The sequence below is a fragment of the Acinetobacter sp. FDAARGOS_494 genome (genome assembly GCF_003812225.1).
GTDB lineage: Bacteria > Pseudomonadota > Gammaproteobacteria > Pseudomonadales > Moraxellaceae > Acinetobacter > Acinetobacter baumannii.
Genome location: NZ_CP033866.1, coordinates 3,283,546 through 3,744,918, shown reverse-complemented (window position 1 = coordinate 3,744,918; position 461,373 = coordinate 3,283,546). Strand labels below are relative to the sequence as shown.

General features: G+C 37.6%; 428 protein-coding genes, 1 tRNA gene, 7 pseudogenes and 1 other annotated feature (1 of these 437 only partly in view). Of the genes and pseudogenes, 204 read left to right on the top strand and 232 right to left on the bottom strand.

Translation table 11 applies throughout. The features are described from left to right. Positions 1-892: 892 nt before the first annotated feature. The 5 genes from EG365_RS18210 to EG365_RS18190 all read left to right on the top strand — a co-directional run bounded on the left by EG365_RS18210 (position 893) and on the right by EG365_RS18190 (position 10,902). Positions 893-1,441, top strand: a complete 549-nt coding sequence (locus EG365_RS18210; protein ID WP_001180448.1) for a TetR/AcrR family transcriptional regulator — start codon at positions 893-895, stop codon at positions 1,439-1,441. Positions 1,442-1,688: 247 nt separating this feature from the next. Next, on the top strand, positions 1,689-3,434 hold the full coding sequence (locus EG365_RS18205) for a ShlB/FhaC/HecB family hemolysin secretion/activation protein (RefSeq protein WP_000956371.1): 1,746 nt from the start codon (positions 1,689-1,691) through the stop codon (positions 3,432-3,434). Between the two features lie 24 nt (positions 3,435-3,458). Then, the gene (locus EG365_RS18200) at positions 3,459-9,884 is read left to right on the top strand and encodes a DUF637 domain-containing protein (RefSeq protein ID WP_001039238.1); all 6,426 of its coding nucleotides are present in this window, start codon (positions 3,459-3,461) and stop codon (positions 9,882-9,884) included. A 22-nt stretch (positions 9,885-9,906) separates the two neighbouring features. After that, on the top strand, positions 9,907-10,368 hold the full coding sequence (locus EG365_RS18195) for a hypothetical protein (protein WP_000605047.1): 462 nt from the start codon (positions 9,907-9,909) through the stop codon (positions 10,366-10,368). Between the two features lie 393 nt (positions 10,369-10,761). Further along, positions 10,762-10,902 (top strand): hypothetical protein, encoded by a 141-nt coding sequence (locus EG365_RS18190; RefSeq protein ID WP_000770266.1) that lies wholly within the window; start codon positions 10,762-10,764, stop codon positions 10,900-10,902. 195 nt (positions 10,903-11,097) lie between these two features. On the opposite strand, the gene EG365_RS18185 is transcribed toward EG365_RS18190, so the two are convergent. Genes EG365_RS18185 through EG365_RS18175 form a run of 3 tightly spaced genes read right to left on the bottom strand, consistent with a single transcriptional unit; the run spans position 11,098 to position 14,557 of the window. Next, positions 11,098-12,438 carry an MFS transporter gene (locus EG365_RS18185; RefSeq protein ID WP_000786788.1) on the bottom strand — a complete coding sequence of 447 codons (1,341 nt, stop codon included), beginning with the start codon at positions 12,436-12,438 and terminating at the stop codon, positions 11,098-11,100. Between the two features lie 9 nt (positions 12,439-12,447). After that, the gene (locus EG365_RS18180) at positions 12,448-13,260 is read right to left on the bottom strand and encodes an amidohydrolase family protein (protein WP_000995633.1); all 813 of its coding nucleotides are present in this window, start codon (positions 13,258-13,260) and stop codon (positions 12,448-12,450) included. 7 nt (positions 13,261-13,267) lie between these two features. Then, positions 13,268-14,557 carry an SLC13 family permease gene (locus EG365_RS18175; RefSeq protein WP_000126044.1) on the bottom strand — a complete coding sequence of 430 codons (1,290 nt, stop codon included), beginning with the start codon at positions 14,555-14,557 and terminating at the stop codon, positions 13,268-13,270. 111 nt (positions 14,558-14,668) lie between these two features. Between EG365_RS18175 and EG365_RS18170 the strand changes: the two genes are divergently transcribed. Further along, complete coding sequence (locus tag EG365_RS18170) at positions 14,669-15,400, top strand: GntR family transcriptional regulator (RefSeq protein ID WP_000883486.1); 732 nt, start codon at positions 14,669-14,671, stop codon at positions 15,398-15,400. 92 nt (positions 15,401-15,492) lie between these two features. Here EG365_RS18170 and EG365_RS18165 read toward each other — a convergent pair whose 3' ends face one another. Beyond that, positions 15,493-16,371: an SMP-30/gluconolactonase/LRE family protein gene (locus EG365_RS18165; RefSeq protein ID WP_000404178.1), complete on the bottom strand. Its 879-nt coding sequence runs from the start codon at positions 16,369-16,371 to the stop codon at positions 15,493-15,495. Positions 16,372-16,667: 296 nt separating this feature from the next. Between EG365_RS18165 and EG365_RS18160 the strand changes: the two genes are divergently transcribed. Then, positions 16,668-18,011, top strand: a complete 1,344-nt coding sequence (locus EG365_RS18160) for an MFS transporter (protein ID WP_000053782.1) — start codon at positions 16,668-16,670, stop codon at positions 18,009-18,011. Positions 18,012-18,111: 100 nt separating this feature from the next. Here the strand turns inward: EG365_RS18160 and EG365_RS18155 are convergent, their stop codons facing one another. Further along, positions 18,112-19,044: a LysR family transcriptional regulator gene (locus EG365_RS18155; RefSeq protein WP_000366420.1), complete on the bottom strand. Its 933-nt coding sequence runs from the start codon at positions 19,042-19,044 to the stop codon at positions 18,112-18,114. A gap of 99 nt (positions 19,045-19,143) precedes the next feature. Here EG365_RS18155 and EG365_RS18150 point away from each other — a divergent pair, with 99 nt between their 5' ends. From EG365_RS18150 to EG365_RS18140, 3 genes are all read left to right on the top strand, one after another. Then, on the top strand, positions 19,144-19,578 hold the full coding sequence (locus EG365_RS18150; protein ID WP_001166494.1) for a DMT family transporter: 435 nt from the start codon (positions 19,144-19,146) through the stop codon (positions 19,576-19,578). A 9-nt stretch (positions 19,579-19,587) separates the two neighbouring features. Beyond that, positions 19,588-20,046: a DMT family transporter gene (locus tag EG365_RS18145; protein WP_000153881.1), complete on the top strand. Its 459-nt coding sequence runs from the start codon at positions 19,588-19,590 to the stop codon at positions 20,044-20,046. 203 nt (positions 20,047-20,249) lie between these two features. After that, entirely contained in the window at positions 20,250-20,948 is a 699-nt protein-coding gene (locus tag EG365_RS18140) for an IclR family transcriptional regulator (protein WP_000238907.1), read from the top strand. Positions 20,949-21,014: 66 nt separating this feature from the next. On the opposite strand, the gene EG365_RS18135 is transcribed toward EG365_RS18140, so the two are convergent. Together EG365_RS18135 and EG365_RS18130 are read right to left on the bottom strand one after the other, a co-directional pair. Beyond that, the gene (locus EG365_RS18135) at positions 21,015-22,334 is read right to left on the bottom strand and encodes an MFS transporter (protein ID WP_000102825.1); all 1,320 of its coding nucleotides are present in this window, start codon (positions 22,332-22,334) and stop codon (positions 21,015-21,017) included. 71 nt (positions 22,335-22,405) lie between these two features. After that, positions 22,406-23,383, bottom strand: coding sequence for a hydroxyacid dehydrogenase (locus tag EG365_RS18130; RefSeq protein WP_000824433.1), 978 nt, complete (start codon positions 23,381-23,383; stop codon positions 22,406-22,408). Positions 23,384-23,593: 210 nt separating this feature from the next. Here EG365_RS18130 and EG365_RS18125 point away from each other — a divergent pair, with 210 nt between their 5' ends. From EG365_RS18125 to EG365_RS18115, 3 genes are all read left to right on the top strand, one after another. Beyond that, positions 23,594-24,271 (top strand): RraA family protein, encoded by a 678-nt coding sequence (locus tag EG365_RS18125; RefSeq protein ID WP_000974231.1) that lies wholly within the window; start codon positions 23,594-23,596, stop codon positions 24,269-24,271. A gap of 156 nt (positions 24,272-24,427) precedes the next feature. Further along, positions 24,428-25,696: a DcaP family trimeric outer membrane transporter gene (locus tag EG365_RS18120; RefSeq protein WP_000875431.1), complete on the top strand. Its 1,269-nt coding sequence runs from the start codon at positions 24,428-24,430 to the stop codon at positions 25,694-25,696. Positions 25,697-25,757: 61 nt separating this feature from the next. After that, positions 25,758-25,946 (top strand): type II toxin-antitoxin system Phd/YefM family antitoxin, encoded by a 189-nt coding sequence (locus tag EG365_RS18115; RefSeq protein ID WP_000435195.1) that lies wholly within the window; start codon positions 25,758-25,760, stop codon positions 25,944-25,946. Here EG365_RS18115 and EG365_RS19620 read toward each other — a convergent pair. After that, positions 25,943-26,014: pseudogene (locus EG365_RS19620) on the bottom strand (hypothetical protein); the annotation flags it as partial. The gene EG365_RS18115 and the pseudogene EG365_RS19620 sit on opposite strands and share 4 nt — an antisense overlap. A 207-nt stretch (positions 26,015-26,221) precedes the next feature. Between EG365_RS19620 and EG365_RS19615 the strand changes: the two are divergent. Further along, the gene (locus EG365_RS19615) at positions 26,222-31,087 is read left to right on the top strand and encodes an Ig-like domain-containing protein (protein WP_004644391.1); all 4,866 of its coding nucleotides are present in this window, start codon (positions 26,222-26,224) and stop codon (positions 31,085-31,087) included. A gap of 80 nt (positions 31,088-31,167) precedes the next feature. Here the strand turns inward: EG365_RS19615 and EG365_RS18105 are convergent, their stop codons facing one another. Both EG365_RS18105 and EG365_RS18100 read right to left on the bottom strand, forming a co-directional pair. Beyond that, entirely contained in the window at positions 31,168-32,256 is a 1,089-nt protein-coding gene (locus EG365_RS18105) for an HlyD family secretion protein (RefSeq protein ID WP_000105392.1), read from the bottom strand. Continuing rightward, a complete protein-coding gene (locus EG365_RS18100) occupies positions 32,253-33,830 on the bottom strand; it encodes an MFS transporter (protein ID WP_001026282.1) in 1,578 nt (525 codons plus the stop codon). The genes EG365_RS18105 and EG365_RS18100 overlap by 4 nt, the downstream gene beginning before the upstream one ends. 166 nt (positions 33,831-33,996) lie before the next feature. Between EG365_RS18100 and EG365_RS18095 the strand changes: the two genes are divergently transcribed. Continuing rightward, a complete protein-coding gene (locus tag EG365_RS18095; RefSeq protein WP_001278392.1) occupies positions 33,997-34,617 on the top strand; it encodes a TetR/AcrR family transcriptional regulator in 621 nt (206 codons plus the stop codon). Between the two features lie 78 nt (positions 34,618-34,695). On the opposite strand, the gene EG365_RS18090 is transcribed toward EG365_RS18095, so the two are convergent. The 3 genes from EG365_RS18090 to EG365_RS18080 all read right to left on the bottom strand — a co-directional run bounded on the left by EG365_RS18090 (position 34,696) and on the right by EG365_RS18080 (position 39,340). After that, positions 34,696-36,273 (bottom strand): aldehyde dehydrogenase (NADP(+)), encoded by a 1,578-nt coding sequence (locus EG365_RS18090; protein WP_000152484.1) that lies wholly within the window; start codon positions 36,271-36,273, stop codon positions 34,696-34,698. Positions 36,274-36,289: 16 nt separating this feature from the next. Next, positions 36,290-38,077 carry an IlvD/Edd family dehydratase gene (locus EG365_RS18085; protein ID WP_000999650.1) on the bottom strand — a complete coding sequence of 596 codons (1,788 nt, stop codon included), beginning with the start codon at positions 38,075-38,077 and terminating at the stop codon, positions 36,290-36,292. An 87-nt stretch (positions 38,078-38,164) separates the two neighbouring features. Continuing rightward, positions 38,165-39,340, bottom strand: coding sequence for a fumarylacetoacetate hydrolase family protein (locus EG365_RS18080; protein WP_001011888.1), 1,176 nt, complete (start codon positions 39,338-39,340; stop codon positions 38,165-38,167). A 111-nt stretch (positions 39,341-39,451) separates the two neighbouring features. On the opposite strand from EG365_RS18080, the gene EG365_RS18075 reads away from it, so the two are divergent. From EG365_RS18075 to EG365_RS18060, 4 genes are all read left to right on the top strand, one after another. Beyond that, positions 39,452-40,387 carry a LysR family transcriptional regulator gene (locus EG365_RS18075; RefSeq protein ID WP_000774594.1) on the top strand — a complete coding sequence of 312 codons (936 nt, stop codon included), beginning with the start codon at positions 39,452-39,454 and terminating at the stop codon, positions 40,385-40,387. Between the two features lie 210 nt (positions 40,388-40,597). Continuing rightward, a complete protein-coding gene (gene denD, locus EG365_RS18070) occupies positions 40,598-41,569 on the top strand; it encodes a D-erythronate dehydrogenase (RefSeq protein WP_001101630.1) in 972 nt (323 codons plus the stop codon). A gap of 33 nt (positions 41,570-41,602) precedes the next feature. After that, the gene (locus EG365_RS18065) at positions 41,603-42,979 is read left to right on the top strand and encodes an MFS transporter (RefSeq protein WP_000389442.1); all 1,377 of its coding nucleotides are present in this window, start codon (positions 41,603-41,605) and stop codon (positions 42,977-42,979) included. Beyond that, the gene (locus tag EG365_RS18060; protein WP_000090987.1) at positions 42,979-43,851 is read left to right on the top strand and encodes an NAD(P)-dependent oxidoreductase; all 873 of its coding nucleotides are present in this window, start codon (positions 42,979-42,981) and stop codon (positions 43,849-43,851) included. The genes EG365_RS18065 and EG365_RS18060 overlap by 1 nt, the downstream gene beginning before the upstream one ends. A 95-nt stretch (positions 43,852-43,946) precedes the next feature. On the opposite strand, the gene EG365_RS18055 is transcribed toward EG365_RS18060, so the two are convergent. Beyond that, on the bottom strand, positions 43,947-44,831 hold the full coding sequence (locus tag EG365_RS18055) for an AraC family transcriptional regulator (RefSeq protein ID WP_000013631.1): 885 nt from the start codon (positions 44,829-44,831) through the stop codon (positions 43,947-43,949). A 208-nt stretch (positions 44,832-45,039) separates the two neighbouring features. Between EG365_RS18055 and EG365_RS18050 the strand changes: the two genes are divergently transcribed. The 3 genes from EG365_RS18050 to EG365_RS18040 all read left to right on the top strand — a co-directional run bounded on the left by EG365_RS18050 (position 45,040) and on the right by EG365_RS18040 (position 47,393). Further along, positions 45,040-45,534: a cupin domain-containing protein gene (locus EG365_RS18050; RefSeq protein WP_001989396.1), complete on the top strand. Its 495-nt coding sequence runs from the start codon at positions 45,040-45,042 to the stop codon at positions 45,532-45,534. Between the two features lie 112 nt (positions 45,535-45,646). Then, positions 45,647-46,285: a carboxymuconolactone decarboxylase family protein gene (locus EG365_RS18045; protein WP_001181580.1), complete on the top strand. Its 639-nt coding sequence runs from the start codon at positions 45,647-45,649 to the stop codon at positions 46,283-46,285. 55 nt (positions 46,286-46,340) lie between these two features. Continuing rightward, the gene (locus EG365_RS18040) at positions 46,341-47,393 is read left to right on the top strand and encodes an NAD(P)-dependent alcohol dehydrogenase (RefSeq protein ID WP_000206303.1); all 1,053 of its coding nucleotides are present in this window, start codon (positions 46,341-46,343) and stop codon (positions 47,391-47,393) included. Between the two features lie 72 nt (positions 47,394-47,465). Here the strand turns inward: EG365_RS18040 and EG365_RS19580 are convergent. Then, positions 47,466-47,567 (bottom strand): annotated as a pseudogene (locus tag EG365_RS19580) (hypothetical protein); the annotation flags it as partial. Positions 47,568-47,823: 256 nt separating this feature from the next. Here EG365_RS19580 and EG365_RS18035 point away from each other — a divergent pair. The 4 genes from EG365_RS18035 to EG365_RS18020 are packed head-to-tail and all read left to right on the top strand — an operon-like array spanning position 47,824 to position 51,108. Further along, positions 47,824-48,843, top strand: a complete 1,020-nt coding sequence (locus EG365_RS18035) for an ABC transporter substrate-binding protein (protein ID WP_000770288.1) — start codon at positions 47,824-47,826, stop codon at positions 48,841-48,843. A 2-nt stretch (positions 48,844-48,845) separates the two neighbouring features. Continuing rightward, complete coding sequence (locus tag EG365_RS18030) at positions 48,846-49,856, top strand: FecCD family ABC transporter permease (RefSeq protein WP_002001037.1); 1,011 nt, start codon at positions 48,846-48,848, stop codon at positions 49,854-49,856. After that, positions 49,853-50,617, top strand: coding sequence for an ABC transporter ATP-binding protein (locus tag EG365_RS18025; protein ID WP_000614432.1), 765 nt, complete (start codon positions 49,853-49,855; stop codon positions 50,615-50,617). The genes EG365_RS18030 and EG365_RS18025 overlap by 4 nt, the downstream gene beginning before the upstream one ends. A 2-nt stretch (positions 50,618-50,619) precedes the next feature. Continuing rightward, the gene (locus EG365_RS18020; RefSeq protein ID WP_000177605.1) at positions 50,620-51,108 is read left to right on the top strand and encodes a GNAT family N-acetyltransferase; all 489 of its coding nucleotides are present in this window, start codon (positions 50,620-50,622) and stop codon (positions 51,106-51,108) included. On the opposite strand, the gene EG365_RS18015 is transcribed toward EG365_RS18020, so the two are convergent. After that, positions 51,103-51,891 carry an AraC family transcriptional regulator gene (locus EG365_RS18015; RefSeq protein ID WP_001244448.1) on the bottom strand — a complete coding sequence of 263 codons (789 nt, stop codon included), beginning with the start codon at positions 51,889-51,891 and terminating at the stop codon, positions 51,103-51,105. The two genes, EG365_RS18020 and EG365_RS18015, sit on opposite strands and share 6 nt — an antisense overlap. A 98-nt stretch (positions 51,892-51,989) precedes the next feature. Here EG365_RS18015 and EG365_RS18010 point away from each other — a divergent pair, with 98 nt between their 5' ends. The 28 genes and pseudogenes from EG365_RS18010 (at position 51,990) to EG365_RS17880 (ending at position 77,240) form a co-directional block, all read left to right on the top strand. Continuing rightward, positions 51,990-52,799 carry a sulfite exporter TauE/SafE family protein gene (locus EG365_RS18010; protein WP_000965123.1) on the top strand — a complete coding sequence of 270 codons (810 nt, stop codon included), beginning with the start codon at positions 51,990-51,992 and terminating at the stop codon, positions 52,797-52,799. Between the two features lie 181 nt (positions 52,800-52,980). Beyond that, positions 52,981-53,865: a phosphoribosyltransferase family protein gene (locus tag EG365_RS18005; RefSeq protein WP_001007527.1), complete on the top strand. Its 885-nt coding sequence runs from the start codon at positions 52,981-52,983 to the stop codon at positions 53,863-53,865. 11 nt (positions 53,866-53,876) lie between these two features. After that, positions 53,877-55,370 (top strand): nicotinate phosphoribosyltransferase, encoded by a 1,494-nt coding sequence (locus EG365_RS18000; RefSeq protein WP_000152964.1) that lies wholly within the window; start codon positions 53,877-53,879, stop codon positions 55,368-55,370. A 60-nt stretch (positions 55,371-55,430) separates the two neighbouring features. Next, positions 55,431-56,198, top strand: coding sequence for an NUDIX hydrolase (locus EG365_RS17995; RefSeq protein ID WP_000155202.1), 768 nt, complete (start codon positions 55,431-55,433; stop codon positions 56,196-56,198). A gap of 73 nt (positions 56,199-56,271) precedes the next feature. Beyond that, a complete protein-coding gene (locus tag EG365_RS17990) occupies positions 56,272-57,666 on the top strand; it encodes a methylenetetrahydrofolate reductase C-terminal domain-containing protein (RefSeq protein ID WP_000020052.1) in 1,395 nt (464 codons plus the stop codon). Between the two features lie 166 nt (positions 57,667-57,832). Then, positions 57,833-57,955 (top strand): hypothetical protein, encoded by a 123-nt coding sequence (locus EG365_RS19560; RefSeq protein ID WP_000737316.1) that lies wholly within the window; start codon positions 57,833-57,835, stop codon positions 57,953-57,955. A gap of 205 nt (positions 57,956-58,160) precedes the next feature. Next, on the top strand, positions 58,161-58,565 hold the full coding sequence (locus EG365_RS17985; protein ID WP_212750382.1) for a hypothetical protein: 405 nt from the start codon (positions 58,161-58,163) through the stop codon (positions 58,563-58,565). A gap of 10 nt (positions 58,566-58,575) precedes the next feature. After that, positions 58,576-58,824 (top strand): hypothetical protein, encoded by a 249-nt coding sequence (locus EG365_RS17980; protein WP_000312355.1) that lies wholly within the window; start codon positions 58,576-58,578, stop codon positions 58,822-58,824. A 201-nt stretch (positions 58,825-59,025) separates the two neighbouring features. Then, positions 59,026-59,724, top strand: coding sequence for a hypothetical protein (locus EG365_RS17975; RefSeq protein ID WP_000332182.1), 699 nt, complete (start codon positions 59,026-59,028; stop codon positions 59,722-59,724). Between the two features lie 77 nt (positions 59,725-59,801). After that, on the top strand, positions 59,802-60,509 hold the full coding sequence (locus tag EG365_RS17970) for a hypothetical protein (protein ID WP_000370160.1): 708 nt from the start codon (positions 59,802-59,804) through the stop codon (positions 60,507-60,509). Positions 60,510-60,625: 116 nt separating this feature from the next. Beyond that, positions 60,626-60,841: pseudogene (locus tag EG365_RS19515) on the top strand (hypothetical protein). A gap of 375 nt (positions 60,842-61,216) precedes the next feature. Continuing rightward, on the top strand, positions 61,217-61,486 hold the full coding sequence (locus tag EG365_RS17960) for a hypothetical protein (protein ID WP_000344757.1): 270 nt from the start codon (positions 61,217-61,219) through the stop codon (positions 61,484-61,486). Positions 61,487-61,705: 219 nt separating this feature from the next. Next, positions 61,706-62,059 carry a hypothetical protein gene (locus tag EG365_RS17955; RefSeq protein WP_000110646.1) on the top strand — a complete coding sequence of 118 codons (354 nt, stop codon included), beginning with the start codon at positions 61,706-61,708 and terminating at the stop codon, positions 62,057-62,059. An 8-nt stretch (positions 62,060-62,067) separates the two neighbouring features. After that, a complete protein-coding gene (locus EG365_RS17950) occupies positions 62,068-62,259 on the top strand; it encodes a hypothetical protein (RefSeq protein ID WP_001180995.1) in 192 nt (63 codons plus the stop codon). A gap of 67 nt (positions 62,260-62,326) precedes the next feature. Continuing rightward, positions 62,327-62,626, top strand: coding sequence for a hypothetical protein (locus EG365_RS17945; protein ID WP_000424150.1), 300 nt, complete (start codon positions 62,327-62,329; stop codon positions 62,624-62,626). Positions 62,627-62,836: 210 nt separating this feature from the next. Further along, positions 62,837-63,391 (top strand): hypothetical protein, encoded by a 555-nt coding sequence (locus EG365_RS17940; protein WP_001989376.1) that lies wholly within the window; start codon positions 62,837-62,839, stop codon positions 63,389-63,391. Positions 63,392-63,490: 99 nt separating this feature from the next. After that, on the top strand, positions 63,491-64,291 hold the full coding sequence (locus EG365_RS17935; RefSeq protein WP_001287993.1) for a hypothetical protein: 801 nt from the start codon (positions 63,491-63,493) through the stop codon (positions 64,289-64,291). A gap of 81 nt (positions 64,292-64,372) precedes the next feature. Further along, positions 64,373-64,636 carry a hypothetical protein gene (locus EG365_RS17930; protein WP_000793775.1) on the top strand — a complete coding sequence of 88 codons (264 nt, stop codon included), beginning with the start codon at positions 64,373-64,375 and terminating at the stop codon, positions 64,634-64,636. Between the two features lie 242 nt (positions 64,637-64,878). After that, positions 64,879-65,598: a helix-turn-helix domain-containing protein gene (locus tag EG365_RS17925; protein WP_000217319.1), complete on the top strand. Its 720-nt coding sequence runs from the start codon at positions 64,879-64,881 to the stop codon at positions 65,596-65,598. 92 nt (positions 65,599-65,690) lie between these two features. Beyond that, positions 65,691-67,151 carry an indoleacetamide hydrolase gene (gene iaaH, locus EG365_RS17920; protein ID WP_000935397.1) on the top strand — a complete coding sequence of 487 codons (1,461 nt, stop codon included), beginning with the start codon at positions 65,691-65,693 and terminating at the stop codon, positions 67,149-67,151. Positions 67,152-67,812: 661 nt separating this feature from the next. After that, complete coding sequence (locus EG365_RS17915; RefSeq protein ID WP_000370775.1) at positions 67,813-68,874, top strand: HlyD family secretion protein; 1,062 nt, start codon at positions 67,813-67,815, stop codon at positions 68,872-68,874. Positions 68,875-68,898: 24 nt separating this feature from the next. Then, positions 68,899-70,446: a DHA2 family efflux MFS transporter permease subunit gene (locus EG365_RS17910; RefSeq protein ID WP_001002144.1), complete on the top strand. Its 1,548-nt coding sequence runs from the start codon at positions 68,899-68,901 to the stop codon at positions 70,444-70,446. A gap of 187 nt (positions 70,447-70,633) precedes the next feature. Further along, positions 70,634-71,422 (top strand): hypothetical protein, encoded by a 789-nt coding sequence (locus EG365_RS17905; RefSeq protein ID WP_075874782.1) that lies wholly within the window; start codon positions 70,634-70,636, stop codon positions 71,420-71,422. Continuing rightward, a complete protein-coding gene (locus EG365_RS17900; protein ID WP_000841495.1) occupies positions 71,419-73,005 on the top strand; it encodes a GH3 family domain-containing protein in 1,587 nt (528 codons plus the stop codon). The genes EG365_RS17905 and EG365_RS17900 overlap by 4 nt, the downstream gene beginning before the upstream one ends. Then, positions 73,002-74,330 (top strand): TolC family protein, encoded by a 1,329-nt coding sequence (locus tag EG365_RS17895; protein ID WP_000677756.1) that lies wholly within the window; start codon positions 73,002-73,004, stop codon positions 74,328-74,330. Before EG365_RS17900 ends, EG365_RS17895 begins: the two co-directional genes overlap by 4 nt. Further along, positions 74,323-75,486 carry a hypothetical protein gene (locus EG365_RS17890; protein ID WP_001044478.1) on the top strand — a complete coding sequence of 388 codons (1,164 nt, stop codon included), beginning with the start codon at positions 74,323-74,325 and terminating at the stop codon, positions 75,484-75,486. Before EG365_RS17895 ends, EG365_RS17890 begins: the two co-directional genes overlap by 8 nt. A 126-nt stretch (positions 75,487-75,612) precedes the next feature. Further along, positions 75,613-76,584: a 5'/3'-nucleotidase SurE gene (gene surE / locus EG365_RS17885; protein ID WP_002001022.1), complete on the top strand. Its 972-nt coding sequence runs from the start codon at positions 75,613-75,615 to the stop codon at positions 76,582-76,584. 11 nt (positions 76,585-76,595) lie between these two features. Then, the gene (locus EG365_RS17880) at positions 76,596-77,240 is read left to right on the top strand and encodes a hypothetical protein (RefSeq protein WP_000817319.1); all 645 of its coding nucleotides are present in this window, start codon (positions 76,596-76,598) and stop codon (positions 77,238-77,240) included. A gap of 34 nt (positions 77,241-77,274) precedes the next feature. Here the strand turns inward: EG365_RS17880 and EG365_RS17875 are convergent, their stop codons facing one another. Then, on the bottom strand, positions 77,275-77,715 hold the full coding sequence (locus EG365_RS17875) for an HD domain-containing protein (protein WP_000193121.1): 441 nt from the start codon (positions 77,713-77,715) through the stop codon (positions 77,275-77,277). A gap of 295 nt (positions 77,716-78,010) precedes the next feature. Between EG365_RS17875 and EG365_RS17870 the strand changes: the two genes are divergently transcribed. The 4 genes from EG365_RS17870 to EG365_RS17855 all read left to right on the top strand — a co-directional run bounded on the left by EG365_RS17870 (position 78,011) and on the right by EG365_RS17855 (position 81,462). After that, the gene (locus EG365_RS17870) at positions 78,011-78,322 is read left to right on the top strand and encodes a helix-turn-helix domain-containing protein (protein WP_000737064.1); all 312 of its coding nucleotides are present in this window, start codon (positions 78,011-78,013) and stop codon (positions 78,320-78,322) included. Positions 78,323-79,045: 723 nt separating this feature from the next. Then, positions 79,046-79,606, top strand: a complete 561-nt coding sequence (locus EG365_RS17865) for a TetR/AcrR family transcriptional regulator (RefSeq protein WP_001133223.1) — start codon at positions 79,046-79,048, stop codon at positions 79,604-79,606. Positions 79,607-79,795: 189 nt separating this feature from the next. Further along, positions 79,796-80,899, top strand: coding sequence for a hypothetical protein (locus EG365_RS17860; protein ID WP_000287036.1), 1,104 nt, complete (start codon positions 79,796-79,798; stop codon positions 80,897-80,899). Positions 80,900-80,967: 68 nt separating this feature from the next. Further along, a complete protein-coding gene (locus EG365_RS17855) occupies positions 80,968-81,462 on the top strand; it encodes a phage antirepressor KilAC domain-containing protein (protein ID WP_001987702.1) in 495 nt (164 codons plus the stop codon). Positions 81,463-81,719: 257 nt separating this feature from the next. Here EG365_RS17855 and EG365_RS17850 read toward each other — a convergent pair whose 3' ends face one another. Beyond that, entirely contained in the window at positions 81,720-82,421 is a 702-nt protein-coding gene (locus EG365_RS17850) for a hypothetical protein (protein WP_001080407.1), read from the bottom strand. Further along, entirely contained in the window at positions 82,418-83,257 is an 840-nt protein-coding gene (locus EG365_RS17845; protein ID WP_000211331.1) for a PAAR domain-containing protein, read from the bottom strand. Before EG365_RS17845 ends, EG365_RS17850 begins: the two co-directional genes overlap by 4 nt. Positions 83,258-83,471: 214 nt before the next feature. Here EG365_RS17845 and EG365_RS17840 point away from each other — a divergent pair, with 214 nt between their 5' ends. Continuing rightward, positions 83,472-83,768: a hypothetical protein gene (locus tag EG365_RS17840; RefSeq protein ID WP_000834644.1), complete on the top strand. Its 297-nt coding sequence runs from the start codon at positions 83,472-83,474 to the stop codon at positions 83,766-83,768. 101 nt (positions 83,769-83,869) lie between these two features. Here EG365_RS17840 and EG365_RS17835 read toward each other — a convergent pair whose 3' ends face one another. From EG365_RS17835 to EG365_RS17825, 3 genes are read right to left on the bottom strand one after another with little or no spacing between them, the layout of a single operon-like run. Then, positions 83,870-84,712 (bottom strand): SDR family NAD(P)-dependent oxidoreductase, encoded by an 843-nt coding sequence (locus tag EG365_RS17835; RefSeq protein WP_000049721.1) that lies wholly within the window; start codon positions 84,710-84,712, stop codon positions 83,870-83,872. Between the two features lie 45 nt (positions 84,713-84,757). Further along, on the bottom strand, positions 84,758-85,618 hold the full coding sequence (locus EG365_RS17830; RefSeq protein ID WP_000872850.1) for an SDR family NAD(P)-dependent oxidoreductase: 861 nt from the start codon (positions 85,616-85,618) through the stop codon (positions 84,758-84,760). Between the two features lie 30 nt (positions 85,619-85,648). After that, entirely contained in the window at positions 85,649-86,563 is a 915-nt protein-coding gene (locus EG365_RS17825) for an alpha/beta hydrolase (protein ID WP_000520419.1), read from the bottom strand. 191 nt (positions 86,564-86,754) lie between these two features. Here EG365_RS17825 and EG365_RS17820 point away from each other — a divergent pair, with 191 nt between their 5' ends. After that, positions 86,755-87,780 carry an AraC family transcriptional regulator gene (locus EG365_RS17820; RefSeq protein ID WP_001013804.1) on the top strand — a complete coding sequence of 342 codons (1,026 nt, stop codon included), beginning with the start codon at positions 86,755-86,757 and terminating at the stop codon, positions 87,778-87,780. A 73-nt stretch (positions 87,781-87,853) separates the two neighbouring features. Here the strand turns inward: EG365_RS17820 and adeT1 are convergent, their stop codons facing one another. The 3 genes from adeT1 to adeR form a co-directional block, all read right to left on the bottom strand. Further along, positions 87,854-88,849, bottom strand: a complete 996-nt coding sequence (gene adeT1, locus EG365_RS17815) for a putative multidrug efflux protein AdeT1 (protein WP_000373596.1) — start codon at positions 88,847-88,849, stop codon at positions 87,854-87,856. Between the two features lie 123 nt (positions 88,850-88,972). Continuing rightward, the gene (gene adeS / locus EG365_RS17810; protein ID WP_000837467.1) at positions 88,973-90,046 is read right to left on the bottom strand and encodes a two-component sensor histidine kinase AdeS; all 1,074 of its coding nucleotides are present in this window, start codon (positions 90,044-90,046) and stop codon (positions 88,973-88,975) included. A gap of 31 nt (positions 90,047-90,077) precedes the next feature. Next, positions 90,078-90,821, bottom strand: coding sequence for an efflux system response regulator transcription factor AdeR (gene adeR, locus EG365_RS17805; protein WP_000459542.1), 744 nt, complete (start codon positions 90,819-90,821; stop codon positions 90,078-90,080). 145 nt (positions 90,822-90,966) lie between these two features. Here adeR and adeA point away from each other — a divergent pair, with 145 nt between their 5' ends. The 3 genes from adeA (at position 90,967) to adeC (ending at position 96,738) form a co-directional block, all read left to right on the top strand. Then, on the top strand, positions 90,967-92,157 hold the full coding sequence (gene adeA / locus EG365_RS17800) for a multidrug efflux RND transporter periplasmic adaptor subunit AdeA (protein ID WP_001169094.1): 1,191 nt from the start codon (positions 90,967-90,969) through the stop codon (positions 92,155-92,157). After that, complete coding sequence (gene adeB / locus EG365_RS17795; protein WP_000987613.1) at positions 92,154-95,264, top strand: multidrug efflux RND transporter permease subunit AdeB; 3,111 nt, start codon at positions 92,154-92,156, stop codon at positions 95,262-95,264. The genes adeA and adeB overlap by 4 nt, the downstream gene beginning before the upstream one ends. 76 nt (positions 95,265-95,340) lie before the next feature. Next, positions 95,341-96,738: a multidrug efflux RND transporter outer membrane channel subunit AdeC gene (gene adeC, locus EG365_RS17790; protein WP_000047249.1), complete on the top strand. Its 1,398-nt coding sequence runs from the start codon at positions 95,341-95,343 to the stop codon at positions 96,736-96,738. Positions 96,739-96,830: 92 nt separating this feature from the next. On the opposite strand, the gene EG365_RS17785 is transcribed toward adeC, so the two are convergent. The 4 genes from EG365_RS17785 to EG365_RS17770 all read right to left on the bottom strand — a co-directional run bounded on the left by EG365_RS17785 (position 96,831) and on the right by EG365_RS17770 (position 101,924). Next, positions 96,831-97,745: an alpha/beta hydrolase gene (locus EG365_RS17785; protein ID WP_000427715.1), complete on the bottom strand. Its 915-nt coding sequence runs from the start codon at positions 97,743-97,745 to the stop codon at positions 96,831-96,833. Between the two features lie 80 nt (positions 97,746-97,825). Further along, positions 97,826-99,367 carry a flavin-containing monooxygenase gene (locus EG365_RS17780; RefSeq protein WP_001080623.1) on the bottom strand — a complete coding sequence of 514 codons (1,542 nt, stop codon included), beginning with the start codon at positions 99,365-99,367 and terminating at the stop codon, positions 97,826-97,828. A 5-nt stretch (positions 99,368-99,372) separates the two neighbouring features. Continuing rightward, on the bottom strand, positions 99,373-100,680 hold the full coding sequence (locus tag EG365_RS17775) for a flavin monoamine oxidase family protein (protein WP_000759719.1): 1,308 nt from the start codon (positions 100,678-100,680) through the stop codon (positions 99,373-99,375). Continuing rightward, positions 100,677-101,924 carry a saccharopine dehydrogenase family protein gene (locus tag EG365_RS17770; protein ID WP_000091115.1) on the bottom strand — a complete coding sequence of 416 codons (1,248 nt, stop codon included), beginning with the start codon at positions 101,922-101,924 and terminating at the stop codon, positions 100,677-100,679. The genes EG365_RS17775 and EG365_RS17770 overlap by 4 nt, the downstream gene beginning before the upstream one ends. 434 nt (positions 101,925-102,358) lie before the next feature. Here EG365_RS17770 and EG365_RS17765 point away from each other — a divergent pair, with 434 nt between their 5' ends. From EG365_RS17765 to EG365_RS17720, 10 genes and pseudogenes are all read left to right on the top strand, one after another. Next, positions 102,359-102,964 (top strand): TetR/AcrR family transcriptional regulator, encoded by a 606-nt coding sequence (locus EG365_RS17765; protein WP_000217818.1) that lies wholly within the window; start codon positions 102,359-102,361, stop codon positions 102,962-102,964. 358 nt (positions 102,965-103,322) lie between these two features. Then, positions 103,323-104,696 carry an NAD(P)/FAD-dependent oxidoreductase gene (locus tag EG365_RS17760; protein WP_001059825.1) on the top strand — a complete coding sequence of 458 codons (1,374 nt, stop codon included), beginning with the start codon at positions 103,323-103,325 and terminating at the stop codon, positions 104,694-104,696. Continuing rightward, the gene (locus tag EG365_RS17755; protein WP_000377263.1) at positions 104,683-105,372 is read left to right on the top strand and encodes a hypothetical protein; all 690 of its coding nucleotides are present in this window, start codon (positions 104,683-104,685) and stop codon (positions 105,370-105,372) included. Before EG365_RS17760 ends, EG365_RS17755 begins: the two co-directional genes overlap by 14 nt. 97 nt (positions 105,373-105,469) lie before the next feature. Continuing rightward, positions 105,470-106,729, top strand: a complete 1,260-nt coding sequence (locus EG365_RS17750; RefSeq protein ID WP_001002901.1) for an outer membrane protein transport protein — start codon at positions 105,470-105,472, stop codon at positions 106,727-106,729. A 767-nt stretch (positions 106,730-107,496) separates the two neighbouring features. After that, positions 107,497-107,787: a hypothetical protein gene (locus EG365_RS17745; RefSeq protein WP_000794349.1), complete on the top strand. Its 291-nt coding sequence runs from the start codon at positions 107,497-107,499 to the stop codon at positions 107,785-107,787. 488 nt (positions 107,788-108,275) lie between these two features. Next, positions 108,276-108,807: pseudogene (locus EG365_RS17740) on the top strand (fimbrial protein). 88 nt (positions 108,808-108,895) lie between these two features. Beyond that, entirely contained in the window at positions 108,896-109,630 is a 735-nt protein-coding gene (locus EG365_RS17735) for a molecular chaperone (protein WP_000774086.1), read from the top strand. Positions 109,631-109,687: 57 nt separating this feature from the next. Beyond that, entirely contained in the window at positions 109,688-112,246 is a 2,559-nt protein-coding gene (locus tag EG365_RS17730; protein ID WP_001124960.1) for a fimbria/pilus outer membrane usher protein, read from the top strand. Further along, positions 112,243-113,259, top strand: coding sequence for a fimbrial protein (locus tag EG365_RS17725; RefSeq protein WP_000821748.1), 1,017 nt, complete (start codon positions 112,243-112,245; stop codon positions 113,257-113,259). The genes EG365_RS17730 and EG365_RS17725 overlap by 4 nt, the downstream gene beginning before the upstream one ends. 113 nt (positions 113,260-113,372) lie before the next feature. Continuing rightward, on the top strand, positions 113,373-114,323 hold the full coding sequence (locus tag EG365_RS17720; protein ID WP_000719477.1) for a DUF4882 family protein: 951 nt from the start codon (positions 113,373-113,375) through the stop codon (positions 114,321-114,323). A 55-nt stretch (positions 114,324-114,378) separates the two neighbouring features. On the opposite strand, the gene EG365_RS17715 is transcribed toward EG365_RS17720, so the two are convergent. Both EG365_RS17715 and EG365_RS17710 read right to left on the bottom strand, forming a co-directional pair. Further along, positions 114,379-115,488 carry an S-(hydroxymethyl)glutathione dehydrogenase/class III alcohol dehydrogenase gene (locus tag EG365_RS17715; RefSeq protein WP_000842122.1) on the bottom strand — a complete coding sequence of 370 codons (1,110 nt, stop codon included), beginning with the start codon at positions 115,486-115,488 and terminating at the stop codon, positions 114,379-114,381. Positions 115,489-115,717: 229 nt separating this feature from the next. Further along, positions 115,718-117,589, bottom strand: coding sequence for a hypothetical protein (locus EG365_RS17710; RefSeq protein WP_000632264.1), 1,872 nt, complete (start codon positions 117,587-117,589; stop codon positions 115,718-115,720). 182 nt (positions 117,590-117,771) lie between these two features. On the opposite strand from EG365_RS17710, the gene EG365_RS17705 reads away from it, so the two are divergent. Beyond that, positions 117,772-118,935, top strand: coding sequence for a catalase family protein (locus tag EG365_RS17705; protein WP_000040089.1), 1,164 nt, complete (start codon positions 117,772-117,774; stop codon positions 118,933-118,935). Positions 118,936-119,012: 77 nt separating this feature from the next. Here the strand turns inward: EG365_RS17705 and EG365_RS17700 are convergent, their stop codons facing one another. Next, a complete protein-coding gene (locus EG365_RS17700; RefSeq protein WP_001127336.1) occupies positions 119,013-119,378 on the bottom strand; it encodes a hypothetical protein in 366 nt (121 codons plus the stop codon). Between the two features lie 812 nt (positions 119,379-120,190). Further along, the gene (locus tag EG365_RS17695; RefSeq protein WP_001136790.1) at positions 120,191-120,658 is read right to left on the bottom strand and encodes a hypothetical protein; all 468 of its coding nucleotides are present in this window, start codon (positions 120,656-120,658) and stop codon (positions 120,191-120,193) included. Between the two features lie 432 nt (positions 120,659-121,090). Between EG365_RS17695 and EG365_RS17690 the strand changes: the two genes are divergently transcribed. After that, on the top strand, positions 121,091-122,650 hold the full coding sequence (locus EG365_RS17690; RefSeq protein WP_001987964.1) for a phospholipase D family protein: 1,560 nt from the start codon (positions 121,091-121,093) through the stop codon (positions 122,648-122,650). Positions 122,651-122,658: 8 nt separating this feature from the next. Here the strand turns inward: EG365_RS17690 and EG365_RS17685 are convergent, their stop codons facing one another. From EG365_RS17685 to ppk1, 9 genes are all read right to left on the bottom strand, one after another. Beyond that, the gene (locus EG365_RS17685) at positions 122,659-123,246 is read right to left on the bottom strand and encodes a uracil-DNA glycosylase family protein (RefSeq protein ID WP_000582735.1); all 588 of its coding nucleotides are present in this window, start codon (positions 123,244-123,246) and stop codon (positions 122,659-122,661) included. Between the two features lie 167 nt (positions 123,247-123,413). Continuing rightward, positions 123,414-123,650: a hypothetical protein gene (locus EG365_RS17680; protein WP_000044010.1), complete on the bottom strand. Its 237-nt coding sequence runs from the start codon at positions 123,648-123,650 to the stop codon at positions 123,414-123,416. Between the two features lie 1,010 nt (positions 123,651-124,660). Beyond that, a complete protein-coding gene (locus EG365_RS17670) occupies positions 124,661-125,713 on the bottom strand; it encodes a dipeptidase (protein ID WP_001015457.1) in 1,053 nt (350 codons plus the stop codon). A 16-nt stretch (positions 125,714-125,729) separates the two neighbouring features. Further along, a complete protein-coding gene (gene pqqE / locus EG365_RS17665; RefSeq protein WP_000134715.1) occupies positions 125,730-126,884 on the bottom strand; it encodes a pyrroloquinoline quinone biosynthesis protein PqqE in 1,155 nt (384 codons plus the stop codon). Next, positions 126,881-127,165, bottom strand: coding sequence for a pyrroloquinoline quinone biosynthesis peptide chaperone PqqD (pqqD, locus tag EG365_RS17660; RefSeq protein ID WP_001031363.1), 285 nt, complete (start codon positions 127,163-127,165; stop codon positions 126,881-126,883). Before pqqD ends, pqqE begins: the two co-directional genes overlap by 4 nt. Next, positions 127,162-127,920, bottom strand: a complete 759-nt coding sequence (gene pqqC / locus EG365_RS17655) for a pyrroloquinoline-quinone synthase PqqC (RefSeq protein WP_000195114.1) — start codon at positions 127,918-127,920, stop codon at positions 127,162-127,164. The genes pqqD and pqqC overlap by 4 nt, the downstream gene beginning before the upstream one ends. Positions 127,921-127,928: 8 nt before the next feature. Then, the gene (gene pqqB / locus EG365_RS17650; RefSeq protein WP_000548482.1) at positions 127,929-128,840 is read right to left on the bottom strand and encodes a pyrroloquinoline quinone biosynthesis protein PqqB; all 912 of its coding nucleotides are present in this window, start codon (positions 128,838-128,840) and stop codon (positions 127,929-127,931) included. Positions 128,841-128,915: 75 nt separating this feature from the next. Next, positions 128,916-128,990, bottom strand: coding sequence for a pyrroloquinoline quinone precursor peptide PqqA (pqqA, locus tag EG365_RS17645; RefSeq protein WP_001982218.1), 75 nt, complete (start codon positions 128,988-128,990; stop codon positions 128,916-128,918). A 223-nt stretch (positions 128,991-129,213) separates the two neighbouring features. After that, positions 129,214-131,289 carry a polyphosphate kinase 1 gene (gene ppk1, locus EG365_RS17640; protein ID WP_000202698.1) on the bottom strand — a complete coding sequence of 692 codons (2,076 nt, stop codon included), beginning with the start codon at positions 131,287-131,289 and terminating at the stop codon, positions 129,214-129,216. A gap of 305 nt (positions 131,290-131,594) precedes the next feature. Between ppk1 and EG365_RS17635 the strand changes: the two genes are divergently transcribed. Continuing rightward, complete coding sequence (locus EG365_RS17635) at positions 131,595-133,376, top strand: bifunctional metallophosphatase/5'-nucleotidase (RefSeq protein ID WP_000209606.1); 1,782 nt, start codon at positions 131,595-131,597, stop codon at positions 133,374-133,376. A gap of 67 nt (positions 133,377-133,443) precedes the next feature. Here the strand turns inward: EG365_RS17635 and EG365_RS17630 are convergent, their stop codons facing one another. The 7 genes from EG365_RS17630 to EG365_RS17600 all read right to left on the bottom strand — a co-directional run bounded on the left by EG365_RS17630 (position 133,444) and on the right by EG365_RS17600 (position 138,857). After that, positions 133,444-133,845 carry a transcriptional repressor gene (locus EG365_RS17630; RefSeq protein WP_000207886.1) on the bottom strand — a complete coding sequence of 134 codons (402 nt, stop codon included), beginning with the start codon at positions 133,843-133,845 and terminating at the stop codon, positions 133,444-133,446. Between the two features lie 527 nt (positions 133,846-134,372). Next, on the bottom strand, positions 134,373-135,014 hold the full coding sequence (locus tag EG365_RS17625) for an isochorismatase family protein (RefSeq protein WP_000026862.1): 642 nt from the start codon (positions 135,012-135,014) through the stop codon (positions 134,373-134,375). A 72-nt stretch (positions 135,015-135,086) separates the two neighbouring features. Then, on the bottom strand, positions 135,087-135,857 hold the full coding sequence (locus tag EG365_RS17620; RefSeq protein WP_001257949.1) for an SDR family oxidoreductase: 771 nt from the start codon (positions 135,855-135,857) through the stop codon (positions 135,087-135,089). A 359-nt stretch (positions 135,858-136,216) separates the two neighbouring features. Then, positions 136,217-136,837 (bottom strand): ATP-binding cassette domain-containing protein, encoded by a 621-nt coding sequence (locus tag EG365_RS17615; RefSeq protein WP_000904336.1) that lies wholly within the window; start codon positions 136,835-136,837, stop codon positions 136,217-136,219. Positions 136,838-136,841: 4 nt separating this feature from the next. Continuing rightward, positions 136,842-137,534: a molybdate ABC transporter permease subunit gene (modB, locus tag EG365_RS17610; protein WP_000971585.1), complete on the bottom strand. Its 693-nt coding sequence runs from the start codon at positions 137,532-137,534 to the stop codon at positions 136,842-136,844. Beyond that, entirely contained in the window at positions 137,531-138,316 is a 786-nt protein-coding gene (gene modA, locus EG365_RS17605) for a molybdate ABC transporter substrate-binding protein (RefSeq protein ID WP_000253150.1), read from the bottom strand. The genes modB and modA overlap by 4 nt, the downstream gene beginning before the upstream one ends. Positions 138,317-138,506: 190 nt before the next feature. Next, positions 138,507-138,857 (bottom strand): winged helix-turn-helix domain-containing protein, encoded by a 351-nt coding sequence (locus tag EG365_RS17600; RefSeq protein WP_000664112.1) that lies wholly within the window; start codon positions 138,855-138,857, stop codon positions 138,507-138,509. A 222-nt stretch (positions 138,858-139,079) separates the two neighbouring features. Between EG365_RS17600 and antA the strand changes: the two genes are divergently transcribed. The 4 genes from antA to EG365_RS17580 all read left to right on the top strand — a co-directional run bounded on the left by antA (position 139,080) and on the right by EG365_RS17580 (position 143,525). Then, positions 139,080-140,495: an anthranilate 1,2-dioxygenase large subunit gene (antA, locus tag EG365_RS17595; RefSeq protein WP_000204402.1), complete on the top strand. Its 1,416-nt coding sequence runs from the start codon at positions 139,080-139,082 to the stop codon at positions 140,493-140,495. Between the two features lie 2 nt (positions 140,496-140,497). Then, positions 140,498-140,989 (top strand): anthranilate 1,2-dioxygenase small subunit, encoded by a 492-nt coding sequence (gene antB / locus EG365_RS17590; protein WP_000076813.1) that lies wholly within the window; start codon positions 140,498-140,500, stop codon positions 140,987-140,989. Between the two features lie 5 nt (positions 140,990-140,994). After that, positions 140,995-142,029, top strand: a complete 1,035-nt coding sequence (gene antC, locus EG365_RS17585; RefSeq protein ID WP_001987956.1) for an anthranilate 1,2-dioxygenase electron transfer component AntC — start codon at positions 140,995-140,997, stop codon at positions 142,027-142,029. A 437-nt stretch (positions 142,030-142,466) separates the two neighbouring features. After that, complete coding sequence (locus tag EG365_RS17580) at positions 142,467-143,525, top strand: AraC family transcriptional regulator (RefSeq protein ID WP_001070643.1); 1,059 nt, start codon at positions 142,467-142,469, stop codon at positions 143,523-143,525. Positions 143,526-143,584: 59 nt separating this feature from the next. Here EG365_RS17580 and EG365_RS17575 read toward each other — a convergent pair whose 3' ends face one another. From EG365_RS17575 to EG365_RS17555, 5 genes are read right to left on the bottom strand one after another with little or no spacing between them, the layout of a single operon-like run. After that, positions 143,585-144,532: a SphA family protein gene (locus EG365_RS17575; protein WP_000843234.1), complete on the bottom strand. Its 948-nt coding sequence runs from the start codon at positions 144,530-144,532 to the stop codon at positions 143,585-143,587. A gap of 53 nt (positions 144,533-144,585) precedes the next feature. Continuing rightward, positions 144,586-145,116 (bottom strand): flavin reductase family protein, encoded by a 531-nt coding sequence (locus EG365_RS17570; RefSeq protein ID WP_000379655.1) that lies wholly within the window; start codon positions 145,114-145,116, stop codon positions 144,586-144,588. A gap of 28 nt (positions 145,117-145,144) precedes the next feature. After that, on the bottom strand, positions 145,145-146,383 hold the full coding sequence (locus EG365_RS17565) for a styrene monooxygenase/indole monooxygenase family protein (protein WP_001252589.1): 1,239 nt from the start codon (positions 146,381-146,383) through the stop codon (positions 145,145-145,147). Positions 146,384-146,426: 43 nt separating this feature from the next. Continuing rightward, positions 146,427-147,212: an SDR family oxidoreductase gene (locus EG365_RS17560; protein WP_001024687.1), complete on the bottom strand. Its 786-nt coding sequence runs from the start codon at positions 147,210-147,212 to the stop codon at positions 146,427-146,429. A 12-nt stretch (positions 147,213-147,224) separates the two neighbouring features. Then, positions 147,225-148,475, bottom strand: coding sequence for a dienelactone hydrolase family protein (locus tag EG365_RS17555; RefSeq protein WP_000918635.1), 1,251 nt, complete (start codon positions 148,473-148,475; stop codon positions 147,225-147,227). Positions 148,476-148,804: 329 nt separating this feature from the next. On the opposite strand from EG365_RS17555, the gene EG365_RS17550 reads away from it, so the two are divergent. Next, entirely contained in the window at positions 148,805-150,148 is a 1,344-nt protein-coding gene (locus EG365_RS17550; RefSeq protein WP_000848265.1) for an MFS transporter, read from the top strand. Positions 150,149-150,216: 68 nt separating this feature from the next. Here the strand turns inward: EG365_RS17550 and EG365_RS17545 are convergent, their stop codons facing one another. The 4 genes from EG365_RS17545 to EG365_RS17530 all read right to left on the bottom strand — a co-directional run bounded on the left by EG365_RS17545 (position 150,217) and on the right by EG365_RS17530 (position 154,688). Further along, positions 150,217-151,203, bottom strand: coding sequence for an AraC family transcriptional regulator (locus EG365_RS17545; RefSeq protein ID WP_001987950.1), 987 nt, complete (start codon positions 151,201-151,203; stop codon positions 150,217-150,219). A 323-nt stretch (positions 151,204-151,526) separates the two neighbouring features. Next, positions 151,527-152,312 carry a 3-hydroxybutyrate dehydrogenase gene (locus tag EG365_RS17540; protein ID WP_000163853.1) on the bottom strand — a complete coding sequence of 262 codons (786 nt, stop codon included), beginning with the start codon at positions 152,310-152,312 and terminating at the stop codon, positions 151,527-151,529. A gap of 33 nt (positions 152,313-152,345) precedes the next feature. Beyond that, a complete protein-coding gene (locus EG365_RS17535) occupies positions 152,346-153,767 on the bottom strand; it encodes a GntP family permease (RefSeq protein WP_000263722.1) in 1,422 nt (473 codons plus the stop codon). Between the two features lie 408 nt (positions 153,768-154,175). Beyond that, positions 154,176-154,688: a hypothetical protein gene (locus EG365_RS17530; protein ID WP_001121559.1), complete on the bottom strand. Its 513-nt coding sequence runs from the start codon at positions 154,686-154,688 to the stop codon at positions 154,176-154,178. A gap of 226 nt (positions 154,689-154,914) precedes the next feature. Here EG365_RS17530 and EG365_RS17525 point away from each other — a divergent pair, with 226 nt between their 5' ends. The 5 genes from EG365_RS17525 (at position 154,915) to EG365_RS17505 (ending at position 160,153) form a co-directional block, all read left to right on the top strand. Then, a complete protein-coding gene (locus tag EG365_RS17525) occupies positions 154,915-155,796 on the top strand; it encodes a LysR family transcriptional regulator (RefSeq protein WP_000172956.1) in 882 nt (293 codons plus the stop codon). 245 nt (positions 155,797-156,041) lie between these two features. After that, positions 156,042-156,746, top strand: coding sequence for a CoA transferase subunit A (locus EG365_RS17520; protein WP_001045572.1), 705 nt, complete (start codon positions 156,042-156,044; stop codon positions 156,744-156,746). 1 nt (position 156,747) lies between these two features. Further along, the gene (locus EG365_RS17515) at positions 156,748-157,389 is read left to right on the top strand and encodes a 3-oxoacid CoA-transferase subunit B (protein ID WP_000312586.1); all 642 of its coding nucleotides are present in this window, start codon (positions 156,748-156,750) and stop codon (positions 157,387-157,389) included. Between the two features lie 116 nt (positions 157,390-157,505). After that, complete coding sequence (locus EG365_RS17510) at positions 157,506-158,915, top strand: short-chain fatty acid transporter (protein WP_000414923.1); 1,410 nt, start codon at positions 157,506-157,508, stop codon at positions 158,913-158,915. Between the two features lie 65 nt (positions 158,916-158,980). Further along, positions 158,981-160,153: a thiolase family protein gene (locus EG365_RS17505; protein WP_000095311.1), complete on the top strand. Its 1,173-nt coding sequence runs from the start codon at positions 158,981-158,983 to the stop codon at positions 160,151-160,153. A gap of 59 nt (positions 160,154-160,212) precedes the next feature. Here the strand turns inward: EG365_RS17505 and EG365_RS17500 are convergent, their stop codons facing one another. The 4 genes from EG365_RS17500 to EG365_RS17485 all read right to left on the bottom strand — a co-directional run bounded on the left by EG365_RS17500 (position 160,213) and on the right by EG365_RS17485 (position 163,519). Next, positions 160,213-161,109, bottom strand: coding sequence for a LysR family transcriptional regulator (locus EG365_RS17500; RefSeq protein ID WP_001983834.1), 897 nt, complete (start codon positions 161,107-161,109; stop codon positions 160,213-160,215). Between the two features lie 237 nt (positions 161,110-161,346). Then, positions 161,347-162,243 carry a LysR substrate-binding domain-containing protein gene (locus tag EG365_RS17495; RefSeq protein ID WP_001047847.1) on the bottom strand — a complete coding sequence of 299 codons (897 nt, stop codon included), beginning with the start codon at positions 162,241-162,243 and terminating at the stop codon, positions 161,347-161,349. A gap of 777 nt (positions 162,244-163,020) precedes the next feature. Next, positions 163,021-163,242, bottom strand: a complete 222-nt coding sequence (locus tag EG365_RS17490) for a hypothetical protein (RefSeq protein ID WP_000668585.1) — start codon at positions 163,240-163,242, stop codon at positions 163,021-163,023. A gap of 91 nt (positions 163,243-163,333) precedes the next feature. Continuing rightward, positions 163,334-163,519 (bottom strand): hypothetical protein, encoded by a 186-nt coding sequence (locus EG365_RS17485; RefSeq protein WP_000922089.1) that lies wholly within the window; start codon positions 163,517-163,519, stop codon positions 163,334-163,336. A 413-nt stretch (positions 163,520-163,932) separates the two neighbouring features. Here EG365_RS17485 and EG365_RS17480 point away from each other — a divergent pair, with 413 nt between their 5' ends. Further along, positions 163,933-165,351, top strand: a complete 1,419-nt coding sequence (locus EG365_RS17480) for an aspartate ammonia-lyase (RefSeq protein WP_000980437.1) — start codon at positions 163,933-163,935, stop codon at positions 165,349-165,351. 57 nt (positions 165,352-165,408) lie between these two features. On the opposite strand, the gene EG365_RS17475 is transcribed toward EG365_RS17480, so the two are convergent. Then, positions 165,409-167,613, bottom strand: a complete 2,205-nt coding sequence (locus EG365_RS17475) for a TonB-dependent siderophore receptor (protein WP_000546113.1) — start codon at positions 167,611-167,613, stop codon at positions 165,409-165,411. 518 nt (positions 167,614-168,131) lie between these two features. On the opposite strand from EG365_RS17475, the gene EG365_RS17470 reads away from it, so the two are divergent. After that, positions 168,132-169,418, top strand: coding sequence for an MFS transporter (locus tag EG365_RS17470; protein WP_000222732.1), 1,287 nt, complete (start codon positions 168,132-168,134; stop codon positions 169,416-169,418). A 39-nt stretch (positions 169,419-169,457) separates the two neighbouring features. Here EG365_RS17470 and EG365_RS17465 read toward each other — a convergent pair whose 3' ends face one another. From EG365_RS17465 to EG365_RS17430, 8 genes are read right to left on the bottom strand one after another with little or no spacing between them, the layout of a single operon-like run. Continuing rightward, positions 169,458-169,739, bottom strand: coding sequence for a gamma-butyrobetaine hydroxylase-like domain-containing protein (locus tag EG365_RS17465; protein ID WP_001167102.1), 282 nt, complete (start codon positions 169,737-169,739; stop codon positions 169,458-169,460). Next, positions 169,723-170,721 carry a HEAT repeat domain-containing protein gene (locus EG365_RS17460; protein WP_000011848.1) on the bottom strand — a complete coding sequence of 333 codons (999 nt, stop codon included), beginning with the start codon at positions 170,719-170,721 and terminating at the stop codon, positions 169,723-169,725. The genes EG365_RS17465 and EG365_RS17460 overlap by 17 nt, the downstream gene beginning before the upstream one ends. Continuing rightward, positions 170,718-171,557, bottom strand: a complete 840-nt coding sequence (locus tag EG365_RS17455; protein WP_000117516.1) for an ABC transporter ATP-binding protein — start codon at positions 171,555-171,557, stop codon at positions 170,718-170,720. Before EG365_RS17455 ends, EG365_RS17460 begins: the two co-directional genes overlap by 4 nt. A gap of 1 nt (position 171,558) precedes the next feature. After that, positions 171,559-172,413 (bottom strand): ABC transporter permease, encoded by an 855-nt coding sequence (locus EG365_RS17450; protein WP_000096311.1) that lies wholly within the window; start codon positions 172,411-172,413, stop codon positions 171,559-171,561. Between the two features lie 34 nt (positions 172,414-172,447). After that, positions 172,448-173,878 (bottom strand): ABC transporter substrate-binding protein, encoded by a 1,431-nt coding sequence (locus EG365_RS17445; RefSeq protein WP_001249637.1) that lies wholly within the window; start codon positions 173,876-173,878, stop codon positions 172,448-172,450. Between the two features lie 19 nt (positions 173,879-173,897). Beyond that, entirely contained in the window at positions 173,898-174,143 is a 246-nt protein-coding gene (locus EG365_RS17440; protein ID WP_000864074.1) for a 4Fe-4S dicluster domain-containing protein, read from the bottom strand. A 20-nt stretch (positions 174,144-174,163) separates the two neighbouring features. Further along, a complete protein-coding gene (locus EG365_RS17435) occupies positions 174,164-175,897 on the bottom strand; it encodes a fumarate reductase/succinate dehydrogenase flavoprotein subunit (RefSeq protein ID WP_000448792.1) in 1,734 nt (577 codons plus the stop codon). A 28-nt stretch (positions 175,898-175,925) separates the two neighbouring features. Then, a complete protein-coding gene (locus EG365_RS17430) occupies positions 175,926-176,669 on the bottom strand; it encodes a GntR family transcriptional regulator (protein ID WP_000080817.1) in 744 nt (247 codons plus the stop codon). 241 nt (positions 176,670-176,910) lie between these two features. On the opposite strand from EG365_RS17430, the gene chrA reads away from it, so the two are divergent. Further along, on the top strand, positions 176,911-178,260 hold the full coding sequence (gene chrA, locus EG365_RS17425) for a chromate efflux transporter (RefSeq protein WP_001186395.1): 1,350 nt from the start codon (positions 176,911-176,913) through the stop codon (positions 178,258-178,260). Between the two features lie 83 nt (positions 178,261-178,343). Here the strand turns inward: chrA and EG365_RS17420 are convergent, their stop codons facing one another. Then, on the bottom strand, positions 178,344-178,952 hold the full coding sequence (locus EG365_RS17420; RefSeq protein WP_000771649.1) for an FMN-dependent NADH-azoreductase: 609 nt from the start codon (positions 178,950-178,952) through the stop codon (positions 178,344-178,346). A gap of 95 nt (positions 178,953-179,047) precedes the next feature. Between EG365_RS17420 and EG365_RS17415 the strand changes: the two genes are divergently transcribed. Beyond that, positions 179,048-179,443: a winged helix-turn-helix transcriptional regulator gene (locus EG365_RS17415; protein WP_001988414.1), complete on the top strand. Its 396-nt coding sequence runs from the start codon at positions 179,048-179,050 to the stop codon at positions 179,441-179,443. Here the strand turns inward: EG365_RS17415 and EG365_RS17410 are convergent. Then, positions 179,440-180,294 (bottom strand): helix-turn-helix domain-containing protein, encoded by an 855-nt coding sequence (locus EG365_RS17410; RefSeq protein WP_000331398.1) that lies wholly within the window; start codon positions 180,292-180,294, stop codon positions 179,440-179,442. The two genes, EG365_RS17415 and EG365_RS17410, sit on opposite strands and share 4 nt — an antisense overlap. A gap of 166 nt (positions 180,295-180,460) precedes the next feature. Here EG365_RS17410 and EG365_RS17405 point away from each other — a divergent pair, with 166 nt between their 5' ends. Then, positions 180,461-181,378: a DMT family transporter gene (locus EG365_RS17405; RefSeq protein WP_001023744.1), complete on the top strand. Its 918-nt coding sequence runs from the start codon at positions 180,461-180,463 to the stop codon at positions 181,376-181,378. Positions 181,379-181,410: 32 nt separating this feature from the next. Here EG365_RS17405 and EG365_RS17400 read toward each other — a convergent pair whose 3' ends face one another. The 4 genes from EG365_RS17400 to EG365_RS17385 all read right to left on the bottom strand — a co-directional run bounded on the left by EG365_RS17400 (position 181,411) and on the right by EG365_RS17385 (position 185,948). After that, entirely contained in the window at positions 181,411-182,415 is a 1,005-nt protein-coding gene (locus EG365_RS17400) for a homoserine dehydrogenase (protein ID WP_000822398.1), read from the bottom strand. A 109-nt stretch (positions 182,416-182,524) separates the two neighbouring features. Continuing rightward, positions 182,525-183,316, bottom strand: a complete 792-nt coding sequence (locus tag EG365_RS17395; protein ID WP_000925652.1) for a sulfite exporter TauE/SafE family protein — start codon at positions 183,314-183,316, stop codon at positions 182,525-182,527. 271 nt (positions 183,317-183,587) lie between these two features. Then, the gene (locus EG365_RS17390; RefSeq protein ID WP_000421177.1) at positions 183,588-185,243 is read right to left on the bottom strand and encodes a TIGR01244 family sulfur transferase; all 1,656 of its coding nucleotides are present in this window, start codon (positions 185,241-185,243) and stop codon (positions 183,588-183,590) included. 9 nt (positions 185,244-185,252) lie between these two features. After that, positions 185,253-185,948 carry an MBL fold metallo-hydrolase gene (locus tag EG365_RS17385; protein WP_000465458.1) on the bottom strand — a complete coding sequence of 232 codons (696 nt, stop codon included), beginning with the start codon at positions 185,946-185,948 and terminating at the stop codon, positions 185,253-185,255. A gap of 191 nt (positions 185,949-186,139) precedes the next feature. Here EG365_RS17385 and EG365_RS17380 point away from each other — a divergent pair, with 191 nt between their 5' ends. Together EG365_RS17380 and EG365_RS17375 are read left to right on the top strand one after the other, a co-directional pair. Beyond that, the gene (locus tag EG365_RS17380) at positions 186,140-187,411 is read left to right on the top strand and encodes a sigma-54 interaction domain-containing protein (RefSeq protein ID WP_001096451.1); all 1,272 of its coding nucleotides are present in this window, start codon (positions 186,140-186,142) and stop codon (positions 187,409-187,411) included. Between the two features lie 69 nt (positions 187,412-187,480). Beyond that, entirely contained in the window at positions 187,481-188,392 is a 912-nt protein-coding gene (locus EG365_RS17375) for a bestrophin family protein (RefSeq protein ID WP_000637003.1), read from the top strand. Between the two features lie 47 nt (positions 188,393-188,439). Here EG365_RS17375 and EG365_RS17370 read toward each other — a convergent pair whose 3' ends face one another. The 6 genes from EG365_RS17370 to EG365_RS17345 are packed head-to-tail and all read right to left on the bottom strand — an operon-like array spanning position 188,440 to position 195,286. Next, entirely contained in the window at positions 188,440-189,498 is a 1,059-nt protein-coding gene (locus tag EG365_RS17370; protein ID WP_000642313.1) for a 2,3-butanediol dehydrogenase, read from the bottom strand. A 29-nt stretch (positions 189,499-189,527) separates the two neighbouring features. After that, positions 189,528-190,313: an acetoin reductase gene (locus EG365_RS17365; RefSeq protein ID WP_000238447.1), complete on the bottom strand. Its 786-nt coding sequence runs from the start codon at positions 190,311-190,313 to the stop codon at positions 189,528-189,530. Between the two features lie 26 nt (positions 190,314-190,339). After that, entirely contained in the window at positions 190,340-191,743 is a 1,404-nt protein-coding gene (lpdA, locus tag EG365_RS17360; protein WP_001287534.1) for a dihydrolipoyl dehydrogenase, read from the bottom strand. A 10-nt stretch (positions 191,744-191,753) separates the two neighbouring features. Then, the gene (locus tag EG365_RS17355; RefSeq protein ID WP_001289726.1) at positions 191,754-193,289 is read right to left on the bottom strand and encodes a 2-oxo acid dehydrogenase subunit E2; all 1,536 of its coding nucleotides are present in this window, start codon (positions 193,287-193,289) and stop codon (positions 191,754-191,756) included. Between the two features lies 1 nt (position 193,290). Then, entirely contained in the window at positions 193,291-194,310 is a 1,020-nt protein-coding gene (locus EG365_RS17350; RefSeq protein ID WP_001133054.1) for an alpha-ketoacid dehydrogenase subunit beta, read from the bottom strand. A 13-nt stretch (positions 194,311-194,323) separates the two neighbouring features. Beyond that, positions 194,324-195,286, bottom strand: a complete 963-nt coding sequence (locus tag EG365_RS17345) for a thiamine pyrophosphate-dependent dehydrogenase E1 component subunit alpha (RefSeq protein ID WP_001177517.1) — start codon at positions 195,284-195,286, stop codon at positions 194,324-194,326. Positions 195,287-195,650: 364 nt separating this feature from the next. Here EG365_RS17345 and lipA point away from each other — a divergent pair, with 364 nt between their 5' ends. Together lipA and EG365_RS17335 are read left to right on the top strand one after the other, a co-directional pair. Beyond that, positions 195,651-196,637 (top strand): lipoyl synthase, encoded by a 987-nt coding sequence (lipA, locus tag EG365_RS17340; RefSeq protein ID WP_000364555.1) that lies wholly within the window; start codon positions 195,651-195,653, stop codon positions 196,635-196,637. A gap of 157 nt (positions 196,638-196,794) precedes the next feature. After that, on the top strand, positions 196,795-197,934 hold the full coding sequence (locus tag EG365_RS17335; protein WP_000367590.1) for a helix-turn-helix domain-containing protein: 1,140 nt from the start codon (positions 196,795-196,797) through the stop codon (positions 197,932-197,934). A gap of 46 nt (positions 197,935-197,980) precedes the next feature. Here EG365_RS17335 and EG365_RS17330 read toward each other — a convergent pair whose 3' ends face one another. Then, positions 197,981-198,733, bottom strand: coding sequence for a TenA family transcriptional regulator (locus EG365_RS17330; protein ID WP_000126114.1), 753 nt, complete (start codon positions 198,731-198,733; stop codon positions 197,981-197,983). 320 nt (positions 198,734-199,053) lie between these two features. On the opposite strand from EG365_RS17330, the gene EG365_RS17325 reads away from it, so the two are divergent. Next, entirely contained in the window at positions 199,054-200,283 is a 1,230-nt protein-coding gene (locus EG365_RS17325; protein ID WP_000775755.1) for a GGDEF domain-containing protein, read from the top strand. Positions 200,284-200,379: 96 nt separating this feature from the next. On the opposite strand, the gene aroC is transcribed toward EG365_RS17325, so the two are convergent. From aroC to EG365_RS17290, 7 genes are all read right to left on the bottom strand, one after another. After that, a complete protein-coding gene (gene aroC, locus EG365_RS17320; protein ID WP_000918448.1) occupies positions 200,380-201,471 on the bottom strand; it encodes a chorismate synthase in 1,092 nt (363 codons plus the stop codon). Positions 201,472-201,483: 12 nt separating this feature from the next. Next, a complete protein-coding gene (prmB, locus tag EG365_RS17315) occupies positions 201,484-202,488 on the bottom strand; it encodes a 50S ribosomal protein L3 N(5)-glutamine methyltransferase (protein ID WP_000441019.1) in 1,005 nt (334 codons plus the stop codon). 236 nt (positions 202,489-202,724) lie between these two features. After that, positions 202,725-203,930, bottom strand: a complete 1,206-nt coding sequence (trpB, locus tag EG365_RS17310; protein ID WP_001164652.1) for a tryptophan synthase subunit beta — start codon at positions 203,928-203,930, stop codon at positions 202,725-202,727. 36 nt (positions 203,931-203,966) lie between these two features. Next, complete coding sequence (locus EG365_RS17305) at positions 203,967-205,154, bottom strand: vWA domain-containing protein (protein WP_000498058.1); 1,188 nt, start codon at positions 205,152-205,154, stop codon at positions 203,967-203,969. A gap of 15 nt (positions 205,155-205,169) precedes the next feature. Beyond that, positions 205,170-206,021 carry an AAA family ATPase gene (locus EG365_RS17300; protein ID WP_001271636.1) on the bottom strand — a complete coding sequence of 284 codons (852 nt, stop codon included), beginning with the start codon at positions 206,019-206,021 and terminating at the stop codon, positions 205,170-205,172. 29 nt (positions 206,022-206,050) lie between these two features. Then, the gene (locus EG365_RS17295) at positions 206,051-206,437 is read right to left on the bottom strand and encodes a hypothetical protein (protein ID WP_001206390.1); all 387 of its coding nucleotides are present in this window, start codon (positions 206,435-206,437) and stop codon (positions 206,051-206,053) included. Beyond that, positions 206,430-206,690 (bottom strand): YcgL domain-containing protein, encoded by a 261-nt coding sequence (locus tag EG365_RS17290; RefSeq protein WP_188146221.1) that lies wholly within the window; start codon positions 206,688-206,690, stop codon positions 206,430-206,432. Before EG365_RS17290 ends, EG365_RS17295 begins: the two co-directional genes overlap by 8 nt. A gap of 487 nt (positions 206,691-207,177) precedes the next feature. Here EG365_RS17290 and EG365_RS17285 point away from each other — a divergent pair, with 487 nt between their 5' ends. Beyond that, entirely contained in the window at positions 207,178-207,342 is a 165-nt protein-coding gene (locus tag EG365_RS17285) for a hypothetical protein (RefSeq protein WP_000086293.1), read from the top strand. A gap of 72 nt (positions 207,343-207,414) precedes the next feature. Here the strand turns inward: EG365_RS17285 and EG365_RS17280 are convergent, their stop codons facing one another. From EG365_RS17280 to EG365_RS17250, 7 genes are all read right to left on the bottom strand, one after another. Beyond that, positions 207,415-207,756: a hypothetical protein gene (locus EG365_RS17280; protein ID WP_000367439.1), complete on the bottom strand. Its 342-nt coding sequence runs from the start codon at positions 207,754-207,756 to the stop codon at positions 207,415-207,417. A 130-nt stretch (positions 207,757-207,886) separates the two neighbouring features. Then, the gene (locus tag EG365_RS17275; RefSeq protein WP_000185062.1) at positions 207,887-208,153 is read right to left on the bottom strand and encodes a hypothetical protein; all 267 of its coding nucleotides are present in this window, start codon (positions 208,151-208,153) and stop codon (positions 207,887-207,889) included. Positions 208,154-208,655: 502 nt separating this feature from the next. Next, on the bottom strand, positions 208,656-209,780 hold the full coding sequence (locus EG365_RS17270) for a ribonuclease D (RefSeq protein WP_000486121.1): 1,125 nt from the start codon (positions 209,778-209,780) through the stop codon (positions 208,656-208,658). Positions 209,781-210,085: 305 nt separating this feature from the next. Beyond that, positions 210,086-210,682, bottom strand: coding sequence for a recombination mediator RecR (gene recR / locus EG365_RS17265; RefSeq protein ID WP_000490551.1), 597 nt, complete (start codon positions 210,680-210,682; stop codon positions 210,086-210,088). Between the two features lie 9 nt (positions 210,683-210,691). Continuing rightward, entirely contained in the window at positions 210,692-211,021 is a 330-nt protein-coding gene (locus tag EG365_RS17260; RefSeq protein ID WP_001024697.1) for a YbaB/EbfC family nucleoid-associated protein, read from the bottom strand. Between the two features lie 265 nt (positions 211,022-211,286). Beyond that, positions 211,287-211,523 carry a hypothetical protein gene (locus EG365_RS17255; RefSeq protein ID WP_000917295.1) on the bottom strand — a complete coding sequence of 79 codons (237 nt, stop codon included), beginning with the start codon at positions 211,521-211,523 and terminating at the stop codon, positions 211,287-211,289. 177 nt (positions 211,524-211,700) lie between these two features. Then, positions 211,701-212,888: an O-succinylhomoserine sulfhydrylase gene (locus tag EG365_RS17250; RefSeq protein ID WP_001076395.1), complete on the bottom strand. Its 1,188-nt coding sequence runs from the start codon at positions 212,886-212,888 to the stop codon at positions 211,701-211,703. A 133-nt stretch (positions 212,889-213,021) separates the two neighbouring features. Here EG365_RS17250 and EG365_RS17245 point away from each other — a divergent pair, with 133 nt between their 5' ends. Beyond that, on the top strand, positions 213,022-214,107 hold the full coding sequence (locus tag EG365_RS17245) for an alpha/beta fold hydrolase (protein WP_000825843.1): 1,086 nt from the start codon (positions 213,022-213,024) through the stop codon (positions 214,105-214,107). An 80-nt stretch (positions 214,108-214,187) separates the two neighbouring features. Here EG365_RS17245 and EG365_RS17240 read toward each other — a convergent pair whose 3' ends face one another. The 5 genes from EG365_RS17240 to EG365_RS17220 all read right to left on the bottom strand — a co-directional run bounded on the left by EG365_RS17240 (position 214,188) and on the right by EG365_RS17220 (position 217,162). Further along, positions 214,188-214,955: a class I SAM-dependent methyltransferase gene (locus EG365_RS17240; protein ID WP_000934176.1), complete on the bottom strand. Its 768-nt coding sequence runs from the start codon at positions 214,953-214,955 to the stop codon at positions 214,188-214,190. A 174-nt stretch (positions 214,956-215,129) separates the two neighbouring features. Then, positions 215,130-215,504: a cell envelope integrity protein TolA gene (locus EG365_RS17235; protein ID WP_000800038.1), complete on the bottom strand. Its 375-nt coding sequence runs from the start codon at positions 215,502-215,504 to the stop codon at positions 215,130-215,132. Between the two features lie 178 nt (positions 215,505-215,682). Next, positions 215,683-215,907, bottom strand: a complete 225-nt coding sequence (locus EG365_RS17230) for a hypothetical protein (RefSeq protein WP_000826152.1) — start codon at positions 215,905-215,907, stop codon at positions 215,683-215,685. A gap of 498 nt (positions 215,908-216,405) precedes the next feature. Continuing rightward, positions 216,406-216,606, bottom strand: coding sequence for a hypothetical protein (locus EG365_RS17225; protein WP_000564581.1), 201 nt, complete (start codon positions 216,604-216,606; stop codon positions 216,406-216,408). Positions 216,607-216,736: 130 nt separating this feature from the next. After that, positions 216,737-217,162, bottom strand: a complete 426-nt coding sequence (locus tag EG365_RS17220; protein WP_000065211.1) for a GFA family protein — start codon at positions 217,160-217,162, stop codon at positions 216,737-216,739. A gap of 264 nt (positions 217,163-217,426) precedes the next feature. Between EG365_RS17220 and EG365_RS17215 the strand changes: the two genes are divergently transcribed. The 3 genes from EG365_RS17215 (at position 217,427) to EG365_RS17205 (ending at position 219,489) form a co-directional block, all read left to right on the top strand. Further along, positions 217,427-217,696 (top strand): YARHG domain-containing protein, encoded by a 270-nt coding sequence (locus EG365_RS17215; protein ID WP_001037927.1) that lies wholly within the window; start codon positions 217,427-217,429, stop codon positions 217,694-217,696. Positions 217,697-217,714: 18 nt separating this feature from the next. Next, the gene (locus EG365_RS17210) at positions 217,715-218,128 is read left to right on the top strand and encodes an HIT family protein (RefSeq protein ID WP_000312749.1); all 414 of its coding nucleotides are present in this window, start codon (positions 217,715-217,717) and stop codon (positions 218,126-218,128) included. 254 nt (positions 218,129-218,382) lie between these two features. Further along, positions 218,383-219,489: a porin gene (locus tag EG365_RS17205; RefSeq protein WP_000734917.1), complete on the top strand. Its 1,107-nt coding sequence runs from the start codon at positions 218,383-218,385 to the stop codon at positions 219,487-219,489. A gap of 103 nt (positions 219,490-219,592) precedes the next feature. On the opposite strand, the gene EG365_RS17200 is transcribed toward EG365_RS17205, so the two are convergent. Next, positions 219,593-220,183: a YidB family protein gene (locus EG365_RS17200; protein WP_000183451.1), complete on the bottom strand. Its 591-nt coding sequence runs from the start codon at positions 220,181-220,183 to the stop codon at positions 219,593-219,595. A gap of 99 nt (positions 220,184-220,282) precedes the next feature. Further along, positions 220,283-220,744, bottom strand: a complete 462-nt coding sequence (locus EG365_RS17195; protein ID WP_000840537.1) for a DUF6231 family protein — start codon at positions 220,742-220,744, stop codon at positions 220,283-220,285. 39 nt (positions 220,745-220,783) lie between these two features. On the opposite strand from EG365_RS17195, the gene EG365_RS17190 reads away from it, so the two are divergent. Next, positions 220,784-221,653, top strand: coding sequence for a DUF2797 domain-containing protein (locus tag EG365_RS17190; protein ID WP_000422836.1), 870 nt, complete (start codon positions 220,784-220,786; stop codon positions 221,651-221,653). A gap of 48 nt (positions 221,654-221,701) precedes the next feature. Here EG365_RS17190 and EG365_RS17185 read toward each other — a convergent pair whose 3' ends face one another. Genes EG365_RS17185 through EG365_RS17170 form a run of 4 tightly spaced genes read right to left on the bottom strand, consistent with a single transcriptional unit; the run spans position 221,702 to position 226,732 of the window. Continuing rightward, positions 221,702-222,820: an ABC transporter permease gene (locus EG365_RS17185; RefSeq protein ID WP_000267847.1), complete on the bottom strand. Its 1,119-nt coding sequence runs from the start codon at positions 222,818-222,820 to the stop codon at positions 221,702-221,704. A gap of 4 nt (positions 222,821-222,824) precedes the next feature. Further along, entirely contained in the window at positions 222,825-223,949 is a 1,125-nt protein-coding gene (locus EG365_RS17180) for an ABC transporter permease (RefSeq protein ID WP_000006398.1), read from the bottom strand. 10 nt (positions 223,950-223,959) lie between these two features. Continuing rightward, complete coding sequence (locus EG365_RS17175; RefSeq protein WP_000567280.1) at positions 223,960-225,717, bottom strand: ATP-binding cassette domain-containing protein; 1,758 nt, start codon at positions 225,715-225,717, stop codon at positions 223,960-223,962. Further along, positions 225,710-226,732 carry an HlyD family efflux transporter periplasmic adaptor subunit gene (locus EG365_RS17170; RefSeq protein WP_001036898.1) on the bottom strand — a complete coding sequence of 341 codons (1,023 nt, stop codon included), beginning with the start codon at positions 226,730-226,732 and terminating at the stop codon, positions 225,710-225,712. Before EG365_RS17170 ends, EG365_RS17175 begins: the two co-directional genes overlap by 8 nt. Before the next feature lie 118 nt (positions 226,733-226,850). On the opposite strand from EG365_RS17170, the gene EG365_RS17165 reads away from it, so the two are divergent. Continuing rightward, positions 226,851-227,498 (top strand): CerR family C-terminal domain-containing protein, encoded by a 648-nt coding sequence (locus EG365_RS17165; RefSeq protein WP_000091620.1) that lies wholly within the window; start codon positions 226,851-226,853, stop codon positions 227,496-227,498. On the opposite strand, the gene lpxB is transcribed toward EG365_RS17165, so the two are convergent. Continuing rightward, on the bottom strand, positions 227,495-228,670 hold the full coding sequence (lpxB, locus tag EG365_RS17160; protein ID WP_000013434.1) for a lipid-A-disaccharide synthase: 1,176 nt from the start codon (positions 228,668-228,670) through the stop codon (positions 227,495-227,497). The genes EG365_RS17165 and lpxB overlap by 4 nt on opposite strands. A 221-nt stretch (positions 228,671-228,891) precedes the next feature. Between lpxB and EG365_RS17155 the strand changes: the two genes are divergently transcribed. The 6 genes from EG365_RS17155 (at position 228,892) to EG365_RS17130 (ending at position 235,460) form a co-directional block, all read left to right on the top strand. Then, a complete protein-coding gene (locus EG365_RS17155; RefSeq protein ID WP_001025134.1) occupies positions 228,892-231,027 on the top strand; it encodes a TonB-dependent siderophore receptor in 2,136 nt (711 codons plus the stop codon). 62 nt (positions 231,028-231,089) lie between these two features. Continuing rightward, positions 231,090-231,389, top strand: coding sequence for a hypothetical protein (locus EG365_RS17150; RefSeq protein WP_029641982.1), 300 nt, complete (start codon positions 231,090-231,092; stop codon positions 231,387-231,389). Then, complete coding sequence (locus EG365_RS17145; protein ID WP_000548737.1) at positions 231,382-232,938, top strand: PepSY-associated TM helix domain-containing protein; 1,557 nt, start codon at positions 231,382-231,384, stop codon at positions 232,936-232,938. Before EG365_RS17150 ends, EG365_RS17145 begins: the two co-directional genes overlap by 8 nt. Next, positions 232,935-233,237, top strand: coding sequence for a hypothetical protein (locus EG365_RS17140; RefSeq protein WP_000971116.1), 303 nt, complete (start codon positions 232,935-232,937; stop codon positions 233,235-233,237). Before EG365_RS17145 ends, EG365_RS17140 begins: the two co-directional genes overlap by 4 nt. A 132-nt stretch (positions 233,238-233,369) precedes the next feature. Continuing rightward, positions 233,370-234,254, top strand: coding sequence for a sulfite exporter TauE/SafE family protein (locus tag EG365_RS17135; RefSeq protein WP_000011874.1), 885 nt, complete (start codon positions 233,370-233,372; stop codon positions 234,252-234,254). A 96-nt stretch (positions 234,255-234,350) separates the two neighbouring features. After that, complete coding sequence (locus EG365_RS17130) at positions 234,351-235,460, top strand: 3-deoxy-7-phosphoheptulonate synthase (RefSeq protein ID WP_000572403.1); 1,110 nt, start codon at positions 234,351-234,353, stop codon at positions 235,458-235,460. A gap of 75 nt (positions 235,461-235,535) precedes the next feature. On the opposite strand, the gene EG365_RS17125 is transcribed toward EG365_RS17130, so the two are convergent. From EG365_RS17125 to ybaK, 20 genes are all read right to left on the bottom strand, one after another. Then, entirely contained in the window at positions 235,536-236,279 is a 744-nt protein-coding gene (locus EG365_RS17125; RefSeq protein ID WP_000035228.1) for an adenosylcobinamide-GDP ribazoletransferase, read from the bottom strand. 106 nt (positions 236,280-236,385) lie between these two features. Further along, complete coding sequence (locus EG365_RS17120; RefSeq protein ID WP_001023028.1) at positions 236,386-237,954, bottom strand: histidine-type phosphatase; 1,569 nt, start codon at positions 237,952-237,954, stop codon at positions 236,386-236,388. A 124-nt stretch (positions 237,955-238,078) separates the two neighbouring features. Further along, the gene (locus tag EG365_RS17115) at positions 238,079-238,678 is read right to left on the bottom strand and encodes a histidine phosphatase family protein (RefSeq protein WP_001051568.1); all 600 of its coding nucleotides are present in this window, start codon (positions 238,676-238,678) and stop codon (positions 238,079-238,081) included. Continuing rightward, positions 238,671-239,726, bottom strand: coding sequence for a nicotinate-nucleotide--dimethylbenzimidazole phosphoribosyltransferase (gene cobT / locus EG365_RS17110; RefSeq protein ID WP_001104712.1), 1,056 nt, complete (start codon positions 239,724-239,726; stop codon positions 238,671-238,673). The genes EG365_RS17115 and cobT overlap by 8 nt, the downstream gene beginning before the upstream one ends. Positions 239,727-239,728: 2 nt before the next feature. Beyond that, positions 239,729-240,247: a bifunctional adenosylcobinamide kinase/adenosylcobinamide-phosphate guanylyltransferase gene (cobU, locus tag EG365_RS17105; RefSeq protein WP_000939706.1), complete on the bottom strand. Its 519-nt coding sequence runs from the start codon at positions 240,245-240,247 to the stop codon at positions 239,729-239,731. Further along, the gene (locus EG365_RS17100; RefSeq protein ID WP_000249271.1) at positions 240,235-240,861 is read right to left on the bottom strand and encodes a 2'-5' RNA ligase family protein; all 627 of its coding nucleotides are present in this window, start codon (positions 240,859-240,861) and stop codon (positions 240,235-240,237) included. The genes cobU and EG365_RS17100 overlap by 13 nt, the downstream gene beginning before the upstream one ends. A 104-nt stretch (positions 240,862-240,965) precedes the next feature. Continuing rightward, positions 240,966-243,113, bottom strand: coding sequence for a bifunctional mannitol-1-phosphate dehydrogenase/phosphatase (gene mtlD / locus EG365_RS17095; protein WP_062937576.1), 2,148 nt, complete (start codon positions 243,111-243,113; stop codon positions 240,966-240,968). Positions 243,114-243,444: 331 nt separating this feature from the next. Beyond that, complete coding sequence (locus EG365_RS17085) at positions 243,445-244,065, bottom strand: GNAT family N-acetyltransferase (RefSeq protein WP_000956973.1); 621 nt, start codon at positions 244,063-244,065, stop codon at positions 243,445-243,447. 134 nt (positions 244,066-244,199) lie between these two features. Continuing rightward, a complete protein-coding gene (locus EG365_RS17080; protein WP_000006577.1) occupies positions 244,200-244,538 on the bottom strand; it encodes a hypothetical protein in 339 nt (112 codons plus the stop codon). Beyond that, entirely contained in the window at positions 244,535-246,058 is a 1,524-nt protein-coding gene (locus EG365_RS17075; RefSeq protein WP_001011360.1) for a PepSY-associated TM helix domain-containing protein, read from the bottom strand. The genes EG365_RS17080 and EG365_RS17075 overlap by 4 nt, the downstream gene beginning before the upstream one ends. Continuing rightward, on the bottom strand, positions 246,059-246,352 hold the full coding sequence (locus EG365_RS17070; protein ID WP_000018791.1) for a hypothetical protein: 294 nt from the start codon (positions 246,350-246,352) through the stop codon (positions 246,059-246,061). It lies immediately after the preceding gene. Between the two features lie 84 nt (positions 246,353-246,436). After that, positions 246,437-248,755: a TonB-dependent receptor gene (locus tag EG365_RS17065; protein WP_000413985.1), complete on the bottom strand. Its 2,319-nt coding sequence runs from the start codon at positions 248,753-248,755 to the stop codon at positions 246,437-246,439. A gap of 85 nt (positions 248,756-248,840) precedes the next feature. Next, positions 248,841-249,458, bottom strand: a complete 618-nt coding sequence (locus EG365_RS17060) for an RraA family protein (protein WP_001071700.1) — start codon at positions 249,456-249,458, stop codon at positions 248,841-248,843. Then, positions 249,445-250,215 carry a (2Fe-2S)-binding protein gene (locus EG365_RS17055; RefSeq protein ID WP_001097750.1) on the bottom strand — a complete coding sequence of 257 codons (771 nt, stop codon included), beginning with the start codon at positions 250,213-250,215 and terminating at the stop codon, positions 249,445-249,447. Before EG365_RS17055 ends, EG365_RS17060 begins: the two co-directional genes overlap by 14 nt. Before the next feature lie 12 nt (positions 250,216-250,227). Then, on the bottom strand, positions 250,228-252,138 hold the full coding sequence (locus tag EG365_RS17050) for an IucA/IucC family protein (RefSeq protein ID WP_000993041.1): 1,911 nt from the start codon (positions 252,136-252,138) through the stop codon (positions 250,228-250,230). 9 nt (positions 252,139-252,147) lie between these two features. Then, a complete protein-coding gene (locus EG365_RS17045) occupies positions 252,148-253,989 on the bottom strand; it encodes an IucA/IucC family protein (protein ID WP_000531135.1) in 1,842 nt (613 codons plus the stop codon). A gap of 11 nt (positions 253,990-254,000) precedes the next feature. Continuing rightward, positions 254,001-255,440: a DHA2 family efflux MFS transporter permease subunit gene (locus tag EG365_RS17040; RefSeq protein WP_000442396.1), complete on the bottom strand. Its 1,440-nt coding sequence runs from the start codon at positions 255,438-255,440 to the stop codon at positions 254,001-254,003. A 20-nt stretch (positions 255,441-255,460) separates the two neighbouring features. Beyond that, entirely contained in the window at positions 255,461-256,894 is a 1,434-nt protein-coding gene (locus EG365_RS17035; RefSeq protein WP_000883665.1) for a lysine N(6)-hydroxylase/L-ornithine N(5)-oxygenase family protein, read from the bottom strand. Then, positions 256,887-258,671, bottom strand: coding sequence for an IucA/IucC family protein (locus tag EG365_RS17030; RefSeq protein ID WP_001156885.1), 1,785 nt, complete (start codon positions 258,669-258,671; stop codon positions 256,887-256,889). The genes EG365_RS17035 and EG365_RS17030 overlap by 8 nt, the downstream gene beginning before the upstream one ends. Before the next feature lie 372 nt (positions 258,672-259,043). Then, entirely contained in the window at positions 259,044-259,508 is a 465-nt protein-coding gene (gene ybaK / locus EG365_RS17025) for a Cys-tRNA(Pro) deacylase (RefSeq protein ID WP_000186523.1), read from the bottom strand. 190 nt (positions 259,509-259,698) lie between these two features. Between ybaK and EG365_RS17020 the strand changes: the two genes are divergently transcribed. The 4 genes from EG365_RS17020 (at position 259,699) to EG365_RS17005 (ending at position 264,351) form a co-directional block, all read left to right on the top strand. Further along, positions 259,699-260,001: a hypothetical protein gene (locus tag EG365_RS17020; RefSeq protein ID WP_000120631.1), complete on the top strand. Its 303-nt coding sequence runs from the start codon at positions 259,699-259,701 to the stop codon at positions 259,999-260,001. Between the two features lie 236 nt (positions 260,002-260,237). Next, a complete protein-coding gene (locus EG365_RS17015) occupies positions 260,238-261,611 on the top strand; it encodes an ABC1 kinase family protein (RefSeq protein WP_000070798.1) in 1,374 nt (457 codons plus the stop codon). Between the two features lie 229 nt (positions 261,612-261,840). Beyond that, positions 261,841-263,124, top strand: a complete 1,284-nt coding sequence (locus EG365_RS17010; RefSeq protein WP_002000226.1) for an acyl-CoA dehydrogenase family protein — start codon at positions 261,841-261,843, stop codon at positions 263,122-263,124. Between the two features lie 21 nt (positions 263,125-263,145). Continuing rightward, positions 263,146-264,351: an acyl-CoA dehydrogenase family protein gene (locus EG365_RS17005; protein WP_001053235.1), complete on the top strand. Its 1,206-nt coding sequence runs from the start codon at positions 263,146-263,148 to the stop codon at positions 264,349-264,351. A 119-nt stretch (positions 264,352-264,470) separates the two neighbouring features. On the opposite strand, the gene EG365_RS17000 is transcribed toward EG365_RS17005, so the two are convergent. Next, positions 264,471-265,694 carry an alkane 1-monooxygenase gene (locus tag EG365_RS17000; RefSeq protein WP_000993538.1) on the bottom strand — a complete coding sequence of 408 codons (1,224 nt, stop codon included), beginning with the start codon at positions 265,692-265,694 and terminating at the stop codon, positions 264,471-264,473. Positions 265,695-265,883: 189 nt separating this feature from the next. On the opposite strand from EG365_RS17000, the gene EG365_RS16995 reads away from it, so the two are divergent. Then, complete coding sequence (locus EG365_RS16995; protein ID WP_000339569.1) at positions 265,884-266,831, top strand: AraC family transcriptional regulator; 948 nt, start codon at positions 265,884-265,886, stop codon at positions 266,829-266,831. A gap of 39 nt (positions 266,832-266,870) precedes the next feature. Here EG365_RS16995 and EG365_RS16990 read toward each other — a convergent pair whose 3' ends face one another. The 3 genes from EG365_RS16990 to EG365_RS16980 form a co-directional block, all read right to left on the bottom strand. Then, a complete protein-coding gene (locus EG365_RS16990) occupies positions 266,871-268,736 on the bottom strand; it encodes a SurA N-terminal domain-containing protein (protein ID WP_000443441.1) in 1,866 nt (621 codons plus the stop codon). A gap of 131 nt (positions 268,737-268,867) precedes the next feature. After that, a complete protein-coding gene (locus EG365_RS16985; RefSeq protein ID WP_001043034.1) occupies positions 268,868-269,140 on the bottom strand; it encodes an HU family DNA-binding protein in 273 nt (90 codons plus the stop codon). A gap of 169 nt (positions 269,141-269,309) precedes the next feature. Then, on the bottom strand, positions 269,310-269,765 hold the full coding sequence (locus EG365_RS16980; RefSeq protein WP_000368000.1) for a phasin family protein: 456 nt from the start codon (positions 269,763-269,765) through the stop codon (positions 269,310-269,312). A 210-nt stretch (positions 269,766-269,975) separates the two neighbouring features. Here EG365_RS16980 and EG365_RS16975 point away from each other — a divergent pair, with 210 nt between their 5' ends. The 8 genes from EG365_RS16975 to fdx all read left to right on the top strand — a co-directional run bounded on the left by EG365_RS16975 (position 269,976) and on the right by fdx (position 276,089). After that, on the top strand, positions 269,976-270,623 hold the full coding sequence (locus tag EG365_RS16975; protein WP_000005343.1) for a hypothetical protein: 648 nt from the start codon (positions 269,976-269,978) through the stop codon (positions 270,621-270,623). Between the two features lie 110 nt (positions 270,624-270,733). Further along, a complete protein-coding gene (locus EG365_RS16970; protein ID WP_001241480.1) occupies positions 270,734-271,207 on the top strand; it encodes an Rrf2 family transcriptional regulator in 474 nt (157 codons plus the stop codon). Position 271,208: 1 nt separating this feature from the next. Further along, on the top strand, positions 271,209-272,426 hold the full coding sequence (locus EG365_RS16965) for an IscS subfamily cysteine desulfurase (RefSeq protein ID WP_000828390.1): 1,218 nt from the start codon (positions 271,209-271,211) through the stop codon (positions 272,424-272,426). A 66-nt stretch (positions 272,427-272,492) separates the two neighbouring features. Continuing rightward, entirely contained in the window at positions 272,493-272,879 is a 387-nt protein-coding gene (gene iscU / locus EG365_RS16960; protein WP_000331712.1) for a Fe-S cluster assembly scaffold IscU, read from the top strand. Positions 272,880-272,909: 30 nt separating this feature from the next. Next, a complete protein-coding gene (gene iscA / locus EG365_RS16955) occupies positions 272,910-273,230 on the top strand; it encodes an iron-sulfur cluster assembly protein IscA (RefSeq protein ID WP_000581594.1) in 321 nt (106 codons plus the stop codon). A gap of 85 nt (positions 273,231-273,315) precedes the next feature. Continuing rightward, positions 273,316-273,834, top strand: a complete 519-nt coding sequence (gene hscB, locus EG365_RS16950; RefSeq protein WP_001015254.1) for a Fe-S protein assembly co-chaperone HscB — start codon at positions 273,316-273,318, stop codon at positions 273,832-273,834. A 38-nt stretch (positions 273,835-273,872) separates the two neighbouring features. Further along, positions 273,873-275,732, top strand: coding sequence for a Fe-S protein assembly chaperone HscA (gene hscA, locus EG365_RS16945; protein ID WP_001196572.1), 1,860 nt, complete (start codon positions 273,873-273,875; stop codon positions 275,730-275,732). 18 nt (positions 275,733-275,750) lie between these two features. Next, positions 275,751-276,089 (top strand): ISC system 2Fe-2S type ferredoxin, encoded by a 339-nt coding sequence (fdx, locus tag EG365_RS16940; RefSeq protein ID WP_001137383.1) that lies wholly within the window; start codon positions 275,751-275,753, stop codon positions 276,087-276,089. A 46-nt stretch (positions 276,090-276,135) separates the two neighbouring features. On the opposite strand, the gene EG365_RS16935 is transcribed toward fdx, so the two are convergent. From EG365_RS16935 to EG365_RS16900, 8 genes are all read right to left on the bottom strand, one after another. Further along, on the bottom strand, positions 276,136-277,605 hold the full coding sequence (locus EG365_RS16935; RefSeq protein WP_001175670.1) for an adenylate/guanylate cyclase domain-containing protein: 1,470 nt from the start codon (positions 277,603-277,605) through the stop codon (positions 276,136-276,138). 52 nt (positions 277,606-277,657) lie between these two features. Then, the gene (locus EG365_RS16930) at positions 277,658-278,092 is read right to left on the bottom strand and encodes an HIT domain-containing protein (RefSeq protein WP_000492048.1); all 435 of its coding nucleotides are present in this window, start codon (positions 278,090-278,092) and stop codon (positions 277,658-277,660) included. Between the two features lie 200 nt (positions 278,093-278,292). Further along, a complete protein-coding gene (mfd, locus tag EG365_RS16925; RefSeq protein ID WP_000487587.1) occupies positions 278,293-281,754 on the bottom strand; it encodes a transcription-repair coupling factor in 3,462 nt (1,153 codons plus the stop codon). A gap of 134 nt (positions 281,755-281,888) precedes the next feature. Further along, entirely contained in the window at positions 281,889-282,245 is a 357-nt protein-coding gene (locus EG365_RS16920) for a hypothetical protein (protein WP_000473802.1), read from the bottom strand. 80 nt (positions 282,246-282,325) lie between these two features. Beyond that, positions 282,326-283,258 (bottom strand): Dyp-type peroxidase, encoded by a 933-nt coding sequence (locus EG365_RS16915; RefSeq protein ID WP_001222566.1) that lies wholly within the window; start codon positions 283,256-283,258, stop codon positions 282,326-282,328. Between the two features lie 153 nt (positions 283,259-283,411). Continuing rightward, a complete protein-coding gene (locus EG365_RS16910) occupies positions 283,412-284,194 on the bottom strand; it encodes a glutathione S-transferase N-terminal domain-containing protein (protein ID WP_085916949.1) in 783 nt (260 codons plus the stop codon). A 20-nt stretch (positions 284,195-284,214) separates the two neighbouring features. Beyond that, on the bottom strand, positions 284,215-284,721 hold the full coding sequence (rraA, locus tag EG365_RS16905) for a ribonuclease E activity regulator RraA (protein WP_000108826.1): 507 nt from the start codon (positions 284,719-284,721) through the stop codon (positions 284,215-284,217). A 12-nt stretch (positions 284,722-284,733) separates the two neighbouring features. Continuing rightward, positions 284,734-285,399, bottom strand: a complete 666-nt coding sequence (locus tag EG365_RS16900) for an NAD(P)H-binding protein (RefSeq protein WP_000156080.1) — start codon at positions 285,397-285,399, stop codon at positions 284,734-284,736. 212 nt (positions 285,400-285,611) lie between these two features. Between EG365_RS16900 and rpsT the strand changes: the two genes are divergently transcribed. Then, a complete protein-coding gene (gene rpsT / locus EG365_RS16895) occupies positions 285,612-285,878 on the top strand; it encodes a 30S ribosomal protein S20 (protein ID WP_000013652.1) in 267 nt (88 codons plus the stop codon). 56 nt (positions 285,879-285,934) lie between these two features. Here rpsT and EG365_RS16890 read toward each other — a convergent pair whose 3' ends face one another. Then, positions 285,935-286,669 carry a histidine phosphatase family protein gene (locus EG365_RS16890; protein WP_001162376.1) on the bottom strand — a complete coding sequence of 245 codons (735 nt, stop codon included), beginning with the start codon at positions 286,667-286,669 and terminating at the stop codon, positions 285,935-285,937. A 57-nt stretch (positions 286,670-286,726) separates the two neighbouring features. Continuing rightward, the gene (locus EG365_RS16885; RefSeq protein WP_000471057.1) at positions 286,727-287,584 is read right to left on the bottom strand and encodes a 3'(2'),5'-bisphosphate nucleotidase CysQ family protein; all 858 of its coding nucleotides are present in this window, start codon (positions 287,582-287,584) and stop codon (positions 286,727-286,729) included. A gap of 309 nt (positions 287,585-287,893) precedes the next feature. Here EG365_RS16885 and EG365_RS16880 point away from each other — a divergent pair, with 309 nt between their 5' ends. Then, entirely contained in the window at positions 287,894-288,262 is a 369-nt protein-coding gene (locus tag EG365_RS16880) for a hypothetical protein (protein ID WP_000979740.1), read from the top strand. Positions 288,263-288,315: 53 nt separating this feature from the next. On the opposite strand, the gene EG365_RS16875 is transcribed toward EG365_RS16880, so the two are convergent. The 7 genes from EG365_RS16875 to EG365_RS16845 all read right to left on the bottom strand — a co-directional run bounded on the left by EG365_RS16875 (position 288,316) and on the right by EG365_RS16845 (position 298,590). Further along, positions 288,316-288,975, bottom strand: a complete 660-nt coding sequence (locus EG365_RS16875; RefSeq protein ID WP_000332555.1) for an SOS response-associated peptidase family protein — start codon at positions 288,973-288,975, stop codon at positions 288,316-288,318. 107 nt (positions 288,976-289,082) lie between these two features. Continuing rightward, positions 289,083-290,813, bottom strand: a complete 1,731-nt coding sequence (locus tag EG365_RS16870) for an ABC transporter ATP-binding protein (RefSeq protein ID WP_001295038.1) — start codon at positions 290,811-290,813, stop codon at positions 289,083-289,085. 12 nt (positions 290,814-290,825) lie between these two features. Then, entirely contained in the window at positions 290,826-291,968 is a 1,143-nt protein-coding gene (locus EG365_RS16865; protein ID WP_000953840.1) for an ABC transporter permease, read from the bottom strand. A 7-nt stretch (positions 291,969-291,975) separates the two neighbouring features. After that, a complete protein-coding gene (locus tag EG365_RS16860) occupies positions 291,976-292,914 on the bottom strand; it encodes an ABC transporter permease (RefSeq protein WP_000881926.1) in 939 nt (312 codons plus the stop codon). A 12-nt stretch (positions 292,915-292,926) separates the two neighbouring features. Then, complete coding sequence (locus EG365_RS16855; protein WP_000719393.1) at positions 292,927-294,960, bottom strand: M3 family metallopeptidase; 2,034 nt, start codon at positions 294,958-294,960, stop codon at positions 292,927-292,929. Beyond that, the gene (locus EG365_RS16850; protein ID WP_085917004.1) at positions 294,961-296,784 is read right to left on the bottom strand and encodes an ABC transporter substrate-binding protein; all 1,824 of its coding nucleotides are present in this window, start codon (positions 296,782-296,784) and stop codon (positions 294,961-294,963) included. It abuts the gene before it with no gap. 15 nt (positions 296,785-296,799) lie between these two features. Then, the gene (locus EG365_RS16845; RefSeq protein ID WP_002000215.1) at positions 296,800-298,590 is read right to left on the bottom strand and encodes an ABC transporter substrate-binding protein; all 1,791 of its coding nucleotides are present in this window, start codon (positions 298,588-298,590) and stop codon (positions 296,800-296,802) included. A 162-nt stretch (positions 298,591-298,752) separates the two neighbouring features. Between EG365_RS16845 and EG365_RS16840 the strand changes: the two are divergent. The 6 genes and pseudogenes from EG365_RS16840 to EG365_RS16815 all read left to right on the top strand — a co-directional run. Further along, positions 298,753-298,845, top strand: a pseudogene (locus EG365_RS16840) (hypothetical protein); the annotation flags it as partial. 520 nt (positions 298,846-299,365) lie between these two features. Next, positions 299,366-302,035 (top strand): TonB-dependent receptor, encoded by a 2,670-nt coding sequence (locus tag EG365_RS16835; protein ID WP_000731490.1) that lies wholly within the window; start codon positions 299,366-299,368, stop codon positions 302,033-302,035. A 109-nt stretch (positions 302,036-302,144) separates the two neighbouring features. Then, on the top strand, positions 302,145-302,861 hold the full coding sequence (locus EG365_RS16830) for an energy transducer TonB (RefSeq protein WP_000525879.1): 717 nt from the start codon (positions 302,145-302,147) through the stop codon (positions 302,859-302,861). A gap of 40 nt (positions 302,862-302,901) precedes the next feature. After that, a complete protein-coding gene (locus EG365_RS16825) occupies positions 302,902-303,783 on the top strand; it encodes a MotA/TolQ/ExbB proton channel family protein (RefSeq protein WP_001983904.1) in 882 nt (293 codons plus the stop codon). A 15-nt stretch (positions 303,784-303,798) separates the two neighbouring features. After that, complete coding sequence (locus tag EG365_RS16820; protein WP_000525864.1) at positions 303,799-304,221, top strand: ExbD/TolR family protein; 423 nt, start codon at positions 303,799-303,801, stop codon at positions 304,219-304,221. 19 nt (positions 304,222-304,240) lie between these two features. Then, positions 304,241-304,654 carry an ExbD/TolR family protein gene (locus EG365_RS16815; RefSeq protein ID WP_000525673.1) on the top strand — a complete coding sequence of 138 codons (414 nt, stop codon included), beginning with the start codon at positions 304,241-304,243 and terminating at the stop codon, positions 304,652-304,654. Between the two features lie 66 nt (positions 304,655-304,720). Here EG365_RS16815 and EG365_RS16810 read toward each other — a convergent pair whose 3' ends face one another. The 4 genes from EG365_RS16810 to EG365_RS16795 form a co-directional block, all read right to left on the bottom strand. Then, entirely contained in the window at positions 304,721-305,170 is a 450-nt protein-coding gene (locus tag EG365_RS16810) for a GNAT family N-acetyltransferase (protein ID WP_000609119.1), read from the bottom strand. A 102-nt stretch (positions 305,171-305,272) separates the two neighbouring features. Next, on the bottom strand, positions 305,273-307,438 hold the full coding sequence (locus EG365_RS16805; protein ID WP_000126961.1) for a malate synthase G: 2,166 nt from the start codon (positions 307,436-307,438) through the stop codon (positions 305,273-305,275). Positions 307,439-307,807: 369 nt separating this feature from the next. Further along, complete coding sequence (gene zapE, locus EG365_RS16800; RefSeq protein WP_000933387.1) at positions 307,808-308,950, bottom strand: cell division protein ZapE; 1,143 nt, start codon at positions 308,948-308,950, stop codon at positions 307,808-307,810. 83 nt (positions 308,951-309,033) lie between these two features. Further along, positions 309,034-310,053 (bottom strand): helix-turn-helix domain-containing protein, encoded by a 1,020-nt coding sequence (locus EG365_RS16795; RefSeq protein ID WP_000830356.1) that lies wholly within the window; start codon positions 310,051-310,053, stop codon positions 309,034-309,036. Positions 310,054-310,174: 121 nt separating this feature from the next. Between EG365_RS16795 and EG365_RS16790 the strand changes: the two genes are divergently transcribed. Both EG365_RS16790 and EG365_RS16785 read left to right on the top strand, forming a co-directional pair. After that, positions 310,175-311,722, top strand: a complete 1,548-nt coding sequence (locus EG365_RS16790; protein WP_014538345.1) for a flavin-containing monooxygenase — start codon at positions 310,175-310,177, stop codon at positions 311,720-311,722. 49 nt (positions 311,723-311,771) lie between these two features. Then, positions 311,772-312,683 carry a lysine exporter LysO family protein gene (locus tag EG365_RS16785; protein ID WP_001190746.1) on the top strand — a complete coding sequence of 304 codons (912 nt, stop codon included), beginning with the start codon at positions 311,772-311,774 and terminating at the stop codon, positions 312,681-312,683. Here the strand turns inward: EG365_RS16785 and pyrF are convergent. The 28 genes from pyrF to EG365_RS16645 all read right to left on the bottom strand — a co-directional run bounded on the left by pyrF (position 312,680) and on the right by EG365_RS16645 (position 334,723). Further along, positions 312,680-313,378, bottom strand: coding sequence for an orotidine-5'-phosphate decarboxylase (gene pyrF, locus EG365_RS16780; protein WP_000392928.1), 699 nt, complete (start codon positions 313,376-313,378; stop codon positions 312,680-312,682). The two genes, EG365_RS16785 and pyrF, sit on opposite strands and share 4 nt — an antisense overlap. Positions 313,379-313,543: 165 nt before the next feature. Beyond that, the gene (locus tag EG365_RS16775; protein ID WP_001269278.1) at positions 313,544-313,909 is read right to left on the bottom strand and encodes a lipopolysaccharide assembly protein LapA domain-containing protein; all 366 of its coding nucleotides are present in this window, start codon (positions 313,907-313,909) and stop codon (positions 313,544-313,546) included. 24 nt (positions 313,910-313,933) lie between these two features. Continuing rightward, positions 313,934-314,236 (bottom strand): integration host factor subunit beta, encoded by a 303-nt coding sequence (locus tag EG365_RS16770; protein ID WP_000205997.1) that lies wholly within the window; start codon positions 314,234-314,236, stop codon positions 313,934-313,936. A 156-nt stretch (positions 314,237-314,392) separates the two neighbouring features. Then, complete coding sequence (gene rpsA / locus EG365_RS16765) at positions 314,393-316,066, bottom strand: 30S ribosomal protein S1 (protein WP_000140309.1); 1,674 nt, start codon at positions 316,064-316,066, stop codon at positions 314,393-314,395. A 104-nt stretch (positions 316,067-316,170) separates the two neighbouring features. Further along, positions 316,171-316,857 (bottom strand): (d)CMP kinase, encoded by a 687-nt coding sequence (gene cmk / locus EG365_RS16760; protein WP_000218018.1) that lies wholly within the window; start codon positions 316,855-316,857, stop codon positions 316,171-316,173. 7 nt (positions 316,858-316,864) lie between these two features. Continuing rightward, positions 316,865-317,308, bottom strand: a complete 444-nt coding sequence (locus EG365_RS16755) for an SRPBCC family protein (protein WP_001246675.1) — start codon at positions 317,306-317,308, stop codon at positions 316,865-316,867. Positions 317,309-317,377: 69 nt separating this feature from the next. After that, positions 317,378-317,881, bottom strand: a complete 504-nt coding sequence (gene tadA, locus EG365_RS16750; protein WP_000033178.1) for a tRNA adenosine(34) deaminase TadA — start codon at positions 317,879-317,881, stop codon at positions 317,378-317,380. Positions 317,882-317,887: 6 nt separating this feature from the next. Continuing rightward, positions 317,888-319,012: an enoyl-CoA hydratase/isomerase family protein gene (locus EG365_RS16745; protein ID WP_001983908.1), complete on the bottom strand. Its 1,125-nt coding sequence runs from the start codon at positions 319,010-319,012 to the stop codon at positions 317,888-317,890. Continuing rightward, on the bottom strand, positions 319,009-319,722 hold the full coding sequence (gene ung, locus EG365_RS16740; RefSeq protein WP_001177528.1) for a uracil-DNA glycosylase: 714 nt from the start codon (positions 319,720-319,722) through the stop codon (positions 319,009-319,011). Before ung ends, EG365_RS16745 begins: the two co-directional genes overlap by 4 nt. A gap of 50 nt (positions 319,723-319,772) precedes the next feature. Continuing rightward, on the bottom strand, positions 319,773-320,369 hold the full coding sequence (locus tag EG365_RS16735; protein ID WP_000908452.1) for a 6-pyruvoyl trahydropterin synthase family protein: 597 nt from the start codon (positions 320,367-320,369) through the stop codon (positions 319,773-319,775). Positions 320,370-320,599: 230 nt separating this feature from the next. Further along, entirely contained in the window at positions 320,600-321,559 is a 960-nt protein-coding gene (gene gspK / locus EG365_RS16730; RefSeq protein WP_000301476.1) for a type II secretion system minor pseudopilin GspK, read from the bottom strand. After that, positions 321,559-322,260: a type II secretion system minor pseudopilin GspJ gene (gene gspJ, locus EG365_RS16725; protein WP_000594589.1), complete on the bottom strand. Its 702-nt coding sequence runs from the start codon at positions 322,258-322,260 to the stop codon at positions 321,559-321,561. Before gspJ ends, gspK begins: the two co-directional genes overlap by 1 nt. Next, positions 322,260-322,640, bottom strand: coding sequence for a type II secretion system minor pseudopilin GspI (gene gspI, locus EG365_RS16720; RefSeq protein WP_000836911.1), 381 nt, complete (start codon positions 322,638-322,640; stop codon positions 322,260-322,262). The genes gspJ and gspI overlap by 1 nt, the downstream gene beginning before the upstream one ends. After that, entirely contained in the window at positions 322,630-323,184 is a 555-nt protein-coding gene (locus EG365_RS16715; RefSeq protein WP_000841373.1) for a type II secretion system protein, read from the bottom strand. The genes gspI and EG365_RS16715 overlap by 11 nt, the downstream gene beginning before the upstream one ends. 9 nt (positions 323,185-323,193) lie before the next feature. Continuing rightward, positions 323,194-323,802 carry a TetR/AcrR family transcriptional regulator gene (locus EG365_RS16710; protein ID WP_000375838.1) on the bottom strand — a complete coding sequence of 203 codons (609 nt, stop codon included), beginning with the start codon at positions 323,800-323,802 and terminating at the stop codon, positions 323,194-323,196. 37 nt (positions 323,803-323,839) lie between these two features. Then, positions 323,840-324,613 carry a TatD family hydrolase gene (locus tag EG365_RS16705; RefSeq protein WP_000497298.1) on the bottom strand — a complete coding sequence of 258 codons (774 nt, stop codon included), beginning with the start codon at positions 324,611-324,613 and terminating at the stop codon, positions 323,840-323,842. A 17-nt stretch (positions 324,614-324,630) separates the two neighbouring features. Next, complete coding sequence (locus EG365_RS16700; protein ID WP_001183024.1) at positions 324,631-324,972, bottom strand: PilZ domain-containing protein; 342 nt, start codon at positions 324,970-324,972, stop codon at positions 324,631-324,633. 11 nt (positions 324,973-324,983) lie between these two features. Continuing rightward, positions 324,984-325,964, bottom strand: a complete 981-nt coding sequence (locus EG365_RS16695) for a DNA polymerase III subunit delta' (RefSeq protein WP_001075411.1) — start codon at positions 325,962-325,964, stop codon at positions 324,984-324,986. Positions 325,965-325,975: 11 nt separating this feature from the next. Beyond that, complete coding sequence (kdsB, locus tag EG365_RS16690; RefSeq protein WP_000680697.1) at positions 325,976-326,737, bottom strand: 3-deoxy-manno-octulosonate cytidylyltransferase; 762 nt, start codon at positions 326,735-326,737, stop codon at positions 325,976-325,978. A 9-nt stretch (positions 326,738-326,746) separates the two neighbouring features. Beyond that, a complete protein-coding gene (lpxK, locus tag EG365_RS16685; RefSeq protein WP_000050464.1) occupies positions 326,747-327,757 on the bottom strand; it encodes a tetraacyldisaccharide 4'-kinase in 1,011 nt (336 codons plus the stop codon). 2 nt (positions 327,758-327,759) lie between these two features. Beyond that, entirely contained in the window at positions 327,760-329,487 is a 1,728-nt protein-coding gene (msbA, locus tag EG365_RS16680) for a lipid A export permease/ATP-binding protein MsbA (RefSeq protein WP_001070734.1), read from the bottom strand. Then, positions 329,484-329,912, bottom strand: a complete 429-nt coding sequence (locus EG365_RS16675) for an ExbD/TolR family protein (RefSeq protein ID WP_000669684.1) — start codon at positions 329,910-329,912, stop codon at positions 329,484-329,486. The genes msbA and EG365_RS16675 overlap by 4 nt, the downstream gene beginning before the upstream one ends. Before the next feature lie 15 nt (positions 329,913-329,927). Further along, positions 329,928-330,563 carry a MotA/TolQ/ExbB proton channel family protein gene (locus EG365_RS16670; RefSeq protein WP_000264037.1) on the bottom strand — a complete coding sequence of 212 codons (636 nt, stop codon included), beginning with the start codon at positions 330,561-330,563 and terminating at the stop codon, positions 329,928-329,930. Positions 330,564-330,612: 49 nt separating this feature from the next. Further along, positions 330,613-331,500, bottom strand: a complete 888-nt coding sequence (locus tag EG365_RS16665) for a ParB/RepB/Spo0J family partition protein (RefSeq protein ID WP_000023433.1) — start codon at positions 331,498-331,500, stop codon at positions 330,613-330,615. Beyond that, entirely contained in the window at positions 331,497-332,279 is a 783-nt protein-coding gene (locus EG365_RS16660; protein WP_000057212.1) for a ParA family protein, read from the bottom strand. Before EG365_RS16660 ends, EG365_RS16665 begins: the two co-directional genes overlap by 4 nt. Before the next feature lie 21 nt (positions 332,280-332,300). Continuing rightward, positions 332,301-332,933, bottom strand: coding sequence for a 16S rRNA (guanine(527)-N(7))-methyltransferase RsmG (rsmG, locus tag EG365_RS16655; protein ID WP_000553193.1), 633 nt, complete (start codon positions 332,931-332,933; stop codon positions 332,301-332,303). A gap of 87 nt (positions 332,934-333,020) precedes the next feature. Beyond that, complete coding sequence (gene murU / locus EG365_RS16650) at positions 333,021-333,710, bottom strand: N-acetylmuramate alpha-1-phosphate uridylyltransferase MurU (protein WP_000646452.1); 690 nt, start codon at positions 333,708-333,710, stop codon at positions 333,021-333,023. Then, the gene (locus EG365_RS16645) at positions 333,710-334,723 is read right to left on the bottom strand and encodes an aminoglycoside phosphotransferase family protein (RefSeq protein WP_001096106.1); all 1,014 of its coding nucleotides are present in this window, start codon (positions 334,721-334,723) and stop codon (positions 333,710-333,712) included. Before EG365_RS16645 ends, murU begins: the two co-directional genes overlap by 1 nt. A gap of 120 nt (positions 334,724-334,843) precedes the next feature. Between EG365_RS16645 and EG365_RS16640 the strand changes: the two genes are divergently transcribed. Next, positions 334,844-337,285, top strand: coding sequence for an LPS-assembly protein LptD (locus EG365_RS16640; RefSeq protein WP_000682639.1), 2,442 nt, complete (start codon positions 334,844-334,846; stop codon positions 337,283-337,285). Continuing rightward, on the top strand, positions 337,285-338,595 hold the full coding sequence (locus EG365_RS16635) for a peptidylprolyl isomerase (RefSeq protein ID WP_000850090.1): 1,311 nt from the start codon (positions 337,285-337,287) through the stop codon (positions 338,593-338,595). The genes EG365_RS16640 and EG365_RS16635 overlap by 1 nt, the downstream gene beginning before the upstream one ends. A gap of 118 nt (positions 338,596-338,713) precedes the next feature. Here the strand turns inward: EG365_RS16635 and fba are convergent, their stop codons facing one another. The 3 genes from fba to EG365_RS16620 form a co-directional block, all read right to left on the bottom strand. After that, complete coding sequence (gene fba / locus EG365_RS16630) at positions 338,714-339,751, bottom strand: class II fructose-bisphosphate aldolase (protein ID WP_001174011.1); 1,038 nt, start codon at positions 339,749-339,751, stop codon at positions 338,714-338,716. A gap of 121 nt (positions 339,752-339,872) precedes the next feature. Continuing rightward, on the bottom strand, positions 339,873-340,115 hold the full coding sequence (locus tag EG365_RS16625; protein WP_001049817.1) for a hypothetical protein: 243 nt from the start codon (positions 340,113-340,115) through the stop codon (positions 339,873-339,875). 124 nt (positions 340,116-340,239) lie between these two features. Beyond that, positions 340,240-341,427, bottom strand: coding sequence for a phosphoglycerate kinase (locus EG365_RS16620; protein ID WP_001011094.1), 1,188 nt, complete (start codon positions 341,425-341,427; stop codon positions 340,240-340,242). A gap of 138 nt (positions 341,428-341,565) precedes the next feature. Between EG365_RS16620 and EG365_RS16615 the strand changes: the two genes are divergently transcribed. The 14 genes from EG365_RS16615 to putP all read left to right on the top strand — a co-directional run bounded on the left by EG365_RS16615 (position 341,566) and on the right by putP (position 355,182). Beyond that, positions 341,566-341,949 carry a DUF2237 family protein gene (locus tag EG365_RS16615; protein ID WP_000022187.1) on the top strand — a complete coding sequence of 128 codons (384 nt, stop codon included), beginning with the start codon at positions 341,566-341,568 and terminating at the stop codon, positions 341,947-341,949. After that, a complete protein-coding gene (locus tag EG365_RS16610) occupies positions 341,949-342,542 on the top strand; it encodes a Maf family protein (protein ID WP_000812877.1) in 594 nt (197 codons plus the stop codon). The genes EG365_RS16615 and EG365_RS16610 overlap by 1 nt, the downstream gene beginning before the upstream one ends. Positions 342,543-342,572: 30 nt before the next feature. Continuing rightward, positions 342,573-343,736 (top strand): cupin domain-containing protein, encoded by a 1,164-nt coding sequence (locus EG365_RS16605; protein ID WP_000133507.1) that lies wholly within the window; start codon positions 342,573-342,575, stop codon positions 343,734-343,736. A gap of 337 nt (positions 343,737-344,073) precedes the next feature. Further along, on the top strand, positions 344,074-344,640 hold the full coding sequence (locus tag EG365_RS16600; protein WP_000037059.1) for a TetR/AcrR family transcriptional regulator: 567 nt from the start codon (positions 344,074-344,076) through the stop codon (positions 344,638-344,640). Positions 344,641-345,113: 473 nt separating this feature from the next. Further along, on the top strand, positions 345,114-345,422 hold the full coding sequence (locus EG365_RS16595) for an ArsR/SmtB family transcription factor (RefSeq protein ID WP_000651464.1): 309 nt from the start codon (positions 345,114-345,116) through the stop codon (positions 345,420-345,422). 423 nt (positions 345,423-345,845) lie between these two features. Continuing rightward, positions 345,846-347,048, top strand: a complete 1,203-nt coding sequence (gene sstT, locus EG365_RS16590) for a serine/threonine transporter SstT (RefSeq protein ID WP_000889006.1) — start codon at positions 345,846-345,848, stop codon at positions 347,046-347,048. A gap of 5 nt (positions 347,049-347,053) precedes the next feature. After that, entirely contained in the window at positions 347,054-347,734 is a 681-nt protein-coding gene (locus EG365_RS16585; RefSeq protein ID WP_001116532.1) for a YoaK family protein, read from the top strand. Positions 347,735-347,737: 3 nt separating this feature from the next. Beyond that, positions 347,738-348,274 (top strand): DUF2058 domain-containing protein, encoded by a 537-nt coding sequence (locus tag EG365_RS16580; protein ID WP_000240310.1) that lies wholly within the window; start codon positions 347,738-347,740, stop codon positions 348,272-348,274. A gap of 374 nt (positions 348,275-348,648) precedes the next feature. Next, a complete protein-coding gene (locus EG365_RS16575) occupies positions 348,649-350,496 on the top strand; it encodes an ABC transporter ATP-binding protein (protein WP_000922240.1) in 1,848 nt (615 codons plus the stop codon). Beyond that, positions 350,496-350,936 carry a MaoC family dehydratase gene (locus EG365_RS16570; protein ID WP_000966086.1) on the top strand — a complete coding sequence of 147 codons (441 nt, stop codon included), beginning with the start codon at positions 350,496-350,498 and terminating at the stop codon, positions 350,934-350,936. The genes EG365_RS16575 and EG365_RS16570 overlap by 1 nt, the downstream gene beginning before the upstream one ends. Positions 350,937-351,044: 108 nt before the next feature. Further along, positions 351,045-352,070, top strand: a complete 1,026-nt coding sequence (locus tag EG365_RS16565) for an AraC family transcriptional regulator (protein ID WP_000705521.1) — start codon at positions 351,045-351,047, stop codon at positions 352,068-352,070. Positions 352,071-352,108: 38 nt separating this feature from the next. Beyond that, positions 352,109-352,483, top strand: a complete 375-nt coding sequence (gene gcvH, locus EG365_RS16560) for a glycine cleavage system protein GcvH (protein ID WP_001016343.1) — start codon at positions 352,109-352,111, stop codon at positions 352,481-352,483. Between the two features lie 102 nt (positions 352,484-352,585). Then, positions 352,586-353,284 (top strand): SIR2 family NAD-dependent protein deacylase, encoded by a 699-nt coding sequence (locus tag EG365_RS16555; RefSeq protein WP_000164254.1) that lies wholly within the window; start codon positions 352,586-352,588, stop codon positions 353,282-353,284. Between the two features lie 407 nt (positions 353,285-353,691). Beyond that, on the top strand, positions 353,692-355,182 hold the full coding sequence (putP, locus tag EG365_RS16550; protein ID WP_000119795.1) for a sodium/proline symporter PutP: 1,491 nt from the start codon (positions 353,692-353,694) through the stop codon (positions 355,180-355,182). Between the two features lie 32 nt (positions 355,183-355,214). Here putP and EG365_RS16545 read toward each other — a convergent pair whose 3' ends face one another. Then, entirely contained in the window at positions 355,215-355,703 is a 489-nt protein-coding gene (locus EG365_RS16545; RefSeq protein WP_001014235.1) for an Lrp/AsnC ligand binding domain-containing protein, read from the bottom strand. Between the two features lie 124 nt (positions 355,704-355,827). Between EG365_RS16545 and putA the strand changes: the two genes are divergently transcribed. The 4 genes from putA (at position 355,828) to EG365_RS16525 (ending at position 361,827) form a co-directional block, all read left to right on the top strand. Then, complete coding sequence (putA, locus tag EG365_RS16540; RefSeq protein WP_001094964.1) at positions 355,828-359,580, top strand: trifunctional transcriptional regulator/proline dehydrogenase/L-glutamate gamma-semialdehyde dehydrogenase; 3,753 nt, start codon at positions 355,828-355,830, stop codon at positions 359,578-359,580. Between the two features lie 105 nt (positions 359,581-359,685). Further along, the gene (locus EG365_RS16535) at positions 359,686-360,159 is read left to right on the top strand and encodes a GrpB family protein (RefSeq protein ID WP_000575818.1); all 474 of its coding nucleotides are present in this window, start codon (positions 359,686-359,688) and stop codon (positions 360,157-360,159) included. A 103-nt stretch (positions 360,160-360,262) separates the two neighbouring features. Next, positions 360,263-361,348, top strand: a complete 1,086-nt coding sequence (gene trmA / locus EG365_RS16530) for a tRNA (uridine(54)-C5)-methyltransferase TrmA (protein WP_000204640.1) — start codon at positions 360,263-360,265, stop codon at positions 361,346-361,348. A 248-nt stretch (positions 361,349-361,596) separates the two neighbouring features. Beyond that, on the top strand, positions 361,597-361,827 hold the full coding sequence (locus EG365_RS16525) for a hypothetical protein (RefSeq protein WP_000011679.1): 231 nt from the start codon (positions 361,597-361,599) through the stop codon (positions 361,825-361,827). Positions 361,828-361,862: 35 nt separating this feature from the next. Here EG365_RS16525 and EG365_RS16520 read toward each other — a convergent pair whose 3' ends face one another. Beyond that, positions 361,863-362,609 carry a phosphodiester glycosidase family protein gene (locus EG365_RS16520; protein ID WP_000699311.1) on the bottom strand — a complete coding sequence of 249 codons (747 nt, stop codon included), beginning with the start codon at positions 362,607-362,609 and terminating at the stop codon, positions 361,863-361,865. A 185-nt stretch (positions 362,610-362,794) separates the two neighbouring features. On the opposite strand from EG365_RS16520, the gene EG365_RS16515 reads away from it, so the two are divergent. After that, on the top strand, positions 362,795-363,385 hold the full coding sequence (locus tag EG365_RS16515; RefSeq protein ID WP_001187976.1) for a lecithin retinol acyltransferase family protein: 591 nt from the start codon (positions 362,795-362,797) through the stop codon (positions 363,383-363,385). Positions 363,386-363,430: 45 nt separating this feature from the next. Here the strand turns inward: EG365_RS16515 and EG365_RS16510 are convergent, their stop codons facing one another. Beyond that, positions 363,431-364,021 carry a YceI family protein gene (locus tag EG365_RS16510; protein ID WP_000550331.1) on the bottom strand — a complete coding sequence of 197 codons (591 nt, stop codon included), beginning with the start codon at positions 364,019-364,021 and terminating at the stop codon, positions 363,431-363,433. Between the two features lie 214 nt (positions 364,022-364,235). Here EG365_RS16510 and EG365_RS16505 point away from each other — a divergent pair, with 214 nt between their 5' ends. Further along, a complete protein-coding gene (locus tag EG365_RS16505; RefSeq protein WP_000248284.1) occupies positions 364,236-364,643 on the top strand; it encodes an OsmC family protein in 408 nt (135 codons plus the stop codon). A gap of 54 nt (positions 364,644-364,697) precedes the next feature. Here EG365_RS16505 and tkt read toward each other — a convergent pair whose 3' ends face one another. Next, positions 364,698-366,686 (bottom strand): transketolase, encoded by a 1,989-nt coding sequence (gene tkt, locus EG365_RS16500; protein WP_000211075.1) that lies wholly within the window; start codon positions 366,684-366,686, stop codon positions 364,698-364,700. 523 nt (positions 366,687-367,209) lie between these two features. Here tkt and metK point away from each other — a divergent pair. Beyond that, complete coding sequence (gene metK / locus EG365_RS16495; protein ID WP_001209544.1) at positions 367,210-368,376, top strand: methionine adenosyltransferase; 1,167 nt, start codon at positions 367,210-367,212, stop codon at positions 368,374-368,376. A 123-nt stretch (positions 368,377-368,499) separates the two neighbouring features. On the opposite strand, the gene EG365_RS19400 is transcribed toward metK, so the two are convergent. Then, positions 368,500-368,748, bottom strand: a complete 249-nt coding sequence (locus tag EG365_RS19400) for a hypothetical protein (RefSeq protein WP_000966850.1) — start codon at positions 368,746-368,748, stop codon at positions 368,500-368,502. Between the two features lie 258 nt (positions 368,749-369,006). On the opposite strand from EG365_RS19400, the gene EG365_RS16485 reads away from it, so the two are divergent. Next, positions 369,007-369,192: a hypothetical protein gene (locus tag EG365_RS16485; protein ID WP_000192616.1), complete on the top strand. Its 186-nt coding sequence runs from the start codon at positions 369,007-369,009 to the stop codon at positions 369,190-369,192. 63 nt (positions 369,193-369,255) lie between these two features. Here the strand turns inward: EG365_RS16485 and EG365_RS16480 are convergent, their stop codons facing one another. Next, entirely contained in the window at positions 369,256-369,816 is a 561-nt protein-coding gene (locus EG365_RS16480) for an FxsA family protein (protein ID WP_001050729.1), read from the bottom strand. Positions 369,817-370,214: 398 nt separating this feature from the next. Here EG365_RS16480 and EG365_RS16475 point away from each other — a divergent pair, with 398 nt between their 5' ends. Beyond that, entirely contained in the window at positions 370,215-371,039 is an 825-nt protein-coding gene (locus EG365_RS16475; RefSeq protein WP_001021792.1) for an OXA-51 family carbapenem-hydrolyzing class D beta-lactamase OXA-66, read from the top strand. A gap of 68 nt (positions 371,040-371,107) precedes the next feature. Here EG365_RS16475 and EG365_RS16470 read toward each other — a convergent pair whose 3' ends face one another. Together EG365_RS16470 and EG365_RS16465 are read right to left on the bottom strand one after the other, a co-directional pair. After that, the gene (locus tag EG365_RS16470; protein ID WP_001109743.1) at positions 371,108-371,653 is read right to left on the bottom strand and encodes a GNAT family N-acetyltransferase; all 546 of its coding nucleotides are present in this window, start codon (positions 371,651-371,653) and stop codon (positions 371,108-371,110) included. Continuing rightward, positions 371,650-372,243, bottom strand: coding sequence for a helix-turn-helix domain-containing protein (locus EG365_RS16465; protein ID WP_000340963.1), 594 nt, complete (start codon positions 372,241-372,243; stop codon positions 371,650-371,652). Before EG365_RS16465 ends, EG365_RS16470 begins: the two co-directional genes overlap by 4 nt. Before the next feature lie 229 nt (positions 372,244-372,472). On the opposite strand from EG365_RS16465, the gene ruvC reads away from it, so the two are divergent. Beyond that, positions 372,473-373,018 carry a crossover junction endodeoxyribonuclease RuvC gene (gene ruvC / locus EG365_RS16460; protein ID WP_001128330.1) on the top strand — a complete coding sequence of 182 codons (546 nt, stop codon included), beginning with the start codon at positions 372,473-372,475 and terminating at the stop codon, positions 373,016-373,018. A gap of 11 nt (positions 373,019-373,029) precedes the next feature. On the opposite strand, the gene EG365_RS16455 is transcribed toward ruvC, so the two are convergent. Continuing rightward, on the bottom strand, positions 373,030-374,490 hold the full coding sequence (locus tag EG365_RS16455) for a bifunctional ADP-dependent NAD(P)H-hydrate dehydratase/NAD(P)H-hydrate epimerase (RefSeq protein WP_001149481.1): 1,461 nt from the start codon (positions 374,488-374,490) through the stop codon (positions 373,030-373,032). A gap of 28 nt (positions 374,491-374,518) precedes the next feature. Here EG365_RS16455 and queG point away from each other — a divergent pair, with 28 nt between their 5' ends. Both queG and bioB read left to right on the top strand, forming a co-directional pair. Beyond that, positions 374,519-375,607 (top strand): tRNA epoxyqueuosine(34) reductase QueG, encoded by a 1,089-nt coding sequence (queG, locus tag EG365_RS16450; RefSeq protein WP_000204462.1) that lies wholly within the window; start codon positions 374,519-374,521, stop codon positions 375,605-375,607. Positions 375,608-375,706: 99 nt separating this feature from the next. After that, positions 375,707-376,696 (top strand): biotin synthase BioB, encoded by a 990-nt coding sequence (gene bioB, locus EG365_RS16445; protein ID WP_000175360.1) that lies wholly within the window; start codon positions 375,707-375,709, stop codon positions 376,694-376,696. Between the two features lie 46 nt (positions 376,697-376,742). Here the strand turns inward: bioB and EG365_RS16440 are convergent, their stop codons facing one another. Together EG365_RS16440 and EG365_RS16435 are read right to left on the bottom strand one after the other, a co-directional pair. Then, complete coding sequence (locus EG365_RS16440) at positions 376,743-376,955, bottom strand: hypothetical protein (RefSeq protein WP_000030991.1); 213 nt, start codon at positions 376,953-376,955, stop codon at positions 376,743-376,745. A 63-nt stretch (positions 376,956-377,018) separates the two neighbouring features. Beyond that, positions 377,019-377,369 (bottom strand): hypothetical protein, encoded by a 351-nt coding sequence (locus tag EG365_RS16435; RefSeq protein ID WP_001061891.1) that lies wholly within the window; start codon positions 377,367-377,369, stop codon positions 377,019-377,021. Positions 377,370-377,814: 445 nt separating this feature from the next. Here EG365_RS16435 and EG365_RS16430 point away from each other — a divergent pair, with 445 nt between their 5' ends. The 5 genes from EG365_RS16430 (at position 377,815) to EG365_RS16405 (ending at position 383,523) form a co-directional block, all read left to right on the top strand. Next, positions 377,815-378,351, top strand: a complete 537-nt coding sequence (locus EG365_RS16430; RefSeq protein ID WP_000713424.1) for a fimbrial protein — start codon at positions 377,815-377,817, stop codon at positions 378,349-378,351. Between the two features lie 70 nt (positions 378,352-378,421). Continuing rightward, positions 378,422-379,162, top strand: coding sequence for a molecular chaperone (locus EG365_RS16425; RefSeq protein ID WP_000898893.1), 741 nt, complete (start codon positions 378,422-378,424; stop codon positions 379,160-379,162). A gap of 51 nt (positions 379,163-379,213) precedes the next feature. Continuing rightward, positions 379,214-381,751 carry a fimbria/pilus outer membrane usher protein gene (locus EG365_RS16420; protein WP_002016582.1) on the top strand — a complete coding sequence of 846 codons (2,538 nt, stop codon included), beginning with the start codon at positions 379,214-379,216 and terminating at the stop codon, positions 381,749-381,751. Continuing rightward, entirely contained in the window at positions 381,748-382,767 is a 1,020-nt protein-coding gene (locus EG365_RS16415; protein WP_000738470.1) for a fimbrial protein, read from the top strand. The genes EG365_RS16420 and EG365_RS16415 overlap by 4 nt, the downstream gene beginning before the upstream one ends. Before the next feature lie 576 nt (positions 382,768-383,343). Beyond that, a complete protein-coding gene (locus tag EG365_RS16405) occupies positions 383,344-383,523 on the top strand; it encodes a hypothetical protein (protein ID WP_000905607.1) in 180 nt (59 codons plus the stop codon). A 39-nt stretch (positions 383,524-383,562) separates the two neighbouring features. Here EG365_RS16405 and EG365_RS16400 read toward each other — a convergent pair whose 3' ends face one another. Beyond that, positions 383,563-384,414, bottom strand: coding sequence for a LysR family transcriptional regulator (locus tag EG365_RS16400; RefSeq protein ID WP_000568098.1), 852 nt, complete (start codon positions 384,412-384,414; stop codon positions 383,563-383,565). Between the two features lie 94 nt (positions 384,415-384,508). On the opposite strand from EG365_RS16400, the gene EG365_RS16395 reads away from it, so the two are divergent. From EG365_RS16395 to EG365_RS16385, 3 genes are all read left to right on the top strand, one after another. Next, complete coding sequence (locus tag EG365_RS16395; protein ID WP_001043478.1) at positions 384,509-385,438, top strand: DMT family transporter; 930 nt, start codon at positions 384,509-384,511, stop codon at positions 385,436-385,438. 112 nt (positions 385,439-385,550) lie between these two features. Beyond that, positions 385,551-386,015 (top strand): hypothetical protein, encoded by a 465-nt coding sequence (locus EG365_RS16390; RefSeq protein ID WP_001046931.1) that lies wholly within the window; start codon positions 385,551-385,553, stop codon positions 386,013-386,015. 252 nt (positions 386,016-386,267) lie between these two features. After that, on the top strand, positions 386,268-387,683 hold the full coding sequence (locus EG365_RS16385) for a purine-cytosine permease family protein (protein ID WP_000378374.1): 1,416 nt from the start codon (positions 386,268-386,270) through the stop codon (positions 387,681-387,683). Positions 387,684-387,740: 57 nt separating this feature from the next. Here EG365_RS16385 and EG365_RS16380 read toward each other — a convergent pair whose 3' ends face one another. Next, entirely contained in the window at positions 387,741-388,178 is a 438-nt protein-coding gene (locus EG365_RS16380) for a PACE efflux transporter (RefSeq protein ID WP_001161759.1), read from the bottom strand. An 89-nt stretch (positions 388,179-388,267) separates the two neighbouring features. Between EG365_RS16380 and EG365_RS16375 the strand changes: the two genes are divergently transcribed. Next, positions 388,268-389,167: a LysR family transcriptional regulator gene (locus EG365_RS16375; RefSeq protein WP_001010554.1), complete on the top strand. Its 900-nt coding sequence runs from the start codon at positions 388,268-388,270 to the stop codon at positions 389,165-389,167. A gap of 584 nt (positions 389,168-389,751) precedes the next feature. Here the strand turns inward: EG365_RS16375 and EG365_RS16370 are convergent. Further along, entirely contained in the window at positions 389,752-390,984 is a 1,233-nt protein-coding gene (locus EG365_RS16370; protein WP_000108020.1) for an integrase family protein, read from the bottom strand. A 157-nt stretch (positions 390,985-391,141) separates the two neighbouring features. Between EG365_RS16370 and EG365_RS16365 the strand changes: the two genes are divergently transcribed. Then, a tRNA-Ile gene (locus EG365_RS16365) sits at positions 391,142-391,218 on the top strand. Positions 391,219-391,415: 197 nt separating this feature from the next. Here the strand turns inward: EG365_RS16365 and EG365_RS16360 are convergent. Beyond that, positions 391,416-392,279 carry a hypothetical protein gene (locus EG365_RS16360; protein ID WP_001124728.1) on the bottom strand — a complete coding sequence of 288 codons (864 nt, stop codon included), beginning with the start codon at positions 392,277-392,279 and terminating at the stop codon, positions 391,416-391,418. Positions 392,280-392,553: 274 nt separating this feature from the next. Between EG365_RS16360 and EG365_RS16355 the strand changes: the two genes are divergently transcribed. The 3 genes from EG365_RS16355 to EG365_RS16345 all read left to right on the top strand — a co-directional run bounded on the left by EG365_RS16355 (position 392,554) and on the right by EG365_RS16345 (position 394,757). Next, on the top strand, positions 392,554-393,114 hold the full coding sequence (locus tag EG365_RS16355; protein WP_000037157.1) for a TetR/AcrR family transcriptional regulator: 561 nt from the start codon (positions 392,554-392,556) through the stop codon (positions 393,112-393,114). Between the two features lie 185 nt (positions 393,115-393,299). Then, positions 393,300-393,845: a 1-acyl-sn-glycerol-3-phosphate acyltransferase gene (locus EG365_RS16350; RefSeq protein WP_000713973.1), complete on the top strand. Its 546-nt coding sequence runs from the start codon at positions 393,300-393,302 to the stop codon at positions 393,843-393,845. 162 nt (positions 393,846-394,007) lie between these two features. Further along, a complete protein-coding gene (locus EG365_RS16345) occupies positions 394,008-394,757 on the top strand; it encodes a YebC/PmpR family DNA-binding transcriptional regulator (protein ID WP_000907230.1) in 750 nt (249 codons plus the stop codon). A 30-nt stretch (positions 394,758-394,787) separates the two neighbouring features. Here the strand turns inward: EG365_RS16345 and EG365_RS16340 are convergent, their stop codons facing one another. After that, positions 394,788-395,258, bottom strand: coding sequence for an Lrp/AsnC family transcriptional regulator (locus tag EG365_RS16340; RefSeq protein ID WP_000418050.1), 471 nt, complete (start codon positions 395,256-395,258; stop codon positions 394,788-394,790). 345 nt (positions 395,259-395,603) lie between these two features. On the opposite strand from EG365_RS16340, the gene EG365_RS16335 reads away from it, so the two are divergent. After that, positions 395,604-396,920, top strand: coding sequence for a DcaP family trimeric outer membrane transporter (locus tag EG365_RS16335; RefSeq protein WP_185767446.1), 1,317 nt, complete (start codon positions 395,604-395,606; stop codon positions 396,918-396,920). 51 nt (positions 396,921-396,971) lie between these two features. Here the strand turns inward: EG365_RS16335 and EG365_RS16330 are convergent, their stop codons facing one another. From EG365_RS16330 to EG365_RS16310, 5 genes are all read right to left on the bottom strand, one after another. Continuing rightward, on the bottom strand, positions 396,972-397,715 hold the full coding sequence (locus tag EG365_RS16330; protein ID WP_001132006.1) for an amino acid ABC transporter ATP-binding protein: 744 nt from the start codon (positions 397,713-397,715) through the stop codon (positions 396,972-396,974). Between the two features lie 13 nt (positions 397,716-397,728). After that, positions 397,729-398,406: an amino acid ABC transporter permease gene (locus tag EG365_RS16325; RefSeq protein WP_000347804.1), complete on the bottom strand. Its 678-nt coding sequence runs from the start codon at positions 398,404-398,406 to the stop codon at positions 397,729-397,731. Positions 398,407-398,408: 2 nt separating this feature from the next. Beyond that, positions 398,409-399,251, bottom strand: coding sequence for an amino acid ABC transporter permease (locus EG365_RS16320; RefSeq protein ID WP_000110649.1), 843 nt, complete (start codon positions 399,249-399,251; stop codon positions 398,409-398,411). Between the two features lie 94 nt (positions 399,252-399,345). After that, a complete protein-coding gene (locus EG365_RS16315; RefSeq protein ID WP_000830363.1) occupies positions 399,346-400,239 on the bottom strand; it encodes an amino acid ABC transporter substrate-binding protein in 894 nt (297 codons plus the stop codon). A gap of 537 nt (positions 400,240-400,776) precedes the next feature. Next, positions 400,777-401,541, bottom strand: a complete 765-nt coding sequence (locus EG365_RS16310; RefSeq protein ID WP_001265503.1) for a glutathione S-transferase family protein — start codon at positions 401,539-401,541, stop codon at positions 400,777-400,779. Between the two features lie 345 nt (positions 401,542-401,886). On the opposite strand from EG365_RS16310, the gene EG365_RS16305 reads away from it, so the two are divergent. The 8 genes from EG365_RS16305 (at position 401,887) to ychF (ending at position 410,369) form a co-directional block, all read left to right on the top strand. Then, a complete protein-coding gene (locus EG365_RS16305; protein WP_000125339.1) occupies positions 401,887-403,122 on the top strand; it encodes an SfnB family sulfur acquisition oxidoreductase in 1,236 nt (411 codons plus the stop codon). A gap of 12 nt (positions 403,123-403,134) precedes the next feature. Next, entirely contained in the window at positions 403,135-404,358 is a 1,224-nt protein-coding gene (locus tag EG365_RS16300) for an SfnB family sulfur acquisition oxidoreductase (RefSeq protein ID WP_000205204.1), read from the top strand. Next, positions 404,358-405,770 carry an LLM class flavin-dependent oxidoreductase gene (locus EG365_RS16295; protein ID WP_000753083.1) on the top strand — a complete coding sequence of 471 codons (1,413 nt, stop codon included), beginning with the start codon at positions 404,358-404,360 and terminating at the stop codon, positions 405,768-405,770. The genes EG365_RS16300 and EG365_RS16295 overlap by 1 nt, the downstream gene beginning before the upstream one ends. A gap of 14 nt (positions 405,771-405,784) precedes the next feature. Beyond that, positions 405,785-406,615 carry a MetQ/NlpA family ABC transporter substrate-binding protein gene (locus tag EG365_RS16290; protein WP_000079412.1) on the top strand — a complete coding sequence of 277 codons (831 nt, stop codon included), beginning with the start codon at positions 405,785-405,787 and terminating at the stop codon, positions 406,613-406,615. A 13-nt stretch (positions 406,616-406,628) separates the two neighbouring features. Beyond that, on the top strand, positions 406,629-407,462 hold the full coding sequence (locus EG365_RS16285) for a MetQ/NlpA family ABC transporter substrate-binding protein (protein ID WP_001007359.1): 834 nt from the start codon (positions 406,629-406,631) through the stop codon (positions 407,460-407,462). Positions 407,463-407,467: 5 nt separating this feature from the next. After that, on the top strand, positions 407,468-408,544 hold the full coding sequence (locus EG365_RS16280; RefSeq protein ID WP_001986595.1) for a methionine ABC transporter ATP-binding protein: 1,077 nt from the start codon (positions 407,468-407,470) through the stop codon (positions 408,542-408,544). Continuing rightward, on the top strand, positions 408,525-409,184 hold the full coding sequence (locus EG365_RS16275) for a methionine ABC transporter permease (RefSeq protein ID WP_001153955.1): 660 nt from the start codon (positions 408,525-408,527) through the stop codon (positions 409,182-409,184). Before EG365_RS16280 ends, EG365_RS16275 begins: the two co-directional genes overlap by 20 nt. Before the next feature lie 93 nt (positions 409,185-409,277). Next, entirely contained in the window at positions 409,278-410,369 is a 1,092-nt protein-coding gene (gene ychF, locus EG365_RS16270) for a redox-regulated ATPase YchF (protein WP_000506572.1), read from the top strand. 44 nt (positions 410,370-410,413) lie between these two features. On the opposite strand, the gene EG365_RS16265 is transcribed toward ychF, so the two are convergent. After that, a complete protein-coding gene (locus tag EG365_RS16265) occupies positions 410,414-410,935 on the bottom strand; it encodes a DUF962 domain-containing protein (RefSeq protein WP_000067187.1) in 522 nt (173 codons plus the stop codon). Positions 410,936-411,027: 92 nt separating this feature from the next. Between EG365_RS16265 and EG365_RS16260 the strand changes: the two genes are divergently transcribed. After that, positions 411,028-411,735 (top strand): Crp/Fnr family transcriptional regulator, encoded by a 708-nt coding sequence (locus EG365_RS16260; RefSeq protein WP_000348840.1) that lies wholly within the window; start codon positions 411,028-411,030, stop codon positions 411,733-411,735. Positions 411,736-411,907: 172 nt separating this feature from the next. Next, the gene (locus tag EG365_RS16255) at positions 411,908-412,243 is read left to right on the top strand and encodes a hypothetical protein (RefSeq protein ID WP_000736695.1); all 336 of its coding nucleotides are present in this window, start codon (positions 411,908-411,910) and stop codon (positions 412,241-412,243) included. Between the two features lie 72 nt (positions 412,244-412,315). Here EG365_RS16255 and EG365_RS16250 read toward each other — a convergent pair whose 3' ends face one another. Next, positions 412,316-412,786, bottom strand: a complete 471-nt coding sequence (locus tag EG365_RS16250) for a hypothetical protein (protein ID WP_000477056.1) — start codon at positions 412,784-412,786, stop codon at positions 412,316-412,318. A 119-nt stretch (positions 412,787-412,905) separates the two neighbouring features. On the opposite strand from EG365_RS16250, the gene EG365_RS16245 reads away from it, so the two are divergent. From EG365_RS16245 to dapC, 6 genes are all read left to right on the top strand, one after another. Continuing rightward, on the top strand, positions 412,906-413,628 hold the full coding sequence (locus EG365_RS16245) for an AzlC family ABC transporter permease (protein ID WP_000741226.1): 723 nt from the start codon (positions 412,906-412,908) through the stop codon (positions 413,626-413,628). A 1-nt stretch (position 413,629) separates the two neighbouring features. After that, positions 413,630-413,971, top strand: a complete 342-nt coding sequence (gene ygaH / locus EG365_RS16240; protein ID WP_001047279.1) for an L-valine transporter subunit YgaH — start codon at positions 413,630-413,632, stop codon at positions 413,969-413,971. A 128-nt stretch (positions 413,972-414,099) separates the two neighbouring features. Continuing rightward, positions 414,100-414,489 (top strand): tautomerase family protein, encoded by a 390-nt coding sequence (locus EG365_RS16235; RefSeq protein WP_000084510.1) that lies wholly within the window; start codon positions 414,100-414,102, stop codon positions 414,487-414,489. 102 nt (positions 414,490-414,591) lie between these two features. Further along, on the top strand, positions 414,592-415,809 hold the full coding sequence (gene purT, locus EG365_RS16230) for a formate-dependent phosphoribosylglycinamide formyltransferase (RefSeq protein ID WP_002000338.1): 1,218 nt from the start codon (positions 414,592-414,594) through the stop codon (positions 415,807-415,809). Between the two features lie 27 nt (positions 415,810-415,836). Continuing rightward, complete coding sequence (glnD, locus tag EG365_RS16225; protein WP_000611178.1) at positions 415,837-418,500, top strand: [protein-PII] uridylyltransferase; 2,664 nt, start codon at positions 415,837-415,839, stop codon at positions 418,498-418,500. A gap of 25 nt (positions 418,501-418,525) precedes the next feature. Then, positions 418,526-419,695, top strand: a complete 1,170-nt coding sequence (dapC, locus tag EG365_RS16220; protein ID WP_001983957.1) for a succinyldiaminopimelate transaminase — start codon at positions 418,526-418,528, stop codon at positions 419,693-419,695. Positions 419,696-419,752: 57 nt separating this feature from the next. Here the strand turns inward: dapC and EG365_RS16215 are convergent, their stop codons facing one another. The 4 genes from EG365_RS16215 to msrB form a co-directional block, all read right to left on the bottom strand. Beyond that, positions 419,753-420,385, bottom strand: coding sequence for a LysE family translocator (locus EG365_RS16215; protein ID WP_000451663.1), 633 nt, complete (start codon positions 420,383-420,385; stop codon positions 419,753-419,755). Between the two features lie 64 nt (positions 420,386-420,449). Beyond that, the gene (locus EG365_RS16210) at positions 420,450-421,295 is read right to left on the bottom strand and encodes an AraC family transcriptional regulator (RefSeq protein WP_000535310.1); all 846 of its coding nucleotides are present in this window, start codon (positions 421,293-421,295) and stop codon (positions 420,450-420,452) included. Beyond that, the gene (locus EG365_RS16205) at positions 421,295-421,780 is read right to left on the bottom strand and encodes a glutathione peroxidase (RefSeq protein WP_000066032.1); all 486 of its coding nucleotides are present in this window, start codon (positions 421,778-421,780) and stop codon (positions 421,295-421,297) included. Before EG365_RS16205 ends, EG365_RS16210 begins: the two co-directional genes overlap by 1 nt. Then, positions 421,777-422,196 (bottom strand): peptide-methionine (R)-S-oxide reductase MsrB, encoded by a 420-nt coding sequence (msrB, locus tag EG365_RS16200; protein ID WP_000521160.1) that lies wholly within the window; start codon positions 422,194-422,196, stop codon positions 421,777-421,779. Before msrB ends, EG365_RS16205 begins: the two co-directional genes overlap by 4 nt. A 240-nt stretch (positions 422,197-422,436) precedes the next feature. On the opposite strand from msrB, the gene EG365_RS16195 reads away from it, so the two are divergent. The 8 genes from EG365_RS16195 to EG365_RS16160 all read left to right on the top strand — a co-directional run bounded on the left by EG365_RS16195 (position 422,437) and on the right by EG365_RS16160 (position 436,000). Next, on the top strand, positions 422,437-423,867 hold the full coding sequence (locus EG365_RS16195) for a pyridoxal phosphate-dependent aminotransferase (protein WP_000078703.1): 1,431 nt from the start codon (positions 422,437-422,439) through the stop codon (positions 423,865-423,867). Positions 423,868-424,333: 466 nt separating this feature from the next. Beyond that, positions 424,334-425,641 (top strand): dicarboxylate/amino acid:cation symporter, encoded by a 1,308-nt coding sequence (locus tag EG365_RS16190; RefSeq protein ID WP_000810598.1) that lies wholly within the window; start codon positions 424,334-424,336, stop codon positions 425,639-425,641. A gap of 683 nt (positions 425,642-426,324) precedes the next feature. Further along, a complete protein-coding gene (locus EG365_RS16185; RefSeq protein WP_000956444.1) occupies positions 426,325-427,392 on the top strand; it encodes a type II asparaginase in 1,068 nt (355 codons plus the stop codon). A 214-nt stretch (positions 427,393-427,606) separates the two neighbouring features. Then, positions 427,607-431,170 (top strand): DNA polymerase III subunit alpha, encoded by a 3,564-nt coding sequence (dnaE, locus tag EG365_RS16180; RefSeq protein WP_001160991.1) that lies wholly within the window; start codon positions 427,607-427,609, stop codon positions 431,168-431,170. 14 nt (positions 431,171-431,184) lie between these two features. Further along, entirely contained in the window at positions 431,185-432,024 is an 840-nt protein-coding gene (locus tag EG365_RS16175; RefSeq protein ID WP_000051400.1) for an RNA methyltransferase, read from the top strand. Then, positions 432,017-432,832 carry a serine O-acetyltransferase gene (cysE, locus tag EG365_RS16170; RefSeq protein ID WP_000917698.1) on the top strand — a complete coding sequence of 272 codons (816 nt, stop codon included), beginning with the start codon at positions 432,017-432,019 and terminating at the stop codon, positions 432,830-432,832. Before EG365_RS16175 ends, cysE begins: the two co-directional genes overlap by 8 nt. A gap of 103 nt (positions 432,833-432,935) precedes the next feature. Continuing rightward, on the top strand, positions 432,936-433,877 hold the full coding sequence (locus EG365_RS16165) for an ABUW_2363 family tetratricopeptide repeat lipoprotein (protein ID WP_001009742.1): 942 nt from the start codon (positions 432,936-432,938) through the stop codon (positions 433,875-433,877). 116 nt (positions 433,878-433,993) lie between these two features. Further along, a complete protein-coding gene (locus EG365_RS16160) occupies positions 433,994-436,000 on the top strand; it encodes an esterase/lipase family protein (RefSeq protein WP_000498041.1) in 2,007 nt (668 codons plus the stop codon). A gap of 53 nt (positions 436,001-436,053) precedes the next feature. Here the strand turns inward: EG365_RS16160 and ahpF are convergent, their stop codons facing one another. The 3 genes from ahpF to EG365_RS16145 form a co-directional block, all read right to left on the bottom strand. Continuing rightward, positions 436,054-437,619: an alkyl hydroperoxide reductase subunit F gene (gene ahpF, locus EG365_RS16155; RefSeq protein WP_000886809.1), complete on the bottom strand. Its 1,566-nt coding sequence runs from the start codon at positions 437,617-437,619 to the stop codon at positions 436,054-436,056. Between the two features lie 177 nt (positions 437,620-437,796). Then, positions 437,797-438,318: a chromate transporter gene (locus tag EG365_RS16150; protein ID WP_000501457.1), complete on the bottom strand. Its 522-nt coding sequence runs from the start codon at positions 438,316-438,318 to the stop codon at positions 437,797-437,799. Further along, positions 438,318-438,878: a chromate transporter gene (locus EG365_RS16145; RefSeq protein WP_001017024.1), complete on the bottom strand. Its 561-nt coding sequence runs from the start codon at positions 438,876-438,878 to the stop codon at positions 438,318-438,320. The genes EG365_RS16150 and EG365_RS16145 overlap by 1 nt, the downstream gene beginning before the upstream one ends. Positions 438,879-438,979: 101 nt before the next feature. On the opposite strand from EG365_RS16145, the gene EG365_RS16140 reads away from it, so the two are divergent. Next, positions 438,980-439,882: a LysR family transcriptional regulator gene (locus EG365_RS16140; protein ID WP_000886385.1), complete on the top strand. Its 903-nt coding sequence runs from the start codon at positions 438,980-438,982 to the stop codon at positions 439,880-439,882. Between the two features lie 90 nt (positions 439,883-439,972). Here EG365_RS16140 and arsB read toward each other — a convergent pair whose 3' ends face one another. Next, positions 439,973-441,007, bottom strand: a complete 1,035-nt coding sequence (gene arsB / locus EG365_RS16135) for an ACR3 family arsenite efflux transporter (protein ID WP_001990083.1) — start codon at positions 441,005-441,007, stop codon at positions 439,973-439,975. Positions 441,008-441,111: 104 nt separating this feature from the next. Beyond that, a complete protein-coding gene (locus EG365_RS16130; RefSeq protein WP_000610147.1) occupies positions 441,112-441,441 on the bottom strand; it encodes an ArsR/SmtB family transcription factor in 330 nt (109 codons plus the stop codon). 84 nt (positions 441,442-441,525) lie between these two features. Here EG365_RS16130 and arsC point away from each other — a divergent pair, with 84 nt between their 5' ends. Further along, a complete protein-coding gene (arsC, locus tag EG365_RS16125; protein ID WP_000138008.1) occupies positions 441,526-441,954 on the top strand; it encodes an arsenate reductase (glutaredoxin) in 429 nt (142 codons plus the stop codon). Between the two features lie 68 nt (positions 441,955-442,022). Here the strand turns inward: arsC and EG365_RS16120 are convergent, their stop codons facing one another. The 3 genes from EG365_RS16120 to EG365_RS16110 form a co-directional block, all read right to left on the bottom strand. Further along, positions 442,023-442,184, bottom strand: a complete 162-nt coding sequence (locus tag EG365_RS16120; RefSeq protein ID WP_000784879.1) for a DUF1427 family protein — start codon at positions 442,182-442,184, stop codon at positions 442,023-442,025. A 57-nt stretch (positions 442,185-442,241) separates the two neighbouring features. Further along, entirely contained in the window at positions 442,242-444,116 is a 1,875-nt protein-coding gene (locus EG365_RS16115; protein ID WP_000129807.1) for an amidohydrolase, read from the bottom strand. A gap of 110 nt (positions 444,117-444,226) precedes the next feature. Beyond that, positions 444,227-444,913, bottom strand: coding sequence for a hydrolase (locus tag EG365_RS16110; RefSeq protein ID WP_001043293.1), 687 nt, complete (start codon positions 444,911-444,913; stop codon positions 444,227-444,229). Between the two features lie 195 nt (positions 444,914-445,108). On the opposite strand from EG365_RS16110, the gene EG365_RS16105 reads away from it, so the two are divergent. Further along, entirely contained in the window at positions 445,109-445,999 is an 891-nt protein-coding gene (locus EG365_RS16105) for a LysR family transcriptional regulator (protein ID WP_000375414.1), read from the top strand. Between the two features lie 39 nt (positions 446,000-446,038). Here the strand turns inward: EG365_RS16105 and EG365_RS16100 are convergent, their stop codons facing one another. Further along, on the bottom strand, positions 446,039-446,788 hold the full coding sequence (locus tag EG365_RS16100) for a GntR family transcriptional regulator (protein WP_001990077.1): 750 nt from the start codon (positions 446,786-446,788) through the stop codon (positions 446,039-446,041). Positions 446,789-447,186: 398 nt separating this feature from the next. On the opposite strand from EG365_RS16100, the gene EG365_RS16095 reads away from it, so the two are divergent. Together EG365_RS16095 and EG365_RS16090 are read left to right on the top strand one after the other, a co-directional pair. Then, on the top strand, positions 447,187-448,656 hold the full coding sequence (locus EG365_RS16095; protein ID WP_001066272.1) for an NCS1 family nucleobase:cation symporter-1: 1,470 nt from the start codon (positions 447,187-447,189) through the stop codon (positions 448,654-448,656). After that, a complete protein-coding gene (locus EG365_RS16090) occupies positions 448,653-449,387 on the top strand; it encodes an aspartate/glutamate racemase family protein (RefSeq protein WP_000694034.1) in 735 nt (244 codons plus the stop codon). Before EG365_RS16095 ends, EG365_RS16090 begins: the two co-directional genes overlap by 4 nt. Positions 449,388-449,454: 67 nt before the next feature. On the opposite strand, the gene tauD is transcribed toward EG365_RS16090, so the two are convergent. The 6 genes and pseudogenes from tauD to tauA (EG365_RS16060) form a co-directional block, all read right to left on the bottom strand. Beyond that, entirely contained in the window at positions 449,455-450,336 is an 882-nt protein-coding gene (gene tauD / locus EG365_RS16085; RefSeq protein WP_001099251.1) for a taurine dioxygenase, read from the bottom strand. A gap of 8 nt (positions 450,337-450,344) precedes the next feature. Beyond that, on the bottom strand, positions 450,345-451,214 hold the full coding sequence (tauC, locus tag EG365_RS16080; protein WP_001092659.1) for a taurine ABC transporter permease TauC: 870 nt from the start codon (positions 451,212-451,214) through the stop codon (positions 450,345-450,347). Continuing rightward, the gene (locus EG365_RS16075) at positions 451,211-452,005 is read right to left on the bottom strand and encodes a taurine ABC transporter ATP-binding protein (RefSeq protein WP_000114460.1); all 795 of its coding nucleotides are present in this window, start codon (positions 452,003-452,005) and stop codon (positions 451,211-451,213) included. The genes tauC and EG365_RS16075 overlap by 4 nt, the downstream gene beginning before the upstream one ends. A 9-nt stretch (positions 452,006-452,014) precedes the next feature. Next, positions 452,015-452,137 (bottom strand): annotated as a pseudogene (gene tauA, locus EG365_RS16070) (taurine ABC transporter substrate-binding protein); the annotation flags it as partial. Positions 452,138-452,177: 40 nt separating this feature from the next. Beyond that, positions 452,178-453,397, bottom strand: a protein-coding gene (locus EG365_RS16065) for an IS3-like element ISAba19 family transposase (protein ID WP_087486619.1) whose coding sequence is annotated in 2 segments (ribosomal slippage) — positions 452,178-453,121 and positions 453,121-453,397 — 1,221 coding nt in all. Because the reading frame shifts where the segments join, the coding sequence is not laid out codon by codon here. After that, positions 453,006-453,122: a sequence feature (AL1L pseudoknot), on the bottom strand. Its footprint overlaps the gene before it by 117 nt. A gap of 46 nt (positions 453,398-453,443) precedes the next feature. Beyond that, positions 453,444-454,367: pseudogene (gene tauA / locus EG365_RS16060) on the bottom strand (taurine ABC transporter substrate-binding protein); the annotation flags it as partial. A gap of 441 nt (positions 454,368-454,808) precedes the next feature. Here tauA (EG365_RS16060) and EG365_RS16055 point away from each other — a divergent pair. Then, a complete protein-coding gene (locus tag EG365_RS16055) occupies positions 454,809-455,993 on the top strand; it encodes a hypothetical protein (RefSeq protein ID WP_000472500.1) in 1,185 nt (394 codons plus the stop codon). Positions 455,994-456,054: 61 nt separating this feature from the next. Here EG365_RS16055 and EG365_RS16050 read toward each other — a convergent pair whose 3' ends face one another. From EG365_RS16050 to EG365_RS16035, 4 genes are all read right to left on the bottom strand, one after another. Continuing rightward, the gene (locus EG365_RS16050; protein ID WP_000107057.1) at positions 456,055-457,521 is read right to left on the bottom strand and encodes an MFS transporter; all 1,467 of its coding nucleotides are present in this window, start codon (positions 457,519-457,521) and stop codon (positions 456,055-456,057) included. A gap of 195 nt (positions 457,522-457,716) precedes the next feature. Then, a complete protein-coding gene (locus tag EG365_RS16045) occupies positions 457,717-459,108 on the bottom strand; it encodes an LLM class flavin-dependent oxidoreductase (protein WP_000166740.1) in 1,392 nt (463 codons plus the stop codon). Positions 459,109-459,285: 177 nt separating this feature from the next. Continuing rightward, on the bottom strand, positions 459,286-460,581 hold the full coding sequence (locus EG365_RS16040; protein WP_000183279.1) for an acyl-CoA dehydrogenase family protein: 1,296 nt from the start codon (positions 460,579-460,581) through the stop codon (positions 459,286-459,288). Positions 460,582-460,699: 118 nt separating this feature from the next. Continuing rightward, positions 460,700-461,373, bottom strand: partial view of a hypothetical protein gene (locus tag EG365_RS16035; RefSeq protein WP_000471028.1) — the 3' portion only. The gene runs 145 nt beyond the window's last position; the window shows 674 of its 819 coding nt (coding positions 146-819); its start codon lies beyond the right edge, outside the window; it ends in the stop codon at positions 460,700-460,702.

Genomic DNA, 461,373 nt, shown 5'->3' with positions numbered 1-461,373 from the left:
AGTTCTTATTTAGAGGAGAACAAACGGACAAAATGCCCGGTTCTCAATATTAAATTTTGTGATAAAGCGTATTTGGCGTTATGGCTATGCATGGTTCATATGTATATTCACAACCTAACATGTATATACAACTTTATGCATATAAAAATAGCTTATCTAATAAAAAAAATGCAATATTTATCTAATACTTCTTAATCATTTTTATTAAGTTAAGCTTATAGGCGTATAAGGGGACTTGGCGTATACAACATTTGAAAAAAATAGAGGCGGAGCTTGTACTTATAAAACAGTGTTCAATATTACTTTATATAATGTTTAGACAAAGTACCTAATACAATGAAAAACAATAATTAATTAAATAATTTCTAGCCAATTTCACATTGACAGCTCAAATATTGAAGATTACCATTTGCGGGCTGGCCTACATTGCCAGTCGGTTTTGACGGACCGATGATTCGACCACATCAGGATTATTTCTTCTGAGGAGTAGTCTTGTGTGCACCCCCGTTCCCTCCCGTAGCGGTAGGACGGGAGTGGGACACCTTCGGGTGTGCTGGATGTCGAACCCAGTCCGTCAACCTGCTTCCGTTCTGCCACCATAATTTATAATGCTTTGGCAGAACTCCCAAAAGAAGGAGTTGGCTATGCACGTTCATAAATTATCGGCAGTCACTGTCAAAATCTATCTCGACACAACTTAAAATTTTAAAGCAGTTTGATGAGCCATAGGCTTTTCAGGCTTTAAATCATTACGTCTAAAACTTAGCAACAATAAAACTTGAGATGTGCCAAGCACAGTCTTTACGGCTTTGCTGTGCCTTTTTTTCTCCCAGAAAAGGCACAGGCTTTTTAATCCCTTTTAGAAACAACAAGAATTTATAACGGTAAAACTATGCAAAATTTAAAAACTTCTTCCAAAAAATTACAGGTTATTCATACTGCCATACGTCTATTTGTTACTTATGGTTTTCATACGACGGGTGTAGACCTAATTATTAAAGAAGCCAAAATAACCAAGGCGACTTTTTATAATTACTTTCACTCAAAAGAACGGTTAATTGAAATGTGCATTGCTTTTCAAAAAAGCCTGCTGAAAGAAGAAGTACTTGCCATTATTTACTCAAGTCGTTACCGCACTTCAAAGGACAAACTCAAAGAAATTATTAACTTACACGTTAAATTTAATAGCTTATATTACCTTTTGCTTAAAGCCTTTTTTGAAATTAAACATATGTATGCGAGCGCTTACCGTATGGCGGTTGAGTATAGAAAATGGCTACTTCATGAGATTTTTGACCTCATTTTTAGTTTAGAAACTCATGCATTAAAACCCGATGCCAATTTGGTTTTAAACCTAATTGATGGCTTGATGTTCCAGATTTTAAGCTCAAAGAGTTTGGAAGAGAGGGATGTGGTGGTGGAGATGTTTCTGAAAATTTAATTATTTGATTTTCATCTAAATTATTAAGTTTTTATGTAGAATAAGTTAATAATTGAAGAAGAAGTTTCTTTGACAGATTTGTTCGGAAGTTAGCAAAATCATTCCTAATACACACTTAAAATAGGCTCAAGCAGTATAAATATTAATAATTACTGGAAATCTCATATTACATAAACATAGAGAAAAATTGAATAATATGTTTTTTTGTGTAAAATAAAGTTCTTATACGTACAATTCTGTATATGTGATGTTAACTAAGAACTTTATAACTTCTTCTATTATTCTTTTTGCGGGTTTTCACCAATATGTTTATGCGATTGAAGATGTCTCTTTACCCAGTCAGGTATTGCAAGATCAGCGTTTAAAAGAGCTCAACCAGCAATTACAAGACCAGCTTGCTCAGCAAACTCCTTATCAAAACACCAAGCCATTACAGGACTTTAAGCATCTGGTTGTTGAAGAAAGCCCATGCGTAACGGTTAAAGAAATTAGTCTTATCCCTTTAATTGGTCAGTCGGAATCTGACTTACAGCAATTTAACTTTGTGATTAAGGCCATAAAAAAACACCCACAGAATATTTTGGGTAAATGTATTGGTACCCAAAGTTTGCATAACATTGTGAACTATGCCCAAAACGAACTTTTAAAAAAAGGTTTTATTACCAGTCAAATTGTCGTGAGTCCGCAAGACTTAAATCATGGGAATCTAAACCTGAGTATACAAATCGGACGCTTAAATAAGATTGTTATACAAGAAGGAAAAATTTCCTCATTACAGCTTAAGACTGGGTTGCCATTTAAAGCTGGCGACATTGTGAACCTAAAAAGGCTCGATCAGGGGCTGGAAAATCTAAAACGTGTCTATGCGGTAGATATGCAAATTACTCCCGCAACTGCTCAAGATAAAGAATTAACGGGCTATAGCGATTTAATACTCAAACTTCAAGCACTACAAAAAGTTAATTTCAATTTAAGTGTAGATGACTCGGGTAATCAGGACACTGGTACCTATATGGGGAATATTGGGATAGGTATCAATAACCCGTTTCATTTAAATGATATTTTATCGTTAAATGTGAGTCACTCTTTAGATGACTTTCATGAAAGCTTAAACCGAAGTTATTTCATTAGTTATCAGTTGCCTGTTGGTTATTATGATTTAGGTTTTAGCTATAACGATTATCAATATAGACAAGGAACTGTAGCACCTGAATCTGGCTATCCAGTTATTTATCATGGTAATAGCCAACAAGCCAACCTGAATTTATCTCGTGTGATTAGCCGTAGCGGACAACATAAAACCAGCGTGTATGGAAAGCTTTATCATAAAGAAAGCCAAAGTTTTTTAAATGATATTGAAATTAATGTCTTACACCGTAAAACCTCAGGCTGGAATTTAGGCGTTCAACACCGTCAATATTTAGGAAATGCGGTATTAGACGGCAGCATCGATTACCGTCGTGGGATGGGGGTGGGTGCCCGAACTGCACCAGAAGAAAATATTACCGATGTTTACGGAAACCATCTTCCTGTTGAAGGTTACTCCCGTGCTCCACTTTGGAGTGCAGATCTGCGTTATACCACACCATTCCTTTTGCTTGATAAACCTGCCCAGTACCGACTTAACTGGCGTGGACAATATGCACCGAAAATTTTAGTACCCAATGACCGCTTTTATATTGGTGGGCGCTATAGCGTGCGTGGCTTTGATGGTGAGCTCATGCTTTCCGGAGATAACGGGCAGTATGTACAGCAAGAAATCAGCTTGAATGCACCAATTCCTAATACCCAGTTTTATATGGCAGTCGATCAGGGCTGGGTAAATGGCCGCAATAGCATACCGGGTCAGCGTTATTTACTCGGAAGTGTTTTGGGGCTGCGCACCTATCAAAATAGTTTTTATCTGGATGCCTTTACAGGTCGGGGGCTGATTGCACCTGACAGCATAAAGAAAGACTGGGTTACCGGTTTTAGTATCAACCTTTCTTATTAATTTACTTTAGAAAAGACTTTATTCATGAACAAGAATAGTTATCGCATTATTTATAGCAAAGCACGTCAAATGTTTGTGGCCGTGGCTGAAAATGTACGAAGCCAAACCAAGACTTCTGGTCAAAGTGAAGCAAGTACCCAGAACAATATTGATAACACTGAATCTCAGGCATTTCATCAACTCTGGCAAGTGAAGGCACTGGTTGCTAGTATAAGTTTGTGGATGCCTTTAGCACCTGTTTATGCGGGTATTGTAGCGGACAGTGCCGCAAATGCTGCGAATAGAGCAGTGATTGGTGCTGGTAAGAACTCAGCAGGTACAGTCGTTCCTGTAGTTAATATTCAAACTCCGAAAAATGGTATATCCCATAATATTTATAAACAGTTTGATGTATTGGCTGAAGGTGCAGTACTCAATAACAGCCGTCAGGGTGCTACGACAAAAACAGTTGGAAATGTTGCGGCCAACCCATTTTTAGCCACAGGCGAAGCGCGAGTTATTTTAAATGAAGTAAATTCATCAGCCGCTTCACGCTTTGAGGGGAACTTGGAAGTCGCAGGGCAAATGGCAGATGTGATTATTGCTAACCCATCTGGTATCAACATTAAAGGTGGTGGCTTTATTAATGCCAACAAGGCAATTTTTACCACAGGTAAACCTCAGTTAAATGCTGATGGCAGTATCAAACAGTTTACGGTTGACCAAGGAAAAATTACGGTTTCAGCAAACCCTAATTCTAAATTTGGCTTGGGGGGAAATAATAACGATGCAAACTATGTGGATCTCTATGCGCGTGCATTAGAACTCAGTGCGGAACTTCGTGCCAAAAATGATATTCAGGTGATTGCCGGGGCAAATAATGTCAGTGCAGATTTACAGGATGTTACACCTAAAACAGGTACTGGAACTGCACCGACATTGGCGGTAGATGTTAAAGCGCTGGGTGGCATGTATGCCAATAATATTTACTTGATGGGAACTGAAAAAGGCTTAGGCGTGACGAACGCAGGGACTATTCAGGCAGTCAACAATCTGGTGATTACCAGTGCCGGAAAGATTGAACACAGTGGCACAATCAGTTCGACCAGTAAAACCCAAGGTTTAGTGAACATACAAACAACGGGTACGGGTACAGCTGCCGATATCAACTCATCAGGCAGTATTAACAGTAATAGTGCCTTAAATATCGATTCAGGTAATAACCTGAATGTAAATGCTAAAGAAATTATTATTAATAACGGCAGCCTAGCATCTTCACCTCTAATTGTTAATGCCAAAGGTAATATCAATCTGGCAGCAGATACCCGCATTATGGATGACTCACAAGGTGGTGATGTCTATATCGATGCAGCAAATATCAATCTTGCAGCGGGATCGGAACTCAAAAGTAACCGTGGTACAGCAACCATACAAGTGCAAAAAGACTTGGTCGCAGCCAAAGGCGCAAAACTGATTGCTGCCAAAGATTTAAATGTTTTAAGTAATGGTAAGTTATCACTTACAGAGAACCATATACAGGCATCATTAGGTTCAATCAACTTACAAGCAGATTCAGCCAATACCCAAAATATCATTGACCTTCAAGGCGGGACGATTTATGCGGGTAAAGATTTAAACCTGTATAGTTCAGGAGATTTAAATCTAAAGAATCTTGGATTTTCACTTGAAAACGCTGCAACAAGAGTTAAAAACATTAAAGCCTACAGTGGACGTGATCTGGTCTGGAACAATGCTGACAAGGCACTTCCCCTTATTACAGGCATGGTTCAGCTTGATGCAGCCAATAATTTAACCGTTACGGCAAAAGAAATCTCGAATAAAGACAGTATTCAACTACATGCCAATCAAATAGCACTCAATAGTGCATTGACCTCACAAAAGAATATTGATGTGAGTTCTGAAATTGCTGATCTTGTTTTAAGTCAGGCACTCAAGGCTCAAGGTGATATTAATCTAACCGCACTTGCTGGTGGAGTTACTGCAAATAGCTTAAAGGCCACATCTTCGGCTGGAAAGATTTCTATACTCGCGAATAAAAATATAAATTTAAACTCGACCCAGACAAGCAAGGCGATGCCTTCAGCTGATAAAGATGAATTAACAACTGATCAGACGGTTATTAGTGGCTTAAAAGGGGTAACACTTGGCTCGATTGGTGATGGCATCGTTAACTTGCAATCGGTACAAGTTAATGCAAGTCAGGGCGATATATTAGTTTCGAGTAATAATGGAATAAATTTAAAAGCTAATAATGATGTAGTTGTTACTGGGGATACGGGCCGATTTAAAACGGTAAATAATGTTTTAAAAGGACAAACTGTTTCGATAGAAAATAGTAAATCGGATATTAAAATCCAAAATACAGACCTCAGCTCTACGGTTGGTAAACTTGCGATCAATAGTCGAGCGGGCATGAGTACAATTATCGACAGCGTATTAACGTCAAAAGGTAATACTGAACTCTACGCAAAAGATTTACTGACTTTACAGGGCGTGAATGCTACTTCAGACCAGCATCTGGCAGTAAGCTCTGGTCGTACGGTTTATAGCAATGCTGAGTATACGCCAGCGACCAAATGGATTGCGGATAAAGTCACTAACTTAACATCTAAGGGTGTGACCTCTGTAACGGCTACAGGAAACCAAGTATTACAAAATACAAATTTAACCGGTGGAGCCGTTTTATTAGAGGCGGGTGGTTTTATTTTAGGCCAGACTGGATTGAACTTAAATGCGGTCGGAAGTGATTTACTTAAGAATGATACAAAGTTAAATAGTTTAAATGGTGACCTAACTATTCAAACAAATTCTAACTTAACGATTGATCCAAAAGCTTACAGCTTAAAGGCTGTTGGTGATATTGAGCTTGTTTCTAAAACTGGTACTTTGACCTTAAAAGGCTATGGTGGTACTGCGGGGAATGGATCGGAACAAGTCGTTAATTTGGATACAGCCAATGGTAGTATCAATTTAGAGGGTGCTAAAGTTGATATTCAAGGTTCACAATTAACCGCGCAAAAAGATATTAAGATCGTTTCAAGTAAAGATGATGTGCTGATTGATGGGGTAAAAAATAAATTTTCTGGTTTACAAAAATTAAATTTAGCTCAAGATTATTCTCTAGAATTAGATAGGCTAAATAAAGAACGTTTAAAGTTGCAATCACAAGAATATTTTAATGATTTTTCTAATATGCAAAAGAAATATCAATATTATAATCAAGTACTTAATAAATATTGGGATCGTAGTACTTTAGATCAAAGTAAAAATGAAAATGCAGTACTTTGGGTTAATGCATATAATGACTATCATAAAAATTATAATGAATTTAAAAATAAGTATATGGTGAAAATAAATTATCCAATTCTTGGAGAACCCCCTATATTAATTAACTTAATGGATGGTTCTCCATTTTCGGCAGATTACGTTTTTAGTTTTAAATATGATGATAACTATCTTAATGATGTCAAAAGGAATGAGCTATTTTACAAATCAAACCTAAATGGTTCTGAACATTCTGAAACTAAATTGAACTCAAAAAATGGAAATATAAATGTTACCTCTGCTAAGGGTTTATCTATTAGTGGTGGAAATATTTCTGCTCAATTGGGACAGGTGAATTTAGAAGCAAGTGGTATTTTAGCCGAACAATATAAATCTACAACCATTACTGAGTCTAATCCACAGCCAAGAATATTAAATGCGAGTATTATTATTGATGGCCATACAGATTTCTATGATAAAGGGAATGAAAATGATGATAATTATAGTATGCGAACGTTAGTCAGTCCTACCATTATTAATGGTGATAAAGGGGTTAACATAAGAACTGTAGGTAAAACTAAAGATGATAATCTAGTCTTACAAGCCACAGGTATTACATCAAAAAATGGTGACGTAAAAATAGAATCAAATAAAAGTATTTTATTTGATGCCGCAGTTGAACAAAGTTATGACCGTACAACAACTACTGAAAAGAAAAAATCATGGGGAGGTCTAAAGAAAAAATATATTACGACTGTAGCTGAGAACAATGATACGAATGCAGCTTCAGTTGATATTTCTGGAAAAAATATTTTTATTGAAACGAAAAAACTAGATCCATCTGTAGATGTTAAAAATCCAGATAATAATATTGATATTTATTCGGGGCGTTTTACTGCTGATGGTGGAAAAATTACGATTAATTCTGGGGGGAATCTTAACTTTTATACAGTCGAAGAGAGTTCTGATAGTAATGTAGATATTACAAAAAAATCAACGTTTGCTGGAATTAAATACAATACTTCTAAAACTAATGCAACTCGTACGCAGGTTACTGAATTACCTGCAACATTAAAGGCAGATTACATTGGTACTAAATCTGGATTTGATACCCGACTTGTTGGAACCGAGTTTGAATATTTAAAAGACGCAACTATAGAAGCTGGTGGTAAGTTAGACTTCATTGCTGCGAAAACATCTATTACTGACCTAGTTAAAAAAGAAAAGAATTCTGTAGTCTGGCAGTCAATGCAAGATAAAGGCTCAATTACTGAAACTGCTCAGCTACCAAGTTTTAATGGGCCAGTTTTACCTACCTTTAAAGCGGCAGGTGGTTTGAGTGTACAAGTTCCAATTAGTGAAAAAGACGCTAATAAAGTTGAGTTGCGGGATGAAATTCTAAAACTGGCTAATCAGCCAGGAAATGCATATCTTAAAGAATTAGTTAACCGAAAAGATGTTGATTGGCAAACAGTTTTATTAACTCAAAAAGATTGGGATTATAAATCACAAGGGTTAACGGCGGCTGGTGCTGCTCTTATTGTCATTATTGTAACGATTGCTACGATGGGTTCAGGAACTGCTGCGGCTGCAGGAGCTGCTGGTGGAACAGCAGCAAGTGGGACTACAGTTGGTTTGGGTGCAAGTATGATTGGCTCTGCTGGTATAACGACAACTGCGGCTGGAGCAATTGTTCCATCTACCCTTGGTGCTATGGCAAATGCTGCAATTACAAGTTTAGCAACTCAAGCAAGTGTAGGATTGATTAACAACGGCGGAGATATCGGCAAAACACTAAAAGATTTAGGAAGTAAAGATTCTATTAAGAATTTAGCGGCATCTGTTGTTACTGCTGGTTTAATGAGCCAAGTTGGTTCTGCATTAAATTTAAAACCAGATAGCACTCTTCTACCAGACCGACTAGCTAATAATTTTGCATCATCAGTAGGATCAACTTTAGTACAAACTGCGATTAAAGGGGGAGATCTCGGAGATAATTTACAAGTTGCATTACTAGCAGGTTTAGCTGGAGCATTACAAGGCGAATTAGCTCAAAATCTCAAAGGTCTGGAAGATGTAAACTATATTTTACATAAAATTGCTCATGCAGCAGTTGGATGTGCAGCGGCAGCTGCTACAAAACAGAGCTGCGAAGCTGGAGCGATTGGTGCTGGTGTTGGCGAAATTATTGCACAAGAAATGCTTCATGGCCGAAATCCAACATTCGTTTCAGCAGAAGAGAAAGCTAAAATTGAAGCTTATAGTAAGTTAATTGCTGGTACAATTTCCGCTTATGCTGGGTATGATGTTAATACAGCTGCAAATAGTGCAACTATAGCAATTCAAAATAATGCTTTTAAGGATAAAGCATTATTAAAACTTGAAGCTACACGTAAATATTTGGATGATAAGTCTAAAGCTGCTTTAGATGGCTTAATTAATGCATATAAAAAAGGTGATATAGAAGCTGCTAAAAAATTTAAAAACCAATTAGATGATTCAGTAACAACTTGGGCTAATTCAAGTAGTAGTTATTTAAATATAGAAACAAAATCTGCCTTAGGTGAGATCGTTATTGTTGTTAGTGACTTAGTTATTCCTACTAATTATGTAGAAATTTTGCCAGTTGGTAAACTTTCAAAAGTCGCTAAAATATTAAAAATTGGTGAGGATGGAACTAAGTCTGCTGGGCGTTTAGCAGAAGAGCTTGCAGAGTTACAAAAAGTTGATATTAAATTTGGTAAAACATTACCTGGCGCTAAAGCACCTATCACTGTTACAGCTGAATCAAATATAGGTGGTAAGCATATGTTCGATACCAATCAAACTGCTAGACCAGAGGTTAATCGAACAAATACACCAACTCTTGCTGCTGGAAATGCAAAAATAGATCCAAGTAACCCTAATTTAACAATGAAAAATGCACATGCGGAAATTGCCTTAATTCAAAGAGCATACGATGCTGGTTTAACAAAAGGAGAAACTATGCAGGTGCTTGTTAGAGGAAAAGAAGTATGTGACCATTGTGGGCAAGTAATGAAAACTATGTATGAGCGTTCAGGATTATCTAAATTGATTATTCATGATACAACAAGTGGTACTACTACTACTTATTATAAAGTTATTGATGCTAAAACTAAAATTGCTACAACTAAAATTGAAGTAGCTCCAATTTTTGGTCATTAAGGTTATTGTTTAGAGGTTGCTAATGATTTTATATGTTTGTAGTTATGTTGTAAGAAATCCTTTTTTTTCTGAGAAAAGAATTGATGTGAAAAAAATGGGTTGGGGAAAACTATCAAATATAATCAAGGATATTTTTTCTTTTGGAGGTAGTGTCATTATTCATAAAACAGATGCTGATTATTCTGAAGAGTCTGGGAGATTAGCATATGATGATATCGATAGTTACAGTATGGTTTGTGATTCTAGATACGGTTATTTGTTTGGATGCAGTATTAGTGAAAATGAAGAATATCCTGAAGGTATTTATTTGCGCCTTGTGAATAGAAAAGCTAAAAATCCTGAAGAAGTTTATATTTTTGAGCCACATGAAGATGAATGGCAAGCAAAATATGTTAATCAAGATTTAGAATTGGCATTAAAATTATTTAAAGATATTTATGAACATGGCGAATTATCATTTGAGTCAAAAACAATATTTGAGTAATTAAATTATTGTTTTATTCAGCATTTAACGGTGTAAAGATTAGATATATAATTAAAAAAACCAGCGCTACTTAGCTGGTTTTTTTAATTGCTACCTGTTTATATCTATCTATCAAAACTAAAAATAGAAAAACTGATCTTTATAATCTTCAAAATCTAAATCACTTTTTGAACCCAATGAGCCTTCGATAAAGTTGGTATTTGTTCCCAAATAAAACGCAATCAGGGTACCAATAAAGGAATGCATAACGGTAAAAGAGAAAGCTCACAAAGATGAGACTTTTTTCTTACATATTGCTTAAAAAATATACAGAAACCTCTCTAAACCGAGTTGGAACGCTACAAACGCGAATGATATTTTAAACTCCACTCTTCCCAATAAGTGAGGTGAGCTATGAAATTGTTAGCTTTGATTAGTATGGGAGTTGCAGCGAGTTATTGGTATAAAACTATAAAAAATAGCAAGCCAACTCTTCTGAAACCTAATTTTGATGAAATAGTAAAAAACTTTGTATTAGCAGAATTTAAAGCCTAATGCATTTGATAATCTTAATTAAATAAAAAGCTCATCGGAAGATGGGCTTTTTTGTTGGAGTAAAAACAGACAAGCTTATAGTTTTCATATAAAAATAAGAAAATATTGATCCATCTTAGCTTCTATATATTTGTTATAAATTAAAAAAGAGACCATCAATGGGTCTCTTTTGATTAAATCTTTTATTTCTAAAACCTAAACCAACTTTTGAACCTTTTGCGCTTTTGGCAATGTCGGTTTTCTTCCCAAATACAACGCAATCATGGCACCCGTAAATGTAAGCATACATAACGGTAAAAGAGAAATAGGGAAGCTTCCCGAATAATCTTTTACAATACCCATAATAGAGTTCATAAGCCCAGTACCAATATGCGCAATCGTATTCACCGCTGCAATACCTACAGCCACTAAAGTAGGTGGTAAGCGCTCAGAAACCAATGCCCAGAAAGGACCTTTAATGGCATAGTTACCCATCAAAACGAGTGAGAATAAAATTAAGCTCAAGGTTAAAGATGAAGTAAAAATAGTAAGAAGCAAACCAAAACTGGTCACAAATAACGGAATAGCTGTGTTGAGACTCTTATTTCCACTTTTATCGGCATGTACGCCCCAAACAATCATGAAAGCGGCAGCTAAACCAAACGGAATCATATTTAAAAGACCTGTCTGCATGGCAGTTAAATGGAAGGCTTTTAAAATCTGAGGCATCCATAACGATAAAATATTGCTGGTTGCTGAACTTCCTGCATAAATAATTGCAAAGAACCATAAATATTTATTGGTAATCAGCAATTTGAACTTACTCTTTTTCTGTTCGGCACTGTCTTGTTTTTCAGAGTTCAACAATTGATTTTTTTCAAAAGTTAAAGTGCTTGATAACCACTCCTTTTCTTCTTGATTTAACCATTTCACATTGTTCGCGGTATTCGGCAGCCATACCAGGCACAACAAACCAAGAAGGATTGCAGGTAATGCTTCAAGAATTAAAAGCACTTGCCATCCACTTAAACCTAGTAAACCATGCAAGCCTAACAGTAAGGCAGATAACGGTGACCCGATAAAGTTAGATAAAGGAATGGCAACCATAAATACGGCAACAATTCGAGCCATATATCGTTTAGGGAACCATAGTGTTAAATACAGTAATACGCCTGGGAAAAAACCGGCTTCTGCAGCACCAAGCAAAAACCGTGAAATTGCGTATGAAATCGGGCCGGTAATGAAGGCGGTACAGCAACCCACAATTCCCCAAGTAATCATGATTCTGGCAATCCAGATACGTGCACCTAGCTTTTCCATTGCCATGTTACTTGGAATTTCAAATATGACATATGCAATAAAAAATAATGTCGCACCAAAACCAAAGGCAGTAGCAGTTAAACCAATTTCTTGGTTCATGGTTAAAGCGGCGAAACCAATATTCACCCGATCAATATATGCGATGAAATAACAAAGAATGAGGAAAGGAAGAATACGAAAAGAAAGTTTACGGATCGTTGACTTTTCTACTTCCGATATAGATATATCATTTTTCATACATACTCCTTATGTACGTGAGAAACCAAACAGCTCGGTAGGGTTCTGATTTAAAATTAAACATTGCTCGTGTTTATCAAACACAATCTGTTTAAAAGCTTTAATCGCATCTTCATAAGTTATTAAGGATTCATGTTGGGTATGCGGCCAATCGCTTCCCCAAATGAGTTTTTGCAAAAAACCTTTTTCTTTAAAAATGTTATATGCCTGTTGGGCTATATTTATATTGTTGGGTGTAGCACCCAAACGATAGAAACCGGATACTTTAATCCAGTGCTGTTTTACGTTAAGTAAGCTTAAAAATTTCTGATAATCTGGATCTTCAATCCCTTTAACAGGGTCAACTCGGCCAAAATGGTCAATTACGACATCAAAGCTGTATTCATCCAATTGTGGCAAAAGCTGAACCAGATATTTCGGCGGTGCGTGTATCTCAACTTGCCAGTTGAGGCTTTCTACATTTCGTAAAAATTTTTGCCAGTCAGGCGTATTTAGCGCAGGAGGGTTAAGACCGAATAGATTTAAGCGAACACCAACGATTCCTTGTGCCTTGAGATTCACTAGCTCATTAAAAGTCGTCGTATGTTGAACAACGGCGATCCCTTTTAAACGCTCAGGGTATTGCTGAATTGCGTTTAACATCGCTTGGTTATTGGTACCCAAAAAGCTGGGTTGAACCAAAACACCATGCGTGAAATTGTGTTCATCAAGATGAGAGATAAAACTTTGTACAGTTGCCTCATAATCAGGTGCATAACGTGCTGTTTCGATACTGTGGTCCTGTGTCGAAAAAACATGTGCATGTGTATCTATACAGTTCATTTTCATCTCACATTACAAATTTTAAAGCGAAAATAGCGATTAAAGCGGCAATGACTCCTACAGGAATTGCTTTAAATAACAGTTGATTAAAGAATTTGGTTTTGTCGATGTCTGCTGGTGCTGAAGCCATAATGAGGCTACCGCCAGAGGAGAAAGGAGAAATCGCTGTAGACTGAGCGCCAACCACAATACAAATGAACAGCACTAGTGGGTTTAGGCCAGAGGTAAGTGCTAGCGCCGGAACAATTGGGAATAAGGTAGGAGCAACTACGCCGAGAGTGCTTGAAAATACAGACATAATGGCACTGATGAGACATAAAAGTACTGGAATGACCCACACAGGAACATTGTTTGCTAACCATTCAGAAAGGGTAGTAATAATGCCAAGCTTCACACCTAATGCGATGAGCATACCGACACCGCAAATCATGATCAGTGTTCCCCAAGGCACAAGTGCAATGACCTTTTTCTCATCGGCAAGTTTCATAAGTAAACTAATGAGCGAGAAGGTAATGGCAAGGAAGGCAATATCAATTTTGGAGTTTAAAAAGCTAATCGTTTTTACATCGGGAAAAACAAGATGCAAGATTGGAAAAACTAAAACAATCGACATCATTAAAATAATAAGGAAGATGGATTGTTTCTGTTTTTTGTCGAATGGTTCAGGCTTTTGATCTTCAATCACAATTGAATTACTTTTTCTATTCCACAGGGTGTAAATTCCCAACACCGCAATTGGAATAATTAAAGTTAAGACAAAAATTCCACTACTATATGAAAAAGCTGTTTGCGAGGTAATGCCAGTATTTTCCATTAAGCTTCGGAAAATAATGCCACTTTGCGATGTCATAAAATTTGCGCCAGCTAAAGCGCCGTAATTTGCAGCCATCCCACCAATAATCATATTCATATTGGTTTTTTTACACAGCAGCAGTGTAATCGGTGCCATAAAGGCAAGTACTGTATAAAAACCAGCACCTAGGCCAGCAATAATGGTTGCTGCGAAAAAAATCGCTAAAGGTAAAAACTGAGGAAACTTACGGCATTTATATAGAAGATGGCTGGCAAGCTTCTCTAGTGCGCCATTTGCCAAAGCAAAGTTATAAAACAGAGTGACAGATAAAATAATAAAGAAAATTTTGACAGGCCATAATTCAATAACTTCGGAAGGTTTAAGACCCATGCCAAAGCAACCAATCAGGTAGGCAAACGCTATCGTAAAAAATCCGATATTAATTTTCGTTTTATAACCTAAACCTATCGATACGGCTAAAGCCATCAGCATCAATGCAGTCATATTATCTTCCTTGATAAATATATAAACATCTAAACATATATATGTTTGGTTTTTTGTATTACATAGAACTATGCTAGTATTGTCAAATCGATTTCATAATGTTTAACGCAAATGCTTGATGAGACTGCATTTAAAAATTTTAAATTGCCAAGATATGAAAAGGTCCGTTGGGAACTTCAAAAACTACTGATCCAGTCAAAATGGACAGTCGAAGAGCCTATTCCAAGTGAACAAGAGCTTGCGCAAATGTATAGCGTATCGGTAGGAACCGTTAGAAAGGCGGTTGAAGGACTGGTTGAAGATGGCTTATTAGTTAAAAAGCAAGGAAAAGGAACTTTCCTCAAACAACCTAATTTTGAAAATTCGCTCATTCGTTTTTTTAGATTACGTAATAAAAAAGGCGAGTTCATTCAGCCACAAGGACAAATTAAAAAAGTAGAAGTGTGTGATGCAATATCGGAAGTAAACGCCGAGTTAGGACTTGGGCACACTGAAAAGTTGCTTTATATCGAACGTGTCCGTAAGCATGAAGATGTCGTTGTATTAAGTGAGAGAATCTGGCTGCCTGAACGCTTATTTAAAAATCTGGAAGAAATTCCAATCGCTGAGTTTGGTAACTTACTTTATCCTTTTTATTATCAGCATTGTGGCCAATTTATTTCTTCTGCAACAGAACGGTTAACTTTTGAGAAAAATATTAAAGATAGCTATTTAAATAATCACCTTGAAGACCCTTTAGTGAAGGTATGCCGTATTGCAAAAAATCTTGAAGGTGTAGCGGTCGAATACCGTGAGTCTTATGGTTTGGCTGATAATTTTCATTATGAAATAACAATTAATTAATTCTTGATGCAGCTTAATAAAGATTTCCTTATTGAGCTGCAGAGCTGGTTCACTACCGTTTATGTTAAGTATTTCTTGTAGGAAGTGAGTCATTACCCCATAAATCGAGCATCGGCTATTCCTTGAATGCCTAGCCCATAAATGGCAAAAACACTACCACGCAATTGGTTGTCATTAGGGAACCTTGGAAGTGGTGGTTGCGACATAGATGTAACAAACAAGACATCAAGATTTTTTCCACCAAAAACTGCACTGGTAATTTTTTTTACAGGCATTTCAATAATACGGTCGATTTGTCCATCAGGACGATAACGTACTAACTGACCCGAATATACTTTTGCATTCCATAAATAACCTTCACGATCTACTGTCGAGCCATCTGCTGAACCACCGTCTGAGGTATCTATCTTACAAAAAATAGTTTTATTTGAGATTTGGCCTGTTTCAAGATCATAATCATAAGACCAGATTTCACCTTGCCATGTATCTGCAAAATAGAGCTTAGTACCATCAGGACTCCAGCAAATACTATTTGAAGTATTAATATTATTTTCTAATTTTTCTATTTTATAGTCTGCATCTAATCGATAAAGAGATGCGGTATTCCCATCTTCAAGGCGGTTCATAGAGCCAAAAACGAATCGACCTTGCCGATCAACACGACCATCATTTAATCTATTTTGAGGTAGGTCTGGTTCAGGGTTACAAATAAATTTTAAGTTGCCTGTTTCAAAGTCGAGTTGATATAACCCGTCTTCGAGCGCAACAATTGCGCCGTTATAATTTTCTTGTAAAGCAAAAGAACCTATTTTTTTATGAACTTCCCACGCCCGTATATTCCCACCGAATTCATCACAACAGAATAATCGTCCATCAACAATATCTACCCAAAATAGGCGTTGGCGAACAGTATCCCAAGTTGGGCATTCTCCAAGTTTTGTTTTTACATCTACCAGTACTTTAATTTCCATAATTCCTTTTTTAGTCCTTTTATTCAGTCATTCATCGATGAAACTAAATTAATGAAAGCTAAATATAAAAACCAATGAAAATTTTTCTTTACCTAATAAGGGATTGTTATTGGTCCTGTGAATTAAAAATGTATGGAAATAAATAGCTAAAAACTAAATTGATAAATATAAGTTATTACGTGGTGTAGAAATATCATTAGTAATTCTAAATCGACTTGATAGTTTAAGAGTGGACAAATGACATAGCGTTATACGTAAAAGCATGTGGATGCATTTTAATTAAAAAGGAATTAGAAATGAGCCTAAAAAAAGTTCATCGCCACTCTTGGGTATCATTAGTGATTTGCTGGATTATCTGGGTGGTTGTTGCATACGACCGAGAGTTGATTTTCCGCGCAGCCAATATGATTTGTAATGAATTTAATTTATCTCCGACGCAATGGGGATACACCATTGCTGCAATTACACTTTCTTTGGCCGTTCTTAGTATTCCGGTTGCTGCTTTAAGTGATAAACATGCGTCTGGTTGGAAGCGAGGAATTTTTCAGTGGCCCTTAGTAATTGGATTTACTTTTATTTCGTTGCTTTCAGGCATTACATCTTTAAGTTCAAGTTTCTATAAGTTTGTAACCTTACGTATTATGGTTTCTTTGGGTTGTGGGGTGGCAGAGCCAGTTGGGGTGAGTAATACCGCAGAATGGTGGCCTAAGGAACATCGCGGTTTTGCCATAGGTGCTCATCACTCAGGTTATCCGGTTGGAGCGCTACTTAGCGGTGTTGCAATGGCCACCATCATTACCTATTTTGGTCCGCAGAATTGGCGCTATGCCTTTTTTCTTGGAATTATATTTGCTGTACCGGCATTAACTTTTTGGGCGATTTATTCGACCCGTAAACGTTATTCAGAGTTTCACCAATCTTGTGTAGATAATCAATTCACACCACCAACAGATTTTGTGCACGATGAAGGAGAAGAAAAAACAAGTACGGATAGTACATGGGAACGTTTAAAACAAACTCTAAGTTCTCGGGGAATTGTGTTTACCGCAGCCAGTACTTTAATTACCCATGTGGTTTATATTGGTTTTTTAACTATCTTTCCTGCATTTTTATACAATATTGTCGGGTTAGATCTGGCGAAATCGGCTGGCTTGAGCGCTGTATTTACAATTACCGGCATGATGGGGCAAATTATTTGGCCGACTTTGTCCGATAAGATTGGCAGACGACTCACATTGATTTTATGTGGTTGTTGGATGGCGGTCAGCATTGCAAGTTTTTGTTTAATCTCAGGCGTGGTTTCCGTTATTGCAATACAACTGTTTTTTGGACTATCTGCCAACGCAATTTGGCCTATTTTCTATGCGACAGCATCAGATTATGCACCAGCCGGAGCAATTGGAACTGCAAATAGTTTAATTACAGTTGCTCAGTATGTAGGTGGGGCAGTCGCACCGATTATTATGGGATATTTGCTTACGAGCTTTGGTGGCTGGCATAGTCATCAGGGGTATATCTGGTGTTTTCTCTTAATGTCATGTTGCGCGTTTATTGGCGTGATTTTGCAAATTATATTGGGTTATCTCATTAAAAAAGAAAAATCAGAACAAGTTGATAATTTAAGTTTGAGTGCAAATTAAATTCTTATTTATTTCAAGTTTTTAATCTTATTTTTATCTCTGATGAGACACCAGCAAAGTATGTCGATATTGGAATACTTTGCTGGCATTGATAAGAAAACTAATTCTGCCAATACGGTGTGTCTCCATAGATTTCTGTAAAATAATCTATCACTGCTCTAATATTAAGTGGTGGATGGCGGACATTGGGATAAATGGCTGCGATATGCTGGGGGTGCGATTTAATCGCGACTTCATATTCAGGTAAAAGCTTTATTAAGTCACCTTGTTTTAAAGCTTCGCCGATCAGCCAATCAGGAAATAAAACAATCCCCATGCCATGAAGCGCGGCTGTCATTAAACTCTCGGCATTGTTTGAAGAAAGTAACGGGGTAATTGGATAATGTACCCATTCTTCATTGGGCTTTCTCACTAACCAGCGGTTAGGACCTTCAAAACCTTTATAGACTAGGCACTTGTGTTGATTAAGTTCTGTTGGGTGGTCGAGCGTACCGTATTTGGCAATATATTGAGGAGAGGCGGCTAAATGATATTTTTGTGTACCAAAAATACGGGCATGAAATGATGAATCAGTCAGTGCTCCAATACGAAATATTAAATCTGTGCTTTCGCGTAATGGGTCTATAAATTCATCGGTTTGAATTAGTTCTATTAGAAGCCTTGGATAACGCTCTGATAAACCCGCCAACCACGGCGCAATATGCCGTTGCCCAAAAAACACAGGGGCATTAATTCGGACGAGTCCAGATGGTTCTATGGTTTTATCTTGTAAAGCCTTTTGAGCTTCATCAAATTGTTCGGTAATTCTTTTTGCATATTCAAAAAATAATTTACCCGATTCGGTCGGTGTGATTGCTCGTGTATTTCGGTAGAAAAGTTGTTGCCCCAACGCATCTTCAAGTTGTTGAATAGTCCGAGAAATCATGGAGGCAGACACATCTTCTTTACGTGCTACATTTGAGAAGTTTTGAGCATTGTAAACACTAATAAAGAAGCGAAGCGTGCGGATATCAATCGAATTTGTTAAATCCATTTGTGCAATTTCTGCAAAAGTGATTCATGAATTATGCTGTTTTTCTGATGAATTGGCTACCTTAGTATTCGTTGCCTAGATACAGATGAGGCAATGTAGATGCAAATTCTATTACTACTCCTAACCATTTTAGGAGGAATGGGGCTATCGGTCGAAGCTGGGCTTTTAGGGCCGTTAGGAAAGGAAGTAGGTGAGTTGTGGGCCACTTTTAGTATTTTTGGTGTGGGTGCAGCACTTACTTTTTTACTCATGTTGTTTTTTAGCCCACGCAATAGCCCTTCATTTTTTACACTTCCATCTTGGCAATTGCTGGGTGGTGTTCTTGGCCCTGCTTACGTCATTATTTTGACCATTACCACTCCAATTATTGGCATTGCAATGACCATGATTGGCATTTTAGCGGGACAGGTATCTAAAAGTCTGATTATCGACCACTATGGTTTACTGGGGACTCCACATCGAAAAGTAGACCGTAAACGGGTAGTGGCACTCATCTTTATTGTTGTCGCACTTGTACTTGTGTCAAAAGCGTAGGAGACAGCCATGACAATTTTAATGATTCTTCTCGCCGTCATTGGCGGTGCTTTGCTGAGTGTACAGGCTGCAATTAATGGGCAACTTGGAGCAAAAGTTGGTGTATTTCGTAGTGCTTTTTTGACTTTCTCGGTCGGTGCTCTAATTACGGCTCTCCTTATTTTTTACTTTGAACCTAAACATACCTTAACGTTATTAGATGTTCCTAAATGGCAGTTATTAGGCGCCATGTGTGGCGTACCTTATATTGTCATTATGGTACTGGCTGTACAAAGAATTGGGGCTGCAGTTGCTACTGTTGCTGTGATTTTTGGGCAACTTTTGATGAGTATCTTAATTGATAACTTTGGCTGGTTTGGCAACGAAACGCTTCCTTTTTCACTGTATCGATTAGGGGCGCTAATTTGCTTAGGGATTGCTTTATATTTTATTTATTCAAGCAGTAAGGATAAAAAGGTAGAAGGGTAATACAAGCTTAAGATTGAAATTAATATAGGTCTCATTGTTAGTCGTAAAGCCTACCAATAATGAGGCCATGTTTAATATTTTAAGTACTTTAATAAATGAAAGAAGTTGCTGTTGAGAGATAGAAGTAAAATATAAGAAATATGGTAAAGTTAAAAACCTAATTCAATACATTAAAATTGATATCAAGATATTGTAGGAAAAACATGGTTAAAATTAAACCTCACCCAGCAACAAGCGGAAATGCATCGGCTGATCGCCTTTTAACTTTGTTAACTGCTTTTAGAATAGGTGATAAATCTTTAACCCTAGCAGAACTCGCAGAACGAACAGAATTAAATAAAGCAACCATAATGCGCTTAATCGTTTCGCTAGAAGATTTTGGTTTTGTTAACCGTCTTTCGGATGGCAGATATACGCTTGCCAGCGAAGTTATGCGTTTAAATACAATTTATCAAGATGCTTTAGATCTAGAAAGACATGTCATGCCTTGTTTACAGCAACTTGTAGATGAAATTGGTGAGACAGCTTCTTTTTACGTTAAACATGGAGCTTATCGTCTTTGCCAATATCGAATAAACTCTACCCATCGACTGCGTGTTCATGTTCAACCGGGCGAAGTTCGACCAATGGATGGAGCAGCATGCGCTCAAGCATTGAAATCAACATATGAACAAGTTTTAGCAAGAACTGAACCTTTTTATTCAACGGGTGTAACAGAACCCCACGCAGCTGGAATGGCATTGCCTGTGTTTGATGCTCAAAATGAGGTAGTAGGAGCCTTACTCATTTCAGGCCCATCAAGCCGTTTTACTGCGGAAGTTGCAAAATCTGTAGGTGATTTTTTCTTCAAAATTGCAGATGACTTAACGAAAAGTTTAGGTGGTAAGAGTATTCGTAATTAAATTTAATATTGTGAATTTAATGTCAAGAAGGGGCTCATGATTTAGCCCCTTTCTTATTTATACTATTTATGAAGTACTTTGTGGTTGTGTAAACAAAACAGCTTTTTTTCTAGACATGATGAAAACCATAATAGCTGACACGAGATTTAAGGCTGCAAGTGGAAGTAAGGCGATAGCATGACTTCCTGTTGCATCATGGATTGCGCCATAGATATTCACCATCATTCCGCCACCAATCAGATTGGCACATGCACCAATTGCTGCTAGGCCTGCCGCTGTTGTAGTCGGTGACATCCATGAGGATGCTAAAGCCCAGAATGGACCTTTTGCAGAATAAGCACCAATTAAAACGATACTAAGTAAAAAGATTGTGCCAATAAGTGAAGATGTGAACAAAGCAATTAATAAACCAAATGAGATCATCAATAGAGCGATTGCTGTGTGCCAAAGGCGTTCATTTTTACGATCTGAGCTGCGGCCCCAAAGAATCATGGCAATAGAAGCTATACCATAAGGAATTGCATTCACCAAACCAATTTCTACATTACTTAAACCGAATGATTTAATTAATTGCGGTGCCCAAACACTCATTGTACTGCCTGCAGCAGAAGCACCAGAATAAATAATAATCATAGACCAGATGTATTTATTCTTTAAAAGTTGCCATAGTGAAATATGACCGATTGGAGTTTTTTGTTGGCGTTCAAATTGTAGTCTTTCAACTAACCAAGATTTTTGCTCACTATTGAGCCATTTTGCTTGTTCTGGTCGATCAGTAAGAACAAATAAACAAGCGATACCCAGTAAAACGGCGGGGATACCTTCTAAAATAAATAACCAATGCCATCCACGCATACCCATCCAGCCATCTAGGGATAATAAAAATCCTGATAATGGTGAACCTAGAAAGTTTGCACCTGGAATTGCTACCATGAATATTGCCACCATTCTGGCTCTATAATTAGCAGGTAACCAATAGGTTAGATATAAAATTACACCAGGGAAAAAGCCTGCTTCAGCTGCGCCTAGTAAAAAGCGCATAATATATAATGAGGTGGAGTTCTCAACAAATGCAGTTGCAGATGAAATTACTCCCCACGTCACCATAATTCGGGCAATCCATACTTTTGCTCCAAATTTTTGCATGGCTAAGTTGCTGGGTACTTCAAATAGAAAATATGCAAAGAAAAATAAGCTACTGGCGAAACCAAAGGCTGTAGCTGTTAATCCAAGATCTTCATTCATTTGTAATGAAGCCATGCCAATATTGCCACGATCAATAATAGCGATGACATAACAAATTGTTAAAAAAGGCAGTAATCGCCACGCCACCTTGCGCATTGTTTCGCGCTCTATCGCACTTGGTTGAGAGTATTCTGTAGACATAAAAAATCCTTTTTATATTCAATATTTTAATTGTTTTCGCATCTAAAATATTAGAAACAATTGAGTTTCATTTAGCTATTGAGTAACTTCCAGTTAGCGATAGCTCGTGGGTTTAGTAATTGGCCATTCCAAATACTCATGATTTGTTCGAGTGCTAAAAGACCAACACGATTGCGTGAATCTGTTGTGTTTGCTCCTATGTGAGGAGTCACAACCAAGTTAGGTAATTCCCATAATGGATTATCTTTTTCTGGCGGTTCTGAAGAAAAGGTATCTAAACCTGCACCAGCAATTTTATTATTTTTTAGAGCATCGACTAATGCAGCCTGATCAATTAATTCACCACGTGCTGTATTGATTAAGATGCTTGAGCTTTTCATCTTTTCAAATTGGGAGTGAGAAAATAAGTGTTTATTCTCTGCCGTAAGTGGACAATGTAGACTAATAATATCGCTGGTTTCGATTAGTTTTTCAAAGTCGTGTTCCTGCTCTACATAATCGAGCTCTGGCAAATTTTGTAGAAACGGGTCATATACTTTTACTTTCATGTTTAAGGGAGCCACTAACTTCATAAGTATGCTACCGATTGCCCCTAAACCAATTAAGCCCAACGTTTTGCCATAAAGCTCCACACCATTAGCACTGGCTTTGTCCCAATGTCCCTCTCGAATACGTTGGTCTAACCATGTAACTTGTCGAGCAACATTGAACATGAGTGCAAAAGCATGTTCGGCAACAGATTGTGCATTTGCACCTACTGCAATAGTGACAGGAATTTTTCGTTCAGCAGCAGCTTGAGTGTCGATTGTGTCAAACCCAACTCCATGTTTTGCAATCACTTTTAAATTATCAGAAGCAAAAATCATATCTCTAGAAAGTTTGCCTGTTCGAACAATGATTGCATCAGGTTGTTCATCATGGATGAGTTTTTCCATTTTATCTTTTGCCATGTAGGGTTCAGTTGGAATCAACTGAATATCATGGGACTGAGCATACAGTAACGCATCTGAAGTTAATGTTGGCCCCGTAATAAGAACTTTACGTTTCATTTTGACTGCACTCCATTTAAGTATTTTGAGCAAAATACATCCTTAGTAATCAATATTATTAAAACGCTATTTCAAAAAATTAGTCAATAGTAAAAATTAAATTTAAAAAATGAGCAAAATTTAGTTTAAATTTGATTAAAAATGAAATGACATTTCAAAAAAATACTGTCATATTAATTTGCACAAAAAAGCTGATGTAAGGGAAAAGTTATGGCAATTGGTTTTAGAGTGCTAAAAAACGACAGAAAAGTTGAGCAAAAATGGATTGAACAATATCGAGATCTACCAGTCGCTAATGTAAGTGACTCAATGAATCGGATGACTTCAGGTGGAGCTCAATTAAGGCCAATGCATAAAAAGGGATATCTTTGTGGGCCAGCCATTACAGTTAAGGCTCGTCCGGGTGACAACTTGATGTTGCACTACGCTATCGATATCGCCGAAGCGGGAGATGTCATTGTGGTTGATGCTGGTGGCGATCTAACCAATGCATTAATTGGAGAGATGATGGTTGCGTATGCCATTAAAAAAGGTATAGCTGGCATTGTTATTAATGGCGCTATTCGTGATTCGGTTGTAATTGGAGAAGGTGAATTTCCACTTTTTGCAGCAGGAATTTCACATCGAGGACCTTATAAAGACGGACCTGGTGAAATTAATGTCCCTATCGCAATCAATGGAATGGTGGTTGAACCTGGAGACTTGATTTTAGGTGATGAAGATGGGCTTTTAAGCGTGCCTTATGCGGAAGTTGAAGAGATTTATCTGAAAGCAAGCGCCAAACATGCCGCTGAACAAAAGCAATTAGAGCAAATCGCCGTAGGTGAAAATGATCGTAGTTGGGTGATTAACAGCTTAAAACAAAAAGGATGTGAATTACCCGAATAAGGTCATTCAAAACCATTCAAACAGAAAGGGAACTAGCGAAGTCAATGATTGAGCTTCGTTAGCCTATCTAAAGTTAATTTAATAATCATTATCTTACTGATTGAAAAATAGGAAATTTCAATTCGGTCTATGTGATTTCGTCTAAAGGAAAAGGACATGAAATATAAAGGGATAATTTCTTTATCATTATTAATGAGTATTACTTTGCAGCAAGCCAAAGCTGAAAGCGAAGATAACTCGGTGCTAAATGAAAAAATAATTAAATTACAACAGCAAATAGATTATCTCATGGAGAGGCAGAACTTAAATCAAAATAACAGATTGAATAAAGCACCTGAATTGAGTCCAAACAAAACATCAAACACTGATAAGCCTGTTTCGGCTGATCAGACTAAAATTAAATTTTATGGAAATATACGGGTTGATGCTGCATATGATTTTGAAGGTTCAACGCGTTCAATTGCGAATAAAACAGGGTCAATACCATTAGACAATTCAAACTCAACAAGTAAATCATTAAATGTTTCTGCTGCGACTTCACGTGTAGGGGTGGATATCGTTAAGCCGACCTCGAAGGGAGATTTGGTTGGAAAGCTAGAAGCCGATTTCATGGGGAGTGGTGGAGATAACGGTAATGGTTCGGTTCGGGTTAGACACGCTTATATTTCACTAGGAAATTGGTTAATTGGCCAGACGACTTCACCTTTTGTAAATAGTGATACTGCTCCAAGTTTGGTTGATTTTACAGGTGCGATGGGCACAGGAACTCAGCGTAATATACAGGTCCGTTATCAACACATTGTTGATGCCAAACAAAAAATATTAGTCGCTTTGGAAGGTGGTGATGTTGAAAATAAAAATGTAGAAGGTGGAAGTCGTTTTCCTGCATTAACCATGCGATATGAATTTAAGAATCCAAATTTATTGGTTCAATTGCACGGCATGCTTCATGAAAATCGAGCAATTTCTAATGCGAATGAGGAGCAAACTAAACTTGCTTGGGGAGCGGGATTAGGCACGAAGTTTAACCTTTCTGGAAATGATGCGATTGTATTCAATTACTATCACATAGCTGGTGATAATCGTTACATGCTTTATTCAAAAGATAATGATGCATTCTACTTTGATCAAAATCGAATGTATTTAAGTGAATTTGATTCTGTCGAGTTAGGATATATGCGCAAATGGAATGAAAATTTACGCTCTTCTTTGTCCGTTGGTAGTCTTGTCTATAAAGATTCAGATTTTTCAGAAAATAACCCTGATCAAAATAAAAGGCTAATCAATGCAAGCGTTAATTTATTTTGGACGCCTGTTGAAAAAGTCGATCTTGGTGTTGAATACACTTACGGTAAGAGAGAAACATTTTCAAATTTAGAAGGGAAATTATCTCGAATCAACTTATTAGGTCGATATAACTTTTAATGTAATTACAGCCACTTTAATATCAGAAGTGGCTTTCTTTTATCTGAGAAGGGCTAATATTGTGGAACAAATTAATTATGCCAATGCAAGATCACAATTTTCAAAGGTCATGGAAAGAGTGCTGTTAGGCTACGCCGTTAAAATTACTCGAAAAGAGAAAGATGCTGTGGTTCTAATCAGTGAAAAAGCATACCTTGAATATAAAAATGCAATGTTTGAGCTCAATAAATTAAAAAACAAAGATTTTTAACTCCCAACTATCCGCTTCTCAAGCATCTCCATAAAGGTTTTTAAAATAATATTATGATTTTTGCCTTTCTTCTATCCTCATTTACTTTTTTAAGCTATGAAAGCTAGTGTAATTTTAGAAATTATTAAAATTAAAACCAAATTATTGTGCTTACTGACTACTATAGTCTTGGTAAGGTAAATTATATCGATTAATAAAATTATTATTATGAATTTTTATGGATTTTATTATTTTTTGTGGTAAATTTTTTGCGTTATAAATAGGTTTTTACAAAAATGCAAAACATACTTACTTTTATTAAAAATGGTCAAAAATTTACTTTAGATGCAAGCAATATTAAAAGTGTAAGAGATACGGGAAATGGTTTTGAAATCACTCTTAAAAGTGGTGAGATAATTCAAGCTGAGTCCTATAGTGTTACTCCTAATACTCAGCCAGTGGAGCAAGTTTCTAGTCAGCAAGTAGAAAATAATTCTGAAGCTGATGAGGAATTTGAAAAAGAAGAAGTTTTGAAAGAAAAGAGTTTATTGGATTCACAAACAATGTTATGGGGTGGTGCTGCGATCGCACTTGGTGGTATTGCGATAGCAGCATCAGGTAGTGGTGGTAGTGATGGTTCAGCACCTTCTGATCAAACTCCTCCAGCAAGTTTAACTAAAATACTGTCTAAAGATGGTAAAGCTGTAAGTGGTTTAACAGAAGCTGGAGCAACTGTTATAGTTGAAAATTCGGCTGGAAAAGTAATCGGTTCTGCCAAAGCAGGAGCAGATGGGACATATTTAATTAATTTAGATAAAGCCTATATTAATGGTGAAATACTAAAAGTTTCTGCTCAAGATACTGCCGGTAATAGTACAGTTAAACAAGAGCTTATCGCTTCTGATATTACAGCTCCTACTTTAACACATGCTATTTCTTCTAACGGTAAAACTATTACAGGTTTGACAGAGGCTAATTCAACTGTCACCGTTAAAGATTCATCTGGAAAAATCATTGGAACTGCAAAGTCTGATAATGATGGAAAATATACAGTCATACTGGATAAAGCTTATTTAAATGGTGAAAATCTTAGTATTTCTGCCGAAGATTTAGCTGGTAATAAATCAACAATTCAAACAATTTTGGCTGACGATAAAACTGCGCCAATAGGTTTAACAGTTGCAATTGATACAGCGGGTAAATTCGTTACAGGTGTGACCGAAGCGAATGCTGTTGTAACAATTAAAAATACAGTAGGAACTGTAGTCGGTACAGCTACTGCTGATACCGCAGGTAAATACTCGATTACACTAGATAAAGTATATTTAAATGGTGAAAGCTTAAGCGCTACTGCATCAGATCAATCTGGTAATGCTACAGCACCAAAAACCATTATCGCACCAGATACCACGGCACCATCAAGTTTAACTGCAAGTATTGGTACTGCGGGTAAAGTAGTTACAGGTGTAACTGAAGCCAATGCTGTTGTGACAGTTAAGAATGCTGCAGGAATTGTAGTTGGTACAGCTACGGCTGATGCCACAGGTAAATATTCAGTTACCCTAGATAAAGCTTATCTAAATGGCGAAAGTTTAAGTATAACAGCGACAGATAAAGCGGGTAATGCTACCGCACCAAAAATAATAGTTGCACCAGACATTACAGCACCTTCAAGTCTGACTGCAACGATTGATGCCGCAGGTAAAGCAATTACCGGTGTGACTGAGGCCAATGCAACAGTAACAGTTAAGAACGTGGTAGGAACCGTAGTGGGTACAGGTACAGCCGATGTCACAGGTAAATATTCAGTTACCCTAGATAAAGCTTACTTGAATGGTGAAAGCTTAAATGTAACGGCTGTGGATAAAGCGGGTAATGCTACCGTACCAAAAACAATTATTGCACCGGATACCACAGCACCATCAAATCTGACTGCAACGATTGATGCCGCAGGTGAAGCAATTACAGGTGTAACTGAAGCCAATGCTGTTGTGACAGTTAAGAATGCTGCAGGAATTGTAGTTGGTACAGGTACAGCTGATGCCACAGGTAAATATTCAATTACGCTAGATAAAGCTTATCTAAATGGCGAAAGCTTAAATGCTATTGCAGCAGATAAAGTAGGTAATACTACAACACCAAAAACAATTATTGCACCGGATACCACGGCACCTTCAAGTTTAATTGCAACGATTGATGCTTCAGGTAAAGTGGTTGCAGGTGTAACGGAAGCAGATGCAAGAGTAACAGTAGAACAAGTAACTGCTGTTTATAAAGAAGTAACGGTTTTAGAAACCCAATTTATTCTAAGTGAGTCAGTACAGACAAATTATTTATCGAAGACATATTCTTTTGAAGTTACAGGTACAAATGCACATGTTTCTTTAAATTTGAGTTCCTCGACTAATTCACTTTCTGGTAGTTATAGTTCAATTCTTTCTGGAGCGAGTTTAAATACAAGACTAACTGGTAATGTTTCCCAAGCTGGAGAAGGCAATTACAGTATTGATTTAGCACAAGGTTCGGTATTACCGCCTGGAACCTATACTTTGACAGTAAATTATTCTAGTTCAATGGTCCCCGTTATAAACGTAAATGTAACGCAAGAAGTGCCAACAACCATTTTAGAAGTAGACCATTACGAAACAAAAGTTGTAGGTACAGCTAATGCAGATGAGGCAGGAAATTATTCTATTACTCTAGATAAAGCTTACTTAAATGGTGAAAATTTAATCGCAACAGCAACAGATCAATCGGGTAATAAAACTGAGGCAAAAGAAGTTATTGTTCCAGATATCACACCACCGATTTTACATCAACCAACTATTCAAGGTGGATGGACTGAGGGGCAAGTCGTACAAGGTACAACAGAAGCAAACGTCACTGTAACTATTAAAAACGCTACAGGTGATGTGATCGGTTCAGCTATAGCTGATGCATCAGGGTATTACTCCGTAATTTTGAATACTGTTTATGAGAATGGTGAGTTATTAAAAGTAATAGCTACAGATAATAAAGGGAATGAAAATTTGCTTCAATTAAATGCACCTGATACTACAGCACCTATACTAGCTAATTTATTTAGTTATGATTTGAGTACAGATAAAATTATTTTTAATGCGCCAAGTGATAGTTACTTTGTTGAACAAAAAATTGATGGTGCTTGGGTCCACGTAAATATTGAGGAAAAATTCGATTGGTTAAATGTAGAATATAGGGTAACTGCTACAGATCAAGCTGGGAATAGTTCTCAACCACTAACTACTATAATTAATACTGCATCGGGAACTTACAAGCCAACAGACCCTACATTTACTCAAATTATTAAAGGATCTACAGGAAATGATTATCTATATGGTGGCAATGGAGATGACACGTTAATTTCTAATGGAGGTTCTGATAGTTTATACGGTGGATCCGGGAACGATACACTGATTTATGGTGGTAATTCCCCGAATATATATACAGGATTAATTGGTGAAGCAGGGAATGACACCTATATTGTAGATAAAGCATTACTCGGTTCATTAAGTTACGTTCATATCTTAGATAATACAAATGAACAAAATACACTTTATTTAAAATCAGTTTCAGCTGATGAAATTATTTTAAAACAGGCTAGTGCAGATAGAATTATTACATTTAATGATTCAACTGCCACCATACATTTTGGTGAGGGGCAATTATCCTCAATTGTATTTGACGATGGAACAGTTTGGAATAAAGCACAAATTGAAGCCAATATTATCGGTAGATTATTAGGTACAGATGGAGATGATCATTTACAGGCAGATGCTAATTATTCCGTAATTTATGGTCTAGATGGTAATGATACGATACAAGGTGGTGTACAGAATGATTATCTATATGGTGGCAATGGAGATGACACGTTAATTTCTAATGGAGGTTCTGATAGTTTATACGGTGGATCTGGGAACGATACACTGATTTATGGTGGTAATTCCCCGAATGTATATACAGGATTAATTGGCGAAGCAGGGAATGACACCTATATTGTAGATAAAGCATTATTAGGGTCGTTGAGTTACGTTCATATCTTAGATAATACAAATGAACAAAATACACTTTATTTAAAATCAGTTTCAGCTGATGAAATTATTTTAAAACAGGCTAGTGCAGATAGAATTATTACATTTAATGATTCAACTGCCACCATACATTTTGGTGAGGGGCAATTATCCTCAATTGTATTTGACGATGGAACAGTTTGGAATAAAGCACAAATTGAAGCCAATATTATCGGTAGATTATTAGGTACAGATGGAGATGATCATTTACAGGCAGATGCTAATTATTCCGTAATTTATGGTCTAGATGGTAATGATACGATACAAGGTGGTGTACAGAATGATTATCTATATGGTGGCAATGGAGATGACACGTTAATTTCTAATGGAGGTTCTGATAGTTTATACGGTGGATCTGGGAACGATACACTGATTTATGGTGGTAATTCCCCGAATGTATATACAGGATTAATTGGCGAAGCAGGGAATGACACCTATATTGTAGATAAAGCATTATTAGGGTCGTTGAGTTACGTTCATATCTTAGATAATACAAATGAACAAAATACACTTTATTTAAAATCAGTTTCAGCTGATGAAATTATTTTAAAACAGGCTAGTGCGGATAGAATTATTACATTTAATGATTCAACTGCCACCATTCATTTTGGTGAGGGACTATTATCATCTATTGTATTTGATGATGGGACGACTTGGGATAAAGCGCAAATAGAACAACATATTGCTAAAACAGTAGTGGGTACGTTTGATAATGATGTAGTTGAGACAGCTACAGCCAACCAGACATATTCATATACTTTAGATACAGGTGCAGACACTTTAATTTTCAAAGTTCTTGATGACATTGATAATTTAGGTGGTAATAGTAATGGAGAGTGGACAGATTTTAATCTTTCAGAGAATGATAAACTTGATTTGTCACAATTGCTTATAAATAACAATGGAAACCTTCAAGAATTTATAACGGTAAAAGATACGCAGGCTGGAGTAGTTATGTCTGTAGATAGAGATGGCTCTAATCAATCCACTTATCATTCACAAGAATTAATTCTACTTACTGCTAAGCACTATACGTTAGAGGATTTAATGGCTTCAAATGCATTTATTCATTAAATAGTTGTGATCTAACATAGAAACTAAAAAGAGACCAGTGAATGGTCTCTTTTTTCTTAATTATACTAGCATCCTCAAATTTATTTTTTAGTCGTATCCACAGAAACCACAACAGATAGACCAGGACGCAACAATTTAATATCAGGTTGGTTCTCAAGGAGTTTGATGCGTAAAGGTAAACGCTGAACAATTTTAGTAAAGTTACCCGTCGCATTTGTTGCTGAAATTGGCGAGAAAAATGCGCCAGTAGAAGGAGAGAAACTGTCTACCACACCTTTTAACTCAACATTGTAAGCGTCGACATAAACAGTGACAGGCTGGCCGATTTTAATTTGTTTTAGCTCAATTTCACGGAAGTTTGCTTCTACATACACTTGATCTAAAGGCACAACCACCATGAGTGGATTACCTGCGCCAACAAAGTTGCCCACATTTGCAGACTTTTGCCCAATCATGCCATCAATAGGTGCTCGAATTTCTGTATAGCTCAGATTCAGTTTTGCTTTATCAAGCGCAGCTTGGGCTTGTTTCAAAGCCGCTTGTTTAGCTTGAACCTGGATCTTATATTGGTTGAGCTGATACTGCGCATCAATGACTTTTTCTTTACTGCTGTCCAAGTCGGCATATTGCTCGGTCAATGTGGTTTTTGACTGTTGTGTAATCAATCTAGATTCAGCACCAAGTGCCTGTAATTGCTCATAGCGTGCGGTATTATCTTTGGTGAGTTTAATGCCGGCTTCTACTTTTCTAAGCTGGGCCTCTGTTTCTCGTATAACAGTGGGTTGTCTTTCTACTGCCAGCATTGCTTCATTTAAGTCAGCTTGTGCTTTGGCATAATTAGATTCAGCTTCAGCTAAAGCCGCCTGATAATCACGTGCATCAATCCGTGCCAAAAGCTGGCCTTTTTTTACGGTCTGGTGATCTTTAATATAAATTTCTTCAATATTACCTGACACTTTGGGAGCAATGGTTGAGTACTCGACGTCTACCCGCGCATCATCAGTTTTAACAATGGAAGAAGGTAAAAATATAACTTTTAAAATCCATAAAATGGAAACTAGAACGATAATAAATGCAATAACCATAACCCAGTGTTTCTTAAGATATTGCATCTTTGTTAACTTGGGTGACTCGGTCATGGAGTGATCTTGGGCTTCGAGAGTACTCATAAAGATTTTCCTGAGTTATGACTATTCATTAACTTAATGAGAGCAATGCGTGGGGGATAAGTTCTAACTGGCAAAATCACCATAACGATAAATAAAATTGCAGTAAGTCCCGCTAAAATCAAATATTGATCACTAATGACTAAAACTGATTGCTGTGCCTGAATCGCAGAATTTAAGGCAGATAAACCACCGGAAACACGTTCGGTACCATCTGCACTCAGCACAGGCGGGGTAAGAGGATTAATAACAGGGCCTTGAATATTTTGAAAAACATGTTGTGCGGTATTTTCAATCAGTCGTGTTGAATGGTATTCGCCACGTACTCGATTGACCCAGTCCAAAAGGCATACACCGAGTACGCCGCTAATAGCACGCGGGGTGTTAATCATAGGCGAAGCATAAATTGCCATAGTTGGATGGACGCTATTTGTACCCATCATGAGGAGCGAAAGCACTACACAGGTTTGACCTAAACATGAGATTGCATGCCAAAAATAGAATTGGTCTTGGTTCCAAGTCGTATCAAGTTGACTTGCACCTAAGCAGCCAACCATAACCAAAAGTAAACCAAATCCATGTACATATCGGCTATCAACCCAAGCTTGGTTCAAAACTTTAATAACAATCGGGATATAGATAAATTGTAATGCGGCAATTTGTAAGCCAATCCACATGGTTTGAGTAGGCTTATAACCATGCACGGCGCTTAAGTAATTAAGGGGTAATGTACTGGTTGACATACCAATAACCACAAAGCAGAACAACGCAATAACAGCATAACCAAAATTTCGTATTTCGAGCATTTGCGGTTTAATTAATGGTGTTGGATAGCGCCATTCATGTATTAAAAATAAAGGTAGGGTAATGGCACTTATTAAAGCCAAAACACAAATCAATTTTGAATGGAACCAGTCCAAATGATTGCCATGCAAAAGCATGGTACTAAGGCTTGCCAAACCAATAATGGCTAGAATCGCGCCAGTCCAATCGTAAGTTTTTATTCTTGAGTAATTTAATGGATCTTGCGGAATACCGAAGTAAACTAACGCAGCACTTAAAGCACAAAAAGGGATGGTTTGGAAAAATATCATCTTCCAACCAATCACATCTAAATAAAAGGCAGCAAGCGCAGCGCTTAAGTTTGGGAAAAAAGTTGCTGTTAATGCATAGCAGGCCAAGCCCCATAGACGAATTTCAGGTCCTAGGAATCTAAGTGCACATGCCATTAATAAAGGAATAGTTAAACCATTGGCGAGTCCTTGTAAGCCCCGTAATAAATAAAATATTTCGATATTTGGGCTAAAAGGAATTAAAACGCTAGAGAAGAGGCAAAGTCCTATCGCAAAAAGAAGAACCCGACGCATGGAAAAAATAACCGCCCAACTGGTGGACAGGATCATCCCAATAATCATGGCACTGGCATAAATACTGCTGACCCAATAACCAGAGTCGACACTAATACCCATCTCACCGCGAATATCGACCAAGGTAATGCTGCTAATTCGGTTATTAAATTCGACAGTCATGGCTGCAAAAATTGCACCTGCCAAACCGATGAGTGGTCGTATATTCATCTTTTACCTTAAATTTTAAAATGAGCTTAATGCTTATAGCGGTGATTAAGCTCAACTGTACCGATCGGTACTCTACTATCTTATTAAATTTACGTCAATTCTCGATTTTGAACTTTTCGATGAGTTACACTAAGAATGAAATTGCTAAATATGTTTGTAGGGTCGTATGTCTGATTGCACTAAAACGAATGAGAAAGATCAAAAAATTCTGGATGCAGCAACAAAGTTTTTTCTGATCCATGGTTTTAGTGGGACAACGACAGATATGATTCAAAAAGAAGCGGGCGTTTCAAAAGCGACCATGTATGGTTGTTTTAAAAATAAAGAAGCGATGTTTGCTGCGGTCATTGAACGCCAATGTACCAACATGCAAAAACAAATTATGTCGGTCGAGACAAAAGCCAAAAATTTACGTTCAGCCTTAACCGAAATTGGGAAAACTTATCTGTGCTTTATCTTATCGCATTCCGGTTTGGCTTTTTTTAGAGTCTGTATTGCAGAGGCTGTAAGGTTCCCGGAATTATCCGAAAAGTTCTTTGAAGTGGGACCACAACGTCTAGCAAATATTATTGCAGGTTATCTTGAAAAGTCGGTTAAACAAGGAGAAATTGAATTAACGTCTTCTTCGGAAGTCGCAGCAAATATTTTTTTATCACTGTTAAGAAGTGATGCCCACCTAAAATGTTTGACTCATCCTGATTATTTAATCTCAGCTGATGAAATTAGTACTTGGGTTGAATACGCTGTTGATTTATTTTTAAAAAATATTAATTACAAACTAGATTGATATTAAGGAGCTTATGCCTCCTTAAAAAACCTAAATGTAGAAGTAAAAAGAGACCAACTTGTGGTCTCTTTTTATTTTTTAGATCGCTTCTCTGGTCATCTCACCATTCACCAATCTTAAAATCTGCAACGGGTTGCTGTCTTTTAAGGCTTCCGGCAATAAACTTTGCGGATAGTTCTGGTAACACACAGGGCGCAAGTAACGGTCAATGGCCAAGGTTCCAACTGAAGTACCTCGTGCATCTGAAGTGGCTGGGTATGGCCCGCCGTGTACCATGGCATCACACACCTCAACACCTGTTGGATAGCCATTTATAAGTAATCGCCCAGCTTTTTCTTCTAATACAGGAACTACCTCTGCAAACTCGGTTAAGTCAGCCTCATCGGCAATTAAAGTCGCAGTCAGTTGCCCATTCATGCTTTGTAATGCCTGAATGAGTTGGGCTTTATCTTCAACTTCAATGATGACTGTGGTTGGCCCAAAGATTTCTTCCTGTAAAAGCTGGTCACCTGCCAGTAAAAGCTCAACATCAGCTTTAAACAGTTGTGGCTGAGCCTGATTGCCTTGTTGAGTTTGACCTGCCAAATGCTTAATACCTTGATGCTCGGTTAAGTGCTCAAGACCAGCGGTATAACTTTTTAAGGTGCCGGCATTGAGCATAGTCTGTGCAGGCTTAGCCCCCATAATTTCAGTCAGGTTGCTAATAAGCTGGCTAAATTCAGCTGATTTAATACCCAAGATTAAACCCGGATTGGTACAGAACTGACCACAGCCTAAAACCACTGAATCAGCCAAGTCCTGTGCAATTTTGTCACCACGGTTTTTTAAGGCTTCGGGCAACATCAACATCGGGTTAATACTGCTCATTTCAGCAAAGACTGGAATCGGTTGTGGACGGGCTGCGGCCATATCACATAAAGCACGACCACCACGCAATGAACCGGTAAAACCCACAGCCTGAATTAAAGGATGCTTCACTAAAGGTTCACCCACGCCATTACCGTAGATCATATTAAACACACCTTTTGGCATATTTGATTTTTCTACGCCACGTTCAATTGCCTGCGCTACAAAGTCTGCTGTGGCCATGTGTCCACTATGGGCTTTCACCACTACAGAGCAACCTGCTGCCAGTGCCGAAGCAGTGTCACCACCCGCAGTTGAGAATGCTAAAGGAAAGTTACTTGCCCCAAAGACTGCAACAGGGCCTACACCGATTTTAATCTGACGCAAGTCTGGGCGAGGTAAAGGCTGGCGCTCAGGCAAAGCGGTATCAATACGGGCACCTAAAAAATCACCACGGCGCAGCACTTTAGCAAACAGGCGCATTTGCCCACTGGTCCGGGCACGTTCACCTTGTAAACGTGCAAGTGGCAAAGCAGTTTCCTGTGAGACAATTTCTAGAAAATCGGTACCCAAAGCATCGAGTTCATCTGCAATATTTTCTAAAAAAACAGCACGCTGTTCAGGTGTGGTATGGCGGTAAGTCTTAAAGGCTTGACTGGCTGCTTCACAGGCCTGATTAATCTCTTGCTCGGTTGCATGGTGAAACTCATAAGGCAAAGCTTCACCAGTCGTAGCTTGAATACTTTTTAATAAGGTTGTACCTTGTGCGCTGCGTGAACCACCAATAAAGTTGTGTCCGATAATGGTCATAACAAATATCCTGAAATTAATGAGAGTGTCTTGGAAGGTTGTCTTGGTTTACGACTCGCATATATAAAGTTGCGGGTTCCAAACAACCACCAGTAGATAATTGACCTACCATGTTGCGATACATTTCTTGCCAAGGTGTTTGAGATGGAGATACCGTCGGTTTCCATTCACGGCGGCGTTGTTCTAACTCTTCGTCAGAAATGAGCACGTTGACAGAACGTTTATTTAAATCAATACGTAAACGGTCATTGGTTTTAAGTAAGGCAATTCCACCGCCTACAGCTGCTTCGGGTGACATATTGAGAATAGATGGGCTGGCAGAAGTTCCACTTTGGCGGCCATCTCCTAAGCAAGGCAGTGAATCAATCCCTTTTTTAATTAACTCTGCTGGTGGAGCCATATTGACGACTTCAGCACTGCCCGGATAACCCACTGTACCTGCGCCACGAATGACTAAAATACAATGTTCATCAATGTTTAAGGCAGGGTCATTGATACGTGCGTGATAGTCTTCGGGACCTTCAAAAACGATTGCGCGTGCTTCGAAGCTATTTTCATTGTTTGGATCTGATAAATAGGTTTTTTTAAATGCTTCGCCCACTACAGACATTTTCATAATGGCGCTGTCAAAGAAGTTACCACTGAGCACAATGAAACCGGCACCATGTTTAAGAGGTTGTTCATAAGGGAAAATGACATCTGCATTTGAGGTTTTTGCATTTTTGGCAATTTCCCCAATTGTTTTACCGCTAACCGATGCACAATCTTCGTGTAATACACCAGCTTTTTGTAATTCGTGTAGAACGGCAGGAACACCACCCGCACGGTGAAAACCTTCACCCAAATATTTACCCGCCGGCATACAGTTCACAATAAGCGGAATGTTTTCACCCACACGTTGCCAGTCTTCTAAACTCAGCTCAATACCCATATGACGGGCAATCGCAATGAGGTGAGGAGGACAGTTACTCGATGCACCTAAAGCTGAGGCTACTGCAATTGCATTTTCAAAAGATTGTTTGGTCATAATTTTAGAAGGACGTAAATCTTCTAAAACCATTTCACATATTCTTTTGCCGGTCATATAGGCCATTTGCCCACGTTCGCGGTAAGGAGCGGGAATACTTGCACATGTCGGTAAAGACATACCCAATGCTTCTGCCAAAGCATTCATGGAAAGTGCAGTGCCCATGGTGTTGCAATGCCCGACCGAAGGTGAAGCAGAAGTGGTCATTTCCATGAACCCTTCATAGTCAATTTTACCAGTGGCAAGTAAGTTTCTTGCATGCCAAAGCACAGTGCCAGAACCAATTAACTCACCTTTAAAATGACCATCTAGCATTGGCCCACCAGACAACACAATTGCAGGTATATCTGTTGTGGCTGCTGCCATTAAACATGCAGGGGTAGTTTTGTCACAGCCAGTGGTCAGCACCACACCATCAAGCGGATAACCATGCAAGATTTCAACCAAACCTAAATAGGCCAAGTTGCGGTCAAGTGCAGCAGTTGGACGACGGGTTTGTTCTGCAATCGGGTGGACGGGGAATTCCATTGGAATACCACCCGCGTCTCGAATACCCGCTTTAACGCGTTCAGCAAGTTCTTTGTGATGACGGTTACATGGAGTCAAATCACTACCGGTTTGTGCAATTCCAATAATCGGGCGACCTGATTGTAACTCGGCACGGGTCAAACCATAGTTCATGTAACGCTCAACATATAAAGCGGTCATGTCGGCATGTTCAGGATCATCAAACCATTCTTGGCTACGTAAAAAAATCCGTTTATTTTGATCATTCATTTTTTGATCCTTTCACTCATACTTTTTGAAATGTAGTTTATTTACCAGATGAATCTTGCAATTCAACCGATCGATAATACGTGAAAATTATAGTAATTCACGCTGCTTCAAATTACGCATCAAAGCATTTATTCCAAAATTCCACGGTGTTGCTTTATCACTGGTCATAACCGTGTTGTACAAAGTACCAAGTTTAGGCGAATGGATACGGACGACATCTCCAACTTTATGGGTAAAGCCAGCCCCAGCTTGTTCTCGATCTTGAGTCGGTGCAAATAAAGTACCCAAGAACAAAACAAAACCGTCTGGATATTGATGGTTTTCATTAAGAGTTTGTTGAATTAAATCTTCAGGATCTCGGCTAATTTGCGACATAGAACTCACCCCATTTAACACAAAGTTATCGGTGCCTTGAATTTGCAGTTCAACATCGCAAGTACGAATATCATTTAAAGTAAAAGTATGATCAAAAAGGCGAATAAATGGGCCAATCGCACAAGATGCATTGTTATCTTTCGCTTTACTCAACAGTAAAGCGCTACGGCCTTCAAAGTCCCGTAAATTCACATCGTTACCTAAAGTCGCACCTAAAATCTTACCTTGGCTGTTGGCAACTAATACGACTTCCGGCTCTGGATTATTCCACTCAGACTTTGGGTGAATACCAATATTTTGTCCTGTGCCTACAGCTGCTAAAACAGGAGCTTTAGTAAAAATCTCGGCATCTGTACCAATACCTACCTCAAGATATTGAGACCACATTTTTTGTTCGATTAAATATTCTTTGAGTTGTAGCGCTTTTTCAGAACCAGGTTCGATTGTTTTTAAATTATCACCGATTACGCCTTGTACAACTTCACGAATCGATTGAGCTTTTTGTGCATCGCCACCGGCTTGTTCTTCAATCACGCGTTCTAACATGCTTGCAGCAAAGGTAACACCTGCAGCTTTAATTACTTGTAAATCAATTGGAGCTAAAAAGTATGCCTTGTTGGTATCTGGCTCGGCGATAGTATTGGCAAATAATTCATCAATTGAACCAACTCGTCTTCCTTCAATTTCAGATAAAGCTTTTAAAGGATCAGCACTTTCAAGTAACTCGGAAATAGTATGAAATTTTTCCGAGATATCAAAAACTTGATTTCCCCTTAAAATAATAGGGGATGGACCCGAAATTTGACTTGGAATCCACGCACGGCCAATTAAGCATCCTTGAGTTGCATCATCTGGTAATGAGTTCTGGGAATTTAACGTAAAGTTCATTTAAAGCTTCCTTCTTTTATTTGAAATCATGATATGTTTCTTATTTAATAAACACCAATCGTAATAATTTAATTATTAATAACCAGTGGTTATCAAAAAGGAATTTTAAAAATGGCAGATTTGACTTACTCAAGTTTAAATAACTGGCTTAAATTCAAGCATTTGGTTTTATTAGAGACGTTAGCTCGAACCAATAACATGCATTTGGCTGCCGAGCAGATGAATTTAAGTCAACCTGCCGTAAGTAAAATGCTAAAGGAAATTGAGGGCCTTCTTGGGTTTCAGGTCTTTGAGCGGCTGCCCCGAAATATGCCTGTAACGGCATTGGGTGAACATGTCATTCGTTATGCACAACGTGTTTTGAATGACGCAAAGCATTTTGTCGAAGACATCGAGATTTTACGGTTGGGTGGACATGGATTTTTAAAAGTAGGGGGAATATTTGCAGCAACCGCCGTGGTAATTCCAAACTCAATTATCGAAATTAAGAAACAATGGCCGCTACTTTCTATAGATGTTGTTGAACAGACCAGTGACCATTTAATGGAAATGTTGAGTGAACATACTCTAGATTTAGCCATAGGTCGCTTTACCGATGTGACGCAAAGTCAGTTTTTCGATTTCCAGCCGTTAGGCCCTGAACCCTTCTGTATTGTTGTCAATAATGCGCACCCATGTGCCCAGAAAAAGTTTTGTACATTAGAAGAATTATTAAAATGGCCGTGGGTACTTTATCCTAAAGGCACACCGATTCGAGAGCGTATGGAAGGTGCATTTGCCCGAGCTAAAGTCAAAATTCCTTTAAATACGGTAAATACCATGTCGATGCAGACCTTTTTACAGATCTTAAAAGGCGCACCTATGGTGGGCATGTTGCCAGAAGCAATGGTGATTGATCAGGTGAAAGAAGGACAACTACAGATTTTAGAAACAGACCTGATTTTAGATGCCCAAGATTATGGAATTTTGACACGTAAAGATGAACCAGTGTCTGATATAGCCGCAGCATTTATTAATATTTTACTTAAAAATGCAAAACGTAAGTAAAGTCCTCAGCCTCAAGTTATAGAAGACTTGGGGCTTTTAAATTAAAAGAAAGCCTATTTAATTTAGTCAAAATTTCATCATAAAACTGATATTAAAAAGTTATCAATATTTAGAAATTATTCATTGGAAATTATTGCAAGGACTCCTTATCGTTTAATTCATGATGATTAAAAATCTTTAAGTGAATAAGAATTAGGAAAGGATCCCTGTATGAATGTGTTAATTACTGGTGGCACGGGTTTTATTGGAAAGCAAATCGCCAAAGAGATTTTAAAAACCGGAAGCCTGACTTTAGACGGTAAACAAGCTAAGCCCATCGATAAAATTATTTTGTTTGATGCGTTTGCTGGTGATGATTTACCGCAAGACCCAAAAATTGAAGTGGTGATTGGCGATATTACCGACAAAACCATAGTGGCAAATATTACAGAAAAAATTGATATTGTTTGGCACTTAGCCGCCGTGGTGAGTTCGGCAGCAGAGGCCGATTTTGACTTGGGAATGGATGTAAACCTTTATGGCCTTTTAAATTTATTAGAAGAATTAAGAAAAAAACAAACCACGCCTCGAGTCATTTTTGCGAGTGGCTGCGCTGTATTTGGTGGTCAATTACCAGAAGTTGTAACAGATGATACGGTGGTTACACCAAAGTCCTCTTACGGTATGCAAAAAGCAGTAGGAGAATTGCTCGTTTCAGATTATTCACGTAAAGGCTTTATTGATGGCCGTGTTTTAAGATTACCGACTATTGTGGTTCGTCCGGGTAAGCCTAATAAAGCCGCATCTACATTTTTTAGCTCAATTATCCGCGAGCCTTTAAAAGGTGAAACGGCAGTTTGTCCAGTCCCGCCAGATACTCCGGTTTTTATTACTTCACCACGACGCTGTGTTGAGTCAATGATTAAGGCTGCGTCAATTTCTTCAGATGCACTCCAAGATAACCGAATTATTCCTTTACCGGGATTGACCGTTACCGTTAAGCAAATGCTTGAGGCTCTTGAAAAAGTTGCCGGTAAACAAGCAACTGATTTAGTGCAGTGGCAAGAAGATAAAACGATTCAAAGGATTGTTCAAAGTTGGCCGGTTCAAGTGAAAGCTGAATATGCCGAATCTTTAGGTTTCCAAGCAGATGAGAATTTTGAAAGCATCATTCAGGCACATATAGAAGATACCCAAAATTAATGGCAGTGATCGCCAATTCATGTGAGAGTTATTATGGAAGATATCAAAAATGTCACTGCTCTCGAAGAGCAGACAATTAAGCGTATTTCAAGTCGAATCATCCCGTTTCTTATTATTTTATTCATTATGGCCTTTCTAGACAGAACCAATATTGGTTTTGCTGCGCTACATATGAATGATGCAATTGGAATTACCCAAACTATTTTTGGCTTAGGGGCGGGTGTATTTTTCTTGGGTTATTTTATTGCAGAAGTACCGAGTAATGTTTTACTTCATCGGTTTGGTGCACGGATCTGGATTGCTCGAATCATGATTACTTGGGGAATTATTGCCGGGCTTATGGGATTTATCCATAGTGGTACCCAATTTATTATTTTACGGTTTTTACTGGGTATTGCAGAAGCAGGTTTCTTTCCGGGGGTTATTTTTTATTTAACCTTATGGTTTCCTGCTAAATATCGTGCCCGTGTCTTCGCGACTTTCTATTTAGGGTTACCAATTGCCCAAATTATTGGAGCGCCAATTTCGGTCGGCCTTATGCAATGGGGCAATACCATTGGCTATGAAGGCTGGCGTTTAATGTATATTTTAGAAGGGATTCCTTCCATTATTTTAGGACTGGTTTGCCTAAAATATTTAACCAATAACCCAAAAGAAGCACAGTGGTTAACAGCTGAGCAGCGTCAATGGCTCATGAATACGCTAGAACGTGAAGAAAGAGAAAAAGAGCAATCTGCCGATGCTGCTTTAACAAAAGGTGAACTTATTAAACAAGTGTTTAAAAATCCTTTAGTGTGGATTATGGCAATTGTCTATTTTGGAATTACGTCTGGTTCAAATGCGATGTTCTTCTTCTTACCAAGTGTTTTAGAGTCGTTCCGTAACACCTTTGGTATGCAAATTAGCCTTATCCAAAATGGCTTACTCACCGCTATTCCATATGCATTTGCGGCGGTTGGTATGGTTTTATGGAGCCGCCGTTCTGACCGTAAACAAGAGCGTTATAAACACGGTGCTTGTGCTGCACTTATGGCGGCTTTCGCAATTGCAATTGCTTTGATTGTGAATCAACCGTGGGCAATTATTGTGGGCTTTATTTTGCTCGCAATTGGTGTATTTAGTGCAATTAACATTTTCTGGACTATCCCTGGGCAAACTCTAACGGGTGTTGGTGCCGCAGCCGGTATTGGCTTAATTAATTCGGTAGGTAATTTAAGTGGTTTTACTGGTCCATATTTAACAGGCTATTTATATACCACCACGGGCACCTATACAGTAGCGTTCCTTGCCATTGCAGGATTTGTCGCCATGGGCGGTTTAGGGTTACTGCTTTTGGCAAAGTTAAAGTCTGATAGCCTAAAAGTAGAACAACAGCGACTTAAAGTGCGGACTGCTACGGAGATGAAATAATGGCTCGGATTGGTTTTGTTGGAACGGGCATTATGGGAATGCCAATGGCCATGAACTTATTAAAAGCTGGTCATCAAGTTAAGGTCTGGAATAGAACTTCATCTAAAGCAGTAAGTTTAAAAGAAGCTGGTGCATATGTTTGTAGTGAACTTGAACAAGTCGGAAAAGATGTAGAGTTTCTGATTTGTATGCTCAGTGATGGAAAAACCTGTGATGAAATTCTATTTCAAGAACGTGGTGCAATTTCACAGCTAAAACCTGAAAGCACGGTCATAGTGATGAGTTCGATACCTGTTGAAGTTGCAAAAAAACAAAGTGAAAAATGTAAAGAAAACGGACTTAGATATTTAGATGCACCTGTTTCGGGCGGTGAAAAAGGTGCTCAAAATGCAAGTCTGGCGATTATGGTAGGTGGCGATGCTCAAACATTTTCACATGCTGAACATGTTCTATCTGCCATGGGGCGGCCAATTTTAGTTGGAGAGGCTGGCTGTGGAATGCTGGCAAAACTCGTCAATCAAATGATAGTCGCATCTACTATTGCAACCGTGAGTGAAGGTTTATTGCTTGCCAGTAAAGCAGGAGCAGACCCGATAAAACTCAAACAAGCATTAACAGGCGGTTTTGCAGATTCTCCGATTTTGCAACAGCATGGCGAACGCATGTTAAATCGAGATTTTAAACCGGGAGGTACAGCTCGAAACCAGCATAAAGACATTCATACAGCCGTTAGCTATGCTAAATCGCTTGAGTTGAATTTACCTATAGCCCAAAAAGTCAGTCAATTGTTCGAAAATATGCTTGCTGCCGGAGACGGTGAGCTTGATCATTCTGGTTTAATTCGTGAGCTTGAACGAATGAATCATGTGTAATATTGCTTTAATTTTAGCGGTACTTGATGAATAGACATAATCAAGTACCGCTTTTTTTCTGGTACTAATTTTTTAATAGTCCACTTTTATTGCTTTTATATATTCTTAATATCTACTGACGGAGAAACCCCAAAAAAGCGTTTATACTCTCTGGAAAATTGGGACAAGCTTTCATAACCGACTTGCATGCTGGTAGATGAAATATCGTATTCTTCGGTCATTAATAAACGCCGTGCTTCGGTCAATCTCATTCTCTTTTGATACTGTAAGGGACTCATTGAGGTTATATCCCTAAAATGTTGATGAAAACTTGATGCACTCATCCCCATTGTGCTTGCCAGTTCTTCAATACTAAATGGTTTCGCAAAATTTGTTTTCAGCCATTCAATCGCCTTCACAATTCGATGACCTGTAGTGCCTGCCGCTACAATACGTTTAAGACGATCGCCTTGCGGGCTCATCAATAAACGATAAAAAATTTCCTTAATAATAAGAGGAGACAAGATGGGGATGTCTTGTGGCGTATCTAGTAATTTTATTAACCGTATAAACGCATCATTCAGCTCTGAATTGACTACTCCAACAGCCATTCCTTTTTTCTCAGTATTTACATCTTTAAAGGGAATATGGGCCTCAAGCATGATTTGAGCAAGTAAATATGGGTCTAGCCTTAGCACAATTGAGAGATAGGGTTGTTCAACAGAAGCTTCAAGCACTTGAGCAATTACAGGCAGGTCAATTGCAGTAAAAAGGAAATGGTTAGAGTCATAAGTATAAGTCTCTTCGCTAAGAATCACCTGTTTTTTGCCTTGAGCAATCATACATAGACTCGCATCCATCATGCTGCTACTTGGTTTGGTCAATGTCTCTGCACGATATAAAGTCAGTCCCGTAATAGCTGTTTCGAATGTGCCTTTTTCTCGTGTCCATTGATCGACAAGTTGAGCCAATTCTTGATTATGGTTAGACCTATTCGCCATTCAGATTCTACCGATTACCCTCTGTATTTTTATTGTAGGCATTTCAAATAAGAAAAATAGTGAGAAGTGCAACAATTTGGAGGATTAGGCAAATCTGTGAGAGGAATAGAACAACACCTTACAACTTTCATTTTTATACTGTTTGAACAACGCTTAATCCTGCATCCCTCATTAAATTGAGGGCATTGGTATCAATCTAGGAAAAAAGATGAATGTTAAGGCAGTCACGTTTGTGACCAGTTTATTTATCTCAATGGGAGTACCCGCAATGGATAAAAAATCAGTCACAGCATTTCAAACCGTTAAAAAAGCCAACCAACAACAGGTAATTACCGGCCTAGATAATATTTTCACGGGTCAAGTTGCAATTAAACCATTAACTGATGTTACTGACAGTATAAATGCTTCCAGTGCTTATGTAAGTTTTAATGCCAATGCCCGTTCATTTTGGCATACCCATCCTAAAGGGCAATATCTCATTGTTACAGAAGGAGAGGGACTGGTGCAAGAATGGGGTAAACCTGCGGAAAAAATTTCTGTAGGAGATGTGATTTATTGTCCACCTGGAGTGAAACATTGGCATGGTGCAAGTGGAAATTCTGCGATGACACATCTTGCTTTAACTGCAACTGATGAACATGGCAAAAATGTGGACTGGTTAGAGCCTGTATCAGATGAGCAATATAAAGAGGCGGGCCACTGAAATTATAAAGTTCCTATTTCTAGCCATCAGTTTGTTGGCGCTGAATCAACAGATTTATGCAGCTACCCATATGGTCCAGCTTCCTTTATCTCAAAAGAAGGAAATAACACAAATGCAAAATTCTTTATCCGAACAGCAACAGGCAATCATACCGATTGCTGCCTATGCTGCAAATGGTGACCTAGCTAAACTCAGTCAATCATTAAAAGATGGTTTAGATTTAGGGTTAACCATTGCAGAAATTAAGGAAGTTTTAGTTCAAACCTATGCCTATGCAGGTTTTCCTCGAAGTTTGAATGCCCTTACAACATTTATGCAGGTGCTAGAGCAGCGTAAAGAAAGCGGTATTCGTGACATAGAGGGTAAGACTAATAGCACTCTACCGAAAGATTATCAGGCACTTTTACAAGGTACTCAGAATCAAACTCAGTTGGTGGGTCAACCTGTAAAAGGTGCACTTTTTGATTTTGCTCCAGCTATAGATGAGTATTTAAAGGCTCATCTTTTTGGCGATATTTTTTCAAGGGATGTGCTGAATTGGCAAGATCGTGAGATTGCTACTTTGAGCATGCTTTCGGCTCTAGAAGGTGTAGATAGCCAACTTCAATCCCATCTTAATATTGCAAAGACTCAAGGTGTTAGTTCTCATCAATTTGAAAATATACAGAAAATACTTGCTGAAAAAGTAAGTCTGCAAGTGGGTCAAAGGTTCCAAAATGTATTGACCAGTTTTCACAATCAATCGCTCTAAATGAGCTCCCAGCGAAAAAATCGTCTTCATTTACATTAAGCATGAGAGAAAAAATATGACAACTGAAGTTTTAGGTTATGCCGCGCTGTCATCAGAAACTCCTTTAGTTCCGTTTAAATTTGAACGTAGAACCCCCCGTGAAGATGATGTTGTCATTCAAATTGAGTATTGTGGTGTTTGTCACTCTGATCTACATCAAGCTAAAAATGATTGGGGATTTAGTGCTTATCCATTAGTTCCGGGCCATGAAATTGTTGGACGTGTTACCTCAATTGGTCCTAAAGTCACAAAGTATAAAGTTGGTGATTTAGTGGGCATTGGCTGTATGGTCGATTCGTGCCGTACTTGTTCTGCTTGTCATTCAGGACTCGAGCAATATTGTGAAGAAGGTAACATCCAGACTTATGGCGGCGTAGATCGCCATGACCAACGCCCAACTTATGGTGGATATTCACAAAGCATTACCTGTAGTCAAGATTTTGTATTAAAAGTACCTGAAAATCTGGATGCTCAAGCTGTACCACCACTACTTTGTGCGGGTATTACCACATGGTCGCCGCTACGTCACTGGAATGTTGGAAAGGGCAGTAAAGTTGCTGTCGTTGGTTTAGGTGGTTTAGGACACATGGCGATTAAACTTGCCAATGCTCTAGGCGCTGAAGTGACACTATTTACTCGCTCAGCAAACAAAGAACAAGATGCAAAACAACTTGGCGCACATCATGTAGTCTTATCAACAGATGAGAATCAAATGAAGTCGGTATTAAATCAATTTGATTTAATTGTTGATACTGTGCCTTATAACCATGATTTGAAGCCTTATATTCCAACTTTAGCTTTAAATGGAACCATTGTATTAGTTGGATATTTAGGTGAAATTAGCGCAAATTCAGTACCTATGATTTTAGGTAGAAAATCAATTGCAGGCTCGGTTATTGGTGGAATTAAAGAAACACAAGAACTACTCGATTTTTGTGGTGAGCATAATATCGTTTCTGAAGTAGAGATGATTAATATGCAAAACATTAATGAAGCTTTTGAACGTATGCTAAAGAGCGACGTGAAGTATCGTTTTGTGATTGATATGAAAACACTGTCTGAAGATTAATTCAGACATTATTTGAGCTGTGCATACTATGCGTAGTGTGTACAGCTCAAAGATTTAATATCAATGTGAGTGTTATGATTTAGAAGGAATATATTTATGCATAGCAAAGATAAATAGCTTAAATAAAATACTAAAACCAAAAACAGATAAGCTGAGTCCTAACACGAGGCTCACCGCTATAAACATGATTAAATTATTTGACTCGCTTTTGTAGACTTTTTGCCCAATCATTAAATAGTTTTTATTAGTTAGTAAATTTGGCGTTTTTTTTGCTTACTATCTAAGGTCTTATCTAACATACTTAATTTGATTGCTGTATAAATGATGATTCAAAACGTCTTGCTCTCTTATGGTGTTTTTTTCACATGAAAAATGCACTAAATAAACACATCTTTTTATTTTGCACTCTATTTGTGCACGGGGTGCCATAATGAAGTTATTGGCTTCATTACTCACTTTACTCATTCTATGTGGATGTTCCTCATCTGAGCAAAATAGAAAAACTCAAGAAAACTCAACCTCTCATTCAATATGTGTTTTTGATAGTACAAATACAAAAGTCTGTGTAGCCAAACCTGCCCAAAGAATTGTCTCTTTGTTTGAGTCGGGTTTAGATGGCCTCTATATGCTAGGGCAAGGCGACAAAGTAATTGGTATACCTGCCGAAGTATACATTCAACCTTTATTATTTAATGCCTATTCAAAAATAGATAAACGCATTGCTAATAAACAGCTTGCAGCACCTTCGCAAGGAGCCAATGCAACCAATATTGAAAGTCTCGTGTTGCTAAAACCAGATCTGGTGATTGTAGGAAGCGGGCAGACTCAAACGATTGAACTGTTACGGCAGTTTGGCATCGCTGTATATGTAATGGAGTCAGGCACCTATAAACAAGTGAAAGAAGAACTGTCTGAAATTGCTATTCTGAGCGGCGCCCAAAAGCGAGCTCAGGAAATTTTAAATTTCTCTGATGAAATTGTGGCAGAAGTCGCAGCCAAAACGGCCCGTCAGCCAAATAAACAATCGATTTACTATGCTTGGTCTGGTGGACGAATTTTTTCTACCTCTGGACGAGAGTCGATTACCAATGACTTTATTGAACTCGCTGGTGCTTACAATATTGTTCAGACCAATGCTAACCAGCCTAATGTAAATCCCGAGACTCTCATTGAATGGAACCCTGACAATATTGTGCTTTGGAATACCAACCCAAAACTGATTTATGAACGAAAAGAATTACAGGGTTTAAGCGCTGTACAAAACCGAAAGGTATTTAATTTGAGTCCTGCATTTATATATAACCCGCACACCATCAAAATCATTATTACAGCGATTTATCTAAATCACAGTATTTATCCTGAACAGTCTGATTTACCAGTAAGTGCTTTACAACAGCGTATTTTAACCAAGTTGTATGGTGAGCAGCTTGCTAAAGTGTTGATGCAATGAATATGGAAAAACTGAAGTATTACTGGTTTTACCCGTTACCTTTCATCATGATTTTTATCTCATTGCTTATTGGGCCAACTCAAACGTTAAGTGCATGGGATTATTTGTTTTGGGGTGTACAAGCGGTCTTTGGTACACCATATTTTGACGCTGAACAATTTAGGCTGATGCAAAACATTTTAGTAAATGTCAGGCTGCCTAGAATTTTACTGACCTTTATGGTGGGAGCCGCATTAGCAACCGCGGGTAATGGCTTGCAGGCATTGTTTCGTAATCCTTTGGTCGACTCGTATGTACTTGGTATTTCATCTGGCGCTGCTTTCGGTGCAGCTTTGGCACTTTCTTTAAGTTGGCTTTCGCCAAATCTATCCGCCTTTATTTTTGGAGTATGCGCCGTTGCCTTAACGTATTTATTTGCACATCAAAAACATGAAAGTCAGACGTCTTTAGTGATGGTGATTTTATCGGGCATGATTGTTTCGGGATTGTTTTTAGCAGGACTTACGGTTATTCAATACCTAAGCGATCCATTTAAATTACAAGCAATTGTGCAATGGACGATGGGCAACTTACATCAGGCGTCTTGGCAAAAGGTTCAATATGCCGTGCTACCAATCTGTATTGGTCTTGCTGGTTTATTTGCGATGCGTTGGCGTCTAAACCTAATGGCACTTGGTGCTGAAGAAGCGCAGGCTGTTGGTGTTAACCCAAGGTGGGAACAGCTTCTTTTAATTGCTCTGGTGACTGTATGTACCTCAACCTCTGTGGCTGCTGCTGGCATTATTAGTTTATATGGGCTGTTTATGCCGCATATTGTGAGAATGTTGGTTGGGCCAGACCATCGCTACAGTATTCCTGCCAATATGGTGTTGGGCGGCAGTTTTCTACTCATGATTGATAATTTTTCTCGGGTTTTACTGACGTTTGAAATACCAATTGGTATTTTTACCATGTTACTTGGCGCGCCATTTTTCTTATTATTAATGAAAACACAGAGGACTCATTGGGCATGATTCAAATTGATCAGTTAAATTATGCCTATGGGCACAAACAGGTTCTTAAAAATATTCATCTAGAGTTTCCCGAAAATCAGTTTTCAGTGATTTTAGGGCGTAATGGTTGTGGTAAATCGACACTGTTTAAATTGATGGCGGGCCTAGAACCTGTAAAAGATGGCTTGATTCGTTACTCTGGAAAAGCACTATCGGACTTTAAAGGAAAAGATCGGGCAGCCTTACTCGGTTTTTTACCGCAGTTTCATAAAACCGTATTTCCATTTTTGGTTAAAGATGTGGTGATTACGGGGCGTGCTGCTTTTAGCAGATATAGACCTTCAAAATCAGACTGGGAACGTGTAGACCAAGCTTTGCTTGATTTAGACATCGAGCATTTGCGTGACCGTCCTTATACCGAGCTATCGGGTGGCGAACGGCAATTGGTTATGATTGCGCGTATTTTAGTGCAAGCACCGAAAGTCATTTTGCTCGATGAGCCAACCAATCATCTCGATGTTTATTACCAGTCTTATTTAATGAAAAAGTTGCGTCAGTTGTCGAGGCAAAATTTTACGGTGATTGCAATTATGCATGATCCCAACTTGGCTTTTTTATTTGCAGATCATTTGTTTTTTATGCGCCAACACGAAGTAGTTAAGCCTGAATCTAAAACTCGTATAACCGATCCTAAGTTTTTAAAAAGTGTCTATGATGTCGAGTTTCATGAAGCCATGATTCAAGACAAAACCATTGTGATTCCTGATCATTCGTGGCTGTAAATATGACACTTTATTATCAATTGGTTGGTAAATCAGACTATAGGTCTGCGGTAGAGTTTGCACTTTATACAAGACAGTTGTTATTCCCAGAAATTTATCATGGGCAAATTCCCAAAGATTTACAAAATTTTGAGCAACATTATGTCTATGATCCATTGGGCTGTTTTATTACGGTAAAAGACCAAAATCGTATTATTGGTACGATTGCTTATCGGGCGTATGACCATCGTTTTGATTTAAATTTACCGCTTAATACGGTTGAAGTCGTTAAATTATTTGTACTGCCTGAATACCGTCGTAATGGCATTGCAACCATGCTATGTAAAATGTTGTTTAGTCATGCCAAAAACCATGCTATTACTAGTTTGTATTTGCATACTCATCCATTTTTACCGGCAGCTGAAGAGTTTTGGACTCTACAAGGTTTTGAGGTTATTCAACGGGAATGGACCGATACCTATGACACCATTCACATGAGTAAATCTTTATAGCGCTTTATCATGCGTATGAAATCTTTTTTGAAAATGGGTAGGTGGATAACCCATAATTTTACTGAACATTGCTGTAAAAGCTGCCGAGTGTTCATAGCCCAAACTAAAGGCAATTTCCGTAATTGAGATATTTTCTTTTAACGCATTTAAAGCATAGATGATGCAGACTCGATTACGCCAAGCCTGAAAGGACATGCCAGTTTCTGTCTTAAACCAGCGGTGAAAAGTCCGTTCACTTTTATTATGGTCATGTGCCCAATCTTTAGGGCTGCTATGAATATCAGGATGCTGCATAAAATCAGCACACTGTTTAGATAGCAATGTGTTGTGAGGCAATGGAATAAACAGAGGCAGGGCTGGTGCAGCTTCTAGTTCATATAACAATAAATCGATAAGAGAACCATCACGGCCTGCACGTTGGTAGTCAATAGGCAGTTGATTTGCCTGAATGAGCAATTGATGTAACAAAGGCGAGACTTGTATAACCTCGCAATAGTTTGCTTGTCTTGGGGCATTACTCACTTCTATATACAAACTATAAGTACTGACTTTAGATAACCATACCCGATGTGGTTTGCCTGCTGGTATCCATACACCGCTGTAAGGTAACACGAGCCATTGACCATCTTCGGTTTCAACTTTCATGAGTCCTTCGGGTGCATATAAGAACTGAGCACGGCGATGGCTATGCGTATCTAACAAAGTATCAGCAGGATAATCTGATCCTAACGCTAGAACCGCTTGAGGTAGATGGTCTACATCGTTAATTGGAATATTACGCATATATTTTTGGCTGAAAAAAATAAAAAGATGGCTTTTCTACGTTAGTTTGCCATATAGCTATTTTATATCATGCCTCTATAAACGTGAGGAAGATGATGATGCTATATGAGCTATTTTTATTTGGGCTACTTTCAGGCATAACCACTTGGTTATTTGGTTTTGGCGGCGGATTTGTTGCTGTACCTTTGCTTTATACAGTCATTATTCAAAAGTGGAGCAATGAAAGTAGTGTCGGCATACATGCCATGCAAATCGCCGTAGCTACATCAGCTTTTGTCATGCTCTGCTCGGCAAGTTTTGCAACCTTTCGACACTATCGTTCTGGACATATAGATTGGCAACAAATCCGCTTTTTATGGGGTGGTATTGCACTTGGTGGAATTGTTGGTGCGGTAATGGCCTCATTGTTTAATGGAAATTGGCTTCGCTGGATATTTATGAGCTATGTGTTCATAACGATTATTGATTGTTATTACCGACCAGGCTTTATGGTGACCTCAAGGCAAAAGCAACACTATGGTCAAAACAGTGAACTCATTAAAGGGGGCATTATTGGTTGGGTTGCAGCACTTTTAGGTGTTGGAGGAAGTGTAATGACGGTTCCTTTATTACGGCGGCGGGGCAGTTCTATGGCAGAGGCCGCGGCTATTGCAAACATTCTCACGCTGCCTTTGTCTTTAACTGCAACGCTGACCTATTGCGTATTGTCAATTTGGCAATCTACATGGACACCCAACGGATTTATCGGACTAATCTGGTTTGAAGCTGCTTTATTTTTGGTTGCTGGAACATGGATCGGACTATATTTTTCAGAAAAATTTATTTCAAAACTACCTGATTTATGGCGGGCAAAGTTATATCCACTACTTTTAATAATAGTTCTACTCGTCATGCTTTTTTTAAATTAACTTTTTATTTCAATTAATTAAAGAATAATCTCTCTTAAATATCAAATTTTTAAATGCTCTAAAACTGCAAATTTTATGCCTCAAATGGCTTTGAAAAAAGTTTAAAAATTAGACTTGAAATATATAGTGGCTTTGTGCCACTATATATTCATCGAAGGTCATCAGACAAAAAGAGGATGATATGGCTATCCAGCTTTTAGATACGGCAAGAAACGAAATTCCAGTGAAATTTACGCAGTTTTCTGGTGGCGAGCGTCATGTTCAAATTGATGAGACAACCTTAGGTTCACTATATGGCAATGTATTGGTTCGTGCACACATGGCCTCAAGTCACGATGTGATGGACTATTTACTACTTGAAAATATATTGCTGACTCAGGGTTTAACCATTGACCTAGAAGTTCCGTATTTTCCATATGCACGTCAGGACCGTATTTGTGCAGTAGGCCAAGCGTTCTCGCTTGATGTGATGACCAAGTTACTCAACATCAATGCTGACAAAAAAGTGGGCAAACAAGGCAAGGTGACTGTTTGGGACTGCCATAGTGAAGTAACGACAGCCTTACTCGCCGCCAATACTTCTTTTAGCGAAGTTGTAAACATCAGTTCAGTAGACATCATCGCAAAGAGTGAAGCGCTAAGCACATTGTTAAAAGATGAAAAAACAGTGCTGGTTTGCCCAGACAAGGGTGCAAAAGCACGTACACAAAGGGTCGCAGATGCTTTTAATTCTGAGCGCAAACAACCACTCACTATTGTTCATTGCGATAAAAAACGTGATCCAGTGACTGGCAAAATTTTAGGTACACATGTACATGCGACTGATTTATCAGGCCTCACAGCGGTCATTACCGATGATATTTGCGACGGCGGTGCAACCTTTATTGGTATTGCCAAAGAACTGCGTCGCCTCAATTGCCATAAGGTCGTTCTATATGTGACCCACGGTATTTTTAGTAAAGGAATAGAGGTTTTTAATGGACTGTTAGATCAACTGTTTACCTCAGACAGCTTTCCACAACAACCATCAGACAAAATTTCAGTAATTGCTTTTGCAGCAAAATAAAGAGAATAAAGATGACGATTAAACTGAATCCATTAAACGCTATCGATTTTTATAAAGCTGATCACAGACGTCAGTATCCAGCAGGCACAGAGTGCGTGTACGCAAACTTTACACCGCGTTCATCTCGACTCGCTAAAATGTTGCCTGACTTTGACGATAAAGTTGTGTTCTTTGGTCTTCAGGGTTTTATCAAACACTTTTTAATCGATACATGGAATGAAGGCTTTTTTAAGCAACCTAAAGACAAAGTCGTGGCTGCATATAAACGCCGTATGGATAGCTCATTAGGTGAAGGTGCTGTACCAGTCGATCATATTGAAGCTTTACACGATTTGGGTTATTTACCTTTACGGATTAAAGCTTTGCCAGAAGGCAGCCGCGTCAATATGCGTGTACCCGTGCTCACCGTTATTAATACCGACCCGCGTTTCTTTTGGTTAACGAATTATATCGAAACCGTGTTAAGTGCTGAGCTTTGGAAAAGCTGTACTACGGCCACTATTGCTTATGAGTACAAACGTTTATTAACTCAATATGCCGTAAAAACTGGCGCACCACTCGATTTTGTACCTGTGCAAGGACACGATTTTAGTAGCCGTGGTATGAGTGGAATTTATGATGCAGCTCAGTCTGGTGTGGGTCACTTAACCAGTTTTATTGGAACAGATTCGGTTGCTTCAATTGACTACGCAGAAGAATATTACAATGCCACAGGTGTGATTGGGGTCTCTGTACCAGCGACCGAACACAGTGTGATGTGTATGGGTACAGAAGACAGTGAGCTAGAAACATTTAAGCGTTTAATCTGTCAGCTTTATCCGTCGGGTGTTGTCAGTATTGTGTCTGATACTTGGGACTTTTGGCGAGTCATTACAGAATTTACGGTGGCTTTAAAACCTGAAATTTTGGCGCGACAACCCAATGCTTTAGGCTTGGCTAAATTGGTTTTCCGTCCTGACTCTGGTGATCCAGTTAAAATTATTTGTGGTGATCCAGACGCCGAAGTCGGCAGCCGAGCATATAAAGGCGCAGTTGAATGTTTATGGGAAGTGTTTGGTGGTACAACAACTGACCAAGGTTATAAAGTACTAAATGAGCGTGTCGGTTTAATTTATGGTGACTCGATTACCCTAGACCGTGCGCAGCGCATTTTAGAAGGGCTAGAAGCCAAAGGCTTCGCTTCCAACAACTTGGTGTTTGGGATCGGCAGCTTTACCTATAACTACTTAACTCGCGATACTTTTGGATTTGCTGTGAAAGCGACTTGGGGGCAGGTGAATGGTGTAGGCCGTGAGCTGTTTAAAGACCCAATTACAGACTCAGGTGTGAAAAAATCTGCGAAAGGTCTTTTACGCATTGAAGAAAGTGAAAATGGTTTTATCTTGTTTGATGAGCAAACAGCCGAACAAGAACAAGGCGGAGCACTTAAAACAGTCTTTGAAAATGGTAAACTTCAATATGAGTGTACTTTGGATCAAATTCGCGAGCGTTTATCCATCGCATAACTGAGTTTAGATGAGCCGTTGCATGAGTATCGGCTCATCATTTTCATTGAGAGGCTGAACGTGACTATTCAAAATGAACAAGAATTCCTTGCCAGTTATGATCGCCGAGATTATGACGCACCTTTACTCACTGTTGATATGGCTATTTTCTCGGTATTGAATGGTCAGTTGCAGGTATTACTCATTAAGCGACCCAACTTTCCAGCTAAAAACCAATGGGCTTTACCCGGCGGTTTCGCCGATTTAACCCATGATCAAGACTTGATGGCAACGGCTTATCGTAAGCTAGTCGAAAAAACAGGAATTGCTTCACCTTATTTGGAACAAGTTGCCTCGGTCGGCAATTCCAAACGTGACCCGCGTGGCTGGGCTGTGACGATTTTGTATTTTGCATTAATCGATTTTAATGCCTATCAACACCAAGCGTTGGCTGAATACAGTGAATGGGTGCCTGTAGCAAAAGCACAAGATTTAGCATTGGCGTTTGATCATAATGAGTTGCTTAACTTGGCATTAGAGCGTTTAACCAATAAAACCCGTTATACTGCATTGCCAGCTAGTCTCATGCCTGAATTATTTACGCTGACCGAGCTACAAAACATTTATGAAATTATTCTTGGGCAATCTTTAGATAAAAAAGCGTTTAGACGCCGTATGATAGAAGCGGGTGCAGTTGAAGAAACCAACCACAGTAAAATTGTGGGCAAACGGCCAGCTCAGCTTTACCGCTATGCACTCGATTCTTTTGATTTTATATTTCCTCGTTCACTCGAATTACCTAGAAATAAAGAGGGTGAAGGCAAGCAAAACAATGAGCTTTCTGACTAGCGCATCTTAATGCACTTTTGATTTATAATGCCGCGCTTATGATTGATGTCATGTTTTGATCAGCACTTTGCCTATGTCACACGTTTCTCCCTGCTTCCAACAAAATCAGTTTTTTATGTTGGTAGAATATCTCACTTCACTGCATGAAATTTATCCTGTGAAACATGAGTTTGCAGGGTATCCGGCTGCAATGACATTGGCAGATCGCGTACATTCAGATCATGATATTGCGCCACTTGAAGCCAGCAAAAGTTACCCTGACTCAATAGAGAAAGTCTTACACTTTTCAGGTAAAGCGAGAGACATACAAGACTTTGAGCGCTTTTTAGAACAAGCCAAGTCTGCCAATATTCAAAACTTGTTATTGCTTACAGGCGACAAACTCAAAGAACATCATAATGGACGAGATGGGCAGCCTCGTAGTCGTTACCTAGAGTCGGTAAACGCCGTAATGGCAGCTAAGCAACATGGTGGTTTTCGTATTGGGGTTGCTTTTAATCCGTTTAAATATGTCGAAGCTGAGCGTGATGCACAGTATTTAAAACTGCATAAGAAGATTAAAGCAGGTGCTGACTTTATCATTACCCAATTGGGCTATGACATTGAAGCCTTAAAACAAGCCAAATCATTTTTAACCAAGCATGATTATTCGCAGCAAATACTAGCTTGCGTCATGCCACTGACTTTAGGCCGTGCCAACTTCATGGTAAAGCATAAAGTTGCGGGTATTGTGATTACTCCACACATGCTAAAAGTCTTGGCAGGGGAAAAACAGGCAGGGCATACAGACCGTGTTTATTTGCGCTGCGCTTTACAGATTTTAATATGTAAACACTTAGGATTTGCGGGTATTCATTTATCTGCTTGTCATAAGCCAGAAGAGCAAATGCTGCTTGAAAGTTACATCGAGCAATACAGACATCTTAACCTTAAGGCCTTAGAAGAGCTTTGGAGTTCACTTTGGCAAGTCAAGACAGGCAAAGAGTTTACCCCTGAAATTGCTCGTTTTTCACGTCAGCCAACATCTAAACAATTAATTAAATATCGTCAGCTACATGTTATGCATGAAGCAATGTTTGGATCAAAAATTGCCAAAGGCGTCGGACGTTTTATTTTCAAAGCATCTTTTTGGGAAAACGCTTTGATCGCCAAACTCTTACTTAAAACGGAAGTACTGAGTAAACATAGCCTAGTCGGCTGTGAAAGCTGTGGTCAGTGCCGTTTAGGTGACACTTTATATATTTGCCCTGAAACATGTCCAAAAGGCTTAGCCAATGGTCCTTGTGGTGGAACAACTTTAGACCGCTGTGAATTTGGTGATCGTGAATGTATTCATTCTGTCAAAGCAAGACTAGCCAAAGCGGTTAAACAAACTGAAATATTAAAAGAGAAACTGATTCCAACGGTGCCTCTTGAAACGAGAGGAACCAGTTCTTGGAAAAACTGGTATTTAGCGACTGAGGCTTAAGTTTTGTATTAACCCTTGATTTGAACTTGTTAAACAATCAAATGATAGGCTAAAGAACAGCAATAATTAAAAAATAACAATTAGTTGCCTTAATTATGTCCAGTCAAAATGGCTACCGAGGAGTATACTTAAAGCGAATATTTTGCGTTAAAAGAAGGCTGTCTCAATGAAAAAGTTGGTTGCTGCACTTGCTGTAATTGTTATTTTAACTGGATGCGTTTACGACCCTGTTAATTACGACAAAATACACGACCAAGAGTTCCAAGACCACCTCAGGCAAAACGGTTAGTAATAAAAAAACCACTCAATGAGTGGGTTTCATTGTTTAAAAAGCCCGACTATCTAATATATCTGCCTAGCCTTATTATCCTTCATTAATTTAAATTACTATTGTTTACATGCTCTTTTTTGAAAAGATTCATCTATTCTGCATTTCAGGAAAAAACGGCACAGGCAGCGCTTAAATTAGCTCTCTATCAATCTGATTTTAATTTATTCACTCTTTAATTGATGGATGGTTGGAGCAGTTGGGCACGTGGTGCGAAACGGTTCGTATGAAAGGAGGGGATTTACCTGATGGTCTTCATATCAATCAAATTTACTGGTTGATGCGTGAAGCAGACAGAGAGCTTCCAAAAGGTAAATCTTACATTCGATGTGAGATAAGCGATTATGAGGCAGATCAGATACAAGCACTCTTACGAAGTCTTTTAAAATCTGATAAAACAGATTTTACGACGAAGTTTGCATTAATCTGTTTAATCAAAAATAAAGTAGAAAATAAAGGATTAGGTAAAGTTGCTCAAGAAACAAACCAATCAAAAGCTCAAGCTGCTATTATGGTAAGTTGCGCTAGATTTTATATTGCAGGTCATGATAAAAGATTGAAAAATCAATAGTGTCTTAATAATGGCCTGGAAATTTATAAAGTTAGATAAAGTTGTTTCTCAAAAAGAGTGTAATAATTTTCTTGAAAAAGAAGAGAATAAGAAGCTTTTGAAACTATTAAGAATACAAAAAACATGCGCTGATGGTGCTATAACTCTAAAGCTATATCCTAAAGAAGGTGTGCTTATAGAAGATGCTTTGGGAGTAGCATATGCACTTATCGGCTTGATGGTTGCTAATTATTTGCAAATCGACGCGCATGATATTTGACTGTCTAGACGGATTGTGGCATATTTTTGATATAGTGTTCGAAGTGTAATTAAAGCACTGGTATTAAAGCTCGCCAAAAGGTGGGCTTTTTTATATTTGAATTAAACTTCTATGAAAGGTGGAGAAAATTCTCCTGATATCTAATTTTGTCTTATTAAATAGTGATATATTTAGAATGTTAAATTTAAAATGAGAATAATTATGGCTTATGTAATGATGCTTGCTCGAGTTTTTTCCTCAGAAAAATATGCAAACGAATTTATTAATAACGGGAAATTTCGCTTAAATACTCTTAATTTCTTTAAGGGATATAAGGAAGAGCTCTCTAATAATATAGGGGATCAATACGAAGGCATAAGCTTTCGTGCTACAGGTGAGCAAGAAGTCAAAGTTACTATAGAATATAATAATGAAAGCCATGAGATTGAGGTAAATGAAATTTACACTCATGATAATTATGTTCTAAATAATAATATTTTCTGTATGTATGCCCCAGCTGTAGAACAAGAAAAAAAATTTACTTTAGAGGATATACAAGAAATTGTTGCATTTCAAAAAGATGCTGAAAACCTAGGAAATTATTTAGTTTTAATTGCAAATCCCGAAGAATTTTTTGAAAGATTTGCTAAAACTGTTAAAAAGCTGGGGTATAAAATGAAGAGAGACCTTGTAGAGTACGTTGATTTTAATAACAGTGTACATGTACCTAGGGATAAAATTGGCTTTGTCAAAAGTGATCAATTTTCTCATCAAAAAGAATATAGATTGATGATCGATGATGGAAGAAACGTGGATGAGCATATTGATTTGGAAATAGGTTCATTAGCTGATATTACGTATTTAATTCCAACAGAAGATTTTAATAAATCTTTAGAAATAAAGGTTAAAGAAGAAAATTAATTTTCAAAATGCTCATCATTTGGTGGGCTTTTTACTTTTCTTTGTTAAAATAAAAAAATTTAATAATCGGAAATGAAATGGATAACCAAAATCGAAATATTTATTATAATTTAGAATTATTGCAGGCAATTAGTAATTGGCAAGCGGGTAGTAATGAGAAAAAAGGAAATAAATTAAAAGAATTATGCGTTAATCTCCCTGAAAAATTTCGTTTACTTCCACCAAACTTGGTTTTGTTTAGACAAATATCCTTAGATAACGTAGGGCTATCGCGTTTTTTAAGAGAAAAAAAGCTTCCTGAGAAGATATCTTCTTGGACCACAGATTATAAATTTGCTGAAAAATTCAAAGGCGGTGTACCTTCTGAACTCGGGGATTTTAAAGCTACCATTTTTAAAACCACGCCACTAAATAATCAAGTAATAGTAAGTTTAAGTGAACTGTATAAGTGTTCTGATTTCTGTAATGCAATGAAACTTAATAAAAATAAGATTGATAGGTATCATGATGGTGCTGGTAAATACTGGGATACCCAGTCTGAGGTCATAATGGCAACAGAGTATTTGGATCACTCAAATATATATTCAATGGGTGGGTATTCAGGGACACCTGAGCAAATTGCAGAACAAGCTTCGAGAGAAAAGAATATTCCTATATCTTTAACTATTGATGATATTAAAGAATTGAGTAGGGATTACATTGGACCTTGGTGGTTAAGTCCAGAAGGGACGAGACGCGCTGTTGCTCGTACTTTGGAAATTGCTCGTAATAGGGGGATGCTCTAAATACTGTAAATTAAATACAAAACAGATGGATCTAGTAAAATAGTAAAGAGTTTAGCCTCCTCCGAGAGGTTTTCTTTCGTGCTATAGTCTAGTCTAATTTAAAGCTGGTTAGTAAAATGAATATCTCTGTTGGTGGTGAACTGGATGGGCTGGTGATAGAAAAGAAGGAAAATTTTTGAAAGCTTCTGATTTAGATCCATCTTTTAAAACCGAATACTACAAACAGATTTACAATCGCGACAATGTCGTTTATCAATTTTGGTAGCCTTTAGGTTCCGATCTATGAAATGTCTAAATTAGTATTAGATATCTTAAGAGCACCTAATAACTAATTTTATCGTTTGCCTGACGTATTACGGCGCAAAAGAGCCCTGCTAAATATCGATTATTGGCGGGGCTTTTATCTTATAATTCTTGATCAATTGTTTTGATTTCAAGAAAAATATATGTGTGATAGCTTTGAAAAAATTATTTCATTATTAGCCAATATTGCTACGATTTTGGGCGCAATATTGGCATTTGTGGTTTGGAGCACTTGGAAAGAACAACAAAATTACAGCTTTACAAGAGATAAAATATTCAAATGTTAATTAGCTTTTGCAAAACTAATCACTGCAATAGAAAATTATTTACATATTTATGAAAAAGAGGTTCCTTTTAGCCGTAATAGAATTAATAGGACTAATTTAGAGTTAGCAAATGTTTTATTGGATGAAGTGAGAAAAGAGCTCGACCAACTTTGGGGAAAATATGAAATAGCTTTGTATAGTTTGGAAGTATTAAATATTAAATATAAAAAAGAATGTCTCGCAAATGTTTCTGTGATTCAAAATCGTTTAGAAAAATATAAGCAAACTTTTAATAATTCTCTTACTTCAGAAGAAGTTAAATCAAGTTCAGAAGATATTTTTGGAAGACTTGCAAATGAAAAGGCTAATGGTTTAGAAGAACTTAGGAAAATTAGATTAAAGCAGTAATTTTTTGAAATAGATCGCCTAAAGCGGACTTTTAATGGATTGCATATATGAAAAAAGAAGTCGGCTTTCATATTCCTGTTCGTCCAATGCTTCTTTGATATAGTAGTCTGCTACAGTTAAGTTTTTAAAAATTATTAGAGATCCCGATAGCTGATAATGTAATATTGTTTTTGTATATATGGGGATAGATACGTGAGACTAATACTTATAGTAATTTTAATGTCAGTTGGAAGTCTATTGCATGCTGAAGAAAACGAATCAACGGTTTGTGAAAAGCTCAATAGTGCAGCATATCAAATCATGTTAGAAAGACAGTCTGGTATAAAGCCTCTTGATTTGCTTGAAAAGCTACTTATTCCATTAGATCGAGATAAGGAAAATTTAATACTGAATTACCATATCAATCACTTTTTTGGTCATGTAAGTGGTTTGGCTTATGAGACACCTCTCTATACAAAAGAAGATGAAAAACAAAAAGCGGCTACAGATTTTGGTTTGAGAATTGAAAGAATTTGTAGAAAAGATAAGACGGCATTATTTGCTCCTCCGCGATTTCAGACTTTTGAGGAATAGTTAGCCTAATGCAAAATCAAAATGAACAGATTAATAATGTTGAGCAATTAGATACCGAGAACGAGCAAAAGCAAGAAAACTCGGTGCTTAATTCTGTGAATCCTGATCTAGTTGAAGTTAAAGATTTAATTGTAGAAATCGGGAAAGATATAGTTGATTTTGCATCATCTGTTTTCGATAACATCGATATCAATTTTTAACTTAAGAGCTCCCGAATAGTGAGTTTTTATATGTTATAAAAAGATTTCCCATAATAAGGAGATCGAAGTGGAACTTACGCAAATTAAAGTAACAATAGATCGAGAATATGATCTCTTCGTAAATTCGCACGAATTTAAGACGTATCAGCACGATAAAGAAAAGCAAGCTAGATTTTTAGGCCATGCATTAACAACATTGAAATACCCTTATACGAACATCATTACTTTAGGTGGTGGTCGATATAAAGTTGTTGGTCATCATGATTTAAATGTTGATATCGATCTATTCCAAGCTCCATCTTTCGTATCAAAGCAAGCATTTAATACTTGGTTTGCTAATATCCTATCTCAACATTTATATTCTTAAAATATATTCTAAATACATATTTTAACTTGTATTATCACTATCAAATACTGCGCTGAAAGTTTTTTGTTTTTTTATGGCCCGTTTCTGATTAGAAGCGGGTTCTTTAATTTCGTATTTATGTATATGTATTAGATGAAAGTATATATTGCTTTTATCACATAGCTTATTGTTTACTTCGCTGGAAAATATTCCTTTTAAGAAGTTAATAAAATGAAAAATTATTTAATAGGGTTAGTTATTTCTTTAGGTTTAACTGGATGTGTGGTATTACCAAACATCGACTATTCACAGCCAAAAGTTGAACGATTTAATCCAGTTAAGAATTGGATTAGTGTAGATTCTGCTTCAGTTAAAGATATGCCTAATGGTAATGAAATCTTTAAGTTGAAAGGAGGTAGTGAAGTTTATGTATTCAGATATCAAGATGAATGGGCATTATTGACTCCTGCCTCTGATAAACAACAATGGATTAACTTTAGATATTTATGTGGTTTTGCTGGTTGTTATACTCCACCAATTGTTTATAGAAACACTAAAAGGGGCTTGGATAACCAGCAACCTATTTACTCAGTTCAACAACATGAGCCTAAAAGATATAGCAATACCAAGACTAGAAGCATATCTACTAACACTCGTACTTCAAGAAGCTATAGTCAAACGACCAATAGTTCTTGTTATTGTACATCTGGAACATATTGTGTTGGGCCGAGGGGGGGACATTACTGCCTTAATAGCACAGGTTCAAAAAGATATCTTCCACGATAAACTGTATAAGCTTCAAGAAGCCCCGCTAAATATCGATTATTGGCGGGGCATTTGTTTTATAATAATTTTCAAGATAATTAGTTGTTTATTTGAAGTTTTATGAGTGAAGAGATTATTTCGGCAATTGCTACAATTAAGGGTGCACAAATTCAAGCTTATTACACATTAATAGCATCATGTGTAGGAGCAGTTGGCATAGTAGTTGGTATTATACTTTCTTGGTATACCGCTTTACATTTACAAAAAGTATCTCGTTTAGCAGAAACGAGAAAAACTGTTTATTTAGAGTTTGCTGAAGCATATTCTAAGTTAATAGCTGGTTTACAATTAATTCAAATCGAAAAGCATAAATATCAAAGTGAGCTTTTTAGTAGTTTTTCTAATTTCTCAACTTGTACAGACAAGGTTATGTTTGTCTGTAATACAAAAACTAAAAAAGAAGTTGTTTGCTATTTAAATAATATTTTACCAAAGATTGAATTAATCATATTTGAAATCGCAAGTTATTTCGATTTATCTCAAAGTTTAGAAGTTTTAGTAAAAGATCATCAGGAAAGTTTAGAAAGCTTAGATAGGTTTTATCTAAAATTAGATGAATTACATATTGATAACCCTGAAGATGAGCGATCTAAAAATATATTTAAATTAATAGATTTTAAACTTAAACAGTCAGAGAGGTTAATACAACCTATATCAGAAAAAGAAAAAGAGCTTGAAGAAAAGCATGAAGAAATTGCCGAAAATATTAAAAAATTTACAAATGAACTTAATGAAGGAGTTACTGAAGTAATTTATTTATTAAGGAAGGAAATAGGGGCTAAGACGGATATTCATCTTGATAAAAAATTATCAATAAATTATCAGTCTCAACTTCCAAAAAAAGAAGATGAGTTGAAGTAATTTTAATTTAAATTAATGTTAAAGCTCAGTACAGGTTAAATTGCCTTTAGGTGTTTTTTTAAAAGGATATATTATTAAAAAATGAAGAATTTAAGTATAGGATTAGTTCTTATGATTTCATTATTTGGTTGTGCCAATTCCACCGCTAAGCATCAAGACAAATTCTTAGCGCATATTCATGAAAATACACCAAATCCTTACAAGGAATGTATGGTCAAATATATTAAAGACCATTGGGATGAAGTTTGGAAAACTTACAATACTGAAAAAACTGGGGAGGCTCGTGGTGAAACAGATATAGTCAATTTCATGATTGGAAAGTATCTATCTGAATGTAAAAAATAATACATTTGAGCTAAATTTATTTTTATGTATTTAAGGCTTTCAAAGCCTTGAGTTTTCAGGGTTTTACTAATAGCCGCTTTTAAGAAAGAAATATTTTTAAGTAGGCAGTATGCTTTAAAATTATTTTAATATTTGCATATAAATGTTATAGAAAAGGATGGAGTTAGTAATAAGAATAAGTTCAAAGGAAGCACTTAACCTATCTTCTTAAAATTCGATGGATTCCGTTAAATAGGTAAATGATGACCGTACTTTTAGAAAAAGATTTAAGCCCATCTGAGTTTACATTGTTTTCTGAAATATTATGGAAACTTGGCTCAGGGAAAGGGCAATACAATTTACGTGAAAGTATTCTTGCAGATATTGCCATCTTGTTGCGGGCTGATTTCGCGGCATCTTATATTTGGGATTCAACCCATAACTTATCGAGAGAAGGCGTTATATGGAAAATCGACCCAAAAGCCATGAAGGACTATGAGTGTGTTTGGCAATTTAATGATCCGATTACGGCACAGCTTCGCAAACGTCAAAAACCAACCTTTGTAAATGAAGTCATGCCTCTCGCAGACCTAAAAAAAACACCGTATTACAATGAGTTTTTAAGAGCCTATGGTTTATATCACGGCATAAATATTTATTTTGTCCGAAATGGTATGGATATTGGTGATTTACGTATTTGGCGTGCGAAAGACGCCGACACGTTTGGTGAACGTGAAAAAAGAATATTAAACCTGCTTGAACCTTATTTTACTCAAGCCTTACCCCTTGATTTATCAACCCAATACGGTTTGACTTCGCGTGAACAAGAAGTGGTTCGCTTGGTATCTAAAGGTTTAAGTGATAAAGATGTGGCCAATTTACTGGATATTAGCTTTACTACATTAAGAACTCATTTGAACAATTCTATGAGAAAAATCGGCTGTAATAATCTCACTGAAATGGCCTTGCTCATTCGACATTAAAGTTTAAGCAATCCTCAATTTTGAGGATGCGAATGAATGAGCAATTTGTACTAAGTTCCTAAAATTAAAACTTAAAGGGATTAAAAATTACTATGTTAAATACAAATGAAAAAAATAATGCGATCGAATCACTTGATCTATCAAATGCTTCAGTAGATATCATTACTAAACTCATTCATGAGAGAAAAGTATCTTGTGAAGAACTTGTGCATCATTACTTCGATACTATTGAAAAACAGCAAGCTTTAAATGCATTTATTAGCACAGATAAAGCTTCAGCAATTCAACAAGCTCAATATTGGGATAAATACCTACTGAGTGGAAAACCGTGTCCAGCTTTGATGGGTATTTTAATTGCGGTTAAAGATAATATTCATGTTGCAGGTTTTCCAAATAGTGCAGGTACGCCAGCTTTAGCTCACTTTAAGCCTCAAACTTCTGCCCCCGTTATTCAAAAACTCATTGATCAAGGTGCAATCATTGTTGGTAAAGCCAATATGCACGAATTAGCCTTTGGGGTAACAGGTTATAATACTGCCATGCATATAGAAGGTGTTGTGGGTACACGAAATGCCGTAAACCCGTTACACATTGCTGGTGGGTCTTCTTCGGGTAGTGCGGTGGCTGTTGCAGTGGGCATGGTTCCGATTGCTATGGGTACAGACACAGGTGCTTCTATTCGACTGCCAAGTGCCTTAAATGGTTGTGTGGGTTTTCGTCCAACGGTAGGACGATATTCACAAGAAGGTATTACCCCAATTTCACATACTCGTGATACCGCTGGCCCAATAGCTCATACCGTATCTGATGTTATTTTAATTGATGAGCTCATCACTCAAGAGCCAAGAAAAGAATCATTACAGTCTCATCAAATTCGGCTCGGTATTAATTCATACTTTTGGAATCATTTAGATGAAGACGTTCATGAACAGGCTCATATTGCACTTGAGCTTTTAAAAAGTGCAGGAGTCGAAATTATTCCAGTCGATATGCCAAATTTAGAACAACTCAATCAAGCTATTTCATTCCCTGTGGCTATCTATGAAGGCAAGTATGACCTAATTCAATATTTGAAAGATCATCATGTAAATTTGACCATAGAGACTGTAGTCGATCAGATCTCAAGCCCCGATGTACAGGCAATTTTTAAACTGAATATTCTTCCTGAGTTAATTCAAGACCAGACGGGGCAACTTGTTCCTGTTTTACCTTCGTATGAAAAAGCGATTAGTGAAGCTCGTCCACAATTGCTTGAACTCTACCAAAACACATTTAAGACGCATAACTTGCATGCTTTATTATTTCCGACGTCACCGATTGTTGCACCACTAGCAAACGAGGAAGTCTATTCGATTGAAACTTTCCAGACACTCATGCGAAATACAGACCCTGGCAGTAATATAGGAATACCAGGACTGAGTTTACCTATTGGGAAGGGCGTGAAATCAAAACTGCCAGTTGGACTTGAAATAGATGGCTTAGCTCATCAAGATAGCGAACTGCTTGCCATAGGAATAACTTTAGAAGAAATTTTTAAGGTTTTAAATCAATAAACAAAACCACTTAAATTACTATTTTTAAAGGTTTGTTCGCCTTTTAATAGTAAGTTTGTTTTATCTAAAAATAATAAGCTATTTTACCTATTGTAGTAGCTTATTTATTAAACAATCATTACTTATAAGATTAAAAATTCTGTCAGTTTTACTATTGTTAATTTAAAGAAATATAATATTTATAACTTATATATCTTATTCGTATAACTATAACAATTTAGATTGTTAATCAATTTTTAAATTACATATTATTTTAATTAATAATACTTAAATATTACATAATTAAACTTATATTTAATAATACTGCAATAAAAGGCTATTTAATAATTTTGAAAAATTATATTTTCTAAGTGATAATTCATTTATAAAACAATAACTTGAGTTTGTTTTTTTAAAGTAAATTTATATCGAAAATTTAGACAAATTCGAATTACATAATTTTTAAACATAGTTTATATAATATGATTAATTGACATAAATAGAAAAAATATATGTCAAAGAGGTCAATGATATTTAATTCACTTAAGAACCATAATTTGCACCAAATTTTACGCTGTCACGATTCATTGAATAAAACCAAGTGAAAAGTTACGTAAAAAAGAAACCAATAATTTTATTGGCTTAAATAAAAAATCGAATATTACAAATAAGCGGAATGATTATGGATAACGTAGCTCAGCTAGAAACTGATACTAATTTCCAAAGCCGAAAGAAAATAACTTGGGGTGTTTTTAGTGTCCTGCTGTTATTTTTAGTTGCTGGCATCTTATATTATTTTTTTGTATACCGATTCTATCAATCTACTGATAATGCTTATGTACAAGCCGATGTCACTTGGGTGATGCCAAAGATTTCAGGCGAAGTGATGGAGTTATTAATTAACGATAATCAGGTGGTAAAAAAAGGGGAAACTTTAGCGGTATTAGACCATCGTGACTACCAAGCTCGATATGACCAAGCCCGTTCTGTGGTCAGCCTAAAAGAAGCAGCGCTTGGTGTACAACAACAAAATGAAAAGTCTGCACGGTCGTCAATTATTGAAGCAAATAGTGGTGTAGTGGCAGCGCAAGCAGACCTAGCGCGTTTGAAAAAAGAGTTCGAGCGTTATCAAGATCTATTAAAAGATGGCGTAATTACCCGACAAAATTTTGAAGGGATTCAGTCTCAATATTTAACGGCTCAGGCACAGCTCAGCAAAGCGCAAGCCGCCGTAAATGCAGCAGAAGCTCAGTTGGGGAGTTTACAAGCGAGTCGAGCGCAGCTTTTAGCAGATATTCAAAGTGCCCATGCAAATTTAAACCTGTATCAGGTCGATTTGGCTTCATCAAAAGTGGTTAGTCCTGTAAGCGGTAAAATCGGTAGCCTTGCAATCCAGAAAGGTTCACGTGTTTCTCCACAAACCCGCTTAATGGCGATCATTCCTGAAAATAGTTTGTATGTACAGGCGAACTTCAAAGAAACTCAAATTGAAAAAATGCATATTGGTCAGAAAGTTAAATTAAAACTTGATGCCTATCCGAGCCTTAACTTTACCGGAAAAATTGAGAGTTTTTCTCCCGCTTCAGGCGCGACTTTCTCACTTATGCCACCAGACAATGCCACAGGCAACTTTAACAAGGTTGTACAGCGTATTCCTGTACGTATCGCCATAGATTCAAGCCCACATATTGATTTGATAAAACCTGGAATGTCGGTGAGCGCCACCGTTGACCTAAGAACTTAATAATAAAATTTTGGGTAATCATAAATGAATGAGCATGTTGAAGCCGAGTGGAGGTTTCCCGCAAAAACTGCATGGGCAATTTTTGCTGCCATGATTTTTGGCAACTTCATGGCGATTCTTGATATTCAGATCGTGGCAAGTTCTCTAAACGAAGTTCAAGCTGGTATGAGTGCAAGCCGTTATGAAGTCACTTGGGTACAAACGGTTTATTTAATTGCCGAGATTATTGCGATTCCAATGTCGAGTATTGTCTCGCGAGTGCTTTCAACACGGGTGTATTACACCATGTGTGCAATAGGTTTTACGGTCAGTTCTTTACTTTGTGCTTTGTCATGGAACTTGGAAAGTTTACTGGTGTTCCGTGGCATTCAAGGCTTTATGGGTGGCGGGATGATTCCGACTTCCATGACGGCGTTGTATTTACTGTTTCCAGAACCAAAACGCTCATTACCTTTGGTCATGTTTGGCATGATCAGTACTTTAGGTCCAGCAATTGGCCCAACCATTGGCGGTTGGCTTACCAATAACTTCTCATGGCACTGGATGTTCCTGATCAATATTATTCCGGGCATTATCATTGCTACGGTCATCTACTCAGGTCCAAATATTGACCGTGCCAACTATTCACTCATCAAAAGCATGGATTGGTTTAGCTTGGTGGGTATGGCGATGTTTTTGGGTGGGCTTGAATATTTCCTTGATGAAGGCGCACGACATGACTGGCTTGCAGACACAGGCGTTCGGATTGCTTTTATGGTCTGTGTTGTAGGCGGCATGATTTTCTTCTCTCGAAGTTTTACTCAGCCTAAACCTTTGCTCGATTTATCGGTATTTAAAAATAAAAACTTTACCTTAAGTGCCATTACAACGTTTGTGATTGGCATGGCGCTATATGGCTTGGGTTACATGATTCCTGTCTTTCTTGGGCAAGTCCGTGAAATGAACAGTAGCCAAATTGGTCACGTCATGATGGTGACAGGTATTGTCATGTTCTGCTTTGCGCCATTTCTTGCGTGGCTCATTCCCAATTTTGATACCCGCAAAACCGTATTTGTCGGAATGATTCTGGCGGGCTTTGGTGTCTGGCTTAATTCACATTTGAGCATTCATAGTGATTATGACTTTATGTTTTGGCCGCAAATTTACCGTGGTATTGGCCTCATGATTTGCCTGATTGTGGTGTCACATTTGGCTATGAGTACATTACCACTCAGTAAAGTAGCCGATGCCAGTGGTATTTATAACCTGATGCGTAATATCGGCGGCGCTGTGGGGTTAGCACTTATCAATTCATCCTTAGATTGGCTGACCGCCATGCATGTCACCCAGATTAATCAGTCGATGACACCGCAAAACTGGATATTTACAGAACGGCTTGACCAGCTTACGGCGCAATATCAGGAAGTCGGTGCAAATGCCCAGCAAATCGCGCTCAGCGTGATCTATCGCGATATTCACTTTCAAGCACTGACATCGAGTTTCAATGACTTATTACGCATGCTCGCAATCATTATGTTTGTGACCGCCTTTTTAACCATATTTATGGATCGGGGGAAGAAAATGAATATGTAGTGATTTAGAAATAAAAGGCAGCTTTCAAAGAATGAAAACAATAGGGCATATCAAAACATATCCCTTCATAGAAAAAGAACATTGATATGAGTTTCGAATATCGCTGTACGAGATAGGGGAACTCACAGATCTGGATGTGGGAGATTAAAGTATTATGATTAATACAACATATAAACTGATTTCAAAATTGAACCTGAAAAACGCAACTTATGGGCAATATTTTGAAAAAGAGCAAATCGATACTGAACGATTAAAAGTGATGTATTCCATTTACGAGCAGTATTATGAAAATACCAGATTTTCTATTTTCGTAGATGATTTTAAAAATAAAAGCGGTGCGATCTTAATTTTTGACTCAGAAACAGATGAGATTGTCGGTTTCTCGACGGTAGTTGTGCAGCATTTCTACTTAAACGGTAAAGATTACACCGTGCTCTTTAGCGGTGATACGGTCATTTTGAAAAAGTTTTGGGGCACGCGCACATTGCAAAGTACCATGCTCAAACTCATGATCAAACTTCGAATTAAATATCCTTTTAATGAACTTTATTGGCTTCTCATTTCTAAAGGTTATAAGACTTATCTCTTACTTGCCAATAACTACTATGTGTATTACCCAAACATTAAAGATGAAAACCAACATCTTTCGGAAGTTGTTGAACATTACTGTGAAAAATTCTTTGGCGAATACTACGACAAAGAAGCCGGCTTACTCAACTTTGGTGATGACTATCAACCATTAAAAGGCGAAGTCGCACCGATTACTGCCGAAATGAGAGAAAAGAACCCAAATATTCATTTCTTTGAGCAGAAAAATCCAACTTGGAGAGCCGGTACAGAACTGCCATGTATTGGTCGACTTGGTTGGAAAGATATTGCCCGTTTCCCTGTAAAACTGATGACGAAGCCGACAAGCAAAGGAAAATTTGAAGCGCAGTTAAGCCATAAAACAAAACGTAGAGAGGCTATCCAATGAAATCTAATCAATGGTTGACTCTCGGCTCGCATCTTATTTTAAAAAAATGGTGTGATGCATCTGACCGTAATTTCCAAAAACAGTTTAATGCTTTAGAGACCACGCAACGTCAAATTTTGCATTCGATATTACAGACTTCTACATTTGCCAAAGATAAGAAAGTTCAAAACTATGAGCAGTTTGTAAAAGCATTTCCTGCAACTCGCTATAGCGCTTGGCGAGAAGACATTCAGCGTTACCGTGAACAAAAGCTTTCACTCTCTAGCAGTAAACTGGTTCGTTTCCAGCCGACCAGTGGTTCGAGTGAACAAATCAAGTTTATTCCATACACCAAGCTGTTTTTAGATGAACTTGACCATGCAATTGCACCGTGGATGGCAAGTTTATACCGCAAATGCCTACAGTTGAGTTCGGGTACACATTATTGGTCTGTGTCATGGTTGCCTGAAAGTCAGCGTGAAGTTTTAAAAGACAAAAATCTAAATGATGACAGTGCGCTACTCGGTATAGGTAAACGCATACTGTCTAAGTTTACCCAAGCGGTTCCAAGTAACGTTGCCTTTGCAGCAAATGCTGACGATGCACTGTTTGCTACCATTTGCTATTTGGTCGCAAACCGTAACTTAGCCATGATGTCGGTATGGAGTCCAACTTTTGCGCTGCAATTACTTGAACGTTTGGAGTCTATGCAACAAGACGTGGTTGAGGTTTTGCAAAGTGGTAAATGGGGCAGTCGTCAGGCTTCCTTAAAAGAAGTCACTGCACCGCATAGCCCTGAAAGTGCTCAAGCCTTAATTGCAAGTTCAAACGGCGAACAGATCGACTTTAAAAAACTTTGGCCAAAGTTAAGTCTAGTATCGAGTTGGGATACTGCAGGTTCAAAAGCGTGGGCCGAAAAATTAAAAGAGAAATTGCCCAATGTTCAGTTTGAAGGTAAAGGCTTATGGGCGACGGAAGGTGTAGTCACCATTCCCTATAATGACCAATACCCATTGGCTTACCAAAGTCACTTCTATGAATTTGAATATTTAGAAGGTGAGAAACAAGGTCAAATCGTTCCTTCATGGCAACTTAAACAAGGTGACGTGGTCAGCCCGCTGATTACTTCGGGTAATGGCTTACTGCGTTACTGTCTAGATGACTGCTTAAAAGTGACTGGCTTTTTAGAGCAAATTCCGTGTTTTGAGTTCCAAGGCCGCCGTTTTGGGGTCGATCTGGTCGGTGAGAAGTTAGCACCTGAAACCGCTCAACAGTTGTTGTCGCAGTTAAACGAAACGGAATCAAAAGCAATTTCTTTACTGGCGATTGATACCCAACAACAAGTTAAACCATTTTATTGCGTGCTTTTTGAAGGTGAAATTCATCACAGCATTAGCAATGAATATATCGACAGTATTTTACGTCAAAACTTCCACTATGAACTTGCACGAAACTTAGGGCAGCTCGACCAGCCTCAAATTCGCCAAGCCAATAATGGCTGGAATGCGTACAAAAAACTGGTCATGTTTGATGGCATTATCGAAGGCAATATCAAGCCTGAACCACTCAAAAAAGTCACCCTGAATAGTTTGGAACAACTATGAAAGGGATGAAGCCATTTAATACCCGGTTTTTAACACTTCGACACGCCTTGTATTTAGGCGTGTTGTTGGTGTCGAATACACATGCCATGACTTTAGATGAGGCTTTGTCAGCTAGTTTAAGGCATGAAAGCCAGCTTGAAGTGAGCCGTTTAAATGTGAACCAGTCCACCGCTATGCTTGAACAGGCCAAGCAACGTGATGGACTCAAAGTCAATTTAGTCGGGCAACTTGACTATGAAAGAATAAATACGCCTTCACACGTCTTGTTTCCAACCGAAGGAAACCGTAAAGGGCGAAGTTTGCAATTGCAGGCCGATTATCCGATTTATACCTCTGGGCGGCACCGTTTAGGGATAGATATTGCCGAAAGTCAGCTTTCTGCCCAACACCAAGGCTTATCAGATCAAAGATCGGAAACCATTTTAAATACCGTGATGGTCTATACCGACGTATTAAAAAAGAAAGCCATTTTAGAACTCAGACAAAAGACTATGGCAAATCTGCAACGGTCTTTATATGAATCAAAGCGCCGTTTTGATGTCGGTATGATTACCCGTGCAGACTTGGCTCAGGTTTTAGCTCAAGTCGCACAAGGTCAAGCCGATATTACACAGGCGCAATCTAACTTAACCGTAAGCGAAGCACAGTTTTATCAAGTGACAGGTATAACGCCTGACAACCTTGTTCCAATCAATCAATTACCCACTATTCCCGCTAACCTAGATGAAATATTGGCTCAAACCAAGAACCATCCGGCTTTAATGCGGGCTAAATATGAAAAGCAAGCCGCCGAGAAACAATACGCTTTAACTAAACGCGAACTCTGGCCAACGGTCATGCTGACCAGCCGTGCCGGAAAGCAAGATGAAGCGAGCTATATTGGCTCTGAAAGTAATAACTATATGGTTGGGGTACAGCTCAATGTACCGCTTTATGACGATGGTTTAAATCGGGCCAATGTTAAAAAAGCACAGGCTGATATCGATTTGGCTGCGCAAAAAATTCGAAGTCTTGAGCTGGACTTGAATAAGCGTACCCGTACCACCTATGCGCAGCTTCAAACCATTCGACAAAATAAAGACGCATTGGCAAATGCCATAGAGGCAGCGTCTATTGCTTTTGTCTATACCCGTAAAGAGTTCGATGTCGGCACCAAAACCACGTTTGATTTGCTCAATACCGAGCAAAAGCTACTCGATGCCCAAACCCAAAAAACCGTAAATGACCAAGACGAAGTGGTGTTTGTCTATCAGCTACTCGACCAAATGGGACGTTTAAGCAATTTGGTTCCTATGCAGACCGCACAACAGGTGAATAATGAATAAAACAAATCCACCACTTACTGATAATACGCTTATTACCCGTGAAGCGACTTTGGCAGATGACGAGGCTTTACGAGAGTTAATTGCGGTACCGATGACCACCAAAGGTATACAAATCAGCTTTCAGCGTGAACCGAGTTATTTTAAGGCGTCCGACATCGTCTATCGGCATAAACTACATGTCGTGATTGAAGATACCGAGAGTCAAAAGAAAGTGGCCTGTTATAGCAATGGTTATCGTCCGTGTTATATCAATCGGAACATTCAAAACTTACGCTACGCTGGGGACTTACGGGTAGATCATAGCTATCGAGGTAAATCACTGGTGAAGGTCTTAGGCAAGCATGTAAAACAGACTATGCATGAACCAAACTATAGCCAAATGATTATTTTTGATGATAACCATGCCGCACGCGCCGCTATACAAACGGGCAAAACGGGAATGCCCGATTATTATGATGAAGGGCTTATAGAGACACTCAGTCTGACGAGCACTGGCGCAAAACGAAAAATCACGGCATTTCTAAAGCAGAATTCTCAGCAGAGTAACCTTCAAGAGATACGTACATGTGTCGCTGAAGCTAAACATGTACCAGCCATGAACCAGTTTATTAGCGACATGGCAGAACACTATAACTTTATTCCAGCCTATAACTTTGAAGAACTTGCCCAAGGTCATCAGTATTTTTCAGGGATAAAACTCTCGGACTTTTCACTTTATTTTAAGGGCGAAAAGCTAGTGGGCATGTTTGGCTTATGGGATCAGCATAGTATTAAACAAACCAAGATTCTAAATTACAGCTCGGCCATAGCTGTGCTTAGACCCGTCTATAACTTATTGACGCCAATTACCAAAGGCATGCGTTTGCCTAAACTCGGTGACTCTATTCAGTACCATGTGCTACATACGCTTATGTGCCATCCTGAAGATTTGGCTTTGCATCATAAAATGCTCGAAGATGCCTATAACAAGTCAAAACAGCAGGGCGTTGGTGTGGTGAGTTTTACACTTTCACATAAAGACCCGCGATATCAGTTAAACCAGTTTTATAAAGGTGAACGTTTAACGGGTATGCATGGTTTTATTAGCTTTGAAGGTGACCCTCGGCCAAGTTTTGATAAAAAGCTGATTCCATACTTAGAGGTTGGACGTATTTAACTTAAAACTTGAAGTAATTTTAATGAAGCCCACGAAAGTGGGTTTTTGTTATATTTATGCTTAGTCACTAAACATACATATACCGCCACTACCATACAAACCGAAATTTAATAACATGGTAGTTAAGTGATGAAAAAAAGTTTATTGGGCGGCCTTATTCTGTCTTTGTGTACAACTCCAGCTTTTGCATTAAATATTTTATTGGTTAACGATGACGGCCTAACCAGCAATATCAAAGCACTCTATGATGAATTAAAAGCAAATGGTCATAACGTGCTTGTGTCTGTACCGTGTTCACCACAAAGTGGTCGTGGTGGTGCAATTGTGATGTACAGCTCAACAACAATTACCGCGGATAATGATAAGCAAATTGCGGCTGAAAATGGTTGCCACAATGGCGCAGCACCAATTGGCGCACCTGCGGCTGGAACCTTTACCAAAGCAGGTTATACCAATGGCGACTGGAACTACACGCATGGCACACCAGTCATGGCAACAGTTTATGGACTAGATGTAGTTGCACCAAAACGCTGGGGTAAAGCACCAGACCTAGTTTTATCTGGCCCGAATGAAGGCCAAAATGTCGGCAAAGTCGTTGTACACTCTGGTACGATTGGCAATGTACAGTTTTCGGCAGGACGCGGGATTCCGTCTATTGCATTAAGCGCCGATACCAACACGGTAGATGACAAAACTTTAAACAACCCTAACTCTGCGATTGTGGCAAAGCAAACTGTAGTGTTATTAAAAGAATTACAAGCTAAGGCAGGCAAGGGCCAATTGTTGCCAAAAGGCATTACCCTCAATGTGAATTTTCCTAAAAATTTAACAACCAGCACGCCGTTTGCATTTTCAAAAATTGGGACTTATGACTTATATAAGCTGAAATTCCAAGTGACTAAAGACAATAAAGGCAACAATCAATTTGGCTTAGGAATCGATGCGGCACCATCGGCCCCAACTGCCTCTCAAATGTCGGATGAAAGCGCTGTAATGCAAAGCAAAATTGCTGTGACTGCAATGCAAGTTGCTTATGACCAACGACCAGCAGGTCAAGAATGGCTTAAAATCCGTTTAAAAAGCTTATTTAACAAGTAAGGAGCAAGACCATGAAACGTTGTTTATTGGTTTTACTCCTTGGGCTTGGATTGGCGGCTTGTAATGACAATGATCATGATGACCAAGTCTCGACTGAAAAACCTGTACTAACGCCGAGCTTAGACGTCGGAACTTATATTATTAGTACCGAAACTGATCAAGAATTACCTATGGCGGGTAAATACTATTCTGGTGCAGATGGGACTAAATTATTGGTTTTAGATGATGACGAAAACCGTGCCAAGATTGTGATGAGCTATGATACAAAAACCAAAGCTTGGCGAAGCAACCAGTCTAATCAAGCGATGACAGTCGAATTAGCACATTATGAAAAAATTGCTGATCAAAAACTTTTGCTTAATCAACTGGTCGGCACCTACGATTTATCGTTTCCAGATGGAACGACGGTAAATGCCGAGGTTAGTGCACAAGGTAAAATTGTCTCGAAAGACCCGAATTGTGTGTTTACAGGTGTTATTACTGAAACTGCCTTAGCCAATACAGCAAACTATCAACTTACCGATAATAAGTGTGATGCGCTAAAAAATAACTCGAAAGGTTATGTTGTGGTAGATGAAGACCTAGAACCTATGAGTTTTAGACTTGTATCTGACACGATTGCATCAAAAGACATTTGGGCATTTGCACAATCTTAAAAATAAAAAGACAACGGATTTATTTCGTTGTCTTTTATCTCAACTTATCTTGCGCCGTTGAAACAATTAACATGGTTTGAAGGTAATAATCGACACGTGATTGATTACTTTCTTTATGTGAGTTGTGCGCATTAAAGGCTGCATCATGAAGTTTCACGACTCGAGCGATCGGATTTGAACTACAACGAATTAAATATTCTTCGCGTGTTTCAGTTTCTCGTTTAGTTAATGCATCAACCGCATCACGAACTTCTTTTCCAAATAAGCTTTCGATTTTGGCTAGGGTAAGAGGGGTGTCTTCAACACTATCGTGGAGAAGGGCTGTAATAATATAGACTTCTGAAAATTGGTGCTCAATTAATGAGTTGACCACACCTTTAATATGGTAATCAAAGTAATCATGAGGACCATACTTCTGACCTTGATGCGATTCTTTTGACAATTTCTCTGCCAATTCAACTTTATTTTGAGTCATTTTTTGCTCTTATTAATTTAAGTATATAACGCAACCTAATTTGTGAGATGGGTCGCTTAAGTCATAATTTTATACTGGATAAGCTACTTTGTTGTGAATACTCTCGTTTGTTTGGTGAATCTCCACAATGTAATATTCAACATATGAAAACGGATAAATAAATTATTGCTATCTATAAATATGAGATGCGCAAAAATTTGCTCACTTTTATCTAAAATAAATCAAATTGAGCAAATATATTCACAAAAAGTCTTTTTTATCGTATTTTTGAGAAAATAATTACTCATTTATACGAATGAAAAAATTAACAATACAAACCCAAGACCGTCAGCAGATTCTTATAGATTTATATAAACAATATTTGTTGAGTGAGATTACTTTGGGGCAATTGCTATCGTATTTACGCAAAAATGTGTTGGGTTTATCGCAAGAACAATATGCTAATTTGGTGGGTATAAGCCGTCGGACTTTAACGGACATTGAGCAGGATAAAGGTAAACTCACTCAGTCTGTGTTAGATAAAGTGTTTAAACCACTTGGTTTAAAAGCAGGGCTTGTACCTACGCATGAACATATTGTTAGCAAAATTATAAAGCCAAACGAGTAAGAAACTATTTAAATGTTCACAAGGGAACGCTTGTGAACACTAAAATGATAATTTTTGAACCAATCTAATATATAAATTTTTGCAACTTTAAAATTTAACTTAATGATATAAAAGCAGATTGTAAATATTACTTAAGAATATCCTTAATTATGTAATTAAATGAAAAATAATAATTATTTAAATATTTTCTAGCCAATTTCACATTGACACTTCAAATATTGAAGATTACCATTTGCGGGCTGGCCTACATTGCCAGTCGGTTTTAGCAGACCGTTCACTCCGCATCAGAATTTATTCCTTCTGAGGAATAGTTTTGTGTGTAAACTCCCAGTTCCCTCCCGTAGCTGTAGGACGGGAGAGGGACACCTACGGGTGTGCTAGTTGAGTGACTAGTCTGCTAACCCTCTTTCGTTCTGCCACCATAAATCTTATGCTCTGGCAGAACTCCATAAATAAGGAGTTGGCTTTGCGCATCCATCATTTCTTGGCAACCCTTGCCAAAAGCTATAACAACACAGCTTAAAACATTTAACGCAGCTTGATCGCCGTAAGGCTTTTTCAGGCTTTAGCTCGTTATTACTTAAAACTTCGAACAACTAAAACTTGAGATGTGCTGGGCACAGTCTTTACGGCTTTGCTATGCCTTTTTTTCTCCCAAAAAAGTCAGCAGTTTTTTATATCTCATTTATATACAACAAAAATTTAATTTATAACGGTAAAAATATGCCAAATTTAGTTCTCCCAACACGTGCATTAAAAGTTGTAAATACATCAATTGAATTATTTCACCGCCGCGGTTTTCATATTGTGGGCGTCGACCGACTTGTGAAAGAGTCCGAAATTACCAAAGCAACTTTTTATAACTACTTTCACTCTAAAGAACGGCTAATTGAAATCTGCCTAATGGTGCAAAAAGAACGACTGCAAGAAAAAGTGGTTGCTATGGTCGAATACGATCACGACACAAACGCAATCGATAAACTCAAGAAACTCTATATTCTACATACCGATGTAGACGGGCTGTATTACCTGTTATTTAAAGCCATTTTTGAAATCAAAAATACCTACCCAAATGCATATACAACCGCCGTGAGATATAGAACATGGCTAATCAATGAAATCTATAATCAGCTTAGAGTACTTAAACCCGATGCTTCCTTTACTGATGCCAAATTATTTTTATATATGATCGAAGGCGCCATTATTCAGCGTTTAAGCTCGGATGAGGTTGATGAAAGAATGGTTGAGGTGTTTTTGAGGGGGATGTCGGCAACTAAGATTTAAGCTGAAGAGTAGCTTTTAGATATTTTTGATATAACACTGTATAAAACTTAAAACGGTAGAAAGACTAAGTTCTCTGATTAGCAAGCTCTACTTAGAAGCCCAAATAATACAGTAACTTATGGTTTATCCCACAAACACCCCAAGCTGGGGTATATTTAATTAAATGCTTTATGATAAATAGGGGATGTAATGTATAGTAAAAACAATGTCTTGCTTCCAAGCAAATCAGCATATTCATTAGAAGAAGCATGTAAAGAATTGAATTTATTTTTCAATCGAGATGATATAGATATTAGATATATATTAGATTTAGTTCATCAAGGGCATATTTGGATGCATGCAAAATTTAGTAAGAATAATTATCTTTTTGCCATCCCTATGGAATGGGAGTTAGATGAAAATTTTAATAATGAAAATGAAAAGAGAATAGAAGAAATACTTTTTTTTAATAGAATGCTTAATTATCAAAATATTTATAATAAAATGGGGGATTATGATCTATATCTTAAGTTAACTTTAGAGACAGCATTCGATTTGCTTAATAATAAAATTATTATAAAACCATTAATATTAGATATTTATGATCCGTGTGAATATTTTTACCTTTGTGATAATTATCTTAAAATTGATTCCGGATATTATTTGGAATTTAAAAAATATCCTAAAGGGCTTAAAAGAGATGAGTATTTTGATACGGTTCTTATAAATCATTCAGAAAAAGAAATTATTAAAAAAATGTCTTTTTTTGAGATATATGATGAAATTTATAATGGTACAGAATTTGCCGATCTATACTACGAGTTTCCTGAGGTAATGGAGATTGTAGAAATACAAAATAGGCACGCAACTGATAGAATAGATAAATTTAAGTGGAAAAAAGGATGGGAGAAGTATTACTGGTACGGCGATAAACAGTTAGAGGATTTTGAAATGGAATATAATTTAGAAGATATTTATATTCTAAAAGAAGACATGGATTTTTTAAAAAGAGGTGAAAGTAGAAAAATTAGGGAAAGGAAAGATTATATGTCACCTCATATTAGAAAACAGTATGAAAAATTAGATGTAAGATCAAATTATACTAGTAAAAATAGCATTTCTAATAAATCAATAAATAAAATTATCTATGCTTTGGCTAATATGGCAAATATAGACATCTCCCAACCTCAAGCTGCTTTTTCTCAACTACAATTATATTGTGAAAAAAATAACTTGGAGTTACCAAATAAGGATACATGTGGCAAGGCTTTTAAAGATGCTAAGTACTATTTTGATAATTTTAATTCTAAATAGACTCTAAATAGAACAATGCTAAAAAGACTTTACACATACTAGCCTCATCCCCACGATGAGGCTTTTTTATGAGTATTACAGTTTTAAAAAATGATTCATTAATAAATTACTTTTCTGATGACGCGGTAGCAACAGGGCAAATTCAACTGACCGATCCAATGCAATTACTAGCAGATCCAAATCTTTTACGTAATGCTTTACTGACTTATTCAGAAAAAGTGATTGAGCTAGAGCACAAAGTTGAAGTTATGCAACCTACAATGGAAGCATTTGCCCGTATTGCTAGAGCCGAGGGAAGTATGTGCCTAACTGATGCTGCTAAAGCTCTACAACAAGAACCACATAAATTTAATAAGTGGCTTCACATGAATGACTGGATTTACAAACGTCATGGCAGCAAACATTGGGTTGCTTATCAAGAGAAAATTAAAGCGGGATATTTAGAACATAAAGTAAAGGATATCCAGCTGCCTGATGGGACGATCAAAATCACAGAGCAGGTGAGAGTAACACCAAAGGGTTTAACCAAGCTTTCAAAGCTTCTAGGAAACAATAATGCATAATTTAGGCAATAAAAAAGCCCTTCAGAGAATTCTTGGCGGAATCAAAGAGCTTTGGATTGCTAACACAAGGAGTATTAACACTGAACAGTATCGTATAAGGGTTTGGGAAAAATCAAGTCTACGATATTAATGATGTTGCTGAGGGTTAAGGTTTACTAACGAAATATATAGCCAGCTTAGAGTGTTTAAATCAGATGCTTCTATTTACGTTAAAGCAATTTAAAAAGCCCTGAATATTCGGGGCTTTTCATTTAAATTTACTTTAATGATTCTGGTACATAATTTGGTGAATCAGTACCATAAAATGACTCAATATCGGCATCATACAAAGACTTATATTTATCTTTTGATGCGACATCTTTAGTTTCATCAATAAATTTCTGTATTTTTGCTTTATAGTCAGTGTGACCAGCTTTATACATTTCAGTTAAATATACAAATTCGGCGTCTCTGTACTGGGGATCATTTTTGCTAGATGATTTACTCAATTCGGTTTGTATGAGTTGGGCAGAAGCTTCGTGACACTGTTGAATTTTTACTTTGGCCTCATTTAATTTTTCAAGCAAAGTACATCTAAACATTATCCGTTGAGGCAAGGGTTTCTCTTTGATTTGTTGCTCATTTAACTCATAAGCCTCTTTATACATACCAGACAGCATATAAATATTCATCAATGCCATTTCTCTTTGTTTTTTAGCAGTAACTTTCTTAATTTCAGGTATTAAAGGCGCTAAAGTTTGTTTTATCTTTTCATCTTCACCAGCAGTCACAACTTCATTTGTGATTGTTTCATATCTATCTAAAATCGCTTTATCACTTGCGGATAATTCCGTTTTTACGTTTTGAGAGCTGCTTTTCTCAGTAGTATCTACCTTTGCTTGTTCATTTGATGCCTTGCTACAAGCAGTAACTCCAAATACAGAAATGAGAACAATAGTACTGATTAATTTTCTATTCATGATTTACGTCTTGATGCTGAATTTAAAGTAAAAGAGAAGCGAGTGTGAGGTGGGTTTGGTCGAACAGTACCGCCATCAAATTTTGCGGTGTAACCCATAGTTAAAGTTGCTTCAATAGTTGATAAATCAGGTTTAGGTAGAGTTACCTTACACTGACCTACAGGCTCCTTAGAGTTTTCTGTTGACCATACGCCTTTTCCCTTTTCCAAACGTGTTTTTCCTAAGCTTTGATTGTTATGCACAAGATCAAGTGTTGCGTATGGAAAAATTGTAGCATCACCGCTTAATGTTGGAGGAAGCATAGAAACTGTCACGAAAAGTTCTTGCCCTTTTAGAATATAAGTAACTATGAAAGTACATACACCTGAAACAGCCTGACTAATTGCCCCAAAAAGATTTTTCTTATCTTCATCGTACGGGAAAATACCATTTGTAAATTTTACATATTTCGTTGTGTTTTGCTCGATGTAGTAGTTCTCATATTCATCTTTAACAAAACTGTCTGTGGCTGGTTGCTTCTGTGAAATTGGAGCTGATGAAGATTTTGCAGCCGATGATGCAGCGCCACCACCGTTATCCTGAACAACTAAGTTTTGTTGAGGCAGTAATTTACAACCACAAGAGAGTGAATCATTTACTCGGGCAGCAGCTTTCCCAAAGATTTGCATGCACGGATCGCCAGATACAATAGTTGCAACGACTTTATGAGTTGGACAAGTTGCTTTGTCACCAACACAGGCAACGGGAATTCCGTCAATCAGGAACATATTATTCCCAGAAATTACTTGGCCACCACCAGAGGTCGGGCAGCCTATAGTTATATATGGTGTTGTCAAAACTATTCCTTCTTATTTTCTTGAAGTGCCAGAATGATAGCAAAGAGGGGTAGACAGTGCTGTATAGTTTTATTTATCAGGATGCACAGCCCATACGATCAATAATAATATGATTTAAAAAGATAGGCATAGGTTCTTTAAAATAAATTTTTATGTCATTCTCTTTAGAGATTAAATGTTTATTCGAGTAACTTTATGAGGATGGTCGTTAAAAATGAAGTCTTTCCTTATATATGATTCATTGATAAAAAGATATGTTTTATTAACTGTAGGGCTAATTGTTATTGCCTTTATGATAGCTATCTTTTTTAAAGGGGAACTTGAAATTGATTTTGCGATTGGGGCTGTTTGCGGCTATTTAAATATTTTTCTATTGTTAAAGAATTATAGATTTCCACTTATTCCCGAAGTTAAAGAAGATAGTGATGACCTTGTTATGTATACAAGGGTTAGTCTTCTTATTTTTTTTGTTTTGATAGAGTTTGGTTTTTTACTTGCCGCATTATTTTAAATTTTTATGAATGTATGATTAAGAATGAATTAGAAATGATTAGAGTTTTGCTGCTAATTAAATAAACACGGATATATCAAAACATCCGTGTTTTAAAAGATTTAAAATGAATTATGGTTTTTCTCTGCCAATTGCATGGTCTGTTTAAGCTGTTTACGGTTGAAACCTAAAAACTCAATCACATTTCTAAACAGTGCGGGTGCTTTGGCAATCGGAGTATTTATTTTAGGTACAACAGTCATATCTTTACGCCGTTCTATACTTTCAACTACACCCGAGACAACTTCATCAATAGTTATATATTTCCAAATACCCGAGTTACCTTTCCACACAGCTTTACCTGCTGGGTCATTTTGAATACTGTCCATCATTGGGGTCTTAAAGAAGGTCGGATGAAGGCTACCAACATCTATATTTGAATATTTTAATTCTAAGCGGAGACTGTCACAAAGTGCCCAAACGCCGGCTTTACTCGAAGTGTAGTGAGTGTTTAATGGGGAGTGGACGAAAGCCGCCATTGAAGACACTGCCAGTAAATATCCTTGTGTTTGTTTTACATAGGGTATAGCTGCGCGGAAAGTACGAAATACTCCAGTCAGGTTAATATCGATGGTTCGCTCAAAGGTTTCAGGAGCCATATGTTCTAGTGCTTCTGTTGTAGCTATGCCAGCATTTGCAATCACCACGTCAATTTTACCGAAGTGTTGAGCTGCATTTGCCATAGCCATTTCTAGGCTTTCCAAAGAGCGTACATCGGCCACCCAACCTGCGGCAATGCTTTGCCCACCTAGCTGTTTTGCCTGACTTTCAACTTTGTTAAGGTCTAAATCTAGGAGTGCTAGTTTTGCGCCTTTGGCTTGTAATGCTTGGGCAATCGCAAGTCCTAGTCCACCTGTTGAACCTGTAATTACGACAACTTTATCTTTTAATTTGTATTTAGACATATCAGATTTCCAGACATTTTTATAAATGAGCTTTAAGGCAATGGATTATTTCTGGACAGGTTTAGATTCACTTTCAAGTTGTTGAAGTAATCCCTGTAATTTCTTATGGCGTACAACCATTGCATCACTAGCTGCATTAAACATTCCGCGTAATATCGAGAACGGAACCCAGCGCACTGGAGCAAAAATGCGTGGCTGTCGACGCTGTACACCTTTTACAATGGCTTGCGCCATATATTCCGGAGAAATAGGCTTGCGTAACCATGCCGGAAATGCTGCTTCAATCATCTTCGTTACAGTTGCATTACCCCCAAAGGCAACCTTAGCGATTGGTGTTGCTGTCCAGCCCGGATAGACAACACTAGCGGTTGCGCCAGTATATGCAATCTCTGTACGGAGACAGCGTCCGAGCATTTCTACTGCCGCCTTTGAAGCCGCATATGGAGCGTTTGCCATTCCGTTGACAAAGCAATAAACAGAAGAGGTTATGAGGATTTGTCCTTTGTTGCGGGTCACCTCTGGTAAGGCAGCACGGACTGTGCGCCAGACACCAAGTAAATCAACTTCAATAATCTTATCGAACTCAGCTTCATCACAGCTAGCAATTGTCGAAGCACCATCACGCCATGAGATACCTGCATTGGCGAAAGCTATATCAAGGTGTCCAAAGTGTTTTATTGTTTTCTGGACTACATCTTTTGTGGCTACCGCATCAGTAACGTCTAGCGCTAATGGTAAAACACGAGATGCCTCAAATTCAGATGCAAGTTTATCTACAGCTTCCTGTTGCATATCGGTGAGTACCAAGTTTGCACCTAATGCATAAAATTCACGGGCTGTTGCTGCACCAATTCCTCCAGCGGCTCCTGTAATTAAAACAACTTTTTTGTTCAGGTCATATTTCATGGACTTTCTCCAAATGTTTTAAATTTACTGTTACTTGACTGGAACGATGCGTTTAAGAAAGTCGATCTGATCACGAACAACACGCTCAAAAGCTTCTCCAACGTAAATTTCAAAATGACCATCGGCGTAGTGCTTAATTTCATGATTGGGTGTATGGCTCGCATGACGCAATGTTGTTTTTGAGGGGGCAACAGAGTCGGTATCACAGACACAAAACAACACGGGCGCTTGAATACGTGATGTCTTACGACCCGGGTAATAGCGTATGATGTCGAGTACAAAACGTGCAGCGACATAGTTTGGAATATTTGAACCTGAAGGCATGAGTGCGAGATAACCTGAATAAGCATCAGGTGCATTCATTAATGCTGTATGTCCTGATGGTGCTGCAAGAGGTACCATGACTGGCTTGGCGCCGAGTATTGATCCAATCTTGTCTTTTAAAGCGAGTCCCATGAGCTTGAGGGTCGTTATCGGGTTCATTGCCATGCTAGATGAGAAACCATCAGTGAAGGGGCATTGTGATATAACAGCAGCAAGCCGGTTATCATTGGCAGCTGTTGCCAGCACATGGCCTCCACCGAAAGAAGTCCCCCATATAACTACGCGGTTTGGGTCAATTTTGTCTAGGCTACGTGCATAGGCAATGGCAGCTTTCCAGTCTTCGAGCTGACTTTTTATATCTAGTAATTGTCGAGGTTGACCTTCGCTATCCCCAAAATAGCGATAATCAAACACTAAACAAGCATAACCCTCTGCCACGAAACGTTCGGCAAAAGCTGTTAAACGCATTCTTCGAGTACCACCCAGCCCATGTGCCATCACAATCATTGGAGTAGCTACCTCGGTTGTGGGACGGTATAAATAGGCACTGCATTTCACGTCATTTGAATCAAACTGAACATCAAGTGGCGCTTGGGGCACATTATTTAGACTTTTACCCATCGTATTTTTCTCAATATTGGCTATAACACTATCTTCTGAAAAATAATGAGATTGGGCTTGATGAAAGCTGCCATATTGCTTGACACTTTGCGCCAAAATTTGGATTGAGCAGGTATTTTTAGTTATTTGCTTTTGCTTGAAAGCTTTAAGTACACTAATTGATAATGGGCGCCAAATTAGAACTATACGGAATGAATGGATTGAATAAGCCGTTGTATAGAAGAAGGATTTCTGAAATCTATGTTCAGTTATTATTTGAATATCTGGAAAAACTAGGACATGACCCAGAAAAGGTGCTGGGTGAACCGTGGCCTAAAGCAGATTCAAATCATTTAGAAGGCGTAGATATCGACCATTGGGAAAGTCTTCTCATTATTGCTAAAGATTATTTAAATGACCCTTTCATTGGTTTACATGTGGGGCAAACCATTACAGCTCAGCATCTGGGTGTATTAGGGTCAGTATTTCTTGCTTGTGAAAATCTGGGGGCGGTTTTAGAAAGGTTTGAACGATATCAGCGGCTTGTCTATGATGTTTATCCTGCCACTGTTCGTATTTATACTGAATATGTAGAGCTTTCATGGGATACAAAAGGTGAGCAAGTCGGCCCTTTATCGGATGAAACTGGCCGTACCGTTATAGTTCAATTTTGCCGTAGTCTCATTAGAGGAAAAGAAAGACTTAAAGAAATACATTTTATTCATGAACGGCCTGAAAATGTTCAGCCTTATGAGGAGTATTTTGGTTGTCCTGTGCTTTTTGAACAGCCTGTGGCACTGATGCGTTTTGATAAGGAAATCTTAAGTCTACCGCTTAAAAACTCCGACGCGGCCTTAGTTGCCATACTAGAAAAACATGCTGACAAGTTACTGGCAAGCCTGCCACATATTGATGAAATTACAGATCAAGTTCGTAAACAAATTGCTTACTTACTTCATCAAGGCGAACCAACTATTGAACAGCTTGCAGAGCGATTAAATTATTCACGTAGAACCTTGCAACGTCGTTTAACCGAGGCAGGTACGAATTTTCGGAAAGAATTAAATACTGTCCGTTACGAATTAGCAAAATCGTATTTAAAAGATCTAAGGCTACAAATTGTAGAAATAGCTTTACTGTTAGGTTATGCCGAACACAGCCCATTTACACGGGCTTATAAAGAGTGGTCGGGTAAAACACCACAACAAGCTAGAGAAGAAATGAATGAGTTAAGGTAGAACTTATACTATAGGTTCTACCTTTTAAGTCTATACAAATGCTTTAAAAAAGATATGCAGATGTTTTGAGTGTTCATTCATCGTTTAATGCACATTCAAAATTACTTGGGTTTTCTTTACATCTTACTTTTTTCAAAAAGTTCATCATTTTTGGGTCGTAGATACCTGCTTTGGTTAGCTGTATACGAGCCTCGCGCATCATTTTCATATAGTTTAATTGTTCATTTTTAGGAATATCCATCCAATATTTTGAAGGAATATCACTTTCATATTTGGCAATAATACCAAATGTTCTATTGAGTTGGCTGGCTACCCAAGTTCGAGACTTTTGCCCAAAACCCGCAGGGAATTGGTCTTTACGAATAATGAAGTTTGCTGAAATTTGAGTCAGAGGGAAACGAACAATTGCTCCTTTCTCACCTAAACCTTTGTAGAGTTCAAAAGGTTTAAACGCCACAATAGGAGCGGGCACAATATCAATTTCATGGTTATTAAATTTTGCACCGGCATTGGTAACGTCTACCGATACAGCCTGACCACCGACATGTTGAACAAGCTTTGGCTGGGCTTCATCGTATTTAAATACCCCAATTTTTTTACCGGCAGCTTTAGCGAGAGTATTTATACTTCTATCATTTACAAATAAATAGGCAGGACCAATTGTGCCTAAACCTGCAATTTCATAAGGACCTACCACCATGTTTTTTGCGGCCATTGGTGAGGACAACAGCTTATAGGCATTAATTGCCGTTTTCATATTTGTTAATGCACCAACAGCATCTAAAGAGCCTGTATATTTATTAAACTGACGGCCACGTAAACCGCTAATAATAGCGCCATCACATTTTCCAACTTTCAAATCTTCAGCAGCTACACGTTCATCAACATATGCTTTTAAAGATAGATCAGCTCCCCAATTTTTGGCTTCAAGTGCATAATCTTTGGCTAAAGCGAAAGCGTCTCCCGATTTACCAATGGGGTCAAATACACAGACGACTTGTTGTTTGGCATAAAGAGTTGTGGTTAAACATGTACTTGTAATAAGTAAAATAGCTTTAAAACGATCCATATCTAGTTATCCATTATTTAAATTATAAAAATTATTTTATAAATCTTGGTTAGGTTAGATATGGCATTTCAATAAAAATTTTAAGTGAAAAAGTCAAAAGACAGCTTGGGATCAGGAAGTCATTTAGTTATTCATAGAAATTTTTATGGTGAAAATACTTTTCGAGCCTTGATTGCTATATTGAATAGTGCCTTTCAGTGCCACAATAATTGCATGTACAACAGCAAGACCTAAACCTGTGCCGCCAAATTCTTTATTCCTTGATTCTTCTAATCTAAAGAAAGGCTTAAATAAATCGTCTTGGAACTCGGTTGCAATGCCGGGGCCTTCATCCTCAATTTTTAATATCCAGTTTTGTGATACCACTTCCGAGGAAATTTTAAGTTTGCCTGCATGTGAATAGCGTATAGCATTATCAATTAAAGCAATTAAAACTTGCTCAATACGACGGCGGTCGCAATATACAGGAGTGGAAGTTAGGTCAAGTTCTGGTACTAGCTTAGCTTGATCCAAACGATCTTCAAATGCTTTAAGAACTTTTTCAACTACCGCCTTAAAGTCAAACAATTCATAATTTAACCGGAGTTGCTGGTTCTCTACTAAGCTTAAAGTCCGTAAGTCTTCGACTAAGTGAGATAAAACTTCAACTTGATTTAAAAGGCTTTTAAATAGGACTTCATCAGGTTTAAAAACACCGTCGATGATGCCTTGTAAACGACCTTGTAATATCGTTATAGGCGTTCTTAACTCATGTGCGATGGCTGCATTCCAAACCTGCGCATTTTTAACAGAAACCTCTAGCTTTTGAGCCATATCATTAAAATTATATAAAAGCTCCGACATTTCGGCGGAGTGAATTCTATTATCGTAAGCTCTAGCAGAGAGGTCGCCGTGACTAATTTTTTTTGCTGCTTCGGCTAAGAAGTTAATTGGCACAATAAAACGCTTTGCGAGGCGCATGCCAATCACTAATGAAATAATACAGCCGCAAAAGATAACAGTGGCTAACCAAATCCAGTCTACAAAATGAAAACTGGTCCAATCTTCTTGTTGAAATGAGCTTAAACTAATCCAGCCTTTTTCAATCGCATAGTTATAAATGACATAACCCAGTACTACAGAAAATAGCGTAACGCTTAAATTTACAATAGTTAAGGCAATAAAAAGTTGCTTACTAATTCCTAACTTACTTTTCATAAAATATTCCCTAGCTATTTTTTAATATTATTTAGGCGTCATCTTTTACAGCTAGGGGATTATCTAGCCTATATCCCACGCCACGCACATTAATTAACATTTGAAATATGCCTTGTTCTTCTAGTTTTTTTCTCAGCTTACTTACATGGCTATCTACGGTTCGCTCTAGTGCATCGCTATCATTCATGCAGTGATTCATAAGTTCTCCGCGCGTAAAAACTTTATGAGGTTGGTCAATCATGAATGAAATAATTTTATATTCAGTCAGCGTCAGATTAAGCAAGATCTTCTTATTCTCAGAGTGTATATAAACGCTATGAGTGTCGGTATCAATTTCAATATTTTTATAGAGTTTATTTTTATTAGTTACTTTGTTTGCAAACTGAGTACGTCTTAAGACTGCCTGAACTCTAGCGATGACTTCATTTGGGTTAAAAGGCTTCACCACAAAGTCATCTGCACCTATGCGTAATGCCATAACTTTATCAATATCTTGATCTAGCGCCGTCAACATGATCACGGGAGTCTGAGCTTTTTGGCGTATTTTATTTAATACTTCCCAACCGTTTAATTCGGGTAATTTAATATCAAGTAAAATTAAATCGATGGGTTGGCTCGCATGCAATTCAATCGCTTGTTTTCCATTCATAGCCCGAATAACACTCATGCCTTCACGTTTTAAATAATTTTCAATAATGTCGCCAATATCGTAGTCATCTTCTACCACAAGAATAACTTTATCTTGGCAATCAAAAGAAAAAGAATGATCAAACATAGAAAATCTGGCTATAGAAAGTGCTTCAACTCATCATACGCTAAATTATCCGTATTTCTCCACACTTACTCCACACTTTAGTGATTATCCCTACACACTCATCAAAAATAATACGAACATCAAAAACTCACTAGGTTTGGACAGTATGCAAAAGCATCTTTTACTTCCTTTATTTTTATCTATTGGGCTGATATTACAGGGGTGTGATTCAAAAGAAGTCGCTCAAGCTGAGCCACCACCGGCTAAAGTCAGTGTATTAAGCATTCAACCGCAATCGGTAAATTTTAGTGAAAATCTTCCTGCACGTGTACATGCATTCCGTACGGCGGAAATCCGTCCGCAAGTCGGAGGTATCATTGAAAAGGTTCTATTTAAACAAGGTAGTGAAGTTAGAGCAGGGCAAGCCTTATATAAAATTAATTCCGAGACTTTTGAGGCCGATGTAAATAGCAATAGAGCTTCTCTCAATAAAGCTGAAGCTGAGGTGGCAAGACTCAAAGTTCAGTTAGAACGTTATGAGCAGTTATTACCAAGTAATGCAATTAGTAAGCAAGAAGTAAGTAATGCTCAAGCTCAGTATCGTCAGGCTCTAGCCGATGTCGCTCAAATGAAAGCATTGCTGGCCAGACAAAACTTGAATCTGCAATATGCAACAGTTCGAGCGCCTATTTCTGGGCGTATTGGGCAATCTTTTGTCACTGAAGGTGCATTGGTCGGTCAGGGCGATACCAATACGATGGCAACCATTCAACAGATTGATAAAGTCTATGTTGATGTAAAGCAATCGGTTAGTGAGTATGAACGCCTACAGGCTGCGCTACAAAGCGGCGAATTATCAGCAAATAGTGACAAAACCGTTCGTATTACCAATAGCCACGGACAGCCCTATAACGTCACAGCAAAAATGTTGTTTGAAGATATTAATGTTGACCCGGAAACAGGCGATGTCACATTCCGTATTGAAGTTAATAACACTGAACGAAAATTACTTCCGGGCATGTATGTGCGTGTCAATATTGATCGTGCTTCTATTCCTCAAGCGCTATTGGTTCCGGCGCAAGCGATCCAACGTAATATCAGTGGCGAGCCTCAGGTATATGTCATTAACGCCCAAGGGACAGCGGAAATTCGTCCTATCGAAATTGGACAGCAATATGAGCAGTTCTATATCGCTAACAAAGGCTTGAAAGTCGGTGACAGAGTCGTTGTTGAAGGTATTGAACGTATTAAGCCAAATCAAAAATTGGCATTGGCAGCATGGAAAGCACCAGCCGTCGCGAATCATGCTTCAAGTGTAGAAACCAAAACTTCTATAGCTGAAGGGGCACAACCATGATGTCACAATTTTTTATTCGTCGTCCCGTTTTTGCTTGGGTTATTGCGATCTTCATTATTATATTTGGATTGCTGAGCATTCCTAAACTGCCAATTGCACGTTTTCCAAGTGTGGCCCCGCCACAGGTGAATATTAGTGCGACTTATCCTGGTGCTACAGCTAAAACCATTAACGATAGCGTTGTAACCTTAATTGAGCGCGAATTATCGGGTGTAAAAAATCTACTCTACTATAGTGCGACAACAGATACCTCCGGTACAGCAGAGATTACGGCTACGTTTAAACCAGGCACAGATGTGGAAATGGCTCAGGTTGACGTTCAAAATAAAATCAAGGCTGTAGAAGCTCGCTTACCGCAAGTTGTACGTCAGCAAGGTTTACAGGTTGAGGCTTCATCGTCCGGATTTTTAATGCTGGTCGGGATTAACTCTCCAAATAATCAATATTCCGAAGTTGATTTGAGTGATTATTTGGTTCGAAATGTTGTAGAAGAGCTAAAACGTGTCGAAGGTGTAGGGAAGGTTCAATCTTTCGGTGCCGAGAAAGCTATGCGTATTTGGGTCGACCCGAATAAGCTTGTTTCTTACGGTTTATCGATTAGTGATGTGAATAATGCCATTCGTGAAAATAATGTCGAAATTGCACCCGGCCGACTTGGTGATTTACCAGCTGAAAAAGGCCAGCTCATTACTATTCCATTGTCTGCTCAAGGGCAATTGTCTAGTCTCGAGCAATTTAAAAATATTAGCTTAAAAAGTAAAACTAACGGTAGCGTAATTAAGTTATCTGATGTTGCCAATGTAGAAATAGGCTCACAGGCATATAACTTTGCCATTTTGGAAAATGGTAAGCCTGCTACCGCGGCAGCAATTCAATTAAGCCCGGGTGCTAACGCCGTGAAAACTGCCGAAGTTGTTCGAGCAAAAATTGAAGAGTTGAAGCTAAATTTACCGGAAGGCATGGAGTTTAGTATTCCTTACGACACCGCGCCGTTTGTCAAAATTTCAATTGAAAAGGTAATTCATACATTACTTGAAGCCATGGTTCTGGTTTTCATTGTGATGTATCTATTTTTACATAATGTCCGCTATACGCTTATTCCAGCGATTGTGGCGCCTATTGCCTTACTCGGTACTTTTACCGTGATGTTGCTTGCCGGCTTTTCAATTAACGTACTCACCATGTTCGGTATGGTGCTTGCCATCGGGATTATTGTCGACGATGCCATTGTCGTGGTTGAAAACGTCGAAAGGATTATGGCGACAGAAGGATTATCGCCTAAAGATGCAACCTCTAAAGCAATGAAAGAGATTACCAGCCCGATTATTGGTATTACGCTGGTATTGGCGGCAGTATTTTTACCTATGGCATTTGCGAGTGGTTCTGTAGGGGTAATCTATAAACAGTTTACCTTGACCATGTCGGTATCTATTTTATTTTCAGCGCTATTGGCACTTATTTTAACACCGGCACTTTGTGCCACGATTTTAAAACCAATCGATGGGCATCACCAGAAGAAGGGCTTCTTTGCATGGTTTGACCGTAGTTTCGATAAAGTCACTAAAAAGTATGAATTGATGCTGCTTAAAATCATCAAACATACAGTTCCAATGATGGTGATCTTTTTAGTAATTACCGGTATTACCTTTACCGGAATGAAATATTGGCCAACAGCATTTATGCCAGAGGAAGATCAAGGTTGGTTCATGACTTCGTTCCAGCTACCTTCAGATGCAACCGCTGAGCGTACTCGGAATGTAGTCAATCAATTTGAAAATAATTTGAAAGACAATCCCGATGTAAAAAGTAATACCACCATTTTGGGATGGGGTTTTAGTGGCGCAGGACAAAATGTAGCTGTGGCTTTTACGACACTTAAAGACTTCAAAGAGCGGACTAGCTCTGCATCTAAGATGACAAGCGACGTTAATTCTTCTATGGCGAACAGTACGGAAGGCGAGACTATGGCCGTATTACCACCCGCTATTGATGAGTTAGGTACTTTTTCAGGTTTCAGTTTACGTTTACAAGACCGCGCTAACTTAGGTATGCCTGCTTTACTGGCTGCTCAAGATGAACTTATGGCAATGGCAGCCAAGAATAAAAAGTTCTATATGGTTTGGAATGAAGGGTTGCCACAAGGTGACAATATTTCTTTAAAAATTGACCGTGAAAAGCTTAGTGCATTTGGTGTTAAGTTTTCTGATGTTTCAGACATCATTTCTACATCAATGGGTTCAATGTATATCAATGACTTCCCTAATCAAGGACGTATGCAACAAGTCATTGTACAAGTTGAGGCTAAATCACGTATGCAATTGAAAGATATCTTGAATCTGAAAGTCATGGGTTCAAGCGGTCAATTAGTCTCGTTATCAGAAGTTGTAACGCCACAATGGAATAAGGCACCACAACAATATAATCGTTATAACGGACGACCATCTTTGAGTATTGCTGGTATTCCTAACTTCGATACGTCATCGGGTGAAGCAATGCGTGAAATGGAACAACTGATTGCGAAATTACCGAAAGGTATTGGCTACGAGTGGACAGGTATTTCCTTACAGGAAAAGCAGTCTGAATCACAAATGGCCTTTTTACTTGGTTTATCCATGTTAGTTGTCTTCCTTGTCTTGGCTGCACTCTATGAAAGCTGGGCAATTCCACTTTCTGTGATGCTAGTTGTGCCACTCGGTATTTTTGGAGCAATCATTGCCATTATGTCTAGGGGGTTAATGAATGATGTGTTCTTCAAAATCGGGCTAATTACCATTATTGGTCTATCGGCAAAGAATGCGATTTTGATTGTTGAATTTGCGAAAATGCTGAAAGAAGAAGGCATGAGTTTGATTGAAGCCACTGTTGCCGCAGCCAAACTTCGCTTACGGCCAATTCTGATGACATCACTTGCATTTACGTGTGGTGTAATTCCTTTGGTGATTGCCTCAGGTGCAAGTTCAGAAACTCAACATGCTTTAGGCACAGGGGTTTTTGGCGGCATGATTTCAGCCACCATTCTGGCTATTTTCTTTGTTCCCGTGTTTTTTATCTTCATTTTGGGTGCAGTAGAAAAGCTATTTTCCTCTAAGAAAAAAATCTCATCTTAAGTTCAATGCATCAGGGGAAATACCAATTTCCTCTGATGCTTCATATGCTCAAAATTTACTTTATTTGGAGAATACTATGTCTAAATCGACAATCGTATCTCGTGGACTCATTCTTTCTACACTCTCAATTGCACTCGTTGCATGTGTCAATATGCAAGCGCCACAGCCTGCAATTACATCTCATATTCCTCAAAATTTTAGTCAAAATCATTCTGGAAAAATGATTGCAGAAAAAAGTTATAAAGAATTTATTTCTGATCCGAAATTATTACAGGTCATTGAAATCAGTTTAAATAACAACCGTGATTTACGGACTGCTACGCTTAATATTGAACGTGTACAGCAAGAATACCAAATCACAAAAAATAGCCAGCTCCCAACCATTGGTGTAACGGGAAATGCAGTGCGGCAGGTTAGCCCATCGATTAACCCCAATAACCCAGTTTCTACATTTCAAGTTGGCTTGGGAATGACTGCCTATGAGCTAGATTTTTGGGGCCGTGTTCAAAATTTAAAAGATGCTGCATTAAATAACTATCTTGCAACTCAAAGTGCAAAAGAAGCTGTACAAATTGGTTTAATCAGTAATATTACACAGGTCTGGTTAAATTATGCTTTTGCACAAGCAAATTTAAACCTTGCCGAGCAAACCTTAAAAGCACAAGTCGATGCTTATAACCTTAACAAGAAGCGCTTTGATGTTGGTATTGATAGTGAAGTGCCATTAAAACAAGCACAAATTTCGGTAGAGACTGCTCGAAATGATGTTGCAACTTATAAAACTCAAATTCAACAGGCAAAAAATTTACTGGATTTGTTAGCAGGTCATCCTGTTCCGCAAAATTTACTTCCGGATCATGCTATTCAAAATATTACCTTTGAGAAAAACTTTGCAGCCGGTTTACCAAGTGATTTATTAAATCATCGTCCAGACCTTAAAGCTGCCGAATATGAGTTACGTGTTGCAGGAGCAAATATTGGTGCTGCTAAAGCACGGATGTTCCCAACCATAAGCTTGACAGGCTCGACGGGTTATGCATCATCTGAACTGAAAGATTTATTTAAAACAGGCAATTTTGCATGGTCGATTGGACCTAATATCGATCTACCAATTTTTGATTGGGGAACAAGAAAAACTAATATTAAAATTGCGGAAACTGACCAGAAAATTGCTTTAGCTAAATATGAAAAAGCCATTCAATCAGCTTTTCGTGAAGTTAATGATGCACTTGCTACACATGCACATATTGGTGAACGATTAGACGCTCAGCGTCGCTTAGTCTCTGCGACTGCTGCAACCTATAAACTCTCAATGGCACGTTACAAAGCTGGAGTGGATAGTTATTTTACGGTTTTAGATGCTCAGCGTTCTGCTTATGCTGCACAACAAGGCTTACTTGCACTTGAACAAATAAAATTAAATAACCAAATTGAAATTTATAAAGTTTTAGGAGGAGGAATATCAAAAGTCTAATAAAGTTTCACTCTTAAAAAAATAAGCTGATAGAGGTATTCCAAATCAGCTTATTTTTGCTTTAGATGGTCTAATATTGCTATGAAATCAGGTTATCTAACACGGGGACGAGCTAAGGCTTGGGTTAAAAAATTAATTTGGTCCTCTAAAATTTTTATTTGCCACGGTTCATTATAAAAATCAAAATGATCAATCGGATATTCAAGTAATTTAACTTCTCCATTTGCTAAGCTTGCCGACTTGCGAGCAGCTTCAGGAGGAGTAACTTGATCATTTGAACCCACTTGTACCAATAAAGGACACTTTATTTGATGGGCGAAATTAATGGGCCGGTTTCTTGCAACCTCTAAAGCAGTTCGTGCACATACTTCATTCCGCCATGTTGGCCCAGCCATGGCTTTATAGGAAACCTCCGAGCCAGGTGTACTAATGATGGCCGCCGTGCCCGGTTGCCCCACGATTGGAATAAGATGCGCTTTTTGGCCTAAAAGAGAATAAGCTAAATCTTTTAGTCCATGAGCGACTGCAACGGTTAATTGTTTTAGACCACCATAACGGCAGATTTGTGAGAGGGCAGCTAAACCATCCGTAGCCGGGTTCATAGAGATTACTGCAGATATTTTCTGATCTTGGGCCGCAGCGACTAAAACATGCCCTCCAGAATAAGATGTCCCCCAAAGCGCTATACGGTTTCGATCAATATTTGGCAAACTTCGTACTGCTGCGATTGCTGCATGGTAATCTTCACGCTGATTTTTATAGGAAACATTCTGTCTTGGAAAACCACCAGATTCTCCAAAACCACGATAATCAAATATAAATGTATCAAAACCCGCTTTACTCAATGGTTCTGCGAAATTTAATAAACCGGTATCTTTGGTCCCTCCGAAGCCATTTGCCATGACTACACAGGGCCGCCCACGAGAGTTCATATACTTATCTGTTGTGGCAGGAATATACCATGCCGAGCATGTAATCCCTTTACTGATAAATTTAATATTTTCCATAATATTGTGCTCATGTATTTAGTCCCTTATTTAGGCTCCAGATCCGATAAATAAGAGACTAAAATGCTGATTAAAGGAGATTAAGCTTTGACCATCAATTCTTCTGAAGATGTTTCCGTAACGACAGTTAACTTTTTCTTGGGAACCAATGCAGTGAACTTTAATTCCTTATCACACACAGGACCTTTATTGAGCCGCTCAAAGTCAACCTTATAATCATGTTGTAGTGTCCAAGGACCTTCGGTTCCTGCCATTGGGAATTGTGCCAAACCACGTTGAACATAACCTGGGCTCAAATCAACAAAAGGAACCCGTTTCATGGTTTTATTATGAATAATCGGTGTAAATGTTCCGTATTTATTCTCATCCATATAGTCAAGGAGACGACAGAAATGTTGCCATACCAGATCTACTTTTAAGGTCCATGCAATATTGGTATAACCAAATGCAAAGGCAAAATTAGGTATATCTGACAGCATCATAGATTTAAATATCGTCGTGTCTGGATAATTAATTTTCTTACCGTCAACGGTGAGTTGAATCTTACTAAATGCCAGCATATTTAAGCCGGTTGCGGTAATAATAATATCTGCTTCTAGTACTTTTCCTGACTTCAGCAATATGCCTTCTTTGATAAAACGGTCAATATGATCAGTCACTACTGATGCTTTACCAGATGAAATCGCTTTAAACATATCTCCATCTGGTACCACACACAAACGCTCATCCCAAGGATTATATTTGGGTGAGAAATGCGTTGATACATCAAAATCTTTAGGTAATCTGCGCCGTACATCTGCAATGAGTAGATGACGCATTACCTTTGGAAAGCGGTGGCATAGTTTGTAAATCCCGCGGCTAATAGCAATATTTTTACGTCGTATAATTTCATACGCTCGTTGCGGTGATAAAACTGTATTTAAAGCAACTGCAATAGGATCGACACTCGGCATAGCAACTACATAGCCAGGTGATCTTTGAAGCATAGTAATATGCTCAACGTCTTTTGCCATAGCTGGAATTAATGTCACTGCTGTAGCACCACTACCAATGACGACTACTTTTTTACCTGAATAGTTTAGATTTTCCGGCCAATGTTGTGGGTGGACAATTTGTCCTTTGAATTCTTCTGTGCCCTTAAAGTCAGGGGTATATCCATTGTTATAGTCATAATAACCTGTACCCATGAGTAAGAAGCGAGAACGTAAGGTAACTAAACTTTTTTGATCTTTCTGTTTGACTTTAACGGTCCAGATTCCTTCATTCGATGAGAATTCTGCACTGGTTACATAGCTGCCAAATTGAATATATTGGTCAATACCATTTTCTGTAACAGTTTCATGCAAATAATCACAGATCATTTGTGCGCTACCGAAAGTCTTTTTTTGCGTCCATGGTTTAAAACCAAAGGCAAAAGACTGCATATCTGAATCTGAGCGAATCCCTGGATAGCGAAATAGACTCCAAGTCCCGCCAATATCATCACGACCTTCAAGAATAATAAAGGTTGAATTAGGTCTATATTTCTTTAAATGGTAGGCTGCGCTGATACCAGCAATCCCAGCGCCAATAATAAGAACTTCTGCATCCAAAGATTGAGTAAAATCCGTTTTTCTATTCATGATATTCACCCTGCTAATTTTTGAGCTAATGCATGTGTGATGCTTGCAGCAGTTTCAATACCAGACTCTAGAGCACCTTCGATACCGCCCATGCTCATTGTTGCAATATCTCCTCCTGCGAAATAGATATTCCCATGAGGTTTACGCATGAGCGGAGCTGCATCGGACAAATGCCCAGGGCGATAGTGTACCCATGTGCCTTGTGCATAAGGGTCTTTAGCCCAGTTATGTGATGCGATATCAAGCACTTCAATGTCAGGCTTAAACATCTGTAAAGCTTTTTGAACAGCTTCAATATCGTTCACATCTATAGTTGACTCGTCAGAAATAAAACAGACTAAAATTGAGTCATCTTCATGTTCATATTCAACTCGAACGGTATTGATTGGGTTTTGCTCAACTGGCGCAAATCCAATAAATGGCTCGATTTTTCCACGTACACGTGCCCATAATTTAGCAGTACGCATTGGATGTTTTGCAACAATCATATCTCGAGCAGGTTTATTAACCTCTGGTGTAATTTTGATGTCAGATAAAACATTTAATGGAACAGCAACGAGGGCTTTTTTTGTCACAATCTTTTCACCAGATTGAGTCGTAATAACAACCTGCTCACCTTGATCATCAATGGCTGCAACTGAAGTTGTAAGTCGTAATTCAGCACCTGAATCATTATAAATAGCTCTTACGAGTTTTTGTGTTCCACCGGCAATTGGCCAAGACCCTGCTACTTCAAAGAACGCACCCCAATTTCCAAAATAGGTAGCTGCCCAGAATAAGAGCTGTGCGACTCCTTGCTCATCCCAAGAGTGAACAAGTGTTGATAATAGGCCGTCTAAAACGTCACGTTCATAAGTTGATAAATTTAAGGTATCAAGACGATCTCTTAATGTTTGTTTTTCAATATCACTCGTATCGATAGCATTTACATCATAAGGAAGAGGAAACCACTGACGAGCGTCATTAAAGAAAGCTGTTAATAATGGTTCAGCAATAGCAGCATATTCAGCTTGAGTTCCCGTGTGTAGTTTCCCGTCTGCAAACCAAACCGTTTTATCAACTTCTGTAGGAGGATTTAAGCCAATTCCGTAGCGTTGTAGTTCTCTCCAAATATAAGGTTGAGTCCAGTGTGAGTAACCACCACCAAATTCAACTTGTCGGCCAAATGCTTCACCTGTATAGGTTCGGCCACCAATACGGTCACGTGCCTCTAATAAAACAACCTTATGACCTGCATTACTTAAATCCCGTGCTGCAACAACACCTGCACATCCAGCGCCAATTACTGCTATATCATAATCATACTTTTTCATAGCACACTCTCCACAATCTCAGCACGAGGTGTTCCTACACGTTCAAGGGCAGTGTAGAAAGCTTCTGGTTCAGCCCAGTCTTCTGGGGCGAAAGTTCCGCTACGTTTACCTGTTTCATCGAGCGCTAATACCATGAATGCAGCACAAGCCGTCCCTGTAATAGCGGCCATATCGCGCATTAAATAGGAATCTTCACCTGATTTAACAGTTCTTCTGATTGCAACTGCTGGTCTACCATTTTTAGTTCCGTAGACTCGAGCTAATAAACCGCCTTTATATGGATAGGTTTTTCCTATAGCAGATTTTGTCAAAAACTCGACCATGGCAGAGAATGAGGATTCTTTACGTTTAACTTGGCCGATCATGCCACTGATTGCAGCTTTCCAGCCTTTAGCTGAACCTAATTTGTTATTAAGTAGATCTTCAAGGAAGTCCACACCTTCTTTTACTGTCATTTCACCATGATGAACAGCTAAGCCAACTCCACGCCCTAGTCCATTAAATGGGGCAGGGTGTAAACCACCTAAACAACGGATACGTTGAGCAGTTGGATATTTGCGTGGCAAAGTAACTGGTTCTGGATGAGCTGTTTCATACATTAATATTTCACCCAATCCACCTCCCATCGGTGCAGTGCCTGTTTCGACAAAAGTTTCGTGATTAACACGTTTGCCATTTTCCCAAGTAAGACAGTCACCCGCCGTGATATGTAAGAAATGTTCAAGTACGGCACGACCAATACCTGGGCGTTCGTCACCAACCATCCAGCAACAATCAATATTTTCAACGGTATCTAGCTCATTTGCGGCATCTACCACTAACACATTTGCCATACCTGGTGAGGCACCACAACCTACATAGATTGGAATACCTGCTTCTTTTGCTTTTTCATGCAAAGATAACGCATGTTCAGTACTTTCAACGTCATCATCAAAATCTAAGTAAGGAACTTTTGCTTCTAAACATGCTTCAATGACAGGCGCTGAAGTTCGAATGTATGGACCTGCTCCAAGTACAACTAAATCAGCACCATTAACCACAGCTTGTAGCTTTTGCTTGTCATACAAATCTAAATGTTGTGTAGTTGCTAGCCCTTGAGGGAGTTTTTCAACAAGATTTGAAAGTAATTCAGGACGAATATCACATAGTACAAGTTCCCAATCACCTTTGGCTTTAGCAAAACGCTCGATCGCTAAACGACACATTTCACCTGCTGCGCCAATAAATATAATACGGCGACTCATATAAATTCTCCTTAGAATCAGCAACCCATGCCGATTACGATTTTTATTTATTTCCATAGTTCCAAAGTTCCCTGGAACGAATGTTTATGACGTCTCACTTTGCTGAGATGACTTAGTGAAAGGAAACGCCGTTAATTATTTTTAATCCAATAATTACACTATGTCAATGACGCATTGTAATTATTGAAATTTAATTAAATTCAGTAGGTTATACTTGTTTCAATTTTTGAATCATAGAATTAAAAATTATTTTTATCTAATAAAATCAATTGATTGAATAGAAAATAATAAATTTAAGGAATACTTTAAAAATTTAGTTATTTAAAAAAGTTTTATTAGAATCCAGTTTGGTTTTTCACTTACCCGCTTGTTCAGGGAAGAAGGATTGTTCTACACTTACATAGTGTCAATAAATTAAAAAGTAACTCGTAATTATGACTGTGAATCGCCGACGTCCTAAACATGACCCGAAAGAATCTGAAAGGGAAATTTTAAATGCTGCAGAAAAATTTTTAAGTGAACGACCATTTCGTGAACTAAATGTAGATGAAGTGATGAAGCTTACTGGACTTAAGCGTCCAGCTTTTTATGTACATTTTCGTGATAAATATGACTTAGCTTTACGTGTTGTTCAAGACATTGGTCAGGAACTATTTACATTAGCCAATCATTGGTTAAAGGGAAATAATTTTCCGGAAGATTCTCTTCAGGCATTACAAGGAATAGTCAATGTTTATCAGAAGCATGGTGCTGTTTTACGAGCTTTATCAGATGCAGCAGGAGCGGATGAGCGGGTTGAGCAAATTTATCGTTCTTTAATACAAGATTTTATTACAGCTACAGCACGCCATATATGTGAAGAACAGGAAAATGGGCGTATTAGCCTAGAACTGAATGTAGATGAAACTGCTCGTGCATTAGTATGGTTAGAAGAACGCTATTTATCAGAAGCATTTGGCCGTACACCTCAAGCTGATCCTATAGTTGTTGTGCAGGTCTTGCATAATATTTGGATTTCTACACTTTATCGTACTAATTAAAAATATTAGCTATAACTTGATGAATGCTCAAAAGGAATTGCTCATTCATTTTTTTAATTAAAATATATATTTAATATTTAAAATAATTTTTAAAAATATTTTTCATCCTTTCTCAATCTCTTAAATACAAATTAAATTTTAATCTAAAATTACACAGTGTCATTGACATGGTGTAATTGTTAAAGCAATATATATTCAGCTCTACGATTTCGTACGCATTGCTATAAAACACTCAACATTTTTTCAGGGAAGAAATTATGTACTGAGTATGCGATAGCCTTTTTTTGAAAAAAATGAATAGGCGAAAGTGTGGGTACGTGGGCTGAGCAATATCAAATATCAAAGGAAGGAACATTAGATGAATAATATTCCACATGCAAATAAGTCATTCTGGCTAGCCCACTCAGGCGAATATATTCCATCACCACCTCTTAGAGGTAGCATTGATGTAGATGTGGTGATTATTGGAGGAGGGTTTACTGGATTATCTACTGCTTATCACATAAGAAAAGTGGATTCTGCTGCATCAGTGGCTGTTCTTGAAGGCGAATGTGTAGCATTTGGTGCTTCAGGCCGTACCTCTGGCTGGGTTGTGCCAGTTCCAGTACTTGATCCCACTACTGCAAAAGTACTTTATGGAAAAGAAAGATTAACTGAACTTCAAAATTTCGCATGGAATGGTCTGGACTATGTGCAGGACTTAATCAAACGCGAAAATATGGATAGCGATTTTGAAATGCCTGGTGTGACATTTACTACACTTCGCGGCCATGAAAAAAGATTAGAGCACTTTACTAAATATTGGCAAGATCAACCTCGCTCTAAAGACAGCGTCTATATGGATAGAGCTACGGTAAGCCAAGCCCTAAATAGTGATGCATTTTCTGGTGGATGCCGAATGCCACATTCTGGGCAAGTCAATCCTGTAAAGCATTCTCGAGAACTAAAGCGAATTGCAGAACAGGCTGGTGCACAAATTTTTGAGCAAACGCCAGTATTGGATATAGAAGATAAGGAAACGTTCTTTATTCTCAAAACTCCAGAAGGAGAGGTTAGAGCTAAACATATTGTATTAGGTACCAATGGTTTTACTCATTTATTGCCACCAGAATTGGGGCTAAAACGCGCCCAACTCCCCATGTTTGTATATCAGTTAATTACCGAACCTTTAACTGATGAAGATTGGAAAGCGCTTGGATGGAAACATCGTGGTCAGTTTTATGACAAAACAACCTATTGTCCTCCAACCTGTAGAACGACTGTAGATGGAAGATTGCAATTTAACCTATGTGATATCTATGTAGGAGAAGGGCGTTCTATGGACGAAGCTCAGAAAGTGCAATTTTATGATGCCGCTGAGCGAATGTATAAAAAGGTATTTCCTGCATTTCAGAAATTAAAAATTGCTCAACGTTGGAGTGGCGCTTGTTCTATTCCTTTTGACGTAAGGTCTCAAGTGGGCACACTCCATAATGGTCGTATTTCTTATGCCTATGGATACAGTGGTGCAGGCGTCATGATGTCACAAAATTATGGCCGAATTTTAGCTGATCTTGCATTGCAACGTAAAACGGAGCTTACCGAGCATTGGTTTGTTGCCAATGGAGAAAAAGGACACGCTAAATTTAAACGTTTCCCACTAATTCCGGGTCTCATCGCTGCGCTACGTACTTATTTCGAATACGAACGAGTATCAGCACTTTCTAGGAGAAGACGCCTTGGACTCGATTAAACAATATGATGATGGGCACGTATTTACAGCGTGGGTTGCATTAATCGGCACAGTAATGGCTGCGACATGCCTGCTTTGTTTTCTTGCAGTTACTGGCTTTGATTTGCACCAAATATTTAAACCTGAATTTGCATTAACTTTGTCGGCAAAAGACCAAGCACTTTTCAGAACCTCAATGATTTCTGATTGTTTTGGGTTTTATCTTCCTTTTCTGGCTGTAGGTGTATATCTGTGGAGAAAGCTACGTCCTTCAGGTGGATTATTGTCGGATATAGCTATTTTATTCCTCGTGATTTCAACAATGTTAGGTATAACAGGGGCTGCTTTACAAGCCTCCGTGTTAGGACCACTTGCTGAAACATATATGTCTGGAAATGAAATAGCTAAGCAGGCGGCGGGCACTGTTTGGGCCACCATTTCGCAAGGCTCTCAAAATGGTTTATGGCCAATGGAAGGACCGACAATAGGTTTTTGGGCAATAGTCAACGGACTACTTTTGAGAAAAAACAAATCCGTATTAGGTTTCCCACTGGTTCTGGTTGGCTTGGGATATGTTGGATTTGCTGTGCTTCTTTTCTCAGGCTTTTCTCAAGCGGCTTTATTCCTTGAACTGTTCTTATTACCAGTGCAAGTAGTTTGGTTAGGTATTTTCGGTTTGAGTTTATTACAAAGATAGATGTAAAGAATTTTAGAGCCATATGATGAAATATGGCTCTAAAAATAAAAAACTATCCTAAGGATTTAGGGAAATAACAACCAAAAAGGATATAGATATGAATGAGATAACAACTAAAAAGGCAAATCCGATTTTATTAGGCGTACTTGGTGTATTCGTTAGCAATATCAGTCACGCTTCAGCACTTGAACAATCGGGCCAATCTATCTTGCCATTTCTTGAAAATGGGAATTATGCAGAAGCAAATTTATTTGCAGTTGATTCATCTGTTTCTGGTGTAGTCAATGATAGAGCCGATCTTGTAAGAGATCATCAAAGTCGAGATACAGGTGATATTGCAGAAAGTACGCAATTTTATACAGCTGCAATAAAGTTAAAACTCACAGATCGTTTAGGTTTTGGTGTGCTATATGATCAACCTTTTTCAGCAGACATCAAATATCCGGCACGTTCTAATAATAGTTACTTTGATAATGATATTAGCTATGAAGGTACATCAGTAAAAGCCGATACTCAAAATTTAAGTTTATTATTCGGATATTCTCCATATCAGCTTTTTCAAATTTATGGTGGACCTGTTTATCAAACTGTAAAAGCAAATGTAGCGCTTAGAGGTAATGCCTATACTCAGGCTTTTAATGGCTATAATGCTAAGTTTAAACAACAAGGTGAGGTTGGTTGGTTGTTGGGAGGGAGCTATCAACTACCTGATATAGCATTAAAAGCAGCAATTACATATCGGTCTAAAATCAAATATAAATTTCAAGTGGAAGAAGATATTTTTGGTGAACCATTAAAACTTGTTGAAAATGAGAAAACCAAATTAGAGACTCCAGCATCATTAAATATTGATTTTCAAACAGGTATTTCCGAAAAATCACTTGTTTATATGAATTTAAGATGGGTTAACTGGAAAGAATTTGAGACTCGGCCACCGCAATATGGCGCTCTATCTGAAATTATTATGAAAGAGGTAACTGGTGGAGCTTATACCCAAGGTTTTAAGCTCGATTCTTATCAGAATGATCAATATAGTGCGACTGTCGGTCTCGCACATCAATTTAAAGAAAAATGGGGTGCTTCAACAGATGTAAGTTGGGACTCTGGTACTGGTGATCCTGCATCAACAATGGGACCAATCAAAGGATCATGGTCGCTTGGTTTAGGCGTCCAGTTTAATCCAGCTAAAAACTACTTTATAACTGGTAGCTTAAAATATTTTTGGCTAGGTGATACTAAAACTGAAGATGGGACTTATTACTTACCAATAGAGGGAATCAAGCCATACGCAGAACAGGCAAATTTCAAAAATAACCATGCAATTGCTTATGGTTTGAAATTTGGATATTGGTTTTAAGAAGGGTCGATAAAGCCTTATACAATGGCAGTAAACAGCATTGTGTAAGGCACAGATACTTGTTAAATATGCTTAGAACACTTAGCCAAACTATGGTCACAGTGAAGATCAAGTGACTTACTAATATATGGAGAGTAGCAAAGCCTTATATATGGTAGGTTTGCAAATCTTTTATTTAACATAATATACATTATACGAACAATTATATAGTTTAAACTAATCCCTAGTTATTTCTATCTTTCAGATCTAAAGCTCTCTTTATGTAGGTTTAAGTTATTTGGCTGAACATCACTATATTATTACCTTAAGTTTTTAAGTAAAATTAAATAAATACGAGAATTATTTACAACCTATTCAAAAGTGATTTTATTTTTCATATTTTAATTCGTATAAATAAAAAATCTGAGCTAAAACATTATTTTTAATTTCCGTGAATATATATTATTTCAATAAATATTATAATTAATTAAATTATTTTTTAGCTTGGTATTTTAGGTTAAATTTTTATAATTTTAATTAAAGCATTTATTATCAATAATTTAATTTTACAATAACTAAGATACATTAATATTTGTAAAGTGTGATTTAATTATCGTTTTAATAAAATAGATGTAGAAATAAAACCTATTTAAACAAATTAAATAATTAGTGAGATACGGGTCACATATTATTTTATGTTTTTTAATTGAAATTGATTTATATATTGTTTTTAAATAAAAAATATTGTATCACTTATATTAACTATTTAATAAATAGGTACTTATAAAATGAAAAATAATATATTTAAAATTTTGGTTTTGGCGGTATTTTCTACTTCCCCACTATTTTGTTATGCAAATAACACAATAATGATCAAAGGAAATATTGTTGAAGACACATGCTCAACAAAAAGTAATGAGATAGAATGTAACGCAGTCAATAATTTGAATATTAAACTTGATAGTGAATATTTAAATAAAGATAGTCTCTATAAATTAGCTCAACATACAGAGAAGATGGACACTAGCATTGAAAGTCTAGGTTCTAATCGAAAGATTATACTTATCAATTATCATTAAGCTCATTTCATCACATTTGATCTTATTACTATAGAAGCTGCAAAAGAGTGATTGATACAATTCAACATAATTTTTTATGAATTGGGTATTGGGTCACTCTTTTTCTGCAAAAATGTCTATTTGTATATTTTTTCTATATACATCTGCATAATTTATTCTATATAATTGTATTGTAAGAATTTAAACTTCTTCTTCACGTAAATTGTTTAATTCTTTTCCAGTTACATAGTAGCCTTATGTAATTTTCTTATCTCTACGATTCCTTTCTTCTAAACAATAAAAACTATTTATAAAACAGCTACATAAGCTGTGTTAACTAGCTATTAACTGCACCCCAAAAGTGTGACACAATTAAAATTATAAAAAAATAATGTGACATAGTTTGCATTTTGTTTAAAAAGTGTTAGCATTGTTACATTACTTTTCAAGATGTCAAACACTGGAAAAGTAAGGAATTAAACTTTTATCCAGACTTTTGAGAAAACACTATGAAAAAACTTGCTTTGATCGCTGCTCTTTCGGTTGTAGGGATTGCGAATGCTCAAGCTGCTGATGGTACAATTACAATTAATGGTTTAGTTACAGACAAAACTTGTGACATCGTTACTCCTGCTGGTAAAGATTTCACAGTGACTCTTCCTACTGTTTCTAAACAAACTTTAGCTGTTGCTGGGGATGTTGCTGGCCGTACTCCTTTCCAAATCAACTTAGCTAAGTTCACAAGGTAAAGTAGCTACTTACTTTGAACCAGGTGCAACTGTTGACTTCAATACTGGTCGTTTACTTAACCAAGACGCTACTGGTGCTAAAAACGTTAACGTTCAACTTTTAGGTAGCAACAATAACTTCATCCCAGTACTTGCTGCTGGTGCAAACGGTGCTCAAGCTAACTCTCAATGGGTTGACGTAGCTGAAGGTGCAAGTGCTGACCTTAACTACTATGCTGAATACTATGCAACTGGTGCTTCTACTGCTGGTAAAGTAACTACTTCTGTTCAATACACAATTATCTATCAATAATTAATTGATAGCGGGGTTTCTATGTCCGCATGGGAACCCTGTTTTGTGTAGCACTTTCCTGAATCTTTCTTGGTTGAGAACTCGAAAAATGAAATTGAACAGTTATAATTTTTTGTTAGGTTTGGCGTTTGCTTCATCTGTTGCTGCTCCTGCCGCTCAAGCAGAAATTGTAATTCATGGCACCCGTGTAATTTATCCGTCGGATGCTAGAGAAGTTACGCTACAAGTTAGCAATAACGGTTCAAAGCCAGCACTTGTCCAAGCTTGGATTGATGAAGGTGATCCAAAAAGTACTCCGGATCAATCAAAAGTTCCTTTTATGATTGCTCCTCCAATTTCTCGTGTTGAAGCGACAAAAAGTCAGACGCTCCGTATTACTGCCCTTCCAAATGCTTCTCAATTTAACCAGAAGCAAGAAACTGTTTTGTGGTTAAACGTTTTGGATATTCCACCAAGACCTACCTCAAAAAATGCAGATACGACACCTGATAACTTCTTACAACTTGCAATTCGTTCCCGGATCAAATTCTTCTATCGTCCGGCTTCAATTAAAGAAGATGCGAATTTAGCAGCAGATAAGCTTCAATGGGTTAAATCTGGTCAGAATTTAACGGTAAAAAATCCAACTCCTTTCCACATTACGATGACTTCTGTTTATCAAAAGGTTGGAGATAAAAAAGTTGATTTATTGCCTCAAGGGCTAATGGTTAAGCCTTTTTCTGAAGCTTCTATTCAGCTTAAGAATAGCAATCTTCAGGATATGAGTTTTATTAATGTCAACGACTATGGTGGTCGAGTCGAACACCAAATAAAACTTCAGTAATCAGATTATCTTTTTAATAAATTTAAGCACCTATTATGTGAGTAGGCGGACTTAGCTATGCCAAAAAAAAGGCAAGAATCTTATAAATTATTAAAACGCCATATTTGTTATTACTTGGCTTCTGGCGTTGTTACAATGACAATGCCTGTGTTCGTGCATGCTGAAGAAGCAGCTGCGAGTGCGCCTGTAGAAGCTGAATTTGATTCTGCTTTTTTAATTGGTGACGCTCAGAAAGTCGATATTTCTCGATTTAAGTACGGCAACCCTGTTTTACCAGGTGAATATAACGTTGACGTTTATGTAAATGGTCAATGGTTTGGTAAACGCCGCATGATTTTCAAGGCATTAGATCCAAATCAAAATGCCGTAACTTGTTTTACTGGAATGAACCTTCTTGAATACGGCGTAAAACAAGAAATTTTAACCAAGCACGCTCCCCTTCAAAAAGAAAATAATAGTTGTTATAAAATTGAAGAATGGGTAGAAAACGCATTTTATGAATTCGATACGTCTCGTTTACGTGTAGATATTTCAATTCCTCAAGTCGCATTACAAAAAAATGCTCAAGGCTATGTCGACCCAAGCGTATGGGATCGCGGGATTAATGCCGGCTTTTTGTCTTATAGTGGTAGTGCGTATAAAACTTTTAATCAGTCTGGTGACCGAAGCGAAACGACCAATGCTTTTATGGGGGTTACGGCTGGACTAAATTTAGCAGGTTGGCAATTACGTCATAATGGTCAGTGGCAATGGCAAGATACGCCTGCGGAAAATCAATCTAAATCAGACTATCAAGAAACAAGTACATACTTACAAAGAGCTTTCCCTAAATATCGTGGTGTTTTAACACTTGGGGATAGTTTTACAAACGGCGAAGTATTTGACTCATATGGTTATCGTGGTATCGATTTTTCAAGTGATGATCGAATGCTACCGAATAGTATGCTTGGTTATGCTCCACGTATCCGTGGTAATGCAAAAACCAATGCAAAAGTTGAAGTACGTCAACAGGGCCAATTGATTTACCAAACAACTGTTGCACCAGGTAACTTCGAAATTAATGACCTTTACCCTACCGGCTTTGGTGGTGAAATTGAAGTTTCTGTTATCGAAGCGAATGGTGAAATACAGAAATTTTCTGTGCCTTATGCCTCTGTTGTACAGATGTTACGTCCAGGCATGAACCGTTACTCATTAACTGTAGGTCAGTTCCGTGATCAAGACATTGATCTGGACCCTTGGATTATTCAGGGTAAATACCAACAAGGTATTAATAACTATTTAACCGGCTATACCGGAATTCAAGCATCTGAGAATTACGCTGCAATATTGCTTGGTGCTGCCGTTGCTACACCAATTGGAGCAATTGCATTCGACGTGACTCACTCTGAAGCTGAGTTTGAAAAACAGGCTTCACAATCAGGTCAAAGTTTCCGTTTAAGTTATAGTAAGTTAATTACGCCGACCAACACAAACTTAACACTTGCAGCTTACCGTTATTCAACCGAAAACTTCTATAAATTGCGCGATGCCCTGCTTATACGTGACTTGGAAGAAAAAGGTGTAAACACTTATGCTGCTGGTCGTCAACGTAGTGAGTTCCAGATTACTTTAAACCAAGGGTTACCTGAGGGTTGGGGTAACTTCTATGTGGTAGGTTCATGGGTAGATTACTGGAATCGTAGCGAGAGTACTAAGCAGTATCAGATTGGTTATAGTAATAACTACCATGGTTTAACTTATGGTTTATCTGCAATTAACCGTAAGGTTGAGTACGGCTCAAATGATGCGTCGCATGATACTGAATATTTAATGACGCTTTCATTCCCAATTAACTTTAAGAAGAATTCAGTCAACGTCAACGTTACTGCTTCTGAAGACAGCCGTACTGTTGGTGCAAGTGGAATGGTGGGTGATCGCTTTAGTTACGGCGCTTCTGTGTCACATCAAGACTATGCGAACCCAACATTTAACGCAAATGGTCGTTACCGTACTAACTATGCAACTGTTGGCGGCTCTTATAGTATTGCTGATTCTTACCAGCAAGCAATGGTAAGTTTAAGCGGTAGTGTTGTTGCTCACTCAGATGGTATTTTATTTGGACCTGAGCAAGGCCAAACCATGGTACTTGTGCATGCACCTGATGCCGCTGGAGCAAAAGTGAATAACACGGTTGGTCTAAGTGTAAATAAAGCGGGTTATGCAGTAGTTCCTTATGTTACGCCATACCGCCTTAATGACATTACTCTTGACCCACAAGAAATGTCGAGCGAAGTTGAACTTGAAGAAACAAGTCAACGTATTGCCCCATTTGCTGGTGCAATTGCGAAAGTAGATTTTGCAACTAAAACAGGCTATGCAGTTTATATTAATAGTAAAACTGCAGATGGCAACAGTTTACCATTTGCAGCGCAAGTCTTTAACCAGAAAGATGAGGCTGTAGGTATTGTTGCACAAGGTAGTATGATTTACTTACGTACTCCACTCGCTCAAGATCGTCTCTATGTGAAATGGGGCGATGAAAGTAATGAACGTTGTTCGGTTGAGTACAACATCAGTAATGAGTTGAAAAATAAACAACAAAGCATAGTTATGACTGAGGCTGTCTGCAAATGAAAAGAATATTATTAACAGGTTTCTTATTTACGGCTGGCCTTGGTGTATACGGTGAAGCTAATGCTTATTGTACACTTAGTTCTGGATTCACCACAGTTGATATATCAATGGCTGTGGGACGTGTTGTTGTTCGACCAAGTGACCCAGTTGGAAAAATATTAAGAAAAGCAACTTTTCCAATTAATCCAAATGGATCCACACTCCGTTGTACTTCATATAGCGATACTATTACGGCTGCATTAACTCAAAACTATCCTTTAAGCCCTCTAGGCAACAGCATTTATTCTACAAATATTCCAGGAATCGGTATCCGTTTATACCGTGAAGCAGAAAATGCAACTAATTTTTCTGGCTATTATCCGTATACCCGTAGCTTAACCCCCGGAACAACTTACAATCTTGCTCAGGGATATTTTGTTGTTGAAATTGTGAAAACTGCAGATCAGACTGGTTCTGGCACATTGGTTCCTGGCTTATATAGCCGTTACTATGTAAATGGTCATATGGATCGCCCTTTTTTAACCAGTACAGTTTATGGTAATGCAATTACCATTGCTTCTTCTTCATGTGAAATTCAGGGTAATATCAATAAAGTTGTACAGCTACCAACAGTTACAAAGGCAGGTTTTAAAGGTGTTGGCTCAACTCAAGGCGACCAAACCTTTGATATGAACATTCTATGTAATGGTGGTATTAATCCAACAGGTTATGAAGAGAAAAACCTCATTAGCTTAACTTACGACTTTACCCAAGACGGAACAAATAATCAGGTCCTAGCAAATACTGCTCCGACATCTGAAAAAGCAAATGGTGTAGGTGTACAGTTACTCTGGAATTATCAAAATAAAAATCAGGTTATCAAAAAAGGTGACAAATTAGCCTTAGGTACCTTGTCTTCTAACCAGACAATTCAATATAACGTACCAATGACTGCCCGCTACTATCAAACAGCAACAAATGTGACGGCTGGTAAAGTACGTGCAATGGCTACTGTAACTATTGAATATGATTAATCATATTCAATAGTTTTTAAACCTAATAATTTCAAATATTTAAATATTAATAATAAATTTTAATTTAACACTACTTTCTAAGAAATTTGATACTTAACTTAATAGGAAAATTTATGAAAAAAATAGGTATAGTTACTGTTGGTGCAGTGACATTATGTTGGGCTATGTATGAGGTATCTTCTGATAATACCAATACAGTAACGCATAATGAGGCTAGCCAAAAAGTCACATTTAAAAACTTTTCATCAACTGCAAAGAATGAAAAATTAGCGCCTCAAATACTTTTGGCTCAAACGAACTCTCTTAATTCTGCCCCAGTTTGCCAATACAATTTTGACGCGACTCAAGAAGATTATGATCTATTTAATACCCAATATCCTGATCGACCACCTACAATGAGATTTCCTCTAATTAATGGGCAAAAATTTGGCTTTAAAGTAGAGCCTGTCACTGAAGACAAGTATGGTTATTTAGTTTATACAGCAAAAAGTAAAGTAAAAATGAATTCAACCAGTTATGAGGGGGATTTCTTATTACCCAATAAAGGCATTATTGCTTTTGAAATGCAACTTAAAGTACCCACACTTTCTTCAAGCACTTCTTCTTATTCAGCCGAGATTAGTTTTAATGGTATAACTGATAATAACTATACAATTAGATCAAATTATCATTTTGATATTGGTGTTCATGATTTTGAATTTGGTGAAAATCCTCCCCGTTTATATCATAGCGTATCATCTGAGATGGGAGATTATCAGTTTTTTGATAATTACTTTAAAGACAAAAAAATGACGGATAACACAAATGAATATCAACGCCTAGGTGTTTATATTAATCAGGATACGAACCAAGTCGGATTTATTTCTAATGGTGTTGATGAAGGATATCAATTTAAACTACCGGGTGCACTACAGAAAATAGCTTTTACAGTTGAGGGAATTGCATATATTGAATCTACAAATTTATTTGGATATGAATTTTCTAATGAACTGATTACAGACCGTAATGCGCTAAAGTTTAACTATCCTCAGGGCACAACAGATATGTGTGGTAATGCTATTTAAGATATAAAACTATAAGTCATAAAAAGGGCTGAATCACAGCCCTTTTTTATTTCATTTAGAAATGAATGACAGTACGAATTGATTTACCTTCATGCATTAAATCAAAAGCGGTATTAATGTCTTGTAGAGGCATAGTATGAGTCACAAAAGGTTCAAGTTGAATATCGCCTTTCATGGCATCTTCGACCATTTTAGGAAGTTGTGAACGGCCTTTTACTCCACCAAAAGCAGTGCCTAACCATTTACGGCCTGTAACTAACTGGAATGGACGAGTCGAAATTTCTTGCCCTGCACCAGCAACGCCAATAATAACGGATTGTCCCCAACCACGATGTGCACACTCTAGAGCCGAGCGCATAACATTGACGTTACCGATACATTCAAATGAATGATCTACGCCCCAACCTGTCATTTCTACAATCACTTGCTGAATAGGTTGATCATAATCTTTTGGATTTAAGAAATCTGTAGCACCAAACTGCTTAGCAAGTTCAAATTTATCTGGATTAGTATCTACGACAATAATGCGCCCTGCTTTCGCTTGACGTGCACCTTGTACAACAGCTAAACCAATACCGCCTAAACCAAATACAGCAACCGAATCACCTTCTTGTACTTTAGCTGTGTTATGCACGGCGCCAATACCGGTCGTTACACCACATCCAAGTAAACAAACTTGTTCGTGATTCGCTTCAGGATTGATTTTAGCTAAAGAGACTTCCGCAACTACTGTATATTCACTAAAGGTTGAACAACCCATGTAATGGTAAATCGGTTCGCCGTTATATGAAAAACGTGTAGTTCCATCCGGCATTACACCTTTACCTTGCGTCGCACGTACCGCAACACACAAGTTAGTTTTTCCGGATTTACAGAATAAGCATTCTTTACATTCAGCTGTATAAAGTGGAATCACGTGGTCGCCAGGTTGAACACTTGTTACGCCCTCGCCTACTTCAACTACAACACCTGCACCTTCATGACCTAAAATCGCTGGGAAAACACCTTCTGGGTCATCGCCAGATAATGTAAAAGCATCGGTATGGCATACCCCTGTATGGGTAATTTTTATTAAAACCTCACCAGCCTTGGGTGGTGCAACATCAACTTCAACAATTTCTAAAGGTTTTCCTGGGGCAAAGGCGACAGCTGCACGAGATTTCATCTTTGGGTTTCCTTTATATCATTCGGTACTTATAGTCGAGCAAAATAGATTATGTAACCGTAATACAAGAGCTTAATTTTGCTTAAATTAAAATTGGCTTTCATGACAATCCATCACAGCATAGCCAGTCAGAAACGTCTAAGCAAGCCTGTACTAAAAAAAGAAGAAAACCTCCTAAGTGAAGAGGTTTTCTATCAGATTACTTCTCTTATAAACAGCTTATGTTTACTTAAAGGTAAATATCTGGTGGATACGGTGTGTTATCACTAATTGGTGAGTAAAGTGTATTTTCAACAAAGAAGCCATTTGGGGCTTGGGTCGTATCAATTGTAATTGAATCGAACATGACTTGCGGATAGGCCCAGATAAACTGCTTCATGAGGCCAAGAGATACGTTATTTTTCATATCGCCAAAAATCCTCTGCCAAATTGGCGTCCGATAAGGTTTGTTTTTGTCGAATCCATAGATATAAGCAATAGATGCATCTGGTACAAATCCAGATAAATAAGCAACTTTATTTGCCGGATAACCTAAATCTTGAGTTGGTATCTGAGAAACAGCTTGATGAGCTAAATCTAATTTAGCTTCTAAAAGCCAGTCATAAGCTTCAGTCATGATGTAATCAAAATTTGGATATGAGTAGTGCTGGCTTGGATAGTTGATATAGGTTGCTAGGGTTTGTATTGGAGAACGAATGGATGGGAAAAATATTAAAGGACACACTTGAGCATTTGCATATTTAGCTTTAATGGCTGCTCGAATATTTTGACAGGTCTGTCCTAACTTATTTCTTAACCAAGTTTTAAACTCATCATACGGCGTACCTGTTTTATTCATAGCCTCATAGATTGTGCCTAGGTCTGGCGCATATAGTCCTGTATCGGCATTAAAGGCTAATTTTGTTGGATAGTCATACACACAAGGTAGGTTCGTGTCCGTGTTATACCACCACCAAGGTTCACCAATTTGCATGTTAACATTACAGCCGCCAGCAACCATTGTATCTGCGAACTCAATAAAAACTTTGTGCAAATAAGCCAAAGCATTTTGATCACTTAAGCTAAAGAAATAACTCGGTGGTTGGTAACCTGTTTTACCTAAATTGCTATTCCAGTCACGCTGTGCCCAAAACTCATTTGCTGCAAGTGAATACATCTCAAAACTTACCCCAAAAATGGGTTGCATGTTTGCATTATGTAGAGCTTGGGCATATTTCTCATGCCATTTTCGGGCACATGGGTTGACGACTGCCTCACCTGTTACCAACGTATCTGGTATTTGCCATTTATTAATATCGCTTTTCCATGTCATTTCGGGATAATGCGACATTCCACAATAGTGGTTTACCAACCCCTGATATCCCAAAGCGACCATATTGTTGACTAGGCGCTGCGGGTTCAAGTCATAATGGTCATCATAGCTGGTACAGATCCCATAATTGTGCTGAGGTACAACAACACGACTCAGATTTAGCTTTGCATTTGTTCCAGTCACGACTGAATTGGTAATACGAATATAACCATCTTCCGGCTGGCTTAACGGCGTAGCTGACTGACCGTTATAATGGCTAGTAAAGCCTGAAAATGAGATACGTTGAATATTGGTTACCGGAAAGCTATCTGTAGCAGAAAAACCAGCTTTAACTGTATCCCAGTTAATATGAATGTGCGCCGTTCGCGACGAAGGATTATTTGCATAATTAAATAAGACGATATATGCAATTTTATCTACGCCATTGTCATGATAGTACACCGTTAAAGTTGGCGTTAAACTTGGATTATTAAGTACGGGCATAGAAGCCGATAATTCAATATCAAAATCCCAAACTACCCCTGCATAACTATATTTGGTTTCATATGCTAAAAGTTTATGATCTTTCGTATCATAAGAATCCCAGCTAATCCCTACCAAGTCATTTGTCATACGTGATCTAAAAGATGCTTCAAATCCATTTCCATAATTTGTAATGGCAAAAGACGTGGTTTGTGGGCCGTCTATTCTCCAGTAAATAGGACTAAACCGATCAATAAGTGTATTTTGGGTAATTGGATGAGGTGATGTATTAGTATTATTTTGCACATTTTGTCGATTAGTTATCATGACGTCATTCTCTTAATGTATTAAGAAGTTTTATATTAAATAAGTATTCTTATTTTACTGTTCAGATAAGTAACAATGACGTTTAAATTATTTACAGTGAATAATTTTAAAAAGCTCAAAATAAACTTAAACAAAAAACTTAATATTATTCTAAAATATTTTTTCTACCGAGGAGACTATAAATGTCAAAATTAATACAGCCTATCAGTTTTAAGGCTTTGTTTATATTTACTCCTCTTCTGTTTGTATCAATAGGTTGTAGTGAAGCGCTATATTCCCAAACAATCCCATCAGTAAAGTCTTCTTCAGAAAATATCGACTATCCAGAGATCGATACAGCATTAGGAGAAAAGTTACAACCGAATGAGGAAGTAATAGCTCATCAAATAACTCAAGTTATTGAGAAGTCTATTCGTGAACAGTATACAGCGGGAAATGCTTTGCGTGATGCACACCCTAAAGCGCATGGATGTGTTCGTGCTGAATTTCATGTACTTAAAAATATACCAGCTCAACTTGCAAAAGGTATTTTTATTCCAGATAAAAACTATGAAGCATGGATTCGTTTTTCGAATGCTTCTAATGATGCTTCTAGAGCAGATATTGAAAAAGACGCACGTGGAATGGCAATAAAAATCTTAGATGTATCAGGTCAGAAAATTTTAGAAAATGAAAAAGAAGCTACAACTCAAGACTTTATTATGATTAATCACCCCGTCTTTTTTGTAAATGACGGGCAAAGATACCTGTCTTTTATGAATGATCTAAATAGCCATAATATGATCAGAAAGCTTCATATGCCGTTTGCTTTAGGTTTTAAAGGTACCATGAATGCTTTAGGTGCGCGTAATTCTAAAATTGCAAATCCACTATATGCGCGGTATTGGTCTATGGTGCCCTATCAATTAGGATTAGGTGTTGACCGTCAAGCGGTTAAATACTCCGTAAGAAATTGCTCTACAGTGACTGCAGCTCTACCTGATCATCCTAGCCATAATTTTTTACGAGATGCCTTAAAAGATACATTGCAAAAGCAAGACGTGTGTATGGAATTTCTTATACAGCCAAGAACTTCGACTAAAATGCTGGTTGAAGATGCAATGACCGAGTGGAAAGAAAATGAAGCACCTTTTTATCAAGTTGCGACCATTCATATTCCAAAGCAAAGCTTTGATACACCTGAACAGAATCAATTTTGTGAAAATCTCTCTTTTACACCGTGGCATGCTTTACCTGAGCATAAACCGCTTGGCGCAATAAATAGAATGCGTAAAATTATTTATGAAAATATAAGCAGAGTTAGACACGATATCAACTCAGCTCCCCGACAAGAACCCAAAAACTAATTTAAGTATAAAAGAACTGCCAATAACCAAAGCAGTTCTTTATAGTTCAGTATTTGATGAGGATGGCCATAGATTTTCTAATGTCTATACATCAATTTCTCAGCAATAGAGCTTAGGTTGGCTAAATTCTTTTTTATTGGATAATCTCCTTTACTCGTATCTATGGTGATCCGATCAATGAAGTCTGCTAACCATAAAATAAATTCTTCTTCATTTTTATAGCTAGGAATCAAACTGCTATCAAATTTGAGCAATACTTCATCTTGAAGGTTAAGCAGCGAACCACCGAAATCTAAAAAATTATATAAAAATTTTAATTCAGTTCCTGTAATGGCTTTTTTTATTTCTATAATTAAATTATTTAAGTTTTCTAGATAATTGTTTGAAGAATCTTGTTTAATGTTTTTAGAAATTTTTTCTGCTAATAGTAAGTATTTTGGCATTTCTATCTCCTTATCAATTTTTTTATAAAATATGAGTATAAAATTAAAGTTATAAATTTAAGTTTTCAGTTTTTATTGAAGTGTTATTTATTTTTTAAAATTAATAGAGTTTTATGTAAGTTGCAACTTTTTATTATTTTAAAGTGTGAACTACTTTGAATTATATTCTGAGTAAATTAATAGGTTTTATATGATTACTAAATTAAACTATGCTCTTCTTTAAAATAAATAAGCTCAATACTTTTAATTATTGAGCTTATTTTTAATTGATTTAGTATGACTGAAGTATTTCGCTTTAACCTTAAGTCATTTTATGGGAACTCTTCATTTTATGAATTTTCCCGCACTTTCTGCATTCTCTGACTTCATCATGTGAAATATCAAAATCATATTCCCAGATGTGCATGCAGAAAAATTGTCTAATATTATGGAGCATAGACACCTCCTTAAAAAACCAACAATTATGGAAGTTTTTTAGAAATTCAGAATTCTTCTAGACTCAATTGTCTAAAAGGGAAATTTTTCACCATATCTTTTTTGAAAGGTATGTGAAAAAGCTTAAGTTGAAGCAAAAAGAAAATATTTCAAAATATCTTATCTCCTTACTCAATGAAGATAAGTAAAAGGTAGCACTAATCTATGTATCTGTTTTTATAGGGAACAAGTGAGTTCTGTTTACAATGAAAACTTATGTGAAGAGATTGAGATAAAAAAGAGATTAAGCCACAAAAAACCGCCCCAAAAGGCGGTTGCTGAATTTTAACAGCTATGAATAGAAGTACGGCAGAAACCCTTCTATATTTCTTATCACATTATTTTTCTTCGTTTATAATTTTCATAAAAGCTTCAGATTTAAAATAGTTAATAATCAGTTCACCTTCATCATCTGGATGTGTAGATTTTGCTGGTGTCTTAGCGTTGTCAAATTCGTAATTAAACTTAAAATCGGGCGGAATAAATTTTGAGATAGGTGGAAGATGGGTTTCCCCGCCTGTCGTCATTCGTTCTATAAATCCAGCTAACCATAAAATATATTCATCTTTATTTTTATGACTAGGCATGAGGCTAATATCAATTTTGACGGCACATTCATCTAGTGGCTTTGTTAAACATTCGTCAAAGTCAATAAAATTATATTTAAGCTTAAACTTTGTACCTTTGATTTCCTTACGAATCACACCTATTAGGTTATTTAAATGCTCGGTCGGAGTATCAGAGAAAAGATCATCTTCTTTAATTTTTTTATACACCTTTTCAGCAATCATTAAATATTGTGGCATTTCCTATCTCCTTCCTTCCTCTTTCTGGCTGGTTGCTTACTCAGCTTTTTAAGGAAGTATGATAGAAATCATGTGTTGTAATGTAGTTGTTGGTAACTTAATTGTAAGTAATGTAAAGTTATGAAATCTGAGTATCTAATAAAACGCATCTTATAACGACAAAGAGAACTACGTCACTTTTTTACTTATAAAAAACGTAAATGATCGAAATAATTGTTTGCAATAAAATACAGCTCACATAATTAGGTTGATTAGTCATATATAACTATAGAAAATTTAAAAAATATTTTATAAGCTACTGTTTTTATTATATTTTAAATTTTACTCTTCTTAGATTATAACAAAATCATACAGTTATTGTGAATTTTGACATATAAATTGCATATAAGAATGCTCTTATAGCTCTAACTTGGATGCAAATTAAATGCTTACATGATCAACCAGCTATATGAGCAGTACAGTACTATGGCCTTAAGTGCTTGGGGCTTTACTGATTTACCTTCTTATACAGATAAATATGATCCTAATGAGAAAGATATAGTGATAAAGACAAATAATTGGTTGAATGATGAGGCAGCAGAGGAAAAAACTCAGCAAGGTCTTACTGCCTTTGTAGCTCTTGATGACGCATTCATGAGTATTGCATCACGGATTTATTTAATTAGAAATTCAAAGGAAACGATTGATCTACAATACTACATTTGGACCAATGATTTTGTGGGGAACCTTATTTTACATGAGCTGCTCAAGGCAGCGGATCGTGGCATCAAAGTTCGCTTATTAATTGATGATCAAAACGGTATAAAGCTTGATGGCATATTAAGAAGCCTTTTACAGCATACCAACTTTGAAATTAGATTATTTAATCCTTATAAATTTCGTTACTTACGTATCTTCGATTATCTCTTCCGATTTAAAAAAGTAAATCATCGTATGCACAATAAGCTCATTATTGCAGATGCATCGATTGCAGTAACAGGCGGTAGAAATATTAGTAGTGAATATTTTGAAGCAAGTAGTAAGTTTCAATTTACAGATATGGATATCTTATTTTACGGGCATGCAGTGCGACATGCCCAAGCTGTATTTGCTGATTTTTGGCAAAGTACCCTAAGTGTAAATGCAACTGACATTATCGGAACTTGTGCTGAGCACCATTTAAAAGCTTTAAGAGAGCACTATGAACAACTCCATCACGAAGACCATAGCCTCACTGAAGATAAGCTTTACGATGCGCAGAGTTATTTAAAAGAGCTTTTAGAGCATAACCCTATTCAATGGTCTAAGGCCCATTTTGTTGCTGACTCTCCGAAGAAAATACTGGGCACTGCAACTGAACATGAAATGCTTTATGGCCAAGTCTTGTCTATTATGGGTAAACCTAAGCAACACTTAGAATTAGCTTCAGCTTATTTTGTACCTACCCAACAAGGTACTTATTACTTAAAGCAACTACGAGTTGAAGGTATAAAAGTCCGCGCTTTAACAAATTCTTTTGCTGCAAACGATGTTGCGATCGTACATGCCTTTTATAGCCAATACCGTGTAGAAATGCTTAAGAATGGTATTGAACTGTATGAGTTTAAACCTGTTCTGGAACGACGACGTAGAACGTGGTACGAAATCGTAACAGGCAGCGTTATACCAGCAAAAGGAAAAAATAAGTCGAGCTTGCATGCCAAGTTTTTTGATGTAGATGGCAAAGTCTTTATCGGATCATTTAACTTTGACCCCCGCTCTACCTATTTAAACACCGAAGTAGGTTTGGTGATTGAGTCCAGTCAATTACAAACTCAGATTTCTGTCATGTTAGATCAACATTTACCTCAAGTAGCATATCAACTTAAGCTAAATAGCCAAGGCCAAATTACTTGGCTAGATTACCAAGCCAACGGACAAGTCATTGAATATGATAAAGACCCGGGAACCAGCCGTTTTCAGAGAACAATGATTAAAGCTGTCTCTTATTTGCCAATTGAGTGGATGATGTAATTTTCTTATTACAAGAAACCGATTTCCTTAAAGAATTTCTGATAGGCTTCTGCTTTTTTCTCGAGAGCTAATGGATATGCTCTAGAAGATGACGGTAATCGATATAAATTAATATCGCGGTCTGCAAAATAAGTTGATGTAGATGTCCCAATTAAGGGTTTTTCCGTGTTCTCAGGTAAAACTGAGATTAAGGTATCTGTGGCTTTATCGCCCGTAGTCATAATAGTGTGACATTGAGGAATCTGTTTCAATAAAACCGCTAAGTCTGTCGGAGTGACAATTTCAAGAAACTTATCTGAAGCATTGCCCTTTAGGCGTTTAATTTGATACGCCGTATCAAAAATAGCAATGCCTGTCTCAATCAGAAAGTTGCGGATAGCTTCTTCGTTAAAGCTTTTTTGGTTCTCACTTAAAAAATAAGTTTTATCTTGAAAAAAGATTAAACCAAAAATTCTCCACATATCGTTTTGAAAGTTCGGATAGTAAAAGTCCATCTTCCATTTATTACGTGGCGGTGGAAAACTTCCTAACATTAATAAACGGGCATTTTCTGGCAAAAACGGTTGCAGTGGATGGGTTTCTATCTCAATTATCATAAAAAATCAGTATTTACTTCAAAATTTATAAATAACTTAACGTATTTTAAGGTTAATCACGAGTCAAGAAGTGCAAATTATCTTAATTAAATGTATTGAGGCGAAACGTTTAGTTGTTTCGCCTCAATCATTTCTAATTTTATATTCATGCTAAAAACCAAAAATATTTAAGAATTTAAAACTTTAAAGACTTTCCCTGTTCTGGGATGAGCAAAGGTGTTATCTTGATCTAAATTGATAACTTTATCTGAAATCACAATCTTGGAAAGCGGTAACCAGTTTTGTTCGATTTCAGCCGAAGCTAAATTTTTCTCCAATGTATTTTCAAAAATTTGCTCTACCACAATTTCCATCCCACACATACTTTTCGCATTAACTTCTTTTAAAATATGGCGCTTTGACATTCTAATCTCCATTTTTTTATTCTTAACATAAAAAATAGTAAAGGGTGTTTTGCTACAATGTGTAAAATTTAACATTTGAAGTGTTTTTTTTGTTTTAAACATATTTATTTAATAATTAAATGAATAGTGGAATATCTTTAAAAATAAGTTTTATTATTAAATTAACTTATTAAAGCTATCTTTATTTTAAGTAAAATTAATTTTATAAAAAATAATATTTAAAGGGCTCACGTATGAACCCTTGCATTTAACTTTAAACCTGGACAGCATTATCGAGTGAATTGTCATCTTTACTCTTATTATTATCCTTACTAATCAATGAGTCGGTATCACTATCAGTAGAGAAGCTCTTACTGTTCTTTTGCTTTTTCTTGTACATACACATGCCAATCGCAATACCTGTTCCTAATACTAAAATTGACTTTAACATTTTGCACCTCTTCAATTGACGGAGAAACTTCTGAGAAATCAACTTAAATTAATAGCATATTCTTTGTTATTTAAGGGCTTTCATTTGAGCCGCTTTTGTAAGGTATTTAATTTTTATGTTAATTAAAAAGTATAATATTTTGAGAAAATAAATTTTGATACAAAGCAAAAAGCCTATTCTCAAAACAGAATAGGCTTTCTACTGTATTTCAGGATTAAGCAGTATTATTAATTGCTTTAAGCAATCTTATTTATGTTTAAATACAATTCCAATGTATTTAATGCTGAACTTTTAGTCAAGATAGGAAAGCGATGATTTGCAATTAATTGGCTATTCTTGTGATGAGGTTCTCATTTTGTAATTAAGCAAAAGAAAACGCCCATTTCTACTTCTCAAAAAGAAATGAGCGTAAGTGAAAACCACTAAAGACCTGAAATACCAAATGTTCTTACATTTAGTAATGTTGATTCTAATTAACTTAGCAATTGGTTGACAATTAAACTAGTTGTACTTTTTTTAGTCATTTCGGCCAATAAAAAATGTAAAATAATTCGCTATTTTTAATATATTTAGCAATAAATTATTTACTTAGGATGCGATTGAGCACGGTTAGCCAGTTAGAAAAACAAATTTTTTCTATAATCTCATTCGAATAATGTCGCTTTTGCATTGCTTCAATCAGTAGGTGTAGTCCCCTTACATCTTCAATTTCATGACTAATCAGTGCTCCATCAAAGTCAGAACCAAAACCGACATGATTTTCTCCCATTTGATCTATTAAATATTCAAGATGTTCTAAAATTACCTCAATGGATGTGTTTGCATCACGCTGCCCGTCTTTACGCAAAAATGCGACATCAAAATTTAACCCGACTATGCCTTTAGAGTCCTTAATTGCTTTAAGTTGGTTATCTGTTAAGTTTCTGGCTTGTGGACATAAAGCATGAACATTTGAGTGAGTTGCGACAATTGGCTGCTGAAGAATGTTAGCTGTATCCCAAAAAGCTCGTTCATTCATATGGGAAACATCAATCACCATTTTTTTATCAGCACAGCGCTTTATAAATGCTTTACCTTCGTTTGTAAGCCCTGCTCCGGTATCAGGTGAATGCGGAAACTTGGCATTTAAACCATGTCCAAAACGACTTGGTCTATTCCAAAGTGGACCGATGCTACGAAGCCCAGCATCATAAAATACATCGAGTAAATCTGGATTATGTTGTAATGCTTCAGCACCTTCCATATGCAATACAATGGCTAACTTTTGCTGTGTTAGGCAGTGCTGGATATCCTGAACAGTTGTGCAAATTTGAATGTCGTTAGAGTACTCGGCAAGTTGTTTTGCTAAATCGAGCTGTGCCAAACAAATGTGTTCAATTTGCTGTTGCGTGAAGTCAGATGCGTCTTGGTCAAATAGTTTGTTGGGATGATGCTGCTTAACATAATGAAAAGGCGGCAAGAAAATAGCAAACATACCGCCAACAAAACCGGCTTGTTGGCAACGTTTTAAATCGAGATGTCCGGCTAAACCTTCTTGAATAAAAGCTTGAGCAGGATTGTTATAATCACTTAACCACAATCGGGTTAGTACATCATTATGGCCATCAAAAACAGGAAATGTGCCATGGTTCATATCGGTTTTCTCATAGCTAATCATCTACAATATTTTGAACCGGAATGTTTTGTTGAACCGTGAATTGCTTTGAATTTCGGCTATTACGGAATACCAATTTTCCCAGAGAGGAATCAATTTCGCTCTCGGCACGTGCCTGTTCAATGAGTTGATGATACAGCGATTTACCACAAACAGGGTCTGCGTTACTTGCGTCGCCTGTTAACATATAAGCTTGACAACGACAGCCACCAAAGTCGCGGTCTTTATCTGGGCAACTACGACATCCTTCTGGCATCCATGCATCACCACGGAAGTGGTTAAAACCAGTAGACTCATACCAGATTTTTGATAGGCTTTGTTCACGAACATTTGGGAAAGATATCGGTAATTGTCTTGCTGCGTGACAAGGCAGAGCCATACCATCTGGAGCAATTGTAAAGAAAATTTTACCCCAGCCATTCATACAGGCTTTTGGTCTTTCTTCGTAATAATCAGGCACTACAAAAATAAGTTTGCAAGGATGATTTTGCGCTTTTAACTTTTCCCGATATTCATTGGTAATACGTTCGGCACGTATGAGTTGTTCTTGTGTCGGTAATAAACCCTGACGGTTTAAAAACGCCCAACCATAAAACTGACAAATTGCTAGCTCAACTGTATCCGCATTAAGTTCTAGACAAAGTTCAATAATTTTATCGATCTGGTCAATGTTATGCCGATGAATTACAAAATTGAGGACCATCGGATAATCATATTTCTTAACAAGTCGGCACATTTCATACTTTTGTTCAAAAGCATGTTTCGACCCTGCTAAAGCATCATTAACGACCGGATCACTCGCTTGAAAGCTGATTTGGATATGGTCTAGGCCAGCTTGCTTTAAATGCGAAATACGCTGTTCGGTAAGTCCCATGCCTGAGGTAATCAGGTTGGTGTAGAAGCCTAGTTGGTGTGCATGCGCCACAAGCTGTTCCAGATCTTGACGCACCAAAGGTTCACCACCGGAAAAACCGAGTTGTACTGCCCCCATTTGACGCGCTTGATCAAAAACATCAAACCACTCTTGTGTGGTCAGTTCATTTTTATGCTGTGCGTAGTCTAAAGGGTTTGAGCAATATGGACATTGTAGCGGGCAACGATAAGTTAACTCCGCTAATAACCATAAAGGTAGGCCAACACCTTCTGTCATACTAAATCAATCCAGTGTTGTTGCTGGGCAACTAACATGTAATCAATAACATCGTTGTCAATTTCGGGTATATCACCAAATTGTTGCTTGAGCTGGGCAATAATTGCAGAAACATTATTTGTCCCATCAATATACTGTCCAATCGCCCCTGCACTTTCATTTAATTTGATCATGCCTTCAGGGTATAAAATGACAAAGCCATTTTGAGCAGGCTCAAATTGAAAGCGATAACCTTGGCGCCAGGTAGGCACAAGATTTACATCAAATTGTTCTTTATTCATTTAAATAGTCCTTTGTGCCATACCCGTTCTTGAGTCACGCTATGATACGGTGCTTCATTGTGTACATATGCCAGTGTTAAAGCATCCAAAATGCTCCATAAAATATCCAGTTTAAACTGTAATATTTCCAGCATTCTTTGTTGTTGTTCATGAGTAGTAAATGAATCAAGCGTGATTGTTAAACCATGTTCAACATCACGGCGTGCTTGACTTAAACGAGAGCGGAAATATTCATAGCCCTTGTCATCAATCCAAGGGTAATGCTGTGGCCATGATTCAAGTCGAGACTGATGAATCTGAGGTGCAAATAGTTCAGTTAAAGAACTGCTTGCTGCCTCACGCCATGACGCACGGCGTGCAAAATTTACATAGGCATCTACAGCAAATCGTACACCCGGCAAAACCAATTCTTCGGAAATCACTTGCTCACGACTCAAGCCTACAGCTTCGGCTAACCGTAACCATGCTTCTCGTCCACCGCCATCAGGATATTCACCATCTTGGTCAATCATGCGTTGAATCCACTCCTGTCGCACACGTTGATTAGGACAATTTGCCATGATCGCAGCATCTTTGAGCGGAATATTGATTTGATAGTAGTAGCGGTTTGCAACCCAAGCCTGAATTTGTTGTTGAGTGGCTTTTCCTTCATACATCATCACATGAAATGGGTGATAGATATGATAATACTGACCTTTATCAATAATGGCCTGTTTAAATTGTTCGGTCGTTAAAGCTTCAGGTGTTTGAGTCATGTTTCACCTTAGAGTTCAATTTGCATGCCATCAAAGGCAACTTCTACACCATTTGCTTTTAGTTCAGCAAATTGAGCAGAGTTTTCATTTAAAATCGGATTGGTATTGTTAATATGAATTAGCACTTTCTTTGGTGTACTGAGTTGGTTCAAATAAGACAACGAACCGCCTTCACCACTAATGTATAAATGCCCCATTTCACGGCCAGTTTTTTTCCCTACACCGGTTTGCTGCATTTCATCATCTGTCCATAGTGTGCCATCAATCATGACGCAGTCAGAATCTTGCATAATCTGCATGATTTGATCATCAATCTTTCCAAGACCTGGCGCATAGAATAACTGCTTCTGTGTTTTATGATCTTTAATAATTAAAGCAATATTATCTCCCTCATGCGGATCATGGCGATGTGGGGAATATGGGGGTGCCGCGCTTTGAATAATTAATGGTAAAAATTCTAAATTTTCGAAACCATTAATTTTAAAAGCTTGTTTAGGATCAATTTGATGATATTGAAGACCACCATTCCAGTGTTTCAACATATTGAATACCGGAAAACCCGTGGTGAGATCTTGATAGACCATTTCAGTACACCACACATTCATTGGGCAGCCTTCACGTAAAGTTAAAAGTCCAGTGGTATGGTCAAGTTGGCTATCCATTAAAATAACATTGGTAATACCAGTATCACGTAATTTTCGTGCTGGTTGAGCCGCTTTAAAATCAAATAATTGTTGACGGATATCTGGTGATGCGTTTAATAAAATCCAGTCTACGCCGTTTTCTGAAATTGCAATTGAAGATTGAGTACGCACTTTGGCATTAATCGTACCTGTACGAACACCATGACAATTAGGACAATTACAGTTCCACTGAGGGAAACCGCCTCCAGCTGCTGAACCTAAAATATAAATATGCATAAAATTAATATCTTATTAGAAAGACATAAGCCCTAGAACAAGACTAGGGCTTATGACAGATTTGAATAGAAATGATTAACGTGCTTCAAAGTACATTGTTACTTCAAAACCAATACGTAAATCAGTGAAAGCTGGTTTTGTCCATTGCATAAATTTTACTCCAGTCAGTACTAATCTCGTGAAATGAATCACTTGATTAAATCACATAAGGCAATTAAAAATTTATTCTAATTAAAAATGCCACGTTTGTAGATAAGCTCGGAACAAGATATTGTTCGATAATTGTGTTTTTTGTCCAAATTTTAATAAATCCTGATCTTTCAAAAGCATTTGAAAAGTCATAACAGGTCAATGTTCTGTTATGACTTATGCCTTACCCAGCTAAGTTCATCAAGTGTTGCTGTGCAATATAAAGTTCTTCTTCCGGCTTAGGATGACATTGCACCCAAGTTCCATCAGCCTGTAATTCCCATGCTTGACGATTGTCTTTCAAATAGTTGTTTAAGCCATCTTCAATGACTTGTTTCTTTAATTTTTTATTTTCAATTGGGAAGCAGGTTTCAATACGAGAGAACAAATTACGTTCCATCCAGTCTGCACTTGCACAATAAACTTTTGTATCACCATCATTATAAAAATAGTAAACCCGCGTATGCTCCAAATAACGACCAACGATTGAACGTACTCGAATATTCTCTGAAAGTCCTGCAACTTGTGGTCTCAAGCAGCAAATTGAACGAATAATTAAATCAATTTTTACACCAGCTTGTGATGCTTTATAAAGCGCGCTGATGAGCTGTGGTTCAGTAAGCGCATTCACTTTAATGATGATGTGTGCTTTTTTACCAGCAAGGCTATTTTTAATTTCTTGTTCAATAAGTTCTAACAGCTGAGAATGTAAGGTAAATGGCGCATGAAAAAGCTTTTTAAGCTTTGCCATTTTGCCCATACCGGTCAGTTCTTGGAAAATTTTATGGACGTCTTCACAAATTTCCGCATCATTGGTCAGCAAACCAAAATCGGTATAGATTTTGGCATTCACTGCATGATAGTTGCCTGTACCTAAATGCACATATCTTTTGATTTTGTCTTGTTCACGGCGGACCACTAAAATCATTTTAGCGTGAGTTTTATAGCCAACAATGCCATACACCACGACTGCGCCAGCTTCTTGTAAAACGTTTGCGACTTCAATATTTGATTCTTCATCAAAACGTGCCCGCAACTCAATAACCGCGGTTACTTCTTTACCATTACGCGCCGCTTCTGCAAGTAGCTGTACGATTTCCGAGTTGGCACCACTACGGTATAAGGTTTGTTTAATTGCCAAGACATTTGGATCTTGCGCAGCTTCCCGAAGGAACTTGATAACAGGTGCAAAAGAATCAAATGGATGATGAAGTAGAACATCTCCTGCTTTTAACACATCAAAAATCGGTTTTTTAGTGTATAAAAGCTGAGGCAAAACTTGTTGATATGGTTTATAGCGTAACTCTGGTAAATCAAAGTTTGAGATAAAACGGGCTAAATTAACGGGGCCATCGACGTAGTAAAGATGTTCTGCATCTAAATCGAATTGCTCTAATAAATAGTTAGCAATTTCTTCAGGACATTTTTTTGCTACTTCCAAACGAACTGCTTGGCCAAAACGGCGTGAAGATAATTCGCCTTTTAAAGCAGCAGCCAAGTCCTCTACATCTTCAGAAACGGTTAAATCGGCATTTCGAGTTACACGAAATTGATGACAGCCCGTCGCTTTCATACCCGGAAATAAATCCGAAATATGTTGATGGATAATGGCCGAGAGCAGAATGTAATGCTCCGCACCGCCAGAAATATGTTCTGGAATTTTAACAAGTCTTGGTAACGAACGCGGTGCCGGCACAATAGCTAAATCAATTTGACGTCCAAAAGCGTCTTTACCTTCTAAAGTTACAATGAAGTTTAGACTTTTATTGACCAATCTTGGAAATGGGTGTGCTGGATCTAGACTGATTGGCGTAACTACGGGTTGTACTTCTTTAAAAAAGTATTCTTTAATCCATTCTTTATGCTTTTCTAATATATCGCCGTGCTGAATAAAATGAACGCCATAGCCTTGGAGTTGCGGTAACAAAGTATAGTTTAAGATTTTATATTGCTCTTCAACCGCCTCATGAGCATTTTTTGAAATTTGCTTTAATACTTCTACTAACGGTAAACCTTCTGGTCCGGTTGCCTGACTCATCAAGCTAATTTTCTGGATTAAACTTGCCACACGAATTTCAAAAAACTCATCCAGATTACGCGAAAAAATAATTAAAAAATTCAAACGTTCCAGTAATGGGTGTTCTATATCTTTGGCTTGAGCAAGCACCCGTTTATGAAACTCTAATAAAGATAGTTCTCTATTAATATACGTTTCTAAATTGTGCTGGTTTGAGCTAGCTAAAGTGGGCAATGATGTCATTCTTGACTCTTATACTGGGTAAAAAAGTTAAAATGAATAAAAAAGATTAATTTATTAATGTATAACCGATTTTATTCACCGGACATTTTGTAACTGCTTTATTGCAAATTCATGAATTTTTTATGAAAACCTTAAAATTAATATTTATTTTTGCCTTATTTACTTCCTTCTAGTCATCCATATCTACCATCATCTTAACATTAATTTTTTAAAGATCATTCTATTTCGATTCAGTTTCAATTTTCATCAAATATTCATACTCTATGCGTATTTTTTATGCATCTTAATTCATCAATTGATAAAAAATGACGACTTTAAACATACTATTTAAGACAACATCTTTATGTCTGGCAATGGCCTTATTGGTAGGCTGTAATGATAATGATGACAATGATTCAAGCACACCAGCACCGCGAAGTAACCAAACTGTAAATATTTTAGCTTTCAATGACTTTCACGGAAATTTAGAACCACCTAAACGTTACGTTGAAGCAGCGAATCCAAATGATGCATCTCAAACTGTACGTATTCCTGTCGGTGGTGTGAGTTACTTTGCAGATGCAATTAAGAAACTTAAAGCTCAAAATCCCAATAATGCTGTTGTGTCAGCAGGTGACTTAATTAGTGCTTCCCCACTCACTTCTTCGTTATTTCTAGATGAGCCTACTATTGAAGTCATGAATGATATTCAAATTGACTTCAATGCGGTTGGAAATCATGAGTTTGACCGTGGTACAGATGAATTGCGTCGTTTACAAAATGGCGGTTGTCAACAATATACCAGCACTGCCCCATGCCAAATTAATAAAAACTTTAGCGGCGCAAAATTCAATTTCCTTGCAGCTAACGTGGCAATGAAAAATGATACAAGTAAAACGATTTTTCCTGCCTATAAAGTCAAAACTTATGGCGGGATTCCTGTAGCTTTTATTGGTTTAACACTCAAAGCGACTCCAAGTATTGTTTCAGCGGTGGGTATTAAAGATGTTGAATTCCGTGATGAAGCAGATACGGTAAATGCTTTAATTCCTGAACTCCAAAAACAAGGTATTGAAGCGATTGTCGTCGTTGTCCATGAAGGTGCAGCGCCAAGTACGAAACTCAATCAAAAAACATGTGATGGCTTAAGTGGACCAATTTTAGGTATTTTAGATCGGTTAAATCCGGCAGTTGATATTGTTGTTTCGGGGCATACACATCAGTCTTATATTTGTGATTATGCAACCAAGAATCCAGCTAAACCATTTTTACTAACCTCAGCTGGCCAATATGGCACTCTTATTACCGATATTAAGGTGGAGTTGGATGGTAAAACTGGCGATATCATTAAAAAGGATGCTAAACAAATTCCGGTTCAAAGTGAGGCCTATACTTCGGGTACAACCACTGTAAGTCTGACAGACCTCTATCAAAAATTTAGTAAGACACCAAGTATCGAAGCGATTTTAGATAAATACCGTCAAGCAGTAACCACAATTTCTGGGCGTGTTGTTGGAACTTCTACTGCCGTTGTGAGCCGTACGCAAGTCGAAAGTGGTGAAAGCCCACTAGGTGATATGATTGCCGATGCGCAGCAAGCTGCCGCTCTTCAAGCAAGTAATCAAGGTTCGGATTTTACGTTAATGAACCCGGGTGGTGTACGTGCTGACCTACTGATTAACAGCAATAACCAGATTACGTTTGGTGATATTTTTGCAGTTCAACCTTTCGGTAACTCGATTGTGACTTTGAGCTTAACCGGTAAACAGATTAGAGATGTGCTTGAACAACAATGGTCTGGTGCAAATGCAAATTCGCCTAGAATTTTACAGCCGTCTAAAGAGTTGAGTTATCAATATGCGGCAAATACATCTGTTTCACCACGAGCAAGTAACATCATGGTTGCTGGTTCACCATTAGTTGACACTAAAGTATATCGCGTGACGGTAAATAGTTTCTTGGCAGATGGTGGTGACAACTTTACGGTATTAAAAGAAGGCCAAAACCGTGTCGGTGGTGGTCAAGATATCGATGCGCTTGAAAGCTATGTTGCTAAGAACTCACCGTTAATTATTCCGGCTACGACTCGTATTAAAGTCATTAAATAACTCATTTAAGAATGCATAAAGGACAGTATGATGCTGTCCTTTATTTTTATAACAGTTTAAAAGATTTTTATTCAGTATAAAGATTGAGTTCAACACTACTAATGTCGACTCCGGTGTTTGCAAAAATAATATCCGTAACCTCATGAAGTAATTCTTTAACTTTCTCATTTTCAAAGTTCAAGGCTTCAGAGGTTTTGAGCGAAATGAGGTTACAGCTCATCTTGTCTTTTCTAAGCTTATAAATACTTTTACTTTTTCCTAAAAACACCCTTTTGATGATTTTACGGTTTTCAAACTCAGATAAAATTCGATAAATGGTACCTAACGTAATTTTATGTTCATTTTTAATTTGCGCATAGATACTTACCGCGCTTAAGCCTTGTGGGTTCTGATTTAAAATCTCAAAAACTTGTACCCTCGATTTTTTTATCGGTAATCCATTTAATAATGATTTTGATATTGTCGTCATCTTACTGAACCTTAATGTCTAGAAATATAGGAATTTTTTAAAATTATTTTGACTATATTTACCTGAAAATTATGGAAATGATTTGATCTATAAATTAGAACTTACTACCCTATAAATAAGCTCCGAGCTAATTATTACGTTTTAAAATAACTCCCATATTATCCCTCTCTTTGCTTTTTACATGTACGCACTTTGCGAATAGATGCAATCTTGAACTGAACCATATGGCGACCCTCTTCATTAATATCACTCTTCAACATTATTTTATATAATGGTTAACATATGATAATTATTATCATTTGTGTTTAACGGTGTATCATATACACATAAGTTTTAATATTCAATATTAAGTAATTATCTAATACATAATGATAACCATTATATTTTATTGATTAAATAATGATGAATTGCATCCATCCTCTATTATAAGTATTCATTTCGACCCATATAAAAAGCAGATCAATGACCTGCTCTTTATATCTTAAATACAGAAAGTTAAATGATTTTTATTCTAGAGGTAGTGCATCTTATTCTTGTATCCATGCTTGGATTACTTGTTGTGTTGTCATAACTTGAGCACATCGTGTACTGGCATATTTTAATGCCATATCGTGCTCTTCTCTACTAAAGTCAGCCAGCGCATCACCACATAAAAATGGCTGTATGTTTAGCATAAATGCTTCCGCAGCACTCATTAGACAACCAATATGTGCATATACACCACAGATAATCAGTTGATCGCGACCAGAGTCTCGCATGAGTTGTTCGAGCGGAGAAAATTTAAAAACACTATATCTCCACTTAGTAAGCACCGTATCATTTTTTTGAGGTGAAATTTTCGGAAAAATCTGTGTGATGCTTGGCTCATCCTTTAAACCAGGCCCCCAAAAGTCGGTTAATAACTGCCGATATTCAGGTGACTGGTTGCCAGGTTGTGCTGTATAAACAACGGGAATATTAGACTGGCGAGCAGCATCAATTAATGCCTTAGTGTTTTGAATTAGTTCTGGAATAGGTTCTTGGGTTAGATCATAGAAATCTAAAAAATATTGCTGCATATCATGAACCAATAAAACAGCACGACTGGTATGCAATGGCCAATTTGTTTTGTTTGGAGTAAATTCGTGCGCTTGGGGCATGCTGTAACTTGCAATCTTTGGAATACTCATTGGTATTTTCCTTTTCTATCTTTAAAAATATTTGTTCTTTAATTTCAGTGTATTGTTGTGCTGAAGTAAGCTTTAAACCCCAAGTGTAGCTCCTCCATCTACCACTATTTCTTGCATTGTAATTTGGGCCGCTCGGTCCGAAAGTAAAAAGCTCACGGTATTGGCAATATCATCTGGTTGCGCGAGTTTTCTTAATGGAATTCCTGTTCGGTACTGGCTTAAATCACCATCAATTACTGCAGGTGGAGGTGCATTATCTGTCCAGAGTTGTTGCTGCATTTGAGTGAGAGTAGATCCAGGTGAAACGATATTCAGTCTGACTTGATAAGGTGCGATTTCAAGTGCCAGATTGCGACAAAAATGACTTAGTGCAGCCTTAGTGGTGGCGTACATACCAAGTTGCATACGTGGCATACGCGCACTATTTGAACTAATAGTGACAATGCTACCCCGCCTTTTTGCACAAAAATGTTTAGCAACTTGTTGGCTGATCGCGATAGGCGCCATGACATTGACCGCAAAAAGTGTTTCCCAATCTTCCGTTTTTGCTTCAAGCATGGAGCGCATAATTAATACTCCTGCTGCATTTACTAACCCCGTAATTTCGTATTTTTCTAACAGCTCTGAAATTAAAGTTTGTGTTTCTTGTTGATGGGTAATGTCTTGTGAGATGCCTTGCCATTGTGAAGATTGATCTGACGTCATTGTTTTACTGATATCCCATTGTTCAGGATTTTTTTGACAGTCAATACCAATAACATGATACCCCTGATCTAGTAGTTGCTTGGCGATAGCCGCTCCTATCCCTCTTGCAGCACCTGTGACCACGATGGTAGAGCGCATGTGAATACTCCAATTTATATTATAAAGAAATCTATAAATATAATTGCAAATAATTATCATTCTTATCAATAGCAAATGGATATAAAAGTTCAAATTATGATCTGATACAAATGAGTTACAGCTTAAAATTACAAGCTAAGACATTGTTTTATAATTAGTTTATAAAATTTAAAGGTCAAGAATATTTTGTTATTAATAATCATTTTCAATAAGACAGGTTTTGATTTATTCGGCTAAAATCAGATTTATGGTTTATCAAAACTAGTAACTTTTTAGGATTCGATCTCCCGCAGGCTCAGAATGAGTTCTCTATAACTCCGACTCTCGTAAGTTTGGAAATGCGTATAAAAAATGAAAAATTATAAAATCCACATTGTTTCGGTCAGTTGTTTAATCTCTTGAATATCATGACTTACATAAATCATCGGAATTTTAATTTCCTCTTTTACCTTTTGAAAAAAAGGAATAATTTCAGCTTTATGATTCGCATCTAATGCTGATAAAGGTTCATCAAGCAGTAACAGCTTAGGCGAATATAATAATGCTCGACCTAGTGCCACGCGCTGCTTTTCCCCACCTGAGAGTTTGATAGGCATACGTTGTAATAAATGCCCTAACTTTAATAACTCAATAATGTAATCTGCTTCAAATTGACGTTCTTGTTGGGAAAGATGCTGAAAACCAAATAATAAATTTTGCTTGACTGTTTTATGCGGAAAAAGCTGAGCATCTTGAAAAACCAATCCAACATGCCGTTTTTGCGTGCTGACATTAATTTTTTGATTTGAATCAAACCACGTTTGATCCTGTATTTTAATAAGCCCACTACGCGGAGTGTTCAGCCCTGCAATGGCATGTAAAATGGACGTTTTACCTGACCCAGAGGCACCAAATAGCCCAATAACAGAAGCATCTGACTGGAAACTAGGTTCAATATGAAACTGGCCCATGTGTAGCTGAAAACGGCATTCAATCAACATAATTTTACCGTCCTAACCGCTTCTTTTGATAACGATGAAACCACTGGGCAAACCATAGCGCTAAAAAAGCTACACTTAACGATAAAACAATAAGCCTTTGAATAGCAGCTTCTGTATCGGGTTGTTGCATTAAGCTATACATGGCTAGAGGCAAAGTCCGTGTTTCATTTGAAATATTACCCACAAAAGTAATGGTGGCCCCAAACTCTCCTAAACTACGGCAAAAACATAAAATAGCACCAATTAAAATGCCACTGCTGGCAAGAGGCAAAGTGACATGAAAAAATGCCCCTAAAGATGAGGCACCTAATGTCTTTGCTGCCATTTCTAAACGCTGATCGACCAGTTCAATCGCTAGACGAATAGATTGCACCAATAACGGGAAACCCATCACTGCCGAAGCAAGAACGGCGCCTTTCCAGTTAAATGCAAAATCAATTCCGAGCGGTGCCAAATATTGTCCAATAATGCCGCGGCTCCCAAAAACTTGTAAAAGCAAATAACCAGGTACAACTGGCGGTAACACCAAAGGTAAAAACACCAATGTTTCAATGAATGACTTACCCCAAAACTCTTTACGTGCCAAAAACCATCCCACACAAATTGCAGGAATAATACTGACCACAAGACAACTTGCTGCAACCTTACAAGAAAGTTGCAGAACGCTGAGCTCTTCTGGGGTTAGAGAAAACATCATGGCTTGACTGGAGCCAACACGCTAAAGCCATATTTTTTAAAAACAGCTTTGGCTTGATTGCTTTGTAAAAATTGATAGAACTTTGTTGAGTTCGGATTCTTTTTAATCAACCCTAAAGGATAAATAATTGGTGAATGTGTATTTTCCGGAAATATGCCAGCTACCTTCACGTCTTTGCTAATCGCAGCATCGGTTGCATAGACAATACCGACCTGACATTCACCACGCGCAACAAAGTTTAAAGCAGCTCGAACATCTTCTGTTTCAACTAACTTTGGCTCAATACGACTCCACCAACCTAAATTAGTAAAAGCTTGTTTGGCATATTTGCCTACAGGCACACTTTTGGTATCTCCTGTACAAATCTTTCCTGTAAACACTCTATTGGGATCGGTCGTTTTATCTAGTTTTATGTTTAATGATTGCCCTTTAGGGGTAATTAGAACCAAACGATTACCTAATAAATTTATACGGTCATTTGTTGCAACTAATTTTTTGTTTTGTAGATAATCCATCCACTGGGTATCTGCTGAAATAAAAATATCAGCTGGTGCTCCAGCTTCAATTTGTTTAGCTAAGGTCGATGAACCTGCATATGAAGTTTTAACTTCTACTTTATTCTGTTTTTCGTAAATTTTTTCTAAATCGTTAATTGCATTCGTTAAGCTTGCTGCTGCATAAACAGTAACTGATTCAGCCTTGGCTGGAACATTAAAGACCAATCCTATGCTGAGGACTGAACAGGCGAAAGCCAAATTTTTTATCTTCGTATCACTTACCATTATGTTTACCTTTTTTGTGTTTTTTTGCAGCGATATATACCCAAGAATATAGCGCTACACGAAGATTATGAAAAGCATAATTCGTTAACTATAGATGACTGGAATGCAGCAGTGCTTTTTCGGCGTGCACTTGATATTAAGCAAAAGCTATACCAAATCAAAAGATTTCATCGTTATGCAATCTTTTATCTTAACCTTTTAAATAACTACTCATGATTTGGTAATCATGCTCTAAAGCTTGTCGGGCATTGTTTTCCATTTGACGGTAATGCTGTAAGACTTTCTGGCCCAAAGCTGTGATAGCTGCCCCACCACCATGTGTTCCCCCCGTTTGTGTTTCCACTAAAGCTGTTTCAAAGCATTGATTCATGGTGTCGACTAACTGCCATGCACGGCGATAGCTCATATTCATAGATTTTGCAGCTTGTGAGATTGAACCAGTTCTCGCAATTGCTTCAAGTAAATCCGCCTTACCCGGACCAAATGCAATATTTTGCTCTAAAAGAATTCTAATTTGTAATTTTAAGTTTTGTTCTTTCATAGACTTAGTTCACAAAGTTTCATTTTTATGCTGCTTAACATTATAGGAAACTTTAATAGCTTAAAACACATACAAATTTAAATCTCTACTCTTTCTTCAAAAGAGTTCAATTAAAAAATCAAAACTGCACAAAGTGGATAAAGATCTGGAAAAAACGGATAGAGAGCAATGCTTAATCGCGGTTCAATCAGTTAAAAGCTGATTGATTGGAGGATTGAGTAAATGACCTCATCTAATTTAAAACAATGGAATGATTTTATAGATGGATGTATCGACTTCCGTCCTAACGATGGCGTGTTCCGTATCGCACGCGACATGTTTACCGAGCCAGAACTATTTGACTTGGAAATGGAATTTATTTTTGAAAAGGTTTGGATTTACGCATGTCACGAAAGTGAAATTCCAAACAATCATGATTTCCTAACCGTTCAAATTGGCCGCCAACCGATTATTGTAAGCCGTGATGGTAAAGGCGAACTACATGCCATGGTGAATGCTTGTGAACACCGCGGTGCGACCTTAACACGTGTTGCTAAAGGCAATCAATCTACATTTACCTGCCCGTTTCATGCTTGGTGTTATAAATCAGATGGCCGTTTGGTTAAAGTCAAAGCGCCTAGCGAATATTGTGAAGATTTTGATAAATCAAGCCGTGGTTTAAAACAAGGCCGTATTGCCAGCTACCGTGGATTTGTATTTGTAAGTCTTGATACTCAAGCAACAGATTCACTAGAAGACTTTTTGGGCGATGCAAAACTGTTCCTTGATTTAATGGTTAACCAGTCGCCAACAGGTGAACTCGAAGTATTACAAGGTAAGTCATCTTATACCTTTGCAGGTAACTGGAAGCTACAAAATGAAAATGGTCTAGATGGTTATCATGTAAGTACCGTTCACTATAACTATGTCTCTACAGTTCAACACCGTCAGCAAGTCAATGCATCAAAAGGTGCCGAACTCGACACGCTCGACTACAGTAAATTAGGTGCAGGTGACTCAGAAACTGATGATGGCTGGTTTAGTTTTAAAAATGGCCATAGTGTTTTATTCAGTGACATGCCAAATCCGACAGTTCGTCCAGGCTACAGCACAGTTATGCCATATATGGTTGAAAAATATGGCGAAAAATATGCTGAATGGGCAATGCATCGTTTAAGAAATTTGAACTTGTACCCTAGCCTATTTTTTATGGATCAAATTAGCTCACAGCTTCGTATTGTTCGCCCTGTGGCATGGAATAAAACTGAAGTCATTAGCCAATGTATTGGTGTTAAAGGTGAATCTACTGAAGCACGCCGTAATCGTATTCGCCAGTTTGAAGATTTCTTTAACGTATCAGGCCTTGGTACACCAGACGATTTAGTTGAATTCCGTGAACAGCAAAAAGGTTTTCAGGCACGACTTGAACGTTGGAGCGATATTTCACGTGGTTGTCAGTCTTGGGAATATGGCGCGACCAAAAACTCACAAGATTTAGGCATTCAACCCGTTATTACTGGCCGTGAATTTACCCATGAAGGACTCTATGTAAACCAGCATGGACACTGGCAACGTCTCATGCTCGATGGCTTAAATAAAAAAGCGCTGAAAATGCAGGATATTACTTTTGAAAACAATGCCGTAATGGATGAGGTGTAACCATGTCACAAGAACTACATTTTGCTGTATCTCAGTTTTTGTACAAAAAGGCAGAGCTTTGTGATGCTTATGACTGGGATGCCTACCTAGAGCTTTACGATGAAGATAGTGAATATCATATCCCACAGTGGATTGATGACCATAACTATGTTCAAGATCCAAATCAGGGCTTGTCTTATATTTATTATGCGGACCGTACTGGACTCGAAGACCGTGTATTCCGTATTCGTACAGGTAAAGCAGCCTCTGCAACGCCGTTACCACGTACTTTGCACAGCATAAACAACATCCGAGTTAAAACACTGGAAGATGGTCTTATCGAAGCAAAAGTTGCATGGCAAACGCTTTATAATCGTCAAGGTTTAGAAGGCTGTTTTTACGGACACGCTACTTATCTTTTGCGTCAAACCGCAGATGGTTTCCGCATTCGTCGTCAGCACAGCATTTTGCTGAATGACAAAATTGATTCCGTTTTAGACTTCTATCACGTTTAAGGGGAATGAAAATGGGACATTCAGTTGCACTTAACTTTGCCGATGGCAAAACCTTTTTCATTTCAGTGAATAACGATGAATTGTTGCTTGATGCAGCAGTTCGTCAAGGAATTAACCTGCCGTTAGACTGCCGCGAAGGTGTTTGTGGTACCTGTCAGGGACAGTGTGAAACCGGTATTTATGAACAAGAATATGTTGATGAAGATGCATTAAGTGAGCGTGATTTGGCCGAGCGAAAAATGTTAGCTTGCCAGACCCGTGTAAAATCTGATGCAGCTTTTTATTTCGATCATGATTCTGCTATCTGTAACGCTGGTGATACCTTAAAAATTGAAACCAAAGTGACTGCGGTTGAGCTGGTTTCTGAAACGACAGCAATCTTACATCTTGATGCAAGCAGTCACGCTGAACAACTTCAGTTTTTGCCGGGTCAGTATGCTCGTTTGCAAATACCGGATACTGAAGACTGGCGTTCTTATTCTTTTGCAAATAGACCAAATGCGACCAATCAATTGCAATTTCTCATTCGTCTCTTACCAGACGGTGTGATGAGTAATTACTTACGTGACCGTTGTCAGGTTGGACAAAGCCTACTTATTGAAGCACCGCTTGGTAGTTTCTATTTACGTGAAGTAGAGCGACCGCTGGTTTTTGTGGCAGGTGGAACTGGTTTATCAGCTTTCTTGGGAATGCTTGATAACTTGGTTGAACAGCCTAACTCACCTGCAGTTCAGTTATATTACGGCGTAAATAGTGAAACCGACTTGTGTGAACAACAGCGTTTACAGGCCTATGCAGAACAGCTACCAAACTTTAGTTATCACCCGATTGTGACTAAGGCAACGGAAACTTGGCAAGGTAAAGCCGGTTATATCCATGAGCACTTAAATAAAGATCAACTGGCCGAACAAGCTTTTGATATGTATTTATGTGGCCCACCGCCAATGATTGAAGCCGTTAAAAATTGGTTAGATGAGCAAGCTCTGCAAAACTACCGTATCTACAGCGAGAAATTTTTACAGAGCAATACCTCACGTTAAAAGTATAAATAGCTTAAAAACTACTAAACCTGAAATGATTCAATATACTCTTATAAGGGGTATATTGAATTTTTGCATTTAAGTTAAAAGCTTTTATATATCAATAATATAAAATAAAAAATTCCGACAAAATAAATTGACCAGTTCGCACGGATTTGCTATAAGTTTTGATAGATCTTAAGGAATAAGATCATGATGAGATTAAGTTATAGCACCTTATTCTATTTCTCGAATGTATTAAATTGATAGTCAAAATCCGACGTAAAAATTTGAGAAAATCACAATAACTAGCAGTTAGATTGGTCTATATCTTGCTTATATCTCATTGTATTTTACGCTTAACTTAATTTTTAAGTGCCGTATTTACTTATTGCACAGTGAAAGTTTAAAGCTTTTGCAACATAGGTAAATACAGGAGTGAGCCAAAAGGGATAAATATGAACCAAGCCAACTCCCACGAACTCAATGGACGTCATTTTCAAAATGAGTCGATCTTTACTGATCATAATTTGGTGTTCGATCACCACGATTTAAGCGAAACCTGCCGCAATGTAGGCCAAATTTTTAAACCGCATGATCTTAAAATCTCTCATCAGAAGCGAGATTTCAGTGCAACTATGCACCATGTTAAAACAGGCGCATTGTCTATTAGCCGCTTGGAATATGGCGCAGATGTTATTATTGAACCAGATCATCTTGATAACTTTTACTTAATTCAAATTCCAACTCAAGGCTATGCAGAAATCGAGTTTGGTTCGCAAAAGTTTATTTCTTATTCTCAAGTTGCTTCTCTTATTTCTCCTCAGCAATCTTTACGTATGCGCTGGCACGCGAACTCACCCCAGCTTATTCTAAAAGTTTCAAAGGATGATTTTACTTACCATTGCCGTCAACACATTGCTGATTCAGAAAATAACTTACTCGTTTTTGACCCTAAATTAGATTTTTCTACCCAAGGTGGAGCCTATTTTTTACAGCTCGTTAGAACATTGATGGATGCTTTAGCATGTGATCAGCATCCGCTCCATCATCCTTTAGCCTTTAAACAGTTTGAGTCAAATCTATTTAATGCACTGATTTATGGTCAGCCCAACAATGCATTACATAAGATTGATTATTATAAAGAAAAAACGGTATCTCCTTATTTCGTGAAGCGTACAGAAGCCTATATTAAAGAACATTTACATGAGCCGCTTAATGTCGAAATTCTGGCCGAGCATGCAGGCGTGAGTGTGAGAACCCTATTTACTGGTTTTAAAAATTATTTGGGGACAACCCCAATGTCTTATTTAAAAGAATTACGTTTTGAACAAGCCCATTTAGAGCTCATGCACAATGAAAATCTGTCGGTCACTGACGTTGCATTTAAATGGGGATTTACCCATTTAGGCCGTTTTTCACAAGAGTACAAACACCGTTATGGTGAGTTACCTTCGTCTACTCGCCGATCTGGACAGAGTGAAGGGTCAGGCATCATTACTTCAATTTTTTCTTAAATTAAAAAATAGATAAAAGCCTTTTATATTTGTTGATATAAAAGGCTTTTTTTTATGACTTAAAAATGATGGACATAACGAACTTGTAATCGCGTACCTTCTGGTCGGTTTTCAGTATCTTGCTCAAAATAAGCATTTGCAACCAAGTGATCATTTTTAGAAAAACTATACATCGCACCCGGACCAATTGCCCAGACTTGCTCACGTCGACCATTGACTTTTTCACCATCCACTTCAGTGTCAGTGACTTGTTTTAACCAATAGCCATTTAGTCCTAAACGGAACTGTTCGGTAATAGCATAGTCTGTTGCAAAATTTGCATGGATTGCTTGCCCTGCCTGCATATCATTTGCTCCAGCAAAGGCATAGCTTGGGTCATCATTTTTAAAGTTATAGAGATAATGGATACGCGTTGAAGCTGTCCATTTTGGATTAAACCAATATGTGGCAGCCCAATAAGGGTCAAATGAAACGGCGTTATTACTTGGGTTAATATCTTTTTGTTGATTGTATTCGCCAGTAGGTAAATTCACTTGAAACTCAAAACGATGTACAAACTTCGGTCCTTGTGCACCTATAACTGGATCAAACTGAATAAAAGGTCCGATCATAATGTCCCCAAAGCCACTTTGGGCTTTAATGGCAGCATTATTCAAGCCATCATCCATGTCCATTTTGCTCACAAAAGGAATTAAAAAATTTATGCCTAGACTGGCTTTATCTTTTACTCGGACATTCGATAAATAACTAATCTGCTCAACCAGTACTTGATAATTTAAATCTGTTTTAGGTAAACCGAGTTTTTGTCCCTTGGCATCGACCAGTTTATTGCTATCGTAATTTTGAAAATAGGTTTGAGCATACCAGCCGGGCCCTGCAGGTAATCCACCATCGAGAAAGCTGGTCATGCCTAAATTTACGGTCGGTAAATCATAGGCATGTGTAACCCACGGCAAACCTAATAATGTCCCTGCTAAAAAGCCATGTTTAATTAAAGTACTTTTCATCTTCTTATTTCCTATAAAAAAATCACGACCGGATTGATCGTGATTGTGGTGAATTAATGTGCTAATTCTGGATGCTCAGCGGCAATCCGATATTTTCCTGCGTGGAATACCAATGGTTCACCTTGACGCTGTTGGTATTGTTCAATTTGACCAATAAAAATCAGGTGATCTCCGCCTTCATACTGATTTACATTGCGACAAACCAAGGTTGCGAGTGCATCCGTCAAAATTGGAACGCCTGCATTGCATTGTTGATGAGCAATGCCTGCAAATTTGTCTTCGGCACCTCGAGCAAAATGCCCTGAAAGCTGATGATGCTCTTGTGCCAACATGTGAATGGCAAAATATTCAGCTTCTACAAAATCAGGCAAACTTGGCGCCGTTTTTGAAAGGCTCCATAAAATTAATGGCGGATCTAAAGACAGAGATGAAAATGAATTGGCTGTCATACCTATTTTCCGGCCATCTTTACCACGAGTTGTAATCACGGTAACGCCAGTTGCAAACTGACCAAGCAAATTACGAATTTCTCTTGGGTTTTCAGTATTAATCGCTTGTAAAGCTAAAGTTTCAATTGTGTCCATTTTTAAATCTTCCTTTGATATTTTGACCTTAAGCGACTTTTGCTGCGGTTTTTGAAGCTAAGAATGCCTGAGCTTGATCTGCATCAAACCACCACGGAGCAAAAGAGCGCGGGTCATCAAAGTTATTGGCCATAATTGAAGCAATGCTCTGGTTTTGGCTTGCAGCTGCTAGGAGTTCAACGACATGAGGCTCTGGTGGTAATAACAAGCTATTGGTCCAAGCCACGACTTTTTCTGCATAACTCCAATAGCGTTCAAAAGTTTGAACCATCCATTGTTCACTAAAGCTTTGATTATCATTGGCTAAAATGGCATCAAAATAGATCTTGCTACACTTAGCCGCATTGTTTGAGCCTTGCCCGGTAATTGGATCATTGACCACTAAGGCATCTGCCATGCCAAAAATCTTTTTGCCAGAGGGTAAGGTTAAAACGGGCTTACGTACCGTCGGCGGGAAACGCCCTGCCAAATAACCGCCAGCATCAGTTAATTCAACATTTGCGCAGCGTTCATATTCCCAAGGCACAAATTTCTTGAGTAAGTCCAGACTACATTGCAGGTGCTGTTCTGGTGTTTTCACATCTTGCCAACAGTCCATTGGCCCATTTGGAATACCTTCAAATACCATAATGTCGCAAGGCCCATTGATGGTTAGTGCCGGAAATGAAAAGTATTCCCCGACTTCAGGAATAATGTTAAAAGTCACACGTGAATAAGGTGAAATTGGCTTCATGTTTTTGACGTAGGTCAAAGCCAAAGCGCGCTGCGGTTTATCAAAGACACTGCGTGCATCATCACGCTCAAACTGTTTAACGACTTCACCTTTACCAGCGGCGAGTAATACAAGTTCGTAGTCGTTTACGAGTTGTTCTAACTCTTCTATTCCCACATCTTGAATCACCAATCGACCACCACGGCGTTCAAACTCTTCCATCCAATATGGCATTTTGACGCGTTGATCGACCGATTGAGCGTAGCGTTCAAGACGAGCACTCCATTCAAATGCTTTACCACCATTTTCAGGATTAACTAAAGCTAGCCCAATGCCTTCTACCGCTGGACATTGTTCTTCCCAAAAATTTAGTCCCAAGTCACGTTCAGTTTGTAAAGCGGTATGAAACATACACTGGCTTGACATGACTTTACCTTGACGGATTTCATCAGCAGTTCGGTTGGTGATCATGGTCACGTCATAGCCTGTATCTAATAAGCCCAAACCAAGCTGTAAACCAGACTGTCCTGCTCCAACAATTGCAATACGGCGCATAATCTTCTCCATAATTTTCTAAATGTGCTTTTAAAACGCTGTGCTATTCAGCTAAACGTGGAATAGCGGGCTGTAATCCTTCAGGGCCCATCACTGAATATCCGCCATCGACCGCATAATCTGCTCCGGTGACAAAGCTCGCAGCAGGTGACAATAAAAACAAAACAACATTGGCGACTTCTTCGGGATGACCCAATCGGCCTAGCAAGTGGTAATCGGCTGCCACGCTATCGGCCTTTTCACGGTTATTGCCACTGACTTCTGCAATGACTCGTGACCATGTCCAACCGGGAGAAACTGAATTGACGCGAATACCATCGGTAGCAAAATCCATTGCCATGCTTTGTGTGAGTTGACGTATCGCGGCTTTAGAAACCGGATATAACCAGCGCCCTGTTTGTGCTACTTTGGCCGAGATTGAAGTGAAGTTAACGATTGAACCTTGCTGCTTTTTTAGGTCATGGTATAAAGCACGACTCAGCTCAACGGTAGAGACCAAATTAATATCGAGTGCTTGTAACCAGTCCTGACGTGAAGATTTAAAACCATCATCTAAGTAGGTACATGCCAGATTGACCAAGCAACTCACTTCACCTAAATGTTGGTGAATATCCGCCACAGCTTGTTGAATAGCTGCATCACTGGTTAAATCGGTTTGAATAAACATCACATCATGGTTAAAGCTTTCTGCAATCGCCTTACCTTTTGCATCAATATCTAAAATAGCGACATGAGCACCTGCACTGACTAAGGCTTGCACAACGGCTTTGCCAATGAGTGTTGCACCGCCGCTTACCACAGCGACTTTTCCTCTTAAATTTATATTCATTGCAAATACTCCTTAACTGACTGGCTTGCCTTCACTACTTGACCAAGATGGCATCAACGTATTGGAAGGAAGATCTTCATCAAGAAGTTTTCGCGCTGTCTCAATACCTGCAACTGGTAAGCCTGTTGGGTCTAATAAACCAATTTGAACAAGTACAGACGCTTGGTCCCAGTAAATATGCTCATGGCACAGCTTTGAACCTCTGAACTGAATTACACCTAACATTGGAATTTCGACGTATTTACCAGTTGGTTTTACACCTGGTAATAACCAGTCAATTTCAGCGTCGTGTGTAAAGCTCATAATGAACTCGTCTACCACTTGCGTTGAGCCAACGGTACGAGAGATCGAGGTGATCTTCATATCTTTCGGGTTTTGATGAACAAAGTGATATTGATAAAAACGAGCAAGCTGGCTTTGGCCTACCCCACCAGTTAACGTTGGAATATGGTTGACATAAGGTTCTGCGACCATTGTTGCCATAGTTGCGGGGACGTCACGCGTATCGAACTCATGACGAATATGCTCTTCCCAGAGTGTAACTAAGTCATATTTCGGCCCAATCGTTTCATGTAGTGCTGTTACTGTACGCTCGTGAGCAAAGCGTGCTGAAGGTTTGTGGTAATGGTTGCTTTTTGGTCGTGCAAAGGCATGATCAACACCTTCGTAAACATAAGCTTGTACATTTGAATATTGGTTAACTGCATCGACAATCGCTTGTCTCGCATCTGGCGGTGTAAATTGGTCCAGTTCTGCAATATGTAAAACCAAACGTCCTTTTACGTTAGCTAACTCATCTAAAGTTTTTTCAATGCCTACACCGTAATAACCTACGGCACATGCCACTTCCGAAAGTCGACAGCCTGCCAAATAAGCTAGCTTTCCACCTAAACAATAGCCAACCACGCCGAGACCTGTAGAGGTATCACATTCTGGTCGTATCTTTAAAAAAGCTAAGCTGTCTTGAATATCTTCAACACCGAGGTTTTCGTCATATTGCTGATAAAGTTCAAAAGCTTTTTGAAAATCATCTGGTGTATAACCGAGTTCAATATTAGGTGCTACACGCCAAAATAGATCAGGTACTAAAACGGTATAGCCTTCTTCTGCAAGAAAATCTGCCTTTTCCCGCATTGCTGCATTCACCCCAAAGATTTCCTGACAAAGCACCACACCAGGTCCTTTTCCTGTTTCTGGTGTCGCTAGATATGCACTGAACTGCTTTCCAGATGCAGTTTTAATTTGAATGGTTTGACCAGCCATAGTGTCAACTCCTGACATTGTTATGGCTTTATCTTCTATCTGAAATTTTTTTTAGACTGTCCAAAAGCTGCAAGCATTATCCAATCTCTGCGCAATTATCAAAATCAATCAAACTGGATAAAAATTAAAAACAAAGAAACATCTATATTTCAAAAACTTAAATTAAAAAATTAAATTACTGCTTTTTATCTAATTTGGAAAATATGGATGAAGATTAGGACTTATTGGATAGTGAAGACTGGCTAAAAATAGTTCAATCAAAGATACAGGTTTTGTAACGAATACATTGAATTACTCAGGGAATTAAATAATTTTAAGAAGGAATACATATGAAAACGATAGATGCGAATACGATTATCAATCGCGAAAAACTGTCTCCCTTACAGTGGGTGGTTTTTATTCTAGGCTTTTTTGTCTTTTTCTGTGATGGTCTAGACACAGGAATTATTGGTTTTGTTGCTCCGGCATTACTAGATGACTGGGGAATTACCAAGCCTCAACTTGCACCAGTTTTAAGTGCAGCCTTAGTTGGTATGTCAATTGGTGCAATCATTTCGGGACCCTTAGCCGATAAATTTGGCCGTAAAGGTGTTATTGTTTTTACAAGCCTTTTGTTTTCTATATTTACCATTTTGTGTGGCTTTGCCAATTCAACTCAAGACTTAATGATTTATCGCTTTATTACAGGTGTAGGTCTAGGCGCGGCCATGCCAAACATCAGTACTATTGTCTCAGAATATATGCCTGTAAAACGTAAAGCATTTCTTACAGGTCTTGCTGGCTGTGGATTTATGCTGGGTATTTCTTGTGGTGGTGTGCTGTCAGCTTATCTATTAGAAAGCTATGGCTGGGCTAAGGTTATTATTATTGGCGGGAGTATTCCCCTAATTTTAGTGGTTGCTTTATTACTTAAATTACCTGAATCAACTCAATACTTAATTACACGTCATCAACAAGGCAAAGCACAGCGTATTTTAGAAAATATTCAAGGCCATTCTTTTCAAGAGCCGGTAAAACTTGTTTTAACTCAATCAGAAACTGCATCAGATGAAAATCCAGTTAAAGTAGTTCTAGGAAAATATCTGTGGGGTTCAAGCATGCTTTGGCTCTGCTGCTTTACCAGTCTGTTGGTGTTTTATCTTTTAACAAGCTGGATGCCAACGATTTTAAAAACAGCAGGTTTTAGTACTCAACAGTTTAGTTTAATTGCTGCGATTTTCCCTTTTGGTGGTGTAATTGGTGCAACTATTATGGGATGGTACATGGATAAACTGAACCCAACTACAGTGATTAAATATTCATATCTCATTGCTTTTGGACTATTCATTATTGCTGGTCTGGTGAGCTCAAATATTTTCTTGTTAGGTCTTACTATCTTCTTAATTGGTGCTTTACTCGCTGGTGCACAGTCTTCATTACTGCCACTTGCAGCTATGTTCTATCCAGCAGTATGCCGCGCGGTTGGAGTTTCATGGATGCATGGTATCGGTCGTATCGGTGCAATTTTAGGCGCTTTCTTTGGTTCGCTCATTTTCACTTTCAACCTAAGCTTAAGCGGTATTTTCTTTATTCTAGCAATACCAACCTTCATCTCATTTATTGCACTTAGCCTGAAAGTAATTTATGAGAAATCTAAAAACAAACAAGTGTTAAAGCTAGAAGAAAGTCTATAAATATTAATCGATAAATAAAAAACTGATTTAGTTGCCTAAATCAGTTTTTTTATTTGGAAAATTAAATATCAGAAAATTTTGCCTTTGGTCTCACTTGGATTTTCTCCAAATTCTTCACGATATTCTTGAGAAAAACGGCTTAAATGGTTAAAGCCCCAGTCATACGCAAGCTTTGAAATAGAAACCTTTTTATCTGCTCCTGTAGTGCTCAAGATTTTGTAAATTTGTTGAAGACGATATTTTTTCAAATACGACATTGGGCTGGTGCCGTAGTATTGTTGAAATTCATCATACAATTTTGATTTTGAAACCCCAGCCAAACGCTGCAAGTCTTCTGCACAGATTTCTTCGTGAGCATGTTCAATAATAAAATTACGAACCTTTCGAATATAAGCTGGCTCATCTTGATGTGAGAGTGACTTTAAAGCTTCAGAGTAGTTGTTTTCTTGAGATAATAGTAAGGCTTTAATTACAAAATTTTCATAGTCTTCAGATAACATCTGTAAACCATAAAAATTGCTATATTGCGATTTTAGCTGTAAAAAATTCTGAATATTCTTCCACCACGCTCCAATCAGTTGCTCAGAGTCTAAGTGCATTTCAGGGTTAAAAATGATAGGCGTTTCTATAGGTTTATTCAGTAAATCTGCAAGGACAATCTGCATACTTCGCTCAGGAATAACCACCTGAAATTTTCTACAGTCTTTATCGATAATCAGATCTTGTTGATCATTATTTGAAACAATTAGGCCTCTGTTTTCATCAGATTGATAATGTGCACCACGAATGTTGAGAGCTTGTCGCCCCTGTATAGGTAAACTAATGCTATAAGCTTTTAAATTTGAGATGTTGATAGCGACGTTTGCACCATAACTGATTGTGCCGATTGCCATTTTTTTATTAGGCAAACGCATTCCGTCATAGTGGAAATCGAGATTATCTTTGTAAATTGTGTCTAGACGGTGTTCACCACAAATTGTGGACATCAGATTCTGCGCAAATTCAGCTTTGCGGGAATAATGATTGAGTTCCATCTGTTGGCTGAGTGATATCATATCCTTTTCACCTAGCTAAAACTTATTGCTAAAAAAGCAACTTGTATGCCAATTAATATCCTTTAATTGACGAGTTTTCCTGAAAATATCTAATCAGGACATGCGTAAATATTACTTTCTCATACTCTATTAAATTTTAAAAATGGAAATAAGTTAAATACCTTTAAAGTATAAATTTATACCTTAACAAACTTATTTTATTAGTTTTTTTATAACAACTTATAGTAGAGATAAAGCATTATTTTGAATAGTAAGCGATCGTAAATTTTTAACGAATAAAAAACCGCTTATATAGAATAAGCGGCTTTTATAAAACAATTAAATTATTGGGCCGTATAACCGCCATCCATCACGACAGCTTGGCCTGTTACCCCACCTGCTTTTTCACTCGCAAGGAAAATTGCATAATCAGCGATTTCTTCAACAGATAGCAAACGCTTTTGAGGAACCATTGCCAAAATTACATCCTCAAGTGCACTGTCTAAACTTACATTACGGGTTTTAGCCAAATCTGCAATTTGCCCACGAACCAATGGTGTATCTACATACCCCGGACATAAAGCATTTACCGTAATACCATCACGTGCACATTCTAATGCGGCAACTTTTGTTAGACCGATCACACCATGTTTAGCGCTGTTATAACCTGCCTTTCCAGCGAAACCAATCAAGCCATTAATTGAAGCCATATTAATAATACGACCATATTTCTGAGCTTTCATGATTGGAAAAACATGTTTAATACCAATAAATGCCCCAGTTAACATGACTTGAACTAACTTTTGAAAAACAGCCGTTGGAAATTCTTCAATAGATGCAACATGTTGGAAACCAGCATTATTAATTAAGATATCAACCGTACCAAAGGTCTTTTGAGTAAGCTCAATGGCTTGTTTATAATTATCTTCATCAGTCACATCACATGGTGCAGATAATGCATCAAAACCTCGCTCTTTAAGTGAGTTTGCTGTTTCTTGACACTTTTCAGCATTCATATCAGAAATAACAACTTTGGCACCTTCTTGAGCAAATTTCTTAGCAATCTCTAGACCGATACCACTTGCAGAACCTGTAATAAAAGCGACCTTACCGTCTAAAAGTTTTGTCATTTATTTACTCCTTAATACTTATAACGTGCTGATTTAAACAATACCTGTTACGGTAAAGACCGTAATCACTACAAATACCGCTAATGTTTTAATTACTGTGACTGCAAAAATATCTTTATACGATTGTTTATGAGTTAAACCTGTAACAGCGAGTAAAGTGATAACAGCACCATTGTGCGGTAAGGTATCCATACCGCCTGATGCCATTGCAACCACACGGTGCATGACTTCTGGTGGAATACCCGCAGCTAAAATCGCGGCGTTATATTGTTCAGCCATCGCACTTAAAGCGATACTCATACCACCAGAAGCTGAACCAGTAATACCTGCTAGAACAGTTGTCGTCACAGCCCCATTTACTAGTGGATTTGTAAAAGTACTGCTCATTGCATGACTAATCATGGCAAAACCCGGTAATGACGCAATAATTGCACCGAAACCATACTCAGATGCGGTATTCATCACTGCTAAAAGTGAGCCACCAATACTGGCATTAATGCCTTCTTTGAAGTTCGTCACTACACGCTGATAATCAAACAAAATTGCAGTAATAATCCCGACAATCAGCGCAAGACCAACTGCCCAGATCGCACCGGTTTTTGCAACATCTACGGTGTAATCCGCTAATCCAACTGCGGCAAAATCAAAACCATTTGGATACCACTCTTTGATTGCTTTAGACAAATATTTGTTCATTACGGCAACAAGAATGAGAGGCACAAACGCTAAAAACTGACGAGCCGTACTTCCATTATTTTGCAAGTTCATATCGGCTTCAATTTCTTGAGATGGTGTATTGTCTACGCCAAAACCCGAGAAACCTTCGCCAGCTTTTGCAGCAGCTCGGCGACGCCATTCTAAGTAAGCCAAACCCATGCATAGAACAAAAATAGCACCAATAATTCCTAGAAATGGTGCGGCATAAATATTGGTGCCAAAGAATGTAGTTGGAATTACATTTTGAATTTGCGGTGTACCAGGCAAAGCATCCATAGTAAATGTAAATGCACCCAGCGCAATGGTTCCTGGAATTAAACGTTTTGGAATATTCGCTTGTCTAAAAAGCTGGTTTGCAAAGGGATAAATTGCAAATACAGCAACAAATAAACTTACACCGCTATAGGTTAAAATTGCACCTAGTAATACAACCGTTAAAATTGCTTTTTTTGCCCCAATCCATCTTACAATGGTTCGAGCAATAGACTCAGCAATTCCTGACATTTCAACGACTTTACCGAAAATTGCGCCAAGCAAAAACACAAGAAAGTAATCTTTAATAAAGTTCACCATTTTGGGCATAAAAACACCCGAATAAAACGGCAAAACATTGGCTGGGTTAATGAGTAAAACTGCAAGTAAGGCACAAATTGGTGCCATGAGAATGACAGAAAAGCCCTTGTAAGCTGTATACATCAACAGCCCAAGCGAAAGTAGAATTACAAATAATTCCCACATATATTCTTTCTCCCTAAAGAATAGATATTAGGTTCAATAAAATTACCAAAAGATATTTAGGTTATCCCAAACCTATAATGATAAAAATCACAATATCTATGTGTGGTAATAGGTAAATGAGCTTAAAAATAAAATATCACTAAAATATTTAAAAACAATGTAATTTATTTAAATTTTTAAATACCAATAAAATACAAACACTTATTTGGCTCTCTTAGTAAAATTTAATTATTAAAAAAATATTATTGTTTTATAAAACTTATTAATTATTGAGTAAATTAAATTAATGTTTCTATATTATTTAATAAAGCCAATTGAATAATATATTTTTTAAATTAATTTAATAAATATTTTATTAGTTGAGATCAGTAATTTTTTATCTCTCTAAAGATTTTCTACTATGTACTTTTAATATTTAATTTCTACTATAATAATATAAACAATATAAATTAATATATAGATTAGCGCTGCCAGTACCCCACCGATTACTAGTGCGATCTCCATTGAATTAGAGGGATTATTTTCTGGTTTTCTAGCAAAAATTACCGGGTATTTTGCATTCTTAATTTTTTCTTCAGCAATTCGATAATGCTTTTTACCTATTCTTATAAAAATAAGGATACAAATAATAGGTAAAATAAATGATGAGTAATAAACTAATGAATCTACTGACAATTTATTATTGATCGCATCATCACATTTATGAAAATAATTTTGATTTTCTTTACTTAATTTACTGATTTTTTCAGGAGTAATTTGACTAAAATCAAAATCATTACGGCAACCAGATATAAAGACATCTTTGGCATCTCTAGAACTACTTGACCCACTACTCGTATGACGCATATGTACTGTTGTATAAGACATAATATTATTACAAAATAAAAAGCTAAATTTTATTAGATTAATAATAATTGGCAACCTAAACCTTCCTTAGCTGATATTTCCAAATAGTAGCGGCTGGATCCTGCGTTTCATCATACTTTGCTAAAAACACTGATTAATTCAGCTAGAAAAATTTACTAAAATAATTCAGCACATTGAGCTCTACTTGCTTTTTCATAATTTTTTGTCAAAAAACATCATATTAGGCAAATTTTCGTATAAATTACTCTTCTAGGTAAGTTGAGTAATTTAAAGGAAAGAAATGACGCTTAAACAACTAAAAGCTTTTTTGGCCCTTGCGCGTACACTCAACTATGCCAATGCTTCTTTAGAGTTACATCTCAGCCAATCTGCTTTAAGTCTCACCATCAAAAGCTTAGAGGAAGAGTTAGGCGGTAAACTGTTTAACCGTAATACACGCCGAGTTGAGCTTACTCAAGAAGGTAAATCACTCATTCCATATGCAAAAAAATTACTCGCCAATTGGGATGAAATGGAAAACGATGTTAAACAACGCTTTAAACTCAATCGTGGAACATTAAGTATTGCCTCAATGCCCTTTGTGACCCATGCAATTTTGCCAGAGGTGATTCATCAATTTTTAGCAGTCCATCCCAATCTTAATTTTTCAATTCACGATATTCCAAATGAGACCATTATAGAAAAAGTACAAGATGGTATTTTTGAGCTTGGTATTTGTTTTGAACCTGATCTCACCGAAGGTTTAGAGTTTAAACCGTTGTTTGAAGAAGACTTCTTAGCTCTATTACCTAAGAGTCACCCACTCGCTCAATCATCTTCTATTACATGGCATGAGCTTTGTTCAAATCCATTTGTAACCTTGCAAAAACCCTCAATTGTTCGATATTTAGTTGAGCAAAATTGTTTGCGAAATAATATAACGCTCGATTTAAAAGTTGAATGCCACCAAATTTCATCTCTTTCAAGTTTCGTTGCTTATGGAATTGGGGTAAGTGCAATTCCAAGGCATTTTGCTAAACACATTGATAAAGAACATAACGTACTGATTGATTTAAAAGACGAAGCCATTCATAAAACAGTAGGAATTGTTTATAAAAAGAACTTTGAAATTTCAAATATTTCTGCTCAATTTATTGAGGCACTGGTTCAATATAAATTTTAAAAAATTAAAGATTGTCTTTTAGTATAAGTTAAGCTTATGGATAAGTTAAATTCTTTAATTCTTATAATTTTTAATATGTTGTATATTGATTTTTAAATTTTTTAGCTTATATGCGTCTTAAGTTTTGTACTTAATTTGATATTATTCATTGATTATACTTATTAATCATTTAAAAAAATTAACTTCTATAACACAAAATGTGATGCTAAAACTAGAAACACTAAGGGATATAGGAAAACAACAGAATGAATAAAGTTTATGCCAACGCAGAGGCAGCACTGAAAGATGTAATTACAGACAATCAAACACTTGCTGTTGGTGGTTTTGGTTTGTGTGGAATTCCGGAAAAACTAATTGTTGCAGTTAAGCAAAGCGGTGTAACTGGTCTCACATGCATTTCGAATAATGCAGGTGTAGATGATTTTGGTTTAGGTATATTGCTTCAAACCAAACAGATCAAAAAAATGATCTCTTCTTATGTGGGTGAAAATAAAGAATTCGAGCGCCAATATTTAAATGGTGAATTAGAAGTTGAACTAACCCCACAAGGCACCTTAGCTGAAAAGTTACGTGCTGGAGGTGCTGGAATTCCAGCATTTTACACACAAACTGGTGTAGGTACACTCATTGCTGAAGGTAAAGAAGAACGTATTTTTAACGGCAAAAATTACATTTTAGAAGAATCTTTAACAGCCGATGTAGCTCTTGTTAAAGCATATAAGGCAGACAAGGCAGGTAATTTAGTATTTCGTAAAACTGCTCAGAATTTTAATCCCGAATGCGCAATGGCTGGAAAAATTACAATTGCAGAAGTTGAACAGGTGGTTGAAATTGGTGAATTGGATCCGGATGAAATCCATTTACCAGGTATATATGTGAACCGCATTGTATTAAATGCATCACCTGAAAAACGCATTGAGCATAAAACTTTAAGCACGGAGGCAGTATAAAATGGCTTGGTCACGTAATGAAATGGCACAACGTGCTGCAAAAGAACTCGAAGATGGTTTTTATGTCAATTTAGGTATTGGCTTACCTACCCTTGTTGCCAATTATATTCCTGAAAATATTAATGTTTGGCTTCAATCTGAAAATGGCTTATTAGGTATTGGTGAATTCCCGACTGAAGAAACTGTGGATGCCGATTTAATTAATGCTGGGAAACAAACGGTTACTGCTCGCTCTGGTGCAGCCTTTTTCTCAAGCTCAGAATCTTTTGCCATGATTCGTGGTGGCCATGTCAACATTGCAATTTTAGGTGCAATGGAAGTTTCTGAAAAAGGAGACTTAGCGAACTGGATGATTCCGGGTAAAAAAGTCAAAGGTATGGGCGGTGCAATGGACTTGGTTGTTGGTGTTCAAAAAGTTGTTGTTCTTATGGAACACTGCGCAAAAGACGGTACACCAAAAATCGTGAAAAACTGTAGTTTGCCTTTAACAGGTAAAGGTGTTGTTCATCGCGTAATTACAGACTTAGGCGTAATGGATATTACGCCACAAGGTGTAGAGCTCATTGAACTTGCTAAAGACGTAACGCTCGAACAAATTCAAGCTGCTACAGGTGTCGAGTTTTATAAAACCTTAGTCGCGTAAATTCTAAGGCTTAGTTAGCTGTACAAGACTCAAGTTAGTAAGTGAGCTTGAGTCTTAGCCCTATCAAGCACCGGATGTGCTGTCTATAAATAAGAATGAGAAGGATTTTTTCAGCTATGGAAAAACAGCAAGGAATTTTTGAAAGATTTGCTCTTCGGATTAGTGACTGGTCTGAAAAATGGTTTCCTGATTCATATATTTTTGCTCTGCTTGGCGTCATTATTGTCTCTGTTGCCGCCTTGGGTATTGGTGCTCCAATCCATGATGTAGCGACCTCATTTGGTAATGGCTTCTGGAGTCTTATTCCCTTTACCCTGCAAATGACTATGCTCATTATTGTAGGTTATGTCGTTTCTGTATCTAAGCCCGTAAAATTCCTGATCCAAAAAATGGCGCGTATTCCAAGTTCTGGACGTGGTGCTATTGTTTTGGTGGCAACCGTTAGTTTATTAATTTCACTAGTCAATTGGGCAATAAGTACGATTCTTACTGCACTTTTAGTGATTGCATTAGCAAAACGTAAAGAGCTGAATATGGATTATCGTGCTGCTGCGGCAGCTGCAATCATTGGTATGGGAGCAACTTGGGCTCTTGGAATTAGTTCATCAGCAGCACAGCTTCAGGCAAATAAAACCAGTTTACCTGAGTCAATTTATAACCTAACTGGTGTTATTCCATTTACCGAAACGATTTTCCTTTGGCAATCAATTGCAATGACCATTATTTTAGTGATTGTTTCAATCGCTATTGCATATTGGTCTGCCCCAAAAGGCAATAGCGTTAAAACCATTGATAGTTTTGATGTGCAATTTGAAGAAGAAAAAACAAATGAAGCAAAATCTACTCGTCCAGGTGACTGGTTAGAAAATTCGCCTATCTTAACGATTATTGTGGTGATTTTAGGCTTAATCTGGATGTTTTTTGAATTTTCAAAAAGCAATCCCATCATTGCCATTTCAAGTCTCAACACCTACAACTTCGTGTTTTTAATGCTTGGGTTAGCTTTACATGGCACACCACGGAACTTTTTAAATGCTGTTGCAAAAGCAGTTCCGGCAGTATCGGGCATCTTAATTCAATTTCCACTGTACGGAAGTATCGCCTTTATTATGACCCAAGCTTTAAATAGCCAAGACTTATCGCTGTCACATTATATTGCCGAATTTTTCGTTTCAATCGCTTCAAAAGAAACCTTTGCAATTGTGATGGGAATTTACTCTGCTGTACTTGGATTTTTTGTACCTTCAGGTGGTGGAAAATGGATTATTGAAGCCCCATATGTTATGCAAGCAGCAAATGATTTAAAGGTTCATTTAGGCTGGTCTGTACAAATTTATAATGCAGCCGAAGCTTTACCAAACTTAATCAATCCATTCTTTATGCTTCCAATGTTAGGCATTTTAAAACTAAAAGCAAAAGATGTGATTGGTTTTACAGTGACACAGCTCGTTGTGCATTTTCCTTTAGTTTTATTCTTGCTGTGGTTCTTTGGTAGAACGCTCAGCTATACCCCTCCAACTTTTTAATTTAGTGGCGCCTTTAGTTTAGGCTAAAGGCAAATTTAGCAAATACACCAATAAGAGATATTAAGATGAGTTCAATTGTTATAGTTTCAGGTAGCCGTACTGCAATGGGTGGTTTTCAGGGTAGTTTATCTTCTCTAACTGCTCCAGAACTTGGCGCTGCTGTCATCCGTGAATCGATCCAACGTGCAGGTGTTAAACCTGAACAGGTAGATGAAGTGATTTTCGGTTGCGTACTCAGTGCAGGTATTGGTCAAGGCCCTGCTCGTCAAGCCATGCGTAAAGCTGGCGTGCCTGATCATGTCGGAGCTGTGACCATTAATAAACTTTGCGGCTCTGCAATGAAAGCTGTGTTAATGGCATCAGATACCTTAAAAGCAGGCAGTGCCAATATTATTGTGGCTGGCGGCATGGAATCTATGACGAATGCACCTTATATTTTGCCTAAAGCTCGCGGTGGTTATCGTATGGGACACGGCGAAATTAAGGATCATATGTTTTTAGATGGTCTCGAAGATGCAGAAACAGGTCGTTTAATGGGGTCTTTTGCTCAAGACATGGCAAATACCAAAGGCTTTACCCGTGAGCAAATGGATGACTTTGCAATTTCTTCACTTAAAAAAGCGCAAACTGCGATTACGGAAGGTTACTTCAAAGAAGAGATTGTTCCTGTTGAAGTAAAAACCCGTAAAGGTGTCGAAGTTGTTGATCAAGATGAGCAACCATTAAAAGCTAATCTTGAGAAGATCCCAACATTGCGTCCAGCTTTTAGTAAAGATGGGACAATTACAGCCGCTAACTCAAGCTCAATTTCTGATGGTGCTGCTGCGTTAGTACTTACCACTGAAGAATATGCTCAAAGTCACGGGTTAAATACTTTAGCAAAAATTGTGGCAACTTCGACTCACTCTCAGCATCCAAGCGAATTTACTATTGCTCCAATTAGTGCAATTCAGAAAGTACTTGAGCGTGCTGGTTGGTCTGTTGATGAAGTAGATGCTTGGGAAATTAATGAGGCTTTTGCGATGGTGGCAATGGCACCAATTCATGAGCTAGGAATTGATGAAGCAAAAGTAAACGTCCATGGTGGTGCATGTGCATTAGGCCATCCAATTGGTGCTACAGGTTCAAGAATTATCCTTTCTCTTATTTATGCATTAAAACGCTTAGGTAAAAAGAAAGGTGTTGCTGCCCTTTGTATTGGTGGTGGTGAAGCAACAGCCGTTGCGATTGAAATTTAATTTAAAATTAAAAGAAGATGTAAGGATTTTCTTACATCTTCTTTTTATAATTAAAACTTTTAAGCAGTTTTAAATAGTTCATAACAGGTTTGACGGAACCATTTATGGCTACTCTTGTGGTGACAAGACATATGCCAATGTTGCTTAACATCATAAGTTGGAAAATCAAGCGGTGCCGGTAAAATCTGTAAGTTCTCTCTAACCAATAAAACCTGACTTAAATAATATGGCACAGTGGCAATAGCATCTGTTTCCTGAACGACTAATCCCACCCCTAAATAACTTGGTAAGCGAATTAAAATATTTCGATCCAGCCCTTTATTTTGCAGCTCATTTTTAATGTGATAATGCCCAATACCCGCATCAATATCGATGTGAGATTCACGCATATAATCCTCTAAAGTGAAATTATTTGGGTCTAAACGTGGATGGCTTTTTGAGCTAATTACGACATAGTGTTGCCGAAAAAACTTCTGCTGATAAAAACCTTCTTCTAATTGCGGTAAAAAACCTATGGCTAGATCAATTTCGCCGTTTGCCATTTGATAGCTAGTTTCTGGAGTAATAGGCCTAATATTTAAACGAATCAAAGGTGCTTTTTCTTTTAAATAATTGGTTAATTGCGGCAACAAAACCAAATGAGACACATCAGTCATCGCAATCGTAAACAACTGATCTGAGGTCAAGGGGTCAAAGTTCACATTAAAATTATTAATACTTTCAACCTTATCAATAACTTCACTAATGAGTGGAAAAATTTGCTTTGCCAGTTCAGTCGGAATCATTTCATTACCGACTCGAATAAACAAAGGATCATTAAAATGTTGGCGGATTTTGTTTAGACCATTACTAACGCTCGGCTGTGTCAAACCAATGGCATCTGCAGCCATTGAAACACTTTTGAACCGATAAATATGATAAAAAATATTTAATAATCTACTGTCTAGATCAAACAAAATTGTCTCCGCTTGGACTCAATAATCCATTGAAATAAGCTCAAAGTAGATATGAAAGAGATAAATACTCCTATACTCTACTTTTGACTTATTGAAATTTACTCTAAATTATCAAAGAATTTAGACAAGGGGCAATGCTTTATACTGCCTTTCATCGTAAAGACCAAAGCATAATCTACTTATTTGCTTAATTTATATATAAATATCGTGTACTTCATCATTTCAAATGAGTAGACGTTATAGGTCTTGCTGGCCTTTAAAACCATTCCATATTTTCTGTACCGACTTATTATCACTCAAATTATTTTTGAAGATATAAATATCTTGAGCAAGGCAATATTCTTGTTGGTCTAAAATGACTAATTTTCCGGCTGCAAGATCTTCTTCAACATTAATTTTTGGAATCCAAGCCACCCCTAGACCTTGTAAAACCAGCTCTTTTAAATTGGTGGCATTATCTGTTTCATATAACGTTTTATATACAAGCTTACCTTCAATCAGTTGATCTACCAATTTTCTTAAGTACGCGTGTTTACTATACGCTAGCAGAGCAAAGTTACTTTGTATTGTATGTTTCGGGCTATGGTCGGGTTCAGTTGCAGAAACCGGTACAATAACCGTTTCAGCAATTTTGATACCACTTAAAATATCATCCCCAACCTTTCTAATATTGCTTTTATCTGCATAGCAAATCATAAAGTCACAAGCACCTTCTTTTAACAAAGACAGGCCTTCTCCACTATTCGTTGCGACAATTTCAATTTTTAAATCACGAATAAGTGTAGGAAATTTCTTTAAAAAAGTAGTTAAAAATCCAGAAGCTAAAGAATGAACAACGCAGAAACGAATGGTCGATTCAGTTTCATTTTTAATATTTTTAATGAGTTTTGCGGTCTCCTCTACCTGTTTTTCAATATTTTTAGACATCACTAATAAAATTCGACCAATGTCTGTAAATTCGATGTTGTTTTTGTTGTTCCTAATAATGACTTCAGCACCAATCATTTCTTCAATTTGTTGAATTCTTCGAGTAAATGCAGACTGGCTAATAAATCTTTTCTCTGCTGCTTTTGAGATTGAACGTTCACGTTCTAATGTGAGGAGATCCTCTACCCAACGGACTTCTAAATTCATCTTATCTATTCCCTTTTAGATTTGTAATTTTATTAATTGATATTTTTGGGAAGTAGCATAAATAAATTTAGTGATGAGAAAGAATGATAAAACATAGGGAGTACCTGCAAAAATGCGAGAAGTGAAAGGACAAAGCCAATCTATAAAATTAAGTATTTAATAATTCTGACATAGAAAAGAAGATAAGAAAATAATAGGTTTTGTTTTCACGAGACAAGAGATGAACATAAGTACAATTCAGCTAAAAAAATTATTTAAATCAAACAATAAAAACCCATCATAAAAATAAATAAGTGAACTTAACAAGATAACTTTTAGAAATAGGCACGAACTTATATTTGTACATTTTATTGATAAAAAAAGTCCGCACCTTGGGGAAGAATGCGGACTGTAAACTGTTTCAATAACTGATCCTTATGTTATTGATTAAATTTTTCAGAATCTTAATTAAGATACTTTTCCACTATAAAAGGTAGTTAAAAAATCTATTTTCATACCCTTTTTACTTTGCCTAACCCAAAAAACATGAAAAATGATTTTTTACTCTCTCAATGGGTTGGTAAGGTAATAATTGATAAGAAAATGATTACCTTACCTCATTTCAGGATTTAAGCAGTCATAATAATTGATTGTATTTAAATACAATATTTGAAAAGAGTATAAGATAAAAAGATAATCCCGACTATTATACTAAAGTATCTATTTAGGTGTACGCAAACGTATTGAGTCCCCTTTAAAAGCGGTGACGATTTTCGCAGACGGGTTGATCAAAATGACCTAATATTCACCAATCAAGTAGTATAACTTTCTTGAAATTTCAACCATCATATTAGAAGTATATTGACTGATTTCAAATATCTGTTTTTTCTGTGGATTGAAAACCATATTGTCTTTTTCATCACTAAAAAAAACATAAGTTGTGTATTTATCCATGTGATGAATATGCTCTTTTAAGCTGAGTTTCTCACCAGAGTTAGGGTCATATGCAATAAACTTCATTCTCATGCATTTGTCTCTTTACAGCGTGCTTACACCTTATAAAATTTCAGTCAAAAGATTATTTAACAGACAATAATCTTGAATGCCTAAATTATTGATACGATGCAGTAGGGATATTTTGTTTAGCTTTTTGAATAGATAACTCAGCATTCTTAATTGATTGCTCAGCTTCTTTAAGCATGTGCGAACTTTTAGTTTCAGCTTTTTCTTCATTATCCCAAAGGAGATAACAAGCAAAACTTCCCAATATTAATAAAGCAGCAGTTACTTTTAACATAAACTTAATAAATCAAAATTTTCTGTATTATAAGTATTTTTATGTGAAATGCATCACAATTTTATTAAAATTTATTAAACAAAACTCATTATTTACTTATATAAATTAACTTTCACATGAAAAATCAAATATTTTTTTGATTTTAATACACGGAAATGATTGCTTAGTTTTCTGTATAAATTTTGATTTACTTACATTTTCACACCTTTGACCAATCTATAAAATTAAATAAATATTTGAATATATTAAACTTTAGAACAAGTATTCATTCTGTATACGCTCATATACCAACGATTATTTCTCGACTACCCTCTTTTTTGTTATGCAAAAAATGCATAATTGCTTTAATAAATGCATTAGAAGTGAAGCATTTCGAATTCTAAGATGAATCATCTTTACTGATTCGAAGTTTAATGATGAACGCTGATATTACTACCCGTATTGAGAAGGATCTTATTGGTCATCGAGAAATCAACAATGACCATTATTACGGAGTTCAAACATTACGTGCTTTAGAAAATTTCAACTTAACAAATAGCAAAGTTGGAAATTTCCCTAATTTAATTAAAGCATTAGCTATGGTTAAACTAGCTTGTGCTGAAGCAAACTATAATCTTAAAAACTTAGATCAAACTAAATTTGAAGCGATTGAATACAGCTGTAATCAGCTTATTCGTGGTAATTTCCATGACCAGTTTCCAATCGACATGATGCAAGGCGGGGCTGGCACTTCAACCAATATGAATGCAAATGAAGTATTGGCAAACGTTGCTTTAGAATATATGGGCCATTCTAAAGGTCAATATCAATACTTGCATCCAAATAACGACATTAATATGTCGCAGTCAACAAATGACGTATACCCTACTGCAATTCGTTTAGGTTTATTACTTAGCCTAGATGAGTTAAATCTTCCATTTAACAATTTGATTCTTAGCTTCTTGAATAAATCTCAAGAGTTTGCACACATTTTAAAAATGGGTCGTACTCAGTTACAAGACGCTGTGCCTATGACATTAGGTCAAGAGTTTGGTGCTTTTGCGGTAACTCTACAAAAAGACCTTGAGCAAATTAATACGCTTATTCCAAATGTTTTAGCTTATATGAATCTTGGCGGTACAGCGATTGGTACAGGAATTACCACTGAATATAGTTACCGTGAACTCGCGATTCAAGCACTTGGAAAAATCTCTGGTAAGAAAATTAAGTCTGCTCCTGATCTAATCGAAGCCACTTCTGATATGGGTGACTTTGTTCTTTTATCTGGTTTATTAAAACGTACTGCAACTAAACTTTCAAAAATTGCCAATGACTTGCGTTTACTTTCAAGTGGTCCACGTACTGGTATTAATGAAATTAATTTAGAAGCACGCCAACCTGGTAGTTCGATTATGCCGGGTAAAGTAAACCCAGTTATTCCTGAAGCAATGAACCTTGCTTGCTTCCAGATCATTGCAAATGATTTGGCTGTAACTTTAGCTGCTGAAGCTGGTCAATTACAGTTAAATGCAATGGAACCACTTATTGCATTCAAACTGTTTGAATCGATGGACTTGCTTGGTAAAGCAATGGCAATGTTCCAAACTAAGTGTATTGATACGATTACGGCGAACCCTGAACACTGTAAAGCTTTGGTTGAAAATTCAATTGGTATTGTGACTGCACTTAACCCATACCTAGGTTATGAAACTACAACTCGTATTGCTAAAACTGCAAACGAAACTGGGCAAAGCGTATTGGCTTTAGTTCAAAATGAAGGTTTATTATCAGCACAAGTGCTTGATGATATCTTATCGATTAATAATATGGTTAAACCAAAAATGTCGGCTTAATTCCTGAAATAAAAAAAGGAGCTTATAAAGCTCCTTTTTTTATTTCTTCTACAACTTTTAAAAGCTAAAATTTGTAGAAAATTGAGCTGTGCGAGGATTACCTAAGAACAGATAGTCATCTCCCATAAATGCCCCTACATCACGCCAATATTTCTTATTAAATAAGTTATCAATATTGAATCTAAAAGTAGTGTCATGCCCAGCAAAATTTGTTTTATAGGCAGCACCAATATTAAAGACACTATATCCGCCTACTTTTGCAGTTCCCTCTTTATTTGCATATTTACTGCTACTGTATTGCATACCACTGAGTAATCTTAATCCTTCAACTGACGGTACTTTATAAGATAACTGGGCTGTAGCACGTACTTTCGGTACATTTTGAGTTTGATGACCTTTGTAACTGTCAGTATCAATATCAACTAGACGAGATTTGGTATAGGTAATGCCAGAACTTACGTCAAGTGTATCGGTTAAGGCACCTGTTAAACCTAACTCAATACCTTGATTGTGTTGTTCGCCTTGTGAAATAAATTCTAATTCTCCTGCAGAATTTGCAGTCGTATATTGATTATCTTGCTTTAAATCAAAAATAGCTGCTGTTACTAAGAAGTTCCGAATTTGTTGCTTAATACCAACTTCATATTGTTCAGAGTTTTTAGGAGATAGAACTTCTAGAGCATTATTAGCGAACCACGGAGCTTCACCACCATCTGATAATCCTTTGGCATATGAAGCATAAAGATTAGTCGTGGAAGTTGGGCTATACATGAGTGCTAATTGTGGCAAGAATTTGTTTAAATCCGTATCACGGCTTTGCTGCCCATCTGAATTATAAGCTTGCTCATCAAGGTGAATCAGTTTTCCACCGAGTAGAGTTGACCATTGATCATTAAATTGAACTCGGTCAGATACAGTAAGTGCAGTCTGATCACTCTCTAGAGCTTTGTAACGATCGCCAGGGCTTTCCGATGAAGGACTGTAGTCGACCGTATCTTCATAGATATTGCCTGTTCCTACCGCTACATTCAGTGGTGTATGGTGTTTTAAGGTTTTATATGTACGTTGTAATTCGAAAGCGATTTGATGCTGAATGTTGCCAGTATTGAAATGACCATTTAACCCAGCAGCGAACTGGTTAGTAATTCGTGTATCATCTGGGCTGCGGAAGTCATAAATGTCATAATTTCCGTGTTTATCAAAAGTATTGCCCAAACCAGAATATTCACAAATATCGTTATAACATCCCCATGGGAAAGCACTATTATCATCAATCACAACACGGCTTTGTGATGCACTTAAGCTACCATTCCATTGATCGTTAAATGCATATTGATATTTCAAACTTGCATTTACACTGTTATTTACAACAGGTTTACTCCAAGACTGATAACCCAATAAACGGTCTTGATCTACATTTGTTGGTACTTCTTGCCCATCAAGCAGTTGATAACCGGGTACTGAACGTTGACTTTGATGCTGAGCTTCAATATCAAACAATAATTTAGAACGCTCATTAATTTTCCAGTCTAAAGCAACTGAACCAAACTCACGCTTACCATTTGCGTGATCAACATTTGGATGGATGCTTTCATGGGCTAAATTGATTCGATAACCAAAACTATCATTAACAAAGCCGCCTACATCCGTTGCCAGTGTATAGCCGCCTTCTGAATTTGCATCGACCGTAATAGTTTTAATATCGGCAGGTCTTTTGGTTACATAGTTAACCACACCACCTGGTGTCGACATTCCACTTTGAATTGCAGAAATGCCTTTTAAGATTTCAACTTGTTCTTTATTTTCTAAAGCTACATTTTGTTCGCCACGTATGGTATGGCCATTAATGAGATAGCTTGAGCCTAAATCAAGCGCAAAACCACGTGCTACAAAATTTGGATAGTAGCCAATTGCAGCATAACCATCGCCTAAGGATGAATCATTTTTAATCACATCGGTCAGTGTTTTTGCGTGTTGATCTGCTATACGTTCAGATGTAATGGTGGTAATAGATGCAGGTACTTTCTTTACATCACCAGTTTGAAAACCAGATAAACTCACTTTTTTTGATGTGTATAGTGCATCACTATTTTGTGTAGCGTTCACAGTAATGGTTGGGAGCTGCGAAACCTCCGCTTCATTTGCATAGACGACAGATGTTATGAGTGCAATAGATGAAGCCAATGCTGTTTTAGAGCATGTCATGAAGTGAAGATTTAACGAACGTCTTTCCATTGAATAACTACCTGCCATACCGTGCATAATTTGAAGCGCTAGAAATAAGTGCTGAGCCGATTTTTAGCCACGCAAGAATACAGCTACATATATTGAGAAACAACATATTCTGTATTTTTTCGATTAAGTGAATTTAGTTCGACTTTTTCAACTTATCATTCTATGAATTTCCTTTATTTTCTTGGGAATTGATACTATAACTTTTTAAGTATTATCAAATATTCAAAATACACTTAAGCTCAAAATGGCACTTAAAAGGAGAAACAGAATAGAAAAATACTGGTATTAAACTAGCTTACTGATTTTAAAAACAATTAATTATGCAGTTAAATAAAAGGAAGTGTTCGATCATTGGTAAAAAATTCTTTAAATCGAACAAAAGGACGTAATCTCACTAGAATCGAATTTTAAAATTAGAAAAAATGAATGGTTAGGAATTCTAAGGACGTGCTCAGGGTCGAGTGATTTTTATAAAGTTCATTCTATTTTCTGTTTAGCCCACCTAAAAAGTTCCTAGTTTTTGTCTACAAAGTGATGGAAGTAATATGACATATACTCAGGAAGAAAAACGTAGCAGGATACGTGGGATTGTAGGCGCAGCCTCTGGTAATTTAGTCGAATGGTTTGATTTTTATATTTATGCAGTATTTGCTGCTTACTTTACTCAAGCTTTAACCGCGCCAGATATGGATAGCACAACCAAGTCTATTTATGTTTGGGGGGTGTTTGCCGCAAGCTTCTTTATGCGTCCGATTGGAAGCTGGCTATTTGGTCGTATTGCAGATCGACATGGCCGAAAGAAGTCGATGATCATATCAATCTGTTTGATGGCTTTAAGCTCCTTTTTATTTGCAGCTTTGCCTACTTATGATCAAGTCGGTTTATTTGCCCCTTTTCTGTTACTCCTTGTTCGTTTACTTCAAGGCTTATCAGTGGGTGGTGAATATGGCGCCGTTGCCACTTATATGAGTGAATTAGGCTTAAAAGGTCAGCGTGGTTTTTACTCATCTTTCCAATATGTCACCCTCTCTGGTGGTCAATTGCTTGCAAGCTTACTGGGCGTTATTTTGTTGACGTTCTTAAGTGAACAACAATTACATGATGGCGGTTGGCGTATTCCATTTGTTATTGGTGGTATCGCAGCAATCTTATCTTTGCTTGCACGTAGTCGTTTAGAAGAAACACTTTCTCATCAAGACAGCGAACGAAAAGAGTCTGGTAGCTTAAGAGAACTCTTTAAAAAGCACTGGAAAACCTTTTTATTAGTGGTTGGATACACTTCTGCTGGTTCATTAACGTTTTATGTAGAGACCGTTTATTCAAAAACCTATTTAACCAACTTAGGGATGGACGGAAAAACAGTTGGTTATATCATGACCTTCGCCCTATTTGTCTATATGTGTGCTCAACCTGTATTTGGTGCAATTTCGGACCGTATTGGGCGACGTTCTTCAATGTTGGCATTTAGCTTATTGTCCGCCATTTTTATTTATCCCGTCATGGTGATCGGGATGCGTGCCTATATAGATTCTCCGATCATCATTACATTGCTACTCATCTTTATGATGATGTTACTCAGCTTCTATACTTCTATTAGTGGTTTGGTAAAAGCTGAAATGTTCCCACCTCATGTGCGAGCTTTAGGTGTAGGTTTCTCTTATGCAGTAGGTAATGCACTGTTTGGTGGTTCTGCGCCTTCGGTTGCCTTACAGTTTAAAGCTGCCGGAATTGAAAACACCTTCTTTATTTATGTGATTGTCATGCTGATTATCTGTTTCTTGTGTAGCCTTGCGCTTCCGAAAAAACCAGATTACTTAGAACATGATCATTAATTAAATGAGATGCCTTCTGTCCCAAGCAGAAGGCATCTTTTAGCTCTTAGCAAATTCTTTTAAAAAAGCCCACGGAAAAATCCCTTTATCATGCCCATCGCTAAAGCAAATTTGGGCACCATAACCTTGATCAAACATAGCTGTCACTTCAACATTTTGATGCTCTATTTTAATTTGTTTAATCCGCTTCGCTCGACAAAAGCCGCATGGGCAAATTTCTCTTAAACTTTGATGACTCAGACATACGCTTGAGCCATCGGTCCATATAAAGTGAACCTGCTTATTTATAGTGTCGACACGGATATCAGGTCTGATTTGCATACTTCACCTCACCAATTTGATTTAATCCAATACGAATCGCTTTTCGTACTTCAGGATCTGGATCATTTTGATGTTGTTCCAATAGCTTCTGAGCTTCTGCTGTACCAATTTCACCGAGTGCTAAAGCGACTTCTTTACGCAAGTTACTAATTTCATGCTTAAAGTTATCAGTCAAATGAGCAACTGCCAGATGTGATTTAAGTAGTCCCAAGCTCCGTACTGCCGCAATACGTACTTGCCAATACAAGTCTGATACAGCATGAATTAAAGGAGCTTCGAGCTGAACAATACGTAATTTTCCAATCGTAAGAGCAGCTTCCACTCTTAGTTGCCAACTTTCCGAAGTTAAAGAATGTTGAAGTGCTTGGATAACTTCAACCGATATGTTCTGACTATAAGCTAAACCACCTGTTGCAATACGGCGGACCTCATCATCTGTATCTGTTTCGGCAATTTTTGCCAATATCGTAATTGCTTGGTCTTGTTGTAACCAACTTAATGCACTGACTGCCTCACGGCGTACAAATGCATCTTCGTGGTGTACCAAAGCAGATATCTCTTCAAATAATTGCTGTGGTCGTAAAGGTTTTAAAGCACGCAGAATTGCACCAAGAGCAAAAGTATCCGTATGCTTTAAATACGGTGCCAGTATCTGGGCCGATGCCGCATTTTTGACTTCACTTAAACTCTGGCTGGCAGCTTGTCTCACATTCAGATCAACATCAAATAAGGCTTGAGCCAATACTTGCAAACTGGTTGGGTCTTCCCAGCTTTCTAGTTTTTTTGCCGCTTCTTCACGAACTAAAGCTGAAGAGTCGTGTTGTAGTGCTGCATGCAACCACGGAAGTAAACTCGGATTTTCTTCATCACCAATATTCATTAAAGCGACAAAGCGTATCTTTTCATCTGCATGATTGAGCTGTGCAAGAAATTCCTGATTATATTCATCGATATCATCTAAAGCTTGATAATAAAAACTCATTCGTATTCCTTAATTTGTGATTTCTTTCCAAGCCCTAATGGATTTAAACGGCTTAACTCTTCTTGTTGAGTGGCTTCTTTTAACGTTTGGATGCAATGTTTTTTAATGGCTGTAAATTCACTACTCGTTACAAGCTCAACATCCCGTGGACGTTCAAACTTAAGTGGAATTTCTTCAATAATTCGCCCTGGTCGATGGCTCATAATCAACACTCGATCGGCTAAAAAAAGTGCCTCATCAATATCGTGGGTAATAAATAAAACCGACGTTTGAATTTCTTGCCAAATTTCGAGTAATAGCATTTGCATTTTTAAACGAGTTTGAGCATCTAACGCACCAAACGGCTCATCCATTAATAAAATGCGAGGTTGATTAATCAGTACTCTCGCAATTTCAACCCGTTGCTGCATGCCACCAGAAAGTTCAGCTGGAAATTTATGTTCAAAACCTTTAAGTCCGACCAGATCAATCATTTTCTGAGCTTGTTCAATACGCTTTTGTTTAGCGATGCCTTTCATTTTTAAACCAAAGGCAATATTTTCGAGCACGCTTTTCCACGGAAATAAGGTATGTTGCTGAAACACCAAACCTCTATCTGGATGCGGTTCAAATATCGATTCATCATCAACCGTTAAAGACCCAGAACTAATCGGTAAATGCCCTGCCAAAGCACCTAATAATGTTGATTTACCGCAACCAGATGGGCCAAGTAAACATATAAACTCGCCCGGTTGTATTTCGAAATTAACCCGATCTAATGCCTGAAAACGATTTTTAGCTTGCCCTAAATGTAGAGATAGATTTTGAATACGTACATGGCCTTGTGTAACTGACATTTTAAGACTTCCTCAATTGATACCATGGAGTAAATCGGTTTCCAATCACACGCACCAATGTACTGCTAAACATACCTAACGCTCCTATTAGCACCATGCCAACCACGATATTGCTATAGTTTTGCAAGGTGAAAGATTCCCATGTGAAGTATCCAATTCCATGTTGCCCCGAAATCATTTCGGCAGTCACTAAACAGAACCAGCAAGTGCCCATTCCAATGGATAAACCAGTAATAATGTTCGGTAATGCACCCGGAATAATGACTTCATGAATAATGGCAAGATCAGAAGCACCTAGACTTTTTGCAGATGCAACGAGTCGTGGATCAACTGCACCAACACCATGTACGGTGTTTAATAAAATTGGAAATAAAGCCCCAATAAACGTAATAAAAATCATAGACGCTTCTGAGGATGGAAAAATCAGAATTGCTAAAGGAATCCATGCAACTGCTGGTATTGGACGTAATACTTCTAATGGTGGCATTAGAAAGGCAGCCAGTTTTTGATAACGTCCTGCCAACAAACCAATGCCTACACCAATTAGAGCTGCAAGCACAAAACCAACCACTACACGAAATACACTAGATTCAACATGTTCAAATGCAGCGCTGAGTTGAAAAAAAGCCCATAGCGCATGAATGACATCTAAAGGTGTCGGGACATTGCTAAAGTTCACAAAGCCTAAATTTACTTTAAACTGAGCAAGTCCTTGCCAAATGACTATCCAAAAAGCTATGGATGTAAAAGCAATCACGTAGCTTTTTAAACGCGCCGGATATGATCTCAACTGCTGAAAAAATTTAGTCAAAAATGTACTTTGGTTATTAGGTTTTGTCTGGGCTAAACTACTCATTTGTCACCTCCTGATCATTAGGTAAGACAACACATCAGCTCTGTGTTACAAGTTGAATAGCTTTAAAGTCATATACTTTTCCGCCCTGTTGTTTAGCCCATTTTTCAGCATCATCTTTTAATAAAAAAGCCTGAATTTGTCCTGTTTTGTCTGTGGCATACCATGCCAAATTGGCAAGTAACTTAATGTCGGACTGATGATCTTGGCTATAAACCACACGCACCGTTTTTCCATCGGCTTGTATTTTCTTTAAATCAGAAAAAGCATGCTCAGGCGTTTCATAGCTACGAACTTTTTCTTCACCCTTTACCCAAATTTGAGTTACCCGATCAAATGTCTTGATGGGTTGGCCCGTTAAAGCATCATTGGCAACCAAAGGTGATTTTGCATAGTCAGCAAGTTGCTGGCTGTAATTAAGTCCAGATGCCTGAAATGCATCCTTAATATATTGGTCATCAATAAATTTATTTACATCAAGCGTACCGTCGTTTTTTCCTAAAACTTTTAAGGTATCTATCGCAATTTGAGTCGCTTTTCGATATTCAGGTTTCCACGTTAAGTCACGAGTTTGCAGACCTAAAGGGCCATGAAATAGATAAACAACTTCGGCAGGAATACCTGTTTTTTCAGCAATAATTTCACTATATTTTTCTGGTTGTTCCTGAATCAGACGATTCGCTTCAATAGTTGCTTGTAAATAAGCTTTTATGACTTCGGGATGCTGCTGTGCATAATCCTTGCTGGCAAGCGAACCATGAAATGTGGGTGATTTTGCTTGAGAACCATCATAGATTTTTTTGGCAAAACCTTGGTAAGCAAATAACTCACCAAATGGTACGAAGTCAGCATGTGCAGAAATTTTATGACTTTTTAATGCAGGTCCCGCCACTTCTGGCGCCTGAGCAATCACTTTAATATCTTTATCAAGTTGCCAGCCTTCTGCCTGAATCGCTCGCAGCAACAGTCCATGAGCAGTTGAGGCAAAAGGTACAGAAATGGTTTGTCCTTTTAGTTCTTTGAGCGATGTTACTTTTGAGTCAATTGGAACAACAATCGCATTACCGCTACCATTAATACTGCCTGACAATGGCGCTAAAAATATGCTTTCTTTTCCTGCCTTTTTAAATGCCGCTAAATTATTAACCGCAGGAAAGTCGGCCATTGCTCCCAAATCTAAACGCCCAGCCACCATCTCACTGGTCAGTGGTGCACCAGAGGTAAAGTTTTTCCATTGAATGTCATATTTAACGTGTTTGTATTTACCATCTTTAGGCAAATATTTTGGTAATAAATTCAATTCACGAATGAGCAACCCACCTGTTGCACAGTTAATAGTCGTGTCTTGTGTACCAATGGCTACACGCACAGTTTCTGTTTTACTGCCGCACCCCAAAGTGCCGAGTACCATGGCACCAATTAAGCTACTGAGTAATAGTTTTTTATTGATCAATTTATTTTGTCTCATGTTACGTATTCCAAATTAATTATTTGAGTAGGTATGGGATATTTACTTTGACTGCATCTGTTGGGCAGTCCTTTTCACAAGGCATGCAATACCAACATTCATCAAATTGCATATAAGCTTTTTGAGTTGTGGGATCGATTGCCAATAAATCCATTGGACAAACATCTACACAGACAGTGCATCCTTTATCAGCAATACATTTATCTTCATCGATAATGACGGGTGCGACAGTACGGTGCTGTACTTCTTTAAAAATAAAAGCCATGATTTGAATTCCTGATTTATTTAGTCTGCTAGAGCAACATCTTTTTGAATGCGTAAACGGTCATACGACACAGCTTCATCTTGATTAATCGGAACCAGATAAGGCTCGATTGGCTTTTTGAAACTGACCATATTGCCGTGTTCATCTTTTTTCAAATGCGCGTGACAGAACCAATCCGAGTTATTTTTTTGAGGGAAATCTGCTCTATAGTGGTACAGTCCCCAGCGGCTTTCTTCTCTAAACAATGAAGCTCTTGCTGCCATTTCCGCACAATCTCGAATAAAAGAAACTTCAGCGGCACGCATCAGCTCATGTGGGTTTCTGGCAGAAATTCGCTTAATATCCTGTTTAATTTCTTCAAAACGCTTGAGCCCAATTTGCATTTTTTGACGAGTTTTAGGAGGCTGCAAATAGTCATTTACAAAACGGCGCAGCTTATATTCCACTTGTTCTGGAGGTAAACCTTCTGAGCAATCCAGTGGCGCAAATATTCGAGCTTTTTCTGCTTCTATTTCGCTTTGGTTTAATTCGCTATCTTCAATTGCATTCACGTATTGCGCAGCATTTACACCCGCAAACCATCCGTAGGTAAAAGCACCAAGCATATAGTTATGAGGTACAGCCGCCATATCGCCAGCACTATATAAGCCTTTAACCGAAGTCTCGGCTTTTTCATTGACCCATACGCCAGAAGCACTGTGTCCACTACAGAAACCAATTTCTGAAATATGCATTTCCACCATATCTTGACGGTAATTGGTTCCTCGACCCTCATGAAAACGTCCACGGCTTGGGCGCTCATTGGTATGCAAGATTTCTTCGATGGTTTGAATGGTTTCTTCGGCCAGATGATCTACTTTTAAATAAACAGGGCCATTACCACTTTCCAGTTCTTGGTAAAACTCCCACATCATTTGACCACTCCAGTAGTCACATTCAATGAAACGTTCACCTTTACTATTGGCGGTATAACCTCCTAAAGGCCCGGTCACATAGGCACAAGCCGGACCGTTATAGTCTTTAATCAATGGATTAATCTGGAAGCATTCTAAATTGGCTAGTTCAGCACCAGCATGGTATGCCATTGCATAGCCGTCACCTGCATTGGTTGGGTTTTCATAAGTGCCCATTAAATAGCCGGAAGCTGGCAAACCTAAACGCCCTGCTGCACCACAACATAAAATGGCTGCTTTCGTTTTAATGACATAAAAGTCACCACTACGACAATCAAAACCGAGTACACCATTGATTGCACCTTGCTCATTTTTTAAAAGCTTCGTAGTGACAATCCGATTATTAATTTTGACTTGAGCACGCTTTAACTGACGATATAAAACTTTTTTAACGTCATGGCCTTCAGGCATTGGTAAAACATATGCCCCCATGTGATGTACTTTTTTTACTGCAAATTCACCCGTCTCATCTTTTTCAAACTTAATACCCCATTGATCAAGCTGTTGAATGGTTGTGAAACTATGCTTCGCATATGCATATACAGTGGTTTGGTTAACTACCCCATCATTGGCAATGGTAATTTCTTTGGTGTACTGCTCAGGTGTTGCGTAGCCCGGAATGACAGCATTATTCAGTCCATCCATTCCCATTGAAATCGCTCCACTGCGCTTTACATTCGCTTTTTCAATGAGCAAGACTTTTAAATTGGGGTTTTCTTGTTTGGCTTTAATCGCAGCCATTGGCCCAGCAGTTCCACCACCAATCACCACAATATCGAACTCAAGATATTTAGTTTCCATTGAATATTCCTTATTTTTATCTGAGTTATTAACGATGAATACGTAAACGGTACTGGAAGGTATCGCCCGAGAAATAGAGATATTCATAGTCAATAGGTTGGCCATTTGCGTCATGAGTCAAACGTTCGACCCGTAATACCGGAGTTCCGATTTCGACTTGCAACAAAGCCGCTAATTCTTCATCCGCTACCGTGGCATCAATGCTTAAATCCGCATGTCCCAAAGGAATATCGCACTCTTGTTCTAATGCCTTGAAAATATCGGTTGTACGTAAATCAATCGCTTTCTCTTTAAGTTTCAAACCAATATGTTCTGGCAAATAAGTCAACTCATACGACACTGGTTGACGGTTGAGTAAACGGACACGTTGAATTTCATATACATTGGCTTTAACGGGTAACTTTAATTTCGGTACTACGTACATTGGGATCTGCTTAAGCTCGGCCGAGATGACACGGTTTAAAATTTCATGACCAGCAGATGACATTGCTTCTGCAAAACCTTGCAAACTTGAAATGTTCTGGAACGTTTTTGGCTTACTTACAAAGGTCCCTTTACCTGGCACCTTAAAAATATAGCCTTCCAACTGTAATTGGTTGAGTGCTTGGCGAACTGTGATTCGGCTTACACCAAACTGTTCAGCAAACTCGTTTTCAGATGGAATTTGACTCAACACGGCATATTCACCATTTACAATTTTGTTCAGGATGAGTTCCCTTAATTGATCGTAAAGAGGCTTGTGATTTTTGGGATCTTGGGGTAGCTGGCTCACGGCTCACAACCTGTTATAACAACTTGAGCAAATAATGTTTAAAATGTTTCAGCTTTGGAAATAATTTAAAGCGATAACTTTAGTTAAAAAAATAATTTCATTGAATATCAATAAATTAATAAATAGTTATCTATAAAAGTTGAATGGTTATCATAAAAAATACATTTGTGTTTGTTATGCTATAAAACATACTCCGTTATGCCATAAACGTAAAAATTAATATTATTTTTTAGGGGATAATATGCAACAAAAACAATTAAATACCCCTGATGATTCAGTGGAACAAGTCACCTTCTGGCAAGCCTTCTTATTTTGGCTCAAGCTTGGTTTTATTAGCTTTGGGGGGCCAGCTGGACAAATCGCTGTGATGCATCAGGAACTGGTTGAACAAAAGCGCTGGATATCAGAAAAAAGATTTTTACATGCACTGAACTACTGCATGTTGTTACCCGGTCCTGAAGCACAGCAGTTAGCAACCTACATTGGTTGGCTTATGCATAGAACTGCGGGAGGATTGGTTGCAGGTATTCTATTTGTATTACCCTCTTTATTTATTTTAATTGGGCTATCTTGGGTTTATATAAAATTTGGAGATGTGCCTGTTATTGCAGGTATTTTTTACGGGATAAAGCCTGCCGTCACTGCAATTGTCTTTCATGCAACTTACCGTATAGGTAGTCGTTCGCTTAAAAATAAGTTTTTATGGGTCGTCGCGATTGCAGCATTTTTTGCCATTTTTGTCTTAAAGCTTCCTTTCCCGCTTATCGTTTTAACAGCTGGTATTGCTGGCTATTTAGCGAGTAAAAAGTACCCAGAACTATTTTCCTCCGCGGGTGGGCATAAAGCTAGTCAAAAAGATTATGGTCCGGCATATATTGATGATGATACTCCGACACCAGAGCACGCTAAATTCCATTGGTCACGGTTAGCCAGACTTATTTTTGTGGCAATCGCTTTATGGCTATTGCCAATTTTAGCTTTAGGCGCATATTTTGGATGGCATCATTCCTATACCCAAATGGCTTGGTTTTTCACTAAAGCTGCGCTGCTTACGTTTGGGGGCGCTTACGCGGTTTTACCTTATGTCTATCAAGGGGCTGTCAATCATTTTGGTTGGCTTTCACCTACACAAATGATTGATGGATTGGCACTTGGTGAAACTACACCCGGTCCACTAATTATGGTCGTTGCCTTTGTTGGTTTTTTAGGAGGCGTTAATCATTCATTACTAGGCTCTGAGCATTTATTTTTTGCTGGAGCACTCGGTGCTGTTATTGTGACTTGGTTTACCTTTCTATTTTCATTTGTCTTTATTTTTGCGGGTGCACCGATTATTGAATCTACACATAACGAAATTAAATTTACTGCACCCCTCACTGCAATTACCGCGGCTGTGGTCGGTGTCATTTTAAATTTAGCACTATTTTTTAGTTATCACGTGTTATGGCCACAGGGTTTTTCAGGCCATTTTGATATTGTCGCGGCCCTCATTACTGTAGCTGCATTTATTGCTTTATTCCGATTTAACATTAACGTGCTGTATGTCATTTTTGCTTCGGCACTGGTTGGGCTCGCAGTCACTTTCTTTTAGTTATTTACTGATTGAATTAATTTCTTAAAATCATAATCTCAATAAGGCCGAACAGTTCCTTTACTGTTCGGCTATTTATATTTTTAACCCGCTAACTGGGCAATTTGCGCTGCTGCATTATCTAAGGCAGCTTGACGTGCTTCTGGTCCGAAAGCGATTCCTTCGGCGCGCACAAAAGTGATATCAGTCACCCCAATAAAATTGAAAAACGCTTTGATATAAGTTTCTTGATAGTCTAAAGCTTCGGCTGGTGAACCTTCTGAATACACACCACCACGCGAAGAAGCAATAATGACACGTTTCCCCTCTACTAAACCTTGAGGACCGTTTTCCGTGTAACGGAATGTTTTACCAGCAACAGATAGACGGTCAAGCCACGCTTTTAACTGTGATGGGAAGCTAAAGTTATACATAGGTGCGCCAATTACAACGATATCTGACGATAAGAACTCATCCAAATATTGGGTGTTTCGTGCAACACGTTGTTGCGCTGTTTCATTATTAGGTTCAACACCTTGCCATGCTAAAAACTCAGCATCAGACAAATGAGGAATTGGCTCTAAAGCAAAATCGTGATGAATAATTTCTGCATCTGGATAAGCTGTGCTGAGCTGACGAATAACAGATGAGGTGAGTTGGCGGCTAACAGACTGCTCACCTAAAATACTTGTGTCAATTTGAAGTAGTTTCATCGCTTATACCTACAGTATAAAATTGTTACTTGAGCTAATTATGTTACTACTATTATTCTTATGCACAAGAAGGCACATTTAGGGAACCAAGTAATATGACTGTAACCATACCTCATGATATCCAGAGTTCAGATTGCCAAAGAGTTAGTCAAGTATTGGCTAGAGTTGGAGAGAAATGGAGTATACTCATTGTAATGACACTTGCATCACATCCTCATCGCTTTTCTGAAATAAAGAGACGTATCAATGGAATATCGCAGCGTATGCTTACATTGTGTTTGCGTGGTTTAGAACGAGATGGGTTGATTAAACGTACGGTTTATCCTGTAGTTCCACCTCATGTTGAATATGAATTAACTCCACTGGGCCATTCACTTACAGAACCTGTAATTGCTTTAGGCCAATGGGCTCAGCAGCATATTGCGGATATTGATGCGGCAAGAGCTGCATTTGACGCAGCTCAGGAGAAACCAATTACATTAGACACTTAACGTAACTGCGAAGGACTCATGCCATAAAATTGTTTAAAGCGATGACTTAAATGACTTGCTGAACTAAACCCACATACTAGGGCAATATCTTGCAAAGAAAGCTGAGATGACTGAATTAGCCCTTTGGCCTTAGTTAAGCGTCTTTGCATGACATATTGGTGAGGCGCCATATTCATGGACTGTTTAAACATATGAGCAAAATGGTATTCGCTTAAATTCACAATATTTGCCAAATCAGACAAAGTGAGTGCCTGATCTAGATGATCTTCAATCCATTCCTGAATATATTTGAGTTTATGGGGTGCCAGTCCGCCCTTGATAGTAGGCTGTTGCCATTGAACACTACTATATTTTCGAATTAAGTGATTCAACAATAAACTTGCCGTTGTACTCATTTGCAAATGATTTGAAGAATCTTGCCAATCGCAATCTAACAAGAAGAATTGATATAACGCCCGAATCCGTTCATCATCATTAAATACAACTTCGTTTAGTTCAATTTGATTCGGCTCTTTGTCCCATATTTTTTCAGCAACATCACGCAAATGTTGGTCAGTGTAGTACAAGTGGACAAATTTAAGCCCACCACGTATGTCCCAAGTTGACTCCTGATGTTCGGGCAATAGGCAAAAACGTCCCGGCCCACCACCATTTTTCCAGCCCGCAGGTGTTTTTTGATAGCTTTCATAACCATCTTGAATATAAAGACTTAGAGTGTGGTGATCGCTACAGACACTTACACGATCTTGCTGATTAGACCAAAATGCAAGTTGCATATTTTCATCAAGCACCACAGTTTCGTGAAGCTTGGCTTTAGACTGCTGCAGCTGTTCTAAAGTTTGATAAGCCATGCAAAATTAAAACAAATATGATTGATCTTAAGTTAACCATATTCAGCAAAATTCAGCTAGTTTAGATCTATAAAAAACGCAAGATCTTGCATGTAGAACACAAGAATATATACGTGAAAAATAAAGCATTCCTAGATACTTAAGTTTGGTAATCGAGGATGAAGTTATGAATATTTTACTCTATGTTGCGGTGGTGTTGATTTGGGGAACAACATGGATTGGAATTGCCGTTCAAAGCCATTATGCAACACCCGTTGTCGCAATTTTATGGCGCTTTGCTATTTCAGCCTTATTACTTTGGGTTGTTTTACTATTTTCAGGAAAATTACAGCGAATTGCTTTAAAAGATCATTTGTTCTGTATGCTGCAAGGACTTTGTGTTTTTGGTCTAAACTTTATTTGTTTTTATACCGCCGTTAAATATGTAAATAGCGGTTTAGAGTCTGTCATTTTTTCGATGGCCGTTTTCTTTAATGCCATTAATGCGCTTATCTTTTTTAAGCAGAAACCTTCCCCAAACTTTGCACCAGCTGCACTTTTGGGCCTAAGTGGTATTGTTTTACTGTTTTGGCATGACCTGATTAATAGCCAGTTTAATGCGCAGTTATTAATGGGTATTGGGCTATGTGCAATAGGCACTTACGGTTTTTCTTTAGGGAACATGATTAGTGTTAGACACCAAAAACGTGGTCTAAATATCTTTTCAACAAACTGTTATGCCATGACTTATGGCGCATTGGTGATGTTAATTCTGGCTTTATTTACAGGACAAGATTTAATGCCGCCGATGAATTTCCCATTTTTAAGCTCGGTACTATACTTGGCTGTATTTGGTACGGTTATTGGGTTTTCAGCTTATTTTTCTCTGGTCGGACGAATTGGTGCAGCCAAAGCAGCCTATAGCACGTTGCTCTTTCCTTTAGTTGCTTTAACAGTTTCTACTTTCTTTGAAGGATATGAGTGGACTTTAAATGCTGTATTTGGAATTTTACTCATCTTACTTGGTAACTACTTAATGTTTAGTAAGTTTGAAATTGGAAAGAAGTTATTTAGCAGTCAAAAAAATTGTGAGAAGCAGGCATAAAAGCCTGCTTTTTTTATAAATCATAATTAATTTTAGCAGCCAGTTTTTAGCATCAACTCAAAATCTTTTAAAGCCGCGGCTGCTGTGGCTAATGGCGCAGATGCCCCTCCACTGACAACAAATTCCCCCATTTCTTGCGTTAACACCCGAATACATTTATTAGAACCTTGCAGATGAGCAAACGGATGATTTGCTGGGACTAACCTTAATTCAACACCTGTTTGAATTTGCTGATTCTTAATATGAATAAAACCAACCAGACGAGGAATTACATTTTCTTTTTTCCAACCACGAATATGTTCAGCCGTAACGTGACTAATTCCTTGTCTTGGAATATCTTGAATTTTTACATCAGCCCCCAAAACAGTATTGGCTAGTATCGTAATTTTGGCAGCAGTATCCCATCCATCTACATCGAAAGAGCTGTCAGGTTCTGCAATACCTTTTGCTTGAGCTTTTTCAAGAGATTCTGCAAATGCGCATTCGTGTTGCAACATATCATTCAAAATAAAATTCGTGGTTCCGGTAAAGACACCTTCTATTTCTAAAATTTGGCAGCCAGCTAAGTTATATTCAAACAAATCAACCGTCGGTAAAGCTGCAGCAGTGGCACCGCTAAAAAATAGTTTTTTATTGTGCTGATGTGCCAAGTTAATTAGTTTTTTACCTTCTACGACTAAAGCACCTTTAGATACCGCAATCGCATTCATGTTATTTGTTAAAGCATAATTTAAATAAAATAGGCCTTTTCCACCTGTCACATAGTCACTTGGTCCAGTCTCAATAATGACATCTGCTTGAACCTTTTCTAAAAACTTTTGCTCTGTTAGGCCTGCTTGATATTGTGTTTTATCTAGCCACTTTGAAGCTTGTAAACCATCTTGGTTAATTAAACCTGATGATGAGTTGCAGACACCCACTAAACGGGCATCAATTTGATATTTTTGTTTATAGTATGTCGATCGATTTAAAAGAAGCTCTGCAATTTGTTGCCCAATCCGTCCAAAACCACAAATTGCTACATTAATTCGCTTCATTTCACTTTCTCAAAAATTTAAATGGTTTAAATCAATTTTCCAAAGATAATTTTAATATCTCATCTTGGAAAAATTGCTATTTATAGAGAAGGTTAAAATACTATATCGCTCAGATATTTGTTAGATTAACAATCTTAATAACCATATAAATTGCGACAGCAAAAACCATTAAAGCAAAGACCTTTTGTACAATTGCAGACGGAATAAACCGAATAGCTCGGCGTCCTAATAACATACCGAATGCACATGCGAGTGCAAACGCACTAGTAATGGCGACTGGATAGTGAAAGCCCTCTGCAATATGCATCACAATACTCATGCCACTAATCAGGAAAATAATCATAAGTGAGGTTGCAACAATGCTATGCATATCCAAATTTGTGACTTTTCTAAGCGCGGGTACAATTACAAAGCCGCCACCCACCCCGAGCATCCCAGTTAAAAGCCCAGCAATAATCCCGATGCTCGCAAGCACACCACCAGTTTTAAAATTCCAGATAAAGCGTCCCGTACTTGGGTTGACCTGACACGGCGGGTTATGAAAATCCGAAATTCGGTTACTAATAAGTCGATAGCCGACTGTAAACATGACCAAGCTAAACATTAACATGAGCCAAATAGGTGAAATTGTGTTAGCTATTAAAATACCGATATGTGCCATAGGGGCACCAATTAAGGCAATCCAGATTGCAGCACGATAACGAACTATCTTTTTAAATAAGCCTTCAATAGTTCCAATGAGTGTAGATAGCGCAACTGCTAATAACCCAATCGGTGCAGCTTGCGCCACGCTCCAGCCTTGACTGGTCATAAGCGCGGGTACAGCAAGAATGCCACCACCCGCACCGGTAAGACCAAGTAAAAAGCCAATCACAATGCCTTCAACGACAAGTAATAACATATTAAAAGCCTAAAATTGCATATACATCGTTTGCAGTAGACTGCTGGTTAATGAGTGAGTTGATCTCGTCCTCTTGCGAAGCTTTAGTCACTTCTCAGGACAAAGCATTGCTTTGTTTATCCTCTTAACTCGAACTTAGTTCTCGTCTTCTTGCGAAGCTTTAGTCGCTTCTCAGGGCAAAGCGTTGCTTTACTTATCCTATTCCACTCGAGCACAGCTCTCGTCTTCTTGCGAAGCTTTAGTCGCTTCTCAGGACAAAGCGTTGCTTTGTTTATCCTTGCTCAGGTTTGACCATCCACTCGCGGCCCTTGAGCATGCCTTGCCAATAAATCGGCGGTAAAATCCGCTCTTTAAGCAGCCAAGCCAAACGGGAAGGTTTTTGCCCATCAATTACCCATTTTGGAAAACTTGGAAGTAATTTGCCGCCGTAGCCAAACTCAGCCAGAACGATTTTTCCTCGTTCTACCGTAAGTGGACATGAGCCATAGCCGTTGTACTCGCAGAAGTTTTTCTCACCTTTGAGCTGGGCTATAACATTCACAGCAACGATCGGAGCTTGTGTCCGTGCCGCAGCAGCAGTTTTGGCATTAGGTGCATTCATCACATCGCCTAAAGCAAAAATATTGGCATGTTGTGTGTGTTGTAAGGTTTGAGGATTCACACTCACCCAGCCTGCTTCATCAGTGAGTGTACTGGCACGAATAAAGTCCGGGGCTTGTTGCGGTGGAACAACATGCAACATATCGAAATCAGTCTCGACCAATGCTGCATTTTCATCGTTCACTACCTTAAACCATGCTTTTTTTGCAGGCCCATCTACTTTGACAAGTTGATGGTTAAAATGCAGTTCAGTGCCATATTTTTCAACGTATTGCATTAGTGCAGGTACATATTCCTTCACACCAAATAAAACAGCACCAGTGTTATAAAAATGGATAGAGATATCTTTAAGTTTGCCTTGCTTTAACCAGTAGTCGGCTGAAAGGTACATCGCTTTTTGAGGAGCACCGGCACATTTAATCGGCATAGGCGGCTGGGTAAAGATTGCCTTTCCACTATTTAACTGTTGCACCAGTTCCCATGTATATGGCGCCAAGTCATAACGATAGTTAGACGTCACTCCATTTTTACCTAAGGTTTCAACTAAACCTTCAATTCCATGCCAATTGAGTTTTAAACCAGGACAGACGACCAACGCTTTATATTGAATAGGTTGGCATCCTTCCAAAATAACCTGATTATGCTCAGGGTCGAATCCAGCAACCGCAGCTTTCATCCATTTTACTTTTGAAGGTATCACACTTGTCATTGAGCGTGCGGTTACTTGTGGTTTGAAAATACCACCACCGACCATGGTCCAGCCCGGTTGATAATAATGTGTATCTGCGGGATCAATAATGACAATATCTAAATGAGGTTCACGACATAAAAGACTCGACGCTACAGAAATTCCTGCTGCCCCAGCGCCAACAATCACAACGCTATAACAAGGAATTGTGGCTGGTTCATGATCACGTTTTAAAATACGTGGCACCAAGCCTTTTAAGTTAAACCCAAGCTTATTACCCGACTCAACTAACAGTGCTGCATCTTGTGGAGCAACTTCAGCCAAAGCCCACAAACTGATTGCACGCATACCAGAGCGACAATATGCTAAAACGGGCTTCTGAGCATTCTGATAAAGCTGCTTAAACTCGGTAACTTGTTGATCGCTAATTTTACCACTGATAACAGGCTGATAGATTACGTTTAGGCCATGTCGCTGAGCTGCTTCTTCAATTTCAATCACATTGGGTTGATCTGCACCTTCCCCATCTGGACGGTTACATATCAGAGTTTTTATTCCTTGGTCTGCAATTTTTACAATATCGTTGGCAGTAATCTGGCCAGCAACATAAAAATCTTGATTAACTCGTTTAAGTTCCATATTGCCACCTTATAATTGTGAAATTGAGCCGCAAGCCTGATTAGCAGGAAGTGCTTTATCAATTTGTTTTGGATATGGCAGATTTAAGTTATTCATTAATTCAATAAAATCTTCACGCGAGCGATTCTGACCTAGACGTGAATTATTTAAGCGTTCATAACCAATTGTTGAAGACAGACGACCTTTATAATCGTGTCCCGGATACACAATAGTCTCGTCAGGCAGGCTAAAAAGTTGTTTATGAATACTGTCATAAAGTGTGCCTGCATTACCTTGCTGGAAGTCAGTTCGACCGCAGCCGTCAATTAATAATGCATCACCAGTGAAAATCATGTTTCCAACTAGGTAACTCGTACAAGCATTGGTATGACCTGGTGTGTAACGCGCTTCAATACTGAGGTTGCCAACTTTAAGCATGCAACCATCAGTAATTAAAATATCTCCGCAACTTACTTCTGAGTTTCGGTGTAAAACCGATTTGCAATGAAACCGTTCACGAAGTAAATCTGCAGCGGTAATATGGTCTGCATGAACATGAGTATCTAAGGTATAGATGAGTGTAAATTGATGCTGCTCTAATTCTTTTGCATAAATCTCTATATCTGATGCTACTGGGTCAATTAAAACAGCCTCTCGTGTTTCTTCACACCCAAGCATATATGTATAAGTCGAACTTTCCTGCTCAAAAAACTGCTTAAAGAACATGATTTATACCCTAATAATTTATTTCTTTCCTATATTTTGCAAATAAGATGCCAATTATTTAAAATTAAATAATAAATATAAAAATCAAAAACTTAATATAATAAGTAAAACTAAACTTAGAAAATGAACTCAGCTTGATGTTCCTATGAAACTCAAGTATGTTTCAATGAAACGATTGTGAAACATATAAAATGGCAAAGCTAAATTTTGAGTCAGAACAGAATTTTTATATTTTATTTGAGCAGCTTAAGGCTCTCTTCCCAAATGCGAGCCTGTTTTTAGCAGACACAACGACTCAAGCAATTCACTATAAATTTAATACAGATGACATTTCTGTTGAGAGCATGGCAGCGCTTACTCAAGACCATCATAATCAGTATCTTGAAATTAATACTCCTAAAATGAGAAAGCGATTCATCTATCAAGAACATGATATTTACATCGCAGAGCATCGCATTATCGGGAAATTGCATATTCTACAGCCCGTTAGCATAGAGAATGATATTGCTGATCAAGTAGAGCTAACAGAACAATTGCAAGACTTGGCTAAAGTTTTTAATAGTTGTTCACCAGAAATGGCGCGTATGTTTTCAATTATTCAAAGAGTGGCAATTACTGAGTTTCCTGTGCTTGTTCGCGGTGAATCTGGTAGCGGTAAAGAACTGGTGGCACAAGCAATTCATGATTATAGCCAACGTAAAAATAAGATTTTTGTAGCGATTAACTGTGCTGCTCTCAATGCCAATATTCTAGAGAGTGAACTTTTTGGACATGTGAAAGGTGCTTTTACGGGAGCAATTCGTGACCATAAAGGCGTGTTTGAACGTGCCGCTGGTGGAACGCTGTTTCTGGATGAAATTGCCGAGATTCCTTTAGAGCTTCAAGCTAAATTATTACGGGTGTTAGAAACAGGTGAATTTACTCCTGTAGGTGGTGAAAAACCAATTCAGGCTAATGTCCGCATTATTACAGCAACACATAAAGCTTTACGCGAAGAGGCAAAGGCTGGGCGTTTCCGTCATGATCTACTCTACCGTCTACGCGTAATTCCAATTTTCATACCACCACTCAGAGAGAGAAAAGTCGATATTCCTCTTATTGTCGATCAGATTTTAAAAGAAAGCTCAACCCAACTCGATACAATGCCTCGACATGTCAATCAGAAAGCCATGCAGGTTTTATTGAACTATGACTGGCCAGGAAATGTTCGTGAGCTTAAAAACACTCTGCTTTATGCTTTAACCATGGCAAATGGTAAAGATGAAATTGAAATCGAAGACTTACCAAATGAACTCTTAAATGCAGATGATTACGTTAAATTACCCGAGACAAATGCAGAGCTTAGTCCAGAAAATGTACAAGCCGCTTTAGAAAAATATAATCATAACCTGAATATGGTCGCGAATATTTTTGGAATTAGCCGCACTACTCTTTGGCGATACAGACAAAAACATAAGCTTTAGCTAGGTATTTAGCTCGTCTAAAGCGTATCATATTGCACTTGGTTAGGTTCGTTAGTTCAAAGGCTTTATATGATTGTTCGTGATAAAAGCAATGTATTTAAATTATTATTTGCTTGGAAAGGAACAATTTTGCCGAAGGTTTTGCCTGCACTGAGTTTTGTTGTACTTATTTCAGCCTGTGTGGTCTGGCTCTCTTATTATCATTGGATTCAAATTCCTACCGTACCCGCGATCGGATTTACCATCTTTGGCGTGATTCTTTCGATTTGTACAGGCTTTAGAAATAACGCATGTTATGACCGTTGGTGGGAAGGCCGCAAGCTCTGGGGTGCTTTAATTGCCAATGCCAGACATATTGTTAGAGATAGCCATGTTTTATCTAATGAACAACGTGAACATTTAATTCATCAGGTCTTAATTTTTAGTAATTTATTGCGTGATCGTTTACGTCAACAAACAGTCGAACCCACAAAATTTCTTGAGCATGCCTATTTAAATAACTCTTCACTTAATTATTTAAATGAGCATATTAATGCACCTCAATTTGTACTCGAAAATATTCAAAAAGATTTAGTCAAAGCTCTAAAAGACGGCGAAATTAGTGACATTATCTATGGCACTCTGACACGCCATATTGTTGAGCTCGGCAATATCCAAGCAGGTTGTGACCGAATTGCTGGGACACCTTTACCCTACTCATATTCAGTACTTTTGCACCGTGCTGTTTATTGTTTCTGCTTCATCTTACCTTTTAGCCTTGAAGCTGCTTTAGGCATTTGGACACCGCTTATTGTCGGCTTAATCGCTTATATGTTTTTAGGACTAGATGCCTTAAGTGCTCAAATTGAAGAACCTTTTGGCTTGCAAGAAAATGATTTACCGCTCGATTCTATTGTGCGTTTAATTGAACGAGAGTCTCTAAGCTCTTTAGGGCAGCCATTACCGCCTATTATTGAAGCCCAAAACAACAATTTACTTTAATAAAAAAGAGCGATGATTCGCTCTTTTTTATAGGCTTAAGTGTCTATTTATGGATGTACAATAATCTTAACGGCTGACTCATTGTTATGAATTAAGGTTTCAAAACCTTGTGAAATCAAATCATCAAGTTGAATGCGCTGCGTAATAAAAGGTTCAAGATTTATTTTACCTTCTTCAACCAGTTTAATAGTCTCCTGATGGTCATTTACATAGGCAATTGTGCCGCGTACATCAAGCTCTTTCATTACCACACTGTGCACATTAATTGATGCTGGGTGGCTCCAAATCGAAACAATAACTATAACGCCTGTTGGTTTCACTGCCGCGACCAAAGTATCTAACACCTTGTTAACGCTACTACATTCAAACGCAACATCAACACCATCGCCATTAGTAATTTTCATGACCTCAGAAACAACATCAACTTCTGACGGGTCTAAAATATAATCTGCAACTCCCGACTCTTTGGCTTTTTCTTTACGTTTGGCACTTAGTTCGGTAATGATGACCTTAAGCCCTTTCGCTTTTAAAATTGCCGAAAGCAATAAACCAATTGGCCCCGCACCGCCAACCAGTGCAATATCACCGGCCTTTGCACCACTACGTACGAAAGCATGATGACCCACCGATAACGGTTCAATTAAGGCCGCTTGATCTAATGGAATTTTATTGGAAATTGGATGCACCCAACGGCGTTTAACCGCAATTTTCTCCGATAAGCCACCGCCACGACCGCCTAAACCAATAAAGTTCATATTTTTGGAAAGATGATAATTATCGCCCGGTCCAGTCGGCACATCATCAGCCACAATATAAGGCTCTACGACTACATGCTGACCAATTTCAATATCATCGACACCTTCACCTACGGCATAAACCACACCTGAAAACTCATGTCCCATAGTAATCGGCGCAGATTCGCCTGAAATAGGATGCGGATGTCCACACGGTGGAATAAAAATTGGTCCTTCCATAAATTCGTGCAAATCTGTACCACAGATTCCACACCAAGCTACCTTAATGCCTACAGTGCCGGGAGTGACTTCTGGTTCAGGGATATCTTCAATACGAATATCACCTCTGTCATAAAAACGCGCTGCTTTCATTATTATCTCCCTCAAATCAGGATGTTGTTTTAGCGATAGACAATTCCGCCGTCCGTTAAAATGGATTGACCCGTAATATAGTCTGAATCTTCACTTGCCAGAAAAGCAACTAATGCGGCTACATCGTCTGGTGTTTGGGCTCTACCTAAAGCAATGCCTTCCACATACTTTTTATAAGTTTCACCAATTGCAGCACCGGTAATTTCAGCAAAACGTTTATCGATTTCAACCCACATGTCCGTTCCGACAATTCCGGGGCAATATCCATTTACCGTAATACCGTGACTGGCATATTCTTTTGCCGCAGCTTGGGTAAGTGCTCGTACCGCAAATTTGGTTGCCGAGTAAATACCGAGTAAAGCAAACCCATCGTGGCCCGCAATTGAGCAAGCATTAATGATTTTACCTTTATGTTCGCGTTGTTTAAATTTTGCAGCAGCAGCCTGTATTCCCCACAGTACTCCACCAATATTAATATCAACAATTTTTTGGAATTCATCAGGTGTGATATCAGCAATCGCTTGAACTTGTGCAATTCCAGCGTTATTAATCATGACATCAAACCCACCAAGAGCCTGCTCAGCATGATTTATAGCAGCATACACTTGCTCGCGGTCACTGACATCAGCAATAAATGTGCTCGCATTTACACCTAAAGCTTGAATTTCCTGCTGCACATCGTTCAGTCGATCTTGTTTCATATCAACTAATGCAATATGTGCTCCTTCTTGCGCCAAGCGCAGGGCAATCCCACGGCCAATGCCTTGGGCTGCCCCAGTCACTAAAGCGACTTTATTTTGTAATCCCTTAACCATGTTCAACTCCTGTAAATGTAGAATTTCTACATATGAATCGCTCGTTGCATTGAAGCCAAAATGGATTCATGCATGGCTTCTGATAATGTTGGATGCGGGAAAATCACTTGAGCTAAACTTTCATCAGTTGCTTCTAGATATTTCGCAATCGCAAATCCTTGAATATGTTCGGTCACTTCATGGCCCACCATATGTGCACCAAGTAATTCACCCGTTTCTGCATGTACCACCGTTTTAACGAAACCTGACGCATCTCCAATTGCTAAAGCTTTACCATTTGCAGTTAAAGAAAACTTACCAATACGTATAGGTAGATTCTTAGCTTTTGCTGCATTTTCCGTTAAACCAATACTTGCCACTTGTGGATGTGTAAAAATACAACCGGGTATCTGGCTACGGTCGAGTGAATGGACGTTTGCCACACCAGCGATTTTCTCGACACATATCATGGCTTCATGGCTCGCTTTATGAGCGAGACAAGGCGCCCCAGCAACATCACCAATGGCATAAAGCCCTGCTACGTTGGTTTTACAATAGTCATCAATTGCCACAAAACCTTGTGGATTGAGTTCTACACCTAAACGTTCTAGTCCTAGCCCTGTGGTATTCGGCTGTACACCAATTGCCGAAAGCACGCGGTCAAAAACAAGCGTTTGAACATCATTTGCCGTTTCAACCACACAGTGGACTTGCTCATTTTCAATCTGAATACTTTGAACGACAGCATCGGTTAAGACTTTCATACCTTTTTGTTCAAATTGTTTTCTGACAAATTGGGCAACTTCTGCATCTTCGGTCGGTAAAATTTGTTTAGCCAAATCAATAAGGGTCACCTGACATCCCAAATCTTGATAAAGGCTAGCAAACTCACTACCAATTGCACCTGAACCTACAACCAGTAAACTTTTCGGTAACTGCTCTGGAACAAGCGCTTCTTTATAGCTCCAGACATATGTTCCATCGACAGGAAGTTGAGGAACATGTCGGGCTTTAGCTCCAGTTGCCAAAATGATATGTGGTGCACTCAAAGCCTGCCTATTACCTTGAGCATCGGTCACTTCAATTTTTTCTTTCGCTGTAAGTTGAGCGCGACCACTAAAAACAGTGACCTGATTCTTTTTCAACAAGTAATCGATGCCTTGTACTAATTGAGCTGACACTTGTCGGCTATGTTGCACAAGCTTTTGAATATCAAAATCGAGTTGGGATACCTGAAAACCAAACTGTCCGGCATGTTTAAACTGGGTTGCGAGCTCTGCCCCTGCAAGCAAAGCTTTGGTTGGAATACAGCCCCAATTTAGACAAATTCCGCCTAAATGTCGCTCTTCTACAATTGCGGTTTTTAACCCGAGCTGGGCTGCACGAATTGCAGCCACATACCCACCCGGTCCCGCGCCAATCACAATTAAATCAAATTGAGCTTCTGACATGCGGGTTCTCCTACACCAAAATTAAAGCAGGGTTTTCAACAAACTGCTTAAAGCTGGCCAAGAATTTCGCCCCAACTGCGCCATCAATAACTCGGTGATCGCATGACAACGTCGCTGTGACAATCTCACGAACCACTACATTGCCATTTTCAACAACAGCACGAGATTCCGAAGCACCTAATGCCATAATTGCACCTTGCGGTGGGTTAATAATGGCATCGAACTGTTTAATGCCTAACATTCCTAAATTTGAAATGCTAAAGCTACCACCCTGAAACTCGTCAGGTTGTAACTTGCCAGTCTTAGCACGAGTTGCCAAATCACGCATGTCATCGGAAATTTGTGCCAACGATTTTTGATTTGCTGCTTTTACAATGGGTGTAATTAAACCGTTTGGAATCGCTACGGCCACCGAAATATCCGCTTGAGAGAACTGTAAAATTGATTGAGTCGCCTCATCAAATTGAACATTCACTTCAGGTACTTTAATCAGTGCCGCCGCCGCTGCCTTAATTAGCATGTCATTAATAGAAAGTTTCACTTGTGGAACAGTCTCATTAATCTGCTTACGTAGTTTTTGCAAAGCTTCTACGTTGAGATCGACCACTAAGCGGAAATGCGGTGCGTTACGTTTTGCAGCCTGTAACCGTGAAGCAATCGCTTTACGCATCCCATTCATCGCCACCGTCGTAACGGTTGATTGTGGTTGAGTTGCACATTGCAAAGGTTGTTCACTTACCGACACTGGGTTATTACGATAGTAAACTGCCTCAACATCTTCTTTACAGACACGGCCACGAGTACCTGAAACACGGCAGTCATTTAGGTTAATGCCCCATTGTTTTGCTAAACGGCGTGCTACAGGCGTCGCTAAAATTTGGCTATCATCAGCTGTAGATTTAACCACTTTAGTTTGAGTTTGCTGCTTAACATCAGGCCACTGACCACCAGCAGCCTGTACAGTCTTCTGGATGTCTTGAACACTAATACGTCCTTCACGACCAGAACCTGTGACTTTTGCCAAGTTTACATTGTGCTTTTCTGCAAGCTTTAACGCATGTGGTGTTGCAAACAAATCATCAGATGTTTGATAGCCTTGTAATGACTCTGGTACAGCGTAGTCCCCTTTAGCTACCTTTGCAGGAGCTGAAGCACTAGCTGCTGTAGTCAGTGGCTGTTCTGCTTTTTCAGCAACAGGTACAGATGTTTCCGCTTTACTTTGTTCCGAAGGTGCTGCAGGTGCTTGAGCTGCTGAACCACCTAGTGATGCGATAAACTTTTCAATTTCTGCATCAGAAACTTCATTATCAGCACATACGGCAATAAGTCCACCAACAGGTAAAGTATCACCATCTTTCGCTAAAATTTTACGGAGCGTTCCAGCAAAAGGCGCTTCTAACACATTGACGATTTTTGTGGTTTCAATTTCACAAATTTCATCGCCCTTATTAAAGCTATCACCCTCTTTAATCAACCATTGGGCGATCGTGCCTTCTTCCATGGATAATCCCCATTTTGGGATCTCCAGCGTTTTAATTTCGCTCATCCTAAGCCTCCAATGTTTTTCGCACAGCTTGCTCAATACGCTCTACACTTGGAATCCATTCTTTTTCTAAAACTGGAGAGAATGGAACAGGCGTATGTGGTGGCGTTACAAGTTCAACAGGTGCTTTCAAATAGTGGAAACCTTTCTGTGCAACTAGTGCAGCAACATCATGTCCAAAACCACAACGTGCAGCTGATTCATCCACAATAACCACACGTCCAGTCGACGCAACAGACTCTAAAATTCCTTCTTCATCCAGAGGTGAAATTGTACGAGGGTCTACCACTTCAACCGAAATACCATCTTTTGCCAATTTGTCTGCCACTTCATTAGCACGATGTACCATCAAGCCTAAAGCAATAATGGTCACGTCTGTCCCTTCACGGGTATAATTTGCTACACCAAAAGGAATAGTATAGGCATCATCTGGAACTTCGCCTTTAATGTCATAAAGCATTTTATGCTCACAGAACACTACAGGGTCATCATCACGAATAGCCTGAATTAACAGCCCTTTCACATCATATGGGCTAGATGGTACTACAACTTTTAAGCCCGGAACCGCAGCAAATACGTTATATGGTGACTGAGAATGCTGAGCTGCCGCAGAGAAACCTGCGCCAATCATGCCACGTACAACCATTGGTGCTTTTGCTTTTCCGCCAAACATATAACGGAATTTAGCGGCTTGGTTATAGAGCATGTCATGACACACGCCATAGAAATCCATAAACATTAAATCGGCAACAGGACGTAAACCTGTTGCTGCAGCACCAGCAGCCATACCGATAATTGCAGACTCGGTAATTGGCGTATCAATAACACGTTCCGAACCAAATTCTGTCCATAAACCTTTGGTTACGCCCAATACACCACCGAAACCTTCTAACTGGTTTTCTTCAGTGTTTTTACCGCCGTGTCCACCACGAACATCTTCACCAACAACAAATACGGTTGGATCACGGCGCATTTCTGATTCAATGGCTTCTTTAATTGCATTACGAAAACTTTTATTTGGCATCTTTACTATTCCTTTAGTAAGAGACATAGACGTCAGTAAGGAGTTGTTCTGGTTTCGGATATGCCGCAGCACGGGCTTTAGCAACGGCATCATCAACATTTGCCTTTGAAGCTGCATCAATCTCGTCTAGTTTGGCTTCATCAATTTTGCCTTTGACTTTCTCACGGAAAATTTTCAAAGGATCTTTATTTTCTTTGATGAACTCGACTTCTTCTTTAGAACGAATCAAGCCAGGATCACCTTCGAAGTGGCCATAAAAACGGTTTGTGATGGTTTCAATCACGCTTGGACCTTCACCACGGCGCGCACGTTCAATGGCAGTTTGAGCGGCTTCATAGACAGCAAAGAAGTCTGTACCATCAACTTTAACTGCCGGTAAACCAAAGCCTGCTGCACGACCAGCAATGTCTTTACTTCCTACTGCGTAATCATGACCAGTACCTTCGCCAAAGCCGTTATTTTCAAAAACGAAAATTACTGGAAGTTTAAGAACAACAGCCATGTTCATCGCTTCAAAAGTAAGGCCTTGGTTTGAACCACCATCACCTGTAAAAGACAGTCCGACGCCACCAGTCTTTAAGGTTTTCGCTGTCAACGCTGCACCAATTGCTAAAGGAGGCCCACCACCCACAATCCCGTTGGCACCGAGCATACCTTTATCTAAATCGGCAATATGCATAGAACCGCCTTTTCCACGGCATAGTCCGTCATCTTTACCGAAAATTTCCAGCATCATGGCGTGAATATCACAGCCTTTTGCAATACAGTGTCCATGTCCACGGTGTGTTGAAGTGATATAGTCTTTGTCGGTTAAGTTTTCGCAAATCCCGACTGCTACAGCTTCTTCTCCGCTATATAAGTGAATAAAGCCTGGAATATCACCATTGGTATTTTCTTCATGAAGTCGATCTTCAAATTCACGAATATCACGCATGCGTTTATATGCTGCGAGTAATTGCTCTTCCGTTAATTGCATATCCTTTTCCTTTATTATCTTGATTATTAAAAATCAACCAAGTTTCAGCGAGTTTTATATATTTCGCTATAAATAATAAAGCTCAATTTAATTTAATATGCTATTAGACTAAAAAGTTTAAAATAAGTTTTTTAGCTATTAATTTTTATTTTTCACAAACTTACGCCACAAAAATAAAATTAAAAAATTTTAATTCATTTCATATACTTGTAAAACAAACCTTTAACCAACCTTTATTAATTTATAATATTTGCTGTGCACTATACGCATTAATAAATTCTTTATTTCTTATTTATAGAAATAAGGTTTTTTATTATAACTAGTCTAGTTGCAAATTTATTTAATATAAAATGGAATTTTATATATGGACTTAAAAAGGCAAATAGAGACAGGTATTAAGTTAAGAGGAATAGATAAAGTTTCTCGTATTCCTATTAAAATTTTACCTACCGAAGAACTACCTAAAAAACCTGAATGGATTCGAGCAAAAATAACTGATTTCGAAGAAATTCAACGTATCAAAAATTTATTACGCCAACAAAAGCTACATAGTGTTTGTGAAGAGGCCGCATGTCCAAATCTACCTGAATGTTTTGGTGGTGGTACGGCAACATTTATGATTATGGGAGATATTTGTACAAGACGTTGCCCTTTCTGCGATGTAGCACATGGTCGTCCAATGCCTTTAGATGAAAATGAACCTAAACATCTAGCTGAGACGGTCGCTAACCTAAACTTAAAATATGTAGTCATTACCTCTGTAGACCGTGATGATCTACACGATGGTGGTGCAGCACATTTTGTGAAGTGTATTGAAGAAATCAGAAACCGTTGTCCAGATACGCTAATTGAAATTTTAGTTCCGGACTTTCGTGGCCGTTTAGAAACAGCACTCTCTACATTAAGCTTATCACCACCCGATGTGTTTAATCATAATATTGAGACAGTGCCGCGTTTATATAAAGCAATGCGCCCCGGTTCGGACTATCAGCATTCGTTAAATTTATTAAAACGTTTTAAAAAATACTGTCCTGATATCAAAACTAAATGTGGCCTAATGGTAGGGTTAGGAGAAATTGAAGCTGAGGTTATTGCTCTACTCAATGATTTAAAAGATCATGATGTAGATTTAGTGACTATTGGACAATATTTACAGCCCTCTAAATCACATGCCCCTATTCACCGGTTTGTGAATTTACAAGAATTTGAAAGATACACTCAGCATGGCCAGCGTTTAGGCTTTAAAAATATCTGGAGTGCGCCAATGGTCCGTTCTAGCTATTTTGCCGATCGGCAATATTTCGGTGAATCTGCACCAAAGCCATTTTCAAGAGAGGATGTTTTGTCATAGGGCGAGGCGAAATAACAAAACTTACCCAATAGGATAATAGTCAAACCGTTTAAAATTATTTAAGGTAAATGAAATAACGAGGAAATAGTCACAATAAGAAAGCTAAACCTGTTGAGCGGCCACGGATACGCCATTTCAACGATAAAGGAACTTCGATATGGATATGTCAAAACAATTATTATTGCCTTCTACAGACAACCTTCCGTCTTTCTTTAGACCGGAAACAATCTCTGAAACACCTTGTTTAGGAAAAAAGCCGTCACTCGATCTAGATGCGGCTCCTATATTTGATCTAGATCAGGAATGGCAACATTCCTTATTCGGTCGTTCAATCCAAGAGTGCCATAGAAATTTGATGCATATTGCTGAAGATGCAGATATGGCAATTGGGGTGACTGACCCTCACGGTACTTTACTCTGGACATGGAGTAGTACGCCTATGCGTTCATCTGCCGAACAAGTCCATTTTGTTGAAGGTGGACAATGGTCAACCCAAGCAGTTGGTCAAAATGCAATTGGTCTTGCCCTAAATACACATTCTGCAAGTTGTGTTTATTCACATGAAAATCAGATGAACAGCGTTAGAGACTGGGTATGTTATGCAGCGCCTATCACCGATGCAAACACAGGCCAGTTTTACGGCATTATGAACTTATCAACTAAATATCAAAAGCATAACTCACTTGGAATTTTAGCTGTTGAACGCTGTGCCGATATTGTAAAGCAAGCCATTCAACTTCATCAAAAGAACATTTTATATATTAAGGCGCTAGGCACGCCTAAGGTTCAATACAATCAACATGGCTTGACACTCACGCAGCGTCAAATCGAAATTTTATGTATTCTTGCTTTATGTCCGGAAGGCATAAACCTAGAAGAGCTTCACTATGCCTTATATGGCGATCGACCAGTGAGTACCACTACACTAAAAGCTGAGCTCTCACAGCTTCGAAACCTGATTCCCGATGTGATCGAGTCACGACCATATAGACTTAACTGTGAAATTCAATGTGACTTTCTCATGGCTGAGCAAGCACTAAACTTAGGTTTTACTGCAACCACTTTAACACTGTATAGAGGTAGTTTTTTAGCCAAGTCAGAAAGTCCGTTTTTGTGTGCTTGGAGAGATTGCTTTGACGCCCGCTTGAGTCATGTTATCTATAAAATTGATGATGTAGACCAACTATTACGTGTGGTTAGCCGTGTTCCTGACCGTGTTGATGCAGTTGAGCGCTTACTTGAACTTCTGCCTGAAGAAACACCTTATCGGGCAAAGCTCTTAAAATTGCTTGAATAAAATAAAAGGGAGAATATGTAGAATATTCTCCCTTTTTAAGATGAGATCAAGCAGAGGCTTGAAGCTGTACTCTATAGCAATCGTCTAAAGCTAATTCATAATACCGCAGCCCTTCTTCCGCCGCATGAAATGCTTTTTGCTGCCAATCAGGACGTTCATTACACAAACGTTTAATCAGCTCCATGGCTTCATAAGGATGTAAATCATCATAATGAGCATGTGCACGTAACCAGGCTAAAGAACGCTTATCAATGGTAACTTCCGGATGATCCGTATAAGCGTGTATGCCTTTATAGACTTGAATAGACCAGTCACCTGTCGCCCATTCAATTGCCAAATTGGTCGCTGCCAGACATTCAGCCAAGTTGCCACGGTGACTCATATTCCAAAGAAAATGATTCACCGCATTCATCGAAGCTGGTGGGCGAACACTATCGAGTTGTTCTACCGTTAATCCAAAACCTCTAGCCCAATCCCGATACCACTGTAAATGGCGCTCTTCAACCTTAATATTTTGAATTAACCAATCTCTTGTTTCAGTAACGCCAGGTTCTGCAAAAGCAGTTGCTTTAGCTAACGCACCAGCCATATAGGACGGGAAATGCGCTACTAATGGATAGAAATTAAGTAAAGCATAACGGAAACTTTCTAGGCTCAATCCCCCATTGGCCATTTCAGTAAAAAACGGATGTTTACTCACCCGCTCCTTCACTGGTAAAAGATCCTCCCAAAACCGCTGAGACCATCCATTATGCGGCGTAATTTCTAAACTCATTCCATATTGATTTAGAGCAGTCATTGCTAATTTTCCTATTTATATGACAGCAATCATCTGTACTTCACGGCTATAAGTCTATCCGAAAATGATAAAGATACAATCTTTAATCGACCATTTGTAATTTTTTCTCAAAGGTTTCGAATCTTTAGATAATTGTGACGCTAATCATTGAAATGTCGTGATTTTTATCACAATTAGGGGGCGTAAAAATCATTACTTTTTTAAAAAATCTGTATTATTATTTTAAATAAACCACACATTATATAACCAATACTTTTAGATGGAACTTTAATAAAACAAGTCTCATTTTATGCCAACTTCCAATATAGAGAGCATTAATTATGAAGTTGCAAGGTTCCAATATATTGGGACAGGAACAAATAGATTTATTAACCACACGCGGATTAAATTTCGTATGGTTTCCAAAGCAACTTGAAACGATATATCGTTTTCAATATCAAAATGGTGCAGCCTATGAGTTTCGCTATAGAGCACCTATTATTTTAATATTATATTTATTTTTAAGCTTTGGTATATACCAAGTCTTACCAACCGAACAAGTTTTATCCTGGTTAAGCTATTATTCTTGGGTAGGCATAATTGTTTTAATCGCCTGGATTTTATCATTTATTAAAAAATTAAATCAGTGGTTTGATTATTATGTCGGAATTGGCTCTTCCGCTGCCGTTGCCATAACATTTATTTTAATTAACGTTTTAGAAAATGGCCAAGATAATGTACTTTTTCATGCAGCAATGATGTATGCCATTGTGATTATCTATGGTGCGGTAGGCATGCGTTTTTATACTGCCATTATTGCAGGATGGGTCGGCGGTCTTATTGGTATTTTGGTAAGCACCTATTTGAACGGAGACATAGACTGGACCTTCTTGAACCGTACATATACGTTTAGTAGTTTCTTAGGCATGACCCTTGCCTATGCTACGGATCGTCAGCACCGTGAAAACTATTTACAAAACTGTATGATTGAGCTCAACCGTATTGAACTCATGCAACAAGCTCAACAACTGTCACTGCTTTCTCAACAAGATGCTTTAACCGGGCTTGCTAACCGACGTTATCTTGATGAAACACTTGATAATGAATGGCGACGCGCATTACGCCATGAGACTCCTCTTACTATTATGATGGTTGATATTGACTTCTTTAAACCATATAACGATAGCTTAGGCCATCTCAAGGGTGATCAGTGTTTAAAAGATATTGCGACTGCAATTTCCTCAATTGCTGCTCGTAGTGGCGATTTGGTTGCCCGTTATGGCGGTGAAGAATTCTTACTTCTGTTCCCAATGACAAATGCACAACAAGCCAAAATTCAGGCCGAAAGATTAATGAATGCAATTAAGAAAATTGCTATTGTTCATCCATGTAGTAGTGTTTCACCATACGTAACCATTAGTGTTGGCGTGGCGACCACAATTCCACGTTTAAATGATTCAATTTCTGCTTTTGTTAGTCGTGCTGATCATGCGCTCTATCAGGCAAAAACAAATGGCCGCAATCAATATCAAATTGCTTTGAATGAAGAACAAATTGTAGATCTAACTTAATGATTTATTTTTAAGGTAATCATGTGATTTCAATAAAAATAGAAAAGCCACATAATTTTGTTTATGTGGCTTTTTAAATACGCTGATTAGAACTGACTATGGTTCGATTGGCGCAAATGGAGGAACAACATCCGCGTTTTGAGCACGGTGGCGTAAGAAATGATCCATTAGAACTATCGCTAACATTGCTTCTGCAATCGGAGTTGCTCGAACGCCCACACACGGGTCATGACGGCCTTTAGTTAACACATCAGTATCTTCACGATTTAAATTAATCGTTTTACCCGGAGTAGTAATACTTGCTGTTGGTTTTAGTGCAATCGCCACACGAATGGTCTGGCCACTTGAAATACCACCTAAAATACCACCAGCATGATTTGCTAGAAAACCATGGCTAGTCAATTCGTCACGTGTTTCATGTCCGAACTGTCCTGCTACAGCAAAACCATCACCAATTTCAACACCTTTAACCGCATTAATACTCATCATTGCATGTGCAATATCAGCATCTAAACGATCAAAGACAGGCTCACCCCAACCTACAGGAACTTTTTCGGCTAAAATTTCTAACTTAGCACCGCAACTTGTACCTTGCTCACGTAAAGATGTAACTAATGCTTCAAAACGAGGAACAGCATCTACATCGCCACAGAAAAATGGATTATTTGGAACTTCATTCCAATCTAGTTTTTCAGCAACTTCATTACCAATTTGAGTCACATGACCGCGAATCACAACACCAAATTTTTCTGCTAGATATTTCTTCGCAATAGCACCAGCTGCAACACGCATAGCAGTTTCACGAGCACTTGAACGACCACCGCCGCGATAGTCGCGGAAACCATACTTTTGCGTATAAGTGTAATCTGCGTGACCCGGTCTAAAAGTTTGTGCAATATTTCCATAATCTTTCGATTTTTGGTCTGTATTGCGAATGAGTAAACCAATTGGCGTACCAGTAGTTTTACCCTCAAACACACCAGAAATGATTTCAACCTGATCAGGCTCTTTACGCTGAGTCGCAAATTTCGAGGTTCCCGGCTTACGGCGATCCAGATCTTTTTGCAAATCTTCTTCAGTTAATGCAAGGCCTGGTGGCACTCCATCAACAATTGCCATTAAACCAACCCCATGCGATTCACCGCATGTAGTCACACGAAAGAGTTGTCCAATACTGTTCCCTGCCATATGTACAACTCCTTAAACTTGTTCTTCAAATAATTTTCTATAACGACGACATTGTTCAGCAGTCAAAGCAAAAATACCTGAACCACCTTTTTGGAAAGTAAGCCAGTTGAAATCAACTGTATTAAAGTTTTGGCGCATTGCCCATTCAGAGTTACCGACTTCAATAACAATAAGACCATCTTCCGTTAAGTAATCTGCCGCTTGAGCAAGCATTTTACGAACCAGGTCTAAACCATCTTGGCCTGCTGCCAATGCAAGTTCAGGTTCATGTAAAAACTCTTCCGGCAAGTCAGCCATGTCTTCGGCATCAACATACGGAGGGTTACTTACAATTAAATCGTATTGGTTTTCAGCTGGAATTTTTTCAAATAAATCCGACTCAAGTAATGCAACTTGGTATTGTTTATTGTGATGTTCAACATTAATTGATGCTACTTCTAAAGCTTCTTTAGAGATGTCTGTTGCATCTACTTCTGCATCAGGATAAGCATAAGCTAAAGCTACCGCAATACAGCCAGAACCTGTACACATATCTAAAATACGTTGTGGAGTTTTAGGCTTGGTATTTTCTGGTAAGTTATTAAGCGCTTCACGCATTTGGCCATTTTCATCTAAACAATATGGCGCAAAACGTTGCTCAATTAACTCTGCAATTGGTGAGCGAGGGATAAGTACGCGCTCATCCACATAAAATGGCTTATTAAAGAAATAAGCTAAATTTAATAAATAAGAAGTCGGAATACGCTCATTAATACGGCGTTCCAACAAGCTTAAGAATTCTGCTTTTTCACTTGGTAAAAGCTTCGCATCTAAAATCTCTGAATCTGCTGACCATTCAAGAGATAAGGTTTGTAAAACTAATGCAGAGCTTTCTGCGAAATAATCTTCAGTACCTTGTCCTAAATGTGCATCATATTGACGTAATGCTGACACCCCAAAACGAATAAAATCTCGAATTGTTGATAAATTTTCAGCAGCTTCCTGTAAATGTTCAGGGCTAATCGTCGGTCGCTCCACTTAGGCGTCTCCAAAGGCAAATTTTGCAAAGTGACTATTCTACTGAGTGAGGTAGTGCAAAGCAACGCTTTGCCTTGTGAACCAGTGTTTTACATATCTATCTCGAACAGTCATGGCTCAAAAACAAAATACTTTGTTTTAATTAAGAAATAATGAACTTTTAAGTAGGGTGAAATTTAGTCTATAAAATAAAAAAGCGGCCTTTCAAAATGGGCCACTCTTTAAGTATTTTTAGTTTAAAGCTTAAGTTTTTCTGCCACATAATCAGAATCTTTATCGCCACGACCCGACAGATTTACCACGATCATGGTTTCTTTCGACAGTTTTGGCGCTTCACGTATTGCCCATGCGACAGCATGTGAGCTTTCAAGCGCAGGAACAATACCTTCAACTCGTGATAAGGTCATAAACGCATCTAAACATTCTTGGTCAGTTGCAATGCTATATTCCACACGGCCTAAATCTTTTAAGAAACTATGTTGTGGCCCAACACCAGGATAGTCCAATCCTGAAGCGATAGAATGCACAGGTAAAGGTTCACCAGCCTCATTTTCAAGAACATAACATGCCATACCATGAATTTGGCTTGGTTTACCTAATGTTAGGGTTGCCGAATGCATATTTGTATCTAGCCCATGCCCAGCAGGTTCAACTCCTACAAGTTTCACATCTGAATCATTTAAAAAAGCTGTAAAGGCACCGATTGCATTTGAACCGCCACCGACACATGCGACAACATAATCTGGGTTTTTACCAAATCGTTGATGCGTCTGCTCTTTAATTTCCTTACCAATAATTGATTGAAAATCTCGAACCATTTTAGGAAATGGATGGGGACCAACCACAGAACCAATCGCATAAATAAAGTTTTTAGGATCTTTTAAATATTCTTCAAACGCGCTATCTACAGCATCTTTTAAGGTTGCTGTACCGCGAGTTACTGACACCAAATGAGCGCCCAAAATTTTCATTTTGACCACATTTGGATGTTCTTTTTCAATATCAACTTGCCCCATGTGGATTTCACATGGAATACCCACTAGAGCACAAGCTGTTGCTAAAGCAACCCCATGTTGACCCGCACCCGTTTCGGCAATAACTTTCTTTTTGCCCATATATTTAGCAAGTAGAGCCTCACCTAAACAGTGATTAATTTTATGGGCACCCGTATGATTTAAGTCTTCACGCTTTAAATAAATTTGTGCGCCACCTAACTGTTCTGAAAGGCGTTTTGCATAAAATAAAGGACTTGGACGGCCGACATAATTTGCAAAGAGGTCTGCTAATTCATTTTGAAATTCTGGTGTATGGCGAATTTCTTCATAAGCAACATTAATTTCATCCATTGCTTCTTTTAAATGCGGAGGAATAAACTGACCTCCATACTCACCAAAAAATCCTTGTTCATTTGGTAAAGCAATACCATTAATTTGATGTTGCATATCATCCCTCTTTTTAAATTATTAAAGTTATCAAGTTTATCGAGAAAGGTAACGCGTTAAGTCCTCAATGCCTTTTAGAGTCATTGGATACATGTGGTTTTCAAAAATCTCTTTAATCCAACCAATTGTTTGAGTGTAATGCCAATACCCTTCTGTTTCAGGGTTTAACCATGCTGTTTTATCAAAATGCTGACGTAAGCGACGTAACCAAACTTCACCTGCTTCATCATTCATATATTCAACCGAGCCACCTACCGATTTCAGCTCATACGGTGCCATACTGGCATCACCTACGACAATTACACGATAGTCACGTCCATAGGTATGAAACAAGTCCCATGTGTTCATGCGAGTAGCTGTTCTTCGGTAGTTATCTTTCCAAACATAGTCATAAAGACAATTATGGAAATAAAAGTATTCAAGCGTTTTAAATTCTGTTTTAGCTGCGCTAAATAACTTTTCACATTGGGCAATATGTGCATCCATCGAACCACCTACATCAAACAACATGAGCACTTTGATTCGATTTCGACGCTCTGGCACCATTTGAACGTCAAGAATACCCTGCTTGGCCGTTTCACGGATTGTACCGTCAACGTCTAACTCTTCGGCAGCACCGTGTCTTGCAAATTTACGTAAACGTCGTAAAGCAATTTGCATTTGGCGGGTACCAAGAACTTGGTCATCATCTAGATTTTGGTATTTACGCTGTTCCCAGACTTTAACCGCCGAACGCTTACGGCCCGGCCCACCAATTCTGATGCCTTCCGGATGGTCACCAAAAGCCCCAAAAGGTGAAGTTCCACCCGTGCCAACCATACGGTTACCACCTTGATGTTTTTTATGCTGTTCACGTAAACGCTCTTCTAGCATTTTCATCAGTTCTTCTAAAGAACCTGCTTTTTGAAGTTCAGCTCTTTGCTCTGGTGTTAAATGCTTTTCTAGAAGTTCTAAGTCGAACCAGTCTTTTGGTAATTTATGAACTTGTTTGAGTAACTCATCAATATCAAAGGTTTCTATGCCATCAAAGTAATCTTTCATGGCACGATCGAACTTATCAAAAAAACGTTCATCTTTAACTAAAATGGTTTTAGCAAGTTGATAGAACTCTTCTTGATCGGCAAAAACTAGCCCTTCGCTTACTGCACGATTTAAGTCAATCAGTTCACGAGTCGTAACTGGAACACCATATTTTCGTAAGGTGTAAAATAACCGCACAAACATGGGTTATTCCCTCCTTTAACGTCGCGACATGAAAGCCAAACGTTCAAGCAGTTGCACATCTTGTTCGTTTTTAATGAGTGCGCCATACAAAGGTGGAATAGCTTTTGATGTATCTCGATTACGTAGTACATCTTCAGGCATATCATCTGCCATAAGCAGACTCAACCAATCGATCAGTTCAGATGTAGATGGTGGTTTCTTCAAGTTAGGAATTTCACGGAGCTTGAAGAAAACTTGAAGCGCTTCATTTACCAAAGTTGCAGAGATATTCGGGAAATGTACCGAGATAATTTCGCGCATCGTTGCTTCATCTGGGAACTCAATGTAATGGAAGAAACAGCGACGCAAGAAAGCATCTGGTAATTCTTTTTCATTATTTGAAGTAATAATTACGATTGGACGTTGAGTAGCTGTAATTGTTTCGCCTGTTTCATAAACATAAAAAGACATTTTATCAAGTTCATGTAACAGGTCATTTGGAAATTCAATGTCTGCCTTATCAATTTCATCAATTAAAAGCACACAGCGCTCTTCACTGGTGAAAGCTTCCCACAATTTACCGGGCTTAATATAGTTCTTAATATCGTAAACACGATCATCACCCAGTTGGCTATCACGCAAACGAGACACAGCATCGTATTCATATAAGCCTTGCTGTGCCTTAGTCGTTGACTTGATGTGCCAAGTAATGAGTTTTAAACCAAGACTTTCTGCCACTTGCTCGGCAAGTAAAGTCTTACCTGTACCCGGCTCACCTTTAACCAATAAAGGCTTTTGCAAAGCACGAGCTGCTTTTACAGCAAGTTTAAGACTATCAGTCGCGATATATTGATCTGTACCGGTAAAATGTTGGGTATCAGCAGACATGTAGAGACCTTATTTTTCTATTTCAATGGTTAGATGGAACGCATGCTTTTGTTTGTTATATATTTTGACCAACAATAGCCAATAACCAAACCTAGACCGATTACAAACAGAATTAAGGATAAATTTGACCAGATTAAAGGACTGTCTTTAGTTAAAACACCAAATAGTAGTCCAAAAATAGCTGGCGCTACAGATGCATTAGGCCCTTCTGAAACAGTCGGTGTCACCAAAATAGCAAAAACAACTAACCAGCTTATTGCGCCCAAAGTGGTAGGTAAGCGGCGCATTAAACGCCACCAGCACCACAAGGCAATAATAGCGCCAACGCCATAAGCTGTTAAAGCAATAATCTCTTCAGGAATTGCATCGAGAGAAGAAAGTAATTGATTTAAAATTCCAGCTTGATCTTCACGCACCACGTAAGCCCTCTGGTTCAACTGCATTTGGGTTAATTAACCCTTCTGGCGGCATCTGAATAAAGAAGCCTTTTGTTTGTAATGAGTCTAGAACATGTAAAACATTTACACGCGCTAATTTACGTGTTGGAGCCAATTCTAAATGCATGACAAACGTTGCACGGCCAAAGGCTTGTAAAACAGCTTCTGGAACTTTTTCAAACGGATCGGCTTGCTCCGTTTCATCAGGATAGTTTGGACGAGCAATATAAATGTACATTTCATCTTTTTTGCTCGATCTATAAATATCACAGTGCATTTCAAATCAACTCTTGAACTAAGGACAGCATACATGAAAAAAAACGACAGACACACGCGGGTTTGTTTACGCATCAGTCGTTTTTTCTTTTCTTGCGAAATATTAACCCACAACAATCATTAAGGTCGATAAATAACTTTTAATTTTCCAAAGTTTTAAATTTTCAACCTTCATTAACTCTTTAATTTTACATAAAAAATCTTTTTGTCGACTTTTATAAAATAAAAATTTTACATTTTAAAAACAATAAAATTTGAACTAAAGCAGATAGCCTTTGATTTAATCTATTGAATTTTATAAATTTATGGTTAAGTATAAAGTTAAATAAGCTCTAAATAAGATTCAACTTATGTATACAGGATAAGACATTATTTAACCGTTTTTGATTTTTAATATGATTCAATAATAGAAGATCTTAAAAGAAAATATGGAGGTCTATGCTATGTCTCGTGGCGACAAATCATCTTATACAGCAAAACAAAAACGTCAGGCGAAACATATTGTTGAGAGTGAAGTAGATAGAGGTCACTCTCAAGAAGAAGCTGAACGTATTGCATGGTCTACCGTCAATAAACAAGATGGCGGCGGCAAGAAAAAATCACATTAAAACTACCACTGGATACTTCTTTAGTTAGCTCTATGACTAAAGAAGTATCTTATCAACATGTTAACGCAAGCATTAAAAGATTCTTGAGCCTTGCATATAATCATTACTTACCTGATTTAGAGTATTTAAGATTATATGGTTATCTTGAGTACGTAAGGCTTCATTTAAGCGATTCATGTAATTCACTAACATTTCTTTCGAAGCTTGAGCGAACTCGGTAGTTACCGCTTCACCTTCATATAAGATGACATAACTACGGGCAAACCCATAAATGAGATAAATTACAGCTTTTTCGTTTAGGTCTGATGAGTGTTTGAGATGGTGTTCACAGGCACTTTTTAAATTCTTAAATGCATCTGTACCAGTAGATTGATTTTTGAAAGATGAAAGTATTGTTTGGAAGTTCATATCCATATTCCACTCAAAAAGTAAAACTACAGAAGAAGGATAAACCTGTCAAACAATATGTTGATTATTATGAATTTAGATTGTAAAAAATTATAAAAAACGCCCAAAACCATGAGCGTTTTCATTGAACAAAAGCTTAGAAACTGACTTCAATATTGACTGTTGTACCAGATTGCTCAATATTGGTTGAGACATTAAAACCTCGTATTTTTAACTCTTCCTCTACCTGTGTGATATGTTCAGGATGCAAAGTATCTATTGGAAATTGAAAAACTGCCCGTCGCTTACCTTCTTTCGAGATTTCCTCGGTTCCAGATAAAATTTTTTCTAACAATAGTGCTTGATCTATTTTTACGTCTTTCGCATTTTTTCTTGCCTGTTCAGCATTAAAACTATTCGTCATATTTATATCTCTAATTATTAGTAGTTTTCATTTATAACATAAAAAAATTGATCTCAATATTAGCTTATTATTGATTTTAAAAACTTTTTACACCTCCATATATAAAATTAGAGGCCTCCTCTCCCCGAGAAGGCCTCTATATTTCTGCACCGAAACAAACTTATAGTTATATATTGTTTATTTTGAAATTGTTTTTCTTGCTACCAAGAATATACAGACCTGTATATATACACAATTGAATTTTTCTCACTAATAAAGTTAATTTAATTCAGCATGACTTTCTATAATTAAGATTAACTCATATTTTTATAATTTAAACTTTATTAAATCAGCAGAATGTAAAATCAAACTAAACAAAAAGTTAATCTTATAAAGACTAACTTATTAAATGATTTTATTTTAAAGTTATATTAACGAACACCAACTGATCAGTTATTAATCAGATAAGTTATTTTGAATCTTAAAATTCAATTTAACTGAAAATTTTTCTTAATACCTAAACCTAAAATAAAAGACTAGCTCTCTCTTCTTTAAATAACTGAATAAGCGGCTTAGTTAAAAGCTCATAGCGCCAACCCAATAAATAATCTGGAAGATCCTGTTCATCACCTTTAGTAAGCACATGCTGATGAATTGCATTTAACCATTTCTTACGTAGTAAAACTTCTTTAGGTATAGAGGTTTGTTCTATCGCTTTAGCAATCAATGCATCCATTTTATTCAGGGTTTCTTTGGATGTAATTTTAAAAGGTTTAGCAATTTTAGCTGGCCAGTGCCCTTCAACAGGTAAGTCTTTTAAAAGATCAAGAATAATCTTTCCATATTCACGAACAACATTCGGACGAATATCTTTTACTTGAGATAATTGGAAACTATTGCGTGGATTTTTTTCGACTAAATCAATCATCGTCGAATTTCTAAGGATAAAACTACGTGGCTGGTTTGTTGCTCTAACCACCTCTTCACGCCACTCACTTAAATTTTGCAATTGCATTAATTGACGACGTGAATGACGATAATTGCCCACATCTGTATATAACAATGGGGTTGGTGTTTCACTAATAATTTCTTTGGTTAAACTACTACAATCCTCAAGAACATACTCATAAAGCCCTTTTTGTTTGAGCTGATCTTTAATATGGTTAGCCAATTGCATGAGGTATAAAACATCATTTGCCGCATAGCATAGCTGTTGCGGAGACAAAGGACGTGCTAACCAGTCTGATCGAGTCTGATCCTTTTCAATATCAATCTCTAAACAAAGCTTTAATGCACCTTGATAACTTACTTGTAAACCATGTCCCAAAAAGGATAATCCAACTTGAGTATCAAAAACATTTAATAGGTTTTGTTCATCGGCATAGTGATAGATTAAATCAATATCTTCACCACATGCATGAAAAATATTTTGTTGAGCAAGAAAGATTTTTTTCCAAAACTCGCTTAAATCTAAAGACACTCCATCTAGCAAATATACATTTCCGTTGACATTGACTTGACATACTCCAAGTTTAGGCCAAAGGGTATCAACCTTAATAAATTCTGTATCAAGCCCATAAGTTGAACATTGATCCATTTGTTGAAGAACATCAACCAATTCGGTTTGCTGTTGGATAAACTGAAACATGCTTTCTCAAGTAAATGCAAAGAGTGCTTTAAACTCTGGTATATATAACATAGGATTAGAAAAATGCTACTGAATCCTTGATGAATAATCTATTTTTGAACAATTTTCCAAAAAAGAGATAATTTTTTGATCATTATTTTAAATTTTTCAAATTTAATGTCCTTCTAAATATTTATTTTTTACAAAAGCTTTTTTTAATTTATATATTCACTGAGTCGTTTTTAAAAATATGTTTTTGTCTTTTAAAAAGATTTTTAGATAATACGATATTATTCAAAAAATCTTTGAAATAAGCACCGAGGTACTTATTTCATACGCATACGGTTATGAACAGCCTGACTTAAGGTATGACTATCCACATATTCAAGCTCGCCACCTTGTGGTACGCCTTGCGCAATACGTGTCATGTGAATAGGTAAATGCTTCGTCGCTTCAACCAAATAATGCGCTGTCGCCTGACCTTCCACAGTAGCATTAGTTGCCAAAATGACTTCTTCGATCGTACCTTGGCTTAACCGTTGGATTAGATAAGGAATGCCTATTTCTTCTGGCCCGATTCCATCTAATGGAGAAAGGTGTCCACCCAACACATGGTATTTGCCACGAAAACTACCACTTTGCTCGATTGCCATAACATCTGCCGGGGACTCAACTACACAAAGCAATTGATCATCTCTTTCTGTTGAAGCGCAAATATCACAAATTTCGTGCTCTGTTAAAGAGTGGCAAACACTACATTCATGAATATAACTTGATGCTTCATGTAGAGCATGTGCTAAAGCAAATGCACCTTCACGATTTTTCATCAAAAGATGTAAAGCCATACGTTGGGCCGACTTCGGTCCAACGCTAGGCAAAATACGTAAAGCTTGAACGAGTTGTTCAAATCTATCACTAAACACTGATTTTCCTTAGAACATGCCTGCTAAACCAGGAGGTAAACCCATACCAGAGTTAGCTTTTTGCATTTTTTCTTCAGAAACTACTTCAGCTTGACGCACAGCATCATTCACCGCAGCTGCGATTAAGTCTTCAATCATGTCTGGTTCGTCTTGAAGTAATTCTGGATTAATTTCGATACGTTTTACGATATAACGGCCAGTCATTGTTACTTTAACTAAACCACCACCCGCTTCAGCGTGTACTTCAGTTTGAGCAAGCTCTTCTTTAGCCTTTTTTATATTTGATTCCATATCTTTTTGCATGCGCTGCGCTTGCTGCATGAGCATATTGATATTCATAAACCTAACTCCGTATCTCTATCAAATATTTCAAGTATTATTGATAGTCATATAACACTTCGGAACTTAAACTCTTTGAACGCCCCTATCGATCAGTAAGATCATTGAGGTCAGTACGTTTAAATCAAAATTAATCCGCAATTCTGACACAATAAATTAATGTTTTCTATTGGTATCTATGAAACTCTTTTAGGTAACTCATCCATTTAAAGCTTTCTATACGAAACTTTTTACTGCGAAGGCCAGTTCTAAAATTTAAGTTAAGCTACTGCGAGGCTTGGAGGGTGCTATTGTCGGGTTTATATTCATTTAAAGGAATTTTCTGAAAAGAGGCATTCGCTTTTTCTATTGTATGATCAGCTTCTTCAACTGATTTATTTGCATCATTAATCAATAGAACAGTTTCGTTAATTTGAGTCGGTTCATCCTTTTGGGCAAATACTTTGTATCCAACCAAACCAATTGCCCCTATAGCAACTAAAATAATTATAGGTTTAAGCATGGTTAAAAACTCACTTTGTTATTTTTATTAAATTTAGAACTTTTATACGTTGTGATTTTTAATTCATTTACAACAAAATGTAGCTTTTTTATTTCAATCGTTGTTTATGAGTAACTTATCTTAAAGTAAAGCCACACTAAAATGAGTGTGGCTTAATTCTTAGATATATAAATTTTATTAGATCAAATCTAATCCACGTGAGATATCACCAATAATATCGTTAATATCTTCTAAGCCAACCGAAACGCGGATTAAGCCTTCTTGAATACCAGCAGCTTCTTTTGCTTCAACAGAAAGTTTGCCATGAGTTGTGGTTGCTGGATGGGTAATCGTCGATTTCACATCACCTAGATTACCAGTAATCGAGATAAACTTAGTATTATCAATAACCTTCCACGCGCCTTCACGCTCACCTTTAACTACAAAAGAAACAATCCCGCCAAAGCCATTTTGCTGTTTTGCTGCAAGTTCATGACCTTCATGAGTTGGAAGCCCGCCATAATAGACCTTTTCTACTTTTTCATGGGTAGACAACCACTCGGCAAGTTTTTGAGCATTTTCACAGTGCGCTTTCATACGTAAACGTAAAGTTTCTAATCCTTTTAAGAAAATCCATGCATTAAACGGACTCATAGATGGCCCTAAAGTACGCACTACGCTAAAAACTTCTTCTAGGAGTTGATGGTTACCTACCACTGCACCACCTAACGCACGGCCTTGGCCATCTAAATATTTAGTCGCAGAGTAAATCACGAGATCTGCACCCAACTTTAACGGTTGCTGTAAAACAGGTGTACAGAAACTATTGTCAACAGCAAGTAATGCGCCATTTGCATGCGCAATATCTGCAAGTGCTTGGATATCTGCGATTTCAGCTAATGGATTAGATGGTGACTCAACAAATAATAGTTTAGTTTCTGGACGTACTGCATTTTTCCATGCATTTAAATCGCTTAGATCCACAAATGTGATATCTACACCAAACTTGGCAATGTACTTTTCAAATAAAGCAACAATAGAACCAAAAACTGCTCTTGAGCAAATAACATGATCACCTGCTTTTAGATACGCCATCGCAATTGATAGAATTGCTCCCATACCTGAGCTTGTAGCCACGGCACGTTCAGCCCCATCTAAAGCTGCTAAACGTTTTTCGAACATCGATACAGTCGGATTAGTAAAACGAGAATAGATATTTCCTTGAACCTGACCAGAAAATTTTGCAGCTGCTTCAGCAGCGTTTTCATATACAAAAGATGAAGTCAAAAAAATTGGTTCACCATGCTCACCTTCAAAACTACGAGTGTGTCCGGTACGAATGGCTAAAGTATCAAGTTGGTATTCTAAATCATCAGACTGGTTCATTAAATGTTCGCCTTTACTGGTCATGTACTAAAAACTATCATCATTTTGAGTGCCTAAGGTATTTAAGGTCAAGGTAAACCTGAAAATTATCGCTTAGACTTCAATCAATCTTTAGTATAGTTGGTAAAACAAGATGAAACGCTTAAAGTCCCTTGTCTCAGAACAAAGTCAAATCAAGCACCTCTCTACCCGACTATTTCGTCCTCAAACATTAGTATTGTCACAAAGCACTCCATTTGAAGTGATTGGTGAATTCAACCAAACCCGTGTTCGTTATTATGCAGCTACAGAAAAGAGCTTTAGAGAACCATTAGTATTTGTGGCACCTTTAGCTATTAATATGGCGATTTATGATTTATATCCATATCGTTCTCTTATCAAATACTTCCAAAATGCAGGTTTTGACGTATACCTTGTCGATTGGGGGCGTTTAGGCTTTAAAGATAGACATCTTAACTTTTTATCGTTTATTGAAGATTTTATTCCTAAAGCTATAGAGCTTGTACGCACACATTCAGGCAGTGATCAAGTTTCTCTACACGGATGGAGTATGGCTGGCATATTCGTTACTTTATATACAGCGCATAATCATCCGAATTATGTCAAAAACCTTATAGTTTTAGGTAGCCCAATCGATAGCTATGCTTCTGGTTATATTGGAAAACTCTACCGAACCATAAACAACACTATTGCCCGCAATAAAAAGCTTCAGGAACGTATCTACTCAGGTTTACCGAAGCGTTTAATTCATACCCCGGGCATTTTAAATTCCTTAGGCTTTAAAATTCTTGACCCTAAAGGCTGGTTCGATGGTCATATTCAATTACTTAAGAACCTTAATAATCTTCAGTTCGTACAAGAACATGCCACATTAAGCAGTTTTTTAAACAATATGATTGATTATCCGGGAGGTATTAATCAGGACATGTTATTTAATGTTTGGCTGCAAAATCCATTAATACAAGGTTCTATTCAGTTAAAAGATAAAAAAATCGAATTGAAAAATATCGACTGTTCACTCTTAGTTGGAGCTGGTCGTAGTGATCAATTAGTGACGGCAGATGCAGCTCAGCCATTAAGTCAGTTAACCAGTAGCCAAGATGTTACATTTACTCTTATTCCTGGCGGTCATTTAGGTCTAATGTCAAGCCAAGCAAGTGCGCAGGAATTCTGGCCAAAGCTAGCAACATGGCTGAGTGAGCGTTCAACAAAAATCTAAATTTAGGCATAAAAAAGCCCTCTATATGAGGGCTTTTATCTAACGCTTTCTCTATGAAAACAAACCTAAGCTAAAACTCATTAGAAGGATAGTTTTTTAAAAACAAAGTATCCGACCTTACTTTCAAAACTTCCGTCTTTTTGAATATTAAAATACTTTTTAACAACATCTGCTGCATTTTCTTGGAGATACTTAAGCGTTTTTATTTGATCTTCAGGTGTCTTCATGCGCTGTACCCAACTATCAAAATCTAGTTTGAGGGTTTGTTTCTCTAAAGTTGTTAATTCAAACCCAGCATCTTCAATAAAGTGAACCCAGTCTTTAATACTGTAATTTCTTACATGACTAGGGTCTCGAATCACTTCTATAGTCTGTAAAAATGTATCTAAAATAGGGAAACTTGAGCTAATAATATCAACAAAAATAACAGTGCCATTTGGCTTTAATACACGATTTATTTCTTTCATTGCTGTTGGTACATGCTGCCAATGATGGGCAGAATATCGACTAATAATTACATCAAACTGTTCATCAGTAAAAGGCATATCTTCAGCAATACCTTGCTGTACAAAAATATTTTTTATTTTTCGAGCATTGGCAGCTTTTGAAACTGTATCGAGCATTTCATGAGATAAATCGTAAGCAAAAACCAGATCTGCATGGCGAGCAACGTTATAAGCTACATGACCACCACCGCAACCTAAATCTAAAACAACGGCATTTGGATATTCATCAATTTCTTTAATGAATTTATCAAACTCGACCCCTTCAGAGTGAGCGGTGCTATTCAAATAACTTAAAGATTTATTTTGATACTGTTTTAAATTTATCTCATGTTGATTCAACATGGCTTATTCCTCTTCTTTGATGAGTTAACCATAAAAGAAAAAGTAGATAAAAAATAATGATTAGTTTTTCAATAATTAATAAAATAAAGTTATAGTTTGTATCTCTATCAATTCTTAATAAAAAAACCACCATATGGTGGTTTTTTTATGTAAGGCCAAGTTCATATTTAAAAATTACTTTGCAGTAAATTTAATATTGAACTTTCTTACTTGTTTTCTAACTTCCGGATTAAAAGGTAAAACAAAGGGACTTGCACGCCATATCGCCTTTTCAATACTCGACTTAAACTTTTGGTCTTCTTTATCTAGAAAAATAATTTGCTCAATCTCACCAGTATCACTTAAAAAGACTTTAACGCTAGCACTCATTCCCACTGAAGAAGGCGGAACATTCCAAATTTTAAAGATCTTTTTTTGATATTGTTGCTTGTACTTTTCTGCTTCTACAATAATTTTCTCATCATCACTTTTTGCTGGTGATAATAACTTAGAATTAATTGTGCACCCACTTAATAACAATATAGAAGTTAAAATAATGACGTTTTTCATTTATAAAACCAATTTTTTCAACGATTAAAATTTAACATTTTATCTTTTTAAAAACCACCTAAATGGTGGTTTTATGCTAAATAGCTACTATTAAATATGTTCTTAGCAAATTCTAGATTTTAGCTAATTTACGAGGATTATTTAGTTTAACTATTTAATTATAATTTTCAGCATCGTTTTAAAAAGATATTTTATAACGTGAATTTATACTTGAGCGTTCAGGCATATCAGCAATATCCTGCTCAGTAAAAATTCCATGTTCAAGTACTTTAGTGCCATTAAAGGCAGTATTGACCGGAGTAACAGGCGATTTAGTAATATAATTTTCATCTGCTTTTTGTGTTAACGATGCACACCCATCTAAACCAAATCCTGTAGCCAATACAAGTAACAATCTCTTCATCTGTCTTACCTGTTATTATAAAAATCAGACAATCTAACAAATTATCGACTGATTGTCACATTTTTAAAACGATTAGGACTAGCCAATTCTTTACAAAAACTCAATGAAATGTAAAGTAATTTGCATAAAGTGTTAAATTGTGTAAAATACCTAAATAATTTAATGATATGTTTTAACTTATGATCTTTTTACTTTTCTTATTTTTGTTATTTACCTTTGTACTCCTCTTAAATGCACATTACAAACACTAGGTATTTGTATCTGTTCTTCTCATCTGCTAAATATTTTTTGAAAAATTAATTATTTTCTTAAAAGCGTTCACTTACTTTCTTTAGTCTAGATTTTTATAAATACAAAAAAAGCCCGCTTTGTAAGCAGGCTTTACCCTTTTTGATTTTTTGCGCTGATCATTCAGGACTTTTGCTGTTTGTGACAGCGCTCGGATATTACACTTATACTTAAAGATTAAAAAGACTAATCTTTTTTAAACTGATGCATTTACTCATCAATTTCAATCGGATCGCCGTCTTCAGGACGAATATGTCGTGTCCCATCATCAGCAGGATCGACACTAGAGCCATCTTTAGTAATCGAGTTATACATTTCGTCCTCTTTTTTATCGTCTATGAATTCTTCATCTTCAAAATCAAGAGGCTCGTCATCATCTTCAAAATTTAAAGGCTTTTCTTCATCTATCATGTGAACCATCCTTTTTTAAGCTATGTGATTTCATGCTCAAATAAATATCGGATATATTCAACAGTGAACACACATTATTTATGTAAAGAATACTTAAAAATTATTAAAATATATAAAAAGTTAAATAGGGTTATTCAAAATATTTTAAGAACTCTTCTAACTCAGGTAAATGTGCAAAGTTTTTATGAGCATCCCCTAACACAACCCAATCATGTTTTGACTCTATACAAAAATTAAGTTTTAAATCTGGTTTAAACGGTTGTTCAAGAAGCCCCAACGGTATCCACATATAGTTTGTACCATTAATTTTATTAGGGACAGGCGAGCCACATCTATTACAAAATGATGAAGTAAAACCAGTTTCTTTTTTATAGGTAGCCACATATTCCTTACCCATCAACCAATTAAACTGATTTTCTTTTACTAAAGTAGCGGCATTCGCTCCAGTCCCAGTTTGTTTTCGGCATAAGCTGCAATGGCAGTGATAAACCGTTTTGATTTCACAAAGTACAGAGAATTTTACTTTATGGCATAAACAAGAACCGATGTTACTCATATAACGTACTTATTTCATTACTATAAAAATTTTAATCATGACTTTAAATATTGGTTAAGTATATATTTTAATTGTTTAATATAAAATATATCTAATCTTTTGATTTAAAAAAGATTATAAAAAAGATCTTGATATATAAAGCTTTTTTATATTATAAGGTGAAATGTGACTTTAAATAACACTTGAGTAATTAATAGTCATTGAAATATTGGGAATAAACCTTATATTGAGTACAGGTTCATACCTTTAACTGAGGAAAAGCTCATGAATAAATTAATGGTTGCGGTATTCGCTGGAATGGTGACCCTTGCCGGTTTCAGTGCTCAAGCTGCAACACCTGAGCAAGAATGTCAAAAATTGCAAGATGATTACAATTTGATTTATGCATCAAAAGGCTTTTGTTTTAAAGACCAAGATGCTAAAGAAAAATATGGTAATGAAAACTGTCATACGACTAAGCCAAAATTCTCTGATAAAGAGCAGCAACGTCTAGACGCAATTAAAGAACGTCAAAAAGAATTGAAGTGTAAATAGTATTTAAAGGAATAATACATGGCATATGATGATCAAAATATCTTCGCAAAAATTTTACGTGGTGAACTTCCAGCGATAAAACTCTATGAAGATGATCAAGTTCTAGCTTTTATGGATATTATGCCCCAAGCCGATGGTCATGCATTAGTTATTCCAAAAACTCCTGCAGTAACTTTACTTGATTTACCTCCTGAAGCGGCAGCTTATACCATCCAGATCGTGCAAAAAATTGCTAAGGCAATGGAAACTGCATTAAATTTGGATGGAATTGTGCTCATGCAGTTATCAGGAGCAGCTGCCGGACAAACTGTCCCTCATGTTCATTTTCACCTAATTCCTACAAATGTTCACCAACTTGGCAAACATGCGGCGCAATTAGGAGACCAAGATAAAATCAAAGCTTTGGCTGAGAAAATTAAAGCAGCACTTTGATTTTAAGAGATAAAAGCGGAGTTTAAACTCCGCTTTTTTTATTTAAAAAGTGTAATAAAATCAAAAGAAAATAAAGTATTTCCAATTTTTAATTGTCATAAAACTGTCATTTCTTCTTCACTCCATTGTCACAAAGTTTACAGATACTTCTTAGCAAGTTGGTGAGCTTCTGTAACTTTTTGTACATAAGCCAACTAAAAAATAAAAGTTAGCTAGGCATACGCCATTTAAAAATACCTTTTGGAGAAATCTCAATGAAGAAATTGCTTCTCGCTGCCGCAGTTGCAACTTTGAGCGTAAACGCGGTGCAAGCAGCGCCAACTTTGTACGGCAAACTAAACGTTTCCATTAACCAAGTTGACAACAAAAATTTCGATGGTAAAAGTGACGTTACCGAAGTTAACTCAAACTCTTCTCGTATTGGGGTAAAAGGTGAAGAGAAGTTGACTGATAAGCTATCTGCTGTTTATTTAGCTGAATGGGCAATTTCTACTGATGGTTCTGGTTCAGATACTGACCTTAGCGCCCGTAACCGTTTTATCGGTTTAAAAACTGAAGGCGTCGGTACGTTAAAAGTAGGTAAATATGATTCTTACTTCAAAACCTCTGCTGGTAGTAACCAAGACATCTTTAACGATGACACACGTTTAGATATTACAAATATTATGTACGGTGAAAACCGCTTAGATAACGTGGTTGGTTTTGAATTAGACCCTAAATTATTAGCTGGTTTAACATTCAATATCATGGCTCAAACTGGTGAAAGCACTTCTGATAGCAAAAAAGGCGAAACTGGTAAAGACAGCAAAAATGATAGCTTCGATTCAGTTTCGACTTCTCTAGGTTATGAAAATAAAGACTTAGGTTTAGCAATCGCTGCTGCTGGTGACTTCGGTATCAAAGGTAAATATGCTGCTTACGGTTTGAAAGATGTTTATACAGACGCTTACCGTGTAACTGGTTCTTATGACATTGCTAAATCTGGTTTTGTAGTAGGTGCTTTATGGCAACATGCTGAACCTACTGATGACTTGACTGCATATGGTCAAACATATAAATCAGATGGTTCAATCGATAAAGCTGGTAAAGCTTACCGTGGTTTAGAAGAAGAAGCATACGCGGTAACTGCTGCTTATAAAATTCCTAACACTAAACTTAAAGTAAAAGCAGAATATGCTTCTGCTGAAACACAAGTAAGTGGTCAGGCAGATCGTAAAATTGACTTGTATGGTTTAGGTCTTGATTATCAAATCAATAAACAAGCTCGCTTCTACGGTATCGTTGCTCAACAAAAACGTGACTGGTTGAATGACGACGACAAACAAACTGTTGTAGGTACTGGTATTGAATATAACTTCTAATCAGTTATGTTCGATTCATATCTAAAATAAAAGGGCTTATGCCCTTTTATTGTGCTATCAAAAAAGCCGATATTTTTATATCGGCTTTTAAAAAATTTATATCTTATTTTAAGAAACCACTTACAAGATTCATCACATTTTGAATATCTTGGTTAGCTTCTTGATGATCTGTACTCTCACCTTGAGGTGTTAAAGAATCAATGACTTGAGGTAAGACAGAAGCGATTGCACCATAAACTTGTTCTTTTGGTGCTTGAGCTTGCTGAGCAACTTGTTCAATGTCTGCTGGATTAAACAGACTTTGTAATTGCTGGGTCGGAACTTCACTATTACTTTGGTTTGGATCAACCCAACTTTGAACTTGGCTACCTAAGCCAGCGCCTTTTAATTTCTCAAGAGCAGCTTGTAAACCACCTTGTTGCTGAACCCAACCTAAGATTAAAGGTACCACTGCAATTAATAAACTTTGTACACCACCACCAGTTTGAGGTGTGTTGTTATTACCAGTGACTTGTCCTAATACAGAACCCAATACTCCACCAAGACCACCTTGGGCACCAGATGAAGTATTACCACCCATTTGTCCTAGTACAGAACCTAAAATTCCACCTAAACCACCTTGACCTGACGCTTGCTGATTCCCACCTAAAGCTTGCTTAGCCAAAACTTCTACAATGTTGCTTAAATTTGTCATGAGTAACTCTTATGTATGGTTTATACATGAGCATACGCGTTTTTTTGTTAAGACAGCAAAAATCAAATTGTTAAATTTTGAAAGAGATCGCAAGGTCTTTTACCAACGGAATTTATTCCAATTTTCTGGATTTGCCCAAAATTTTGAATTAAACCAGTCTGGGACATGCTTATAGGTCAAAATATTAAATTGCCATAAAGCAAAATCACTATCATGTGAAGTCTTATCAATAAGTTGTGTAAAACCTAAAGAACGCAGAAGCTGTTCATCACTGCGCTTGCTTACTACAACAATTCGTTTTGCTAATAAATCTCTTAGCTTTACTAATAATTGTGATTTTTGCACATCGCTGATGTCCTGCATTTCATCAGTATCAAACAATACAAAACCCAAATCATAACGCTGAGTAAAAGGCAGACTTAACAGCTCAGTTACGGTAAAATAGTGCCATTGAATTGCGTTATTCTGGTCAATTTTCTGGCCAATACAAAGTGCAGTATGAATAGGCTGTTCGTTTGATAAATCGTCTAGCATAGAAGTGATGACATTTTGTTCAGCCATAACTGCAACCCTTAATTGAAAGATGTGAGTTTAAACTTTATGGAACTACAAGGCATTTGCCATAAAATGCATGCAGGCCTAAAAGATGCTAGTGTAACTGATCAACAGACAACCAAGGCAAATGTTGAATACAAATTTGTATTAGACCGTTCAGAAATTGATCTTCCTTTTAATTTAGGACAAGAACTAGAAATCGAATGGACAGGTAATATTTATTGCACTTCTTGTGGTGCTAAAACACCAAAGTCTTATTCGCAAGGCCACTGCTTTAAATGCTTTAAAACGAAAGCGGAATGTGACCTTTGCATTATGAAACCTGAAACATGCCACTACCATTTGGGTACATGTCGTGAAGATGATTTTGCCCACAGCGTATGTTTCCAGCCTCATATTGTGTATTTGGCAAATTCAAGTGCTTTAAAAGTAGGTATTACTCGTGTTAGCCATATGCCTGGTCGTTGGTTAGATCAAGGGGCAACTCAAGCCTTACCTATTTTAAAAGTTGGTTCACGTCGTTTATCCGGCCAGCTTGAAACCATGTTTGGTTCCTTAATTGCGGATAAGACAGATTGGCGTAAACTTCTCAAAGGCGAAGCTGAACCTCTAAATTTGATTGAACAACGTGATCAGTTAATTGAAGAGTTCGCCCCTAAAATTCAAACTATTCGTGAAGAATTTAGTCAAAACCTTGAATTTAACGAAACGGTTGAATTACTAGAAAATGAATTGCCACGTGAGTTTGTTTATCCAGTTGAACAATATCCTGAAAAAATTAAGTCTTTAAACTTAGATAAAACACCAAAAATTCGTGGTGTATTGCAAGGTATTAAAGGCCAATATTTAATTTTTGATATTGGTGTTATTAATATCCGTAAATATACAGGTTACGAGCTGATTGTACGTGCATAAGTCGATTTAAAAAAGCCTCATAAAAATGGGGCTTTTTAATCAATATAACTAAGATAATCTATTTCTGAATAACCAAGCTGCTAAAGGTAAAGTTACTATTCCCAGCACAATCATTGGTAAAAAGTTCAATTTGACTTGTGCAAAGCTTGCACCTTCCAAATAAACCCGCTGTACCAAGTTAATTCCAAATCTTAATGGATTTGCATAAGTTGCTACTTGTAATGCTTTTGGCATGTTTTCTACAGGTGTCAGTAAGCCTGAAAGTAACATCAAAGGCATAATCAATAAAAATGTAAAAAGCATGGCTTGTTGCATATTTAATGATAAAGCTGAAATTGATAAGCCCACACCAACTACAGCCACGTTAAAGCTGAATAATCCAAAATAAACCAGTCCAATAGAGCCATTCATTGGAATTTTAAACCAGAACAAAATAATCAATAAAATAATGGTCGATTGCATCAAACCTACAAAAATCGGCGGCAAAGCCTTACCAATCATAATTTGTAATGGCGTATAGGGTGTCACTAATAATTGATCAAACGTACCCTGCTCACGTTCACGCGCAACTGATAAAGCAGATAAAAGTAATGTCTGCATCATACTTAATGCTGCAATTAATGCAGGCATTAAGCTCCAACGAGACTCCTGATTTGGGTTGTACCATGTTCTTGTTTCAAGGCTAATCGGTAAAGCTGAATTAAACTTTTGCTGATTGAACTGACCAATAATTTTACTTAGATATGACCCTGCGACCATAGCTGTAGATGAATTTCTACCATCAACAATGATCTGTATAGGAGAGCTTTGGTTATTGTTTAATTTACTCTCGAAATCATTGGGGATCGTAATTACGAGCAATGCCTGACGATTATCAATAACCTGTTTGATTTGTTCGGTATATTCCAGTGTGGCAGCACGCTTAAAAATACCAGAGCCATCGAGCTTCGAGATCAGCTCATGTGAAACCTGCCCGTTGCTCTGATCTAAAATTGCATAATCTACATGGTTAACGTCATAAGTAGCCGCATAGCCAAATAAAAGTGCTTGCATCAGGGCGGGTACAAATAGAATAGCCCTATTTGCAGGATCACTAAAAATGGTTAAGAATTCTTTTTTGACTAAAAAACTTAATTGTTTCAGCCACGTGATTAATTGCTGCCACATAACTTTATCTCAACCGTTTTTTCAGTGAAAAGTTCACAGCACATATCAAAACAACGATATATCCCAATAAAATACCGCACTCTTTAAACCATAGCTTCCAATCATCACCTCCCATAAATAAAGTTTTAATTAAAACCATAAAATGCGTCGCTGGAAGTAACTGGCTAATAATTTGCACAACCAAAGGCAAATTGCGTGTATCAAAAACAAATCCGGAAAGCATCAGCGCTGGCATAAAACTTGCCAACAAAGCAATTTGACTCGCCTGAAACTGACTTTGGGCAAAGCCAGATATAGTTAAACCAAGTAATAATGAAACGATTAAATATAGAAATGAAGCAAATAAAATTGAGAATAATGAACTGCGCATAGGGACTTCAAAAATAAAATGTGCAGCAACAATACAAATAACGATATCAATCATGCCGACAACAACGTACGGAATGAGTTTTGCCAACACAATTTCAAATGGCCGTACTGGTGTGACAAATAAGGCTTCTAATGTTCCCCGTTCCCTTTCACGGGCAATAACCAGACCAGTTAAAAATGCGCCAATTAAAGTTAAAATGAGTACCATTAAACCCGGCACTAAAAACCAAGTACTGTTACCAGATTCGTTAAACCATATTCTTTGTTCAATTTTAACGGCGCTTGCAGATGCTAATATTGGGCTACGATCAATTTGTATTGATGGCGCGGTAGCCAAAGCACCCGCGACATACCCCTCTAAAGCAGTTGCTATGGTGGTCGATCTACCATTTAATAGCAATTGAACCTTTGCGTTACCTTGTTGGGTCTGACTTGCAAAATCGGAAGGCAAATGCAAAATCGCATCAATTTTGCCATTTCGAATGGCCTGTTCTGCTTCAGGCAAATTATGAAATTCTAAACTGGTTAAATATCGCGATCCATTTAAGCCAGCTAAGACCTGATTGACCTGCGGCGAGGACTGATCAACTACAACACCAACTCGTGCTTGGTTCAAGTCAAAAGAAAGCCCATAACCAAAAAGTAAAATTAAGATAACAGGCAAAACTAGGCCAATTCCGAGACTGCTTTTGTCACGAAGAAGCTGTTTAGTTTCTTTCCGAACTAAGGCTTTCAAGCGACTCCAAAATGCAAAGCTCATTGTAGGTCTCCTAACCCGCATGCCTTAATGCACGTGCTTGTTCCACAATTGCAATAAAAGCCTCATTCATATCAACAATATGTTTATCTTTACTTGCCAATTCGCGGACCTGTTGAGGAGAACCTAGGGCTAGTAACTTTCCTGCATCTAGTATGGCAATGCGGTCACAATATTCTGCTTCCTCCATAAAATGGGTGGTAATAATGATGGTAATGCCTTGATTTGCGAGTTTACCAATGCTGTACCAAAATAAACGCCGTGCAAGCGGGTCTATTCCACTCGTAGGTTCGTCTAAAAATAAAATTTCTGGTTCATGTAATAATGCAGCCGCCATAGATAAGCGCTGTTTATAACCACCAGGTAAATCACCGCTTTTAATTTGCGGCTTTAAATCATATTGTTGTAAAGCTTTATCAATTTGTTGATTTAGTTTTTTGCCCGATAAACCATAGGCTCCACCAAAAAACTTCAAATTTTCTAAAACAGTTAAATTGCTATACAGTGCAAATTTTTGAGAGACGTAGCCTACTTTAGCTCTTGCTTCAGCACGGGCCGTCCGTAAGTTTTTACCTGCAACTTCTAGGTAACCGCTACTTGCCGGTAGTAACCCACATAACATGCGGAATGTCGTGGTTTTACCAGCTCCATTTGGCCCAAGTAACCCAAAGATCTCTCCACGCTGTACAGTAAATGACGTATTGGCAACAGCAGTAAAATCTCCAAAAGTTCTGACTAAATCTTTAACTACAATAACCGCTTGGTCTGATTGCGAATTATTGTTTTGTTCGGATCGAAAAGCCTGCTGAGAAATAGAGATTTGTTGTTTTTGATTTTGCTGTAACAACATCATAAAAGCATCTTCGAGTTCAGGTGGTCGCCTATTTGCCACTAGCCCCAGAGGTAAAATATTTGTTGATAGTTCTTTTTGGCGGCTAATAAAGTTTACTTGCTCTCCCCTTGGCACTGCATCAATAATCTCTCCAGAATTTCCAAGCAACTGGGCTTGTACAATCCGAGTCTTAATCTGCTCTGAAGGTTTTATTTGCCATGTTTGCTCATGTACTAACGCTTTTAATTGCTCAGGTGAACCTTGTCTTAAAATTTTGCCTTCATGCATGATATATACGTAAGCGCACTTTTCTGCTTCATCCATATAAGCGGTACTTATAATTACGCTTAAATTTTCTTCCTGAACAAGTTGTTCGATAATGATCCATAAATCCCGTCTTGATAAAGGATCTACTCCAACACTAGGCTCATCAAGCAAGAGTAACTCTGGGGAACGAACTAGAGTACATGCCAATCCTAGTTTTTGCTTCATTCCACCAGAAAGTTGCCCTGCTAGACGTTGAGTAAACTGAGTAAGATCCGTTATTTCCAATAAACGTTTAAATCTTTGGTTACGTACATTTTTTGGAACGCCGTGTAAGTCGGCATATAAATTTAGATTCTCTTGTACACTTAAGTCTTCATAGAGTCCAAAACGTTGTGGCATATAACTAATACGGTCTTGGACAACTTGAGGATGTTTTTCAATATCAAACCCGAGCACATGAAGAGAACCTGAACTCGCTTTATATAATCCTGCAATTAACCTTAATAAAGTTGTTTTACCCGCACCATCTGGGCCGACTAAAGCGGCAAGTTCTCCTTTTTTGATTTGCATATTCAAATCAACAATTGCACTAATATCTGCTGAATTTTTATTTTCGGCTTTAAAAGTCATGAATAAATTATGGGCTTGAACCACTGCTTTACTATCAATCATAGGCTTTCTCACTTAAAGCAAGTGGGACATTTACTGTCACAGGTTGACCCATTTTTAATTGATCATTCGGATCATGTACATACACCCGAACTTCGTAAACAAGTGTTGTTCTAATCTCTTCTGTCTGTACTGTTTTAGGTGTGAACTCAGCCACTGAAGATATATAGCCAATTTTTCCATTCATAGGCTGATTCGGATAAGCATCACGAATGACTTGAGCCGTGTCTCCCATTTTAATTGAACTTAAATCTTGTTCATTTACATAAACACGAATCCATTTTGGATTGGTCAAGGCTAATGTATAAACGGCCTTTTGAGCAGTTGTCATGTCGCCAACTTCTTGCAACCGAGCTCGTACCACTGCATTTACAGGAGACCTTAGTTCTGCTTGAGTAAGGTTATAGTTAATTAAATCTAAATTAGCCTTAGTCACTTCATACTGTGCTCTGGTTGCTTCACGATCTTCTTTTCGTGCACCTTTAATTAATAATTCTAAATTGGCTTGTCTTTCACGGACCGCTGCCTCAGCACTATGTTGATTACTTTTGGCATAGTCGAGTTCTTGTTGGCTAATTGCTCGACCATCGGTACTACTTACCAAAATTTGTAAGCGTTGCAAGTTTTTATTGGTTTTATCAAGCTCAGCTTGGGCAGACGCAAGTTGAGCTTTTGCTTGGGTGATTTCTTCAGGGCGAGCTCCAACCTCTTGTTTAACAATTGCCTCTTGTTGAGCTTTAAGTTGTGCTTGAGCTTGCTTTGCCTGAATTTGTAATGCATTGGTATTAAGGGTCGCCAGTACTTGACCTGCTTGAACTTTATCGCCCTCTTGAACTAAAAGTTTCTGAATACGGCCAGACTGTTCAAATGCAAGTGAAACTTGGCGGATATCCACATTTCCATATAAAGTTAATACATTATTATCTAATTGTTTTTTATGATTATATCCCCATACCCAAAAGCCGATGGCAACTACAGCTATAACAACTAAAATGCCGGCAATCACTTTTTTATTCATCTTTTTGGCCTTCTTATTAAATTCAAATTTACATAGTTTAAATTCAATTTAAATTTAAATTACCTTAATCTTTGAATAAAAGATATACTTTTATGATGAAATAAAATTAGGTTTAAACATGTCCAGATCTAGACGAAGTGATGGTGACTTAACAAAGACTAAAATTATTGAGGCAGCAGGACCCTTAATCGCCCAATATGGTTTTGCAAAAACAGCAAACAAAACAATTGCCAAAGTAGCAAATGTCGATTTAGCAGCAATTAATTATCACTTTGATGGTCGAGATGGACTATATCAAGCAGTGTTAATGGAAGCTCATGCCCATTATCTAGATGAACAATACTTACTAGAACTTGTTGAAAGTACTTACCCTCCCGAAGAAAAATTGAGTTTATTACTTGAAACTTTATTACATAAGTTGACGGAAAAAGATGTTTGGCATGGCAAAGTTTTTATTCGCGAACTGTTTTCACCTTCTGAGCATTTATTAAATTTTATTGAATTAACTGGTATGAGAAAATTTTTTCTTATTCGAAAGTTGATTAGTCAAGTGGCGAACTTAGATGAAAATGATCCGGCCGTTTTACCTTGTATTTTAAGCGTGATGACCCCTTGCATGATGCTTATTATTGCCGGGCCTAATGCTCAAGCACCTGAGCCACTTAAAAATATTGCTCAGATGCCATTACATGATTTAGTTGAACATTTTAAAAAATTTTCATTAGCTGGATTAAAAGCAATTAGCCAATCAAATCTTAAAAATTAGCTATTCAAACATTGCAAAATGGCTTGAACCGGATCTTCTGTATTTCCAGAAATAAGCTGTTTATGCATAGTTAAATGTTGCATTACTTGAATTTGAGCGGTTTCTACATTCATTAGTTTTTCTATTTCAGCCGCTAAATTTTCAGGTGTTGCATCTGCCTGAATCAGCTCTTCAATTACTTTTTTACCCGCGATGATATTTGGCAAAGAGTAATAAGGTATTTTCACCAAGAATTTAGCAATTAAATAAGTTAGCCAATGCAGTTTATAGAAAGTGACCATTGGTCTATGCATGAGCATTGCTTCTAATGTCGCCGTTCCAGACGCTAAAGCAATAATGTCACTCGCGTTCATGACCATACGACCAATTTTCGATTCACTATCCGTATTTTCTAAAATATGAATTTTTGCTTTTAACTGCGGTGCTAATTGTTCAACCCCCTGCTCAATCTGCTGTTTGCGCGCATCATTAATTGCCGGAATTAAAAACTGAATATCTGGATATTTTGTATGCAAAATATTGGCTGCCCCCAATAGCATAGGAAGAAGCCTTTCTACTTCACCCTTGCGGCTACCGGGCAACAAAGCAATATGTTTTTGATTTTCATCAACACCCAATTCTTGTTTAGCAATTTGAATAGGGTTCTCAAGCGGTAATTGTTTAGCTAATGGATGGCCTACAAATGCCGCTGGAACTTCATATTGTTCATAAAAAACTTTTTCAAAAGGAAATAAGCAAAGTACTAAATCTATACTTTGTTTGATGCCATGTACTCGCCCTTGGCGCCATGCCCAAACTGATGGACTCACATATTGAACTGTTTTTATTGGAAGATTCTTTTCTTTGATACTTTTCGAAAGTCTGAGGTTAAAGTCTGGTGCATCAATACCAATAAAAATATCAACTGGATGCTGAGTCCATTGATTAATTAAGCCATCACGTACGGCGAATAGTTTTTTTAAGTCTTTTAATACTTCAACAATGCCCATCACAGACAGAGTTTCCATTGGGTAATAACTGTTAAAACCTTCCGCAATCATTTGAGGGCCACCGATTCCCTCAAATTCAGCATCGATTCCCTGCTCGCGAAAACTACGCATGAGTTTTACGCCGAGCGTATCTCCAGAAACTTCTCCAACTACAATGCCTATTTTAAGTTTTCGGTTTGCCAAGGCGATTTACCCAAGAATTTGAAATAACGCATTCTAGCATAGAGACTTATTAATCTTGAACTTGCCTAATCAATCCCAGCTAAACCTAGCCCTAGCACATCACTATCTAAAATTACATTCATACACTATCTTTTAATCTAAATTAACAATGTTATTTGAATTGTAGCTTACATTTACAAACAATAAAATAAATGAGAATTATTTACATTATCTTTAATCTTATGAATATCCCACCTCGACCATTTAAGTTGTCTGTAATCGCCTGCGCGATTTGTTATGCCAACCTCACCTATGCCCAAGATACACAGGTACAAGCTTTGCAAACGATTCAAGTCAAAGCATCAAATGCAGAGCAGTCTTCTGAACAGACCAAGGCATATAATGTTAAAAACTCGAGTAGTGCAACCAAGCTTAATATTGAGGCTAAGGAAACACCCCAAACCATTAATGTCGTTACTCGTCAGCAAATTGAAGATTTTGGCCTTACCAGTACTCGTGATGTTTTAAGAAATACCCCTGGTGTAACAGTCTCTAATCAAGAAACTGAGCGAACTACTTATATGGCTCGTGGTTTTGAGATTTCAAATATCTTAACGGATGGCGTAGGCTTCCCTCTTTCAGGTTATAACTATAATAATACGAATCCTGATACTTACTTTTATGATCGTGTAGAAGTAGTTAAAGGAGCTGACTCGTTAACTAATGCCTTTGGCGATCCGAGTGCAACCATCAATAATATTCGAAAACGTCCAACCCAAGAATTTCAAGCAAGCGGTGGTGTAAGTTACGGTTCATGGGATACGCAGCGCTATGAAGCTGACGTATCTGGCTCAATTCTACCAAGTGGAAAAGTACGTGGCCGTATTATGGGCTATGAACAAACTGGTGATTCTTACCTAGACCGATATTCTGCGGAAAAAAACGGCTTTGCTGGTATTGTTGAAGCCGATTTAACAGATAGCACTTTACTTACCGCAGGTTATAGCCAAGAACAAAATAAACCTAATGCAAATAACTGGGGTGCACTACCTTTATTAGATGCCAACGGTAAACAAATTTCATATGATCGCTCATATAACCCTAACCCTGACTGGGCGCACTGGGATAATGAGACACAAAATGCTTTTGTTGAATTAAAACAAAAAATTAATGATCAATGGAATGCTAAGCTGACTTACAACTATCTTGATACGAAGCATAATAGCCGTCTTCTCTATTACTATGGTTACCCAAAAGCTGATGGGTCCGGTGTTTCTCTAACGCCTTGGGGTGGACAAGAACATCAAGAAAAACATGCTGTAGATTTTAATCTCGAAGGGACCTATAAGCTATTTAACCGAGAACATGAAGCAACTCTAGGCTACAGCTATGTACGTAATCATCAACAAGATAAACAATCTACAGGAACGATTAACGATAGTAATGTTATAAAGTCAACTACTACCGATTGGGCAAGTTGGACACCGCAATCTATAACTTGGTCAGATTTCACAGAAGCGGCTAACTATAAACAAAATATTAACTCAATTTATGCCGCGACACGTTTACATCTTAATGAAGATTTAAAACTTTTACTTGGTGCAAACTATGTTCAAGCTGAGAGTAAAGGCGAAAGTTATAGCTCACCAATGTCATATAGTGAAAGTAAAGTTTCTCCATATGTCGGATTAACCTATAATTTTACACCTGAATATACGGGTTACATGAGTTATACCTCTATTTTCCGTCCACAAACTGGTATTGATAAAGATACCAATCAAGCTTTAAAACCTATTGAGGGTAAAAGCTATGAAATGGGTGTAAAAAGCTCATGGCTAGATGACCGTTTAACAGGCACACTTTCAGTATTTAAAACTGAACAAAACAATTACCCTTTACGTAACTCGGATGGAAACCCACTTAACCGGAAAGTACCAACGAGTGATCTGGAATCGCAAGGTGTAGAGGTCGGTCTATCAGGTCAAATTACTGATAACGTAAATCTTTCTTTCGGCTATGCTCAATTTAGTATTAAAGATACTAAAAATGGTGGCGAAGCAAGAACATACAATCCAAACCAGACACTTAACTTGCTAACTACCTATACTCCGCCAGTTTTACCTAAGCTTAAAGTTGGTGCAGGTTTACAGTGGCAAGATGGGATAAAGTTATATGACTCAAATGTAAACGGTACGATCAAACAAGATGCATATGCTTTAGTCAATTTAATGGCAAGCTATGAAGTCAATGATCATATTACGCTTCAAGCAAATGGTAATAATATTTTTGACAAGAAATATTTAAATAGTTTCCCAGATGGGCAGGCTTTTTATGGTGCCCCAGCCAACTATACAGTTGCTGTAAAGTTTAAATATTAATAGCGTAGCCAATCCCAATTTGGGGTTGGCTTTCTTTTTTATTTTTTTATGTGTCAGTAAATATGTCCAGAACTTTAAATCTTCCCATGTTATATCGCATAAAAGTTTTCTATCGATTCTTAGTTGTTTTCGGTATGGGTTATGCCTGTATGGTGTACTTAAGTCTTGGACTAACTGAAATTTTCCATTTGAATTTAGACAAACCAGAAGCTATCTATTTGGCGGCCTTTATTTCTATTTTGTTTTATGTATTTTTCGTGATTGTTGGTTTCTGCATCCAATCATTATTGCGACTGACCATTTTATCAATCGCATTATTTGCCCTTTTCTTTATTGTGACACGGACGGTAGGTTATGCATAAAGGTATACGTCAATCTATGGCATGGCTCCACTCGTGGACTGGTTTAATTTTTGGATGGCTCGTATTTGCTATTTTTTTAATGGGAAGTTTGTCTTATTACCGCCATGAAATTAATTTGTGGATGCAACCACCCCTTGCACAATTTGAAATAAAACAAGATGTGGCAATTAAAACGGCATATCAATACTTACAAGAACACGCTTCAGATGCTAAATCTTGGTATTTAACTGTTGCTACACCTGAAAGTCCGGTAAATACGATGTATTGGGAAAAACCAGATGGTAGTTATGGAAATGCAACCCTCGATGCAAACACTGGTCAAGAATTAAAACTTTCTGCGACTGAAGGCGGTGACTTTTTCTACCGTTTCCATTATCAACTTTTTGGTGTCCCGATATTAATTGGGCGGTTGGTCGTATCTTTAGCAGCTTTTATTATGTTGATTGCCTTAATCTCAGGCATTATTACTCATAAAAAAATCTTCACCGATTTTTTTACCTTGCGTACCTTTAAATCGCAGCGCTCATGGTTAGATTTTCATAATGTTTCATCTGTTATTGCACTGCCCTTCTTTTTAACAGTTACTTTTACTGGCTTGGCTATTTTCTTCTATCTATATTTGCCTTGGGGAATGCAAAAACTCTATCCAGAGAATCCATATCAATATTTCAATGATATACGTACAAAAACAGTCACAGAAAGTACAACACCGCATCCTGCACAGAATTTACCAGTTGAAAAGCTATTAGCCCAACTTAAACAGCGTTGGGGAAATCAAACTTTAGCAACTATGAGTGTTAAAAACCCAAATACGAATCAGGCTCAAATTACGTTCATTCAGCAAGAAGACCATTCTATTACCCGCAATCAAGCACAAATCACATTAGATGCTACAAATGCTAAAGTCTTGGGTGATACACGTAATCATAGTCCTATTGCCACACTTTATGCTGGAGTATATGGCCTACATATGGCAACTTTTGCTCAGCCTCTACTTCGCTTAGGATTGTTTTTCTCTGGCATTTTAGGCTGTGTAATGATTGCCTCTGGCTTGTTGCTTTGGAGTCTTAAACGCCAACTTCAAAGTAAAAATAGTCAGTTTCATTTAGGGCACTATTTAGTTGACCGTTTAAATGTTGCTACCTTTGTAGGTTTGCCTTGTGCAACTCTTGCTTATTTGTATGCGAATCGATTGTTTACTGTCACGGCCACCACTGTTAATTATGAAATTTATAGTTTCTTCTTCGTGTGGCTCATGAGCTTTATTATTGCGCTCATCACTAAAAAACAATATTTATGGCAAACTCAGCTAGGTATTTTTATTCTGCTTAGTATTGCACTCCCTATCTTGAATATAAGTTATTTACTGAAAAATAATTATATTCAAAACTTTAGTGGTTATTGGGATTTTGTACGTATAGATATATTTTTCTGGTTATTTGCAGCTTTAGCCTTTTTTATATTTCTTAAAATTAAGCCTATTCAATATAAAGCTTCAGATAAAATTCAAAAAAAGCTGAGTAAGTTAAATATTGAGGTGAATTCATGATGTTCTTTGTGTTTATCCTGACTTTACTAGGCATGTATTTACTATTCATATCGACTGAAAAATATCGCTCACCGAAATCAACTGGTCATTTCAAATCTTTAGCTCAAAAATATTATTCATTGTTGAGGATATTGGCCTTTTTATTATTTGCGTTGAGCGGGTTTATTCTCATCAAAAAATATGGTTTTTCAATTGGTTTTGTCAGCTGGTGGATCTTTGCAACACCCTTAACCTTTTTGCTGATACTTTGGCTTAATCCGCTCAAGCCATCAAAAACTTCCTCTAAGTCATCAATTTGAATAAAATTTCCTCAAGCTAAGCATGATTTTGATTGCTTAGCTTTTTTTTGCATAAGTAAATCATTATTCATGACAACTGTTTATCTCTAAAAGGAATAAGATATCTGCGTTTCGTGATAAGTGGCGATAAAGATGTCTGGTGCTTTTGAATTTATCTTGGCAGGTATGTTAGTTGGCTTCTGTGTAGGTATTACAGGAGTTGGTGGTGGATCATTAATGACACCAATTTTAATTGGTCTTTTTAGGATTGAACCGCATATCGCAATTGGTACTGATTTACTTTACGCCGCGATCTCTAAGTTCTGTGGATCGATGGTTCACGCAAAAAAACTTAATATCGTCTGGCCGATTGTTTTATGGCTAGCGGTCGGTAGTATTCCTGCATCTTTTGGTACTGCGTGGGTACTTGAGCATTATTTAAGTCAGTCAACTCATTATAAAGCTGTATTAACCATGGTATTAGGCTTTATGTTGACCTTAACTGGTGTTTCTATCATTTTCCGTACTCGGATTGAAAAGTTCTTTAATAAATTCCGAAATAAAGAGAATACTCAAACTGAAAATGAGCAATTAGCTGTTCAAAATAAACGCACCTATATTGTGATTATGGGGATTATTTTGGGCGTATTCGTAACACTATCATCAGTCGGCGCTGGTGCCTTTGGAATTATGGCACTTGTAATCATGTTCCCTAACTTACCAATGATTCGTATTATTGGTTCCGATGTCGTACATGCAGTATTACTAACCTTAGTTGCTGGTCTGGGACATATGAGTGCCGGTAACGTCGACTTTATGCTACTTATGTGGTTGTTGGTAGGTTCTATTCCGGCAATTATTATTGGAACATTAATTAGCTCACGTATGCCAGAACGTTTAATCCGTAAAATTTTGGGTATTACACTATTTGCTCTTGGTGTTAACTTTATGGTCCACCCAGTCAAAGCCAAACCAAAAACAGCTGTGGTACAACAAGCAGTAGTTGCTGAAAAAACAGGCAACTCGACCGAAAGATAGTAAAATCAATGGGATTTTTCCAAACTGAATTGCCATGAGATGTAGTATTTTCATAATTATTTCATGGTATATTCAGTACACAAAACAACCTTTAGTATGATCGAACCAGTGACAGCAATGACTACACATTCAAATTCCGTTTCTAAGCCAGATATCGACGACGTTAATATTAAAAGCATTCAAACTCTTGTAACACCAAATGAGCTTAAGTCAGAACTTCCGTTATCTGATGTTGCTTCGCAAACTGTTCTAAAAGGCCGCGAAACTATTCGTAATATTTTAGATGGTTCAGATAAACGTTTATTTGTCGTTATTGGTCCTTGCTCTATTCATGATCCAAAAGCTGCTCACGAATATGCTGATCGCCTAAAAGCGCTAAGCGAAAAGGTTAAAGATACTTTATATCTAGTTATGCGTGTTTATTTTGAAAAACCACGTACCACAATTGGCTGGAAAGGCTTAATTAATGATCCGGATATGAATGACTCATTTAACATCGAAAAAGGTTTACGTATTGGTCGTAAACTTTTGCTTGAGTTAAATGAAAAAGGTTTACCTTGTGCAACTGAAGCACTTGACCCTAACTCTCCACAGTACTATCAAGACTTAATTTCTTGGTCTGCGATTGGTGCACGTACAACCGAAAGCCAAACTCACCGCGAAATGTCTTCTGGTCTATCATCACCAGTAGGTTTTAAAAATGGTACAGACGGCGGTTTAACTGTTGCAACCAATGCCATGCAGTCTGTTAAATATGGCCATAGTTTCTTAGGCTTAAATGAAGACGGTCAGGTTTCAATCATTAATACAAAAGGTAACCCTTATGCACACGTGGTATTACGTGGCGGTAATGGTAAACCAAACTACGATGCTGGCTCTGTTGCAGAAGCAGAAAACGCTTTAGCGAAAGCAAAAGTGAGCAACAAAATTATGATTGATGCAAGCCACGCTAACTCGAATAAAGACCCTTACTTACAGCCGCTTGTTCTTAAAAACATTACTGAACAGATTTTAGACGGCAATAAGTCAATTGTAGGTATTATGGTCGAAAGTCATCTAAAAGGCGGCCGTCAAGATATTCCTGACAATCTTTGTGACCTTGAATATGGCAAATCAGTAACGGATGGTTGTATTGACTGGGAAACTACTGAAAAGACATTGCTTGAAATGCATGAAGCTTTAAAAGAAGTTTTACCAAACCGCTAATTCATCTTTTTGAGATTGAAAATTAAGCCCTCATTTTTTGAGGGCTTTTTTATTTTATTGAGGTGGAATTTAACATCAAACTAAATAAAAATAACTTACGACAAAAGTAAAAATCAGTACAGTTTCACCTATTTCAATCGCTGCACCGACGGTATCCCCTGTAATACCGCCAATCCTTTTTATAAACACATGTCTTAAATAAACAAGACTGATTAAAAAACTAATGATAGCAATAAGCCCTTGCCACTCCCAATACAAAGGTAATAACAGAACGAACCCAGTTATTATCCATGAAGCAGTTTTGGGTAAATGGTCTGTCAAAGAACGGCCTAAGCCTTTTTCGCGGACATATGGTGTAGTTAAAAACAAAATAGATGGCACCACACGCCCAAGGATAGGAATGCATATTAAAAATAAAGATTGATGCTGTTCAATCAATACATAAATCAGTGCAAATTTGAGCAAACATACGATAACTATGCTGAGGACTCCAATTGGACCACAACTTGGATCCTTCATGATTTGTAAAGTACGTAGTTTATCTCCAAAACCACCTACCCACGCATCGGCAGTATCTGCTAGCCCATCTAAATGCAATCCGCCCGTTAGCCAGATCCATAAAGCGAATACGATTGCCGCAAGTAAAAGAGCGGGTAATTTAACAAAAATACAGGTAACAAGAAAAAGTATGCCCCCAATAATCAGACCAACTAGAGGATAAAACAGAATAGCTCGACCATTTTGTTGCGCCGTTGGTATTGTTTTTAGCTCAATAGGCAGAATAGTTAAAAATTGCAATGCTATCCAAAAAGGTGCCATATCCAAGTCTCTAACTGATCTATATCTAAAAACAAATTGAATTATGAAGAAATAAAAATGGGAATAGCAATCCCTATTCCCATTAAAGACTTCAAAAACTGAAAAACTATTGCATTTGATAGCACTGTTTCAATTTGATGTAGTCATAGTAAAAACTGGTTGGTGTATAAAGTGCATAATTACATGCAGGTTTAAATAAAGTTTCTTTTTCGTTATAAAGCATTTTTACCAAAGTAGAGCCTTGGTTATTTTGGTAAATATCCCATTGTAAATTTGCCGCCATAGGTGAAATTACTTCACCACGCCATGCGCTTGTCGAGTAATTATAAGTCTGACGTAGTGGTAACGGCTGCATCATATTATGCAAATCTAAGCTAGTTGCTAAAGGAATAATAATTTCAGCATGGGCAAAACGTAAAACTGCTTTATAAGGTTGGGCTTTATTCACAACAGCATCAACTTGTTGGAACAGGTCTTGTTTAAGTCCTTGGGCGATTTCACTGGTGACTTGATTTGATTCTGTAAAGCTTGGACCTTTTTCGTAAAAATCATTGGCATCATTAAATTCAGCATAAAATTTTGCGGCTTCCAAAGGCATATATTTATCAAAATTAATACCTTTTAACTCATCTTTCATACCACCAGAAATTGAATAGAGTTCATAAATATAAGCCGCTGCATCAACTGCGCTGGCAATTGTATTTTTCCCCTTACCTTTTTCTGTAATTTGCTCACCTTTAGGCGGAGTTACTGTAAAGGATCCGGTATTGCTAAAGCTATAACCAGTGGTACCGAGCTTTTTAATGAAGTCAGCTTTAAAAATCGGGCTGAGTACCATTTGGGCAGTTTTTTCAGCCTGAGTATTTTTAGATAACTCATCTAACTTTTGAGCTAAATCTTTATTATTTTCTTCAAAATCTTGATAAGCCTGACTTGCATCATAAATTTTTTGTTGGCTAACACTCAGTGGTTGAGCTAAGTCTTCGTCTGCATTCAAGCTATGAAAATAAAGTTTAAAACGATCAACGCCACCATCTTCAACACTTGGAACACTTCCACTCGATAAATTGGTATAAGACAATGGAACAATTTTATCTTTCAGTTGGGGTTGTTGTTTAATGAGTTCAGCAGTGAAAAATTTAGCACTATCTACCGCACGGTCTACTCCAGAACTTTGTACCAATATAGGCGCCTGCGCATTTAAAAGAGTTGGTAAGCGCTGTAATAATCGATCGGCAATACCGCGGTGTTCTAAAATACCAGTCATGGTTTCATTTCCATATCCGTACTGACGGATCCCTTCAACACCATAACCTAACAAAATATTCGCTTTCATCATTGCTTCTAAATCAGCACCTAATTGCTCACCTAGCGGCGTTAAGGCATTTTCAGCTTTCGCCTGTTTCCATAAATTATAAAGTGCTAAATCATATTTCAGACTTGATAAACCTCTCGAACCGTGACGTGCCACTAACTCTGTAAAAACTGGCTGGAACCCAGTCGGCGCTTGTTCATAGCTTTTTAAGTCTTGTTGAGGTTGGTAAGGCGTTTTCGTTTGATAATATTTTGATGGGTTTGTAGATGGTGCAGTTTGAGCTTCTTGATCATCATTGTTATTACAAGCCGCGAGTAATAATGATGCTGCAAGCACAGTTGTTTTAAATAAAATATTCATAAGCCAGATGTGTGATTAATAAGAAATGCCAATAGCTTAGATACTAGCAATGACAGTTCTATTACACAGGCTAAAATAACATTTTAAAAATAATAACTTACAAGTGTATAAAAATATAAAACTACTATCTTAACTTAAAAGTTAATTGACCATCTGTTTCAGAAAATTCGAGTGAATATAATTTTCCAAGCTCTGCCGGCATTTTAAGTAAGTCATCTAGAGGCTGTTGTCTGGCTAAACAAGCCAATAGCTTAATCACACCGCCATGAGTAACAACTAAAGCATGCTGTAAGTTTTGCTTTTGCATATGCTCCAGCAAATCTTGAAAGCCTTTAAGAACCCTTGTTTGAAACTGGTCTAATGTTTCTGCGCGAGGTGGACAATATTGACTTGGTTTTTGCCAAAAGTTTGCCAGTAATTCGGGTGAAGTTTCATAAATTTGCTGAGTTGAGATGCCTTCCCATTCACCAAAATACATTTCTTTTAAGTCATGATTTACAAGTAAGGGGAGTTCTGCTGTTTTGGCCAGTTGCTCGGCAAAACAAACACATCTTTTTAATGATGAACTTACAATGACATCCCATGGCTGATTTGAAACTTGCTCAATGGTTGCCTGCATTTGCTGCCAACCTTTTGCTGTTAACTCATCATCTAAATGGCCACGTAAGGTATGGCTATACTGGCTTTCTCCATGTCTGAGCAAATCAATCCTAAATTTAGCCAATTTTATTTCCGCTTACAGCCGCTTGAGCGAAGGTAGCCATTTGGTTATGTAAAGCGCAAGCCATTTTAACCAATGCCAAAGCAGCGCCAGCACCACTACCTTCACCCAAACGCAAATTCATTTTTAAAATTGGGTCAGCATTGAGTTCTTGTAAAATACGGCGATGTCCATATTCAGCCGATTGATGACCAAACAACATCCAATCACGCACTTGAGGATTCATCCGCACAGCACATAAAGCGGCTACAGAACTAATAAAACCGTCTACAATCACAGGTAAACCCACTTGCGCACAGCGGATATAAGCACCTGTAATTGCCGCAATTTCCAAACCACCTACAGCACATAGTGTTTTGAAGACATCACCAATGACATGTTTATGATGAAGTTCAATTGCTTTTTCAATTACTTCAATTTTATGTCTTAACTGATCAGCACCAATTCCTGTACCTACTCCAGTCAATTGCTCGGCAGTATCATTTAATAAAAGGCATGCTAAAGCAGAGGCAGAACAGGTATTTCCAATCCCCATTTCACCCGCAATATAAATATCTGCTCCATTCGCTTTAGCAGTATCTACACTTTTTTTCCCTAACTCTAAGGCAGCACGACACTCGTCAGCATTCATTGCAGCTTGTTTGGCAAAATTTGCTGTGCCGGCACGAATACAATGACGCTCAACACCTGCGTATTCGTATGCTTCGCCTACTGTGCCACAGTCAATCACTTGCAAATGAGCTTGATGATATTTAGCAAGCACACTAATTGCTGCACCACCCGTCGTGAAGTTTTGCAACATTTGACGGGTAACAGCTTGGGGATATGCAGAAATATTTTCTTCAACTACACCATGATCACCTGCAAAAATTGTAATCCATGGATGGTTAACTTGTGGATGCGCATTTGATTGTAAACTGGCAAGTGTAATTGCAATTTGCTCTAAATCACCTAAGGCACCAGTAGGTTTGGTGAGCTGGAGTTGATGTTGCTCAGCTTGTTGTTTTGCATCTAAATTAGGTTGCTGTACGGATTCTAACCACCAGTTCATTTTTATTTCTCACCTTTTAAAATCATTGGAAAACCAGCCACACAAAACACAACCTTATTTGCAATTTGCCCTAGAGCTTGATGTAGTCTGCCTGCTTCATCGACAAACCGACGACTGATCTCACCGAGTGGCACAACGCCTAAACCCGTTTCATTACTTACTAAAATAACTTCTGACTCAAGCGTAGGTAAAATTTTTAACAGCTGCTCACATTCAAATTGTTGAATATTTTGATCTTCTAAAAGTAACAAATTGGTTAGCCAAAGTGTTAAGCAATCCACAAGAATAATCTGATTAGGTCGATCAATTTTTTGCAGAGTTTTTGCTAAAAATAATGGTTCTTCAACCAAAGACCAGTGAGCAGGACGCTGATTTTGATGATGGGCAATCCGGCTTTGCATTTCTGGATCAAGCGCTTGCGCCGTAGCCACATAAGTGACAGCTAATTGCATAGATATGGCCGTTTGTTCAGCCAATCGGCTTTTGCCAGAACGGGCACCACCTAAAATCAATTGCAACATGAATCACCTAAAAACAAATGCTGATACGGATACAGCTGACCTTGTAAAATTTGAGCTTGATAATAGCCAAAGGTTAAATGCTCTACTTTAAGATCAAATTCAGCCTGTGTGTATTGTACAGGTAATTGAGAAATTTTTTGTAAAATCAAATTGCTACTATAGTCTTTCTTATACAAACCCAATGTAATGTGCGGACAGTAATCTAAAGCGGCAATTTCATTAGAAACTGTGTCTAATTTTTGCCGTATGTGAGATAAGATATTTTCGATGTCTTGGACTTCTACAAATAAAGCACTACTAAAACTATCAACTGATCCAATTTTTAATTGAAATGGTGCAATATCTTCTTTTCTTAAAATTTCCCCTTGCTGCACAAAGCCACTAAAACAAAAGTCATCATCATGAACTTTATTTTCATGGGTCAAGAATCCACATATAAACAGCGTGACATGATATTGACGGTGATTAGGTTCTACTAGAAATTCTGAAAAATGCGCACGCAATTGATCTAGATAATGAACTAATTTCTGATCATTAATTTCTAGATACCACAATGCGTAATTTTGACGCCCAAGGTGCCATTCGGGATAATCCCGTATAGGTGTTGGCACCATGGGTGTGGAGGGTTTTAACAGCACGGTTTTAATTCAAAATTATTCAAATTTTGTATTAAAACATGTTTGTCTTTCAATTGTTGAGGTTAATTCAATAAGCAAACTCAAACATATTGATTTGATGTAGTTTTGGTATTGTTCAGCTTAATGTCCAAAGGTTGTTTACCTTGTTCAGAAAACAAATATTGGATAAGTTGAACCAATTCAGCTTCAAGCTGTCTTCTTTGAGTTGTACTCAAGTCTAGGTTCTGAATTTGTTGCTGCAGCTGTTCAACAGCTTTAGTCTCTTCAATTTCTAAAAATTGAATCGCATAGGCATAACCTAAAGCAGCACCTTTTAATAAATTTTTATAAGGCAAATCATGACAAATATTCACAGCAATTGATGCCATGACACGTTCATTATGATTGAGTTTGCGTAGTGGATCTCTAGCTACGCGTTGACAAGGATCTTTAAATGCATATTCACATGAGTCTAGAAAACTTTGTGACATTCGATCCAGATCTTTTGCATAGTTAGGTAATACAATAGCAAGTCCCTGCTTCACTTCTGCAATTAAGTTCTCTGCAAATGCTTTAACTAAATGATCACCCATGGCAACACCAATAGATTCATAACCCATTAAAGATGCATACCAAGCAAGCATCGCATGTACACCATTCCATAAACGATTTTTAATGAGTTGAATGTCAGTAATTTGGTCAACCAATACCACCTGACGCAACTTTTCAAGTAAAGGACTGCCTTTCTCTACATAGATTGGCATATCAGTTTCACTATGGAACAAGATTAAATCCATGCTTTGTAAGATATGTCCCGGCTGGAAATTACGGCGCATGTTATCAACATAGATAGAAGCCTGATTTAGTTGTTCTTGATTCAGTTTATTACAGTCTTCAATTTCGATTTGGTCTTCTTGCTCCAAATCTTCTAAATGCTGTTCAAGAAAATTATGCTTAATACGAAGTTGACGATATAAATTCTGATTAGAAAGTTTTGAAACCATGCGATTAACTACGGTGTCGCAAAAGTAATGCTCTTTTAAAATATGCTCGGTTACATCTTCATCGTTGGTTAACTCTAGTAGAGCTTCTTTAAGATGCTTCATAACCAAATATTTCGCACCAACCTTATTTAAAATAATTAGAAAGGTTAAAGGTTCTATACATGTTTCAAGTTGCGAATTAAAACGCGCATATAACCCTTTTGCAATTATCTTTGATTCAGGTTCGATCGCTTGCTCAGGCAAACATAATGCAATCAAACTTGAATGAGTATACATCTCTAACATTTGTTGCTCATTGTCAGAATCAACAATGGTCATATTTTCAATACGTTCATCATAAGAAAATTGCCCATAGCGAATACTATAGGTTCCAAACGCATTTACAGCTTCGCGGAAAAGACTATTTCGTGTTGACGCAATTATACGTTTTGGTTTCGTATAACCATCCCAATGCGACAAGATCTGCGCTATATAACCACCGCCAATAGCACCGAAACCATGTATTCCAACAGTAAGCTGATTCAGACTTTGCGGAAAAGGTTCCTGCATTTCTGGCATGTCCATAACAGGGATAAATTGATCAAGATCGGTTAAAAAGTCATACATCTGATCATAATAAAAATGCGCTTTTTCCAGCATTTCATCATTTGGTTCTTTAATATCTTTTAATAAAATCGTTAAACCTTTCGATGTATGTGCTGAAGTTAAACCATTTTCCGAATCTTCAAACATAAGACACTGGTTAGCGTCTAAATGAAGTTGACTAGCCGCTTTTAAAAAGATTTCTGGATGTGGCTTCCCTTGTTCTACTTCATCCCCACAAGTAATGACATCAAAAAATTTATAAACATTTGCATTAATTAAATATTCTTCGGCAATTGCTCTACGGCTTGAAGTAGCCACAGCCATTCTTAAACCAGATTTTCTTAAACGCTCTAGAACTTGAACCAAACCTTTTTTAATAGGCACGCCGTGTTTTCGAATATGTTCTAGTTCCATCTCATCGGCACGTTTTCGAATTTCCTTATATGGAACATCTACTCCGTATAAACGTTGTGCAAGCTTTTCCGCTGTAGTCGCACTTAACCCCAAACATTGCATTAAATATTCGTGTGAAAACTCCTGCCCAATGAGTTCTTGAGATGCCTGTTGCAATGTTTGAAACCGCAACCGTTCAGTATCAAACATTGTCCCATCCATATCGAAGATAGCTCCATGAACAGGTTTTCCATGAAAAATAAGCACGTTTTTACCTCTTTTTTGATCATGTTTTATTCAGGGTATACAAAAAATTGCTAAAAAAGGCAGGATGATAATAAATGAAACATTAGTGGTTATTTTTTAACCAATAATATAAGCAATCTGTTACTGAGAAGAGTTAAAAACTCAAAAAGGTTGAACAATATAGATAATTCTGAAACTGAGTTTTAAGCACAAAAGTAGCAAGCCTTCCTCGCGTGCTACTTTTGCTTCTTCTTTTTATGCGCTGATCATGTTTATTTTTCTTAGGTCCATTTACTGCTAAACAGACCTGCATTGTTTTTATTATGTCTTGCAGGTCTACCCATACCAGAAATTAACTCGCTTTTTGCTGTAATTTTTGTTGCGATGCCTGGTATAACTCAAAAAATCTGTCATAGAACTTTTCACGGAAACAGTAATACAACATTGCCGTTTTTTCCGGCATTGGAATTAAGCCCTGCTCTTCATAGCACATGTCTTCTACTACAGCCGCATAAGGCTTCACTGTATGATCAGGTTCTCCTACAATTCTATTTGTTGGGGAATTTTCAAAAATATAGAAATTCAATAAACGAATTGTTGGGCGCAAAAAGCCTTGACCAAAAGCAGATTTCTCCCCAAATAGTAAATGCCAACCTAAATCATTGTCTTCACCTTTATAATAACGAGCTAGGCGATCACGCTTCCCTTCATAAATTTCGGCATAACCCACGTCTTGACCATTGATTCCTACAATCATTAAACGTTGATGATCATCAGCTAGCATTTTTTCAAAATAAACTTTGAGTTCTATTTCGCTTTTATTTAATTGCCACTGAGGAATAACGTGTGGCTCATGCATCCAGCGGTGTAATAGTGGTATATCTTGAGGATACTGAACCTGACGTAATGAGTAGCTAACATCATTTTCAATATATTCAAAATAATCTGGGAGCTTTTGTGAAAGCGTAAGCATTATAACGGTCCTTGCTATGACATAACCTATAATTGATAATGATAATCATTTTTATTTAAGATGCAAGCTTATTTTTACTATTTTTTTTATTGCATAAATTATGGACAAAAAATTCAGCTTTCCCCTGCTAATATTTAAGGTACCAACTCAACAATCGAGAAAATAATTGCAACGACGATTACCATTAACCAAATAGGAATAAAATATTTTCTAAAAAAATAAAAAACAATAATTTGCAAAAAGAAAGCGGTTGTGATGATCGCAAAAAACCATGATAAGACTCCTACTGAGCTTCCTTCAAAGGAGCAATTCAAAAACAATGAACTAAGCAAAAATAATATGGTTGTTCCATATAAAATTCGTCTAGATGTACTTTTAAGCCAGCTATATTGAAGCTTTTTCTGACCAAATTGGCTGAGCATACATGCTTGCATTATGGCAGCAATAGCCCAAAATAATGATGCAAAGCTCATTTGGCCTCTCCTAACGTAATAAATTTGGTTTGGTAGAAGCGTAGTACTACTAAATAGAATAGCCCGAGCAGTATGAGCGCCAGATCAACACCGACAAGAGACCAATGCACAGACTTTAGACTATTTAATAAAGAGGCTTCTGGCACCAGAACGACACTAATAACTGGAATAAGGAATAAAACAGCAGCCGTAATATATAGCATGATGATTATTCCCTTCCTTATTGAGCAGCTAAAGCTAATCAATAAGCTTAATAGCCATGCTATATAAAATGCTGAAACCTCGTATAGTTCCCTCGGCTCAAATGAAGCAGGTATAATCCGATTAACCATTAAATAAAAGGCTGAGGCAAAAGGCAGCCCTAAGAAAGTAAAAAAGTTCAAATGTCTTACTAATCTATATCCAAATTTCTTTTGTTCTTTGATGCGCTTTGTTTGCCATAGTAATGCGCCTGCAACCAACATGACACATCCTATTATTCCTAAACAAGCCAAAATAAAACGCATCCAGATAGAAGCAAAGTAACCTAAATGAATCCCATAACTTGATGAACCTAATTGTGCAATTGCACTTAAATTTCGTGGCTGATTGAGTCGTTCAGCCGTATTTGTTGCAAAAATATATTGAGGAGTATTTAAGGTAATAATATTTTTATAGTTATAGTCAAATGTAATCATGCCATCGGCTGTATTAGGCTTTTGAACTTCAAATTTATCTAAAATAGCTCCAGATTCTGTTCGCTTAGGCATTTGTGCCATGAATTGATTAAAAGGTTGCATCGCTTCTGTTAAGGAAGGTTCTCGAGGTTTTGCCACCTCGGTAAACTGCATTTCATTATAGAACTTAGGTATACCAGCTTTACCATATTGTTCCGATAATCCCCACGGTAAAACTAGATAAAATAAAATCAACAGTCCAGTAAAGGCCATCACCAAATAAAAAGGAAAAGTGATAACTCCTGTTATGTGATGAAGATCTAATAAAGAACGCTGTCCTTTAAAAGCCCTAAAGGTAAAAAACTCTTTAATAATTTTCTTATGCGTAATCACACCTGTGATTAAACTAATTAATAGAATTAAGGCAACAACAGCTACAACTAAGCTACCGAACGTGCTTGGCAAAGGATAAAGCGTGTAATGTAGTTTGAAAAAGAAATCTCCACCCAAAGTCTTCCGTACAGGTCCTAATAGCTCTCCGGTATTAGGGTTTTGTAGCTCTTGATGTTTCCCCTCTTTATCCTGCCATTGAAGTAGGTTCACAGGCATCCGCTCATTGGCTACTGTGACTCGCCATCTTTTGGCATTTGGTGCATGTTGGTTGAGATAGTTAAACGCAGTTTGCGCAGAATGTTGTGCAGAAGGGACTGTTTGAATATGGCTGATTGCTTCTGGCTGTGCCCAAACATTAATTTCCGTTCGAAAATAAGCAATAGAGCCCGTAAAAAAAATGAAAAAGATAACCCAAAGAACAATAATTCCAAACCAACTATGTAGTATTGCCTGAATTTGACGAAAATTCATTTAAGCCACTCCCCATTTAGCTAATAGCCAATAGCTCACTAATAACACTACGCCTAAGCTATTGATCATCCAAAACCATAGTTTTGATAAAATGGAACTCGTAAAGACAATATAAAAAATAAAAAAGATAAAACTGATAAATACCGAAAAATAAACATTCTCTGCTTTAGCAAAAGGTAACCATTTAGCCAAAACAAGGCTGAGCCATGAACTGTAGCAATAAGCGGCTAAACAGATAAAAAAGATCCTGCTATACGTAAAATTAAAATTTTCTTGTTTTTTTAGATGACTCATTTAAATGGCCTTAAAAATTTAAATATGCCAGATTTGATTGAAAGAAATACCTGCTCTATACAGGTATCTCTTTCGTTAGTTGCATTAATAGTTAAAAGTATAACTTAAACCATAAGTACGGCCTTCTGCAGGGATTGCTAACAACGGATTAGCATTAGAGACGGCTGCTTGCTGAGCAAATACTGTTCGATACTGACGGTTCCACACATTATAAACACCAAAATCTACACGACCTTTCCAAGCCGGGAAATGTGCTAATACATCCATAGTGGTATAACCTTTGATTTGCGCAGCACTATTCGCATCATTCTTTACAGCGTTTTGGAAAGCTTCATCTTGAGTTGTTGCAAATGCTGCTAATTCACGGTCATCTTTATAAGCTTTATTTGTTCCTTTAATAGCTTGCATCTGAACACGAACACCATACCCTTCATTATTATCCCATTCAGCAAAAAGGGTTCCTTTCACTGGAGCAACCGTAAATGAGTTTAATTCATGCCATTTATTCGCCACGTCTTTATACTGACCACGGGTATATCCTAAAGTGCCACCGACCTTATAATTTTCCATAAATGGATAACTAATAGTTGCTTCCGCCCCGTATACTCTTTGATCTGTATCTACAACCTTTGCTGCACGATTGTTGAATTGGACAGTTTTATCCGAAGTATTGTAAAAACCAGTCAATCCCAGATTTAGGCCATCATCCTGATTCAAACGCCAACCTAGTTCATAACTATTTACTGTAATTGGCTGTAGATTTGCTGTTGAAACGGTATAAGTAGAAACATCGCGCAACATACGTTGTACGTCAGGGAAACTAAAGCCCTGAGAGAAATTAGCATATACCTGCTGTGCATCTGTAAGTTTATAAACTGCACCTAAATTAAATAACGGCTTATCATCATGTGTTGATCCTGCCGGAACCATTGTTGTCTCTCGGCTAGGAATATAAGCATCGGTATCCGCTTGAATATATTGGTAACGAATACCTGCTTGCAAGTTCAATTTATCCGTAACTGCATAATCGCTTTGAACAAATGCTCCAATATTTTGAATTTCAGTATTTGGCCCATAACCTTTACGTTGGCCTGTTGGCGTATACACTAAATAAGGATATTGAGTTGCTAAAATATCAACAAATTGCTTATCTTTTTCCCAATCATAATCAAGGCCATAGGTTATTTTCATATCCCGATTGGCGATATTAAGATCGGTTTGCATAGTTGAACGTAATCCAGCTACTTCAATTTCTGATTGAGACTGGTTTACAAAAGTCACGGATTTATTTGATAGGCCATATGGGAAGAAACGTGATTTTTCATTTCTATAATATGCTTCAACATTTAGTATTTGGCCTAAAAAGTCTTGATTTTGATACTGTGAATTAACAGCATAACGCTCGGTAAATAATGGATTACTAAGCTTTAAACCTTTAATTGCCTTATAAGTTGGCGTTGTAGCATCATTACTCTTAGAGGTTGTCGGTAAATAAGAGTAATCCGGTCCGTAGTCAGTATCCTGCTTATCTTTATAGTACTGGGCACCAAAGCTCAATGTCTGAGTATCATTTAAATTGAAATTTAAACGCCCATTTACATCGATAGTATCAGTGTCCATCGTACTACCTTGCCAAGGGCTTAAGGAAATTCTATCGCCATTTCCATCAAATTGAGACCCTCTACTTGTAAAATTAGCTCCTAAGAAACCATCCATATTGCCTTTATTAAATGAGACAGATTGTCCGACTTCATAAGCTAAGCCGTCACTACGGAATGTATCTGAAGATGTAATGCCTACTTTTGTTTCAAAGCTAAGTGGTTTAGATGTATCTGCTCTTTTAGTAATAATATTAATAATACCGCCAGTAGCACCTGACCCATAAATACTAGTCGCACCCGAAATTACTTCAATGCGTTCAATCATACCAGGACTAATACTATTTAATTGACGCGAAACATCGCGAGAACCTGTTTGCGAAACGCCATCGATCATGACTAATACGTTTCGTCCACGCATTGTCTGACCATAATTACTTGTTGTTCCACTACTTGATGCAAGAGATGGTACAAGTTGTGCAAGAATGTCGGCAACTTTACGACCCGCCGTAGCTTGCTGGATAATTTGTTTCTGATCAATAGATTGAACTGTACCTGCAATCTCTGCAATATTTTTTGGTGTACGAGTCGCAGTTACTACAATCTTTTGCAATTGGGTTACTGGTTTTTGTGTTGCATTTTCGCTTACCTCAGCCGTTTGAGTTACGGTTTCTGCATAAGCCTGCTGTGCAAAAATAGCCGATATGGCAAGACAACAAGGTGTCATCTTAAAAAGTACTTGTTTTGAACGTATGTGATTACGTGCTTTAACCCCAATCTTATTGTTTACATTCATTTTTTCCATTTCTCCCTAGCCCAAATGTTACTCAACGATTTTTCAAGAGGCACGACATCATACTAAATACGAACATTAATGAGAATGATTTTTATTAAAAATAATAGTCATCTATGTTATTTTTTAAAAAGAATTCATTTTTCTTATTTTGTTCATTTTGCTCAAGCATTTGAAATTCTTTTAAATATTGCTGTGCCACATCCATTTTTATTATAAATATTCCATCTGCATCCCCTATAATCAGATCTCCAGTTTGTACGATGGTATGATTAATATGAATCTTGGCATCTATTTCAACGAGACTTTCCCCTTCATTGCGAGTGGTTAAACAACTGGTTGTATGAGCAAATATAGGAAGTTTGAGTTGAAGTAAAGCCTGCCGATCTGTAATAGCTCCTAAGACCACAACGCCAGCCAGACCACAGTGTATAGCGGCTACGCTCCTTTGCTCTCCCCAGCAAGCACGTTGTAGATCATATCTTGCATCAATAACGAGAACTTCATTTGGTTGACAACTCATCAAGACTTGTCTTAAACCACTCGCATTGATCGATTCAATCCGAACTGTACGTACAATCCCCACCACCTTATCTTCAGGTCTTAAGGGGAATACCTGTGCAATATATCCCTGATCAAGTACATGACCAATAGTAGAGGTTGCTATTTCTTTATATGCTGTAACAAGTGCTTTAGAAGTATCAATTTGATTCATCTTTAAATTTTCCGATTTCTTTTAAACGTAAGGGACAATTACGGCATAAGGTCTGCTCAGCCTCTTCGAGCTGAAAATAGAAACAGCATTTTTGTCTCATAAAAGTATTAAATTCTGGATGCCATCCATTCCATAAACGCACAAATGGATTTTCAGTTAAATAAAAACTTTCGGCAGCTTTTGACTTAAAGAATTGTTTTTGCTGTTCTAACCGAGACTGTATATCCGGATTTAGATTTTGATTTGTAAAAGAATGATAAAACTGTACTACTCGAACAGCTACATTTTCCCAGAGTAATACATAAGGTACGCGACCTATTTTCGCTAACTGCTTAAATAACAGATTAAGTTGTTCTATCAAGTCATTAAACTCTTGCAAATGTATAATCTGAACAGAATAAAAACTTGTTTGGTTTAACTGTAAAGTCCTATCCCAATACCATTGTTCCGGCAAGTCTATAACTAATGCTGAACTATCCCATTTTACAAATGGCAAAACAGCCACATGGCAATATAAAAAAGGTAAGATCCAACTTGTACACCAATATTTGACAAACAATGAGGTCGCACAAGTTAGATTTTTAGCATGAATACGTGTTGCAAAATCCTGTAACACCTGTCGACATACATCATCATTCAACAGACAATCTAAGGTTGTTGAACTTTCAGGTAGTATTTGAACATTTAATTTCAGACGCTGTTGCAATATAGGCAGAGTTGCGCACTTCTCTGCCTGTATTTTAAAAGACGTATTCATCGTCAGATATCACTAACAATTTAAGGCATACCAAAGTGGGTTTCGGGTTTTCCCAATTCCCGTTGGCATACTACCAATCCGTGTATCTTGTTCTAGCAAAGGTCGAAGTAACTGCTTATATGGCCATTCAGGCACTTCAAATAGTAAATGTTGGAGCTGGGTCAAAATCTCTGGCTGGAAGTTTAGATTTTGAATAACTTGCTGTAACGCATGAGCAAGTACAGACCATAGATCCTTAACTTCAATTTGATAATGACTCGCTAAATTATCAACAATACACCCTAGATTAACCTGAATACCTAAAGTTTGAATATAAAATAACAGAGCCTCTACCGATTCATGATAAAGCGTATTTCTAAAATCATGGGGACTCAAATAATTAGGATCTTTCAATCCGCTTTGCTCTACCCAAGGTAAATAAATACGTAATGAATCATGATCACGGAACATCAATCCATCAAATTCGCCATTTTTCAACACAAGACATATGTTTTGCCCATGAATTTCACCCATAAGCCCTAAGCGGAATAATCGCAAATTTACATCAAAGAAACATGTACACAGTTTCTCAAACTCGATAAGTATCTGCTTGGAGTTTATGTCCTTGTGTTGAAGCTGCAAAATATAATCAAAAATGGCAGGCTCACCCATAATTGTATGTCCAAGACTTGCCATTGGTATAAGTTGATAAGGTTCTTGCAATAATTCAGCTGGAATATGACGGCGCTGAGCTGCCAAATGGGTAGGTTTCTCTACAAATAACCACTCATTGTCTGCTGTCCGATCATTTTGCTTCTCGGGTAAATATGACCACCATTGTGTTTCTTCACAAAGCCATAATTTTTGTTTTAAGACAGCATCTTTTGCCTTGGCTTGCTGTAATAATTTCTGATTTTTTTCACCATTAATCATTTTCACAATAGGCAAAAATCTTAATGAACCAAGAGCTTTAATCCCTATCGGTAATTTTAGACTTTCTTCTAAAACATTTTTTGATAAGAGGCTACGCATAGACGCACTGGCATACATTCCTTTAGAGATAAAATTCAAAGGATGACAAACACCGTCGGCAATATCATCCGCATAGAACTTGGGAAATAAATGCTCAAATTGCCAAGGATGAATTGGCATTGCAATGTGGGTTTCATTTAACCCACGTTGAAACATTTCCTGTTTTAATTGATATCGCTCAGCACGAGGAATAAAAATTTCGCTTGGCTGTTGTTTGAAAATATTTTCTACCCCTTCACCAAACATCATTTTATCCTTATGTACAGCCACCCAATGAATAGATAATTCTTGAGCAAATTCCGGACAATATTGCATATACTCTTGCTGACTGAGACCTTCTTTTAATTTGGCTAAAGGATGATATGGGCGGTCCCGATAACCTGCATATTGCTCTAAAATGCGGAATCTATGTGCCAAGCTTTGATTCAATAAATCATGTGCATTTACCCGATGTTGTTGTAATAAATGATATTGCTTTAAACATTTTTGCAGCTGCTCATAAAAGGCTTGAACTTTATCAGTGCTACACTGATTAAAAAGACCTATCGCTTGAATAAACTCAAAAAGTTCTATTATCCCAATCACATTGATCTGAACATGATCATTTGTGCGTTCCAATAGAAAAACTTCTGTTTCATTAGCAAACTTCCAGGCTTGAGTAATACCTTTTTGTACCGCAAACATGACCAAGCCTTGCCGACTCTCTTCGTGTAATAGCACAAAAGAAAATTGTTCAGACGTGTTTTTAAATACTTCTTGAAGATTTTTGCCATGTTGATTTAGCGCAGTTTGGGCAGTCGCAAAATCAAAAATAAACTGTTCAGGAATAATCGTTTCAACCAGAAGGCTATTGATAAAATCCTGTAAGATTCCTTGGTCCATTACTTGATAAACGGGCTGAAGTGCATTCATAGATAAATCTCACTTCACCTGCAATTTAAAAGGAGCTAACGGGTTATCGACAAATTTAATTTGTATGCTACGATCGCCAAATAAACGCCGTTTAGTTAATGACTCAATGCGCAATTTTTCGGCAAAAACATCAAATAATTGGTAACGTGAAGCATGCTCTGGATGTTGCTGCTGGTAATTTTGGATGACTTCCGCAGCCCATTGCCAGAAATTTTTTTCTGGAAGATCAAAGTTTTGATTTAAAAATATTGCAATATCGGTTAAAGCGACAAAAAACAGACAGGCACAGCTAAAATCACGAATACCATTTAAATCATCTGTCAAAATAAATGACATACTGTTGGTTTTTGCATGCTCAGGCGGCAACTGATCGAGTTCAGGAGCCAATTCAGGGTGTGCTAAATGTGCTGGACTATAGCGCACACCATCATGGAAGTCCTTTAAAAGAACTCGCGTTGGCCAACCTTGTTTATGTACAAGAATAATATTTTGGCCATGTGATTCAGTTGCAATTCCCTCCGCAAAAAGTAAATGAATCAAAGGAGTAATCACAACTTTCAAAAGTTGACGTGTCCATGATTCAACACCATATTGCTGTAACCATGGTGCAATTAATGCTTGCCCATCTTTTTGGATATGACTCACGCCATTTAACGGTATTGCATCTTCACCTTCACGTAAATATTGATGCACACTCTCACGCCATAGACATCCAATTGTACCATAGGCCTGTTGAGCATGTGATTTTGGCAATTTAGTAAAATCCACGCTTAAACCATACACTTCACGTAATACAGCAAAATCAAGCTCTTGGGCGGTTTTGCTCTGTTTAATTAAGCGTTGCAACCAGTCTGTAATAATTGGCCCATTCATTACTGTATGTTTAGCCAGAACACGTGAGCTTGATGTATTAGTTAGACTCATCGACAGTTTGATATAAGGCTTTTCCGGATGCTGCAAGTTAGTCATAGTGCGTAGAGATTGTTGGGCTAAATAGCGATCCTGACTTTGCCCTAAATAAACAATTTTGCCATTTAGAATTTCTTCAGCAAAAATAGAAATTAAATGGTTTTCCCATTGCCAAGGATGAACCGGAATCCAAATATATTCATCAGCCTTCAAATCACGATCTGAGAGATGTTGCAGGAATAGCTCTTGGTCTTGTGAATTCAATTGCTCCTTAAAAAATAAATCTGGCTCTATATCTTCTGAATGTTTTTTTGCAACAATGTCCTGATGCACAGCCAACCAGACCAAGGCGATTGGTTGGGCGAACTCCACACCATAGCGTACATTGTCTTGTAAACTAAAACCTACACGTGACTTGTAACACGGATGATATGGATGACCATCCATTAAATATGATTCTAAAATATCATATGGATATTGAATTGCCGGCAAAGCATAGTGATCAAAACATGCTTGAGACTGTAAATCATGAATAAATGTTCGTTTTAATTCAAAAATAAAATCTTCAACTTTTGCTGCATCGGTTATGGTTCTAAGAATTTCATCAATAACTAAATTTAAAGTAGCAATCTGATAATGACCGTTTTCATCTTGACGAAATACATCCTGATTACGGGCAAGGCGTACCAGTTTGTAACTATATTGTCTTTGCCCTGCAGCGACATAACGAATGGTTTGGCGCTGACTATTTTGTACTTCTATAATAAAATTTTTTCCATCATATTCTGAATGAATAATATCTTCAAAAATTAAAGCTTGAAGTAATTGCTTAATAACACGTTGCTCAACATATTTTGCCTGATCCGAATTTGGATGTTGCCAAGCCTGTAAAGCATTTTGAATCACATGTGTATTTGATAAAACTGGATGTAATTGTCCCATTTTTATTAATCCTATTTCTTTAATTGGTCGATTCTGTACTGTTCAGGAAAACGCCATGCGAAAGGCAAAGTGCAAAGTATAAGAATTGCACAACACACAAAGATTTCCTGCATAGTGTGAAATGATGTAAATATTGCTTGAGTATTTAACGGCAATGATTGTTGTCTTAGCTGAAGATATAACGCGGCAATAACGACTGCCACTGCTGCAAAAATACGTCGGAATAAATTATTTAGAGCGGCCGCTTGAGTAACTAGATGCTGTTGCTGCTGGCGTAAGCTGTTCAAACCTGCCGTAGTCGATGGCATATAAGAAAGTCCCATTCCTAAGCCATGTAATATCATACAAAACACAATGAACCAGACATTTTGTATAGGTGCCCAAGCAAGCAAAAGAAAAGAAGCCACAGTAATCATTAGTCCAAGAGACATGATTTTTGCAGCACCGTAACGATCTAGATATTTTCCTGCAGGTTGACTACAAATACCGGTAACTACTGCACTGCTCATTAGCGCAAAACCAGTCCAAAGCGGGCTTAACTTTAGAAGGTGCTGTATCCATAGTGGAATGAGCAACATGCCAATAAATAAGCCTACTGTTTGTGCCACACAAATGACTAAGCTGTAGCGGAACCCCTTCGTAGCAAACAAAGCTGGCTCGATTAATGGCATAGACTTATTCTTTTGTACAAAAATAAATCTTATAAAAAGCAGCATACTTAGAACTAAAAGCGCACCATATAGAGGTTGAAGTAAGTCCTGAATTTGATGGATTTGGCTCAGTGTCCCAAGTAATAAAACTATGCTTGAACCGAGAAAAAAGAATCCTGCCCAGTCAAACTCTTGCTTATTGTCCCATTGCTCTTTAGGTAGAAAAACATAGCCTAAAATTAATGCCAGACAAGCAACAGGTAAATTGATAAAAAATAAGGCCTTCCAATTAAGCCATACCAAAACCAGTGCTCCGAGCATAGGCCCAACTGCTAAGGTTAGCATGATCATGGCACCCCATAATCCTGTTGTACTTCCCCGTTGTTCACTGGGCGTAACTGAAAAAATTAGTCCAAGAGATAATGGAATCATTAATCCGCTACAAAAGCCTTGCAGAGCTCTAGCAATCAACACCGATTCAAACTGATTAAATAAACCACCTGCTGTAGAAGCCAAAGCAAATCCCAATAAGGCAATTAAATAAATTGACCGCTTACCAAAACGCTGGCTTAGGAACCCAACTAAAGGCAAACTGATACTCATTGCTAATAAAAAGGCAACAACTACCCAACTTGCCCATACCTCACCTACCTGAAAATAGGACATTAAATGAGGTATTGCAGGGTTGAAACTACTGTTATTTAAACTAACCGTACCTGTACCAAGCATAACCGTCAGAAGTACGTAGCGTTGTAAACTTTGCTCATGAGGTTGAGCCGCGGACACAGAAGAACGTTCCATACACATATCCTCTGTTCAGCTTATTCAATATGCTCAGATAATTTACTTCGTGCATACGCTCCCAAAGCAGAATGATGCATTGGCCCTGATTTATTTAAAGGTCTTGAAAACTCGGTTATTTTTGAGGCTGCAATATTGCGAACAGAAACTTCTTCTTGCGCTGGTACATTCACTCCAAATTGTTGGAATGACTGAGAATGATCAAGTTTGAATAACTCTTCACCAACCAATTGATTTGCAATTGTGGCTGCCCTATATGCTCCTAAGCCTAAATCAGGCGTACCTACGCCGTAGTGATAAACTTCCATATTTTGAATAAATATAGATCCCTCACCTTGATAATTGACTTTAAAGTTTGAAGCCACCTGCCAATGGTCGGCCTGATCTCGTATGATCAAAGATTGTAAATTTTGTAGAAACTTAGGGTTTGGATAACGATAACCCGTAGCTGCAATAACACAATCAGCCTCCAGAATATAATTCTTATTTTGCTGACGGTGTTCAAAACACAACTTTGTTTTCTGGTTTTCTAAGAGCTCTGCATATTGCAGTTGATGATGTCCAGCCAACGTAACATCTGTAGGCATTCCACCGATACTACGATGATATAAACGCTCATAAATATCATGTATCGTTTTACTGCTAATACCTTTATATAAATTTGCTTGTTGCGCTGGTAACTCTGCCTTTAAACCTGATGGTAAATGGTAAAAGTAATGCATGTAATCCGGACTAAAATGTTCTAAACCGAATGGTGTATTTTCCATTGGAAAGAAACCAGCAGAACGGGTTAACCAATAAAGATGAAAGTCTGGTGTAGTTCGACCATTCATATACTGACGATCAAATAGATCTAAAAAAATCTCTGCTGCGGACTGTCCAGAACCAATTAAAACTACATTTCCTGATAACTTCTGGGAGCTGTACTGTAAATATTCTGATGAATGCAGACAGGTTCCTGATTTTGAGTAAATCTTTTGTAAGCTTTCTGGTAAATGTGGAGTTGTACCCACTCCCAATACCAATTGTCGAGTACGATAATGTTGGTGGTGCCCATTACACACTACCTCCACATCAAATCCACCTTTAATCGGTTTAATATCCAGCACATGGCTACTAAACTCAATATGGTTAAGTTGTTCTACAACCCATTGACAATAATGATTATATTCCTGACGCGGTATATACAAATTTTCTCTAAAATAGAATTTATATAAACGTTGATGGTGTTTTAAATAATTTAAAAAACTAAAAGGGCTGGTTGGCTCAACCATACTAACCAAATCAGCCATAAAAGGAACTTGTAACATCGCATTGGGCAATTGCATACCAGCATGCCAGTCAAATTTCTCACGCTGATCAAAAAAGCGATATTGCAGCTCGCTTTTATCATGTAACAGACTAGCCAGACTTAAATTAAATGGCCCCAGTCCAATTCCAATAAAATCAAGCATAGCTCACATCCTTCTGTTCAACGTACAGTGGATTTGGTAGCTGCACATACACAGACTGATGTTCTAATGGTGCAATAAGCTCATCTAATTCATGTAAACGTGTAAGTAAATTGCCTTTATACGGTAAAGAATCGTTAAACAATAAACCCTGTAATAATGTGCTATCTGGATATTGCTCTAATAATTGAAGTAAATTTTGTTGCAAATGGATTAACAGTTCATCTTCAGAAATATAGCCAGTTGCTCCAATTGCATTAATCAAACCAAATAAAGTGTTGCCAAAGAAATAATAACTAAAGCGTTCATCCACAAAATCTTTAGGACCAACCGCATGAGCTTTTTCTAGTAAATCTGGTAATGCTTCTACAATTTCAGTTGCAAACTCTTCAATATAATAAAAGCCTTGGTTGTCACGTAACCAGAGATTTTTCGGTAAACCATCTTCTAGCTCAAGCAATACATTTTGTTGATGCGATTCAAAAGCCATACCGTATTTATGATAAACATACATTAACGGAGCCAAGCCAATCTTCAAGAAATGATCAAACCAATCCAAAGCAATTTCTTTAAAATTCGTTTGTTGATTTTTCTGAGCAATTTGGTCAAATAAAGCATTAAAACGATTTAACTCTTTATTTGGATGGTCTTGACATAAAGATGCAATACAAGTGACTTGTTGCTGTACTGCAAATGGTTGATCACGGAAAATACAAATTGTCTCGTTAATAATCTCGCCGTCTATTTGCAGAGCTATCCAGGCTGGATCATTAACTGCTTTCAATGTTGGGCATTGTTTTAATATTTTTTTACCTAAATCACTGTGCCATAAACGATAAGAAATTTCGCCACGATGACACTCTTTTGCCAAATTCACTCGAATTGAATTAGTGATCATGACTGATAGTGAAGTTTTAACCATCCAAGGGGCGTTAAAACTTGCCAAGGTCCGAATTGATGTAGTCGGTGAAAATTGCCATCCACGTAAACCGATATCAATTAACTGTCCTGTTTGTTTTAATTGCTCAAACCAAGGTTTACCTTGTAAATAACGAGCTTGCCAAGGATGTAGTGGCAATAATTTAAATTCAACATGAGTCTTTAACAGGTTTAAATCGCTTTCGGACAAATACCAACGGATTGCGTCTTTAACTTGATCTGAAATTGGCTGCTCAGTTGCACAACCTTCAGCAATATAATTCTGATGAACAAGCCAATAATATAACTGAGTTTTTCCAGCATGTTCAGGTGAAAACTTCAACCAATCTTCATGAACAAAACCATTCCGGCTTTTAGGCGCTGGGTGCATACTATGACCCAAAATTAATGCCTGTTCGCTTTCAATAAAATTCTGTCCAGCCTTTACTAAATCATCGAAATCATTATGGCGTTGTTTTAAGAATTGTAGTAGCGCGTCCCGGCTTTGTATCCATTTCTCTAACAATGAAGCAGCATCTAATTTGAATTGAGATTCAATAACCAACTCTTCAAGTAAAAGACTAACAATGGTTCCTGCACTGAATTTTTGCCATTGACCATCAATACACATTTTCGGTAAAGCAGCGAGACGATGGCGTCCTACACGACTTACATAAGATAAAGGTACAGAGCATTCTGCTTGTATAGAAGGAAGAGGAAGAGTTAACAGCGTCAAACCAGAGCTAAACGCTTGTTGAGTTGAACTTTGTTGGTCAAAAGAAAGTAAATATCCTTTGCCAGTCTCTTGCATATAAGCGTTGACGAAATTTTGTATCGCCAATCGGTTGGCAAGTTCTTGCATCTGACTACATCCTATTCAGAATCTTAAGCTTTTGTTTTAAAAAATTTCTTTTTAACAATTTGTTAAAAACAACTGCTTAATCATATTTAGTTTATGATTTTTCTACTCAGCCAATGTAAGGCTAAGAATAATATTAATGATAATTATTATCATTTCATTATTCAACATACTGAATAATTTTTATTTTTTTAATAACTTTTTGAAATTAAATATGTTTATTCTAAGAGTGACTACTTAATGTAAATTTCTTCACTAAATTTAACAATAGTATTAAATGATAATATTCTCATTTACAATAGGTTTTCATTATAAAACCCGACTTGAGCCAACCCACTCCTGCTTAAATTAATAAGTAGTCCTCTTTTCATAAATTTAATCAAGTACGTCTACAAATTGCGCCGTTAATATTTGTGCTAAATCTTTAGGATTTACACCAATATCTAACCCTCTCTTACCACCACTTACATAAATTTTGCTGAGCTCTTGCGCAGAGGCATCAATTACTGTCTTCAAACGTTTCTTTTGGCCTAAAGGACTAATTCCGCCCACTAAGTACCCTGTTAACCGTTCGGCATCTTTAGGATTTGCCATCTGTAGTTTTTTACACCCTACTGCCGTAGCTACTTTTTTTAAATTGAGTTGATGGTTAACTGGTATAACCGCAACAAAATAATTTTTCTCATAGGTAACCAGAAGTGTTTTAAACACCTCATTTACATTAAGGTTTAATTTTTCCGCAGCTTCTAAGCCAAAACTTTTAGCATTTGCGTCATGTTCATACTCATGGATAGAAAATTCGATTTTGTTACTTTTTAACAGTCTACATGCAGGAGTCATAGGAGTTTAAATTTTAATGAAATGATATTGATTATATTTATTTTAAGAAAAGTTTAAAATTTGCTTAGGCTATTTACATCATTTACATGAAAAATCAAACCTACACCGAACAAAAAACAATCTAAACTTGATATTGAGTAGATGACTCCAATATATTTAGTTGAGATTTAAAGTCTGAACTGGCGAATTTATGAGTTACAAACACAATAATCTGATGGCAATGCGTCACCGTTTTTGGGATGAGTCTTCAGATCATGTATTAAATGAAAAGCAATTTTTACAGCAGACCTTAATCGAACAAGGCATTTTTAATAATGCGACTTTTGATGATGTTAAGTACTTTTTCTATACACTGCCTAGCATCGTTATTGTAAAGGCTCATGCGCTTGGTTTTATGCATGATTCCGTCAAGCAAATGGTTATTCAACATATTCAAGCTAATCGTATGCATTTAATGCAAAAGGCTGAATTGAAAATTCAGTTTAAAATGTAATTTTACGGTTAGCATCTGATACGACGTTTTATAGTGGTTTATTTTTCTGAGTGGTGGATATTTTAATTTTCTCTCTAACGCTTAGGCTATTTTTAGAAAATTAAAATCTAAAATGAGACTTTCAACTCACCATTCAGTCTGAGGGAACTATTTTAATACGTTCAAAACATGTAATATTCGTTACAATTTTAGATCACCAGCGTTTGGCTGCATGATGCGCATAGGATTCTATTTTCATGTCAAATCAGAACGATAAGCTTAAGAGTTTAAAAACTTCTTCCATGGATCGACGCTTATCAATCGCGAAAGCTTCTTTACTGGCAGGAACACGTTGGGCTACTGCAAGTGCCTCTTCCCTCTTTTCTAGTGAAGAAGAAAAAGAGAAGAAGCGTAAAAAGGCAATGAGCGAGCAAGCTAATTATCTTGTTTCTGAAATTGGCAAACTAAAAGGTTCTATTGTCAAGATTGGCCAAATGATGGCGCTTTATGGTGAACATTTTTTACCTGAAGAAATTACTCAAGCTTTAAATACCTTAAATAACCAAACTGTTGCTTTAGACTGGCCAGCAATTAAACCTCATTTACAAGAACAATTAGGTTCTAAGTTAAATGATCTAACAATTGACCATGAGCCTATCGGTACGGCTTCTCTGGCACAAGTTCATCGCGCAACACGTAAGTCAGACGGTTTAGAGTTAGTTTTAAAAATTCAATACCCTGGTGTTGCGAATGCAATTGACTCCGATATGAGCCTGTTTAAAAACATGCTTAAGCTTACACGTATGGTCCCTCAAACTCGTGAGTTTGATCAGTGGTTCGATGAAGTACGTGAAATGATGCATCGTGAAGTCAATTATCACGTAGAGGCAGCCACAACACGTCGCTTTGCTGAGCGTTTAAAAGATGATGAGCGCTATATCGTCCCTACAATTGTAGATGAATACTGTACCGATCAAGTCTTATGTATGACCTTTGAACGTGGCGTGCCAATTAATAGTCCAGTCATGCTTTCCCTTCCTCAAGAACGTCGCAATCAACTCGGTGAAGCTTCACTAGAGATTGCAGTTCGTGAGATTTTTGAATGGGGTGAAATGCAAACTGACCCTAACTTTGGTAACTACCTTGTTCGTTTAGGTAATGGCCAAGACATTCAGGATAAAATTGTACTATTAGACTTTGGTGCGATCCGTCAGTTCGATGAACATTTACTCTCAGTTGCACGCAATCTTATACAAGCGGGTTATCAGCATGATAAACATGCGATGGTTCAAGCAATGACTGGATATGAGTTTTTCGATGCAATGCCTGAAAGTATTAAACCCGGCATGGCCGATGTCTTTTTACTTGCGACAGAAGCATTCAGTACCCCTGCAAATAATCCAGATATGCCAGCTGGGCTGATGGATGAACATGAACGTTATGACTGGAAAAAGAGCCAGTTACATAGTCGTGTTATGCAGCAAGCAAGCAAATCAATGGCGTCTCGATATTTCTCGGTTCCTCCAAAAGAATTTATGTTTATTAGCCGTAAGTTTATTGGCGCATATACATTTATGACTGTTATTGATGCCAAAACAAATGTACGACGTATGATTCGTAACTTTGCTTAATATTATTAAGACTAGAATGACTCCGTGTCATTCTAGTCAATCCAATCAAAATAGTTCTTTTTAAAAATTTATTTTATTTTTTGAAATCAGAAACATAAACCAAAACCTATTTTGCTTTTACCATTTATCTACTCATTTTTTGAATGTCAGCAACGACATAGTTTTTTCTTATACAGCGTGTCAGCATAAAACAATAACAATGTGTTAGGACACCATAATCATGACAAATATGATCAATAAAGCCCAAGGGTTGGGTTTATCGCTGATCACAAAACTAGCTGGAAGCGATGTACTTGATCAACTCAAACTACGTAAATTTCTTGAAAGGTCTCTTTACCAAGGTTCAAAAGCTGGTTTTAGAGCATTAAGTCAGACTCAGAAAGCATTTAAACCTAAGCAAATTCCCCAACAACGCCTGCGTCAACAGAAGAAAAACCTATTTGATTTAAGCCTAACTGAAGAACAACAAATGACTTCAGAGGCAATGTCTCAATTTGCTCAAGAAGTTTTATTGGGATTAGCTCATGATGCTGATCAGACAGCTCAATTTCCAGAAAGCCTTTGGCAATATGTAGAAGATTTAGGATTAAACTATTACGCTCTTCCAGAAGCACTAGGTGGTGTCGCCGCTGAACAAAATATTGTAAGTAACTTATTGATTGCTGAAAAACTAGCTGAAGGTGATTTTAGTCTTACAGCAGGGCTCTTAAGTACGTTTAGTGTTATTAATACCATTACACGTTGGGGTTCTACTGAAGTTCAGTCAATGTATTTACCTTGCTTTGCAGAAGACTCCGACATTACCGCCACTTTCGCTGTACAAGAAGCTACTCCAGCATTTAACCCTTATGTTTTAAAAACAAAAGCTTCTCTTGAAAATGATCAATATTTTATAGAGGGTGAAAAAACATTAGTCATTTTAGGAGATTTGGCTGATGTGTTCTTGGTGAGTGCGGACTTTAATGGCAAGCCGGATGTATTTGTAGTACAAGCTGGCGATACCATTTCTATTAAAAGTACCCCTGCTATGGGCCTCAAAGCAACAGAGACAGCTACTTTAAAATTCAGCCATACACCCGCTCTACGACTAGGTGCAACAGATTTTGATTACACCGCCTTTTTAGATTTAGGCAACTTAATGTGGTGTGCAATGGCAGTAGGAACCTGTGAAGCTGTAAAAGCATATTGTATTAAATATGCCAATGAGCGAACGGCTTTCGGAGAACCAATTTCACATCGTCAAAGTGTCGCATTCATGATTGCAGATATGGCAATTGAAATTGATGCTATGCGCATGCTAATTCTAAATGCTGCAAGTCTTGCCGAAGCAGGTAAACCATTCCATCGTGAAGCATATTTAGCTCGCATTCTTTGCGCAGAAAAATCCATGAAAATAGGAACAGATGGCGTACAAATTTTAGGTGGTCATGGGTTTACAAAAGAACACCCTGTTGAACGTTGGTATCGTGATTTACGTGCAACCGCAATTTTACATTCTGGCCTACATGCTTAAGATCAATCAGAGGATATTTTCATGAATTTACAAAATCCCAAAAAATTCAAAATGATGATTGATCAGGCACATGATGTTGCGATCAATGTTTTACGCCCTATTTCCCGTAAATACGATAAAGCAGAACATGCTTATCCGAAAGAGCTGGATATGCTTGCTTCACTCATTGATGGCATGAATGAAGGTGGTGAAGGAATTAATGCAGGGGCTGCCGGCGCAGGAAAACGTGGTGAAACTGATAATGAAGGAATCCGTAATGGAACCAACATGTCAACAGCGTTAGGCATCATTGAAATGTGTTATGGCGATACTGGGCTATTACTCAGCATGCCACGTCAAGGTTTAGGAAACTCTGCAATTGCCGCGGTCGCAAATGATGAGCAACTAGAACGTTTTAAAGGTACTTGGGCAGCTATGGCCATTACCGAGCCGGGTTGTGGTTCTGATTCTGCTGCGATCCGTACTACGGCAACTAAAGATGGCAATGACTATATTTTAAATGGTGAAAAGATTTTCGTAACTTCTGGTGAACGTGCGGACTCGGTAGTTGTATGGGCTACACTTGACCGAAAACTTGGACGTGCAGCAATCAAGTCATTCGTAGTGCCTAAGGGTACACCCGGAATGAAGGTTGAACGACTTGAACATAAGTTAGGTATCAAAGCTTCTGATACAGCCGTTATTAGTTTTACTGACTGTCGTGTTCCGGCTGAAAACTTGCTCGGTAACCCTGAAATTGATGTTGCAAAAGGTTTTGCCGGTGTAATGGAAACCTTTGATAATACACGTCCATTAGTCGCAGCAATGGCAATTGGCTGTGCCAAGGCTTCTTTAGAGCGTATTAAAGAAATTTTTAAAGACCAGTTAGACCCTAATTACTCGACTCCATATTTGCAAACTTCCAACCTTGCTGCACAAATTTACCGAATGGAAGCCGAATGGGAAGCTGCACGGTTACTTATGCTGAAAGCCACCTGGATGGCAGACAACAAAAAACCAAACTCAAAAGAAGCTTCCATCGCTAAAGCAAAAGCAGGTCGTGTAGGCAATGAAATCACTTTGAAGTGTGTCGAGTTAGCAGCAAGTGTTGGCTATAACGAAGATGAACTACTTGAGAAGTGGGCACGTGATTCAAAAATTCTTGATATTTTTGAAGGTACTCAACAAATCCAGCAACTTATTATTGCTCGACGTGAGCTTGGAAAATCTTCAAGTGAACTAAAATAGAAATATTGCAAGGGAGTTTTTTAACTTCCTTGCTTTTTAGCACTATGATTTATCGGCAAAAATAAAACCCTCTAATCACATGATTAGAGGGTTCGGTATTTCAGGAATATATTTTTTAATTATTCAGCCTGTGTAGCTTCTAAGGACTTATCGACTACACCAAATTTTTTGAAGATTTTTGCACGACGTTTTGGTGAAATATTTGCTTTGTTTAAATCCCCTTTGTAGTGATCAAATACACGCTTATCCATCATTTTAAACCACCATGAAGGAATCATTGCTGGTAGTAGCATACTTGCATAGCCGCTTGGCAACTCTGGTGCTTCATCAAAATGACGTAACGCTTGGAATGGACGAGTTGGATAAGCATGATGATCTGAGTGACGCTGTAACTGATATAAGAATAAGTTGGTCACTACATTGTTATTATTCCAGCTATGCTCTGGCATTGTACGTTCATATTGACCATTTTCTTTTTTCTGACGCAATAAGCCATAATGTTCAATATAGTTAATAATTTCGAATAGACTAATCCCGTAAAATGCTTGTGTTGCTAAATAAGGAATCGTACCTTTACCAAAAATTCCTACCATAGAAGCATGGAAAGCAGCACTCATACCCCAGCCTTGCAGCAATTCATTATCGAGTGACCAAAACTCTTTACCTTTACGTTTTAAACGATTTTTCTCAATTTCAATTGCTGATTTAAAAGAACCGATAACAGTACGTGGCCAAAATTCATAGAATGTTTCACCCATACGTGAAGATGCCGGATCTTCAGGAGTAGCTGCACGCTTATGATGGCCATATGGATGCTCAATACGGAAATGGTTGTAACCTGTAGGCACTAAAGCAAGATGAGATAAAATATGGTCTATACGATCATGTTTATGACTTAATTCATGGGCTGTATTAATCGCAATACCATTAATGGCACCCATGGAAATACCAAGCAAAATTTTGTCAATAAATGAAGTATCTTTAAGGCTTGTTAAATAACATGCATAAATATTTGCCGCATACTGTAATGGAATAAAACTTTTTACCAAACGCGAATAATATGGATCTTTCTCAAGAAGTTTAATTTCTTCATCGGTTGGATTACGCGCATCTTTACCAATAATTGTATCAATTGCAGGAATCACAACGTGTAATAAAAGTGGGCCACCTAAAGCAAATACTTTCTTTAATGGGCGTGGACCAAAATGGTATCCAGCTAAAATACCTAAACCAATTACAGGTAGAGCCGGACTAATCATCCATAAATAGCGCTTACGATCTATCTCACGCATAGACGCTGGCACTGGCATAAGTTCTTGCTGAACATTTACTGGTGCATTCATAGTCATATTTCCTTTTTCTATATATCTATATAGTTAAAGAAATACTATTTTCTTAACAGTTGTAACCGTCCAAAAAACCTATTTCAAAGTCTTTGGCATTTTCTTCCACTTTTTTGTCCTAAAAACACATGTTGATCTATTCTTATAGCTCACTATAATTTTATTAAAATAATGATTGATCACGTAAACATGGATGCACTAAGTAAATTTTTTGATGATATCCACTTAAATAAGTCTGAATATATTTATATAAAAGCACAAGGTGAATGGGCTTTTAAAACACAAGATCAATCTGCTTTACTGGCTTATATCGTTTTAACGGGTTCTGTATATATCCAATTAAATGTGTCAGAGAAAATAACAGCAAGAGCTGGAGATATTATTTTAATTCCTTCTGGAAAAGCGCATCATGCTACAGACTCAAAAGCTACTGCGAGTAAACTTGTAGATCCAGTCGATATTACCCCATTATTTAATGGACATCGCCACGATCCAATTGAGTTAGGCTCATCAACATCTGAAAATACCCTATTACTCTGCTTGCGCTGTCAAGTCGATACTTATATGGCAGGGCCACTTATTAATGCATTACCCTCTATTATGCATATTCAACATGAGAACCAAGCCACTCCTCCTGAATGGTTGCAAATAGGTCTCTACTTTTTAGCGGTCGAAACACAAAAAATCCAACCAGGTCATGACAAAATTATTGATCACTTAGTCAGTATTCTTTTAATTGAATGTATTCGTGATCATATTCAACAAATGTCAGATCAACAAAATTGGTTAGGTGCCCTCACACATCCTGAATTAAGTAATGCTTTATCCGCAATTCATAGTCAACCTGAAATAAGCTGGACTGTTGAATCATTAGCTGAACAATGCTGCATGTCACGATCTAAGTTTGCCAATCTTTTTAATAGTATTATTGGTGAACCACCTCTTACTTATTTACAGCATTATCGCTTCCGCTTAGCTAGCCAATATCTACGCACAAGTAATTTATCAATACAACAAATTTCAAATAAAGTGGGCTATTCTTCCGAAACCGCATTTAGTCAGGCATTTAAAAGAGTATTTGATTTATCACCTAAACAATATAGACAAAATTATATTGGTACTAATCTCGATGAATAATAAAAAAAGCGCCGAAGCGCTTTTTTTATTACATAGATTTTATTTGATTTTAGCGTGTGACTTTAAGTATTCGCTGTAATCTTCAAGTATCTGTTGACCACGAGATTGGCGGTAAAGCTGTTTTAATTGTTGCAACTGATCAGCAGGCATAGCGTTAACAGCAGCTGAATTTACATTAGAAACAGCCACAACCACTAACTCATTTGGTAAGTTCGCGATAGTTACAGACCACATACCTGGTTTTGGCGCAGGAACACTAAATGCTGCACGCTCAATTGCACGTTTTAAACCTTGTGAACGAGTAAATACACCCGCTGATTCAAAAGCAACTTTATTTTTCGCGACAACTTGTTCAGCTGGCTGAGTTTTGAATTCTGTCAGCATTGTAGCGATTTTCGCTTGAGCTGCTTTACGTGCTTTCTCATCAATTACTTTAGCTTTTACTTCATTCATTGCTTGGGCAAGTGGTTTAACACCAGCCGCATGATAGTCACGTACTTTAACCCAAACAGTATCTCCGTTCGCTAATTGAATATTAGATGAAGCATTACGATCGCCATTTTTCACATCATCATTAAACAATTTAATTTTTACGTTAGGATCACTTAAATATGGATTTTGAGTAGCTAAAGTTACACCATTTAATGATTCGATTTTTGTACCTTTAACCTGCTGTACAACAGCATCTAAAGAATCATTACCAACAATCGTTTCGTTCAAACTATTTACGGTATCTGAATAAACAGAAGCAACTTTATTCTTTTCAACTTCTGCAATTAAACGTGGTTTCTCAGCTTCAAATGAAGGAATTTGGTTCGCCTGAGTCTCCGCTTCAATAATATGATAGCCATATTGTGTTTTTACTGGCTGAGAAATTTGACCATTTTTCAAGCTTAGAACAGTTTTATCAAATGCATCAGAAAAAACACCAGGTGCATATGCTTCAACTAATCCACCTTTCGTTTTAGAAGTTGGATCTTCAGAGAACTGAGCTGCTGCTTGAGCAAATGAAAGTCCACCCTGAATTTTTGCATATACATCTTTAGCAAGTTTTTGAGCTGCGGCATCATCACGAGCGTCTGTCGTAATAAGGATATGTTTCACTATGCGTTTAGCATCTTTTTGCTGAGTTTCTACAAACTTTGCATAAGCTTGTTTAAGCTCGGCATCTGTTGCTGGAGCTGGCTTAGCCATTAAAGACGGAGATAAAACGACATAATCTACATCAACAGAAGCAGGCTGTTTAAACTCATTCTGATGTTTGTTGTAGTAATCAGTAGCCTCTTGGTCCGATGCAGTTAAACCAGCTTTATAAGGGTCTAACTTAATACTAGCCAAATGCAATGTACGCTGTTCAGTTTGCAAATTCGCAATTTGCATTAAATCAACTTTACTCACTAAAGAATAATCTGCAAAAGTTGAAGTCAACATTTTTAAAGCGTGATCTTGACGTAAGCTAGCAATTAAACCTTCACTTGTCATGCCAATCGAACGCAAATAATTTTCATATAATTTTTGTGAAAACTGGCCATTTTCTTGCAAACTTGGCTGCTGAGCTAACATTTGCTCGATTTGAGCATTGCTTAAAGAAATACCTAATTTTTCAGCTTGTTGAATGAGCAAATTACGGGATACCAATATATCAAGAGCTTTGGCTTGAATTACCGGTAAATTAAGTAAACTTTCATCACCCTTTACAGCAGCTAAATATTGTTCTTTATACCTTTGCGTTAAAGTTTCAAGGTCTTTTTTTGATATGTCCTGTCCATTTACAGTTTTTGCGACATCTGCCTTGTTTCCCCTATTAAAATATCCTTCAATACCTACAAGCGCTAAAGGGGTCAAAAACAAAACTAAAAGGACTTTGCCGAGCCAACCCTTAATGACTGTACGAAACGATTCCATAAGTATTCCAATATTTTATTTCGAGGAGAATTTTAACTGAAAAACCACAATGAATGAATGAGCAATATTGGTCAATTCAGATTTTTAATAAAAAACGCGCCTATATTGGCGCGTTTAATCATCTTAAAAGATTAAGCAACTGAATCTTTAAGACCTTTACCAGCTTTAAAGCTAGGTACTTTTGTTGCTTTAATTTGAAGCTCTTCACCAGTTTTAGGGTTACGACCAGTACGTGCAGCACGTTCTTTAACACTGAAAGTACCAAAACCAACTAAAGTTACTGTGTCACCTTTTTTAAGTGCTTCAGTAATTGACGCAATTGTCGCATCGAGTGCCTTGCCTGCATCAGTCTTAGATACTCCCCCTTTTTCAGCAATTGCATCGATTAATTCTGATTTATTCATGAATAAAACATCCTCTTAATATCGTTTGTTTAAGGTCCAAGGCTATAGTTTAAAAGGCCATGACGCCTTTATAGCAATGCTTTGGGGGAAAACGCAATACTAGAGCAGAGCTTTTAGCAAAAATAAATGCTAAAAAACTGTTATATATTTGCTAAATCCCTACATTTTTTTACTTTTCATTCAATTTTGCCTTCAATTTCTGATTTTCTTCAATTAAAGCATCTACCTTTATATGCAGTTGAACTAGGAGTTGTTCAATGTGCTGTAAATCCTTCGGAGTGACCAAGCCAATTCTATTTAAAGAGTGGTTTACACTCGTATCTAAAATTTTCTCGACCTTGTCTTTTGTATCAGAAACCGACTCTTTTGCTTTTTCGGTTACTTTACCAACAGTTGTATCTGCTAAATCACCTGTTTTGGATTCTAACTCTTCCCCTACTTTGACTAATGAGTCAAATAGTTTGTTCCCTTCTTCTTCGGCACGTGAAAAAGCACCCAAACCTGCCAACCAGATTTGTTTAGTATACTTTCTAAAATCTAATGCAGATTTTCTAGAACTTTTTGATTTTGATTTATTTTTTTCTCCTTGCTCTTCTGCTTGTGTTTCTATGTTTGCATTATCCATTGATCTAAGCTCCTGATCGGATGAGAGAGACGAAGTGTTATTTAACCACAAAATATTCTTATAATAACAAAGTCAAGACTTGATACATTTATGAAACTGTTCTACAAAACAATCATGTCATGTAAATATATTTAACAGGACATTGTGTTAAGTTTGAGATAGGATGTCTCATTCTCTCAATTAATCTCTAATATTTAAGGATAAACTTTTATGAGTGAAACGCAACAAAGACAAAAACATCCACGTCTGTTGCTGAATATTGTTCTAATTATTTTAGAAACTTTTTTCTCATTTATTCTCACCCACGATGGTGTTCTTCGCTTGCAAGCGAAAAAGTTTATCGCCAATAAAATAACAATCCGTATTAATAGCTATTTGCCATTTTTCGACTTCTATGTGCAGTTTACGGAAAAAGGATTGCTATTTGATATTCACTCATATGACCGTCGGATTGATTTAGAAATTAATAGTACTCTCGTTGACCTTATCAAAATTTTTGTTTTTTCAAATCAACGTAGCCTGAATAACATGCGAATTGATGGGGATGCAGAGACTAAAAAAGAACTTATCGATTTAATTTCGCATCTCACTTTACCTAAGCTTCTAGCAGACTGGAAACAGTGGTTCAACGCACCAGATGATGAAGCCGAAGCCCTAGCCTCTCGCAAAAAAATTGCTCCATTACTTGAAAAAATCGACCAACAACGCTCAGAAATAAATTCGTTGCATGTCGAAATTAAACAGTATCAAAACCGAATTGCACGTTTACAACAGCGCCAACGGAACATTAACTTGTGCTTTGGTATAATTAGCCTAATATTTATTGTTTATTTCATATATAATTTGTGGGTAGCTTAACTTATTTTTTCTAACTTGATCCTGCACCTGAATTAAAAATAAAAAAACTTGACTATTTTAGTCGGGATTCATAAAATCCTATTATCTAGTCTTAACATGTGTATCGAATCATGCGCCTTACAACTCGCGGTCGCTACGCAGTGACTGCTCTACTTGATTTAGCTTTGCAGCCAACTGAACAAACGATCACGCTCGCCGAAATTGCCGCACGTCAATCTATTTCAGTTGCTTATTTAGAGCAGTTGTTCGCAAAACTTAAGCGTCATGGGTTAGTTTCTAGTGTTCGCGGTGCAAATGGTGGTTATCATTTGGCTCGAAACGCTGATGAAATTACTGTGTTAGAAATCATTGAAGCCGTAAATGAAACCGTTGATGCAACGCGTTGTGACCATAAAGGCAACTGCCAAAATGGTGCAATGTGTCTTACTCACGATTTATGGCAAGAACTCTCTCATCATATTGCCGACTATTTAGCTAAAATCACTCTTGCCAACCTCATTAGCCGAGACAACGTTCAAACTGTTGCATTACGCCAAAATGTAACTGGCACAGATTCAGCTCTTTTATCGGGTACAGGTATTTGATATGAAACGTCCAATTTATCTTGATTACGCAGCAACCACTCCAGTAGATCCGCAAGTTGCAGAACGTATGATGGAGTGTTTAACTTTCGACGGTACCTTTGGTAATGCTGCATCTCGTTCCCACGCTTATGGCTGGCAGGCAGAAGAAAAAGTTGAATATGCACGTGAGCAAGTCGCAAACTTAATTAAAGCTGACCCACGTGAAATCGTTTGGACTTCTGGTGCAACTGAATCAGACAACCTTGCTCTTAAAGGTGTTGCTCAATTCTATGCATCTAAAGGCAAACATATCATTACAAGTAAAATTGAACATAAAGCTGTTCTAGATCCTTGCCGTGAATTGGAAGAACAAGGTTTTGAAATCACTTATTTAGAGCCAGAACCACAAACAGGTTTAATTACTCCTGAAATGGTTAAGGCTGCCCTTCGCCCAGATACTATTCTTGTTTCTCTTATGATGGTAAACAATGAAATTGGTACAGTTACAGATGTAGCAGCGATCGGTGAATTAACACGTGCAAATAAAACGTTTTTCCATGTAGATGCAGCACAAGCAGCTGGTAAAGTCGATATCGACTTATCTACAATGAAAATTGACCTAATGAGTTTCTCTGCTCATAAAATTTATGGTCCAAAAGGTATCGGCGCATTATATGTACGTCGTAGCCCACGTGTTCGTCTAAAAGCACAAATTCATGGCGGTGGACATGAACGTGGTATGCGTTCTGGTACTTTAGCGACTCACCAAATTGTTGGTATGGGTGAAGCTTTTGAACTTGCAGGCAAAACAATGCATGCAGAACAAGAACGTATTCGTAAACTTCGTGACAAACTTTGGAACGGTTTACAAGACCTTGAACAAGTGTTCTTAAATGGCCACCCAACTCAAAACGTTGCTAACTATTTAAATGTCAGCTTCAACTTTGTTGAAGGTGAATCTTTAATGATGTCGCTTAAAGACGCTGCTGTATCAAGTGGTTCTGCTTGTACTTCTGCTACTTTAGAGCCTTCATATGTTCTTCGCGCATTAGGTTTATCTGATGAGCTAGCACACAGCTCAATTCGCTTTAGTTTTGGTAAATACACGACTGAAGAAGATATTGACCACGTGCTTACAATTACCAAAGCCGCTGTTGAGAAATTACGTGAACTTTCTCCGCTTTGGGATATGTACAAAGAAGGTATCGATCTTTCTACAGTTGAATGGGCAGAACACTAATTATTGAAATTAGTGTTTTAACCCTCATATTAATATTAGGCTGACCCCGAGGTTTGGAGAAGCGAAATGGCTTATAGCGAAAAGGTAATTGATCATTACGAAAATCCACGTAATGTTGGTGTTTTAGACAAAAACTCTGAGAATGTTGGTACAGGTATGGTGGGTGCACCTGCATGTGGCGACGTAATGCGTTTACAGATTCAAGTAAATGACAACGGTGTAATCGAAGAAGCACGTTTCAAGACTTATGGTTGCGGTTCTGCAATTGCATCAAGTTCACTTGTAACAGAATGGTTAAAAGGCAAGACTCTTGATGAAGCTCAAGCAATCAAAAACATTGATATTGCAACTGAGCTAGCTCTTCCGCCAGTAAAAGTTCACTGTTCTGTATTAGCTGAAGATGCAATTAAAGCTGCGATTGAAGATTATCGTAGTAAAAAATCAAAAGCTTAATTTGTTACCATTATAAACGTTGGAGTTTTCATGATTCATTTAACTGAAAATGCTGCGTCTCATATTAGCAATTACCTTAAAAACCGAGGTAAGGGTGAAGGCATTCGCGTTGGTGTGAAAACTTCTGGTTGTTCTGGGTTGGCTTATGTTCTCGAATTTGTAGATGATATCGATGAACATGATCAAATTTTCGAACAATTCGGCGTTAAGGTTTTTGTAGATCCTAAAAGCTTAGTTTACTTAGACGGCTTAGAAATGGACTATGTTAAAAATGGCCTTAATGAAGGGTTCGAATTTAACAATCCTAATAAAAAGGGTGAATGTGGTTGTGGTGAGTCATTCACTGTTTAATCCTCTCCTTTCCTTTTTCTTATTAAAACAGTGCCTTTTAACAGCACTGTTTTAATGTATTTAATTAATGTGGACCTCATTTCTAATGAATCATTTTGAGTTGTTCAATTTACCTGTGGCACTCGATATCGATTTGGCAAGCTTGAAATCAAATTTCTTAAGTTTGCAACAACAATATCATCCAGATAAAGCCGCAGATAAAGATCAAGCATTGATCAAATCAAGTGAAATCAATCAAGCTTTTAAAACGCTTTCTCAAGTTGATAGCCGCGCTGCTTATCTTTTAGCTCTTAAAAAGCAAGATCATCATCTTGATCAATCTATTAGTGATTTCGAATTTCTACAATCCGCTTTAGAACTTCGTGAACAACTTGATGAAGCGACATCATCTGAACATTTACGTACTTTAAGATTAGAAGTACAACAATGGATTGATGGTTTAGTCCGTGAATTCAAAATTGATTACAGTGAAGAAGATTGGGCAGAAGCACGTGATACCGTACGTAAGTTACGTTTCTTTCAACGTGTTTTAAACGATATTGATAAAGCAGAAGATCAACTGTTAGATGATGAAGACAGTTTTGATTTAGACGACGATTTTTAATTTTGCTTTCTCTACTTTATTTTCAAGGGATTTAACTCATGGCACTTTTGCAAATTGCTGAACCGGGTCAATCCAGTGCCCCACACCAACATCGCATTGCGATTGGTATTGACCTAGGAACAACACACTCATTAGTTGCGACAGTGTTATCAGGCAAACCTAAAGTACTCAATGATGTTCAAAATAGAAGATTACTTCCTTCTATCGTTCATTATGGGGACAATACAACTCATTATGGTGAAGAAGCTAAACCGTTTATCATTGCAGATCCAAAAAATACAATTGTTTCTGTTAAACGATTTATGGGCCGTTCAAAGGCAGATATTAAATTTCAACACCCTTATGAGTTAGTAGGCTCAGAAAATGAAATGCCTGCTTTTGAAACCCGTGCTGGACGTAAAACACCAGTAGAAATCTCAGCTGAAATTTTAAAACAATTAAAAGATCGCGCTGAAGACAGCTTACAAAATCCTGTTAATGGAGCAGTAATTACCGTTCCTGCATATTTCGATGAAGCTCAGCGTCAAGCAACTCGCGATGCAGCTCAACTTGCCGGTTTAAATGTATTACGTTTATTAAATGAGCCTACAGCTGCCGCTGTAGCTTATGGATTAGATCAAGAAAGTAATTTAGCGACCGACCGTAATTATGTAATTTATGACTTGGGTGGCGGTACTTTTGACGTATCTATCTTACGTTTTTCACAAGGCGTATTTGAAGTTTTAGCGACTGGCGGTCACACTGCTTTAGGTGGTGATGACTTAGACCGTCTAATCGTAAAATGGGCTAAAAAACAGCTTAATATTGATGTATTAAGCGATGAAGATTATGCCGTATTTATTGTGGCAGCACGTCAAGCTAAAGAACAATTATCAACTCAAGATTCAGTTGAATTAAAGTTACTCGAAGCAACTCTCACACTAGATCGCCCTACATTTGAAAGCATTATTCAAGTAGCATTAGATAAAACGATTAGTGTTTGTAAGCGTGTACTGCGTGATGCAAAACTTGAGTTAACTGATATCCAAAATGTTGTTTTGGTAGGTGGTTCTACGCGCTCTTATGCTGTTCAAAAAGCAGTACGGGAAGTTTTTGCCCAAGAACCTCTTTGCACGATCAATCCGGATGAAGTAGTGGCAATTGGCGCTTCTATTACAGCCAACCAGTTAATTGGTAATAGCCAAGATGGCTCTCTTCTTTTAGATGTAACTCCTCTTTCTCTTGGTCTAGAGACTATGGGAGGACTCGTTGAGCGCCTGATATCTCGTAATACAGCTATTCCTGTTGCACGTCGTCAAGAGTTCACCACTTATCAAGATGGTCAAACTGCTATGTTAATTCATGTAGTTCAGGGCGAACGTGATTTAGTTGAACATTGCCGTTCATTAGGTAGATTTGTACTTCATGGCATTCCACCAATGACTGCAGGCCAAGCTCGTATTGAAGTCACTTTCCAAGTTGATGCAGATGGCTTACTCACCGTTTCTGCTCGTGAAGCAACTTCTGGCGTGCAAGCTCATATCGATATCAAACCATCTTATGGTTTATCTGAGGCAGATACGGAACGCTTATTAATTGAAGGTTTCCAACATGCCGAAGAGGACAAAAATCTTCGTCATTTAAAAGAAACTAAAGTTGAAGCAGAACGTGAGCTTGAGGCTCTTGAGCAAGCATTAAAAGTAGATGCGGATTTACTTGATGAAAAGCAGCTTGACGCACTCAACTCTGCTAAGGAATCATTAAAAGCTCAGCTTGAAGGCAGTGATATTCAAGCAATTGAGCACGCAGTTCAACAACTTAAAGTACATAGTGATGCTTTTGCAGCACTACGGATGAATCGACATATTGACCATGCCTTAAAAGGCACGAAGCTCGATGATTGGTCAAAATCAAATTAAAAGGTATAGGTGATCAATATGCCACGTATTAAAGTACTTCCTCACGCTCAATTTTGCCCAGAAGGAGCAGAATTTGAGGTTGAACAAAATGCAAATCTTTGCCAAAGTTTGCTCAACAAAGGAATCAAAATTGAACATGCTTGTGATATGTCTTGTGCATGTACAACTTGTCATGTGATCGTTCGTAAAGGCTTTGATAGCTTAGAAGAAATGAATGATGTTGAAGCCGATCTTCTAGACCGTGCTTGGGGGTTGGAGCCTGACTCACGTCTTTCATGTCAGGTTAAAGTTGTAGATGAAGATCTTGAAATTGAGATTCCGAAATACACAATTAACCACGCTTCGGAAAATCATTAATAAATAATAAAAAAAGCTGCTTAGGCAGCTTTTTTATTTATATAATTTATACCTGATCTTGTTCTTCATCGATATTTATAGGCTTAACTTCATCCTCAAGTCTAAGCTGAGCAACACCTTGAGTATTAACCAAAGTTTGTTGAACTTTAATGCGCTGAATCATTTTTTCAAGCACTTCAACCAACTCAGGGTATTCGTAGTTTTGTACTTCTTCTAAATTTAAAACTAAATGGAAACCTTTATATTCATAATCAAACCATTGTTGATGATCTGATTTATTTCCTGTGTATTTTTCCATGACTTGCCATGTTTTTACTGCCCCTTGAATACCCTTTAAATAAATTGGGGTCTTAGGCGCACATAGAAAATCACTTTTGATCAATTGATAAGTATCATCAGAAATGAGTATTTCATCAATTTCAGCAGCATACTGTAAACGTGCCGCTAAATTTACGTCACGACCTACAATCGTATAAGCCATACGATGGGTTGCACCATAATTCCCTACGTGGCAATAACCTGTACTAATACCCATACGGATATGTAAGGCTGAATATCCCATTTTCTTCCATCGTTCGCGCAACAACTTCATTTGCTGACGCATAGCAATTGCCATTTCTACACAGGATTTGGCATCTTGCTCAACCCCTTGTGAATTCGGATCTCCAAAAAATATGAGAATCGCATCTCCCATAAATTTATCGACCGTCGCTTCATATTGCTTTGCAATTTCAGTCATATGACTTAAATAATCGTTAAGCAAGAAAGCTAAGTCATCAGGAATTAAAGTTTCTGATAGTTCGGTGAACCCCTGAATATCAGAAAAGAATACGGTCATTTTTTTACGTTTATATTCGATTTTTGCTTCAGCTTCCCCACGCATAATCGACTGCCATAATTGTAATGGAGCATAGCGGCTTAACTGATTAGCAAAAGCAATATAACGTGTCATCTGGTCATAATAATGCTGACGTTGCTGACTAATTTTTTTAACCCAGCGGTGTTGGTAATAATTTCCGATAGTGATAAACATTACCAAACCAAGTAAGGTAATTACTGTTAATTCTTGGCTTGTGGCTTCGAAATATGGATGAAAACCAAATAGGAAAAATGTACTTAAATAAAAAATAATCGCCCCAAGCAGACTCGTTAAACAAATAACTGCAAAGGAAATACGACTATTAATTGCTGAGTAAAATAATGCAAAAAGGGCAATAAATGTTGGAACGAGATTAAGGTGCACTCCTGCTAGAGTAACAGCCACTACAATCGCATCTATTGCAAAAAAAACACTTTTTTGAGTTTTCTTATCAAACTGGTACTGCAACCAGTGTTCTAGTTTAGAACTGACAAAAAGTAAAAAAAGAAAAAAAGGAGGAATATAGATTTGATAATTAGTATTCGGTGAGGTAAAGGCATAGATCACTAAAATTAATGACAGAATTGAATATCCCATCAAACGATGAAAATATGCAAACTGCTTAGGTTCCCGATCTATAAACCTCTCTAATTGCACCCTATCCTCCACATTTCAATGTTGCCACATTGATATGTGGCATTACATTGATTTAATCCATGCGCCAATCAAAAGGCATATCACCTTGGCCACGTAGAGCAAGCATAAGAGTCTGACGCATATGAGCTAAAACATCACTTGTATATGGCACCGCTGGTGTACCCCATACAGGTTTCGGCCAAGCTACATCATTTTGATAGCGGACAACATGATGAAAATGCAATTGAGGCACCATATTACCTAAAGCTGCTACATTCATTTTATCAGCACGGAAAACGCGAGATAACTGGCTAGATAACCAGCTTGATTCACGTAGAAACTGTTCTTGGTCAGCTTGACTCAATTCGTATAGTTCCGTGATTCCTGGTACGCGTGGTACTAAAATCAACCAAGGAAATTGCATATCATTCATTAAACGACATGTTGAAAGCGGGAAATCGCCTACAAAAAAAGTATCTTGAGCAAGTTGTGGATGCAAACTAAACATATCTTTTATAAATGACAATAAACAATAATGGCTAATACTATCACATCAGTTTTGATGTGAATATTATTAGTAGCCCGTTTGCTTACAAATAACAATGATTTTATGCACTTATTCATATCTCAAGGTATAAATAGTGCATAAAATCCGATTACAACAAAACAAATGTCCTAATTAGCTAGCACTGGTTAGAAAAATAGGTCTCAGGCATGTAGTTCACTCATCAATTTTTGCAATAAATCATTGATAAATTGAATTCGTTTTTCATACTCTTCAAGCTGCACCATCACCTTCAAACGTTGTCCGCCTTCCATACGGTAATAAGTCGGATTTTTTTGCATTAACTGAATAATACTAATGGCCTGAACTGGCGTATCTGGTGAAAACTCAATATTTCCACCTTGAGTATTAATATCAATTTTCGTAATACCTAAATGTTCTGCTTTCAAACGGATTTGATGCACGCTAAATAAGTGCTTAACCGACTGCGGTGGAATACCGAAACGGTCAATAAGCTCCATACGGATGTTATCTAGTTTTTCCTGTGTATCGGTATTACTAATACGTTTATAGAATAATAGACGTTGATGAACATCACCCAGATAATCATCTGGAATAAGTGCAGGAATATGTAAGTTAATTTCGGCAGTTAACGACAATGGAGCATCAAAATTCGGGGTTTTACCCTGTTGAATTGCTTTAGTCGCTTTCTCAAGCATTTCCATATACAAGCTATATCCTATCGCCTGCATTGAGCCACTTTGTTGCTCGCCTAACAATTCGCCTGCTCCACGAATTTCCAAATCTTCCGTAGCGAGCATAAAGCCTGCACCTAATGTCGAAGCACGTTGAATCGCATCAAGGCGTTTTTCGGCATCACCTTTTAAGTGTTTAATCGAAGGTACTAATAAATACGCGTATGCTTGGTGATGCGAACGACCTACACGGCCACGTAACTGGTGTAATTGCGCTAAACCAAGTTTATCCGCACGTTCAATCAAAATTGTATTGGCATTTGGAACATCGATACCTGTCTCAATAATGGTTGAGCACACCAGCACATTATATTCTTTGTGATAGAACTGCTGCATAACTTGCTCAAGTTCGCGTTCACGCATTTGTCCATGTGCTACCGCTACACGTGCTTCGGGTACAAGCACACGAATATTTTCGGCAGCTCGCTCAATGGTCTCTACTTCATTATGTAAGAAATAAACTTGTCCACCACGAAGTAACTCACGCAAAATCGCTTCCTTGATTGAAGCATCTGTATGCTCTTGCACAAAGGTTTTTACTGCTAATCGACGGGCTGGCGGAGTCGCAATAATCGACAAATCACGCATACCCGAAAAAGCCATATTAAGCGTACGAGGAATTGGCGTTGCTGTAAGTGTCAACATATCAACATCGGCACGTAAAGCTTTGATACGCTCCTTATCACGCACACCAAAGCGATGCTCCTCGTCTACAACCATTAAGCCTAAATCTTTAAACTGAACATTCTCTTGTAGAAGCTTATGTGTACCTACCACAATGTCGACTTTACCATTTGCCAAGTCTTCAATATTTTTCAAATGTGTTTTGTTTGAACCAAAACGTGAGAGCACTTCAATACGTACTGGCCAATCAGCAAAACGGTCTTTAAAAGACTCATAATGTTGTTGAGCTAGTAAAGTCGTAGGAACTAAAACAGCAACCTGTTTGCCATTTTGTACTGCGACAAATGCTGCACGCATGGCCACCTCGGTTTTCCCAAAACCCACATCACCACACACCAACCTATCCATTGGTTTTGCTTGCTGCATATCATAGAGCGTGGCTTCAATTGCATTAGCCTGATCAAGGGTTTCTTCATACGCAAAACCGCTTGCAAATTGCATATAGAGCGACTGATCCAGTTCAAAAGCAAAGCCAGGTTTTGACTGACGACGTGCCTGAATATGTAAAAGCTCAGCTGCAACGTCATGAATTTGTTCTAATGCTTTACGCTTAGCTTTACTCCAAGCATCAGTTCCGATTTTATGTAACGGTGCTAAATCCGGGTCGCCACCACTATAACGGCTAATTAGATGCAAGTTCGTTACTGGAACATAGACTTTTGCATCTTCGGCATAATCTAGTTGTAAGAACTCATAGTCTTGTCCCTCAATCGCGAGTGTAATTAAGCCAGCATAACGCCCCACACCATGATCGATATGTACAACAGGAGCACCAATGCTTAGCTCAGTTAAGCTTCGAATCAGAAACTCTTCGGAAACTTCCTGTTGACGCTTGCGACGACGCTGTACAACTCGGTGCTCGTAAAGCTGATTTTCTGAAATAACCGTTAATTGATCAGTTAAAAGTAAGCCACGATCTAGAGGCGCATTAGTAATAGCAATTGCAAACTGACTAATTTGGAATTGCTCAAAATTCTCTACATTCGGAATCTCACCTAAACTTGAACGCAACGCATCTTTTAAGCTTTCACGACGTCCTGCACTTTCCGCAACCAATAGAACAGGATGATTTGCTTCATCAATATATTTTTTTACGGCACTAAATGGTTTTTCTTTTTTCGGATCGACTGGCAACTTGGGTGGTTGTTCAGTTTTAAGATTAAGTGCACCAGCTTTTTCTTCAATAGTTTCTGCGCTCACAAGCATTCGTGGAAACTGGTTTAGAGCACTTAGCAGATGATTTGGAGAAATAAATAGCTCTTCTGGAGCAAGAATAGGTTGATCCATATTATGGCGTCGGTCTTCATAACGACGCATAACTTCTTTCCAGAAACTCGTTAAATCAGTATCAATATCATTAGTTGTAATTACAATGCAATTCTTTGGTAAGTATGTTGTAAACATACTTTGTGACTGCATTTGTTCTTTATTAAAAAATAGCGGTAAATAAAATTCAATACCAGGCGATGCTATACCATCTAAAACGTCCTGATAAATTGGATTTTTCTTAGGATTGGCAGTAGGAAAAAACTCAGAATAACGGTCTCTAAAAACTGAACGTCCTTCTTTTAAAGGGAATTCTTTCGCGGGTAAAACCGTAAAACTTTTTAGCGTGGTTGTTGTTCTTTGAGTTTCTGGGTCAAAGAATTTTAAAGAATCAATTTCATCGTCAAATAAATCTATGCGGATTGGAGATTCTTGCCCAGATGCAAAAATATCCATAATACTGCCGCGTACAGCAAACTCACCATGGTCATAAACTGTATCTACTAAGTGGTAGCCCGCCTGAACTAACCTTAATTTTTGTTGTTCTAAATCAAATTTTTGACCCACTTTTATATCAAAGTGTTCTCCCAATACCCATGAGTAAGGTGCAACCCGTTGAGCCAAGGTACTTGCTGAAATCAGTAATACGCCTTGCTGAGGCATATTAGATAAAATAGCAAGACGTTCTGACACAATATCTTGATGGGGAGATAAACGGTCATAAGGCAAAATTTCCCAATCCGGAAAAATTGTCGGCTTAACTCCATAAAACTCAAGTTCACTTTCTAATTGAGCAACATGTTGGTTGTTTCTAGCAACTAATACCAATAAAGAAGAATGTTGAGTGGCAATTTCTTTAAGCAATAAAGCTGCTGATGAACCTAATAATGACCCCACCCAACGCTTTTCACCGGCCTTGAGCTGTTGCAAATTCAATTGAGAGATTTCTTGTTGAAACATGTATATGGCTTTTATGAGCTAAAAAGATATGAGGTTAATAGTAGCATGATGTTTTTAGTGAATTGAGTTATTTTTCTGCAATCAAGCTACTACTTTGTGATACTTTTTTATAGTTCTTAAACAATCATTTGAAGTTATTTGTCTCGTAAAAACATCACATAATATTGGTTTAATACCTGTATGATTGCTTTAAGCTCAAGTAACTTTTCTTGTGTATTACCTAACCTTTCCACATATCGTTGCGTTGCAATCTCTAAATCAATCTTTTCATTAATTTGTGGTGTAATTTGAAATAGCTTAGGTAAGTTATCAAAATTCTGTAATTTACGATTTGAAAAATATTCAAGGTGCTCTGACCACTTTTCATTAATCACGACATTTTTAATAACTGGACCACGCTCTGAATCAAAACTGAGCTGATTCTCTTGTAAATAAATTTGTTCTGGTGTCTCTTTCGAACCTTGAAAAAGTTGGGTTAATTTTTTAAACATCTCATCACATCATATTAATTTCAATTTATATAGTAGAGGTAATCTACTCACCTCTACCATCTAAGTTTATTTTTTAATGCCTACTCATCACCCAAGCCATCTAGAAAATCTACTGTCGGTACGAAAAATAGAGTGCCTGTTTGGGCAGTACTAAAGTCAAGTAATCGATCAAGATTACCTTGCTCATTTCCTAAGAACATATTTTCAAGCATTTGACGTGTCGTACTAAATTTACGTGAGTAACCAATAAAAAAAGTACCATATTCATTTTTGGATGGATTCGAAAAAGGCATATTTGCACGCATAATTTTTAGTTCATTGCCTTCTGCATCATGCGCTTTACTTACTACATTATGTGCTGTTAAAGGTTTCTCCTCATCATCAAGCTCAATATCGTTGAACTTTTTACGCCCGATAACTTTTTCTTGTTCATCATCACTTAATGCACGCCATTTTTCCATATCATGGGTATATTTTTGGATAAATGCATAACTTCCCCCAATAAAGTCAGGATCTTCGTTACCCACTAATGCCCATTGTGCAGCAATTACAGGTTCAGGATTTTCTGTTCCATCTACAAAGCCAATAATCGCACGCCCATCGAAATATCGAAAACCATGCACTTCATCAATTGGGTAAGTTACTTTACCTAACTGTTCATTGATGATACTTCCTAACTCATAACATAAAGCTTGTCGATCAGCACGAATATGAAAGAATAAATCCCCGGGTGTTGAAACGGCTGTGTATTTTGGGCCTTTGATTTCTTGAAATGTTTCTAATTCTTGAGGCTTTGCTTGCTGTGGAAATAAAATATCCCACGCGTTTGAGCTAAAACCTAATATGGCATTAAATTTAGTTTCAGGATAACGGTTAGACAAACTTCTGGTTAACGCTGAGAATTTACCAGCAAAATCTTTTACTTTTTCTACAACAGAATCACCTTGAGCTAATCCTAATACAATAAATAAAGCATTTTCTCCAGGATGACTCGTTACAGGCTGAATTCTCATACATTCCATAAAACAGGCCTTATTTTGGTAATTTAAGGTAGTAATTTAGCATATTCATGTTTTTATCGTATGATTTCTTATTGTTGTCGCTTCTTAAAAGAGACTGAGTTATCTCAATCTCTAGCGCTCTAGCGTGTTTTTCTCATTTATATTTTAACTGCCATATTGTTTTTTTAGGTACTTTACAATTTCCGCAGATTCAAACATTTTAACACCTGTATTTGGGTCCACTAAATAAGGCACTTGCATTTTACCTTGCATGACCGGCAACAATTTTTCTCGCTTTCCCTCTTTTAAAGGTTCATATTTGCCCGGTTTTAACCGAAGAATCGCAGGCCCCATATCTTGCCATCTTTCTTTGGCAACACTATGTAAAATGTAAGGTAGCTCAAGCTCACTTAATACACTTCTTACTACTCTTGAATACGGACTTGCTTCAAAGCTCCATAGTTCAAGTTTATGCTCAGGCGCAGCTCTATTTACTATTTTTTTATTAATCCAGACCCCACGAGCACCATTTAATAATGTTCCGGCAAACGCCAGATATGGCATTTTTGGATAATTTGAAAACTTATCAGGAGTTTGGCCTGTCTTACCATAGTATTTAAATAAATGATGAATAATATCTTGTGATTCGTATAATTTGTCACCTGTATTTTCATCAATAAAAAAAGGAAACTGTAATTTACCGCCAATTTCTTTAACTATGGAGCGATATTTTAATCCACCTTTCGGGCATGGATAAATTTCGACATCCAAATTTAAAAGTGTAATCACTTCACGAACGCGGCGACAAAATGGTGAACCCTCAAATTCATAAAGTTTAAGAGCTCTAACAGGCTGTTTAGGAAATGCTGTACCTGTAACACCTCTACCACCTTCAGCAATTGCAGACGCTAATGCTTGCAGTACTTTAATTTGATGATTCACCATTATGCATTCCTTTAATTGTGGAGCTAGACTAGTTTTTCTTTAGCAATCACAATTCCATTATTATCTGCATAGATAAAATCACCAGATTGAATTGTGACTCCACCAAAATACAAAGGAATATCTACTTCACCAATGCCCTTACGGTTACTTTTTTGCGGAATTGCAGCCAATGCATGTACACCTAAATCTAAGGTTGCAAGTGCATCAACATCACGTACACAGCCATAAATAACCACACCATTCCAGTTATTTTTAACAGCTGATTCCGCAATCATATCTCCCATAAGTGCACAGCGCATTGAAGCACCACCATCCACAACCAATACCTTCCCTGTACCATCTGTAGCCAATAACTCTTTTACACGCGAGTTATCTTCAAAACACTTTACAGTCACAACTTGTCCGCCAAAAGTTTGACGTGCGCCATAACTTTTAAAGAACTTACCGTCCATTGATGGTGTGACCACTTGCAAATCTTTTTCCGGATTGTCATCTAATAAATCACATGTCACAAATGGTACTGTCGACACTTTTATTCTCCCTTATCGAGTTTGTTGTATGCTGAGATTATCATATCGTTTAAAAGCTTCAATTTGCGTTAATGCCGCTACGACCATGGTATGAGCCAATTGCTCTGCCGTGACTGGTTTATATTTGAAAGGCTTATTCCATTTATTTTCAATAAGTTTAAATAGACTTTGTCCTAAATCTTCAATAAAACGCACATCGCTACGCTTACCAATCAATAGAGAAGGTCTAAAAATAGATAATTTTTCGATTCCTAAACTTTGAATATAATCTTCTAACTCTCCTTTTACTTTATTGTAGAAAATTGGCGAATTAGCATTTGCCCCAAGTGCACTAACAATTAAAAAATGAATATGTTTATCTTGGATTAAGTCTGCAAAGTGGGCATTTATCTCATAATCAACTGCATAAAAGCGTTGTTTTGAGCCCGCTATTTTTAAAGTTGTACCTAAGCAACTAAATGCATGAGTATGACCATTCACATCTTCATCATTGAGCAATAAAAAATCGTCTATAACGAGCTGAGTAACTTTCTTATATGTATTAAGTAGTTGTGATTCTTTTCTTACTACAACGGTAATGGCCTCAAATTCTGGTGTTTGCTCAAGTTGTTCAACAAGCGCTAAACCAACGAGTCCTGTAGCACCTACTACAATTGCTTTTTTCGTACTTATAGTCATTTTTTATCCAACCCTCTTTAAGTTTGTATCAAATTTAACCTTTTCTTACGGTTTTAGCAGCCCCTAAAACCGCTTAAAATGCTCTCAAGGCTTGACTTCACGGTATTGATTCATCACAATATGGCACTTGTTTACGGGCTGGTGATGGTTACACCAGTTTACTGGATTGACCACAGCCCGCCCAGACCAACTTATTTTCAAGGAGTGCAAGAGTGGCAAACTCTGCTCAAGCTAAAAAACGTGCGCGCCAAAACGTTAAAGCGCGTAAACACAACGCAAGCTTGCGTTCTATGGTTCGTACTTACATCAAACGTACTTTAAGTGCAATCGCTGGTGGTGATTATGCTGTTGCTACAGAAGCTTACAAAAAAGCTGTTCCTGTAATCGACCGCATGGCTGATAAAGGCATCATCCACAAAAATAAAGCTGCTCGTCATAAGAGCCGTTTAAATGCTCAAGTTAAAGCTTTAGCTAACTAATTGAAGCATGTAAAAAAAGCCCAACAGGGCTTTTTTTATTGTCTATGTTTTTGTGTTTACTGTACTTTATGAAACTCAGAAACATCTAACTCGTAAGTTTTGCCTCTCCAAATCCACTTTAATTTACAATTTGGAAATTCATCACCTTCAAACCATACAAACAGCCCTTCCATCATGGCAGGCCAATCTGCTTTTTGTATCTGATTATTACCCGAAATTACGGCAACTATGGCAGCAATAATTGTGTCATGACTAACAGCTAAACTCAGCCCACTTTTTGTTTTAGGATGAGTCTGATAAATAAGTTCCAACACATCTAAAACCCCAGTAATGGGATGTTTCATACCCGGCAAGGCATTGTTCACAAAACTATTAATAAAACCAAGTGCCCCTTGTTTACGGAAATAAGGCGCCGCCTGTTGAATATCCAGTACAAAGCTACCAGGTTCAACCAACAAACCTTGTTCAACTATTTCAATTGTATGTGTATTCGGCTCAGGGCTCACTCCATCTGCTCCTTCAATCATAAGTGCAGCAGTGTCTACACAACGTTGAATCGGGCTAGAAATGCAATGTTGAATTACACGATCCGTGTTTTTAATTAAATAGCTACCCCATTCCTGAGCAAGCTCACGTCCTTGCGGTGTAAGCTGAAGATCATATCCTGCCAAGCCTTGCCCATCTACCAACTCTCTTAAGGAGTGACGTGTAAAAAGGGTTACAGGGGTCGAAGCATCAGGCAATAAATCAATTGCTTCAAACATGCTTTTAGGCAATAAATCGAGTGCCATTTTTATCTTGTCATCTTTTCTCAATATTTTGCCACTATAGCATGTCTACAATAACTCTCAATCCAAAACACCTGATTGAGCTAAAGCTTCAAATGCTATTTTTTTGCTTTCCTGATCACGAAATGCGATAAAGCCCCCATTTAATACGGTATCACGCTGGTTATATTCAAAGGGCTTACCTGTTAGAGTGAGTAAACCTCCACCTATACTTTCTAATAATCCTTGACCTGAGCTGGTATCCCATTCTGATGTCGGATGAAATCTAGGATAAATATCGATCTCTCCTTCTAACATCATACAAAACTTATAAGCGCTGCCTGCTTCACGTCGAATTACGGTACGAATCTTTTCAATAGGTTCAATGAATTTCTGATATTTCGGATTTTTACTACTATGACTTAAACCAATTTGTACAGGAGCTTGTTTTGAATAAGGTGTTTTTTGATATTGATACCATTGTTGTTGGCTAAAGCTATATTTAAAAGGTAAATCTTTTAAATAACCTAAATAAACAACTTGCTCACATGGCACAACAATCACCGAAAAAATCGTTTCACGCCCTTCAATCAAACTCAAGTTTATCGTGAACTCATCTCGCTCATGTATAAACTCTTTCGTACCATCAAGTGGATCTAGCATCCAGCAAGAAGACCAAGCATGGCGAGCGCTATAGTCACTTTCTTCCGATAAAACCGGTAACTCAGGTGTAATTTCTGCAAGATGCTTTAATAAAAAACGATTTACCTTTAAATCTGCTTGCGTTACAGGTGAATCATCATGTTTTTCTTGAATCGTAAATTCATATCCAGCCGAATAATTTTGATATTCTTGTAATAAGATTTGGCTAGCTTCTTCCAAGATTGGTAGTAACTGTTCAATTAAAGCATCATTGGGGCGAGTTGTTGTTATAAACATAAATAAGCTCTATTTACTTTCCTTTTCATTATAAGTGAATTATGACAAATTCAATATTCACCAACAGTCTAGTATCCTTACAAAAAGACTTAACTTTTTATTAAGAACACTATTATTCCTTCAACAGCTGAATCTTTATATTTTAACTTGATTAGACGCTTATTACTCAAGAGAAAGCTCAGTTAATTTTTGTATAGAAAATATGCTATAACTTATGAAAAATAAACAACTTAAAGTAAATTCAACCATTTCTTTTTCACGCATTTCTTGCTATGTTCAATAGCACAATAACAAAATGGAAGACTAAATATGATGCTATATGGATATCACTTCTCAACAATTGAAAATAACTGGGAAGACTTAACTCCATTAAATGAGTTTTTACAAACATTTGCAGATGATGATGGTGATGTCTCCCAAAGAGATAAAGAATCACTTAAAGAAATTATTGCTAAATCCGATACAGCTTTGGCCTTAGCTAAAGAAATGGGTTGGGATGGCAGTTATACAGGCTGTCCTTATTTATTTTGGTTACCAAGTAAAAATACGCAATCTTTTGAATATGGATTTGTTTTTAAACAAACCTCAGATAACTCAACTTTTGTAATCTCACCGATTGAATTGGCTTATCTGGCGCAAGATGAGCAGGTACAAACTTTAAGTAAGAATATTGATTAAATATCAAAGGTTATTGACTTAAAAATTAAGCCAATAACCTAACTCCAATGCAGTTATTCAAACATACTTAATTGAGGTGTAGGTTTTATAATCTTCTCTTTAGGAACATGTAAACATTCAAATTCCTCAACAGGAAAACCTTCAATAAAACTGGAAATATCTGGTGTCTCTAAACTTAACCATTCATCTAAGCGGTCATGTGGAATCACAATGACTGATCTTTTAACATCACCCGGTTCATGGAAGTCTTTCATCATGGGGTGATCAATCGCATCCATGGTTAACATACTCGCAGAACGGACAATCGTTTCATTCATTTTGCAAATTTCATAGATTGCTGCGATAAAAAAAGCCTGCCCATCTTTACGGCGTACGCCCCACCGCTCAGGTTTATCATTTATATATTTACTCTCATAAAACTCCGTCACGGGTATTACACCGAACTTACATTTAAGAGCAGCTTCTTGAAAACTCGGTTTTTGGAAAATTGTTTCATGACGAGCGTTATAAGTATGTTTTGCTATGTTCGTATCTTCTGCCCATTTAGGAACCAAACCGAACATGACTTCACGCCACTCAAAACCTTGCGGTGATTTGAATAACAATGGCATTGTCCCACCCGGATAAACCTCATCGGCATAGCTAAAGCCGACCACAGGCAACTGAAGTTGCTGCAATTGGGCAAGAGTTAAAGGCTTAAAGTTGGCACACATAGCAGGAATAAAATACTGTACTTTTACATCTCTTATTTTATAAGTATTTATTCTATAAACCAAATAAAAAGGCACTTAAAAGTGCCTTTAACGACATAACTTTACGCTTACGAAACGTGCTGAATCCCTTGTGGAATAGCCTGCAATAGTCGTTTGGTGTAGTCATGTTGCGGATGTGCATAGAGCTCATCCGAGTTGGCGATTTCAACAACTTCACCATGATTCATGACCATAACCTGATCGGAGATATATTTCACAACCGACAAGTCATGTGAAATAAAAATATAACTAAGCCCAAACTCATCTTGTAAGTCTTGTAATAAATTAAGTACTTGTGCCTGAACTGAAACATCTAACGCCGAAACAGATTCATCACAAATTAGAATTTCAGGCTTTAGCGTTAAGCAGCGCGCAATCGCAATACGTTGGCGTTGACCGCCCGAGAACTCATGTGGATATCGATAATAAGCTTGTTCAGGCAGATTCACTCTCTCAAGTAAACCAAGCGCAATTTGCTTACGTTCCGCGTCATCTTTACCAATTCCATGAATTTGCATAGGTTCCAATAAGATCTGCCCAATCGTAAAGCGGGGATTTAGCGAAGCATATGGATTTTGAAAGATGATTTGGATCTTCCTTTGATATTTGGCAAACTCTTTTTCAGTTAAAGAAAGAATATCTTTACCTTCAATTAAAGCCTGTCCCCCCGATGCTTGATGTAAGCGCATGAGCAATAACCCGACAGTCGTTTTACCGGAGCCCGACTCTCCTACCAAACCAAGCGTTTTTCCTTTAGCCAATTTAAAAGAAACGCCTTTTACTGCCTGAAATTCTTCTTTGCCAAACAATCCTTTACGACTATAAAAACTTTTTTTCAGATCTTTTACTTCTAAAATAATGTGCTCATCGCCATTTAAACCACGTTTACGTTCAGGAATTTCTGAAACATCAAAGCTTTGCTCAACCAATATATTGTTTTCTTGTCGCATAAAATCACTGGTTACAGGCAAACGATAAGGTCTTTGTGACATTTGAGGACGACAGTAAAGTAAGGCTCGGGTATATACATCTTTAGGCTGTTCCAAAACTTGTTCAGCGGTACCTTGCTCTCTAATTTCACCATGTCGCATCACAATCACTTGATCTGCAATTTCACCAACCAAAGCCAAATCGTGAGTAATAAAAAGCATCGACATTTGACGGCGCTGACGTAGTGATTCAAGTAAATCAATAATTTGCTTTTGAATGGTAACATCAAGCGCTGTAGTCGGTTCATCGGCAATCAGTAGCTTAGGTTCACAAGCAATTGCCATTGCAATCATGACACGTTGCTGCTGACCACCCGAAAGCTGGTTAGGATAAGCATCAATTTTCGTTTCTGGTGAAGGTATACCGACCTCTTTAAGCAACTCTAAAACACGTTGCCGCGCCTGTTTTCGGCTCATACCCATATGTAAACACAACACTTCTGCAATTTGATTGCCAACCGTAAAAACCGGATTTAATGATGACATCGGTTCCTGAAAAATCATGGCAATATCTTTGCCACAGATTTTTCGCATCTCTGTACGCGATAAGCCAAGCAAGTCTTTACCTTCAAAAATAATCTTACTTTTCTCATCAATCTTGCTTTGACCTACGGGAAGTAAACCCATAGTTGCTAAAGAAGTGACAGACTTACCACTACCCGATTCACCAACCAAAGCTACAGTCGTATTGGTCGGAATATCAAAGGAAATTCCTTTCACAGTTTCGATATATTGTTTATCTTCACCTTTAAAGCTTACACGTAAGTTTTCAATGTGGAGTAATGGGGTCTTTTTTTCTTGTTCTGACATTTGGATTTCCTCTTATTTTAGTTTCGGGTCTAATGCATCGCGTAGCGCATCAGTAAACATTGAAAATGCCGTAACCAAAACCGCCATTGCGACAGAGGCTGCGACAAGCTGCCACCACTTACCTAAAAGAAGTTCACTTTGTGCTTCATTTAACATACTGCCCCAAGACACTACACCTACTGGCACACCGAACCCTAAGAAACTCAAAATCACTTCCGATTTAATAAAAGAAACCACCAAAATAGACATTTGGACCAATGCAATATGGCTGACGTTAGGAAAAATATGAATAAACATACGGCGAAAATGCCCGACACCAATGGCTTTAGCTGCAAGTACATATTCGCGTGCCGTATGTTTCATATATTCAGCACGAATTAACCGATAGACACCTGTCCAGCCTGTTAAGCCTAAAATCAGAACAATAGATAAAATACCCTTTTGTTGTAGTACAGCAGCAATCGCAAGAACTAATAATAAATATGGAATGGAAGTAAAAATATTATAAAACCAGTTGAGAATATCATCGACCCAACCACCAAAATAACCTGAAATTGCTCCTAAAAGCGTTCCTAATGTGACTGCCAGTAAGGCAGAAACAAGCCCTACAATAATTGAAGTTTCAGCGCCTTTAATGGTTTTTTTAAGGACATCTTGTCCCCATTTGTCAGCACCAAAAATTAGGGTACTTTTTAGTTCACTTTGCTGATCAAGTAAATGTCCACCGAGTTGCTGATCAATTGCTTTCATATCATCAGCTAATGGATCAACTACACCATAATAATCAATTGCACTTCCAGAGCTCTTTTCTTGTTTGATTTCGGCCTTAAGTTGGTGAATTACATCTTTTAAGGGATCGACTGGATTTTCCGGTAATTCCTCATCTACAGCGGCTGTACTTTTCAAAGCTTCCGTTGTCTTATCTGCACCTATAAATGTAGGAGGCGCATAACTGACAGCAACTTCTTTATTCCAATCAGATGCAATCACACCCGTTAGAGATAGTATTAATACGATCAAATAGAACAACACAACAATGAGCGATGCCATTGCAATTTTATCGGCCCGGAGACGACGCATGGCAAGTCGCCATAGCCCCGCTGAAGCAGGAGCGGTCTGGGTTTCTAACTTTCTTTTTGATAAAACACTCAGCATAACCCACCTACTTCAACTGTACACGTGGATCAACCACTTTGTAGACCAAGTCCGCAATCAAATTAAAAATCATGGTTGCAGCTGCAATATATACAGTAATGGCTTTGATGACAGGAAAATCACTACGCTCTACAGCAATAATCACTTCACGACCAATACCGGGAATACCAAAAAAGCGTTCAATTAAAAATGCACCTATCAATAATGCCGGTAAATTTGACATCACATCAGTAATAATCGGAATTGAGGCATTACGTAGAACATGCACACTTAAAATTCGGCTTTCCCCTACACCTTTAGCACGTGCGGTTCTCACATAATCCTGATTTACTTCATCAAGCACAAAGCTACGATATAAACGTAAAGTAGGTGCAATACTCACCACCAGCATGATTAGAATTGGTAGTAAGGAAAACTTAAATAAATTTTCGGTAAAACTATCGCTCCATCCCTGTACTGGAAACCAGCTCAGTTGATAAGCCAGAACATATTGAAAAACAATAATGTAAACCAAAATACTAATCGACATCCCGATGGTACATAACATCATGACCATACGATCAGTTAGAGAGCCACGTACCGCCGCTACAGCCAATGCTAAAATAATTGAAATAACTGTTTGTAAAATGGTGAGTGGAATTAAAAGTGTGAGCGACGGTCCTAATCGGGTTAAGATAATTTGTGAAACGGATTCACCTGTGCTCCAACTTGCGCCATAGTCAAAAGTAAGAATTTGCTTAATAAAAATCCAAAGTTGAACATAATAAGGTTGATCAACACCTAACTGTTTACGGATATTTTCAATCTGCTCAGGGTTAGACATCTTACCTGCCAAAATATAGGCAGGATCTCCACCGACCCAATTAAATAAGATAAAAATAAGCAGCACTACTCCCAACATGGTCGGAATCATCTGCCATAAACGCCGAATAACATATGCCAGCATAGTGATAATTCCTTATTTAACCCGTTGTCCGGTAATTTCGTTAAAGAATGCTTTATTGTCAGGATCACGACCAAGGAAATCTTTAACCAATTCAGCTGCCGGTTTTTGGCTACCCTGCGATAAAATCGTCTGACGATAACGTTGTCCCACTTGTGGGTTGTTCAGGTTGTCACCATAAGCAGAAAGCATGTCTAGCGCTAAAACCTCAGACCACATATAACCGTAATAACCTGCCTGATAACCACCCATTAAATGCCCGAATTGCCCAGGGAATTCAGTTGTTGGCACATATCCTAAGGCTGTAGCAGCTTCCATTTTTTGCCAAGTTTCTAAAGGTTTTACTTTTAAGGCATCTGCCGTATGAAGTGCCATGTCATACTGTGCATAAAGCGTCTGACGTGCATAACGCAAGCCACGGCCATAGTTATGTACTGCTTTTAAACGGGCAATTAACTCATCGTCAACACGTGGACAAGCTGGATCGCAATAATCGGCCACTTTAGATAAGGTTTCTTTACGGCGTGCCCACTCTTCATACATTTGAGAAGGTGCTTCTACAAAATCACGCTCGACAGAAGTTCCGGACTGACTTGCATAGCGTGTGTTTGATAAGATGCCATGTAAAGCATGACCGAACTCATGTACAAAAGTTTCAAGCTCATCACTATTTAAACCTTTACGGTTAAAGTTGGTCACCAATACTGAAATCGGTAATCGGTTGGTTAAAGTGCTGCCACCATATACTCCCCAAACTGCTGCATGGCCATATTTCCCTTCACGGGGGAATTTATCCATATATAAGCCACCAAGGAGTTTTCCTGTCTTTTTATCAACTACATCGTAATATTCAACTTCATCCTGCCATGCTTTAACTTTGACAGGTTTAAAATCAATACCGTAAAGATCAGATGAAATAGCAAATAACCATTTTTGTGCGGCTAAAGTCGGAAAATAATCACGAAGCTTTTCCTGATCAATTTGATATTTACTCTTACGAAGTTTTTCGCTCCAGTAAGCTTCACTCCAACGCGTTATCTCGGTTTTGTCTAACGGCGTCTTTAAGGTTTGTGCTTTAAATGCACGAAGCTCTTCTACTTCTTTACGTTCAAGTGGTGCTACCGTTTTTTGTACTTCTGCCAAAAACTTGTTTACAGTCTCTGGTGTTTTTGCCATTCGGTCTTTTAAAGCCCAATCTGCATAACTCGCTTTTCCAAATAACTGTGCAAGTTCATAACGTAAATCTATTGCCTGTTTGAGTAGTTTTAAATTTTGTTTAGTCCCACGTCGCGTAAAAGCGATTTGATATCTTTTTCGGGCATCATCATTATCCGCTAGCTCCATAAATGGACGATATTCCGGATACTCAAAACCTAATAGATAATTTCCTTTCGTATTTTTCTTTAACCCCGAAATATAACTTTCCGGTAAGCCTTTCATCTCTTCAGGAGTAAATTCAAGTTTTTCCGGGTTATCACGAATATTACGGTTATATTCTTGTTCAAGTTTAGTCAACTCATCCAGAATAGCCTTCATTCTTGCGCGTTTTGCTGGTTCTAACTGAACCCCTGTGTCTTCAAATTGATCCAGAATATCTTGACGGTATTTCTGGTCAATCGGATCATTTGCTTTTGTATTTTTAATTACGTTATACAGTTTTGAATTTTGGAATATATCCGTATGAAACTGATTAATTTTGATTTCGCAGTCTTCTGCTGCCTTACGTAATTTCGCATCTGGGTCTACATTACTATATAGACCTATGGGCCCCGAAAAATCTTCAAGATGAGCAAAAATTTTATCCCACTTGGCTAATATGGGAGCAGCGGCAGCATCGTTTTTAACAGGCGTTTTTTCAAAACTAGAAATCTCTTGCTGAATTTTTTTTAAATTAGAATCACACCATGCTGGGAGTTGCTCTGCTTTGAGTAATGGTAATGTCGCACGCGTCGCTTCAGCCGATGCAAATTGACTTATACCTATGGTCAACATACATAATGTAGTCATTTTCAGTGTATTATTTTTCATCGTATCTCCAATTTTTTTCATTTAATGATTAGATTTCGTATTTGTATCAATATCGAAGTACATCCATTCAGCATGTAAAATCGGATGCTTCTTATATCCAATAATTCGTGGTTGGGCCAACATATTGCGATAGCGTGCATAAGACATTTGCACAGGCATATAAACCTCTAACAAGCGCGTCATTTTTCGATATAACGCATCTCTTTCTGGGCCTGGCTTCACTTGTTGAGACTGGCGGTACAACTCATCAAACTCTGGTATCGAACCACAAGACCAGTTAGTCATATGAGTATTTGGGCCATAAAAATTCTGCATAAAATTATCCCCATCTGGATAATCAGCTATCCATGCAGAAGAACCAAACATTCCCTCACATTGTTTCTGTGATCGAAGTAAGTCTGAAAAAAGCATTGGCTTATACACCATGCGAATATGTAGGCTATCGAAGTTTTTCTTCCAAAGTTCAGCACTTTGTTGGCCAATACTGTCATTGCGCGCTTTATATTCGACCACGAGCGGCTTGCCGTTTGGTTGTGTACGCCAACCAGAAGCATCTTTTTTGTAGTGATATCGATCCAACAGCAGATTGGCTGCTTTTACTGAATATGGTGTACTGCTTCTATACTGTGGGTCATATCCCACTACACCAGGTGGAACTGGGAAATGAAGACGTTCTGCATCACTATTCCTTACCAATTTAATCTCTTGATCTATTGAACGGGACATCGCAATAGCACGGCGTAAGGCAATTTTTTCTTTACTCATTCCTCCAACAACGGGATCTTTGAGATTCCAATAGATATAACTAATTTCTGGATCAACAATACGAGATAATTGCACGCCTTCTTTTGCAAGCTCGGGTCTTAATTTACCGTCTTTAATCGCTTTTGAAACTAATTGCCCTTCAAGCTGAATGATATCTACCTCACCACGCTGGAATGCTAACCATCGTGACTGGTTTTCTTCCATGACTTGAATATCAATTGTGCCGATTTGAGGCATTTGTTTACCTTTAAGGCGCTTTACAATTGCTTCATCCCCGGGGCTACTGGCATTAAAGTTCCAGGTAAAACCTCGATATTCAGGATTTGCTTTTAAAACAATACGTGAGGCAGGTATCCACTTACTGAGCATATAAGGTCCGGTTCCTACCGGATGCCCCATAACAAAACCAGCTTTATCTTTATATTTCTCGATGACTTCGCGTGCCACCGCACCTGTCGGATCATGGGCCAGTAATAAAGGAAAGTTATAGTCTGGTTTTACTAACCGAATCACCAAAGTGTACTTATCAGGTGTTTGTAAACCACTTACATTTTGATCGTAATTAAATTTTCCGGATTTATTGGCTGCTTTGACTAAAGCATTCATACCTTCAATTTTATCTTCCAATAACCAACTATTGGGTGAGCGTAAATTTGGGTCCAATAACCGCTTAAAAGAATATGCATAATCGTAAGCTGTTAACTCCCTAGGTTTACCTTTAAACGCTGGGTCGGGCGTAAAGTAAATACCCTTCTTAATGTGAATGGTATAAGTCAGACCATCTGCACTCACTTCTGGCATAGCCGTAGCCACGTGTGGGATTAATTTTGCTGGTCTTGCCAAATAGTCATAGGTATATAAAGTTTCAAATATAGATGTGAGTACATGCGCTGAATATAAGTCATGTACATAAGCTGGGTCGAAGCCTGTTTCAGCTGTTGGGAATACATAACGCAAAACTTTATTTGGATCGGCTGGGCTTTTCGCAAAAATAGATATAGAACCCGTTAAAGCCATTCCGGCAAAGAATAGGCCGACACTACAGTGCTTAAGCTTTTGTTTTAAATTTTCGGTCATGATGATCTTTATCTAAAATTATTTTTTAATAGAGGTAATATCAAGATATTGCCAGTTTGTATTCATCATTGGGTGAGCTTTAAACCCCTGAACTTGAGGCTGTATCAACCAATTACGAATTCGTGTTACATGAATAATCCAAGGATTATCAGCTTCTATCTGACGGTTAAGTTTTTCGTAATATGGGAGCCGTTGTTGAGGTGGTAAATGAATGGCCTGAGTATAAAGAGCATCATATGTTTTAGACTGATAACAAGCATGGTTTCCCTGCCCAGCATTTGGTCCATATAATAATTGTGCAAAATTATCTCCTTCAGGATAGTCAGCAATCCATGCACCGCTCCAGATCATATATTTACATTGAGTAGCGGCTTTTAAGTTATCTGCAAAGTTACTTACCTTAAAGTCAGCTCGAATGCCAATCGCATCTAAATTTTTTTTCCAGAGTTCTGAATGAATAACCGATGCTGAGCTATTTTCTGTATTGATTTTTAAAATTAAAGGTTTGCCATTTGGTAAGGTCCGATAGCCATCAGCCGCTTTTTTATAACCATAATAATCAAGTAGTTTATTTGCTAACAGCGGATTATATCCTACGCTACTTTTATATTTAGGGTTATATCCGTTTACACCTTCAGGTATAAACATTTGTGATCTAACAGCCTGACTTTTATAAGCTTGTTGTATGCTTTCTTTTTGATTGTATGACAGAGTAATTGCTCTACGAAGCGCTATTTTTTCTGGGCTAAAACCACCGATCACTGGATCCCGCATATTCATCATAGTATAGGTAATCTCAGGATCCTTATTTGGATAGTGCTTAATTCCTCTCTTCTTAAAAGAAGCTTTAAGCTGATTTCCATCTAAAGCTTGAGGAACAGCATTCGCTGTGAGTTTATCAAAGTCTAGTTGTCCAGACTGAAAAGCTAACCATCGTGACTGCTCTTCTTCAATAATACTGACCACCACCTTGCCAACTTGTGGCATTTTCTTTCCAGACATTTCCTTAACAAGTTGGTTATCCCAAGGTGTTCCTGTTGACTTAAAATTCCAGACAAAACCACGATAATCAGGATTAGCAACTAACTCGACCTTACTTCTCGGTACATATTTACTTAACATATAAGGACCAGTACCTACGGGATGCATACCAATACGGTCACCGTAATAGTCAACAACCTCTTTAGCAACAGCACCAAAAGTAATATAGGCAAGAATATAAGGAAAATTAAAGTCTTGGCGAGTCAAAGTAAATTGTAGAGTATATCGATCAAGAGCTTTAACTCCAGCAATCGGAGCAGCATAATCAAATTTTCCAGTTTTCTTTGCTTGAGCTACAACCGTATCGGCACCTTGTAACTTACCATCAATAAAAGAAACAGAAGGCGCTCTATTTTTAGGGTCTAAAATACGTTTAATTGTATAGACGTAGTCTTCAGCCACTAACTCACGGCGTTTACCTTTAAAAGCTGGATCATTGGTAAAATAGATACCCGGCTTAATTTTAAATATATAAACTTTACCGTCTTGTTCCACTTTGGGCAGGCTTTCTACAGTATTGGGAACTAACTGTAATGGACGTGCTAAATAGTCATATTTGAGTAAAGGCTCAAAAATTGCCTCAGCAATATTAGCGCTATAGAAATTGGTGGTTTTAACCATATCGAAGCCATCATCTGGGGCCTCATAGGCAACATGCAAAATTTTGTTTGGTTGCGCTGTCGTAATTGCGTAAGCACAAGGAACTGATGTAATAGCCAGACTTAAAATGGCGAGCTTAAAAAATTTTAATTTCAAGTTCATACCCACGTAATTAGTTTTTTTAAAAGATATTATCCTTTTGAGTAACATCTAAATCTGCATAAGAAAAGTTCTTTTTCAACAGATAGGCCTATTTAGGATTTAAAATTTGCTTTCCTTTATGCTCTTTCGATTTGATCAAATGGAAAAATAAACTCAAATACCTAGTGTTTTGTAACCATTGAATATAAAGCGAATTTCATGCCATTTATTAATATCCATCTTAAAATATTTAAAAATATTAAAAATTCATATTTTTATTAGATACTTAAAAACGTTTGAACTATATAAATAAAAGTAACTTTCTGCCAAATATTATATTCATATAAGTTAATCATATAACATCTTAAATGCACAAATAAAATACATTAAAAATTAATTATGATCCACATTAGATCAAGCCTAACTTACAGATACTTTTAAAACAATCTATTGATTAATAATAAAAATATAATTTAACCATGTAGTGATAAATATTATAACATTACATATTAAAAGGCTCTAAAACGATACATTTTTATTTAATAAGCATGTGAAGAGTCCAGTAATGTATATTTTTTATACAAATAAATTTGAAACTTTTCGCCAACATCAAAAAATTTTCCAAATGGAAAATTTATTTTTATATCAAAAAAGCTAAAGCATCATACTCAAGCATAATAAAATCAATATTTATCAATATTTTGCATAAACTAAAAAAAGAAAAATATATAGTTGGCACTTGCTTTGCTTAAAAACTTTCCAGCAATATCGCTAACGACAACAAAAAGGGATCAAGTCCACGATGAAAAAAAAATACAATGTTCGATCTCAGGCAACCCCCAAGATTGGCAAAACAATTCTTAAATTAAGCACCCTTAGTTTAAGCATGATGTGTCTTACCATGGCACAAGCAGCAGAAACGGAACAATCAAGTACCGATGAAAAACCAACAAAAGTCGTAAAAGTTGCCGTTACAGGTTCTTCAATTAAAGGGGTTGCGGCACAAAGTGCTTCGCCAATTACCGTGGTGAAAGTTGATGAAATCTTAAAACAAGGGGTAACAACAACTGAAGAGGCTTTGGCAAAGATCAGCGCAAACCAGTCTAATTTTGTTACTGCCAGCAACGTAGGTACAAGTAAAACAGCTGGCTCGGCAGCAAACCTTAGAGCCTTGGGTGCCAATAAGACACTTGTTTTACTTAATGGCCGTCGATTAGCTGCAAATGCATATGACAGTGGCGTTACCAACTTAAATATTATTCCACTCGCAATGTTAGACCGTATTGAGGTTTTACGAGATGGCGCCTCTTCCATTTATGGTACCGATGCAATTGGCGGGGTAATTAACTTCATTACTAAAAAGCAGTTTACAGGACTTAATCTGACTGCCGGCTATCAAAAACCAGAACAAAAAGGCGGCGAGCAGCAAGACTACAGCATTTTTGGGGGTTTTGGTGATTTAGACGAAAATGGCTATAACGTTTTTGGTGTTGTGGACTATCGCAAAGGCGATGATGTCATGGCCAAAGACCGTAAAGTTAGTCGGCGTGGAGGAATATTACCCGAATTAGGTGTCAATAGAACCAGTAGTGGTTCATTCCCTGCCAATGTCCCAGGTTTAGGTAACCCTTACGCATCCACTGGTTGTGGTAATAATCCTCTTAATAGTAACGATGATGGAACTTGTCGATACAACAGCCAAGCCGTGATTGGAATTGTTCCTAAAACAGAAGACATCTCAGCTATGGGCCGAGCAACTTTTAAATTAAATGATAATTTTAACGCGATTGCAGAATATTTATATGCAAGAAGTGAAGTCACTACTTCAGTTGCACCAGATGTTTTTTTTGATCTGACGCTTGACCCTAGTAGTAAATATTATCCAGGTAAAGGTATCACTCCAGCTTTAGCTGGCGCTACGGGAACTATCCCTCTATATCTACGTTCACAATCGGGTAATCGTGTAAGTAATAGTATTAACCAATCACATAGATTATTTGCGGGTATCGAGGGTGAAACTCATGGTTGGGATATTAACTCCGGGGTTACCTATGCTCATAGTAGTGCATCGGATGCTATCGTAAGTGGCTATTTAAATTTTGATAAAACACAAGAAGCTTTAAACAATGGTATTTTAAACCCATTCGGACCACAAAACCCTGAAGATGCCAATGTATGGAATGAGTTAGGAGTTGAAGGTAAATACTTAAAAGCTAACCTAGATACAACTACTGTCGATTTCACGGCAAGCCGACCTATATTTAAATTACCAGCTGGAGACGTGGCTTTTGCAGTTGGAGCAAGCTATCGTTATGAAGATTGGACTTCAAAAGTCGTTACTGATGTTGCCCGAGTGGCACCTAGCACAGGTGTTGATCCTGATGAGCCAGTAAATACTGGCGATCGTAATATTAAATCGGTATTTACCGAATTTCATATCCCCCTTCATAAAACTTTAGAAGCTCAAATCGCTGCTCGTTATGATGACTACAACGATTTTGGTGATACTTTTAATCCGAAATTTGCACTTCGTTGGGAACCTATTAAACAGTTAATGTTCCGTACAACTTATAGCACAGGTTTCAGAGCACCAACACTTTGGGAAGTTAATGGTGCAAATTCGATAACTAATACAGGTGCATCATATAATGATCCTGTGCTTTGCCCTGGTGGAGTTGTACAATCAGGAGGAAAAAAAGAACGCGATTGTAATATGCAATTCGACAGACAAAATGGAGGTAATAAAACTCTAGATCCAGAAGAATCAAAATCTTTTACCGCTGGCTTAGTGTTTGAACCAATTAAAAATTTAGCTTTTACTCTCGATTACTTCAATATCGAAGTCGACAAGCAAATTGCTACACTTTCAGAAACTGCTATTTTTAATGACCCAGTGAAATATGCAGACAAATTTGTACGTAATCCTGATGGCTCATTAGATTATATTATTACAACCCAACAAAATTTAGGTGGAATTAAAACTTCTGGTTTTGACGTCGGCTTAAGTTGGGTTTCTCCAATGACTGCTACAGGTCGATTCGGTTTCAATATTGATGGTACATATATAACAGATTACAAATATCAAGCCGAACCAAATGGAGAATGGATAGGTGTTGCAGGGTCATATAGCGGCTTAGACTATCAATCCATTATTCTGCGGTGGAAACATACTGCAAACCTAAATTGGAATTATGAAAACTGGGCTTTAAACCTACAACAAAACTTCTCTCGTGGGTACCAAGATCAAAACTCTAACGGCCAAAACCATAGAGTCAGCGACTATACAACATACAATATTTCAGGCACTTATAAAGGCTTTAAAAATCTAGAAGTTACAGCAGGTATTAAGAATATCTTTGATGAAGACCCTCCTGCTTCTAATGTAATTGATAACTTCCAAATGGGGTATGACCCACGTTACGCAGATCCTTTAGGACGTACTTACTTTGTACGAGGTACATATAAGTTCTAAATGGTAGTTCTGCAAATGTAGCTCACAACAGTTAGTTTGCAGAACAAATACTCATTCTTAGCCAAACAGTCATTTTAAAAATTGTTTGTCTACAGTTTCAGGAGTAACTATGGGCATGACTTTTACAGACATAGAAAATAAATCTGCCAAACGCCTAATTGGTATTGCTGCAGTCATTTTTCTGCATCTTCTTGTTGCCTATATTCTGATGTCAGGTTTAGCAAACAATATTCAAAAACCAGCAGAAAAACCTGTGGAATTACAAATTATTCAGGATATTAAGCCACCTCCTCCACCAAAGCCGGAAGAGCCGAAACCAAAGGAAAAACCACCTGAGCCACCAAAAATGGTCGAAAAAGTTGCCAAGGTTCCTGAGCCACCAAAAGAAGTAGAGAAAGTAGCAACACCAGTACAAAAAACGACGCCAGTAGCTCAACCGACTAAAGTCGCTACTCCGGCTCCTGCTGCACCTAGTACTCCTTCTCCGAGCCCTGTTGCTGCACCCGCTCCAGTGGCGGCGGCTGCACCAGCACCTAAACCCGCTGGTGTAACTCGTGGTGTTTCAGAAGGCTCTGCGGGCTGTGAAAAACCGGAATATCCACGCGAAGCACTCATGAACGAAGAGCAAGGAACGGTGCGTATACGTGTTTTGGTTGATACATCCGGCAAAGTCATTGATGCCAAAGTAAAAAAATCGAGTGGCAGCAAAATTTTAGATAAAGCAGCAACTAAAGCCTACAGCTTATGTACGTTCAAACCAGCAATGAAAGATGGCGTGCCTCAGCAAGACTGGTATGAAATTGAATATCCATTCGTAATTGAATAAACAATTGAATTAGCAAGAAATTAAAAAATATTGGAGATATATGATGAAAAAATCAACTCAACCACTAGTACATTTCGCTTCTGCAAGTTTAATCGCAGCTTGCTCGTTACTTCCATTAAGCTCAGTTTTCGCAGAAGAAACGAACAATGCTCCTGTGGCAACAGCAACTACTGAAGCTACTTCAAATACAAGTACTCCAACTCCACCACCAAAGCCTGCAACAAGTGAAACTGTTAAAAATCCATATGGTCTAGAAGCCCTTTGGCGTGAAGGTGACTTAGTCGCTAAGTCTACCTTGTTTATTTTAGTACTCATGTCGATTGGTACTTGGTACATCATCATCTCTAAATTATTACAACAAGGTAAAGTCAAACGCCAAGGTAAAGAAGCTGAAAAACATTTCTGGGAGGCAACTTCGCTTGATAATGCTGCAGAAGGTTTAGAACAAAGTAGCGCGTACCGTTTTATTGCAGAAAAAGGCATTAACTCGACTAAATCACACGGCGGCTCACTACTTGAACGCATTGACTTTAATACTTGGGTGAGCATTTCAATACAACGTGCTATCGAAAAAGTACAAAACCATTTAGGCGGAGGTCTCGCTTTTTTAGCAACAGTTGGCTCTACAGCACCTTTCGTAGGTCTTTTCGGAACAGTATGGGGAATCTATCACGCTTTAACTGCAATCGGGATTTCAGGTCAGGCATCTATTGATAAAGTTGCAGGCCCAGTTGGTGAAGCTCTCATTATGACAGCTATTGGTCTTGCGGTCGCAGTACCTGCTGTACTGGGTTACAACTGGTTGACTCGTCGCAATAAAGCAGTGATGGAAAATGTTCGTTCATTTGGTTCAGATTTACATGCAGTTTTATTAAGCGGAGAAATTAATACCAACAATTCAATTAATCGCAGCATTAAATAATCAGGAGCAGACATTATGGGTATGAGTGTTGGTTCTGAAGATGATGAAGAAATGATTGGAACGATTAACACGACACCTCTCGTAGATGTCATGTTGGTTTTACTTATTATTTTTCTTATTACTATTCCGGTAGTTACACATACAGTTCCGGTGAAACTACCAGAAGAAAAAAATACTCCGTACGCGACCACGCCTGAAAATATTCAACTTTCAGTTAATAAGAAAGGCGATATTTTCTGGAACGAGAGTTATGTACCGAATAAAGAAATATTGTTAGCAAAATTACAAGCTGTGGCACAAAAAAGACCGCAGCCGGAAGTACATATTCGAGGAGATCAGCTTACCCATTTTGAAGCGATAGATCAGGTCATTAGTACGACCAAACAAGCTGGTATTGGCAAAATTGCCTTTGTTACTACCCCTCCAGCTTCCCCGTAATGATTTTAAGGAGAATTTTATGGGTATGAATGTTGGCTCAAATAATGATGACGATGTAATGCTAGAGGTGAACATGACACCGCTTATTGATGTCATGCTGGTACTCATCATTATGTTTATTATTACTATACCTGCACCAAACAATGCGATTAATATTAATTTGCCAAATGGCACACCGCCACCAACAAATGAAAAGCCACCTGAAGTCATTGATGTAAGAATTGATGCAGCAGGCAAAGTATTTTGGAATAACCAACAGGTTTCTGACCGCAAGGCACTAGAGACTTTATTTCAAGGTGTTGTCGCCCAAAAAGATCAAGACCAAATCAAACTTAAACCAGACCAAATGGCTGAATATAAAAATGTAGCGATGGTCATGGCTACGGCACAGCGTTTAGGTGTAACTAAAATTGGGATTGTGAGTAGTAATTAATATCGCTTTTAACTTTAGTTAATTCCATTTCCTTCAACGCTAACTTGAATTCTCAGTTAGCGTTTTTTAAAAAGAAATACCCAACTCTAAAATAATATCACCACATTCATCATATTCCCCAGTTTCTATAAAATTCATTTTTTTATAAAGTTTTCCAGCAATATTATTAGAAGATTTATACATCGTTCGGATTCGTTTAGCCCCTTTTGAAGTCATTTCATCAATTGCCATTTGCAACGCTAAGGTACCATAACCTTTAGCTTGATGATCTTTGCCAATCATAAATCGAAACAACCAAAATAATGTCTCATCAGGGGGATCAATTTCCACACAATACATTAAGAACCCAACCACCTCATCATTAAAACAGATCACTCTTGGGCAATAGTGTTCCTCAACTTTAGACTCAGCAATAGAATATACATTTGGTGCGACATAGTCCTTTTGAGATTCATCTAATAATAATTTTGCGCATAGAAGCCAATTCTCACGATCAAGATTTTTTAAGTTAATCAAACTTGAAATCCTTTATTTATAAATTCACGCCTTATCTATAAGCACAAAATATACCGAAAATAAAAAAGCCTCCGAAGAGGCTTTTTTTATAATAGGTTAAAATTAGTCACCTGTATAACCTTTTAATTTTAAACGAGCCGCATGTAGTAATGGCTCAGTATAACCAGAAGGCTGTTCACAACCTTTAAAGATAAGATCTGAAGCTGCTTGGAAAGCAATATTAGTTTCAAAGTTAGCTGCCATTGGTTTATACAATGGATCATTCGCATTTTGTTCATCAACAATTTTTGCCATGCGTTTAAGCACTTCTTCAACTTGTTCACGAGTCACGATACCGTGACGTAACCAGTTGGCAACATGTTGAGAAGAAATACGTAATGTTGCACGGTCTTCCATTAAGCCCACATTGTTAATATCCGGAACTTTTGAACAACCTACACCTAAGTCCACCCAACGAACAACGTAACCTAAAATACCTTGGCAGTTATTTTCAAGTTCGTTATTAATTTCTTCTGCTGACCAGTTTGTATCAGTTGCAAATGGAGGAGTTAACAAGTCATCTAATGACAACATTTCTTCAGCTTTTAACTGATCTTGACGTGCTTTTACATTTACTTGGTGGTAATGCATCGCATGAAGTACAGCACCAGTTGGTGATGGAACCCAAGCACATGAAGCACCAGCATTTGGATGAGCAGCTTTAGTTGCCAACATATCTTTCATGCTATCTGGTTTTGGCCACATGCCTTTACCAATCTGTGCTTTACCTTGTAAACCACATTTCAAACCGATTGCAACGTTACGATTTTCGTAAGCAGCAATCCATTTTTGTGTTTTAACAGCTTCTTTACGAACAACTGGTGCAGCTTCCATAGAGGTATGGATTTCGTCACCCGTACGGTCCATGAACCCAGTGTTAATAAAGATTGTGCGATCTTTAGCAGCAGCAATACAGTTTTTCAGGTTTACAGATGTACGGCGTTCTTCATCCATAATACCGATTTTTAAAGACTTCGCTGGTAATCCTAGGGCTTGCTCAGCACGCTCAAATAACTCAACAGCAAAAGCAACTTCTTCAGGACCATGCATTTTTGGTTTAACAATATACATAGACCCTTTACGAGAGTTTTTATTTTCGTTTTCACTACGGATGTCAGCAATTGACAACAATGGTGTTACCAACGCATCCATAATACCTTCGAAAATTTCTTCGCCATCAACTAAAATTGCTGGATTCGTCATTAAATGACCTACGTTACGAAGTAACATAAGTGAACGACCATGAAGTTTTGTTGTGCCACCGATCAAATTTTTAATTTCACGGTCTTTGTTCAAAGCGCGAACAATTGTTTTACCATTTTTTTCGATAGATTCTTGAAGAGTGCCCTTCATCAAACCTAACCAGTTACGATAACCTTCAACCTTTTCTTCTGCATCAACAGCTGCTACAGAGTCTTCAAGATCCTGAATTGTTGTAACCGCAGCTTCAAGTGTTAGATCTTTAACACCCGCTAAATCAGTTTGGCCAATTGGGCTATTCGCATCAATTTCAATAATGACATGTAGGCCATTACTCAAAAGAACAACTTCTGAAGGGTTCGCTTCTTCACCATTGAAACCCACAAACTGAGCTTCATGAGCTAAGCCAGTTTTAGTACCATCTTTTAAAGTCACAACGAGTTTATTCTGCTCGATTGCATATTTAGTTGCATCAGCATGTGAGCCTTGCGCAAGCGGGAAAATTTCATTTAAGAAGTTTTTAGCAAACTCAATAACTTTCGCACCACGTACAGGGTTATATCCTTTTCCTTTTTCTGCACCACCTTCTTCTGAAATTACATCAAAACCGTAAAGTGCATCATATAAAGAACCCCAGCGCGCATTTGCTGCATTTAAGCAATAACGTGCATTACGTACAGGTACTACTAATTGTGGGCCTGCTAACAATGCAATTTCTTCATCTACGTTTTCAGTAGTAATTTGGAAGTCTTCAACTTCTGGTAATAAATAACCAATTTCAGTTAAAAATGCTTTGTAAGCACCTAATTCAAATTTATTGTTGCGGTGCCATTCATCAATTTTTGCTTGTAATTCATCACGCTTAGCCAATAATGCTTTATTCTTTGGACTAAGGTCGACAACAACTTGCTCAAAGTTCTTCCAGTAAGTTTCACTATCTAAACCAGAACCTGGTAAAGCTTCATTTTCGATAAAATCGTAAAGTTCTTTAGCAATCGCTAACTTGCCTTTTTGAATACGTGCAGTCATTGTCTTTCCTGAAGTTGCTACTTTTTATACCAAGAGAATCCTAGTATACCGATTTAAATTAAGCTGAATACTAATATCACATTCCTAAATAGTAAGCATTTTCCCTTGCATAACTATTGACAAAGATAAATTTTTCTATATAGGAAAATATTAAAATTCTAACTAGGATTCCCAACAATTTATTCAATATTTAAAGATACTGAAACTAGACTTTTTGTTAACAGACAAAAAATTTCACTATCTTGTTTTTTCTAAAGCGTATTTAGTTATATCAAACTTTGCACAATGAAAAAGTACTATTTCGCTAAATTTATCTTTTTTTGTTGTAAAAAAAGCGCTCAATCTAGAGCGCTCTTCATATCTGATTTCTTAAGAAGTTTTAGTCGCATCAATATGTCGATGTTCAGAATGCAAATACTCATCTGACTGCATTTCTAATAAACGTGAACGAGTACGCTCAATTTCAAAAGCCAATTTCTCGCCTTGATAGATATCAATAATACTATCTTGAGAGGTTAAAAGTAGTTTCACTCCACGATCATAAAATTCATCGACTAGATAAATAAAACGACGTGTGCCTTCAGACAAGAAGTCTGTTAAGTGAGGAACATTGCTGACCAAAACCGTATTATAAATATTGGCAATTTCAATAAAGTCTGCTGGACTACGGGGCTTTAAGCAAAGTTCAGAAAACTCACACCATAAAACATCTTCCGTATGCCCTAGGGTTTCAACAACACGGTTATTGATCACAATCGGTTCATGAGAATTTGTTTGAGTATGAGTTAAAGCAGTATAACGCTCTGATATCCAGCTTTGAGCTTCATTACCTAATGGTGATTTAAACAATTGAGCCTGTTTTAAAACACGTAAACGGTAATCCACTCCTGCATCTACATTTAAAACGACACAGTTCTTTTTAACCATTTCAATTGTAGGAATAAAACGATCACGGTGAATCCCGTTTTTATATAAACCGTCTGGTGCAATGTTTGAAGTTGCAATGAGTGTTACACCACGAACAAATAACTTTTGGAATAAGTCACTCAAAATCATTGCATCAGTTACGTTCGAGACAAAAAACTCATCGAAACAAATAACGACAGCATCTTTATAAATTTGATCAGCCACGATATCGAGTGGATTACGTTGGCCAGAAAGTTTATTTAACTCTTTATGAACATGTTGCATAAAGTGATGAAAATGCATACGTGTTTTACGGCGAAATGGTACAGACTCATAAAATTGGTCCATAAGCCAAGTTTTGCCACGTCCTACACCGCCCCACATATATACACCTTTTGGAGATGTTTGGCGGCGGAAACGACGGAAAGCTTTTTTAGAAGCTTTATAACGATTTAAAAGTTCTTTCCATACACGATCTAATTCTTGCACTGCCTGTGCTTGTGCCTCATCTGCCATAAACTGGCCTGAAGCCAATGCCTCAGCATAGCGCTCTGCTGGGGAAGACGGAGTAAATGCAGTACTATGAGAAGATTTTAAATTTAACATATCATTTTATTTCAATTTTAACTGAAGAGAGTATAGCGAACATTTTGTCCGACCACATTAGCTTTTAGCATCAAGAGTTACACTCAGTAAAACTCTTTTCCATATTGCCGAGGACTCTGTCCAAACCATCTTTTAAATGCATGATTAAAAGCGGCAGGTTCAGAATAACCAAGTGCTTCTGCAATAACTTCTATTGAATACTCTTTATATTCCATAAGTTTAAGCGCCTTATTCTTAATAATCTGTTCACGAATTTGTTTATAACTCGTATTAAGCTGCTGCAATTGATGCCTTAATGTCCTTTCAGGCATTTTCAAAGCAAAAGCGGTTTCCGCCATGCTCGGGATAATTCCTTGTTGTAGCTCTAAATAATCTTGCACATATTGAATAATAGGCGGTATTTGATGATCTTGTTCATTTAATCTTTCTATTTCTTTAATACATTTAGCCTCATAGATACGATGAGTAATAATATCTGCTGAAGGAATTTTTATTTCCAGCACATTCTTACTTAGGCTAAATGCTGCATGTGTAGAATTAAAATGTAGATCATCTCCATAATATGCGTAATATTGAGTAACGGTATCTGGATCAGAGGGTTTCGGAAATGGTAAATCTATACGCATATCAGGCATTTTTAAGCCCATCATGGTATAAATATCCTGAATAAACTTATAAGTGCCCGAAATTTCGCATTGGGCACGGAGTAAACCGATTTCTGTTTTTAAATCGACCGGTAAATAGTTTAAAATGATGTGATTTTCAGTTTCTTGTAAGCTCAAAGTACCAAATAAATGCGTAAGCTTTTGATACTGTATGCCTTTTTCTAAGGCTGTTTGTATATCATGGCTGGTCACAAGTAACATGAGTAAAGGACCATAACCTGCCAATGCGTAATGTTGTCCAATAAATAATCCTTTCTCTGGGTCAACATTCTCACTAATAATTTGCTGTATATCCCATTCCAAACTGTCATGAATTGTTGAGCTTGGGTCCAAGGAATCTACTTTAATACCTATATCTGCCAAACGTGAGTCGACATCAATGCCCGCATTGCGCATTCCTTGAATTAAATAGATTAAACCAAGTGCCGATCGTTTCATTCTTTTATCAATTTCCCTAGACTGAAATGTTTTACTATAAAGAAGTGATAAAATTAATTGCCGAATCTATCAATTTTCACGTCGATACAATCATGTTTAAACTGTTTAAAAAACGTTAGTCTTGCCTGCAATCCTCTTTACCGCATATGCAGGGTTTCCAATGCTAAACGCAAAACAACATGCTATTCAAAAAACTAAAATCGCAATTATTGGTGCTGGATTCGGTGGCCTTGCCATGGCTATTCGTCTGTTACAAAGCCAACAATCAGATTTTTTTATTTTAGAAAAATCTAATGATGTCGGTGGAACTTGGCGTGAAAACCGCTATCCAGGAGCTGCGTGTGATGTTCAATCACATATGTACTCTTTGTCTTTTGCACCTAAAACTGACTGGTCAAAACGTTATGCAGAAGCTCCTGAAATTTTCGATTATATCCAAGATATAACCAATCAATATCAAATTAAAAACTACTGTAAGTTTAACCATGAGGTTACTCATGTACAGTATGATGAAATGCGCCATGTATGGTCACTAGATTTTGCAAACCAACCTTCTCTCGAAGCACAATTTGTAGTTTTTGCATCAGGTCCGCTACATATTCCACAAATCCCTCATATTCAAGGTATTGAAAAGTTCAAGGGTAAAGTTTTTCACTCTTCCCAATGGGAACATGACTACAGTCTAGAAGGTAAATCAGTTGCTTCCATCGGTACTGGTGGTAGTGCAATTCAATATGTTCCAGAAATCGCAAAAGACGTTAAGCAATTATATGTATTCCAACGTACAGCAGCTTGGGTTATCCCACGAGATGAGCGTAAATACTCTAATTTGAGCAAAGCTCTATTTAAAAAATCAAACTTCTATCGACAAATTCATCGCAGCCGCCTTTATTGGAGTAATGAATCTCGCGTTGTTCCTATAGTTCAGCCGCAAATCATGAAATATGGGCAAAAATTAGCTGAGGCATTTATACGTTTCCAAGTTAAAGATAAAGATTTAGCCAAGAAACTTACACCAGACTTTGTGATGGGCTGTAAACGCATTCTTATTTCAAATAAATACTTCCCTACTTTTAACCGTAAAAACGTTGAATTAGTGACCGAGGGTATTCAAGAAATTAAAGAGAACAGTATTATTACAAAGGATGGAAAAGAAAGACCAATTGACTGTTTAATCTATGGAACTGGTTTTGTTACCGATCCACGTATTTATTTAAAACATTTTACATGTATTGGTCGCAATCAAATTGAATTGAAACAGGCTTGGAAAAACGGTGCAGAAAGTTATTATGGAATTATGACCAAGAATTTTCCTAACCTATTTCAACTGGTCGGGCCAAATACCGTTTTAGGTCATAATTCGATTATATTTATGATTGAGTCACAAGTTAATTATATTTTACAGCTTATTGATCTAGTTGAAAAATCTGGACAGCACGCTATAGAAATTAAACCGGAAGTTCAGGATTCCTTCAATGAAAGAATACAAACACAACTTCAAGGTACTGTATGGCAAGCTGGTGGGTGTAGCAGCTGGTATCAAGCTGCCGATGGAAAGAACTTTTCTTTATGGCCAACTTATACATGGAAATATTGGCTAGACACTCGTAAAGTTAATCCTAAAGATTATTTGTTATTAAATAAATGCTCACAGAGCTATGCAGCATAATATGTTCAATACATAATAGATAGGTTGATAACAATCTATCTATTATTATATGCAGTCCATTAGTCTCATTATTCAAATTTTTCTTGTATTAGCATTTGGTTATTTTCTAGGTCCTAAACTTTCACTAAATATTCGGCATTTTATTTTTAAAATCCTGCCTTATTTTTCTTATATTTTACTAACCAGTGTAGCTTTAGAACTAACACTCGCCCTTGACCAAATTGATAATCCCTCAACTATACTTCCACCTGCTCTATTAATTGCATTAACCACTTCTCTTGGTTCTTTTTTTACTTGCTTATTCGCTTATACAATTTTTGATAAAGAAAGTGTTAAAGGGAAAATTTCGCTTCAACTTTTTATGAATGCATTAAAAAATATTGCCAAGGCATTTTTAGCTTTAACAATAGGCGTGATTTTAGGCATTCTTCTTACCCAATTACATACCCATATTCCCTTTAATAGTTGGTATTTACTATTACTTTTTATTTTTTTAATCGGAATCGAACTTGCTTTTACTCATTTTAATCGTACATGGTTAAGTTGGAAAATTCTTATTGTACCTTTGGCCGCCTTTATAGGCTCGTGCTTAGCTGGGCTTCTCAACTATTCCTTACTTGGTCATGAGTTTACACTTAATGAAATATTAGCTTTGGGCCAAGGCTATGGTTGGTATTCAATGTCAGGTATTTTATTTACACAGCTACATTCAGCTGAGTTAGGTGGGATTGCCTTGCTCACAGATCTATTTAGAGAGATAGTTGCAATTTTACTCATGTATACAATGGGTTGGCGGTTTCCACGTCCAGCGATTTCAAGTGCTGGCGCTACCTCAATGGATGTAACATTAGCAATGGTAAAACAGTCATGTGGCACACATTATGTACCACATGCCATGATGAGCGGCTTACTCTTAAGTCTACTCGCTCCACTTTTAATTACTGTGTTTTTAAACTTTTAAGCAATTGAAGCAAGAATCGATTTCAACATTTCAGTTGGATTTTCTGCTTTAGTAATCGGACGACCAATAACTAAATGTGTAGACCCATCAAGCATTGCCTGTTTCGGAGTTACAATACGTTTTTGGTCATCTGCATTACTACCCTCAGGACGTATTCCCGGAGTAACTAAAGAGAAATCTTGTCCGATTAACTCACGAAGAATTTTAGCTTCTTGAGCAGAACAAACTACACCATCTAAACCACTTTCTTTAGTAAGTTTCGCCAATCTTTTAACTTGTTCTACAGGTTCAATATCTAACCCGATATCTTTTAAATCTTCACGCCCCATAGAAGTTAAAACTGTTACCGCAATTAATTGTGTTTGATAATTACCTGCTTTTAAACGCTCCACACAGGTTTCCATCATTTTACGGCCACCTGATGCATGTACGTTAACCATCCATACACCTAAGTCTGCGGCAGCACATACAGCTTGAGCCGTCGTATTTGGAATATCATGGAATTTTAAATCTAGGAAAACTTCGAAATTTTCTTCTTGAAGTTTTTTTACAACAGATGGGCCTTCATGAGTAAAAAGCTCTTTACCTACTTTTACGCGACATAAAGTAGGATCAAGTTGTTCAACAATTTTTAAAGCGTCATATTGGCTTTTAGCGTCCAACGCAACAATGATACTCAAGAGACTTTCTTCCATCACATAAAATCAGCGCTATTATAATAGACAAGTCAGCCAGTAATAAAGAAATCTATTGAACCAAGTTCTTAAATGAGGAAATAGTGATTTTAAACTAGAAGGATAATGAGGAATATAGAAGGGAAAATACTACTCTTTATGACTAGATAAAGAGTAGTACCAAAATTATAAAGGAGTAGAATTTTTATCTTGCGGATAAATATCTACAACAGTTTTTTCGTGTCTTACATTTGCAGCTGCTTCTGCTGCAGCCAATTGAGCACTTTGAATTTGTTCTTTTCTCAAATGATCAATATCTTTGCGAAGACGTTTGATTTCCCAGCTTTTTTGGAAAACTCGGAAAACTTGTACACCTAATAAAAGCCCAACTACAATTCCAAGCGCTAAGGTAAGCAACAATAATAAACCTAAACGCATTGCAGGAACTTGAGTAAATAATAAATCAACAGGAAGTTCTGTTGGGTTCTGCAAAACAAGTGCTAAAGAATAGCCAAATACAATAATGAGTAATGCAATTAGAATATAACGCATAGGCACCCCACTTATGAGTTTTATTTATTTTCCAGATTCATTCACTGCATCACGGAGTGCTTTACCTGGTTTAAAATGTGGAACAGCCTTCGCTGCAACATCTACTGACTTACCTGTTTTAGGGTTACGACCAACTCTAGGTTCACGGTGGTGTAATGCAAAGCTACCAAAACCACGGATTTCAATACGATTGTCAGACGAAAGAGCTTCGATCATTTGGTCAATCATAATCTTAACCGCTTCTTCCACTAATGGTTCAGCCAAGTGTGGATTTTTTAGCGCAATGCGTTCAATCAAATCAGACTTATTAAGAGCTTCAGTAGTCATCTACGACCTCGTTATTTATTACTACTCTAAGTCGTTTGATAATAACCTGTTTAAATACAAAACGGTAGCGCAGTATGTTGAATACTACGCTACCGTTTACAGTAATTTGTATAAAAAGTACAATTTCGTTACATGAAACTGTACTTTGTTAACTTATTACTTCATTTGTGCTTTGATCAAGTCACCAATAGTCTTAGGACCATTGTCTTGAGAAGCTGATGCTGTACGCAAGTTAGCAACTGCTTCTTTCTCTTCAGCTTCATCTTTCGCTTTGATAGACAAGTTGATAGAGCGAGATTTACGGTCAACGTTGATGATTTTCGCTTCAACTTCTTGACCAACTTCTAAGAATTTAGTTGCGTCTTCAACGCGGTCACGGTTGATTTCAGAAGCTTTAAGAGTAGCTTCTACTTCGTCAGCTAACTTAACAGTTGCGCCACGAGCATCAACTGCAGTTACAGTACCTTTAACTAAAGCACCACGTTCGTTAGCAGCTAAGAAATCATTGAACGGATCGCTGTTCAATTGCTTGATACCAAGGCTGATACGGTTACCTTCAGCGTCTACAGACAAGATAACTGCTTCAACAGTGTCACCTTTCTTGTAACGACGGATAGCTTCTTCGCCTTGTTCGTTCCAAGAAATATCAGACAAGTGAACTAGACCGTCAATACCGCCATTTAAACCAATGAAGATACCAAAGTCAGTGATAGACTTGATTGTACCTGAAACTTTTTCGCCTTTCTCATGAGACTTAGCAAACTCTTCCCATGGGTTAGCACGAGTTTGTTTGATACCAAGGCTGATACGACGACGTTCTTCGTCAACTTCAAGAACCATAACGTCAACTTCGTCACCGATCTGAACAACTTTAGATGGGTGGATGTTTTTGTTAGTATGGTCCATTTCAGAAACGTGTACTAAACCTTCAACGCCTTCAGCGATTTCAGCGAAACAACCGTAGTCAGTTAAGTTAGTAACACGTGCTTTAACGATAGAACCTTTAGGGTAACGGCTCATGATCGCTAACCATGGATCTTCACCTAATTGTTTAAGGCCTAAAGATACGCGGTTACGTTCACGGTCAAACTTAAGTACTTTAACAGTAACTTCTTGACCAACTTCAACAACTTCTGAAGGGTGCTTGATACGCTTCCAAGCCATATCTGTGATATGAAGAAGACCATCAATACCACCAAGATCAACGAATGCACCGTAATCAGTAAGGTTTTTGATAGTACCTGTAACTGTTTGACCTTCTTCAAGTTGAGCAAGTAATGCTTCACGGTCAGCAGAAGATTCAGCTTCCATAACAGCACGACGAGATACAACAACGTTGTTACGTTTAGCATCAAGCTTGATTACTTTAAACTCTAACTCTTTACCTTCAAGGTGAGTTGTGTCACGGATAGGACGAGTGTCAACTAATGAGCCTGGTAAGAACGCACGAACAGGACCGATGTCAACAGTGAAACCGCCTTTAACTTTACCAGAGATAACACCAGTAACGATTTCGCCATCTTCAAAGATTTTTTCAAGTTTAGTCCAAGTTTCAGCACGTTTAGCTTTTTCACGTGATAAAACTGTTTGACCCATACCGTTGTCAAGAGCTTCAACAACTACGTCAACAGTATCGCCAACCTGAACTTCAAGTTCACGTTGTTCATTTAAAAATTCAGCACGGTCAACAATGCCTTCAGATTTAAGGCCAGTGTCAACAGTAACCCAGTCACTATCGATGTTTACAACAACACCTTGGATGACTGCACCCTTTTCAACGTTGAGGTTTAATTCACTTTCTTCAAAGAGGGCTGCAAAAGATTCGGTCATGATATACCTGATAAAGTCAGCGGTCTTGGATCAGACAAGGCCGGTTTAGTTAAGTATCAACATAGTCTTTATAGACTGATCAAGCTATGCGTCAACTGATAATCTTAGTTGCTAACAGTACGGCTATTGACGTAATCAACCATCAACTTAAATACTTGATCGATCGTTAATTCCGAACTATCAATAATATAAGCATCTGCGGCTGGCTTGAGAGGAGCTACTTCTCGCTCCATGTCTCTTTTGTCACGCGCTTGTATATTAGCTAAAATGTCGTTTATTTTAGCATCTAGCCCCATACCCTGCAACTGTTTTACTCTTCGCTCAGCACGCGACTCAGCTGAAGCAGTCAAATAAATTTTAGCATTAGCTTCCGGGAAAATTGATGTTGCCATATCTCGGCCATCTGCAACTAATCCCGGAGTTTGTGCAAATGCTCTTTGGCGCTCAAAAAGTGCTTGTCTGAGCTCTGGTATTGCTGCAACTTTAGATGCATATTCTCCAACTCGCTCTGTACGGATAGTTTGGGTTACATCTTCCCCATCGAGGAAAACTAATGTTCCCTCTGCCGAGGTTTCAAACTTAATATTAAGCTGACGAGCATAGTTAACACACTCATCTAAATGGCTATCTAATTTTTCCAATAAATCATGTTTATGTAATGACAACCCTAACAAACGATATAAGGCACCCGAATCAAGTAAATGAAATTGATAATACGCAGCAAGTTTCGCCGCTAATGTTCCTTTACCCGAACCACTCGGACCATCAATAGTAATAATTTGAACTGTCATTGAACTCTCACGAAGAAGCAAATGCTTTAGCTAATCTCGAAAAGCCTAGTGTAATCGCTAGTTTTAGCTGTGCAAGAATTAATTTACTTACAACAGGAGCTTTTGCGGTTAATTCGATACGATACGTAACCAAAGTAATATAAGGAGTAATTTCTGAGAACTCGATTCGACCTAAATGGTGTTTCACTAGAGGATTATCAATCAGTTTATATTCAATACGTTTGTTTTCTTCGAGATGCGTGATTTCTTCTTTAAGTGGTTTAATCACGCCAAACCCCATACGACGAACAGAACCCACTCCATCAGGTCTTTCAGGATCTGCCGAATCTTTAACACGCACAACTTGTAGTGGAGCAAATGCAGTGTTGTAAGCTGCATGTTTAGAAAGCAGGTTAAAGACATCACTAAGAGGAGCATTAAATTCTTTTTGTATAGTAATTACATTACGCATGAAAGTTCCTTATTTAAATAAATCATGTCAATGAAACGGCGTTAGTGTGCCATAACCTCATGACATTTTTTAATCATTTAAGGACGTTTTTTGTTGTTTCTCTTGTTTCTTTTGTTCACGTCTTTGCTTAAAAAAAAGACTTAACTGTTGAGCACATTTTTCATGTAAATATCCATGCTCAAAAGTAAATTTATGGTTGTAATAACCATTTTCTAATAATTGACGTGCACTCACGAGTGAGCCAGCTTTAGGTTCTGTTGTTCCAAATACGACATGTTTAATTCTTGCATGTACTAATGCTCCCACACACATTGTGCACGGCTCAAGCGTAACGTACAAAGTCGCATCTTCAGGTAAACGATAATTTTTCAATGACTCACAAGCCGCACGAATAGCTTGAATTTCTGCATGAGCCGTAGGATCAGATAAACCAATTGGAGCATTAAAACCAGCTCCAATTAACTTGTTTTGACTCACGATTACAGCTCCTACAGGAATTTCCCCCTGCTTGGCTGCTAATTCAGCTTGCTCGTAAGCAAGCTGCATCCAATACTCATCACTAAATTTAGACATTATTGATTATGACACTACGCCATATTGTCTAAGTAATGCATTCCAGCTATCAATCGTCGTGATCGGTGGATCATCGGCCAAAATACCTCGTAATGTAAGGTCTTCACATGCTTTCCATTCTGGCGATAAATCTTTATCGACTAAACGAGCACGTACGCCTTCCACAAAGTCAGGATGGCGAATTTTCCATTCAGAGATTTGCGCTTCTAAATCAAAAACTTCATCCCAAGAATGAACTTGTTTACCCCATTGCCATAACAACCAAGTAATTGCTGCCGTACTAGGCGAGCCCTTTTGTAAGTTTTCACTCGCTTGACGCAACCAGTCACTGCTTGCATCTCGCAAGCTGACGATCGCTTGATAGTCTTGTTCAAAGCTTGAACCACGGCAAACACTATGTATAACGTCTAACGAATTTTGTAATGGCCCTGCTGCAACCGGGCGATGCAAACTATTTAAAGTATCATCAATCGCACGGAAATCACCTGCCGGATAGTGAGCCCAATTAATATTGAGTACTTTCTGTAGAACATTATCACGTTGCGCTTCACAAATATGCGTCGCCCAACCAATGCTATATGCCCCAGCAGCCGTCATAATAGAACCTGTCAAACCGGTAAATAAACCAATTTGCCCACGGTCAGCAAGGAAACGGCTTGCTCCAACATCAGGGTATAAACCAATATTAATTTCAGGCATAGCCAAACGTGAATATGGTGTAACCAAACGGAAAGGTGCAGCCATAAACAAGCCTAAACCACCACCCATTACATAGCCTTCGCCCCAAACAACAACCGGTTTAGCATAGTTATGTAACAATAAATCCAAAGCATATTCTTGCTGGAAAAATTTATTTGCGGTTTCTACTTCCTGATTAATTACCAGCTGACGTAATTTGCGTACATCTCCACCCGCACAAAATGCTTTTGGTGTAGTCGAGTCCAACCAAATTGCTTTTACTTGCTCATCATCACGGAAGTCTTCAAATACACGTAATAGAGCCGTTACGATTGATTCATCTAAAGCGTGTAATGATTTAGGTCGATTCAAACGTACAATACGCCAACCATTTTTCGCTTCTTCAACTACCAAATCCGGATGATAGCTATTTACATTGGGAGAGTTCATCATGCGTCCAATTGCCAGTCTATGGGCTCAATGCCATGTTGTTTCAAATATTGATTTGTTTTGGAAAACACTTTGCATCCAAAGAAACCACCACGATTAGCCGCAAGTGGCGATGGATGTGCAGCAGTTAAAACCAAGTGTTTTTCTCTATTTATACGTTGTCCTTTACGTTGTGCATAAGCACCCCATAAAATAAAAACAATGTGTTCACGTTGTTCATTTAAAACATCAATTACTGCGTCAGTAAACTCTTCCCAACCTTGTTTTTGATGTGATGTGGGTTGCCCTGCTTCTACAGTAAGTACACTGTTTAATAAAAGTACGCCTTGCTCAGCCCATTTGGTTAAATCACCATGACGAGAAACTGGCACACCTAAATCTGTGTGTAGTTCATGAAAAATATTACGTAAAGATGGTGGTAATGCAACCCCTCTTTGAACCGAGAAACTTAAGCCATTTGCCTGATTTGGACCATGATATGGATCTTGCCCTAATATAACGACTTTCACATGATCTAACGGCGTAATATTTAAAGCATTAAATATTTGTTTACTTGGTGGATATATGGTTTTTTGAGCCTGTTTTTGTTGAAACAAAAAGTCTCTTAAACTATCCATATAAGGACTCAGTAAAAATGGAGTTAATGATCTTTTCCAGCTTTCTTCTAATTGAACTTTACTGAGTTTGTCTTGCTGTTGCTCAGTTAATTGCATTAATGTCATCCTAGATCAATTTTCATTTCTACAAACAAAAGGAAGTTAACTTACACTTCTACTTGTAAGTTAACATGCGGATTATGAAACTTAATCCCTTGTTTTAAATTTTCATACATATCTGGATCAGCCCATTCGGATTGGACTTGTTCTGAAAAAATAATTCCCTCAAGGTTTAACAGCCCCATTTGTTCATTTTGAATATCTTCAAGAAAACTTTGGGCATAACCTGTATCGGTTTCATGAACAATCACTGAATAGACTTCAACATCACCTTCCCCATTTTGGGTAACAGTAGATTGTAATACTTGCTGGGCCAAATAGAAGAAGATTCGAGAAAATTGCTCAGCAGATGGCGAAACTGGTAAAGAGATCCAACGCGCGCTAAAAGTCTTACAAGCATCAATATATTGCGGATCATCTTTTTCCCAGAAACAAATCGCATGATCAAAGCTATCGAAAAGGTCCTTAATTACGCCTTTTAACAGCCCAAAATCATATACCATTTGTCCATGATCTAATTTCGAAGCTTTAAGTAATAACTCGACTTTATAACTATGCCCATGAATAGATCGCTTACAACGATCCGATGTACAGTTACGTACAACGTGTGCATTTTCAAACTTAAATAACTTACGAATTAACATGTGCCAAATCGATCATTCCTTCTAAGAACATTATTATAAAGCAAAAGATAAAAACTTCGCACCACTTTTCAAATAGAAACAATTAGCAAAAAGTATGATAAGAGATGTGAAGAAATTTTGAAGATATTGATTTTTTACTTTAAATACTGCCTATACAGAAGTATGACCTCATCCCTTTTATTAATAAGTTTCAAGTATTACAGACTCAGAAAAAATATCAATAAATTTATTTAGTTAAATGGAGCCATGCTTCTTGAATAAACATATACTTGTTTATCTTTTCTCATTAAAGCACTAGTAAACTGTCGCTTCCTATTATTTAGAACAACTTCAATCTGAGCTTGAAAGAAGCTGGATTTAACATCAATAAGACTATTTACTTGATTTTTCCTTTGACTATCAACCGCTGAAAAAGCATTCAATTGCCACAATTCATCTACATTTTGGAAGAACTTTAAATTTTGTTGGCGTGTTTGCAATTCTTTTTCAATAGCTCCTATATCTAATTTTTCATCCATACTTGCTAAAACCAATGGCGAAGCAGTATTAATATTTAACTTCGAATTTTCTGGTAAAGCAGAAATATATGGAGCAATTAGATCAAATTTTTTTCCATCAAAGCCTCTCACTAGCTTTAACTCTTCAATACGGTGGAATTTAGTATTCGCAGCCATGTAACCTGGATCCAAACCTTCATAATAACTACTTTCTGCCCCCATTGGCCCAGTTGGCTCATCATTTGGATCTTGCCAATCAATCACAGCTTGGCTTAATTCGGCTGGTAATCCCACACGTACCAATAAACGTTCAAACCAACTTTTAGCATCTTCATTTACAATGCCTTCCCCGTTAGTTAGATTATTTAAATTAAATTTACCAGACTCATCAAGCAAACGACCAGATACTGAACCCTCTTCAATAGAAAACGGCGGCATAGGTTGTGCCCATGTCTCTTTTAAATGATCTACTCCACCTGCATTATTTGCATCTTGAATTAATAATTCTGAAAAAAAGGCTTCTGCACTTTTTGCATAAAGCAAAGATTGATTTTGGCGCATTAAGTAGGCTGTATTTTCCATAGTATTATTTTGATGCTTGGCAATAGAAGCCGCTAAAATTGTAGCCAAGGCAACCATAATAAGTATAGTCAGTAAAGCAACACCCTGTTGGTGTTTGTAACTAACGGCCATTATGAATTACCTTCCTGCGAAAGCGATAAGTCACCCTGATTTAAGCTATAAATCCACTCATAATTTACACCAGCGACTGTAAGTTGGATTTTTATCCCTTTCGGTAATTTTTTTAACTCATTAGGTTTCGTTGGATCAATATTAACCTCGGGCCATTTTGTGACTTCTTGCGGAGTCAAAACCATAATCTGATATTGGTCGACTTGACTTAACAAAGTACTCGATAAAGGTTGCTCTCTGTTCGAAGTATTCAAATTTGTATATTTAAGACGATATAATTTTTTTTGGTCTGCATCATAACGATATTCAATTCGTTCAAATGGTGATAAGCCTTGTTTTAAAGGATCCGTTACGCCTGCTTTGCTAAAACGTAAAATTTGATTATCGATTTCTAAAGCTGGATGAAGTTGACCACCTTGGTTTGCGGATAAAGGGATAATCTGCAAAGTATCACGAAGAATTTGTTGATAAGCATCTTGTAATTCAAATAAATGCACTTCATGTTCGGCATTACGATCACGAACTTTGAGCAAGTAATCGAAAATTTTCCACCCCAATAAAGATAAAACCGCAAAGATAGCGATCGCGACTAACAATTCAACCAAAGTAAATCCTGAGGCGCGAGTTAATCGAGCACTGCTCGATCGTGCTGCAAGGCGAGAATCAATGCTTCGGATGTGAATATATTTATTTTTTATCATTATTTTGCTTTCACTGGATAATTAAAAAAGACCATATGAGTAATGCCATTTTGTACTTTTCCCTTATCCGGATCATACAAACTCACTTGTAAATCAATTTTTTGAACATTCGGGCTAATAGTAGATTGAGCTGACTTATCAATTTGCCAAGTTTCACCTTGGGAAGTTACTTGCTTACTCTGGGTTCCTTGCAACCATTCTTGATTAATCTCCATCATAGCAACTTCATTCATTGCTACAAATTGAGCTTTGGTTCGCAAAATTGCATTTGAAGTGGACTGCGTGTACTGCATTGCCACTTTAGTTAAAGCGACAGCTGCGACTGCAAAGATTGCCAAAGCAACCATAACTTCTAAGAGGGTAAAGCCTTTAGATTTCATTTATTTTACCCAAGTGATCTATTTGTATTTCCGAACCAATCGGTTTTTGTTCTAAATAAAATTGTATTTTAACGGTTTTAGCTTCTCCATTGCCAAACCAGATGAGTTGAGGCGTTTGTCCTCCAATCAAATCTGTATTTTTAGCTTTAGAATAATTCTGGTCATCCAAGGGTTGTACTGAAAAAGAAACATGAGCAGGAAGTTGCCGTGTTTTAAACTCAGTATATTTCTGCCAACGGTTTTTTATATCTTGTACTTGTAAAGTGCTTTGATCGTGATATTCATAAAGTTCATAAGAAAATGGTGAGACATCTGTCTCACCATGAGTTTCTAAAGCCAATACACGTGATTGATCGAGCGATTCTTTATTAATTTTCTGCAAATCGAGTAAAAATAACTCTCTCGCCTGCATTGCCTTTTTTTGGTCGACGCCACCTATATTTAATACAACCAGAGAAGTCATAATTGTCATAATCACAATGACTACCATCACTTCTATGAGGGTAAAGCCTTTTTGTGATTGAAATGGTAGATTCGATTTCATATCGACCTATTAAGCGTACTGTTCAACTGCTTGTTTGGGTAAGGCTAATGCCTGGTCAATGTATGCTACTCGCAAAGTATCTCTTGAACCCAAATAACGTTGATAAAAGCTTGAATTCAGAATTGCAGCAGCTCCATGAGTGAGTGACCAGATTGAAGCCAAGTAATCTCGTGTAGTCATATGACTCTGGATTGACTCTAAATAGTGATCAGTCATACGAATAATAATACGTAAGCGCTGCTTTCTCACTTGGTAAAGTTCATTAAAAAGATGGTGTACACCTTGGGCAGTAATTGAAAGCTTTTCTTCAATTTGGTGAAACAGCACTGTTCTTTCTGGATGGTGCAAGTGATGCAACATAAAGAAAGCTAAATGTTCTGGAAAAGCCTTTTCAGTATCTTGAACCATTTCTAGTAACATGCGCTCATTACGAATAATTAATAGCATGTACAATTCATCTTTACTTTGAAAGTGCTTGTACAAAGTACCTTTTGCCAAATCAAGCTCAGCAGCCAGCACATCAAGTGTCATTCCGGCTTCGCCATTTTCTAACAACAACTGTTCCGCAACTTGAAATATTAATGCTTCTCTTGCTCGGAACTGAGCTTGACGGTCCATCTTCACGCAATTACTCTCTTTATATAGTTTCTATAAGTTAAATCGCTTTAAGTAAATTTTCAAAATTTTGCGAGGTGATTCTTGCAATTTCCTCAACTGGTTTATCATATACCTCACTTAGTGCTTTCGCTACATAAGGTACATATTTTGGTTCATTCGTTTTACCACGATATGGTACTGGAGCCAAATAAGGACTATCTGTTTCAATCAAAAGCCGATCTAAAGGAACTTGCTTGGCTACATCTCGTAGATCTTGAGCATTTTTAAATGAAACAATTCCTGAAAAGGAAATATAGTAACCGCAGTCCAATACAGCTTTTGCTGTTTCCCAGTCCTCAGTAAAACAGTGCAAAATACCATGTGTAGATTGTTCAGCTCGAATAATATCCACCGTATCATGTTTTGCTGAACGTGTATGAACAACTACTGGTTTTTTAACATTTTTAGAGGCTTGAATATGACGAGCAAAACAATCTTTTTGCTCGTTAATAAAGTCAGTGCTGTGGTAATAGTCTAAACCTGTTTCACCTAAAGCCCATACCTTTTCTGATTGAGCCAATTCAGTCAAATACTCAGTCGTTGCTCGAGCCATAGTATCAACATCCTCACACGGATGTACGCCTACCGTATACCCCACATCTTCATGACGCTTTGCGATTTCAGCTAAAGCAATATGATCATCAAGGTCAACTGAAATTGCCATAAACTTAGAAACACCTTCTGCTCGCGCAGCAGCAAGTGCGAGATCTAAATCACCGTTATAAGGCGTTAAATCTAACATTGTTAAATGGCAATGGGTATCAACAAACACTGTTCTTTCCTATCTGCTTACATGGTATAACTTGGGCGATCTAAAGACATACTACCAGCTAAAATCCGCTCAGCTTCAGCTTTATAGTAAATTCCTTTATCACCACTCAATTGAATTGCGAAACCTTGCGGTTTAAATCCACTTTGCTTATGTGAAATCCAAACTACTTTACCAGTTAAAGGAATTTTTTGTGATTGTTCTGGTAACGTAGCTAAAATAAAAATTTCCTGACCCATCTTCACTTTTTGCTTCGATGGTACAAACAAGCCCCCACCTTGTACATATCCCATATAACTTGCTTGCAATGTTGCTCTATCTGGAATATTGACCTGAATAATTCCACCCATTTGTGGTTGCATTAGTGTTCCCCTTAAACGTTCATTAATTTTATAAAAAGTTGATCTATGATGAGTTGTGTTTGTACATTCTGTTCAACCAATCTTTTAGATTGCTGTAATTCCTCATAAAGACTGAATAAGCTTTCTAAATTATAGTTTTGCGCCAATTGATGGAACTGTAAATCAATATTTTTCTGTGGTTGATTGAGCTTGACACAAATTAAATCCCCTAACAAGTATTCAAGAAGCATCATAAAATCACTAAAGTTGAGTTCTTTTTGCCATTTAGCCGAATAAAATAAAGGCATATTTTTTTGATTTACAACTTTAGTCCAATCTTCTAAAAAAGACTGTCTTTTAGCAAACCAATCACTAGTCGCAATTTCAACTGCTTGCAAAGGCATATCATTAGAAAGGCCTAGCAATAATTCAGGTGGTACAGATGCTATTTCAGCTAAATGTTCATTTAAATAAGATGTGGCTTCTGTATATGAAATACGGTCTAAAGCAAAATGCTGTAAGCGACTTCGAATGGTTGCCGGTAATTTCAAATAATGATCGGCCAACAAGATTAAAACGACGCGTTCACCTGGCTCTTCTAAGGTTTTTAGCAGCGCATTTGATGACGCAAGATTTAAAGCTTCAGCTGGCTCAATAACAACAACACGCCATCCCTCACCAGTTTGTTGTACAAATGGCAATAAATCTCGAATTTTTTCTATTTTAATTTTTGCATTTTGTTTTTTATTTTCTTCATCTGTCGTGATATGAACATAGTTTGGATGCGTATCTGATTTTAACCATTGACAGCTACTACATTCACCACAAGCACCTTGAGGTTGTTTATTTAAACAAAGTACCCACGCTAAGAAATGCTTAGCAAAAGCATGTTTACCACAACCTTGTTTACCATAAAATAATAAGCCATGCCCAATATTAGGAAAACGTGTTGTTAACGTTTCCCACATTGTCTGTTGCCACGGATAAACCTTAGAAGTCACATTCTGATTCATTAAATTAACGCTTACTCAAAAGACTCAACAGGCATATTATTTAAACGATCAAGATCTGCTTGAGTGTCAACACCTGGTGGTAAATTCGCTTCTGCTACAGCAATAGCAATACGGTGTCCATTTTCTAAAACACGCAATTGCTCAAGACTCTCGAGCTTTTCAAGTTTACCCATTTCCCATGTAACATATTCTTGTAATAAGCTCACACGATAAGCATATAAACCTAAATGACGAAATGCTTGGCTATGTAAAGTTGGTTCAGCTTGTTTAGCACTATCTCGATCATAAGGAATAGTTGCACGACTAAAATATAATGCTTCATTTTGTTTAGACATGACTACTTTTACGATACTATCACGCTGAAATTCATCCAACGCATGAATAGGCTCACATAATGTAGACATTGAACAGTTTGGCTTATCAACCAAAAGCTTTGCAACTTGCTGAACAAGCTGGGCTGGCAGTAATGGCTCATCGCCTTGTACGTTTACAATAATGTCATCAGCATCCCATCCTTTAATACGAGCAACTTCACTTAAACGATCTGTTCCCGATGGATGGTCTGCACTTGTTAAAACAACATCAACGCCCTCTGCACGACATATTTCAGCGATACGTTCATCGTCCGTTGCTACACATAGGTCATCGAAACCTTCAACTTTTTTTGCTTGATCTACTACTCGTAAAATCATAGGACGATCATGAATAAGTAACAATGGCTTACCTGGCAAACGCGAACTTGAGAAGCGTGCTGGAATGACGATATGTTTCATTTTTTCTTCCTAAGATATTTGAATATCAAGCTTTTGCAATTGTTGATTTAAAATCTGATAGCACTCTGTAGACAAAACAGCTTTAACAGGTACGACCCAGATAGAACGTTTAAAGTCTGGATGTTTTTCAAGTAATGGTAAAAATTTAACAGCATCTTTTTCTGTTGTAATGATCGGCAAATCATCATTAAAAATGAGATCATCAATACTGTAATCATGATGATCACGAAAAGCATGCTCTTGAAATTGTTTCACCCCTAAACCTTTAAGTGTTTGGTAAAAGCGCTGAGGAAAACCAATGCCGACTACTGCATGGTAATTATTTTGAATATTGAATGATAATTCAGTTGCCGAAGAAGGATTCAACAAGTAAGGCTGGCCTGCATCAAGATGCATATGCAATGTAGTTGTTGGTGTGAAAATATGCTCGATTACCGTACTAGTTTTTAAACGTTCCGCAGGTTCACGTAAATATCCTTCTGGTAATAACTTTCTATTTCCAAGGCCACGATTTTGATCAAGTACGATCCATTCTATTTGGCGACCTAATGCCCAATGTTGCAACCCATCATCACTAATAATTAAATCTAGTTTAGTCGATGCTAATAATAACTCGATTGCTACTTGTCTATTGGGTCCTACTGCCATAGGTACGCCAGTTGACTGTACAATCAAAGCAGGTTCATCTCCTGCTTCAGCTGCTTGACTGGCCGATGTTACCAACATAGGAAAAGGGCCAGCTCCACCATAGCCTCTACTAATTACCCCTACCTTTACATTATGCTGCTTTAGATAATTGACCAGCTCTATTAATAATGGAGTTTTTCCACTTCCCCCCACCGTAATATTGCCAATTACCATGACCGGCACAGGTGCGGTATAAACTTTTTTAAAGCCTGAACTATAAAGATAACGATTTAGTAAAAACCCAGCACGATACAAGCAAGACAAAGGACGTAAAACAATCAACCAACTTGATTGCTTATTCCATGCATTTTGGATCAGCTGGGCTAAAGACATACTTAATGGTCCTCAAAATTACGCTGATGTAATTGATAATAAGCACCGTGCTTAGCAAGTAATTCTTGATGAGTACCTTGTTCAACAATTTGTCCGCGGTCCATCACAACAATACGATCCGCATTTTCAATGGTTGATAGACGGTGAGCAATCACAATCGTTGTACGATCTTGCATAGCTTCATCAAATGCTTGTTGAATAAAGTGTTCAGATTCATTATCAAGCGCACTTGTCGCCTCATCCAAAATCAGAATTGGGGCATTTTTCAAAATTGCACGAGCAATTGCAATACGTTGACGTTGACCACCCGATAAATTTAGACCTTGAGCACCCAAAACAGTATCGTAGCCATTTGGTAAGTTCATAATAAAGTCGTGGGCATAAGCAGCCTTTGCTGCAGCTATTACGTCTTCATCACTTGCATTATGTAACTGACCATAAGCAATGTTTTCACGTACAGTTCGGTTAAACAAAACAACTTGCTGATTTACCATTGCAATTTGTGTACGCAAACTTGAAAGCTCAATATCACGTATTGGCAAATCATCTAAATAAATTTGACCACTTGAGACTTCTTGGAAACGTACCAACATGTTCACTAAAGAAGTTTTACCAGCACCAGAGCGCCCTACCAATGCAACAGTTTCGCCTGGACGAATATCTAAAGAAAAGTCTTTAATCGCTTGCGTACCGTCAGCATAGTTAAGTACAACATGGTCAAAACGAATTGCACCTTGCAACTGCGGTTTAAGTTCACCACTATTTTGCTCTTCAGGTAAATCTAATAATTCAAAAACTGAGTGTGCAGCTGCTAAACCCCGCTGTAACTTTTCATTCACATCTGTCAAGTTTTTAACAGGCTTTGAAAGTAACCCTGCTGCCGTAATATATGCAACAAACTCACCAGCAGTTGTATTCCCTAAAATTTGTGGTCTTAATGCTAACCATACAATTAGAGCCATTGCACAAGCCATTACCACTTGAACAACAGGACTATTTAGGTTTTGCACAATCACCATTTTTAAACCACGTTTTAAGTTTTCTTCCGATGACTTATAGAAACGCTCTTGTTCTGACTCTTCACCAGCGAAACTTTTAACAACTGCATTACCATTAATACTTTCTTGCACTACATGGTTAACATCACCCATAGTATCCTGAACTTGCATCGAGAGTTTGCGCATTCTTTTTGAAGCTTTACGCACCAAAATCCCAATTACAGGTAAGAACACCATAATACAAATTGTTAAACGCCAATTGGTATAGAACAAATAACCTAACAACCCCAACGTAATCATGCCATCTCGAACAATGGTTTTTAATGATTCAGATGAAGCAGCTGTAAGTTGCTCGACGTTATACATAATTTTGGCAGTAATATGACCCGAAGAGTTATCGAGATAATATTGAGCCGGCAGTCTTAGAAGTTTTGCATAAACTTCTTGGCGAATACTAAAAACCAAACTGCGCGAGATCACAGCCGTATAGTACCCTCCCATAAATAGGCCAAGGCCACGGAAGAATACCAATAAAATGATTAATAAAGGGAACCAATCTAGATCCGCTCTACTGGCACTTTGAATTGCATCAATAATAAATTTAATGAGCTTAGCAACAGAAACCTCCGTCGCTGAGTTCATACCGAACCCGATAAGAACTAATAAGGCCACGCCCCAATAAGGTTTTAAATAGGATATGAGACGTAAATAAACCTTAAAATCTTGATTCACTCAGAAAAACCTCTAGAAGGAACTTTGGTACTAATATTGATGTTAACAAAACCGAGTTGTCCTGCTACATCCATAACACGAATAACATCCTGATGGGATGCTTTTGCATCAGCAGCAATGATAAACATAAAGTCACGTCGCTCTTGAGCAATTTGCTTAATTGCAGTGCTCAAATCAGCCACATCTTTGGTAGATAGCGCCTGACCATTCACAGCGTAATGTCCGCTAGAGTCTACCACGACTTCAATTTTATGATCGTACTGTTTTGGTGGAACACCTTGTGCATCTGGTAAAGTTAAATTGATGCGACTTGGCTGATTAAAAGTGGTAGATAACAATAAAAACACTAGAATGAACAATAAACAGTCAATCATAGGTGTTAAATTGATATGAATGTCTTCAACTTGAGAACGTTTAAACTTCATATTGTGATCTACCCATCAACCAACGCGGCGATGTTCTTGCATGACTGAAGAACGTTTGTAAAACAATGAGGCATGAAATAGCGTAGATTGTTGCTCTAACTCAGCAATATAATCTTGCACTACTCTTTGAAAATATCGATAGGAAATAAGTGCAGGAATTGCAATGAGCATACCAACTGCTGTTGTGATCAAAGCCTTGGAAATACCGGGAATCATTAAACTAGGACTACCTGCCGAACCAAAATCAATAACCAAAAAAGACTCAATAATTCCCACAACTGTTCCAAGCAGCCCTAGTAGAGGCGCTATAGCACTTAAAGTCCCTAAGAAGTTAATATTTTTTTCTAAATAAGAAATTTCTTGAGAAGCCATAGCTTCCATTTGTGCTCGCGCAAATTGTTCGCCATGTTCCTGATGCTCAAAACCAGCTTTTAGAATATTGCCCAATGCCGTGCTTTGCGCATTAGTATCCTGCTCCAAATTTGTTATGACAACAGAAATATCTGCACTGCCATCATTCATTAGTACTTTAGGTAAAACTTGTGAACGTCTTAAACGTACAAAACGCTCAATACTAATTGCGACGGTTAAAATTGAACACAAAATTAAAGGCAGCATTAACCAGCCGCCCGCTTTCACAAGTTCCCACATATTTTCTTCCCCAAGAATATAAATTAGAAATATATGACCTAACTTAGAATTAATCTGGTAAACAAATATTCAAAATACCATCTAACTCATCGAGTGAATGATAGTGAATAACAAGCTTACCTTTACCTTTCTGGTTATGATCAATTTTAACATTGGCACCAAAACGTTCTGATAATTTCTGAGTTAGTTGCTCAATGTCTGGTGCAACAGGAGCTTTTTCCTTTTCCTGTTTAGGCTCGCTCCAATCGCGTACTAACTGCTCAGTCTGACGAACAGATAATCCTTTTTCAATTACAATTTTTGCAACTTCAAGTTGTTCTTTGCCCTTTAAAGTTAAGATGGCACGAGCATGCCCCATATCAAGCTGGCCTTGCTGCATAAACTCCTTAATATCATCAGCCAAGCTCAACAGACGTAATAAATTACTTACCGTTGTTCTTGCTTTACCGACTGTATCAGCAATTTCTTGATGGCTTAAACCGAATTCATCATGGAATCGTTGTAGCGCCAACGCTTGATCAATCGGGTTTAAATCTTGACGTTGAATATTTTCAATAAGTGCTAAAGCAATAGCAACCTGATCATTTAAATCACGAACAATTGCAGGGATTTCCGTTAAGCCAGCAATTTGAGCTGCGCGCCAACGACGCTCACCTGCAATAATTTCGTAAGGATGAGCTTCATCATCTACAGGACGAATAACAATTGGCTGCATTACCCCATGTTTTTCAATAGAGGATGCCAACTCTTGCAAATCATGCTCATGGATAAAACGACGTGGTTGATATTCACCTCGTTTCAACAACTTCACATCAATTTGCTTTAACTGACCATGATCAAGCGCTTGAGCTTCTAGTTGTAATTTTTCTTTTTGAATTGAACCAAGTAATGCATCTAAACCACGACCTTTCGCCAATCCGCGTTTTTTGATGCTCATACTTTACTTCCTTTCTTCACTTTACTTTTCTTTAACATCTCAGCCGCAAGATTTAAGTATGCAACTGCACCTTTCGAACTTTTTTCAAAATAAATCACTGGCAAACCATGTGCTGGAGCTTCAGCCAAACGAACATTACGTGGAATCACAGTGTCGTAGAGTTTCTTACCAAAATATTGTTCCAACTCAGCAGATACATCGCGAGTTAAGGCATTACGCGCATCATACATGGTGCGTAAAACACCAATAATTTCCAAATCTGGATTTAACGCTTTTTGAATACGATCGATCGTTTGAGTTAAATCTGCCAAACCTTCTAATGCATAGTATTCGCATTGCATTGGAATGATTACACCATCTACTGCAGCTAAAGCATTCACGGTAATTAAACTTAAGCTAGGCGCGCAATCAACAATAATGTAATCGAATGAGTCCCGAATTTCATTCAAAGCATTCTTTAAAATGAACTCACGACCTTCTTGCTCGGCAATGGCAAGCTCGACACCAGAAAGTTCACGGTTTGAACCCAAAACTTTATATCCAACCTCAGCTTTTTGAATTGCCGTTTCGATTGGCACTTCACCCAATAACACATCCGTAATTGAATAAAGTAGATCATTCTTTTGAATACCAGACCCCATCGTAGCATTACCTTGCGAATCTATATCGACAAGTAGCACACGTTTTTTCAATACAGCTAGTGACGCTGCAAGATTTACTGCAGTCGTTGTTTTACCAACACCACCCTTTTGGTTTGCAATCGCAATAATTTGAGCCATGGTAACCCTAATACTTTTTATTTAAATTCGTTGAAGTAAAAGTAAATGACGTTGTTCATCAAGTCTCGGTACATGCAGTTCAATCACTTTACATGAAAATTCCTGCTTAAGCTCTTCCATTTCTTCAACTGGAATCAGTCCTTTCATCGCGGCAATTATACTCTGCTCATGTAAATATGGACGTGCAGCCTCAACAAAATCTGTTAATGATGCAAATGCACGACTTGTTATTACATCAAATTGGCCAAGTTCATCAATTGTATCTTGATTTTCAACACGCGTTTGCACAGCTATTACGTTTTTAAGCTTAAGGTCAGCAATAAACTGTTTCAAAAAACGAATTTTCTTACCATTTGAATCAAGCAATACACAAGAGCGTTCTGGCTGACATAAAGCAATGATCATGCCCGGCATGCCACCACCTGTACCTACATCGAGCAAACGACCTGCTGGCAAATCTTTCAAAATACTTAGGCTATCCAACAAATGCTTTACTAACATTTCTTTAGGATCACGAATCGCTGTTAGATTATAAGCTTTGTTCCAAAGTACCAAAGCATCTTGATACTTCAACAATAATGTCAAAGCTTCATCGCTAAGCGATAAACCTAATTTTTGACTACCCTGTTGTAACTCTTGAAAAAACGGATGCATAAACAGATAACATCTAAGTAAAATTTAAAACAAAGTATACCCATTTATGCATCGTGGAACACTAGTTAACGATTAGCGATTACGCAGTTAATCGTAGAAGCCTTCACGAATTTGCAAATCTAGCTCCATTAAACGCTCAGGCGTTCCCACATCTACCCATGCACCTTTAAGCTTTTCACCAGATATTTTTTGATTGTGCATCGCTTGCTTCAACAATGGGGCTAACGGACGTTTACCAGCTTCCAATCCATCAAAAAGCTTAGGATGGATAACAGATACACCACTAAAAGTGAGGTTCTCGCCCTTCACATCTTGATCAAATGTAAAAGCGCGTCCATTTAATAATGTAAAGTCGCCATCAGGATGCTGTTTAGGATTATCAACTAATACAAGATGTGCCAAATCATCATTTAACTTAATATGGCGTAGAGCTTCAAAATCCATTGTAGTCCATACATCTCCATTCACCAGAATGAAAGGATCTGTTCCAAGCAGTGGCAAAGCATTAATAATTCCACCAGCGGTTTCCAGCCCTTCTTCTTCTCGTGTCCAACGGATATCCACACCAAATTGAGAGCCATCACCTAAACTACTGATGAGTTTGTCGGCTAACCACGCAGAATTGATGACTATGTCGGTCACACCAATTTTCTTAAGTTTTTCAATATGCCACACAATAAGTGGCTTACCACCTACCTCAAGCAGAGGCTTTGGTGTATATAGCGTGAGTGGACGCATACGATTGCCCAAGCCAGCAGCTAAAATCATTGCTTTCATTATGCTGCAACCTCATAAGGGCCATATTTTTCAATAAATTTAGGCATTACCGAACTGTGAATAAATGCCATGAAGTCATCAAGCTCATGATAGCCACGGCTCTCTTCAAGTAAATACCACATGACTCGTGGTAAATCCTTCAAATAACCAGACTTACCATCTCGCTCAAACAAACGGACAAAAATACCTAAAATTTTGATATGGCGTTGAATTGCCATTAAATCAGCATCACGTTTAAATTGGTCAAAGCTTCGGTTTTGTTTAGCAGATGCTGGTAAAAGCTCATAGAACACTTTAAACCATTGATAAACACGCTCAGCATTCCACTGCACGTATGCATCACGTGTAATCGAGATTAAATCATATGTATCAGCACCAATAACCGCGTCTTGGAAGTCAATTACTCCCAATTCTTCTTCATTAGCAATTTTCATTAAATTACGGCTATGAAAATCACGATGTACAATAACTTGCGGTTGAGCTAATGCTGCCTGAGCCAAGAAATCAAATGCATCATCAATAGTTTTCTTTTGCTCAGCTGTTGGATGGATATCGAGTGACGGTAACATCCAATCTGTTAACAACTGCATTTCCGATAAAAGCTTTTCATAAGAATAAGCCGGGAAATGTTCAGCCCCATTAATCGATTGCAAATGAATAAGCTGTTTAAAACTCTGTTCATAATATTGATCAACTGTTTCATCGTTTAACAATGTAGACAGCAGCACATCACCAAAGTCTTCTAACAATAAAAAACCTTGATTTAAATCTTTTGCAACGATCTGAGGTACCCGAACCCCATGCCCTGCAAAAAACTCGTCAATGGTCACAAACGGAACACAGTCTTCTTTTTCAGGAGGTGCATCCATAAGCATATACGTTTTATTTTGTAACTGGATGCGAGCATAACGTCGAAAGCTTGCATCCCCTGCTAAATAAGCGATCTGAAATTGATCATTTTCAAGAACAGATGTAAGCCATGTATGTATCAATTGTTCACGTTGTGTATTCATTTGCAATAAAATCTAAAACAAGCTGAGATTTTTGAAGGGTTAAGTGTAGCCACTTATAAACTTTTTCTCTATGATGCGACAATAATTAATTGTGAATTAGCATACTTGGTTAATGAGACAATGAAGCATCAGTTTAAATTTAATCCTTTAGCGACCGCTATTTTTACGCTCTTATGTAGTGGCTCCATACAATCAAGTTATGCTGAGTCAGCTGGTGTTGTCTCCAACATAGACAATAATCAACTTAAGGCGAGTATTAAGGAAGCCTATCCAGGGCAGGAATTCTTTCAACAATATTATGTTGATAAATCTACCCCTGAGGCGCAATTGCGCAATAATAAATATTTGAGTTCAGCATTCTGCCAAGGAACTTGGATTACACCAATTAATCCTGAAACTAAAGCGTTAGATGCAGATAAGGCTACTTCAGTTGTAACGGCTGATTATGGGCACTACAACCCTGCCGGCGACTCTGTGTTGGAAGGAAACGTGGTGATAGATCAAGAAGGCCGTACAGTTCGTGCCGATAAAGTCACCATTGATAAAACTCAAACATTTGCACATGCACAAGGCCGAGTACAGTTAGCTCAAGGCGGCTTACTCTCTCAAAGTGATGAAATTGATTACAATCTAAAGACTCAAACCGGAAATTTAGATAATAGTTTTTATATTTCTGAACAACAACATGCCCATGGTCATGCTGGGAAGATCGAGAGAACCTCTCCGAATGTAATGGTTCTCAATGATGCGACTTACACAACCTGTCCGCCAGGCCAGAAACCAGGTTGGAAAATTCAAGCCAACAAAATTGAGTTGAACCAAGAAACTGGGCGCGGTGTTACGCGCGGAACAAAACTATATGTAAAAGATGTTCCAGTTCTAGCAGTTCCCTACTTTAACTTCCCGATCGATGACCGCCGTACTACAGGTATCCTCAACCCACAATTTGGTTTCTCAAACGATGGTGGTATTGAACTTTCGGTTCCTGTTTATTTAAACCTTGCGCCTAATTACGATGCAACAATTACGCCACGTTACTTAGCAGATCGTGGGGCAATGTTACAAGGTGAATTCCGATATTTGACGGATGGGTTTGGTGCCGGACAGATTTGGGGCGGCATTTTGCCATCTGATAAAGAATATGATGATAAAGACCGTAAAGATTTCCATTTTTTACATAATTGGGATATCAACGACCAATGGTCTACCAACCTTGAATATAACTACGCATCAGATAAAGACTACTTCTCTGATTTAGATAGTAGCCCTATCTCTAAAACAGATCTTAACTTACGTAGAGCTTGGGAACTTAACTATCAACATGGTATTCCGGGTTTAAAAGCACAGCTTAAAGTCGAAGATTTCCAGACCCTTGACCCAGAAGTAAAAGACGTCAATAAACCATACGCCCGCTTACCTCAATTTTTATTAAATTATGTCACTGGTAATCCACTAGGACTACAATACGAATTTAATAACGATACTGCTTATTTTAAGAAATCAATTAACGATGATTCTGCACAAGAAAGTAGCGGTACGCGTATTTATAACCAGTTTGCAACACGTTATAACTATCGAACACCAGCAGCCTTTGTAATTCCTGAGCTTTCCGTACGTTCTATTCAAACCTTCTATGACAAGGACAGTATCGCCTCTCAAGGTTTAGACGGCGGTTCTGAAAACAAATCAGTCGTTGTGCCACAATTTACATTGGACACTGGATTGAATTTTGAACGTGAGGGCAAATATTTACAAACACTTACACCACGCGCCTTCTATGCCTATGCGCCATACAAAAATCAAGATGGCTACCCAAACTTTGACTCAACCACTGCGTCAATTAGTTACGATCAGTTATTTAACCCTTACCGCTTCTATGGACATGACCGCCTTGAAGACAATAACTTTTTATCGTTAGGTGTAAGCTATAGTCTTTTTGACACAGTAGGCTTAGAGCGTTTACGCGCAAGTGTGGGCCAAAGCTATTATTTTGAAGATCGCCGCGTCACCTTGAAACAACAAGATGAAATTGATACTGAACGTAATACAGGTCCTGTTGTTAGCTTATCAAGTCAACTTAATCAAAACTTTACCATTGCTGCCAACTCGGCATGGATGTCAAATGGTGATAATGCACAGCGTGATTTTCAACTTTACTATACAGGCGATAAAGGAAATCTATATAACTTAGGCTATTTCTATCGTAAAGATATTCCAGGACGCCAAGATACATACGACCAAGTTGTTGCATCGTTTATACAACCAATTAAAGACAATTGGCGTATTATGGGGCACGTACAATATGACATGGACAATGATGTTGCCCGTGAATTATTACTAGGTGTTAATTATGAATCGTGTTGCTGGGGCATTTCTGTCTATGGCCGTTCATACTATAACGATCTAGACGATCCAAAATCTCCAGATGTTAGTGAAAAGCGCGCGATCATGGCCGAAATTACACTCAAAGGTTTAGGTGGTTTAAACAATAAACTCGCGTCTTTACTTGAAAATCGCGTTTTAGGTTTTAACAAAATTAATCAATCTTGGACACAACGTTAATGAAGACAAAACATCTTAAACAGTTTTTTAAAGCGACAACCCTTGCTGTATTAATATCTTCATCAATGCATAGTTTTGCCCAACCTACTGATGAAGTTGTGGCAATTGTGGACAATAGCGTAATTTTAAAAAGTGACCTTGAACAAGGAATGGCTGAAGCAGCTCACGAATTGCAAGCACAAAAAAAAGAAGTTCCACCTCAACAATACTTACAATTTCAAGTATTAGACCAGCTCATCTTACGTCAAGCACAACTTGAACAAGTTAAAAAATATGGCATCAAACCTGATGAGAAAAGTCTAAATGAGGCTGTACTTAAAGTTGCAAGTCAATCAGGTAGCAAAAGCCTAGAAGCCTTTCAACAAAAATTAGATGCGATTGCACCTGGAACTTATGAAAACTTACGTAGCCGTATTGCTGAAGATTTAGCAATTAATCGTCTGCGTCAACAGCAAGTTATGTCTCGCATTAAAATCAGTGATCAAGATGTAGATAACTTCTTGAAGTCACCACAAGGACAAGCTGCTTTAGGTAATCAAGCCCATGTGATTCATATGCGAATTTCCGGAGACAACCCTCAAGAAGTTCAAAATGTAGCAAAAGAAGTTCGTTCACAACTTGCTCAAAGCAATGATTTAAACGCTCTTAAAAAGCTTTCAACTGCGACTGTAAAAGTTGAAGGTGCAGATATGGGATTCCGTCCTCTTTCTGATATACCGGCTGAACTTGCTGCTCGTATTACTCCACTGCAAGACGGTCAAACAACTGACTTAATTTCTGTACGCGATGGTGTACATGTTCTAAAACTTTTAGAACGTAAGCAAAATGAACAGAAAGCATTAGTACCGCAATATCAGACACGCCATATTCTTATTCAACCTTCCGAAGTGGTAAGCCCTGAAAATGCGAAACAAATAATTGATAGCATTTACAAGCGATTAAAAGCGGGTGAAGATTTCGCTATTCTTGCTGCAACTTATTCAAACGATACAGGTTCAGCACGTGATGGCGGCAGTCTAGGTTGGGTTACGCCAGGTATGATGGTTCCTGAGTTTGATAAAAAAATGCAGGAAATTCCTGTAGGTGAAATTAGTGAACCTTTCCAAACTCAATTCGGCTGGCATATCTTACAAGTGACAGACAAACGCGAAAAAGATATGACACATGAATATCAAGAGCGTATGGCACGTCAAATTTTAGGTGAGCGTCAATTTAACACTGAAATTGATAGCTGGTTGCGTGAAGTACGTGCAAATGCTTATGTAGAAATTAAAGATCCAAGCCTCGACAAAAAGAACTTACAAAAATAAGTTAATCTTTTGTCGTTAAAACCTGTGTTGATCACAGGTTTTTTTATAAACAAAACCCAGCCATTAAAAAACCGGTTATATGAATAACCGGTTTCTATAAATCAGACCCTAACGGGAATTATTTATAACGATCAACCATTTTCTCTAAAGAAATTGGGCGAATCTTGTCAGCATTACCAGCTGTACCGAAAGCTTCATAACGATCGATACAAATTTGTTTCATTGAATCGACAGTTTTAGCGAAATACTTACGTGGGTCAAATTCAGCTGGGTTTTCCGCCATGAAACGACGAATTGCACCTGTTGAAGCTAAACGCAAGTCAGTATCGATATTGATTTTACGTACACCATGTTTAATCGCTTCTACAAGCTGTTCAACTGGTACACCATAAGTCTCACCAATATTACCACCAAACTCGTTAATTACTTTTAACCATTCTTGTGGTACAGAGCTTGAACCGTGCATTACAAGGTGAGTATTTGGCAATGCCGCATGAATTTCTTTAATACGGTCAATTGCTAAAATATCCCCTGTAGGTGGACGTGTAAATTTATAAGCACCGTGTGAAGTACCTACAGCAATTGCTAAAGCATCAACATTTGTATCAGCAACGAATTGTTTTGCTTCTTCAACAGAGGTTAAAAGCTGAGAATGGTCTAGTACACCTTCTGCACCCACACCGTCTTCTTCTCCAGCCATACCTGTTTCAAGGCTACCTAAGCAACCGATCTCACCTTCAACAGATACACCACAAGCATGAGCCATTGCTACCACTTGACGAGTTACATCTACGTTGTAATCGTAAGTTGTAGGAGTTTTACCATCAGCGCCCAATGAACCGTCCATCATCACTGAGCTAAAACCAAGTTGAATAGAACGTTGGCATACATCAGGGCTTGTACCATGGTCTTGGTGCATTACCACTGGAATGTGTGGCCATTCTTCAATTGCAGCCAAAATAAGATGGCGTAAGAATGGAGCGCCTGCATATTTGCGAGCTCCAGCAGATGCCTGAACAATTACAGGTGAATTGGTAGCATCTGCGGCAAGCATAATTGCACGCATTTGTTCTAAGTTATTTACGTTAAATGCTGGTACGCCGTAGTTATGTTCCGCAGCGTGATCCAAGAGCTGGCGCATTGAAATGAGTGCCATAATATCCTCCCAGGTAGTGCGGCTTATTCTACCTTGTCATTTATTTCAATTCAGCAACAAATCACAGTATTTCAAAAAAAATCCCTGCATTTGCAGGGAATTTTTAACAAAAAACAACAAATTAATGCGTTTCTGAAGCAGCCGTCTCGCTAGATGCACTACCTTCAACCACATCTGTATTCTTTTCATCTAAAACTGGCTTATCAAGCGCATCGATTGCAGCTTGTTGTTCCGGAGTTACTTTGTCAGCAACAGCTGTAGATGCCGCATCTTGGCCTGCTTGAGCCGCCTCTTCTTTTTTCGCACAAGCAGTCAACATCATTGGGACAATTAACAAAGCAGCAAAGGTAAGTTTTAAATTCATCACTATTTTCCACAATTGGTGATTTAGTACTCATTATATTATTTCAGGAATATGACAATTTAATGACTTATCAATGAAAAAGGGATTGATAACTCAATCCCTTCTTATTTCAATATAACAGTTTTTAAGCACGCTCAAGTAAAACGGCAACTGCTGGCAATGTTTTTCCTTCAACAAATTCAAGGAATGCACCACCACCTGTTGAAATATAACCAATTTGATCAGCTACATTATATTTATCAATCGCAGCTAAAGTATCACCACCACCAGCAATTGAGAATGCATCAGATTGTGCAACTGCAAGAGAAAGTGCTTTAGTACCTTCACCAAATTGATCAACTTCAAATACACCAACAGGACCATTCCAAAGAATCGTTTTTGAAGTTGTTAAAATATTTGCAAATGCTTTAGCTGTTTCAGGACCAACATCCAAAATCATATCATTTGCTGTGACATCTTCAACTTTCTTAATTACTGCTTGCGCTGCTGCCAAAGAACCTAAGAAATCTTCGAAGTTAATTTGTGAAGCATCAGCTACAACTACATCTGTAGGAAGTGGAACACTTACTTTAGCAGCAATTTGTTTTGCAGTTTCAACCAAGTCAGCTTCATATAAAGATTTACCAACATTGTAACCAGCAGCCGCCAAGAAAGTATTTGCAATACCACCGCCTACAATCAGTTGGTCACAAATACCAGATAATGAATTTAACACATCAAGTTTTGTTGAAACTTTAGAACCAGCGACAATTGCCACCATTGGTTTTTCAGGTGTTTGCATTGCACGGCCAAGTGCATCTAATTCAGCAGCCAATAATGGGCCTGCCGCTGCAACAGGTGCAAAACGTGCTACACCTTCTGTAGAAGCTTCTGCACGGTGAGCAGTACCAAAAGCATCCATTACAAACACATCACATAGAGCTGCATATTTTTGTGCAAGTTCAGGATTATTTTTCTTTTCACCCGGATTAAAACGAACATTTTCAAGCAAAACAACTTGTCCTGCTTCAACTTCAACCCCATTTAAATAATCAGTAAATAATTTAACTTCTTGACCTAATGCTTCAGTTAAATATGCAGCCACTGGTGCAAGTGATTGTTCAGGCTTTGGCTCACCTTCCACAGGACGACCTAAATGTGAAAATACCATTACAGCAGCGCCTTTTTCTAAAGCAGCTTTTATTGTTGGAAGTGCGGCACGTAAACGAGCATCGCTAGTAATCACACCATTTTTAACAGGAACGTTTAAATCTTCACGAATAAGGACACGTTTACCTGCTAAATTAAGGTCAGTCATGCGCTGAAAATTCATGTAAAGCTCTCTTTATGATTTTAAAAACGCGCCAATTTTAAATGATTACATCAAAAAAGGTTAGTTTTTTTGCATAAAAGCTGTAGAAAGCCAAAGTTTTGATTATGATAGAGGTAGTCATCTAATATTTCATCCATTATGTCTATTCATCCAGATCCACAAATCAATCGTTTAAATGTTTTAGGTGAACCCTTAGCAAGCTGTTGTTTTGACCCTATTACTGGCTACTTCCGGAATGGTTTTTGCCATACAGCCGTAACAGATCTTGGACAACATACGGTGTGCGCCCAAATGACTTCTGAGTTTTTAAATTTTTCACAAAAAGTCGGAAACGATCTGATCACTCCTCTACCAGAAGCAGGCTTCCCTGGCCTACAGCCGGGAGACTTCTGGTGCATTTGTGTAACTCGTTGGGTAGAAGCTTATCAAGCTGGTCAAGCACCCCCTGTTAAACTTCATGCTTGTCATCAGGCTGTATTGAGCTATGTTCCATTAGATGTATTAATGGAATTTGCAGTGTAATGAAACAACCCAAAATTATTTTGGCATCAAGCAGTCAGACACGTAAAGATTTAATGAATCGTTTAGGAATCGAATATATCTGCATTAGTCCAGATATTGACGAGAGTCCTTGTGGTGAAACGCATGCCGATGATTTAGCAAAAAGACTGGCATTTACTAAAGCACAAGTAATTGCACAAAAAAATCGTGAAGCAATTGTAATTGGATCAGATCAGGTTGCATGGCGAGAGCATGCTCCTCATGATTTTATTGGCAAACCCTTAACAATTGAAAATGCCAAAGCTCAATTAGCAGCAAACTCTGGCCGAATAGTCTTTTTTAGTACTGCTTTAAGTGTGCAGTGCCTTGAAAAAAGTTTTGAACATACGCTTGTTGAGCATTATCAAGTTAAGTTTCGCAATTTAAGCGCGCCTGAAATCGAAAGATACGTCGACTTAGATCTGCCCTTAGAATGCGCAGGAAGTTTTAAGTGTGAAAGTCTCGGCATTAGTTTATTTGAAAAAATGATAGGCCAAGACCAAACCACGCTGATGGGTTTACCCATGATTCAGCTTTGTCAGATTTTAAGACAACTCAATCTCCAAATTCCTTAATATTTATTAGCTTATTTATAGGTTATTTCCATGACAGAAGCTTTAACCGTTTTAGGCGGTATTACTGCTGAACAGTTTTTAACAGAGTATTGGCAGAAAAAACCATTACTTGTACGTAATGCTATGCCTGAAATTGTGGGTATGTTAGAGCCGAATGATGTAAAAGAACTCGCTTTAGAAGACCATGTAACTGCTCGTCTTATCCGTCAAAAAGATAAAAATCCAAATGAATGGCATGTAAAATCGTCTCCCTTAACTAAAGGTGATTTTCAAAAACTACCAAAGTTATGGACACTTTTGGTTCAAGCAGTAGACCATTATTCATTTGATATAGCTGAATTGTGGAAGAAATTTCCTTTTATTCCACAATGGCGCCGTGATGACATTATGGTGTCTTATGCCCCCAAAGGTGGTTCAGTAGGAAAACATTTTGACTTTTATGATGTTTTTCTTGTTCAAGGATATGGTCATCGTCGCTGGCAACTCGGCCAAATGTGTGATGCAAACACTGAATTTGTACCTAATCAACCTTTAAAGTTGCTATCAGAAATAGATGTTCATTTTGATGAAGTATTAGCTCCTGGCGACTTATTATATGTTCCACCTGGATTATCACATTATGGCGTTGCCGAAGATGATTGTTTAACTTTCTCCTTTGGTTTCCGTATGCCTAATATTTCAGGCATGATCGATAGAATTAGCGATCAATTTGCTACTGATGAATTACTTCAAAATCCTGTTGTCGATATTACCCGTAAGAATCCTCCTCAAATTGGGGAAATAAACACGGAAGAGTTGGCTTATTTAAGAGATTTAGTGCTAGCTCAATTGAAAAATTCAACAGTACTTGATGCTGCCCTCATGTCTTACATGAGCGAGCCTAAATATCCAGACAATATTCCAGAACCAGATGAAATAGAGGTTGAAGACCTAAATGCTATTTTGTCAGAAGGGTATGAGCTGCTACTCGAACCTGCTTCGCGTCTACTTTATACAGAACAAAATGGCATTTTAAAGTTTTGGGGTAATGGAGAAGAATTACCGATTGTGGAATCTTTTGCCACCCAACTCAAATCGATTGCCGATGGGAAAAGCATTCCTTTCAATAGTGAGCTTAACAATACAGATATTTTAGAAAACATTGTTCAATTATTGAATAATTCAATTCTTATGTTGTTACCTCCTGCAGAGTAATACTAACTAAATATATAAAAAGGAGAAATTATAAAATTTCTCCTTTTTTCTTTTATAAATACATGTTTAAATATACCAATCTTTAAATCAAAGTTATAAAGGCCCACTTATAGTAAAAACCACCTTACCAAATCAAAGAATTAACTACTAAACATAGCTATTAAATTATAAAAAAATTAATGCTTAGCATTGAGTTTTGTTCTTTTATTATTTTTAAAAAACCTATTTTTTTCTATCAATAACAGTCAATACAATGTAAAATTTCGCGTTCGTGCTTTTTATTTGTACACTCGACCTTTAGGCTAATAGCAAAATATTTGTGTGAGGCTACTAAAATATGTCAAAAAAAGATGACATTATTACCACTGCTTTAAGACTTTTTAATTCATATAGTTATAATTCTATAGGGGTAGATCGTATCATCAGTGAATCTGGTGTAGCGAAAATGACATTTTATAAATACTTTCCTTCAAAAGAGAAACTTATTGAAGAGTGTTTATTATTAAGAAACTCACTTTTACAAAATTCTCTTACTGCGGCAATCTCTAAAGAAGACGAAACCAACCCACTAGCTCGTATTAAAGCCATCTTTTTATGGTATTCAGATTGGTTTAATAGTGAAGACTTTAATGGTTGCATGTTCCAAAAAGCCTTAGAAGAAGTATTAAAACAATACCCGTCAACACATCAACCAGCAACTTTATACAAAATCTGGTTAACACAATTAATGCAAGATCTTCTTATTCAATATGAAATTGAAGAGTCTCGACCTTTGGCATTGCTTTTAGTCAATATTTTAGAGGGTATGACCATTCAAGCTCAAGTTGAGCATGGTTCAGTAAAAATTGATGACTATTGGAAGCGTGTAGAGAAACTCATTGAATTTGAAAAAATTGCACATTAAAAAATAAAGCGTGATATTATTCTTCTTATCTTGTTGAATCTTCTTCTTATTCATCACGCTGCGTCTGAAAGTCATTCTAGCTTAGAGTTTGACATTTTTTAAATTATCATCCCAAACTAGAATATACAGACCTGTCTGTACATGGTCGATTATAACTTTAGAAAATAAAAACACAATCTTTTTTTCTTGCCCTTTTATATATAAATCAGATTTAACTATTGATAGAGAGAAAAATAGAATTTATTTTCTTTGACTTTGTTTCATTTATACTTAACAATTACGCTTCTCACACAAAGCAACACTTTTGACACAAAACAAATACAAATTCTTGTTTTACCTTAATAATGTTATATATTTATCAATTACACTTATAAACCTTTTCAACAAAAACAATTGGATTGATTAGTTTTGCTACATTCATTTTCTTAAGATCAATCTATACTATGCCGGCCATATTGATATAGGTATAAAGTATGAAAGATGGACTCCAAATTGAAGAAATGAAAAATGCGGCGGATTCAGTCGTAGGAACATTAAAATCTTTAGCTAACACTGACCGTTTATTAATTTTATGTCACTTAGCCCATGAGGAGTTAAATGTCTCTCAAATTGAAGAGAAAACACAAATCACCCAACCCACCCTTTCACAACAATTGATGATGCTACGTAAAAGTGATGTCGTTTCAACACGTCGTGATGGCAAGCAAATCTTCTATTCAATCAAGGATGATAAGATGCATTCAATTTTAAATATGCTTTACCAGTTATATTGCATAGAATAACTGCTCTAAACTTATAAAATTATAATAATATTAATGTATTCCTGAAATATGCGATTTTTCAACTTGGTAGCTGGTAATTATCCGAGCAAAGAGGATTGAAAATTCGCGTAGTTTTTCTAGCATTCCAATCTATTAAAAAACAAAAATAACCTCTCCTATTTCTTTTTTATATCTTTTCTCCCTCTTCACTAATTTTTATGGCAAATAATAAGAACTTAAGCGTTACTGGCTGTAATATAAGCAAAACATCAGATACCAAACTTTAACCAATCAATTTTCTTTATTTAAAAACAAATACTTAATATTACCAAACCTTATAAAACTGATGACTTGATATAAAAAAGCTTAAGATTCACATCACTTACGTATAAAATACTCAGCTTGTTCAACCTTTAGCCATGAATAGGTTAATAAGGCCTTTATATGCTTGAATTCTTTTCTCGATTAAGCTTAGTCACTAAAATTATTATCGCCATTATTTTAGGGATAGGCGTCGCACTATTATTTCCAACCGTTACGCCGTACTTAAGCTTGTTTGGTGAACTATTTATTAAAGCATTAAAATCGGTTGCTCCTATTTTAGTCTTTGTACTGGTTCTCTCATCTATTGCCAACTTCCAAGTCGGTCATAGTGCAAATTTACGCCCAGTATTACTACTCTATGTAGTAGGTATGTTATTAGCTGCTTTTAGTGCTGTGATCGCTAGCTTATCTTTTCCTAGTACGCTTTATCTCAACACTGTTTCTCATAATAATTTGCAAGCGCCTGGTAGTCTCGCTGATATATTAAAAAATCTGCTTTTAAGTTTTATTGCAAACCCTGTTCAAGCAATCAGTGAAGCGAACTTTATTGGTATTCTTGCGTGGGCAATTGGTCTCGGCTTAGCAATGCGTCATAGCTCGGATACAACCAAACAAGTAATGCAGGATGTTTCACATGCTGTAAGCGCTATTATTCATAAAGTTATTGCGTTTGCACCTGTTGGTATTTTCGGTCTAGTTGCAGTAACTTTTGCAGATGCTGGACTAGCAACACTTGAAAGTTATGCACAATTACTTGCTGTTCTATTAGGAACAATGCTGTTTGTTGCTCTAGTGATTAACCCAATTCTAGTAGGTTTAACAATTCGCGGTAATCCCTACCCATTAGTATTTAAATGCTTAAAAGAAAGTGGTATCACAGCGTTCTTTACACGCAGCTCAGCAGCTAATATTCCTGTAAACCTTGATTTAGCTGAACGTTTAGGCGTAAATCCTTCAACTGCGAGCGTTTCAATTCCTTTAGGTGCTACTGTTAACATGGCTGGTGCAGCAGTTACGATTACTGTACTTACTTTAGCAACTGTGCATACGTTAGGAATTCATGTTGATTTGGCAACAATGATTATTTTATCTATTGTAGCTACAATATCAGCATGTGGTGCATCTGGTGTTGCAGGTGGTTCCCTACTTCTAATTCCAGTCGCATGTAGCTTATTTGGTATTTCATCAGAAATTGCAATGCAAGTTGTTGCAGTAGGTATGATTATTAGTGTATTACAAGATTCAACAGAAACGGCGCTTAACTCATCTACCGATGTTTTATTTACAGCCGCAGTTGATATTCGCTCAAGACAAAACTCATAGAGAACATGCCATTTCAAAGTTTACCAAACTGGTTCCAACTTGGCGCCTTCTTACTGGCAATAAATGCCGGAATGATTAATGTATTAGGGCTTATCACCCTTTTACATCAATCGGTGTCGCATATGACTGGTAATGTCAGTATGCTAGCCATGAGTTTGGTAAACTGGCAGTTTGAACACATCATATATTTAGTACTAGTTATATTATGTTATGTATGTGGATCATTTTACAGTGGTTTTATTCTAGGCAATAGCCATTTCAAATTAGGCCGCCGGTATGGCCTTCCTTTAAGTCTAGTTTCACTATTTATTTTTCTCTGTTGGTTACTGCTGCCTTATTTTCCAAAATATGGACTATTATGGGCTTGTGTCGCCATGGGGCTACAAAATGCAATGGTAAGTCACTATAAAGGAACCATTATTAGGACTACTCACTTATCGGGTGTCTTAACAGATCTTGGGCTTGCACTTGGTTATATAGCACGAGGTTTAAAAGTAGAGAATCGCCGCATTATTTTGCATCTACTTATTTTTATAGGTTTTCTATCTGGCGGTATAATTGCTGCTTTAGTTCACCCTTATTTAAAATTGCAATCATTTTTGCTTCCAGCAATTTTAAGCTTAACTCTCAGTATTTCGTATTGGGCAGTTTACTTTCATAGTTCTTCCTCTTCAAATTCGGATTAAGTCATGGTTAAAAATGCCTTACAAGCTCAGTTACTCAAAGCTGGTTTAGTTGACAATAAAAAAGCGAAAAAACTTACCAAACAAGCTCAGCATGAGCAGCGTACTGGTCAAAGCAATGAAGCAGAAATTAAAGCTAATATTGAAAAAGCTCAAAAAGAGAAACAAGCAAAAGATCAAGCTTTGAATCTAGAAAAGCAGCAGCAACTCGAAGAAAAAGCATTAAAGGCTTCAATCATTCAAATGATCAAGCAACACAAAATTGTAGATTTTGCCGGAGATGTGGCTTATCAATTTATTGACGAGAATAAGATTAAAAAGGTTTACCTATCTCAGCAAGTTTATAATGCACTTGTTACAGGCAGTTTAGTGATTGCTAAAGATCAAGATCAATATGCTTACCTTCCTAAAGCCTTAGCTGAAAAAATTGATCAAAAAATGAAAGGATTTATTTTGATCAATAATGCTGAGAAAAATGAACAAACTACTGATGAAGAAGATCCATATGCAGCATATGTAATTCCGGATGACTTAATGTGGTAACTGTTATGAGCCTTTATCAACATTCGGATAAAGGCTCATACTGCTTAAAATAAATATTAATATTTTATCATTTATTAAAAAAATTTATAAAAATTACATTCAAGCCAAATTCATTCACCACTTCATCTATTATTATCGATATAATGAATAAAACATTTTTTGTCTTTACGATGCCTTTTAGGCTTCTTCCCGATTCCAAATTTATGTCTTGACTAAATCATGTCAGTTTTAGCCAAAGATATACAACATAAACTTTGACGTGTATCCACACACCCAACAGATCAATACCTTAATTAAGTTTGATCTAACTGACTTTATTGCAAATTAAATTGCGAAATTTTACTAAAGTAGCTGATGTATAAAGGTAGTCATTCATGCTGAAGTGGTTTGAAAAACTTGTAGATCCTTATCCAACCAAAGGTTTGGATGAGCCCTTACCAACACGCTTTTTCCCATTTGTTTGGCAAGCTACTGAAGGTGTGCGTCCATATTTATTGCTACTTATTATATGTACAGCTGGTGCAGCTAGCTTTGAAGCCCTGCTCTTTTCAAAAATTGGGCAACTTGTAGATTGGCTTAGTAATAGTCAGCCTGAAAGTTTCTTAAGCCAACATGCGTCAAACATCCTTATTCTCATTAGCGTGTTATTTGCTAACATTTTATTTGTTAATATTCAATCTATTATAAAACATCAAATTTTATATAGTACTTTTCCAATGCGCTTACGTTGGCGCTTCCATAACCTTTTATTAAAACAAAGCCTAGACTTTTTCCATAATGATTTTGCTGGTCGACTTTCTGCAAAGGTCATGCAAACAGCTTTAGCAGTCCGTGAATTCTGGATTATTTTAGGCGACATGTTGGCTTACGTCAGCATTTACTTTATTACCGTAAGTATTGTTCTTGGTGCAATCTCACCCACATTACTTATTCCACTTATGGTTTGGTTAGGGTTATTTTTATTAAGCGCATGGTTCTTTATTCCACGTTTAAGCAAAGTATCACAACAACAAGCCGATGCACGCGCTGTAATGACTGGTCGTGTAACTGACGCCTACACTAATATTCAAACTGTAAAGCTCTTTGCTCATGCTGGGCGTGAAAGCCAATATGCAAAAGCGTCAATGAAAGAGTTTATGACCACAGTCTATGCGCAAATGCGTCTAGGTACTCTTTTTGAAGTTAGCATTAATTTACTGTCTGCTGTTTTATTTGTTGGGGTAATTGGTACCGCAGTTTGGTTATGGACTCAAGGTTTAGCAGCGTTAGGCGTAATTGCTGCTACTACTGCCATGATTTTAAAACTTAATAGCATGGCTGAGTTTATGATGTGGCATATGTCAGCATTATTTGAAAATGTTGGTACCATTCAAGATGGCATGCAAACACTTGGTAAAAAAATCAATATTCAAGACAAGCCAGATGCAAAACCACTTGCAGTCACACAAGGTGAGATCGTATTTAAAGATGTGACCTTTGCTTATAACAATAAAAATGTCATCGATCACTTTAATCTACACATTAAAGCAGGTGAAAAGATTGGTATCGTTGGCCGTTCAGGTGCAGGTAAATCTACCCTCATCCAATTACTGTTACACTTTTATCATCTTAAAGAAGGTGCAATTTTAATTGATGGGCAGAATATTGAAGATGTTACGCAAGATAGTTTGAGAGCAAATATTGCTTTAGTTACTCAAGACACTTCTCTACTACATCGCTCAGTTGCCGAAAATATTAAATATGGCCGTCCAGATGCAACTGATCAAGATATGCAAAGTGCCGTGCATAAGGCAAAAGCAGCTGAATTTATTCCTCAACTTGTCGACTTAAAAGGGCGTTCAGGTTATGAAGCACAAGTTGGTGAACGTGGTGTCAAACTGTCAGGTGGTCAAAGACAACGTATCGCTATTGCGCGTGTTTTCTTAAAAGATGCACCAATTTTAATCTTAGATGAAGCAACTAGCGCTTTAGACTCAGAAGTTGAAGCAGCTATTCAGTCTAGTTTAAATGACCTAATGGTAGATAAAACAGTTATTGCAATTGCTCACCGTTTGTCTACCATTGCTCAAATGGACCGTTTAATTGTTCTTGATGAAGGTAAAATTGCAGAGCAAGGTACTCATGAAGAATTAATTGCTAAAAATGGTATATACGCACAATTATGGAAACGTCAAACGGGCGGTTTTCTTATTGAGCAAAAAGTAGTACAGGGTCAAGATTAATGCTTTATTTAGAAGATTTAAAAATTGGTGATCGTTTTATCAGTCGTGAGTATGAAATTACACTTGATGAAATTAAACAATTTGCAAGCCACTATGACCCTCAACCTTTCCATACAGATGAAGAGTTAGCCAAAGAAGATCCAATCTTTAAAGGTATTGCCGCTAGCGGATGGCATACCTCGGCAATTACTATGCGCTTATGGACTGAATGCATGCCCATTCATGGTGGACTAGTAGGCTCAGAATCTAGTCTACGTTGGCCACGCCCTACTCGGCCTGGTGACCGTATTCATGTTGAAGCTGAAATTTCCGCCATTACGCCATCCAAAACAAAATTGGATCGTGGTATTGTAAGCTACGTTACGCAAGCCTTAAATCAGCATGGGGATGTTTTACTTATTTCAACGACAAAAATCGTTGTCTTTAAAAAGAATGTTTAATGAATCGTTGATATGATTGTCTAACAGTTTTTATAAACTCAAATTATATTTCATGACAAGATGTGTAAGAAATGCACGTAGAAAATTGATGAGAGCAACGGAACGCATATGAAAATTACCTCAGCTCGTCAAGATCAAGGTATTCCAGGAGTCTATGGCTTATTGCTATTAGATGTAGTTTCACGTTGGGGATACAACGATGAAACATTATTTGCTCCTTTTCATCTTACTAGTGAGCAATTGGCCGATCCTGAATATCGTATTTCAACACCCGTAGCAAATGAGCTAGTCAAACATGCCTTAAATCTTACCGGTGAAAGTACACTGGGTTATCATATTGGCACTCAAATGCGTATTTCCATTCACGGATTTATTGGCTACGCGATAATGACAGCAAAAGATATTACAGAAGCGATTGCTCTCGCTGCCCGTTTTATCCAATTACGCTTACCTTTTTTACAATTATATTTTTCTACTTTCGGGCCAAAAGCCACATTACAATTGCAATGTGATATTGAGTTAGAACCTCTTCGTACTGAAATCGTTTTAGGTTTAACTATTGGTATTATGACCATGGCTAAAGCGATTACGGGTATTGAAGATTTAGCGGGTGATGTTGATTTAGACTTTCCAGAACCGGAAGGTTTTGATAAATATAAGAGCAAACTAAGCAGTACTATTCGGTTTAACCAGCCTCATCTAATCTCTAGCTTTGACAAAAAATATTTAGGTTTTAAGTTAGTTAATGCCGATCCAATCGCAAGTCAAATCGCTATTAACCAATGTGAAGCGGAACTATCTGCTTTAGGCGAACGCCGCCGTCTAGCCATGCGTGTACGTGATATTTTAAGTAATTCTGAACAACATTACTTAAGCATAGAAAATGTAGCAGAATATTTACATATGTCAGATCGTACCTTAAAGCGACAATTGGCAGCCGAAGGTACTTCATTTTCTACTTTAGTAGATGAAGTTCGATATCGTCATGCGACCTCTCTGCTTTCGCGTACAGATTATAGTCTTGAACAAATTGCAGATGAACTTGGTTACTCGGATGTCGCAAATTTCAGTCGCGCTTTTAAACGCTGGAGCGGTCGCAGTCCGAGCAACTGGCGCAAAGACCCCTATTTATAATGTTATTAAAATATTGGACACAAGCTTAAGGAGTTGTCATGAACCATCCTTCAGAATTGAAGTATGCACGTACACATGAGTGGGTAAAAATTGAAGGAGACCTTGTTATTACAGGGATTACCGACCATGCACAAGATGAGCTTGGAGATTTGGTCTATGTTGAAACTCCTGAAGTGGGTAGCCAAGTAACAGCTGGCGAACAAGCCGGAGTTGTTGAATCAGTTAAAACTGCTTCTGATATTCATGCCCCTGTCTCTGGTACAGTAGTAGAAGTTAATACTGATCTTGAAGATGATCCGGATTTTGTAAATGAAGATCCATATGGCAAAGGCTGGATTTATAAAATCAAACCAGACAATATTGCAGATGTTGAAAAACTTTTAACAAATGCAGAGTATGAAGCTGGTCTATAATATAGATATAGTTTTAATAAAAAAACCAGTTTAGATTTAACTGGTTTTTTTATATATGTATAGATCAGATTTAAAAACCAAATTCATGAATGGGTCATTCATATGACAAAACTTGTGGTATTTTCCGGCGCCGGTATGAGTGCAGAAAGTGGAATTAGTACTTTCCGCGATAGTAATGGTCTCTGGGAAAATTATGATATACAACAAGTTGCCACTCCCGAAGCGTGGGAAAGAAATCCAGCTTTAGTTCAACGCTTTTACAACGAACGTCGTAAAAATATTTTAGAAGCCCAGCCGAACGAAGCTCATCAATATATTGCTAAACTACAAGACCATTATGATGTACAAGTCATTACACAAAATATTGATGATCTACATGAGCGTGCTGGAAGCCAAAATGTCTTACATCTACATGGCAATATTCGACTAGCGAAAAGTTCTGGGCCAGATGCACAATATACAACTCAATTTTATGAAGTTAATGGTTGGAAGCTCGATTTAGAACAGGACTTTTGTCTAAATGGTTACCCGCTTCGACCTCATGTCGTTTGGTTTGGTGAAGCTGTACCTGCTTATGAAGAAGCAATTCGTTTAGTACAAAGTGCTGATATTTTTATTGTAATCGGGTCAACATTAAGCGTATATCCAGTTGCCGCCTTGGTCCATGAGATTCCTCATTATTCCAAAGCGTATTATATAGATCCCCAAGCAGATCATTCTCGTGTTCCACCTCAATATAAATTATTAAATATGACGGCTACAGAAGGTATGCACGAGTTATTTAATCAATTGACGAGTTAATATTCCTCTTTTGATATTCTTTTTTTCTTATTAAAACCATTTTTTTCGCGTAAAATTGATGAGAAATTATTCATCTAAATAATAACTTTTCTTAAAAGACATCCTGTCATTATTATTTTTGTAACTAAAAAACTGAATTTAACTCTTAGATTTTTTAAATTATTAGTTTTTTAATAAGTTTTGATATTATTTTAAATTCATAATTAATTGATTTTATTAAACTAAATTTAATATGTAATCAAAGTTACACTTGTTTACATAAAGATACATAAAATACATCACAAAGATAACAGAGCAAAAAAATTCTTTTATGGTTGAATCTCAACCTCTTGAAATGCCGTACAAGAAAACAGCGACCTGGATTAGGTTACAATCACGGATTATGGATATAAGGACACACATCCATTATGAGTTATTTTGATCCCACCCTCATCATGTTTATGGTGTACATCGTAGCAATGGTACTTATCGGCTTATTTGCCTACCGTGCTACAAGCGACTTCTCTGATTATATTCTTGGTGGTCGTAGTTTAGGCAGTTTCGTTACTGCATTATCCGCAGGCGCATCGGACATGAGTGGTTGGTTACTCATGGGCTTACCAGGAGCGATTTATCTTTCTGGTTTATCTGAAGCGTGGATTGCAATTGGTCTAATTATCGGTGCTTGGCTTAACTGGTTACTGGTTGCTGGTCGATTACGCGTTCATACTGAAATCCAAAATAATGCACTCACTCTGCCAGATTATTTTACAAGTCGATTTGATGACCAGAAAAAGATACTTCGTATTTTCTCTGCCGTTATTATCTTGGTTTTCTTCGCTATTTACTGTGCTTCAGGCATGGTAGCTGGTGCCCGTTTATTTGAAAATTTATTCGGTATGTCATATACCACCGCCATCTGGTTAAGTGCTATTGCAACAATCAGTTATGTTTGTATTGGTGGTTTCTTAGCAATTAGCTGGACTGATACTTTCCAAGCGGGCTTAATGATTTTTGCCCTCTTGCTCACTCCAATCGTGACTTACCTCGCAATTGGTGACACAACTCAGTTTGTGACGCTTATTGAAACTGCTCGTCCACATGCGTTTAACATCATTTCTGATTTAAGTGTGGTGGCCGTTTTATCTTCCATGGCTTGGGGCTTAGGCTATTTTGGCCAACCGCATATCCTTGTACGTTTCATGGCTGCTGACTCTGTAAAATCAATTCCTGCTGCTCGCCGTATCGGTATGACCTGGATGATTTTATGTTTAGTCGGTGCTGTCGGTGCTGGTTTCTTTGGTATTGCTTACTTCCAGCAACACCCTGAACTTGCAGGTGTGGTAAGTAAAAACCCTGAAACTGTATTTATGGAATTGACTAAAATTTTATTTAATCCATGGATTGTCGGTATCATTCTAGCTGCTATTTTAGCTGCGGTTATGAGTACATTAAGCTGTCAGCTTTTGGTATGTTCAAGTGCACTAACTGAAGATTTGTACAAAGGCTTCATTCGTAAAAATGCATCTCAAAAAGAGCTTGTATGGGTTGGGCGTATCATGGTTCTTGCAATTGCCGTTCTAGCAATTGTGCTTGCGGGTAACCCTGACAGTAAAGTTCTTGGCCTTGTTGCTTATGCTTGGGCTGGTTTTGGTGCTGCATTTGGACCACTCATCATCTTGTCATTGTTCTGGAAACGTATGACTTTAGAAGGTGCTTTAGCAGGTATGATCGTAGGTGCTGTTGTTGTGATCGGTTGGAAAAACCTTTTCGCAAGCACTGGTGTTTACGAAATTATTCCAGGCTTTATCTGTGCATTTATCAGCATCATCGTAGTAAGCTTGATCAGCAAAGCGCCAAACTCTGATGTGACTGGTCGCTTTGAGCAAGCAGATAAACTCTATAAAGAAAGTACATAACTCATTGAAATAAACAAAGGGGCTTCGGCCCCTTATTTATTTTTAGTTTTGATTTTAATTTTTGAACTATCTTTCACAACTTGCATCACGGGATAACTACGAGTCTCTTTTACACCGGGTAATTGCCATAGCACTTGCCCTGCGATACGTCGAAACTCCTCCATACTTCCACTGCGTAATTTAATTAAAAAATCAAATCCCCCACTGACCATATGGCATTCAACGATTTCTGGATAATGCACGACTGCGTCAATAAACTCATCTAAAACATTAGGTGTGGTTTTATCAAGTAAGACTTCGACAAAAACCAAAAAATTTGCATTTAACTTAACTGGATTTAATTTAGCTTCATAACCTAAGATGAATTCATCTTTGGTGAGCTTCTGCACTCGTGCCATAACTGCTGTTGGAGACAAATTGACGAGTTCAGCTAATCTGCTGTTGGAAATACGCCCATCTGTTTGAAGAATATCCAAAATTTTTAAATCGGTGCGATCAAGGCTTAATAATGGGCCATTCATCTGAATTTTCCTCTAAAAAATGGGCAAAATATAGTGAGTTATTCGGTGTTTCTTCTGTAATGATAAATTATCTAAACCTCTCTACTCAAGATGAGTTTACGAGAGCTGGTTGGCGGAAATAGATATGAACACAATGGATACTTTTCATCAAATGGATAAATCTCACCAAGGCTATATCACCGAATTCAACGATAAAAGTGAGTTTGAACAACGCATTAATACAGCTTGGCGACGTGCCGAACCTGAAGCTGTAGAAGAGCTATTACAAGCTGCTGCGGTATCTGATGATTTAGATCATAAAATTTATGACCTTGCATTTAACCTTGCCCATAATTTACGTGAACGTAAGACCTCTTCAGGTAAAGCAGGTATTGTTCAAGGGTTATTACAAGAATTCTCTCTTTCTTCACAAGAAGGCGTGGCTTTGATGTGTCTTGCTGAAGCTTTGCTTCGTATTCCAGACACAGCAACACGTGATTTGCTCATTCGCGATAAAATCAATCAAGGTAACTGGAAAGAACATGTTGGCCAAAGCAGCTTAATGTTTGTGAATGCTGCTGCATGGGGTCTCATGTTAACTGGTAAGCTTATGGAAACACCAAAGCAAACCAGTCTTTCAAGTGTACTTACTGGCCTTTTAGCACGTAGTGGCCGTGGCATTATTCGTAAAGCAGTTGACGTTGCAATGCGTATGATGGGTGAACAGTTTGTGACTGGTGAAACCATCGAAGAAGCTGTCGACCACGCAAAAGTACTTGAGGATAAAGGTTTCCGCTATTCTTATGACATGTTAGGTGAAGCTGCCTTAACCGACCATGATGCTGAACGTTACTTTAATGATTACACACAAGCCATTCATGCAATTGGTAAAGCGTCTAATGGTAAAGGCGTATATGATGGCCCTGGTATCTCAATTAAGCTTTCAGCTTTACATCCACGTTACCAACGTGCGCAAATTGAACGTGTTCACAAAGAACTCTACGGCAAAGTATTTGAACTCGCTCGTTTAGCTAAACAGTACAATATTGGTTTAAATATCGATGCAGAAGAATCAGAACGTTTAGAAATTTCTCTTGAGTTACTTGAGCGTCTCTGTTTTGAGCCAGAACTTGCGAACTGGAAAGGCATTGGTTTCGTAATTCAAGCTTACCAAAAGCGCTGCTTCTTTGTGGTTGATTATATTATTGACCTTGCTAAGCGTAGCCAAAAGCGTCTGATGATCCGACTTGTAAAAGGCGCATATTGGGATAGCGAAATTAAGAAAGCACAAATCGAAGGTATGGATGACTACCCTGTCTTCACGCGTAAAGTTCATACTGATTTGTCTTATATCGCTTGTGCTAAAAAATTACTTGCAGCACCAGAATTTATTTATCCGCAATTTGCGACGCATAATGCTCAAACTTTAGCAACGATCTATCATTTAGCAGATCCAAGCAAATATTACGCTGGTCAATATGAGTTCCAATGCTTACATGGTATGGGCGAGCCGCTTTATGAACAAGTTGTTGGTCCACGTGAACAAAATAAATTAGGCGTGCCATGCCGTATTTATGCTCCGGTTGGTAACCACGAAACATTGTTAGCTTATTTAGTCCGTCGTTTACTTGAAAATGGCGCGAATACTTCATTTGTTAACCGTATTGCCGATAAAACTCTTAAAGTTGAAGATCTTATCCAGTCTCCAATTTATGATATTCGTAATGCAGCTAAACTTGAAGGTTCGGTTGGTTTAAAACATCCATCAATTCCACTACCTTTAGATATGTACGGAACGCTTCGTAAAAACTCTAAAGGTTATGACTTAGCAAATGACACCCCACTTGCAGCTTTAGATAGCACAGCTCAAGAATTACGTAATCGTATTTGGCAAAGCCATCCGTTGTTGGCTAATACTGATTCTTTAGAACAAGGTCATTCTGTTGCAATTACAAACCCAGCACAAAATGATGAAATTGTTGGTTATGTACAAGAAGCTGATCTTAAGCATGTCGAAATCGCTCTTACTGCAGCTGAACAAACCCAGTCAGAATGGTCAAATACACCTAAGGATCAACGCGCTCAATACTTAAAACGCGCAGCTGACCTCATGGAAAGCCGTATTCAAGAGTTGATGGTATTACTTTGCCGTGAAAGTGGTAAAACTTATGCCAATGCGATTGCAGAAGTTCGTGAGGCTGTAGATTTCCTACGTTACTATGCAACCCAAGTTGAAAATCTTCCTGCAAATACAGTTATTCAGCCTTTAGGTACTGTACTTTGTATTAGCCCATGGAACTTCCCTCTTGCAATTTTCTCAGGTCAAATTGCTGCGGCATTAGTCAGTGGTAACTGTGTTATTGCTAAACCAGCTGAACAAACTCCATTGATCGCAGCCCAAGCAGTTCAGATTTTATGGGAAGCTGGTATTCCACATGGTGCTGTACAGCTACTTCCTGGCCGCGGTGAAACAGTAGGTGCTCAGCTCAGCCAAGATAGCCGTATCGATGGCATTATGTTTACTGGCTCGACTGAAGTTGCAAAAATTTTACAGAAGACCGTTGCAAAACGTTTATCTGAAAATGGTCAATCTATTCCACTCATTGCAGAGACTGGCGGTCAAAATGCAATGATTGTTGACTCATCTGCTTTAACTGAACAAGTTGTATTAGATGTTGTAAGTTCTGCTTTTGATAGCGCAGGTCAACGCTGCTCTGCTTTACGTATTTTATGTGTACAAGAAGACAGTGCTGCAACCGTTATTAAAATGCTTAAAGGTGCAATGCAACAGTTGATCGTAGGTAACCCTGCAATTTTAAAAACTGACATTGGTCCTGTTATTGATGACGAAGCAAAACAGACGATTGACCAGCACATCCAGAAAATGAAATCGAAGGGTTATCCGGTACATCAATTGATGTTTGGTGCAACAAGCCAAACAGAATTAGATAAAGGAACTTTTGTTGTGCCAACAGCAATTGAACTTCCTAATCTTGATGACTTACAACGTGAAGTTTTTGGTCCGGTTTTACACATCATTACCTATAAGTATGGTGAACTTGAGCAACTCATCTCAAGAATTAATGCGAAAGGTTATGGTTTAACCATGGGTCTGCATACCCGTATTGATGAAACCATCCAAACCGTAATTCAACATGCTGAAGTGGGTAACCTTTATATCAACCGTAATATTGTTGGTGCTGTTGTTGGCGTACAACCATTCGGTGGTGAAGGTTTATCTGGTACAGGCCCTAAAGCGGGTGGCCCTCTTTACATGTATCGCTTAATGCAGCATTGTTCTAACAAAGTATTAGCAACTCCATTTGCGGTAAAAAATGAGCAAACCGTTTTTGAAGGCTTTACCCGTGAGGTTTATCAAAGCTTACAAAACTGGGCGAAACAACATTTACCACAAGCAAACCGTGAAATTGAACCTTTTGGTGTTGGTAAATTTTATGAGTTACAAGGCCCTACTGGGGAAAGTAACCAATATATTATTTTGCCGCGTCATCGTGTTCTTTCAATTGCTGATACAGAACAAGATCAATTGCATCAGTTACTTGCAATCTTTGCAGTTGGCAGCCAAGCTGCTGTAATGCCAAATAGTCCATTATTGGCAAAACATAAACAAACGTTGCCAAAAGATGTACTTGATGCGATTACTACCATTAAAAACATCACTACAGATGATTTTGATGCAGTTTTACATCATGGCAACCGCGAAGAGATCTTCTCATTACAGCAAGAAATTGCTAGCCGTTCTGGCGCAATTGTTGGTATTACTCATGTTGAACCAAATGAGTCGATTCCACTTGAACGTTTGGTAATTGAACGTGCAATTAGCGTAAATACAGCTGCGGCTGGCGGTAATGCAAGCTTAATGACAATGTCTGAATAATTAAGTAATTTTCTAAAAAGCCCAAATTACGATATTTGGGCTTTTTTGTTTAATAAAATAATCTATTCTTAAATATATAAATTTTATCAATTTGAGTTTTTAATAATGATTTTTTTTGAACCAGAACAATACCAAAAAAGATGCACTCAGCTTTTTAACTTATACCGAAAACAAATTTCCGCTCTGCTACCATCTGCCCAAATTGAGCATATAGGTTCATCTGCAATACCTAATGCATTCTCAAAAGGTGATTTAGACATTTATATTGAGGTTCTACCCGATCAATTTGAGTTTGCAATAGAACAGTTAAAAACGCTTAATTTTATAGAAAAGCAAAATACATTAAGAACAAATGAGCTTTGCATGCTCGATTCACTCAACAACGATGATGTTGCCTTTCAAGTTGTAGTAACCGGTTCAATATTCACATTTTTCTTAACCTTTAGAGATAAGCTTATAGCTTCTCCAACATTAGTTAATGAATATAATCAATTAAAGTTAGAGTCCACCCACTTAGATCATGACCAATATAGAGCAGTAAAATCTAATTTTATTGAACGCGTTTTAAGTCACTCCTAGTGTAAGTATTTTTTCTTTATGAATAACTAACTAAAATTGGCTCCTCTAAGCTCAATTTTTTGGTACCATTCACCATTTGATTCTGTCTAAATTTTCTTTGTCTATGACTTCTTCTTATCATCAACAACTTCAAGCTAAAATTGATCGCATTACTACTCAATTTTCTGAATTTACACCGCCTACATTAGAAGTGTTTGAATCGCCTGAACAACATTTCCGTATGCGTGCTGAATTTCGCATCTGGCATACAGAAAATGATATGTTTTATGCCATGTTTGAACGTAATGACGATGGCAAGCAAAAAACCGTTGTACGCATAGATGAGTTTCCTATTGCAGATAAAAGCATTAATGACTTAATGCCACTTCTTTTAGCAGAACTTAAAGCCAACTCTTTACTTTCTCAGCGTTTATTTGAAGTTGACTTTCTCGCAACTCTAAGCGGAGAAATGTTAGTTACCTTGATTTATCACCGCAAGCTTAATCAGGAATGGGAACAAGAAGCTAAAGCACTTGCTGAAAAATTAAATATTAAAATTATGGGTCGTAGCCGAGGCCAGAAAATTGTTATTGGTGATGACTTTGTGGTAGAAGAATTTGAACTTTTAAACCGTTCATTTAAATACAAACAAATCGAAAGTAGCTTTACGCAGCCTAATGCACAAGTTTGCAAAAAAATGCTGCAATGGGCATGTGATGCAGCTGAAGGATCAAAAAAACACCTGTTAGAACTTTATTGTGGTAATGGTAATTTCACACTTCCACTCTCTTTAAAATTTGAAAGAGTGCTTGCAACTGAACTTGCAAAATCATCAGTTTATGCGGCGCAGTGGAATATCGAACAGAACCAAATTGATAATATTCAAGTAGCTCGCCTCTCGGCTGAAGAGTTCACTCAAGCCTATCAAGGTGAACGTGAATTCCGCCGTCTACAAGAAGCAGATATTGATATTCAAAGCTACGACTTCGATACAGTATTCGTTGATCCTCCACGCGCAGGAATTGACGATGAAACTTTAAAACTATTGCAGAGCTTTGAACGTATTATCTACATTTCATGCAACCCCAACACTTTATATGAAAATTTAAAAACGCTCACTCAAACTCATCGCGTTACTAAGTTTGCTTTATTTGATCAGTTCCCTTATACGCATCATGTAGAGTCTGGTGTCTTACTTGAGAAGATTTAAACAAAATTTTTCAATGTAACCCTATTTTATAAGGAGATTAAATATCTCCTTATTTTTCAAGGTGTTTTAATTAAGTATTTAAATTTAAAAAAAATATCAAGTCATCTATTCGTCATAATTTCGTTTAACTCGACCATTACTATCGAAAATTCTCTAGTTCAACTGGTGGATTTATCACATATAGAGTCTTGTATTTTAATTTATATTGGCTATATTTCGAGCTATGTTAGGTTGTATATGAAGGCTCTATGAGTTTTTGGCAAAAGCTGTTCTTGGCAGATCAACAGCATAACGAGCATAAAAACCAAACTGCTTGTGTTGAAAATGACTGCTCATGTAAAACTAATGAACAACTTCTAAGTGCGCTTGCGCAAGCGACTGATGAAGATGTCATTAAGGGAATCAAGAAAGTTCTTATTTCCCGTGGTTATAGCCGAAAAGAGTTAAATGAACTCACTCAAAAACCATCTATTCATTAATTAAAAAGCCAGTCTTGTACTGGCTTTTTTATATTTTACTTGTGTCTACAATCTGCCTGATCCACCCATCCAATAATAGGCCCCATATTAAATTTTTTGTCATTTCGATTATTCTTATGCAAATATAAACTAGAGATAGAACCGTCAAGGTATAGAGCTTGCTCGACTTCAAGATTTTTTTGGAAGAACTGAGCAAAACTATAGAAATTCACTCTATTTTTAGATATCACAAAATACAATTTATTATTTTTTACACCTACCCCATTACGTATTTTCTTTGAATCGCTATTTGCTAGGAATAAGGGATTTATTTTGCCATTAATCACTAACATAGGGCCGGACTGCGTAGCATAATCGGGTTGAAAAACTTTTGCTTTGTATTGTTCAGTTGTCAATATAACAGCTTGTTTGTCATTCCATGCTAGAACTCCATTAGGCTGCAAAAAGAAGTTTCCCCAGCCTTTATCTTCATTTAAAGGTTGGCTCTCTCGTCCGTTTTCAATATATAGTCCTACTGGAGAAAAACCGGAATGGAACATGCCTCCATTCATCGCAAAAGTAAGCTGTTCACATGCTTTAAGTTGATATTGAATATTGTCGAAACTTTTATAATATTGATCAGTTTGCGGATTTTTCAGAAATAAGCGTAATTGTTCTAAATTAGAAATTTCAATTACTTCAAACTGATCATCAGTAGTATTTCTAATCTGCCGATACTCTAGTGCTAAAGCGGATTGTGTAAAGATTATGAAGTTCACGATACACAGTACTAGTATTTTCATTAATGCCAAACCTTAGATGTCATTTTATTTTCATAAAGACACTTTATTAAATAAAAATGTTTGAAGTGATATATACCCGAAAGTCGCTTATTCCACCTAATCAATACACTAGAACACAACTATATTCGTTATAATAGTCACAGCTTTGTATAAAAGTGATTAAACTTTATTGGATCAGCGTGAATATGCAACAAACAAATAAACGCTACCCTTTAGGGGCTCATCTTATTGTAAAACATCTCGGCTATAGCCATCATGGTATCTATGCTGGGAGAGGTCGAGTTATTCATTATTCAGGCCTCGCACATTTCATCAAAAAACGGCCCATTGAAATCACTTCCCTAGATGCCTTTTCTCATGGCAAAAAAATTCATGTACGTTCTTATGATGCACCACGCTACAGAGGAAAAGTTGTTGTACGACGTATGCGTTCACGTATGCATGAAAACCATTATCATTTGATTATTAATAATTGTGAGCATTTATGCAGTTGGGCGATTACTGGTATCGAAAGTAGTACTCAAGTTGAGCGAATGATGCATCGTTTAACCACCATTGGTTACGTGAGCTCAATCATGAGCTATATGAATGGCATGATGCTAACCGTAGCAACCACCTGCTTTGCTCTTGTTCTTTATATTAAAAAGAAATTACGTGATCAGGCAAAAATGAATATTCCGACTTATCAATTTCTAAGAGAAAAAGCCGAAAAAAGAAATATAGACCCAACCTCACCTTTAGTCTTTATAGAACCAGATAAAAAAGAAACTATCTAATTAAAAAAGTCCTCAAGTTGAGGACTTTTTTAGAAAACTTACAACTTATTTTTTAGCTGCACTAGCCGCAGTTGCTTCAGTTGTAATGTTTACAGTGATCTTATCACCCACGTTTGGTACATAGTTACCTAAACCAAAGTCAGAGCGATTGAACGAAGTTGTCGCGTTAAAACCAATCGCTGGAACTTTTGCCATTGGGTGCTCGCCTTGCTTATTTAAGACAGCATCAAGTACAACTGGCTTAGTGATACCTTTAACAGTCAAATCACCAGTAATTTTAAAATGTTTTTTATCTTTAGTTTCTACTTTCGTACTTTTGAAAGTAATGTTTGGGTATTTAGCCGCATTAAACCAAGCTTCTTCTTGGAACTCTTTATCTAAAGCAGGTACATTGGTATTCACACTGCTTAAAGGAATGGTCACATTTACAGATGAGTTTGCTGGTTTAGCATTGTCAACTTTAATTACACCTTGGATGTCCGAGAAGTTAGCACTTGGGGTTGAAAAACCGAAGTGATTCCACGAGAAAACAGTAGCTGTATGTGTTGGATCAATTTTATAGTCCACTGGTGCAGCTAATGTAACTGTACTTGCCAATGCTACTGCTAAACCGAAGCTTAATGTTTTAAGATGCATTTTTCGTATCCTTTATTGATATAGTCGTTAGTGTATACATCAAGTAATTTAATTCACTATTCTTTATAAAACGATATGTTTCATCCATGCAACAATAAAAGCGTTACAGTTGTTATTCAAAAACCATATTATAAAGTATAGATATTCTTCTATTCGAAGCTTTCAGATTTATTAATTTTTACTACGATTTTATTGATAAATAACAAGGTAAAACATGGTTAACACTGCCCAAGCACAAAGTACTTCTACTCCTTATCGAGTAACGCTTACCGATCCTTCAGGCCATCAATGGTTTGCAGATGAACCCACCGATAAAGGTGGACAAGATACAGCTCCAAATCCGGTTCAGCTTTTATTATCGGCTTTAGGAGCTTGCACTACAATTACACTAGAAATGTATGCAAATCACAAAGGCATCAAAATTGAGCATGTACAAGTTGATTTAGCATTAAATCCAAATGGTGATCCAGAAGCAGGTCAAAATAATATTGAGCGTAAAATTACTCTAAAAGGTGAATTTACTGAGGATCAGCATAAAAGATTATTAAAAGTTGCTGAAAACTGCCCTATTCATAAGCTTTTAACGTCTAATATTACGATCCAAACTGAACTTAACATTTAAATAGCTCATAAAAAAAGCGCCCCAATCGGGACGCTTTTTATTCTGCTCAAAAGATTAAGCAGTTAACTCTTTTACCGCAGCAACTACAGCCTCAGTTGTAATACCGAAGAATTGGAACAAGTCTTTTGCTGGTGCTGACTCACCATAAGTTGTCATACCAATTACTTTGCCATCAAGACCAACAAACTTCCACCAGTAGTCAACATGAGCAGCTTCTACAGCAACACGTGCACGAATATGAGCTGGTAATACTGCTTCACGATATGCAGCATCTTGTTTCATGAACTCTTCTGCACATGGCATAGAAACAACACGAACACCTTCAAGTTGAGCATAAGCTTCCATTGCTAAAGAAACTTCTGAACCAGTAGCAATAATAATTGCTTTCAACTCACCTTTCTCTTGAGCAAGAACATAACCACCTTTTGCCGCATTTTGGATTTGCTCTTCAGTACGCGTTTGGAATGGTAAGTTTTGACGAGAGAAAATAAGTGCTGTAGGGCCATCTTTACGCTCTAAAGCAGATTTCCACGCAATTGCTGTTTCTACAGTATCAGCAGGACGCCAAGTATTTAAGTTTGGTGTGCCACGTAAAGAAGCAATTTGTTCAATTGGTTGGTGTGTTGGACCATCTTCACCTAAACCGATTGAGTCATGTGTATAAACATGAATCACGCGTTGCTTCATTAATGCAGACATACGTACCGCATTACGTGCATATTCCATAAACATTAAGAACGTTGCAACGTAAGGAATGAAGCCGCCATGCAATGCAACACCGTTAGCGATTGCAGTCATACCGAACTCACGTACACCATAATACACGTAGTTACCAGCCGGGTTTTCTTGAACGCCTTGGCAACCTTTCCAAAGTGTTAAGTTAGAACCTGCCAAGTCCGCAGAACCACCTAATAATTCAGGTAATAAAGGACCAAATGCTTGTAATGTGTTTTGGCTCGCTTTACGAGTTGCTACAGTTTCAGCTTTAGCATTTGTTTCACGAATAAATGCATCTGCTTGAGCTGAAAATTCTGTTGGTAAGTCACCGCTAATACGACGAAGTAACTCAGCTGCTTCCGTTGGATATTTTGCTTGATATTGAGCAAACACTTCATTCCAAGCTGCTTCAGCTTCATTACCTTTTGCTTTAGCATCCCATGCAGCATATACATCAGCAGGAATAACAAATGCTTCTTCAGTCCAACCTAAAGCTTCACGAGTTAAGGTAATTTCATCTTTACCCAGTGGTGCACCGTGACAGTCTTCTTTACCTTGCTTGTTTGGAGAACCTAAGCCAATAATTGTTTTACAAATAATAATCGTTGGTTTTTGAGTTTCTGCTTTAGCTTCAACTGTTGCTTGACGAATCGCATCAGCATCATGCCCATCTACACGAAGAACTTGCCAACCATAAGACTTGAAACGCTCTTCAGTGTCATCACTAAACCAGCCTTCTACTTCACCATCAATCGAAATGCCGTTGTCATCATAATAAGCAATCAATTTACCAAGCTGTAAAGTACCTGCTAAAGAACATACTTCATGAGAAATACCTTCCATTAAACAGCCATCACCTAAGAAACAATAGGTAAAGTGATCAACTACTTTTAAGTCATCTTTATTGAACTGAGCAGCTAAAGTTTTTTCTGCTAATGCAAAACCAACAGCGTTCGCAATACCTTGACCCAAAGGACCTGTCGTTGTTTCAATTCCTGGAGCATAACCATATTCAGGGTGACCAGGAGTTTTTGAGTGCAATTGACGGAATTGTTTTAAATCTTCAATTGAAAGATCATAACCTGTTAAATGAAGCAAAGCATATTGCAACATTGAACCATGGCCATTTGATAAAACAAAACGGTCACGGTTTGCCCATTGTGGATTATTTGGGTTGTGATTTAAAAACTCGCGCCAGACGACATCAGCAATATCTGCCATCCCCATTGGAGCACCTGGATGCCCTGAGTTTGCCTGTTGCACAGCATCCATTGCCAATACACGAATTGCGTTTGCAATACGACGTTCGTTTAAAGGGGTCGTCATAGATCAGAATCCAATTTTAATAGATTGATGAAAAGAAGAAGATGAATAACCATTCAATGCCGCTATATTGTCTTAAAAAAACGCCTAGGGGTAAACCCCAACACTGTATATTTCTTTATTTTTAACTATTTCTTGGTTACTCAAAAAACATTTAGATTCTTAAGCTGTGTAAAACAATAGTATTTATACTTATTTCCATACTCAACGATTGTAAGCTTCTTCCTCTTAATCAACATATAGAGTTGTATTTATTTTCTTTATTTATAGCTTTCACTTCATAGTCTAAATCTTCTTGATTAATATTTAACAAAATCAAATGTTTAAAATTTAAACATTTTATTAAAACTCTAATATAAAAATGATTAATTTTCATCTATCTATATCAATTTCCCTGATACACATATCAATTAAAACATAGTAGAAATGAAAGAAATTCATGCTTTTTAGTCAGTATGAACTGGTCCTCAAGCTCAAGTCGATGTAACATATTATGTCTTTTTGAAATAACCAAGATAGGACTTTCATGCGCGAGTACGCTGTTTTTACCTCGGAATCTGTAAGCGAAGGTCATCCCGATAAAATGGCCGACCAAATTAGCGACGCTATTTTGGATGCAATCTTAAAAGAAGACCCATACGCACGTGTTGCTTGTGAAACACTGGTAAAAACAGGCGCTGTTGTACTTGCAGGTGAAATCACAACAACTGCGAATATTGATGTAGAAGCTGTTGTTCGCCAAACTGTTAACGGTATCGGCTATCACCATTCAGATTTAGGCTTTGATGGTTCAACTTGTGCTGTAATCAACATGATTGGTAAACAATCACCAGAGATTGCACAAGGTGTAGACCGCCAAAAACCTGAAGACCAAGGTGCTGGAGACCAAGGTTTAATGTTTGGTTATGCAAGCCGTGAAACCGACGTGCTTATGCCAGCCCCTATTTCTTATGCTCACCGTTTAATGGAACGCCAAGCTGAACTTCGTCGTTCTGGTGCATTACCATGGTTACGTCCAGATGCAAAAAGTCAGGTAACTTTTGCTTATGAAAATGGCAAACCTGTACGTTTAGACGCAGTAGTACTTTCTACACAGCATGATCCTGAAATTACTCAAACTCAGCTTAAAGAAGCTGTAATTGAAGAAATTATTAAACCGATCATTCCTGCTGAAATGTTCCATGCAGCAACTAAATTCCACATTAACCCGACTGGTATGTTTGTTATCGGTGGACCTGTGGGTGACTGTGGTTTAACTGGCCGTAAAATCATCGTTGATACTTATGGCGGTATGGCTCGTCACGGCGGTGGTGCATTCTCTGGTAAAGATCCATCTAAAGTAGACCGCTCAGCTGCGTATGCTGGTCGTTATGTAGCTAAAAATATTGTTGCTGCTGGTCTTGCGGACAAATGTGAAATTCAGGTGAGTTATGCAATTGGTGTTGCAGAGCCAACGTCTATTTCAATCAATACTTTTGGTACTGCAAAAGTTTCTGATGAGTTAATTATCCAGTTAGTACGTGAACATTTCGATTTACGTCCGTTTGGTATTACTCGCATGCTTAACTTAATTCAACCTATGTATAAACAAACAGCTGCTTACGGCCACTTTGGTCGTGAAGGTTCAGATACTGCATTTACATGGGAAAAAACTGATAAAGTTGAAGCACTTAAAGATGCCGCAGGCCTTTAAGCTGATTATATTAAAAGCCCGCTCTTCAGCGGGCTTTTTTATTATTTTTGTATTTGATTAAAATTAAACAATAGCCCCTTCAACATACATTATTTAAAGGCATGAAGTGAGTATTAAGCAATATTATTGTTTTGTGCTCTTATCACCTTCATTTAATACATCTAACAGAGTCGATTGCACAGGTGTATCTTGATGATTCTGGATATAAAGATGAACAACTTTGAATACGACAACAACTGCTAGACAAGCCATCACACAAAACATCCATAGGCCATATGGACTACGAATATGGTGTGAACCGCAATATGGACATGATTTATCAGTTGATGCCACAACTTTGTCGCAACAAGCACAATGATATTGGTATAGCATAGGTAACCCTCCTTCCCTCACTTCAACCGTTGTTGTTTTAATAGGTTTGCTACATTTTTAAATTTATACATCCTTTATATTTATCCTATGTGAAATGAAAAGATAATTCAATCTGAATGAACAATCCGTTCAAATTTCAAATATTTAATTTATACAAAGAGATAGACTAAATATTATTTTTTTAGCACTATTTTTCTTATTTTGATATTTTGTTGAATTTGTTAAAATAGAAACATATTTTATTTTCCAGGCGAATTTATGACACAGCTCATTAATAAAGGTGGCTTTCGTGAAAGAGCCAATAGAAGCCAAAAATATCAACAATCTGAAAACAAGCAAGTAGCTCTGCCTTCAAACAAGTATCAACCTCAAACTAAGCTCCAAGATAATCAAAACGAGATGATTCAAGCAAAAGCAGTTATTTCTGAAACTTCAGATGATTAATTGTTATAAATTAAAAAGGGCCTAAATCTTTTAGATTTAGGCCCTTTTTGTATAATAGATTAATTAATCTTTATTTTTATGCTCAATTTTCTTGTGGTCTGGAGTAACTTCTCTCGCTTCGCCATCAATAATACTAGAATCATGATATTGGCTACCACCACCTTGTTGATTCTGCATATCCTGCATTTGACGCATTAAATCTGCAAATGGGTTTTGACCAGCACCTGCACCACCCATGCCGCCCATCATTTTATTCATCATGGCTTGCTGACGTTTTGCGAGTGTTCTCATTGCAATATTACGAAACGCAGTTTGTACGCCCGGAATAAGAATTAAGAGCGCTAATACATCCGATACCAAACCTGGCAACATTAATAAAAAACCAGCAAAAGCATAAGCTAATTTTTTAGTCACAGTCGGATCATTACCCAATTGTCCAGTCATCTGCATTTGTTGTAATTGCGGCATAATACCAGCCGTACTATTACGAATAAGCGTTAGACCAATAAAGAAAGCAATAATGAACCAGAAAAACACATACCATCCACTGATGAACTGTGCTACACCAATCCATACGGCAATTTCAACAATCGCGCCCAGAACCACAATAAGAAGTAAATTCATGTAAAACTTTATCTATCTCAAAAAGAAAATTCATTGCAGTTGTTACTACTTAACTAAACTCATCCATTTTTCATTTGAAATCATGGATTAAATTTAGTTGCAAAGCTTAGACAATGTTTTTGTTGTAACCTAAAATCATAGCTAAACTAAGGTTCTGCAATACTATAAATAAGACTGATTCTAACTTAATAAAACAGTCATACTCTATCATTAATGAGTGCTATAACAACTTTATCAAGTGTTTTTTCTACAAGATTGCAATTTTTTCATGAATTGGCCGATACTTTTATCTATTAGCAGCTTTTTTATAAAATTTAACTTACATTTTTGATATCTAATAATTGATCTACTCAAGTTACATTAATTAGCTAAACTTCAAATTCAATCTTATAAGTCTTATGAACATTAAAGCACTCTTACTTATAACAAGCGCTATTTTTATTTCAGCCTGCTCACCTTATATAGTGACTGCTAATCCAAATCACAGCGCTTCAAAATCTGATGTAAAAGCAGAGAAAATTAAAAATTTATTTAACGAAGCACACACTACGGGTGTTTTAGTTATCCAACAAGGCCAAACTCAACAAAGCTATGGTAATGATCTTGCTCGTGCTTCGACCGAGTATGTACCTGCTTCGACCTTCAAAATGCTTAATGCTTTGATCGGCCTTGAGCACCATAAGGCAACCACCACAGAAGTATTTAAGTGGGATGGTAAAAAAAGGTTATTCCCAGAATGGGAAAAGGACATGACCCTAGGCGATGCCATGAAAGCTTCCGCTATTCCAGTTTATCAAGATTTAGCTCGTCGTATTGGACTTGAGCTCATGTCTAAGGAAGTGAAGCGTGTTGGTTATGGCAATGCAGATATCGGTACCCAAGTCGATAATTTTTGGCTGGTGGGTCCTTTAAAAATTACTCCTCAGCAAGAGGCACAGTTTGCTTACAAGCTAGCTAATAAAACGCTTCCATTTAGCCAAAAAGTCCAAGATGAAGTGCAATCCATGCTATTCATAGAAGAAAAGAATGGAAACAAAATATACGCAAAAAGTGGTTGGGGATGGGATGTAAACCCACAAGTAGGCTGGTTAACTGGATGGGTTGTTCAGCCTCAAGGGAATATTGTAGCGTTCTCCCTTAACTTAGAAATGAAAAAAGGAATACCTAGCTCTGTTCGAAAAGAGATTACTTATAAAAGCTTAGAACAATTAGGTATTTTATAGAGTTAGTTTATAGCCCAGTTCACTTTTACCATTTTGATCTGGGCCATTGCTATTTTAAAACTGATAATCTATCCATCCACTGGTTCAAATGGAGTATTCAAAATTAGTTGGTAAAAAGCAGCGTCAAGCCATTGCCCAAATTTAAAGCCCACTTGTTTAAAAGTACCAGCGTGGGTAAAGCCCATTTTCTCATGAAGGCCTATACTGGCTTGATTTGTCGCATCAATACAACCAATGAGCACATGAAGTTGAGCCTGTTGAGCACGTTGAATTAACGCTTGCATTAAAACTTTACTTAGACCACAGCCACGATGTTCATGATGAATATAGATACTATGCTCAACCGTATATTTATAAGCTGGAAACGCTCTAAATGTTCCCCAACTAGCAAATCCTAATAACTTACCTAACTCATCTACTACCCCAATGACAGGGAAACCATTTTCTCTTTTTACCGAAAACCATGTTTTCATTGAATCAAGTGAACGGGGAACATAGTCATACAATGCGGTAGAGTTAACAATCGCATCATTTAGAATTTCTAATATTGCTACCGCATGCTCTGCTTCATTACAATCAATTAAACGGAAATTAGAATCGAGGGAATAGTTCATAAAGATTCCTTAAGAGCGGGCACCAGTTGATTAGAAACGACTAAAATATAACGAGCAACTTGAGCTGAATGATTACTGTATATGACAGGTTGATCTAATTGCATTGCCAAGCAATCCCCTTGACCTAATGCATAAGAAGTTTCACCTAATTGAATTTCAATTTTCCCTTCAACGACCCAAAGCTGCTGCTGTACCACTCTAGAGCTTTCATTAGTTTCATAAGTAATTCGAGAATGAGGCGGAAATTCAATTTCAACAATCTGGAAGGGTAATTTTAAGTTCGGAGGTGAAACTGTACGGCGTATATAGCCAGTTTCCGGATCTCGCCACTCAGCTTGTTCATTCCGACGAATAAGCGGTTGAGATGATGAATTCCCTGCTTCATTCGTAAAAATTTGAGTTAAAGGTACTTCAAGACCATTTGCTAGTTTTTCAAGAACAACTGCCGTAGGACTCGTTTCTCCTCTTTCAATTAAAGAAATAGCTGAACGGCTAACTTGGCAACGGGCAGCTAATACATCTAAAGTATATCCACGTGCTAAACGCAGCTCTCGTATTCGATGTGCAATCCTTATATTGATATCATCCATTAAAGAAGCTCAATTCCATCATTATAGATAAGTATTCCATTAAAATAGAATTACATCAAATGATTTCAAACTCTTCATTATGAATATATGGAAAATTGGGTGGACAATATAAATCTTTAGGATTAAAAACCGAAAAATAACCATTCATAGCAGCATTCTTTAAATTACTCATGCAGAACCGATTTGGCTATGTAACAATACCCTCTAAACTATTTAAGTAAGTCTTCACATGCCATTGATTATTGGAATTGATCCAGGTTCACGCTTAACAGGTTACGGAATCATTGAAAAAGATGGTAGTAAACTACGTTTTGTTGATGCCGGTACAATCCGAACGGAAACTCAAGAGATGCCAGAGCGCTTGAAGCGTATTTTTGCTGGTGTTGAACGAATTGTGAAATTTCATGGTCCTACTGAAGCTGCGGTCGAGCAAGTCTTTATGGCACAGAACCCCGACTCTGCCTTAAAACTTGGTCAAGCCCGTGGAGCTGCTATAGCCGCTTTAGTGAATTTAGATTTACAAGTTGCAGAATATACTGCACGCCAGATTAAACAGTCTGTAGTGGGATATGGTGCTGCCGATAAAGAACAAGTACAAATGATGGTGATGCGTTTACTTAACCTGACCATTAAACCTCAAGCCGATGCAGCCGATGCTCTTGCTGCTGCAATTTGTCATGCCCACGCTTCAGGAAGTATGAGCAAACTAACCGTCTTGAATGCCTTAGGTGGTATGGCTCGTGGACGAAGTCGCTCTAGTAGCCGTAGACGCTAAAGTTTTATTGTTTATTGATTTACTACTTGAGTAATTGCTTGATTCATCTCATAAGCTTGTAAACCGCGCATGCCTTGTTTGGCAAGTTGGTCACCTGCCTGAGCATGGAGAGTTACGATCTCATGTAGGGTAACTGCTTTGTGGAACTGGGCTTTTAAGCTTGCAATCATGCCCGCCAACACATCTCCCATTCCACCAGTTCCCATACCTGCATTACCTTGCGTACAAATATACAAGTTATCTTCTAAAATTAAGCTGCCTGCTCCTTTAAGCACCCACTGGCCTGCATATTTTTGCTGCAACGCATAAATCGCAGCAATTCTGTCATTTTCAATTTGCCAAGTAGAACAACTAAGTAATGTAGCGGCCTCCCCCGGATGAGGTGTTGCATAAATATGTAAACTCAATTTTTCAGGCTGCTTTGCGAGAAACCATAGGGCATCTGCATCTAATACAACTTCTAAATGTGAAGTCTGATTTAAATAATTAAACCACTGTTGATAGATTTGGAGTGCCCACTCATCACGGCCTAATCCCATTCCGAAACATACTGCATCAACCTGAGATAAAATTTCTTTAATACCGTTTTCATCGAAATCATTAATATCACGCAGCATAATATTAGGAGCTCGCGACAAAATAGCCTGATGATGGTTGCGATGACAAACTACCGTAACCTTGCCTGCCCCTGCATGAAAAGCAGCTTCAGCAGCCATAATGACGGCCCCGCCCATTTGCTCATGTCCACCTATCACCAAAACATGCCCATAACTTCCTTTATGTCCAAAAGCCAAACGTTTAGGAAAGTTGATATGTGTTGGCGTCAAGTAAGCAAGAGGTTTCAGCTCTTGGTCTATTGGTATTAAATTAATTAAATGAATTTGTCCTGCATATTCTTTACCTTGGCCTGTAAACAGTCCTGCTTTAAGCCCTAAAACAGTAAATGTATGATCAGCCCGTATTGCACAAGGTAAAGTAGAGCCAGTATTTGCATGTAAACCACTTGGTATATCAATCGAAATTTTTAGCCCTGCTTGCCCATTAAATTGTTGAATAGCATGTTGCCAATAACCGTTTAATTCACGGTTTAAACCAATCCCAAACAATGCATCAATATGACAATCAAATGTCCCGTTGATCTCAAAACCTTGGTGTATTTGAACATGATTTTCTTTCGCAAAATGGACAGCGTGGTGTAAATCAGCTGACTCGCCCAACTCAGCCGCAAATATTCCAACCTGAAACCCAGCTTGTTTGAGATAGCTTGCTATAAAATAGCCATCACCAGCGTTATTACCCTGTCCGCACCAAACAGCAATATTCTTAAAATTTTGTTTTTGAAAAAGTACAATGAGTTGTTGAGTGATTGACCAAGCTGCTTGTTGCATTAGGCCTAATGAGGAGTTTTGCGCAGCAAACCAACGTTGCTCCCATGCCTGGATATCTTGGCTATGGTAAACTACCGCCTGCATATTCTTATCCTCTTGCATTTTTCGGTTTATGACATCTTCCAACACATCACGCATTGCAGTGCAACAAATTGATCCACATGAATTAAAAGCATGGATCAAAGCTCAAGCATTAGACTTGGGTTTTGCTGATTGTGTCATTGCCAAACCAGATGCTCAAGAGCAAATGCCACGTTTTTTAGAATACCTTGAACGTGGTTATCATGCAGATATGACCTATTTAGAAGAAAATCTGGAAAAGCGAGCAGATCCAACTTTATTGGTGCCTGGAACAAAAAGTATTATTTGCGTACGTATGAATTATTTGGTGGAATCACCAAAACCACGATATGTACCCTTCGAACCAAACTCTGCGATTATTGCCCGTTATGCTCGTGGTCGTGATTACCATAAGGTGATGCGTGGCAGATTAAAAACGTTAGCCACACGTATCCGTGAAAAAGTGGGAGATTTTGAATCCCGCCCTTTTGCAGACTCGGCACCTATTTTTGAGAAATCATTAGCTGAAAGTGCTGGAATGGGCTGGACAGGTAAGCATACTTTACTCATTCATAAAAAGTCGGGTTCATTCTTTGTCTTAGGTGAACTATTTACATCACTCGACTTACCTTTTGATGAACCTGCTACTTCTCACTGCGGTTCTTGTAGTGCGTGTATTGATATTTGCCCGACACAAGCGATTGTCGAACCTTATATGTTAGATGCTAGACGCTGTATTGCTTATCTCACCATCGAATATAAAGGAATCATTGCAGAAGAATTACGTGCAGGCATTGGTAACCGGATATTTGGTTGTGATGACTGCCAATTAATTTGCCCGTGGAATAGTTTTGCTAAAACAGCATCTATTCCCGATTTCAATCCTAGACATGGTTTAGATAATATTAGTTTGCTTGATATTTGGCAGTGGGACGAAGCTACTTTTTTAGCCAATACAGAAGGCAGCCCAATACGACGTACAGGTTATCAATCCTTCAAACGTAATATCGCTATCGGTTTAGGCAACGCACCGTACTCAAAAGAAATTGTAGATCAGCTAAACAAAGGCAAAAGTTTACATGACGAAATCGTCAATGTGCATATTGATTGGGCAATTGAACAGCAACTTAATCAACTTTAGCTATCAAATTAAAAAAATGATGTTTTTTGCCCTATAGCTTTAATACGAATTCTGTATGATTATGTACAGTGAATTAATGCCATCATCATGGATATGACAATGACTCTACGTAATGATTGGACTCGTGAAGAAATCCAAGCTCTATATGAACAACCTTTTTTGGATTTAGTTTTTAAGGCTCAACAAGTACACCGTGAGCACTTCACTGCCAATACAATTCAGGTCAGCACCCTTTTATCTATTAAAACGGGTAAATGTCCTGAAGATTGCAAATATTGCTCTCAATCTGCACATTACGATTCAAAATTAGAAGCAGAAAAACGTATTGCTGTTGAAAAAGTAATTAGCGAAGCAAAAGCTGCAAAAGATTCAGGTTCATCTCGTTTTTGTATGGGTGCTGCTTGGCGTAACCCTCATGAGCGTGATATGCCTTATGTTTTAGAAATGGTACGTGAAGTTAAAGCATTAGGTATGGAAACCTGTATGACTTTAGGTATGCTTAATCAATCACAAGCAGAACGCCTAAAAGATGCTGGTTTAGACTATTACAACCATAACCTTGATACTTCTCGCGAGTATTATTCCCACATCATCAGCACACGTACTTTTGATGACCGTTTGAATACTTTAGATTATGTACGTCAAGCTGGTATGAAAGTATGTAGTGGCGGTATTGTTGGTTTAGGTGAAAGCCGTGAAGATCGCATTGGTTTGTTACATGAATTAGCAACCTTGCCTATTCATCCAGAATCTGTGCCAATCAACATGCTTGTTCCAATTGAAGGTACACCATTAGCTGATGTTGAAAAACTAGATGTTATTGAATGGATTCGTACTATTGCGGTAGCACGTATTATTATGCCGCATAGTTATATTCGTTTATCTGCTGGTCGTGAATCTTTAAGTGACTCAGATCAAGCTTTAGCATTTATGGCGGGTGCAAATTCTCTGTTCTCTGGTGATAAATTACTTACGACGCCAAATGCAGGTGAAGGTAAAGACCAAGCATTATTTAATAAACTAGGGTTAACAGCTGAAAAGCCAAAACCAACTGTTTCTGATTTATCAGTTGATGCGATGAGTGCTTAACCTCAGCAAAAACTGAAAAGCCCTGATCATTCAGGGCTTTTTTCATTTATACAGAAGTGACTAATATGCCATAAGTAGCATTCAGAAAGGTTCCAACTCGAATAATATCCCTACCTGCCGCATGGGTAACCGATAACTCTTGGCTCAATACATCAAAGTGAAAAGATTCAAAAACATCTTGATGGTGTAAGAGCCAAGTCACTGTATCTGCTATATTATCATCTGCAATATAAGTTAAGGCTTTAAAGTCTTTACTCATAAATAACTCTTAAAAATAAATTTTATGAATTCTATATGAGTTCATTCTACCTTAAAAGAAAATCTAAGCAGCCTTCGGATTCACTAATGAACGCCCCGACAATAAGCTTGTTAACGCTTTAGGTGAAAACTCTAAAGAAAGTACATGATTCTTTAAATTGATTGAGTGGCTACTAATCAATGGTAAAAGCCCCTCTTCTGTTTCTAAAACATACTCATCCGCAATGTTTAGAATACCTTCTAGATTTGTTGTGCTAGAGGCTAGATCGTGGCTAAAGACATCATAAATTGTTTGTAAATTAAACGTCGTGTTCTGTTCAGTAGGATGTTTGAGTAAATAGTCTTTTAAAAACAAGACTAATTTATGAGCAAAGAAAAAATAATTCGGTTTATACGTGTATTTCATGTTGTTCATGGAACCAAACTCCAGATGATCTTTTATTGAATTACAACTAAAACACTAGGAATTAAACCTTAAAATTTTCTTAAAAAAATAAATATATTTACACGATATATAAAAATTAATTTTAATAATGAAAATCAACTAGTTAATTTATCCAAAAATATATAATTTATATAAAATTACAATAAAAAAATCAATTCTTAAAAATTAAAAAACTTAAATGAAAATTATTATCAAATTAATTTAAATAAAATAATTTCATGATATTTTACCATATGGTATAAATTAAAATAAAAACCGCATTTATCAATAAAAAATAACCAATCAAAATACATAAAAATATAATGTTATTCTTGTTTTTTACTTGAAAGGTGCTATATTTCCACCGCATTACTTGATCAGAATAAAAGCACTGAAGAGTAATAAAGCGATATTTATTGAATATTTTGGGGATTTTATGAAAAAATTTATTTTTATTGCGGCTAGCTCTCTTTTTAATATTGCAGCAGCACAAGCAGCTGATGGTACGATCACTATTAATGGTTTAGTAACTGATAATACGTGTACGATTGATACTGGTGATAAAAATCTCACTGTAAATTTACCAACAGTATCATCTCAATCTTTGAAAAATGCGGGCGATGTTGCTGGTCGTACACCTTTTCAAATCAATTTAACGAATTGTGCTTCAGTTGGTAAAGTCGCGACTTATTTTGAACCAGGCGCAACAGTTGATTTTAATACTGGTCGACTATTGAACCAAGCTACCTCTGGTGCAGCTGCCAATGTCAACATCCAATTATTGGGTAGCAACAATGCAGTAATTCCTGTAATTGCGAAAGGTGCTTCTGGTGCACAAGATAACTCACAATGGGTAAATGTTTCTGCTGGAGGGAATGCCGATCTTAATTATTATGCTGAATATTATGCAACTGGAGCATCTACAGCAGGTACTGTAACGTCACAAGTGAAATACACGATTATTTATCAATAAATTAAAACCAGCTTCTATTTTTAAATAGAAGCTATATCTCATCTATTATTTATTATTGAGAATATGACTCATGCTTTTTCGTGGTCGTAAATTTTTTTGGGGAATGGCTTGTCTTCAAGCATTAATTGCTACTACAGGGCATGCCGAAATAGTACTTCATGGTACACGTGTAATCTATCCATCAGATGCTCGAGAAGTAAACTTACAACTCAGCAATAACGGTACAGCGCCTTCCTTGGTTCAAGCTTGGATTGATGATGGAAACGCTAAATCAACTCCCGATGAAGCGAATGTCCCTTTTATCATTACACCACCTATTTCAAGAGTAGAACCCTCTAAAGGGCAAACTTTACGAATTACTGCACTACCTAATGCTTCTCAATTAAACCAAAATAAAGAAAGTGTATTTTGGCTTAATGTATTAGATATACCACCAAGGCCGGAAGGTAAAAAACAAGAAAATAATGAAGTATTAACCAATAATTTTCTTCAATTAGCGATACGTTCACGAATTAAGTTCTTTTATCGACCAGTAAGTCTAAAAGAAAATATTAATACATTAAGTGAAAAAATTCAGTGGGTAAAAAATGGTGAAAACTTGCTTATTAAAAACCCTACTCCCTTTTACATTACAATAAGCTCAATTTTTCAAGAAATAAATCATCAAAAAACAGATTTATTAAAACAGGGTTTAATGCTTTCTCCTTTTTCAGAAGATCAAATAAAACTTAAAAATAGCAATATAACAAATATGAGCTTTGTTTATATAAATGATTATGGTGGAAGAATTGAACAAGTAATAAGGTTCTAAGCTTACCTACTTTTTAATTTAAACACCTACTCATGAACAGGCATAAAGACGATGTCAGAATGGTTCATATCCAGTATATGCTTTAAAAAGCGCACTACATATTATTTAGTATTGAGTCTCGCAATTAATATTCCCTTAACTGTATATGCATCAGACAATATGAATAGGGAAAATATTTTAAAAGCTGACTTTGATACTAATTTTTTAGTGGGAAATGCACAGAAAATTGATATTGGTCGATTTAAGTACGGCAATCCTATTTTACCGGGTGAATATAGTCTTGACGTCTATATTAATGGGCAGTGGTTAGGAAAACGAAAGTTTGTTTTTAAAAGTACTCGTTCGAATGAGAATGCAAAGACCTGTTTTACCCCAGATATGCTTTTAGAATATGGAGTTAAACCAGAAATTCTTCATCATGAAGTAAGTAGTACCTTTACCTGTAATGACTTGGACAAGTGGGTTAACGATGCTTTTTATCAATTTGATACTTCTCGTCTGAGACTTGATATTTCAATACCACAAGTTGCTTTACAAAAGAATGCTCAAGGGTATGTCGACCCACGTTTATGGGACCGCGGTATAAATGCAGCTTTTTTTGCATACAATGCTTCTGCCTATCGTATTGTAAATAATAACCATGAAACAAATCATGCGTTTATGGGTACAAATGTTGGTCTAAATCTCTATGATTGGCAATTACGCCATACTGGGCAGTGGAAATGGCAAGATCATAATGAAATACAAGAAAAGGTTTCTTCCTACACATCAAATAATACATATGCCCAAAAGGCTTTTCCCAAGCTCAATAGTGTTGTTACTTTAGGTGATTATTTTACCAATAATAATTTTTTTGATGCCCTACCTTATCGTGGGATTAACATATCAAGTGATGACCGCATGCTTCCTAACAGTATGCTCGGATATGCTCCCCAAATTCGAGGTTATGCCAAAACCAATGCAAAAGTAGAGGTACGTCAGCAAGGAAATTTAATTTATCAAACGACTGTTACACCCGGAAGTTTTGAAATTAATGATCTTTATCCCACAGGCTTCGGTGGCGAATTACAAGTCTCTATATATGAAACAAATGGAGAAATTCAAAAGTTTTCTATTCCTTATGCTTCTGTCGTTGAGATGCTACGACCTAAAATGAGCCGATATTCTTTTACTTTGGGACAGTTTAGAGATGCCAATATCAATCTAAAACCATGGCTAGTGCAAGGTAAATATCAAAGAGGTATCAATAACTATTTAACAAGCTATACAGGCTTTCAGGCAACTGAAAACTACCAGTCTTTTTTAATAGGTAGCGCATTTGCAACCCCAATCGGTGCAATTTCATTTGATGCAACTCAGTCATCAGCTGAGTTCGAACAAAAGCCCACCCTTAAAGGACGAAGTTATCGTTTAAGTTTTAACCGACTATTTACTCCAACCAACACCAATTTAACTTTAGCTACGTATAGATATTCCACAGAAAATTATTTGAAATTACGCGATTCAATTTTAATTCGAGACTTGCAACAACAAGATATTGATAGCTTTTCCGTGGGGAAACAAAAAAGTGAATTTCAGATCACATTAAACCAAGGCCTTCCAAATCAATGGGGTAATTTTTATTTAGTAGGCTCGTGGATTAATTATTGGAACCAGCCTAATCGTAATCAACAATTCCAATTTGGATATAGTAATCAATTTAAAGATCTGACTTACAGTATTTCTGCAATTACTCATGAGTTTGACCAAGAAAATCAAAATTCTGGTCACGAAACGCAATATTTGTTGTCTTTATCTTTTCCACTTCAATTTAAAAAAAATACCGTTAATTTTAATAGTTCTATTTCAGAAGATAGCCGAACTTTAGGAATGAGTGGTTATATCGGAAACCGCTTTGATTATGGCTCATCAATTTCATATCAAGATCAAGGGCAAACAAGCCTAAATATTAATGGCACCTACCGTACTAACTATACAACTATAGGCGCTTCTTTTGGTCAGTCCGATACATACCAACAAGAAATGATCAATTTAAATGGAAGCTTGGTCGCTCACTCACAAGGTATTTTATTTGGCCCAGACCAAGTACAGACCATGGTATTGGTATATGCGCCTCAAGCGACTGGTGCTCGAGTCGGCAATATCTCTGGTCTAAGCATTAATAAACAAGGTTATGCTGTCATTCCTTATGTAACCCCCTATCGCTTAAATGACATTAGCCTTGACCCTCAAGGGATGCCATCAACTGTTGAACTTACGGAAACAAGTCATCGTATTGCCCCATATGCAGGATCGATCACTAAAGTTAACTTTTCAACAAAAACGGGATATGCAGTTTTTATTAGCACCCAAACACCTAATGGCGGCCATTTGCCATTTGCAGCACAAGTTTTTAATCAAAACAATGAAATAGTCGGAATGGTAGCCCAAGGTAGCCGGATTTATTTACGTACTCCCCTAACTCAAGATCATCTTTATGTGAAATGGGGACAAAGTAATAGTGAAGAATGTCAACTTGATTATGACATTCAATCAAAAATCTTACAGGAAAAACAATTAATTATTATGACAGAGGCAGTCTGCAAATGAAAAAAATGCTTATAAAGAGCGGTTTACTCATTACTAGTTTTTTTATTTATAACCAAACCTATGCCAACTGTACTTTAAGCAAGGGCTTTACCACAGTCGATATTCCAATGACGATTGGGACTATTGTAGTACGCCCGACCGATCCAATCGGAACAGTTCTCCAAAAGAATACTTTTACTATTTCACCCAATAATTCTACTGCAACTTGCAACCGTGCCAGTGACCAAATTACAGCGGCACTTCCATTAAACTATCCTGTTAGCTCGATTGGAAATAATGTGTATGCAACCAATATTCCGGGTATAGGTATTCGACTTTATAGAGAGGCATTCGACTCTACAGATTTTTCTGGATATTACCCTTATAAACGCAGCTTGACTCCTAATACAACATATACGCTTTCACCAGGATATTTTGTTATGGAAGTGATTAAAACTGCTGCAACTACAGGTTCAGGTGCATTAGTTGCTGGTCGTTACAGTACCTATTATGTAACAGGACAACAAAATCGCCCTTTCTTAACAACTACAGTATTGAGCAGCTCCCCTATTCTTATTGCATCATCTTCTTGTGAAATTCAAAACGGCATAGATACGGTTGTTCAGCTTCCCACTGTGATGAAGTCAGGTTTTAGAGCCATTGGATCAACTCAAGGTGAGAAAAACTTTAATTTATCGATTCTTTGTAATGGTGGGGAAAATAACTCAGGTGTACCAACGAGTAATACACTGAGTTTAAGTTTTGACTACATTTCTGACACTTCAAATAGTCAGGTTATTAATAACAGTGCTGCTGACTCAACTAAAGCGAACGGAGTTGGTGTTGAATTGTTATGGAATATGAATGGCGCGAACAATCCTATTCGAAAAGGAAACAAACTAGATATTGGTACAGTAAGTTCTAACCAGACAGTACAGTACGATATTCCTTTAACGGCGCGTTATTATCAAACTGCTTCGAATGTAACAGCCGGTGAAGTCAAAGCTAATGCAACAGTAACGATCCAATATGATTAGCATTTCTTATAAACGCTAGAGCTTAGTAGTAAGTAGTAGGCTTTATAGAATGAATAATTTTTAATTAATACTAAAAAAGTCAAATGATCACACACATTATTTTTTAAATTTTACTAATAAATAAATTAAAAAAATGCTCATAAGCGAAAAAAGCTAATGAGCATTAGTGATAACCACTTAACCTGAAATACAAATTGTGGGAAATAGATCACAATTTGCATGACTATAATTTCAAAATTTAGCTTAAATATCAAGTCTTTTTTTTAACAAAAGTTTGATAAATTTATTTAACCCATTAATTTTAAATAAAAATAAGTTAAAAATAAAGTTTACGATTTTCATTTTACAGGCTTTCTAAAGAATTATCATTCTATTAATTCAAAAAACATAAATTTTATATATACGAATGTATAGTAAAATTAAAAAGTGCTCAAATAGGAGGGTTTAGTTAAAAGTAAATATTATGTAATTCGATAAATTATAAAGCTTTACATAACCTATAAGAAAAAAAACAAACACATATCTGGAAATATTTTTCAATTACAGCCTAACTTCAAGTTTTTATTACAAAACCACATGCTCATTATTTGGAAAATATTTTGTATTTTATTATTAAGTTTAGGGGCTTTCGGAATTGGTTTAGGTATTAGTTATTTAGATTTTTTCTTATTTTTTATTGGTTTACTTTTTCTGCTGTGTTTTTTTCTAGCCTTAAAGCAAGCAAGAGAAGATGCAGGAAGTTTTCCTGATGAATAAAAATTAATTAAGCTAATTGAAGTCAAGGCTTAAGCAATATTAAACACGAAAAGGTTCAAAACAATCTAAAAGAAAATCCATCACTACCCTTACTGCAGGACTACTCCGCAGATCTTCATGAATTACTAACCAAATTTCAGCACTCATTGGGTCATCATCAGGTAATTTTACTAAATGACCTTGCTGGCCTAAAAAATCAGGTAGTACAGCTAAACCAACTGCTCCACAAGTAGCCCGCCATTGAAGCTCAGGATGATTCGTAACCATAACTGGCTCTTTATAATTTAACCGTTGTTTTAGCTTTTGCTGTTTTTGTCCTTGAACTCCACCAACTTCAACGCTAATCCACCCATAGTTTTCTTCTTGTATAGCATCCAAATATTCTTGGGCTGCATATATGCCAAAAGGAACTTCACCAGCTTTACGCGCAATTAGATAATCATCTTTAGGGCGTCCAAAGCGAACTGCGATATCTGCTTCGCGATGCTGTAAGGAGGCATAATGAACATCACCGAGTATTCTCAATTGTAGCTCAGGATATTGACGATAAAACTTACCAAGATGAGGCATTACCAAATGTGCAGCCGTAGCTGGCGGTAGACTTACCGAAACTACTCCACTAATTTCCTGTTGTCCTGCCTGAGCCAGACGTTCAATAGAAAATGTTTCTTCCATCATACGTGTCACGATTTTGGCCAGACGTTCCCCCTCTGAAGTTAAAATATAAGTACGAGGTCTACGGTCCACTAATTTTAGTTTTAAATTATCTTCTAACTGGGCAATTCTTCTTGCAACAGTAGCATGGTCAACACCTAACTTTCTTGCAGCAGCTGAAAGTGTCTTCTCTTCAGAAAAAACTGAAAAGTAATGTAAATTTTCCCAATCAATCATTGTGCAAATTTTCACATCAGAGATGAATTAATATGGAATTGTACACCTTTATGTGATTACTCAGAATAAAGACATTCTTTTTCGGAGCCCAATCATGAATAAATCAATGGTGTATGCCTATACTGGTGTTGTAATCACAATGCTGTTTTGGGGCTCGGCATTTAATGCGATGTCTTATGTGATTCAATATATGCCACCTCTTTCAGCAGCAGCTGAACGTTTTACAATTGCAAGCCTTGGCCTATTTATTCTTTTTACAGCTATAGGAAAGCTACATTGGGTCGCATTACGGCAAAATTTAGCTATCTATCTTATTATTGGAATTATAGGTATTGCCGGTTTTAACCTAGGCTGTTTCTATGGTTTACAAACCACCTCAGCAGTCAATGGCGCTTTAATCATGGCCACAACACCTTTAATTACTTTGCTGTTAACAATTTTACTTGATGGAGAAAAACTGACGCTTAATAAGTCTATTGGTGTTGTATTTGGCTTAAGTGGTGTACTTTTTGTTATTAGTCATGGCCATATTTCAACGCTACTACACTTAAAAATAGCAATCGGTGACTTATTCATCTTACTAGGTGGTGTCAGTTTTTGTTTAGCGAATGTGCTATCACGCCGTTATGTAAAAAATGCTACACCTTTAGAGACCACAACCTTTTCCATGATGTTCGGTGCTTTGACTTTAATCATATTAAGTGTAATTTTTGAGCATCCTTCTCAAGCAATTGCTATGGCGCCTATCACTGCACACTTAGCTATGGGATACGTCATTATTTGTTCTACCATGATTGCTTATTTATTTTGGTTTAATGGTATTCAAAAACTAGGTGCAGGCCGAGCATCAATCTTTTTTAACTTTGTTCCGGTTTTTAGTATGTTAGTTGCCTTGTTAGCTGGTCAATCACTTAATATCTGGCAACTTATAGGCACAGCTTTAGTCATGCTTGGCGTGATGAGTAGTGGAGGATTTATTCAGATTAAACGTCCTGCACTTATAGCTAAGCCTTGCACAAAGTAATGATCACACAAATTCATCTTAATTATTGCGTTGTAACAAAGAATGTATGTTTCTTTAAAACTTAACAAATAGTTGCCATATATAGTTTTAAAACACAACAAGGAGAATTAAGATGAATTTGGATTTTACAACTATCGAAAAACAGGCCAAATTGCTAAAAGAAGAGCAAGAGAAACTAGAACAGCAAGATCATGATTTTCAGTTAGCTTTAGACAAGCATAGAGAATCATTAAAAAATTTATTTAAAGAACTTTTTCATGATCGAGAAATTAAAACAGAAAATGGAGGACAGTTTTGTGTAGTATTTGGTGATTTTAAAATATCTCTACTCATTGAAACAGCCAAATTCGAGAATGGTGTTCCTGTTAAATTAAATTCCGTTAATCCTATTATTGTTAAATTTAAAAAGGATAAGCCCGTTGCAAAAGCCCAATTTTCTGATGCAACCCAATATCTTGATAGTGGTTTTGAAACACCCCACTATCAGTACTATTACAAACACGCTGATAAAACACAATTAGTTCAATTTTCGGAGTTACCTGTATTTTTTCAAGCAATCCTTGATGCAGAAGTCTGATTATCTGCCCTCAATGGAGGGCTTTTTTATAAACTGAATTTACGGATCAAACAGACTCATCTTTATAAAAATAGTCATAACATCAGTTTCGTTTTCTCAACTCATTTTAATTTAAAAACAAAAAAATTTTAAGGTATCAGCTCAAAAAACCATTTGCTTCTTTCTCAAATAACTTGTATATACATGTTTGTATTTGTTTATACATAAATGGATCTAATAATAGAAAAGCTCTTAAAGGATAAGGAGAGTGTTATGGACTCATCAGCTGGGAAACCGAAAAGCGGATTTGTTGAAAACCGAAGTATTGACTTTATTCCTGAAAATGAAAGGCATGGCAGTATATTTGCCCAATTTACGCTTTGGTTCGGGGCCAATTTACAGATTACAGCTATTGTTACAGGTGCATTAGCCGTCGTATTAGGTGGTGATGTATTTTGGTCAATCATTGGCCTCTTTATTGGACAATGCTTTGGTGCTGCCGTCATGGCTTTACACGCAGCTCAAGGTCCAAAACTCGGCCTCCCACAAATGATTTCGAGTCGAGTCCAATTTGGGGTATATGGTGCCTGTATCCCCATCATTCTTGTTTGTCTTATGTATATTGGCTTTACGGCCACTGGTGAGGTACTCGCTGGTAAAGCAATTGCTCATCTAGCACAGGTGAGTAATACAACAGGTATTTTAATCTATGCTTGTTTTATTATTATATTTGCGACAATTGGCTATCGTTTAATTCATTGGGTAGGCAAAGTTGCAAGTGTTATTGGTTTAATTGCTTTTGTTATTATTTTAACTCAAATTTTAGCTCTCTCTAATATTTCAGAATTGCTTGCTGTACGGCATTTTAGCTGGTCATCATTTTTATTAGCAGTTTCTCTTTCTGCTTCTTGGCAAATTTCATTTGGACCTTATGTAGCAGATTATTCTCGTTATCTTCCTACAAAAACATCTTCAACACGCGTATTTTGGGCAGTTGGGCTTGGGTCTTTAATAGGCTCCCAAATTTCAATGATGCTCGGTGTATTTATTGCTCAAGTCTCGAATGGTGGTTTTGTTGGCAATGAAGTTCAGTACGTTGTAGGCATGAATCCAATCGCTCTTGTGATTACTTTTTTATATTTTAGTATTGCATTCGGAAAGGTCACTTTATCTACACTTAATGCTTATGGCAGTTTTATGTGTATTGCGACCATTTGGAACAGTTTTAAGCCAAGTGCTCAAATTTCAAAATTAACGCGACTTACAATTGTTCTTGCAATGGTAATTATCTCAACATTTATTGCAGTTGTAGGTGAACATACTTTTTTAAGCGCATTCAAATCTTTTATTTTGTTTCTTCTTACATTTTTCATTCCTTGGAGTGCAATTAATTTAGTTGATTACTATTTTATTTCTAAAGAAGAATGCGATGTAAATGCCTTATATGACCCAAATGGTAAATATGGCCGCTGGAACACGATTGGAATCGCTTGTTATTGTATTGGTATCTTACTTCAGTTGCCCTTTATTGATAGTAAATTCTATAAAGGACAAATTGCCGAAATGTTGGGTGGAGTCGATTTATCCTGGTTAGTGGGATTGTTATCCACTGCAGTTTTATATTATGTACTTGCCAAAAGAGCTCAAATAAAAATTTCAAAAGCTCTTCAACTTGAACGAGTAAAATAATGTTAAGACGAGATATCAAAGTCTAAAATAATACTTTGATATCTCATTAATATTTTTCTACTGTTGAGCAGTACTTGGTTGTGCAGAGGCAGGCAATCCAAATAACTTATCGAATGTCCAATTAAATATGAACGTATAAATTGGAATGATAATAATAAATGCAACATCTAACCAAAATGCGGCAACAAGAGAAATATTCATCCACCACGCAATAAGCGGAATTAAGAACATTACTAAAGTAATTTGAAATCCGATCGCATGCGCAATTCTTCGTTTAACCGTACGCGACTTACTTTCTTGGCGAGCCTCCCATTTTTCATAAAGAATGTTGTAGATAAAGTTCCACGTTACCGCAATAGTAGTAATCATCACTGAAAGTGGCCCAGTGTGCTCTACACTATCTCCGGCCAAAAGAGCCAAACCTACTGATGAAATCACCATTCCAATAATTTCATATGAAGAAACATAAACAATACGACGTTTTAAACCTTGCATAATCTTTCAACTTTTATTACTTCTTATTATTTTAGTTTCAGCTAAAATCATATATAAAGTTAACAGCTTTCAGTTCTACTGATATCAAAATGAATTTTAATAGTGAAAATATCGAACTTTTCTTAACCGTATTAGATACTGGATCTTTCTCGGCCGCGGCACGTAAGTTAAATCGAGTGCCATCAGCAGTGAGTATGGCAATTGCCAATATTGAAGCAGAACTTGGTTACCACTTATTTGAACGTACACACCGCAAAGTTATTCCTACCGCGGCGGCTTTAGCATTGGAACCTCAAGCCCGTATTATTGCTGAACAGCTTAGGCTATTAGCTACGCATGCTTATGAACTTTCACTTGGTCTTGAAAGTAAATTAAAAATAGGTGTGGTTTCAGATGCGAATACTGAATTACTTTTTAAAGCCATAAAGCAACTAGCAGAGAAGTTTCCCCTTCTTAACCTAGAAATTATTACAGCTCCTCAAGATGATATTCTAAATTTACTTTATACAGAAAATATTAGCCTTTGCCTTGCAGGTTCAAATCTCAATATAAAAATGCGTGAAAGCCTACAATTAGTAATGACAGAAACAGTTATTGCTACGATCTCTGCTCATCATCCGTTTTTAAAAGAACAGAATAAGTTAAACACGATTGAAGAGTTAATTAATATTCGGCAAATTGTGGTCGCAAGTAGTGAGCTGGATATGGAAGACTCACGTTCAATCATTGGAGCAATGTACTGGAAAACGAATAGCTTACAAACAGCAATTAATATGGTCGAAGCTGGCTTAGGATGGGGAAATTTTCCCTTATCTTTGGTAAAAGAAAAGATTGAACAAGGCCACTTAGTTCAATTAGATTTTAAAAATACGAAAAATCATTTGCCTTTATCTATTTATCTCATTTGGCTTCAAGATAAACCGTTATCGAAAGCAGCCAGAGAGCTTGTCCAGATTGTTCAAGCAAACTTATCTCAAACTTGTCATTAAAAAACCGCCATTTAGACGGTTCTTTAGGAGCTATTTAGATTTATTAGACTCTATAACTTTTTCATCATAATGCTTATAACAATAGCCAAACATCGCACCTGCACTGAAGAAAAACATTGCTTTAAACATGATGACACTCCTATGCCTTATTGATTGAAAGTTAAACTTAGCATTTAGCCATGTTTCACTTTGAGTACTATTTAAATCAGTTTTGTTCATAATGAAAAATTACGTGACAATCTTTTTCAATTTATTAAAAACACTTATTTTGTTGATTTTATTATATTAATTTTCATAAAAAAACGAGAACTCTATGATTAAATTAAAGAAAGCAAAAAGCCTATTCATAATGAATAGGCTTCTTACTGTATTTCAGGACTAAGCAATAATAATAATTATCAAAAATACTCTACTACTGTATAAATTCCAAGTGTTTTAGTCAAGTATAAAATTGATCAATTACAAAAGGTTGTAGAAAATGCGAAACAATCTTCATTCTAGGTTTTATCCATAAAACTTACTTTAAATTTATACTATTTTTGGACCCGTACGGCTTCTATTTCTAGCTTTGAAAGGACAAAATTTTATAGGTTAATATTGATAGATTTAATAAGTTCATCTCGATAGGGACCAAGAATAATTTGCTCAACCTTATTCATTCTATTACGCATATCCTGAGCATGAGCAATATTCTTAACGTCCAGCTTTTCTTCATACTGATCTGTTCTTTTGCTAACTAATGATTTATTAGTTAAATTATTTAACAAAAAATAAAATGTTCTACGTAGATCTTGAAAAGTAAAAGAAAGATTACATTGTTCATTAATTTTTTTTCTAAATTTTGAAATATTAATAATATGACCAGATTCAGATTTTACAGATGGAAAAACCCACTCTCCTTTATTTTGTATTCTTCGTTTTTTCATCAGATACCAAAGAAAGTTTCCCATATAAATTTTATAGTACACATTATTGTATGGATTTATAAAAGACAGAGTTCCTTCCTCTAAATCTATATTTTTCCAATGTAAAGATTCACACTCATTCCTAAAAAGCCCTGTTAATATAAGTGTTAATAAAAAATCCTTATTTGTTTCATTTTCCTGTCCCCTACCTTTATATTCAATAATTGCTTGCACCCACTTGGTTAAATTATCCACATCGATATAGTTTCTTCGAGGTGGGATTTCTTCCCAGAGCTGTTTCTTCTTTAACAAATTAACCGGATTTATCCTTGGTATAATTACTTCACAATTTTTATTTTGATAATACTTAATTGAAAAATGATAGACCGCTCTAAGTACACGCATAGATAAATTAGCTTTTGCATAACTATACTGAGATAACTGAATATACTTTTCTTCAATCATCTGTTCAGTAATATCAATCAGTTTAAGTTCACTTAAGTCTATTAAATATTTTTCTATAACTTCTTTATAGTCGGCTAATGTCCTTTCTTTTAACTCGTGGTGATTTATATATACTTGGAAAGCTTCTTTGAGATAAGGCTGGTCAATTTTCTCATTTAAACTATTTTTTAATATTTTATTATTTTTAATGCTTAAAGAGTTTGAGTCAGTTAACTCTTTTAACTTCTGCTGTGCAAGTATACGGGCGTCTTCAAGAGTAATTTTTTCGTAATCCCCTAATTTACAACGAATTGATTTCCCTTTTACTTTCTTTTCCACAATGTAAGTTTTATAAGAGTTATTTACACGAATAGCAAAGCCAATAATCTCACTGTCACGATAAATAGCCGGTGTGAGTTCAAGTTGATCGATAAATGACTTAGTTAGCTTTACTCGTGAAGTGCTCATAAGCTAGAATCCCTATCGCTTGTGATAATTAACAATATAGCAAAATATTTTTCAGGTCTACTGCTGCTACTTTTGAAAAATACTTGTGTTTAATAAAAAAATTGATTAGTATTGCAGGCACTGAAAAGCCTTGAGATTAAAAGCTTTTCTCATTATAGGGCCTATAGCTCAGTCGGTTAGAGCAGCGGACTCATAATCCGTTGGTCCACAGTTCGAGTCTGTGTGGGCCCACCAAATACAAACCCCAAAAACTTTAAGTTTTTGGGGTTTTTTAACTTTAGATATTTTTAAAATATAGCCAAATATCACTTCATTATTCAAAAATTGTTCAATTAAACATTAAAAGCCTTTTCCAATTTCCGTATTATTGAACATTCCTTTTCAACCTTTAGGACTGTTATAAATGTTTGAATTGATTATTTGACCTGTTCTTAAGCTAAATTTTGTTTCAGGATTGATTTTGAGCTTTCTATTTGAACATCCCAAAACTTTTCCCATAAATCACAATATTCGAGGCATAGGTTTTCTAAATAAGTGTAGTCTTCTTCTGTACAAGCTTGCATTAAAATAAACCATAGATCTTCTTCATGATCGTCATCTGCTGCCTCAGCAGTTTCATCTTCAGATACTCCATGCACATGGTAATAGCCACCACCCTCCACCGCTATACCTACAGCACTGGTTGCTTTTCGTAAAGGTGGACTGTACAAAATAACTTCTTCTTCAGCTACAGCTAATAAAGCAGAAACGGCTTTATAGTCTTTATAGGAATTTTCTAGAAACTCTCTCAGCTGATGTGCAATTTCTGTTGGTTGATAACTCCGGCGCTCTTCCTCCGTCACTCCAAAATCATCAAGGACATCTTCAAATAAAGGATAATGTGCATATTCTGGGTTACCTTGATAATAACCGTCTTTGTCGGTCCCAGGTCGAAACCCAAACTCATCAAATATATTAAGACTCAAAAGACAGCGCGGAAACATCTTTGCACCTGCATGCAACCTAGGTTCTAACTGCTTTGTCTGGTATTGAGCCATTAATAAAGCGTCTGTAAATGTTTGTACGATTGCATGGCGATACTCTAAATGAATACGCTTTAAGTTTTCTTTATTAATTTCACCGTTATTTAAAGTTTCTATTGCAGGATGATGAGATACTGGATGTTTCGCAATCTTGGCTCTTAATTGAGTTAAAAAATTAAGATTTTTGTCCCAAAGTTCAGCTGAAATGCTTTGTTTCATCCCTGCAAGTGCTTTTTTCCTAGGATTATTAAAGTCCTCAAATTTTTTAGGCATAATCCACTCTCATTAAACTTATTAATTTTTTAAATTTCCGTATTCTGTTTTTAAAACAAATAGTTAAGATAAAAATAAGACTCTTTTGTTGAAAATTCATATTAGAATTAAAATTCTACTAAATCAAATAGAATATTTAAAAAATTTAAAAATAATCTTGAGTAGCTTTTATAATATTCGCTTGAATAAAATTATGTTTTTGATTATGATTAATTTGATTAAAATTTTAAAATCTATATCAAGTAATAATTAGTTTCAATTATATGGAAATGTAATGTCAAAAAAAGAAGATATTATAAATACTGCTTTAGAACTTTTTAACCAAATTGGTTACAATGCTACAGGGGTAGACAAAATTATTGCTGACTCAAATGTAGCCAAGATGACTTTCTACAAATATTTTCCATCGAAAGAAAGTTTAATCATGGAGTGCCTACATCATCGAAATATTAATATACAAAATTCAATTTATGAAAAATTAAGCTTACATCCAGATGTGAGTCCAATTGATAAAATACATCTAATTTTTAATTGGTATATTGACTGGGTTAATAGTGAGAATTTTAATGGTTGCCTATTCAAAAAGGCTTTTATTGAAGTGTCTAAACAATACACCTCAATTCGTGAACCATTTCAAGAATATACAAACTGGCTTATAAATTTATTAAATAGTTTATTAGTAGAGCTAGATATTAAAGACCCTACTCCACTTACTCATATCATCATTTCAATTATTGATGGTATTATTATTGATGGGACAATTGATAAAGATCTGATTGATCCCTCTAAGAAATGGCAATATATTGAGTACTTGATTAAAACTGAAAATCCTTAATACTTTTAATATATACAATAATATTTTAAAAATTCAATTATATATTTTTCTATTATAAAATTAGAATATAATATTTAAAAATATTTTTAAATTAAAATAAATAAAATTTGTTTGGAAGATAATTTTCTACCTTTTTAGACAAACTCATATTAGAATTCTGCAACCTTATTGTCTCCCACATCTCTATGAAAAAGTTTTTAGGCAATTCTATCTTCAAAGCAGTTGGTTGGACCTATGATGCAGATCCTACCATTCTTGAGAAAAAACAAGTTATTATCGGTTTTGAACATACTTCTAACCTTGATGCGATCTTATCAATCGCTTTGTTTCAAATATTAGATTTAAAAATTCATACACTAATAAAAAAAGAACTTTTCAAAGGTCCAATGAAGCCTATTCTTGAAAAGCTAGGTGGCATTCCCGTAGACCGAAAAGCAAGCAAAGATATCGTCTCTCAAATGGTTGAAAAATTCCAAAGTAGCGATACATTCAATCTAGTGATTGCACCTGAAGCAACGCGTGCCAAAGATGGATCGGAACGCAAACCTATTCGAACCGGTTTTTGGCATATTGCTAAGGCAGCAAATGTTCCAATTGTACTGATGTATGCAAATGCAAGAACCAAAAAAGGCGGTATTTTAGGTAAGATTTATCCTACGGATTTACAGAAAGATCTTGAAACGATTAAAGAACTTTATGCGCAATATGATATTGATGTGAAAATTAACTAGCTAACTCTCTCATGAAGTTTGAGCCTATATTTTTATGTAAATTTAGGCTCTCTGAGCTTATTTAATTGGCTAACAAAACGTAAGGCAACAGTTTTCAAGAAAACCATGCCTATGCTAATATTCTGTCACTTTTGCATTTTTTAATTTTTGGAGTTCACTTCCATGGCGGGTCATTCTAAATGGGCCAATATTAAGCATCGTAAAGCGAAACAAGATGCCAGTCGCGGTAAAGTTTTTACTAAATATATTCGTGAAATTGTCACTGCTGCAAAACTTGGTGGTGCAGATCCTGCCAGTAACCCTCGCCTTCGTGCCGTTGTCGAAAAAGCGCTTTCTGTCAACATGACACGAGATACCATTAACCGTGCAATTCAACGCGGTGTGGGTGGTGAAGATAATGATGATTTAAAAGAAGTAACCTACGAAGGTTATGGTGTAGGTGGTGTTGCTGTTCTTGTTGAAACAATGACAGACAACCTGAACCGTACAGTTCCAGATGTTCGCCATTGTTTCAGCAAAACTAATGGTAACTTAGGTACCGCAGGTTCTGTTGCTTACCTATTTACCAAACGTGGTGAGATTACTTTTGACGATGTTTCTTTAGAAGATAAGATCATGGACGTTGCTTTAGAAGCTGGTGCAGAAGATATTGAAGTTTCAGAAGATGAAATTTTAGTAATCACTTCTCCAGAGACTTTTGGTGAGGTTCAAGATGCTCTTGCAGCTGCTGGTTTAAAATCAGACAATGCTGAAGTAGTGATGAGCCCTTCTACTAAAGCAGAAATCACTGATATTGATCAAGCTAAACAAGTAATGAAACTCATTGATATGCTTGAAGATCTAGACGATGTACAAAACGTTTATACAAACGTTGAGTTTAGTGATGAAGTTTTAGCGCAACTTGATGCCTAAGACGAGAAAACGCACCAAATGGTGCGTTTTTTATACTTTATTTAATAAGTTATAACAGTTAAATACATTGTATTCTTTAATGACAAAGCTCGAATGCAGAGCAACGACATTATCAATTTTACCAATCCGTCTTAATAAAATTTCGCTGTAGTCGTCCATATTACGTGCAACTAATTCAAGAATAAAATCGGCGCTTTGACCAGTCACCAAAAAAGCATTTGTTACTTCAGGAATGGCTTCAATTTCAGAAAGAAATTTATCAAATGTCTCACTATCATGCTTGCTTAAAGAGACTTGTAGCAAAATATGCAAAGTAAAACCCAATTTGCTAAAGTTAATTTCTCTTTTGAGTTGCCCCATGATATTAGCTTCAATCAAGTGTTTAATTCGGCGATGAACAGAACTAACTGAAAGATTAATCCGTTCTGAAAGCTCATTCAAATTCAGGTCTTCATGAGACAAAATTTCCAGAATTTGTTTATCAAAACGGTCTAACTCCATTCTTTGCTCCAATTAACACGCTTTATAAATTACAGTATATCCTAAAGCTAAGCCTACTTTGGAAATCAAATATCATTAAAAGAGAGAATTAAGCTTTACCACCCTCTTAACTTAACTTTTGCTTGTTAACTGTGCAGTAGTATAGCGTTCATAGCGCATTTTCAATTACTTATAGCCTATAACTCTTCAATGATTTAATTAGTATATGAATAAAAGCATATTTAATTTTTAAAAATCTTATAATTTCTTAATTAAAATCAATGAGTTTAAACAATTTTAAAAAGTTGGCACTCTTTTTGTTATGCACATATTGGAAATCTTTTATATCCAATGTGGGGAATGCCTGTGAAAAATATCAAAACATTAATTCTTGCAATGAGCACTATCAGCTTAACCGCTGTAGTTATGCCAGCTCATGCTGCTACTGATGCAGAAGTAGATGCTTTACGCAAAGAAGTTAGTGAGTTAAAGCAACTGGTCCAGCAATTATCAAATCAGCAAAAAGCGGTAACTGTAGTAAATACTCCAAAAGTGCCGTCAACTACAATTGCAGCAAGCTCACCCGTTCCTCAGAGCAAACCGGGTTGGATGCAAATGCCTGATGGCCAAACGCAAGTCAAGCTTTATGGGAATGTCCGTGTAGATGCAACCTATGACTTTAAAGGGTCAAATGGCAGCATTTCAAATGGTGCTAACTACCCTTTAAATAAAGATGACCCAAGACAGGACTCATTAAATGTATCTGCAGCGACTACACGCATTGGGTTAGATCTTACTCGACCTACACAATACGGCGATTTAACAGGCAAAATTGAAGCCGATTTTATGGGAGGCAATGGCGATAATGGCAGTGGAACTTTCCGTGTACGCCATGCCTATATGTCTTTAGGCAAATGGTTAGCTGGTCAAACCACTTCACCTTTCGTCAATACAGATACTTCTCCGGAAACACTAGACTTTACCGGTGCAGTAGGTACAGGAACCACACGTACTGTACAGGTTCGCTATACTCAACCAATTAATGCTCAACAAAAAATATTAGTTGCCTTAGAAGGTGGTGATGTTGAAAAAGTGAGTAATGCTGCTGGAGGAAGCCGTTTCCCTGCTCTAACAACTCGTTATGATTTCAAAACCGCAGATAATAAAGGCTTATTACAGCTTCATGGTCTTGCCCATGAAAATCGAGTAGCGCCTAAAAATAGTTCATCTGAAGAAAAATTTGGCTGGGGTGTAGGCATCGGTGGCAAGTACGATATCACGCCTCAGGATAGTGTCGTTGCCAACTATTATCATGTTAAAGGTGATGGCCGCTATTTATCTTATAGCAACTCTGCATATGCATACGATACAACTACTCAAGATATCAACTTAGGTGAATTTGATAGTGCGGTGATCGGCTACCAACGGAAATGGAGCCCTATTCTCCGCTCTACTTTCGCAATAGGTGGTATTCAATATAAAGATGATAACGTCTATGCAAATAGCAATTTAACCAATACTAGCTATAACAAAGAAATTTATAACGCTTTGGTCAACTTAATCTGGAATCCGGTTAAAAATATTGATTTAGGTGCAGAATATACTTACGGCCAGCGTGAAACTTTTGCAGGTGATAAAGGTGATTACTCACGCATAAATTTATTAGCAAAATATAATTTCTAAAATTTAGTTGTAAAAAAAAGAGCCACTCATGGCTCTTTTTTATTGTCACAATTAGTGCATTGCCTGAATTTTTTCCAAGAAAATTTTAGCGCGCTCATGACGTGCCTCTAAATTATCAAAGAATTCATGGGTTGGGCAATCTTCAAGAATTTTACCTTCATCCATAAAAATTAAACGGTTAGATACGCGTTTTGCAAAGCCCATTTCATGTGTTACACACATCATGGTCATACCTTCATGAGCAAGTTGCACCATCACTTCAAGAACCTCGCCTACCATTTCTGGGTCGAGTGCCGAAGTAGGTTCATCAAACAACATACAGATTGGGTCCATTGATAAGCCACGGGCAATAGCAACACGCTGTTGCTGACCACCAGAAAGTTGCCCTGGAAATTTATCCTTATGGGCAAGCAGACCTACACGTTCTAAATATTTAAGACCTTTTTCACGCGCTTCAGCAACTGAACGTTTTAAAACTTTTACTTGGGCAATGGTTAAATTTTCCAAAACAGTCATGTGAGGAAAAAGTTCAAAATGCTGGAACACCATTCCTACCCGAGAACGGAACTTTGCAAGATCAGTTTTCGGATCTTTTAGTGAAACCCCATCAACAATAATGTCGCCTTGCTGAAACGGCTCTAAAGCATTTACAGTTTTGATGAGCGTTGATTTGCCTGAACCGGATGGCCCACAAACAACAACGACATCACCTTTTTCAATACTCGTCGTGCAATCTGTTAAAACCTGAAAATCACCATACCATTTAGAGATATGTTGGATGTCTATCATTGGCATTTAAAATCTCCAATTAGCGAATGATGGCAATTTTTTTCTGCAAACGTTTGACTAATTGCGATAGCACAAACGAGCTACAGAAATACACCACAGCGACGATTAAATAGAATGTTGCTTTCGTTTCAGGACCATAGGTATTAGCCAAAGTATCTGCACGACCTAAGAAGTCTGGTGCACTAATGACATAAACTAATGACACATCCTGAAATAGAATGATGGTTTGAGTAAGTAATACCGGAAGCATATTGCGAAAGGCCTGCGGTAACACCACATAACGCATGGATTGTCCATAGGTAAAACCTAAAGCGTAGCCTGCATTGACTTGCCCTTTTGAAATAGACTGAATACCCGAACGTACAATTTCCGAGAAAAACGCAGCTTCAAAAATGGCAAAAGTCACAACGCTGGAAAATAATGGCCCCCAATACGTATCTGATTGAAACTCAAATATCTTTGGCAACAAGAAATAAAAAATAAAAATAACCTGAATTAATGGGATACCACGGAATAAATCTACATAGAACTTGGCAAAGTTACTTGCAAGGGCGTTGTTGGATAAACGCATCATTGCCAAAGGAGTTCCAATGAGGATGCCCCCCATCATTGCAAGCACGGTTACGGTAAGTGTAAAAATAAATCCTTCTTTTAATGCCGCAATAACATCAGGATTATGCAATAGAGAAAAATCCATAATTATTTTCCTCCCGAGCCTAAACCTGGTACAGCCATGCGTTTTTCAATCCATGCCATTATAAATTTAATGGTGTATGTAATGATTAAATAGACAGGTGTAGACAGAATAAGAATGATAATGTCCTGTGAAGTCTCTTCACGCATGGTTTTGGTATAAGCAAAGAAATTTAAAACACTTAAGGCATATAAAACTGCCGAGTTTTTAAAGACGTTCATTGCTTCTGACGTAATCGTTGGCCATACCGTACGGTACGCAACTGGCAAAATCACATAACGATAACTTTGAGCGGTGGTAAATCCCATAGCTGATGCCGCAAACTTTTGACCACGAGAAACCGTGTTAATTCCTGCTCTAACATGCTCCGAAACACGCGCCGCAGTATAAAGGCCTAAAGCAAAAACACCGATAACAGCGGGTTGTTGATTTAAAATGTTTTTCCACCATCCCCCTGCTACAACATCTCCACTTCCTGCACTTAAACTGTCCGGTAAGAACTCCGGAAAAACAAAAGCCCAGAAGAATAACTGTACAATTAATGGAATATTACGGAATATTTCGACATAGCAGTTGCCGATAAAAGCAAGTGGTTTATTGGGTAAAGTACGAATTACCCCGAGGAGAGAACCTAATAAAAATGCGATAAGAAAGGCTACAATGGCAGTCCAAACCATAGTAAAGACACCAGAACCTAACATTTGTAACCATGTGGGCGCCTCAGCATAGGCATTGTAGCTAGAACTACCAATAACCTTACAAACTGATTCTGCCCATGCGGCTTTATCGACACCATATTCATTAGACTCCGCACAGAATATAGTCCAGTTTAGTGAGCCGACTGACATGTTTGCCCCTTAAATTAATATCTTTAGAAAATAGACCACTTGTGCAAATGAATTTTTACACCTGCACAAGTAAATTTAGGACAAAAAGATCCAGTTAGATTCCTGCATCTGTTGGGTGAGCTTTGAGTTTTTTATAAGATGAACTTTGTTGCATGTTCAAATTAGTATTTTTCGGTGGAATTGGCGATAAGAACCATTTTTTATATAAAGCATCCATTTGACCAGTTTTCCATAAGTTATTTACAGTACGGTCAGCAATTGCTTTAAATTTTGGATCATCTTTTGCAATCATAATGCCATAAGGTTCTGATGAAAGTACTGGACCAACAATTGCAAATGCTTTAGGTGTAGAAGACTTAGCAATTAAGCCTGCTAAAATATTATCATCCATTACAAATGCAGCAGCGCGTCCAGATGCCATCATGGCAAAAGAGTCAGCATGGTCTTTACCATAAATATTTTGTACATTAATTGCTTGGCCTTTTTCATTCATCTTAATGTACTTGTCAGATGTAGTACCTTGAGTAGTAACAACTGCTTTACCATTTAAGTCTGCCAAACTTTTAATACCAGAGTTTGCTTTAACAGCCATGCGTACTTCTGTTGCATAGTAGTTAGTTGAGAAACCCACTTGTTGCTGACGCTGTTTAGAGTTTGTGGTGGTACCACATTCCATATCAATATTGCCCGCTAAAAGCTCAGGAATACGTGTTGATGAAGTTACTGCCTTGTATTCAACTTTTAAACCAGGCATTTTCAATTCTTTTTTAATATCATTTGCAAACTGGTTACAAATGTCGACTGCATAACCTACTGGTTTACCTGCAACAACATATGAAATCGGGTCAGACGATTCTCGATGGCCAATAACGATTTTCCCAGTACTTTTAATTTTAGCTAATGTATCTGCTGCCTGAATTTGAGAAGTAGCACCAACCGTACAAAGCATAACTGTTGAAACAATGAGAGAGGTTGCAGAACGTTTCATAAGAACTCCTTGATGATCATTCCCTCTATTTGTCTACAGAATCATTCATATAGAGAAATAGAGTGATTTATTATTAAATTGCAATTATCGAGCCAACTTTTCCAAGTAGGACACGTCCATTTGCTTCACTTATTATTTATCTGTTTCGCAGAATTAATACCTTTAAAACTGCTCACATGTTTCTACTTTAATCTATGTTTTAATCTTCTGTCTATTATTAAGCTCATCTATTTACACTTAAATGTGGCAATTATTGATTACAATGTAAACACATGCACAATAAAGTGGCTTAAATTTTTCTAAAAACTGTTTTTAGCAAAAGTAACTTTTATCCCAAAAATAAAAGATCAAATTTATTAGTAGCTTATACTTAAGTTGAATAAACAGTAATAAATATTAAATTAAGCATCAAAATAATATACATAAATGTTTTATTAAAAATCATTTATAAAATTGATAGTAATATTTTTTAAGTATCTTTAAAGTTAAAAAATAAAAAAGCCCCGATTTTATCGGAGCTTTTTTAAAAACTAAAATTTAAATTCCTCGCCAATCAACGCGTGCATTACGTTCAGTTTGATATATTCTTAAAACGTACTGTCCAAGCGGCAAATCAAGTAAATATTTCTGATAATTACTCCAATCGGGCGATACTTCCCCATCTTCTTCCCTTTCCCATGGTGTACCTTTTATTTCTAATAAAGGTGCAAGCATAGAACATACTGAAATATCAGCGAGGCTTAAGCGGTCACCAACCATATAACGTGCTTGGTTTTCAATTAAATAGTGGTTTAACTCATTAATAAGTTCATCCATGCGTCCTTTTGACTGACTTACGAGCTCTTCTTCAAGCTTATAGTTCTTCTTGACTAGAGTCTTGAGAAACGGTTTTGATATTTTCTCAAACTGTCGTAAGTAGCCTTGTTCACCCATCATAATCTCTAGAGCATGATCACCTTGAGCTAAAGTATGAGCAAGTGCCCAACGACGTACATGCACCCCAAGTTCATCTGCCAAACTATCAATTTTAAGAGTTTGCTGTCTAAGTTGTTCATCACGGCGTAAAAGTGCATGTTCCGGATAAGTATCATCCAGATAAAGCGCAATTTTAGTCGACTCAGCAATCCAGCGATGGTCATCTTTTAAAATCGGCAACAAATTTTGACCTGTTTTAAGTTGTGCAAAAGCACGGTGAAATCCAGGAATCAAATTATGTGCAACGTAATCAAGTTCTTTATGGTCTAACAACCAGCGAGCTTTTTCACAATAATGAGACAAAGGAAACTGATACAAAACCCGCATAAAATCTCCACGTTTATTTTTATTTGACTATTCGTACAAAAATCGTCTTCGGTAAGTAGATACTTTAGAAGCTATTTTTAATGAAAACAATGGATATTGTGCTCATTTTTCACTGACAGTTAGGTCTATATTTTTTATATCTTTTTTTACCGTACTTATAGCTCTTTTTCATATTAAAAACTTTTTAGTTATTCATTTTACAAATAAAAATTATAATTTATTGATTTTTAATATATTTCTATATCTATATTTATCTATTAAAAATCAAAAAAAGTGCTTTGCATTTTTATTCATAAGCTGAGCATAAGTCCTCGTTTAGTGGAAAAATATTTCTTTTGTAAGGTAATGACAGCAATACAAGGTGTCATTATGTCTAATTCTCTATCTAAAACGACGGCATACGTCCAAGTCATTCAAAATGATCAACAAGCAATTAATGCTGCTTATCAAGTGGCTGATTTTGCTTTAGAGGGTCGTAATACACGTGATCAACAACGCTTATTACCGCAAGAGCAAATCGAAAGCTTTAGCCAAAAAGGCTTAGGCGGAATTCGCATTGCAAAAAAATACGGCGGTGCTTTTGTTTCCAATAAAACTTTGGCTCAAGTTTTCCGTATTTTGAGTAAAGGCGACGCAAATGTTGGTCAGATTCCACAAAATCAGATTAGCCTGTTAAACCTGATTGAAATCATGGGTACAGAACAACAAAAACAATTTATCTTTTCAGAAATATTAGCCGGTAAACGTCTTGCCAACGGTGGTCCCGAACGAAATACCCATGACTCAAAAACCTTAAAAACTACTCTTACTATTGAAAACGGCAAATATATTTTAAACGGCGAAAAATTTTATTCGACGGGAACAAGTTTTGCGCATTGGCTTGCAATTAAAGCGATTCATCCAGAAGGCCATGTCGTTTTAGTGATTGTTAACCGAGATGCTCAAGGCATTGAAGTTATTAATGACTGGAATGGGTTTGGTCAGCGTACTACAGCGAGTGGTACGGTTAAATTAAATCGAGTTGAAGTTAATCCTGAACTTATTTTTGATGAGCGATTATTAACACAAGTTCCAACCTATCGCGGTGCGTATTCGCAGTTATTACAAGTGGCAATTGATGTCGGTATTGCGGAAGCTGCTTTTGAAGATACTTTATCGACCATACACAAAGCGCGCCCAATTATTGATGCAAATGTTGAAAAAGCCAGCTTTGAACATTACACCCTACAAGAGGTGGGTAAGTTAAATATTTTACTCGACGCAGCAATTTTACTGCTTGATGAAGCTGCTGAATATTTAGATGAACTTGATCAACTTCAAACAGTGACTGACGAACAAGTAGCAAAAGCTTCAATTTTGGTCGCAGAAGCAAAAGTCTATGCCAATGATGCGGCTCTACAGATCTCTGAAAAACTACTAGAGCTAGGTGGTAGCCGTTCAAGCTTAAGCCAACACAATTTAGATCAACATTGGCGAAATGCCCGTGTACATACCTTACACGATCCTGTTCGCTGGAAATTACATGCCATTGGCAATTATTACCTTAATGGTCATTTCCCTGCCCGCCATGCCTGGATTTAAGGAGCAATTGTCATGACTTCATATCAATCGGTTCAAACCAAACAAACATCGGCATCAGGCCAAGCACATATTATTCAAAATGATGCGGAAGCTTTAGAAATTGCCAAACAATTTGCCGAACAATTTAAAAAAACCGCAGTTGAGCGAGACGCTAAGCGAATTTTACCGTATACCGAAATTGATGCATTAAGCCAGTCTGGGCTTTGGGCAATTACAGTACCAAAGCAATATGGTGGTGCCGAAGTTTCAAGCCATACAGTTGCTCAAGTAATTGCGCTTTTAAGTGGTGCAGACGGTTCAATCGGACAAATTCCACAAAACCACTTCTATGCATTAGAAGTGTTACGCAATACAGGTACAGAAACTCAGAAACAACGTTTATACGGCGAAGTGTTAAATGGCACCCGCTTTGGTAATGCACTTGCTGAGTTTAAAACTAAAACTTCAACCCATAAACAAACTAACATTCGTCCGCATGAAAATGGCTATCTTATTCAGGGTGAAAAGTTTTACTGCACAGGAAGTTTATTTGCTCACCGTATCCCAACCTTAGTTTTAGACGATGCAGGACGTGAGTATCTGGCATTTGTAAAAAGTGGTTCACAAGGATTAAAACTTGTAGATGACTGGTCTGGCTTTGGGCAAAAAACCACAGGCAGCGGTACAGTTAAATTTGATCAGGTTTTTGTCGATGCAGATGATGTTATTCCTTTTGATACAGCATTTTTACAACCAACCTTAGTCGGTCCTTTTGCTCAAATCATGCATGCATCGATTGAGGTAGGCATTGCACGTGCAGCCTTTGAAGAAAGCTTGCAAAGAGTACATCAAGCTCGCCCATGGATTGATTCAAATGTAGAAACTGCAAACCAAGATCCTTTAACGATTTATGAATTAGGACGCATTGCGGTAGATGTACGAGCTAGTGAAGTCCTATTAAAACAGGCAGCTCAATCAATTGATGCCGCAAAAATTGAAACCTCACCTGAAAGCATTGCTAAAGCATCCATTGATGTGGCTAAAGTACGTGCTCATAGTACCGATATCGCACTCAAAGCATCGTCTAAGCTGATTGAACTTGCTGGTAGCCGTGGTAGTCAGTCTCAAGATGGCCTAGACCGTTTCTGGCGTAATGCGCGAGTACATACCTTACATGATGCTGCGCGATGGAAATATTACTTTATTGGGAACTACGTTCTTAACGGTGTTCTACCACCTCGTCGGGGGACATTGTAATGGCAGACTTTAAAGCGAAAGAGATTTTATTAAACGCCTTTGACATGAACTGTGTTGGACATATCAATCATGGCTTATGGACACATCCACGTGATGAATCACACCGTTTTAACGAATTGAGCTATTGGACAGAACAGGCCAAAACTTTAGAAAATGGTTTATTTGATGGTTTGTTTATCGCTGATATTACAGGTGTGTATGACGTCTATCAAAACGGTATAGACCTCACTTTAAAAGAGTCCATTCAGCTTCCGAGCCATGACCCGTCTACACTTATTTCAGCAATGGCGGCAGTCACTCAAAACTTAAGTTTTGGGGTCACTGTGAACTTAAGCTATGAGCATCCATATCAATTTGCTCGCCGCTTTGCGAGTCTTGACCATTTAACTCAAGGTCGTATTGGCTGGAATATCGTGACGGGTTATCTAGATAGTGCCGAACGCTTAATTGGTCAAAAAGGTTTAAAAGACCACGATGCCCGCTATGAGCAAGCTGAAGAGTTTTTAGAACTTTGCTATAAATATTGGGAAGGTTCATGGGAAAACGACGCAGTTAAAAAAGATAAAGCACGGCGTGTTTTTACAGATCCATCTAAGGTGCATACCATTCACCACCATGGAAAGTATTACCAGAGTGAAGGTGTGTTTCAGGTATCTCCTTCTGTGCAACGCACTCCAACCCTATTTCAAGCAGGTGCTTCACCTAAAGGTATGCAGTTTGCAACACGTCATGCTGAATGTGTATTTATTGGCGGTGACAAACCCGAAAAAATTCGCGAACAAGTGAAAAAGATTCGTACTCTTGCCGAACAGCAAGGACGCTCAGCGAATGATATTAAAGTGTTTGTCGGCATAACTGTTGTTGTGGCCGAAACACATGATCTGGCTGTACAAAAACTTAATGAATATCGTCAGTATGCAAGTCCTGAAGCAGGCTTAGCGCATTATGCGAGTTCAACAGGCATTGACTTAAGTAAGTTTGCTGACGATGAAGCGATTCCTTACCAAAAAAGTAACAGTATTGTTTCAATTACTGAAAAGTTTAAAGAACAGCAAATCACAAAAAATGACTTAAAAGCTCAACATGTTTTAGGCGGTCGCTATCCCCTTATCGTGGGTAGTGGCGAAGAAGTTGCCGAATACTTAATTCATCTTTTAGATGAAACTGATATTGATGGCTTTAATTTGACACGTACTGTTGCACCTGAGTCTCACCATGACTTTATACGCTTGGTCATTCCAGAGCTACAACAACGTGGTCGCTATAAAACTGCATATAAAACGGGTTCACTACGGAACAAAATTTTTAATCGGGGTGATCACTTACCAGAACAGCACCCTGTTCAAGCGTTCCGATGTAGTCCCTATAACAACAGCAAAAACTTAACAAAAATTGAAGAAATAACCGCTTAAATTTGGAGATAGACATGGCTCAAACAGCCTCTAAAAAATGGCTAGGCATAGGCTTAGTCGTTGTAGTCCTTTTTGTTGCTTTGTTCTTATGGAATAAACATCGTCAAAGTGGCTCAAATGAACTTGTGATTGGCATTAGTCCACCATTTGCAAAACCTTTACAAGCTGCTGCCGATGAAGCAAAGAAACAAGGTTTAAATGTAAAACTGGTCGAATTTTCTGACTGGAATACCCCAAATATTACTTTAAATCATGGGGATATTGATGCGAACTTTTTCCAGCATCAACCTTTCTTAGACAACGCAATTAAAGAAACTGGCTTTAAGTTAAAGGCATTTGCAGTGGGTGCAGCCTCACATGTGGGACTTTATTCAAAGAAATATAAAAGTCTTGATGAATTGCCACAAAACGCACGCGTAGTCATTCCAAATGATCCGGTGAACCAAGGTCGTGCCCTACTTCTTTTACAACAAGCTAAGTTAATTACGCTTAAAGATTCAAATAATCACTTATCTGCACTCAAAGATGTTGTTTCAAACCCTAAAAATTTGCAATTTATTGAGGTTGAAGGACCACAGACTGCTCGTGCAATTGATGATGTTGACTTGGCTTTTGGTTATCCACATTACTTGCGCTTAGCAAAAACAGCAGACCCTAATAGTGCGCTTTTACTGGATGACAATACCAATAAACGTTATGCCATTTTGTTTGTAGTGCGTGATGACTATGAGGATAAGGGCGACAAATTAAAGAAATTTGTTGAGATCTATCAAAACTCGCCAAAAGTTAAAGCTGTGTTAGACGCTGAAATTGGGCCAAAACTTTGGTTCCCTGGCTGGAAGTAATAACGGAAAGATTATGGCGATTCAGTTCAAACAGCATAAGCCTTGGTTACTCGGAATTACGATTTTAATCGTAGTTCTGGGCCTTGTCGGTTACCGTTATATTAAAAATAAACAAGCCGATGATGTTTTAACGATTGGCATTAGCCCGCCTTATGCAGAGCTATTACAAAGCGTTGCCAATGAAGTAGAAAAGCAAGGCGTTCATGTCAAACTCGTTGAATTTTCTGATTGGCGAGCACCCAATGTTGCCGTACAAAACGGCGATATTGATGCAAACTTTTTCCAGCAAAGCGTATTTCTACGTAATGCTGTTAAAGAAACGGGTTATGACTTACATGCATTTGGTGTGGGTTCAGGAAGTCATGTGGGTTTATATTCAAAAAAATATAAATCATTTGAAGATTTACCTTTAAATGCACGTGTTGCCATTCCAAATGATCCGGTTAATTTAGCCCGTGCTTTAATTTTATTGCATCGTGCTGGCTTAATTCAGCTTAAAGATATAAATAATGAACTTTCAACTACTCAAGACATTATTGCTAATCCGAAACAGCTGAGCTTCGTTGAAGTTGAAGGCCCTCAAACCGCACATGCATATAATGATGTCGATTTAATTTTCGGCTTCCCTCACTACTTAAAAATGGCAAAGGTAACCGACCCACATAGCGCATTATTTTTAGACCCAATCGATAAAAAATATGCAATTTTGTTTGTGACCCGTCGCGATTACCAAGACAAAAACCAAAAACTTGCAACCTTTGTTAAAGCATTCCAGAACTCAAAACAAGCACAAGACATTCTGGATAAAGACTTTGGTAAAGGTATGTGGTTTCAAGGCTGGAAATAAGGAGAATGACGATGGTGAGTTTTGGATCACAAGTTGATTTTTCTCTACCCCATATCAAAATTCGTGGTTTAAATAAGTTTTACCAATCTCAAGGTCAAAAACTGCACGCTTTAAAAGAGATTAACCTTGATATTCCTCAAGGTAAGATTTTAGGCATTATTGGTAAAAGTGGTGCAGGAAAATCTTCCTTACTTCGTACATTAAATGGTTTAGAACAAGTAAATACTGGCAGCATTCATATTCATCAACAAAACATTGCTGAATTGAGCCATTCCGAGCTTATTCAAACCCGTCAACGGATTGGAATGATTTTTCAACATTTCAATTTAATGTCTGCAAAAACAGTTTGGGAAAATGTGGCATTGCCCTTAAAAGTTTCCAATTACAACAAAGCAGATATCGACCAACGCGTAAATGAGGTTCTGGCTCTCGTAGGTCTTGCAGATAAATCTAACTATTATCCATCACAACTTTCTGGCGGACAAAAGCAACGTGTTGGTATTGCACGTGCACTTGTTCACCACCCAGAAATTTTACTGTGTGACGAAGCCACCTCGGCACTTGATCCTGAAAGTACTGCCACTATTTTGGCTTTGCTTAAAAAGATTAATCAGGAACTTGGTCTCACCATTGTATTAATCACTCATGAAATGCAAGTGATTCGAGAAATTTGTGATCAAGTCGTGGTGATTGACCAAGGTGAGATTGTAGAGGCTGGGCAAGTTTGGTCGGTATTTTCACGACCAGAGCAACAAATTACTCAAGAACTATTAAACCTTGAGCAAATTACCCTGCCTTTTAAAATCAGCCGTCTACCCGATGAAGATTCGACTCATATTATTGTAAAACTGAAATATGAGGCTGAAGCACATCAGGTTCCAGATATTCAAGAACTACTTGCCAGATTTAAAGCACCCGTCAATTTATATCAAAGTCAGGTCGATACCATTCAAGGGCACATTATTGGCTCACTTTTAGTCGGTATTCCTAACGTAGAAATTGATCTTTCATCTATACAACAAGATGCATTAACAGCAATTGCACAATTTGAGGTACTTGGCTATGCAAGACCAGCTCATTGATTTATTAATTACTGGAACTATAGATACCTTGCTCATGGTAGGCGCATCTGCATTCATTGCCTTTTTAATTGGCTTACCTATCGCTGTTATTTTAGTCAGCACTTCTGAACATGGCATTCATCCGTCGCAAAAGATTAATCAGGCTTTGGGTTGGGTCATCAATATCACTCGCTCAGTACCCTTTCTAATTTTAATGGTTGCACTTATTCCGCTTACTCGCTGGATTGTGGGTACAAGTTATGGCGTATGGGCAGCGGTTGTTCCCTTAACGATTGCGGCTATTCCGTTTTTTGCCCGTATTGCAGAAGTCAGCTTACGTGAAGTCGATCAAGGCTTAATTGAAGCAGCACAAGCCATGGGTTGTAACCGTAAACAAATTATTTGGCATGTACTTTTACCAGAAGCTTTGCCGGGTATTGTGGCAGGCTTTACAGTGACTATTGTGACAATGATTAACTCATCTGCGATTGCTGGTGCTATTGGTGCAGGTGGCTTAGGAGACATTGCTTATCGATATGGTTATCAACGTTTTGATATGCAAATTATGTTGGCTGTTATTTTAGTATTGATTGTTTTAGTCATGTTAGTACAAGCGACTGGTGATGCATTAGCCCAGCAACTCGATAAACGTAAAGTTTAAACACAACAGAACCCTGCTCTAGCCATGACTTTGTCATGGCTTTCATGTAAAATCAGCCACAATTTTTAATTTACACATTTGTGAGTGGTTTTCATGGGTTTTAATTGCGGTATTGTTGGTCTGCCAAATGTAGGGAAATCTACCCTTTTCAATGCATTAACTAAAGCAGCGATTGCAGCGGAAAACTTCCCGTTCTGTACCATTGAGCCAAACACAGGTATTGTTCCTGTTCCAGATCCACGTTTAGATAAACTTGCTGCAATTGTTAACCCTCAGCGTGTTTTGCCGACCACTATGGAATTTGTGGACATTGCAGGTCTTGTTGCTGGTGCATCAAAAGGTGAAGGTTTGGGTAACCAGTTCCTTGCTAACATTCGTGAAACTGATGCAATCGCTCATGTGGTACGTTGTTTCGAAGACGAAAACGTGATTCACGTTAATGGTAAAATTGATCCATTAGACGACATCGCAACTATCAATACTGAACTTGCGCTTGCAGACCTTGAGACTGTTGCTAAAGCAATTTTACGTTTAACTAAAGTTGCTAAAGGCGGTGACAAAGAAGCTGTAGCGACTAAAGCAGTTTTAGAAAAAATCCAACCATTACTTGACGAAGGTAAACCAGCTCGCGCGGCTGATTTGTCTGATGACGAACGCAAATTAATCCGTGGTTTTGGTTTAATGACTTTGAAACCAACCATGTACATTGCAAACGTTGCAGAAGACGGTTTTGAAAACAACCCACATTTAGAAGCTGTTAAAAAACTTGCTGCCGAAGAAAACGCAATTGTTGTGCCGCTTTGCAACCAAATCGAAGCTGAAATTTCATTATTAGAAGATGAAGATCGTGCTGAGTTCCTAGAAGCAATGGGCATGGAAGAACCGGGCTTAAACGTAGTTATTCGTGCAGGCTATAAACTTTTAGGTTTACAAACTTATTTCACTGCTGGTGTACAAGAAGTTCGTGCATGGACAGTAAAAGTTGGTGCAACGGCTCCTCAAGCAGCTGGTGTTATTCATACTGATTTCGAAAAAGGCTTTATCCGTGCTGAAGTTGTTGCATATGATGACTTCGTACAATACAACGGTGAAAACGGCGCTAAAGAAGCAGGTAAATGGCGTTTAGAAGGTAAAACTTACGTTGTTCAAGACGGCGATGTAATGCATTTCCGTTTTAACGTTTAAGTTAAAGCTTAAAAAAGCCCCACTAGATTGGGGCTTTTTTATATTTAATGGCTTAAATCCATCATCTCTCGTTTACTGCGCGCCTCGTGTAAAATTCGCTCATGTAAAGGCTTTCTAAAGCCTAACATAAATATAAATTCTGCCAATACAAATAAAGGTCCTATCGCGAGTCCAATCACATCATCAACAAAAGCAGGTTTTTTCTTTTCAAAATAATGCCCCACAAACTGAAAAGCCCATCCCACCACAAAGAAACCAATACTTGCAGCCAACCAATGTCCTAAAGACAATTGAGCAATTTGGCTCGCTAGTGGATACACAGCAACCAAGATAATGAGCATGAGTAAACCAAAAACTTTATCTAGAAATAAATAATAGATCGTACTAACTGCAATCAGTACCATAGCTAAAGTAACTTTAAAATTACCAATATCGATTCCTGCCCTCGCTGTTAAACATAAAATTGAAAACACGATGAGTGGAATGCCTATAAAATGCGTCAAAATATTTTGATGATTTAAATGATAAGCCGCATATTGGCTCAGTTTCTGTTCCAGATTTGACATAAGTTATTCCCTATTCAACTAACTATAGCCATACTGTACAAATAAGGAAAATTTAAAGTTGTCAGCTATTTGACAAAGTAATGAATTTTTTCATGGATGGGCTGATATTGGATCTTATTTATATTAACCGATTAAAAGAAAACACATGGTTTAGTGTGCTGCCGGAAGCATTCCAAAAGTTTATTCTAGAATATGGCAAGCAAATTACTTTTGAGAAAAACAGCTATGTTTTCCACGCTCAAGATGAGTTTGATGGTATTTATACCGTCCTTGAAGGCTCAATTAGTTTAGGTTATGTCGATGTAAATGGTAATGAAGCACTTTCTGCAATTGCTGAGCCGATTATGTGGTTCGGTGAAATATCTTTAATTGACCATGAACCACGTTCGCACGATGCGATTGCTTTGAAAAAAAGTACAGTTCTACATATTCCTGCAAAACCATTAAATGAGCTACTAAAAGAACATCCATATTATTGGTATTATTTTGCACGTTTAACTAGCCAAAAACTCAGGTACGTTTTCTTAGAACAGATTGCGATACAAACACGCAGTATTTCTCAAAGGCTTGCACAACGTCTTCTGTTCATTTTAGAAGGATACGGTAACCATATTCTTATTCAAGATCATCACATTCAGATTTCTCAAGAGCAATTAGCCAACATGCTAACTACATCTAGGCAGACGATCAACCATGAATTGAGCCTACTTGAAAAACAAAATATTATTAAAATTGCTTTTAGAAAAATTGAGATTTTAGATATTGAAAAATTAAAAGTAATTGCTCAAGTTCATTCATAATTGTACGAAACGCCGCTATATAATAAAAACTTAAAATTAAATTAAAAAATTAGATAACACTGCAAATCAAAACATTGTTCAAACTCTATTTCCACAAAATAAATGTTTTAAAGCAGAATTTTTCACCTTACACTCAAGCTGAGCAATAATACTCGACAAGGCGCTGATTAACATGAAAAAATTATCAACAATTCTTACAGCAGGCGTATTGGCTATGTTAAGTGTTTCGGCATTTGCATGTCCAAAAGGAACTCAACTACAAGGCGGTACTGGACCAAATCACAAAGGTGGAAAGTGTGTAGCGGTACATGGAAAAGCTACAGCTCAAAAAGCAAAGAAAGAGGCAACTAAAACTAAACAGGAAGTTAAAAAAGACTTAACCATGCAAAAGCATGATGCAATGACCAGTGCGACTCATGCACAACATGAATCACACCAAATGACTCACCAAATGAAGCAAGATGCTGTAAAAACTGCCAACACAGCTAAAGCTGCAACAAAACCGTAATTATCATTCACCCATTATCGTTTAAAGCAAAAAAGCGAGATTGATCATCTCGCTTTTTTATATGTATAGGCTTTATTTAGGAGATGTGTTTCCTAAATTCGGATTTTCAATGGCTTCCTTACACTGTTGTTTATCGCGCTCATAATCTGCCTGTTTTTGAGCAACCGAACTATTATTTTCAAGCGTTTCGCGCGCCCATACATCTAGACTCGTTAAAGCTTTACGGCAAAGTGCATATTTTCCTTCAGTGACTGAATCTGTCATTTTTACATTGATACGCCAGTCTGTACTGAGCTGACGTAGTGGCTTACGAACATTATCATTAATTTGGCTGAGCTGTTTTTCATAGACTAAATGATCAACAGTATTGATTAATGTCCATGCCTTTTTTGCATAAACTGTCGCATCATTCGTTAGTTTCGGCGCTGGTTTAATTTCTACTTTTTTATCTGAGCTCTGATTGCCATTATCACAACCTTGCAATATAAATACGCTCGCACTCAAGATGGCGATATAAACTAAACGAGTCTTTGATTTGAACATATCAAACTGCCGAATTAAACATTTCGGCACTATGCTATTAAATTCGGCTACAATACTCAATCTTTCAAGTTTTTATAATTGGTTTACTGCCAAGGTGTATTGTGTCAAATCAACAACAGATGGCTGCTCAAACAGCAACTTTTTGGCAAGGTGCCAAAGATAGTCAAGCCATCGTTCTCACCTACTTACCAGTTTCTTTTGCCTTTGGCGTTTCTGCATCTCAATTTGGTTTTAGCCCATGGGAAGCATTTTTTCTTTCTTGTTCCATGTATGCAGGTGCAAGCCAATTTTTAGTGGTCGCACTTTTAGCAAGTGGTTCTTCTATATGGTTAACCGCTTTAACAGTCATTGCACTTGATATACGACATGTACTTTATGGGCCTGCTCTTTATAATTTAATTCCAACTAAATTAAATTTAAAGAAGACAGCCGTTTGGGCTTGGGGTTTAACGGACGAAGTTTTTGCCAGTGGTATGATCCAACTTTCACAGCGCAGACAACAATGGTCCGAGTCTTGGATGTTGGGCTTAAGTCTATTTAGCTGGATGTCTTGGGCAAGTGGTTCATTATTAGGTGGTTTATTTGCAGATCAAGTCGCACACCTTCCAAAGTTTTTACAAGCAGCTTTAGACTTCTTATTACCTGCTTTATTTTTAAGTTTTTTATTAGCGGCATTTGAACGAAAGCATAGCCTTGTAGTTGCTGTATCGTTAGTGGTTTCAGCTTTGGCATGTTATTGGATTAACTTATCAGCGGCTATCTTTATTGGCATTCTTTCAGGCATTTTAGCAGGTCTATTTAAACATTATGTGCTGAAACAATTTGATGAGGTTGAAACTTAATATGAACCTAGAAATTATTTTGGTCGGCATTATTGTGGGTATCGCTAATTTTGCTTCACGCTTCGGACCATTTTTCGTAATACAAAAACTACAGGGCAACCAACAAAGACGCGGCTCAATCTGGTTAAAAATCGCTTTAGGAAGTATTGGTATATCTGCAATTAGCGCCATGCTTGTGGTTGCAACCCTTCCACCTTTACTTGAAACCCCAAATAAGAGTTTAGCAATGCTTATCGGTTTTTTAGTTTTAGCAGGTCTTTATTTTAAATTTAAGAAAATCGTACCAGCAACTTTAACTGCCGCAATCGTTTATGGCCTTATCTATACTTATTTACCTTTATAAATAGATAAACTGATCAACCTTATATAATATATAAATGCTAGAAGTGATTAAGAATAATAACTTCTAGCATAAAAACTCATTTTTGAAATTTATTAAAAGATAAATCCATCTAGCGATTAGAGATAAAAATGTCACAAGTTAAAATTTATGCAAATGAACGAACCATTATTCAGTATCGCGAACTGCTCTCTCATGCGATCCATCAAGCACTTATTGAAGAATTGAAGTATCCCGTCGAGAAAAGATTTCAACGCTTCATTAGCCTTAAACCTGAGAATTTTATTTATCCATCTGACAGAAGCCAGCATTACATTATCATCGAACTTTCAATGTTTGCAGGCCGCAGTCCAGCCACTAAAAAGCAACTTATTCAAACCTTATTTCGCAATATTGAAGAGCAATGCAAAATTGCATCTCAGGACATTGAAATTACCATTTTTGAAACACCTAAAGAAAATTGGGGCATCCGTGGTAAAAATGCAGATGAATTGCTTTTAAACTATCAGGTTAATATCTAAAAACTACATTTTTAATTGTCCGACAAAATTACTTTTTTTATGCATGATAAGGCTTAACTCCACCCTAAGTTCTGCTATGCTTAAAAAAATAATTTTGTCAGGATGATTCGCATGAGCGTGACACTCGGTACCCCACTTCAATCTTCTGCATTTAAAGTTTTATTGTTAGGTTCAGGAGAGCTTGGCAAAGAAGTTGTAATTTCCCTACAACGCCTTGGTGTAGAAGTACATGCAGCCGACCGTTATGATCATGCTCCAGCTATGCAAGTAGCACATTTTTCTTATGTGCTAAACATGGCAGATCCAGCCCAATTAAAACAACTCATTGAAAAAGTTAAACCAAATTTAATTGTTCCAGAAATTGAAGCGATTGCGACAGAAGTTTTACTGGAAATTGAAGCAAATAAAACTGCAACAGTCATCCCATCTGCTAAAGCTGTAAACCTGACCATGAACCGTGAAGGTATTCGCCGTCTTGCTGCTGAAGAACTTGGTTTACCAACATCTGCTTATCGTTTTGCTGATACGCTCGAAAGCTTCCGCGCTGCTTGCGATGACATTGGTTATCCAAACTTTGTAAAACCGGTCATGTCTTCTTCTGGTAAAGGACAATCTCGTGTAAAAAGTTTCGATGAAGTCGATGCTGCATGGGAATATGCAATGCAAGGTGGCCGTGTTAACCAAGGCACTGTTATTATTGAATCTCAAATTGATTTTGACTTTGAAATTACACTCCTTACCGTTCGCGCTAAAAACCCTGAAACAGGTGAAATTGAAACGCACTACTGTGACCCAATTGGTCATCGCCAAGATGCAGGCGACTATGTAGAAAGCTGGCAACCACAACCAATGACTCCTGCAGCACTCGAGGAAGCCAAACGCATTGCAAATAAAGTGACTACAGCACTTGGTGGCTGTGGTATTTTTGGTGTAGAACTGTTTATTAAAGGCGACAAGGTTTGGTTTAGTGAGGTTTCACCTCGTCCACATGATACAGGCCTCGTCACTTTAGCATCTCAATTTCAAAGTGAATTTGAATTACATGCACGTGCAATTTTAGGCTTACCTGTAAATACAGCACGTCACAGTGTTGCCGCAAGTGCGGTAATTTATGCTGGAGTTGATGCTAACAATTTAAGTTATAGCAATCTGAATGTGGCTTTAGCTCATCCAGATACCGACTTACGTTTGTTTGGTAAACCAGAAGGTTTCAAACGTCGTCGTATGGGTGTGGCAACTGCTCGCGCTGAAAATACTGATCTTGCCCGTACTTTAGCGAAAGAAACCGCTGATCAAGTAAGCGTTCAAACTAACTTTTAATTTTTACTTATTGGTAGACCCATTTTCATGATCAATACATCGCCATTGCTGAACTATGTCTCAAGTCATCATGATATTAAAGCCATTAATCAGTGGCGAACGGATGTAGAAAAGCAATTGCAAGATTCATACGAAAATGGGCAATCTATTCGAGAAATCATTAAAGCTCGTTCAGACTTAGTAGATGAAGCGCTCGTCTTTTTATGGAAACATGCAGAACTTGACCAGTCAAAACTAGGTCTTTTTGCAGTAGGTGGTTACGGGCGCCGTGAAATGCTGCCCTATTCTGATGTAGATATCATGATTTTGTCTGAAGATGAAATCAGTGAAGAAAATGAAAAACGTATCTCTACATTTATTTCCTCTTTATGGGATGTAGGAAATTTCAAACCAGGTATTAGTGTTCGTACCATTCAAAGCTGTGTTGAACAAGCCGCTACCGATTTAACTGTTGCCACTACATTAATTGAGGCGCGTTTAATCACGGGTAATACGCAACTTGCGAAATGGCCTCGCCGTATTGTTTCACAGACCTGGACAGACAAAACATTTTATGACGCAAAAATGGCCGAACAAGCCAAGCGTTACCACCAACACAACAATACTGAAAGTAATTTAGAACCTGACATTAAAAATGCACCGGGCGGTATTCGTGACATTAATCAAATTGGTTGGATTGCCAAACGCCACTTCCGAGTGAACCGTATCTATGACTTAGTGCATTTAGGTTTCATTTCAGAGTTCGAATTGGCTGTTTTAGAAGAAGCTGAAAGCTTTCTTTGGGAAATTCGACATCATTTACACCGTTTAGCCAAACGTGATGAAAACCGTTTACTCTTTGACCATCAAAGAGAAATTGCTGCTAAATTTGGTTACGTTCGTCAAGAAGGCCAACCTGTAAATTACGGCGTTGAGCAATTCATGAAACGCTACTACCGTACGGCGCAGCAGGTTTCAACACTCAATGAAATGTTGCTGGCGTATTTTAGTGAGTCAGTCATTACTCCTCGACTCCCCAACTATGAACGCAAAATTGAAGTTGTTAACGATCACTTTAAAATTGTCGATAATAAACTTGCCGTACAGCATCACAAAATATTCGCAGAGCATCCAAGCGCGATTTTAGAGTTGTTCTATATTTTAGCCAATCGACCAGATATTGAAGGTATTCGCGCTCGGACTTTACGCTTACTTATTCTTGCTGCGAAACGAATTAACCAAAGTTATCGTGATAATCCAGAGCATCAAGCACTATTTATGTCGATTATTCGCTCACCATATCGACTATACGACACCTTGGTCGCGATGAAACGTTATGGTGTGTTAGGAAACTATATTCCTGCTTTTGGCCAAATTATGGGTCTTATGCAATATGACCTATTCCATATCTATACGGTTGATGCTCATACATTATTATTGCTGCGTAATTTAAATCGTTTTAGAGAACCTGAATTTGCCAAAGAATTCCCTGTGGTAAGTTCGGTTTTCCAACGTCTTGCTCGTCAAGATATTGTCTTTATTGCTGCTTTATTCCACGACATTGCAAAAGGCCGTGGTGGTGACCATAGTGAACTTGGCGCAGAAGACGCGATTGAGTTTGGACGTGCACATGGCTTTACTGAGCGTGAATGCAAATTAATTGCATGGCTTATTCAAAACCATTTGCTCATGTCACTTACAGCTCAGAAAAAAGATATTTCTGATCCAGATGTCGTGAAAGATTTTGCAGAAAAACTTGGCGACATGGAGCATCTTGATTATCTCTATACTTTAACAGTTGCAGATATTAACGCCACAAATCCAAAACTTTGGAACACATGGCGCGCTTCTCTCATGCGTCAGCTTTATACGCATGCTCGTGATGTAATCCGTACCGGTTTAGGTCGTCCTGTTGATTATCAAATGCTAATTGAAGACACCAAATTTGCAGCAAGTGAATTACTGGTAAATAACTTTGCATTGGCTGATGTCGAAAAAGTATGGCAAGAACTTGGTGATGAATACTTCATTAAAGAGTCGGCAGATGAAATTGCATGGCATACACAAGCAATTTTAAAACATGGTGATAATCCAGAGCCATTAGTCCTCTTGCGTGCTCACCGTAAAGCAGCTCAAGATGCGGTGCAAATCTTTATTTATACACGTGACCAACCTAACCTGTTTGCTACTACTGTTGCTGTTTTAGACCGCATGAACCTAGACGTTCAGGACGCAAAAATTATCACAGCAAGTACCGCATTTAGCTTAGACACTTATGTTGTACTCGATCGTTTCGGTACATTGCTTACCGACCCAGAGCGTGAAGAAACCGTTAAAAATGCATTAGTGAAGGCGCTTAGCCAACCAGACCAATACCCGGGACTCATGCAACGCCGTATTCCGCGTCAATTACGTCACTTCGATATCGAAAATACAGTCGATGTAACATTGAATGAAGCCTTACAGCAAAATATGGTCGAAATTTCAACACTCGATCATCCTGGCCTACTTGCACGCGTGGGTGGTTTATTTATGATGCAAGGTTTAGACATCCATTCAGCCCGAATTGCAACTTTAGGTGAACGTGCCGAAGATATTTTCTTTGTCACCAAAAAAGATGGGAAACCGCTGAATAACGAAGAGGTCAAACTCTTCTCGGAAAAACTGAAAGCAGCATTAGATGAAGCATCTAATCAAATTTGTCAGCACTGAAACTCAACTACTTGGTAACTGTTTAATGAACTCTAGCTTGTCGTTATTACACCCGTATCCATTTGAAAAGTTAAACCAACTTTTTAAGGATATTACCCCAGCGAACCTTCCCTTGATTCCTCTATCAATTGGCGAACCGAAGCATCCAGCACCAGAGTTTGTTAAACAGGCTATTATTGATAACTTTAACCATCTATCCACTTATCCAAACAGCAAAGGCTTACCTGAGCTTCGCCAAAGCATTGCAGATTGGTTAACTAAGCGCTTTAAGCTCAACAGCATTAGTGCTGAAAACCACATTTTACCTGTGTCTGGTACACGTGAAGGTATTTTCTCTTTTGTACAGGCATTAATTAATCGTGAAGATGCACCTTATGTGGTAATGCCAAACCCGTTTTATCAAATTTACGAAGGTGCTGCTTTACTTGCAGGTGCAAAGCCATACTTCATTAATTGCACAGAAGAAAATGGTTATTTAGGTGACTTTGACGCGGTACCAGCAGAAGTTTGGGAAAAGACAGCCCTTCTTTTTGTATGTACACCGGGTAACCCAACAGGTACTGTGCTTTCTAAAGAACAATTTAAAAAGCTGATTGCCTTATCTGATCAATATAATTTTGTTATTGCATCTGATGAATGCTATTCAGAACTTTGGTTTGACCAAGCTCCTACGGGTTTATTAGAAGTATGTGCGGAACTTGGCCGTGATGACTACAAAAACTGTATCGTTTTTCATTCACTTTCAAAACGCTCAAACTTACCGGGTATGCGTTCAGGTTTTGTAGCGGGTGATGCTGCTTTATTAAAGCCATATTTGCAATACCGCACCTATCACGGCGCAGCAATGCCAGTACAACATCAGCTTGCCTCAATTGCAGCATGGAATGATGAAAGCCATGTTGAAGAAAACCGTAAGCAATATCGTGCAAAATTTGACTTATTTCAATCTGAGCTAGGTCATTTGCTTCCATTACAAAAACCAGATGCTGGTTTTTACTATTGGTTAAAAGTGGATAATGATGAAACTTTTGCCAAAATGCTGATGGAAAAAGCACATATTAAAGTCTTACCGGGCCGTTATTTATCTCGTGATACCGAACAAGGTAACCCTGGAGCTAACCATGTACGTATGGCGTTAGTGGCAGATTTAGCTCAATGTGAAGAAGTAGTTAAGCGTTTAAAAGCGATTCTGTAAGCCTCTTCTTAGCAGTTGTACAGCCTATTACTCAGGTTGTACAACTGGGCTATAACACTATTTATATGTAATCAAAAGCACAGCAAAAAGAATAAAAGCTAGCGCAGAACAATAATATAAACCTGTTGCAGAGCGCTTAATTTTGACTAAAATTCGTTCATGGGCCAGCAGTTTAACCAATAAGATATTCCAGATTAAAACCACACCGACCATCCATACACTCATAAGCAGTTTTTGAAATAAACTAAATTTATTTTGTATAAGCAGCATTAAGCTACTATAAAACATAATATTTTTTGGATTTAAAAGACTCGATTGCAAACCTAATACCAAGCTTTTAATTTTGTTGTGCTTATCTTCTGCTTGGTCACTTAAATTATTTACATCGGTTGAGAAATTTAGAGCTGTAGATCGGGCTGCATTAAAACAAAGAAAACTCAAATAAGCCAAATACAAAGCGCCAAGCCATTTAAATATTAAAAGTAAGATACTACTTAGATTTCCAAGCAATATAAAACTAAACAGGCATCCAGCCAGAATTAAAGCATTTCCTAAAGTGATTCCTAGAACAATACCATATGTATAACGGCGTCCTTTTTGTAGAAGACTAGTGAGAATAAGAAAGAAATCTGGACCCGGTGATAAGAGTGCTAAAAAATGAGTAAATGCAATAACTAAGAAAACTTCCATAACAGCTTCATCTGTAAAACAGTCTGGAAAATCTTAGAAATAGAGCTAAACAATTTCTTGTAAATTATTGCGCGGCTGCGAGCTGGAACTGCCGAGGAGTTACCCCTGTATGTGCTTTAAAAGCTTTATGGAAATGACTTTGATCACTAAAACCTAAATTTACAGCCAATTCGGCAAGTGGCACGCCTTGTTTGAGCTGCTCTCGAGCCTGATTAATTTTTAAGTTAATTTGAAATGCATGTGGAGTTAAACCTACATTTGCTTTGAATAGACGTATGATTGCATATCTGCTTAAACCTACTCGTTGAGCAAGTTCTTCTAAAGAAATAAAACCCTCTGAGGAAGAAATCACATCGATCAGGTTTAAAAAGTCTTTATATAAATATTGAGGCTTTTGTATTTCTTCTAAAATAAAATGAGGTAATAACAAATGAATCAGGCAATGGAGAAGAGACTGCTCTTTTTCAAAAATTAATTTTTGCGCATCAAATAATGTCTCATTCATTTCAGTAAAAGCTTCATATAAAGATTCGTCTTTTATAATGAGCGGCTTATGCTGAGGTATATGTAAATCAAGACCTTGCTCTTGAAATTCTGAATACAGTTGATTTAACCATGCTAGATCTAAATGAAGCATCTGGTAACTCCATGCCTGATTTGGCATAGGATTACATGAATGCTCAACATGTGCGGGCACAATGACTAATGTACCCGCCGAGATCTTTTGTGCAGTGCCAAAAGAACTTTGAAAAACACTATTCCCCTCATCTATAGCACCAATTGAAAATGTTGGATGGCTATGAGACTTATAACATGTTCTGCCAAAACATGACCTTCGGGTTTCCACATAAGGCATTCGCCGATCTTGCCAAAACTCGAAAGTTTGAGGAATAGCGTTCATTGAACCCATTAACTCGCTAATGCTTTTTCAATATCAGCTTCCAATGCTTCAGGCTTGGTTGTTGGCGCATAACGATTTAAAACCGAACCATCTTTACCCACTAAAAACTTGGTAAAGTTCCATTTAATAGTACTGCTTCCTAAAATTCCTTTTGCTTCACGGGTTAAATATCTAAAGATCACATGAGCTTCAGGACCTTTTACATCTACTTTGGCAAACATAGGGAATTTCACTCCATAGTTACGCTGGCAGAATGTACCTATCTCTTTATTGCTTCCGGGATCTTGCCCACCAAACTGATTGCAGGGAAAACCTAAAACTTCTAAACCTTGGTCTTTATATTTTTCATAAAGTTTTTCGAGGCCCGCAAACTGTGGAGTAAAACCACATTTACTTGCAGTATTTACAATTAATAAAACTTTACCTTTGTAATCAGCGAATTGTTTAATATCTCCCTCTAACAATTCAGCTTCAAACTGATAAATGTTACTCATGGATAGGTTTCCTCATCATTTTTTTCTTGTGTTTTCAGTTGTAATGATGCCGAGTTCACACAGTAGCGCAAACCTGTCGGCTGTGGTCCATCTTCAAAAACATGCCCAAGATGAGCTTCGCAATCATGACAAACAATTTCCGTTCTGACCATACCATGCGTTAAATCTTCATGTTCATCAATAACGCTTCCATTCAGAGGGCGAAAGAAACTTGGCCAACCACAACCGCTATCGTATTTTGCATCTGACGAAAACAATTCCGCGCCACAACAACGACAAACATATGTGCCATGTTGCTTAGTATTCCAGTATTGCCCCGTAAATGCTGGTTCAGTGCCCTTTTGTCGCGTTATCCGATATTCTTCAGGTGATAACTCTCTTTGCCATTCTCGGTCTGTTTTATTAACTTTTCCCATGACCTGCACCTTTTATTCTGATGTAAACATAAATTGATAATCGTATTTTATATTTACGCCATTCATCAAAAAAACACTAGTCTCTGAACGTAAAATTTGTTGGATTTTAAACATCTAAGTAACAGAAAGCAAAAAGTAAGCAAAATACAAAAACAAAAGAAAGCAATTTTTTATTTTATTTCCTTTTAAGGAAGCAAAGATGGTGCTATTCTTGTGTGGCACGGTTGTATAGGACAAAACATGTCTCAGAAAAAAAGTGTGCTTTTCCAGCAACTATTACCAGTTATCAAACAGTATCAGCAATCGGGCTTTACCCATGAAAAAATTGTTGAATTACTTAAAGATCAACATGATCTGAATTTGGTAACAGTCAAAACATTTAAAAGTTATTTATACCGATATGCAAAAGTGAATCCAGCTATGTCTAAAAATACTGCTACTCTCCAATCCATGCCAACTTCCCGAGAAATTAAAAAATCATCGAAGCTTGAGCATGTTTGTTATGACATTCGCGGACCAGTATTACGAGCCGCCAATGAAATGGAAGAGCAAGGACATAAAATCATTAAGCTGAATATCGGCAACCCTGCCCCATTTGGTTTTGAAGCACCACAAGAAATTATTAATGACGTTGCTTTAAACCTACCAAATGCAATTGGTTATGTAGATTCAAAAGGTATCTTTCCGGCACGTAAAGCAATCTGCCAGTACTACCAGCAAAAAGGCATCTTAAATATGCACGTTAATGACGTGTATATCGGTAATGGTGTATCTGAACTCATTGTCATGGCTATGCAAGGCCTACTCGATGATGGTGATGAAATGCTCATTCCGATGCCGGACTATCCGCTATGGACAGCTGCCGTTAACCTGTCGGGCGGTACAGCCATTCATTATAAGTGTGATGAAGAAAACAGTTGGTATCCTGATATTGCCGATATTGAAAGTAAAATTACTTCAAACACACGTGGTATTGTCATTATCAATCCGAACAACCCAACTGGTTCGGTATATCCACGTCATGTGCTTGAGCAAATTGTGGCACTTGCAAAGAAACATGACCTGATTTTATTTGCTGACGAAATTTACGACAAAATCGTTTACGATGGCATTGAACATGTTGCTGTTGCTTCTTTAGCAGGCGACCAATTATGTATTTCTTTCAATGGACTATCAAAAGCATATCGTATTGCTGGTTTCCGTTCAGGCTGGATGGCAATCACAGGCGATAAAAGCCGTGCAGCAGACTATATCGAAGGTCTGGATATGTTAGCTTCAATGCGTTTATGTGCAAACGTACAAGCTCAGTATGCAATTCAAACGGCGCTTGGTGGCTATCAGTCTATTAATGATTTGATCCGACCAGGTGGACGTTTATATGAACAGCGTAATATCGCATGGGAAATGTTAAATGAAATTCCTGGTGTAAGCTGTGTTAAACCAGAAGGCGCAATGTATTGTTTCCCGCGTCTTGACCCTAACATTTACCCAATCGAAGATGATGAAAAGTTAATGTTAGATTTACTTCGTGCTGAAAAAGTACTATTAGTTCAAGGAACAGGTTTTAACTGGCCAACACCAGACCATTTCCGTGTTGTTTTCTTACCGGCAGAAAACGAATTACGTGAAGCAATTGGTCGTTTAGGCCGTTTCTTGGCCAATCGCCGTTAAAAAAATGCATAATAAAAAAGGTATCTTAAATTAGGTGCCTTTTTTTATTTTTACATCATTTAAATAATTATTTAATAACTAATATCACCTATTTTAATCAGATCAATAAACCAAATTAATATACTGAATAATATAAACTTTTAAAAATAATATATAAGACTTATTTTCTCAAAAAATCTCATCCATATTTTTTTACCAAACGTTTAAATTACTATATTTATCCCCTATTCCTCCTTTCGTTATTATGCAAAAAATGCATAAGTTGATATTTTTTTGCATTTCACACTGCTTCAAAATCGAGCAACAATCCCTTCCCATAACAACATCACCATATTCGATTCGGTTAATACTGATGCAAATTTAGGAAGATGAAATCAGTTACAGGACCGAACTGAACTACAAGGAAAGCTTTCAATCATCGTTATCCCATCTAAAAGATGATTGAACCCAAAGGATAGAGGTTCCTATGAAGCAAAAGAAATTGCTCAAGTATATTGTGGTTGCTATTTTACTAGGAGTATTGACGGGTTGGATCTGTCATCACTTCTTTAATGAAGGCGAGCAACTGAAGCAAATCGCTTCTTATTTCAACATCGTCACAGATATCTTTTTACGTCTCATCAAAATGATTATTGCCCCATTGGTATTTGCTACAATTGTGTGCGGCATTGTTTCAATGGGCAAATCAACTTCAATTGGTAGCATCACACTCAAGTCAATGACTTGGTTTATTACCGCTTCGTTTGTCTCACTTGCCATCGGTATGGGTTTAGCAAACTTTTTCCAACCTGGCGCGGCGCTAGACCTAGCATTACCAACAGCTCAACAACTTAGTAGTTCTTCTCTCCCAACAACTACTGGTTTTACCTTGCAATCATTCTTGAGTCACGTGTTCCCACGCAGCATTGCAGAAGCAATGGCGAACAATGATATTTTACAAGTCCTTGTTTTCTCTATTTTCTTTGGTTCAGCTCTTGCTTTTGTAAATCAGGGCAAAGAAAAAGACTCAGTTATCATTCGCTTAACTGATGAACTCAGTAAAATCATGTTTCGCATTACTGACTACGTAATGATGTTCGCACCTTTTGCAGTATTTGCTGCAATCGCTTCAGCAATTACAGTACAAGGCTTAGGCTTAATTGTTGATTATGGCATTTTAATCGCAGAATTCTACTTCGGTCTGCTATTACTTTGGGTCATTTTGTTCTCTGTTGGCGCAATCGTACTTAAAAAAGATATCTTCCGTTTAGGTAAATTGATCCGTGAACCTGTAACACTTGCTTTTGCTACAGCTTCAAGTGAATCAGCCTATCCTAAAGTTATGGATGCTTTAAATAAGTTCGGCGTGCCTAAAAAAGTGACTAGCTTCGTTTTACCATTAGGTTATTCATTTAACCTTGATGGTTCGATGATGTACACCACATTTGCGGTACTCTTTATCGCTCAAGCTTACAATATTGATCTGAGCTTCACTCAACAAATCTTGATTTTGTTAACGCTTATGGTGACAAGTAAAGGTATTGCGGGTGTTTCAAGAGCTTCTATTGTGGTTATCTCGGCAACACTCACAATGTTCCATTTGCCTGAAGCCGGTATTCTATTATTACTTGGTATTGATCAGTTCCTTGATATGGGCCGTACTGCAACAAACGTAGTAGGTAATAGTATTGCGACTGCAGTTGTTGCCAAACTTGAAGGCGATAAAGTGGCTGATACTGAAGAATTACCAGAGCCTGTATTAATTAAATCAACTCAAGAACAAACAATCGCTTAAGTTTCCTTTTTCTCCCACTCTCCCAACTTAAGAGCAATTTTATACGACCTTATAAAATTGCTCTTTTTTTCTTCCAAACTAAACAATAAAAAGTTATCAGTATTTCTCTATTAAATAATAGGCCAAATTATGGATTTTAGTTCCTATTAAATTTCTTAAAAGTAAACCTTAAAAACAGAATAAAAAACCATCATTCAAAAATTTATATATTTAGAAACACCTACTAAATGATTATTTTTTAATTCAATTTACGATTGATTCATTATATTAAACAACTAAGATTATTATTTAATTCGAACATGAAAAATTTTATTTTATATTCTTAATAAATATAGTTTTAAAAATCAATTCAATAAATCCACCAAATGTTAAATAAAGGCCCAACCCAACCTATTATTTTTTAATTTTATAAAGACTAAAAAATCATTTGCGTGAATTATATTAAAAAGTAAATAAATTCAGATAAATTAGAAAAACTTAATAGATTTTTTATTTTTTTCATGATATTTATTAGCGCTGAATAAAAGCAATGTTTAAATGATTGTTGTCGAAACAAAATGATATTCAAGGATGCTTTTATTCAAACAAGTTACGGATATGTTTTACATGGTATGTATTTTGCTTAGGAAAAGCAGGCGTATTCGGCAAACTTTATACTTCGTCACTTCATAAGGATATTTTCGATGTTGACTAAAACTGTTAAATCTTTCGGTTTAGCGATGGGCTTATTAGCCTGCTCTCTCCCACTTTACGCAAAAAACAATGTTGTTGTTGTCGCTACTGGCGGTACCATTGCTGGTGCTGGCGCAAGCTCAGCAAATAGTGCAACTTATACGGCGGCAAAAGTTCCAGTTGATGCTTTAATCAATGCAGTTCCTCAAATTCAAGATTTGGCGAATGTATCTGGTATCCAAGCATTACAAGTAGCTTCTGAAAGTATTACTGACAAGGAATTATTACAAATTGCTCGTCAAGTAAATGAACTTGTTAAAAAGCCAACTGTAAATGGCGTTGTGATTACACACGGTACAGATACTTTAGAAGAAACAGCATTTTTCTTAAATCTTGTTGTTCATACTGATAAACCAATCGTACTTGTTGGCTCAATGCGCCCATCAACTGCTCTTTCAGCAGATGGTCCACTTAACCTTTATAGTGCTGTTGCATTGGCCGCTTCTGATGATGCAAAAAATAAAGGCGTTATGGTTCTCATGAACGACTCTATTTTTGCTGCTCGTGATGTAACTAAAGGCATCAACATTCATACAAATGCTTTTGTAAGCCAATGGGGTGCTTTGGGTACACTTGTTGAAGGCAAACCATATTGGTTTAGACAATCTGTTAAACGTCATACCAATGCTTCAGAATTTAATATTGAAAATATTAAAGGTGATGCTCTTCCAACAGTACAAATCGTTTATGGTTCTGACTCTATGCTTCCTGATGCTTATGAAGCATATGCAAAAGCTGGCGCTAAAGCGATTATTCATGCAGGTACAGGTAATGGTTCTGTAGCGAAATATATCGTTCCAACATTACAAAACCTTCATGACAAAAACGGTATTCAAATTATCCGCTCATCACGCGTTCCACAAGGTTTTGTGTTACGTGATGCAGAACAACCTGACTCTAAATATGGTTGGGTAGCAGCTCATGATTTAAATCCTCAAAAAGCGCGTATTCTTGCAGCGTTGGCACTTACCAAAACCAACGATGCGAAAGAAATTCAACGCATGTTCTGGCAGTACTAAAATTCCTAACCAGCCCAAATCAATTTGGGCTGGTTCTTTTTATCCGCTTTAATTTTCTCTTTAAAAATAAAAGAACAACTTTGATCAATCCTTCACTTTCGTGTTCTCAACCTTCTGTTTAAATACTAAAATCCATAACAGTTGCCAAAATATTAAGCATTTCGTTTGAACTTTGCGTGTTAAACTATGCTGCGGTCGCATTAAGGATTGGTTTATGCAGTTTGTTCATCTCGGTATTTACACAGAATTTTCGATTACAGAGTCGATTGTTCGCATACCCGACTTGGTCAAGACTGCGGTAAAGGATGAAATGCCTGCGCTGGCACTTACCGACTTATCCAACCTTCATGCTGCTGTAAAATTTTATAACTCTTGCCTTAAGAAAGGCATTAAGCCTATTTTGGGTAGTACAATTCGTCTTAATGATGCCCAACATCGTGCAACTTTGCTTGCAATGAGTGATATTGGATGGAAAGGACTGACCGAAATTGTTTCGCGTGGATTTATTGAAGGTCAACAACTCAGTATCCCTTGTGTACAAAAAGAATGGGTCCTAGAGCAGCATCAAGGTATTATTGTTTTACTTGGCCAACATAGTGATGTTGGGCAAATGCTTTGCTCATCTAACCCGCAAAAAGCAGAACCTTTACTTGAAGAGTGGATTGAAAAGTTTGGTAATCGTGTTTATCTAGCCTTAACACGTACTGATCGTCCTGGCGAAGAAGACTTTATTCAAGAAGCTGCCAAACTTGCAGCTAAATATAATGTTGGTGTTGTTGCACACAACGATGTGCACTTTATTGAAAAAGAAGATTTCGAAGCGCACGAAGCTCGTGTATGTATTGCAGATGGTTATGTTTTAGCAGATGATCGACGTCCGCGCTTATATAGCCCAGAGCAGTATTTCAAAACTTCTGATGAAATGATTGAGCTGTTCTCAGATATTCCTAGTGCTATTGAAAACACCTATCAAATCGCTAAACGCTGTAATGTCACTTTAAAGCTCGGTACTTACTTTTTACCTGAGTATCCAATTCCTGATGGTTTTACCATCGATACCTATTTTGAGCACTTATCAAAAGAAGGCTTAGAAGAGCGCTTAAATTACCTTTACCCTGTCGAAAAGCGTGGTGAAGACTGGCCCGAAATTCGTAAACCATATGATGAACGAATAGATTATGAAGTCGGAATCATCCTGAAAATGGGATTCCCTGGTTACTTCCTGATTGTCATGGACTTCATTCAATGGGCGAAAAACAATGGTGTCCCTGTTGGACCGGGCCGTGGTTCAGGTGCAGGTTCATTAGTAGCTTATAGCTTAAAAATTACAGATCTTGATCCACTTCGTTACGACCTACTCTTCGAACGTTTCTTAAACCCGGAACGTGTATCGATGCCCGACTTTGACGTCGATTTCTGTATCGCAGGTCGTGACCGTGTGATCGATTATGTATCACGTACTTATGGCCGTGAAGCGGTGTCTCAGATTGCAACGTTCGGTACGATGGCTGCAAAAGGTGCGATTCGTGACGTTGCCCGCGTTTTAGGGAAGTCTTATGGTCTAGCTGACCGTATTTCAAAAATGGTTCCAACTAAGCCACTTGGTGTGGATTTGGCAACTGCAATTGAAATGGAACCTCAGCTTAAAGATATTGTTACCAACCCTTCCAACCCAGATAATGATGATGCCAGCGAAATTTGGGAAATGGCATTAAAGTTAGAAGGTATTACCAGAAATACAGGTAAACATGCCGGTGGTGTTGTTATTGCACCCGGTAAAATTACCGACTTCTCTGCTGTGCTTTGTGACGCAGACGGTACTAACCGCGTAGCACAGTATGATAAAGATGATGTAGAAGCTGCAGGTCTCGTAAAATTCGACTTCTTGGGCTTACGTAACTTAACCGTTATTGAAGATGCTATTCAAAATATTAATAAAAACCGCGATAGCAATGACCCTTTAAACATTTCACACGTCCCTCTTGACGACCCTAAAGCTTATTCTGTCTTTGCTGATGCAAATACAACCGCGGTATTCCAGTTTGAATCCGTCGGTATGAAACGAATGCTTAAAGAAGCGCGTCCAAGTAAATTCGAAGAAATTATTGCGTTCGTATCTTTATATCGTCCGGGTCCGATGGATCTGATCCCAGACTTTATTCACCGTATGCATGGTGGAGAATTTGAGTATCTTCATCCATTGCTAGAAGGTGTATTAGAACCAACCTACGGGATTATGGTTTACCAAGAACAGGTAATGCAAACTGCACAGATTTGTGCAGGTTACACACTCGGTGGCGCTGACTTGCTCCGCCGTGCGATGGGTAAAAAGAAACCTGAAGAAATGGTGAAACAGCGCCAAATCTTCCTTGAGGGTGCTGGACAAAAAGGTATTGATGAAAGCACAGCTAACCATATCTTCGACTATATGGAAAAGTTCGCAGGCTATGGTTTTAACAAATCGCACGCCGCAGCCTATGCACTTGTTGCATACCATACAGCATGGTTAAAAGCCCACTATCCTGCCGAATTTATGGCAGCAGTAATGTCATCGGAAATGCAGAACACTGACAGTGTCGTATTTTTGATTGATGACTGCCGAAATAACGGACTCGAGGTCTTACCGCCATCAGTCAATATGTCGACTTATCATTTCCATGCGAGTGATGATAAAACCATTGTTTATGGTTTAGGGGCAATTAAAGGTGTTGGTGAACAGGCAATGCAGTCTGTTATTGACTCACGTCGCCAACAAGGGCCTTATACTGACCTATTTGATTTCTGCCATCGTATTGATTTGAAAAAAATCAATAAACGAACCTTAGAAGCACTTATCCGTGCTGGTGCGCTTGATTGTTTAGGTATTGAACGTTCAAGTCTAATGGCTCAATTGCCAGAAGCTGTACAAGCTGCCGAACAAGCACGTAGTAACCGTGAAAGCGGTATTATGGACTTATTTGGTGAAGTTGAAGAAGTTCAACGTAAACCAGCTAAACCTGTTAAGCCATGGAGTGATGAAGTTCGTCTCAAAGGCGAAAAAGATACACTTGGACTATATTTAACAGGTCACCCAATTGATGTTTATCGTCAAGAACTCAAAGCGTTTATTCCTGCAAAACTTAATGAAATTACCGCAACTCGTCGCGGTGTAACGACTGTTTATGCAGGACTTGTCCTTGATGTAGCGAATTTCCCAAACCGTGTTGTTATTGTGCTTGACGACGGAACAGCACGTATTGAAGTCAGTTGTAACCACGAACGTTTCCAACGCTTTAAAGATATTATTCAAGTTGAGCGCGTAGTCGTCTTTGAAGGCGAGATCTATGAGCGTGAAGGTTTTGATCGTCCAATGGGACGCTTGAACAAAGCGTTTAGCTTAAATGAAATCAGACAAAAACGCGCCAATAGTATTCAAATCAAATTAACCCATGATCTATTGCAACCAAGTTTGGCAAAAGATCTACAAAATATATTATTGCCTTATTGTAATGTCGATATGCATCAGCATATTGCAATACAGTTACAGATTGACCAACCATATGCTCAGGCTGAGCTTCAGCTTGGCCCACAATGGAAAGTCGCTCCTTTAGATGAACTTCTTGCCAAACTAAGAGATTACTTTGGTAAGGATAATATTCATATTGAATATCAGGTAAAATCTAAGGCAGCTAAAGCAGCAGAACCTGTTCGTCCACAACCTGTTGCCTCACCTCCTGTGGACATGACTATTGATGATGCATTGGATTCATACCAAAGCGAAGTTTCTCAATATTCGTAATTTCTGGAAATCTTATGAGTTTGTTTGACGACACCGCCGTGTCAAAACAATTAGCACAAGTGCGTATTGTCATGGTCAATACCACTTTACCGGCTAATATTGGCAGTGCTTTACGCGCAATGAAAACGATGGGCTTGAGTAAGTTGGTTCTGGTTTCACCAAAAACCTACCCACATCCAGATATTCAGGCGCTTGCTGCTGGTGCACAAGATTTATTAGAACAGGTTGAAATTGTTGAAACACTCGAAGAAGCAATTAAAGATTGCCATTTAGTTTTCGGAACAAGTGCAAGAAGCCGTACTATTCCATGGCCTTTGTTAGATGTTCGCCCTGCTTCCAAAGAAGCAATCAAGGCGGCTGCACAAGGACAACAAATTGCGATCGTTTTTGGACGTGAAGACCGCGGTTTAACCAATGAAGAATTGGCTTTGGCAAACTATCACCTTACTATTCCTGTGAACTCGGACTATGGTGTACTTAACGTTGCTCAAGCGATTCAAGTGGTTTGTTATGAACTTCGTATGTCGGTATTAGAGCAAAAAGAAGTTGCTTCTGATGCTGGGCAAATGCCGCTTGCTCAAGGTCAAAGCATGCAATGGGATGAGCCGTTAGTGACTCAGCAGCAAATGGAAGAGTTCTACCCTCATTTGGAAAAAATGCTCACCGAAATTGAATTTTTAGATCCAGAAAATCCACGTTTACTACCTTTACGCTTGCGTCGTTTATTTGGTCGTATACAATTAGATCGTATGGAATATCATTTACTTCGCGGTATTTTTAGTCGAGTCCAAGCCCTCACAAGCGGCAAATGGAAAAAAGCATCATCGGACAAGGAGGATCAACCCAATGCTTAAACAGCTTAAAGAAGATATACAGGCTGTATTCGCGCGAGATCCTGCTGCACGAAATACACTCGAAGTACTTACCACTTACCCGGGTATACACGCTTTACTTTTGCATAGACTTGCACATGAATTGTGGAAAAAAGATTGCAAAGGTACCGCCCGTTTTGTTTCGTCATTTAGTCGTTTTGCAACGGGTATTGAAATTCACCCTGGTGCTAAAATCGGCAAACGCTTCTTTATCGATCATGGCATGGGCGTTGTAATTGGTGAAACTGCTGAAATTGGTGATGATGTAACGCTATACCACGGTGTTACCTTAGGTGGTACGACTTGGAATAAAGGTAAGCGTCACCCAACTTTAGAAGATGGCGTGGTTGTCGGTGCTGGTGCGAAAATCTTAGGTCCATTTACGGTAGGTAAAGGCGCCAAAGTTGGTTCAAATGCGGTAGTCACAAAAGCAGTTCCTGCTGGTGTAACAGCTGTTGGTAACCCTGCACGTTATATCTATAAAGATGCCGACAAAACTAAAGATAAAGATGAAGAACGTCGCCGTGATTATGCACAAAGTATTGGTTTTGCTCCGTATGCGACTACTGCTGATCAATCTGACCCAATTTTAGAAGGAATGCGAGTTTTACTTGACCGTATTCAGCACAATGAAACGCGTATGAATAATTTGTGCCAGCGTTTGTCCGAACTTGACCCAACTTTCAAAAAAGAAAGTCAAGATGAACAGCCTTTTAGTGATGAAGAGCTAAAAATTCTTGAAGAAGTTCGTCGTGAATGCGGTGCGCAAAACAAGACATCAAAAACGTAATATTCTTGATTCATAATGTAACACGCTTACCCTTGCATGTCGGTTTAGGTTTTCCTAGACTTGTTGTACCTTATTTAACTTTATAAAATGAACGGAAGAACCTATGAATTTTAAGCCTTTGGCATATATCCTTCTTGCGACCTCAAGTTTAACAGCGTGTACCATGGCACCTGTAAAAGAACAAAAAATTGAACCGTTTGTTTTTAAGGAACCAGAGCTTACACCTCCATTTTATGCATTAAACCCATTTAATTATGATGCTCCGCCTGCATTTGAAGTTGCTTTAAAAGAAGCTGCTGCACAGCCTGTAACCAAAATGGTTGTAACTCGTCAGGACGATCCAACCAAAACACTTACATTAGATACGAATAAATTGATCGTACCTACAGTCAACAACTCACAACGTTCAATGAAGTACGCAGTTTTAGCGGGCAATAATGAAATTGATGTAACTGAAATTGATGACTTCTTACAACTTGTTGAAGGTAAAGCGCGTCACTATCCGCCTCGTTTTACTGACCGTCAAGAACGTAAAGGCTTTGAAAGCAAACTTAAGGAAGTCACTCAGCGCTTAGATACTTTAGCTGCTAATCCAGATGCTTCATTTGATATTCTTATTCGTGCTTTTAAAGCAAGTGTACTTGCCCGTAACCTTGATTTAGGTACTGCTCATACCACTAAGTCTTTAGAATATGCACAAAGACTTTTAAAAATTAATCCAGATGATGCTGAAGCGAATTTCTGGTTTGGTTTTGGCTTATCTGAAGGTGGTGGTCAACGTGAGGCTATTCCGTATTTAGATAAAGCTATTAAAGGTAATGTTCAGGAAGCATATTTAGCCGCTGCAAATAACTATATTGCAATGGAACAAAAGAAAAATGCGATTCAGACTCTAAAAAATTACAAGGTTAAATACCCTGATGAAGCTGAAGTAGCAGACCGTTTAATTCAAGAAATTGAAAAACAAGGTCGCTGGAATGTATGGCAAGTTTTAACAAACCCTGCTATGTCTTCTGCTACCCCAAGTGCAGCTACAAAAAAGTAAGCGCTTAAACTTTATAAAAGGGCTGATTTGACAGCCCTTTTTTTATGTTTGATCAATTGAAAAATACTTTAAAATTTGTATGATCAGCATATTACTGATCCACATATTTGACCATAATGTTTGTTAGAAAAAGAAACTCAGCGCTCTTCACGGTCATACTCCTCGGTTCAATCCTGAGTGGATGTCAGGTCGTCAATGTTAAGCAACAAGCTCTCAACGTTACTATTGCAAATGAGCGTAATAGTATTCTTACCCAAGATAAACTAAGTGAAGCGAGTCTTAATGTTTTGTCCATGTCAGGGCAAGAAGCTAAGGCCTGTACAGACTCCCCTGACACTTGTGTTAATCAACTTAAAAATCTGCCCCAAATTTTAGATGAACAGCTGTTATCGGCTGCGAGTGAAATGTATCTCGCAAAAGCAATGGCTTTGTCAGATTCTTCTGAATGTAAAATTAGTCGTTTCACTAAACATAAGCCAACTGAAGAACAAAAAGTTATTCAAAATAAATATGATGAATGCTTAGATCAACAGTTAAGTCTACTCGATAAGAGTATCCGTTATAGCTATGCTTATCTGTTTTCTACAAAACGTCAGCCGACTGATCGTATTTTTGATAATAGACAAGTTCAGATACGCGACTTCTATAATCAAGCGATTGCCAAAATGGTCAGTGTGTATGATTTAAGATATCCACAAAAAAATGTGGTAGAGCCACAAATCCATATTGGTAAGAGTGTATATTCAATTGATTTTGAGTTTCATAGACAATTATCTGGCCAAAAATTAGAAAAATTAATTTCAAGTTATAACTTAAATTTCTCAGGTTTAAGAACAATCAACCGTCGTGATGGTTTCGGTTCCGAATTTGTAGCTGTCTTCCCAAGTTCAGGCAAAGAAGACATTAATGAATACATTTTAGATCCACTTAATTACAGCTATAAAAATGGTGTAAATCCAAATATTCACCATGCACGTTATTTAGCGGCAACTATTGTTGCAGAGCCTAAACATGCTAAAACCATTCAAGAAATTATTAATGACCCAGAATTTGTGATTCGGGTCTATGATCCTTATCGAACTGATAATATTAATGTCGCTGGTAAGCAATATCCTTTAGCTGCAAACTTCTCAGCTCCTTATGGTCTGTGGTTAGCTGAAAACAACCTAGGTGTAGCGGCTTATTTAAGCTTGATTGATCGTGATCAGCACTTAACCATGCCGCATTTATATATGCTTGAACCTTATAATCCAAACAAAAAAATTATTGTGTTGGTCCATGGTTTAGCAAGTAGCCCCGAGGCATGGATTGCGCTCACCAACGATGTCATGGGTGATACTGTTTTAAGAGATAACTATCAAGTTTGGCAAGTTTTCTACTCGACCAATATGCCAATTCTGGAAAGCCGGTTCCAGATTTATGCCCTTTTGAAACAAGCATTCGGTTCGTTAAACCCAAGTGATCCTGCTGCGCATGATGCGGTGCTTGTAGGTCATAGTATGGGAGGAATTATTAGCCGTTTACTTGTAAGTGATGCTGATATTACTAAACCTGCCTTGGAGATGATGACGATCCGTCAGCAAAACCGTTTTAAGAAACATCCTATGGTGACTGAACGGTTGCAAATGCATTCAATTAGTAACTTTGATCGTGCAATTTTCTTGGCATCGCCACACCGAGGTACTGATTATGCAGATCGTTGGTTCACATTAGCTGCGCGTAAAATTATCCGCTTACCGGGTGCTTTTTTATCAGCTGTTGCAACTTCGCTCACCACAGAAAATTTAGATATTAAAGATTTCTTGAATAATATTGATAATGGCCTGATTCAAAATGGACCAAGCGACTTAAGCCATCAATCTAAATTTATGGAACTCACTGAGAATATTAATCCCCATCAAGGGTTAATCTTCCACTCAATTATGGGCAACATTACCAAAAGTGATGATCCAAATGTGATTACCGATGGTATTGTTCCTTATAAAAGTGCTCACTTAGAAGGTGCTAAATCTGAGAAAGTTCTACCGGGTGGACACTCTATTCAGTTAACACCACAAGCCGTATTAGAACTACGTCGTATTTTACGAGAGCATTTAGTTGAACATGGTTTGTATAAACCATAAAAAATAAAAAGAGCCAAAGGATATCCTTTGGCTCTTTTGTTTTAGGTTAGATTTTATTGCCCAGAACGGATGATGTAATCAAACGCAGAGAGTGATGCTTTAGCGCCTTCACCTGTAGCAATAATGATTTGCTTGTAAGGTACAGTGGTACAGTCACCCGCAGCAAATACACCTTTTACATTGGTTTCGTTGCGGTCATTGACAATGATCTCACCACGGTTGGTTAACTCAACCTCACTGTCTTTTAAAAAGTCAGTGTTTGGAAGTAAACCAATCTGTACAAAGATCCCTGCAAGCTCTACCACATGCTCTTCATCAGTTGTACGGTCTTTATATTTAAGACCGGTTACTTGTGAACCGTCACCTAATACTTCTGTGCTTAATGCATTCATAATCACGGTGGTGTTTGGCAAGCTATTTAACTTGTTTTGCAAGACTTGGTCAGCACGAAGTTTAGTGTCGAACTCAACCAGAGTTACATGCTCAACAATACCTGCAAGGTCAATCGCCGCTTCAACACCTGAGTTACCACCACCAATCACAGCAACACGTTTGCCTTTGAACAATGGACCATCACAGTGTGGACAGTACGCTACACCACGGGTACGGTATTCAGCTTCACCTGGTACATTCATTTCTCTCCAACGTGCCCCTGTTGAAAGGATCACAGTTTTCGATTCAAGTTTTGCACCGTTTTCAAGTTCAACTTCAACCAAGCCATTTGCTGTTTGGTCTGCACCAGTGATTTTGCTGACACGTTGCAGGTTCATAATATCCACATCGTATTCACGAACATGTGCTTCCATTTCAGCAGCAAACTTAGGACCTTGGGTCTTTTGCACAGAAGTGAAGTTTTCAATATCCATGGTGTCCATGACCTGACCACCAAAGCGTTCAGCCACGATACCTGTGTTAATGCCTTTACGTGCCGCATAGATTGCAGCTGTTGCACCCGCAGGTCCACCACCAATCACCAATACATCAAACGCATCTTTGGCATTGAGTGCTGCTGCGTCTTTTTCAGCTGAATTGGTATCAAGTTTTGCCACAATCTCTTCAAGGGTCATACGACCTTGACCAATGTGTTCATTGTCCTGGAAGACCATCGGTACAGCCATGATTTTGCGTTGTTCCACTTCGTCTTGGAAGAATGCACCATCAATCATGGTTGCCGTGGTGTTCGGGTTATAAATGGCAATCAGGTTAAGTGCCTGTACCACGTCCGGACAGTTATGACAGCTAAGCGAAACAAACACATCAAAGTTAGCTTTGAGGTTTAAGCCTTTAATCTGGTTAAGCACTTCATCCGACACTTTAGGTGCATAGCCAGACACTTGTAACAGAGCCAAGATCAAAGAGGTAAACTCATGGCCCATTGGTAAGCCTGCAAAGAACACACGAGGCTGTTCACCTGCTTTAGCCACACCAAAGCTTGGACGACGTGTATTATTACCGTCAAAACGGGCTGTTACCTTGTCAGAAAGCTCAGCGATTTCAGTTACTAATTCTTTAATTTGAGCAGCTTTATCTGATTCATCTAAAGCAGCAACTAATTCGATTGGACTTTCTAAACGTTCTAGGTAAGCTTTTAATTGAGTTTTAATGTTTTGATCTAACATCTGTTTTTTACTCCAATGCATCCAAATTCTTTCAATAGATACATAGTACGTTAAAACAATGAATAGGTAAAACAGTATGTTTTTATATATTTGATCGGTTTTTTAGATTTTATTATTTCTTCAATCAAAAAAAGCCAACCTGAACTCATCCCAGCGCAGGTCGGCAAACTGGTTAAACTAGAGTAAGACCACACCAAATACAGCCCCAGCAATCAAAACATGCAATGGATGAACTTTTTTAATTAAAGATAATAAAGTTGCAATGACTACCATAATGATAAGTAAAGTATTTATTGCCGCTGCTTCAGAAATAATCCATGCACTGGCAAGCACAGTCCCCACAGTGACAGGTTGTAAAGCAAGCTGTAAAACACGGCGCCATTTCTTATCTTTGAATTTTGACCAGCCTCTCATCACAAATACAGTAATAAGAGATGACGGTAAAAATTTAGCAGTAGACGTCACCAATAGACCAGACAACCCTGCTACATGCCACCCTACCAAAGGTACAATCATCATATTTGGACCAGGTGCAGCTTGTGCCATGGCAAACAACGCACTAAATTCTTGCGCCGTCATCCAATGATGAATATCGACTACTTGACGTTGCATTTCGGGCAAAATCGTATTCCCACCACCAAATGCAATAAGAGACAACTGAGTAAAAATGATTGCTAAAGTAAGTAGTACGGCACCCATTACACACGTCTCCAAATGATGGCTGAATAAAACGCAAGTAAAATCAGCATAGTCAAAAGTAAAGGAATTTTTAGGAGAGCAATGCTGACAATTGCCGCCACTACAACACAGATTGCTAATGGATTACGTAATAAGGGCTTAAGCATTTTCAAACCTGTGGCAACCAGAAGCCCTGCTGCTGCTGCTCCTAAACCTTCAAAAAGGTGCTTAACCATTAAGTTGTCTTGGAACTGCTCATAGACATAATGTAAAAGTACAACAATTACGGTAGGTGCGAAGATTAAACCAATGAGTGAGCTCACTGCTCCACGGACACCGCGAAACTCCATGCCAATCGCAACCGATAAATTAATAATATTGCCGCCCGGTAAAAATTGGCACAGACCAAGTAACTCAGTGAATTTTTCAGGGCTTAACCAATGCCTTTGCTCTACAATAACTTTACGGGCTAAAGGCAGCACACCACCAAATCCAATTAAACCTAATGTTAAAAAACCTAAAAATAACTCTGTGCAAGTAGGAACAGTATCCTTCTGCACGGCAATCTCAACATGGTTCATTTTCGTTACTTTTCACTTTATCCGACCAAGATAGAATGATACTTTTATGATATATCTACAAATGCTTTTATTTTCATTAACCATACCCTAAAGGTATTCCTATGCTCGATTTATATAAGCTTCATGCCTTTGTAGTGGTGGTTGAAGAAAGAAATATTACTCATGCAGCAAACCGTTTGTTTATTCAACAGCCACCTTTAACGCGTTTACTTAAAAAACTTGAACAAGAACTCGGTACACAGTTACTTATTCGTCAACCGCGCGGGATTGAACCGACGGAAGCGGGTTTAGCATTATTTAAAGAAGCACAACTTTTATTAGAACATGCCCGCCATATTCCCCAATTGGTCCAAGATGTTAGCCAAGGTAAAACTGGACAACTCAATATTGGCTTTACAAGTTCCGCAGGTTTGCATCCGCTCATTTCACTCGTATTACGTTCATATCGGGAAATGTACCCTGCTGTGCAAACCAAACTTGAAGAAGCAGGCAGTCAAAAGCAACTGGACTGGTTAATTTCAGAAAAACTTGATATTGCCTTTTTAAGAGCGCCGATTAGCCGAGATATTGGTTTGAAGCATCTTCATATATTAAACGAGCCAATGGTGGTGGCCTTACCTATCGGCCATCCGCTTACACAGAAGAAAAAAATTAGTTTAAGTAACTTGTCAGAGGAAAATTTTGTTTTATACCGTCGCTCTTCAGGGCAAGGCTTATATGACAATATTTTATATAGCTGCTATCAGGCAGGTTTTAGTCCGCGTATTATTCAAGAAGCGCCGCGCCCTACTGCGACCCTCAATTTAGTGGCTGCCGGTATTGGAATTAGTATTGTGCCCGCTTCAATGCATAACTTTTGGGACCATGAAATCGTCTATCGCGAGTTTGATGATTCGATAAAACTAAATGCGCCTATTTACTTAATTACACGAGAAAATGAAAACTCAGCTAAAGTTTCAAACTTCATTGAACTCATGCAAAAACTATTACCTACAATGACCTAAATGTAAAAGCTAGGCAATAAAAAATGCCTATATAAAGGCACTTTTTAAAGTCATTTTTAGCAAAAAATAGTTCAAATAAATTTTACGATTTTAAGAGTAATACTTTTTCTTTAACCAAAGCGAAACGGTGACGAGTGAAATTAAAACGGGTACTTCAACCAATGGCCCGATCACTGTGGTAAATGCTACAGGTGATGCTAAACCAAAAGTTGCAATAGCTACAGCTAAAGCCAACTCAAAGTTATTACCTGCCGCGGTAAATGAAATAGCAGCGGTACGCGGGTAATTATTCCTCATCCGTTTACTCATAAAGAAACTAATAAAGAACATCACTACAAAGTAAATCGTGAGTGGAATCGCAATACGTAATACATCTAAAGGTAAGCTCACCACATCGCCACCTTTTAAACTAAACATCGCCACAATGGTAAAAAGTAAAGCAATTAAACTAATCGGGCTGATCTTTGGTAAAAATTTAGTTTGATACCATTCCAACCCTTTCGACTTGACTAAAATCAAACGTGTCAAGAAACCCATTAAGAATGGAATACCTAAGTACACCAAAACAGCATGTGTGATGGTCCAGAAATTGACATCAATCACTTGTCCTGCCACACCAAAATATGGCGGCAAGAAAGTTAAGAACAACCATGCATAGGTACTAAAAAATAAAATCTGAAAAATACTGTTAAAGGCGACTAAAGCTGCAACATATTGGTTATCACCACAAGCTAAGCCATTCCAGACCAATACCATTGCAATACAACGTGCCAAGCCTATCAAAATAAGGCCCGTCATATACTCCGGATAGTTATGCAAAAAAACAATCGCAAGGATAAACATTAAAACTGGAGCAATAATCCAGTTTTGTATCAAAGATAAAGTTAAGGTTTTCTTATCCTTAAATACTTCTGGTAAAGCCGCATATTCCACTTTTGCCAATGGCGGATACATCATTAAAACCAAACCGATTGCGATTGGAATATTAACGTTATCTACACTTAATTCATTTAAAGACACAGATGCCTGAGGAAAGAAAACTCCAATCGCTAAACCTAAAGCCATTGCTATAAAAATCCATAGCGTCAGGTTTCGATCTAAAAAGGAAAGCCCTTGTTTAGTCATGTTCTACTCGAAGAAAGAATTGATTAATTTTGCTCAATACACACAAATGACTTATGCACTTATGCTAAGAAAATCTAAATTTTAAAGACGGAAATCTAGGAAGATTAATCACAACACGTTGTCGTGATGAAAGACTGATCTTGTTGTTTTACTTTTGTCCCACTCTCGTCATTTTCTATCACCTTTAAAATATCTAAAGCCCAAACAGGTAAATCAGGATTTAAGCTGTAATAAACCCACTGTCCTTTTCTTTCATCCAGTAATACGCCATGAGTTCGTAACAAAGCTAAGTGTCTAGAAATTTTGGGTTGGCTCAACTCAAGCTGTTCGGTTAGCTCACAGACACAAATATTTTGTTTATTTAGAACTAATTTAAGAATATTTAACCGAGTTTGGTCAGATAGACATTTAAAGAAATCGACTTGGTTGATCATATCTTCAACAAAATATATTCGTTATTGCAAATATACGGATATCCATATATAAATGCAATATCTTAATTCATCGATAAATTTGTCATGACTGAGCTAGTGAAGATTTACCATAACCCTGCTTGCGGGACCTCGCGCAATACATTGGCGCTTATTCGTCATGCAGGAATTGAACCTATCGTTATTGAATATTTGCAAACACCGCCAAGTAAAGATGAATTGATTCAACTCATTAAGGATTCGAACCTAAGTGTACGTGAAGCAATTCGTAAAAATGTTGATCCCTATAAAGATTTAGAGATAGAACAAGACCATTGGACCGATGAACAGTTAATTGATTTTATGGTGCAATATCCAATTTTAATTAATCGCCCATTTGTAGTTACACAAAAAGGTACTCGACTTTGCCGCCCTTCTGAGATTGTACTGGACATTTTAGATTCACAAAACTTAGGCTATTTTGCAAAAGAAGATGGTGAAATCATTATTGATGAGCAAGGCCGTCGTATAAAGTAATTGAAGATACTTATTAATATAAAAAGCTAAATGGCATGGCACCGTTTAGCTTTTTTGAATGAAACGGATTAAAAATAGGATTTGATAAAAGGAAGCAGTTGCTCTCCTATTACCATGCCTAATAAACCGACTAATGCAACAAGAGGTGGAGCTGGTGACTTAACATTTAAAACATAATATAAGACACCAACAAGCAACCCTACAGCCAAAGATAACAAGTACATTTTCATCGTACATACCTTAAGGAAACAAGCTATTTAATGAGGCAGGTTCCCATACTGTTTTATTTAAAATGCAAAACACGAGCACCCAAGTGCGCCCCAGAAAGATTTTTTGTCCTTATCATTTACAGGAACATCAAGCATCCAAGCGTGGCTGTGTCCATGCATTCCACAGCTACTAGCACATGCACACAATGCACTTTGTGACTGTAATGATTGATTCGATGGTGCATTACGGTTTTCAGATAAGCGCCACTGACCACCGAAGCGTTTTACTGGCGACCATGTTGGAGATGCTGGCGGTAACGGCGGATCGTCTTGCTTAAACTCTGCCCCTGCGTACACCACTTTTCCACCTAAAACAGTGAGTACAGACTCAATCCACTGGATATCTTCTGCTTCAACTTTGAAGTAGTCATCAGACAATACCACCAGATCAGCAAGTTCCCCTGCTGTGAGTGAACCTTTGACATCTTTTTCACCTGAGAACCAAGCCGAACCTTTAGTCCAGAGTTTGAGGGCCGTTTGACGATCTAATAAATTTTTTTCATCATACAGCGGTAAACCACCAACTGTTTTACCTGTAGTCAGCCAATACAAACACACCCAAGGGTTATAAGATGCAACACGAGTCGCATCCGTTCCCGCACCCACAGGTACACCGAGTTCTAACATTTTCTTGACTGGTGGCGTTGCTTGAGCAGCTTCGGCACCATAGCGTTTTACGAAAATCTCACCTTGATATGCCATACGATGCTGAATCGCGATACCACCACCCAACGCACCAATACGTTCGATATTACGCTCAGATACAGTTTCGGCATGGTCAATAATAAATCGTGTCGCAAATGGCTGTTTTGAATTGACGCGCTCAAATACATTGAGTAACCGACTAATACTTTCATCATAGGTTGCATGAATACGGAATGGCCATTTCTTTTCAGCCAAGTGCTCTACGATGGCTTCGAGTTCACCTTCCATTTTTTCTGGTAAATCGGGACGTGGCTCATAGAAGTCTTCAAAGTCCCCCGCTGACCAAGTCAGGTTCTCGCCTGCTCCATTCATTCTAAATAGCTCATCACCATCGCCCGGAAATGTCATTTCGGTCCAGCGGCGATAATCATCAAGCTCTTGGCCTGCCTTCTGAGCAAATAGGTTATAAGCAATTCGAACCGTCATTTGATTTTGATCGTGCAATTGCTTAATCACATCATAATCTTCAGGATAGTTTTGACCGCCACCACCTGCATCAATTGCTGAAGTAATACCTAATCGGTTCAATTCACGCATGAAATGACGAGTTGAATTGACTTGATCTTCAACTGGCAATTTCGGCGCTTTACCTAAAGTCGAATATAAAATCATAGCCGATGGCGTTGCGAGCAACAGTCCTGTTGGCTCACCTTTTTCATTTCGTACAATCTTGCCACCTGGCGGGTCTGGCGTGTCTTTATTAAAACCTAATACATCAAGGGCAGCTCGGTTCAACATGGCACTGGCGTATAAATGTAAAACGAATACAGGAGTATCTGGTGCAGCTTTATTAATTTCTTCTAAAGTCGGTAAACGCTTTTCAGCAAACTGGAATTCAGTCCAACCGCCTACTACACGAACCCATTGTGGAGCTAGCGTATTATCTGCTTGCTCTTTGAGTAAGCGTAACGCATCGGCAACGGATGGCACACCTTCCCAGCGCAGTTCCATATTGTAATTTAGACCACCACGAATAATATGCAGATGACTGTCATTTAGACCCGGTATAACGCGTCGACCATTTAAGTCTACAACTTTACTTGTTGGAGTTGCGAGTTTCATAACCTCATCAGTTGTACCCGTGCGGACGACTTTACCATCTGCAATCGCTATTGCTTGTACTTCGGGGTTCTGAGGATCTAGTGTTGTGATTTTACCGTTTTTAAGTATGAGGTTTATGTCGGTCATTCTGAACTCCATTCTTGTGAATTATCGTTCTAAAGAAATAAAGGTATATCTGTATTAATATCACTTAAATATTGAATACTAGACATACCTTTACCTAAATCAGTACTGTTTTATTTTGCAGGAATTGGTGCAAGTACTTCATGTTTTGATGTTGTACGCTCAGGCGCCTTATGTACCATCGTATAGGCATAGTCCACACCCATACCGTAAGCACCAGAATGCTCACGTACAATCGCCATAACTGCATCGTATGTATCACGGTGTGCCCAGTCACGCTGCCATTCGAGTAATACTTGTTGCCAAGTTACCGGAACAACACCTGCCTGAATCATGCGTTGCATGGCGTAGTCATGTGCTTCTTTCGATGTACCGCCTGAAGCATCTGCGACCATATAAATCTCATAATCGCCTTCAAGCATGGCGCCAAAAGCAAAGGTGTTATTGCACACTTCAGTCCACAAACCTGAAACAATCACTTTTTTACGATTATTTCTTGCAAGCGAATCACGTACTTTTTGATCATCCCATGAATTCATTGAAGTACGTTCTAGTAAAGGAGCATCTGGAAATACATCTAAAAGTTCTGGGTAGGTATGACCAGAGAAGCTTTCAGTTTCAACTGTCGTAATCGTGACAGGAATATTGAATGTTTTAGCTGCTTTTGCTAACCCTACAGTATTATTCTTTAATACTTGGCGATCTATTGACTGTACCCCAAAAGCCATTTGCGGCTGGTGATCAATAAAAATAACCTGACAATTGGTTGGTGATAGTTGTTCTAAAAGTGATTTATTCACGTCTAAACTCCATTATTCATTATATAAGGCTTTTAAAATTGCCTACTGGTTATTATCAAAACAAATAAAAATGTAAAAACATAGACAGCAAAACAGCTCGAATCTGTATCCTGTATGGATACAATCAAATCAATGATTGCTTTTTAATTTTTATAGTTTAATCATGGATATATATTTTTTAATTTTTAGTTATCCATGGATCGATTAGACTGTATTTCCACTTTTGTAAGTGTCGTAGAACATGGGAATTTTAGTAGCGCAGCTAGAGCACTCGATATTTCTCGTGATTTGGTAGCCAAACGTGTTTGCTACCTCGAAAATGATTTAAAAACAACGCTATTAAATCGAACAACCAGACAAATGAATCTGACCAGTTGTGGGGAAAAATTTTACCAACATTGCAAGGTTATATTGAGTGAATTTGAATGGGCAACTTACGAGATTAGCTATAACCAGCAATATCCTGAAGGCGAACTCAAGCTCAATACGCCCATGTCTTTTAGCAACATTTTCCTTCAACATATCATTTCAGACTTTATTGAGAAATATCCCAGTATTAAAATTGATTTGTTTATGACAGATCAGCTATTAGATGTGAATCAACACAAATTTGATCTGACCATACGCTTAGATGGATCTGCGCCAAGTTTGGCAAATAGTAAAATTTTAAATACCTATCAACGTTATTTATATGCAACACCTGAATATTTCAATCAACATGGATTACCTAATTCTTTAGAAGAACTTAAAGAACATAAGTTTCTAATTTACTATCAAGATAGCCGACATAAAAAATTGATTTTTCAAAAAGATCAGAAAGAAGTGTCTTTTAATTGTTTCCCTGTGATGACGTGTAATAATGGTGAACTATTATTGGATATGTGTTTGAAAGATCACGGTATTGTTTTTCTTCCAGAGTTTATTGCAGAACCTTATTACAAAGAAGGTAAGTTGCAGAAATGTTTGGAAGACTACACCAGTCAGCCACTTCACTTATATGTCACATGGCCAAACCGTAAGATTTTATCGAAAAAAGTAAAACTATTTATTGATTTTTTAACACATCAAATCATTCCCATAAAATAACCAATCTGGGCCTTTTCCATAGGAATTGGCCCACGATTTTTAATTAGTTTGAGGTGTTTCAATTTTCTTATTTTTAAATAAATTTAATAAATTTTGCTCTGCAGATACTGTACTGTTTTCTTCAATAAATGTGGTTGCGTAGTGTTCTAAATGTTCTTCCATCAATTGAGTAGCTCGTTTTTCATCACCTTGTTCAATGGCATCTAAAATCGCACGGTGTTCATCTGCCGAACAATTATTATGTTTTGGAATTTCATATAAGCCAATTAATAATGAAGTCCTTGCAATAAGCGTCTGCAAATAACTGGTCATGATCGAATTTTGATTAGCTTCAATCAGCTTTAAATGAAATTGACCTGATAGCTTAATCCACTCTGCCCAATTTCCAGCTAAACGCTCATGAGACTCTTGATCTACTAAGCTTCGAAGCTCACTCAAATCTAGGCGATGAGATTTTTGTGCTAGTTTTTTTACAGTGGCGATTTCCAGCATGCTGCGTGCTTCAAAGACTTCTTTTGTTTCATTTGTGCTATGTTTTGCGATGAGTGCCCCACGATTGGGCTGAATTTCAATAACCTTATCATGTGCAAGTTTGACGAAAACACGTCTTAACACTCCTCGCGTTACACCAAATGCTTCACATAAAGGTGCTTCAACTAAACGTGCGCCAGGGGCAAGTTGCCTATTTAAAATAGCATCTACAATAGCGTTATATATATGGTCATCAATTTCATCATTGCTCATTTCTACGGCTTTTTTTGGTGCATTCGATGACATTGATTTCTCCATTTTTATTAATGTCTCCTCTTTTTAGGACTTCATCTATTTTGAATAGTGTAAGTTTAACTTAAGCGTTTGGAAATATTTCTCTCATTTTCACACTATCTATGCTGAGCTGAATAATTCAATATTAAATCTCTAAATATCCACTTATATACCTAAATTTATTTGCTTTTTATAAAAAATTAAGCACGTCTCAGTTTATAAATCTCTCTCTTCATATTCCAAAATCGTATCAAGCGAAATCACTCATCAATACTACATCTCAAGTTTGGCATAACTTTTGCTCAATAAATTGTGCACAATCCAAATATTACATTGTGCACAATTTTACTTTCATTCTTTTAGTCAGTATTTCAAGCTGCTGAAGAACGTGCCCGCCCAACATAGGGAAGTGAGTGTTCAAGATGAATAATACCGAAGCAATAATTAAATCTTCTTATGATGCAAAACTGACAAATCAAGACTTAGCTCCTTTAAAAAAGCAAACTTGGGGCGCTTATAATATTTTTGCCTTCTGGATGTCGGATGTTCATAGCGTCGGCGGTTATGTCATGGCTGGAAGCCTTTTTGCACTCGGGCTCAATAGCTGGCAGGTACTTCTATCTTTACTCATCGGCATTGCAATTGTTCAGTTTTTTACAAATCTAATTGCCAAGTCTAGCCAACAAACAGGCACGCCCTATCCTGTGATTTGCCGCGCAACCTTCGGTGTGCTTGGTGCAAATATTCCTGCCGTTATCCGTGGTCTTATTGCTGTCGCATGGTATGGCATTCAAACCTATTTGGCCTCAAGTGCATTCTTATTGGTCATTTTAAAGTTCTTTCCAGACTGGTCAGCCTATGCTGATGTTTCAACTTACGGCTTTCTTGGGCTTTCCTATTTAGGATGGGTTGGCTTCATGCTGCTTTGGTTACTACAAGCGATTGTTTTTTGGTCTGGTATGGACAGCATTCGTAAGTTTATTGACTGGGCAGGCCCAGCTGTCTATGTTGTGATGTTTGCGATGGCAGTATGGCTCATCTGGAAAGCTGGCTGGCAGAATATTGATTTAAATTTAAGTGGGGTTCAATACGACGGTTTTGCAGTTGTACCAGTCATGATTGGTGCTATTGCGCTTGTTGTCTCATATTTTTCAGGGCCGATGCTGAACTTTGGTGACTTCTCTCGTTATGGTAAAAGCTTTAACGCGATTAAAATGGGGAACTTTCTTGGCTTACCAATTAACTTCTTAGGCTTTTCTTTACTTACTGTGGTGTGTATTGCGGCAACGCTTCCAGTATATGGAAAACTTATTACAGACCCTGTCGAGATGGTCGGTAAACTTGATAATACTTTTGTGGTGATTTTAGGTAGTTTGACCTTAATGATTGCCACTATCGGAATTAATATTGTTGCTAACTTTGTTTCACCTGCATTTGATTTTTCCAACGTTTCACCGAGCAAAATTAGCTGGCGTATGGGTGGAATGATTGCAGCAGTAGGTTCAATTTTCATTACCCCATGGAATTTGTTTAATAACCCTCAAGTGATCCATTACACCATTGATATTTTAGGTGCATTTATCGGTCCACTTTTTGGTGTATTGCTCGCCGATTTTTACCTCGTTAAAAAACAAAAAATCGTGGTAGATGATTTATATACTTTAGATACTCAAGGCTCGTATTGGTACAAAAATGGTTATAACCACTCTGCCTTTTATGCGTTAATTCCAGCTTCATTAATTCCTATTCTCTGCGTACTTTTACCACAACTGTCTGGGCTGGCTAATTTCACATGGTTTATTGGGATGGGATTCGGTTTTGTCATTTACCGATTTCTTAACCAACCGCTTGCCCATGCTAAATCGGCAATGACTAAGGTAAAAGTACAATGAAAATTAAAATTATTAATCCTAATACCACCCAAAGCATGACTGACAAAATTGCTGCATCAGCAAAGATAGTCGCAAATTCTGATACTCAAATTATTGCTGTAAGTCCTCAAATGGGCCCTGCAACAATTGAAAGTTATTATGATGAAGCCCTAAGTGCCGTAGGTGTGCTAGAGGAAATTCGCCAAGGTGAACTTCTAGATGTAGATGCTTATGTTATTGCCTGTTTTGGTGATCCTGCGCTTTATGCCGCCCGTGAAATCAGTTCGGCACCTGTGATTGGGATTGCCGAAGCAGCTATGCGAACTGCAAGTTATGTAAGTACTGGTTTTAGTGTAGTCACGACATTACAACGCACAGTGAATATGAGCTGGCATCTGGCTCATCGCTACGGGGCTACGCCATTTTGCAAAAATGTTCGAGCTTGTGACATTGCAGTTGAAGAGTTGGAGCTTCCTGACTCAGATGCTTATCGAACCATACGAGATGAGTGCAAAAAAGCCCTAGCGGAAGACAAAAGCGATGCAATTGTTTTGGGCTGTGCAGGTATGAGCGATTTATGCATAAAGCTACAAAACGAGTTGGGCGTAATTGTGATAGACGGCGTTGCAGCAGCAGTTAAACAAGCTGAAATGTTAGTTCAGTTAAATTTAAAAACCAGCAAAGTTGGTGATTGGGCCTCACCTCCTGTAAAAAATTACACAGGCATATTGTCAGGATTTGGAATGAGCTAAACAGTTACTGTTTCAATTCCAACTCAAAACGCTGCGTTGGAATTGAAACAAAGAATAATTAAAGAAATTAAGCCTCTGCTAACTCTGGCTGTTGTTCTTCTTTATAAAATGGCACATCACCGTTAATAGTTGCACGGTGCATAATTCGATGAGCATCTCCGTAATCAAATAATGCTTTATGTTGTGTGCAACGGTTATCCCAAATCGCGACGTCACCGTCTTGCCATTTCCAGCGTAAATGAAATTGCTCTTGGGTCGCATGTTCAAACAAGAAATTAAGTAATTGCTCACTTTCTTGTTCGGGTAACTCATTAATGCGAGTGGTAAAGCCCTCACTTACAAACAACAAAGGCTCGCCTGTAACCGGATGAGTACGCACCACTGGATGAACCACTGGTGGGTTACGCTTAAAGGTTTGCAAAAGCTTTTCACGTTCTTCTTCGTTATGGGCAAAACGCTCAAGCGGAAAAGACTTACGAATATCGTGGGTTGCAGTTAAGCCACGTAGTTTTCGCTGTAACTCAAGCGGAAGTCCTTTAAAAGCTGCTGTGTTGCTCGACCACAACGTGTCACCACCTACAGGTGGAATTTTAATAGCTTGCAACACACAACCTAAAGGTGGAGTTTTACTAAAAGTCACATCTGTGTGCCAAAGTTCATTGTCACGCAAATCTTGTTTCCAACTGTCGAGCACCATCACCTCAGGTACATCTTCAATTGAAGGATAAATCGGGTGCACATGCAATGTACCAAAACTACGTGCCAAGTCTGCTTGTGCTTGTGGTGCTAATTGTTGCTTTCGAAAAAAAATGACCTGATGATCAAGCAAAGCCTGCTGGATTTGTTGCGTTGTCTGTTCATTTAACGCATTCAAATCAATATTGTGAATAATTGCGCCAATGGTAGGCTTGATCACTTCTATATTTAAGTTTGCTACTACTGTATTCATCTTCTTTACTACAACTGCTGACCATACCAAGGAGAAAACTGTTTTTGTAACCAACGTAAAAACAGCTCAAAACTAACTGCGACAATCGCAATCACAATAATGCCCAGAATCACCGTATCGGTAATTAAGAACTGTGCTGCTGATTGCACCATAAAACCAATACCACGGTCCGCTGCAACCAACTCAGCTGCAACTAATGTTGACCAGCCCACCCCAAGACCAATACGAATACCGGTAATAATATGAGGCAAAGCCGTTGGTAAAATGACATGCCAAAAGACTTGTGACTGGCTTGCCCCTAATGACAATGCCGCACGTTCACGATTAAGCTGATGGCTTAACACACCATGCGCACTACTAATAATGACTGGCGCCAAAATCGAGAAGAAAATCAAAAGTACTTTTGTGGTTTCACCAATACCGAACCAAATAACAAGTAATGGCAAATAAGCTAACGGTGGAATTGGACGTAATAATTCAACCAAAGGATCTAGAACAGCACGAACCCATTTGTTCAGCCCCATCCACAAACCCAGCGGAACACCAATCACCACGGCAGCAATCAAAGCTAAAAATACACGAGAAATGCTGGCTGCCAAATGTTGCCACAAAGTTGCTTTCATAAAGCCTTCTTGGCTGACCGATATAAATTTTTGCCAGACTGCCTGTGGACTCGGTAAAAACAGTTCAGGTACAACATGCAAAGCAGTAATGAGGAACCAGAGTGCAACTACACTTCCCACACTGATTATGCTGACCACCAAAGTACGATGCTTCTCAAAAAATGATGATAGAAATGAAGCATTTTCTGTTTGCACATTTAACTCAGGTTTAAGCTCTGCTTTGTCATATTCATAGACGTTATCTTTAGTGTTCATGTAGGTAACGCCTCCTTACCGCTTTGTTTTTGTGCCCTTAAACTTTCAAATAGCTGTTCTCTGAGCTGAATAAATTGAGAATCCGATTTAATTGAGCGAATAGACTCACCCTGACGGTACCGTTGGGCAAAATCGAGGTGTAGAGTTTCTACAATTTTGCCTGGATGCGCCGTCATCAGAACTAACTGATTGCTGAGCAATAATGCTTCTTCAATGTCATGAGTAATCAAAAAGAAGCTTTTATTTTGTTGAATCCATAAATCGAGCACTAACTGCTGCATGTTTTCACGCGTAAAAGCATCTAATGCGGCAAAAGGTTCATCTAATAAAATAAACGGCGCGTGACTGATCAAAGCTCTGGCAATACCAACACGTTGTTTCATACCACCGGAAAGTTCCCAGATATTCGCTTTTTCAACGTGACTTAAACCCACAATTTTTAAAATTGCGTTCACTTGTGCTTCGATATCCGCGCGCTTTAAACCTTTTAACTGCAAAGCGAAGCCAACATTATCTGCAACATTCAACCAAGGAAGTAAGGCGTGATCTTGAAATACAACAGCACGAGTTACATCTGGTCCAGTTACGACTTCATGATTTACAAGCACATCACCTGAACTCGGCTTTTGAAACCCTGCCAAGATATTAAGCAAAGTTGTTTTGCCACAACCCGACTCACCTAAAATCACGGTTAAAGAACCTTCTTCAATGGTTAGGTTAATGTCTTGTAAAACTGGCTTTTGCTGTTTAGGAAAAGTCAGATGAATATGTTTGGCTTCTAGTACACTCATGACAACTCCTTAAGGCTGCAAAAATGAAGAATTCACATTGCCTTTATAATCGGCTTTAAGTTGATCGACTTTGCCCTGACCTTTTAAGAATTTCGCTGTATCAAAAATATTTTGCGCAAATTCACCATCTAATTGAACCGTACCGGGTTTGTCGGAGACTTTTTTATTTAAGTTAAGCCACCTGACCTAACGGGTTAATCTTATCATAGTACATTGCTTCAAACTCAAAAGGCGATACATAACCCAGTGCACTGTGTACACGCTTTTTATTGAACCAATCTACCCAGTTTAGTGTCGCAAGTTGTACATCTGCTAAACCTTGCCAATCTGCTTTTAAATATTCAATCACCTCTGTTTTGTATAAGCCATTCACCGTTTCAGCCAGAGCATTATCGTATGAATCACCCGTTGTACCGACTGATGCTCGTAAATTTGCTGCTTCTAAACGATTGGTATAGCGAATGGAAAGATATTGCACACCTCTGTCGGAATGATGAATCACATTCTTTGGCATGCCTCGATCATGCAATGCTTGCTCTAATGCATCAAGCACCATATCTGTATTCATCCGTGTAGATACTTTCCATCCAACAATTGCTCGTGAGAACACATCAATAACAAATGCGGTATATACCCAGCCTGAATGAGTTTGAATATACGTAAAGTCACCCACCCATAGTTGGTTTGGATGATCAGCATTAAAATTACGTTTCACTAAATCATCTGCCCGTTTTTGGTCATCTCGGTTACGGGTGGTTTGTTTATTCTTACCACGCCAAACACCTTGTATACCTAGCTTTTGCATCAATCGAGCAACTGTACAACGTGCAATAACATAACCCTCACGTTTCAATTTTTGCCAAACTTTACGTACACCATATCGACCTGAACTTTCTTTCCAAATTCGTTTAATTTGTTCAGCATGATACTCATCATGTAGATCTCGTTTCGCTCGATGTTCTGGATTGTCAGTGAGATCTAAAGTTCGGTAATAGGTTGAAGGTGCAATCGGTAAAATTCTACAAATCGCTTCAACACCATATCGATCTTTATTGTTATGGATAAAATCCACCATTATTTGTGTGGGCGGTCGAGCTCCGCCTGGGCGAAAAAAGCGGCTGCTTTGCGTAGAATTTCATTGGCACGTTTTAATTCTTTAATTTCACGTTCCATTTGCTTCATTTTTTCTTGGTCAGATATCTGTTGTACTTTGGCAGGATTTAGTTGATCCAGATGCTTTAAATACCAAACACGCAATGTTTCAGGAGTACAACCGATTTTAGGAGCAATAGCTGTGATTGCTGCCCAAGTAGAAGGATAATCTTTTTCAGATTCAATTAGTAATTGAACCGCTCTTTCTCTAATTTCGGGGGTATAGTTTGGTTTTGTCATCGGGATAGTCTCTCAGAATATTGACTCTCCGACAAACCCGGTACGGTTCAAATGTTTGTTTTTGCTGAGCGTGGTCAAGGTAAATATTTCCACTTAATAAAAGCGGGATATCTTTTGCATCAGAACCTGTGAGCTGCGCAATTTTTTGCACGTTATCAGCATCTTTAACGTAAGCGGCTGGGTCTTGGTTATATTTTTCGAGTTGCTCAAGTGTGGTTTGGACAAAAGCTTTCAAAAAGTCAGGATTTTTCTCTGCAAAGTCTTTACGTACAACCCATAAGTCATAAGTTGGAGCACCCCATTCACCGACTTGTTTTGAGTCGGTTAAAACCGTACCAGATGCTTTGGCTTTACTTAAAGCAGGTTCCCACACATAGGCAGCATCAATATCACCACGTTCCCAAGCAGCTGAAATTTCAGGTGGACGCAAGTTAATAATTTTTACTTTGTCTTCTGGAATGTTCCAATGTTTAAGTGCAGACAAAAGGCTGTAATGGGTTGTCGAAACAAACGGTACAGCAATGGTTTTGCCAATTAAATCTTGAGGAGTTTTAATGCCTGATTTATTACTCACCACGAGTGCTTCAGATGCACCAAGTTTTGAAGTAATTAAGAATACTTCAATCGGTAAATTACGGCTTGCCGCGGCAGCAAGTGGGCTTGAACCAATATTACCAAGTACCACATCACCTGAAGCCAGAGCATTGACAACATCTGAACCCGCATCAAATTTTTTCCATTGAATAGTACGTTGACTATGTTTTTCATAGTCTCCATTGGCCTGCGCCACTTTGCTTGGGTCAACCCCAGTTTGATAAGCAATCACGACAGGCTTATTGTCACGAACTGAAGCACTTGTATTATTGTCTTTTTTATTTTGCCATACGATAAATGCAACAATTGCGACTACTACAATTGCCGTGATGATCAACGGTTTGGTCTTCGTGCTCATAATTTCATGATCTTTCAATAATATAAGCTCATAGTATGCAGCTGGCCTTATAATGAAAAATAAAAAAATATGAGTTGCTTATCTGGTTTTTATAAATAACTTTTCTTCATAAGTTTTTATCTTTTGGTAAAAAGCAAATTTCAAGCAAACTTACAGATTAGCGGTAAAATTAAATTACTTATATATCAATAATTAAAAACGATATTCCCAAATCATATGATTAGAAGGCCCTGACATCCCCCTTTTAATTATTTTATCCTACTCATATTTCATCATTTTTATTTTTGTCTCTATACCCAGAGTTTTGCATCTAATTAATTTTCGAGATTTTTTATAACGGTCAGATTTTATTATCTTTTTATCTTAAAACTTCTGCAAATATTGAGATTTGGACAAATCTTTTTCTGGTTTATACATGACGCAAATTTACTTTTTATTTTTAAGAGGAGAAAAATTCTTTTGTTTAAGCATTCTCAAATTTTGACAAAAACATTAATTACAACGTCTTTGCTTACATTCAGCCTCTCAAGTCATGCAGCCCTTACCTTTGGCAATGCTGAAGAAGGTCAACTTAAAGTAAGCGGTACTGTTCGAGCCAAATATGTTTATGATTTCGACTCTGAACCGTCTACCAGTAAATTTTCCTTTAATGACGCGGTCTTATGGCTGGACTACAACTCCCCAAAATGGATTGGCCGCCTAGATTATCGGGTTTATGAATATTATGGACGTTTAGGCGATGCCAATTGGCTCACCGATGCGTGGTTGGGTTATAAAATTAATGACAACAGTAAAATTATTGCTGGCTTAAACCCCGTTCCTTTTGGCTTGGGTCGCTTTTGGGGAAATACTTATTATTTAGGCATTGCCAATAGTGCCGGTTGGGAAGATGTACACAACCTTGGGGTGAAATATGATTTCAATGATGGAACCAATGAAGCACAACTCGCCTTTTATCCTACCGATGGTGGCACCTATAGAGGTAAAAGCAAAGACTCGAGTCGATTTAGTATCAACCCTGTCAATGCAGATGACTCTGTACCGCAAGGCACCAATACCAAAGAAAAGAACTCAATTGTTGTTCGCGGTGCTCATACCTTTAAAAATGTCCTAGGCCAAGAAAATTTCTCTACTCAACTTGGCGCCTCCGCATGGTATTCCACCATTGAAAATAAGCGTTCAGGGCAAGATGGCGATCGCCAAGTTTATTCGGTTTTTAGCAATACCAATTACAACCAATGGAATTTACAGCTTTTGGCTGGTTATCAAGACATTGATAATGCCGACACCCAATATAAAGATCATCTGACTTTGGGCGGTTTCGATTATTCATTTAACTCAGCAACCAAAGGTCAGATTTATTCAGCAGAACTGAGCTATTTATTTCCTCAGCAGTTTGGCCCAATTACCTCTGTTCGTCCGTACTTGAACTATAGTTCTTATCGAAAAGAGCAAGATGGCTTTAAAAACTCCACCCGTTTTATTCCCGGCATTGCGTTTAACTATCAAAAATTGACAGTACAAGCGGAGTTGCTGATGGGTAAACACGATCCATATCTAGGAGACAGTGAAGGCCTTGCGGCTGGCGGAAGCAATGATAAATGGAATAAAAAAGCGTTTGTAATTTTTGCTTATTACTTCTAATTCTTAAAACAAAGGCCAACAGATGTTGGCCTTTATCTTTATCTAGATATTTATTTTTACTCTAGTCGATTACTGGTGAATTATTGAGAGGAAGTTCTGTTTTATCTTCATCAACCACATCGACATCTTGGGCGGTAGGCTCAAACTTAATCAGTAGTCCAATCACAATTAAAGGAATAAAGGCAAAGATAGAAATAATCAGGTAAACATCGGTTTTATACCCCGCCATCCAGATCGGTAAAACAAACAAAGCAATGGCTTGAGCAACACCTGTTACCGCACGGTTAAAGCCGACTCCAACGCCACGAATCGAAGCTGGATAAGCCATAGTAGGATAAACCATCATTTGTGCCCCAGGCCCAAAGCCTTCCGCAAAAAGCCAAAGCCCGAGCATGCCAATTGCGGTATAGAGTAAAAAGCTATTACCCGGCTCACCAATGAATGCCAAAGCAATCAGGGCAATAAACTGAAGTAAAAAACCTGTAAGCAACACATGACGAGATTTAAATCTGCTAGCAACAAATACGCCTAACAGGCCGCCCGTAAATGCAAACAGTAAATTGAGTCCGAGTGTGGTAGTAATGGTCGTCAAGACATCGGTATGAAAGAAACGCGTTAAAATAGAAGGTAAAAAGAAAGCAATGGTCGTGTACTGAAATGCCACCGAAATGTGAATCACAATTGCCACAATCGTTCTTGGCAAATAGGTTTTATTAAATAAAACTGCAAAACCCTCGCGCTTTTTCTTTTCAGCAGTTCTTTTTACTTTTTCAACTGTAGCGACTGCATGAATTGCATAGGATTCTTGTAGAACTTGAGCGGCTCCTTTTAAATCGCCTTGGTTTGCAAGCCAGATTGGTGACTCAGTTAAATATTTACCGCGAATAAAAATAATGAGTAACGCTGGCACTGCTCCGAAAATTAAAGATGCTCGCCATAACCAGTTGCTATGCTCTGGTGGTAAAAGAAAATAAAGCGCCAAAACTAGGCCAAAACACACCGAAGAAGCGGCATACCACATTGGGCACCATGCGGCTAGACGCGCTGCCTTATTGCTACTACCATTAAATTTGGAAAACTCAGATAAGTATGACATTGCAACGGGTAAATCAATACCAACACTAATTCCCATAATGAATCTTGCTAAAATCAAAACCCAAACATTTGGTGCAAAGCCCGCGACAATTGCAGCAATAACAAACAGCACCATGTCCGCCATGAAGACCCGATAACGGCCGATTTTATCTGTCAGCCAACCACCAATCAGGTTACCCACAATGGTTCCGCAGACAATTGCTGAAGCCACCACACCAGTCATGACAGGGCTTAAAGAAAACTCTGAGATGACTTGCTCAATACCGAAAGAGAGCGTTGTTAGATCATAGGCATCAATAAATACTCCAATCAGTGCCAACCAAATAACTTTATTCGATTTACCCTTCCCTGCAAATTTGGAAATTAATTGTGAAACATCATCGGGAGATTTAATTTCATAACGGTGGTTATGATCGAGTTCTTGTGTGCTCACTTAATAATTCCTGTATTTTAATCACAGAAACAAAATAATGATTATTCACACCATACAAAAACAAATTAATCTGATGTTTTAATCTAAATTATAGAATTATCTTTTCATTATTAACTCAGCAATAAAATCGATATAAAAAGACAAAATAAAAGCTGGCATTTAACCAGCTATTTATTTAAAGACTTTCCAAAATATTTAACTCGCCTCAGCAAGTTTTAACTCTTTTAGATTACGATATTTTGCACCTCGGTGATTTTCAGGCAAATATGGCCCAGCACCAAATAGTTTTTCTCTTAATGTTCCTTGTGCATATGAGGTTTGATATACCCCACGTTTTTGCAACTCTGGCACAATAAACTCAACTACATCGGCAAAGGTTTGATGCGCCAAAATGTAGGCTAAGTTAAAACCATCGACATCGGTATCTTCAACCCATTGCTGTAGAGCATCCGAAACGGTTTCTGCCGAACCTACAAGAACAGGTCCATTACCACCTAAACTATTCCAATTTGCAATTTCTTCAATGGTCCAAACACGTTCTGGGTCCGCATTTACATAAGAATCTAATAAAGATTGAATCGCGTTAGTTTGAATATATTCAACTTTGTCCGTTGGCTGGTATTGTGAAAAATCAACACCAGACCAGCCAGAAAGCAATGTTAAAGCGCCATCATAGCTTCCATAGCTTTGATATTCTTTAAACTTAGCCTGTGCTTTTGCATCGGTTTCATCAGTGACAATCGACAAAAGTGCATAAATTTTAACTGAGTACGGGTCGCGGCCTTCTTGGACCAATTTTTGGCGAATGCCTTGTACCACTTTTTTAGTGGCAATTTTAGACGGCGCTGCGATGAATACACACTCAGCATTTTGACTGGCAAACTTCTGCCCGCGTGAAGATGCGCCTGCTTGGTAAAGTACTGGTGTTCGCTGCGGTGATGGCTCACAAATATGGATGCCCGGTACAGTAAAGTATTTACCTTCATGCTGAATTGGATGCACTTTTTTATGGTCAGCAAAGATACCGCTTTCACGGTCACGAAGTACCGAACCTTCTTCCCAAGAGCCTTCCCAAAGCTTGTAAAGGACTTCTAAGTATTCATCAGCAATATCATAACGATTGTCATGGTTAACCTGAGTTTTTAGGCCCAAGTTTTTCGAACCGCTTTCCAAATAAGACGTCACGATATTCCAACCAACTCGCCCTTTGGTTAAATGGTCTAGCGTGCTAATACGTCTAGCAAAAGGATAAGGATGTTCAAAGGAAATAGAAGTCGTGACACCAAAACCCAAGTGCTTTGTGACGGCTGCCATCGCTGGCACAATCTGTAGCGGATCATTGACTGGAACTTGTACTGCACCTGTTAAAGCATGTTCAGCACTTTGATGATAAACGTCATAAATACCAAGCACATCTGCAATAAAAATACCGTCAAAAAAACCACGCTCAAGAATTTGCGCTAAATCTGTCCAATATTCTAAATCTTTATATTCAACAGATCGGTCTTGAGGATGTCGCCATAATCCAGGAGATTGATGGGCTATACAATTCATTTCAAAAGCGTTAAAACTAATTCTCTTAGTCATAAAATATCAACCAGTATTTTATTTAATTTTTATACTAAAGCAATTTTTATATTTTCTTTATAATATATACCCCAAACAAAATATGATTTTATTCTAATAGTTTTTTATAATTTATTTTAAAAAATATAAATAACATTAAGCCGCTAAAAATAGCAGCTTAATATCTAAAACTATAATTTATTGTTTAGCAACTTCACCAATTCGCCATTGATAAGGTGGTAATGTTCCGTTCACACTAAAATCACCTACAATTCGATTTTTAAATACTCTTGGGTTATGTGAAGATAAAGTTCTTACATTACGCCAATATCGATCTAGACCTAAATCTTTGTCTGTTGCAGAAGCACCTAAAGCGTCAAATAAAATCGTGGAAGCATTTAAAATTAGATCGGTAATGACCGTTTGAGACTGCGCACTTTCAAGCTCGGCAAGTGCATTTTGTTCTTCTTCAAGCTGCTCATTATTTTGAAATGCAGCCAAGTAAGCACGCTGTAAGCTTTGTGCAACTTTTTCAACAATCGCTCCTGCACTATAAGCCGCGCCACGAATTTGTCCTACTACTTGTAAAATTTGCGGATCCTGTTTTACAAATTGGGCATTTGCATGCGTGTAGTTTCGGGTACGTTTCGCAACAGCTTGAGAAACATCATAGGTTGCAGCACGCCCTAGACCTGTAATGATTGCCAGTTGGACCAGTTGATAGTAAGCCGCCGAATATTTAAAACGGTCATCGTCAGGTAAAATTTCAGCTTCATCGACCAATACATCGTGGAAATATGCCGTACCACTTGCAGTAAGCTGCTGACCAAAACCATTCCAGTCATCGACAATTTCAACGCCTTCATCTTCACGGCGAACAACAACTGAGCCAGACTCTCCTTTTAAATCTGTTACCCCAACATCCACCCAGTCTGCATATAGGCTCCCTGTGGTGTAGTATTTTTTGCCTTTAACGCGAATTTTTCCGTCACTATCTCGATATAAGTGCGTTTCGAATTGATCAATTGACTCTTTCCCGCCTTCAGACCATGCACTACCCACTGTTTCGCCATTTGCAATTCGGCTAATCCAACGCTGCTGGAATGCCTTATCTTTACTTACCAAGACATCTTCAGTAAAACCAAAATGCACACGCAAAGCTTGCGGTAAGTTTGAGTCGGCCTCTGCAAGTTCAATGAGCAATGCAAATAGTTCAGGAATAGTTGCATCAAAACCACCATGAGCTTTAGGAAGTCGTAACCGTGTAAAACCAATATCTTTGAGCCACTGAAGTTGCTCATACGGCAAAATATGCTGCTGCTCACGGATTAAAGCCCCTTCTTTAATACGGGCAAAAGTCGGTCTGAAGTTACTTGCCAATTCATCATACCGTTCAGAAGGTCCTTCACCCCATACCCGCGAAATGATTGAAACCTGACTCAGTGCAGCGTGAGTTAATGAACCGAGATGATGCTCAAAATTTAAATTTGTCATGTAAGTAAAACCAATATTGCTTTGCTTTTACCATAAAATATTTATTTCACATGAAAACGATTATTTTTTTATAACAGTATTCAATCTTGATATAACACCAATCAAAAGCATGGCATTGCTAAGCAATTTGTTTTTTGTGAAGACTATGCTGACTTTGCAATAAGGTTTGCATATATTCTGAATAGACAGAAAGTTTTTCGAAAATATGCTCTGAGTAAAACATGTCATCAATTAAGTGTGTCATTTGACTGGCAGTAAAGGTATCGCATAGGCAGACTAGTGCTGCATTCATTTGAGCAAACAGAACGCATAATTGAACATGCGTTTCATCTTTATTTTTAAATAATAATTTACGCATATCCAACTGATCCAAGTCTTTTAGACCCTCATCTTTTACGACTTTTACCCAATGAATTTTTATTTTTAAGAACTGTTCAAGTTGCTTTAACGTCTCTAAATCAAGCTCTAAATGGGTGATTAAAAAAACTGTAGAGATATCACTTCGACATAATGCTTTAATTAAATTTAAATAAATAAATTCAGCTTCTCCCATCTCTATTAATTCTAAATCTAGATATATTTTTAGGCTTTCTAAAACTTCGTCTACCTTAAATACGGCCTTCTTGTCAGCTTGATAGTATTTATTAAGGATAGTTAGCACAAGTGGAGTCGCCGGTGTTGTATAAATGGCTGCTTTGTTTAAGTTCGCAAAAATAAATGGCGAGAATAGATAAGCCAAACTGCTTTGCTGTGGCTCAATGTGAGACTGAATTAAATAAACGGTTTGAGTTT

What these genes read in the sequence shown, in the direction of transcription:
- EG365_RS16745 (WP_001983908.1), bottom strand. Translation starts at nt 319,012, where the DNA reads ATGATGAACTCTCCCAATGTAAATAGCTATCATCCGGATTTGGTAGTT.
- modB (WP_000971585.1), bottom strand. Translation starts at nt 137,534, where the DNA reads ATGATGTTTTCTCTAACCCCAGAAGAGCTCAGCGTTCTGCAACTTTCT.
- EG365_RS18060 (WP_000090987.1), top strand. Translation starts at nt 42,979, where the DNA reads ATGGCTCGGATTGGTTTTGTTGGAACGGGCATTATGGGAATGCCAATG.
- EG365_RS17225 (WP_000564581.1), bottom strand. Translation starts at nt 216,606, where the DNA reads ATGATAGATGAAGAAAAGCCTTTAAATTTTGAAGATGATGACGAGCCT.
- EG365_RS17935 (WP_001287993.1), top strand. Translation starts at nt 63,491, where the DNA reads ATGAGTGAAGAGATTATTTCGGCAATTGCTACAATTAAGGGTGCACAA.
- EG365_RS17040 (WP_000442396.1), bottom strand. Translation starts at nt 255,440, where the DNA reads ATGGAACGTTCTTCTGTGTCCGCGGCTCAACCTCATGAGCAAAGTTTA.
- EG365_RS16830 (WP_000525879.1), top strand. Translation starts at nt 302,145, where the DNA reads ATGGGCATGACTTTTACAGACATAGAAAATAAATCTGCCAAACGCCTA.
- rpsA (WP_000140309.1), bottom strand. Translation starts at nt 316,066, where the DNA reads ATGACCGAATCTTTTGCAGCCCTCTTTGAAGAAAGTGAATTAAACCTC.
- EG365_RS17880 (WP_000817319.1), top strand. Translation starts at nt 76,596, where the DNA reads ATGAAACGTTGTTTATTGGTTTTACTCCTTGGGCTTGGATTGGCGGCT.
- EG365_RS16890 (WP_001162376.1), bottom strand. Translation starts at nt 286,669, where the DNA reads ATGGCACTCGATTTATTGCCTAAAAGCATGTTTGAAGCAATTGATTTA.
- adeR (WP_000459542.1), bottom strand. Translation starts at nt 90,821, where the DNA reads ATGTTTGATCATTCTTTTTCTTTTGATTGCCAAGATAAAGTTATTCTT.
- EG365_RS18190 (WP_000770266.1), top strand. Translation starts at nt 10,762, where the DNA reads ATGAAATTGTTAGCTTTGATTAGTATGGGAGTTGCAGCGAGTTATTGG.
- cysE (WP_000917698.1), top strand. Translation starts at nt 432,017, where the DNA reads ATGCTTAAACAGCTTAAAGAAGATATACAGGCTGTATTCGCGCGAGAT.
- EG365_RS17770 (WP_000091115.1), bottom strand. Translation starts at nt 101,924, where the DNA reads ATGAGTCGCCGTATTATATTTATTGGCGCAGCAGGTGAAATGTGTCGT.
- EG365_RS16645 (WP_001096106.1), bottom strand. Translation starts at nt 334,723, where the DNA reads ATGAATACACAACGTGAACAATTGATACATACATGGCTTACATCTGTT.
- EG365_RS16700 (WP_001183024.1), bottom strand. Translation starts at nt 324,972, where the DNA reads ATGCAACCACAAATGGGTGGAATTATTCAGGTCAATATTCCAGATAGA.
- EG365_RS16965 (WP_000828390.1), top strand. Translation starts at nt 271,209, where the DNA reads ATGAAACGTCCAATTTATCTTGATTACGCAGCAACCACTCCAGTAGAT.
- EG365_RS16280 (WP_001986595.1), top strand. Translation starts at nt 407,468, where the DNA reads ATGACGATGGTGAGTTTTGGATCACAAGTTGATTTTTCTCTACCCCAT.
- pyrF (WP_000392928.1), bottom strand. Translation starts at nt 313,378, where the DNA reads ATGGAAGAAAGTCTCTTGAGTATCATTGTTGCGTTGGACGCTAAAAGC.
- EG365_RS18150 (WP_001166494.1), top strand. Translation starts at nt 19,144, where the DNA reads ATGCAAATTCTATTACTACTCCTAACCATTTTAGGAGGAATGGGGCTA.
- tauC (WP_001092659.1), bottom strand. Translation starts at nt 451,214, where the DNA reads ATGAACACTAAAGATAACGTCTATGAATATGACAAAGCAGAGCTTAAA.
- EG365_RS16315 (WP_000830363.1), bottom strand. Translation starts at nt 400,239, where the DNA reads ATGAAACGTTCTGCAACCTCTCTCATTGTTTCAACAGTTATGCTTTGT.
- EG365_RS17135 (WP_000011874.1), top strand. Translation starts at nt 233,370, where the DNA reads ATGTCTGGTGCTTTTGAATTTATCTTGGCAGGTATGTTAGTTGGCTTC.
- chrA (WP_001186395.1), top strand. Translation starts at nt 176,911, where the DNA reads ATGCAACAAAAACAATTAAATACCCCTGATGATTCAGTGGAACAAGTC.
- EG365_RS17630 (WP_000207886.1), bottom strand. Translation starts at nt 133,845, where the DNA reads ATGACGACAATATCAAAATCATTATTAAATGGATTACCGATAAAAAAA.
- EG365_RS17375 (WP_000637003.1), top strand. Translation starts at nt 187,481, where the DNA reads ATGATTGTTCGTGATAAAAGCAATGTATTTAAATTATTATTTGCTTGG.
- EG365_RS17735 (WP_000774086.1), top strand. Translation starts at nt 108,896, where the DNA reads ATGAAATTGAACAGTTATAATTTTTTGTTAGGTTTGGCGTTTGCTTCA.
- EG365_RS17305 (WP_000498058.1), bottom strand. Translation starts at nt 205,154, where the DNA reads ATGTTTGTGCGGTTATTTTACACCTTACGAAAATATGGTGTTCCAGTT.
- EG365_RS16920 (WP_000473802.1), bottom strand. Translation starts at nt 282,245, where the DNA reads ATGTTTAAAAAATTAACCCAACTTTTTCAAGGTTCGAAAGAGACACCA.
- tkt (WP_000211075.1), bottom strand. Translation starts at nt 366,686, where the DNA reads ATGACGACCCCTTTAAACGAACGTCGTATTGCAAACGCAATTCGTGTA.
- EG365_RS16120 (WP_000784879.1), bottom strand. Translation starts at nt 442,184, where the DNA reads ATGAAAATGTACTTGTTATCTTTGGCTGTAGGGTTGCTTGTTGGTGTC.
- EG365_RS17330 (WP_000126114.1), bottom strand. Translation starts at nt 198,733, where the DNA reads ATGACTGCTCTAAATCAATATGGAATGAGTTTAGAAATTACGCCGCAT.
- EG365_RS17570 (WP_000379655.1), bottom strand. Translation starts at nt 145,116, where the DNA reads ATGGACACAATTGAAACTTTAGCTTTACAAGCGATTAATACTGAAAAC.
- antC (WP_001987956.1), top strand. Translation starts at nt 140,995, where the DNA reads ATGAAAATGGGACATTCAGTTGCACTTAACTTTGCCGATGGCAAAACC.
- EG365_RS17925 (WP_000217319.1), top strand. Translation starts at nt 64,879, where the DNA reads ATGACCGTACTTTTAGAAAAAGATTTAAGCCCATCTGAGTTTACATTG.
- EG365_RS16360 (WP_001124728.1), bottom strand. Translation starts at nt 392,279, where the DNA reads ATGCCTAAAAAATTTGAGGACTTTAATAATCCTAGGAAAAAAGCACTT.
- EG365_RS17550 (WP_000848265.1), top strand. Translation starts at nt 148,805, where the DNA reads ATGAAAACGATAGATGCGAATACGATTATCAATCGCGAAAAACTGTCT.
- EG365_RS17825 (WP_000520419.1), bottom strand. Translation starts at nt 86,563, where the DNA reads ATGGGTAAAAGTCTAAATAATGTGCCCCAAGCGCCACTTGATGTTCAG.
- EG365_RS17400 (WP_000822398.1), bottom strand. Translation starts at nt 182,415, where the DNA reads ATGAAGCGAATTAATGTAGCAATTTGTGGTTTTGGACGGATTGGGCAA.
- EG365_RS16520 (WP_000699311.1), bottom strand. Translation starts at nt 362,609, where the DNA reads ATGAAAATACTAGTACTGTGTATCGTGAACTTCATAATCTTTACACAA.
- EG365_RS17480 (WP_000980437.1), top strand. Translation starts at nt 163,933, where the DNA reads ATGATGAACGCTGATATTACTACCCGTATTGAGAAGGATCTTATTGGT.
- putA (WP_001094964.1), top strand. Translation starts at nt 355,828, where the DNA reads ATGAACACAATGGATACTTTTCATCAAATGGATAAATCTCACCAAGGC.
- EG365_RS17355 (WP_001289726.1), bottom strand. Translation starts at nt 193,289, where the DNA reads ATGAGCGAAATTAAAACGCTGGAGATCCCAAAATGGGGATTATCCATG.
- EG365_RS17435 (WP_000448792.1), bottom strand. Translation starts at nt 175,897, where the DNA reads ATGGAAACTAAATATCTTGAGTTCGATATTGTGGTGATTGGTGGTGGA.
- bioB (WP_000175360.1), top strand. Translation starts at nt 375,707, where the DNA reads ATGACTCTACGTAATGATTGGACTCGTGAAGAAATCCAAGCTCTATAT.
- EG365_RS17445 (WP_001249637.1), bottom strand. Translation starts at nt 173,878, where the DNA reads ATGAGACAAAATAAATTGATCAATAAAAAACTATTACTCAGTAGCTTA.
- EG365_RS18005 (WP_001007527.1), top strand. Translation starts at nt 52,981, where the DNA reads ATGGCTATCCAGCTTTTAGATACGGCAAGAAACGAAATTCCAGTGAAA.
- EG365_RS16805 (WP_000126961.1), bottom strand. Translation starts at nt 307,438, where the DNA reads ATGACTGCACGTATTCAAAAAGGCAAGTTAGCGATTGCTAAAGAACTT.
- EG365_RS16595 (WP_000651464.1), top strand. Translation starts at nt 345,114, where the DNA reads ATGAAAGATGGACTCCAAATTGAAGAAATGAAAAATGCGGCGGATTCA.
- EG365_RS17580 (WP_001070643.1), top strand. Translation starts at nt 142,467, where the DNA reads ATGAACCAAGCCAACTCCCACGAACTCAATGGACGTCATTTTCAAAAT.
- EG365_RS16425 (WP_000898893.1), top strand. Translation starts at nt 378,422, where the DNA reads ATGCTTTTTCGTGGTCGTAAATTTTTTTGGGGAATGGCTTGTCTTCAA.
- EG365_RS17000 (WP_000993538.1), bottom strand. Translation starts at nt 265,694, where the DNA reads ATGAATGCACCAGTAAATGTTCAGCAAGAACTTATGCCAGTGCCAGCG.
- trpB (WP_001164652.1), bottom strand. Translation starts at nt 203,930, where the DNA reads ATGCAACATCAAATTAATGGTATTGCTTTACCAAATGAACAAGGATTT.
- EG365_RS17175 (WP_000567280.1), bottom strand. Translation starts at nt 225,717, where the DNA reads ATGATTGATAGTAAAGCAGTGGTTCAAGCCCATAATTTATTCATGACT.
- purT (WP_002000338.1), top strand. Translation starts at nt 414,592, where the DNA reads ATGATTCGCATGAGCGTGACACTCGGTACCCCACTTCAATCTTCTGCA.
- EG365_RS17365 (WP_000238447.1), bottom strand. Translation starts at nt 190,313, where the DNA reads ATGGTTAAGGGATTACAAAATAAAGTCGCTTTAGTGACTGGGGCAGCC.
- EG365_RS17980 (WP_000312355.1), top strand. Translation starts at nt 58,576, where the DNA reads ATGGCCTGGAAATTTATAAAGTTAGATAAAGTTGTTTCTCAAAAAGAG.
- cobU (WP_000939706.1), bottom strand. Translation starts at nt 240,247, where the DNA reads ATGTTGCAATTGATTTTAGGTGGTGCCCGTTCTGGCAAAAGCCGATTG.
- EG365_RS16210 (WP_000535310.1), bottom strand. Translation starts at nt 421,295, where the DNA reads ATGGGTTCAATGAACGCTATTCCTCAAACTTTCGAGTTTTGGCAAGAT.
- EG365_RS17865 (WP_001133223.1), top strand. Translation starts at nt 79,046, where the DNA reads ATGCCAAATTTAGTTCTCCCAACACGTGCATTAAAAGTTGTAAATACA.
- EG365_RS16670 (WP_000264037.1), bottom strand. Translation starts at nt 330,563, where the DNA reads ATGTGGGAACTTGTGAAAGCGGGCGGCTGGTTAATGCTGCCTTTAATT.
- kdsB (WP_000680697.1), bottom strand. Translation starts at nt 326,737, where the DNA reads ATGAAACATATCGTCATTCCAGCACGCTTCTCAAGTTCGCGTTTGCCA.
- EG365_RS18025 (WP_000614432.1), top strand. Translation starts at nt 49,853, where the DNA reads ATGATTCAAATTGATCAGTTAAATTATGCCTATGGGCACAAACAGGTT.
- EG365_RS16795 (WP_000830356.1), bottom strand. Translation starts at nt 310,053, where the DNA reads ATGAAACGATCGGCACTTGGTTTAATCTATTTAATTCAAGGAATGCGC.
- EG365_RS16555 (WP_000164254.1), top strand. Translation starts at nt 352,586, where the DNA reads ATGACAAAACTTGTGGTATTTTCCGGCGCCGGTATGAGTGCAGAAAGT.
- EG365_RS16715 (WP_000841373.1), bottom strand. Translation starts at nt 323,184, where the DNA reads ATGAAATCGAATCTACCATTTCAATCACAAAAAGGCTTTACCCTCATA.
- gspJ (WP_000594589.1), bottom strand. Translation starts at nt 322,260, where the DNA reads ATGATAAAAAATAAATATATTCACATCCGAAGCATTGATTCTCGCCTT.
- iscA (WP_000581594.1), top strand. Translation starts at nt 272,910, where the DNA reads ATGATTCATTTAACTGAAAATGCTGCGTCTCATATTAGCAATTACCTT.
- EG365_RS16755 (WP_001246675.1), bottom strand. Translation starts at nt 317,308, where the DNA reads ATGCGTAATGTAATTACTATACAAAAAGAATTTAATGCTCCTCTTAGT.
- EG365_RS16390 (WP_001046931.1), top strand. Translation starts at nt 385,551, where the DNA reads ATGAATTTGGATTTTACAACTATCGAAAAACAGGCCAAATTGCTAAAA.
- EG365_RS16465 (WP_000340963.1), bottom strand. Translation starts at nt 372,243, where the DNA reads ATGGATGATATCAATATAAGGATTGCACATCGAATACGAGAGCTGCGT.
- gspK (WP_000301476.1), bottom strand. Translation starts at nt 321,559, where the DNA reads ATGGCCGTTAGTTACAAACACCAACAGGGTGTTGCTTTACTGACTATA.
- EG365_RS17260 (WP_001024697.1), bottom strand. Translation starts at nt 211,021, where the DNA reads ATGAATATCAATATGCTCATGCAGCAAGCGCAGCGCATGCAAAAAGAT.
- EG365_RS16510 (WP_000550331.1), bottom strand. Translation starts at nt 364,021, where the DNA reads ATGCATCTTAAAACATTAAGCTTCGGTTTAGCAGTAGCATTGGCAAGT.
- EG365_RS17745 (WP_000794349.1), top strand. Translation starts at nt 107,497, where the DNA reads ATGAAAAATAATATATTTAAAATTTTGGTTTTGGCGGTATTTTCTACT.
- modA (WP_000253150.1), bottom strand. Translation starts at nt 138,316, where the DNA reads ATGGTAAGTGATACGAAGATAAAAAATTTGGCTTTCGCCTGTTCAGTC.
- EG365_RS17015 (WP_000070798.1), top strand. Translation starts at nt 260,238, where the DNA reads ATGTCAAATCAGAACGATAAGCTTAAGAGTTTAAAAACTTCTTCCATG.
- EG365_RS18090 (WP_000152484.1), bottom strand. Translation starts at nt 36,273, where the DNA reads ATGACCATTATCGGACACAACTTTATTGGTGGTTCACGCAGCGCACAA.
- sstT (WP_000889006.1), top strand. Translation starts at nt 345,846, where the DNA reads ATGCTTGAATTCTTTTCTCGATTAAGCTTAGTCACTAAAATTATTATC.
- EG365_RS17405 (WP_001023744.1), top strand. Translation starts at nt 180,461, where the DNA reads ATGAATATTTTACTCTATGTTGCGGTGGTGTTGATTTGGGGAACAACA.
- EG365_RS17970 (WP_000370160.1), top strand. Translation starts at nt 59,802, where the DNA reads ATGGATAACCAAAATCGAAATATTTATTATAATTTAGAATTATTGCAG.
- EG365_RS17085 (WP_000956973.1), bottom strand. Translation starts at nt 244,065, where the DNA reads ATGCTTACGCTTTCACAAAAGCTCCCAGATTATTTTGAATATATTGAA.
- EG365_RS17765 (WP_000217818.1), top strand. Translation starts at nt 102,359, where the DNA reads ATGACTGTGAATCGCCGACGTCCTAAACATGACCCGAAAGAATCTGAA.
- EG365_RS17450 (WP_000096311.1), bottom strand. Translation starts at nt 172,413, where the DNA reads ATGAGTAGTTTAGCCCAGACAAAACCTAATAACCAAAGTACATTTTTG.
- trmA (WP_000204640.1), top strand. Translation starts at nt 360,263, where the DNA reads ATGACTTCTTCTTATCATCAACAACTTCAAGCTAAAATTGATCGCATT.
- EG365_RS18145 (WP_000153881.1), top strand. Translation starts at nt 19,588, where the DNA reads ATGACAATTTTAATGATTCTTCTCGCCGTCATTGGCGGTGCTTTGCTG.
- EG365_RS17760 (WP_001059825.1), top strand. Translation starts at nt 103,323, where the DNA reads ATGAATAATATTCCACATGCAAATAAGTCATTCTGGCTAGCCCACTCA.
- EG365_RS16580 (WP_000240310.1), top strand. Translation starts at nt 347,738, where the DNA reads ATGGTTAAAAATGCCTTACAAGCTCAGTTACTCAAAGCTGGTTTAGTT.
- EG365_RS17150 (WP_029641982.1), top strand. Translation starts at nt 231,090, where the DNA reads ATGTCCAGAACTTTAAATCTTCCCATGTTATATCGCATAAAAGTTTTC.
- EG365_RS16395 (WP_001043478.1), top strand. Translation starts at nt 384,509, where the DNA reads ATGAATAAATCAATGGTGTATGCCTATACTGGTGTTGTAATCACAATG.
- EG365_RS17840 (WP_000834644.1), top strand. Translation starts at nt 83,472, where the DNA reads ATGAAGTCTTTCCTTATATATGATTCATTGATAAAAAGATATGTTTTA.
- EG365_RS16770 (WP_000205997.1), bottom strand. Translation starts at nt 314,236, where the DNA reads ATGACTACTGAAGCTCTTAATAAGTCTGATTTGATTGAACGCATTGCG.
- lipA (WP_000364555.1), top strand. Translation starts at nt 195,651, where the DNA reads ATGGACTTAAAAAGGCAAATAGAGACAGGTATTAAGTTAAGAGGAATA.
- EG365_RS16405 (WP_000905607.1), top strand. Translation starts at nt 383,344, where the DNA reads ATGCTCATTATTTGGAAAATATTTTGTATTTTATTATTAAGTTTAGGG.
- EG365_RS17280 (WP_000367439.1), bottom strand. Translation starts at nt 207,756, where the DNA reads ATGGATATGAACTTCCAAACAATACTTTCATCTTTCAAAAATCAATCT.
- EG365_RS17215 (WP_001037927.1), top strand. Translation starts at nt 217,427, where the DNA reads ATGAATAAATTAATGGTTGCGGTATTCGCTGGAATGGTGACCCTTGCC.
- EG365_RS16295 (WP_000753083.1), top strand. Translation starts at nt 404,358, where the DNA reads ATGGCAGACTTTAAAGCGAAAGAGATTTTATTAAACGCCTTTGACATG.
- EG365_RS16380 (WP_001161759.1), bottom strand. Translation starts at nt 388,178, where the DNA reads ATGCAAGGTTTAAAACGTCGTATTGTTTATGTTTCTTCATATGAAATT.
- EG365_RS17720 (WP_000719477.1), top strand. Translation starts at nt 113,373, where the DNA reads ATGAAAAAAATAGGTATAGTTACTGTTGGTGCAGTGACATTATGTTGG.
- EG365_RS17635 (WP_000209606.1), top strand. Translation starts at nt 131,595, where the DNA reads ATGACGACTTTAAACATACTATTTAAGACAACATCTTTATGTCTGGCA.
- EG365_RS16565 (WP_000705521.1), top strand. Translation starts at nt 351,045, where the DNA reads ATGAAAATTACCTCAGCTCGTCAAGATCAAGGTATTCCAGGAGTCTAT.
- cmk (WP_000218018.1), bottom strand. Translation starts at nt 316,857, where the DNA reads ATGACAGTTCAAATTATTACTATTGATGGTCCGAGTGGTTCGGGTAAA.
- EG365_RS16375 (WP_001010554.1), top strand. Translation starts at nt 388,268, where the DNA reads ATGAATTTTAATAGTGAAAATATCGAACTTTTCTTAACCGTATTAGAT.
- EG365_RS17140 (WP_000971116.1), top strand. Translation starts at nt 232,935, where the DNA reads ATGATGTTCTTTGTGTTTATCCTGACTTTACTAGGCATGTATTTACTA.
- EG365_RS16205 (WP_000066032.1), bottom strand. Translation starts at nt 421,780, where the DNA reads ATGAGTAACATTTATCAGTTTGAAGCTGAATTGTTAGAGGGAGATATT.
- EG365_RS17035 (WP_000883665.1), bottom strand. Translation starts at nt 256,894, where the DNA reads ATGCTTGATTTTATTGGAATTGGACTGGGGCCATTTAATTTAAGTCTG.
- ahpF (WP_000886809.1), bottom strand. Translation starts at nt 437,619, where the DNA reads ATGTTAGATCAAAACATTAAAACTCAATTAAAAGCTTACCTAGAACGT.
- EG365_RS16785 (WP_001190746.1), top strand. Translation starts at nt 311,772, where the DNA reads ATGCAGTCCATTAGTCTCATTATTCAAATTTTTCTTGTATTAGCATTT.
- gcvH (WP_001016343.1), top strand. Translation starts at nt 352,109, where the DNA reads ATGAACCATCCTTCAGAATTGAAGTATGCACGTACACATGAGTGGGTA.
- EG365_RS17440 (WP_000864074.1), bottom strand. Translation starts at nt 174,143, where the DNA reads ATGGCTTTTATTTTTAAAGAAGTACAGCACCGTACTGTCGCACCCGTC.
- EG365_RS18140 (WP_000238907.1), top strand. Translation starts at nt 20,250, where the DNA reads ATGGTTAAAATTAAACCTCACCCAGCAACAAGCGGAAATGCATCGGCT.
- gspI (WP_000836911.1), bottom strand. Translation starts at nt 322,640, where the DNA reads ATGAAATCTAAAGGCTTTACCCTCTTAGAAGTTATGGTTGCTTTGGCA.
- EG365_RS16075 (WP_000114460.1), bottom strand. Translation starts at nt 452,005, where the DNA reads ATGAGTGTACTAGAAGCCAAACATATTCATCTGACTTTTCCTAAACAG.
- EG365_RS16470 (WP_001109743.1), bottom strand. Translation starts at nt 371,653, where the DNA reads ATGAACTATTCCCTCGATTCTAATTTCCGTTTAATTGATTGTAATGAA.
- EG365_RS18065 (WP_000389442.1), top strand. Translation starts at nt 41,603, where the DNA reads ATGGAAGATATCAAAAATGTCACTGCTCTCGAAGAGCAGACAATTAAG.
- EG365_RS16455 (WP_001149481.1), bottom strand. Translation starts at nt 374,490, where the DNA reads ATGCAGGCGGTAGTTTACCATAGCCAAGATATCCAGGCATGGGAGCAA.
- EG365_RS17775 (WP_000759719.1), bottom strand. Translation starts at nt 100,680, where the DNA reads ATGAAAAAGTATGATTATGATATAGCAGTAATTGGCGCTGGATGTGCA.
- EG365_RS16880 (WP_000979740.1), top strand. Translation starts at nt 287,894, where the DNA reads ATGATGCTATATGGATATCACTTCTCAACAATTGAAAATAACTGGGAA.
- EG365_RS16480 (WP_001050729.1), bottom strand. Translation starts at nt 369,816, where the DNA reads ATGAATTTACTTCTTATTGTGGTTCTGGGCGCGATTGTTGAAATTGCC.
- EG365_RS17890 (WP_001044478.1), top strand. Translation starts at nt 74,323, where the DNA reads ATGAATAAAACAAATCCACCACTTACTGATAATACGCTTATTACCCGT.
- EG365_RS17785 (WP_000427715.1), bottom strand. Translation starts at nt 97,745, where the DNA reads ATGGAAAATATTAAATTTATCAGTAAAGGGATTACATGCTCGGCATGG.
- EG365_RS17060 (WP_001071700.1), bottom strand. Translation starts at nt 249,458, where the DNA reads ATGAATCAAATTGATACTTCTAAAGCACTTGTTACAGCATATAAAGAA.
- EG365_RS17470 (WP_000222732.1), top strand. Translation starts at nt 168,132, where the DNA reads ATGACATATACTCAGGAAGAAAAACGTAGCAGGATACGTGGGATTGTA.
- EG365_RS17250 (WP_001076395.1), bottom strand. Translation starts at nt 212,888, where the DNA reads ATGAACCAGTCTGATGATTTAGAATACCAACTTGATACTTTAGCCATT.
- EG365_RS16340 (WP_000418050.1), bottom strand. Translation starts at nt 395,258, where the DNA reads ATGGAGTTAGACCGTTTTGATAAACAAATTCTGGAAATTTTGTCTCAT.
- EG365_RS16420 (WP_002016582.1), top strand. Translation starts at nt 379,214, where the DNA reads ATGTCAGAATGGTTCATATCCAGTATATGCTTTAAAAAGCGCACTACA.
- tauD (WP_001099251.1), bottom strand. Translation starts at nt 450,336, where the DNA reads ATGAATACAGTAGTAGCAAACTTAAATATAGAAGTGATCAAGCCTACC.
- EG365_RS16265 (WP_000067187.1), bottom strand. Translation starts at nt 410,935, where the DNA reads ATGTCAAATCTGGAACAGAAACTGAGCCAATATGCGGCTTATCATTTA.
- EG365_RS18100 (WP_001026282.1), bottom strand. Translation starts at nt 33,830, where the DNA reads ATGAATATACGACCACTCATCGGTTTGGCAGGTGCAATTTTTGCAGCC.
- EG365_RS16355 (WP_000037157.1), top strand. Translation starts at nt 392,554, where the DNA reads ATGTCAAAAAAAGAAGATATTATAAATACTGCTTTAGAACTTTTTAAC.
- EG365_RS17835 (WP_000049721.1), bottom strand. Translation starts at nt 84,712, where the DNA reads ATGTCTAAATACAAATTAAAAGATAAAGTTGTCGTAATTACAGGTTCA.
- EG365_RS16160 (WP_000498041.1), top strand. Translation starts at nt 433,994, where the DNA reads ATGTTTGTTAGAAAAAGAAACTCAGCGCTCTTCACGGTCATACTCCTC.
- ychF (WP_000506572.1), top strand. Translation starts at nt 409,278, where the DNA reads ATGGGTTTTAATTGCGGTATTGTTGGTCTGCCAAATGTAGGGAAATCT.
- EG365_RS17830 (WP_000872850.1), bottom strand. Translation starts at nt 85,618, where the DNA reads ATGAAATATGACCTGAACAAAAAAGTTGTTTTAATTACAGGAGCCGCT.
- murU (WP_000646452.1), bottom strand. Translation starts at nt 333,710, where the DNA reads ATGAAAGCAATGATTTTAGCTGCTGGCTTGGGCAATCGTATGCGTCCA.
- EG365_RS16235 (WP_000084510.1), top strand. Translation starts at nt 414,100, where the DNA reads ATGTCACAAGTTAAAATTTATGCAAATGAACGAACCATTATTCAGTAT.
- arsB (WP_001990083.1), bottom strand. Translation starts at nt 441,007, where the DNA reads ATGACTAAACAAGGGCTTTCCTTTTTAGATCGAAACCTGACGCTATGG.
- EG365_RS17020 (WP_000120631.1), top strand. Translation starts at nt 259,699, where the DNA reads ATGAGTTACAAACACAATAATCTGATGGCAATGCGTCACCGTTTTTGG.
- EG365_RS17385 (WP_000465458.1), bottom strand. Translation starts at nt 185,948, where the DNA reads ATGTTCTTTAAGCAGTTTTTTGAGCAGGAAAGTTCGACTTATACATAT.
- EG365_RS18055 (WP_000013631.1), bottom strand. Translation starts at nt 44,831, where the DNA reads ATGGCGAATAGGTCTAACCATAATCAAGAATTGGCTCAACTTGTCGAT.
- EG365_RS17100 (WP_000249271.1), bottom strand. Translation starts at nt 240,861, where the DNA reads ATGGTGCCAACACCTATACGGGATTATCCCGAATGGCACCTTGGGCGT.
- EG365_RS16275 (WP_001153955.1), top strand. Translation starts at nt 408,525, where the DNA reads ATGCAAGACCAGCTCATTGATTTATTAATTACTGGAACTATAGATACC.
- EG365_RS17410 (WP_000331398.1), bottom strand. Translation starts at nt 180,294, where the DNA reads ATGGCTTATCAAACTTTAGAACAGCTGCAGCAGTCTAAAGCCAAGCTT.
- EG365_RS17705 (WP_000040089.1), top strand. Translation starts at nt 117,772, where the DNA reads ATGTCAAAATTAATACAGCCTATCAGTTTTAAGGCTTTGTTTATATTT.
- dapC (WP_001983957.1), top strand. Translation starts at nt 418,526, where the DNA reads ATGAACTCTAGCTTGTCGTTATTACACCCGTATCCATTTGAAAAGTTA.
- EG365_RS16250 (WP_000477056.1), bottom strand. Translation starts at nt 412,786, where the DNA reads ATGTTCAAATCAAAGACTCGTTTAGTTTATATCGCCATCTTGAGTGCG.
- adeB (WP_000987613.1), top strand. Translation starts at nt 92,154, where the DNA reads ATGATGTCACAATTTTTTATTCGTCGTCCCGTTTTTGCTTGGGTTATT.
- EG365_RS17130 (WP_000572403.1), top strand. Translation starts at nt 234,351, where the DNA reads ATGATCGAACCAGTGACAGCAATGACTACACATTCAAATTCCGTTTCT.
- EG365_RS16300 (WP_000205204.1), top strand. Translation starts at nt 403,135, where the DNA reads ATGACTTCATATCAATCGGTTCAAACCAAACAAACATCGGCATCAGGC.
- EG365_RS18205 (WP_000956371.1), top strand. Translation starts at nt 1,689, where the DNA reads ATGTTAACTAAGAACTTTATAACTTCTTCTATTATTCTTTTTGCGGGT.
- EG365_RS16625 (WP_001049817.1), bottom strand. Translation starts at nt 340,115, where the DNA reads ATGAATTTAAAACTTACCTTTGCTGCTTTGTTAATTGTCCCAATGATG.
- EG365_RS18165 (WP_000404178.1), bottom strand. Translation starts at nt 16,371, where the DNA reads ATGGAAATTAAAGTACTGGTAGATGTAAAAACAAAACTTGGAGAATGC.
- EG365_RS16105 (WP_000375414.1), top strand. Translation starts at nt 445,109, where the DNA reads ATGGATCGATTAGACTGTATTTCCACTTTTGTAAGTGTCGTAGAACAT.
- EG365_RS16115 (WP_000129807.1), bottom strand. Translation starts at nt 444,116, where the DNA reads ATGACCGACATAAACCTCATACTTAAAAACGGTAAAATCACAACACTA.
- EG365_RS16885 (WP_000471057.1), bottom strand. Translation starts at nt 287,584, where the DNA reads ATGTTTATAACAACAACTCGCCCCAATGATGCTTTAATTGAACAGTTA.
- EG365_RS17155 (WP_001025134.1), top strand. Translation starts at nt 228,892, where the DNA reads ATGAATATCCCACCTCGACCATTTAAGTTGTCTGTAATCGCCTGCGCG.
- EG365_RS16260 (WP_000348840.1), top strand. Translation starts at nt 411,028, where the DNA reads ATGGATGGGCTGATATTGGATCTTATTTATATTAACCGATTAAAAGAA.
- EG365_RS18020 (WP_000177605.1), top strand. Translation starts at nt 50,620, where the DNA reads ATGACACTTTATTATCAATTGGTTGGTAAATCAGACTATAGGTCTGCG.
- EG365_RS16600 (WP_000037059.1), top strand. Translation starts at nt 344,074, where the DNA reads ATGTCAAAAAAAGATGACATTATTACCACTGCTTTAAGACTTTTTAAT.
- EG365_RS18030 (WP_002001037.1), top strand. Translation starts at nt 48,846, where the DNA reads ATGGAAAAACTGAAGTATTACTGGTTTTACCCGTTACCTTTCATCATG.
- EG365_RS18155 (WP_000366420.1), bottom strand. Translation starts at nt 19,044, where the DNA reads ATGGATTTAACAAATTCGATTGATATCCGCACGCTTCGCTTCTTTATT.
- EG365_RS16900 (WP_000156080.1), bottom strand. Translation starts at nt 285,399, where the DNA reads ATGACTATAAGTACGAAAAAAGCAATTGTAGTAGGTGCTACAGGACTC.
- EG365_RS16975 (WP_000005343.1), top strand. Translation starts at nt 269,976, where the DNA reads ATGAGTGAAACGCAACAAAGACAAAAACATCCACGTCTGTTGCTGAAT.
- EG365_RS16330 (WP_001132006.1), bottom strand. Translation starts at nt 397,715, where the DNA reads ATGCCAATGATAGACATCCAACATATCTCTAAATGGTATGGTGATTTT.
- EG365_RS16320 (WP_000110649.1), bottom strand. Translation starts at nt 399,251, where the DNA reads ATGTCAGTCGGCTCACTAAACTGGACTATATTCTGTGCGGAGTCTAAT.
- EG365_RS16735 (WP_000908452.1), bottom strand. Translation starts at nt 320,369, where the DNA reads ATGTTAATTCGTAAGTTATTTAAGTTTGAAAATGCACACGTTGTACGT.
- EG365_RS17955 (WP_000110646.1), top strand. Translation starts at nt 61,706, where the DNA reads ATGTCAGTTGGAAGTCTATTGCATGCTGAAGAAAACGAATCAACGGTT.
- EG365_RS17070 (WP_000018791.1), bottom strand. Translation starts at nt 246,352, where the DNA reads ATGAGTCATCTAAAAAAACAAGAAAATTTTAATTTTACGTATAGCAGG.
- EG365_RS16440 (WP_000030991.1), bottom strand. Translation starts at nt 376,955, where the DNA reads ATGAGTAAAGACTTTAAAGCCTTAACTTATATTGCAGATGATAATATA.
- EG365_RS19400 (WP_000966850.1), bottom strand. Translation starts at nt 368,748, where the DNA reads ATGCTATACCAATATCATTGTGCTTGTTGCGACAAAGTTGTGGCATCA.
- EG365_RS16165 (WP_001009742.1), top strand. Translation starts at nt 432,936, where the DNA reads ATGAATTTTAAGCCTTTGGCATATATCCTTCTTGCGACCTCAAGTTTA.
- EG365_RS17690 (WP_001987964.1), top strand. Translation starts at nt 121,091, where the DNA reads ATGATCAACCAGCTATATGAGCAGTACAGTACTATGGCCTTAAGTGCT.
- EG365_RS16325 (WP_000347804.1), bottom strand. Translation starts at nt 398,406, where the DNA reads ATGGATTTTTCTCTATTGCATAATCCTGATGTTATTGCGGCATTAAAA.
- EG365_RS16090 (WP_000694034.1), top strand. Translation starts at nt 448,653, where the DNA reads ATGAAAATTAAAATTATTAATCCTAATACCACCCAAAGCATGACTGAC.
- EG365_RS17230 (WP_000826152.1), bottom strand. Translation starts at nt 215,907, where the DNA reads ATGAAGAGATTGTTACTTGTATTGGCTACAGGATTTGGTTTAGATGGG.
- pqqC (WP_000195114.1), bottom strand. Translation starts at nt 127,920, where the DNA reads ATGACTCAAACACCTGAAGCTTTAACGACCGAACAATTTAAACAGGCC.
- fdx (WP_001137383.1), top strand. Translation starts at nt 275,751, where the DNA reads ATGCCACGTATTAAAGTACTTCCTCACGCTCAATTTTGCCCAGAAGGA.
- EG365_RS17390 (WP_000421177.1), bottom strand. Translation starts at nt 185,243, where the DNA reads ATGGAACTTAAACGAGTTAATCAAGATTTTTATGTTGCTGGCCAGATT.
- zapE (WP_000933387.1), bottom strand. Translation starts at nt 308,950, where the DNA reads ATGTTAAATTTAAAATCTTCTCATAGTACTGCATTTACTCCGTCTTCC.
- EG365_RS18210 (WP_001180448.1), top strand. Translation starts at nt 893, where the DNA reads ATGCAAAATTTAAAAACTTCTTCCAAAAAATTACAGGTTATTCATACT.
- EG365_RS16435 (WP_001061891.1), bottom strand. Translation starts at nt 377,369, where the DNA reads ATGAACAACATGAAATACACGTATAAACCGAATTATTTTTTCTTTGCT.
- EG365_RS17875 (WP_000193121.1), bottom strand. Translation starts at nt 77,715, where the DNA reads ATGACTCAAAATAAAGTTGAATTGGCAGAGAAATTGTCAAAAGAATCG.
- EG365_RS17285 (WP_000086293.1), top strand. Translation starts at nt 207,178, where the DNA reads ATGTCTCGTGGCGACAAATCATCTTATACAGCAAAACAAAAACGTCAG.
- EG365_RS17710 (WP_000632264.1), bottom strand. Translation starts at nt 117,589, where the DNA reads ATGATAACTAATCGACAAAATGTGCAAAATAATACTAATACATCACCT.
- EG365_RS17345 (WP_001177517.1), bottom strand. Translation starts at nt 195,286, where the DNA reads ATGCAATTAACGGAAGAGCAATTACTCGCAGCATATAAACGCATGCGT.
- EG365_RS16815 (WP_000525673.1), top strand. Translation starts at nt 304,241, where the DNA reads ATGGGTATGAATGTTGGCTCAAATAATGATGACGATGTAATGCTAGAG.
- EG365_RS16675 (WP_000669684.1), bottom strand. Translation starts at nt 329,912, where the DNA reads ATGAAGTTTAAACGTTCTCAAGTTGAAGACATTCATATCAATTTAACA.
- EG365_RS16350 (WP_000713973.1), top strand. Translation starts at nt 393,300, where the DNA reads ATGAAAAAGTTTTTAGGCAATTCTATCTTCAAAGCAGTTGGTTGGACC.
- EG365_RS16775 (WP_001269278.1), bottom strand. Translation starts at nt 313,909, where the DNA reads ATGCGTTATATTCTAATTGCATTACTCATTATTGTATTTGGCTATTCT.
- iaaH (WP_000935397.1), top strand. Translation starts at nt 65,691, where the DNA reads ATGTTAAATACAAATGAAAAAAATAATGCGATCGAATCACTTGATCTA.
- EG365_RS16860 (WP_000881926.1), bottom strand. Translation starts at nt 292,914, where the DNA reads ATGCTGGCATATGTTATTCGGCGTTTATGGCAGATGATTCCGACCATG.
- lpxK (WP_000050464.1), bottom strand. Translation starts at nt 327,757, where the DNA reads ATGTCTTTAGCCCAGCTGATCCAAAATGCATGGAATAAGCAATCAAGT.
- EG365_RS18170 (WP_000883486.1), top strand. Translation starts at nt 14,669, where the DNA reads ATGCTTGATGAGACTGCATTTAAAAATTTTAAATTGCCAAGATATGAA.
- EG365_RS16825 (WP_001983904.1), top strand. Translation starts at nt 302,902, where the DNA reads ATGATGAAAAAATCAACTCAACCACTAGTACATTTCGCTTCTGCAAGT.
- EG365_RS17050 (WP_000993041.1), bottom strand. Translation starts at nt 252,138, where the DNA reads ATGAATGCACTTCAGCCCGTTTATCAAGTAATGGACCAAGGAATCTTA.
- EG365_RS17190 (WP_000422836.1), top strand. Translation starts at nt 220,784, where the DNA reads ATGGAACTACAAGGCATTTGCCATAAAATGCATGCAGGCCTAAAAGAT.
- EG365_RS17700 (WP_001127336.1), bottom strand. Translation starts at nt 119,378, where the DNA reads ATGCCAAAATACTTACTATTAGCAGAAAAAATTTCTAAAAACATTAAA.
- EG365_RS17270 (WP_000486121.1), bottom strand. Translation starts at nt 209,780, where the DNA reads ATGTTTCAGTTTATCCAACAGCAAACCGAATTGGTTGATGTTCTTCAA.
- EG365_RS17575 (WP_000843234.1), bottom strand. Translation starts at nt 144,532, where the DNA reads ATGAAAAGTACTTTAATTAAACATGGCTTTTTAGCAGGGACATTATTA.
- EG365_RS19615 (WP_004644391.1), top strand. Translation starts at nt 26,222, where the DNA reads ATGCAAAACATACTTACTTTTATTAAAAATGGTCAAAAATTTACTTTA.
- EG365_RS16585 (WP_001116532.1), top strand. Translation starts at nt 347,054, where the DNA reads ATGCCATTTCAAAGTTTACCAAACTGGTTCCAACTTGGCGCCTTCTTA.
- EG365_RS17685 (WP_000582735.1), bottom strand. Translation starts at nt 123,246, where the DNA reads ATGATAATTGAGATAGAAACCCATCCACTGCAACCGTTTTTGCCAGAA.
- EG365_RS18105 (WP_000105392.1), bottom strand. Translation starts at nt 32,256, where the DNA reads ATGAGTACTCTCGAAGCCCAAGATCACTCCATGACCGAGTCACCCAAG.
- EG365_RS16485 (WP_000192616.1), top strand. Translation starts at nt 369,007, where the DNA reads ATGACACAGCTCATTAATAAAGGTGGCTTTCGTGAAAGAGCCAATAGA.
- EG365_RS16305 (WP_000125339.1), top strand. Translation starts at nt 401,887, where the DNA reads ATGACAGCAATACAAGGTGTCATTATGTCTAATTCTCTATCTAAAACG.
- EG365_RS18080 (WP_001011888.1), bottom strand. Translation starts at nt 39,340, where the DNA reads ATGAACTTTACGTTAAATTCCCAGAACTCATTACCAGATGATGCAACT.
- EG365_RS17415 (WP_001988414.1), top strand. Translation starts at nt 179,048, where the DNA reads ATGACTGTAACCATACCTCATGATATCCAGAGTTCAGATTGCCAAAGA.
- rsmG (WP_000553193.1), bottom strand. Translation starts at nt 332,933, where the DNA reads ATGCATCCGTTTTTTCAAGAGTTACAACAGGGTAGTCAAAAATTAGGT.
- EG365_RS16820 (WP_000525864.1), top strand. Translation starts at nt 303,799, where the DNA reads ATGGGTATGAGTGTTGGTTCTGAAGATGATGAAGAAATGATTGGAACG.
- EG365_RS16870 (WP_001295038.1), bottom strand. Translation starts at nt 290,813, where the DNA reads ATGTCAGAACAAGAAAAAAAGACCCCATTACTCCACATTGAAAACTTA.
- EG365_RS17715 (WP_000842122.1), bottom strand. Translation starts at nt 115,488, where the DNA reads ATGAAATCTCGTGCAGCTGTCGCCTTTGCCCCAGGAAAACCTTTAGAA.
- EG365_RS17005 (WP_001053235.1), top strand. Translation starts at nt 263,146, where the DNA reads ATGAATTTACAAAATCCCAAAAAATTCAAAATGATGATTGATCAGGCA.
- EG365_RS17170 (WP_001036898.1), bottom strand. Translation starts at nt 226,732, where the DNA reads ATGAATAAAAAAGTGATTGCCGGCATTTTAGTTGTTATAGCTGTAGTT.
- adeC (WP_000047249.1), top strand. Translation starts at nt 95,341, where the DNA reads ATGTCTAAATCGACAATCGTATCTCGTGGACTCATTCTTTCTACACTC.
- EG365_RS16615 (WP_000022187.1), top strand. Translation starts at nt 341,566, where the DNA reads ATGTCTATTCATCCAGATCCACAAATCAATCGTTTAAATGTTTTAGGT.
- antA (WP_000204402.1), top strand. Translation starts at nt 139,080, where the DNA reads ATGACCTCATCTAATTTAAAACAATGGAATGATTTTATAGATGGATGT.
- EG365_RS17395 (WP_000925652.1), bottom strand. Translation starts at nt 183,316, where the DNA reads ATGTTATTACTTGTCGTTGAAGGCATTGTGATTGGCTTTTTACTTGGT.
- EG365_RS17045 (WP_000531135.1), bottom strand. Translation starts at nt 253,989, where the DNA reads ATGGGACAATTACATCCAGTTTTATCAAATACACATGTGATTCAAAAT.
- EG365_RS17455 (WP_000117516.1), bottom strand. Translation starts at nt 171,557, where the DNA reads ATGTCAGTTACACAAGGCCATGTACGTATTCAAAATCTATCTCTACAT.
- antB (WP_000076813.1), top strand. Translation starts at nt 140,498, where the DNA reads ATGTCACAAGAACTACATTTTGCTGTATCTCAGTTTTTGTACAAAAAG.
- EG365_RS17600 (WP_000664112.1), bottom strand. Translation starts at nt 138,857, where the DNA reads ATGAAAGAACAAAACTTAAAATTACAAATTAGAATTCTTTTAGAGCAA.
- EG365_RS17255 (WP_000917295.1), bottom strand. Translation starts at nt 211,523, where the DNA reads ATGCTTAAACCTATAATTATTTTAGTTGCTATAGGGGCAATTGGTTTG.
- pqqD (WP_001031363.1), bottom strand. Translation starts at nt 127,165, where the DNA reads ATGAATAAAGAACAATTTGATGTAAATCTTGTGCCTACCTGGCGCCAA.
- EG365_RS18125 (WP_000974231.1), top strand. Translation starts at nt 23,594, where the DNA reads ATGGCAATTGGTTTTAGAGTGCTAAAAAACGACAGAAAAGTTGAGCAA.
- EG365_RS16130 (WP_000610147.1), bottom strand. Translation starts at nt 441,441, where the DNA reads ATGATCAACCAAGTCGATTTCTTTAAATGTCTATCTGACCAAACTCGG.
- EG365_RS17205 (WP_000734917.1), top strand. Translation starts at nt 218,383, where the DNA reads ATGAAGAAATTGCTTCTCGCTGCCGCAGTTGCAACTTTGAGCGTAAAC.
- EG365_RS17210 (WP_000312749.1), top strand. Translation starts at nt 217,715, where the DNA reads ATGGCATATGATGATCAAAATATCTTCGCAAAAATTTTACGTGGTGAA.
- EG365_RS16345 (WP_000907230.1), top strand. Translation starts at nt 394,008, where the DNA reads ATGGCGGGTCATTCTAAATGGGCCAATATTAAGCATCGTAAAGCGAAA.
- EG365_RS18195 (WP_000605047.1), top strand. Translation starts at nt 9,907, where the DNA reads ATGATTTTATATGTTTGTAGTTATGTTGTAAGAAATCCTTTTTTTTCT.
- EG365_RS17990 (WP_000020052.1), top strand. Translation starts at nt 56,272, where the DNA reads ATGTCACACGTTTCTCCCTGCTTCCAACAAAATCAGTTTTTTATGTTG.
- EG365_RS17725 (WP_000821748.1), top strand. Translation starts at nt 112,243, where the DNA reads ATGAAAAGAATATTATTAACAGGTTTCTTATTTACGGCTGGCCTTGGT.
- EG365_RS17120 (WP_001023028.1), bottom strand. Translation starts at nt 237,954, where the DNA reads ATGAATATTTTATTTAAAACAACTGTGCTTGCAGCATCATTATTACTC.
- EG365_RS17460 (WP_000011848.1), bottom strand. Translation starts at nt 170,721, where the DNA reads ATGAGTTTTTATTATCAAGCTTTAGATGATATCGATGAATATAATCAG.
- ygaH (WP_001047279.1), top strand. Translation starts at nt 413,630, where the DNA reads ATGAACCTAGAAATTATTTTGGTCGGCATTATTGTGGGTATCGCTAAT.
- EG365_RS18130 (WP_000824433.1), bottom strand. Translation starts at nt 23,383, where the DNA reads ATGAAACGTAAAGTTCTTATTACGGGGCCAACATTAACTTCAGATGCG.
- EG365_RS17910 (WP_001002144.1), top strand. Translation starts at nt 68,899, where the DNA reads ATGAATGAGCATGTTGAAGCCGAGTGGAGGTTTCCCGCAAAAACTGCA.
- EG365_RS16145 (WP_001017024.1), bottom strand. Translation starts at nt 438,878, where the DNA reads ATGAACCATGTTGAGATTGCCGTGCAGAAGGATACTGTTCCTACTTGC.
- EG365_RS17730 (WP_001124960.1), top strand. Translation starts at nt 109,688, where the DNA reads ATGCCAAAAAAAAGGCAAGAATCTTATAAATTATTAAAACGCCATATT.
- EG365_RS17350 (WP_001133054.1), bottom strand. Translation starts at nt 194,310, where the DNA reads ATGCCAAATAAAAGTTTTCGTAATGCAATTAAAGAAGCCATTGAATCA.
- EG365_RS17940 (WP_001989376.1), top strand. Translation starts at nt 62,837, where the DNA reads ATGAAAAATTATTTAATAGGGTTAGTTATTTCTTTAGGTTTAACTGGA.
- EG365_RS16990 (WP_000443441.1), bottom strand. Translation starts at nt 268,736, where the DNA reads ATGGAATCGTTTCGTACAGTCATTAAGGGTTGGCTCGGCAAAGTCCTT.
- EG365_RS16190 (WP_000810598.1), top strand. Translation starts at nt 424,334, where the DNA reads ATGAAGCAAAAGAAATTGCTCAAGTATATTGTGGTTGCTATTTTACTA.
- EG365_RS18160 (WP_000053782.1), top strand. Translation starts at nt 16,668, where the DNA reads ATGAGCCTAAAAAAAGTTCATCGCCACTCTTGGGTATCATTAGTGATT.
- EG365_RS16575 (WP_000922240.1), top strand. Translation starts at nt 348,649, where the DNA reads ATGCTGAAGTGGTTTGAAAAACTTGTAGATCCTTATCCAACCAAAGGT.
- EG365_RS16835 (WP_000731490.1), top strand. Translation starts at nt 299,366, where the DNA reads ATGAAAAAAAAATACAATGTTCGATCTCAGGCAACCCCCAAGATTGGC.
- EG365_RS16215 (WP_000451663.1), bottom strand. Translation starts at nt 420,385, where the DNA reads ATGGAAGTTTTCTTAGTTATTGCATTTACTCATTTTTTAGCACTCTTA.
- EG365_RS17300 (WP_001271636.1), bottom strand. Translation starts at nt 206,021, where the DNA reads ATGTCTGCTGATACCCAACATTTTACCGGTACAGATCAATATATCGCG.
- EG365_RS16040 (WP_000183279.1), bottom strand. Translation starts at nt 460,581, where the DNA reads ATGACAAATTTAAATTTTGAGCATCATCTCGGTTCATTAACTCACGCT.
- adeS (WP_000837467.1), bottom strand. Translation starts at nt 90,046, where the DNA reads ATGAAAAGTAAGTTAGGAATTAGTAAGCAACTTTTTATTGCCTTAACT.
- EG365_RS17525 (WP_000172956.1), top strand. Translation starts at nt 154,915, where the DNA reads ATGACGCTTAAACAACTAAAAGCTTTTTTGGCCCTTGCGCGTACACTC.
- EG365_RS16185 (WP_000956444.1), top strand. Translation starts at nt 426,325, where the DNA reads ATGTTGACTAAAACTGTTAAATCTTTCGGTTTAGCGATGGGCTTATTA.
- EG365_RS17680 (WP_000044010.1), bottom strand. Translation starts at nt 123,650, where the DNA reads ATGTCAAAGCGCCATATTTTAAAAGAAGTTAATGCGAAAAGTATGTGT.
- EG365_RS17625 (WP_000026862.1), bottom strand. Translation starts at nt 135,014, where the DNA reads ATGAGTATTCCAAAGATTGCAAGTTACAGCATGCCCCAAGCGCACGAA.
- EG365_RS16310 (WP_001265503.1), bottom strand. Translation starts at nt 401,541, where the DNA reads ATGCGGGTTTTGTATCAGTTTCCTTTGTCTCATTATTGTGAAAAAGCT.
- EG365_RS17915 (WP_000370775.1), top strand. Translation starts at nt 67,813, where the DNA reads ATGGATAACGTAGCTCAGCTAGAAACTGATACTAATTTCCAAAGCCGA.
- EG365_RS17780 (WP_001080623.1), bottom strand. Translation starts at nt 99,367, where the DNA reads ATGAATAGAAAAACGGATTTTACTCAATCTTTGGATGCAGAAGTTCTT.
- EG365_RS17510 (WP_000414923.1), top strand. Translation starts at nt 157,506, where the DNA reads ATGGAAAAACAGCAAGGAATTTTTGAAAGATTTGCTCTTCGGATTAGT.
- EG365_RS16570 (WP_000966086.1), top strand. Translation starts at nt 350,496, where the DNA reads ATGCTTTATTTAGAAGATTTAAAAATTGGTGATCGTTTTATCAGTCGT.
- fba (WP_001174011.1), bottom strand. Translation starts at nt 339,751, where the DNA reads ATGGCACTCATTTCAATGCGCCAGCTCTTGGATCACGCTGCGGAACAT.
- EG365_RS17870 (WP_000737064.1), top strand. Translation starts at nt 78,011, where the DNA reads ATGAAAAAATTAACAATACAAACCCAAGACCGTCAGCAGATTCTTATA.
- EG365_RS17475 (WP_000546113.1), bottom strand. Translation starts at nt 167,613, where the DNA reads ATGCACGGTATGGCAGGTAGTTATTCAATGGAAAGACGTTCGTTAAAT.
- EG365_RS17420 (WP_000771649.1), bottom strand. Translation starts at nt 178,952, where the DNA reads ATGAAACTACTTCAAATTGACACAAGTATTTTAGGTGAGCAGTCTGTT.
- EG365_RS16710 (WP_000375838.1), bottom strand. Translation starts at nt 323,802, where the DNA reads ATGGACCGTCAAGCTCAGTTCCGAGCAAGAGAAGCATTAATATTTCAA.
- EG365_RS16095 (WP_001066272.1), top strand. Translation starts at nt 447,187, where the DNA reads ATGAATAATACCGAAGCAATAATTAAATCTTCTTATGATGCAAAACTG.
- EG365_RS16970 (WP_001241480.1), top strand. Translation starts at nt 270,734, where the DNA reads ATGCGCCTTACAACTCGCGGTCGCTACGCAGTGACTGCTCTACTTGAT.
- EG365_RS16255 (WP_000736695.1), top strand. Translation starts at nt 411,908, where the DNA reads ATGAAAAAATTATCAACAATTCTTACAGCAGGCGTATTGGCTATGTTA.
- EG365_RS16535 (WP_000575818.1), top strand. Translation starts at nt 359,686, where the DNA reads ATGATTTTTTTTGAACCAGAACAATACCAAAAAAGATGCACTCAGCTT.
- ung (WP_001177528.1), bottom strand. Translation starts at nt 319,722, where the DNA reads ATGCAATTAACTGAGCAACAGCAAGACAAACTCAGTAAAGTTCAATTA.
- EG365_RS16930 (WP_000492048.1), bottom strand. Translation starts at nt 278,092, where the DNA reads ATGTTTAGTTTGCATCCACAACTTGCTCAAGATACTTTTTTTGTAGGC.
- putP (WP_000119795.1), top strand. Translation starts at nt 353,692, where the DNA reads ATGAGTTATTTTGATCCCACCCTCATCATGTTTATGGTGTACATCGTA.
- EG365_RS16855 (WP_000719393.1), bottom strand. Translation starts at nt 294,960, where the DNA reads ATGAAAAAAATTGGAGATACGATGAAAAATAATACACTGAAAATGACT.
- EG365_RS17245 (WP_000825843.1), top strand. Translation starts at nt 213,022, where the DNA reads ATGAAACGCTTAAAGTCCCTTGTCTCAGAACAAAGTCAAATCAAGCAC.
- EG365_RS17335 (WP_000367590.1), top strand. Translation starts at nt 196,795, where the DNA reads ATGGATATGTCAAAACAATTATTATTGCCTTCTACAGACAACCTTCCG.
- EG365_RS17855 (WP_001987702.1), top strand. Translation starts at nt 80,968, where the DNA reads ATGAGTATTACAGTTTTAAAAAATGATTCATTAATAAATTACTTTTCT.
- EG365_RS16635 (WP_000850090.1), top strand. Translation starts at nt 337,285, where the DNA reads ATGAAGACAAAACATCTTAAACAGTTTTTTAAAGCGACAACCCTTGCT.
- EG365_RS18050 (WP_001989396.1), top strand. Translation starts at nt 45,040, where the DNA reads ATGAATGTTAAGGCAGTCACGTTTGTGACCAGTTTATTTATCTCAATG.
- EG365_RS16150 (WP_000501457.1), bottom strand. Translation starts at nt 438,318, where the DNA reads ATGGGTGCCGTACTACTTACTTTAGCAATCATTTTTACTCAGTTGTCT.
- EG365_RS18135 (WP_000102825.1), bottom strand. Translation starts at nt 22,334, where the DNA reads ATGTCTACAGAATACTCTCAACCAAGTGCGATAGAGCGCGAAACAATG.
- tadA (WP_000033178.1), bottom strand. Translation starts at nt 317,881, where the DNA reads ATGTCTAAATTTAGTGATGAGTATTGGATGCAGCTTGCTTACGAGCAA.
- EG365_RS18000 (WP_000152964.1), top strand. Translation starts at nt 53,877, where the DNA reads ATGACGATTAAACTGAATCCATTAAACGCTATCGATTTTTATAAAGCT.
- EG365_RS17010 (WP_002000226.1), top strand. Translation starts at nt 261,841, where the DNA reads ATGATCAATAAAGCCCAAGGGTTGGGTTTATCGCTGATCACAAAACTA.
- EG365_RS17520 (WP_001045572.1), top strand. Translation starts at nt 156,042, where the DNA reads ATGAATAAAGTTTATGCCAACGCAGAGGCAGCACTGAAAGATGTAATT.
- EG365_RS16985 (WP_001043034.1), bottom strand. Translation starts at nt 269,140, where the DNA reads ATGAATAAATCAGAATTAATCGATGCAATTGCTGAAAAAGGGGGAGTA.
- hscA (WP_001196572.1), top strand. Translation starts at nt 273,873, where the DNA reads ATGGCACTTTTGCAAATTGCTGAACCGGGTCAATCCAGTGCCCCACAC.
- adeA (WP_001169094.1), top strand. Translation starts at nt 90,967, where the DNA reads ATGCAAAAGCATCTTTTACTTCCTTTATTTTTATCTATTGGGCTGATA.
- EG365_RS16290 (WP_000079412.1), top strand. Translation starts at nt 405,785, where the DNA reads ATGGCTCAAACAGCCTCTAAAAAATGGCTAGGCATAGGCTTAGTCGTT.
- EG365_RS17565 (WP_001252589.1), bottom strand. Translation starts at nt 146,383, where the DNA reads ATGCGCCGTATTGCAATTGTTGGAGCAGGACAGTCTGGTTTACAGCTT.
- EG365_RS17540 (WP_000163853.1), bottom strand. Translation starts at nt 152,312, where the DNA reads ATGACAAAACTTTTAGACGGTAAGGTCGCTTTTATTACAGGTTCTGCA.
- EG365_RS17495 (WP_001047847.1), bottom strand. Translation starts at nt 162,243, where the DNA reads ATGAATTTAGAAGTCCGTTGGGTAGAGGATCTCCTCACATTAGAACGT.
- EG365_RS17325 (WP_000775755.1), top strand. Translation starts at nt 199,054, where the DNA reads ATGAAGTTGCAAGGTTCCAATATATTGGGACAGGAACAAATAGATTTA.
- EG365_RS17820 (WP_001013804.1), top strand. Translation starts at nt 86,755, where the DNA reads ATGAATGGATTGAATAAGCCGTTGTATAGAAGAAGGATTTCTGAAATC.
- adeT1 (WP_000373596.1), bottom strand. Translation starts at nt 88,849, where the DNA reads ATGGATCGTTTTAAAGCTATTTTACTTATTACAAGTACATGTTTAACC.
- msrB (WP_000521160.1), bottom strand. Translation starts at nt 422,196, where the DNA reads ATGGGAAAAGTTAATAAAACAGACCGAGAATGGCAAAGAGAGTTATCA.
- EG365_RS18085 (WP_000999650.1), bottom strand. Translation starts at nt 38,077, where the DNA reads ATGAATGATCAAAATAAACGGATTTTTTTACGTAGCCAAGAATGGTTT.
- EG365_RS18035 (WP_000770288.1), top strand. Translation starts at nt 47,824, where the DNA reads ATGAAGTTATTGGCTTCATTACTCACTTTACTCATTCTATGTGGATGT.
- EG365_RS17180 (WP_000006398.1), bottom strand. Translation starts at nt 223,949, where the DNA reads ATGAGCTTTGCATTTTGGAGTCGCTTGAAAGCCTTAGTTCGGAAAGAA.
- EG365_RS18015 (WP_001244448.1), bottom strand. Translation starts at nt 51,891, where the DNA reads ATGCGTAATATTCCAATTAACGATGTAGACCATCTACCTCAAGCGGTT.
- metK (WP_001209544.1), top strand. Translation starts at nt 367,210, where the DNA reads ATGCGCGAGTACGCTGTTTTTACCTCGGAATCTGTAAGCGAAGGTCAT.
- EG365_RS17750 (WP_001002901.1), top strand. Translation starts at nt 105,470, where the DNA reads ATGAATGAGATAACAACTAAAAAGGCAAATCCGATTTTATTAGGCGTA.
- EG365_RS17615 (WP_000904336.1), bottom strand. Translation starts at nt 136,837, where the DNA reads ATGTTGATTGAATGCCGTTTTCAGCTACACATGGGCCAGTTTCATATT.
- EG365_RS17055 (WP_001097750.1), bottom strand. Translation starts at nt 250,215, where the DNA reads ATGAATACGTCTTTTAAAATACAGGCAGAGAAGTGCGCAACTCTGCCT.
- ruvC (WP_001128330.1), top strand. Translation starts at nt 372,473, where the DNA reads ATGCCATTGATTATTGGAATTGATCCAGGTTCACGCTTAACAGGTTAC.
- dnaE (WP_001160991.1), top strand. Translation starts at nt 427,607, where the DNA reads ATGCAGTTTGTTCATCTCGGTATTTACACAGAATTTTCGATTACAGAG.
- hscB (WP_001015254.1), top strand. Translation starts at nt 273,316, where the DNA reads ATGAATCATTTTGAGTTGTTCAATTTACCTGTGGCACTCGATATCGAT.
- EG365_RS16285 (WP_001007359.1), top strand. Translation starts at nt 406,629, where the DNA reads ATGGCGATTCAGTTCAAACAGCATAAGCCTTGGTTACTCGGAATTACG.
- EG365_RS16515 (WP_001187976.1), top strand. Translation starts at nt 362,795, where the DNA reads ATGCAACAAACAAATAAACGCTACCCTTTAGGGGCTCATCTTATTGTA.
- queG (WP_000204462.1), top strand. Translation starts at nt 374,519, where the DNA reads ATGACATCTTCCAACACATCACGCATTGCAGTGCAACAAATTGATCCA.
- mfd (WP_000487587.1), bottom strand. Translation starts at nt 281,754, where the DNA reads ATGTTTCAACAAGAAATCTCTCAATTGAATTTGCAACAGCTCAAGGCC.
- EG365_RS17545 (WP_001987950.1), bottom strand. Translation starts at nt 151,203, where the DNA reads ATGATATCACTCAGCCAACAGATGGAACTCAATCATTATTCCCGCAAA.
- EG365_RS17145 (WP_000548737.1), top strand. Translation starts at nt 231,382, where the DNA reads ATGCATAAAGGTATACGTCAATCTATGGCATGGCTCCACTCGTGGACT.
- EG365_RS17930 (WP_000793775.1), top strand. Translation starts at nt 64,373, where the DNA reads ATGAAGAATTTAAGTATAGGATTAGTTCTTATGATTTCATTATTTGGT.
- EG365_RS17065 (WP_000413985.1), bottom strand. Translation starts at nt 248,755, where the DNA reads ATGGAAAAAATGAATGTAAACAATAAGATTGGGGTTAAAGCACGTAAT.
- EG365_RS17900 (WP_000841495.1), top strand. Translation starts at nt 71,419, where the DNA reads ATGAAATCTAATCAATGGTTGACTCTCGGCTCGCATCTTATTTTAAAA.
- EG365_RS17235 (WP_000800038.1), bottom strand. Translation starts at nt 215,504, where the DNA reads ATGAAAAACGTCATTATTTTAACTTCTATATTGTTATTAAGTGGGTGC.
- cobT (WP_001104712.1), bottom strand. Translation starts at nt 239,726, where the DNA reads ATGAACTGGTGGTTAGAATCCGTACAGCAACCTAATTTAGATGCAAAA.
- EG365_RS17975 (WP_000332182.1), top strand. Translation starts at nt 59,026, where the DNA reads ATGGCTTATGTAATGATGCTTGCTCGAGTTTTTTCCTCAGAAAAATAT.
- EG365_RS17195 (WP_000840537.1), bottom strand. Translation starts at nt 220,744, where the DNA reads ATGGCTGAACAAAATGTCATCACTTCTATGCTAGACGATTTATCAAAC.
- EG365_RS17080 (WP_000006577.1), bottom strand. Translation starts at nt 244,538, where the DNA reads ATGAGCTTTGCATCATTATTTTGGGCTATTGCTGCCATAATGCAAGCA.
- EG365_RS17555 (WP_000918635.1), bottom strand. Translation starts at nt 148,475, where the DNA reads ATGGCTGGTCAAACCATTCAAATTAAAACTGCATCTGGAAAGCAGTTC.
- EG365_RS16610 (WP_000812877.1), top strand. Translation starts at nt 341,949, where the DNA reads ATGAAACAACCCAAAATTATTTTGGCATCAAGCAGTCAGACACGTAAA.
- EG365_RS17240 (WP_000934176.1), bottom strand. Translation starts at nt 214,955, where the DNA reads ATGTTGAATCAACATGAGATAAATTTAAAACAGTATCAAAATAAATCT.
- EG365_RS17030 (WP_001156885.1), bottom strand. Translation starts at nt 258,671, where the DNA reads ATGCAAGAACTTGCCAACCGATTGGCGATACAAAATTTCGTCAACGCT.
- EG365_RS18095 (WP_001278392.1), top strand. Translation starts at nt 33,997, where the DNA reads ATGTCTGATTGCACTAAAACGAATGAGAAAGATCAAAAAATTCTGGAT.
- EG365_RS19560 (WP_000737316.1), top strand. Translation starts at nt 57,833, where the DNA reads ATGAAAAAGTTGGTTGCTGCACTTGCTGTAATTGTTATTTTAACTGGA.
- EG365_RS17860 (WP_000287036.1), top strand. Translation starts at nt 79,796, where the DNA reads ATGTATAGTAAAAACAATGTCTTGCTTCCAAGCAAATCAGCATATTCA.
- EG365_RS16430 (WP_000713424.1), top strand. Translation starts at nt 377,815, where the DNA reads ATGAAAAAATTTATTTTTATTGCGGCTAGCTCTCTTTTTAATATTGCA.
- EG365_RS18045 (WP_001181580.1), top strand. Translation starts at nt 45,647, where the DNA reads ATGCAAAATTCTTTATCCGAACAGCAACAGGCAATCATACCGATTGCT.
- EG365_RS17895 (WP_000677756.1), top strand. Translation starts at nt 73,002, where the DNA reads ATGAAAGGGATGAAGCCATTTAATACCCGGTTTTTAACACTTCGACAC.
- EG365_RS16175 (WP_000051400.1), top strand. Translation starts at nt 431,185, where the DNA reads ATGAGTTTGTTTGACGACACCGCCGTGTCAAAACAATTAGCACAAGTG.
- iscU (WP_000331712.1), top strand. Translation starts at nt 272,493, where the DNA reads ATGGCTTATAGCGAAAAGGTAATTGATCATTACGAAAATCCACGTAAT.
- EG365_RS17380 (WP_001096451.1), top strand. Translation starts at nt 186,140, where the DNA reads ATGGCAAAGCTAAATTTTGAGTCAGAACAGAATTTTTATATTTTATTT.
- EG365_RS16605 (WP_000133507.1), top strand. Translation starts at nt 342,573, where the DNA reads ATGACAGAAGCTTTAACCGTTTTAGGCGGTATTACTGCTGAACAGTTT.
- aroC (WP_000918448.1), bottom strand. Translation starts at nt 201,471, where the DNA reads ATGGCAGGGAACAGTATTGGACAACTCTTTCGTGTGACTACATGCGGT.
- EG365_RS17275 (WP_000185062.1), bottom strand. Translation starts at nt 208,153, where the DNA reads ATGACGAATAGTTTTAATGCTGAACAGGCAAGAAAAAATGCGAAAGAC.
- EG365_RS16400 (WP_000568098.1), bottom strand. Translation starts at nt 384,414, where the DNA reads ATGATTGATTGGGAAAATTTACATTACTTTTCAGTTTTTTCTGAAGAG.
- EG365_RS16875 (WP_000332555.1), bottom strand. Translation starts at nt 288,975, where the DNA reads ATGTGTGCCAACTTTAAGCCTTTAACTCTTGCCCAATTGCAGCAACTT.
- EG365_RS16385 (WP_000378374.1), top strand. Translation starts at nt 386,268, where the DNA reads ATGGACTCATCAGCTGGGAAACCGAAAAGCGGATTTGTTGAAAACCGA.
- ybaK (WP_000186523.1), bottom strand. Translation starts at nt 259,508, where the DNA reads ATGACTCCTGCATGTAGACTGTTAAAAAGTAACAAAATCGAATTTTCT.
- EG365_RS18200 (WP_001039238.1), top strand. Translation starts at nt 3,459, where the DNA reads ATGAACAAGAATAGTTATCGCATTATTTATAGCAAAGCACGTCAAATG.
- EG365_RS18040 (WP_000206303.1), top strand. Translation starts at nt 46,341, where the DNA reads ATGACAACTGAAGTTTTAGGTTATGCCGCGCTGTCATCAGAAACTCCT.
- EG365_RS17620 (WP_001257949.1), bottom strand. Translation starts at nt 135,857, where the DNA reads ATGCGCTCTACCATCGTGGTCACAGGTGCTGCAAGAGGGATAGGAGCG.
- EG365_RS17695 (WP_001136790.1), bottom strand. Translation starts at nt 120,658, where the DNA reads ATGCCACAATATTTAATGATTGCTGAAAAGGTGTATAAAAAAATTAAA.
- EG365_RS16370 (WP_000108020.1), bottom strand. Translation starts at nt 390,984, where the DNA reads ATGAGCACTTCACGAGTAAAGCTAACTAAGTCATTTATCGATCAACTT.
- pqqB (WP_000548482.1), bottom strand. Translation starts at nt 128,840, where the DNA reads ATGCATATTTATATTTTAGGTTCAGCAGCTGGAGGCGGTTTCCCTCAG.
- EG365_RS17200 (WP_000183451.1), bottom strand. Translation starts at nt 220,183, where the DNA reads ATGACAAATTTAAGCAACATTGTAGAAGTTTTGGCTAAGCAAGCTTTA.
- EG365_RS18180 (WP_000995633.1), bottom strand. Translation starts at nt 13,260, where the DNA reads ATGAACTGTATAGATACACATGCACATGTTTTTTCGACACAGGACCAC.
- EG365_RS17465 (WP_001167102.1), bottom strand. Translation starts at nt 169,739, where the DNA reads ATGCAAATCAGACCTGATATCCGTGTCGACACTATAAATAAGCAGGTT.
- EG365_RS16865 (WP_000953840.1), bottom strand. Translation starts at nt 291,968, where the DNA reads ATGCTGAGTGTTTTATCAAAAAGAAAGTTAGAAACCCAGACCGCTCCT.
- EG365_RS18120 (WP_000875431.1), top strand. Translation starts at nt 24,428, where the DNA reads ATGAAATATAAAGGGATAATTTCTTTATCATTATTAATGAGTATTACT.
- EG365_RS16195 (WP_000078703.1), top strand. Translation starts at nt 422,437, where the DNA reads ATGTCTCAGAAAAAAAGTGTGCTTTTCCAGCAACTATTACCAGTTATC.
- EG365_RS16620 (WP_001011094.1), bottom strand. Translation starts at nt 341,427, where the DNA reads ATGAATTTTCAGCGCATGACTGACCTTAATTTAGCAGGTAAACGTGTC.
- EG365_RS16140 (WP_000886385.1), top strand. Translation starts at nt 438,980, where the DNA reads ATGCTCGATTTATATAAGCTTCATGCCTTTGTAGTGGTGGTTGAAGAA.
- EG365_RS17560 (WP_001024687.1), bottom strand. Translation starts at nt 147,212, where the DNA reads ATGAATATAAATTTAAGAGGAAAAGTCGCTGTGGTAAGCGGCGGTGCA.
- EG365_RS16245 (WP_000741226.1), top strand. Translation starts at nt 412,906, where the DNA reads ATGGCTGCTCAAACAGCAACTTTTTGGCAAGGTGCCAAAGATAGTCAA.
- EG365_RS16660 (WP_000057212.1), bottom strand. Translation starts at nt 332,279, where the DNA reads ATGGCTCAAATTATTGCGATTGCAAACCAAAAGGGTGGTGTTGGTAAA.
- EG365_RS16695 (WP_001075411.1), bottom strand. Translation starts at nt 325,964, where the DNA reads ATGAATCAGAATGTGACTTCTAAGGTTTATCCGTGGCAACAGACAATG.
- EG365_RS16100 (WP_001990077.1), bottom strand. Translation starts at nt 446,788, where the DNA reads ATGGAGAAATCAATGTCATCGAATGCACCAAAAAAAGCCGTAGAAATG.
- EG365_RS17185 (WP_000267847.1), bottom strand. Translation starts at nt 222,820, where the DNA reads ATGTGGCAGCAATTAATCACGTGGCTGAAACAATTAAGTTTTTTAGTC.
- EG365_RS16545 (WP_001014235.1), bottom strand. Translation starts at nt 355,703, where the DNA reads ATGAATGGCCCATTATTAAGCCTTGATCGCACCGATTTAAAAATTTTG.
- lpdA (WP_001287534.1), bottom strand. Translation starts at nt 191,743, where the DNA reads ATGTCAGAAGCTCAATTTGATTTAATTGTGATTGGCGCGGGACCGGGT.
- EG365_RS16995 (WP_000339569.1), top strand. Translation starts at nt 265,884, where the DNA reads ATGGATGCACTAAGTAAATTTTTTGATGATATCCACTTAAATAAGTCT.
- EG365_RS17075 (WP_001011360.1), bottom strand. Translation starts at nt 246,058, where the DNA reads ATGAATTTTCGTCAAATTCAGGCAATACTACATAGTTGGTTTGGAATT.
- EG365_RS16640 (WP_000682639.1), top strand. Translation starts at nt 334,844, where the DNA reads ATGAAGCATCAGTTTAAATTTAATCCTTTAGCGACCGCTATTTTTACG.
- pqqE (WP_000134715.1), bottom strand. Translation starts at nt 126,884, where the DNA reads ATGACAGAAGGTGTTGGCCTACCTTTATGGTTATTAGCGGAGTTAACT.
- EG365_RS16475 (WP_001021792.1), top strand. Translation starts at nt 370,215, where the DNA reads ATGAACATTAAAGCACTCTTACTTATAACAAGCGCTATTTTTATTTCA.
- EG365_RS16415 (WP_000738470.1), top strand. Translation starts at nt 381,748, where the DNA reads ATGAAAAAAATGCTTATAAAGAGCGGTTTACTCATTACTAGTTTTTTT.
- EG365_RS16525 (WP_000011679.1), top strand. Translation starts at nt 361,597, where the DNA reads ATGAGTTTTTGGCAAAAGCTGTTCTTGGCAGATCAACAGCATAACGAG.
- EG365_RS17950 (WP_001180995.1), top strand. Translation starts at nt 62,068, where the DNA reads ATGCAAAATCAAAATGAACAGATTAATAATGTTGAGCAATTAGATACC.
- EG365_RS16045 (WP_000166740.1), bottom strand. Translation starts at nt 459,108, where the DNA reads ATGACTAAGAGAATTAGTTTTAACGCTTTTGAAATGAATTGTATAGCC.
- glnD (WP_000611178.1), top strand. Translation starts at nt 415,837, where the DNA reads ATGATCAATACATCGCCATTGCTGAACTATGTCTCAAGTCATCATGAT.
- EG365_RS16915 (WP_001222566.1), bottom strand. Translation starts at nt 283,258, where the DNA reads ATGAGAATTCAGCCTGTAACGAGTCATCCTGGAGAAAATGCTTTATTT.
- EG365_RS16505 (WP_000248284.1), top strand. Translation starts at nt 364,236, where the DNA reads ATGGTTAACACTGCCCAAGCACAAAGTACTTCTACTCCTTATCGAGTA.
- EG365_RS17535 (WP_000263722.1), bottom strand. Translation starts at nt 153,767, where the DNA reads ATGTGGGAATTATTTGTAATTCTACTTTCGCTTGGGCTGTTGATGTAT.
- denD (WP_001101630.1), top strand. Translation starts at nt 40,598, where the DNA reads ATGAATGTGTTAATTACTGGTGGCACGGGTTTTATTGGAAAGCAAATC.
- EG365_RS17165 (WP_000091620.1), top strand. Translation starts at nt 226,851, where the DNA reads ATGTCCAGATCTAGACGAAGTGATGGTGACTTAACAAAGACTAAAATT.
- EG365_RS18075 (WP_000774594.1), top strand. Translation starts at nt 39,452, where the DNA reads ATGGCAGATTTGACTTACTCAAGTTTAAATAACTGGCTTAAATTCAAG.
- EG365_RS17515 (WP_000312586.1), top strand. Translation starts at nt 156,748, where the DNA reads ATGGCTTGGTCACGTAATGAAATGGCACAACGTGCTGCAAAAGAACTC.
- arsC (WP_000138008.1), top strand. Translation starts at nt 441,526, where the DNA reads ATGACTGAGCTAGTGAAGATTTACCATAACCCTGCTTGCGGGACCTCG.
- EG365_RS18175 (WP_000126044.1), bottom strand. Translation starts at nt 14,557, where the DNA reads ATGACTGCATTGATGCTGATGGCTTTAGCCGTATCGATAGGTTTAGGT.
- ppk1 (WP_000202698.1), bottom strand. Translation starts at nt 131,289, where the DNA reads ATGACATCATTGCCCACTTTAGCTAGCTCAAACCAGCACAATTTAGAA.
- EG365_RS17485 (WP_000922089.1), bottom strand. Translation starts at nt 163,519, where the DNA reads ATGTTAAAAGTAACTGCTGCTTTATTAATATTGGGAAGTTTTGCTTGT.
- EG365_RS17370 (WP_000642313.1), bottom strand. Translation starts at nt 189,498, where the DNA reads ATGAAAGCAGCGCGTTTTTATGACAGAGGTGATATTCGTATTGAAGAT.
- EG365_RS17490 (WP_000668585.1), bottom strand. Translation starts at nt 163,242, where the DNA reads ATGAAGTTTATTGCATATGACCCTAACTCTGGTGAGAAACTCAGCTTA.
- EG365_RS17505 (WP_000095311.1), top strand. Translation starts at nt 158,981, where the DNA reads ATGAGTTCAATTGTTATAGTTTCAGGTAGCCGTACTGCAATGGGTGGT.
- EG365_RS17850 (WP_001080407.1), bottom strand. Translation starts at nt 82,421, where the DNA reads ATGAATAGAAAATTAATCAGTACTATTGTTCTCATTTCTGTATTTGGA.
- EG365_RS18010 (WP_000965123.1), top strand. Translation starts at nt 51,990, where the DNA reads ATGCTATATGAGCTATTTTTATTTGGGCTACTTTCAGGCATAACCACT.
- EG365_RS17670 (WP_001015457.1), bottom strand. Translation starts at nt 125,713, where the DNA reads ATGAACCATGGCACATTTCCTGTTTTTGATGGCCATAATGATGTACTA.
- EG365_RS17220 (WP_000065211.1), bottom strand. Translation starts at nt 217,162, where the DNA reads ATGAGTAACATCGGTTCTTGTTTATGCCATAAAGTAAAATTCTCTGTA.
- EG365_RS16665 (WP_000023433.1), bottom strand. Translation starts at nt 331,500, where the DNA reads ATGAGCATCAAAAAACGCGGATTGGCGAAAGGTCGTGGTTTAGATGCA.
- EG365_RS17125 (WP_000035228.1), bottom strand. Translation starts at nt 236,279, where the DNA reads ATGGCACCTTTTTGGATAGCATTGCAATTTTTAACTATTCTGCCTATT.
- EG365_RS16980 (WP_000368000.1), bottom strand. Translation starts at nt 269,765, where the DNA reads ATGGATAATGCAAACATAGAAACACAAGCAGAAGAGCAAGGAGAAAAA.
- EG365_RS18185 (WP_000786788.1), bottom strand. Translation starts at nt 12,438, where the DNA reads ATGAAAAATGATATATCTATATCGGAAGTAGAAAAGTCAACGATCCGT.